General features: G+C 61.1%; 425 protein-coding genes, 6 tRNA genes, 1 other RNA gene, 2 pseudogenes and 1 riboswitch (2 of these 435 cut by a window edge). Of the genes and pseudogenes, 219 read left to right on the top strand and 215 right to left on the bottom strand.

Annotation, left to right across the window (positions count from 1 at the left end; genetic code table 11):
* The 3 genes from bmt to E4Z66_RS03795 form a co-directional block, all read right to left on the bottom strand.
* Window positions 1–663, bottom strand: partial view of a betaine--homocysteine S-methyltransferase gene (gene bmt / locus E4Z66_RS03805; RefSeq protein WP_136461597.1) — the 5' portion only. It extends 357 nt beyond the left edge of the window; only the first 663 of its 1020 coding nucleotides appear in the window; it begins with the start codon at window positions 661–663; the stop codon falls past the left edge of the window.
* 31 nt (window positions 664–694) lie between these two features.
* Window positions 695–2578 carry a phosphatidylglycerol lysyltransferase domain-containing protein gene (locus E4Z66_RS03800; RefSeq protein ID WP_136461596.1) on the bottom strand — a complete coding sequence of 628 codons (1884 nt, stop codon included), beginning with the start codon at window positions 2576–2578 and terminating at the stop codon, window positions 695–697.
* A 156-nt stretch (window positions 2579–2734) separates the two neighbouring features.
* On the bottom strand, window positions 2735–3052 hold the full coding sequence (locus tag E4Z66_RS03795) for a DUF1476 domain-containing protein (protein ID WP_136461595.1): 318 nt from the start codon (window positions 3050–3052) through the stop codon (window positions 2735–2737).
* A gap of 167 nt (window positions 3053–3219) precedes the next feature.
* Between E4Z66_RS03795 and purC the strand changes: the two genes are divergently transcribed.
* From purC to E4Z66_RS03755, 8 genes are all read left to right on the top strand, one after another.
* Window positions 3220–3981 carry a phosphoribosylaminoimidazolesuccinocarboxamide synthase gene (gene purC, locus E4Z66_RS03790; protein ID WP_136461594.1) on the top strand — a complete coding sequence of 254 codons (762 nt, stop codon included), beginning with the start codon at window positions 3220–3222 and terminating at the stop codon, window positions 3979–3981.
* A gap of 58 nt (window positions 3982–4039) precedes the next feature.
* Window positions 4040–4270 (top strand): phosphoribosylformylglycinamidine synthase subunit PurS, encoded by a 231-nt coding sequence (purS, locus tag E4Z66_RS03785; protein ID WP_136461593.1) that lies wholly within the window; start codon window positions 4040–4042, stop codon window positions 4268–4270.
* A 131-nt stretch (window positions 4271–4401) separates the two neighbouring features.
* Window positions 4402–4590, top strand: a complete 189-nt coding sequence (locus E4Z66_RS03780) for a hypothetical protein (RefSeq protein WP_136461592.1) — start codon at window positions 4402–4404, stop codon at window positions 4588–4590.
* Between the two features lie 45 nt (window positions 4591–4635).
* Complete coding sequence (gene purQ, locus E4Z66_RS03775) at window positions 4636–5304, top strand: phosphoribosylformylglycinamidine synthase subunit PurQ (protein WP_136461591.1); 669 nt, start codon at window positions 4636–4638, stop codon at window positions 5302–5304.
* Between the two features lie 45 nt (window positions 5305–5349).
* Window positions 5350–7116, top strand: a complete 1767-nt coding sequence (locus E4Z66_RS03770; protein WP_136461590.1) for a sensor histidine kinase — start codon at window positions 5350–5352, stop codon at window positions 7114–7116.
* Window positions 7117–7120: 4 nt separating this feature from the next.
* The gene (locus tag E4Z66_RS03765) at window positions 7121–8455 is read left to right on the top strand and encodes a sigma-54-dependent transcriptional regulator (protein WP_136461589.1); all 1335 of its coding nucleotides are present in this window, start codon (window positions 7121–7123) and stop codon (window positions 8453–8455) included.
* Window positions 8456–8598: 143 nt separating this feature from the next.
* Window positions 8599–8931: a hypothetical protein gene (locus tag E4Z66_RS03760; protein WP_136461588.1), complete on the top strand. Its 333-nt coding sequence runs from the start codon at window positions 8599–8601 to the stop codon at window positions 8929–8931.
* A gap of 119 nt (window positions 8932–9050) precedes the next feature.
* Window positions 9051–9713, top strand: coding sequence for an HAD family hydrolase (locus tag E4Z66_RS03755; protein ID WP_136461587.1), 663 nt, complete (start codon window positions 9051–9053; stop codon window positions 9711–9713).
* Window positions 9714–9733: 20 nt separating this feature from the next.
* On the opposite strand, the gene E4Z66_RS03750 is transcribed toward E4Z66_RS03755, so the two are convergent.
* Complete coding sequence (locus E4Z66_RS03750; protein ID WP_136461586.1) at window positions 9734–10015, bottom strand: hypothetical protein; 282 nt, start codon at window positions 10013–10015, stop codon at window positions 9734–9736.
* A gap of 574 nt (window positions 10016–10589) precedes the next feature.
* Between E4Z66_RS03750 and E4Z66_RS03745 the strand changes: the two genes are divergently transcribed.
* Complete coding sequence (locus tag E4Z66_RS03745) at window positions 10590–13445, top strand: Rne/Rng family ribonuclease (RefSeq protein ID WP_136461585.1); 2856 nt, start codon at window positions 10590–10592, stop codon at window positions 13443–13445.
* A gap of 70 nt (window positions 13446–13515) precedes the next feature.
* On the opposite strand, the gene E4Z66_RS03740 is transcribed toward E4Z66_RS03745, so the two are convergent.
* Entirely contained in the window at window positions 13516–14334 is an 819-nt protein-coding gene (locus E4Z66_RS03740; protein ID WP_136461584.1) for a spondin domain-containing protein, read from the bottom strand.
* 143 nt (window positions 14335–14477) lie between these two features.
* A complete protein-coding gene (locus tag E4Z66_RS03735; protein WP_136461583.1) occupies window positions 14478–14702 on the bottom strand; it encodes a sulfurtransferase TusA family protein in 225 nt (74 codons plus the stop codon).
* A 94-nt stretch (window positions 14703–14796) separates the two neighbouring features.
* Here E4Z66_RS03735 and E4Z66_RS03730 point away from each other — a divergent pair, with 94 nt between their 5' ends.
* From E4Z66_RS03730 to E4Z66_RS03715, 4 genes are all read left to right on the top strand, one after another.
* Window positions 14797–15549, top strand: a complete 753-nt coding sequence (locus E4Z66_RS03730) for a cytochrome c biogenesis CcdA family protein (protein ID WP_136461582.1) — start codon at window positions 14797–14799, stop codon at window positions 15547–15549.
* A 72-nt stretch (window positions 15550–15621) separates the two neighbouring features.
* Entirely contained in the window at window positions 15622–16881 is a 1260-nt protein-coding gene (locus E4Z66_RS03725) for a hypothetical protein (protein WP_136461581.1), read from the top strand.
* Complete coding sequence (locus E4Z66_RS03720) at window positions 16878–18242, top strand: cytochrome P450 (protein ID WP_136461580.1); 1365 nt, start codon at window positions 16878–16880, stop codon at window positions 18240–18242. Before E4Z66_RS03725 ends, E4Z66_RS03720 begins: the two co-directional genes overlap by 4 nt.
* Before the next feature lie 63 nt (window positions 18243–18305).
* The gene (locus E4Z66_RS03715) at window positions 18306–19196 is read left to right on the top strand and encodes a fructose bisphosphate aldolase (RefSeq protein ID WP_136461579.1); all 891 of its coding nucleotides are present in this window, start codon (window positions 18306–18308) and stop codon (window positions 19194–19196) included.
* 126 nt (window positions 19197–19322) lie between these two features.
* Here E4Z66_RS03715 and E4Z66_RS03710 read toward each other — a convergent pair whose 3' ends face one another.
* The 8 genes from E4Z66_RS03710 to E4Z66_RS03675 all read right to left on the bottom strand — a co-directional run bounded on the left by E4Z66_RS03710 (window position 19323) and on the right by E4Z66_RS03675 (window position 23753).
* Window positions 19323–19556, bottom strand: a complete 234-nt coding sequence (locus E4Z66_RS03710) for an N-(5'-phosphoribosyl)anthranilate isomerase (RefSeq protein ID WP_136461578.1) — start codon at window positions 19554–19556, stop codon at window positions 19323–19325.
* Window positions 19557–19580: 24 nt separating this feature from the next.
* Entirely contained in the window at window positions 19581–19799 is a 219-nt protein-coding gene (locus E4Z66_RS03705) for a ribbon-helix-helix domain-containing protein (RefSeq protein ID WP_136461577.1), read from the bottom strand.
* On the bottom strand, window positions 19796–19969 hold the full coding sequence (locus E4Z66_RS03700; protein ID WP_136461576.1) for a DUF4169 family protein: 174 nt from the start codon (window positions 19967–19969) through the stop codon (window positions 19796–19798). Before E4Z66_RS03700 ends, E4Z66_RS03705 begins: the two co-directional genes overlap by 4 nt.
* Complete coding sequence (gene fumC, locus E4Z66_RS03695; RefSeq protein ID WP_136461575.1) at window positions 19966–21357, bottom strand: class II fumarate hydratase; 1392 nt, start codon at window positions 21355–21357, stop codon at window positions 19966–19968. The genes E4Z66_RS03700 and fumC overlap by 4 nt, the downstream gene beginning before the upstream one ends.
* 93 nt (window positions 21358–21450) lie before the next feature.
* Complete coding sequence (locus E4Z66_RS03690) at window positions 21451–21939, bottom strand: SspB family protein (protein WP_136461574.1); 489 nt, start codon at window positions 21937–21939, stop codon at window positions 21451–21453.
* Window positions 21940–22133: 194 nt separating this feature from the next.
* Window positions 22134–22508, bottom strand: a transfer-messenger RNA (tmRNA) gene (gene ssrA / locus E4Z66_RS03685).
* A gap of 112 nt (window positions 22509–22620) precedes the next feature.
* On the bottom strand, window positions 22621–22971 hold the full coding sequence (locus E4Z66_RS03680) for a DUF4345 family protein (protein ID WP_136461573.1): 351 nt from the start codon (window positions 22969–22971) through the stop codon (window positions 22621–22623).
* 38 nt (window positions 22972–23009) lie between these two features.
* Window positions 23010–23753, bottom strand: coding sequence for a FadR/GntR family transcriptional regulator (locus E4Z66_RS03675; protein WP_136461572.1), 744 nt, complete (start codon window positions 23751–23753; stop codon window positions 23010–23012).
* A 148-nt stretch (window positions 23754–23901) separates the two neighbouring features.
* Here E4Z66_RS03675 and E4Z66_RS03670 point away from each other — a divergent pair, with 148 nt between their 5' ends.
* From E4Z66_RS03670 to E4Z66_RS03595, 16 genes are all read left to right on the top strand, one after another.
* Window positions 23902–24411 carry a DinB family protein gene (locus E4Z66_RS03670; RefSeq protein WP_136461571.1) on the top strand — a complete coding sequence of 170 codons (510 nt, stop codon included), beginning with the start codon at window positions 23902–23904 and terminating at the stop codon, window positions 24409–24411.
* Window positions 24412–24502: 91 nt separating this feature from the next.
* A complete protein-coding gene (gene acuI / locus E4Z66_RS03665) occupies window positions 24503–25489 on the top strand; it encodes an acryloyl-CoA reductase (RefSeq protein WP_136461570.1) in 987 nt (328 codons plus the stop codon).
* A 188-nt stretch (window positions 25490–25677) separates the two neighbouring features.
* Complete coding sequence (locus E4Z66_RS03660; protein ID WP_136461569.1) at window positions 25678–26094, top strand: HIT family protein; 417 nt, start codon at window positions 25678–25680, stop codon at window positions 26092–26094.
* Window positions 26095–26202: 108 nt separating this feature from the next.
* Complete coding sequence (locus E4Z66_RS03655) at window positions 26203–26619, top strand: universal stress protein (RefSeq protein WP_136461568.1); 417 nt, start codon at window positions 26203–26205, stop codon at window positions 26617–26619.
* An 83-nt stretch (window positions 26620–26702) separates the two neighbouring features.
* On the top strand, window positions 26703–28340 hold the full coding sequence (locus tag E4Z66_RS03650) for a BCCT family transporter (protein ID WP_136461567.1): 1638 nt from the start codon (window positions 26703–26705) through the stop codon (window positions 28338–28340).
* Between the two features lie 76 nt (window positions 28341–28416).
* The gene (locus E4Z66_RS03645) at window positions 28417–29613 is read left to right on the top strand and encodes an aminotransferase class V-fold PLP-dependent enzyme (RefSeq protein ID WP_136461566.1); all 1197 of its coding nucleotides are present in this window, start codon (window positions 28417–28419) and stop codon (window positions 29611–29613) included.
* Between the two features lie 80 nt (window positions 29614–29693).
* A complete protein-coding gene (locus E4Z66_RS03640; RefSeq protein ID WP_136461565.1) occupies window positions 29694–31106 on the top strand; it encodes a cryptochrome/photolyase family protein in 1413 nt (470 codons plus the stop codon).
* Window positions 31107–31191: 85 nt separating this feature from the next.
* Window positions 31192–31770, top strand: coding sequence for an NAD(P)H-dependent oxidoreductase (locus E4Z66_RS03635; protein ID WP_136461564.1), 579 nt, complete (start codon window positions 31192–31194; stop codon window positions 31768–31770).
* 65 nt (window positions 31771–31835) lie between these two features.
* The gene (locus tag E4Z66_RS03630) at window positions 31836–33047 is read left to right on the top strand and encodes an SAM-dependent methyltransferase (RefSeq protein ID WP_136461563.1); all 1212 of its coding nucleotides are present in this window, start codon (window positions 31836–31838) and stop codon (window positions 33045–33047) included.
* A gap of 27 nt (window positions 33048–33074) precedes the next feature.
* Entirely contained in the window at window positions 33075–33524 is a 450-nt protein-coding gene (locus E4Z66_RS03625) for a TrgA family protein (RefSeq protein ID WP_136461562.1), read from the top strand.
* A complete protein-coding gene (locus tag E4Z66_RS03620) occupies window positions 33521–34615 on the top strand; it encodes an NUDIX domain-containing protein (RefSeq protein ID WP_246035866.1) in 1095 nt (364 codons plus the stop codon). The genes E4Z66_RS03625 and E4Z66_RS03620 overlap by 4 nt, the downstream gene beginning before the upstream one ends.
* 53 nt (window positions 34616–34668) lie before the next feature.
* Window positions 34669–35709 (top strand): cysteine synthase A, encoded by a 1041-nt coding sequence (locus tag E4Z66_RS03615; protein ID WP_136461560.1) that lies wholly within the window; start codon window positions 34669–34671, stop codon window positions 35707–35709.
* 3 nt (window positions 35710–35712) lie between these two features.
* Window positions 35713–38154 carry a DUF3772 domain-containing protein gene (locus E4Z66_RS03610; protein ID WP_136461559.1) on the top strand — a complete coding sequence of 814 codons (2442 nt, stop codon included), beginning with the start codon at window positions 35713–35715 and terminating at the stop codon, window positions 38152–38154.
* Complete coding sequence (locus E4Z66_RS03605; RefSeq protein ID WP_136461558.1) at window positions 38151–38870, top strand: alanyl-tRNA editing protein; 720 nt, start codon at window positions 38151–38153, stop codon at window positions 38868–38870. The genes E4Z66_RS03610 and E4Z66_RS03605 overlap by 4 nt, the downstream gene beginning before the upstream one ends.
* Before the next feature lie 130 nt (window positions 38871–39000).
* Window positions 39001–39630, top strand: a complete 630-nt coding sequence (locus E4Z66_RS03600; protein WP_136461557.1) for a hypothetical protein — start codon at window positions 39001–39003, stop codon at window positions 39628–39630.
* Window positions 39631–39712: 82 nt separating this feature from the next.
* Window positions 39713–39802: transfer RNA gene (locus E4Z66_RS03595), tRNA-Ser, on the top strand.
* 171 nt (window positions 39803–39973) lie between these two features.
* Here the strand turns inward: E4Z66_RS03595 and E4Z66_RS03590 are convergent.
* Window positions 39974–40354 (bottom strand): hypothetical protein, encoded by a 381-nt coding sequence (locus E4Z66_RS03590; RefSeq protein WP_136461556.1) that lies wholly within the window; start codon window positions 40352–40354, stop codon window positions 39974–39976.
* Window positions 40355–40509: 155 nt separating this feature from the next.
* On the opposite strand from E4Z66_RS03590, the gene E4Z66_RS03585 reads away from it, so the two are divergent.
* Window positions 40510–40749 carry a hypothetical protein gene (locus E4Z66_RS03585; RefSeq protein ID WP_136461555.1) on the top strand — a complete coding sequence of 80 codons (240 nt, stop codon included), beginning with the start codon at window positions 40510–40512 and terminating at the stop codon, window positions 40747–40749.
* A 9-nt stretch (window positions 40750–40758) separates the two neighbouring features.
* On the opposite strand, the gene E4Z66_RS03580 is transcribed toward E4Z66_RS03585, so the two are convergent.
* A complete protein-coding gene (locus E4Z66_RS03580; protein ID WP_136461554.1) occupies window positions 40759–41151 on the bottom strand; it encodes a thermonuclease family protein in 393 nt (130 codons plus the stop codon).
* Between the two features lie 494 nt (window positions 41152–41645).
* Between E4Z66_RS03580 and E4Z66_RS03575 the strand changes: the two genes are divergently transcribed.
* On the top strand, window positions 41646–42107 hold the full coding sequence (locus E4Z66_RS03575) for a hypothetical protein (RefSeq protein ID WP_136461553.1): 462 nt from the start codon (window positions 41646–41648) through the stop codon (window positions 42105–42107).
* 393 nt (window positions 42108–42500) lie between these two features.
* Here E4Z66_RS03575 and E4Z66_RS19990 read toward each other — a convergent pair whose 3' ends face one another.
* From E4Z66_RS19990 to E4Z66_RS03530, 10 genes are all read right to left on the bottom strand, one after another.
* The gene (locus E4Z66_RS19990; RefSeq protein WP_425456097.1) at window positions 42501–42905 is read right to left on the bottom strand and encodes a Rap1a/Tai family immunity protein; all 405 of its coding nucleotides are present in this window, start codon (window positions 42903–42905) and stop codon (window positions 42501–42503) included.
* A gap of 56 nt (window positions 42906–42961) precedes the next feature.
* Window positions 42962–43501: a hypothetical protein gene (locus E4Z66_RS03570; protein WP_136461552.1), complete on the bottom strand. Its 540-nt coding sequence runs from the start codon at window positions 43499–43501 to the stop codon at window positions 42962–42964.
* Window positions 43502–43602: 101 nt separating this feature from the next.
* Window positions 43603–45096: a YfjI family protein gene (locus E4Z66_RS03565; RefSeq protein WP_136461551.1), complete on the bottom strand. Its 1494-nt coding sequence runs from the start codon at window positions 45094–45096 to the stop codon at window positions 43603–43605.
* Window positions 45093–45977: a DUF7146 domain-containing protein gene (locus tag E4Z66_RS03560; RefSeq protein WP_136461550.1), complete on the bottom strand. Its 885-nt coding sequence runs from the start codon at window positions 45975–45977 to the stop codon at window positions 45093–45095. Before E4Z66_RS03560 ends, E4Z66_RS03565 begins: the two co-directional genes overlap by 4 nt.
* A 501-nt stretch (window positions 45978–46478) precedes the next feature.
* On the bottom strand, window positions 46479–46739 hold the full coding sequence (locus tag E4Z66_RS03555; RefSeq protein WP_136461549.1) for a helix-turn-helix transcriptional regulator: 261 nt from the start codon (window positions 46737–46739) through the stop codon (window positions 46479–46481).
* 84 nt (window positions 46740–46823) lie between these two features.
* Window positions 46824–47702, bottom strand: a complete 879-nt coding sequence (locus E4Z66_RS03550) for a hypothetical protein (protein WP_136461548.1) — start codon at window positions 47700–47702, stop codon at window positions 46824–46826.
* Window positions 47699–48982 carry a tyrosine-type recombinase/integrase gene (locus E4Z66_RS03545; RefSeq protein ID WP_168797710.1) on the bottom strand — a complete coding sequence of 428 codons (1284 nt, stop codon included), beginning with the start codon at window positions 48980–48982 and terminating at the stop codon, window positions 47699–47701. Before E4Z66_RS03545 ends, E4Z66_RS03550 begins: the two co-directional genes overlap by 4 nt.
* A gap of 315 nt (window positions 48983–49297) precedes the next feature.
* Entirely contained in the window at window positions 49298–50080 is a 783-nt protein-coding gene (locus E4Z66_RS03540; RefSeq protein ID WP_136461547.1) for an SDR family NAD(P)-dependent oxidoreductase, read from the bottom strand.
* Complete coding sequence (locus tag E4Z66_RS03535; RefSeq protein WP_211097103.1) at window positions 50077–51060, bottom strand: LLM class oxidoreductase; 984 nt, start codon at window positions 51058–51060, stop codon at window positions 50077–50079. The genes E4Z66_RS03540 and E4Z66_RS03535 overlap by 4 nt, the downstream gene beginning before the upstream one ends.
* A 24-nt stretch (window positions 51061–51084) precedes the next feature.
* Window positions 51085–51882: a CmcJ/NvfI family oxidoreductase gene (locus E4Z66_RS03530; protein ID WP_136461545.1), complete on the bottom strand. Its 798-nt coding sequence runs from the start codon at window positions 51880–51882 to the stop codon at window positions 51085–51087.
* A gap of 324 nt (window positions 51883–52206) precedes the next feature.
* Here E4Z66_RS03530 and E4Z66_RS03525 point away from each other — a divergent pair, with 324 nt between their 5' ends.
* The 5 genes from E4Z66_RS03525 (at window position 52207) to E4Z66_RS03505 (ending at window position 59105) form a co-directional block, all read left to right on the top strand.
* A complete protein-coding gene (locus E4Z66_RS03525) occupies window positions 52207–53787 on the top strand; it encodes an ABC transporter substrate-binding protein (RefSeq protein WP_136461544.1) in 1581 nt (526 codons plus the stop codon).
* A gap of 77 nt (window positions 53788–53864) precedes the next feature.
* Window positions 53865–55415: an ABC transporter substrate-binding protein gene (locus tag E4Z66_RS03520; RefSeq protein WP_136461543.1), complete on the top strand. Its 1551-nt coding sequence runs from the start codon at window positions 53865–53867 to the stop codon at window positions 55413–55415.
* A 101-nt stretch (window positions 55416–55516) separates the two neighbouring features.
* Complete coding sequence (locus E4Z66_RS03515) at window positions 55517–56485, top strand: ABC transporter permease (RefSeq protein ID WP_136461542.1); 969 nt, start codon at window positions 55517–55519, stop codon at window positions 56483–56485.
* A complete protein-coding gene (locus tag E4Z66_RS03510) occupies window positions 56482–57387 on the top strand; it encodes an ABC transporter permease (protein ID WP_136461541.1) in 906 nt (301 codons plus the stop codon). The genes E4Z66_RS03515 and E4Z66_RS03510 overlap by 4 nt, the downstream gene beginning before the upstream one ends.
* On the top strand, window positions 57384–59105 hold the full coding sequence (locus E4Z66_RS03505; protein ID WP_136461540.1) for an ABC transporter ATP-binding protein: 1722 nt from the start codon (window positions 57384–57386) through the stop codon (window positions 59103–59105). The genes E4Z66_RS03510 and E4Z66_RS03505 overlap by 4 nt, the downstream gene beginning before the upstream one ends.
* 22 nt (window positions 59106–59127) lie before the next feature.
* On the opposite strand, the gene E4Z66_RS03500 is transcribed toward E4Z66_RS03505, so the two are convergent.
* The 5 genes from E4Z66_RS03500 to nrdH all read right to left on the bottom strand — a co-directional run bounded on the left by E4Z66_RS03500 (window position 59128) and on the right by nrdH (window position 65368).
* Window positions 59128–61440, bottom strand: a complete 2313-nt coding sequence (locus tag E4Z66_RS03500; RefSeq protein WP_136461539.1) for a Hint domain-containing protein — start codon at window positions 61438–61440, stop codon at window positions 59128–59130.
* 123 nt (window positions 61441–61563) lie between these two features.
* Window positions 61564–62541 (bottom strand): class 1b ribonucleoside-diphosphate reductase subunit beta, encoded by a 978-nt coding sequence (gene nrdF / locus E4Z66_RS03495; protein WP_136461538.1) that lies wholly within the window; start codon window positions 62539–62541, stop codon window positions 61564–61566.
* A gap of 55 nt (window positions 62542–62596) precedes the next feature.
* The gene (nrdE, locus tag E4Z66_RS03490) at window positions 62597–64729 is read right to left on the bottom strand and encodes a class 1b ribonucleoside-diphosphate reductase subunit alpha (protein WP_136461537.1); all 2133 of its coding nucleotides are present in this window, start codon (window positions 64727–64729) and stop codon (window positions 62597–62599) included.
* Entirely contained in the window at window positions 64711–65136 is a 426-nt protein-coding gene (gene nrdI / locus E4Z66_RS03485) for a class Ib ribonucleoside-diphosphate reductase assembly flavoprotein NrdI (protein WP_136461536.1), read from the bottom strand. Before nrdI ends, nrdE begins: the two co-directional genes overlap by 19 nt.
* Window positions 65137–65146: 10 nt before the next feature.
* Complete coding sequence (nrdH, locus tag E4Z66_RS03480) at window positions 65147–65368, bottom strand: glutaredoxin-like protein NrdH (RefSeq protein ID WP_136461535.1); 222 nt, start codon at window positions 65366–65368, stop codon at window positions 65147–65149.
* Window positions 65369–65469: 101 nt separating this feature from the next.
* A riboswitch (cobalamin riboswitch) is annotated at window positions 65470–65662 on the bottom strand.
* 275 nt (window positions 65663–65937) lie between these two features.
* Here nrdH and E4Z66_RS03475 point away from each other — a divergent pair.
* Both E4Z66_RS03475 and metH read left to right on the top strand, forming a co-directional pair.
* Window positions 65938–66999, top strand: coding sequence for a homocysteine S-methyltransferase family protein (locus E4Z66_RS03475; protein WP_136461534.1), 1062 nt, complete (start codon window positions 65938–65940; stop codon window positions 66997–66999).
* 4 nt (window positions 67000–67003) lie between these two features.
* Complete coding sequence (metH, locus tag E4Z66_RS03470; RefSeq protein ID WP_136461533.1) at window positions 67004–69706, top strand: methionine synthase; 2703 nt, start codon at window positions 67004–67006, stop codon at window positions 69704–69706.
* 10 nt (window positions 69707–69716) lie between these two features.
* Here metH and E4Z66_RS03465 read toward each other — a convergent pair whose 3' ends face one another.
* Window positions 69717–71405, bottom strand: coding sequence for a sulfatase-like hydrolase/transferase (locus E4Z66_RS03465; RefSeq protein ID WP_136461532.1), 1689 nt, complete (start codon window positions 71403–71405; stop codon window positions 69717–69719).
* 205 nt (window positions 71406–71610) lie between these two features.
* Between E4Z66_RS03465 and E4Z66_RS03460 the strand changes: the two genes are divergently transcribed.
* From E4Z66_RS03460 to E4Z66_RS03450, 3 genes are all read left to right on the top strand, one after another.
* Entirely contained in the window at window positions 71611–72153 is a 543-nt protein-coding gene (locus tag E4Z66_RS03460; protein WP_136461531.1) for a sigma-70 family RNA polymerase sigma factor, read from the top strand.
* Window positions 72150–72836 (top strand): anti-sigma factor, encoded by a 687-nt coding sequence (locus E4Z66_RS03455; protein WP_136461530.1) that lies wholly within the window; start codon window positions 72150–72152, stop codon window positions 72834–72836. The genes E4Z66_RS03460 and E4Z66_RS03455 overlap by 4 nt, the downstream gene beginning before the upstream one ends.
* Before the next feature lie 156 nt (window positions 72837–72992).
* The gene (locus E4Z66_RS03450) at window positions 72993–73844 is read left to right on the top strand and encodes a DUF4394 domain-containing protein (RefSeq protein ID WP_136461529.1); all 852 of its coding nucleotides are present in this window, start codon (window positions 72993–72995) and stop codon (window positions 73842–73844) included.
* 76 nt (window positions 73845–73920) lie between these two features.
* Here E4Z66_RS03450 and E4Z66_RS03445 read toward each other — a convergent pair whose 3' ends face one another.
* Window positions 73921–76356, bottom strand: coding sequence for a GcvT family protein (locus E4Z66_RS03445; RefSeq protein WP_136461528.1), 2436 nt, complete (start codon window positions 76354–76356; stop codon window positions 73921–73923).
* Between the two features lie 531 nt (window positions 76357–76887).
* Here E4Z66_RS03445 and E4Z66_RS19800 point away from each other — a divergent pair.
* The gene (locus tag E4Z66_RS19800; RefSeq protein ID WP_136461527.1) at window positions 76888–82062 is read left to right on the top strand and encodes a LamG-like jellyroll fold domain-containing protein; all 5175 of its coding nucleotides are present in this window, start codon (window positions 76888–76890) and stop codon (window positions 82060–82062) included.
* A gap of 25 nt (window positions 82063–82087) precedes the next feature.
* On the opposite strand, the gene E4Z66_RS03435 is transcribed toward E4Z66_RS19800, so the two are convergent.
* Window positions 82088–82789, bottom strand: coding sequence for an iron-containing redox enzyme family protein (locus tag E4Z66_RS03435; RefSeq protein ID WP_211097102.1), 702 nt, complete (start codon window positions 82787–82789; stop codon window positions 82088–82090).
* 238 nt (window positions 82790–83027) lie between these two features.
* Here E4Z66_RS03435 and E4Z66_RS03430 point away from each other — a divergent pair, with 238 nt between their 5' ends.
* From E4Z66_RS03430 to E4Z66_RS03415, 4 genes are all read left to right on the top strand, one after another.
* The gene (locus E4Z66_RS03430; protein WP_136461526.1) at window positions 83028–83285 is read left to right on the top strand and encodes a hypothetical protein; all 258 of its coding nucleotides are present in this window, start codon (window positions 83028–83030) and stop codon (window positions 83283–83285) included.
* Window positions 83282–84496, top strand: coding sequence for a YcaO-like family protein (locus E4Z66_RS03425; RefSeq protein ID WP_136461525.1), 1215 nt, complete (start codon window positions 83282–83284; stop codon window positions 84494–84496). Before E4Z66_RS03430 ends, E4Z66_RS03425 begins: the two co-directional genes overlap by 4 nt.
* Before the next feature lie 21 nt (window positions 84497–84517).
* Window positions 84518–85687 (top strand): TfuA-like protein, encoded by a 1170-nt coding sequence (locus E4Z66_RS03420; protein ID WP_136461524.1) that lies wholly within the window; start codon window positions 84518–84520, stop codon window positions 85685–85687.
* A gap of 82 nt (window positions 85688–85769) precedes the next feature.
* On the top strand, window positions 85770–88892 hold the full coding sequence (locus E4Z66_RS03415) for an ATP-binding protein (protein WP_136461523.1): 3123 nt from the start codon (window positions 85770–85772) through the stop codon (window positions 88890–88892).
* A gap of 18 nt (window positions 88893–88910) precedes the next feature.
* Here E4Z66_RS03415 and pcaG read toward each other — a convergent pair whose 3' ends face one another.
* Genes pcaG through pcaC form a run of 3 tightly spaced genes read right to left on the bottom strand, consistent with a single transcriptional unit; the run spans window position 88911 to window position 90639 of the window.
* Window positions 88911–89531 carry a protocatechuate 3,4-dioxygenase subunit alpha gene (pcaG, locus tag E4Z66_RS03410; protein WP_136461522.1) on the bottom strand — a complete coding sequence of 207 codons (621 nt, stop codon included), beginning with the start codon at window positions 89529–89531 and terminating at the stop codon, window positions 88911–88913.
* Window positions 89531–90262, bottom strand: a complete 732-nt coding sequence (pcaH, locus tag E4Z66_RS03405; protein ID WP_136461521.1) for a protocatechuate 3,4-dioxygenase subunit beta — start codon at window positions 90260–90262, stop codon at window positions 89531–89533. The genes pcaG and pcaH overlap by 1 nt, the downstream gene beginning before the upstream one ends.
* Window positions 90259–90639, bottom strand: a complete 381-nt coding sequence (gene pcaC, locus E4Z66_RS03400; RefSeq protein WP_136461520.1) for a 4-carboxymuconolactone decarboxylase — start codon at window positions 90637–90639, stop codon at window positions 90259–90261. Before pcaC ends, pcaH begins: the two co-directional genes overlap by 4 nt.
* 378 nt (window positions 90640–91017) lie before the next feature.
* Here pcaC and E4Z66_RS03395 point away from each other — a divergent pair, with 378 nt between their 5' ends.
* Together E4Z66_RS03395 and E4Z66_RS03390 are read left to right on the top strand one after the other, a co-directional pair.
* Window positions 91018–92172 carry a tyrosine-type recombinase/integrase gene (locus tag E4Z66_RS03395; protein ID WP_136461519.1) on the top strand — a complete coding sequence of 385 codons (1155 nt, stop codon included), beginning with the start codon at window positions 91018–91020 and terminating at the stop codon, window positions 92170–92172.
* Between the two features lie 408 nt (window positions 92173–92580).
* A complete protein-coding gene (locus tag E4Z66_RS03390; protein WP_136461518.1) occupies window positions 92581–93831 on the top strand; it encodes a hypothetical protein in 1251 nt (416 codons plus the stop codon).
* Window positions 93832–94398: 567 nt separating this feature from the next.
* Here the strand turns inward: E4Z66_RS03390 and E4Z66_RS03385 are convergent.
* Window positions 94399–94605: a hypothetical protein gene (locus E4Z66_RS03385; protein WP_136461517.1), complete on the bottom strand. Its 207-nt coding sequence runs from the start codon at window positions 94603–94605 to the stop codon at window positions 94399–94401.
* Window positions 94606–94909: 304 nt separating this feature from the next.
* Here E4Z66_RS03385 and E4Z66_RS03380 point away from each other — a divergent pair, with 304 nt between their 5' ends.
* The 10 genes from E4Z66_RS03380 to E4Z66_RS03335 all read left to right on the top strand — a co-directional run bounded on the left by E4Z66_RS03380 (window position 94910) and on the right by E4Z66_RS03335 (window position 104829).
* Window positions 94910–95119, top strand: coding sequence for a hypothetical protein (locus E4Z66_RS03380; protein ID WP_136461516.1), 210 nt, complete (start codon window positions 94910–94912; stop codon window positions 95117–95119).
* Between the two features lie 506 nt (window positions 95120–95625).
* Window positions 95626–96783: a hypothetical protein gene (locus tag E4Z66_RS03375; protein ID WP_136461515.1), complete on the top strand. Its 1158-nt coding sequence runs from the start codon at window positions 95626–95628 to the stop codon at window positions 96781–96783.
* Between the two features lie 102 nt (window positions 96784–96885).
* On the top strand, window positions 96886–97080 hold the full coding sequence (locus E4Z66_RS03370) for a hypothetical protein (protein WP_136461514.1): 195 nt from the start codon (window positions 96886–96888) through the stop codon (window positions 97078–97080).
* Between the two features lie 153 nt (window positions 97081–97233).
* Window positions 97234–97887: a hypothetical protein gene (locus E4Z66_RS03365; protein ID WP_136461513.1), complete on the top strand. Its 654-nt coding sequence runs from the start codon at window positions 97234–97236 to the stop codon at window positions 97885–97887.
* A 61-nt stretch (window positions 97888–97948) separates the two neighbouring features.
* Window positions 97949–98527: a hypothetical protein gene (locus tag E4Z66_RS03360; RefSeq protein WP_136461512.1), complete on the top strand. Its 579-nt coding sequence runs from the start codon at window positions 97949–97951 to the stop codon at window positions 98525–98527.
* A gap of 237 nt (window positions 98528–98764) precedes the next feature.
* Window positions 98765–99589, top strand: a complete 825-nt coding sequence (locus E4Z66_RS03355; protein WP_136462115.1) for a terminase large subunit — start codon at window positions 98765–98767, stop codon at window positions 99587–99589.
* On the top strand, window positions 99586–100260 hold the full coding sequence (locus tag E4Z66_RS03350; protein WP_246035865.1) for a hypothetical protein: 675 nt from the start codon (window positions 99586–99588) through the stop codon (window positions 100258–100260). The genes E4Z66_RS03355 and E4Z66_RS03350 overlap by 4 nt, the downstream gene beginning before the upstream one ends.
* 183 nt (window positions 100261–100443) lie before the next feature.
* On the top strand, window positions 100444–101790 hold the full coding sequence (locus E4Z66_RS03345; protein ID WP_168797708.1) for a DNA methyltransferase: 1347 nt from the start codon (window positions 100444–100446) through the stop codon (window positions 101788–101790).
* Complete coding sequence (locus E4Z66_RS03340) at window positions 101791–103032, top strand: DNA methyltransferase (RefSeq protein ID WP_136461509.1); 1242 nt, start codon at window positions 101791–101793, stop codon at window positions 103030–103032. It begins immediately after the preceding gene.
* A 72-nt stretch (window positions 103033–103104) separates the two neighbouring features.
* Window positions 103105–104829 carry a protein NO VEIN domain-containing protein gene (locus E4Z66_RS03335; RefSeq protein ID WP_246035902.1) on the top strand — a complete coding sequence of 575 codons (1725 nt, stop codon included), beginning with the start codon at window positions 103105–103107 and terminating at the stop codon, window positions 104827–104829.
* A 507-nt stretch (window positions 104830–105336) separates the two neighbouring features.
* Here E4Z66_RS03335 and E4Z66_RS03330 read toward each other — a convergent pair.
* Window positions 105337–105411: transfer RNA gene (locus tag E4Z66_RS03330), tRNA-Asn, on the bottom strand.
* 60 nt (window positions 105412–105471) lie between these two features.
* Window positions 105472–106404, bottom strand: a complete 933-nt coding sequence (locus E4Z66_RS03325) for an MBL fold metallo-hydrolase (RefSeq protein WP_136461507.1) — start codon at window positions 106402–106404, stop codon at window positions 105472–105474.
* A gap of 43 nt (window positions 106405–106447) precedes the next feature.
* On the opposite strand from E4Z66_RS03325, the gene E4Z66_RS03320 reads away from it, so the two are divergent.
* The 4 genes from E4Z66_RS03320 (at window position 106448) to E4Z66_RS03305 (ending at window position 109603) form a co-directional block, all read left to right on the top strand.
* Window positions 106448–107758, top strand: coding sequence for an ATP-binding protein (locus tag E4Z66_RS03320; RefSeq protein ID WP_136461506.1), 1311 nt, complete (start codon window positions 106448–106450; stop codon window positions 107756–107758).
* 85 nt (window positions 107759–107843) lie between these two features.
* Window positions 107844–108299 carry a PaaI family thioesterase gene (locus E4Z66_RS03315; protein ID WP_136461505.1) on the top strand — a complete coding sequence of 152 codons (456 nt, stop codon included), beginning with the start codon at window positions 107844–107846 and terminating at the stop codon, window positions 108297–108299.
* Between the two features lie 399 nt (window positions 108300–108698).
* Window positions 108699–109241 (top strand): winged helix-turn-helix domain-containing protein, encoded by a 543-nt coding sequence (locus E4Z66_RS03310; protein WP_168797707.1) that lies wholly within the window; start codon window positions 108699–108701, stop codon window positions 109239–109241.
* A 173-nt stretch (window positions 109242–109414) separates the two neighbouring features.
* A complete protein-coding gene (locus E4Z66_RS03305) occupies window positions 109415–109603 on the top strand; it encodes a hypothetical protein (protein WP_136461503.1) in 189 nt (62 codons plus the stop codon).
* 38 nt (window positions 109604–109641) lie between these two features.
* Here the strand turns inward: E4Z66_RS03305 and E4Z66_RS03300 are convergent.
* A tRNA-Ile gene (locus tag E4Z66_RS03300) sits at window positions 109642–109718 on the bottom strand.
* A gap of 107 nt (window positions 109719–109825) precedes the next feature.
* Here E4Z66_RS03300 and purM point away from each other — a divergent pair.
* The 3 genes from purM to rnd all read left to right on the top strand — a co-directional run bounded on the left by purM (window position 109826) and on the right by rnd (window position 112705).
* A complete protein-coding gene (gene purM, locus E4Z66_RS03295; RefSeq protein ID WP_136461502.1) occupies window positions 109826–110887 on the top strand; it encodes a phosphoribosylformylglycinamidine cyclo-ligase in 1062 nt (353 codons plus the stop codon).
* Window positions 110884–111477: a phosphoribosylglycinamide formyltransferase gene (gene purN / locus E4Z66_RS03290; protein ID WP_136461501.1), complete on the top strand. Its 594-nt coding sequence runs from the start codon at window positions 110884–110886 to the stop codon at window positions 111475–111477. The genes purM and purN overlap by 4 nt, the downstream gene beginning before the upstream one ends.
* Window positions 111478–111547: 70 nt before the next feature.
* A complete protein-coding gene (gene rnd, locus E4Z66_RS03285) occupies window positions 111548–112705 on the top strand; it encodes a ribonuclease D (protein ID WP_136461500.1) in 1158 nt (385 codons plus the stop codon).
* A gap of 39 nt (window positions 112706–112744) precedes the next feature.
* On the opposite strand, the gene E4Z66_RS03280 is transcribed toward rnd, so the two are convergent.
* Window positions 112745–113269 (bottom strand): hypothetical protein, encoded by a 525-nt coding sequence (locus E4Z66_RS03280; protein WP_136461499.1) that lies wholly within the window; start codon window positions 113267–113269, stop codon window positions 112745–112747.
* A gap of 137 nt (window positions 113270–113406) precedes the next feature.
* Here E4Z66_RS03280 and E4Z66_RS03275 point away from each other — a divergent pair, with 137 nt between their 5' ends.
* Window positions 113407–113820, top strand: coding sequence for a SufE family protein (locus E4Z66_RS03275; RefSeq protein WP_136461498.1), 414 nt, complete (start codon window positions 113407–113409; stop codon window positions 113818–113820).
* A gap of 16 nt (window positions 113821–113836) precedes the next feature.
* On the opposite strand, the gene E4Z66_RS03270 is transcribed toward E4Z66_RS03275, so the two are convergent.
* Window positions 113837–114469: a DUF1638 domain-containing protein gene (locus tag E4Z66_RS03270; RefSeq protein WP_136461497.1), complete on the bottom strand. Its 633-nt coding sequence runs from the start codon at window positions 114467–114469 to the stop codon at window positions 113837–113839.
* Window positions 114470–114561: 92 nt separating this feature from the next.
* The gene (locus tag E4Z66_RS03265; protein WP_136461496.1) at window positions 114562–115263 is read right to left on the bottom strand and encodes a corrinoid protein; all 702 of its coding nucleotides are present in this window, start codon (window positions 115261–115263) and stop codon (window positions 114562–114564) included.
* A gap of 210 nt (window positions 115264–115473) precedes the next feature.
* Here E4Z66_RS03265 and E4Z66_RS03260 point away from each other — a divergent pair, with 210 nt between their 5' ends.
* Entirely contained in the window at window positions 115474–116559 is a 1086-nt protein-coding gene (locus E4Z66_RS03260) for a PA0069 family radical SAM protein (RefSeq protein ID WP_136461495.1), read from the top strand.
* On the opposite strand, the gene E4Z66_RS03255 is transcribed toward E4Z66_RS03260, so the two are convergent.
* Window positions 116556–117503 (bottom strand): radical SAM protein, encoded by a 948-nt coding sequence (locus E4Z66_RS03255; protein WP_136461494.1) that lies wholly within the window; start codon window positions 117501–117503, stop codon window positions 116556–116558. The genes E4Z66_RS03260 and E4Z66_RS03255 overlap by 4 nt on opposite strands.
* A 161-nt stretch (window positions 117504–117664) precedes the next feature.
* Here E4Z66_RS03255 and zwf point away from each other — a divergent pair, with 161 nt between their 5' ends.
* The 5 genes from zwf (at window position 117665) to E4Z66_RS03230 (ending at window position 123814) form a co-directional block, all read left to right on the top strand.
* A complete protein-coding gene (zwf, locus tag E4Z66_RS03250; RefSeq protein ID WP_136461493.1) occupies window positions 117665–119149 on the top strand; it encodes a glucose-6-phosphate dehydrogenase in 1485 nt (494 codons plus the stop codon).
* Entirely contained in the window at window positions 119146–119817 is a 672-nt protein-coding gene (gene pgl, locus E4Z66_RS03245) for a 6-phosphogluconolactonase (RefSeq protein ID WP_136461492.1), read from the top strand. The genes zwf and pgl overlap by 4 nt, the downstream gene beginning before the upstream one ends.
* A gap of 17 nt (window positions 119818–119834) precedes the next feature.
* Complete coding sequence (gene pgi, locus E4Z66_RS03240; protein ID WP_425456108.1) at window positions 119835–121421, top strand: glucose-6-phosphate isomerase; 1587 nt, start codon at window positions 119835–119837, stop codon at window positions 121419–121421.
* Entirely contained in the window at window positions 121418–122104 is a 687-nt protein-coding gene (locus E4Z66_RS03235) for a sulfotransferase family 2 domain-containing protein (RefSeq protein ID WP_136461490.1), read from the top strand. Before pgi ends, E4Z66_RS03235 begins: the two co-directional genes overlap by 4 nt.
* Window positions 122105–122194: 90 nt before the next feature.
* Window positions 122195–123814, top strand: coding sequence for a long-chain-fatty-acid--CoA ligase (locus tag E4Z66_RS03230; RefSeq protein WP_136461489.1), 1620 nt, complete (start codon window positions 122195–122197; stop codon window positions 123812–123814).
* Window positions 123815–123950: 136 nt separating this feature from the next.
* Here the strand turns inward: E4Z66_RS03230 and E4Z66_RS03225 are convergent.
* The 6 genes from E4Z66_RS03225 to xylF all read right to left on the bottom strand — a co-directional run bounded on the left by E4Z66_RS03225 (window position 123951) and on the right by xylF (window position 130626).
* A tRNA-Gly gene (locus E4Z66_RS03225) sits at window positions 123951–124024 on the bottom strand.
* Window positions 124025–124108: 84 nt separating this feature from the next.
* Window positions 124109–124936: a tryptophan 2,3-dioxygenase gene (locus tag E4Z66_RS03220; RefSeq protein ID WP_136461488.1), complete on the bottom strand. Its 828-nt coding sequence runs from the start codon at window positions 124934–124936 to the stop codon at window positions 124109–124111.
* Between the two features lie 4 nt (window positions 124937–124940).
* Window positions 124941–127235 carry a bifunctional salicylyl-CoA 5-hydroxylase/oxidoreductase gene (locus E4Z66_RS03215; protein WP_136461487.1) on the bottom strand — a complete coding sequence of 765 codons (2295 nt, stop codon included), beginning with the start codon at window positions 127233–127235 and terminating at the stop codon, window positions 124941–124943.
* Between the two features lie 265 nt (window positions 127236–127500).
* Window positions 127501–128256, bottom strand: coding sequence for an ATP-binding cassette domain-containing protein (locus E4Z66_RS03210; RefSeq protein ID WP_136461486.1), 756 nt, complete (start codon window positions 128254–128256; stop codon window positions 127501–127503).
* The gene (locus E4Z66_RS03205; protein ID WP_136461485.1) at window positions 128256–129554 is read right to left on the bottom strand and encodes a sugar ABC transporter permease; all 1299 of its coding nucleotides are present in this window, start codon (window positions 129552–129554) and stop codon (window positions 128256–128258) included. The genes E4Z66_RS03210 and E4Z66_RS03205 overlap by 1 nt, the downstream gene beginning before the upstream one ends.
* Window positions 129555–129636: 82 nt before the next feature.
* Window positions 129637–130626 carry a D-xylose ABC transporter substrate-binding protein gene (xylF, locus tag E4Z66_RS03200; protein ID WP_136462114.1) on the bottom strand — a complete coding sequence of 330 codons (990 nt, stop codon included), beginning with the start codon at window positions 130624–130626 and terminating at the stop codon, window positions 129637–129639.
* Between the two features lie 192 nt (window positions 130627–130818).
* Between xylF and E4Z66_RS03195 the strand changes: the two genes are divergently transcribed.
* Together E4Z66_RS03195 and E4Z66_RS03190 are read left to right on the top strand one after the other, a co-directional pair.
* Window positions 130819–132033 (top strand): ROK family transcriptional regulator, encoded by a 1215-nt coding sequence (locus E4Z66_RS03195; protein ID WP_136461484.1) that lies wholly within the window; start codon window positions 130819–130821, stop codon window positions 132031–132033.
* On the top strand, window positions 132023–133540 hold the full coding sequence (locus E4Z66_RS03190) for a CRTAC1 family protein (RefSeq protein ID WP_136461483.1): 1518 nt from the start codon (window positions 132023–132025) through the stop codon (window positions 133538–133540). The genes E4Z66_RS03195 and E4Z66_RS03190 overlap by 11 nt, the downstream gene beginning before the upstream one ends.
* On the opposite strand, the gene E4Z66_RS03185 is transcribed toward E4Z66_RS03190, so the two are convergent.
* From E4Z66_RS03185 to E4Z66_RS03165, 5 genes are all read right to left on the bottom strand, one after another.
* On the bottom strand, window positions 133537–134823 hold the full coding sequence (locus tag E4Z66_RS03185) for a cytochrome-c peroxidase (protein ID WP_136461482.1): 1287 nt from the start codon (window positions 134821–134823) through the stop codon (window positions 133537–133539). The genes E4Z66_RS03190 and E4Z66_RS03185 overlap by 4 nt on opposite strands.
* Window positions 134820–135752 carry an aldose epimerase family protein gene (locus E4Z66_RS03180; protein ID WP_136461481.1) on the bottom strand — a complete coding sequence of 311 codons (933 nt, stop codon included), beginning with the start codon at window positions 135750–135752 and terminating at the stop codon, window positions 134820–134822. The genes E4Z66_RS03185 and E4Z66_RS03180 overlap by 4 nt, the downstream gene beginning before the upstream one ends.
* Entirely contained in the window at window positions 135749–137203 is a 1455-nt protein-coding gene (gene xylB / locus E4Z66_RS03175) for a xylulokinase (RefSeq protein ID WP_136461480.1), read from the bottom strand. Before xylB ends, E4Z66_RS03180 begins: the two co-directional genes overlap by 4 nt.
* A 108-nt stretch (window positions 137204–137311) precedes the next feature.
* Entirely contained in the window at window positions 137312–137740 is a 429-nt protein-coding gene (locus E4Z66_RS03170; RefSeq protein ID WP_136461479.1) for a hypothetical protein, read from the bottom strand.
* A 95-nt stretch (window positions 137741–137835) separates the two neighbouring features.
* Window positions 137836–138324 (bottom strand): flavin reductase family protein, encoded by a 489-nt coding sequence (locus E4Z66_RS03165; RefSeq protein WP_136461478.1) that lies wholly within the window; start codon window positions 138322–138324, stop codon window positions 137836–137838.
* Window positions 138325–138593: 269 nt separating this feature from the next.
* Here E4Z66_RS03165 and cheB point away from each other — a divergent pair, with 269 nt between their 5' ends.
* The gene (gene cheB / locus E4Z66_RS03160) at window positions 138594–139643 is read left to right on the top strand and encodes a chemotaxis-specific protein-glutamate methyltransferase CheB (RefSeq protein WP_168797705.1); all 1050 of its coding nucleotides are present in this window, start codon (window positions 138594–138596) and stop codon (window positions 139641–139643) included.
* A gap of 3 nt (window positions 139644–139646) precedes the next feature.
* Window positions 139647–140195 carry a chemotaxis protein CheD gene (locus E4Z66_RS03155; RefSeq protein ID WP_136461476.1) on the top strand — a complete coding sequence of 183 codons (549 nt, stop codon included), beginning with the start codon at window positions 139647–139649 and terminating at the stop codon, window positions 140193–140195.
* A 6-nt stretch (window positions 140196–140201) separates the two neighbouring features.
* Here the strand turns inward: E4Z66_RS03155 and E4Z66_RS03150 are convergent, their stop codons facing one another.
* Together E4Z66_RS03150 and speB (E4Z66_RS03145) are read right to left on the bottom strand one after the other, a co-directional pair.
* On the bottom strand, window positions 140202–142253 hold the full coding sequence (locus E4Z66_RS03150; protein WP_136461475.1) for an ASKHA domain-containing protein: 2052 nt from the start codon (window positions 142251–142253) through the stop codon (window positions 140202–140204).
* 88 nt (window positions 142254–142341) lie between these two features.
* Window positions 142342–143295 (bottom strand): agmatinase, encoded by a 954-nt coding sequence (gene speB / locus E4Z66_RS03145; RefSeq protein ID WP_136461474.1) that lies wholly within the window; start codon window positions 143293–143295, stop codon window positions 142342–142344.
* A gap of 128 nt (window positions 143296–143423) precedes the next feature.
* Between speB (E4Z66_RS03145) and guaB the strand changes: the two genes are divergently transcribed.
* From guaB to E4Z66_RS03130, 3 genes are all read left to right on the top strand, one after another.
* Entirely contained in the window at window positions 143424–144872 is a 1449-nt protein-coding gene (guaB, locus tag E4Z66_RS03140) for an IMP dehydrogenase (RefSeq protein WP_136461473.1), read from the top strand.
* A 79-nt stretch (window positions 144873–144951) separates the two neighbouring features.
* Window positions 144952–146061, top strand: coding sequence for an RsmB/NOP family class I SAM-dependent RNA methyltransferase (locus E4Z66_RS03135; RefSeq protein ID WP_246035861.1), 1110 nt, complete (start codon window positions 144952–144954; stop codon window positions 146059–146061).
* A gap of 177 nt (window positions 146062–146238) precedes the next feature.
* Complete coding sequence (locus E4Z66_RS03130; protein WP_246035860.1) at window positions 146239–148467, top strand: ATP-binding response regulator; 2229 nt, start codon at window positions 146239–146241, stop codon at window positions 148465–148467.
* A 6-nt stretch (window positions 148468–148473) separates the two neighbouring features.
* Here the strand turns inward: E4Z66_RS03130 and E4Z66_RS03125 are convergent, their stop codons facing one another.
* Window positions 148474–149079 (bottom strand): sulfotransferase family protein, encoded by a 606-nt coding sequence (locus tag E4Z66_RS03125; RefSeq protein WP_136461470.1) that lies wholly within the window; start codon window positions 149077–149079, stop codon window positions 148474–148476.
* Window positions 149080–149258: 179 nt separating this feature from the next.
* On the opposite strand from E4Z66_RS03125, the gene recA reads away from it, so the two are divergent.
* The 4 genes from recA to E4Z66_RS03105 all read left to right on the top strand — a co-directional run bounded on the left by recA (window position 149259) and on the right by E4Z66_RS03105 (window position 154017).
* Window positions 149259–150332: a recombinase RecA gene (gene recA / locus E4Z66_RS03120; RefSeq protein WP_136461469.1), complete on the top strand. Its 1074-nt coding sequence runs from the start codon at window positions 149259–149261 to the stop codon at window positions 150330–150332.
* 131 nt (window positions 150333–150463) lie between these two features.
* On the top strand, window positions 150464–153133 hold the full coding sequence (alaS, locus tag E4Z66_RS03115; RefSeq protein WP_136461468.1) for an alanine--tRNA ligase: 2670 nt from the start codon (window positions 150464–150466) through the stop codon (window positions 153131–153133).
* A 3-nt stretch (window positions 153134–153136) separates the two neighbouring features.
* On the top strand, window positions 153137–153427 hold the full coding sequence (locus E4Z66_RS03110) for a DUF1330 domain-containing protein (protein ID WP_136461467.1): 291 nt from the start codon (window positions 153137–153139) through the stop codon (window positions 153425–153427).
* A 122-nt stretch (window positions 153428–153549) separates the two neighbouring features.
* Window positions 153550–154017, top strand: a complete 468-nt coding sequence (locus tag E4Z66_RS03105; RefSeq protein ID WP_136461466.1) for a hypothetical protein — start codon at window positions 153550–153552, stop codon at window positions 154015–154017.
* A gap of 44 nt (window positions 154018–154061) precedes the next feature.
* Here the strand turns inward: E4Z66_RS03105 and typA are convergent, their stop codons facing one another.
* The 3 genes from typA to E4Z66_RS03090 form a co-directional block, all read right to left on the bottom strand.
* A complete protein-coding gene (typA, locus tag E4Z66_RS03100; protein ID WP_136461465.1) occupies window positions 154062–155879 on the bottom strand; it encodes a translational GTPase TypA in 1818 nt (605 codons plus the stop codon).
* A 78-nt stretch (window positions 155880–155957) separates the two neighbouring features.
* The gene (locus tag E4Z66_RS03095) at window positions 155958–157079 is read right to left on the bottom strand and encodes a carboxylate-amine ligase (RefSeq protein ID WP_136461464.1); all 1122 of its coding nucleotides are present in this window, start codon (window positions 157077–157079) and stop codon (window positions 155958–155960) included.
* Window positions 157080–157139: 60 nt separating this feature from the next.
* The gene (locus E4Z66_RS03090) at window positions 157140–157475 is read right to left on the bottom strand and encodes a DMT family transporter (protein ID WP_136461463.1); all 336 of its coding nucleotides are present in this window, start codon (window positions 157473–157475) and stop codon (window positions 157140–157142) included.
* A 112-nt stretch (window positions 157476–157587) separates the two neighbouring features.
* Here E4Z66_RS03090 and E4Z66_RS03085 point away from each other — a divergent pair, with 112 nt between their 5' ends.
* A complete protein-coding gene (locus E4Z66_RS03085) occupies window positions 157588–158148 on the top strand; it encodes a type 1 glutamine amidotransferase domain-containing protein (RefSeq protein WP_136461462.1) in 561 nt (186 codons plus the stop codon).
* A 70-nt stretch (window positions 158149–158218) separates the two neighbouring features.
* On the opposite strand, the gene E4Z66_RS03080 is transcribed toward E4Z66_RS03085, so the two are convergent.
* Window positions 158219–159433 carry an NADP-dependent isocitrate dehydrogenase gene (locus E4Z66_RS03080; protein ID WP_136461461.1) on the bottom strand — a complete coding sequence of 405 codons (1215 nt, stop codon included), beginning with the start codon at window positions 159431–159433 and terminating at the stop codon, window positions 158219–158221.
* A gap of 245 nt (window positions 159434–159678) precedes the next feature.
* On the opposite strand from E4Z66_RS03080, the gene E4Z66_RS03075 reads away from it, so the two are divergent.
* A complete protein-coding gene (locus E4Z66_RS03075) occupies window positions 159679–161895 on the top strand; it encodes an NADP-dependent isocitrate dehydrogenase (protein WP_136461460.1) in 2217 nt (738 codons plus the stop codon).
* A 133-nt stretch (window positions 161896–162028) separates the two neighbouring features.
* Here E4Z66_RS03075 and E4Z66_RS03070 read toward each other — a convergent pair whose 3' ends face one another.
* The 3 genes from E4Z66_RS03070 to E4Z66_RS03060 all read right to left on the bottom strand — a co-directional run bounded on the left by E4Z66_RS03070 (window position 162029) and on the right by E4Z66_RS03060 (window position 164271).
* Window positions 162029–163150: a porin gene (locus E4Z66_RS03070; protein WP_136461459.1), complete on the bottom strand. Its 1122-nt coding sequence runs from the start codon at window positions 163148–163150 to the stop codon at window positions 162029–162031.
* Between the two features lie 222 nt (window positions 163151–163372).
* On the bottom strand, window positions 163373–163618 hold the full coding sequence (locus E4Z66_RS03065) for a hypothetical protein (protein ID WP_136461458.1): 246 nt from the start codon (window positions 163616–163618) through the stop codon (window positions 163373–163375).
* The gene (locus E4Z66_RS03060; protein WP_136461457.1) at window positions 163618–164271 is read right to left on the bottom strand and encodes an alpha/beta hydrolase; all 654 of its coding nucleotides are present in this window, start codon (window positions 164269–164271) and stop codon (window positions 163618–163620) included. The genes E4Z66_RS03065 and E4Z66_RS03060 overlap by 1 nt, the downstream gene beginning before the upstream one ends.
* Before the next feature lie 172 nt (window positions 164272–164443).
* Here E4Z66_RS03060 and iscR point away from each other — a divergent pair, with 172 nt between their 5' ends.
* The 11 genes from iscR to E4Z66_RS03005 all read left to right on the top strand — a co-directional run bounded on the left by iscR (window position 164444) and on the right by E4Z66_RS03005 (window position 173472).
* Complete coding sequence (iscR, locus tag E4Z66_RS03055) at window positions 164444–164902, top strand: Fe-S cluster assembly transcriptional regulator IscR (protein WP_136461456.1); 459 nt, start codon at window positions 164444–164446, stop codon at window positions 164900–164902.
* Window positions 164899–166038 (top strand): cysteine desulfurase family protein, encoded by a 1140-nt coding sequence (locus tag E4Z66_RS03050; RefSeq protein ID WP_136461455.1) that lies wholly within the window; start codon window positions 164899–164901, stop codon window positions 166036–166038. Before iscR ends, E4Z66_RS03050 begins: the two co-directional genes overlap by 4 nt.
* Before the next feature lie 20 nt (window positions 166039–166058).
* A complete protein-coding gene (gene sufB, locus E4Z66_RS03045) occupies window positions 166059–167582 on the top strand; it encodes a Fe-S cluster assembly protein SufB (protein ID WP_136461454.1) in 1524 nt (507 codons plus the stop codon).
* A 26-nt stretch (window positions 167583–167608) separates the two neighbouring features.
* Window positions 167609–167920: a heavy metal-binding domain-containing protein gene (locus tag E4Z66_RS03040; RefSeq protein ID WP_136461453.1), complete on the top strand. Its 312-nt coding sequence runs from the start codon at window positions 167609–167611 to the stop codon at window positions 167918–167920.
* Window positions 167921–167931: 11 nt separating this feature from the next.
* Complete coding sequence (sufC, locus tag E4Z66_RS03035; RefSeq protein WP_136461452.1) at window positions 167932–168687, top strand: Fe-S cluster assembly ATPase SufC; 756 nt, start codon at window positions 167932–167934, stop codon at window positions 168685–168687.
* Window positions 168687–169961: a SufB/SufD family protein gene (locus E4Z66_RS03030; protein ID WP_136461451.1), complete on the top strand. Its 1275-nt coding sequence runs from the start codon at window positions 168687–168689 to the stop codon at window positions 169959–169961. Before sufC ends, E4Z66_RS03030 begins: the two co-directional genes overlap by 1 nt.
* Window positions 169961–170449, top strand: a complete 489-nt coding sequence (locus E4Z66_RS03025; protein ID WP_136461450.1) for a YIP1 family protein — start codon at window positions 169961–169963, stop codon at window positions 170447–170449. The genes E4Z66_RS03030 and E4Z66_RS03025 overlap by 1 nt, the downstream gene beginning before the upstream one ends.
* Window positions 170446–171033 (top strand): YIP1 family protein, encoded by a 588-nt coding sequence (locus E4Z66_RS03020; protein ID WP_136461449.1) that lies wholly within the window; start codon window positions 170446–170448, stop codon window positions 171031–171033. The genes E4Z66_RS03025 and E4Z66_RS03020 overlap by 4 nt, the downstream gene beginning before the upstream one ends.
* A complete protein-coding gene (locus E4Z66_RS03015) occupies window positions 171026–172246 on the top strand; it encodes a cysteine desulfurase (protein WP_136461448.1) in 1221 nt (406 codons plus the stop codon). Before E4Z66_RS03020 ends, E4Z66_RS03015 begins: the two co-directional genes overlap by 8 nt.
* Before the next feature lie 111 nt (window positions 172247–172357).
* Window positions 172358–172434, top strand: a tRNA-Arg gene (locus tag E4Z66_RS03010).
* Window positions 172435–172761: 327 nt separating this feature from the next.
* Complete coding sequence (locus E4Z66_RS03005; RefSeq protein ID WP_136461447.1) at window positions 172762–173472, top strand: class I SAM-dependent methyltransferase; 711 nt, start codon at window positions 172762–172764, stop codon at window positions 173470–173472.
* 354 nt (window positions 173473–173826) lie between these two features.
* Here E4Z66_RS03005 and E4Z66_RS03000 read toward each other — a convergent pair whose 3' ends face one another.
* The 3 genes from E4Z66_RS03000 to betC all read right to left on the bottom strand — a co-directional run bounded on the left by E4Z66_RS03000 (window position 173827) and on the right by betC (window position 177275).
* Complete coding sequence (locus tag E4Z66_RS03000; RefSeq protein WP_136461446.1) at window positions 173827–174690, bottom strand: glycosyltransferase; 864 nt, start codon at window positions 174688–174690, stop codon at window positions 173827–173829.
* A gap of 128 nt (window positions 174691–174818) precedes the next feature.
* Window positions 174819–175478 (bottom strand): phytanoyl-CoA dioxygenase family protein, encoded by a 660-nt coding sequence (locus E4Z66_RS02995; protein WP_136461445.1) that lies wholly within the window; start codon window positions 175476–175478, stop codon window positions 174819–174821.
* A gap of 258 nt (window positions 175479–175736) precedes the next feature.
* Window positions 175737–177275, bottom strand: a complete 1539-nt coding sequence (gene betC / locus E4Z66_RS02990; protein ID WP_136461444.1) for a choline-sulfatase — start codon at window positions 177273–177275, stop codon at window positions 175737–175739.
* Window positions 177276–177418: 143 nt separating this feature from the next.
* Here betC and E4Z66_RS02985 point away from each other — a divergent pair, with 143 nt between their 5' ends.
* Complete coding sequence (locus tag E4Z66_RS02985; protein ID WP_136461443.1) at window positions 177419–179818, top strand: patatin-like phospholipase domain-containing protein; 2400 nt, start codon at window positions 177419–177421, stop codon at window positions 179816–179818.
* A gap of 54 nt (window positions 179819–179872) precedes the next feature.
* Here E4Z66_RS02985 and mepK read toward each other — a convergent pair whose 3' ends face one another.
* Entirely contained in the window at window positions 179873–180439 is a 567-nt protein-coding gene (gene mepK, locus E4Z66_RS02980; RefSeq protein WP_136461442.1) for a peptidoglycan L,D-endopeptidase MepK, read from the bottom strand.
* Window positions 180440–180754: 315 nt separating this feature from the next.
* On the opposite strand from mepK, the gene E4Z66_RS02975 reads away from it, so the two are divergent.
* Genes E4Z66_RS02975 through E4Z66_RS02960 form a run of 4 tightly spaced genes read left to right on the top strand, consistent with a single transcriptional unit; the run spans window position 180755 to window position 185011 of the window.
* Window positions 180755–182371 (top strand): L,D-transpeptidase family protein, encoded by a 1617-nt coding sequence (locus tag E4Z66_RS02975; RefSeq protein ID WP_136461441.1) that lies wholly within the window; start codon window positions 180755–180757, stop codon window positions 182369–182371.
* Between the two features lie 32 nt (window positions 182372–182403).
* Entirely contained in the window at window positions 182404–183495 is a 1092-nt protein-coding gene (lpxD, locus tag E4Z66_RS02970; protein WP_136461440.1) for a UDP-3-O-(3-hydroxymyristoyl)glucosamine N-acyltransferase, read from the top strand.
* 40 nt (window positions 183496–183535) lie between these two features.
* Window positions 183536–183796 (top strand): acyl carrier protein, encoded by a 261-nt coding sequence (locus tag E4Z66_RS02965; RefSeq protein WP_136461439.1) that lies wholly within the window; start codon window positions 183536–183538, stop codon window positions 183794–183796.
* Window positions 183797–183802: 6 nt separating this feature from the next.
* Window positions 183803–185011: a beta-ketoacyl-[acyl-carrier-protein] synthase family protein gene (locus tag E4Z66_RS02960; protein ID WP_136461438.1), complete on the top strand. Its 1209-nt coding sequence runs from the start codon at window positions 183803–183805 to the stop codon at window positions 185009–185011.
* Between the two features lie 63 nt (window positions 185012–185074).
* Here the strand turns inward: E4Z66_RS02960 and E4Z66_RS02955 are convergent, their stop codons facing one another.
* The gene (locus E4Z66_RS02955) at window positions 185075–185704 is read right to left on the bottom strand and encodes an invasion associated locus B family protein (RefSeq protein ID WP_136461437.1); all 630 of its coding nucleotides are present in this window, start codon (window positions 185702–185704) and stop codon (window positions 185075–185077) included.
* A gap of 481 nt (window positions 185705–186185) precedes the next feature.
* Here E4Z66_RS02955 and E4Z66_RS02950 point away from each other — a divergent pair, with 481 nt between their 5' ends.
* Complete coding sequence (locus E4Z66_RS02950) at window positions 186186–187736, top strand: helicase HerA-like domain-containing protein (RefSeq protein WP_136461436.1); 1551 nt, start codon at window positions 186186–186188, stop codon at window positions 187734–187736.
* 108 nt (window positions 187737–187844) lie between these two features.
* On the opposite strand, the gene E4Z66_RS02945 is transcribed toward E4Z66_RS02950, so the two are convergent.
* From E4Z66_RS02945 to E4Z66_RS02915, 7 genes are all read right to left on the bottom strand, one after another.
* A complete protein-coding gene (locus E4Z66_RS02945) occupies window positions 187845–188096 on the bottom strand; it encodes a hypothetical protein (RefSeq protein WP_136461435.1) in 252 nt (83 codons plus the stop codon).
* A gap of 87 nt (window positions 188097–188183) precedes the next feature.
* Window positions 188184–189488 carry a branched-chain amino acid ABC transporter permease gene (locus tag E4Z66_RS02940; protein WP_136461434.1) on the bottom strand — a complete coding sequence of 435 codons (1305 nt, stop codon included), beginning with the start codon at window positions 189486–189488 and terminating at the stop codon, window positions 188184–188186.
* A complete protein-coding gene (locus tag E4Z66_RS02935; protein ID WP_136461433.1) occupies window positions 189485–190495 on the bottom strand; it encodes a branched-chain amino acid ABC transporter permease in 1011 nt (336 codons plus the stop codon). Before E4Z66_RS02935 ends, E4Z66_RS02940 begins: the two co-directional genes overlap by 4 nt.
* Before the next feature lie 81 nt (window positions 190496–190576).
* Window positions 190577–190939 (bottom strand): hypothetical protein, encoded by a 363-nt coding sequence (locus E4Z66_RS02930; RefSeq protein ID WP_136461432.1) that lies wholly within the window; start codon window positions 190937–190939, stop codon window positions 190577–190579.
* A 1-nt stretch (window position 190940) separates the two neighbouring features.
* Window positions 190941–191768: an ABC transporter ATP-binding protein gene (locus E4Z66_RS02925; protein WP_136461431.1), complete on the bottom strand. Its 828-nt coding sequence runs from the start codon at window positions 191766–191768 to the stop codon at window positions 190941–190943.
* On the bottom strand, window positions 191765–192547 hold the full coding sequence (locus tag E4Z66_RS02920; protein WP_136461430.1) for an ABC transporter ATP-binding protein: 783 nt from the start codon (window positions 192545–192547) through the stop codon (window positions 191765–191767). The genes E4Z66_RS02925 and E4Z66_RS02920 overlap by 4 nt, the downstream gene beginning before the upstream one ends.
* A 93-nt stretch (window positions 192548–192640) precedes the next feature.
* Window positions 192641–193840, bottom strand: coding sequence for an ABC transporter substrate-binding protein (locus E4Z66_RS02915; protein ID WP_136461429.1), 1200 nt, complete (start codon window positions 193838–193840; stop codon window positions 192641–192643).
* A 153-nt stretch (window positions 193841–193993) separates the two neighbouring features.
* On the opposite strand from E4Z66_RS02915, the gene E4Z66_RS02910 reads away from it, so the two are divergent.
* Complete coding sequence (locus E4Z66_RS02910; protein ID WP_136461428.1) at window positions 193994–195091, top strand: PQQ-dependent sugar dehydrogenase; 1098 nt, start codon at window positions 193994–193996, stop codon at window positions 195089–195091.
* A 129-nt stretch (window positions 195092–195220) separates the two neighbouring features.
* On the opposite strand, the gene E4Z66_RS02905 is transcribed toward E4Z66_RS02910, so the two are convergent.
* Complete coding sequence (locus tag E4Z66_RS02905) at window positions 195221–196225, bottom strand: GlxA family transcriptional regulator (protein WP_136461427.1); 1005 nt, start codon at window positions 196223–196225, stop codon at window positions 195221–195223.
* Between the two features lie 173 nt (window positions 196226–196398).
* On the opposite strand from E4Z66_RS02905, the gene E4Z66_RS02900 reads away from it, so the two are divergent.
* A complete protein-coding gene (locus E4Z66_RS02900; RefSeq protein ID WP_136461426.1) occupies window positions 196399–197769 on the top strand; it encodes a class II 3-deoxy-7-phosphoheptulonate synthase in 1371 nt (456 codons plus the stop codon).
* A gap of 92 nt (window positions 197770–197861) precedes the next feature.
* Here the strand turns inward: E4Z66_RS02900 and E4Z66_RS02895 are convergent, their stop codons facing one another.
* Entirely contained in the window at window positions 197862–198599 is a 738-nt protein-coding gene (locus tag E4Z66_RS02895; RefSeq protein WP_136461425.1) for a PAS domain-containing protein, read from the bottom strand.
* A 280-nt stretch (window positions 198600–198879) separates the two neighbouring features.
* Between E4Z66_RS02895 and E4Z66_RS02890 the strand changes: the two genes are divergently transcribed.
* The 13 genes from E4Z66_RS02890 to E4Z66_RS02830 all read left to right on the top strand — a co-directional run bounded on the left by E4Z66_RS02890 (window position 198880) and on the right by E4Z66_RS02830 (window position 210621).
* Window positions 198880–199758 carry a YicC/YloC family endoribonuclease gene (locus E4Z66_RS02890; RefSeq protein ID WP_246035859.1) on the top strand — a complete coding sequence of 293 codons (879 nt, stop codon included), beginning with the start codon at window positions 198880–198882 and terminating at the stop codon, window positions 199756–199758.
* Window positions 199759–199761: 3 nt separating this feature from the next.
* The gene (gene gmk / locus E4Z66_RS02885) at window positions 199762–200403 is read left to right on the top strand and encodes a guanylate kinase (protein ID WP_136461423.1); all 642 of its coding nucleotides are present in this window, start codon (window positions 199762–199764) and stop codon (window positions 200401–200403) included.
* Window positions 200400–200921, top strand: coding sequence for a gamma carbonic anhydrase family protein (locus E4Z66_RS02880; protein ID WP_136461422.1), 522 nt, complete (start codon window positions 200400–200402; stop codon window positions 200919–200921). Before gmk ends, E4Z66_RS02880 begins: the two co-directional genes overlap by 4 nt.
* A gap of 2 nt (window positions 200922–200923) precedes the next feature.
* Complete coding sequence (locus E4Z66_RS02875) at window positions 200924–201247, top strand: hypothetical protein (protein ID WP_136461421.1); 324 nt, start codon at window positions 200924–200926, stop codon at window positions 201245–201247.
* Window positions 201244–202434 carry a trans-sulfuration enzyme family protein gene (locus E4Z66_RS02870; protein ID WP_246035857.1) on the top strand — a complete coding sequence of 397 codons (1191 nt, stop codon included), beginning with the start codon at window positions 201244–201246 and terminating at the stop codon, window positions 202432–202434. Before E4Z66_RS02875 ends, E4Z66_RS02870 begins: the two co-directional genes overlap by 4 nt.
* A gap of 3 nt (window positions 202435–202437) precedes the next feature.
* Complete coding sequence (locus E4Z66_RS02865) at window positions 202438–203484, top strand: sensor histidine kinase (protein WP_136461420.1); 1047 nt, start codon at window positions 202438–202440, stop codon at window positions 203482–203484.
* 262 nt (window positions 203485–203746) lie between these two features.
* Window positions 203747–204787, top strand: coding sequence for a substrate-binding domain-containing protein (locus tag E4Z66_RS02860; protein ID WP_136461419.1), 1041 nt, complete (start codon window positions 203747–203749; stop codon window positions 204785–204787).
* Between the two features lie 96 nt (window positions 204788–204883).
* Window positions 204884–206356 carry a phosphate ABC transporter permease subunit PstC gene (gene pstC, locus E4Z66_RS02855; RefSeq protein WP_136461418.1) on the top strand — a complete coding sequence of 491 codons (1473 nt, stop codon included), beginning with the start codon at window positions 204884–204886 and terminating at the stop codon, window positions 206354–206356.
* Entirely contained in the window at window positions 206353–207690 is a 1338-nt protein-coding gene (gene pstA, locus E4Z66_RS02850; protein ID WP_136461417.1) for a phosphate ABC transporter permease PstA, read from the top strand. Before pstC ends, pstA begins: the two co-directional genes overlap by 4 nt.
* 17 nt (window positions 207691–207707) lie before the next feature.
* Window positions 207708–208505 (top strand): phosphate ABC transporter ATP-binding protein PstB, encoded by a 798-nt coding sequence (pstB, locus tag E4Z66_RS02845; protein ID WP_136461416.1) that lies wholly within the window; start codon window positions 207708–207710, stop codon window positions 208503–208505.
* Window positions 208506–208512: 7 nt separating this feature from the next.
* On the top strand, window positions 208513–209223 hold the full coding sequence (gene phoU, locus E4Z66_RS02840; RefSeq protein ID WP_136461415.1) for a phosphate signaling complex protein PhoU: 711 nt from the start codon (window positions 208513–208515) through the stop codon (window positions 209221–209223).
* A 4-nt stretch (window positions 209224–209227) separates the two neighbouring features.
* Window positions 209228–209917: a phosphate regulon transcriptional regulator PhoB gene (gene phoB, locus E4Z66_RS02835; protein WP_136461414.1), complete on the top strand. Its 690-nt coding sequence runs from the start codon at window positions 209228–209230 to the stop codon at window positions 209915–209917.
* A gap of 230 nt (window positions 209918–210147) precedes the next feature.
* Window positions 210148–210621: a DMP19 family protein gene (locus E4Z66_RS02830; protein ID WP_136461413.1), complete on the top strand. Its 474-nt coding sequence runs from the start codon at window positions 210148–210150 to the stop codon at window positions 210619–210621.
* On the opposite strand, the gene E4Z66_RS02825 is transcribed toward E4Z66_RS02830, so the two are convergent.
* The gene (locus E4Z66_RS02825; protein ID WP_136461412.1) at window positions 210618–211985 is read right to left on the bottom strand and encodes an ISNCY family transposase; all 1368 of its coding nucleotides are present in this window, start codon (window positions 211983–211985) and stop codon (window positions 210618–210620) included. The genes E4Z66_RS02830 and E4Z66_RS02825 overlap by 4 nt on opposite strands.
* A gap of 335 nt (window positions 211986–212320) precedes the next feature.
* Between E4Z66_RS02825 and aroQ the strand changes: the two genes are divergently transcribed.
* Entirely contained in the window at window positions 212321–212761 is a 441-nt protein-coding gene (gene aroQ / locus E4Z66_RS02820) for a type II 3-dehydroquinate dehydratase (protein WP_136461411.1), read from the top strand.
* On the top strand, window positions 212762–213520 hold the full coding sequence (locus E4Z66_RS02815; protein WP_136461410.1) for a LuxR family transcriptional regulator: 759 nt from the start codon (window positions 212762–212764) through the stop codon (window positions 213518–213520). It abuts the gene before it with no gap.
* A 384-nt stretch (window positions 213521–213904) separates the two neighbouring features.
* On the opposite strand, the gene E4Z66_RS02810 is transcribed toward E4Z66_RS02815, so the two are convergent.
* From E4Z66_RS02810 to E4Z66_RS02785, 6 genes are all read right to left on the bottom strand, one after another.
* Window positions 213905–214342 carry a hypothetical protein gene (locus tag E4Z66_RS02810; RefSeq protein ID WP_136461409.1) on the bottom strand — a complete coding sequence of 146 codons (438 nt, stop codon included), beginning with the start codon at window positions 214340–214342 and terminating at the stop codon, window positions 213905–213907.
* A gap of 130 nt (window positions 214343–214472) precedes the next feature.
* Window positions 214473–215348 (bottom strand): translation elongation factor Ts, encoded by an 876-nt coding sequence (tsf, locus tag E4Z66_RS02805; protein WP_136461408.1) that lies wholly within the window; start codon window positions 215346–215348, stop codon window positions 214473–214475.
* 72 nt (window positions 215349–215420) lie between these two features.
* Window positions 215421–216287 carry a 30S ribosomal protein S2 gene (gene rpsB, locus E4Z66_RS02800; protein WP_136461407.1) on the bottom strand — a complete coding sequence of 289 codons (867 nt, stop codon included), beginning with the start codon at window positions 216285–216287 and terminating at the stop codon, window positions 215421–215423.
* A 159-nt stretch (window positions 216288–216446) separates the two neighbouring features.
* Window positions 216447–217283: a lyso-ornithine lipid O-acyltransferase gene (gene olsA / locus E4Z66_RS02795; RefSeq protein ID WP_136461406.1), complete on the bottom strand. Its 837-nt coding sequence runs from the start codon at window positions 217281–217283 to the stop codon at window positions 216447–216449.
* Complete coding sequence (olsB, locus tag E4Z66_RS02790; RefSeq protein WP_136461405.1) at window positions 217280–218041, bottom strand: L-ornithine N(alpha)-acyltransferase; 762 nt, start codon at window positions 218039–218041, stop codon at window positions 217280–217282. Before olsB ends, olsA begins: the two co-directional genes overlap by 4 nt.
* 120 nt (window positions 218042–218161) lie before the next feature.
* Complete coding sequence (locus tag E4Z66_RS02785) at window positions 218162–218347, bottom strand: DUF3553 domain-containing protein (protein ID WP_136461404.1); 186 nt, start codon at window positions 218345–218347, stop codon at window positions 218162–218164.
* A 21-nt stretch (window positions 218348–218368) separates the two neighbouring features.
* Between E4Z66_RS02785 and E4Z66_RS19985 the strand changes: the two are divergent.
* Window positions 218369–218585: pseudogene (locus E4Z66_RS19985) on the top strand (histidine phosphotransferase family protein); the annotation flags it as partial.
* Window positions 218586–218699: 114 nt separating this feature from the next.
* On the opposite strand, the pseudogene proA reads toward E4Z66_RS19985, so the two are convergent.
* The 10 genes and pseudogenes from proA to E4Z66_RS02730 form a co-directional block, all read right to left on the bottom strand.
* Window positions 218700–219158: pseudogene (gene proA / locus E4Z66_RS02775) on the bottom strand (glutamate-5-semialdehyde dehydrogenase); the annotation flags it as partial.
* A 24-nt stretch (window positions 219159–219182) separates the two neighbouring features.
* Window positions 219183–220289: a glutamate 5-kinase gene (gene proB / locus E4Z66_RS02770; protein ID WP_136461403.1), complete on the bottom strand. Its 1107-nt coding sequence runs from the start codon at window positions 220287–220289 to the stop codon at window positions 219183–219185.
* Window positions 220277–221308 carry a GTPase ObgE gene (gene obgE, locus E4Z66_RS02765; protein WP_136461402.1) on the bottom strand — a complete coding sequence of 344 codons (1032 nt, stop codon included), beginning with the start codon at window positions 221306–221308 and terminating at the stop codon, window positions 220277–220279. The genes proB and obgE overlap by 13 nt, the downstream gene beginning before the upstream one ends.
* A gap of 32 nt (window positions 221309–221340) precedes the next feature.
* Window positions 221341–221880 (bottom strand): GNAT family N-acetyltransferase, encoded by a 540-nt coding sequence (locus tag E4Z66_RS02760; RefSeq protein ID WP_136461401.1) that lies wholly within the window; start codon window positions 221878–221880, stop codon window positions 221341–221343.
* Entirely contained in the window at window positions 221870–222073 is a 204-nt protein-coding gene (locus E4Z66_RS02755) for a hypothetical protein (protein WP_136461400.1), read from the bottom strand. The genes E4Z66_RS02760 and E4Z66_RS02755 overlap by 11 nt, the downstream gene beginning before the upstream one ends.
* Window positions 222070–222621: a GNAT family N-acetyltransferase gene (locus tag E4Z66_RS02750; protein ID WP_136461399.1), complete on the bottom strand. Its 552-nt coding sequence runs from the start codon at window positions 222619–222621 to the stop codon at window positions 222070–222072. Before E4Z66_RS02750 ends, E4Z66_RS02755 begins: the two co-directional genes overlap by 4 nt.
* A 111-nt stretch (window positions 222622–222732) precedes the next feature.
* Complete coding sequence (gene rpmA / locus E4Z66_RS02745; protein ID WP_136461398.1) at window positions 222733–223002, bottom strand: 50S ribosomal protein L27; 270 nt, start codon at window positions 223000–223002, stop codon at window positions 222733–222735.
* Between the two features lie 12 nt (window positions 223003–223014).
* Window positions 223015–223671 (bottom strand): 50S ribosomal protein L21, encoded by a 657-nt coding sequence (locus tag E4Z66_RS02740; protein WP_136461397.1) that lies wholly within the window; start codon window positions 223669–223671, stop codon window positions 223015–223017.
* A 179-nt stretch (window positions 223672–223850) separates the two neighbouring features.
* A complete protein-coding gene (locus tag E4Z66_RS02735; RefSeq protein ID WP_136461396.1) occupies window positions 223851–224630 on the bottom strand; it encodes a hypothetical protein in 780 nt (259 codons plus the stop codon).
* A gap of 29 nt (window positions 224631–224659) precedes the next feature.
* Window positions 224660–225484: a DUF2059 domain-containing protein gene (locus tag E4Z66_RS02730; RefSeq protein WP_136461395.1), complete on the bottom strand. Its 825-nt coding sequence runs from the start codon at window positions 225482–225484 to the stop codon at window positions 224660–224662.
* Window positions 225485–225699: 215 nt separating this feature from the next.
* Here E4Z66_RS02730 and E4Z66_RS02725 point away from each other — a divergent pair.
* From E4Z66_RS02725 to E4Z66_RS02715, 3 genes are all read left to right on the top strand, one after another.
* Window positions 225700–225789: transfer RNA gene (locus tag E4Z66_RS02725), tRNA-Ser, on the top strand.
* A 143-nt stretch (window positions 225790–225932) separates the two neighbouring features.
* Window positions 225933–226301, top strand: a complete 369-nt coding sequence (locus E4Z66_RS02720; protein WP_136461394.1) for a c-type cytochrome — start codon at window positions 225933–225935, stop codon at window positions 226299–226301.
* A gap of 264 nt (window positions 226302–226565) precedes the next feature.
* Window positions 226566–227762, top strand: a complete 1197-nt coding sequence (locus tag E4Z66_RS02715; RefSeq protein WP_246035855.1) for a PQQ-dependent sugar dehydrogenase — start codon at window positions 226566–226568, stop codon at window positions 227760–227762.
* A gap of 32 nt (window positions 227763–227794) precedes the next feature.
* Here the strand turns inward: E4Z66_RS02715 and E4Z66_RS02710 are convergent, their stop codons facing one another.
* The 4 genes from E4Z66_RS02710 to E4Z66_RS02695 all read right to left on the bottom strand — a co-directional run bounded on the left by E4Z66_RS02710 (window position 227795) and on the right by E4Z66_RS02695 (window position 244661).
* The gene (locus E4Z66_RS02710; RefSeq protein ID WP_136461392.1) at window positions 227795–228181 is read right to left on the bottom strand and encodes a hypothetical protein; all 387 of its coding nucleotides are present in this window, start codon (window positions 228179–228181) and stop codon (window positions 227795–227797) included.
* A gap of 88 nt (window positions 228182–228269) precedes the next feature.
* Window positions 228270–231839, bottom strand: coding sequence for a hypothetical protein (locus E4Z66_RS02705; protein ID WP_136461391.1), 3570 nt, complete (start codon window positions 231837–231839; stop codon window positions 228270–228272).
* Between the two features lie 11 nt (window positions 231840–231850).
* The gene (locus E4Z66_RS02700; protein ID WP_168797704.1) at window positions 231851–243523 is read right to left on the bottom strand and encodes a DUF7507 domain-containing protein; all 11673 of its coding nucleotides are present in this window, start codon (window positions 243521–243523) and stop codon (window positions 231851–231853) included.
* Between the two features lie 430 nt (window positions 243524–243953).
* Window positions 243954–244661 (bottom strand): NAD(P)H-dependent oxidoreductase, encoded by a 708-nt coding sequence (locus E4Z66_RS02695; RefSeq protein WP_136461389.1) that lies wholly within the window; start codon window positions 244659–244661, stop codon window positions 243954–243956.
* A 107-nt stretch (window positions 244662–244768) separates the two neighbouring features.
* On the opposite strand from E4Z66_RS02695, the gene E4Z66_RS02690 reads away from it, so the two are divergent.
* Window positions 244769–245695 (top strand): LysR family transcriptional regulator, encoded by a 927-nt coding sequence (locus E4Z66_RS02690; RefSeq protein WP_136461388.1) that lies wholly within the window; start codon window positions 244769–244771, stop codon window positions 245693–245695.
* Here the strand turns inward: E4Z66_RS02690 and E4Z66_RS02685 are convergent.
* The gene (locus E4Z66_RS02685; RefSeq protein ID WP_168797703.1) at window positions 245692–246288 is read right to left on the bottom strand and encodes a response regulator transcription factor; all 597 of its coding nucleotides are present in this window, start codon (window positions 246286–246288) and stop codon (window positions 245692–245694) included. The two genes, E4Z66_RS02690 and E4Z66_RS02685, sit on opposite strands and share 4 nt — an antisense overlap.
* 571 nt (window positions 246289–246859) lie before the next feature.
* On the opposite strand from E4Z66_RS02685, the gene E4Z66_RS02680 reads away from it, so the two are divergent.
* The 10 genes from E4Z66_RS02680 to E4Z66_RS02635 all read left to right on the top strand — a co-directional run bounded on the left by E4Z66_RS02680 (window position 246860) and on the right by E4Z66_RS02635 (window position 259441).
* Complete coding sequence (locus E4Z66_RS02680) at window positions 246860–247870, top strand: helix-turn-helix transcriptional regulator (RefSeq protein ID WP_246035852.1); 1011 nt, start codon at window positions 246860–246862, stop codon at window positions 247868–247870.
* Window positions 247867–248469: a hypothetical protein gene (locus E4Z66_RS02675; RefSeq protein ID WP_136461385.1), complete on the top strand. Its 603-nt coding sequence runs from the start codon at window positions 247867–247869 to the stop codon at window positions 248467–248469. Before E4Z66_RS02680 ends, E4Z66_RS02675 begins: the two co-directional genes overlap by 4 nt.
* Window positions 248470–248576: 107 nt before the next feature.
* Window positions 248577–250853, top strand: a complete 2277-nt coding sequence (locus E4Z66_RS19920; RefSeq protein ID WP_136461384.1) for a calcium-binding protein — start codon at window positions 248577–248579, stop codon at window positions 250851–250853.
* A 201-nt stretch (window positions 250854–251054) separates the two neighbouring features.
* Window positions 251055–252839, top strand: coding sequence for a type I secretion system permease/ATPase (locus tag E4Z66_RS02665; RefSeq protein WP_136461383.1), 1785 nt, complete (start codon window positions 251055–251057; stop codon window positions 252837–252839).
* A complete protein-coding gene (locus tag E4Z66_RS02660; protein ID WP_136461382.1) occupies window positions 252836–254230 on the top strand; it encodes an HlyD family type I secretion periplasmic adaptor subunit in 1395 nt (464 codons plus the stop codon). Before E4Z66_RS02665 ends, E4Z66_RS02660 begins: the two co-directional genes overlap by 4 nt.
* 278 nt (window positions 254231–254508) lie before the next feature.
* Window positions 254509–255306: a response regulator gene (locus E4Z66_RS02655; RefSeq protein ID WP_168797702.1), complete on the top strand. Its 798-nt coding sequence runs from the start codon at window positions 254509–254511 to the stop codon at window positions 255304–255306.
* A gap of 78 nt (window positions 255307–255384) precedes the next feature.
* Window positions 255385–256545, top strand: a complete 1161-nt coding sequence (locus E4Z66_RS02650) for a sensor histidine kinase (RefSeq protein ID WP_246035851.1) — start codon at window positions 255385–255387, stop codon at window positions 256543–256545.
* 20 nt (window positions 256546–256565) lie between these two features.
* Window positions 256566–257951 (top strand): sensor histidine kinase, encoded by a 1386-nt coding sequence (locus E4Z66_RS02645; protein WP_168797701.1) that lies wholly within the window; start codon window positions 256566–256568, stop codon window positions 257949–257951.
* The gene (locus E4Z66_RS02640; RefSeq protein ID WP_246035850.1) at window positions 257951–258355 is read left to right on the top strand and encodes a response regulator; all 405 of its coding nucleotides are present in this window, start codon (window positions 257951–257953) and stop codon (window positions 258353–258355) included. Before E4Z66_RS02645 ends, E4Z66_RS02640 begins: the two co-directional genes overlap by 1 nt.
* 3 nt (window positions 258356–258358) lie before the next feature.
* The gene (locus E4Z66_RS02635; protein WP_136461378.1) at window positions 258359–259441 is read left to right on the top strand and encodes a hybrid sensor histidine kinase/response regulator; all 1083 of its coding nucleotides are present in this window, start codon (window positions 258359–258361) and stop codon (window positions 259439–259441) included.
* Window positions 259442–259513: 72 nt separating this feature from the next.
* Here E4Z66_RS02635 and E4Z66_RS02630 read toward each other — a convergent pair whose 3' ends face one another.
* From E4Z66_RS02630 to E4Z66_RS02610, 5 genes are all read right to left on the bottom strand, one after another.
* A complete protein-coding gene (locus E4Z66_RS02630; RefSeq protein WP_136461377.1) occupies window positions 259514–260698 on the bottom strand; it encodes an acetyl-CoA C-acyltransferase family protein in 1185 nt (394 codons plus the stop codon).
* A gap of 133 nt (window positions 260699–260831) precedes the next feature.
* Entirely contained in the window at window positions 260832–261401 is a 570-nt protein-coding gene (locus tag E4Z66_RS02625) for a hypothetical protein (RefSeq protein ID WP_136461376.1), read from the bottom strand.
* Between the two features lie 103 nt (window positions 261402–261504).
* Window positions 261505–262275, bottom strand: coding sequence for a helix-turn-helix transcriptional regulator (locus E4Z66_RS02620; RefSeq protein ID WP_136461375.1), 771 nt, complete (start codon window positions 262273–262275; stop codon window positions 261505–261507).
* A 49-nt stretch (window positions 262276–262324) separates the two neighbouring features.
* Complete coding sequence (locus tag E4Z66_RS02615; RefSeq protein ID WP_136461374.1) at window positions 262325–263056, bottom strand: RlmE family RNA methyltransferase; 732 nt, start codon at window positions 263054–263056, stop codon at window positions 262325–262327.
* Window positions 263057–263120: 64 nt separating this feature from the next.
* A complete protein-coding gene (locus E4Z66_RS02610; protein WP_136461373.1) occupies window positions 263121–264233 on the bottom strand; it encodes a Ppx/GppA phosphatase family protein in 1113 nt (370 codons plus the stop codon).
* Between the two features lie 216 nt (window positions 264234–264449).
* Here E4Z66_RS02610 and E4Z66_RS02605 point away from each other — a divergent pair, with 216 nt between their 5' ends.
* The 10 genes from E4Z66_RS02605 to E4Z66_RS02560 all read left to right on the top strand — a co-directional run bounded on the left by E4Z66_RS02605 (window position 264450) and on the right by E4Z66_RS02560 (window position 272088).
* Window positions 264450–264746, top strand: coding sequence for a virulence factor (locus tag E4Z66_RS02605; protein ID WP_136461372.1), 297 nt, complete (start codon window positions 264450–264452; stop codon window positions 264744–264746).
* A 29-nt stretch (window positions 264747–264775) separates the two neighbouring features.
* A complete protein-coding gene (locus tag E4Z66_RS02600; RefSeq protein WP_136462110.1) occupies window positions 264776–265711 on the top strand; it encodes a methylenetetrahydrofolate reductase in 936 nt (311 codons plus the stop codon).
* A gap of 137 nt (window positions 265712–265848) precedes the next feature.
* The gene (locus E4Z66_RS02595) at window positions 265849–266910 is read left to right on the top strand and encodes a methyltetrahydrofolate cobalamin methyltransferase (RefSeq protein ID WP_136461371.1); all 1062 of its coding nucleotides are present in this window, start codon (window positions 265849–265851) and stop codon (window positions 266908–266910) included.
* A gap of 184 nt (window positions 266911–267094) precedes the next feature.
* Window positions 267095–267367, top strand: a complete 273-nt coding sequence (locus E4Z66_RS02590; RefSeq protein ID WP_136461370.1) for an STAS domain-containing protein — start codon at window positions 267095–267097, stop codon at window positions 267365–267367.
* Window positions 267364–267729, top strand: coding sequence for a response regulator (locus E4Z66_RS02585; RefSeq protein WP_136461369.1), 366 nt, complete (start codon window positions 267364–267366; stop codon window positions 267727–267729). The genes E4Z66_RS02590 and E4Z66_RS02585 overlap by 4 nt, the downstream gene beginning before the upstream one ends.
* A gap of 12 nt (window positions 267730–267741) precedes the next feature.
* Complete coding sequence (locus tag E4Z66_RS02580; protein WP_136461368.1) at window positions 267742–269967, top strand: chemotaxis protein CheA; 2226 nt, start codon at window positions 267742–267744, stop codon at window positions 269965–269967.
* Window positions 269964–270419 carry a chemotaxis protein CheW gene (locus E4Z66_RS02575; protein ID WP_136461367.1) on the top strand — a complete coding sequence of 152 codons (456 nt, stop codon included), beginning with the start codon at window positions 269964–269966 and terminating at the stop codon, window positions 270417–270419. The genes E4Z66_RS02580 and E4Z66_RS02575 overlap by 4 nt, the downstream gene beginning before the upstream one ends.
* Window positions 270416–271303, top strand: a complete 888-nt coding sequence (locus E4Z66_RS02570) for a CheR family methyltransferase (protein ID WP_246035849.1) — start codon at window positions 270416–270418, stop codon at window positions 271301–271303. Before E4Z66_RS02575 ends, E4Z66_RS02570 begins: the two co-directional genes overlap by 4 nt.
* Window positions 271304–271690 (top strand): response regulator, encoded by a 387-nt coding sequence (locus E4Z66_RS02565; protein WP_136461366.1) that lies wholly within the window; start codon window positions 271304–271306, stop codon window positions 271688–271690. It begins immediately after the preceding gene.
* On the top strand, window positions 271687–272088 hold the full coding sequence (locus E4Z66_RS02560; protein WP_136461365.1) for a hypothetical protein: 402 nt from the start codon (window positions 271687–271689) through the stop codon (window positions 272086–272088). Before E4Z66_RS02565 ends, E4Z66_RS02560 begins: the two co-directional genes overlap by 4 nt.
* 181 nt (window positions 272089–272269) lie before the next feature.
* Here the strand turns inward: E4Z66_RS02560 and E4Z66_RS02555 are convergent, their stop codons facing one another.
* The 15 genes from E4Z66_RS02555 to E4Z66_RS02485 form a co-directional block, all read right to left on the bottom strand.
* A complete protein-coding gene (locus E4Z66_RS02555) occupies window positions 272270–272803 on the bottom strand; it encodes an NUDIX hydrolase (protein ID WP_342773438.1) in 534 nt (177 codons plus the stop codon).
* Between the two features lie 34 nt (window positions 272804–272837).
* Entirely contained in the window at window positions 272838–273533 is a 696-nt protein-coding gene (urtE, locus tag E4Z66_RS02550) for an urea ABC transporter ATP-binding subunit UrtE (RefSeq protein WP_136461363.1), read from the bottom strand.
* A gap of 2 nt (window positions 273534–273535) precedes the next feature.
* On the bottom strand, window positions 273536–274276 hold the full coding sequence (urtD, locus tag E4Z66_RS02545; protein WP_136461362.1) for an urea ABC transporter ATP-binding protein UrtD: 741 nt from the start codon (window positions 274274–274276) through the stop codon (window positions 273536–273538).
* On the bottom strand, window positions 274273–275502 hold the full coding sequence (gene urtC, locus E4Z66_RS02540) for an urea ABC transporter permease subunit UrtC (protein ID WP_136461361.1): 1230 nt from the start codon (window positions 275500–275502) through the stop codon (window positions 274273–274275). Before urtC ends, urtD begins: the two co-directional genes overlap by 4 nt.
* Before the next feature lie 4 nt (window positions 275503–275506).
* Window positions 275507–277438, bottom strand: coding sequence for an urea ABC transporter permease subunit UrtB (urtB, locus tag E4Z66_RS02535; RefSeq protein ID WP_136461360.1), 1932 nt, complete (start codon window positions 277436–277438; stop codon window positions 275507–275509).
* A gap of 67 nt (window positions 277439–277505) precedes the next feature.
* Window positions 277506–278789, bottom strand: a complete 1284-nt coding sequence (gene urtA, locus E4Z66_RS02530; RefSeq protein WP_136461359.1) for an urea ABC transporter substrate-binding protein — start codon at window positions 278787–278789, stop codon at window positions 277506–277508.
* A gap of 583 nt (window positions 278790–279372) precedes the next feature.
* Window positions 279373–279807 (bottom strand): DsrE family protein, encoded by a 435-nt coding sequence (locus E4Z66_RS02525; RefSeq protein WP_136461358.1) that lies wholly within the window; start codon window positions 279805–279807, stop codon window positions 279373–279375.
* 29 nt (window positions 279808–279836) lie between these two features.
* The gene (locus E4Z66_RS02520; RefSeq protein WP_136461357.1) at window positions 279837–280823 is read right to left on the bottom strand and encodes an SLAC1 anion channel family protein; all 987 of its coding nucleotides are present in this window, start codon (window positions 280821–280823) and stop codon (window positions 279837–279839) included.
* Entirely contained in the window at window positions 280816–281178 is a 363-nt protein-coding gene (locus tag E4Z66_RS02515; protein WP_136461356.1) for a DUF5368 domain-containing protein, read from the bottom strand. The genes E4Z66_RS02520 and E4Z66_RS02515 overlap by 8 nt, the downstream gene beginning before the upstream one ends.
* A 14-nt stretch (window positions 281179–281192) precedes the next feature.
* The gene (locus E4Z66_RS02510; protein ID WP_136461355.1) at window positions 281193–282500 is read right to left on the bottom strand and encodes an NAD(P)/FAD-dependent oxidoreductase; all 1308 of its coding nucleotides are present in this window, start codon (window positions 282498–282500) and stop codon (window positions 281193–281195) included.
* An 81-nt stretch (window positions 282501–282581) separates the two neighbouring features.
* Window positions 282582–282707, bottom strand: coding sequence for a cytochrome bd-I oxidase subunit CydX (gene cydX, locus E4Z66_RS02505; protein WP_136461354.1), 126 nt, complete (start codon window positions 282705–282707; stop codon window positions 282582–282584).
* 103 nt (window positions 282708–282810) lie between these two features.
* The gene (gene cydB, locus E4Z66_RS02500) at window positions 282811–283974 is read right to left on the bottom strand and encodes a cytochrome d ubiquinol oxidase subunit II (protein ID WP_136461353.1); all 1164 of its coding nucleotides are present in this window, start codon (window positions 283972–283974) and stop codon (window positions 282811–282813) included.
* Window positions 283975–283979: 5 nt separating this feature from the next.
* Window positions 283980–285647, bottom strand: a complete 1668-nt coding sequence (locus tag E4Z66_RS02495) for a cytochrome ubiquinol oxidase subunit I (RefSeq protein WP_136461352.1) — start codon at window positions 285645–285647, stop codon at window positions 283980–283982.
* Window positions 285648–285752: 105 nt separating this feature from the next.
* Window positions 285753–287363, bottom strand: a complete 1611-nt coding sequence (locus E4Z66_RS02490) for an amino acid ABC transporter ATP-binding/permease protein (RefSeq protein WP_136461351.1) — start codon at window positions 287361–287363, stop codon at window positions 285753–285755.
* Window positions 287360–289018: an ABC transporter ATP-binding protein/permease gene (locus E4Z66_RS02485; protein WP_136461350.1), complete on the bottom strand. Its 1659-nt coding sequence runs from the start codon at window positions 289016–289018 to the stop codon at window positions 287360–287362. Before E4Z66_RS02485 ends, E4Z66_RS02490 begins: the two co-directional genes overlap by 4 nt.
* A gap of 200 nt (window positions 289019–289218) precedes the next feature.
* Between E4Z66_RS02485 and E4Z66_RS02480 the strand changes: the two genes are divergently transcribed.
* Window positions 289219–290043 (top strand): bifunctional allantoicase/(S)-ureidoglycine aminohydrolase, encoded by an 825-nt coding sequence (locus E4Z66_RS02480; protein ID WP_136461349.1) that lies wholly within the window; start codon window positions 289219–289221, stop codon window positions 290041–290043.
* A 5-nt stretch (window positions 290044–290048) separates the two neighbouring features.
* On the opposite strand, the gene E4Z66_RS02475 is transcribed toward E4Z66_RS02480, so the two are convergent.
* Window positions 290049–290546: an ureidoglycolate lyase gene (locus E4Z66_RS02475; RefSeq protein WP_136461348.1), complete on the bottom strand. Its 498-nt coding sequence runs from the start codon at window positions 290544–290546 to the stop codon at window positions 290049–290051.
* Complete coding sequence (gene puuE / locus E4Z66_RS02470) at window positions 290543–291952, bottom strand: allantoinase PuuE (protein ID WP_136461347.1); 1410 nt, start codon at window positions 291950–291952, stop codon at window positions 290543–290545. The genes E4Z66_RS02475 and puuE overlap by 4 nt, the downstream gene beginning before the upstream one ends.
* A gap of 148 nt (window positions 291953–292100) precedes the next feature.
* On the opposite strand from puuE, the gene uraH reads away from it, so the two are divergent.
* The gene (gene uraH, locus E4Z66_RS02465; protein ID WP_136461346.1) at window positions 292101–292454 is read left to right on the top strand and encodes a hydroxyisourate hydrolase; all 354 of its coding nucleotides are present in this window, start codon (window positions 292101–292103) and stop codon (window positions 292452–292454) included.
* Between the two features lie 93 nt (window positions 292455–292547).
* Window positions 292548–293774 (top strand): urate hydroxylase PuuD, encoded by a 1227-nt coding sequence (locus tag E4Z66_RS02460; protein WP_136461345.1) that lies wholly within the window; start codon window positions 292548–292550, stop codon window positions 293772–293774.
* Between the two features lie 37 nt (window positions 293775–293811).
* On the opposite strand, the gene E4Z66_RS02455 is transcribed toward E4Z66_RS02460, so the two are convergent.
* Window positions 293812–294102 (bottom strand): hypothetical protein, encoded by a 291-nt coding sequence (locus E4Z66_RS02455; RefSeq protein WP_136461344.1) that lies wholly within the window; start codon window positions 294100–294102, stop codon window positions 293812–293814.
* 51 nt (window positions 294103–294153) lie between these two features.
* On the opposite strand from E4Z66_RS02455, the gene E4Z66_RS02450 reads away from it, so the two are divergent.
* Window positions 294154–294489 (top strand): TfoX/Sxy family DNA transformation protein, encoded by a 336-nt coding sequence (locus E4Z66_RS02450; protein WP_136461343.1) that lies wholly within the window; start codon window positions 294154–294156, stop codon window positions 294487–294489.
* A gap of 38 nt (window positions 294490–294527) precedes the next feature.
* Here E4Z66_RS02450 and ndk read toward each other — a convergent pair whose 3' ends face one another.
* Window positions 294528–294950 (bottom strand): nucleoside-diphosphate kinase, encoded by a 423-nt coding sequence (ndk, locus tag E4Z66_RS02445; RefSeq protein WP_136461342.1) that lies wholly within the window; start codon window positions 294948–294950, stop codon window positions 294528–294530.
* A 126-nt stretch (window positions 294951–295076) separates the two neighbouring features.
* On the opposite strand from ndk, the gene E4Z66_RS02440 reads away from it, so the two are divergent.
* A complete protein-coding gene (locus tag E4Z66_RS02440) occupies window positions 295077–296921 on the top strand; it encodes an ABC-F family ATP-binding cassette domain-containing protein (protein ID WP_136461341.1) in 1845 nt (614 codons plus the stop codon).
* 37 nt (window positions 296922–296958) lie between these two features.
* Complete coding sequence (locus E4Z66_RS02435) at window positions 296959–297537, top strand: retropepsin-like aspartic protease family protein (RefSeq protein WP_136461340.1); 579 nt, start codon at window positions 296959–296961, stop codon at window positions 297535–297537.
* A 35-nt stretch (window positions 297538–297572) separates the two neighbouring features.
* Here the strand turns inward: E4Z66_RS02435 and E4Z66_RS02430 are convergent, their stop codons facing one another.
* Complete coding sequence (locus E4Z66_RS02430) at window positions 297573–298031, bottom strand: DNA polymerase III subunit chi (protein WP_136461339.1); 459 nt, start codon at window positions 298029–298031, stop codon at window positions 297573–297575.
* Window position 298032: 1 nt separating this feature from the next.
* Window positions 298033–299496, bottom strand: coding sequence for a leucyl aminopeptidase (locus E4Z66_RS02425; protein ID WP_136461338.1), 1464 nt, complete (start codon window positions 299494–299496; stop codon window positions 298033–298035).
* Window positions 299497–299630: 134 nt separating this feature from the next.
* Here E4Z66_RS02425 and lptF point away from each other — a divergent pair, with 134 nt between their 5' ends.
* The 6 genes from lptF to rsmA are packed head-to-tail and all read left to right on the top strand — an operon-like array spanning window position 299631 to window position 306999.
* Window positions 299631–300749, top strand: a complete 1119-nt coding sequence (lptF, locus tag E4Z66_RS02420; protein WP_136461337.1) for an LPS export ABC transporter permease LptF — start codon at window positions 299631–299633, stop codon at window positions 300747–300749.
* Entirely contained in the window at window positions 300746–301846 is a 1101-nt protein-coding gene (lptG, locus tag E4Z66_RS02415; RefSeq protein ID WP_136461336.1) for an LPS export ABC transporter permease LptG, read from the top strand. The genes lptF and lptG overlap by 4 nt, the downstream gene beginning before the upstream one ends.
* Entirely contained in the window at window positions 301843–303993 is a 2151-nt protein-coding gene (locus E4Z66_RS02410; protein WP_136461335.1) for an LPS-assembly protein LptD, read from the top strand. Before lptG ends, E4Z66_RS02410 begins: the two co-directional genes overlap by 4 nt.
* Window positions 303990–305198, top strand: a complete 1209-nt coding sequence (locus tag E4Z66_RS02405) for a peptidylprolyl isomerase (protein ID WP_246035848.1) — start codon at window positions 303990–303992, stop codon at window positions 305196–305198. The genes E4Z66_RS02410 and E4Z66_RS02405 overlap by 4 nt, the downstream gene beginning before the upstream one ends.
* Window positions 305195–306160 carry a 4-hydroxythreonine-4-phosphate dehydrogenase PdxA gene (gene pdxA, locus E4Z66_RS02400; RefSeq protein ID WP_136461333.1) on the top strand — a complete coding sequence of 322 codons (966 nt, stop codon included), beginning with the start codon at window positions 305195–305197 and terminating at the stop codon, window positions 306158–306160. The genes E4Z66_RS02405 and pdxA overlap by 4 nt, the downstream gene beginning before the upstream one ends.
* On the top strand, window positions 306157–306999 hold the full coding sequence (gene rsmA / locus E4Z66_RS02395) for a 16S rRNA (adenine(1518)-N(6)/adenine(1519)-N(6))-dimethyltransferase RsmA (RefSeq protein WP_136461332.1): 843 nt from the start codon (window positions 306157–306159) through the stop codon (window positions 306997–306999). The genes pdxA and rsmA overlap by 4 nt, the downstream gene beginning before the upstream one ends.
* Here rsmA and E4Z66_RS02390 read toward each other — a convergent pair whose 3' ends face one another.
* The 3 genes from E4Z66_RS02390 to prfA all read right to left on the bottom strand — a co-directional run bounded on the left by E4Z66_RS02390 (window position 307000) and on the right by prfA (window position 309670).
* The gene (locus tag E4Z66_RS02390) at window positions 307000–307590 is read right to left on the bottom strand and encodes a DUF4167 domain-containing protein (RefSeq protein WP_136461331.1); all 591 of its coding nucleotides are present in this window, start codon (window positions 307588–307590) and stop codon (window positions 307000–307002) included. It abuts the gene before it with no gap.
* Between the two features lie 188 nt (window positions 307591–307778).
* The gene (gene prmC / locus E4Z66_RS02385) at window positions 307779–308621 is read right to left on the bottom strand and encodes a peptide chain release factor N(5)-glutamine methyltransferase (RefSeq protein ID WP_136461330.1); all 843 of its coding nucleotides are present in this window, start codon (window positions 308619–308621) and stop codon (window positions 307779–307781) included.
* Entirely contained in the window at window positions 308618–309670 is a 1053-nt protein-coding gene (gene prfA, locus E4Z66_RS02380) for a peptide chain release factor 1 (protein ID WP_136461329.1), read from the bottom strand. Before prfA ends, prmC begins: the two co-directional genes overlap by 4 nt.
* A gap of 65 nt (window positions 309671–309735) precedes the next feature.
* Between prfA and E4Z66_RS02375 the strand changes: the two genes are divergently transcribed.
* Window positions 309736–310035 carry a hypothetical protein gene (locus E4Z66_RS02375; RefSeq protein WP_136462109.1) on the top strand — a complete coding sequence of 100 codons (300 nt, stop codon included), beginning with the start codon at window positions 309736–309738 and terminating at the stop codon, window positions 310033–310035.
* On the opposite strand, the gene E4Z66_RS02370 is transcribed toward E4Z66_RS02375, so the two are convergent.
* The 4 genes from E4Z66_RS02370 to E4Z66_RS02355 are packed head-to-tail and all read right to left on the bottom strand — an operon-like array spanning window position 309982 to window position 313495.
* On the bottom strand, window positions 309982–310374 hold the full coding sequence (locus tag E4Z66_RS02370) for a DUF1499 domain-containing protein (protein ID WP_136461328.1): 393 nt from the start codon (window positions 310372–310374) through the stop codon (window positions 309982–309984). The genes E4Z66_RS02375 and E4Z66_RS02370 overlap by 54 nt on opposite strands.
* 35 nt (window positions 310375–310409) lie before the next feature.
* Window positions 310410–311354 (bottom strand): agmatinase, encoded by a 945-nt coding sequence (gene speB, locus E4Z66_RS02365; protein WP_136461327.1) that lies wholly within the window; start codon window positions 311352–311354, stop codon window positions 310410–310412.
* On the bottom strand, window positions 311351–312319 hold the full coding sequence (gene speB, locus E4Z66_RS02360; protein WP_136461326.1) for an agmatinase: 969 nt from the start codon (window positions 312317–312319) through the stop codon (window positions 311351–311353). Before speB (E4Z66_RS02360) ends, speB (E4Z66_RS02365) begins: the two co-directional genes overlap by 4 nt.
* 3 nt (window positions 312320–312322) lie before the next feature.
* A complete protein-coding gene (locus E4Z66_RS02355) occupies window positions 312323–313495 on the bottom strand; it encodes a M20 aminoacylase family protein (protein ID WP_136461325.1) in 1173 nt (390 codons plus the stop codon).
* A 65-nt stretch (window positions 313496–313560) separates the two neighbouring features.
* On the opposite strand from E4Z66_RS02355, the gene mazG reads away from it, so the two are divergent.
* On the top strand, window positions 313561–314379 hold the full coding sequence (gene mazG / locus E4Z66_RS02350) for a nucleoside triphosphate pyrophosphohydrolase (RefSeq protein ID WP_136461324.1): 819 nt from the start codon (window positions 313561–313563) through the stop codon (window positions 314377–314379).
* Here the strand turns inward: mazG and E4Z66_RS02345 are convergent.
* Window positions 314369–315238, bottom strand: coding sequence for an SIR2 family protein (locus E4Z66_RS02345; RefSeq protein ID WP_211097101.1), 870 nt, complete (start codon window positions 315236–315238; stop codon window positions 314369–314371). The two genes, mazG and E4Z66_RS02345, sit on opposite strands and share 11 nt — an antisense overlap.
* 101 nt (window positions 315239–315339) lie before the next feature.
* Here E4Z66_RS02345 and E4Z66_RS02340 point away from each other — a divergent pair, with 101 nt between their 5' ends.
* Genes E4Z66_RS02340 through E4Z66_RS02330 form a run of 3 tightly spaced genes read left to right on the top strand, consistent with a single transcriptional unit; the run spans window position 315340 to window position 318223 of the window.
* Window positions 315340–316281: a nucleoside hydrolase gene (locus E4Z66_RS02340; RefSeq protein WP_136461322.1), complete on the top strand. Its 942-nt coding sequence runs from the start codon at window positions 315340–315342 to the stop codon at window positions 316279–316281.
* A gap of 55 nt (window positions 316282–316336) precedes the next feature.
* Window positions 316337–316786 carry a GNAT family N-acetyltransferase gene (locus tag E4Z66_RS02335; protein WP_136462108.1) on the top strand — a complete coding sequence of 150 codons (450 nt, stop codon included), beginning with the start codon at window positions 316337–316339 and terminating at the stop codon, window positions 316784–316786.
* Window positions 316787–316804: 18 nt separating this feature from the next.
* Entirely contained in the window at window positions 316805–318223 is a 1419-nt protein-coding gene (locus E4Z66_RS02330; RefSeq protein WP_136461321.1) for a protein adenylyltransferase SelO, read from the top strand.
* On the opposite strand, the gene E4Z66_RS02325 is transcribed toward E4Z66_RS02330, so the two are convergent.
* Window positions 318180–319103 (bottom strand): DMT family transporter, encoded by a 924-nt coding sequence (locus tag E4Z66_RS02325; protein WP_136461320.1) that lies wholly within the window; start codon window positions 319101–319103, stop codon window positions 318180–318182. The two genes, E4Z66_RS02330 and E4Z66_RS02325, sit on opposite strands and share 44 nt — an antisense overlap.
* A 134-nt stretch (window positions 319104–319237) precedes the next feature.
* Between E4Z66_RS02325 and E4Z66_RS02320 the strand changes: the two genes are divergently transcribed.
* Complete coding sequence (locus tag E4Z66_RS02320; RefSeq protein WP_136461319.1) at window positions 319238–320098, top strand: tellurite resistance TerB family protein; 861 nt, start codon at window positions 319238–319240, stop codon at window positions 320096–320098.
* 56 nt (window positions 320099–320154) lie between these two features.
* Window positions 320155–320583: a Fur family transcriptional regulator gene (locus tag E4Z66_RS02315; protein WP_136461318.1), complete on the top strand. Its 429-nt coding sequence runs from the start codon at window positions 320155–320157 to the stop codon at window positions 320581–320583.
* A 33-nt stretch (window positions 320584–320616) separates the two neighbouring features.
* Here E4Z66_RS02315 and E4Z66_RS02310 read toward each other — a convergent pair whose 3' ends face one another.
* The gene (locus E4Z66_RS02310) at window positions 320617–321480 is read right to left on the bottom strand and encodes a DUF6456 domain-containing protein (RefSeq protein WP_342773437.1); all 864 of its coding nucleotides are present in this window, start codon (window positions 321478–321480) and stop codon (window positions 320617–320619) included.
* Between the two features lie 517 nt (window positions 321481–321997).
* Between E4Z66_RS02310 and E4Z66_RS02305 the strand changes: the two genes are divergently transcribed.
* Entirely contained in the window at window positions 321998–322288 is a 291-nt protein-coding gene (locus tag E4Z66_RS02305; protein WP_136461316.1) for a DUF6477 family protein, read from the top strand.
* Between the two features lie 13 nt (window positions 322289–322301).
* On the opposite strand, the gene E4Z66_RS02300 is transcribed toward E4Z66_RS02305, so the two are convergent.
* The 4 genes from E4Z66_RS02300 to E4Z66_RS02285 form a co-directional block, all read right to left on the bottom strand.
* Window positions 322302–323846 (bottom strand): trimethylamine methyltransferase family protein, encoded by a 1545-nt coding sequence (locus tag E4Z66_RS02300; protein WP_136461315.1) that lies wholly within the window; start codon window positions 323844–323846, stop codon window positions 322302–322304.
* A 161-nt stretch (window positions 323847–324007) separates the two neighbouring features.
* Window positions 324008–324376 carry a Lin0512 family protein gene (locus E4Z66_RS02295; protein WP_136461314.1) on the bottom strand — a complete coding sequence of 123 codons (369 nt, stop codon included), beginning with the start codon at window positions 324374–324376 and terminating at the stop codon, window positions 324008–324010.
* On the bottom strand, window positions 324369–324716 hold the full coding sequence (locus tag E4Z66_RS02290) for a Lin0512 family protein (protein WP_246035847.1): 348 nt from the start codon (window positions 324714–324716) through the stop codon (window positions 324369–324371). Before E4Z66_RS02290 ends, E4Z66_RS02295 begins: the two co-directional genes overlap by 8 nt.
* 10 nt (window positions 324717–324726) lie before the next feature.
* A complete protein-coding gene (locus E4Z66_RS02285) occupies window positions 324727–325737 on the bottom strand; it encodes a hypothetical protein (RefSeq protein WP_136461313.1) in 1011 nt (336 codons plus the stop codon).
* A gap of 121 nt (window positions 325738–325858) precedes the next feature.
* Between E4Z66_RS02285 and guaA the strand changes: the two genes are divergently transcribed.
* From guaA to E4Z66_RS02245, 8 genes are all read left to right on the top strand, one after another.
* A complete protein-coding gene (guaA, locus tag E4Z66_RS02280) occupies window positions 325859–327430 on the top strand; it encodes a glutamine-hydrolyzing GMP synthase (RefSeq protein ID WP_136461312.1) in 1572 nt (523 codons plus the stop codon).
* A 30-nt stretch (window positions 327431–327460) separates the two neighbouring features.
* Complete coding sequence (locus E4Z66_RS02275; protein WP_136461311.1) at window positions 327461–328330, top strand: DMT family transporter; 870 nt, start codon at window positions 327461–327463, stop codon at window positions 328328–328330.
* A gap of 48 nt (window positions 328331–328378) precedes the next feature.
* A complete protein-coding gene (locus tag E4Z66_RS02270) occupies window positions 328379–329299 on the top strand; it encodes a DMT family transporter (RefSeq protein WP_136461310.1) in 921 nt (306 codons plus the stop codon).
* A gap of 34 nt (window positions 329300–329333) precedes the next feature.
* Window positions 329334–330194 (top strand): ATPase, encoded by an 861-nt coding sequence (locus E4Z66_RS02265; protein WP_136461309.1) that lies wholly within the window; start codon window positions 329334–329336, stop codon window positions 330192–330194.
* A 183-nt stretch (window positions 330195–330377) separates the two neighbouring features.
* On the top strand, window positions 330378–331304 hold the full coding sequence (locus E4Z66_RS02260; RefSeq protein ID WP_136461308.1) for a homoserine O-succinyltransferase: 927 nt from the start codon (window positions 330378–330380) through the stop codon (window positions 331302–331304).
* A complete protein-coding gene (locus tag E4Z66_RS02255) occupies window positions 331297–332268 on the top strand; it encodes an alpha/beta fold hydrolase (RefSeq protein WP_246035845.1) in 972 nt (323 codons plus the stop codon). Before E4Z66_RS02260 ends, E4Z66_RS02255 begins: the two co-directional genes overlap by 8 nt.
* 52 nt (window positions 332269–332320) lie before the next feature.
* Window positions 332321–333190, top strand: a complete 870-nt coding sequence (gene ppk2 / locus E4Z66_RS02250; RefSeq protein WP_136461307.1) for a polyphosphate kinase 2 — start codon at window positions 332321–332323, stop codon at window positions 333188–333190.
* A complete protein-coding gene (locus tag E4Z66_RS02245; protein WP_136461306.1) occupies window positions 333183–333800 on the top strand; it encodes a TetR/AcrR family transcriptional regulator in 618 nt (205 codons plus the stop codon). Before ppk2 ends, E4Z66_RS02245 begins: the two co-directional genes overlap by 8 nt.
* Before the next feature lie 147 nt (window positions 333801–333947).
* Here the strand turns inward: E4Z66_RS02245 and E4Z66_RS02240 are convergent, their stop codons facing one another.
* Both E4Z66_RS02240 and E4Z66_RS02235 read right to left on the bottom strand, forming a co-directional pair.
* Window positions 333948–334748 carry a hypothetical protein gene (locus E4Z66_RS02240; RefSeq protein WP_136461305.1) on the bottom strand — a complete coding sequence of 267 codons (801 nt, stop codon included), beginning with the start codon at window positions 334746–334748 and terminating at the stop codon, window positions 333948–333950.
* A gap of 10 nt (window positions 334749–334758) precedes the next feature.
* Entirely contained in the window at window positions 334759–335352 is a 594-nt protein-coding gene (locus tag E4Z66_RS02235) for a hypothetical protein (protein ID WP_136461304.1), read from the bottom strand.
* A gap of 258 nt (window positions 335353–335610) precedes the next feature.
* Between E4Z66_RS02235 and E4Z66_RS02230 the strand changes: the two genes are divergently transcribed.
* Window positions 335611–336246, top strand: coding sequence for a TorF family putative porin (locus E4Z66_RS02230; protein ID WP_136461303.1), 636 nt, complete (start codon window positions 335611–335613; stop codon window positions 336244–336246).
* A gap of 76 nt (window positions 336247–336322) precedes the next feature.
* On the opposite strand, the gene rpsI is transcribed toward E4Z66_RS02230, so the two are convergent.
* From rpsI to E4Z66_RS02215, 3 genes are all read right to left on the bottom strand, one after another.
* Window positions 336323–336811 carry a 30S ribosomal protein S9 gene (gene rpsI / locus E4Z66_RS02225; RefSeq protein WP_136461302.1) on the bottom strand — a complete coding sequence of 163 codons (489 nt, stop codon included), beginning with the start codon at window positions 336809–336811 and terminating at the stop codon, window positions 336323–336325.
* A gap of 5 nt (window positions 336812–336816) precedes the next feature.
* Window positions 336817–337275, bottom strand: coding sequence for a 50S ribosomal protein L13 (rplM, locus tag E4Z66_RS02220; protein WP_136461301.1), 459 nt, complete (start codon window positions 337273–337275; stop codon window positions 336817–336819).
* A gap of 138 nt (window positions 337276–337413) precedes the next feature.
* Window positions 337414–338823 (bottom strand): aminotransferase-like domain-containing protein, encoded by a 1410-nt coding sequence (locus tag E4Z66_RS02215; RefSeq protein WP_136461300.1) that lies wholly within the window; start codon window positions 338821–338823, stop codon window positions 337414–337416.
* Window positions 338824–338918: 95 nt separating this feature from the next.
* Here E4Z66_RS02215 and E4Z66_RS02210 point away from each other — a divergent pair, with 95 nt between their 5' ends.
* A complete protein-coding gene (locus tag E4Z66_RS02210; protein WP_136461299.1) occupies window positions 338919–339143 on the top strand; it encodes a DUF1127 domain-containing protein in 225 nt (74 codons plus the stop codon).
* A 68-nt stretch (window positions 339144–339211) separates the two neighbouring features.
* Here the strand turns inward: E4Z66_RS02210 and E4Z66_RS02205 are convergent, their stop codons facing one another.
* The gene (locus tag E4Z66_RS02205; RefSeq protein ID WP_136461298.1) at window positions 339212–339655 is read right to left on the bottom strand and encodes a PaaI family thioesterase; all 444 of its coding nucleotides are present in this window, start codon (window positions 339653–339655) and stop codon (window positions 339212–339214) included.
* A gap of 58 nt (window positions 339656–339713) precedes the next feature.
* Here E4Z66_RS02205 and E4Z66_RS02200 point away from each other — a divergent pair, with 58 nt between their 5' ends.
* The 4 genes from E4Z66_RS02200 to gluQRS all read left to right on the top strand — a co-directional run bounded on the left by E4Z66_RS02200 (window position 339714) and on the right by gluQRS (window position 343652).
* On the top strand, window positions 339714–340499 hold the full coding sequence (locus E4Z66_RS02200; protein ID WP_136461297.1) for an enoyl-CoA hydratase: 786 nt from the start codon (window positions 339714–339716) through the stop codon (window positions 340497–340499).
* A gap of 223 nt (window positions 340500–340722) precedes the next feature.
* Window positions 340723–342075, top strand: coding sequence for a methylenetetrahydrofolate--tRNA-(uracil(54)-C(5))-methyltransferase (FADH(2)-oxidizing) TrmFO (gene trmFO, locus E4Z66_RS02195; protein WP_136461296.1), 1353 nt, complete (start codon window positions 340723–340725; stop codon window positions 342073–342075).
* A 39-nt stretch (window positions 342076–342114) separates the two neighbouring features.
* Window positions 342115–342729, top strand: coding sequence for a class I SAM-dependent DNA methyltransferase (locus tag E4Z66_RS02190; RefSeq protein ID WP_136461295.1), 615 nt, complete (start codon window positions 342115–342117; stop codon window positions 342727–342729).
* Entirely contained in the window at window positions 342726–343652 is a 927-nt protein-coding gene (gene gluQRS, locus E4Z66_RS02185) for a tRNA glutamyl-Q(34) synthetase GluQRS (RefSeq protein WP_136461294.1), read from the top strand. Before E4Z66_RS02190 ends, gluQRS begins: the two co-directional genes overlap by 4 nt.
* Here gluQRS and hisI read toward each other — a convergent pair.
* Window positions 343638–343997: a phosphoribosyl-AMP cyclohydrolase gene (hisI, locus tag E4Z66_RS02180; RefSeq protein WP_136461293.1), complete on the bottom strand. Its 360-nt coding sequence runs from the start codon at window positions 343995–343997 to the stop codon at window positions 343638–343640. The genes gluQRS and hisI overlap by 15 nt on opposite strands.
* A 72-nt stretch (window positions 343998–344069) precedes the next feature.
* Between hisI and E4Z66_RS02175 the strand changes: the two genes are divergently transcribed.
* Complete coding sequence (locus E4Z66_RS02175) at window positions 344070–344522, top strand: iron-sulfur cluster assembly scaffold protein (RefSeq protein ID WP_136461292.1); 453 nt, start codon at window positions 344070–344072, stop codon at window positions 344520–344522.
* A 199-nt stretch (window positions 344523–344721) separates the two neighbouring features.
* Here E4Z66_RS02175 and E4Z66_RS19915 read toward each other — a convergent pair whose 3' ends face one another.
* From E4Z66_RS19915 to sciP, 5 genes are all read right to left on the bottom strand, one after another.
* Window positions 344722–344850 carry a hypothetical protein gene (locus E4Z66_RS19915; protein WP_281276191.1) on the bottom strand — a complete coding sequence of 43 codons (129 nt, stop codon included), beginning with the start codon at window positions 344848–344850 and terminating at the stop codon, window positions 344722–344724.
* A 98-nt stretch (window positions 344851–344948) separates the two neighbouring features.
* Window positions 344949–347039, bottom strand: coding sequence for an ATP-dependent DNA helicase RecG (gene recG / locus E4Z66_RS02170; protein ID WP_136461291.1), 2091 nt, complete (start codon window positions 347037–347039; stop codon window positions 344949–344951).
* Window positions 347036–349156: an NAD-dependent DNA ligase LigA gene (ligA, locus tag E4Z66_RS02165; RefSeq protein WP_136461290.1), complete on the bottom strand. Its 2121-nt coding sequence runs from the start codon at window positions 349154–349156 to the stop codon at window positions 347036–347038. Before ligA ends, recG begins: the two co-directional genes overlap by 4 nt.
* A gap of 176 nt (window positions 349157–349332) precedes the next feature.
* Entirely contained in the window at window positions 349333–350049 is a 717-nt protein-coding gene (gene ctrA / locus E4Z66_RS02160; RefSeq protein ID WP_136461289.1) for a response regulator transcription factor CtrA, read from the bottom strand.
* A 96-nt stretch (window positions 350050–350145) separates the two neighbouring features.
* Window positions 350146–350424 carry a CtrA inhibitor SciP gene (gene sciP / locus E4Z66_RS02155; protein ID WP_136461288.1) on the bottom strand — a complete coding sequence of 93 codons (279 nt, stop codon included), beginning with the start codon at window positions 350422–350424 and terminating at the stop codon, window positions 350146–350148.
* A gap of 124 nt (window positions 350425–350548) precedes the next feature.
* Between sciP and mnmA the strand changes: the two genes are divergently transcribed.
* Window positions 350549–351688: a tRNA 2-thiouridine(34) synthase MnmA gene (mnmA, locus tag E4Z66_RS02150; RefSeq protein ID WP_136461287.1), complete on the top strand. Its 1140-nt coding sequence runs from the start codon at window positions 350549–350551 to the stop codon at window positions 351686–351688.
* Between the two features lie 71 nt (window positions 351689–351759).
* On the opposite strand, the gene lpxB is transcribed toward mnmA, so the two are convergent.
* The 12 genes from lpxB to frr all read right to left on the bottom strand — a co-directional run bounded on the left by lpxB (window position 351760) and on the right by frr (window position 363178).
* Entirely contained in the window at window positions 351760–352902 is a 1143-nt protein-coding gene (lpxB, locus tag E4Z66_RS02145; protein WP_136461286.1) for a lipid-A-disaccharide synthase, read from the bottom strand.
* Window positions 352899–353672, bottom strand: coding sequence for an LpxI family protein (locus E4Z66_RS02140; RefSeq protein ID WP_136461285.1), 774 nt, complete (start codon window positions 353670–353672; stop codon window positions 352899–352901). Before E4Z66_RS02140 ends, lpxB begins: the two co-directional genes overlap by 4 nt.
* A complete protein-coding gene (gene lpxA, locus E4Z66_RS02135) occupies window positions 353672–354451 on the bottom strand; it encodes an acyl-ACP--UDP-N-acetylglucosamine O-acyltransferase (protein WP_136461284.1) in 780 nt (259 codons plus the stop codon). Before lpxA ends, E4Z66_RS02140 begins: the two co-directional genes overlap by 1 nt.
* Window positions 354452–354458: 7 nt before the next feature.
* Window positions 354459–354923, bottom strand: a complete 465-nt coding sequence (gene fabZ, locus E4Z66_RS02130) for a 3-hydroxyacyl-ACP dehydratase FabZ (RefSeq protein ID WP_136461283.1) — start codon at window positions 354921–354923, stop codon at window positions 354459–354461.
* Window positions 354924–355032: 109 nt separating this feature from the next.
* A complete protein-coding gene (locus E4Z66_RS02125; RefSeq protein ID WP_136461282.1) occupies window positions 355033–355590 on the bottom strand; it encodes an OmpH/Skp family outer membrane protein in 558 nt (185 codons plus the stop codon).
* Window positions 355590–357944 (bottom strand): outer membrane protein assembly factor BamA, encoded by a 2355-nt coding sequence (bamA, locus tag E4Z66_RS02120; protein ID WP_136461281.1) that lies wholly within the window; start codon window positions 357942–357944, stop codon window positions 355590–355592. Before bamA ends, E4Z66_RS02125 begins: the two co-directional genes overlap by 1 nt.
* A gap of 149 nt (window positions 357945–358093) precedes the next feature.
* A complete protein-coding gene (locus E4Z66_RS19910) occupies window positions 358094–358219 on the bottom strand; it encodes a hypothetical protein (RefSeq protein WP_281276190.1) in 126 nt (41 codons plus the stop codon).
* Window positions 358220–358420: 201 nt separating this feature from the next.
* A complete protein-coding gene (rseP, locus tag E4Z66_RS02115; RefSeq protein WP_136461280.1) occupies window positions 358421–359770 on the bottom strand; it encodes an RIP metalloprotease RseP in 1350 nt (449 codons plus the stop codon).
* A gap of 6 nt (window positions 359771–359776) precedes the next feature.
* A complete protein-coding gene (gene dxr, locus E4Z66_RS02110; RefSeq protein WP_136461279.1) occupies window positions 359777–360949 on the bottom strand; it encodes a 1-deoxy-D-xylulose-5-phosphate reductoisomerase in 1173 nt (390 codons plus the stop codon).
* Window positions 360949–361749: a phosphatidate cytidylyltransferase gene (locus tag E4Z66_RS02105; protein ID WP_136461278.1), complete on the bottom strand. Its 801-nt coding sequence runs from the start codon at window positions 361747–361749 to the stop codon at window positions 360949–360951. Before E4Z66_RS02105 ends, dxr begins: the two co-directional genes overlap by 1 nt.
* Complete coding sequence (locus E4Z66_RS02100; RefSeq protein ID WP_136461277.1) at window positions 361746–362468, bottom strand: undecaprenyl pyrophosphate synthase; 723 nt, start codon at window positions 362466–362468, stop codon at window positions 361746–361748. The genes E4Z66_RS02105 and E4Z66_RS02100 overlap by 4 nt, the downstream gene beginning before the upstream one ends.
* A gap of 146 nt (window positions 362469–362614) precedes the next feature.
* Window positions 362615–363178: a ribosome recycling factor gene (gene frr, locus E4Z66_RS02095; protein ID WP_136461276.1), complete on the bottom strand. Its 564-nt coding sequence runs from the start codon at window positions 363176–363178 to the stop codon at window positions 362615–362617.
* Window positions 363179–363327: 149 nt separating this feature from the next.
* Between frr and E4Z66_RS02090 the strand changes: the two genes are divergently transcribed.
* Window positions 363328–364407: a Hint domain-containing protein gene (locus E4Z66_RS02090; RefSeq protein WP_136461275.1), complete on the top strand. Its 1080-nt coding sequence runs from the start codon at window positions 363328–363330 to the stop codon at window positions 364405–364407.
* Window positions 364408–364455: 48 nt separating this feature from the next.
* On the opposite strand, the gene pyrH is transcribed toward E4Z66_RS02090, so the two are convergent.
* Window positions 364456–365178, bottom strand: coding sequence for a UMP kinase (gene pyrH, locus E4Z66_RS02085; RefSeq protein ID WP_136461274.1), 723 nt, complete (start codon window positions 365176–365178; stop codon window positions 364456–364458).
* A gap of 86 nt (window positions 365179–365264) precedes the next feature.
* Between pyrH and miaA the strand changes: the two genes are divergently transcribed.
* The 6 genes from miaA to E4Z66_RS02055 all read left to right on the top strand — a co-directional run bounded on the left by miaA (window position 365265) and on the right by E4Z66_RS02055 (window position 373856).
* Entirely contained in the window at window positions 365265–366140 is an 876-nt protein-coding gene (miaA, locus tag E4Z66_RS02080; RefSeq protein WP_211097100.1) for a tRNA (adenosine(37)-N6)-dimethylallyltransferase MiaA, read from the top strand.
* Window positions 366141–366188: 48 nt separating this feature from the next.
* Window positions 366189–367085 (top strand): AraC family transcriptional regulator, encoded by an 897-nt coding sequence (locus E4Z66_RS02075; protein ID WP_136461273.1) that lies wholly within the window; start codon window positions 366189–366191, stop codon window positions 367083–367085.
* A 288-nt stretch (window positions 367086–367373) separates the two neighbouring features.
* Entirely contained in the window at window positions 367374–368420 is a 1047-nt protein-coding gene (locus tag E4Z66_RS02070; protein WP_136461272.1) for an ABC transporter permease, read from the top strand.
* Window positions 368421–368434: 14 nt separating this feature from the next.
* Window positions 368435–369919 carry an ABC transporter permease gene (locus E4Z66_RS02065; RefSeq protein WP_136461271.1) on the top strand — a complete coding sequence of 495 codons (1485 nt, stop codon included), beginning with the start codon at window positions 368435–368437 and terminating at the stop codon, window positions 369917–369919.
* 108 nt (window positions 369920–370027) lie between these two features.
* A complete protein-coding gene (locus E4Z66_RS02060) occupies window positions 370028–372148 on the top strand; it encodes a dipeptide ABC transporter ATP-binding protein (protein ID WP_136462104.1) in 2121 nt (706 codons plus the stop codon).
* Between the two features lie 415 nt (window positions 372149–372563).
* Window positions 372564–373856 (top strand): DEAD/DEAH box helicase, encoded by a 1293-nt coding sequence (locus E4Z66_RS02055; RefSeq protein WP_136461270.1) that lies wholly within the window; start codon window positions 372564–372566, stop codon window positions 373854–373856.
* 88 nt (window positions 373857–373944) lie between these two features.
* Here the strand turns inward: E4Z66_RS02055 and E4Z66_RS02050 are convergent, their stop codons facing one another.
* Entirely contained in the window at window positions 373945–374472 is a 528-nt protein-coding gene (locus E4Z66_RS02050) for a hypothetical protein (RefSeq protein WP_136461269.1), read from the bottom strand.
* 235 nt (window positions 374473–374707) lie between these two features.
* Here E4Z66_RS02050 and E4Z66_RS02045 point away from each other — a divergent pair, with 235 nt between their 5' ends.
* Complete coding sequence (locus E4Z66_RS02045; protein WP_136461268.1) at window positions 374708–376333, top strand: hypothetical protein; 1626 nt, start codon at window positions 374708–374710, stop codon at window positions 376331–376333.
* A gap of 32 nt (window positions 376334–376365) precedes the next feature.
* Here E4Z66_RS02045 and E4Z66_RS02040 read toward each other — a convergent pair whose 3' ends face one another.
* Complete coding sequence (locus E4Z66_RS02040; RefSeq protein WP_136461267.1) at window positions 376366–376788, bottom strand: hypothetical protein; 423 nt, start codon at window positions 376786–376788, stop codon at window positions 376366–376368.
* Between the two features lie 126 nt (window positions 376789–376914).
* Window positions 376915–377154 carry a hypothetical protein gene (locus tag E4Z66_RS02035; protein WP_136461266.1) on the bottom strand — a complete coding sequence of 80 codons (240 nt, stop codon included), beginning with the start codon at window positions 377152–377154 and terminating at the stop codon, window positions 376915–376917.
* A gap of 110 nt (window positions 377155–377264) precedes the next feature.
* On the opposite strand from E4Z66_RS02035, the gene E4Z66_RS02030 reads away from it, so the two are divergent.
* The 3 genes from E4Z66_RS02030 to E4Z66_RS02020 all read left to right on the top strand — a co-directional run bounded on the left by E4Z66_RS02030 (window position 377265) and on the right by E4Z66_RS02020 (window position 383484).
* Complete coding sequence (locus tag E4Z66_RS02030) at window positions 377265–377981, top strand: M48 family metallopeptidase (RefSeq protein WP_136461265.1); 717 nt, start codon at window positions 377265–377267, stop codon at window positions 377979–377981.
* Window positions 377978–378367 (top strand): YigZ family protein, encoded by a 390-nt coding sequence (locus tag E4Z66_RS02025; RefSeq protein ID WP_425456090.1) that lies wholly within the window; start codon window positions 377978–377980, stop codon window positions 378365–378367. Before E4Z66_RS02030 ends, E4Z66_RS02025 begins: the two co-directional genes overlap by 4 nt.
* Before the next feature lie 122 nt (window positions 378368–378489).
* On the top strand, window positions 378490–383484 hold the full coding sequence (locus E4Z66_RS02020; RefSeq protein WP_136461264.1) for an ExeM/NucH family extracellular endonuclease: 4995 nt from the start codon (window positions 378490–378492) through the stop codon (window positions 383482–383484).
* 73 nt (window positions 383485–383557) lie between these two features.
* On the opposite strand, the gene E4Z66_RS02015 is transcribed toward E4Z66_RS02020, so the two are convergent.
* A complete protein-coding gene (locus E4Z66_RS02015; protein WP_136461263.1) occupies window positions 383558–383773 on the bottom strand; it encodes a hypothetical protein in 216 nt (71 codons plus the stop codon).
* A 109-nt stretch (window positions 383774–383882) separates the two neighbouring features.
* Window positions 383883–384482, bottom strand: coding sequence for a lytic transglycosylase domain-containing protein (locus E4Z66_RS02010; protein ID WP_136461262.1), 600 nt, complete (start codon window positions 384480–384482; stop codon window positions 383883–383885).
* 182 nt (window positions 384483–384664) lie between these two features.
* Here E4Z66_RS02010 and ssb point away from each other — a divergent pair, with 182 nt between their 5' ends.
* Both ssb and E4Z66_RS02000 read left to right on the top strand, forming a co-directional pair.
* Window positions 384665–385165, top strand: coding sequence for a single-stranded DNA-binding protein (gene ssb, locus E4Z66_RS02005; RefSeq protein WP_136461261.1), 501 nt, complete (start codon window positions 384665–384667; stop codon window positions 385163–385165).
* A gap of 355 nt (window positions 385166–385520) precedes the next feature.
* Window positions 385521–386042 (top strand): hypothetical protein, encoded by a 522-nt coding sequence (locus E4Z66_RS02000; RefSeq protein ID WP_211097099.1) that lies wholly within the window; start codon window positions 385521–385523, stop codon window positions 386040–386042.
* Between the two features lie 272 nt (window positions 386043–386314).
* Here E4Z66_RS02000 and E4Z66_RS01995 read toward each other — a convergent pair whose 3' ends face one another.
* Complete coding sequence (locus E4Z66_RS01995) at window positions 386315–387394, bottom strand: hypothetical protein (protein WP_136461259.1); 1080 nt, start codon at window positions 387392–387394, stop codon at window positions 386315–386317.
* Window positions 387395–387645: 251 nt separating this feature from the next.
* Between E4Z66_RS01995 and infC the strand changes: the two genes are divergently transcribed.
* Both infC and E4Z66_RS01985 read left to right on the top strand, forming a co-directional pair.
* Window positions 387646–388146 (top strand): translation initiation factor IF-3, encoded by a 501-nt coding sequence (gene infC, locus E4Z66_RS01990; protein ID WP_246035842.1) that lies wholly within the window; start codon window positions 387646–387648, stop codon window positions 388144–388146.
* A 373-nt stretch (window positions 388147–388519) separates the two neighbouring features.
* Window positions 388520–390817, top strand: coding sequence for a methyl-accepting chemotaxis protein (locus E4Z66_RS01985; protein ID WP_136461257.1), 2298 nt, complete (start codon window positions 388520–388522; stop codon window positions 390815–390817).
* Window positions 390818–390891: 74 nt separating this feature from the next.
* Here the strand turns inward: E4Z66_RS01985 and E4Z66_RS01980 are convergent, their stop codons facing one another.
* A complete protein-coding gene (locus E4Z66_RS01980; protein ID WP_136461256.1) occupies window positions 390892–391884 on the bottom strand; it encodes a molybdopterin-binding protein in 993 nt (330 codons plus the stop codon).
* On the bottom strand, window positions 391881–392861 hold the full coding sequence (locus tag E4Z66_RS01975) for an XdhC family protein (protein WP_425456088.1): 981 nt from the start codon (window positions 392859–392861) through the stop codon (window positions 391881–391883). The genes E4Z66_RS01980 and E4Z66_RS01975 overlap by 4 nt, the downstream gene beginning before the upstream one ends.
* Window positions 392862–393041: 180 nt before the next feature.
* Here E4Z66_RS01975 and E4Z66_RS01970 point away from each other — a divergent pair, with 180 nt between their 5' ends.
* The 3 genes from E4Z66_RS01970 (at window position 393042) to grxD (ending at window position 394029) form a co-directional block, all read left to right on the top strand.
* The gene (locus E4Z66_RS01970; RefSeq protein WP_136461255.1) at window positions 393042–393284 is read left to right on the top strand and encodes a BolA family protein; all 243 of its coding nucleotides are present in this window, start codon (window positions 393042–393044) and stop codon (window positions 393282–393284) included.
* A gap of 122 nt (window positions 393285–393406) precedes the next feature.
* Complete coding sequence (locus tag E4Z66_RS01965; RefSeq protein WP_136461254.1) at window positions 393407–393667, top strand: hypothetical protein; 261 nt, start codon at window positions 393407–393409, stop codon at window positions 393665–393667.
* Window positions 393664–394029, top strand: coding sequence for a Grx4 family monothiol glutaredoxin (gene grxD / locus E4Z66_RS01960; RefSeq protein ID WP_136461253.1), 366 nt, complete (start codon window positions 393664–393666; stop codon window positions 394027–394029). Before E4Z66_RS01965 ends, grxD begins: the two co-directional genes overlap by 4 nt.
* Window positions 394030–394098: 69 nt before the next feature.
* Here grxD and E4Z66_RS01955 read toward each other — a convergent pair whose 3' ends face one another.
* The gene (locus E4Z66_RS01955; RefSeq protein WP_136461252.1) at window positions 394099–394497 is read right to left on the bottom strand and encodes a cell division protein ZapA; all 399 of its coding nucleotides are present in this window, start codon (window positions 394495–394497) and stop codon (window positions 394099–394101) included.
* Window positions 394490–394996, bottom strand: a complete 507-nt coding sequence (locus E4Z66_RS01950; protein ID WP_136461251.1) for a hypothetical protein — start codon at window positions 394994–394996, stop codon at window positions 394490–394492. The genes E4Z66_RS01955 and E4Z66_RS01950 overlap by 8 nt, the downstream gene beginning before the upstream one ends.
* A gap of 249 nt (window positions 394997–395245) precedes the next feature.
* Between E4Z66_RS01950 and tkt the strand changes: the two genes are divergently transcribed.
* Entirely contained in the window at window positions 395246–397261 is a 2016-nt protein-coding gene (gene tkt / locus E4Z66_RS01945) for a transketolase (protein ID WP_136461250.1), read from the top strand.
* Between the two features lie 57 nt (window positions 397262–397318).
* Here tkt and E4Z66_RS01940 read toward each other — a convergent pair whose 3' ends face one another.
* Both E4Z66_RS01940 and E4Z66_RS01935 read right to left on the bottom strand, forming a co-directional pair.
* A complete protein-coding gene (locus tag E4Z66_RS01940) occupies window positions 397319–398695 on the bottom strand; it encodes an aspartate aminotransferase family protein (RefSeq protein ID WP_136461249.1) in 1377 nt (458 codons plus the stop codon).
* Window positions 398696–398905: 210 nt separating this feature from the next.
* Window positions 398906–399883, bottom strand: a complete 978-nt coding sequence (locus E4Z66_RS01935) for a DUF808 domain-containing protein (RefSeq protein WP_136461248.1) — start codon at window positions 399881–399883, stop codon at window positions 398906–398908.
* A gap of 220 nt (window positions 399884–400103) precedes the next feature.
* On the opposite strand from E4Z66_RS01935, the gene gap (E4Z66_RS01930) reads away from it, so the two are divergent.
* The 3 genes from gap (E4Z66_RS01930) to gap (E4Z66_RS01925) all read left to right on the top strand — a co-directional run bounded on the left by gap (E4Z66_RS01930) (window position 400104) and on the right by gap (E4Z66_RS01925) (window position 402457).
* Window positions 400104–401105, top strand: a complete 1002-nt coding sequence (gene gap / locus E4Z66_RS01930; RefSeq protein ID WP_136461247.1) for a type I glyceraldehyde-3-phosphate dehydrogenase — start codon at window positions 400104–400106, stop codon at window positions 401103–401105.
* A 123-nt stretch (window positions 401106–401228) separates the two neighbouring features.
* Window positions 401229–401372 (top strand): hypothetical protein, encoded by a 144-nt coding sequence (locus E4Z66_RS19570; protein ID WP_168797699.1) that lies wholly within the window; start codon window positions 401229–401231, stop codon window positions 401370–401372.
* A gap of 71 nt (window positions 401373–401443) precedes the next feature.
* Window positions 401444–402457 (top strand): type I glyceraldehyde-3-phosphate dehydrogenase, encoded by a 1014-nt coding sequence (gene gap / locus E4Z66_RS01925; protein WP_136461246.1) that lies wholly within the window; start codon window positions 401444–401446, stop codon window positions 402455–402457.
* A gap of 16 nt (window positions 402458–402473) precedes the next feature.
* On the opposite strand, the gene coaD is transcribed toward gap (E4Z66_RS01925), so the two are convergent.
* The 3 genes from coaD to E4Z66_RS01910 all read right to left on the bottom strand — a co-directional run bounded on the left by coaD (window position 402474) and on the right by E4Z66_RS01910 (window position 404490).
* Window positions 402474–402983: a pantetheine-phosphate adenylyltransferase gene (gene coaD, locus E4Z66_RS01920; RefSeq protein WP_136461245.1), complete on the bottom strand. Its 510-nt coding sequence runs from the start codon at window positions 402981–402983 to the stop codon at window positions 402474–402476.
* A 69-nt stretch (window positions 402984–403052) separates the two neighbouring features.
* Window positions 403053–403487 carry a CBS domain-containing protein gene (locus tag E4Z66_RS01915; protein WP_136461244.1) on the bottom strand — a complete coding sequence of 145 codons (435 nt, stop codon included), beginning with the start codon at window positions 403485–403487 and terminating at the stop codon, window positions 403053–403055.
* 100 nt (window positions 403488–403587) lie between these two features.
* Complete coding sequence (locus tag E4Z66_RS01910) at window positions 403588–404490, bottom strand: LysR family transcriptional regulator (protein ID WP_136461243.1); 903 nt, start codon at window positions 404488–404490, stop codon at window positions 403588–403590.
* Between the two features lie 131 nt (window positions 404491–404621).
* On the opposite strand from E4Z66_RS01910, the gene E4Z66_RS01905 reads away from it, so the two are divergent.
* From E4Z66_RS01905 to E4Z66_RS01875, 7 genes are all read left to right on the top strand, one after another.
* Complete coding sequence (locus E4Z66_RS01905) at window positions 404622–406121, top strand: CoA-acylating methylmalonate-semialdehyde dehydrogenase (protein WP_136461242.1); 1500 nt, start codon at window positions 404622–404624, stop codon at window positions 406119–406121.
* Between the two features lie 70 nt (window positions 406122–406191).
* Complete coding sequence (locus tag E4Z66_RS01900) at window positions 406192–406671, top strand: hypothetical protein (protein ID WP_136461241.1); 480 nt, start codon at window positions 406192–406194, stop codon at window positions 406669–406671.
* A gap of 40 nt (window positions 406672–406711) precedes the next feature.
* On the top strand, window positions 406712–407854 hold the full coding sequence (locus E4Z66_RS01895) for an acyl-CoA dehydrogenase family protein (RefSeq protein WP_136461240.1): 1143 nt from the start codon (window positions 406712–406714) through the stop codon (window positions 407852–407854).
* Entirely contained in the window at window positions 407851–408903 is a 1053-nt protein-coding gene (locus E4Z66_RS01890) for an enoyl-CoA hydratase/isomerase family protein (RefSeq protein ID WP_136461239.1), read from the top strand. Before E4Z66_RS01895 ends, E4Z66_RS01890 begins: the two co-directional genes overlap by 4 nt.
* Complete coding sequence (gene mmsB, locus E4Z66_RS01885) at window positions 408900–409772, top strand: 3-hydroxyisobutyrate dehydrogenase (protein WP_136461238.1); 873 nt, start codon at window positions 408900–408902, stop codon at window positions 409770–409772. The genes E4Z66_RS01890 and mmsB overlap by 4 nt, the downstream gene beginning before the upstream one ends.
* A 251-nt stretch (window positions 409773–410023) precedes the next feature.
* Window positions 410024–411601 (top strand): Hint domain-containing protein, encoded by a 1578-nt coding sequence (locus E4Z66_RS01880; RefSeq protein WP_136461237.1) that lies wholly within the window; start codon window positions 410024–410026, stop codon window positions 411599–411601.
* Between the two features lie 63 nt (window positions 411602–411664).
* On the top strand, window positions 411665–411868 hold the full coding sequence (locus E4Z66_RS01875) for a YgaP family membrane protein (RefSeq protein ID WP_136461236.1): 204 nt from the start codon (window positions 411665–411667) through the stop codon (window positions 411866–411868).
* 58 nt (window positions 411869–411926) lie between these two features.
* Here E4Z66_RS01875 and E4Z66_RS01870 read toward each other — a convergent pair whose 3' ends face one another.
* The 10 genes from E4Z66_RS01870 to E4Z66_RS01825 form a co-directional block, all read right to left on the bottom strand.
* The gene (locus E4Z66_RS01870; RefSeq protein WP_136461235.1) at window positions 411927–412157 is read right to left on the bottom strand and encodes a hypothetical protein; all 231 of its coding nucleotides are present in this window, start codon (window positions 412155–412157) and stop codon (window positions 411927–411929) included.
* Between the two features lie 63 nt (window positions 412158–412220).
* Entirely contained in the window at window positions 412221–415085 is a 2865-nt protein-coding gene (gene uvrA / locus E4Z66_RS01865; protein ID WP_136461234.1) for an excinuclease ABC subunit UvrA, read from the bottom strand.
* 108 nt (window positions 415086–415193) lie between these two features.
* Entirely contained in the window at window positions 415194–416378 is a 1185-nt protein-coding gene (locus E4Z66_RS01860) for an MFS transporter (RefSeq protein WP_136461233.1), read from the bottom strand.
* Between the two features lie 45 nt (window positions 416379–416423).
* Window positions 416424–416825 carry a hypothetical protein gene (locus E4Z66_RS01855; RefSeq protein WP_246035841.1) on the bottom strand — a complete coding sequence of 134 codons (402 nt, stop codon included), beginning with the start codon at window positions 416823–416825 and terminating at the stop codon, window positions 416424–416426.
* Between the two features lie 56 nt (window positions 416826–416881).
* The gene (gene lpdA, locus E4Z66_RS01850) at window positions 416882–418276 is read right to left on the bottom strand and encodes a dihydrolipoyl dehydrogenase (RefSeq protein WP_136461232.1); all 1395 of its coding nucleotides are present in this window, start codon (window positions 418274–418276) and stop codon (window positions 416882–416884) included.
* Window positions 418277–418404: 128 nt separating this feature from the next.
* Window positions 418405–418986, bottom strand: a complete 582-nt coding sequence (locus E4Z66_RS01845; RefSeq protein WP_136461231.1) for a DUF924 family protein — start codon at window positions 418984–418986, stop codon at window positions 418405–418407.
* A 122-nt stretch (window positions 418987–419108) separates the two neighbouring features.
* A complete protein-coding gene (locus tag E4Z66_RS01840) occupies window positions 419109–420359 on the bottom strand; it encodes an MFS transporter (protein ID WP_136461230.1) in 1251 nt (416 codons plus the stop codon).
* Window positions 420360–420518: 159 nt separating this feature from the next.
* The gene (locus E4Z66_RS01835; RefSeq protein WP_136461229.1) at window positions 420519–421493 is read right to left on the bottom strand and encodes a hypothetical protein; all 975 of its coding nucleotides are present in this window, start codon (window positions 421491–421493) and stop codon (window positions 420519–420521) included.
* A gap of 162 nt (window positions 421494–421655) precedes the next feature.
* A complete protein-coding gene (gene queA / locus E4Z66_RS01830) occupies window positions 421656–422714 on the bottom strand; it encodes a tRNA preQ1(34) S-adenosylmethionine ribosyltransferase-isomerase QueA (RefSeq protein ID WP_136461228.1) in 1059 nt (352 codons plus the stop codon).
* A 10-nt stretch (window positions 422715–422724) separates the two neighbouring features.
* Complete coding sequence (locus E4Z66_RS01825; RefSeq protein ID WP_136461227.1) at window positions 422725–426336, bottom strand: YhdP family protein; 3612 nt, start codon at window positions 426334–426336, stop codon at window positions 422725–422727.
* Window positions 426337–426419: 83 nt separating this feature from the next.
* Between E4Z66_RS01825 and bcp the strand changes: the two genes are divergently transcribed.
* The 5 genes from bcp (at window position 426420) to E4Z66_RS01800 (ending at window position 431302) form a co-directional block, all read left to right on the top strand.
* Window positions 426420–426881, top strand: coding sequence for a thioredoxin-dependent thiol peroxidase (bcp, locus tag E4Z66_RS01820; RefSeq protein ID WP_136461226.1), 462 nt, complete (start codon window positions 426420–426422; stop codon window positions 426879–426881).
* Window positions 426878–427696 (top strand): ferritin-like domain-containing protein, encoded by an 819-nt coding sequence (locus E4Z66_RS01815; RefSeq protein WP_168797698.1) that lies wholly within the window; start codon window positions 426878–426880, stop codon window positions 427694–427696. The genes bcp and E4Z66_RS01815 overlap by 4 nt, the downstream gene beginning before the upstream one ends.
* Before the next feature lie 276 nt (window positions 427697–427972).
* Window positions 427973–429304, top strand: a complete 1332-nt coding sequence (locus E4Z66_RS01810; protein ID WP_136461225.1) for a M23 family metallopeptidase — start codon at window positions 427973–427975, stop codon at window positions 429302–429304.
* Complete coding sequence (locus E4Z66_RS01805) at window positions 429294–429821, top strand: bactofilin family protein (protein ID WP_136461224.1); 528 nt, start codon at window positions 429294–429296, stop codon at window positions 429819–429821. The genes E4Z66_RS01810 and E4Z66_RS01805 overlap by 11 nt, the downstream gene beginning before the upstream one ends.
* Window positions 429822–429835: 14 nt before the next feature.
* Window positions 429836–431302, top strand: coding sequence for an MFS transporter (locus tag E4Z66_RS01800; RefSeq protein WP_211097098.1), 1467 nt, complete (start codon window positions 429836–429838; stop codon window positions 431300–431302).
* A 61-nt stretch (window positions 431303–431363) separates the two neighbouring features.
* On the opposite strand, the gene E4Z66_RS01795 is transcribed toward E4Z66_RS01800, so the two are convergent.
* The 3 genes from E4Z66_RS01795 to E4Z66_RS01785 all read right to left on the bottom strand — a co-directional run bounded on the left by E4Z66_RS01795 (window position 431364) and on the right by E4Z66_RS01785 (window position 434001).
* Window positions 431364–432788 carry a VPLPA-CTERM sorting domain-containing protein gene (locus tag E4Z66_RS01795; RefSeq protein ID WP_211097097.1) on the bottom strand — a complete coding sequence of 475 codons (1425 nt, stop codon included), beginning with the start codon at window positions 432786–432788 and terminating at the stop codon, window positions 431364–431366.
* A gap of 165 nt (window positions 432789–432953) precedes the next feature.
* Complete coding sequence (locus tag E4Z66_RS01790) at window positions 432954–433502, bottom strand: peptidylprolyl isomerase (RefSeq protein WP_136461222.1); 549 nt, start codon at window positions 433500–433502, stop codon at window positions 432954–432956.
* Window positions 433495–434001 (bottom strand): peptidylprolyl isomerase, encoded by a 507-nt coding sequence (locus tag E4Z66_RS01785; RefSeq protein ID WP_136461221.1) that lies wholly within the window; start codon window positions 433999–434001, stop codon window positions 433495–433497. The genes E4Z66_RS01790 and E4Z66_RS01785 overlap by 8 nt, the downstream gene beginning before the upstream one ends.
* A gap of 203 nt (window positions 434002–434204) precedes the next feature.
* On the opposite strand from E4Z66_RS01785, the gene E4Z66_RS01780 reads away from it, so the two are divergent.
* The 5 genes from E4Z66_RS01780 to E4Z66_RS01760 all read left to right on the top strand — a co-directional run bounded on the left by E4Z66_RS01780 (window position 434205) and on the right by E4Z66_RS01760 (window position 439710).
* A complete protein-coding gene (locus E4Z66_RS01780; protein ID WP_136461220.1) occupies window positions 434205–435380 on the top strand; it encodes a phosphoglycerate kinase in 1176 nt (391 codons plus the stop codon).
* A gap of 157 nt (window positions 435381–435537) precedes the next feature.
* Complete coding sequence (locus tag E4Z66_RS01775) at window positions 435538–435849, top strand: FtsB family cell division protein (RefSeq protein WP_136461219.1); 312 nt, start codon at window positions 435538–435540, stop codon at window positions 435847–435849.
* Between the two features lie 141 nt (window positions 435850–435990).
* The gene (gene pdhA / locus E4Z66_RS01770; protein WP_136461218.1) at window positions 435991–437001 is read left to right on the top strand and encodes a pyruvate dehydrogenase (acetyl-transferring) E1 component subunit alpha; all 1011 of its coding nucleotides are present in this window, start codon (window positions 435991–435993) and stop codon (window positions 436999–437001) included.
* Window positions 437002–437016: 15 nt separating this feature from the next.
* Window positions 437017–438390: a pyruvate dehydrogenase complex E1 component subunit beta gene (locus E4Z66_RS01765; RefSeq protein ID WP_136461217.1), complete on the top strand. Its 1374-nt coding sequence runs from the start codon at window positions 437017–437019 to the stop codon at window positions 438388–438390.
* A 12-nt stretch (window positions 438391–438402) separates the two neighbouring features.
* Window positions 438403–439710 carry a pyruvate dehydrogenase complex dihydrolipoamide acetyltransferase gene (locus E4Z66_RS01760; protein ID WP_136461216.1) on the top strand — a complete coding sequence of 436 codons (1308 nt, stop codon included), beginning with the start codon at window positions 438403–438405 and terminating at the stop codon, window positions 439708–439710.
* Window positions 439711–439798: 88 nt separating this feature from the next.
* Here E4Z66_RS01760 and E4Z66_RS01755 read toward each other — a convergent pair whose 3' ends face one another.
* From E4Z66_RS01755 to E4Z66_RS01660, 20 genes are all read right to left on the bottom strand, one after another.
* Window positions 439799–440872, bottom strand: coding sequence for a PLP-dependent cysteine synthase family protein (locus E4Z66_RS01755; RefSeq protein ID WP_136461215.1), 1074 nt, complete (start codon window positions 440870–440872; stop codon window positions 439799–439801).
* Window positions 440873–441179: 307 nt separating this feature from the next.
* Window positions 441180–441950, bottom strand: coding sequence for a hypothetical protein (locus E4Z66_RS01750; RefSeq protein WP_136461214.1), 771 nt, complete (start codon window positions 441948–441950; stop codon window positions 441180–441182).
* A gap of 270 nt (window positions 441951–442220) precedes the next feature.
* Window positions 442221–443030: a serine O-acetyltransferase gene (cysE, locus tag E4Z66_RS01745; RefSeq protein WP_136461213.1), complete on the bottom strand. Its 810-nt coding sequence runs from the start codon at window positions 443028–443030 to the stop codon at window positions 442221–442223.
* Between the two features lie 137 nt (window positions 443031–443167).
* Complete coding sequence (locus E4Z66_RS01740; protein WP_136461212.1) at window positions 443168–443464, bottom strand: DUF7742 family protein; 297 nt, start codon at window positions 443462–443464, stop codon at window positions 443168–443170.
* On the bottom strand, window positions 443464–447363 hold the full coding sequence (locus tag E4Z66_RS01735; RefSeq protein WP_136461211.1) for a baseplate multidomain protein megatron: 3900 nt from the start codon (window positions 447361–447363) through the stop codon (window positions 443464–443466). The genes E4Z66_RS01740 and E4Z66_RS01735 overlap by 1 nt, the downstream gene beginning before the upstream one ends.
* Window positions 447363–447800 (bottom strand): C40 family peptidase, encoded by a 438-nt coding sequence (locus E4Z66_RS01730; protein ID WP_136461210.1) that lies wholly within the window; start codon window positions 447798–447800, stop codon window positions 447363–447365. The genes E4Z66_RS01735 and E4Z66_RS01730 overlap by 1 nt, the downstream gene beginning before the upstream one ends.
* A complete protein-coding gene (locus tag E4Z66_RS01725) occupies window positions 447797–448684 on the bottom strand; it encodes a DUF2163 domain-containing protein (RefSeq protein WP_136461209.1) in 888 nt (295 codons plus the stop codon). The genes E4Z66_RS01730 and E4Z66_RS01725 overlap by 4 nt, the downstream gene beginning before the upstream one ends.
* Window positions 448684–449316, bottom strand: a complete 633-nt coding sequence (locus E4Z66_RS01720; RefSeq protein WP_136461208.1) for a DUF2460 domain-containing protein — start codon at window positions 449314–449316, stop codon at window positions 448684–448686. The genes E4Z66_RS01725 and E4Z66_RS01720 overlap by 1 nt, the downstream gene beginning before the upstream one ends.
* Before the next feature lie 12 nt (window positions 449317–449328).
* Window positions 449329–449958: a phage tail tape measure protein gene (locus E4Z66_RS01715; protein WP_136461207.1), complete on the bottom strand. Its 630-nt coding sequence runs from the start codon at window positions 449956–449958 to the stop codon at window positions 449329–449331.
* Window positions 449955–450155, bottom strand: a complete 201-nt coding sequence (locus E4Z66_RS01710) for a rcc01693 family protein (RefSeq protein WP_136461206.1) — start codon at window positions 450153–450155, stop codon at window positions 449955–449957. Before E4Z66_RS01710 ends, E4Z66_RS01715 begins: the two co-directional genes overlap by 4 nt.
* Window positions 450152–450469, bottom strand: coding sequence for a gene transfer agent family protein (locus E4Z66_RS01705; RefSeq protein WP_136461205.1), 318 nt, complete (start codon window positions 450467–450469; stop codon window positions 450152–450154). Before E4Z66_RS01705 ends, E4Z66_RS01710 begins: the two co-directional genes overlap by 4 nt.
* Window positions 450470–450473: 4 nt before the next feature.
* The gene (locus tag E4Z66_RS01700; RefSeq protein ID WP_136461204.1) at window positions 450474–450887 is read right to left on the bottom strand and encodes a phage major tail protein, TP901-1 family; all 414 of its coding nucleotides are present in this window, start codon (window positions 450885–450887) and stop codon (window positions 450474–450476) included.
* Window positions 450888–450912: 25 nt separating this feature from the next.
* The gene (locus tag E4Z66_RS01695) at window positions 450913–451323 is read right to left on the bottom strand and encodes a DUF3168 domain-containing protein (protein ID WP_136461203.1); all 411 of its coding nucleotides are present in this window, start codon (window positions 451321–451323) and stop codon (window positions 450913–450915) included.
* Window positions 451320–451658: a phage head closure protein gene (locus E4Z66_RS01690; protein WP_136461202.1), complete on the bottom strand. Its 339-nt coding sequence runs from the start codon at window positions 451656–451658 to the stop codon at window positions 451320–451322. The genes E4Z66_RS01695 and E4Z66_RS01690 overlap by 4 nt, the downstream gene beginning before the upstream one ends.
* Window positions 451655–452254, bottom strand: a complete 600-nt coding sequence (locus E4Z66_RS01685; RefSeq protein WP_136461201.1) for a head-tail connector protein — start codon at window positions 452252–452254, stop codon at window positions 451655–451657. The genes E4Z66_RS01690 and E4Z66_RS01685 overlap by 4 nt, the downstream gene beginning before the upstream one ends.
* 160 nt (window positions 452255–452414) lie before the next feature.
* Window positions 452415–453593 (bottom strand): phage major capsid protein, encoded by a 1179-nt coding sequence (locus tag E4Z66_RS01680; protein WP_136461200.1) that lies wholly within the window; start codon window positions 453591–453593, stop codon window positions 452415–452417.
* Between the two features lie 35 nt (window positions 453594–453628).
* Window positions 453629–454180, bottom strand: coding sequence for an HK97 family phage prohead protease (locus E4Z66_RS01675; RefSeq protein ID WP_136461199.1), 552 nt, complete (start codon window positions 454178–454180; stop codon window positions 453629–453631).
* A 23-nt stretch (window positions 454181–454203) separates the two neighbouring features.
* The gene (locus E4Z66_RS01670; protein ID WP_136461198.1) at window positions 454204–454434 is read right to left on the bottom strand and encodes a GTA head formation protein, RCAP_rcc01685 family; all 231 of its coding nucleotides are present in this window, start codon (window positions 454432–454434) and stop codon (window positions 454204–454206) included.
* Window positions 454424–455611: a phage portal protein gene (locus tag E4Z66_RS01665; protein ID WP_136461197.1), complete on the bottom strand. Its 1188-nt coding sequence runs from the start codon at window positions 455609–455611 to the stop codon at window positions 454424–454426. Before E4Z66_RS01665 ends, E4Z66_RS01670 begins: the two co-directional genes overlap by 11 nt.
* A gap of 159 nt (window positions 455612–455770) precedes the next feature.
* A protein-coding gene (locus E4Z66_RS01660; RefSeq protein ID WP_136461196.1) for a DNA-packaging protein crosses the window boundary here: on the bottom strand, window positions 455771–456029 show its 3' portion. Its footprint extends 1100 nt past the window's final position; only the last 259 of its 1359 coding nucleotides appear in the window; its start codon lies off the right edge, out of view; it ends in the stop codon at window positions 455771–455773.

Genomic DNA, 456029 nt, shown 5'->3' with positions numbered 1-456029 from the left:
GCGCAGCAGGTCCGACGCCCCGGTGCCGCAATTGGCGCCGAATGCGATGGGCGGGTTAGGGATTTCGCTGACCAGCTTGACCAGATCGGTCGAAGTGACGCCCATCATCGTGCGCCCGGCGGTGTCAAAGCTCATCGTGCCGCACCAGTCGATCCCGGCCAGTTTGAAGCCTTCGGCAGCGGCGCGGTATTCTTCGGGGGCGGAAATCGTCTCAAGCCACGCCACATCGGCGCCACCGGCTTTCAGGCCGTCGGCGGTTTCGTGGAACATTTCCACGGCAAGCGCATGTGTCAGGCTGCCCACAGGCTCCATGATTTCGCCCGTCGGGCCGACAGAGCCCGCAACGACGATCTTGCGATCCGCCTTGTCGGCCAGGTCGCGCGCGATTTCCGCGGCGATGCGCGACAGGCGATGCGCCTGATTGGCGGCGTCATGCAGTTTCAACCGCGCGGCATTGGCCCCGAAGGAGTTGGTCAGGAAAATGTCCGATCCCGACTGGATCGCGCCATTGTAAAGGTCGATGATTTTCTCGGGATGCTCGTCGTTCCACATTTCGGGCGCGTCGCCCGACATCAGCCCTGCATTGAACAGGTTGGTGCCGGTGGCCCCATCAGCCAGCAGCACATCATGGGTGGAAAGCAGTGTTGTGAGAAGATTGGTCATGGCGGCCCCGCAGAATAACTTTCCGCACCTGTCACGCGACGGCCTGAGAGGCAACCTCATAATCGTCAAGATTGTCATGAGCCGTATTCAAGTCATCGCCGCTGATCGAAACGATGGGCGCGGGCCAGAACACTTCGCGCGCGATGTCCAGAATGCCGATGACCAAGGCGATGCGGGATGGGGCGGCGATATAGCGCGGGGCCCAGTCCGGCGCGAAGCTGGATTTGAACTGCCGCAGCCCGCCGGTTTTGAACAGCTCCACCCCCTTGAAGGATATGAAACGCCACACCGCGCTATGCGGGTTCGGACAGGCGGGCACGGAGGCGAGGTTCACGGACGAGACCCCAAGTGACTGCGCATAAAGGATGGCGGCGTGGACCAGCGCGTGCATGGTGCCATCGGGCATGTCATCCACATGGCGCATCAAATCCAGCGCCCAATTCGTTTGCGCCGTTTGCAGGGTGACATAGGCGATGAGAGTGCCATGTGCCTCGGCGACAAGGATTTTCTGGCTTGCAAGATAGGCCGGGCAATACCGGCCCATCGTTCCGCCGCGCGCGGCACCGACATGGGCGCACCAATCGGCATCCACCTGCGCCAGCGCGGGGGCGTCATAGGGCCGGGCAAACCGGATCGTTACGCCCGCCTTATCGGCCTTGCGCAACTTGCGGCGCAGATTGGCGCGCTCCGGCACGGAAAGGCTGTACCCCTCTGTCTGGATCACGGCGTCATCCGCCAGATGGAGGCAGCGCCAACCGGCGCGTTTTGCCACCGCTGCCGCGCGGGCGGAGGTCTTGTAGATCATCGCATAACGGTTCCGATCCTGTGCGCGCTGCTGCAAATGCAAAAAGAACAGCCCATCGGGATGCGCAAACGGGTCAAACATCGCGACCAGCGACTGCCCCGTGGTCCATACAGCGGCATGGGTGCCACCCAAACGTTCGATGGTCCCATTCGTTTGGCGGATCACATTGGTCTCCGCGCGCGGGGCAAGATCCACAGAGGGGGGCAGCGGGTCGCGCCAGCGTTGATCCTGCGCCGGGCGAAAGATCAGCAGCAAGGCCGCAAGCACCGCAGGTACAGCGTAATAGACAAGGCGGAAGCCCAGAACCGCGACGAGAAGCGCGGCGATATCGGTTTGCGCGGGCAACGCGGTGGCGGTCAGCGCCAGCAAGACCAGCTCAAACGGGCCAGCGCCTGCCGGAGCGCCGGACAAAAGCCCCGCGCTTAGCGCCAGAAAGAATACCGGCAGAAACGCCGCCAGGTCCGGGCGCGCGAAATCCGGAACCAGAATCCAGAGCGCAATAGCCGCGGCGGCCATATCGATGAAGGCCCAGCCGCTGGCGGCGCACATGACCCGCAGGCTGGGAAGATTGAGCGATCTGTTGCGCAGGCGCAGGACCGGAAACCTGAGGGAAACGGCGGCGATGGCTGCAACGGCGGCCAGTACCAGGCCCGAGGCAAGGCCAAACCCCGCAGGCATCGGCATCAACAGGCATGTCAGGGCGGTGATGGCCACCATCGCCGCGAGAAAGGTCAGGGAGACGAAGCCTGTCACCATGGCCGCCACGCCCGGGCCGAATCCATTCAGCAGGCGCCAACGCGCGAGTGTGGCGGTGATCAGCCCGAATCCTACGGTTTGCGACAGTGCAATCGCGGTGATGCCGCTGCCACGGGCCCGTGCGGCGGATAGTCCGGTATCAAGGTGACGATGGGCGATGACGTCGTATTGGCCCACCGCGAAAAAGCTGGTGGCGGTAAAAAGAACCGCCAGACCCCATTGCGCCGGACCGATCGCATTCCATGCGGCAGCCAAGGCGTCGATATCCTGTTCCTGCACCTGCGGCCACAGCACCGCGACGCAGATCGCCGCAACCCCCAGCGGGGCGGCCTGACGCGCGACGCGCCACAACATTTGCCAGATCGTTGAAAAAGCCACTACCCACCCCGAAACACGAATTACAGGGGGGCAGGGTAGAGCGGGGAAGTTGACCAAGTGTTTAGGCTTGGTGCGGCAAGGAGCGCGAAGGGCGCTCCCGCCGAGAAATCTGATGTAAAATTTCAGAAGTTTTTAGGAAACTTCCGACATGATCTGGGCTTTCGCCTCTGCCATCAGTTCGTTCATCTTGGCGCGGATCGTCGCCTCGTCCGCCTTGTCGCCCAAATCGCCGGAGACTTTGCGATAGACGTCTTCGTGGCCGGCTTCCTCGAAGTCGGATTTCACGACTTCCTTGGCATAGGCATCGGCGTCATCCCCGGTTTTGCCCAAAATTGCAGCAGCCCACAGGCCCAGAAGCTTGTTGCGCCGTGCCTCCGCCTTGAACTGCATTTCCGCGTCATGCGCGTATTTGTTCTCGAAGGCGTTCTCGCGATCGTCGAAGGTGCTCATGGTGTTATCCACCCGTCAGAAGTTTCCGTCCTATCCGATATGCGATGGTCAGGGCGCGGGCGCAAGAGAGAAGGCAGTGTGCAACGGCTTGCGACGACATGCCCCTTGGCGTATGAGATCGCCACCCGGGGGCCAAATGTGCCACCGGTGCAGTCGAAAGGAATTGCATGGCCCGGCGCAAGAAAATTTACGAAGGCAAGGCGAAGATCCTCTATGAAGGGCCCGAGCCGGGAACGATCGTTCAGTATTTCAAGGACGACGCCACCGCCTTTAACGCGGAAAAGAAGGACGTGATCGAGGGCAAGGGCGTGTTGAACAACCGTCTGAGCGAATTCTTCATGTCCGGGCTCAACCAGATCGGTGTGCCGACGCATTTCATCAAGCGGCTGAACATGCGTGAGCAACTGGTGCGCTCTTGCGAGATCATTCCGCTCGAAATCATCGTGCGCAACTATGCGGCGGGTTCGATGTCGAAGCGGCTGGGGATCGACGAGGGCACGCAATTGCCGCGTCCGATCGTGGAATATTGCTACAAGAATGACGAGTTGGGCGATCCGCTTGTCACCGAAGAGCATATCGCCGCCTTCGGCTGGGCCAGCCAGCAGGATATGGACGACATCGTGAGCCTTGCGCTGCGGGTAAACGACTTTTTGTCCGGCATCATGATGGCGGTTGGTATTCGCCTGGTGGATTTCAAGATCGAGATCGGCCGGTTCTATGAGGGCGATTTCGTGCGGCTGATCGTGGCCGATGAGATCAGCCCGGATAGTTGCCGCCTTTGGGATATCGAGACCGGGCGCAAGCTGGACAAGGATGTGTTCCGGCGCGATCTGGGCTCGTTGACCGATGCCTATACGGAAGTGGCGACGCGGCTTGGCGTGATGCCGAAGAATGCCGGTCAGTTCACCAAGCCCACGCTCATCAATTGAGGATGCGGTCGGGGCTTTTGAGTATTTGGGGAACAATGAAGCAGGAGAGCGGAGCGCGATGAAAGCTCGGGTGCATGTGATGTTGAAGAAGGGCGTTCTGGACCCGCAGGGGGAAGCGGTGCGTCATGCGCTGGGGGCCTTGGGGTTCGAGGGTGTGAACGGGGTGCGTCAGGGCAAGGTGATCGAGTTGGACCTGGCCGAGGGCGCGACGGAAGCGACTGTCAAAGAGATGTGCGAAAAGCTTCTCGCCAATACGGTGATCGAAAGCTACGCGATCGAGATGGGCTGACGCCGGTGCGGCCTTTGCGTGAGAGATGCGTGCGAAATGGGGACTGGGACGTGACGACAGGGATAAGCCGTTTGTTTCTGACCCCTTTTTGCGCTGTTGCGCTTTTGGGGGCATGTTCGGAGAGTGAAGGTATGGCGACTGCCGATCTCGCGTCTTCGACGCGTGTCGACCCGGCCAAGATCGAGCCGTGCTGGATCGCGGCGGGCCTGAAGGGTGACATCTACAAGTTCTTAACTCCGGAAGAGATCGGCGGCCTGTCCAAGGTCGGCGGGGCGTCGAAGGCGCAGGTCTCTCAATTCAAAAATTGCGTCGCCGCGTAACCTCTTCTGGTTTGCGTTCGGCTTGAAAAGAAAAGGGTGATCGTCATGAAAGCTGCCGTGCTTGTTTTCCCCGGTTCCAATTGTGACCGCGATCTGGTCGTGGCCTTTGAAGCGGCGGGGGCGGATGTGACGATGGTCTGGCACAAGGAGACAAGCTTGCCGGACGGGATCGACATCGTCGGCGTGCCGGGCGGGTTTTCTTATGGCGATTACCTGCGCTGTGGTGCGATTGCGGCGAATTCTCCGATCACGCGCGACCTCAAGGCCCATGCGGAGCGGGGCGGCTATGTGCTGGGGATTTGTAACGGCTTTCAGGTGTTGACCGAAACGGGTTTGCTGCCCGGCGCGCTGCTGCGCAATGCGGGGCTGAAATATATCTGCAAGACCGTGCCGTTGAAGGTGCAGACCTCGGACAGCATTTTTACCGAAGGGTATAATGCGGGCGATGTGGTCGGGTTTCCGATCGCGCATCACGACGGCAATTACTATGCCGATGACGAGACGCTGGCGCAGCTTGAGGGCGAGAATCGCATCGCCTTCACCTATGAGGACAACCCCAATGGCTCGCGCGGCGATATCGCAGGCATCCTGAGCCACAACCGCCGCGTGTTGGGTATGATGCCGCACCCGGAGCGGGCGGCGGATATCGGCCATGGTGGCACGGATGGAGCGGCGCTCTTTCGCGCATGCGTGGGGGCTTTGACCCCGGCGTGACCTGCGTCACTTGAGCAGACCGCGCCTGCGCCGTAATCTGTGGGCATGATGGGGACATCCGATCTTGGCGAAGGGCGCACGGTTTCGTGGCGCGTGCGAGCGGCGCTGGCGCTGCTGCTGGTCTTGGCCGGGCTGACGGTTTGGGTCACAAATCGGCTGCTGACGGATCGCTTTACCGAAACGACGCGCAATGCCGCCGAGCTTCAACTGGCGCTCAATTCCGGGAACCTGATGGCGGAGCTGCGTCAGAACCGGATCGTTCCGCAATTGCTGGCGCGCGACCCATCGCTGATCGAAGCGCTTGTTACCGGTGATCACAGCTTGTCGACGCAGCGGCTGATTTCCTTCGTAGAAGAGATCGGCGCGGCGTCGCTGATGCTGCTGGACAAGGATGGGCGCACGGTGGCGGCGACGGATCGCAACCGGATCGGCAGCCAACACCGGTCGGAGCAGTATTTCGTGGATGCAATCCGCAACACGGCGACGATCTTCACGGTGCAGCCGCTGGAATCGGCGGGCTATGCCTTTGTCTATTCGCGGCGGGTGACGTCGGGCGGGGATACGCTGGGCGTCATTCTGGTCGAGGTCGATCTTGCCAAGTTCCAGCGCGCCTGGGCGGGGATCTCCGAGGCGATCATGGTGACGGACAGCCAGGGCATCGTGATCCTGTCCACCGAACCACGCTGGCGCGGCAAGTCCGAGACCGAGGCGTTGGTGGACGACACCCCCCAGAACGCGATTTTGCGGGCCATCCGCGCCACAACCGATTGGAGCGCGCTGCCCGCGGATGCCTATTTGCAGGGCGAGGCGGTGATCCGGCTGGAGAAACCCGTGCCGTTCCGCGGCTGGCGCATGGTGTCCTTTACCACCTATGCCTCTATCAGAGAGCGGGTGAACGGCGTTTTGGCGTTGGAAATCATGGGCTTTGCCATCCTGCTGGCGCTGGCCTTCTACATGTTGTCGCGGCGTTCGGCCTTGCGTGTGGCGCTGTTCCAGCGGGAATCGTCGGAATTGCGGGCGCTGAATGCGCAATTGCAGCGCGAGATCGCGGAACGGGTGCGGGTGCAGGAAAACCTGGCCATGGCGGAACAGACGCTGGAACAGTCAAGCAAGCTGGCCGCGCTGGGGGAGATGTCCGCAGCGGTGAGCCACGAGTTGAACCAGCCTTTGGCCGCGATGAAGACCTATCTGGCGGGCGCGCGGCTGCTGTTGACGCGCAATCGCCCGGATGAAGCCCTGTCCGCCTTTGGCCGGATCGACGACCTGATCGAACGGATGGGCGCGATCACGCGGCAGCTCAAATCCTATGCCCGCAAGGGGCAGGAAGACCTGAGCCCGGTTTGCATGCAGGAGGCTTTGGCCGCCTCTTTGGCGATGATGGAGCCGCAGTTGCGCCAGCGCCATGTGCAAATCACGCGCAACCTGCCCAAGCGGCGGGTCGAGGTGATGGGCGACCGGCTGCGGATCGAACAGGTGATGATCAACCTCTTGCGCAATGCGATCGACGCCACCAAATCGGTGGATGATCCGCGCATCGACATCATCTTGGCCGCGGGCGAGACAGCCACATTGACCATTCGCGACAATGGGCCGGGCATCGAGGACAAGGACACGCTTTTCGAGCCGTTCTACACGACCAAGCAACCCGGCGACGGGATCGGGCTTGGGCTGGCGATTTCGTCCGGCATCGTGAACGAGCTTGGCGGCCGGTTGACGGCCAGAAACGGGCAGCGCGGTGGTGCGGTGTTCGAAATGCAATTACCGATCCTGGCGGAAACACCCGGCCAGGGCGAAGTAGAGGCGGCGGAGTAAAACTATGGCTCAGGCAATGAAGATCGCCATCGTGGATGATGAACGCGACATGCGGCAATCGATCAGCCAGTGGCTGGCCTTGTCAGGATACGACACGGAGACCTTTGCCAGCGCAGAGGATGCTCTCAAGAAATTGGGGCCCGATTATCCGGGGATCGTGATTTCCGACATCAAGATGCCCGGCATGGACGGGATGCAGTTTCTCAAGAAGCTGATGGGCAATGACAGCGCGCTGCCGGTCATCATGATTACCGGCCACGGTGATGTGCCCATGGCGGTGGAAGCGATGCGCGTGGGCGCGTTCGACTTTCTTGAAAAACCGTTCAACCCGGACCGGATGTCGGAACTGGCGAAGAAGGCCACGCTGGCCCGCCGGTTGATCATGGATAACCGTGCGCTGCGCCGGGAACTCAGCGATGGCGGGCAGATGATGAAAAAGCTCATCGGCAATTCGCCGGTGATGGAACGTCTGCGCGAAGACATCCTCGATCTGGGGCAGGCGGATGGCCATGTACTGATCGACGGTGAAACCGGGACCGGCAAGACATTGGTGGCCCATGCGCTGCATGCGGTGGGCAGCCGGGCGGGCAAGAAGTTCGTGCTGCTGTCCTGTTCGGCGCTGGATGAGGCACAGCTGAGCAAGCGGCTCTTTGGGCCGATGTTGCCCGAAGACGCGCAACTGCCCGCGATCGAAGAAGCGCGCGGCGGCACATTGGTTCTGGAAGACGTGGAGGCGCTGAGCGAGGCGCTGCAAGCCCGCCTTCTGAGCGCGATCAACGATCAGGGCACCCCGGCAGAGACGCGGATCGTCGCGATTTGTAACATGCAGGACGAAGGCCGGACCAGCGAAGACGCGCTGCGGCCCGACCTGTTCTATCGCATGGCCGCGCTGCGCATCACGGTGCCACCGCTGCGCCAGCGGGGCGAGGATATTCTGACGCTGTTCACCCGGCTGTCCGAACAATTCGCCGATGAATATGGCTGCGAGGCGCCCAAAGTCTCTGCGCAAGAAGCGGCACAATTGTTGCAGGCCCCGTGGCCGGGCAATGTGCGCCAACTGATCAACGTGGCTGAACGCGCGGTTCTGCAGGAACGGCGCGGGTCGGGTACGATTGCGTCGCTGCTGATGTCCGATCACGAGGAAATGCAGCCCGTGATGACGACCGAAGGCAAGCCTTTGAAGGAATATGTCGAAGCCTTTGAACGGATGCTGATCGACAATACGATGCGCCGCCACAAGGGGTCGATCTCTTCGGTGATGGAAGAGCTGTGCCTGCCGCGCCGGACCTTGAACGAGAAAATGGCCAAATACGGCCTGCAACGGTCAGACTACCTGTAAACCCAAAAGACGCTGGAAACCGCGCTTGTGACTGTGCGGTTTCTGGCCTGTTTGCGCGAAGATACAACCTTTAGTGGATTTTTGCCGCATTTTCTGGCGGAATAGAGGCACTTTTTTGAGCATCTATTTTTAAGGAGAGCGTCATGAAACGCATTCTAAAGGCTATTACGATCTGCGCAGTCACGTCACTATCTGCACCGCTTGCCGCGCAAGAGGCCGCGCCCGGCGATACCCTGTCCGCGCAACTCCCCCGCACACAGGACGTGGCCCGCTTCAAGCTGGTGAAATCCGCGAAAGAGGAAATGCGCCGCGATTCCGACCTTGCGCGTCTTAGTCTGATCGCGCTTGGCGGGTTGGAACGCGCATGTTGGCCCAATCCGTTTCAGGCCTGTGGCTGTACGCTCGATGGGTTCGCGACGTCCTGCTATTTCGTTGCCACCTGCCTGTCGGCTGGCTTGTGCGAACTGGACGATTAAGGCCGGGGCAGGGCTGTAACCCGCTGACATGCGATGTGACCGTCTGACCGATGGCCTGCGATTGCCTTGTGGCCTGCGCCGTGAAACACACGGGCTGACGGCACAAAGGGCAGGTGGTTATGCTGGATCGGATCGACGCGTTCTTGTTTGACATGGATGGTCTGCTTTTGGACACAGAACGGGTGTTCATGGAACTGGCGGTGGACCTGCTGGATCCGTTTGGCTTTTCCCGCGCCGAGACCGAGGGCTTCTTTCTGACGCTCGTGGGGTCCAGCAGCACGCATACGCAGGCGCGGCTGGAAGCGTTTCTTGGTGACCGGCTTGATCCGGCGGCCTTCTATGACACGTGGTACACCCATCTGAAGGCGCGGCTGGCCGATGGTATCCCGCTGCGCCCCATGGTGCGCGAAAGCCTGGAGGCCGCGCGCGCCACCGGGCGTCCCATGGCGGTTGTGACATCAACACGGGGCAAGGTCGCGCGCCATCATCTTGAGGTCGCCGGTCTGTCGGGCTTTTTCGATCATGTCACCGCAGGCGATGAGGTGTCGCAAAACAAGCCGCATCCCGCGCCCTATGCGGAGACAGCGCAAAAACTGGGGGTCGCGCCCACGGCCTGCGCCGCCTTTGAGGATAGCGACAAGGGGATCGCTTCGGCCATGGCGGCGGGTTGCGTGTCTTTTCAGATACCGGATTTGCGCGCACCGGACGTGCCATTGCCGGAACTTGGCCAGCATGTGGTGCCCAGTCTCGACCATGCGATGCGGAAACTGGGCGTTCTTTAAGGAAGGAAAGCGGCCCGCGATCAGGCGCGCTTGATCAACGAGACAGCCTGTCCTTCTTCATTGGTAAAGCAGGACCAGCGCCCGCCATCGCCCGCGTTGACGAGGATCTGATTGACCTCCAAAATCACGGCGGCGTCGCTCAGCGTTGCGCCGGGCAGGCCGGTCTGGGCCTCTACCGCCGCGATGCAGGACGCATTGCCGCGCCGGATCACGGCGTCCTCGGATACCTGTTGCATCGTGGCTTCATCGCACGCGGCGAGGGTCAGGCCGGCTGCAACCAGCAGGGCGATCGTTCGGGACATAGTTACAGAAACTCCTTGAATTCTTGGTCTGTTTGCTTGCCCGGACCGTGATCGGCACCGCCGCGCCTGTCAAGCCATGGTGCCAAGGGCCGGGCGCGTTGGTGGCCAAAAGCGCGCAAAAGGGCGTTGCCGCTTGTGCCAGGGGCACCCCCGGCAATGGCCGCGATATAGCGCCGGGCAGCGCCGCAAACATTGCCCATTGTCATTTGCCGCCGAAACACTTTAATTAGATGGAAGGGAGGTCGCAGTATTGCGTCCCCCTACAGAGAGTTTCGCTGTTTCGGATTCGCGCGGGTTGTCCTGCAGGACCAGAACAGACCGATTGGGCCCCGGTGACACACCACGGGCCACGAGACGCCGGAAGGCCCCGAGGGGTTCTGAGGCAAACAAATGGGGGCAAGGTCGCCTTGCCTCGGAGAAGAACCGCGATGACGCGCGTGAGGAGTGCAGTATTCCCAGCAGACGGCCCTAAGGGCCTTTTCTGCCGCGCGTCAGCTATCGCTCAGACAAGACACGTTCCCAGATCGGCCGCCCCTCCGGGCGCGGCACGGCTGCGCGCGCGCAATGGAAATAAATGGCAAAGAAGATGCTTATCGATGCCACCCACGCGGAAGAAACCCGCGTCGTGGTGGTGGACGGAAACAAGGTCGAGGAATTCGACTTTGAATCAGAAAACAAACGCCAACTAGCCGGAAACATATATCTCGCTAAAGTCACCCGTGTGGAGCCGTCGCTTCAGGCGGCCTTCGTGGACTATGGTGGAAACCGGCACGGGTTCCTGGCGTTCTCGGAAATTCATCCCGACTATTATCAAATCCCCGTCGCCGACCGTGAGGCGTTGATGGAGGAAGAGCGCGCCTATGCCGAAGCGCAGCGCGCGCGGGACGAAGAAGAAGAAACCAAGCCCAAACGCAAATCGCGTTCGCGCAGCCGGTCCAAAGCGGCCAAGGCGAAGGATACCGATGCGGTCGCTAAGGCCGATGTCGCTTCGCAAGAGATCGAGGGGATGCAAACCATCGACCTCGATGATGGCGGCGATGACGGTGACGCGGTTGGCACCCATATGGATACGGTCAAGGAAACCCCGGTGGATACACCGGCGGCGGATGAGGCCCAGTCCGAGGACACCCAATCTGACGAGGCTTCGTCCGATACGACTGTTGCCGAGGATGCTGCGGCTGCGGATGCGGCACCTGCGGACGAAACCGCCGCAGAGGCAGAAACATCCGACGAGGATGACCACGCGGATAACGGCGAAGACGATCAAGCCGCCGCCGACGCATCGGCGCGCGATGACAGCATCGAATCCGTGGCCGAAGAGGATGACAGCGAAGACATTCGTCCGGCCCGCAAACCGCGTCCGCGCCGGTACAAGATTCAGGAAGTCATCAAGGTTCGCCAGATCCTGCTGGTGCAGGTCGTCAAGGAAGAGCGCGGCAACAAGGGCGCGGCGCTGACCACCTATCTGTCGCTGGCAGGCCGCTACTGCGTGCTGATGCCGAACACCGCCCGTGGCGGTGGCATCTCGCGCAAGATCACCAATGCCGCCGACCGCAAGAAGCTCAAGGAGATCGCGAACGAGATCGAAGTGCCGCAAGGCGCGGGTCTGATTGTTCGGACCGCCGGGGCCAAGCGCACCAAGGCCGAGATCAAGCGCGACTATGAGTATCTGCAACGCCTGTGGGAACAAATCCGCGAGCTGACGCTGAAATCCATCGCGCCGGCGAAAATCTATGAAGAGGGCGACCTGATCAAACGGTCGATCCGCGATCTTTATAACCGTGAAATCGACGAGGTCTTCGTGGAGGGCGAGCGCGGCTACCGTATCGCCAAGGACTTCATGAAGATGATCATGCCGTCCCACGCCAAGAACGTGAAACGGTATGAAGACAGCCTGCCGCTTTTTGCGCGCTATCAGGTGGAAAGCTATCTGGCGGCGATGTTCAATCCGACGGTTCAGTTGAAATCCGGCGGGTATATCGTGATTGGCGTGACCGAAGCGCTGGTGGCAATCGATGTGAACTCTGGCCGGGCGACCAAAGAAGGCTCGATCGAGGAAACTGCGCTCAAGACCAACCTTGAGGCCGCCGATGAGGTGGCGCGCCAATTGCGTCTGCGTGACCTTGCTGGTCTGATCGTCATCGACTTCATCGACATGGACGAGCGCAAGAACAACTCGGCCGTGGAAAAACGTCTGAAGGACAAGCTGAAAACCGACCGCGCGCGGATTCAGGTTGGGCGGATTTCGGGCTTTGGCCTGATGGAAATGTCTCGTCAGCGTCTGCGGCCCGGTATGTTGGAAGCCTCCACGCAGCCATGCCCGTCTTGCCATGGGACTGGTCTGATCCGGTCGGATGACAGCATGGCCTTGTCGATCCTGCGTCAGATCGAAGAAGAAGGCACGCGGCGTCGGTCGCGCGAAGTTCTGGTGACGTGCCCGGTCGGGATCGCGAACTTCCTGATGAACTCCAAGCGCGAACATATCGCCCAGATCGAAGCGCGCTACGGCCTGTCCGTGCGGGTCGAGGGCGATCCAAGGCTGATCAGCCCTGACTTCACGCTTGAGAAGTTCAAGACCGCAACGCGCACCGTGCCCGAAGCCGAAGCGCCCGTCGTGTCGGCGGATGCGACGATCATGGAAGGGCTCGACGAAGAGACAGAGGCCGAGGCGGACGCGGATGAAGCGCCCAGCACCAATGATGCGCGTGGCGAGACCGGCGAAGATGGAGAGGCGAAGCCCAAGCGCCGCCGTCGCCGTCGTCGTCGGCGGAAATCGTCGTCCTCAGACGCAGAGGGCAATGAGAACGGGTCCGACGGGTCCGAGGCGGAAGCCGCGCCTGACAGCGATGCCAAAGCCGACAGCGATGACGCCGCGAAAGATGGCGCTGCGGCCAAATCCGATGCGGATGCGGAAGCGGAACCAACAGCCGACGCAGAGCCTGATGCCGAAGAGAAGCCGAAGAAGCGGACACGGTCCACGCGGTCGTCCCGCTCCAAGTCAAAGACCGCAGCTGAAACGGCAAAAGCGGATGCGCCAGCGGCAAATCCCGGTGCGGATGGCGCAAGCCAGGCAGAGGCGCAGCCCGATGCCGATGTGCAGCCTGAAACCGTGACGCAAGAGCCTGTCGCCGAAGCTGCGGCAGAGGAAAAGCCAAAGAAACCGGCGCGGACCACACGCTCGCGGGCCAAGAAGAAAGAGCCTGTCGCCGCAGAGACCATGGCAGTCGAGGCTGTGGCTGACCCGGTGGCGGAAGCCCCAGCAGACGCCGCGCCCGAACCGGTCGTGGAACCCGTTGCGGAAACCCCGGCGGCAGAGGTCGAAGTCGCCTCCGCGCCAGAGCCGCAGCCAGAACCCGTCGCGGCGGAGCCGGAGGCCGAAGCCTCTGCCAAGCCCAAGCGGCGCGGTTGGTGGTCGCTCGGCTCCAAGTAACCGCCGACAGATCTTGAATCAAAAACGCCCCGGTAGAGTGCCGGGGCGTTTCGCGTTTTGGGGGCCTGTCTTAGCGGTTTTGACGGCGGCGGATCATACCAAGCCCGGCAACGCCCAACGCCAGCAGCGGAAAGCTCGCCGGGAGCGGAACTGGGGCGACCTCCGCGAAGGAGATCGTGGCCAGAACCCCGCTGGCAGAGCCGACAGTGCCACCGGGCGCCTGCGGACGGCCAATCAGGAAATCCAGATCGGCCAGCGCGGCAATCGGATCGGCCGTGTCGGTGGCACCCGTCGCAGTGGGCGGAGCAAAGGCGGCCCCGTTTCCGTCATCCGCTTCGGTCCCGGCATCCCATGCGTCGCCCGCTGTCACGGTGATGTCGGACAGGGCGGAAAACCCGCCCATGGCGTCAAACAGTTCGTAGGCCATGGAATCGTCATTGCCGATGAAAGTATCGTTGGACGGGATCACCATGGACAGGAAGCTGAAATAGCGGTGCGAAGTTGGGTCGAGATCGACAGTGATCGTCGTGCTTTCGCCGGGGTCCAGAACGGGCGCGCCAGCGAAACCTGCCGGATTGGCCAGAACCGCCGTCGTGTGGGAGGTGCCATTCGCGGTGTTCGCGGCCTCCACATCCGCGATGACGCCCGCGGGCGAGCCTTCTTCTGCCAAAAGCTCCACCCCCGCGCTGGCGGAACTGCCCGCGTCGAAAGTGTCAAAGCTGCCGTCATGGAAGATCGACAAAAGCGGCGTTAGGTACAGCCCGCCGCCCGGTTGGGTGTTGGTGATCGTCACATCAATAGGAACTGCGGCCGCAGAACTTGCAATCAGTGCCGCACCCGTTGCCGATAGTGCCAGCGAACGCATGCGACTGCCTGGGTTATGTTTCATGGTTTCCTCCTTATTGGACCTTGGGCAAAATTGCCGTGCCTTAGGCCTAGCGGTATCTGGAGGAAAACGGCGCTAACATGTTCTCAAACGCAGGTGACCGGGTGTGAGATATGCGTGTGACGCGGGCCAGGGGGGCGTGCGGCTCAGCCCTTGCGGATCACCCAGCGCGCCACAGTGTCGGTGCTGGCCGCCTCGACCAGCTCATGCCCGGCCTCATGGCAGAAATGCGGGATGTCGATGATCGCGGCGGGATCGTCCGTCAGCACAGTCAGGCTGTCACCGGAGGCGAGCGGCTGCAGCCGCTTGCGGGCTTTCAGCACGGGCAGGGGGCATTTCAGCCCGGTGGCGTCGAGTTCGGAATGGCTCATACCCCCTCAGATAGGCACCATGTTTCAGGCTGTCCACAGGGATGTGACCACCTGACCCCGTGACGCGGGCGCCCGCTTGACATAAGTCGGTTTCATGTTCGGAATTGATCTCATCGACGCGGGGCTTGCGCCCTCCATGTTCGTGGCGCTGCTGGCCGGTGTGATCAGCTTTCTCAGCCCCTGTGTTCTGCCGATCGTGCCGCCCTATCTGGCCTATATGTCTGGCGTGACTGTCGGCGAGATGTCCGAGGCGGGCGCGGCGCGGCGCAAGACCATCCTGACCGCGCTGTTCTTCGTTCTGGGGCTGTCGACGGTGTTCCTGTTCCTGGGCTTCACCGCGTCGGCCTTCGGGGCGTTCTTCCTGCGCAATCAGGAACTGTTCGCGCAGATTTCCGGCGTCGTCGTGATCGTCTTTGGCCTGCACTTCCTGTCGATCTTTCGCATCCCGTTTCTGGATCAGGAGGCGCGGATCGACGCCGGCGATCGCGGTGGCAATGCGTTCGGCGCCTATTTGCTGGGGCTGGCCTTTGCCTTTGGCTGGACGCCCTGCATCGGCCCGCAGCTTGGCGCGATCCTGACCCTTGCAGCATCCGAAGCGTCGGTGGCGCGCGGCACAGTTCTCTTGGGGATTTACGCGGCGGGCTTGGGCATTCCGTTTCTGCTGGCGGCCATGTTCATGAGCCGCGCAATGGGTGTGATGAACCGGCTCAAACGGCATATGGGCCTGATCGAAAAGATAATGGGTGTCCTGCTGATTCTGGTCGGTTTGGCCCTGGTCACGGGCGCGTTCACCAGCTTCTCCTGGTGGCTGCTGGAGAAATTCCCGGCACTGGCCAATTTCGGCTGATCCAATCGAGGCGCGGCTGGCCTTACTTTGGCCGAAAATCGTTGTTAACCTTACCGGGTATACGGAGAAGGCATGAGCAGCGCCCCCGAAAACCAAACTGTCACACGGCGCCGGGTGTTCTACATCCCCGGCTACGATCCTATGCCGCCCCGCCGCTACCGCGAGCTTTATCGCAGCGAAGGGGAAGCGCAGGCGCGTATCAGCGGCTATGATCTTGCCCTTGTGCCGCGTGAGGTGCCGCCGGACGGGTTCGGCTGGGGCGTGCAAGCGCAGATCGACGGCGCAGAGGTGCGCAGCGAGATCGACGTGCTGGTCTGGTCCGACATCGTACAGGCCAGTATGCCGGATTCGATCCCGGCCACTTACGGACAACTCATTCGGACCGCGTGGATTTATATCTCGACCGGCGCGCTGTGGCGGCTGATGCGGCTGCGCAAGGGGCCGATCATCGCGGCGCTCTACCCGGTGGCGATGCTGTTGGGGCAGGCGCTGTTGGCAGGGCTGCTGGCTTGGGCCGTCTACGCGCTGATCACATGGGGATTTGGCTATGTCCGCAATGACAGCCTTGCCGGGGATCCGGTGCTGCACCGGCTGGCCGGGCTGGGCGCGGGGGCGGCGGCGGCGTTGCGGCTGATGCGCTGGTTCAAGGCGCGCGATGGCCGGATTTTTGCCTATTACCTGATGCATGACTATGCCTTTTCCGCCGGGTTGCGGGGGGAGACTCCGCCGCAACTGTCCGCGCGGCTGGACGCGTTTCGCGACAAGATCGCAGCGGCGCTGACAGAAGATTATGACGAGGTTCTGGTGGTGGGCCATTCCTCGGGCGCGCATCTGGGCGCGTCGATCCTGGCCGATCTCATCGCGCAGGGGCAGGTGCCAGCGGGGCGCAGGCTCGGGTTTCTGACATTGGGGCAGGTGGTGCCGATGGTATCCTTCCTGCCGCGGGCGCAGGGGCTACGGCGTGATTTGCAGGCGCTCTCGGTGTCGGAAGACGTGACATGGGTGGATGTCAGCGCGCCGGGCGATGGTTGCGCCTTTGCCCTATGTGATCCGGTCGCCGTTTCGGGCGTGGCTGTACCGGGCACCCGCTGGCCATTGGTCTTTTCGGCGGCCTTCACCCAGACCCTGTCACCGGACACATGGAAGCGGTTGCGGCGGCGGTTCTTTCGGCTGCATTTCCAGTATCTTTGCGCCTTCGACCGCCCTAAGGATTACGACTATTTCCAGATCACTGCCGGACCGCTCAGCCTTGCGGCGCGCTATGCGGGGCGTGCGCCGTCGAAGTCGCGGATCGTGACGCCGGTGAACAAGTTCACATCGGTCGGCCCATGACCTCGCCCCGAGTGCCGCCAAAACCGCCAAGCCGCCCCGACCGGGTGTCGCTGTGGCGATATGCGCGCCTGTTTCGGCAGGATATCCTGTCGGCGCAGCCAGAGCGGCTATATCGCGCGTGGATGGCCGAATTTCGCACGCCGTTCTTCCGGTCTTATCTGGTGAACCAACCCGATCTGGTGCGCCGCGTGCTGAAAGAGCGCCCCAAGGATTTCCCGAAATCCAACCGGATCGCCGAAGGGCTGCGGCCACTTCTGGGCGAGTCCGTCTTCCTGACCAATGGCGCGGCGTGGGAACGTCAGCGGCGCATTATCGATCCCGCCTTCGAGGGCGGCCGCCTGCGCGAGACGTTTCCCGCCATTTGGGAGGCCGCGCAGGCTTGCGCGACGCGGCTGGAGGCCCGCGCGGGCGCGGCGGTCGAGATCGAGGAGCAAGCCAGCCATGCCGCTGCCGACGTGATCTTTCGCACGCTCTTTTCGATCCCCATCGAACATGAATTGGCGCGCGACGTGTTCGAGGAATTTCGCCGCTATCAACGCAGCCAGCCGATCCTGAATATCGCGGCCTTCGTTCCGCTGCCGCGCTGGTTGCCGCGGCTGTTTCGCAAGGATACGCGGGCCAGTGCCGCCCGAATTCGGTTGCTGATCACGCGGCTGACCGACGCGCGCGCGGCGGATATCCGCGAGGGAACCGCGCCGGATGATCTGGCCACCAAGATCATGACGACGGTTGATCCGGTGAACGGCGACAGTTTCACACCGCAGGAGATGGTCGATCAGGTGGCCATTTTCTTTCTTGCCGGGCATGAAACCTCGGCCTCGGCACTGGCATGGAGCCTCTACCTGCTGGCAGAGCATCCCGATTGGCAAGCGCGCGTGGCGCAAGAGGCGCAAGAGGCGCTGCAGGGTGGCAGGGCCGATTTCGCTGCGGTGTCCAAGCTGCGTGTGGCGCGCGATGTGTTCCGCGAGGCGCTGCGGCTTTATCCGCCGGTCCCGATGATGGTGCGCGAGACCCAATGCCCCGAACAGTTCCGCAATCGGCAGGTTCCGAAAGGCAGTCAGATCGTGATCAGCCCATGGCATCTGCACCGCCACACCCAGCTATGGGACAATCCCGATGGGTTCGATCCGGGCCGATGGGGGGGCAAGGCTGCGCAAGCCTGCCCGCGCGATGCGTATATCCCGTTTTCGGCCGGGGCGCGTGTCTGCCCCGGAGCGGGGTTCGCCATGGTCGAGGGGCCATTGCTGCTGGCCCATATCCTCAAACGGCTGCGGGTGGAGCCGCTGGACGTTCCCGTTCCCGTTGCGCACCTGACAGTCCGCAGCCGGGATGGCATTCGCCTGCGTCTTGTCCGCCGCTAACATGTACCATCGCCGTCAGGCATGGATTAAGACGAACGAAAGTTAGGAATCAGGGGATACGTTATGGCTGATCTCGCGGCAATGCGCGCGCAAATGGAAACCGGCAAAGGCTTTATCGCCGCGCTTGACCAATCCGGGGGCTCGACCCCGAAGGCGCTGGCGCTCTATGGCGTGGACGCGGCGGGCTATGGCTCTGAAGAAGAGATGTTCGCGGAGATCCAGAACATGCGCGCGCGGATTATCCTTGCGCCCGATTTCACCAATCAGAAGGTGATCGGCGCGATCCTGTTCGAGCGGACGCTGAACGAAAAGATCAATGGCACACCCGTGGCGGAATTCCTGTGGGGCGAAAAGCAGATCGTACCCTTCCTGAAGATCGACAAAGGGTTGCAGGACGAAGCGGACGGCGTGCAACTGATGAAGCCGATGCCGGGTCTGGACGACGTTCTCAAACGCGCAGCGGGCATGGGGATTTTCGGCACCAAGGAACGGTCGGTCATCCACGAAGCGAATGAAGCGGGCATCAAGGCCGTGGTAGCGCAACAGTTCGACGTGGCGCGGCAGGTCTGCGCGGCGGGTCTTGTCCCGATCGTTGAGCCGGAAGTGTCGATCAAATCCGCGACCAAGGCCGAAGCCGAGGCGATCATGCGCGATGCGATCCTCGCCGAACTTGACGGCCTGAGCGACGATCAGACGGTGATGCTGAAGCTGACGCTTCCGTCTGAAGCGAATTTCTTCGATGTGCTTGCGGACCATCCGCGCGTTCTGCGTGTCGTGGCGCTGTCGGGCGGTTATTCGACGGATGAGGCCTGCAGCCTGCTGTCGCAAAACGGCAAGATGATCGCCTCGTTCAGCCGTGCGCTGACCGAAGGTCTGCTACAACAGATGAGCGATGACGAATTCGCGGCAGCGATTGGGTCGAATATCGACAAGATCTACCGCGCCTCTGCGTAAAGGCACCGTGGCCGGAAGCCGGCGCGGCTTCCGGCGGTTTTCCGGTGCGGAACACCGGCTCGCGCATTTTGGGAAACGGGGCAGGAAACCGCGCCGGTTTCCTGTCGGTTTGCGTGTCGCAAACCGCTACGCGATTGCTGTGATGGGATCGCGATTGCAGAAAATCACCACATGGCCCGCATTCTCGATCGCGCGGAAACCGCGGCGGTGCAGTTCGGCGATAAACTGATCCCGTCCCACATAGCGTTCGATGTCGCGCCAGCGCCGCCGCACGATCCCGCCCTCGCAGGCAATGCGTGAGCTGAACAGATCCGTCATATAGGCATCAGGCGATGCGATCGGGTGCTTTTTCGTGATCATGTGACAAGTGTTGCCGCGTTTGGGTTAACGCTGCCTTACCCGGTCCAGCACGAACACCCGGATGGCAGAGGCGAGCCCGGCATCGGTTCCCCGGCGTTCGTCGATCTCGGCGGCGAGTTCATTCAGCGCCTTGCCGTCTTCGCGCGCGATATCGCGAAAGGCCTGCCAGAACGGCTCCTCAAGCGAGACCGAGGTGCGGTGCCCGCGCAATGTCAGGGAATGTTTGACGGGCCGTGCCGTCATCTGTCGCGCTTATGGCCATCAAGGTCTTTCTCGGCCTTGCTGGCGACAGTTTTCGCGGCGGTCTTCTCAGCCTTGCTGCGTCCGAATTTCACCGCGTTTTCGTCGGCCCGGGCGCGCTCTTGCGCCCGAGCCTTGGCCTTGCGGGCCTTGTTGAGATTGACGACCGTCACTTCGGCCCGACCATGTTTTCGGGACGCACGACTTCCTTGAACCGCTCTTCGGTGACAAAGCCCAGCTTGACCGCTTCTTCGATCAGCGTGGTGCCGTTCTTATGCGCCGTCTTGGCAACCTTGGTCGCATTGTCATAGCCGATTTCGGGGGCCAGCGCGGTCACCAGCATCAGCGACTCGCGCATCAGCTTGTCGATCCGGGTCTCGTCCGCGCGCAGACCCTCCATCAGGTTGTCGGTAAAGGCAGAGGCCGCGTCGCCCAGAAGCTGCATGGATTGCAATACGTTATAGGCCATCATCGGCTTATAGACGTTCAGTTCGAAATGGCCCTGCGAGCCGGCAAAGCCCACCGCCGCGTCGTTACCCATCACATGGGCACACACCTGCGTCAGCGCTTCGCATTGGGTCGGGTTCACCTTGCCCGGCATGATCGAAGATCCCGGCTCATTTTCCGGCAGGATCAGCTCGCCCAGACCGCAGCGCGGGCCAGAGCCGAGCAGCCGAATGTCATTGGCGATCTTGAAAAGACTCGCCGCAACGGTCTTGAGCGAGCCAGAGATTTCGACCATCGCGTCATGGGCGGCCAGGGCTTCGAACTTGTTGGGCGCGGTGACGAAGGGCAGGCCGGTGATGTCGGCCATATGCCCGGCAACCGCCACATCCCAGCCCGGCTTCGTGTTCAGACCGGTGCCAACGGCCGTGCCGCCTTGCGCCAATTCATAGATCCGGCCAAGCGCATCCTTCACGCGCTGGATTCCCATCGCAACCTGATGCGTATAGCCGGAGAATTCCTGGCTCAGCGTCAGGGGCGTCGCGTCCTGTGTGTGGGTGCGCCCGATCTTGATGATGCCGTCGAACTCCGCGACTTTCTTCTCAAGCGCGGCATGCAGCTTTTCCAGCCCCGGCAGCAGCACATCGCGCGCCGTCATCGCGGTGGCGATATGCATTGCCGTGGGGAAGGTGTCGTTGGAGGATTGCCCCATATTGCAGTGATCGTTCGGGTGTACCGGATCCTTAGAGCCGATAGTGCCGCCCAGAATTTCAATGGCGCGGTTCGCGATCACTTCGTTGGCGTTCATGTTGGACTGGGTGCCGGACCCGGTCTGCCAAACCACCAGCGGGAAGTTGTCATCCAGTTTGCCGTCGATGACTTCGCCCGCCGCTTCGATGATGGCGTCGGCCAGTTTCGCGTCCAGCCCGCCTTGCGCCTTGTTCTGCATTGCGCAGGCTTTCTTGATGACGCCAAGCGCGCGCACGATGGCCACGGGCTGCTTTTCCCAGCCGATCGGGAAATTCATGATCGAGCGCTGCGTTTGCGCGCCCCAATACTTGTCGGCAGGAACCTCAAGCGGGCCAAAGCTGTCGGTTTCGGTCCGGGTTTGGGACATGGGGGATAACTCCGCTGGAATACTGTCGTATGCGGTTTACCCCCGTGCCGCAGCCAAAGCAATCGGCGCGAGGCGGGTCAGTTTGGCGCGGGCTTACTTGCGGAAGCTGTCCAGCGACACGACTTCGCCCTCGCGTGCAGGCTTGGATGCATCATCCTCTGCCACGTCATCGCTGGGAATGTTCGCTTCTTGAGGCTCGATCGGGCTGATCACGGCCTCATCTTCGGCTTCATGCGCCTCGAAGCGCAGGCCGAATTCCACCGAGGGATCCACAAAGGTCTTGATCGCATCGTAGGGAATATAAAGCGGTTCGGGCTGGTCGCCGAAATTCAGCGTCACAGAGAACCCTTCGTCGGTCACATCCAGCCCATCATACCAATGTTGCATCACAACCGTCATCTCCGACGGGTATCTGTCGGACAACCAATCCGCCAGTTCCGCATCCGGGTGCGATGTATCGAAGGTGATGAAAAAATGATGCGCGCCGGGCAGCCCTTTATCGGCCACCTGCTGAAGAACCTTCCGGATCAGGCCACGCATGGCCTCATGCATCAGGTTGCCATATTCGATGCTGTCGCTCATGACATCTCCGCCGCAATATGGGTGTGAGCATACGGAATTTATCGGGCGTGAAAAGGGGGGTGGACGTGTCAATTTTCGGCAGGATGTACAAACCGGTGCAAACGACCCCGAACGGGGCATAAATGGCGTAAAACAGCCGGTTTTCCCGCGGATTTACGCGGGTAAAGATTAAGTTAAGCAGAATGTAGGGAGGAAGTGCAGGCTTCTGTTGCCAGGTGCCTGCGAACCCCGCCTGACGCGGCTAGGCGTCAGGGCTTAAAGTCGGTTCGACTCGAACTGCTTACGCAGCCAGAGCAACCGGAGCACGATTGTCGTTTGCAATTGTACTGTTTTCGCCGATAACGGTGGCAGACAGCCGAGACAAAGCATAACCCCTTTAGACGTCCGTCGATCCTGTTTCGGCCCCCCGATTCTGATGACTTTCCCCAAACGAAGGAAAACGCCAGAGTGTGTTGGTGGAGCCGCCGGGTACCGCCCCCGGGTCCGATCCGCTTATTACGAGCGCGTTTATGTCCATAGTTCCGAAGAACGATTTGAATATAGGCGGGGCGCTGGCCATGTGCAAGGCCTTGCTTTGCAAAGCTATACCCCGAAAAGGCGAGATAAGCGCTTGAAAACAGATGTTTAGGGCCGAAAAGTCATGGGAGATGGGTGTGAATTTGGCGGCGTGTTCGCGGGCGCCTAGATATTGGCGGCGATCAGCCAAAGCGCGAGCGCTGCTTCGATCCCGCCGAAAACCGCCAGTTTGCGCAGCGGCGGTGCGTCGAATATCAGGCTGACCACCCGGCCCAAGGCCGCTCCGGCAAAGGCAAACCCGATCATGGCATAGGCCAGCGGCTCGCCCAGCCAAAGTGCGGCCAGCCCCATCGCCACGAACAGCCCTCCGACGGACGCGCGCATCTCGCTCAGCCCCATGGTGCTGGCGGTTGGCTTCAAATCCAGCGCCTCCGCGGTGTAGCGCGGTGCGATGAACCCAAACAGACCAAAGGCAATGGTCAGCAGGCTGGCGGCGATGTTCATAAACTCTGTCATGTGGCGGGAAATAGCGGCGATGGGCGCGGCGACAAGGGTCAGCCCTGCTGGGCCCGCCGGGCCATGACATCGGCGGCAAGCTGGCGGGTATAGGTTTCCAGCGCGCGAAGATGGGTGTCGCAGGCTTCGGCGTCCCGCGCGTCAAGCGCATCGACGATGGCGGTGTGCAGCGCGACGATCCGGGCGCGGCTGCGGGCCGTGAAAGTGATCATGTTCATCAATGGCTGCATTGCCTCGACAGGGCCGGCGAGGTGATAGGACAGAACCGGATTGCCCGCTGCATCGACCAGCGCCCGGTGAAAGGTCACGTCAGAGGCGCAGAAGGCCTCATCCGTAAGATCGGTCTGCGATTGGCGGCGCAGCTCGGCGCGCATGACATCCAGATGATCGGCCCCGCGCCGGTCTGCTGCCAGCCCGGTGCAGGCGCGTTCCAGCGCGAAGCGTGCCTCGCAGGCCGTGTCGAAGCTGACGTCATTCATGCTGAGCAGCAGGGTCGATGTGGTGATCTGCTGCGGATAGGCGTCTTCAAAGCTGAGGCGGTTGACGAAGGCACCGCCCGACGCGCCGCGCTGCGTACGGATCAGCGATTGTGCCGCCAGACGTTTGAGCGCCTCGCGCACCGTGGGACGCGAAACGGAGAATTGCTCAGCCAATTCCGCCTCGGAGGGAAGGCGCTCATCGACGATCAGCGCGCCCGAAATGATGGCATCGCGGATTTGCCCGGCGATCTGTGTCGACAGGTCGGATGGGCGCGTTGTCGCTGTATCGGTGTCATTTTTCATTTGTCTTACATTTAACTGTCTGACAGTTTCGATGGCAAGCGTCGAGTCGCGGAGGAGACGGGATGACAGCAGCCAAGACCATGTTCGGGCCTGCACCCATGCAGCGCGTGGCCGCATTCCTTGCCTGCGCGGCGTACGGGGGCATATCATGATCGACGCTGAATATACACGCATCATGGCGCGCTATAATGCTTGGCAGAACAGGCAATTGTCCGACATAGTTCATGCGATGGATGAAGATGCCTTAACGCAGGATCGCGGGGCGTTCTTCGGGTCCATCTTTGCGACGCTCAATCACCTGTTATGGGCGGACAAGCTTTGGATGAGCCGCTTTGACCCATCGGTGGAGCCGCCGCAGGTCCCCGCTGCGAACCATGGCAACATGACCCCCACGATCTCGGTCTGGGGGGCAGAGAGGTTTCATCTGGATGGCAAGATCCGCCACTGGTCGATGGCCCTGCGTAATCTGGATCTGAAGGGCGATCTGCATTGGTATTCAGCCACTGCCGATGCGCAGATGTCGCGGCCCAAAGCGGAATGCATCATGCATTTCTTCAACCACCAGACACATCACCGGGGTCAGATCCACGCGATGCTGACGGCGGCGGGCGAAACGGCGCCGGTGTCCGATCTGGTATTCCTGCCCGAGGGCTTCTGACGCCGGGCGCGCCGCCCGTCCCGGCGCAGATCACCCGCCTGAACAAAACGAACACCACGCAAATTTCCGGAAATGTAAGGGAGCGAGATACATGGCATTCAACGCATTGATCGTTGAGAAAGACGATGCGGGCAAAACTTCGGCCGCGGTGCAGCAGATCGAACTGGACAGGCTGCCAGAGGCAGATGTGACCGTTGCGGTCGAGTATTCGACTGTGAACTACAAGGACGGGCTGTGCATCGGGCCGGGCGGTGGTCTGGTCCGCAACTATCCGCATGTGCCGGGGATTGATTTCGCGGGCACGGTCGAGGCGTCGGACGATGATCGCTACAAGCCGGGTGACAAGGTTGTGCTGACCGGCTGGCGCGTCGGCGAAGCGCATTGGGGCGGCTATGCGCAAAAGGCGCGGGTGAAAGCCGATTGGCTGGTGCCACTGCCCGATGGGCTGGACACGCGGCAGGCGATGGCTGTGGGCACGGCGGGCTTTACCGCGATGCTGGCGGTGATGGCGCTCGAAGATCACGGGATCAAGGATGGTCCGGTGCTGGTGACGGGCGCGGCAGGCGGGGTCGGCTCTGTCGCGACGGCCATTCTGGCCAATCTGGGCCATGAGGTCGCAGGCGTGACCGGTCGGCCGGAAACCGCAGACTACCTCAAGTCCCTTGGCGCGACGCAGATCGTGCCGCGCGAGGAACTTAACGAGACGGTGAAGCGCCCGCTGGAGAGCGAGACCTGGGCCGGCTGTGTCGATGCGGTGGGCGGTGCCATGTTGGCGCGCGTGCTGGGGCAGATGAAATACGGTGCAAGCGTTGCGGCGGTCGGGCTGGCGGGCGGTGCCGCGCTGCCGGCGACCGTGGTGCCGTTCTTGCTGCGGGGCGTGAACCTTCTGGGGATCGACAGCGTGATGCAGCCCTATGAGAACCGGCTGCGTGCCTGGGAGCGGATCGCGAAAGACCTGCCGATGGATAAGCTCGAAGCGATGGTGCAGCCCGCGACCTTGTCCGATCTGCCAAAGCTGGGCGCGGACATTTTGCAGGGTCAGGTGAAGGGCCGTGTCGTGGTCGACGTCAATGCCTGAGACACGCGTAGCCTAGCGGTGCGCCCTTCGGGCCGCATTGTTTTCAGACCAAAAAGGGGGGCTGTCTGCCCCCCTGATCGCTTCTGCGCAGCGATCTTCCCCCCGAAAGTATTTTCGAACAGGCGAAGCTGGAAACGGGGCGAGGTCTCATGCTAGGCGCAGGGATATGCAACAGGAGGATACCGCCGATGTCGGCCTATGATGACCAGAACATCTTTGCCAAGATTTTGCGGGGTGAAATACCTGCGACCAAGGTGTTCGAGGATGACGAGACCTTGTGTTTCATGGATATCATGCCGCGTGCCGACGGGCATTGTCTTGTGATCCCGAAGACGCCGTGCCGAAACCTGCTGGATGCCAGCCCGGCGCAGCTTGCCGCCTGTATGGCGACGGCGAACCGGGTGGCCAAGGCTGCGATGACGGGGCTGTCGGCGGAGGGGATCACGTTGCAGCAATTCAGTGAGGATGCGGGCGGGCAGGAGGTGTATCATCTGCATTTCCACATATTGCCGCGCCATGCGGGTGTGGCGCTGCGTCCGCCGGGGAAAATGGGCGACATGGACGAGATCAAGGCCATCGCGGAGCGTATTCGCGGGGCGCTCTAGCCGTCGATCCTTCTTCTGCGCCGGGCGTTTGCGTTCTGCCCCGATGCCGCGTTACGCTAGGGAAACTTGCGCGCCGTCGGGGTTTGTCCAACGCAGGAGGAAAGACGCATGTTCACCCATATCATGGTCCCGGTTGATCTGGCCCATGCGGAGAAGTTGGGTAGGTCGCTGAAATGCGCTGCGGATCTTGCGCGTCACTGGGGCAGCAAGATCACCTATGTCGGGGTGTCTGGTGCCGCGCCAGGTGCGCTGGGACATACGCCGGCGGAGTTTTCGGCGCGTTTGGCGCGGTTCGCGGCGGCCCAGTCCGAGCTAGAAGGCATCAAGACGGGCCATCATGCGGTGATCGCCCATGATCCGTCCTCCGATCTGAACAAGGTGCTGTTGAAAGCAGTCCGGGATATCGGGGCGGACATGGTTGTGATGGAAAGTCACTTGCCGAAAGCTACTGATTACATCTGGGCGTCGCATGGTGGCTTTCTGGCGGAACATGCCGGGGTGTCGGTGATGTTGGTGCGCGCCTAGCCGCGTCCGTCATTCGGCCTTGCCCGCCGCGACACGGCCCTGCGGCAACGCGGGGCGCAATAGCAAGACACAAAGGAGGCCTCATGGCCGACACATCAGATCAAGGCATCCCAGCGCCCGAGGGCACGGCGGATATCATCGACACCGATTACGAGATCGGTCAGGACAATATCGAAACGCAGATCGGGCCCTTCGGGCTGGACGTGCACAATCCGGTGTTCTCGATCTCGGGGCTGTGCATCGTGGCTTTCGTGTTCTACGCGCTGGCCTTGCCGGAGCAGGCCGAGGCGGTCTTTGGCGCGCTGCGGCCGTGGCTGACCAGTACCTTTGATTGGTTCTTTCTGGGCGCAGGAAATATCTTTGTAATCTTCTGCCTGTTTCTGATCGTCAGCCCCTTGGGGTCCGTTCGGCTGGGCGGGGCGGATGCGCGGCCCGATTATACCTATATCGGCTGGTTCGCGATGTTGTTCGCGGCGGGTATGGGCATCGGTCTGATGTTCTATGGCGTGAGCGAGCCGATGAGCCATTTCGGAACCTCGCTGGGCGGTGTCACCGAGGAAGGCGGCGTGCGCACCGACTGGGCCCCGCTTGGCGGCGCGGCGGGCGATGAGGCAGGCGCGGTGCGGCTGGGCATGGCGGCGACGATCTATCACTGGGGGCTGCACCCGTGGGGCATGTATGCGGTGGTCGCTCTGGCACTGGCGCTGTTCAGCTATAACAAGGGTTTGCCGCTGACGATCCGGTCCGCGTTCTATCCGATTTTTGGCGAGCGTGTCTGGGGCTGGACCGGGCATATCATCGATATCCTTGCAGTGTTCGCCACGCTGTTCGGGCTTGCGACCTCGCTGGGATATGGCGCGACGCAGGCCAATGCAGGGCTGAACCTCCTGTTCGGATTGCCGATCGGGACCACGTCCGAGGTGCTGCTGATCACCGGGATCACCGCGATTGCGCTGATCTCTGTGGTGCGGGGGCTGGATGGCGGCGTCAAAATCCTGTCCGAGATCAATATGGGCCTCGCCTTTCTGCTGCTTCTGTTCGTGCTGATCGTGGGGCCGACGGCGGCCTTGTTGGCGCTCTTTTGGGACAGTATCGTGGCCTATGGTCAGAACATCCTGCCGCTGTCGATGCCGTTTGGCCGCGAGGATACCAATTACATGCAGGGCTGGACTTCGTTTTACTGGGCGTGGTGGATCAGTTGGTCCCCTTTCGTGGGCATGTTCATCGCCCGCGTCAGCCGGGGCCGGACTGTGCGTGAGTTCATCATCTGCGTTCTGCTGATCCCCTCCTTCGTCTGCATCTTGTGGATGAGCGTGTTCGGCGGCACCGCGATAACCCAGTTCCTTCAGGACGGGGTGACATCGGTGCAGAACGCGCCGCTTGAGCTAAAGCTGTTCCGGATGCTGGCGGAGTTGCCGTTGGCCTCCATCACCAGCTTTATCGGCATCATTCTGGTCATCGTCTTCTTCGTTACATCCTCTGATTCCGGGTCGCTGGTGATCGACACGATCACGGCGGGCGGCAAGGTGGATGCGCCTCTGCCGCAGCGGGTGTTCTGGTGCATCTTCGAAGGGGCGGTGGCCATTGCATTGCTGATCGGGGGCGGGCTTGCCTCCTTGCAGGCGATGGTGCTGTCGACCGGGCTGCCTTTCGCCGCCATTCTGCTTTTGATGTGCTGGGCGATCACGCGCGGGTTGATGAGCGAACGCGCGCAACGCTGATCGAAACAGGGGCGGCCCCGATGGCATGTCGGGGCCGTCTTGACCTTTGGCGCGGCAGGGCGTTCTGATGCGCGCCATGACACTTGATCTTGAATTCGTCCGCTCTCAATTCCCTGCCTTTTCCGAACCTTCGCTCGAGGGGCAGGCGTTTTTCTGCAACGCTGGCGGCAGCTATGCCTGCGCCCCGGTGATCGACCGGCTGACGCGGTTCTACCGCGCGCGCAAGGTGCAGCCCTATTCCGCCTATGAGGCGAGCCGGCTGGGCGGCGCAGAGATGGACGAGGCGCGAACCCGTCTATCCGCCCGACTTGGTGTGGCGGAACAGGAGCTCAGCTTCGGTCCGTCCACCACGCAGAACACCTATGTTCTGGCGCAGGCCTTTGCCGAATGGATGGCGCCGGGCGAGGCGATCATCGTCACCAATCAGGATCACGAGGCCAATTCCGGCCCGTGGCGGCGGCTTGCGGAGCGCGGGATCGAAATCCGCGAATGGAAAGTCGATCCGGCGACCGGGCATCTGGACCCGGCCGCGTTGGCCGATCTGCTGGACGAATCCGTGCGCCTTGTGTGCTTCCCGCACTGCTCCAACGTGGTGGCAGAGATCAATCCGGTGCCGGAGATCACCGCCATTGCCCATGCGGCGGGCGCCTTTGTCTGTGTGGACGGGGTCAGCTATGCGCCGCACGGGCTGCCCAATGTCGGGGATCTGGGCTGCGACATCTACCTGTTTTCCGCCTACAAGACCTATGGGCCGCATCAGGGTATCATGGTCGTGCGCGAGCCGCTGGCGGAATTGCTGCCCAATCAGGGCCATTGGTTCAACGGCGATAGCCTGCCGAAGAAATTCACGCCCGCCGGACCGGACCATGCGCAGATTGCAGCTTGCGCGGGGATGGCCGATTACCTCGACGCGCTAGAGGCACATCATGGCGGCGCGTCTGCCCATGATATGATGCGCGCACAGGAGGTGGCGCTGACGCAGCCGCTTCTGGATTGGGCAAGCGACCGCAACGATCTGCGGCTTTTGGGACCGGTGGAGGCGGAGCGGCGCGCGCCGACGGTGGCGCTTGATCTTGGCCGCGCGGCAAGGCCGGTGGCCGCGGCGCTGGCCGATCATGGGATCATGGCCGAGGGCGGCGATTTCTATGCGCGGCGTCCGCTTGACGCGATGGGCGTGGATGTGTCCAAGGGCGTCCTGCGGTTGAGTTTCGTGCACTACACCAGCCACGACGATGTCACGCGGCTGATCGGGGCGCTGGATAAGGTGCTCTGATCGCGTGGCCCTTGCCCTGATCGATCCGCACGCGACTGAAATGCCTTGAACCGCCGCGCAGCGGGCTAGGTTGGAACGCTATGACCGAGACGACACTTCTTTGGCTGCGCCGCGATCTGCGGCTGTCTGACCATCCCGCGCTAAGCGCCGCCTGCGAGGGCGGGCCTGTGATTCCGGTGTTCATCTATGATGATCTGGCCGATGACCTTGGCGCGGCGCCGAAATGGCGCTTGGGCCTCGGGCTGAAACATTTCGCCACATCGCTCAAGGACAAGGGCAGTCGCCTGATCCTGCGCCGGGGCAATGCGCTTGAAAACCTGCGCGCGCTGATCCGCGAAACCGGTGCGACCCGCGTCTATTGGACCCGGCAATACGATCCGGGCGCAGTAGAGCGTGACACGGATGTGAAATCGGCACTCAAGCAGGACGGGATCGACGCCAAGAGCTTTGGCGGCCATCTGATGTTCGAACCATGGAGCACGCAGACCAAGACCGGCGGTTATTACAAGGTTTTCACGCCGTTCTGGAAGACGGTGAAGGGCAGGGAGGTCGAAGCGCCCCTGCCGACGCCCGGGACGATCCCTGCGCCCGATAGCTGGCCGGATAGCGACCGGCTGGAAGACTGGGGGCTTGGCGCGGCGATGCGGCGCGGCGCGGATGTGGTGCGCCCATTCGTGCGGCTGGGTGAACAGGCCGCGCAATCGCGGCTGGGGGCCTTTGTCGGACAGATTGTCGATGGGTATGACGCCTCACGCGACCGGCCCGATCAGGATGGCACCTCTTGTCTGTCCGAAAACCTCGCGCTGGGGGAGATCAGCCCCCATCAATGTTGGCATGCGGGGCTGCGCGCCCATGAGGATGGCAAAGACGGCGCTGAGACCTTCCTCAAGGAACTGATCTGGCGCGAGTTCGCCTATCACCTGATGCACCATACCCCGCGGATCGTTTCGGAAAACTGGAAGCCGGATTGGGATGCCTTTCCGTGGAACGAGGATGAGCGCAAGGCCGAGGTGCTGGCTTGGAAGCAGGGCCGCACCGGTATCCGCTTTGTCGATGCGGGGATGCGGGAGATGTACGTGACCGGGCGGATGCACAACCGCGCACGGATGATCGTCGCCTCTTACCTGACCAAGCACCTGATGTGCCACTGGCGGATCGGTCAGAAATGGTTCGAGGACTGCCTGATCGACTGGGATCCGGCATCCAACGCGATGGGATGGCAGTGGTCTTCCGGCTCCGGTCCCGATGCGACGCCGTATTTCCGGGTCTTCAACCCGGTAACGCAGCGCGAAAAGTTCGATCCGAACCGGGACTACGTGGACCGATGGATCGCCGAAGGCAAATCCGACCCGCATGAGGACGCGCTGCGCTATTTCGAGGCGATCCCGAAGCGCTGGAACATGTCCGCCAGTGACAGCTATCCCGATCCGATCGTTGCGGCGGACCGGGGGCGCAAACGGGCGCTGGACGCCTATGAGAACCGCGATTTCTGAGCCGGTCATTGACCTCGCGCAATGTGCGTGCGGGGTGGTCATGCGAAATTTTCTTGGTGAGATGATCGCATGAGGGGGACGGCGCATGAACATTCTGATCATTCAGGGGCATCCCGACCCCGCGGGGGGCCATCTGTGCCACGCTTTGGCAGAGGCGTATGCAAACGGCGCGCGCGCGGCTGGCCATGCGTTGCGCATTCAAACCCCGGCAGAACATCAGATCGCCTTCCTGCGCAATCAGGACGACTTCAAATCGGGCGCGGTTCCTGAATATGCGCAGGCCGCACAGCAGGATTTGCTTTGGGCCGGGCATATCGTGCTGATCTTTCCGCTTTGGCTTGGTTCCATGCCTGCGCGGCTCAAGGCGTGGATGGAGCAAACTCTGCGCGAAGGTTTTGCCTTTCAGATCGACGCCAAATCAGGGGTAAAACGGCATTTGAAGGGGCGCTCTGTCCGGCTGATCGTGCCGATGGGTGCCCCGGCCTGGGCCTATCGCCTGATCTTTGGCGCCTTCGGGCTGCGGATGTTGCGCCGGTCGGTTCTGTGGCTGACAGGGGTCGGCCCGGTAAGGCAGACGATCATCGGCGGCGTGGGGGAGTTGCCCGCGGAACGGGTGGAAAAGCTGTTGGCGCGCATGGCCGATCTGGGCCGAAACGCGGCCTGATGAAACTCGGCCCTTGCCCGATACAGCTTTCGCATTAGTCTTGAGGGACTTACGGGGGCTTGAGAATGACGATCCTGACAACAACAGACGGGCAGCAGGACCTGCCGCGCTATTTCGCGCAGGTGTTCCGCATCGCCAAGGACATGGAGAACGGGCGGCTTGATTTCGTGCTGGCCGACGGGCGCCGCTTTCGTGCGGGCGGGCGCAATCCCGGCCCGGTGGCGGAATTGCATATCCACAACCCGGATATCTTTGCGCGCCTGATCCGCGAAGGGGATCTGGGCTTTTGCGACGCCTATCTGGATCAATGGTGGTCCACGCCGGACTTGCAGGCCTTCATGGACCTGGTCCATGCCGATAACGACGACATCTATGACGGGTTTCCGGGGCAAAGCGTGCTGCGCGCCTTCGAGAAGTTCCGCTTCTGGCTGCAACGCAATCACAAACGGCAGGCGCGCAAGAATATCTCTTATCACTACGATCTGGGGAATGATTTCTACGGGCTGTGGCTGGACGATACGATGACTTATTCGTCGGCGCTGTTTGAGACCGGGCAGGAAAGCACCGAAAAGGCGCAAACGGCGAAATATGCCTCCATGATCGACCAGATGGGGGCGAAGCCCGGCGATCACCTGCTGGAAATCGGCTGCGGCTGGGGCGGCTTTGCGGAATACGCGGCCAAGGAACGCGGGATGCGCGTCACCGGGCTGACCATCAGCCAGGAACAGTTCAACTATGCGCAGGAGCGTATCGCGCGGCTTGGCTTGCAGGATCAGGTGGAGTTCAAACTTCAGGATTACCGCGATGAACGCGGCGTCTATGATGGGATCGCGTCGATCGAGATGTTCGAAGCGGTGGGCGAACGGTATTGGCCGACCTATTTCGAAACCGTGCGAGAACGGCTCAAACCCGGGGCCAATGCCACGTTGCAGATCATCACCGTGCAGGATCGCCGCTGGGAGATTTACCGCCGAGGCGTTGATTTCATTCAGAAATACATCTTCCCCGGCGGGATGCTGCCCAGCCCGACGGCGCTGCGCGAGCAGATTTTGCAGGCCGGGCTCAGCGTCGAACGCTCTGTCGAATTTGGTCAAAGCTACTCGCTCACGCTGCGCCGCTGGCACGAGACGTTCAACGAAAAATGGGATCACATCGCGGAAATGGGCTTTGATGACAGGTTCCAGCGGATGTGGAATTTCTACCTGACCTCTTGCGCGGCGACCTTTGAAAGTGCCAATTGTGACGTGACGCAAATCACGATCAAGCGGCCCATCTAGCAGAAGGCCGCCCGAGAGGAGAGCGATATGCCCGACGCCGCGCGACTTGTGGCCGCCGTATCCCTTGCAATTGTGGCCTTTCTTTTGTCGGGCCTCATCATGCCTGTTTACGAAGAAGCGGTCGGTGAAACCAATTTCGGTTATTTCGTCTATGTGAACGTTGTCGTCGGCATCGTCGTCGGCTGGGTGTCCATGGGCAAACGGGCCGGGCGTGGGGTGTCGGCTGCGATCACCAACGGGATTACCGGGGTGTTCTTGCTGATGCTGTGGGGGCTCTTCTTGCAGGCGTGTAACGAAATGGTCCGTCTGGCGATGAAGAACCGGTATGACGGTCCGTTTGATGCGATTGCCGCCGTGTTCGAGATCGGTGCCGAATGGGGATTGCTGCTGCTGACGGCTCCGATTATCGGAACCGCGGCGGTGGGTGCCTTCGTTTCTGGTGTCCTGACCGAATATGCATGGCGGACTTGGCGTTGACACTTTTCCTGTATGGCACGTTGCGCCATCTTGACCTGCTTGAAGTGGTTCTGGGACGCCGGCCTGCGGCGGACGAACTGACGCCAGCGGTGCTGGATCACGCGGCGGTCACCTGGGTTGCGGGCGAAAGCTATCCGATGATCCGGCTGGGGCTGCCCGATGCGCAGGCGACGGGGCTGCTGCTGTCGGGGCTAAGTGCCGAGGATCGCGCGCGGCTTGATTTCTACGAAGGCGGCTTTGGCTATGATGTGGTGGATGTTACCACCAGCGCGGGCGATGCCCAGATGTATTTGCCGGGGCCACAGGTCGGACCGCCGGGCGCGCCTTTCGATCTGGATACATGGGTGGCCGACTGGGGCGGGCTGAGTGTCGAGGCCGCGTGCGAGGTGATGCGGCATATGGGGGTGCGCCCGGCAACCGAAGTGGCGCGCATGTTTCCGGCCATTCGCAAACGCGCGGGATCGCGGCTGCGGGCCGGGCAAAAGCCCACGGGCGGCACCGGGCGGATCGAATTTGACAGCCGCCATCTGGCCTATGCCGATTTCTACGCGCTTGAAGACTTCACGCTGCGGACCGAAACCTTCGATGGGGACATGACCCCGCCACTGCGGCGTGCGGTCTTTCACGGGATGGATGCGGCGCTTGTGCTGCCCTATGACCCGGTGCGCGACCGGGTGCTGCTGGTCGAACAGGCGCGGCTTGGTCCCATCGCGCGCGGCGATGCGGGTGCATGGCAACTGGAACCCATTGCGGGCCATGTCGATCCGGGGGAAACCCCGGAAGAGGCCGCACGGCGCGAGGCGCAGGAAGAGGCGCGGCTTGACCTGCAAAGCCTTGAACTGGTGGCCGAAGCCTATGCCAGCCCTGGCGGAAGTACGGATTTCTTCTACATCTATGTGGGCATCGCCGATCTGCCCGATGGCAGTGACGGTGTTGCCGGGTTGGAATCCGAGGGTGAGAATATCCGTTCACACCTGCTGGATTTCGATGACTTCATGGCGCGGCTCGACGCTCAGCAATTGTCGGTGGCGCCGCTTGTGCTGGCGGGATACTGGCTGGCGCGGCACAGGGATCGGTTGCGCAGCGCTTGAGGCGTATGCCCCACGCCGATACCCTTGACGAACGAGACAGGAAGGAAGACGTGATGCGAATTGCCCAAGACCTCGCCGATGCGGTTGGAAACACGCCGCTGATCCGGCTGCGCAAGGCCAGCGAAGAAACCGGCTGCGAGATCCTCGGCAAGGCTGAGTTTCTCAACCCCGGCCAATCGGTGAAAGACCGCGCGGCGCTTTACATCATTCGCGACGCAATCGCGCGGGGCACGTTGAAACCCGGCGGCACGATTGTCGAAGGGACGGCGGGCAATACCGGGATCGGCTTGGCGCTGGTTGGCGCGTCCATGGGCTTTCGCACCGTGATTGTCATTCCGGAAACCCAGTCCGAAGAAAAGAAGGACATGCTGCGTCTGGCCGGGGCCGAACTGGTCCAGGTGCCCGCGAAACCCTATCGCAACCCGAATAATTTCGTACATTATTCCAGACGCTTGGCCGAGGAACTTGCCAAGACGGAGCCGAATGGCGCGATCTGGGCCAACCAGTTCGACAATGTGGCGAACCGGCAGGCGCATGTGGAAACCACCGGCCCGGAAATCTGGGAACAGACTGGCGGCAAGGTGGATGGGTTCATCTGCGCGGCGGGGTCGGGCGGCACCGTTGCGGGCATCGCGATGGCGCTGCAACCCAAGGGCGTGAAGGTCGGTCTGGTCGATCCGGAAGGCGCGGGGCTGTACAGCTTTTACACCACGGGCGAGATTTCGACCGAGGGCGGCTCTATCGCCGAAGGGATCGGCCAGGTCCGGATCACCAAGAACCTTGAAGGGTTCACCCCCGATTTCGTCACCCGCGTTCCTGATACCGAAGCGCTGCCAATCGTGTTCGACCTGCTGCGCGAGGAAGGTCTGTGCATGGGCGGGTCCACCGGCATCAACATCGCGGGTGCGATCCGCATGGCCAAGGAAATGGGTCCGGGCCATACGATCGTGACGGTGCTGTGCGACTATGGCACGCGTTATCAGTCAAAGCTCTTCAATCCTGCGTTCCTGAAGGAAAAAGACCTGCCTTGCCCGGACTGGCTGGGCAAGGGGGATGCCGATCTGGCATTGCAATTCGTTGAGGTCGATAGCTGATCCATGACCATGTTCCGTCGTATCTTCGCCGCGTTTCTTTTGGTGCTGTGCCTGTCACATGCAGCGCTTGCTCAATCGGCCTCCAGTGCTACCGCCCCGGATTACAGCGAATGGGAAACCGTCGCGTCGCAAGCCGAGGCCTCTATCGATAGCGGCGAGGATACCAACGAGGAACTGGAAAGCCTGCGGGAACAGTTGGTCACCTTCCGGTCGGAATTCGATCAGGCACGCAAGGCCAACGCTGACCGTATTTCAACGCTGCGGGCGCAGATCGCGGCGCTTGGCGAGGCGCCCGAGGATGGGGATGAACCCACCGATATCACCGCGCGCCGGGCGGAACTGAACCGGCAACTGTCCGAGCTTCTGGCGCCGGTGCAAACGGCGGAAGAGGCCTATACCCGCGCCGATGGTCTGATAGGCGAGATCGACGACATCATCCGGGAACGGCAGACCGAACGCCTGCTGTCATTGGGGCCGTCGCCGCTGAACCCGGTGCTATGGCCGGGCACGCTCAAGGATCTGGGCGAGGCGGTGAGCGATGTCGCCACCGAAGCGCGGGTCTTGCAGGACGAGGACAAACTGGCCGCGGCGCAGGAACAACTGCCGTTGGTTCTGCTGTTGATGGCGGTCGCGACGATCCTGCTGGCCCGTGGGCGGCGCTGGTCCACGCGCCTTGGCAATTATCTGCGTCAGTTCGGCGGCGCCGGTTCCGGCGTCTGGAGCTTCGTCATCTCGCTTTTGCGTATCGCGCTGCCGCTGGCCGGTATCTATGCGTTGAAAGAGGCGCTGACCGCGACGGGTCTTGTGGGCACACGCGGCACCGCGATCCTTGATGTACTGCCCGAAATGGCCTTCGTGGTGTTGGGCCACCGTTGGCTGGCGGAACAACTGTTCTCGCGCAATGAGGACGACGCGCTGATCCAATTGCCGCAAGAACGCCGGACCGAGGCACGCTTTTACGTCAACGTAATTGCTTTGCTGGTGGTGCTTTGGGGGCTGATGGACCTGATGTTCCAGATCTCCGAATTCGACCGCTCGTCGGAGGCCGTGATCCAGTTCCCCTTGTTGGTGGTGCTGGGCCTGATCCTGTACCGCTTCGGGCATATTCTGCGCAGCTACCGGCTGGAAGCAGGGGATGACGAAGAAGAAGCCGATACAGGGCCGGGCAGTGGCCAGGGCCTTGCGCGGCTGGTGCGTATTGGCGGGCTCTCCGCGCAGGTGGCCGCGGTCGTGTCGCCGGTTATGGCGGCGATTGGCTATGGTTCTGTCAGTTCTGCGCTGCTCTTTCCGATGATCGCCACGTTGGGCGTGCTGGGCTTCGTGGTGACGCTGCAACGCTTCTTCAGCGATGTTTACGGGCTGATTACCGGGCAGGGGCAGGCGGCGCGTGACAGTCTTGTGGCTGTTCTGATGGGGCTGGCACTTGTCGTGATCGCGGCGCCGCTGCTGGCATTGATCTGGGGCGCGCGGGTGGCGGACCTGACAGAGCTGTGGACCGCGTTCCTTGGCGGTTTCACCGTTGGGGAAACGACCATCTCGCCCATCGATTTCGTCACCTTTGCAGTGCTGTTCGCCGCCGGTTACTTGCTGACGCGGCTGCTGCAGAATGCGCTGAAAACCTCTGTCCTGCCGAAGACCCGGATCGACACGGGCGCGCAGAATGCGCTGGTGTCTGGCCTTGGCTATGTGGGGATTTTCCTTGCGGCGGTCATCGCGATTACGGCGGCCGGGATTGATCTTAGCTCTCTGGCGCTGGTCGCTGGTGCGCTGTCCGTCGGTATCGGTTTCGGTCTGCAGAACATCGTCTCCAACTTCGTGTCCGGGATCATCCTGCTGATCGAACGTCCGATCAGTGAGGGCGACTGGATCGAGGTCGGCGGCCAGCACGGGACGGTGTCTAAGATTTCCGTGCGCTCCACCCGGATTCAGACCTTTGACCGCTCTGACGTGATCGTCCCCAATGCCGACCTGGTCAGCGGAACGGTTACCAACTACACGCGCGGCAATACGGTGGGGCGGATCATTCTGCCCGTTGGGGTTGCCTATGGCACCGATACCCGGCGGGTCGAGTCGATCTTGCGCGAGATCGCCGAAGCGCATCCGATGGTGCTGCTGAATCCTGCGCCCTCTATCATCTTCACCGCGTTCGGTGCGTCATCGCTCGACTTCGAAGTGCGGGTCATCCTGCGCGATATCGGGTTCGGGCTTGGCGTGCGCACGGAACTGAATCACCAGATCGCAGAGCGGTTCGCGAAGGAAGGGATCGAGATTCCGTTCCCGCAACAGGATCTGTGGCTGCGCAATGCCGAAGCGCTGCGGGGCGAGAATACGCCGCAAGACGCCCCGGAAGAAGCACCGCCCACGGGCGCGCAGCCGCAACCCAGCGAAGATGTGCGCGAGTTTCACCCCGATAGCGCTGGCCCGGGCGAGGATTCCGACAAATGACCGTAATGCTCTTTCGCGACGATCCATACTTGCGGACCGCACCCGGCCGGGTCACCGCGATCACGGGCGAGGGCGGTCTGATCCTTGACCAAAGCGTTTTCTATCCCACTGGCGGCGGTCAGCCGGGCGATTCCGGCAGCATCACCTGGGATGGGGGCGCGCTGACGATTGCAACGGCGATCAAGGGCGACGGCGATCAGATCGTTCTGGTTCCGGCAGAGCCGCGCGAGCTGCCCGATCTGGGCCAAGAAGTGACGCAGACCCTCGATTGGGACCGGCGGCACAAACACATGCGGGTGCATACCGCGCTGCATCTTTTGTCGGTCGTGGTGCCTTTCGCCGTGACCGGCGGCGCGATCAGTGCGGGGCGCGGGCGGCTTGATTTCAACATGCCGGATGCACCGGAAAACCGCGACGCGATTGAAGAGGCGTTAAGCGAACTGGTCGCCACCGATGCGCCGGTGTCCGATGAATGGATCACCGATGCCGAACTCGATGCCAATCCGGGCCTTGTGAAGACCATGTCGGTTCAGCCGCCGCGCGGAACCGGACGGATTCGGCTGGTGCGGATCGGGCAGGGGGTGGAGACGATGGATTTGCAGCCCTGTGGCGGCACCCATGTGGCCCGCACCGGCGAGATCGGCGCGATCAAGCTGGGCAAGATCCAGAAGAAAGGGCGCCAGAACCGGCGCGTCTACGTCGAACTGGAGTCTTAATCTCGCCACAAAAACGTTCTGAAAGTGCCGCTTTACTGCGCCGCTTCTTGCCCATTTCGCCGCCTTAACTCGGACCAGTTGTGAAGAATTACAATCAGTCCACATCAACGTGGTGAAGCGGGAGTGCGAAATGCCGGGATCGTTTTTGAGCCGTATGCTGAAGTCGAATGCGTCTTACGGGATGCAGGAAAACGAACCCTTGTCGCGTTTCGCAACGACGCATGTGCGCGAAGATATCCTTTTGGCACAGTCTGCGCCGCATCGGTCTGACGCAAATCAGATGGTCATGGATCGCCGCGACCCTGCCGCCGATGAGGCGCGTGACCGGGATGCAGGCCAAGAGGCAGAAACCGCGCCCTTCAGCCGTTTTGCAACGCGCCACAACCGGCCCAAGCCAGAACCTGTCGCCGCGACCGCTGCTGCGCCGGTGCGCCCAAGCCGCCCTGTAACAGTGACATCCGCCGCGCCCAAGCGGCCCGCGCCGGAACAAAGCGCGCCGAAACCCGCCATGGACCGTCCCATGCCGGAGCGTGCCCAGATCGAACGCCCGCAAATGGAGCATCCGCAAGTGGAGCGCCGCTCAAACGTGATGCGCCCGGTTCTTGCAAAAGCGCCAGATCATTCGAACGAAGCCGTGGATGCGATCCCGCTCAGCGTGCTGGAACGGGCCTTGCCGGGCCGGTTCGCCGCAAAATCCGCGCCAGCCTCGTCCGGTTTCAACGATCATTTCGAGTTCCTGCCACAACGCGCGTATGGCTGAACTAAAATTTTCGACAAACCATTTAACATATTAACACATTCGGCCTTGCATCCCCCCAGCGGAATTTCATATACCCGCCGGCGGAGAGGTGGCCGAGTGGTCGAAGGCGCACGCCTGGAAAGTGTGTAGGCGGGGAACCGTCTCGAGGGTTCGAATCCCTTCCTCTCCGCCACAAACCTAGTCTTGGGTTTTGATAATACTTGTGTTTTTTCAAACGTTTTGAGCGTGTCCCCCATTTGATCCCCCACATTTGCGCGGCGTAGGGCGTTTGCCTTCCCACAGTATCATTGTAGGCCAAGGTGGTTTTCCCGGCCCCATTTTCGAGCGGCTACTAGAATTGTTTTCATTTCGATTGACCTCGAAAACCACGAAACGCCCAAAGCAGAGAAAACCCAATCACAAACAAACCAGCGGCAACCCCTGGGCCAATGGCCAAGAAGGCCGTGATAGTTGACCAGCTACTTTGAACCTTCTTGTCAGTACGCAGGAACAATTCTTCCTTCGCCCGTAGTACCGCTTCCGCTTGTGCTTCTGTCAGACTTTCAGCCGTAACGCCTTCTCTCAGGTCCCGGGCCAATTCTTCAGCTTGCGCGTAACTTTCAGTGTATTGGCTCCACTGTAGGTCTGGTCTCATAGCGACTGCCAATGTTGCTATCCAAAAAACGGACAACACCAACCACAGTCTGAATAGACCTCTCGCCCAGTTCATAGTCGCCTGTTCCATTATATTTGGGATACCGCAAATGCCCCAAACCGCAAACGCATAAGTTCATAGCTACGCACTTGCGTAAGTACGCAAATGCAGGCTTACGTATAACTACACAACGGACGTAAGGTGTTTATACTAGTTCTTTGTAAAGCTGATGTGCGGAGTCTCACATGCCCAAACCGTGGGAAATTGTCTTGAAGGAAGCCCTCGATGAGTTGCGGCCACAGGCTGAGAAAAAGAAACCCAAGAAGAAGCGGGCAAGGACAGAAGCACAACGGTTGCGCCGACAACAGCTCAAGGCAGACCGCAAGGAAGAGATAGCTTTTATAGATCGGCTTATTGGGCAGAAGTCCAACCGCTTCATCGCTTCAAGTCCTACGGACGATAATTACAAGTTCCCGGAGGACTGAGACTAGGTATCAGCAGTATCTTGCTCTTCGCAAACGTGAACGTGCGGCAGGTGTTTCAAGTCTCGCATAGCGCCCGCCAGAGAACCTAGCACAGTCCAAGGCATGACCGGCAGCTATGACCGCTGCGCCAATGTCCTGACCATCAGCGAAACAAACACCCACCCAACGATCATGCGTGCGGTCGCCGTTCAGTTCGCAAGTGATTGACTTGCCTCGTAGGTAGTTGACCATCCAGCGCTTTGCATTCTGCCCAGACTGCGTGCCAAGTTCCGGCGCATCCACGCCATTGAGGCGCACAGGTGTTCCATCCACTACGATTGTGTCTGCATCCCTAACATGCAGAGATTGAGCGATGGCGGGCACGGCCAGCCAAATGGAAAAAACTGAGATCAAATAACGCATATTATCTTACCGAAAACCACTCTGGGGGATACTCGGCTTCATCGAGTAAATCGTCCGGATGTGTTACCGTGATAGACGCTTCGCCATGTGTGGTCCACTTACACGGCCGAGTACTACCTTCTTTGCTACAGATAACGCCTTCTAATGGAAACACTGACCCACTTACCGCAATGTTGGGATTTACTATAGCAAGCTCACCGGCTCTTGTTATGAAAGCACCTAGGATTTTTTTCACTTCAACGCCATTCTAGTGTTTTTGCAGTGCGACAAGCGCCAATATGAGTTCATCACGGGTCCAGGTCGGACGTCTTTGGTTCATTTGAACGACGTTAAGCCCAGCCTCATTGCACGTCCAGAAGCTGTGCGAACTCGCGTGCTGAGCGGCTAAGTGCTTATCCGCATCGTCCCAAGGTCAGCAGCCAGCCCGAAACGTTCCTTGGAATTCGGACCCAAACAGGTCTTACTATCAGACGCAGAGAAGGAGGAAATATTGTATGAGAACCATTTCAGCTGCCGCACTGGCTGTATTTTATAGCGCCTCATTCACCCTAGCTGAGACCTCGATTTCGGACTTGTCCCATTCTGAGTTGGTAAAAGTGTGCGTCGAAACTCTCGACAAAGACGAGGACGCAGAAATCTATGCAGAGGAACTGGCTCAGAGGAGTCGTTTCCACCTCGGTCCGGAGAACAAAGCCAAGGGAAAACGTTGCCTAGAAGAGACCTACCAAACCGAGTTTGTGTTTGAAGGTGGGAGATATCATTCGCCAGAACTTGCTGCGGAGTTCGAGCGCCGGGCGCAGCTAATCAAAGAGAAACAGCAAGAACGGGAGCGCGCTTATACTGAGGCCTTGACAGAAGCTTGCATCCGAGAATTCGACATTGACAGGTTTCGCGCCCTTACAACGCCGGTATGTGGAGCGGTATTCAAGGCCATTGGGTTACCTGAGGCCAATTGAGAACACAGACTGTCGGTGGCTATAAAGTGTAGCGGCTTAAATTTATGCTTGTGGCTATAGGTTGTGCAAAAGTCGCTATCCTGCGCTCAACGAGCATTTGGACAAATCGCGAGTTCACCGGTTCAAGTCGTTCAGTTTACTGTCCATCGATCAGCCTTGTTGACGTAAGTGCGTCCCGGGTGATGGCGTTCAGGGCTTTTCGGAGGTTTGTCCATTCTGTGCCACGCAGCCCGTGCTTATACGCCGGGTGATCCTTGCCGGGTTTCGCACCGCCGCGTGCACCGTGCATTCTACATACACTCCAACCACGAACTGCAGGTGCGCGGCAAGGTTTCCCAGTTCGCTTTGAACGAGCGGTGCAACGAGGTGCCGAGTTCATGTGGCTCGTGTTTCTCATTTTGTGGCCTCGTCGCAAGGGAATGCCTCTTGATACGCCTGCCACGTAAGATAGCGCGCTGATTCATGCCTAGTGGCAGGATTGTTCTGCAAATAGCTCGTAACTACGTCGCGTAGTTGTTCGTTCGAAGCGCTTGAGGGTACACAATGGTAGAAGGCGCGATTGGCGGCTTGGTTGAACTCATCTGTACTTAAGTCTTCACCAGCCGACTTGGAGAAGAGAAATGCGCCCCAGTTCTGGCCTTCGAGGTTTCCGATTATATAGCCAATGCAGAAGCCCAGCATAACTGAATTATCAGATGTGCACGTTGTATATAGGTCGTTGCCTGAAATCTGTTGAGCGGTGGCCTTATTTGGGGGGAAAATACAGCAAAGAGAGAGTAGTATAAGAAGTGGTTTCATTTGATCCTCGCAGCTGGCACATAAAAGTACGAATAACACGGTGCATGGGGTTAGCGTCACATTTTACCATCGGACCGCCCCCCAGCATCAACAGCGCCAACGATAGCTTGCCCGCCATCTTCAACCGTGACGCGTTCGACGCGCACTACCTGTTGGCCTTTGGTGCGATACTTCTTGAGGGTATCCATTTGTGCTGCATAGGTGCGGGCCAGCTTGTTCAAGGCGCGTTCGGCGGAATCTTGTTGCGGGATGTTGTCCACGTGATTTAGCCGCCGGGCCAGCATCATGGTAGCTTGGTGAGTTGCCGCCATCTGCGTCAACAAGAGCACCTCTGCTGGGTCTTGTGGGTCCATGGCATCCACGAAACTCAGCGCGAAGTTCGCAGCCCCTTCATCAATCTGCTTTCCCTGCGAACCCAAGGCTGCGATTTGACTAACTACGCCAGTAATTATTGGCGTGTGCTGGTACGCATTTTTGAGGTTCCCCCAGTCTCCGATGAAGTCGACGTCGCATTTTCCGTCTTCGTTGAAAGTGGCATTTAGTCCCGGCGGGTCGCGGTGCCTCGGCTTCATGGCTGTTCGGTCAGGCTTAGTCATGCCAATCTCCTGCTTTCCGTTTCGGTGCCTCTGGTGGCGTGCTACTTGTGCGACTTGTGCTACCTCGTCGGGTGTCTTGGCTGGGTGCCGCTGGATGATGATCAAACAGCATGGCGCGGCCTCACAATACGGTAGGCTTCTTTGCGCGGGCTTCCCCGAATAACGGTTCCCGGTTCTAGTAGGTGAAGCCAACCATGGTTTTGTAGTATCGAGATCGCGGCCTTTGCGGCTTTGGTCTCGCGTAACGCGCGGATCGGCGCGTGCTGGGCTACGTCTCGCGGCATGATTTCGTCGTGATTCCAAGTGTCCAGCAACCAATTGCGCAGCTTTTCGGCGCGGCTGATTTCAGCGCTGACCGTTGCTGCATCTGCCAGTCTCACAGCCTCGGACAGGTAAAACCGAGCCAGTTCAATACCGTGGCCCATTTCCTTTGCAGTAACATGAGTGGCGTTTAGGTCGCTCCATAGGGTCAGCACTCCTGCAATGCGCGCTGCCTGTTCCGCCGCTTTGCTCGCAAAGCCTGTCATATGCGCAAGATCGCCGCCTTTTGCCTGTGCTAGTTCAACAGCGTCGTGATACTTGATCAGCAAGGCTTTTGAGTCTGGCGATAGCGGCAATTCACGTGGGACCAGAGCGCGAGTGTCATCGTCCATCGGAAGAGCGCTATCGAGGATTGCGCGTAGTCGATTTGAATAGGCGGTAAGCCCGCGACTGTCAGGCTGCACGTCGCAATACAGTCGTGTGCCGATTGTCGTCATTGGTTCGCAGATGAGAAAACGGGGAAGAAACCCTGTATCAACCGCCATTGGGTCTGCCATGAAAGACCGTGCCACGCCCGGCTGCACCATAAGGTGAACGGCCAGTCGTCGCCCATACATGGTGGTTTGCCCATCACCGGCTCGCGTGCGCCGAATGGGATTGCCCTGCCAAAGATCGTTCAGTGCCGCCAAGGTCTTTTGCCGATTGTCGCTGTTCATGGCATGGCCGCCAAGGAATTGGCCGCCTTCGTCTGAGAATATGCCGAGAGACGGTTGCCCCTCGGCAAAGAGCCGCGTCAGCCCTTCGAATGTGGGTTCCGTCACCGTACGGTCAGCCGACGGGGGTGCGACGGGTTCCTTTAGCGCATCCAAATCGGCTTGCGCGGCGGTTCGCTTTTCACCTTTGCCAGTCTTCGCTTGGGAGAGAATGTGGTCTCGGTCACCTTTCCAGAGCGCATGGGCGTTCCGCCAACTTTCCACTGCTTCGCGCTGGACAGAAGCTTGTTCCCGTTCGTGATCGCGCAGTGCGGCCATCAAAAGCGCATCACAGCTAGATTTACGTTCCCCACTTTGCGCAATGGTCAACGCGTTTAGAGAAACGGGGCGAAACCCGCCCAGGGTTTCGACATTGGCAAAGCCCTGAACGGCTAGGGAAGCCACAGACAGCGCGCTTGCTGCAGGGATCGCGACAGGGGCTTGGGCGATGGCCTGAACCGCCTGCACAGCCCCGGTAAGCGGCCCTAGGGCGTGCACAGGGTAATCTGCGCCCTGCGGTGTCTCACGTACCAACGGTTGCGGGTCTTCGGGGATAAAAGGCTCGGGATCAAAAGCGTTCATGTCGCGCGACCCTTCATTGTCAGTATATCATTCCAATCGCGGCCATCGGGGGCGGGCAGCAAGGACACTTGCCAGCCCAGCGCGCTTGCCCGCGTTGCAAGATTATGCGCCGCTGCGCGGCCTTCCGGGTCGCCGTCTGGTGCGATGGTCAGCCGTGAAGGTTCCGGGGGTAAGCACAGCCCCCTTAACCCGGAAGTGGATAGTGCGGCCCAGATCGTCGCAGGAGCGCGCAGAAACCCGCAGGAAAGCGACAGGGCTGTTTCCACTCCCTCGGCCACTACAAGCGGCCCATGCGCCTTAGTGAGTCGCACAGCGCCGCCTGCGACGTTCCCCAGCATCATCTTTGCCGGATCAATGCGCGCCTTGCCTGTGCCATCAGGCAGCAGAAAGGTTCGATGCACCGCAAAGCCCCGCGCGCCGTCCACAAGCGCCACCATCGCTGGATGACGCTTTGCGCTTGGTCTATGCCATGCGTTTGGATGAAAACGCAGGGAGTCTGGCAATTCGCAGCTGATCTTCCGCCCGCGCAGATAGGTTTCCGCAACTGTTCCGGTAATCGGGCCAGCCTCTTGCCAGCATTGCTGCGCCTGTGCCGCGCGTTTTGCATCCTCGGCGCGGCGCTCTGCTTCGCGCTGTGCCACTTCCACAGCATCGGGTGCGCGGTAGTCCCCGCGCGCCAAGCCCAGCGCGGCCAGGATATCCGTGAAGGCGCAGTGGTTCTTTTTACAATGGGCCAGCAATCGCCCGCCCGGTGCGTCCGACAAGGTCAGGGCGTTCTGTTGCTTGCGCCGTTCGGTCTGGCAAATGGGGCAGGGCGCGGAGCCGTACCTGCGATACCAGCGCCCGCCTAGTGAGCGGGTAATCTCGCGTGCGTCGGTCATTGGGTGCTTCCCCAGATCAAGGCTGCAATGAGGTTTGCCTGTGCTTCCGTCAGCCCGTGAGCGTGCATTAGAAAGCGGATTTGCAGATTATTCATAGTTGCCCCCCGAGAGGATAAGGGACGCAATGACGCTATAGAACGCGGCGGTAATCGGAGCGGCTGTTTTGAAAGGCAGCCCCATTATGATTAGAAAGGTCAGCATCAGGCACCACCTTCCGGGTTCGCATAAATCAACTTCGCAGCGTCAAGCCAACTCAGAGCTGCTTCCCAGTCCGGTTCGAAACCGTAGAGAACTTGGCCGGAAGGTTTGTGGAATGTCGACGTAATGCACCCGCCTTTGGGATTTCGGATAATGGAACCGCAAAGGTCAGGGGTCAGTTCGTAAAATGTGGGATTCATTGCTCTTGCCTCACATTGCGCAAGAGCCGCGAAAGAAGTAAGATTCCCATGTGTTTCAAGCATTGGAAGCCCTCTGTTCGCGACGTTGCGACAGGGGGTTTCTTTATGCCGCGCGGGTTTCGCGGCTTTCCAGCCATTCGGTCACGTCGCTTTCACGCCATGCCACTAGGCGCGCGCCCAGCTTGACAGGTTGCGGGAATTCGCCTCGCTTCATCCAGTCATATAAAGTTGAGCGGGACAGCCCCGTGCGGGCTTCGACTTCTGGGCGGCGGATAAGGCGTTCTTGGCGATGCTCCTGAGTATCTCTGCTGATTGCTTCTGCTATCGCCGCCTGCGCGTGGGGTTTCTTTCGAGGTTCTGCCATGTCGGTTCCTTTCGGGTCCGGTTGAACATGGCGAAAAACTAAATGGATAGGACACACTGTAGATAGTTCCGAGAATTCGTCGTTTTACAGCACTACCTTTCTATCTTGAACCGCCCGAACGAAGTCATTGAAATCACTAAACCCTTTAGCTTCTTCGATAATGCGCAGTGACCTTTCATCTAACTTCGTCGGATGTACTTCGACCCCCATTTGACTGGGTAAGTTTGGAATGTGAGGCAAGAAGCTATGTGATTGGTGTTCGGGCAAGTACTGTTCTTGATCTACTTCGACGCCTATAGCGATCAAAGCATCGTCAGACGCAGCCGCCCAACTCGGCGACGCAGCATTTTTCTCGTTTCGGTAAGCTTTACGCAGTGTTTCAAATGAGCATTGCGCGAATGATCCTGACAGTGACTGGCGAGCTGCTTCAATTGCCTCGTCAACGGTGTGGCCAAAGTCTGGAAGCGGCTTGCCCGAGTAAATCCTTCTTAGACCCACCGGCAGCATCATAAACGAGAACAAACATGGGCCAAGTGTTTGATAAACGCGAACTCTTGAAACCGCGTCATGCCGCAGATGGCCTTTTAGCTCGTCGGCAAGGACCTTACTTGAAGTTCCATGCCTGCCCTTTGTCTTAGGCTCAACAGGTTGGCCCAAAACTCCGTTGGCGATCATCTTCTGGATTCGCTCAGCTGCCCAATACGGCAATGGGGTTTGCAATTCCTGACAGTGTCCCACCACGTCGAAAAGCGCCAAAAGGTCGCCTTCCAACGCGCGTTCGCAGTCCCAAAGGTAGCGCTCTAGATCTAACTCTATTACATCGTCTTCGCTTTTCTTCTCGGCATACTCGAGATCGGCACGCCTTAGACTTTCCGGTTTAAGGCCTTCCTCAAAGAACACCCATACATCATCGTCGCCATCCATCCGAGCAAAGGTGGCGGCGACCTTATCCGCAAATTTCATGCCAGCTTCACAACTTTAGCCACACTTTCGGGCATTGTAAGAAACGCTCCCCACGCGGCCATCATTTCCCGCCGACGCTCGAGCATGTCTGATCGCTGGTAGGCGCGTTCAACGTCCGAACCAACGAAGTGAGCCAACGCGATTTCCGCCATGTCACGGGGGTAGCCCTGTTCTGCGGCCCATTGTCGGAACGTCGAGCGCAGTCCGTGCGGCACGGCAGGGCGCTTGTTCGCCGGGTCCAAAAACCCTTGATCACCTGCTTTTTCTTGAGAGGCCTGAATCCGCCTCATGACAGACGAAAGTGACATATCGGACAGCATCCCGCCTTTTGGGGCAAAGAACACAAATTCAGAACCTTCGAGACGCGGCAGGCTTTCCAGCAGTTCGACAGCCGCTTTCGTAAGCGGAACTCGGTGCTGCCTGCCATTTTTCATTCGAGAAGCCGGAACCGTCCAGATCGCGTTCGGTGTAGCACCAGTAGCACGAGTAGCACTGTCGCCCATGTCGACTTCATCCCAAGTCATGCCCCTCACTTCGCCAGATCGCGCCGCAGTCATGGTCAGAAATTCGAGCGCACGCGCGGCCATTCCTTCCCGGCTTTGTAATTCTGCCCACCAACGCGATACGTCGGATAGCGCCAGCGCGGGTTGATTGTCGCTTTTAGCTATCTTGGAAGGTTTCGGGAGAATTTCTGAAAGGTTGCCTTTCCAGCGTGCAGGATTGTCGCCTTCGCGGTGGCCTGCAACGGTTGCCCATGAAAGCACGTTCTCAATCCGCCCTCGCAAGCGGGATGCGGTTTCAGTCTTGTTCTTCCAGATCGGTTCTAGCACGCGTAGTACGTCGCGCGTTCCAATTTCGGATACTTGCATCTGCCCCAAGATTGGCGACGCGTAGTTGTCAAGCGTCGACCGCCATTGCTTGCGGTGCTTTTCGTTTCGGAATTCGGAAAGCTTGGACTCAAGATAGGTGTCAACGGCCTTGGCAAACGTCACGCGTTCACGCTGTTTGCGCTTCTCGGCTAGAGGATCGCCCCCAAGCATCGCCATACCTCGGTTTTCCAGCGCCACCCTGCGAGCGGTCGCCAATGGCACGGCGGGCGGACTACCTAGTCCGAGTTCACACCGCTTTCCATTGATTATAATGCGCTGCACCCATTGCCGTGATCCCGCCTTGGTCACGCGAAGAAACAAACCATGTCCGTCGAAATACTTACCGGGTTCAGAGACAGTTTCCACAAACCGCGCAGTAAGGGCCTTCTCAGGTCGTCGAATACCTTGCATGAATTTATACCCCAAATTATCCCCCACCTTTAAGTGGATCACGAAGGACTATGCCGGAACATCTAGGACAAGGGAAGGTGTGATGTGTCTAGAAATAGTGCGAGTATAGAGCTTTCACCGGACTGCGCCGGAACGTACAATGGCGGCCTTCCTCTCCGCCACAAGCCCTGACATTCGCGACAAACGCCGCCCGGCAGACCGCCGTTGCGGGTGTTTCGCCTTGTTCCCTGCATGTGTGACACGATGGCGGGCGCGGTGCTGACCCGCGGCCCGGCAGTTCGTGCGGCGGCGGGTCAGACCGGCGCAGCAGCGTCGTCAGAGACCCGAAAGCTCTGACAGCGCGGCCATCACACCCGACACTTGGCCGCCATCTTTCGCAGCGGGGTGGGGATGGGCGAAGCGCCCGGAATCATTGTCGAAATACGCGCCGGAGGCGTCCGCGAACGAGTCCGACAGGGCCGCGCGGCGCAGGATGTCGGCCCCGATGCGCAGGTCATTGCCCGCAATCCCGAAGCTTTCCTTGACCATCTTCGATGCCAGAAGCGATCCGGGATTAACCGCGACGAATACTGGCCCCTCGGGATGGGTTTTCGAAAGTTCCTGCGTCCAGATCGTGATGGCGAGCTTGCTTTGCGCATAGGCCCCGGAATGGTCCAGCGGTGTTTTCCCGCGCATGGCTTGCGGATCGACCGGCGCTTGCGCGGCTGAGGACAGGTTCACCACGCGCCCGTCTTTTGGCAGGATCGGCAACAGGCGCTGCGTCAGAATCCAGGGGGCGATCGTGTTGACGACAAAGCGCACATCCAGGCCGTTTTCGGCTTGGGTATGTTGCGTCTTGTAAACGCCTGCGTTGTTGATCAGCACGTCCAATCGTTCATGGTCGGCCAGCACCGCATCCGCCAGTGCGTTGACATCGGCAAGCCGGGACAGATCGGCGCGGTACGTCTTGGGCGCGCCGCCGACCTCTTGCGCGGCGGCTTTCAGCTTATCCTCGCTTCGGCCATGCAGCAGAACGGTGTGGCCCTCGGCGGCAAGTGTCTTGGCGGTCAAAAGCCCGATCCCGTCGGTCGCGCCGGTGATGAGAATGGTCTTGGTCATGGGTGGTTCTCCGTGTTGGAAAAGTCGGGCAAAAGCGCATCGGCAAGCCGGTGCAGCGTGTCTTCGACAGGGGCGCGGTTGAACCGCAGGTTCAGGGCGACATGGTTGATGCCCAGCGTCCGAAGGTCGGTCAGGTAGCGGCGCAGAAAATCCGTACCGGACTGAAAGCCCAGATGGATCGGGCGGGGGGCGGCATCGGGTTGATCCACAAGATCGACGTAAAGCGACTGCATCACCGGTTTGTCGGGCAGGCCCGCAGCGGCGATGCGGTCGCGGTAATCGGCAACGACGCGGCCCTGCGCCGCCGTGTCGCGGGGGTAGGTCATCCAGCCATCGCCATTTTCCGCGACCCAATCGGGGCTTTGCTGGCTACCGCCAGTGATCAACAGGGGAATGTTGCCTGCCACGGGTTTGGGCAGCATGTCGATCCCGCCGGACAGCGTGCCATGATCCAGCGCGGCGCGCGGATAATCCTGCGCCACCGCGCGGATATAGGCGACGCTGTCGCGGAACCGTGCGCCCCGGTCGGGGAAGTTCTGGTTCAGCGCCGGGTATTCTTCGGGGCGATCGCCCGACGCGATACCCAGCAGCACACGCCCGCCGGACAGAACATCCACCGATGCGGCGGCTTTGGCCACATGCGCCGGGTGGCGCAGCGGCAGCACGACGCTGGCAACGCCAAGGGCGATATCGCGGGTCGAGGCCGCCAATGCGCCCAGATAAACGAACGGATCGAAGAGCTGCCCAGCATCGCCGAAACTGGGCACATTGAAGGGCACGTCGCGCAGCCAAAGCGCTGAAAAACCCAAGCTATCGGCCAATTGCGCGCGCTCCATATGGCGCGTCATATCCGGCACCGGGTCATTGCCATGGGCATCCAGAGGCAGCACCAGACCAAGGCTTAGCCCGCCCGGTTGAAACACGCTGTTATAGGCACGGTTCATCGGCGCGAAGGAGGTGGCGTCAGACGTGTCTTTCATTGCAGTGACCTCGTTCATCTTGTGTTATCCGGCTGCGTGGGGTGCTGACAGCCGTACCAGAGTTCGGCTCTCAATGCTCTTGCGGCAGGTCGTGATTGCCGGATCTTCGACCAGATCGACGGCGCTGTGGCCCACGAAAGGGTGGCCCTGTTTGTCGTAGATGTTGAAAAATACCACCTCATCCGGGGTCATGCGGGACCGATAGACCCAGTCATGCGCCGGGTTGGCGGCAAGGCCCAGGATCTGACCGGTCCGGTCGGGATAGATCAGGTCGATTTCGATCCAGTCGCGGCTTGCAACGCTGGCGGGGCGGACAAAGCCCAGGGGCGCGGAGTTGATGGGATTGTCCACCGGACGCCAGACATTGACGAAAGCATAGTGACCGGCGGCCCATTCGGCGGCGGTCGCCGGCCCCAGAATATCCACGAGCCGCTGTTTCGCGCCCTCGGGGCTGTAATCGCTATGCACGTTGCGGGCAGGGCGGCGTGTTGCGGTGGGATCGTCCACACGCAGGGTGTGATCGAAAATGATGACGTCTGACGCGCCAATTTCCCGGCGCAGCAGTGTCGTCAGTTCCGAATCGTAGGCCGCTTGCCAGCCGTCCCAGTCGAAATCGGTCACGGCAGTCGGAACATGGGCAAAGGCAAACCCGTCGGTAGCGAACTCCGCCTTGGTGTCGCTGTCGCGCTCATCATGCAGCGGGATTTGAGTGGCTGCCAATTCGGGCGAGACAAGCTGTCCCGTGGCCCCGCCTGCGTCAATCTCGAAGGCTTGGCGGAACGGTTTGTGGATGTGGTAATTGACGGTCGCGCTTTGGGTCATCGGTCGCCTCGCTGAACTTGGACGGCGACCGCGTTGCGCGGGTGCCGTGTGGTCATGGGTGAAGGTAACATTTTCAATTTTCAGGGTAACCGGCGGGAATTGGAGTTCAGTTTTCGGAATTTCCGCATAATCTAGGCACGCCAATCTGCCGTCTGGCCTGTTTGGGCACGCGCAGGCCTTAGCGCCGCCTATGCGACCAAAGCACCGTGCGAAGTTTTGACGCAGATTTCTGCTTTGGGGGTCTTGGCACCGGGGCCGGGTCGTGATGTGTTTGCGCCATCACCCCGTCTGCTTAGAAGGGGAACAACAATCAGGGAGTTTTCCATGAAAAAGTATACCGGTCTTTTGGCCGTTGCCGCGCTGTTGTCGACGACCACGCTTGTCTCTGCCGAGACGCTGCGGTGGGCGCGCGCAGGCGACGCGCTGACACTTGATCCGCATGCGCAAAACGAAGGTCCGACGCATACGATTCGCCACCAGATGTATGAGCCTCTCATCATCCGCGACGTGACGGGCGCGTTTGAACCGGCGCTGGCGACCGAATGGGGCCCCAAGGCCGATGACCCGAATGTCTGGGTCTTCAAACTGCGCGAAGGCGTGAAATTCCACGGCGGCGAAGACTTCACTGCCGAGGATGTCGTGTTCAGCTTTGAGCGCGCGAAAACCGAAAACTCCGATATGAAAGAGCTGATCGGCTCCATCGTCGAAGTGCGTGCGGTCGACGAATACACCGTCGAACTGGTCACCGATGGCCCGAACCCGATTCTGCCGTCGAACCTGACGAACCTGTTCATCCTCGACAAAGGTTGGGCCGAGGCGAACAACACCGCCAACGTTCAGGATTTCGAGGGCGGCGAGATCACCTATGCCACGACCAACGCCAACGGCACCGGTCCTTACAAGCTGCAAAGCCGGGAACCCGACGTGCGGACCGTCATGGTGCGCAACGACGATTACTGGGGCCGCGATCAGTTCCCGATGGAAGTGACGGAAATCATTTACACCCCGATCCAGAACGCCGCGACCCGTGTGGCGGCGCTGCTGTCGGGTGAGGTGAACTTCCTTCAGGACATGCCGGTGCAGGATTTGCAACGCGTGAACGATGCCGATGGCCTCGTCGTCAAGAAGGCCCCGCAGAACCGCGTGATCTTCTTCGGGATGAACCAGGGCGCGGATGACATCGAAGCGGACAATATCGATGGTAAGAACCCGCTGGCCGATGTGCGCGTGCGCAAGGCCATGTCGATGGCAATCAACCGCGACGCCATTCAGCAGGTCGTGATGCGCGGCCAGTCCGAACCGGCGGGCATGATCGCGCCGCCCTTCGTGAACGGCTGGACGGCGGAAATGGATGCCGAAAGCTCCACCGACGTGGAAGGCGCGAAGGCACTGATGGCCGAGGCCGGCTATGCGGACGGGTTCTCCATCCGGCTCGATTGCCCGAATGACCGTTACATCAACGATGAGGCGATCTGTCAGGCCGCTGTCGGGATGCTGGGCCAAATTGGCGTGAAGGTGAACCTGGATGCCAAGCCCAAGGCGCAGCACTTCCCGCTGATCACTGACGGCAAGACGGACTTCTACATGCTGGGTTGGGGCGTTCCGACATACGATTCGGAATACATCTTCAACTTCCTCGTTCATGGCCGCGAAAGCGACATCGGCACGTGGAACGGCACCGGGTTCGACAATGACGACCTGGATGCGAAGATCGCGTCGCTGGCCTCCAACACCGATCTGGAAGCGCGTAATGCGGATATCGCCTCCATCTGGCGCGTCGTGCAGGACGAGGCGCTGTATATCCCGATCCACCACCAGGTTCTGAACTGGGGCATGGCGGAAGGTGTCGGCGTCGAAGTCGATGCCGAAGATCAGCCGAAGGTGAAATACTTCACCATGAAGTAACGCCCTCTTTGCCGGGCCGTTCGCATCTTCGCGGGCGGCCCGGTATGTCGATCCCTTCCCCAATCGAGGTCACACACATGCTTCGCTATTCCACCGCGCTGGCCATGATGCTGGCGCTGCCCGCCGCGGCCGAAGACTTCAGCTTTGCCGTCACCACGGACCCGCAGACGATGGACCCCCATGCGGTCAACTCCGCGCCGGTTCTTGGTTTCCTGAACAATGTCTATGAAGGTCTGGTCCGACGCGGCAAGGATATGTCGATCGAACCGTCGCTGGCCGTCAGCTGGGAGCCGATTGGCGAAGGGAGCGGCTGGCGTTTCCACCTGCGTGAAGGTGTGAAATTCCAGGACGGTGCCGATTTCAACGCAGATGACGTGATTTTCTCGTACCAGCGGGCGTCCTCGGAAGAGGCCGATACCTCAAGCTGGTTCGCACCGGTGAGCGAGGTCGTGAAGGTGGACGATTACACCGTCGACATCATGACAACTGCGCCAAACCCGATTTTCCCCGATTCCATCGCCAACTGGATGATGATGGATAGCGGCTGGGCCGAGGCGAATGGCGCCGCGCGTCCGGACAAGGAACAGGGCAACTTCGCCACGCTCAATGCCAATGGCACCGGGGCGTTTCAGCTTGTCTCGCGCGAGCCGGACCTGAAAACCGTGCTGGAGCCTTATGATGGCTGGTGGGATACCGCCGAACATAACCTGACGCGGGTCGAAATGACCCCGATCCAGAACTCTGCGACGGCGCTTGCGGCGCTGTTGTCGGGCGATGTCGATTTCATCGACCCGGTGCCGATTCAGGATGTCGCCCGTCTCAAGCAGAACCCGGATGTGCAAGTCATTCAGGGCATCGAAGCGCGGGTGATCATGCTGGGCTTTGACCAAAAGGAAGGCGCGGCGGAAAGCGGTCAGGGCGGGGCGGACATGTTCCTTGACGCGCGTGCCCGCGAAGCCGTTGCCCATGCGATCAACGTGCCCGCGATCTTGCAAACCATCATGCGCGGCAATGCCGAGGTTGCCAGCCAGCTTGTCAGCCCGGCGATGCGGGGCTTTTCCAAATCCAACGCCGCGCCCTACAGCTATGACGTGGATGCCGCGCGCAGCTTGGCGCAAGAGGCGGGGCTGACAGATCAGACGATCTCGTTCAAATGCCCGAATGACCGGTATCTCAATGACGAGGCCGTGTGTCAGGCGGTCACCGCGATGCTGGCGCAGGCGGGGATGACCGTGTCGCTGGATACGATGCCGGTGTCGAACTACTGGCCGGAACTGCGGGCGAACAACTTCGACATGTACCTGCTGGGCTGGTCGCCGGGTACATTGGACGCAGAGCATCCGATCCGTTTCCTTGCCGCCACGCCCAATGCCGAGGCGCGTCTGGGAAGCTGGAATTTCGGCGGGTATTCCAATGCCCGGGTGGATGAACTGCTGCCGAAAATCCAGTCCGAGATCGATGACACCGCGCGTCAATCCATGCTGGATGAGGTGGCCGGGACGCTTCAGGACGAGGTCGCCTATGTGCCGCTTTACGTGCAACCCCTTGTCTGGGGCGCGCGTGCGGGGATCGAGCTGACGCAGCGCCCGGACAATTTCTTTATCCTGCGCTGGGTCACAGTGAACTGACCGCCTAAAATCAAACCCGCCCCGGCGCGTCGATTGACAGCCATGGCCGCACGTGGGAAGCCGCGCGTCAGCCTTGGGGCGGGTTACAAAAGGAAGAACAAGTGCTCTCCTTCATTCTCAAACGTGTCGGACAATCGATCCTCGTGCTGTTGATCACGGGGCTGGTGGCGTTTTCGATGTTCACCTTTGTCGGCGACCCGATCGACAACATGCTGGGCCAGGAACGGACGATGGAAGACGTCGAACGCCTGCGCGAACAGCTTGGGTTGGATCAGCCCTTTGTGGTTCAGTATTACCGGTTCCTCGAACAGGCGGTGCAGGGCAATTTCGGCGTGTCGTATCGCCAGGGCCGCCCGGTGGCCGAGATTTTGTTGGAACGCGCCCCGGCAACGTTGGAACTGGCGGCGGTGTCCGGCGTTCTGGCCATTGCCTTTGGCATCGCTCTGGGCGTGTTCACCGCGATCCGCCGCAATGGCATCGCCGCGAATGTGATCATGTCCGCCTCGCTGATCGGGGTGTCGCTGCCAACCTTCCTGATCGGTATTTTGCTGATTTACCTGTTCAGCGTCGAACTTGGCTGGCTTCCCAGCTTCGGCCGGGGGGAGACCGTCGATCTGGGCGGCTGGACGACCGGTTTTCTGACCGTGTCCGGTCTGAAGGCGCTGATCCTGCCGTCGATCACGCTGGGCCTCTACCAGATGACGCTGATCATGCGGCTGGTCCGGTCCGAAATGCTTGAAGTGCTGCGACAGGATTATGTCCGGTTCGCCAAGGCGCGCGGGCTGAGCGACCGGGTCATCAACTTCCGCCATGCGCTGAAGAACACGATGGTTCCGGTGATCACGGTGATCGGTTTGCAGCTTGGCTCCATCATTGCCTTCGCGATCATCACGGAAACCGTATTCCAATGGCCGGGGGTCGGACTGCTGTTCATCAACGCGATCCAGTTCGTCGATATTCCGGTGATGGCGGCCTATCTGATGCTGATTTCCGTCATGTTTGTTGGGATCAACCTGTTGGTGGACATCCTGTACGCCTTCATTGATCCGCGTTTGAGGGTGGCCGCATGACCCGCTTTTTCGACAGTGACATCTTTTATGCATTCCGCACCAGCCCGGTTGCGGTGGTATCGGCCACCGTTACCGTTCTGATGGTGTTGGCGGCGGTGTTCGCGCCGCTGATCGCGCCGACCAACCCGTTCGATCCGTCCAGCCTGAACCTGATGAACGGCTTCACCCCGCCGATGGAGCCGAACGCCTTTACCGGTGACAGCTTCCTTCTGGGGACCGATGATCAGGGGCGCGATGTGTTCTCGACCATCCTTTACGGGATGCGGATTTCGCTTTTCGTCGGGGTCGCGGCGGTGCTGTTCGCGATGGTTCTGGGCATCTTTCTTGGGCTGCTCAGCGGCTATGTCGGCGGCTGGACCGAGACGATCATCATGCGCGCGGCGGATGTGCAGCTGACCTTTCCGTCGATCCTTGTGGCTATGCTGATCTTTGGCGTCGCCAAGGGGGTAACGCCCGTGGAATACCGCGATCAGATGGCGATCTGGGTGCTGATCCTTGCCATCGGCCTGTCGGACTGGGTGCAGTTCGCGCGCGTTGTGCGCGGGGCGACGCTGGTGGAAAAGTCCAAGGATTACGTCGCCGCCGCGCGGATGATCGGGCGTTCGCCGCTGACGATCATGGTGCGCCACATCCTGCCCAACGTGTTGTCGCCGGTACTGGTAATCGCGACGATTTCGCTTGCGCTGGCCATCATCGCGGAAGCCACGCTTAGCTTTCTGGGTGTGGGCGCGCCGCCGACCCAGCCATCACTGGGCACGTTGATCCGCATCGGACAGGGGTTTCTGTTCTCCGGTGAGTGGTGGATTTTGTTCTTCCCGGCCTGCACCTTGTTAGCCCTTGCACTGGCTGTGAACCTGCTGGGCGACTGGCTGCGCGACGCGCTTAACCCGAGGCTGAGATGACCGAACCTGTCCTGTCGATCCGCAACCTGACCGTCGATATTCCGACGCGTCGTGGCCTGTTCAAACCGGTCGAAAACGTGTCCTACGACATCCGGCCGGGCGAAATCCGGGGCGTCGTGGGTGAATCCGGTGCGGGCAAATCCATGACCGGCAATGCGGTGATCGGCCTGCTCGATCCGCCCGCGCGTATTGCGGAAGGGGAAATCTGGCTGAACGGTCGCCGGATTGACCAGCTTGATGCCGAGGAAAAGCGCAAGATCCGCGGCAAAGAGATCGCGATGATCTTCCAGGACCCGCTGACCTCGCTCAACCCGCTGTTCACGGTGGGCGCGCAACTGGTGGAAACGATCCAACTGCATCTTGGCCTCAACCAGGCGGACGCGAAAAAGCGGGCCATCGACCTGCTGGACCGGGTGCGGATTCCGAACCCCGAAGAGCGTTTCGACCAATACCCGCACCAGTTTTCGGGCGGGATGCGCCAGCGCGTTGTGATCGCGTTGGCCCTATGTTCCGAACCGTCGGTGATCGTCGCGGATGAACCGACCACGGCCCTTGATGTAAGCGTGCAGGCGCAGGTGCTGGACCTGATCAAGGAACTCGCGCGGGAACGGCAAGTCGGCGTCATCCTCGTGACCCACGATATGGGCGTGATCGCCGATACGACCGATCAGGTGACCGTCATGTATTCGGGCCGCGTGGTCGAACAGGGGGCCACGGCGCAAATCCTGGGCGCGCCGCAGCATGAATACACCAAAAGTCTGATCGCGGCCGTGCCGCGTCCGCAGGTCAAACTGCATCGGTTCCCGCAGGTCAGCTATGGCGGGCGCGAGACCACGTTCAAGATCGAAGACCTCGCGCGCAACTGGGATCGGTCGACCACCTCGCAAAGCGGCACTCTGTTGCAGGTCGAAGGGCTGACCAAACGGTTCCTGTCCAAAGGCGCGCTTCTGCCATCGCGGCGCGAATATTTCACCGCTGTCGATAACGTAAGTTTCGACATCAAGGACGGTGAGGTGTTCGGGCTGGTGGGCGAATCCGGCTCAGGCAAGTCGACCGTCGCGCGGATGATCGCCACGCTGTATCCGGTGGACGGGGGCAAGATCACCTTTGACGGTGAAGAAATGACAGCGATGGATAAGGAGGGGATCGCGCGCTATCGGCGGCAGATCCAGATGATCTTCCAGGACCCGTACTCGTCGTTGAACCCGCGCATGTCGGTGGGCGATATCGTGGCCGAGCCACTGATCCATCACAAGATCCTGCCGCGTGCAGAGGTGGGGGCGCGTGTGCGCGAACTTCTGGACCGGGTTGGCCTTGCCTCGGACGCGCATCGGAAATACCCGCATGAGTTTTCGGGCGGTCAGCGTCAGCGGATTTCGATCGCGCGCGCGCTTGCGACCCAGCCACGGTTCTTGATCTGTGATGAGCCGACCTCGGCGCTGGATGTGTCGATCCAGGCGCAAATCCTGAATATTCTGAAAGACTTGCAGGAATATCTGGGGCTGACGATGCTGTTCATTTCCCATGATCTGCCAGTCGTGCGGCAGATGTGCGACCGTGTGGGCGTGATGCGTCAGGGCAAATTGGTCGAGGTGCAGGAAACCGGCGCGCTGTTTGAAAATCCGCAATCCGATTACACACGTGAATTGCTGGATCTGATGCCGCGGCTTGAGCAATTGTCCGAGGAAGAGTTCGCGGGCCTGCGCGAACAAGGCTAACGCAAGACGTGTGGCTACGGGGCTAGGGCGCCGCGTCCAACGCGCGCAGCGTCGGCGGCAAATCGGCAGGCCGCGCGAATTGGCGGGATGTGGGGCCATAGGCCGAAACCGCATCCAGATGGGCGAGGTCGGGGAACAATTCGTATACTTCGCGTCGCACATCGCTGTGCAACGCCCGCATCGCCTGCGGACCGGGATAGAAGCTTTCAGACGCTGCATCATTGGCAAAGATCACCTGATGCGTCTCGAACATGAGGTGGAGATAGGTGACAGAGCGGCATCCGCGCATCTCTCGCACCATGCCGCCATGAAGTTGCGCCAGATGCCGGGCGCGGAACAGGCGTTCCTCCCCATCTTGGCGCAGCAGAACCCCGTGTTGCGGCGACACCCGTAATGGACGGGATGTGCCGATCAGGGCAGGGGCGATGGTGATCGGTTTGAGATGGGGATTGAGCGCGAGTTCGCGGTAATCCAGCCGCCGTGCTGCGATCCAGATCAGGGGTTGCGGTCCGTTATCGCGCGTCAGCACGAGGTCGCCGGGCCTAAGCCGTTCGATCGGTACCGGACCTGCGGGCGTTGCGATCTGCGTCCCAGAGGCAAAACAAACGACGCTTTCCATCCCCGTGAAGTGGAGGGTGGAGCCATCATTCATCTGAACGGTGCCGTCATAGCTGGTGTTGCCACTGGCGTTTGTGGTGGTGCTGGTGATGGTCAGCGTCGACATGTCGGCGCGCCCGGCAAGGCGCAGCACGTCGCCGCCGCCTACGCTTTCGCCGGTATCGCCGCCATCGACCGTGACGTCGCTTTGCCCGTCCTCGCCGTAATCCAGCAGGGTAAAGGTGTCGTCCCCGTCACCGCCTTGCGCAACATCCCCTTCGGCGACGTTGATCGTGTCGTCGCCTTCCTCCCCCAAAAGCGTGTCAGCGCCGATACCGCCTTCCAGCGTGTCGTCGCCATCGCGCCCTTCAAGTATGTTGTCGCTGCTGTCGCCAATCAGCGTGTCGGCCGTGAGGCCACCAATCACGTTCTCGATATTGGCGTAGGTATTGCCCTGATCGTCGAGCCCGTCCGCAAGGTTGATGGTAAAGCCAAATGTTTCGACATCGGTGCCGTAGATCACGACCGTGTCGATGCCGGTGCCGCCATCGAAATCATCTGATCCGACGCCTGCCAGCAGGGTGTCGTTACCCGCGCCGCCCGACAGGGTATCATCGCCCGAAAGACCATCAATGGTATCGTCGCCATCGCCCCCCAGGAGCGTATCGTCATAGGCGGAGCCGGTGATATCGTCACTGCCGCCGCCTGCGTCGATATCGACCCCATCCGTGGCGGCGCTGGCATTGAAGATATCGTCGTAATCGGTGCCGATATAGTTCTCGATCTGCCAGAAGCTGGCGACATCGGTGCCGTCGGTAAAGCTGCCTTCCCCGCCGGAGGTTTCGGTCAGCGTGACGCTGTTGGAGAGGCCGGACAGGTCAATCGTATCGTAGTCGATCCCGCTGCCGTCCGTGGTGCCCCCATAGATCAGGTCAGAACTGAAGTTATCGCTGAAATAGAATGTGTCGGCGCCCGCGTCGCCATACATGGTGTCACTGCCGAGGCCGCCCCAGAACTGATCGGCCCCATCCATCCCGGTCAGGGTATCGTCGCCTTTGCCGCCCACAAGCCGGTCGTCGCCTGCACCGCCTATCAGGGTATCGTTCCCGGCCCAGCCCTTGATTTGCTGGCCTGAGTCGTCGCCTCGGATGTAGTCGTCGGCAAGGTGCGACCCATCGATCTGTTCGATGTCGATCAGCGTATCGCCTGCCGCCTCGCCGCCGCTTTCGGGCGCACCATCCGTCAGGTCGATAACGACCCCTTGGGCGGAGTCATGATAACTGGCGATATCGTATCTTCCGGCGGACCCATCCAGCACATCCGCGCCATCGCCACCGTCAAGATAAGTGTGTCCGCCCGAGCTGGCATTCCCGATGAGGTAGTCATCGCCATCCTCGCCCTCAAGGACATTGACGCCGTCCCCGCCAGAGATCGTGTCGTCGCCGGACCCGCCATAGATATCGTCGTCGCCCGCACCGCCAGAGAAGCTGTCGAAATACTCGAACAGCGTCGCGCCGCCCAGTGTCGCATCGGCGGGACCCGTGCCGCTGGTGTCTTCGACAACATATGTGGTCGTTCCGTCATCAATGGTGAGGCGGCCATTGTCGGAATCGACCGTGATCAAATAGGTCGACGGCAGCCCGGAAAAGTCGATGGCATGGCCACTGGAACTTTCATCGATGGCATTCCAGAACGCCGCCGAATTCCAGTTCGATGTTGTTACGACATAAGTGGTCAAAAAACCGGTGTCCCGAGGTTGCACGAAGAGGGCCAAGTGGCGGTCTTCGTGCAGCCTTAGGCAGACTTAGTTAAGATCGTCTAACGGTTTGGAATTGTGAAAAATTGTCTTTAACGCGTGGGCTTAGAAGTCCCAGTCTTCGTCCTCGGTCGCGACCGCCTTGCCGATAACATAGCTTGATCCGGAGCCGGAGAAGAAGTCGTGGTTCTCGTCCGAATTCGGCGACAGCGCGGCCATGATCGCCGGGTTCACCTTGCAGGCGTCATCGGGGAACAGCGCCTCGAAGCCGAGGTTCTGCAAGGCTTTGTTGGCGTTGTAATGCAGGAACTGTTTCACGTCCTCGGTCAACCCAAGGCCATCGTAAAGCTGTTCGGTATAGCGCGCTTCGATCTCGTACAGATCGAACAGCAGCGCGAAGGCGAAGTCCTTCAACGCGTTGCGTTCCGCTTCGGGCAGGCGTTCCATGCCGCGCTGGAACTTGTAGCCGATATAATAACCGTGGATCGCTTCGTCACGGATGATCAGTCGGATCAGGTCGGCCGTATTGGTCAGACGCGCGCGGCTTGACCAGTGCATCGGCAGATAGAAACCGGAATAGAACAGGAAGCTTTCCAGAAAGACGCTGGCGATCTTCTTCTTCAGCGGGTTTTCCGTTGCAGCGTATTCGTCAAGGATCAGCCGGGACTTGGCTTGCAGATGTTCGTTCTCAGCCGACCAGCGGAAGGCTTCGTCCACATCCGCCGTCTGGCAGAGCGTTGAAAAGACGGACGAATAGCTGCGCGCATGGACCGCTTCCATGAAGGCGATGTTGGACAGGACTGCCTCTTCATGGGGCGTGATCGCATCGACCATCAGCGTGGGCGCACCGACAGAGTTCTGGATCGTGTCCAGAAGCGTCAGCCCGGTGAAGACGCGGATGGTCAATTGCCGTTCATCCTCGGTCAGTTGCGACCAGCTTTGGATGTCGTTGGACAGCGGCACCTTTTCGGGCAGCCAGAAATTCACCGTCAGGCGGTTCCAGACATCCAGATCGGTGTCGTCCTCAAGACGGTTCCAGTTGATGGCGCGGGGCACGGGCCGGGCGGCGGTGAAATCTTTCATCGGATCAGTCCTCGAAACGGGCGTGTGGTGGGTAGGGTAGGCTTCAGCCTACCTGTCACAGCGAACAGGAGACGCAGCCTTCGACTTCCGTCCCTTCAAGGGCGGCTTGGCGCAGGCGGATATAGTAGATTGTCTTGATGCCCTTCTTCCACGCATAGATCTGCGCGCGGTTGATATCGCGTGTGGTGGCCTCGGCCGCGAAAAACAGCGTCAGCGACAGGCCCTGATCCACGTGCTGGGTCGCGGCGGCATAGGTGTCGATGATCGCCTCCGGGCCGATCTCGTAGGCATCCGCGTAAAATTCCAGGTTGTCATTCGTCATATAGGGCGCGGGGTAGTAGACGCGGCCGATCTTGCCCTCTTTGCGGATTTCGATCTTGGAGGTGATCGGATGGATCGAAGAGGTCGCGTAGTTGATATAGCTGATCGACCCGGTGGGCGGTACGGCTTGAAGGTTCCGGTTGTAAAGCCCGTGTTCCATCACGGATGCCTTCAGCGCGTCCCAGTCCGCGCGGGTGGGAACGGAAATGCCTGCCGCGTCAAAAAGTTCCGCCACACGGTCGGTTTCCGGCAGCCAGTCCTGCGACGTGTACTTGTCGAAGAAACGGCCATCGGCATAGGCGCTCTCGGCAAAGCCCTTGAATGTCACGCCCCGTTCGCGCGCCAGCGCGTTGGAAGCGGTCAGCGCGTGGAACAGGACCGTGCAGAAATAGATATTGGTGAAGTCGATCCCCTCGGGCGATCCGTAATGGATACGCTCGCGTGCGAGATAGCCATGCAGGTTCATCTGCCCCAGACCAATGGCGTGGCCTTCGTCATTGCCCTTGCGGATCGACGGCACACTGTCGATTGCCGACATTTCCGATACCGCATTCAGCGCCCGAATGGCCGTGTTCACAGAGCCCGCCAGATCGCCGCCATCCATCGCACGGGCGATGTTCATGGAGCCGAGATTGCAGGAAATATCCGTGCCCATCTTCGCATAGCTCAGATCGTCGTTGAAATCCGACGCTTCGTTCACCTGCAAAATCTCGGAGCACAGGTTCGACATGGTGATGCGCCCCGCGATCGGGTTCGCCTTGTTCACCGTGTCTTCGAACATGATGTAGGGATAACCGCTTTCGAACTGGATCTCTGCGATGGTCTGGAAAAAAGCCCGTGCGTTGATCTTGTGTTTGCGGATCTTCGGGTTGTCGACCATCTCGTCGTATTTCTCGGTGACCGAGATGTCAGAGAACGGCACGCCATAGACTCGTTCCACGTCATGGGGAGAGAACAGGTACATATCCTCGTTGCGCTTGGCCAGTTCGAAGGTCACGTCCGGGATCACCACGCCAAGGCTCAGGGTCTTGATGCGGATTTTCTCGTCCGCGTTCTCGCGCTTGGTGTCGAGGAAGCGCAGGATGTCGGGGTGATGCGCGTTCAGATAGACCGCGCCCGCGCCCTGACGCGCGCCCAGTTGGTTGGCATAGCTGAACGAGTCTTCCAGCAGTTTCATCACCGGAATGACGCCCGAGGATTGGTTTTCGATCCCCTTGATGGGCGCGCCATGCTCGCGGATATTGGTCAGCATCAAGGCGACACCGCCGCCGCGCTTGCTGAGTTGCAGGGCGGAGTTGATGCCGCGCCCGATGCTTTCCATGTTGTCTTCCATGCGCAGCAGGAAGCAAGAGACGAACTCGCCGCGCGCCTTTTTCCCGGCATTGAGGAAGGTCGGCGTTGCCGGCTGGAAGCGGCCCGCGATGATCTCGTTCATCAGGCGCATGGCCAGCGCTTCATCGCCGCGTGCCAGCGTCAGCGCGTTCATCACCACGCGGTCTTCGTACCGTTCAAGGTAGCGTTGGCCATCGCGGGTTTTCAGCGTGTAAGAGGTGTAATACTTGAACGCGCCCAGAAAGCTGGGAAAGCGGAATTTCAGCGCATAGGCGGCGTCCCAGATCTCGCGCTGGAAATTGCGCGAATACTGGTCCAGCACTTCGGGCTCGTAATAGCCTTCATCCACCAGATAACGCAGCTTTTCGTCCAGCGAATGGAAGAAAACGGTGTTCTGGTTCACATGTTGCAGGAAATACTGCCGCGCGGCCATGCGGTCGGCGTCGAACTGGATTTTGCCGTCCTCGTCATAGAGGTTCAGCATCGCATTGAGCGCATGATAGTCGAGATCGGCGGTTACGCTTGCATCAAGCATTGTGTGTCCTCTGTAGACCAGAAACGGGTAAGCCCCGCGCGGATGCGGGTAAGATCGGTGTCAGTACCGGCCAGTTCGAACCGGTACAGGACGGGGACGTTGCATTTACGCGAAATGACGTCCCCGGCAAGGGCGAAAGTGGTGCCGAAATTGCGGTTGCCCCCGGCGATGACACCGCGCAGCAAGGCGCGGGTGGGGGCGTCGTTCAGAAAGCGGATGACCTGCCGGTGGACCGCGCCGCGCCCGGTGCCGTCGCTATAGGTCGGGCTGACCAGAACGAAGGGCGCGTCGGGGCAGGGCATCGGGGCCGCCGGGTCGCGCGGGATGCGCAGTGCGGGCAGGCCCAAACGCTCTATCAGGCGGGCGGTGTTGCCCGACCCGCTGGAAAAATAGACAAGCCCCGCCACCGCGCCGCGCTCAGGACAGGCGGCCGATCATGTCGGGCCGAAAGCCCGCCCAATGGTCATCACCGGCGATCACGACCGGCGCCTGACGATAGCCAAGCTCTGTCACGCGGGCCAGCGCATCGGCGTCTTCGGTCAGATCGACCACGTCATAGCTAAGCCCCTTGGCATCCAGCGCGCGGGTGGTGGCGGTGCATTGAACGCAAGCGGGTTTGGAATAGACGGTGATGCTCATGGCGTTTGTCCCTTGTCGTGGTTGGCGGCTTTGGGACGGGGACGCGCATCGCACGGGCGGGGTGGCTCCGCCGTGCACGCATCCGGGCCCTCCGCCGCGGTGGTCGTCGTTGCGCCTTGGCAGGTCTCCTGGCTCGCGGCTTATGACGCCGCGGCCCGCCTTCCCAGCGCATCGCGCCAGTGGATTTGGGCCGTCGGCTTGCCGCTTACAGTTGCGGGGGCAGCGCCGGTATTGCACCGGCTTCCCTTTTCACCTGCGAGGCGACTCGCAGGCACCAAGACAACATCATATAGATGCCTTTGGTGCGTGCGTGTCAATATATAGATGTTTGTGCCGAAGCGATTTTCGGGTACCTCGCTGTTCTGAGGGCTTTTGGATCATGCCGCAACCCGAAAACCACCCGGCGACTGGCCGCATGGGCGGAAACATCGCCGCAGTGTCTGCAGGCCTTCGGACTGCGCAACGGGCGGTTTTGCCTTTATGAAGGTGGCTCATAATCTTTCTCAGAAGTATGAATTTTCCTTCAAAGACGCGCCATGTTACCTCCGGTGCAGGAAAGCAGGTGATCCATGTTGAACTTCTCACTTCCGCCCAGCCCGGCGCATAACGCGCTGATCCGTGCCGCGTCCGAACGCATTCTGATCCTCGACGGCGCTATGGGAACCATGATCCAGACCCTCAACATGACCGAGGAGGATTTCTCGGCCAACGGGCATATCCACGGCCCCGGTTGCCGTCATCACCCCTCGGACCACCCGCAGAAGGGCAATAACGACCTGCTGGTGCTGACCCAGCCGCAGGCGGTCGAAGATATTCAGTTGGAATTCGCCTTGGCGGGCGCGGACATACTGGAGACGAACACATTTTCCTCCACCACCATCGCGCAGGCCGATTACGGGCTGGAAGGCGCGGTCCATGACCTGAACGTGGCAGGCGCACAGGTGGCGCGGCGCGCGGCGCAGCGGGCCGAGGCGCAGGATGGCAAGCGGCGCTATGTGGCGGGCGCGGTCGGGCCGACGAACCGGACGGCCTCCATCAGTCCCGATGTGAACGATCCCGGATTTCGTGCGGTCAGTTTCGACGATCTGCGCATCGCCTATGGCCAGCAGATCGACGGGCTGATCGAAGGCGGCGCGGACCTGATCCTGATCGAAACCATCTTTGACACGCTGAATGCCAAAGCCGCGATCTTCGCCGCCTTTGAAAGTTTCGCCAAACACGGGCAGCGGCTGCCGATCATGATTTCGGGCACGATTACCGATGCCTCCGGGCGCACGCTGTCCGGGCAGACGCCCACGGCCTTCTGGCATTCCGTGCGCCATGCGCGGCCCTTCACGGTCGGGCTCAATTGTGCGCTGGGGGCCGATGCCATGCGCCCGCATCTGGCGGAACTGGCCGGTGTCGCGGACAGCTTCATCTGTGCCTATCCAAATGCGGGATTGCCCAACGCCTTTGGCGCATATGACGAGACACCCGATGAAACCGCCGCCCTGGTCGAGGTATTTGCCCGCGACGGGCTGATCAATATCGCGGGCGGCTGTTGCGGCACGACGCCGGACCATATCCGCGCCATCGCCGAGCGCGTAGCGGCCCATCCGCCGCGCCGCCAGAAGGAGAAAGCCGTTGCCTGAACCCATGCTCCGCCTTTCTGGCCTTGAACCCTTTGTGCTGACGCCGGACATTCCTTTCGTGAACGTAGGCGAACGCACGAATGTCACCGGCTCTGCCCGGTTTCGCAAGCTGATCACCAATCGCGACTATGCCGCCGCGCTGGATGTGGCGCGCGATCAGGTGGAGAACGGCGCGCAGATCATTGATGTGAACATGGATGAGGGGCTGATCGACTCGCGTCAGGCGATGATCGACTTTCTCAACCTCATCGCGGCCGAGCCGGATATCGCCCGCGTGCCGATCATGATCGACAGCTCCAAATGGGAGGTGATCGAAGCCGGGCTGAAATGCGTGCAGGGCAAGCCGGTCGTGAATTCCATCTCGCTGAAGGAAGGCGAGGCGGCCTTTATCGAACAGGCAACGCTTTGTCTGGCTTATGGCGCGGCTGTGGTGGTGATGGCATTCGACGAGAACGGGCAGGCGGACACGCTGGAGCGCAAGATCGAGATTTGCGCGCGTGCTTACCGTGTTCTGACCGAAAAGGTGGGCTTCCCGCCCGAAGATATCATCTTTGACCCCAATGTCTTTGCCGTCGCGACCGGCATTGAAGAGCATGACAATTACGGCGTCGACTTCATCGAAGCGACGCGCTGGATCCGCCAGAACCTGCCCCATGCGCATGTGTCGGGTGGGGTGTCGAACCTGTCCTTCTCGTTCCGCGGAAACGAGCCCGTGCGCGAGGCGATGCATGCGGTCTTTCTCTATCACGCGATTCAGGCGGGGATGGATATGGGGATCGTCAATGCGGGGCAATTGGCGGTTTATGATCAGATCGACCCGGACCTGCGCGACGCCTGCGAGGATGTGGTTTTGAACCGGACCCCGGCCAAAGGCACGCCTACGGAAAACCTGCTGGACATTGCGGAACGGTATCGCGGGACGGGACGCGAAGAAAAACAGCGCGATCTTGCGTGGCGGGACTGGCCTGTTGAAAAGCGCCTGGAACACGCGCTGGTGAATGGCCTGACCGAGTTCGTCGATGAAGATACCGAAGCCGCACGGCAAGCGGCGGACCGGCCGCTTGACGTGATCGAAGGGCCGCTGATGGCCGGGATGAATGTGGTCGGCGATCTGTTCGGCGCGGGCAAGATGTTCCTGCCGCAAGTGGTCAAATCCGCCCGCGTGATGAAGCAGGCCGTGGCGGTGCTGCTGCCCTATATGGAGGCCGAAAAGGACGGTGGCCGCGAAGCTGCGGGCCGGGTGCTGATGGCGACGGTGAAGGGCGATGTGCATGACATTGGCAAGAACATCGTGGGTGTCGTGCTGGCCTGCAACAATTACGAGATTATCGACCTTGGCGTGATGGTGCCGCCTCAGAAGATTCTGGAAGAGGCGAAGGCCCATGATGTCGATGTGATCGGCCTGTCGGGCCTGATTACGCCCTCGCTGGACGAGATGGTGCATCTGGCCGCCGAGATGGAGCGCGTCGGCTTTGACATCCCGCTTCTGATTGGCGGGGCGACCACGTCCAAGGTGCACACGGCGGTAAAGATTGCGCCGCAATATCAGCGCAGTCAGGCGATCTATGTCACCGATGCCAGCCGCGCGGTTGGTGTCGTGTCAGCCTTGCTCAGCCAGACCCGGCGGGATGGCTATATCGCAGAGATCCGCACCGAATATGATGAGGTCGCCGCGCGCCATGAAGCCGCCGAGCGTGCCAAGCAGCGCCTGCCCCTGGCCGCCGCGCGGGCCAATGCGATGCAGATCGACTGGACGGGCTATCACGTGCCGGCGCCGCAATTCATCGGGCCGCGCCCGGTGGAGGATTGGGATCTGGCGGAAATCGCCCGCTATATCGATTGGACGCCGTTCTTCCAGACATGGGAGCTCAAAGGCGTCTATCCGCGTATACTGGAGCATGAAACCTACGGCGCGGCGGCGAAAAGCCTCTTTGCCGATGCACAAGCCATGTTGGAGCGGATCATCGACGAGGGCTGGTTCGTGCCGCGCGCGGTGGTGGGGTTCTGGCCCGCGAACCGGGAGGGCGACGATATCCGCCTGTTTGCCGACACCGCCCGCAGCGCCACGCTGAACCGGCTGCATACGCTGCGCCAGCAAACCTCGAAACGCGGGGATCGTCCGAACCTTGCGCTGGCCGATTTCGTCGCGCCGCCGGGGGTCGAGGATTATGTCGGCGGGTTCGTCGTGACCACGGGGCCGGAAGAAATCGCCATTGCCGAAAAGTTCGAAGCGGCGGGCGATGATTACAGCGCGATCATGGTCAAGGCCCTTGCGGACCGTTTCGCCGAAGCCATGGCCGAGATGCTGCACCAGCGCGTGCGGCGCGACTTCTGGGGCTATGCGCCGAAGGAAGCCTTTGCCCCCGCGGATCTGATCGGCGAGCCTTATCGCGGTATCCGTCCGGCACCGGGCTATCCCGCGCAGCCAGATCATACCGAAAAAACCACGCTCTTCCAGTTGCTTGAGGCCGAAAAGCATACCGGCGTCAGCCTGACCGACAGCATGGCCATGTGGCCCGGTGCGTCGGTGTCCGGCCTGTATATCGGCCACCCAGAGGCCTATTACTTCGGCGTCGCCAAGGTGGAGCGTGACCAAGTCGAAGACTATGCCGCGCGCAAGGGCATGGAGATCGCGGAAGTCGAACGCTGGCTGGCCCCGGTTCTGAACTACCGTCCCGGCAAATCCCCCGCGATGGCTGCGGAATAGGCGCGCGGCCCTACGAGGCGGGCGCGTCTTTCTTGCCGGGGGCCGTTTTCCTGTTGGGCGCTTTGCGGCCACGGTATTTCACCGTCAGTTCCAGCGGCACGTCATTTTCGTCATAGACGCCCAGAACCACGCCGCGTTTGCGCGATTTGGTCCGCATCTCGATCAATTGTGCCTCGCTCCGGGTGGTGCGCTGCGCGCTGCGGCGGGTCCATGCGAACAGCTTGTCGTACATTTCCGCGATCACGTCCTCATGCGCGGCGCTGTCGCCCAGATCGACCAGTTCCTGCGGATCGGCCTCCAGATCGAACAGCATCGGACGATGCCCACCTTCGAAATGGATCAGCTTCCAGCGTGTGTTGGCCACCATGAAGCACACCGCATCGCGCACCCCGATCCCGTGCAGATGGGCGATGGGCGTGGCGGCATAGTCATATTCACAGATCACGTAGTCGCGCTTGGTGTCTTGCGCTTTGCCATGCAGGATCGGCATCAGGCTTTCGCCTTCCAAAATGTGCTGGGGCGGCTCGCCGCCGGCCACTTCGACAAAGGTTGGTGCAAGGTCGATGGATTCCACCAGAGCGTCGCAGACCGTGCCCCGCGTTGCGTCAGCTTCGGGCGAGGGGTCGTAGATGATCAGCGGCACCTTGATCGCCGCGTCATGGAAGAACGTCTTTTCCCCCATCCAGTGATCGCCCAGATAATCCCCGTGATCGGACGTGAGGACAATCATCGTATCCTCCATCCGCCCGGTTTCTTCGAGCCATTGGAACAGGCGGCCCATCTGGTCATCGGCCTGTTTGATCAGACCCATATAGGCGGGGATCACCGCCTCGCGCACTTCTTGCTTGGAGAAGGATTCGCCGATGATGGTGTCCATGAAATAGCGAAAGACCGGATGCGCATTGGCTTTCTCATTATCCGACCGAACGACCGGCAGTACATGTTCCGGCCCGTACATGGAGGCATAGGGCTCCGGCACGATATAGGGCCAATGGGGTTTGATATAGGACAGGTGGCAGCACCACGGACCGTCATGGCTGGACATGAAATCGATACCGCGCCCGGTCAGGTAGGGGGTTTCGCTGTCTTCTTCGGCGATATTGGCCGCTTCGGGCGCGTGTTTCAGGAACCAGCCAGACAGCACATTGCCATCGTCATCGAGCCCCGAATTGGCGAAGTCATGCCATGGGTTATCGCTCTCATACCCTTTGGCGCGCAGCCATTCATTGTAATGTTTGGCCCCGTCCGGGTCGTAATACCCATCCGGGCCTTCCGGCAGCATCCCGTCGTCACGCTCGAACACGTCAAAGCCGCATTCGCTGACCCGTGCGCCGATCAGGCTGTCGGGGGCAAGCCCAAGCCGCGCCATGCCTTCTTCGTCGGCGCGCATATGGGTCTTGCCCACCAGATAGCATTCCATCCCCGCGCGGCGCAGGTGATCGCCCAGCGTTACCTCACCCACTTTGAGCGGGATGCCGTTCCAGCTGGCCCCATGCGAATGCACATAACGCCCGGTATAGGTGCTCATCCGGCTGGAGCCGCAGATCGGCGACTGGATCGTGGCGCGGGTAAAGCGAACGCCGCGCGCCGCCAGCCGGTCGATATGCGGCGTGTGCAGATGTGGGTGGCCATAGCAGCTTAGGTAATCCCAGCGCAGTTGGTCGAACATGATGAAGAGAATGTTCTTGGGCTTTGCCATGCTGTGTCCGGGCCGCGCGCCCGTTCGGGGCTTGCGCGGCGTCTCCTCCAAGTGATTTGGGCGGCAGGCTAACGGATGAAAGACGGGACGGAAACGGCAATTCGGCTTTAATGGTCCATGCCGTTCGCGGGTGCGTTGCTTGGCGCTGGTGTTTCGCCCGCGCGGCGGGCATGATCGCCCGGCGGGCAGGGGGGATTTCGTCAGAATGAGCGGTATCGACGACATCGAAGAGATGATCGTGCAAGTCAGTTTGGGCAACCGGGCGGCGTTTTCCTCGCTTTATGATGCGACCTCTGCGAAACTTTTCGGGGTCTGCTTGCGTGTCTTGAAAGACAGGGCCGAAGCGGAAGAGACGTTGCAGGACGTTTTCCTACGGGTTTGGCAGAAGGCAAGCCTGTATCGCGCCAACGGGTATAGCCCGATGACTTGGTTGATCACGCTGGCGCGGAATGCGGCGATTGACAGGCTGCGCGCACGCAAGGCCCCGGCGGTCGATATCGACGAGGTGCCTGACCTGCGCGATGCCGGGCCCACGCCGGAAGCCGCGGCGATTGCGTCTTCTGAACGGGCACGGCTTGATGGGTGCCTGGAGGAATTGGAGGCCGACAGATCGGATGCGGTGCGCCGCGCTTATCTGGACGCAGAAAGCTACAAGGCGTTGGCGGCGCGCTACGATGTGCCGCTGAACACGGTCCGCACATGGCTGCGGCGCAGTCTGCTGAAACTGAGAGAGTGCCTGACCCGATGAGCGAGACAGAAGATCATAGCGACGATATCGCCCTTGCGGGTGAGTACGTGCTGCATCTTCTGAATGCAGCGGATCGGCGCGCGGTCGAGGCACGGTTGACCACGGATCCCGTATTGCGCCGCTTGGTGCGCGATTTCGAGACACAATTCGCGCCCATGGCCGAAGATATCCCCGAGGTGGTGCCGCCAGCCGCGCTTAAAGCCCGGATCGAAGCCCGGCTGTTCGACAAGCCACGCAAGGAACGGCGCAGTATCTGGCGCTGGATCCTGGGCGGGACGCTGGCGATTGGCGTATTGGCCGGGGCGCTGGTGATGGCACCGCGCTTGATGGACATGGGCGCGCCGGCTCCGGCCATGACGGCCACGGTCGCGGCGGAAGACGGATCGCTTGTCGTGGCGGCGCGCTTTATCCGCGAGACGGGCATGCTTGATATCGAACGGCAGGCCGGGGGCGCGCTGCCGGGGCGGGTGTTGGAGCTGTGGCTGATCGCTGACGGTGCAGAAGCCCCCGTGTCGCTGGGCGTTCTGCCGCCCGATGGCACCGCGCAGATCACCGTGCCGGCGGCGCTGGCGGGGCAGCTTTCCGGCGGCCTTCTGGCCATCAGCGACGAGCCGCCGGGCGGCTCGCCCACGGGTGCGCCCACGGGGGCTGTCCTGGCCGCAGGTCCGGTCATCGACGCCTGATCCGGCAAGCAGACGTGCGGGCGTGCGCCTTGATGACGCGCCCGCGACGCGGCCCTGCGAAAAAAAATGTTCTGGCGGTGAAACTTCCGGGCGCTGTTTTGCGTGGCTTCTTTATCGGCGGCTCTGACGGGCCGCGAAACCGAAGGAGCAAGTCCAATGACGTTCAAGACAGCAATCGCCGCCACCGTCGCCACCATCGCGCTGGGATCAGCCGCCGCAGCCGATGGTCATGCCGCGACAAAGGGGTATGCCCTGTCGGGCGATGGAAGCCGCCTTATCGTGATGGACAGCATCGCCATGCCGCAAGACGCGCGCAGCGTGGCATTGTCGGCCCCCATCCGCTCTATCGCGTGGCGCCCCGTGACGGGGGAACTGATCGGTTACGCCGATGGCAAGATTGTCACCATCGATACGCAATCCGGCACCGTGGTCGATCAGGGCGCGACCTTCATGGAGAACGCCATGATCGCTGGGGATGCGGTGGTTGCGTTCGATTTCAACAACAAGATCGACGCGGTGCGCGCGGTGTCGTCGCAGGGCGATAATCTTGTCTACTTCCCGGGCGATTTTGGGGATGACAAGGCCAATTCCGTGCGCCGCTTCACCAGCCTTGCCTATGCGGATGGCGATATCTCCGCCGGGGCGGAGCCGCTGATCTTTGCCAATGCCTATACCAACGCGATTGATGGCATGAAGGCGGGCGACACCTTCCAATATGCGCTGGATGCGCGGGCCAATGCCTTGGTGAACTTGGCCAATAATGCCGGCACGCTGGACACGATTGGCCTCATCACCATTGACGGGGCACCCGCCGATATCCTGCCCGAGGGCGGATTTGACATTGTGTCGCCGCAAGAGGGAACCGATGCGGCCTATGCGGTGTTGCACATAGACGGGCAGGACAGCGCCGGGCTTTACGCCATCGACCTGTCGACCGGAGCGGCCACGATGCTGGCCGATCTGGGCATGAGTGGAATTTCGAGCTTCGCGGTGTCTTCCGGGAAGTAACGATCCAAGGTTGTACGGGTAACGAGTGGAATGGCGGCGCCGGGGAAGGGGCCGCCATTTTCCGTTGGATGCAGGCTCAGGCGTGCAGGCGGTCGAAACCCGGATCATAGGGCGCGTCCGGGATCACGGTCGCGGGCACCAGATCACCGCACAGGTCCAGCAACATCTCCGTTCCCTCGGCGCTGAATAGCGGATCGACAAAGGCATAGGCCAGATTGCGTCCGACCCGGTGGCCCCAATCGCCCGATGTGATGGTGCCAATGACCGTGTCGCCCTGCATCAGCGACGCGCCGCCGCGCGCCGGGGCGTGGGTGGCGGCGATGTCCAGAGTGACGCGCTTTTTCCTGGGGCCATCCGCAACACGCCCCATCAGCGCGGCCCGTCCGATGAAATCGCCCTTGTCCAGTTTCACAAAGCGATCGAGGCCGGTTTCAAACGGGTCGAATTCGGTCAGCAGATCGGCCTTCCAGTGCAAGAAGCCTTTCTCCATCCGCATCGATTCCACCGCGCGCGCACCGAACAGTTGCAATCCGAACGCCTCGCCCGCTGTGCGCAGCGCCAGATAAGCAGCATAGAGCGAGGCATTGGGCACGTGAATCTCATAGGCCAATTCGCCCGAGAAGCTGACCGCCATCACCGTCGCCGGGGCATAGCCGATGAAGCATTCGCGCAGGCTCAGCCATGGGAATGCGGCGGCTGACCAATCGCCGCGGGCCGCGGCGGATAGGACCGCGCGCGCTTTCGGCCCGGCCAGAACCACGATGGTCTGGTCATTGGTGAGGCTGCGCAGCTGCACGTCCTCGGCCGGGTCCAGATGGGCGCGCAGCCAGTCCATATCGTGATATTCGCTGGCCGCTGCCGATCCATACCACACCCGGTCCGGCCCCCGGTCGCTGGCGGGAATATTTGCGATCGTCGCCTCGGCCTTGATCATCCCATGATCGTTCAGCAGATAGCCCAGCCCGACACGGCCCGGACGCTTGGTGACGGTGCCGCAGATCATCCGGTCAAGGAATGCGTGGCGATCCTTGCCGGTGATTTCGATCCGGTTGAAGCCGTTCACCTCGCACAGACCCACATTGCCCTGCACATTCGCCACTTCCGCTGCAACGCAATCGAACGCCTCGTCGAAATTGAAGGTCAAGCTGGGGTGAAATTCCGGGTCGGGCTTGATGTAATCGACGCGCTCCCATCCGTTGACGGTGGTGAATTCCGCGCCTTCGGCGGCCATGATCGGTGTCAGGGGGGTTGTCTTGGCCGGGCGGCCGGCCGGGCGGTGCTCGTGCGGGAAGTGAAAGCGGAATTCGTTCTGATAGTCTTCGATCGCCTTCAGCGCCGTGAGTTCCACATTCGTATGGCCGGTAAAGCGGCGTGGATCGATACACCATGTGTCATAGCACGCCTCGCCGTGGACGATCTGTTGCGCCAGCAGCCAGCCGTGGCCGCCGCCTTCGCCAAGCCCGGCGCGCAGTCCGATGATGCAGAAAGCGTTCCGCTTGCCGGGGATGGGGCCGACCAGCGGCGCGCCGTCGATCGTATAGGTGATCGGGCCGTTGACCACCGTGCGGATGCCGGTCTCCATCAAGGCGGGCATCCGTGCGAATGCGCCTTCCAGCACATCGGTCACGCGGTCCAGATCATCGGGGCAAAGCGCATTGACGAAATTCGGATCAATCCCGTCCATACCCCATGTCTTGCACCCCTGTTCATAGAAGCCAAGCAGCAGCCCGTTCTTTTCCTGACGGCAGTAATAATCCGAGATCGGGCAGCGCAGCAGCGGCATTCGGTGGCCTGCCTCTGTAATGGCGGGGATGTCTTCGGTCAGGAAATACTGATGTTCCATGGATGCGACGGGATGGTGCACGCCCGTCATCGCGCCGACTTCGTTCACCCGGTAGCCACCGGCATTGACCACCACATCGCAATCTATATCGCCTTGTTCGGTATGCACCGTCCATGTGTCATCGCTGTGCTGCGTCAGCGCGGTAACAGGCGTGTTGCGATATACTTCGGCCCCGGCCTTGCGCGCCCGGCGGGCCAGCGCCTGACATAGCTGCGCCGGGTCGATATCGCCGTCCAGAGGATCCCAAAGCCCGCCCAACAGGTTCTCGGTTGAGATCAGCGGATGGCGGCGGGCGCATTCCTCGGCGTCGATCACCTCGAAATGGACATCCATCCCGCGCGCCATGGACGCGAAATGGCGATAGCCCTGCATCTGTTCTTGCGTGTTGGCGAGACGGATGCCGCCATCGCCGTGATGGTAGTTGATCGGGTAATCGGGGTCCTCGGCCAGTTCCTTGTAAAGGTTGATGGAATGGGTCTTGAGGCCCACCATCGTCTGGTTCATCCCGAAATTGGTCACCTGTGCCGCCGAATGCCACGTGGTGCCGCTGGTCAGTTCGTTGCGTTCCACCAACACCACGTCGGTCCAGCCTTCCTGCGTCAGGTGATACAGGGTGGAGCAACCGGCGATGCCGCCACCGATAACAACGGCCTTGGTGCGAGTTTTCATGGGACAGTCTCCGATCTGATGTCTGCGGGATAGGGGCGCAACTGATTGCATCGCGCAATAAGCCTGCGGCCAGCTTTCGCGAAACCAAAACTGACATTCGGATTTACCAAGAATCGCCCAGCGATATTGCGCCCTGCGTAAAGGCAGCGACGAGGCCGCGCAGAACAGACAACCGGAGATTGGACAGCTTGTTTCCAAATGTGAAAAAATCGCTGACGCCGCGCGGTGAATTTGCCTTCGATTTTAGCAAACGCGGCTTCCCGCCGACAGCGTCCGCGCGCCTGTGCAAGTTCCTGCGCAAGCCGGGTGCAAACCCGGCCGGTTAACTGAATTTTGGCCGTTAACTGCCAGACTTAACACGGAAATGCCGCGCTTCGGTTCGGCGCAACCAGAAGGTTGGATAGACGCGTTCTCGCGCCAATTGGCGTGGGGTGCCGGACCCTTTGGGCCGGAGCAGTCAAAGTCTTGCCTAGGTTTCGCCACGATGCCCCGGCACGCCAGTGCAAATGCTCCTCAAACGGGAAATCCTGTATGTCCGTCACCAGCTCCTCGACTTTCGTGTCCTCCGTTCCCGGCCTCGCGCCGACCGTCGCCGCAAGCGCTGTCACCGGTATTCCCCTCGAAGGGACCGGCTTGGTTGGCTATGCCTATTCCGACGGTGAAAGCATCTATAACATCTCGCGCCTGAACCAGTTGATCGCGGCGGGGGATCCCAAGGCCCATATCGCGGTGTCCGAACTGGCCTTTGCGACGGGCGATACCGATGCCACACTGAAGGAGTTTCTGGGCGACAATGGCACCGTCACATCGGGGAACGAGGACATGGTCGTGGGGCCGTCGGGGCTGCTGGTCATGGGCTATGTCTATATCCCGGCAGGCGTGCATACGGTCTCCATCCGGTCCGATGACGGGTTCGACCTGAACCTCGGTGGGGTCGATTTTTCGGATTACACCAGCGCGCGCGGGGTTGGCGAAACCTCTGTCACGGCGGAGTTCGAAGGCGGCCTTTACGCCATGCAGCTGCGTTATTTCGAAACCGGCGGGGCCAAGGCGCTCGCGATGGAGATCGACGGCTTCGTTGTCGATCAAAGCGCATTTTACCAGTCGATCTGGGACTTTACCGACCCGCCTCCGGATGTGCCGCTGGTCGATGTGGCCGATTACCACCCGTCCGAAACGCTGGACACGCTGACGCGCGACGATCCCGAAACGCTGACGGGCGATGCCGGTGTGGACCGGATCAATGCGCTTGGCGGCGACGATGTCGTGGATGGCCGCGCGGGGGACGACCATTTGCTTGGCGGGTATGGCGATGACCGCCTCGACGGGGGGGATGGCGACGACGTGCTGGATGGCGGTTACGGGTCGGACCTGCTGATCGGCGGCGCGGGTAATGACCTTCTGGTGTCGCGCTCTGACGCGGGGGAGCAGAAAGTCGGCCAGCGCACCGTGATCGACGAGACGCGCCCCGATGGTGGGCAGATCAACCCGGAATTCGACAAGCTATACGGCTATGAACATCAGCCGCTGGTCGGCGACGATATTCTGGTCGGTGGCGCCGGGATGGATACCTTCCTGATCGCGCCGCAGATCAATGGCACGCAGGAAAGCATCGAAAAGCACATCCGTTCCGATGGCACGATCCGTTGGGCCGGTGTTGCCGGTGAAAACGATTATCAGCACGATCACTGGGTGGATTCCTTCGGGTTCGATCTGATCGCGGATTACAACGCGCAAGAGGACCATATCGCGGTGATCGGCCACACGGTGAACGTGGCGGTGGAGCATGTCGATTACGACAATGACGGCGTGATGGAGAGCATCATTACCGCCGTATCCAAGCAACACGGGGCAGGCGGTGCCCATGACCGCGACCTTGTCGGGGTTGTCTTCGTCGAGGGCGATCTGGTCGATGTGGACGCGATCAAGACCGACGCGGGCGTGACCTATGGCGTGGTCGAAGGTTATGCGGATATCGCGGAAGCGATCCTGCAGGTGGGCGAGACGAAAACGCTGACCGAAGGCGGCACCGACTATCACGGCTATGATTACCGCGAGGCGGGCGAGGTCGATGTCGCGCCGGAAGGCGATGCGGCGGATTTGATGGACAATCCGTTCTGGGACGAGGCCCAGGATTACATCACAGGCCCGACCGAGGCGGAGGATGTCGTCCTGACCCGCGATCCTTTCACCCCGCTTGGTTTCGAGGATGCCGAGGGGCAAACCATCACCGGCACCAATGGGGCCGAGACCTTGGGCCCCGTATCCGAGCCGGAGCCGGACGGATTGCCCGGCGCTTTGGGGTTCTGGTCGCTCGATTACACGGGCACCGGGTCTTACGAGGATGGGCGCGGAGAGCTTGGCCCCGTCAAGGCCTATACGCTTTACGAAAATCAGGCTGTGCTGCGCACCTGGGACGCGGCGAATGGTCCGCGTGACGGCGTGAAGGCACTGAAATTCGACGGGGAATCCGATTTCGCCTATCTCGCCCATGACTCGGCCTTCCAGGTCACGCAGGGCACGATCGCGCTTTGGGTTCGGGCCGATAATCTGGACAGCACCGGTGCGATCCTGACCAAGGATGCGCTTGGAAACGGCGATGGCGGGCATTTCCGCTTGCTTCAGCTCAAGGATGGCGGGCTTTACCTTCGATTTGCGCCCGGCGATGGCGGCTCCAACCGGTCGTGGAAGATCGAAGAGCCGGTGCTGAAAGAGGGCGTCTGGACCCATCTGGCGGTCAACTTCACCGAAGACGGCGTGACCGTCTACAAGGACGGCAAGGCCTTGTCGGACGATCTTTGGGTGCCTTCCGAAGGCGACGTGGCCTCTCCGGGTATCTACAAAGAAGCCTATATGCTTGGCAATGAAGAGCCGTGGATCTTGGGCGCCGATCAGCGGGTGACCGAAATCAACGAGACCGCGCAGGCTTTCGCCACCGATGACGAAGACCTTGACGATGCGTTCGAAGGCGCGATGGCCGAATTTGGCATCTGGGGCGGGTTCGATGCGCAAGACGCGCTGACCACGGCAGAAATCAAGGAGCTGATGAAGAACGGCCCCGGCACGGCGCTTACCAACCCGTCGGGTCCGCAAGCGATGGTAGCCTCTGACGATGTGATCAAGGGCTGGGGCGGCGATGACATTATCGATGGCGGCGCGGGCGACGACTACCTCAAGGGCGGCGGCGGCGATGACACCATCACCGGCGGCTATGGCGATGACCGGCTTCTGGGCGGGGATGGAGACGACATTCTGGATGGCGGGCGCGGCTCTGACTATGTGATGGGCGGTGACGGCGACGACATCATGATCTCGGGCAGTGATGTGGGCGAGGACCGCGCGGGCCAGCTGGTGCTGTATGAAATGGGTGTGGATCAGCCGATCCGCCCCTATCCCGATCCGTCGATCGACGATGCGCTGCTCAAGCTGGTCGATTGGATCGATCAGCCGCTTTATGCGGACGACATTTTCCTTGGTGGCGCGGGCGCGGACCACATGGCGGTGCGCACCTATATCAACGGCAAGAAGGATGCGATCCTCGACAATGTGATGACCGATGGGCGCATGATCCATTGGCATGGGGTGGCCGGCGAAAATGCACAGGTCCACGACCATTGGGTTGACGGTATCGGCATCGATATCTTCGGCGATTTCAACGCTGACGAGGACACGATTTCCGTCATCGGGCATACGACCAACATCGAAATCACCTATGACACGGTGGACACGGATGCAGACGGGATCGACGATTCCGTGTTGTCGCTGATCCGGCTGTATTCGCAGCAAGGCTCCAATGGTGGCGCGCATGACGAGGACGAGCTTGGCATTCTCGCGGTGATCGGGGATCTGGTGACCGAAGACATGGTCGAAACCGATCCGGGCGCGCATCTGGGCATCGTCCAGACCATCGACGATCTGCAAGAAGCGCTTGCGCCCTCTGACGATCCGTCCTCGGTGGCGCGGCCCGGTGATTTGTTCGGCTATGACGACCGCGATGTGGAAGGGCGTCCGCTGACGACCGATCCGATGGCATGGTCGGTGAACCCGTTCATGGACTCCGCGTCCGGCAGTTTCGCCTGGAACCCCGGCAGCGGGCAGAACGTCTTGGCGCAGGTCAACTCCCATGGCGGCGGCAGCTTCAACGGGCTGACCGTGATGGAGATGGCGCATATGGCCGGCGAACAGCAAAGCGCGGGCACCTATGTGCTTACCTTCAGTGCCAACGAACCGGGCGCGGGCCATCAGGCGCTGCTGTCGAAGGATTTCTCCGGCTATGGCGATGGCGGGCATCTGACCATCTGGATCGACGATTACGGCTATCTGCGCACGCGGCTTCAATCCACTGATGGCGACGCCTATCTGCGCTATAACACCAAGATCGAGGCGGGGCGTGAATACGATATCGCCTTTGCCTATGGGCAGGATGGTGTGTCGCTCTTCGTGGATGGCGATCTGGTCAGCCAGAACACGGATTTCGTCGCGGATATGCTGGGCAATGACGGCTCGACCATGATTGGCGCCTCGACCCGCTACCGGACGGAGAGCGCGAATAACCTTGAATGGTTGTTCGACGGTGAAATCACGAATGTCTCGGTTCTCAATACCGATATCAGCACGTCGCAGGCGATCCTGCTGGCCTCAAGCGATAATGACCTGCGCACGCTGGGCATCGCGGGCGCGGTCCAGTCCGAAGATGGCGCTTGGGTCGGCAGCGCGGGCGGCGATTTCATCTCCGGCACCCATGGTGACGACGAAATCACCGCGCTTGGCGGCGACGATACAGTGCAGGCCGGGGACGGCGACGACGTGATCGACGCGGGCGCGGGGGCGGATATGGTCGACGGGGGCGATGGATCCGATTGGATAAGCTATGCGTCTGACGATTATGGCGTTTCGGTGTATCTGACACACGGGTTCTCCCGCTCTGTCGAGGGCGATGACGTTCTGATTTCGGTGGAGAACGTGATCGGCTCGGACGGGATCGACCGGCTGATCGGGGATAGCGGCGACAATATCCTGATGGGCGGCGCGGATGATGACATTCTCAGCGGCAAGGGCGGTAATGATACGTTCGATGGCGGCGCCGGGGATGACTATATGCGCGGCGAGGACGGTGTTGATACCATGAGCGGCGGCAATGGGTCCGACGTGCTTCTGGGTCTTGGCGGTAGTGACATTCTCGATGGTGGGTCCGGTGCGGATTATATCTATGGCGGGCGTGACGCGGACGAGATTTACGGCGGTTCGGGCAATGACAACCTGCGTGGCAACCTTGGCGGCGATCAGATCCATGGCGGCGATGGTGCGGATGACATCCGCGGCGGCGGCAATGGCGATGCGCTTTACGGCGGTGCGGGCGACGATTTCATCATGGGAGAAGGCGGCACCGACATCATCGAAGGCGGCGCAGGGGACGATATGCTCTTTGGTGGCTATGGCGGCGGCTCCAATGACGGGCAGCGCGATGTGTTCCGCTTTGCCAGCAGCGCAGATGGCGCGGGTGGGTTCGACCGTATCCGCGATTTCGAGAACGGCACCGATGTGATCGACGTGTCGGCCTTTGGGTTCAGCGCCTTTTCCGAGGTCGCGGCACTGGCGTCCGACACGGGCAGCGCCATGCGTATCGATTTCGGCGGCGGCGACGTCATCTATATCGATTATTTCTCGCAATCCCTGTTCGACGCAGGCGATGTGATTTTCGCCTGATCGGATCGGTTTTCAGGGCGGCGCGTCAGGCGGCGCGCCGCGTCTGCCAATCAATCGGACGCAGCGCGCCGATACATTCGGTCAGGGATTCCATCGACGCGATCATGCTGGTCGCGATCATATCGACGTCATAGGGCGTCAGTGGCAAACGGTCGATGCAATCGAACAGGTCGGCGCTGTGCTGCGGATCCAGCGCGCCGTGCAGCCGGAAGGTGCGAAAGGACTCTTCGGGCAGCCCCGATCTGTCGCGCATCTGGTCGATGATCTCTTCGCTGGGTGGAAAGCTTTCCAACACCATGATGCAGCCCAGCAGCATGACCGGATGGTGATGTTCCACCCAATAACGCTGCGCCCCGGCCAGCCGCGCGACCGAAGGTGGCGGGACTTGGCGTATCGCGATTTTCGGATCGAACCCGGCGGCCTCCAGGTCTTCCAGCGCCCAGACATCATGGTCGCGCTCTTCGTCGATGTGATGCGCCAGATAGGCCGCAAGCGGCGCGCAGACCGGATCGGCATCGCCAATCGCTTCGCAGCGGCGCACGGCCGCTTCCATCACAGGCAGCGATGCGCGCATGATCTGGTGAAGCAGGACAAGAAAGGACGGGATCATCTCTGCGGGATTGGAACTGCCCCAAAGCTCTTCGAACTTCGCTTCGAGAGGGCCGGTGAACAGCATCATCTGCGTGCGCAAACGTGTGCTGGGCGGCGGCGCGGTCTGATCTTTCATGACGAAACTCCCTTTTGCGTGAATGGGTCTTACCCCCTTGGGCCATCAAAACACCGCCAGCAAAATCACGGCGCGGCCGATATCGAATAAGACCCATTAAGCGCAGCAGGCTCCGCAACTTGTCAAGCGCGGCGCGGGCGCGTGAAAACTGGACAGGTTGTAAGCCTTCCTGCTACCATCCCGGGAGTGGGTAGAGATTTCAGAAAATTTGTATTGAAACCAGCTTGGGATGGAAACAATGGCGAGCTATGGTGATTTCGAAAGCAATTTCAAAGCGATGCAGGATACCGTCGATAAGGACGGCAACCCGCAGAAGCGGGCCATTCCAGCGGGGGTGAACCCCGAGGATATTCCCGATCATGTGCAGCAGGCGATTGCCGAATTGACGATCGATCAGGTCAACACGCTGGTCGATCTGGCGGTGAAGACCAAGTCGCACATCTTCATTCACGAACATGGCAATGAAAAAGGCCGGATTATCGCTCTGGGTCTGTGAATGTGCTGACCTGTCCGCTCACGCGGGGGGAGCCTGATCGCAAGCGCGACAGGGCGGCGGGCCGGGTGCTTTCGGACACGGCGCTTGACGCGATGATCGCCCGGGCCGTGCCGCGGGTGCCGGTGACGCGGGTGTCCGAGGTGTCTCGGCTGGAGAGAGGCGCAGCGCCCGTCTTTTCGGCCACCACGCCGTTGGCGCGCGACCTGACAACCCATATGGGAAAGGGGCTGACGCGCCGCGCGGCCCGGATCAGCGCGGTGATGGAAGCGATTGAGCGTGTCTCGGCAGAGCGGGTGCATCAACCGGTGCGGCGCGCGTCCTTGCAGCAGATGCAGGCCATTGGGGAGGCCTGCCTCGACCCCGTTTCCTGCGATTTGCCACCAAGCACGCGCTATGATCCGGCGCGGGAGTTTTCGTGGGTGCAAGGTTGGGATTTGCTGCGCGGTCATGCGTTGTGGTTACCGCTGGATCTGTGCCAGTCACCGCCCGCTGAGGGGATCTTGGACCAGGTGGACACCAACGGTCTGGCCTCGGGCGGCACCTATGGCGAGGCGATCCGCCATGGGCTGCTTGAGGTGATCGAACGCGATGCGATCAGCGCGCATCTGTTTTTCGACCATTTCGGCCATGCGGGCGGGATTGCACCTGCGCGCCGTCTGCTGAGTTCCGAAGGGGTCGCAGGCGTCATCGGAGAGGTAGGCCCGCAGCAGCGCGTCGAGCTGGAGGAGATCACCACCGATATCGGCGTGCCGGTTGTGGCCTGCCGCTTGATCGAGGGAGGTTATGACACGGCCCATGGCCCGCAGCAGATGGTGTTTGGCGGCTGGGGCTGCGATCCGCAGGTGGATATCGCGGCGCGCCGGGCGTTGACCGAGGCGCATCAATCGCGTTTGGGGGCGCGGCAGGGGACGCGGGACAGTTTCAACGTGATGGAGCCCGCCCGCCATGAGGCGCATCGGCCAAGCGGCACCAGTGCTGGCGCAGCCCAAGGGGCGTTATCCGCGCCGCCGCCTGTCTTTGGCTCGGTCTCCCAGGATATCGCATGGTGCCTTGGCAAGCTGCGGGAGGTCGGGCTGAGCCGTGTCTTGGTGGTCAATATGACAGACCCGGATCTGGGCGTGCCGGTGGTGCGCGTCCGGGTGCCGGGGCTGGCAAGCTATGTGGTGGATCGCCACCGGCCTGGCTGGCGCGCCATGCGTCACATTTTGTGAGAGGCCCGGTGTGAGAAGCCCATGGTGACGCCCCCGCGTGAGGTGCCGTTGGTCTTTCTTGGCCCGTCCTGCGATGCGGACTCTGTACGGCAGATATTGCCCGATGCCGTGATCGTGCCGCCTGTGGCGCGCGGCGATCTCTATCGGTATCGGATGCTCAATTTCGGGCTGTTCGTGATCTTTGATGGCGTTTTCTCTGACGCGCTTGCGGTGGCTCCGCGCGAGATCGTCGATGTGATGGAGGATGGCGCGGCGGTTGTGGGCGCGGCCAGCATGGGCGCGCTGCGGGCGGCTGATTGCGCGGTTGCCGGGGCGGTCGGGCAGGGCGCGGTCTTTCGTCTGTTTCGGCGCGGCGTGCTGACCTCGGAAGATGAGGTCGCGGTGCTGCATGTACCGGATCGGGCCTATCCGCCGGTAACGCTGGCTTTGGTGTCGATCCGGTTCGCCTTGCGCCGCGCGCACCGGGAGGGGCATCTGGCGCAGACTCAGACTGCGGCGCTGATGGAGGCGGCACAAAACCTGACCTATCAGGACCGCAGTTGGGCCCGGATCGCGGCTGCGGCGGGGATGCCCCTTGGCGCAGATGTTCTGCGCGCGTTGAAAGCCCATGACATTAAACGGGCAGACGTGCTGGCCTGCTGCCGGTTTGTGCGGCGGCACCAAGGAACCGCGCGGCTGGCCAGCCATGTCCGCGCCGATCTGCGTGCGCCCGTGGGCCGCATGGGACAGCCGCGCGAGCGTGGACCCGATCCGTTCGCGGGCTACGACATGCCCAAGGTCATTCCCGATTTCTGGCTCTGGGCCTTATGCGCCGGGGCGCTGAATGACGCGCCATTTCCAGTACCCTCGCAGGCGCAGATCCTTGCGGCGGACACCGCCGCGCTGCGCCAAGCTTTTGATGACGGCGCGCCGCAGCTTTCGCCGCTCTTCATGCGCTTCAGCGTCTTTCGCAAGGCGGTCGACCTGATGGTGGCGCGTGGGACCGCGCCGCAGCCGCAATTTCTGGACATGGCAGAGCGTGAAATCCTGGCCAGTCACGGAGTTTCAAACTGGGCCGATCTGTCCGCGCTACCCGATTTCCGGGCGGCATTGGACCTGTATCGCACGCAGCGGGCGATGGCCCTTGAAGTGCGCAACTATAGATTGATTTCCCTTGTGCCAGTGCCGGAACCCGCCCAAACACAGCCGTAAAGCTCGTAATACGGGTGGGCGATGCTGGACGCATTCACCGGCGTCGCCTACCATATCACTTTAAAATTGGGGGTGGTTGCACATGGATTCCGGCGCAAATGCTCTGGCAGAGTTCCTTGAGCAGCACGGCCTAGAACGCTATGCGGGCATGCTGGCCGAGCAAGCCGTCGACCTTGAAGTCCTGCCGCAACTTACGGTTGATGAGTTGCGCGAAATCGGGCTGCCTGTCGGGGATCGGCGAAAGCTGATGACGGCCGTGTCCGACCTGCTGCGCAAACGCAACCGCAATGGTGGCCATGCGCAGGCCCGGTCGGCGGAACGGCGTCACGTCACCATCCTGTTTTGCGATATGGTCGGCTCCACCGAATTGGCGCATCGGCTCGACCCCGAGGATTTCAGCGAGTTGCTGCGGGGCTATTCGGACCGGAGCGCCGAAGCGATCCGCAACTTCAAGGGCTATGTCGCCAAGTTCATGGGCGACGGGGTGCTGGCATTTTTCGGCTATCCAAAGGCGCATGAGGATGACGTGGAACGGGCGATCCTGGCCGCGCGGGACATCCAACGTATCCATGCCGAAAACCCGATCCGGCTCGAAGGCGGCGCGCCCGAATGGATCAAGGTGCGCATCGGCATCCATACCGGCAAGGTCGTTGTCGGCAGTTTCAAAGACGGGCAGGGACCGGATGAGGATATTTTCGGCGAAGCCCCCAATGTCGCGCAGCGGTTGCTGAGCGCGGCCAAGGCGGGCGAGATCGTGATCAGCCCGCATACACGGCAACTTGCGGGCAGCCGGTTCGAATATGCCGCGTTGGAGCCTCGCGTGCTGCGCGGTTTGGCCGAATCCATCACGCCTTACCGGGTGGTGGGCGAAAATACCGACCGGACGCGCTTTGAAAGTCGCCGTTCGGACGTGCTGACGCCCTTCGTGGGCCGGGTGCATGATGTGGAGCGGCTGGTGGAGCATTGGGCCGAAGCACGCCAACGTCGCGGGCAGACGGTGCTGCTGTCGGGTCCGGCGGGGATTGGCAAATCGCGGCTGGCCAATGCGTTTTTCAACGAGGCGCATTTCGATTCCAAGTTTCTGCTGACTTTCCAGTCGTCGCAGCATCACACGGGTACCGCGCTCTACCCGGTGATTGCCCGGCTGCGGCAAGAGATCGGCCTGACGCCCGGCGACGAGCCGGACACGCAATTCGAAAAGTTGCGGCTTTGGATGGCGGATCTGCGGCTGAATGACGGGCGGTCTTTGGCATTGATGGCGGCGCTGCTGTCGGTGGATATCGAGGGCTTTGTGACGCCGCTCGACATGACGCCGCGCCAGCGGATGGAAGAGACGCTGCTGCTTTTGGTGTCGCTGTTCGATGCGCTGTCGCAAAGGGGCGCGATCCTTGCGTTCTTTGAGGATGTGCACTGGGCCGACCCGACGACCAAGCGCCTGATTGACCTGTTGCAGGAACATTGCGCGACGCGGGCGCTGCTGGTGATCGTGACCTTCCGGTCGGATGCAGAGCAGGGCGAGCCGCAATTGGGTATCGCCACCCATTACCGGCTGGATCGGCTGACCAATACCGACACATCCGCGTTGGTGATCGAGGCTGCCAAGCCCGTGGACATCCCGCCCAGCACCATTGCGGCGATTGTGCAGCGGGCGCAGGGGGTGCCACTGTTCGCCGAGGAACTGACCAAGGCGGTGATGGAGCGTTTGGCGCGCGGCGAGGCCCCTGAAACCGATGCGCAGACCGGAGAGCTTCTGGTGCCGGACAGCTTGGTGGATTCGCTTTCGGCCCGGTTGGATGCCTTGCCCGAAGCGCGCCATCTTGCGCAGGTCGCCGCCGCGATCGGGCGCGAGGTGCCGCAGGGCTTGCTGCGGCAAGTCTCAGGCTATGACGATGACCGCTTCAAGGGGGCGCTCAAGGAATTGTCGGACGCGCAGTTGATCCATTCCCTGCCAGAAGGCGGGTCGGAGCCGTTGGTGTTCGGGCACGCCTTGATCCAGGACGTGGCCTATGGGCTGATGCTGCGCAAGGACCGGCGGCGGATTCATGGCCGGATCGTCAAGGTCATGGAAGATGGCAGTGTGGACGGACCCGTGGCGCTGCCGGAAATTCTGGCGCGGCACTGTGAGGCGGCGCGCCAGACGCAGAAGGCCGTGACCTATCTGATCGAAGCCGGGCGCAACGCCATCGCACAATCGGCCAACGCCGAAGCGCTGCGCCATTTGAAACAGGCGCGTGCGCTGGTCGCGGCAGGCGACCGGATCGATCCCGCCGAAGCCGCCCGGTTGGAGCTTGAGATTCAAAGCGCCATCGGAATCCCGCTGATCGCGGTAGAGGGCTATACCTCGCGCGAGACAGTGCGCGCCTTTGACAGGGCCGAAGAAATCGCCGCCAGTATCGGGGATGTGCAAAGCCGTTTTCAGGCCTTGTTCGGGCTGTGGGGACATCGTTGGATGGCGGGGCATCTGGACATGTCGCAGCGCATCGCCGCCGAGATGTTGGAGATCGCGGAAGCCCACCCAACGGCAGAACGGCAGATCCTGGCCAATCGCTGCGCGGGCAGCACACAGTGGATCATGGGCAATTGCGCCCCGATGCTGACCTATCTTGACCGGGTCATCGACCTGACCCGCGATCAGAACACCGCCGAGCTGGCCAGTAAATACGCCGTGTGTCCGCAGGTGGTCGCGCTGGTTCTGGGCGGGTATGAACAATGGCTGGACGGGGCGCGTGAGGCCGGGCTGGCCCGGCTGGAGGCAGGCCGCGACCGGGCCTACCGGATGAGCCACCCCTACAGCCAGTCGCTCACCCATTCGCTGCTGGGCGGGATCGGCTGGTTGATCCGCGATGAAACCATGTTGGAAGAACACACCACGCGGCTTCGGCGCATCGCCGATGACCGGCGCTTTCCCTATTGGCAGGTCTATGCCCAGATGCTGGAAGGCGCGTTGCTGGCAATGAAGGGCGATAGCGCGGCGGGGCGCGAAGCGTTGGAACTGTCGATCCACGCCTATGACCGGATGGGGGTCTTTATCCACCGGACGGTGCAATTGATCATGCTGTCCGAGGTTGAATATCAGGACGGCAACACCCGGTTGGCAGCGGGGCTGCTGGACGAAGCCGAAGCGCTTGGCAACCGAACCGGAGAGCGCCAGTGGTTCGGTGTGATCGATGATTTGCGCCAAAGCCGGGGGCAGGCGCCGAACTGACTTGCCGGCGCCGGCCGCTCAGATGTCGAAAAACACGGTTTCGTCCTGCCCCTGAAGCTGAATGTCAAAGCGATAGACGGGCAGGCCGTCCCTTTCGCTTCTTGTGGCGATCAGCGTGGCCCGGCGGCGTTCCCATTCGATCGTGTTCAGCACCGGGTCGGTGGCATTCGCCTCGGCCTCATCCTCGAAATAAATCCGCGTATTCAAGCCCATGTTGATACCGCGCGCCACGATCCACAGGGACAGGTGCGGCGCTTGCAGGGTGCCGCCGCGTCCCGGAACGGGGCCGGGCTTCACCGTGTCAAAGCCCCATTCGCCGGTGTCGAAATCAGTGATGACACGGCCCCAGCCGCGAAACCCGTCTTCGACCGTGCCCGCGTTTTCGGGATGCGCATAGATGCCCTGCGCGTTCGCTTGCCAAACCTCCAGCATCACGTCCTTGATCGGACTTCCCGTCCCGTCAATGACCAGCCCTTCGACGCGGATACGTGTGCCTGCCGCGTTCGGCCCCGCAATGTCCTGCCCAAGTTCGGTGTCATAGATGTCGAACCCCGCAGCACCGGGGGCAAGCCCGATATGCACGTAAGGGCCTGCGGTCTGCGACGGCGTCTGTTTGAGGTAATTCAGCTTTTGCGCCATCAATTCCCCTCCAACCGGTTTTCAAACAGGGTCGAGCGTCGCCCGCGCAGCACGATGTCGAAGCGATAGGCGATTGTGTCCAGAGGGATCGTCGCATTCATATCCAGCACGGCGGTCAATTGGTCGATCGCGTCCGGGTCGGGAATGCTTTGCACGATGGGACAGCGCGCGATCAGCGGGTCGCCCTCGAAATAGCATTGCGTGATCAGCCGCTGCGCAAAGGCGGTGCCGAAGATCGACAGGTGAATATGCGCCGGGCGCCAGTCATTCACACGGTTGCGCCAGGGATAGGCCCCGGGTTTCACTGTTCGGAAATAGTAATAGCCATCCTCGTCCGTGAGCGTGCGCCCGCAGCCGCCGAAATTGGGGTCAATCGGCGCAAGATAGCCATCTTTCTTGTGGCGATAGCGCCCCCCGGCATTGGCCTGCCAGATCTCTACCAGCGTGTTGGGGATCGGCCGCGCGTTTTCGTCCAGCACCCGTCCATGCAGGATGATCCGCTCGCCCATCGCGCTTTGCCCATCGGCGGCATAATTGTGGAGAAGATCCCGGTCCATCGGGTCGATATCACCGTGCCCAAAGCGCGGTCCGGTGACCTCACTGACAGTATTTTCAAGCGAAATCAGCGCATATTGGGCGGAGCGCGCGACGCTCGTCTTGTAATTGGGCGTATAGCCGGGCGGGTGGCGGTCGCGGTCCCATTGGTAGAACTCGGCGGGCGGTTTTGTCATTGGCCCTCCTCCATCTGCGCCAGCGTGGCCTTGGCCAGTTTGATCGCATGGTTCGCCTTCGGCACGCCCGCATAGATCGCCACATGCATGAACGCCTGCATGATGTCCTCGGGGCTGGCACCGGTATGCGCGGTGGCGCGCACATGCATCGGAATCTCTTCGAAATTGCCGGTCGCGGCCAGCAGGGCGAGTGTTAGCATCGACCTTTCGCGGCGGCTGATCGTGTCGTCGGACCACAAGGTGCCCCAAGCGCCTTCGGTGATAAGTGTCTGGAAGGGCGCGTCAAAATCCGTCTTGGCCGCCTCAGCGGCATCAACATGCGCATCGCCCAGAACCGCGCGCCGCGTGCGCATCCCTTCGTCAAATCGATTGGTCATGTGGCCTCCTCTCACTGCGCAGAATAGTTAAGCGCGGACAGGAATGACACCGCACAATGCGCGATGGCCAACATTTGAAGAAGCGAAACGAAAAAGCAGCGACAGTGCGTCAACATCGAGCGGAAACCACCGAAAAGATGGAGTGATTATCTGCGCGCTGAGAGATTTTTGGCTCCGGCGGTAGGGATCGAACCTACGACCAATTGATTAACAGTCAAGCGACGATATTTATGCACTTGGTGCATGTTGGTGCAGTTAATCAGTGAAAACAATAGTTTGGACCGGTTTTGCAACGATAATCAATCGGTTGACAGTGCGCCTGAATGCACCTTAATGACGTCATGCGTTGCAAAACGTTGCAAAATCGGAGCATGACAGATGACCACCGCAATCGACTTCACCAAGCCCGCGCGCCTGTTGAAAACCTCTACGGGCATGTATCGCCACGATGGCGACCGCTTTCCGGGCCTTTATCTGAATGTCGGCAAGACCAAGAGCACGTGGTACATCAAGCGCAAGGTCGATGGGAAAACGAAGTCCATCAAGATCGGCGGGTTCCCGGCAATGGATGCCCTCACGGCGTTTAAACAGGGCGACACCAAGACAGGTGTTGCCAAGAGCGACATTCAGACGGTGCGCGATGGCTGGCGATTCTGGTGCGATACGTCACAGGCGCAGGGCGGTATGTCCGAAGCGCACCGAGCGCGCATGACGCGTCAGCTCGAGATGCATGCTCCAGAGATCATGGATAGCAATGTCGCTGACGTGACCTCCGCCAACGTGCAGGCCGTGCTAAACCGCCTGATGGCTGATGGTAAGAAGGCGACAGCGAGAGCCGTGCGTATCGGTATTGGCAACGCGTTCAACTTCGCGCCTGTCGTAAATCCGGTCGGTCAAAAGAGAACGCGTGTGGCCCGGAGCGATGAGACCGAAGCGCAATGGACGGGGGTCGCCCGCGCACACGATCTCGACGCAGACGACTGGTCTGTGATCTGGGAGGCGATCATGGCGCGGCGCGAGAAGAACGTTATCGTCGGGACTGCCGTCGCCATCATGTTCCTGACGGGTATCCGGTCTGAGAATGTTTGCTCTTTGTCTTGGGATCAGGTCGATTTGCAGAACAAGACCATCCACTTGACCAAGATGAAAAACAAACTCGCGCGGACATTGCCGGTGATGGACACGGTAATCGACTTGCTGTTGTCCGTCCGGCAGTCAGGCAGCGATTGGGTGTTCCCGGCGTCGTCTGCGACTGGATATATTACCGACCCCAAAGGAACGTTCGCCACCATAAACGATGAAGTTGTCCGCGTTTTCCTGCCTCATGATGGGCGGCGTCACTTTATGCAGGCGTCAGCCGAGGCATTTTTGCCGGGCTACGTCGCTCATTTTCTGCGTGGAGACAAAAAAGCAGGCGAGGGCAGTGACATGCTAATGAAATACCTCAAGCGTATGGGTAATCGTCGCGCTGTGGACGATATAGAAACAGTGTATTTCGAGCGAATTGGCGTAAGACCTAGTTTCCAGACTTGAAGCAGCGTTGATGGTGCACCATATTTTCGATGTGCGAATGCATCGTCGTGAGACGCCGCGCGTCATTGTTGGCGGGCACCAGCATATACTCGGGGTCGCGTTTGTGGCCTACGTCCTGAGTTGAAGGGAAAAGCGCCACCGGTAGCAACGGAAACCTGTCTGTCAATTTGGACATGATATAAAGGGCACCATTGCTATGTTCACAGAAAACCTGTGCGTACTCGAGTCACGCGTTGAAGAACTCGAAACCCGCTTGAACAATCCTCGCCTAATGACGCCGTCCCAAGTTTGCGACTTCATGCAGATTTCGGAGCGGCTTCTTTATGAGATGAAAGAACGCGGTGACGCACCCCCAGCGATTTACTTCAGCCAGCGAACTGTTCGCTACGACTTGCATCAGGTCATGGCGTGGGCGAAGAAAAAACAAGTGGGGTGTTGCTAATGGCACGTTTGGGCAAGGAGCGCATCACCGCAAGGATGCACACAAACGACACCGAGGCGCTATTGCGCTTTAATGTCACAAAGCAGCGAATTGTTGAGATTTGCAATCGGGATTTTGAAGATGACCCCTTTGATGAAGCCAAAGACTACAGCACTTGGAATCGTGCGCTGAATGGTAAGGAAGTTTGGGAGGGCATCGTCGCTTCCATTGATAGCCTTATGACGGATCAGACGGCGCACCCCCGCAAGTATCTGCCTGATGCGGGGCCGCCGAAAGTCGATTTACACTTATGGATGAAGCAAATTGGCGGCGCGACTTGGTGGCGCGACGTGTTGTGCTTCTCAGCGTCGCAATCAACCTTCAATGCTTGGTTTTCTGGTCGTCCTATGGCGAGCGACAAAGTTGCTGAGGTCAAGGATGCTGTCGATCAGTGGTGGTCGAAAGTCATGTATGCTTGTGAACGCGCCGAGTATGCATCACTGGGCCGTGAATTGTGTGAGGCTTCCTACCGTGAGCGACATGCGCATGGGCTGGTATCGTACTTCTATACCAAGGTGATCGAAGAAGGTTTGGACGTTGACAACGCGCGATGCCTCTTTGTCGATTTGCACGACAAAGCATTTAGGCACCACACTCGCCTTATCGACTTATCCGACCCGGTAGACCCATTGGTGCCAATTGAGAGTGTCCATAGTGATTTTCTCAGACGGGAGTACGGTGAGAAGTTCGACGAAATGCATGCCCAAGGTTATCCCGATGCCATACCAAAAGGTCCGCCGCCGTTCGATCAGCAGCCTTGGTATGTGGATAGTAAATGGGGAGACAGGCGCAACGAGGAATGTCCCAAAGACCTGAACGAATGCCTATACGGGCTATGGTATCGGTCAAAGCATCGGCACGTCTGGAACGAACAAGAGCGCCGTTTGGAGTTAGTTTTGGAAATTGTCGAAGTGTCGCCAGATGGCGAGACATGGCTACCAGCGAATGAACGTCAAAAACAGGGCTGGGACCCCGGGACATTCTATTTCATGAAGCACTTACATGAAACGGGTGAAACGCCTGTCAACGCCTATACGCGCGAAAGACAGGAAGTTGAGGCCAAGATTCGCGACATCAAAGGTAAGATCGAGCGGTCAGGCAATGCGAGCGGTGATGCAGCCTCGCTTTTGGCCGAACTGACCTCATTCTATCGCGAAATTGAAACCCTAAACTCCTAGGCCGCGATTGGGTTAGGCGATGGGAGCGCGGCGATTATTTCGTCGCGCTCTTTTCGTGTTGAGCAAGGGATTAGCCAGCGGCGGATGGTTTCAAGATCAACGCCAAGTGAATGTAAGCGTCGTGCATGTTGTTCAGCCATGTTCGGGTTCCTCTTTGCTAAACGTGTCGGTCTCGCAATGACACTTGCCTTATGACGGCACGTTGCCATCTGCTGTACTCGGCCCGTTGGTAGTTGCGCCCAATACATACAACGCTTGCCAGTCCATGCACGACCGAGAAATCAGGTGGGAACACCACTTCCGAATGCGAAGTGCCTTTAGCAGTGAATCTGCTGCGTGCGATAAGTTGCGCGCGTGCGCGTGTGCATAAAAAAATGATGATGAGAATTCGAAACAACGCTCTGGGAGATGTCATCAACATTTTTTTATGCACACGCGTTTACGTACGACAAAAAGCGTGCAGGGCAGGGCCGTGTCCTGTCACCAACCAATCCGCCCTAGAGATTTCCGACCACTAGATACGACTAAGTCGCAACTGGGCGAAAACCGAGGCCAATTGATTCCTAATCAAGCAACACAGCGCTTTTGCTGCTGATATTCTAAATAGTTAATCAATAGTTTGATGGCTTTTGCAACGTCTCTTGCAACGCGGGCGGATAACCAACCAACAAGATCACTAGAATAACGCACAATATCGCCAACCCTGCATATTTTGAGCGGTGCATCCGTCGTGTGTGTGTCAAAGACGCAATCTGCTGCGGTGGACGCGGTCATCTTGGTCAATTCTGAAACGGTATGCCCGAAGCAACACACCGCCCATGTGCGCCTCGTTGACGTGCGCGCCGACGTCGAGGGTTCGCGCCACCTGATAATCCCCGGGCGCCACCTCATTCCCCAGACCAACGCCCCTTTGCTGGATGATATTCATCGCTGTGAGGGACAGACTATCATCGCGCCCCGCGACGTCCCGACCGTTCTTTCAGCGCGGGGTGCGATCAAACCGAAAGGAAAGTGAATGATCTATAGGGCCTCCCTAAACAACAGCACGGCAACGATTTCAGTCACAACGATCAACAACATGGCTAACATCAAGATCACGGGCGCGGCCAATCTAGGCGATCAACTGCACGCCTTCGCGACTGACCCGTCTGCTGAACCCATCGATAACATGCCCGCCTATACAGCTTATCCCACGGACACAGGCGTTCGCCTTGCGACCCACAACGGCCAGATCGACCTGCCGTGGCGCTGGCTCACGTCGATTGCAGACCAGTTGCGGGCGGCATGATCAGCAACACATACCAAACGCCCGAAGCGGCGCTTGTCACGGCAATCATAATGCAGGCCTACCGTGATCTGTTCGCACGGGTTAACGACACGACAGCCTCGCTCACGACCCAGGCCGATCAGGACCAAGCAATTGCGTTCCTAACGGACGACTTCGGTAAGTGGGCTCAGCATCGCAATCATCTATGCTCCTTGATTGGCTGGGATGGTAATGTGCTGGCCGCACGTGTCCGGCGCATGATGTTAGGCGGTGCGCTCCCAGACCCAAACGCCTCCGCCAACGCTGCCGTACTCGCCACCCACACGGCTGCTGTCGAGCGTGTCCGCGCAAGATACCGACACCTCCGCACACCTTGGTCGCGTGCTGCGTAGATAATCGGTATGAATGTTTGGTGTGCGGGACCAAGCCGCCTTTGGTCCAAAGTCCGCTTTTCGCGTGCTGACGAGATTTTCGTCAGCCTTAGTTTGTCTCTTGAGAATCGACAATCTGGCAACCAATCTGCTTCTATGATTCGAAATCCACTATCTAAGCCAATCGAAGAGAATCCGGGCGTGGTTCTGGGGCCGTACGAGGCAGTTGCGGCCCACTTAATGCATATAAATGATATCATTAAAGGTTCTGAATGGAAGAGGTATGGCACTGAGTTACCCGGACGATCAAAGTACTCATTTCCAATTCCTTACAAAGTGCGCGATGAAATAATCGCGGCCTACCTGCTATTTGGAAAACTTGACAGTAGTGCCGGGTCGCAGATCATTGATACTAAACTAATGTCGTTGGGCTGTCTCACTTCCCGCAGCGAATTTTTTGAGCAATTTGCTCCTCCCGACCTAATAAACCCGTTTTGGCATCCAAACACTCGGGAGGGCGTGTCGTTTTTGGTAAGGGCATCTCTATTAAATGCTGCGAAGACTCCAGTCTCGGAATTTCTGCCACTCACAGATGAAATCGTCAGAACAATTCGGTATTCTGGTGTCAAGGAGATCCAGCCTTGGGATGGAAGGGAGCCTTACTCAATAACTAGAGGCAACGTGCAGAAGGCGCTTGAGTACGACTTTCCGGGAGGACGTAATGGCCATGACATTGAGGAGGATTACTATTTACTCAATACCGGCAAGGTTTCCATGACCGCTCAGCTCACTCTTCGAGCTATTGAACGTGCGATTCATCACGAGATACCAATGCTTTCGAAGACACAGATTGCTCCAAGTTGGTTGTCAAAAGATGTTGCTCGAGGGCCGATGTCAATTCTTCGTACCACAATTGATTCCCTAGAATGGCTACCTTCTCCAAAAAGCCTGCAAGAGGCGAGCCGCATTGCTGATGATGAAGCGATGGTTAGTTTGAGAGAGAGTGTCCGAGATTGGAATGAACTAATGCTTGCAGGCAAACTGAAAGATCTTGAGGATGTGAGAGCAAGAATTGAACGAGACGTGTCTCGGTTTGCAGGTAAGTCGTGGGCTTCAAGAGTTGCCGGTCTAACAACTTATGTTGCCATTCCCACAAGCATTGCGGATTTTTTGATTGGCTCAGGATACCTTGGGGGTGGCGCTGCAGTGATTGGAACCCTGTCGCACTTCCTTTCGACCCGGATAGAGAAGAGCGACCGGCAAAGCTGGCTTACTATCGGGGTCGATCGTAATGGAAGCTTCGTTCGACGCTAGGATACGTGCTTCCCAAAGATACTAATCGGACAGGCTTGCGACTGGTTGATTGATCCTAATTGGTTACGATCAAACTCTACCTTGGAACTGATCACTCAATGCATGAGCAAAGTGACGAGTTTTGAGACAGGCCAGAAAAAGCCGTCATTCGTTGCGTTGCAAAATGTCGTGGGTTTGGGCTCAACACCGCCAATCGCTTCTCATCCGAGCTGGTTGGTCTTCGGTTTTGGTAAAGCTGATGGCATGACCGTAGCAGCCAAAGCTATCTGCCGCTGTTTACAACGGCACCTCATTTGATCCCCGGTAAGACCTGCTTCTGCGGTCGTAGATCGCCTACCTGCCAATTAAATTGAACTCACGCGATGCGTACATCCTAACCTGTCCAAATAATGAAAGGGCGGTGTGTGCTTGTCACGTGCCGTTCTTTTATTTTGGACAAGGACCACATCAATGCCAGACGATACCACCGCCGCCCTACAAGCGCTAATCAAGCAAGTTGTAATTCTCACTACCACGGTTTCAGACCAGCAGAAAAAGATGGACGACCTCCACGAGCACAATGGTCGCCTGTTGGACAAAGTGATGGACGCGAAACGCGAGCTGCCCGCATCCGAACCAAAACCCAACACACTCGAACAACATCTCGACGCCGAACGTGATCGCCGTGACCTCGACGTCGTAGGCATGGCACGTGGCCCTGACGGTAAGGTGTATCTGCAATCAGGCTCCGGCCCTGCACCCCACGTCCTCACTCGTGAACAAGCGCGTGACCCTGTTCAGTACCGTGCGGCCAAAGAAGCGGCAGCAGCAGCGGGCGTCGAATTGCGGGTGGCAAGTGAACACATCGACCCGACAACGCGCAACACTGGCCGCAATCCTGTTATGTCTTCGAAGACAATCACCTTCGATGATACCCACGAACGCATCCGATACGTGCGGGCCGATATGAACACAGGCAGCGGCCTCGTCGCCCGTCGGATGCAGGCGGAACGGGATGGATATAAGGTTCGGTCGTTCTCGTCCCTCGATGATCTGCCCGACCATGCGCGGACCAAGTTCAACCTCATGGAAAAGGCGGCACAAGACGCTGCATCGGGCGAATAACTTTGGATATCAGGATCAATCCCTTGGCCCTTCAAGGCCATGAATCGGGTGAGTCTTTATAGTGGCGCAGGGTGGAAAGAAGAACAGCGGACGTCGTGCGATCATCGACATGCGCCCAGACCGGAACGAGATCATCAAGGACATCGTACTTGAGCGACGGACGCTGACCGACATAGCAAAACGCATCGGCATCAACTTTTCGACGGTTCAGCGCTATCGCGACGACAAGATCACGGAAGAAATGCGCCGTGATATTCTGGCGCGGGAACGTATCAAGAAGATCGAAGCCGATACGGGCATCATCAACGAAGACCGCATGGACGTTGCGAACACCTATGACAGCCTGGCGCGGAGGGTCGAAAAGTTGATCACGAAGGCCGAGCAAGAAGATAACCCGGCGTTTGCTTTGTCTGCAATGGAGGGGTTGCGACGTGTCCTGCGCGACATTGCACAGCTCCAAGGCAAACTTGCTCAGAAACTGACCGTCAATTTGTCGCTGGCGGAGTCGAAGGAATGGATGACTATGCGCAAAATTCTGCAAGATGTGTGCGCCGAGGTTCCCGCCGCGCGCGAACCGCTACTTCGCCACATGCGCAACAACGTGTTGAGCGTGACCGAGGAAGAAGGGGGTGCATTGTGAAACACACGACTTTCCTTGGTTGGGATCATTATGCCAACTTGCGGGACGACCGTTCAAACGCGGCGACTGAGGCAGGCCATCCCGAATGGCTCGACATGCCCGCGACGCGCCCGCAGGCTGTTGACCAAGGCAAACGCGTCTATTTCACAGGTCAGCCATGCAAGCACGGTCACACGACGCCTCGCGGAATGTGCAAAGGTTGTCTTGGTTGTTACATTCAACGGCATGGGTTGAGTGATGCCCTTTGATGCCCTCCGTGACTTTTGCACCCTCGTCGAACGTGACCTCGACCCCGAAGCGGAAATGCTGCACTTTCTGCAACAGGAAATTCCGAACGCGACGGAAGTCGACCCTTGGCAATTTGAGGCAGTCAACTCGACTGCTGGAACGATTGCCATGCGTGTGTGCCGTCAGGCGGGCAAGTCATGCGTCCTTGCGACCCGCGCCGTCCGTCGGCTGAAACTCGGACACACGGTCCTTTGCCTTGCACCCGCTGAACGTCAAACCCGCGAGATTAGTAGAAAGGTGGCGACCTATCTCCGTGCCACAGATTTGATTGTCGAACGCGCAACCCAGACCGAGATAGAAACCTCAAACGGCGGCCGCTTCATTGCTGTGCCTGCGTCTGGCGCAACGATCCGTGGTTACTCGGTGCATGAAATCCAGATCGACGAGGCCGCATATCTTCCGGGCCAAAACGGTGGCGAAGACGTCGTGGTTTCGGTCCTACCAATGCTGCGTGACGACGGAACATCGCAGGTCGTGTTCGCCTCAACGCCTGCGGGCAAGAACAATCACTTTGCCGAGTTGTTCCTCGAACCCAAAGACGACGTGCATCGGATCGTCGTCAAAGGCACGTCGATCCCGCGCCTTGCCTCGCGTGTCGAACGGCTCCGCTCGCAGTTGTCAGCGACACGCTTCCGTCAAGAGGTCGAAGTCGAAATGTTGAGCGACGGTCTCTCCTACTTCGACCTCGCCGTTATTGAGCAAGCAACAAGTCAGGAGGGCGCAATTTGTCCCATTCTCCAAAACTATGTTATCGCGCCAACGGCGAAGTCGTGAACGAAACAACCCAAGACCCCGCTATCCCACGTGTGACGGGGTATCAACGGTATTGGATTGGTGCAGACCTTGGTCAAGCGAACGATTTTTCGTCGGCGGTTGTGATCAAGGACCAGTGTCTGCCTGTTTCGACTGGCAGCGGTGTCGTGCTTGGGTCTCGTGAGCGGACGGTCGTCTATGCAGATAAGTTCAGGGGCGTCAGTTATGTGGAGGTCGTTGATCACCTGATCCGCCTGCGGAACGCCCCGCCATTCGGCGGCAAGTCGCAACTTGTAATCGACGGAACGTCAATCGGGCGCGTCGTATCGGACATGCTATGGGAACAAAACGTCGATCACTCGGCCATCCAGATGACAGGCGGGCAGGAATGGTCAAAGAAGGGTTCCCGATACGTTAACGCGGGGAAAACATTCATGATTGAGAACCTCGCAGTGCTGTTCGCCTCCGGGGACATCAAGTTCGCCCATGACCTGCCGCTGCGCGATGAGATCGAAGCCGACCTGGCCTCGTTCACGATGCAGACCACGGCAGCGGGCAACCAGATCATCACCCAGTCGCGGTCAGCCGCTGGACACGGCGACCTCGGCATTGCGCTGATTGTTGGCGGCTTCGCTTCGCAATACCTGAAGCCCCAGACGATCCTCGTCAGCACGTTGCGTGGGTGGCATTGATAGGCTGAACGCGACCGTCTTAAGCTATTGTTCAATAATTCAAGGTAGTCTCGTGGCCATATCGTGACGCGACATATTGTGCAGCCGTCGGGAATGCTTCATAGTGATAGTGCTTCATGCGGAGTACCGCAGGCTGCACATTCGGTGCCAAATCAAGAACACAACGATCACGACGGGGTGAGCATGACACTATCGGACATCAATCCAGAATCGGAATCTGCCTCTCTGGTTGGTGACCTGTATCGTCATTACCGCGCACTTGAACGAGATATTCGGGTAAACGAAAAATCAACTCGAACAACCTACCGGTCACCCGTGAACTTCATCGAGTCCATGCAAAAGCCGAGGCATCGATGGTTCCCCTACAAAGAAGGGTTTTCGCCATCATTTGTAGAAGAATTTCTTACTACCAGAGTGTCCATCAACGGTGGATTGGTTGTGGATCCATTTTCAGGGTCAGGAACAACCGCATTGGTTGCGGGCGAACTTGGCTTTCGTGGACTTGGCTTTGATGTGAGCCCACTAACTGATTTTGTCGCAAGAACAAAAGCCGTGGTTATGAGCGCTAAAGAATTGCGATCATTAAAGAGCTACCTGCTTGATTTTGCGAATTCGCCACTTGGCAGTCGCGCCTCAAATCCAAATAATACGACGGTTGAACGCTATTTCGAACCGGAGGTACTAGATGCGTTGCTAAGGGCTAAAGGCTTTTTCAGCGAAATCGATTGCCCAAAAATTAGCTCACTCTTCAAACTGGCTTTTTTGAGTGCGATTGAGCCGTTTTCAACGCATAGAAAAGCCGGGAATGGTGTAAAGAGAAAAACTAACTATGAATGGCCAACAGCAGAAACGGATAGCGTTTTGGCCGTTAAACATTTCATGGGCGAGATTTTGGAGATGTTTGCCTCGGACATCGAGCAAACACCGAATTTCTACCCCCCAGAGTTTCTGCAGAGATCTTGTTTGGGGGACTCGCTGTCGGAAGAAGTTGAAGACGTTAGCGCGGTGTTGACCTCGCCGCCATATGCTAACTGCTTTGACTACAGCAAGATCTACATGTCAGAGCTTTGGCTGGGAGATTTTTTCGAATCGAAAGCAGATCAACAGGCTTTTCGAGAGGCTTCCGTTCGCTCCCATGTGCACGCAACTTGGGCGGATAGATATTGCGAATTTGGGGTGCCTGTCGTTGATGAAATAATACGGCCGTACATTGAAGAGCAAGACCTATGGTCCCCGAGAATCGGTAGCATGCTATCTGGGTATTTTGCTGACCTCGGAAATCTCTTAACGAACCTGAAGCCGAGAATGAGAAATGGTGGCAAGCTTGGTTTTGTCGTCGGAAATTCCTTCTATGGTGGTGTGGCGGTCGCCACCGATCTGTTGTTAGCCGAGCTTGGAAGAAGTAGAGGCTATGAGGTGGAAGAGGTCCGCGTTTATCGCGGAATCATTCCATCTTCGCAGCAGTTTCGAAAACTTGGGAACAACCGGAAATACATGCGCGAGAGCATGGTCGTGTTGCGGAGGTCGTAGGTGGAGACAACAACGAATTTTAGAGAGTTGCAGTGGGGAGCAGAGATTCAGCTCCCAAACAGCCGAGCACTGTCAAAATCACCTCACTTTGTCGGGGGACGATATCCTTGCCGGAGTGTCGCATACGTTCCTCGTATGATTCTTGAAGACTATTCGTCGAATTCAAACGGAATCAAAGTGTTGGATCCGTTCATGGGATCAGGCACCACGGCCATTGAAGCTGTCCGCTACGCGAACTCAGTACACGGCGTGGAGGTCGACCCATACGCGCGGTTGATCGCAACTGTAGCAACTAGAAAGTACTCCTCACACGAGATTCAAGAAATGCAGTCCTTGGTCTCCGAGATTGAAAAAAGGGTGCAAAAGCAGAAACCAAATATTGCCCTGAAGCCCGAGCTTGCCAATATCGACTACTGGTTCGACGACGTGAACTTCGCTGACCTGCTTAAGTTGAAATCCACCATTTTTGATCTCACGGACGAAGGCAAGATTCGCGACTTTCTTCTTGCCGCTTTCGGTGACATCATTCGGGCTTGTTCAAAGGCAGAACGGCAATCGCTCAAGCCTTACATTTCCAAAAAGTACGAGAAAACGCCGAAGCCAGTGATGGAAGAGTTTTCGAGAATTGCCCCAAAGTACATCGATGCAGTTCTGGAGACCGGCAAACACAAATTTGATGGAATCGTTTGGGAGGGTTGGGATGCCACTGATTTCGATGTCTCAACGTCCATTGATCTAGCCATTACTTCGCCTCCTTACATTAACGCGATGGATTACACGCGATGTATCAAGCTGGAAAGTGCTTGGATCGGTACTGCTGACGACCAAGCAATTCGCACTGTCCGCAACGCGCAACTTGGAGAGAGCATTCGCCGCCATCGGGTAATTGGCGATGAGTTCGTTTCTTCACTCGCCCGGAAACACTTTGGGGAACTTGAGGCGATTGATGAATCTAGGTACAAAACGGCTTTGGTTTTCTTCGATGATATGAAGCGAAACCTCCAGTCTGTTTTTCAAGCGCTGAAATCAGGCGGTTCTTATTACATCATCATCGGAAACAGCAAAATTCGCGACATTGATGTTCCGACTCATCAAGTCATCGCGGAAATTGCAGGTGAACTGGGCTACAATTGGGAAAAGTACTTCCTGTATCGGATCAAAGACCATCGCACTTCGATCCCTAGGGGTGATCGAGGCGGGAAAATCGAGTTCGAACATGTACTTGGTCTTGTGAAGCCCTAAACACTCATTTCCTTGCCGTTCGTAGCATGGCATCCTTCTCCCAGAGATTGATTCCATGCTGGCGCGGTGACGATGACGATAAATTCGCAATTCCTGTTTTTTTATATCGATGAGCTAATTAAGCACCACTGGGTTGACTGGCTAGAAGGCCCACTTTCTGAGGTTCCCCCTAGAGAGCATAAGGGTGTCAGGGGATTCCAAGGGGCAGTTGGGGATACAGGAGCGGGGCCAAGAACGCGTGCTGGCGAAGCTTACCAACTAGGTATTCTTTCTGGCCGCATTGTTCAGCCTCGAGTTGCTGGAGCTTCGTTTCCGTCTGGTTGGCAGGCTGTAGTTGACGGTCGAGTTCCGTCTACGAAGCTCGGGTTCTACTCATATGTTATAGGAAAGGCACTGCGTGAGAATCCCACCGACCCAAATCTTGTACGGGCTCTGGATTGTCTTGCAAGTATCTTTATTCTGCACATAGGTTTCCAATCTGATGGACGATGGTTCAACACCGCATTGGTCTTCCAATTCGCCTACAATCAGTTGGCAAGTGTCCTAGGGCGCAGTTTAACCGATGATGAAGTTCGGTATCTTGCAGCCGCAGTAATCAACACACTCGACAGCGATGAGCGTGAGATCCTCTTGGAGCCCTATATTGCCGATCAGTCGATTGACGGTCTTCGTTTCGATTTGAACGATGGACGCACTATCCATTTCGACTTGAACGAACTTCCCGACATCGCTGCTGAAAAGAGGATTGGCGTCAATGATTTCGAGAAAACAAAGGCTGCTCTCTTTTGGGCAAATCCATCGCGCGGAATATTTACGCGCGCGGCACGGTCGCGCGGCAGCCGTTTGATACAAGAACTGATTAACGTAGACCAACAACTCGCTCAGAAAGGCGAAGGCAATCTGCTGGAAGAAACCCTTAACGCTATTCAAAACAACAACGACAACCCGGGAATATTTTCAATTGCAGAAGAGGCCTTTGCGGATTTTCCTGGCTTGCTGCGTGAATGGCAAGATTTGGAATCTGAGTTGTTCGATGCAACCAACAAAGCTGTTGAAGCAGTTGAGTTGGATACTGCTCCCCCAATCTGGATTACTTCACAACACGAAATACGCGGAATGGCCGCGGCTGACACCGCAGCCGGCGAGTTTGGAACGGAAGAGTTAGAAGGAGACTCCGAAGAGGTGGAGGAAGTACCGGCTGCTGGTGAAGAGTCGCCGGAGCCCAGCAAGCCAGTCAAAAAGAAACCCAGAAAGCAACTTGAGTTACCTTCCGAGGAATATCTCAAGGATTTGGTTGAACGCGAACTCGACGAGATTTCCGAAGCGACCCCAGTGGCCAGCTCGGCACCGGAAGCGACAAAAAAGAAAGGGAAACCGCGCGCAACGCAAACAAATTTCGCAGAGAAAGAGGCGCGCAATCGCAAATTGGGAGAGGCCGGAGAGTTCTTTGTATATCAGTATGAAATCCGGAAACTTATTGCAGCAGGAAAAGAAGATTTGGCCAAACGTGTTAATTGGGTATCGAAAGAGCTGGGTGATGGCCTAGGGTACGACATCAGATCATTTGATCCTGATGGGAGCGAGGTATTCCTAGAAGTGAAGACCACTACTAGCGGACGAGCGACGCCTTTTTTCGTTTCCAACAACGAAGTCGCCGTTTCCGAAGAAAAGGGGAATGCCTACCGTCTGGTTCGCGTGTTCAACTTTCCCGAAAAACCGCGGTTCTTCACGCTCGAGGGGAGTCTTTCGGACGTGCTTCAGCTCGAGGCAACCTCATACCGCGCACGCGTGCTATAGAAGACGCGCACCCCGACTAAGCCAACGCAACGCGATCAACAAACCGAGATATCACAATAGCCCGGCGAAAAACCTTCGTTGACTTGAAGGAATACCTAACGGCCATGGAAATGGCGCGGAATTTCTACCGAGAAAACGGCCATCTTCGGCAGAGTATAGAATGCCGCGAAATTTCCGACTTTTTAGGAATGTCGAATATCGTAGTTTGGCATGCGTACATGCGAGGTGATCTGGGCGTTCCATCGCCAATTCTCGAGCGAGCCAAGGCTTGGGCTGTTGGAGATGTGTTTTATGAATCACCTGAGCGACCTTGCAGACAATGTCGCGGGATTCGGAGAAAGCCCGGCGACGACATCTGCTATGATTGCGAGGAGGCATACCGCGACAAGCAGCAAAAGAACTGAATGGAGGCTATGCCCAACGAGTCATCGTTGCAAAATCGTTGCAAAAACAAAAAACCGCCCGGGAGGGCGGTCATGTTACACTCTTGTTATCTAAGAGAGATTTTGGCTCCGGCGGTAGGGATCGAACCTACGACCAATTGATTAACAGTCAACTGCTCTACCGCTGAGCTACGCCGGAACCGTGCGGCGCGATATAGCAATGGGTTTCGCCCCCGTCCAGAGCCTTTTTCACGATTTTTCATTTCGCGTGCAGTTTCTCGGGGTTGAGGCGGAAAATCGTCTCGGCGGTCAGGGCGCCCGTCGGCGCGACCAAGGATTTCCCATAAAGATCAACAAGGTGGGCCAGGACGTTGCGGGCGGCCGCGCCAAGCAAGGCGGGCGGTGTTTCGGTATAGATGGCTTCGGCCAGGGCAAAAGCGGTGGCGGGCCCGTGTTCCAGCGCGGCCAAGATCGACGCCTCGCGCGATAGGCGGTGACTCGTCAGCCAGTTCAACCGATCCGCAGGGGCCGTGATTGGCGCGCCGTGGCCGGGCAGAAAGACATCCCACGTGCGGGCGGACAGCTTGGCGCAGGAGGCCATGAAATCCGTCAGGTCGCCATCGGGCGGCGACACCAGCGACGATGCCCAGCCCATGACGTGATCGGCGGTGAAGCAGGTTCTGCCCAGCGCGAAGGACAGGTGGTTGCCGATATGGCCGGGTGTGTGGATCGCTTCGAGTGTCCAGCCATGGCCTTGCACGATCTGGCCGTCCTGCAAGGTCTCGTCAGGGGTGAATTCGGTATCGATGCCTTCGCCGCCGCCGATCTCTCCGGCCTGCGCCAGTTCCTGCATCACCGCGCTGCGTCCCGAATCCGCCCCGCCGAAGGCCAGAATCGGCGCGCCAGTGGCCTCGGCGAGCGGACGGGCAAGGGGGGAATGATCCAGATGCGTGTGCGTCACAAGGATATGGCTGACGCGCGCGCCGGGACCGATGCTGGCCAGAATCGCCTCAAGATGCGCGTCGGATTGCGGGCCGGGGTCGATCACGGCCACCTCCTGCGTGCCCACCAGATAGGTGTTCGTGCCGCGATAGGTCATTGGCGAGGGGTTCGGGGCCACGATCCGGCGCACATCGGGCGCCACGGTCTCGGGTGTTCCGATCGGCGGATTGAAATCGTCAGGGGGCATCATGGGCGCGCTTTTCCTTTGCCGGGTCACGAGATACGCTTATCGCATGTCCTTCAAGTGGCTCAAACGCTATATGCCCCGCGGTCTGTATCAACGTGCCGCCCTGATCCTGATCCTGCCGGTTGTCGTGGTGCAACTGGTGGTTTCCGTCGTGTTCGCCCAGCGCCATTTCACGGAAGTCACGGCGCAGATGACGGATGCGATGATCGGGGACCTGACGCTGGTGTTCAAACGAATCGCGCAGGCCCCCGATGCGGATGGGGTGCCTGCCGCCCTGGCGGATCTTGCGGCGTTGGAGATCGACGTCGAGATGGGCGCGGAAATCCCCCCGCGTGATACACGGCTTTGGTATGATTTCACCGGCACGGTCTTTGGCCCGCGCTTGCAGGCCGCGTTCCCCCAGATCGAACGTCTTCTGCTGGCGGATGACACGGTGGTGGAGCTTTTCGCCCAAACGCAGAACGGCCCGGCCAAGATCAGCTTTGACCGGCGGCGCATCTCGGCGACGGCGCCGCACCAGCTTTATGTGAACATGATCTTCTTCGGCGTGCTGACCACGGTCATCGCCTATATCTATCTGCGCAATCAGCTGCGCCCCATCACGCGGCTGGCAGAGGCGGCAGAGGCCTTCGGGCGCGGGCGTCATTTGCCCTATACGGCGGGCGGCGCGGCAGAGGTCCGGGCCGCCGGCACAGCCTTTATCGACATGCGCAACCGGATCGAACGGCATATCGAACAGCGCACGCTGATGCTGTCGGGGGTCAGTCACGATCTGCGCACGCCGCTGACGCGCATGAAACTGGCGTTGAGCTTTCTGGAAAAGGAAGACCGCGAGCCGCTGGAACATGATGTCGAGGAAATGCAACGCCTTGTGGATGAGTTCCTGAGTTTCGTGAAAGGCGCCTCCGAAGGGATGCCGGAAGAGGTCGATCCCATTGCTTTGGTCCAAGGGGTGATCGAAGACGCGCAGCGGGCGGGCCGCAACGTCGTCTTGGCAGAGGCGCGCGGACAGGGGGTCATATCCCTGCGCGAAACCGCGATCCGGCGGGCGCTGGACAACCTCGTGTCGAATGGCGTGCGTTATGGCAAGCGGGCCGAGGTGTCGGTCGTCATGTCAGAGAAATCGCTGCGCATAAGGGTCGAAGATGACGGGCCGGGCATCCCCGAGAAGATGCGCGCAGAGGCGCAGAAACCCTTCGTGCGGCTTGATCCGTCACGCAATCAGGATCGCGGCGCGGGGGTGGGCCTTGGTCTGGCCATCGCGACGGATGTGGCGCGGTCTCATGGCGGGGTGCTGCGGCTGTCGGAAAGTGAACGGCTGGGCGGGCTATGCGCCGATATCGTTATCGCCCGATAGCGCGCGGCTGCCGCAAAATGCCGTAACGGCAGGGATTGCCGCTCGTGGCGTTGCGGGTTTTGTTGGACAGAGCAGGAGGAACCTCATGAGCACATCTTTCGATATGATCCGCGCGCATCTGTCCAATGCCGTGCCCTTCGCCAATACGGTCGGCGTCGTGCTGGGCGACATCACGGACGGTCACGCCGAAGCGCGGCTTGCGCAGCGGCCCGAGACATCCAACCACATTTCGTCAATGCATGCGGGGGCGATGTTCACCTTGGGCGAGGCGGCCTCTGGCGCGGCTTTGGCGGGGGCGCTGGCCCCTGTAATCCTTGAATGCAGGCCCGTGGCGAAGGATGCGCGGATTTCCTATGTGAAGGTCGCGAAAGGCACGCTTGTTGCGCGGGCAGCCACCGAACGCCCCGGCGCGGACCTGCTGGCCGAATTGCAGACCACGGGCAAGACCGTGTTCGACGTCGTGGTCGCGATTACCGATGCTGACAACAATCTGGTCAGTGAAATGTCCGTCACATGGCATGTCAGGTTGCAGACATCTTAAGGCCTGTGGTTAGCGTTCACGTTAACCTACACCAAAGATGGGTTTTGCCGACTCGTCGGTTTTTTCGCTAAGGCTAATGCGTCATCCGTTCCCAGTGGGGGGCGGCTGTTTCAACTGTGCTTGAGGCCCTGAACGGGTCGGCACGGTCGGGGTGGGGGCTCCGCGTGGAACAGGGGAGTAACCTTGATGCGAGTATTGATGAGTGTAACCACCTGGGATTCCGTCCGGCTTCAAGCTGATTTGAGCCAACTCGGATTTCCAGTGACGCCGGCAGAAGACGGAATTGCGATTTTTGAGTGTTTGGATCTTTTGGGTCACCCGGTGGTGATTCTGGAGACAGACCTTCCGGACCTTCGGTGGCGGATTGCGCTGGATCAGCTCCGCAAGGAATGTCCGAACATGTCCATTCTGCTTGTGGATTCCAATCGGGATGCCTCGGACAGAACCGACGCTTTGGAACTGGGCGCTGATGATGTGCTTGATCCCGGCACGCCTGCGTCGGAAGTCGCGGCGCGTATCCTTGCGGTGGCGACTCGCCGCGCGGGCTATGCCGGGCCGGTGCTGAATATCGGTCCTTTGCGCGTCAGCCTGTCTGAACGGAAGGTCTGGTGGGGCGCGGCACAGGTGAAAATGTCCCCGGCGCAATATACGATCTTTGAAAAGTTGTGCCTGAATGCACCGCATGCGGTCAGCAAGCATCTGATCATGGGGGAGCTTTACGGCATCGATGAAGGCGGCGAGGAACGCACGATCGACGTGTTCGTGGCGACGTTGCGCAGCCGTCTGGCGAATGCGGGCGCACCGCGTACCTTGATCGAAACGATCCGTGGGCGTGGCTATCGTCTGGCAGATGTGACGCCGGAAGACGATCAGATGTCCTTGCCGTTCGACATGCCGGTGGAAGATTTCGGTATCCCAGCGCAAATCTCGGATGTGGCGTGACGGTATGATGGCGGATTGATGCAGGGTCGCATGTCTGACGACATGACCTTGCCGAAAATCGGTCATCAAATGACCAGACTGGCCCGTTATCGCTGAAAATGCGCCATCTCGTTCAGGGGTGCGCGGGGCTCGTGCGCCTCGTTTCAGACAATTTTTGTAAAAGAGTTAGGTACATGAGCCCACAGCACAAACTTCTGGTCGACCGTTTGAAAAACTTGCTTGTCCTCGATGCGCGTCAGGGCAAGCCGATTGACTGGACCCGCTCTTCCATGCGCGTGGCCGGGTATCCGGAACGTGTGGTGAATGCCGCAATCGAAGAATATGTCGAAGAATATGGCGGGTTTGGCAGCCAAGCGCGCTGAGGCGCGACTGGGTTCAAACGGCATCTTGCGGAGTGATTTGGTAGGCCCGGCAGGACTTGAACCCGCAACCAAAGCGTTATGAGCGCTCTGCTCTAACCAATTGAGCTACAGGCCCGCCAAGGCTGTGGCTAAGCCCTTTGACCGGGGCAAGTCAAGACCGGCAGTTGCAGGGACTGCCGTGATGGTCTACGCCCTCGGCCAAAGCCAAGCCGGGGGAACCTTATGACCGATCAGGACCAGCGCAAGAACGGGATCACCTATGCCGATGCAGGCGTCGATATCGACGCGGGCAACGAGCTTGTCGAGCGGATCAAACCCGCGGCCAAGCGCACGCAACGCCCCGGCGTGATGTCGGGCCTTGGTGGGTTTGGCGGGCTCTTCGATTTGAAGGCGGCCGGATATGATGATCCGGTGCTGGTCGCGGCGACCGACGGGGTCGGGACCAAGCTGCGCATCGCCATCGATACGGGCAATGTGGATGGGGTCGGGATCGACCTTGTGGCCATGTGTGTCAACGATCTGGTGTGCCAGGGCGCAGAGCCGCTTTTCTTTCTCGACTATTTCGCCACGGGTAAACTGGAACTGGACGCGGCGGCGCGGGTGGTCGAAGGCATCGCGGAAGGCTGCGCGCTGTCCGGCTGCGCCCTGATCGGCGGCGAGACGGCGGAAATGCCGGGCATGTATCCCGAAGGCGATTTCGATCTGGCCGGCTTTGCCGTGGGCGCGATGGAGCGCGGTCAGACCTTGCCGCGCGATGTAGCCGAGGGCGATGTCCTTTTGGGGCTGGCCTCGTCCGGCGTGCATTCCAATGGCTACAGCCTTGTGCGCGCGCTGGTCGCACAGTCCGGCCTTGGTTGGGATGCCGATTGCCCTTGGGCGGATGGCACGCTTGGTGCGGCGCTTCTGGCACCCACGGTCCTTTACGTCAAAGGCTGCATCGCCGCGATGAAGGCCAGCAGCGGCGTTCACGCTTTTGCGCATATCACCGGTGGCGGCCTGACCGAAAACCTGCCGCGCGTGTTGCCCGAAGGGCTGCAGGCAGAGGTTGATCTGTCCGCTTGGGATTTGCCGCCGGTCTTCCGCTGGCTGGCCGAACAGGGCGGAATGGAAGCGGGCGAAATGCTCAAGACCTTCAACTGCGGTATCGGCATGGTGGTCGCGGTCGCGGCAGATCAGGTGGAAACCGCCCGCGCCGCGCTGCAAGAGGCCGGGCATGACGTCTATCAGATCGGCCAGATCGCAGCGGGGGATGGCGCGGTGCATTATACCGGATCGCTGATGTGACCAAGCGCGTCGCTATTTTCATCTCTGGCGGCGGATCGAACATGCGCGCGCTGGTCGATAGTATGACCGGCGATCATCCCGCACGTCCTGCCGTTATTCTGTCCAACAAGGAAGACGCGGGCGGCATCGCTTGGGCGCGCGGGCAGGGGCTGGCGACCGAAGTCGTGGACCACCGCCCCTTTGCCGGGGACCGCGCCGCGTTCGAAACCGCGCTGGCGCAGGCTTTGGCCCCGCACGCGCCGGATATCATCTGTCTGGCCGGGTTCATGCGTGTTCTCACCGCCGGATTCGTGACACCGTGGAGCGGGCGGATGATCAATATCCACCCGTCGCTGCTGCCGAAATATCGCGGGCTGCACACCCATGCGCGCGCATTGGAAGCAGGCGAGACCGAGCATGGCTGCACCGTGCATGAGGTCACACCGGAACTGGATGACGGGCCGATCCTTGGTCAGGCGCGGGTGCCGATCCAAGAGGGCGATACGCCTGACAGCCTTGCCGCGCGGGTTCTGGTGGAAGAACACCGCCTTTATCCCGCTGTGCTGCGCCGATTTGCAGCCGGGGATCGCCGCCCTGTCTGGTTGGGGTAGGCTCTGGTAAAGGCTGGCATCTTGGGCTAGGACGAAGGGATACGCTCAAGAAAGACAAGTATAGCCGTCTATGCGCATTCTGACCACGACCGAAGACCTCGCTGCATTTTGCGCCGAGGCGGCCCAAGCCCCCTATGTTACGGTAGATACCGAGTTTTTGCGGGAACGGACCTATTACGCCAAGCTTTGCCTCGCGCAGTTGGCCTATCCGGGGGACGGCAAGACCGACGCGGTTCTGGTCGATCCCTTGGGCAACGATATGTCGCTTGAGCCGCTCTATGAGCTTTTCCGCGATACGTCCGTGGTCAAAGTGTTCCACGCGGCGCGGCAGGATCTTGAAATCTTCTTCGTCGAAGCCGGGGTGATCCCCGAGCCGCTTTTTGACACGCAGGTTGCGGCCATGGTCTGCGGGTTTGGCGATCAGGTGGGCTATGAAACGCTGGTGAAGCGGATCGCGCGGGCCAAGCTGGACAAGACGTCACGCTTTACCGATTGGTCGCGCCGCCCGCTGACAGAAGCACAAAAAGCCTATGCGCTGGCTGACGTGACGCATTTGCGCAAGATCTACGAAGTGCTGTCGGAAGAACTGGCGCAGTCGGGGCGCGCGAAATGGGTCGGCGAAGAGCTTGAGGTTCTGACAACGCCCGAAACCTACCGGGTGGAGCCTGAAGACGCCTGGCAGCGGGTCAAGACGCGCACCAATAGCGGTAAGTTCCTCGCGCTGGTCAAGGAATTGGCGCGGTTCCGCGAGATCCATGCGCAGACCAAGAACATCCCGCGCAACCGGGTCTATAAGGACGACGCGCTGATCGAGCTTGCCTCGTTGAAGCCGTCGGACCTGAAGGAACTGGGGCGCGCGCGGCTGCTTTTGCGCGATGCGCGCAAAGGTGAGATTGCCGAAGGTATTCTTGAGGCCGTGAAGCGGGGGCTGGACTATCCGCCCGAGGATTTGCCGAAGGCCGATACCAGCCGTGACAAGCTGCAAGTCAATCCGGCGCTTGCCGACCTGCTGCGCGTGTTGCTGAAGGCCAAGACGGAAAGCTCTGGTGTTGCGCCGCGTCTGATTGCCAGCGCGTCCGATCTTGATGCGATTTCCGCGGGTCAGCGCGATCTGCAGGCGCTGCGCGGGTGGCGGTCCGAGGTGTTCGGAACAGATGCGCTGCGTCTGTGCGAGGGGAAAATCGCGCTGTCTGCCGATGGCGACGCGATCAAGATCGTCGAACTCTGACGGGTGGCGGCGCGGGGGACGCGCCGCTGACGCTTTGCTTTAGCGACGTACCTGCCGCGCGTTTTGTGCCGCGACCACGCGGATCGTGCGAACACCTTGCAACTGCTGATCTGTCAGCGCACGGGCCACCACGACTTCGCGCGACTGTTCGGTGCCGACCGGCTGCGGATCTTGCGGCACCTGCCGTTCGAACGTGTAGGTCAGCACGCCTTCGACCGGAACTTCATCTTCGTTAGCGGGCACCAATTCCACGTTGAACGCGCCCTGGGTCGCATCCAGCCCGGTCGCGCGAACGATTGCGCCGCCGGGCACACGCTCCACCTTGATATCCGTCACCGTGGCGATTGGTGTCGTCAGATCACGGTTGCGATATTCGTCGCGGCTGCGGTTGAACGAGGATTTCTGCGGGATCAGCGGGTTGACCTCTTCCGGGGCCTGCTGCTGGGCAGGGACTTCGCTGGAGCGGCCAAACCAGTTGAACGGATTGAGGCGAGAGTCGCGCACAGTGCCGCACCCGCCAAGCAACGTGGCCGAAATCAGAAGGATGGTCGTAGTTCTGCGCATATGCCCCATGCCCCGTCATCAAACTTTTCCTTGGGTTAACGCATCTGGGTGGGGTTGCAAAGCCTTCAATCCGGCAGGGGCTGGACGCGGTGGGTGCAGCGGATTAACTGCAAGGGCGCGAGAAGGAGAGTGACGATATGGCCAGTGCCGCCTTTGAAGAGATTGTGGAAGATTTCGAGTTTCTCGATGACTGGGAGGATCGTTACCGGTTTGTGATCGAAGAAGGCAAGAAACTGACGCCGCTGCCCGACGCGCTGAAAGTGCCCGCGACAAAGGTTGACGGTTGCGCCAGCCAGGTCTGGCTTCAGCCGGAGATCACGGATGGTGTGTTCCGGTTTGAAGGCGAAAGCGACGCGATGATCGTGCAGGGTCTGATCGCGCTTTTGCGCAAGCTTTACAACGGGTTGCCGGTGGCGGAGGTCGCCGCTGTCGATGCGCGGGCCGAAATGGCGCGGCTGGGGCTGAACGACCATCTGTCGGCGCAACGCTCCAACGGGCTTAGGGCGATGATCGAACGGATTCGCGCCGTGGCGGCAGAAGCGGCGGCCTGAGCGCGCCTGTGGCGGCTCACAAACCTGCCAGCGCGCTTTCCAGATCGCCATAGCCGGTGAAACGTCTTTCAAACGGCAGGCCAAGGCGCGCGGCGCAGGCTTTGGCCTTTTCTGTCAGGCCCGGATCATCGGTCTGCGCCTGATAGACCAGCTTTGTATAATTGCCGAACAGCATGTCGCGCAGTTCCGGGTGGCGGTCGAGGCCCATGGGTTTCCACACGAAAGCGTCGAATTGCCGGACAAGGAAATCGGTCAGGTAAAAGGTGCCAATGTCGTCGCCGCTGTCCGCGAACCGCGCGTTGCCCTCAAAAAAGCTGTAGCAATGCGGCCCCTCGATCATCTTTACGCCCATCTCGGTGCAGGCCGCCTGAAGCAACCCGCCAGTGCCGCAATCGGCATAGACCACGAAGATATCGTCATAGTCGGCGCGGTGGGTCTGAACCGCCTCGCGCACGGCGTCGGTGATCTTGTCCGGGTAAAGATGCAGCTTGGCGGGCAGGCAGGTCAGGTCCAGATGATCCCAACCATTGGCGGTTTTCAGATCAAGGATTTCGCGGGCCAAGGCGCCGCACGCGATCAGCAGGATACGCCCGCGCCCTGTTGCCTCTAACCCGTGTTCGGTCAGCGTGCTGTCACCGGGAAGTGTCATTCAACATGTCCTCCCAGCCATGGAGGGCCATTGGTAGGCGGGATTTTGCGGGCGGCCCTGCGGCGGGCCGTCCGATTGTACATGGCAGATGCTCAGGCACCAACCTGGTTGTGCTTGCGTGCCATGTAATCCTTGGCAGTCTGCACAGCCACGGCTGCATCACGGCAATAGGCGTCGGCGCCAATGGCCTTGCCGAATTCCTCGTTCAGCGGTGCGCCCCCGACAAGGACGGTATAATCGTCGCGGATACCCTGTTCGACCATCGTGTCGATCACGACCTTCATGTAAGGCATCGTGGTCGTCAGCAGGGCGGACATGCCCAGAATATCGGGCTTTTCGGTTTCCAGCGCTTCAAGATAGTTTTCGACCGGGTTGTTGATGCCCAGATCGACCACTTCAAAGCCCGCGCCTTCCATCATCATCGACACAAGGTTCTTGCCGATGTCGTGAATGTCGCCTTTGACGGTGCCGATCACCATCTTGCCCATGCGCGGCGCGCCAGTTTCGGCGAGCAGCGGCTTGAGGATCGACATGCCGCCCTTCATCGCGTTGGCCGCCAGAAGCACCTCGGGCACGAACAGAATACCGTCGCGGAAATCGTCGCCGACGATCTTCATGCCGCCGACAAGGGCTTCGGTCAGAACTTTGTAAGGGGCCCAGCCGCGATCCAGAAGGATGCGGACGCCTTCTTCGATCTCTTCTTTCAAACCATCATAAAGGTCGTCGAACATCTGCTGGACGAGATCCTCGTCATTCAGTTCGCTGAGGATGATCTCGTCTTCTTCGTCGGACATGGTCACAAATCCCTTGCTGGCCCAATGCGGGCGCGGTGCACATCACTACCCGTTTAATCGGGCAGATTGCGACCCAACACTAGGAGGGAAACGACACAGCCCGTTTCAAGCGCGACTATTTGGGGGCCACCTGCGCAGCTTATCGTCGTTTTGGCGCGGGGCGGGAAATGCCCGATTGGCAATGTTCGCGCAATGTTCTAATTTGCAGCCATGGCACAGGTGAAACCGGAAATTCCCAAGGCGCGCGGCGCAAGGTCCAATGCGGCGGGGCGGTTCGAGGCGCATCAAAGTGAGCGCGTCGATGACGGCTGGGGCGGGGATACAGAGAACGATCCGCGCCTTGTGACGGAACTGCGCGAGGAAATCGCGCGCACCGTCATTTCCTATAACCGTTCGCCCGATTTGCCCTTTGACCGGTCGGTCAACGCCTATCGAGGGTGTGAGCATGGCTGCGTTTACTGTTTCGCGCGCCCATCCCATGCCTATCTCGGCCTGTCGCCGGGGTTGGATTTCGAAACACGGTTGGTCTGCAAGCCCAACGCGGCAGAGGTGCTGCGGCGGGAGCTTTCGGCAAGATCCTATGTGCCGGACGTCCTTGCGATGGGGACGAATACCGATCCATATCAACCGGTCGAGCGGGACAGGCGGATCACGCGGGCCTGCCTTGAGGTGCTGGCCGAAACACGCCATCCGGTTGCGATCGTGACCAAGGGCACGCTGATCGAACGCGACATCGACATCCTGTCAGACATGGCAGCGCAGGGGCTTGCGCGGGTCGGGGTCTCTGTCACCACGCTCGACGCGGATCTGTGCCGCAAGATGGAACCGCGCGCGCCATCACCGTCGCGGCGGTTGCGTATGATCGAACGGCTCGCCGCCGCCGGGATCGAGGTGCGGATCATGGCCTCCCCGATGGTGCCGGCCCTCACTGATCCGGAGCTTGAAGCAATCCTCAAGGCTGGGGCAGAGGCGGGAGCGGGATCGGCCAGTTGGATCATGCTGCGTTTGCCGCGCGAGGTGTCCGCGCTGTGGCAGGAATGGCTGGCGGCCCACGTTCCGGACCGCGCCGGGCGCGTGATGGCGCGACTGCGCGAAATGCATGGCGGAAAGGCGTATGATGCCAGTTGGGGCAAACGGATGCGCGGCGAGGGGGAATATGCGCAGATGGTGCAGGCGCGGTTCAAACTTGCGGTCAAGCGTCTGGGGCTGGCAGAGCATCTGCCGCCGCTCAGGACCGATCTGTTTTCAAAGCCGGTGCGAGGCGGCGCGCAGTTGGATCTGTTCGGCGCGTCCTAGGCAGAACAGGACGCCCCGCCCAAAACGCAGAATTTCGCGCAATGGGGATGGTTCAGCGCAACGGGCTTTTCCGCATCTTCAAGGCGCGGACCCATCTCGAACTCTTCGTCATAGGGCAGCAGGGTGCAGGCCAGAACGGTCGGTTGTTCTGCGCCCTTGCGTTTGACGACCATGCGCGAGGACGCACACATCACATCGTCGGGCGATTTGTTCAGAATGCCCCAGCAGGCCGTGGTGATTTCAGGCACTTCGACAGTCATATCCATTTCCGGGAACAGAACCGTTTGCGACGGGTCGGTCGAATCGATGGAAAAGCCATGTTTCTCAAAGAACGCGGCATAGCCTGCGCGGCTGTCGGCATCGCTGTCCCCAAAGAGTGCCCGGCCCGCAATCGCCATGCGGAACCCGTTGTCCCGAAGCCATTTCATGCCGGTCAGCGTCTTGTCGAAGCTGCCATCGCCACGTTCTTCGTCATGCAGGTCCGGACGGTAGTGATCGACAGAGATTCGCAGCGTCAGCTTGCCGGGATAGGCGGCATTCAGTTCCAACAGACCGGCCTGTACCGATTTGCGCATCATCGGACGCATGGCGTTGGTGAGGATCAGCACCTCGTACCCGCGTGACAGCGCGGCCCGCGTCATGTCGATCATTTGCGGGTTCATGAAGGGCTCGCCGCCGGTAAAGCCGATCTCGCGCGCCTGCCAATTGCGGTCTTCCAACTGGTCCAGATAGTCATTCACATCCTCGGTGGTCAGATAGACCAGCGCGTCATTGGATGGAGAGCTGAGAATGTAGCAATTCGCGCATTCGATGTTGCAAAGCGTGCCGGTGTTGAACCACAGCGTTTGCGGATCCGAAAGTTCGACCACGGCGCGGCGACTGCCGTCTGACGTGACCTCTGGATTTTGGAATTTTCCGCTATTGGCGGCAGAGAGGTCTTTCATCGTGGCGTCATCCGGCGGTTATGGTATTGCTTGAGAACATTTAGACTGTCGCAGAGCCCGAAAAAACCCACTGAGCCAGCTTTGACGCACTTGTGATGCCGAGAAGTTGTGTTAGGGCTAACATTGCGGAAAAAACAGAGGTTTCGCAACAGGAGGACTGCATGGTTTCGAGGGTCATTCCGGTCGATACGTTCGATCTTGTCATTTTTGGCGGGACCGGCGATCTGGCGCGGCGCAAGATTTTGCCCGGCCTGTTCCGGCGATTTTGCGCGGGGCAGATACCGTCCGACGCGCGGATCATCGGCGCGGCGCGCGGCGAGATGGACAACGACGCCTATCGCGAGATCGTGGCCGAAGCGGTGCGAGAGTTCAGCGGCAGCCATCATTGCGAGGATGGAACGCTTGAAGGGTTTTTGGAAAAGCTGAGCTATGCCCATGTGGATGCGCGCGGCGAAGACGGCTGGGAAACGCTGAAACAGTTGATGTCACGCGATGGCCGGATCGAGGCGTTCTATTTCTCGGTCGCGCCGGGCTTGTTCGGCGATATTGCCAAGCGGCTCCATGCGCATGGCATGGTGTCGCCCACGTGCCGGGTCGTGGTCGAAAAGCCCTTTGGCCGCGATCTGCAAAGCGCGCGGGAATTGAACCAGACTCTCGCGCAGCATTTCGACGAAAGCCAGATTTACCGGATCGACCATTATCTGGGCAAGGAAACCGTGCAGAACCTGATGGCGGTGCGCTTTGGTAATGTGCTCTTCGAGCCGCTGTGGAATTCGCAATATATCGACCATATCCAGATCACTGTGGCCGAAACCGTGGGCGTTGGCGGGCGGGGCGAATATTATGACCGCTCAGGCGCGATGCGCGATATGGTGCAGAACCACCTGATGCAGTTGCTTTGCCTGATCGCGATGGAGCCTCCGGCGAAGTTCGACCCGGACGCGGTGCGCGACGAAAAGCTGAAGGTCATCCGCGCCCTGGAGCCGGTGATGCCGCATCACGTCGTGCGCGGGCAATACATGGCGGGCGAAGATGAAGACGCGCATCCCGATTACCGCACGGCGGTGGGCGATCCGCGCTCCAAGACCGAAAGTTTCATTGCGATGAAGGTCAACCTTGCCAATTGGCGGTGGGCCGGAACGCCTTTCTATCTGCGCACGGGCAAAAGGATGTCTGCGCGGTCCTCTGAAATCGCGGTGGTGTTCAAACCGCTGCCGCACACGATTTTCGAGGATGTCGAACACGGCACCAATCGCAACGTTCTGGCGATTCAGTTGCAGCCGAATGAAGGCATCACGATGGATGTGACGATCAAGGAGCCGGGGCCGGGCGGGATGCGTCTGATTGACGTGCCGCTCGACATGACCTTTGCCGAAGCGCTTGGGCCAGAGGTCGAAGATCCGCCCGACGCCTATGAGCGGCTGATCATGGACGTGATCCGGGGCAACCAGACGCTGTTCATGCGCGGTGATGAGGTCGAGGCCGCATGGGCCTGGACCGATCCGATCATCGCCGGGTGGGAGGCGCGCGGCGACGTGCCCAAGCCCTACGAATCCGGCGGGTCCGGCCCGGTGGAGGCCGATCAACTCATGGCGCGCGACGGGTTGATCTGGCGCGAAATTACCCAGAAGCGGAGGCGGATGTGAATATCATCGAATACCCCGACCGTGAGTTGCTGGCCATGGATGTGGCCGACAAGTTGGCAAGCGACCTTGAGAACCGTCTGGTGCAGGGCGACTCTGCCTCTTTTGCCGTGCCCGGCGGCACCACGCCGGGGCCGATCTTTGACGTGCTGTCGAGCATTCGTCGCCTCGATTGGAGCCGCGTGACCGTCATGCTGACGGATGAACGCTGGGTGCCAGAGGATCATGCGCGCTCCAACACGGCGCTGGTGCGCGCGCGTCTTCTGACAGATGCGGCGCAGATGGCGCGGTTCCTGCCATTTTATGGCGAGGGCGCCATCGGCAAGACCGTGCCGCGTCTGGGCGAAGACGTAAGCCCTGTGCTGCCGATCTCGGTGCTGCTGCTGGGCATGGGCGATGACATGCATACGGCGTCTCTTTTCCCCGGTGCGCCGGGGGTGCACGCCGCGCTTGCGCCGGACGCCCCGGTACTGAATATCGTCGAGCCGGAAGATCAGCCCGAACAACGGGTGACATTGGCGGCGCATGTGCTGAACGGCGCGCTGAGCAAGCACCTTGTCATCTTTGGCGCGGCCAAGCGCGAGGCGTTGGAACGGGCGCAGAAACTGCCGCCCGAACAGGCGCCGATCCGGGCGGTGATGCAGGATTTGACGGTCCACTGGGCCGAATGACCACGGGAGCGACCGATATGTGGGACAAGCTGAAAGACCTGGCCGCGCGCGAGACGCGGATCGAAAGCCTCTTTGCCGAGGATCAGACCCGCGCGCAGTCCTTCAGCGCGCAGACCGGCGATATGCTGTTCGACTATTCCAAGACGGCGATCGACGCGGCGGCGCGCGATGCGCTGCTGGACTTGGCGGCGGCTTCGGGCTGGGAGGAACGGCGCGACGCGATGTTCAGCGGCGCGCCGATCAATGAAACCGAAGGACGCGCGGTGCTGCACACGGCGCTGCGCAATCTGGACGGCGATCCGGTACTGCAGGACGGCACCGACGTCATGCCGGAGGTTCTGGCCGTACTGGACCGGATGGCTCGCTTTGCCGACCAGTTCCGCGCCAGCAAGATCACCGATGTGGTCAATATCGGGATTGGCGGCTCTGACCTTGGGCCGGCCATGGCGGCGCGCGCCTTGTCGCCCTATCACGATGGGCCGCGGGTGCATTTCGTGTCCAACGTGGATGGCGCGCATATCGCGGATACGCTGCGCGGCTGCGATGCGCGCACGACCCTTGTGATCGTCGCGTCCAAGACCTTTACCACCATTGAAACCATGACCAACGCGCGCACGGCGAAGGCGTGGATGGTGGATCAGGGCGGTGATCCGGCCACACAATTCGCGGCTGTTTCCACGGCGCTGGACAAGACGGAGGCGTTTGGCATCCCGGCCGACCGCGTCTTCGGTTTCGAAGACTGGGTGGGCGGGCGCTATTCCATGTGGGGGCCGATCGGGTTGAGCCTGATGATCGCCATTGGTCCCAAGGCCTTCCGCGCGTTCCTGCGCGGCGGGCAGGAGATGGACCGCCATATGCGCAGCGCCAAGGGCACCGACAACATGCCGCTGATGCTGGCACTGGTCGGAATCTGGCACCGGCAGGTCTGCGACTATGCCTCGCGTGCGGTGTTGCCCTATGACGAACGTCTGGGACGGCTTCCGGCCTATCTTCAGCAGCTTGAAATGGAAAGCAACGGCAAGTCGGTGCGCATGGATGGCACGCGGCTGGACATCCCCTCCGGTCCGATTGTCTGGGGGGAGCCGGGCACCAACGGACAACATGCGTTTTACCAGCTGATCCATCAGGGCACCGACGTGATCCCCTGCGAATTCATGGTGGCGGCGAACGGCCATGAAGCGGATCTGGGGCATCACCACGATCTTCTGGTCGCCAATTGCTTTGCCCAGTCCGAGGCGCTGATGCGCGGGCGTGATCTGGACGCCGCGCGGGCCAAGGTTGCGGACAGCTTCGAGGGGGCCGAACTGGAACGGCAGGCGGCGCACCGCGTGTTTGCGGGCAATCGCCCCTCCACGACGCTGATCTATCCGCTGCTGGACCCGGCAACGCTGGGGCAGATCATCGCGCTGTATGAACACCGCGTTTTCATCGAAGGCGTGATCCTTGGTATCAACTCCTATGACCAGTGGGGCGTCGAGCTTGGCAAGGAACTTGCCACCGCGCTTGGCCCCGTCGTCACGGGAGAGGCCAGCGCGGAAGACAAGGACGGATCGACCCGGCAATTGGTGGCGTACCGCTTGGCGCATCGGACCAGCGCCACATGATCGTCAGCCATTCCCGGCGCTTCATCTTCATCCATATCCCCAAGAATGCGGGAATGGCGGTCGATAAAGCGTTGGGCCAATATGACGAAAAGGCGGAACGCCTGCCGCTCAGCCGCCTGGCGCGTCGCTTTGGCGTGGCGCGGTCGCCGCAAACCGCGTTCCTGAAACGCCACGATCCCGCACGTGCGGTGGTGCGCCTGATCGGGGCGGAGGCGTTTGCGCGCTACACAAGTTTCGCGGTCGTGCGCAATCCCTTCGACCATGCGGTGTCGCATTACGAATATATGAAGCAACTCAAGACGCCCTACGGCAAGGCCATCCGAGAGATGAGCTTTGCCGATTACCTGTCCTACCGCGCGGATACGCGGCGGGTTCTGGGGCAGAACATGGGCAAGAACCTGTGGTTCGCGAAACTGCCGAACCAAAGCTGGTTCGTGGACGACGCCGCCGGGCAGCGTTTGGTCACGCATATCCTGCGCTTTGAAACGCTGGCCGATGATCTGGCAGATCTCGCGCAGACACTCGGGCTGGAGTTCGCGGGGCTGGAGCGTACCAATCAAAGCGTCAACCGGGCGCGCGATGTGGCGCTTGGCGCATACTACCAAGCTGACGAGGCTGATCTGGTGCGTGTGATCTATGGGCCGGATTTCAAGGCCTTCGGATATGACAGCACGGCGTTCTGACGTAACGAAAGAACGTGCATCTGCGGCTTGAAACCGCCCGCGCTGCGCGGCACTCTGATTAGCGAGCTTAGTTTTAGGGGAGGAACGGCCATGCAGGGCCAGATGATGGGTGGAGACCTTCTGATCTCCGGTTTGATCACGCACGCAGCAAAGTATCACGCGGACACGGAGATCTTTTCGGTCAATACGGGCGGCGGCGAAGAGACGACGACCTGGTCGCAAGTCGAATCGAATTCGCGCGCGCTTGCCCGTGCCCTTGGGGCGCTTGGGATCGAAAATCAGGCGCGATGCGGGACATTGGCGTGGAACAACCGTCGCCACCTGGAAATCTATTTCGGCACGTCGGGCGGCGGCTATGTCTGCCACACGCTGAACCCGCGCCTGCCTCCGCAGCAATTAGCCTATATCCTCAACCATGCCGAGGACAAGGTACTGTTCGTCGAACGCACCTTCCTGCCGCTGGTCGCGGCGGTGAAGGATGAGTGTCCGCTTCTGGAACATATCATCCTGATGGAAGGTAGCGATGACGGGGCGTCGGACATCATTCCGGGAATCATGCTTTATGACGATTTCATCGCGGACGGTCCGGGCGATTTCGTCTGGCCGCAATTCGATGAAAAGACAGCCTCGTCGCTGTGTTATACGTCGGGAACGACGGGCAATCCCAAGGGGGTTCTTTATTCCCACCGGTCCACGCTGCTGCACGCGATGGCGTCCAACATGCGCGACTGCATCGGGTTTTCCGCGCAGGATGTGGTGATGCCGGTGGTGCCGATGTTCCACGTCAACGCCTGGGGCACACCCTATGCCTGTGCCATGTCGGGCGCGCGCATGGTGATGCCGGGGCCGGGCCTGGATGGCGCGTCGCTGGTCAAGCTGATCGACACACATGAAATCACCATCGCCCTTGGTGTGCCGACAATCTGGCTGGGCCTGCTGAACGAGGCGAAGAAAACCGGCTCCAAGCTTGCCAGCCTTGAACGGACTGTCATTGGCGGGTCGGCCTGTCCTCCCTCGATGATCGACGCGTTCCGCGAAGATCACGGCGTGGACACGATCCATGCGTGGGGCATGACGGAATTGAGCCCGCTTGGCTCGACCAACCAACCGTTGGCCAAGCACAAGCATCTGCCCATCGAAGAGCAGCACGCGCTGCGCGTGGGGCAGGGACGGCCGCCATTCGGTGTCGAACTGGCAATCGTCGACGAGGATGGCAACATGCTGCCCAATGACGGCGTGACCCAAGGCGATCTGGTCTGCCGAGGCGAATGGGTTCTGGACAGCTATTTCCGCACGGAGCCCGGCTCGGCGCTGAATGACGGCTGGTTCTATACCGGCGACGTGGCGGTGCTGGACCCGGACGGCTATCTGACGATCAAGGACCGGTCGAAGGACATCATCAAGTCGGGCGGCGAGTGGATCAGCTCTGTCGATCTGGAAAACATCGCCGTGGCGCATCCCGCTTTGGCGAATGCGGCCGTCATCGGTGCGCGGCACGAGAAATGGGATGAACGCCCCATTCTGCTGGCTGTGCGTGCCGAAGGGGCGGATCCGTCCGAGGCCGAAGTGCTGTCCATCTTCGACAACAAGATCGCAAGCTGGCAGGTGCCGGATAAGGTGATCTTCGTGGACGAGCTGCCCCTTGGCGCGACGGGCAAGGTGCTCAAGCGCAAGCTGAAGGAAGAATATGGCGACGTGCTGATGGCGTGACGCCTTCGCCCCGCGCTGGACGTCTGGCGCGGGGTTTTCAATGACGGCTGATCTACACTGGCCCTCATAGGCGAGCCGCGATCAACCGATCACGATCGCCTTGCGGCGATGCTCTTGAACATGCGGTGAAATCTGTTGGAGCGGGTAACGGGAATCGAACCCGTAACTTAAGCTTGGGAAGCTCGCGTGATACCTTTTCACCATACCCGCGGTAGGATCGTGCGATACATCAAGCCTGCGGGCGGGGCAAGTCCCGTCGGTGCGTTTGGGGCGCAATAATGCGCCAAACCGTCCCTAGAGATGGCTGCGAAGATGCCAGAGTTCGGGGAAGAGTTCGACCTCCAGCATCCGGCGCAGATATGCGACGCCCTGCGTGCCGCCGGTGCCGCGTTTGAAACCGATGATGCGTTCTACCGTGGTCACGTGATTGAAACGCCAGCGGCGGAAATAATCCTCCAGATCGACCAGCTTTTCGGCCAAGTCGTAAAGCGTCCAATAGGTGTCCACGTCCTCATAGACCTGCTGCCACAGGGCAAGGATATCCGGATCGGAGTGGCGCGGGGTTTCCAGTTGCGGCGTGGGCGGCGTCTTGCCCAAGCTGCGGCACAGAAGGGCGAGAACCTCGTCGTAAAAGCTGGGCCGCGACAGTTCCGCGCGCAACTGCGCATGCAGGTCCGGCCGATGCGCGTGCGGGGCCAGCATATTCGGGTTCCGATTGCCCAGGATGAACTCGATCATCCTGTACTGGTGCGACTGGAACCCGGAACTGGGGCCAAGCGCGTCGCGGAACTGGGTATAATCAGCGGGCGTCATGGTGCGCAGCACGTCCCAGGCGCTGTTGAGCTGCTCAAAGATGCGCGACACGCGGGCAAGCTGCTTGAACATCTGCGGCGTCGCCCCGCTGCGCAACGCCTCGCGCGCGGCCGACAATTCGTAAATGGCGAGCTTCATCCAAAGCTCGCTGGTCTGGTGCTGGATGATGAACAGCATCTCGTCATGGGCGCGGCTTTGCGGGGCCTGCTGCGCCAACAGGGCGTCGAGATGCAGATAATCGCCATAGGACATCGCATCCTCATAGGACATCTTCGCCCCGTCCTTGCCCGGATCATATGGATCGCTCATGGCATCATACCTCGCGGATTTCTGCGTCGCGGTCGGCAAGGCGCCAAAGCTGATCGCGCCCGGCAAGATAGGGCAAGGGCCAATCCGTCGCCGCGCGGTCCCCGATCCGCGCCGCTTCGCGCAGTGTCCAGTAGGGGTCGGCCAGATGAGGCCGCCCAACCGCGACAAGATCTGCGCGTCCGGCCAGCAGGATCGAATTGGCGTGATCCGCCTCTGAAATATTGCCAACGGCCATGGTCGGCAGCCCCGCCTCGTTACGGATACGGTCCGAGAACGGCGTCTGGAACATACGGCCATAGACGGGGCGTGCCTCAGGCGTGGTCTGACCGGCAGAAACATCGATCAGGTCGGCACCGGCCTCGGCAAACATGCGCGCGATTTCCACGGCGTCTTCGGGCGTGATCCCGTGATCGCCGACCCAGTCATGGGCGGATATCCGAACCGACAGTGGCTTGCCCGATGCCCAGGCCTGCCGCATGGCGCGCAGCACTTCGAGCGGCCAGCGCATCCGGTTCTCCAGCGTGCCACCATAGTCATCCATGCGCTGGTTCGACACTGGCGAGATGAAAGAGGACAGCAAATAGCCATGCGCCGCATGGAGTTCGATCATGTCGAAGCCTGCGCGCGCGGCCATATGGGTGGCGTCGAGGAACTGGGCGGTGATCTCCTCCATCTCCGCACGGGTGATTTCGCGCGGCGTGGCGTTTTGCGGCGACCAGGGCAGGGCGGAGGCGCTGACCAGATCCCAATTGCCGTCCGGCAGGGGCTGGTCCATTCCTTCCCACCCGATGCGGGTCGACCCCTTGCGCCCCGAGTGGCCAATCTGGCAGCAGATCTTCGCGTCGGTTTGTGCATGAACGAAATCGGTGATCCGCCGCCATGCGGTTTCATGCTCTGCCGTATATAGGCCCGGACAGCCCGGTGTGATCCGGCCTTCGGCGCTGACGCAGGTCATTTCGGTATAGACAAGCGCGGCGCCGCCCTTGGCGCGTTCGCCGTAATGCACCAAATGCCAATCGGTCGGGCATCCATCGACGGCTTTGTACTGCGCCATGGGTGAAACAACGATGCGGTTCTTCAACTCCATATCGGCCAGACGATACGGCGCCAGCATGGGCGGGCGCAGTGGTGCATCCGGCGCGGCCCCGGCACGGTCCATGAACCAGCGTTCCGCGCCTTCCAGCCAAGCCTTGTCCCGCAGGCGTAGGTTTTCGTGACTGATCCGCTGGCTGCGCGTCAGCAGGGAATAGTTCAACTGCACCGGGTCCAGATGCAGATAACGCTCCACATGTTCGAACCATTCCAGCGAATTGCGCGCGGCCGATTGCAGGCGCAGCACTTCAAGCCGGCGCTCATCCTGGTATTTTGCAAATGCAGACTGCAAATCCGGTTCATTTTGCAAATATTCGGCCAGTGCGATGGCGGATTCGAAGGCCAGTTTGGTGCCCGAACCGATAGAGAAATGCGCCGTGGCCGCCGCATCGCCCAGCAGAACGACGTTGTCATGGTGCCATTTCCCGCACAGCACGCGCGGGAACCGTATCCAGGCCGAGCCGCGAATATGGCCCGCATTGCTCATCAATCCGTGTCCGCCCAAGTGGTCGCGGAAGACCTCTTCGCAGATGGCGATGCTTTCCTCCTGGCTGAGATCGGCAAAACCATAGGCGTCATAGGTCTCTTGCGCGCATTCGACGATGAAGGTCGCGGTGTTCTCGTCGAATTGGTAGGCATGCGCCCAGAGCCAACCCTTATCGGTCTCTTCGAAGATGAAGGTGAAGGCATCGGCAAAGGTCTGGTGCGTGCCCAGCCAGACAAAGGGGCAAAGGCGCAGGTCGATCTCGGGCTGGAACTGTTGCTGGAAATGGGTGCGGGTGCGCGAATTGAGCCCGTCGCTGGCGACCACCAGATCGTAGTCGCGGCTATAGCGATCGACGTCGTCGAATTCGGTTTCGAACCGAAGGTCGATTCCAAGCTCGCGGGCGCGCGCTTGCAGCAAGATCAGCAGTTGCTTGCGCCCGATGCCGCAGAACCCATGACCGGAGGAGCGTAGATCCTGCCCTCCGATCTTGAGGGAAATATCATCCCAATAGGCGAAATGGGCGCGGATCTGCTCGGCGCTTTGGGGATCGTTCGCCGCAAGATTTCCCAGCGTTTCGTCCGACAACACGACGCCCCAGCCGAATGTGTCGTCGGGGCGGTTGCGTTCGATCACCGTGATATCGTGCGACGGATCGCGCAGCTTCATCGAGATCGCGAAATACAGTCCGGCAGGTCCACCGCCCAAACAGGCAATACGCATCTTCATCCTCCTCGGCGTCTTTGGAGGAGTGTCGGGCGTCGGGCAAACTATTTCAAGCTTGAAATTTTAAGCTTGAAGTAAATATTGATGATTTTGCAAATCCGGTTTTGCAAATTTTCTCGCCAAGCCCTTCATAAGAAACGATTGCCGCCGCATGACTGCTGCGTCCTGCGCGCCGCCGGGCATTGCCGTTCGGCGGCGCGCATCGGGTTTCATACCGTCTCTGGCGTCCGATCGGCAACAGGGCGGCCCGCAAGTCCGCCGCTTATTCGCCGGGGCGTTTGCCCAGAATGATCATGGACAGCAGATCGTCATCGGTCACGTCCGGAATATCGACCGTGCCGACCAATTGGCCGTTCTTCATTACGGATGCGCGGTCGCACAGTTCCATGACCGCATGTACGTCATGGTCGATCAGGAAGATGCCGATGCCCTGCGCCTTGAGTTGCTGGATCAGGTCGGCGACCATCTGGGTTTCATGGGGGCCAAGCGCGGCGGTGGGTTCGTCCATGATCAGGATGCGTGCATTGAAATAGACCGCGCGCGCGATGGCCACCGATTGCCTTTGCCCCCCCGACAGGGCCGAGACCGGTTCATTGAACTTCTGGAAGTTCGGGTTGAGCCGCCCCATGATCGTGCGGCACTCGGCCTCCATCGCGGCGTCGTCCACCAGCCCGAACGGAGTCACCAGTTCGCGCCCAAGAAACAGGTTGGACGCCGCATCAAGGTTATCGGCAAGGGCGAGCGTCTGATAGATCGTCTCGATATTGTTGGCGCGCGCATCGCGGGGATTGGTGATCTCCACCGGCTTGCCGTCGATCAGGATCTGGCCCGTGTCACCCTGATAGGCGCCCGACAGGATCTTGATCAGCGTGGATTTACCCGCACCGTTATGGCCCAGCAGGCCGACGACTTCGCCGGGGTAAAGATCGACAGAGACATGGTCGACAGCCTTGACGCCGCCAAACGCGATAGAGATGTCGCGCATCTCTACCAAGGGGGTTCCGGTCCGGTCCACCATCACTTCTCTCCCAGACGTTTGCGGTAGATGATGTCGATCAGCACGGCCAGTACCAGCACGGTGCCAACGACGATGTTCTGGAACGGCGCGTCAACGCCAACCATCGCCATACCCGATTGCAGCGATTGCATGATCAGCGCGCCAAGGATCGCGCCATAGATTGTGCCGAACCCGCCGGAAAGCGCCGTTCCCCCGATCACCGCCGCCGCGATGACGCGCAATTCGTCCAAAGTGCCGATGTCATTGGCGTGGAAGGTCAGCCGCGCAGAAGCGACCACAGCGGACAGCGCGCAGAGAAACCCCATGAGGGCAAAGATCTTGACGGTGAGCAGGCGGGTGTTGATGCCCGAAAGCTCGGCCGCGTCCGGGTTGCCGCCGGTGGCAAAGACATAGCGGCCAAACCGGGTGCGGCGGGCGATGATGGTCATCGCGACGGCCACGACCACAAGGATCAGGACCGAGAAGGGCAGGCCATAGCCGACCTCAAGCCCCTCGGGCATGACCTCGCCGCGCGCTTCGAACATGCGGGCAAGGCGGCGTTCGGGGATGGAATAGGCGTTCAGCACCGCGACGAAGCCAAGGATCGCGCCCGCGATCAGGACCGACAGCGTGGCCTGGGCCCAAAGTGGTTTCACCGGGAAGCCATGGGCCGCGCGGGACCGACGGGCGGTCCACAACACCCAGACGGCAAGCGCGGCAAGGATCAGGCCGATGGCCCAGCTTAGGCTTTCGCCCAGCGTCCCATTGGTGCCGCCGAATTTCAGGAAATTCGCATCCAGCGGCCCGATGGTTTGGCCGTCGGTTAAATACCAAGCGACGTTGCGCCAGACGAGGAACCCGCCAAGGGTCACGATGAAGGCCGGGATCGTCAGATAGCCGATCATCCAGCCGTGGAATGCGCCGATGATGGTGCCCGCGGCCAGCCCCACCGCCAATGCGATGGCCCAGCTTGCCGGGTGGTTCAGACCAAGCCCCAGCGTATTGGGTACGAAATCGGTCTGCGTCACGGCCATGATGGCGGAGCAGGTTGCCAGCAGCGCGCCGACGGACAGGTCGATATGGCGGGTGACGATCACGAAGACCATTCCGCAGGCCATGATCGCGACGGAAACCGTCTGGATCGCCAGATTGAAGATGTTGCGCGGCGTCAGGAATCGTCCCTCGGTCAGAAGGTCGAACCCGATGCACAGGATAACGAATGCGCCGATCATACCCAGAAGCCGCATGTCCAGTTCCAGTTGCTGGAACAGGCTGCGCTTGGTCGTTGTGGGGATCGGCTGACTTGTGGAGTCGACCATCACGGGGTCTCCCATTGCTCAGCGTCGTCTGGTTCCGATCCGGCCCCCGCGCGTCGTGCAGCAGGGGCCGGAACAGGTGTGCTTAGTTACAAGGTGCCGGGCCGCCGGACACGCCTTGGCACAGGGCGTCCTTGGAAATCCAGCCAGCATCGACAACCGCTGTCAGGTTGTCCTTGGTAACCGGGACCGGGGCGAGGAACCTGGCGTTCATCGTCGTACCGGAGGGCGAGGTCCATTCGGTGCGCCCCTCGATATCCTCCATGGAGCTTCCGCCCGCCAGCGCGACGGCGATTTCACCGGCCGCCTGACCCAGATCGCGCGCGTCTTTCCAAACGGACACGGTCTGCGTGCCCTTGGCCACACGGTTCAGCGCGGCGTGGTCGCCATCCTGGCCAGAGACCGGGATACCATCCATGCCCTGCGCCGTCAGCGCTGCCACGGCGCCACCGGCGGTGCCATCATTGGAGGCCACGACCGCATCGACCTTGTTGTCGCTCGCCGTCAGGATTTGTTCCATGTTGCGCTGCGCATTCGCCGGAAGCCAGCCATCGGTATAGGCTTCGCCAACGATGGTGATCTTGCCGCTGTCGATGGCCGCTTGCAGCACTTCTTGCTGGCCGCCGCGCAGGAAATCGGCATTGGGATCGGTGGGCGAGCCCTTGATCATCACGTAATTGCCTTCGGGCTGCGCTTCGAGAACGGCCCGTGCCTGCATCCGGCCCACTTCGACATTGTCGAAGGTCAGGTAGAAGGCGCGGTTGTCTTCGATCAGGCGGTCATAAGCGACGACCGGGATGCCTTCATCCGCGGCGGCCTGAACGGCAGGGCCAATCGCTTGGGCGTCCTGCGCAAGGATAATCAGCGCATCGACGCCTTGGGCGATCAGGCTTTCAATATCGGACAGCTGCTTGGCGGACGAGGATTGCGCATCGGCAGAGACATAATCCGCGCCAGCCGCTTCCAATGCGCCCACAATGGCCGCTTCGTCGGTTTTCCAGCGCTCTTCCTGAAAGTTGGACCAGCTCACGCCGACCGTCAGATCAGCGGCAAGGGCCGCACCGCCCAGCATCATCGCGGCAGCAGATATGGTTGCGAAAAGTTTCACTTCTTATTCCTCCCTGGCTGTGTCGCCGCCAGTGAAACCTGTCATGGCGGGACTCGTGCAACTTTCTTAGCACTATTAATTTACGTGTCAAAATATATTGTTGCCCGTTCGGCGCCGGATCGCGTAGAACGGATAAACGCATAGGGAGGGAGGGGCGAAATGGCTCCGGCAGACGGCGCGACGGGCGCGACACATCTCAAACGGGTCGGTCGGCGGCGCGTGCTTGAGACGATCCGCCGGGTCGGAAAGATCGCCCGGATCGACATCGCGCAAGAGACCGGGTTGAGCCCTGCGACCGTGACCGCGGCAACATCTGACTTGATGAATGCGGGCCTGATCGAAGAGGTGGCGCAAGACCTTGGCGGCACGGTCAAGCGCGGCCGTCCGCGCGTGCTGTTGCGGTTGCGGGCCAAGGCACATCTGGTGGCCGGGGTAAAGATCGCGCATCGCCGGGCCTCTGTCCTGATTGCGGATTTCGAAGGTAAGGAAATCGCCTCTGCCGACACGGATCTGCCCTCGGCGCGGATGACAGCGGACGGCTTGATGCAGGAAATCGCGCGCGCGGTCGCGGCGGCCTGCGCCTGCGCCGGGATTGCTTCGGCGGATTTGTCCGGGGTCGGCGTGGCGCTGGCCGGGCAGATCGATGCGACCTCCAATTTCGTGCATTGGTCGTCGTCACTGACGGACCGCAACGTGGATTTCGGGACCGATCCCGCCGAAGGGGCGCCGTGGCCCGTTTTCTTCGACAACGACGCCAATCTGGTGGCCAAGGCCGAACATCTGATGGGCGAAGGGCGCGGCGTTGACAATTTCCTTGTTGTCACGGTGGAGCACGGCGTCGGCATGGGCATCGTGATCGACGGCAAGATTTATCGGGGCGTGCATGGGTGCGGCGCCGAATTCGGTCACACCAAGGTCGCGCTGGATGGTGCGCTGTGCCAATGTGGGCAGACTGGCTGTCTTGAGGCATATCTGGGCGATTATGCGGTGCTCCGCGCGGCGGGGCTGACGCCGGCGATGGATGCGCCTGCCGATATCGGACTGGTGCAGAAGGCCGCGCTGGCGGGCGATGCGCGCGCGCAAGACGCACTGACCCGCGCCAGTGACATGTTCGCGCTGGGAATGGCCAATATGATCAATCTGTTTGATCCGGAACTGATTATCCTGTCAGGCGCGCAAACCTGTTTCGACCATCTGCACAGCCCGAAAGTGACAGAGAAGATCCAGAATAGTGTTCTGCGGATCGACGCGCCTTTGCCGGATATCCGGGTGCATCAATGGGGCGATCTGATGTGGGCGCGCGGCGCGGCGACCTTTGCGATCGAACAGATTTCGCTGCGCACGATCCAGACCATGGCGCAAAATGCGGCTTAGCGCGCTTGCGCTCTGTCTGGCGGGCGCGGCATCGGCGCAAGCGCCTGAATACACGCCGCGCGCGGTGCCTGAACATGTCTATACCGGCGGGTGGGAACATTTTGTGGGCGGCGGCGTGGCTGTCTTCGATTGCGATGGCGACGGTCTGCCCGAACTGTATCTCGCGGGTGGCAGCAATCCGGCGCAACTGATGCGCAACGTGACGGCAGATGGCGGTTTGGCGTTTCGTGCCCAGACGCCCAGCGCGTTGGCGTTGACCGGCGTCACCGGGGCCTATCCCATTGATATCGACAGTGACGGGCTTCTGGACCTTGCGATCCTGCGGGTTGGCCCGGACATGCTGATGCAGGGGCAGGGCGATTGCGCCTTTACCCCGTTCGAAGGGCTGGGGTTTCGGTCCGGCGACCACTGGACCACGGCGTTTTCAGCCACATGGGAGGCGGGCGCGACGCTGCCGACGCTTGCCTTTGGCACCTATGTGGACCGCGCCGATCCCGATGGCCCGTTCGAGGCCTGTGATGCCAGCCGGCTGTATCGTCCCAAGGCAGGCCGCTATGGCCCGCCGCAGCTGTTGGAGCCGGGGTACTGCGCCCTGTCGATCTTGTTTTCCGACTGGTCCCGCAGCGGGCGCGCTGATTTGAGGATCAGCAATGACCGGCACTACTATGTGCGCGGCGGCGCAGAGCAGATGTGGCGCATGGAACATCCCGCGCAGCTTTTCGTCGCGGGCGAGGGCTGGCAGACCTATCGGCTGTGGGGCATGGGCATAGCCTCGCGCGATGTGACCGGAGATGGTTTCCCCGAGGTATATTTGACCTCCATGGGCGATCAAAAGTTGCAGGAGTTCGATCCAGCGCCCGGTGGGCCGGTCTGGCGGGACGTGACCTATGCGCGCGGCACCACGGCGCATCGGCCGCATGTGGGCGGGGATGGTCGTCCCTCGACCGGCTGGCACGCGCAATGGGGCGATGCGAATAATGACGGGCGCGATGACATCTTCGTTGCCAAGGGCAATGTGGAACAAATGCCTGATGCCGCGATGCGCGATCCCAATTCGCTTTTGATACAGGGCGCTGATGGCACGTTTGCCGAAGCTGCGGCGCAGGCGGGGATCGCCACGTTCGAACGCTCTCGCGGTGCGGCGCTTGTCGATCTCAACCGGGACGGCGCGCTGGATCTGGTGGTGGTCAATCGCCGAGCGCCGGTCGAGCTTTATGAGAATACCGGGCCGGTTGGCGCTTGGCTGACGGTTGAGCTGCGCGCGCCCGCCCCAAACCGGCGCGCTGTCGGCGCCTTTATCGAGTTGCGCCTGGGCGACATGTTGCACACGCGCGAAATTACGTTGGGCGGTGGACATGCGAGCGGGCAGGCGGTGCCAGAGCATTTCGGGCTGGGCCAAGCGACCTCGGCGCAGCTTCGGGTGATCTGGCCCGACGGCAGGGTGGGCGCGTGGCAGCAGGTGGAGGCGGGCCACCATCTGGTGGTAACGCGCGACCCGGCGCGCTAGCGGTCCACAGGAAGGCCGCTGGGCACGGTATCGGGAATACCCAGCCGTTCGGCATTATCGGTGAGGCTGTTCAGAAAGGCGATCAGATCATCGACCTCTGCCGGGCTGATCTGTGTGGGCGGCAACTGGTTCGCGGCGGCGATGCGCGCGCGTTCCTCTGCGCTGTCCATGATGTGCCAATCCTCGGCCCCATCCAGCGGCAGCAGCGCGGCCTTGGTGCGGTCATATCCCTGCAAACCGGCGACCGGATCGGCGTGATGGCGAATGACCCCGCGCAGCGTTGGGTAGGCACCGCTATGCCCGTAAGGCGCAGTCAGCACCACATTCCGAAGCGAGGGCGTGCGAAAGGCAAAGGCATCGCCCGGATCGCCCGTCACGCGCATCCGTCCGGTATCGCGGGCGTGGTCCTCGAACCGGGCGCGCTTGCCGGGGCCGAATTGCGGCATGGCTATCGCGTGAAATCGGTGATCGGTCTGGAACCATCCGGCATGGCAGCGCGCGCAGCCCGCCTTGCCGTAAAACAGCGCCATGCCCCGCGCGGCGGCCTCTGGCAGGTCAGCCGTGCCGCGCATCGCCTGATCGAAAAGGCTGTTATCGGCACGCCATTCAAAGCGGATGAAATCAGCCAGAAGATTGGAAATCGCGGTGAAGGTGATCTTTTGGTCCGGGCCATCGAGGGCGGCAAACCGTTCCGCATATGCGGGGATTGCCGCCACCCGCGCCGCCAGCCTGTCCCACGCGCCCCCGGGCTGGGCCAGAAGGCCCTGGCGCACCGCGCGGCTGATCTCGTTCTCGGAATATTGCCCGGCCATTTCGTCCCCGGAGAGGACCGGAAACATGCTTTGCGCCGACAGCACGCTGTCAAAGCCGCTGACCATGTCTTGACCCAAGGGCGTTCGGATGCCGCCGGGCTGGTCCGGGTCCGCCTCCAGCCGGCCGTCATGGAACATGGTGGTGAATTCGGCCGCGCCGAGGTTCCAAAGGCCGGGCGCATTGCGCGGGATACGCTCTTCGGGCTGGTTGGTGTGCGTTGCGCGCCGCGCGGGCCCCAGCCCGTGACCGCCTTCGCCAAGGCCCAGCGCCACCCCGTCGGCGGTGCCAAAGCGGGGGTGGTGGCAGGTCGCGCACGAGATATTGCGATTGCCCGACAGGATCGGATCGTAGAACAGCAATTGCCCCAGTTCCGCACGCAGCGGATCGACAGGCGCGAATTGGGGCGGCGGGCCAAGGTCTTGCGCTCCGGCGCGGGCAGCGATCAACAGCAGGGCAAAGAGGAACCTCATGGCTGGTACTCGATCTCCAGCACTTGGGAATAGGGGCGGTCCGGCCCGTAGATCACCGATGGAAAACCGGGGCAATTCACCGCGTTGGGAAAGCCCGACGGTTCGACACACAGCCCCGCACGGGGGCCAAACGGTGCGCCCAGCCCGTCACCGGTATAGATTTGCGCGCCCGGCTGGTCCGAGGAAAACCGCAGCCCATGGCCTTGCGGTGCGGTGATCTGCGCCACCGGGGCCGGGTGCGATGGCGTGGGGGCCGCACGGAACAGGTAGAAGTCGTCCATTTGCCGGGCACCGATCCTGACCGGTTCGGCAAAGCTGTCTTTCCCGCCTGTCAGGGGCAGCCGCGCGCCTGTCACGATCCCATCGCGGCGTCTTTCCAACATCGTATCGGCAGGCAGTTGAAGGCAGAGGTCGTCAATGACCTTCGGCTGGCCCAGCGTATAGTAATTGTGCTGCGCAAGGCTGATGGGCATCTCGCGCTCTGGCCGCGCGCGCAGGGTATAGCGCAGCCGCGGCGCGCATAGTTCCACCGCGATCTCGAATTCCACCGCGCCGGGATGGCCGCTTTCGCCATCTTCGGATCGGTAGAACAGCCGCGCGCGGGTGGGGTCCAGACGCTCCATCTCCCAGTGCCGGGTCGACAGCCCTTGCGGGCCGCCATGCAGGTGATGCGGGCCATCATTTGCGGGCAATTCGACCTCTGTCCCATTTATTGGGAAATGCGCCCCGCCGATGCGGTTTGCCACACGGCCCACGATCGCGCCCAGATAGAATGGGTCCTGTCGGTAATCCTCCGGATCGGCATAGCCAAGGATCAGCGCCCTGTCGCCCACCTGCCAGAATTGCGTTACCGCGCCATGATCCAAGAGGCCGACACGCATATCGCCGTCTTGCAGGGTTAGGTGGCCGATCTTGCGGCCCGCCGTCACTGGAACGCGCCCCGGATCGCCGGATAAAGCGCGCGGTAGCGGTCATGCGCGGCGGCATAGGCATCGGTGAGGTCCGCGCGCGGCAAGATCTGGCGGGCGATGGGCGGGGCGGTCATCACGTCTTCGGGTTGCGCCCCCGTCACCGCGCATATGGCCAGCCGCGCCGCGCCCAGCGCCGCGCCGAACGCGCCGCCTTCGGGCAGGTCCAGCGGCAGGTTCAACACCGAGGCGAGCGTATCCAGCCAGAATTCAGACTGCGCACCGCCGCCGATGGCCAGCAAGGTTTCAAGCCGCGCGCCGGTCACGCTGAGCGCATCCAGACTGTCGCGCAGGGCGAAGGCAACCCCTTCCATCACGGCTTGCGTCAGCTCTGCTTGGTCGTGGCTGATATCCAGCCCAACGAAAGACCCACGGATCGCCGGATCGTTATGCGGGGTTCTTTCCCCTGACAGGTACGGCAGGAACGTCAGCGTAGAGGGGCCAGCGATCTGCGCGGGCAGGGTGCCGGCAAGCGCCGCTGGGGGTTGCCCCGTCACGCGCGACAGCCAGTTCAGGCAGTCGGTCGCGGCAAGGATAACGCCCATCTGATACCAACGCTCTGGCACTGCGTGACAAAAGCTGTGAACGGCGGTTGCGGGGGCGGGGGCGTAACTGCTGCGCGCAGCCAGCAAGACACCAGACGTCCCAAGCGATACAAAGCCGCTGCCTTCCGCGAAACACCCCGCACCGCAGGCCGCCGCCGCGTTGTCGCCGCCGCCGCCCGCAAGCACCACGGGGCCGCTGATGCCCCAGGCCGCGCGTAGATCGCCGCGCAGTTGACCGCCGGGGGCCGCGCCCTCGACCAAGGCGGGCATCTGATCGCGGCGCATATGCCCTTCGGCCAGCGCAGCATCGGACCAATCGCGCGCGCCGGTGTCGAACCACGCGGTTCCCGCGCTGTCGGACATATCGCTGATCGCCTCTCCGGTCAGCCAGAGCCGCAGGTAATCCTTGGGCAGCAGCACCAGCGCAACCTTGTCGAAAAGTTCTGGCTCATTGCTGCGGACCCAATCGAGTTTCGGCGCGGTGAAGCCTGGAAAGACGATATTCCCGGTGATCTCGCGCATATGCGGCGCCTGGTCGAGGCGCTGTGCCTCTTGCGCCGCGCGCGTGTCGTTCCACAGCATCGCGGGACGCAGCACATTGTGATCGGCGTCCAGAAGCGTCGCGCCATGCATCTGACCGCTCAGCCCGATACCGCGCAGCGCCGCAACCTTGTCGGGATACGCCTGCCGCAAGTTGCCCATAACGGTTTCGCAGGCCGTGACCCAATCCTGCGGGTCCTGCTCCGACCAGCCGGGATGCGGTGTCTGCGTGCCGTATTTGGCTTCTTCCTCCGCCAGAACATCCCCGTTTTCGCTTACAAGAAGCGCGCGCAAGCCGGATGTCCCCAGATCAAGGCCGAGATACATGACCAGTCCCCCCTATTTGTTTCGGACAGTGAAATATATCGGGGGCGGCGGTGTCAACGCGTCATTTTCCGGGGCGCATCTTTTCGTGGGGGCGACTGCCCGCCGGGGTCAGCCGCGTTCGATCAAGGCGCTGACGCTGGTTGTCACCCGGATCTGCGCGCGCGTGCCCCGGACACGGTTCATCACGAAGGGGCCGCTGACATTCACGCCGGGGATGGCAATGCGCCAATCGCCGGAAATGCGGTTGCCGTCTTCGGAGACATGCCCGACGTAAGAGATTATATCTTCGCCGCCCGGCACATCGCCCATGTATTCCTTACGAAACCGCACCTCATAGCCGGACCGCATTCCCGACAGCGATGCCGACAAATCCCGCGCCGCGATGGGGGAAAAGCTGTTGCGCTCGCAGGTAGTGCCCCAGATCACGCCGGCCACATCTGTCAGGCTGGCAGTGAAGGTCACGGCCTCATCCGGCGTGTTCGCATAGTCGAACACCCCCGTCCATTCGCCGCTGAGAGACAGTGCTTTGCGGGTCACCTGTTGATCCTGATTTCACACCCAAACAAGCTGTTGCACGGCTTTGGTGGCGCCGTCAATTGATCGTCCGGCGCCCAGTGACGCGCGCCCGGTGCCTAGGGCTGGGCGACGGTGGTGAATTCGCTGGCGAAGAAGGCCAGCGCGTCCCCTTTTTGCCAGCGCGCACGGGTGACTTTGCCCAGGATCAGCGCGTGATCGCCGGCAGGGTGAATATCGGTCCGGGTGCATTCGAAACAGGCCAGACAATCGGCCAGCAAAGGCACGCCTGCCGCGTTCGTGTCATGGGCGATGTCGCGCAGCGCAAAGCCATCCTTGGCGAACAGATCGCACAGGTCTTTTTGCGCTGCCGATAGCACATGAATGGCAAATTTCGGCGCCGCGTCAAAGGCCGCGAACCGGCGCGATTTGCGCGAGGCGGCCCACAAGACCAGCGGTGGATCGAGAGAGATCGACGAAAAGCTGTTTGCGGTCATGCCAACGGGGCCGTGTTCCGAAGGGCAGGTGACAATGGTGACGCCGGTCGTGAACCGCGCAAAACAATCGCGCAAATCCCGCGTGTTGGAGCCATCTGGTTCGAAAATCATCACCTATCCACGTCCTGTCCACGTTCCGTCATGTCGCCGCGCAACCTCGTGTCCCGCCGTCCGAGTGTAAAGGCGCAACTTGTCCGGCGCGCCGGTTTCACACCCCGGTATGGGCCGCGCCGTCTTGTTGTCTGATCTAGCTTATTGAAGGAAAAATCCATGGACGCATTAACACCATGTTGAAGAACGCCGGTCTAGACACGGCGCGAGACGGCTTCGGCACTGAGGGACGGGATTTGGCACGAATGGATGGTGGTCCGATACAGCATATGCCCACCCGCGTTATGATCGTCGATGACTCCCGCAGCATCCGGCGCTGGTTGCGCTTCGTGCTGGAACAGGATGAACGGCTTGAGGTCGTGGGAGAGGCGAGTTGCGCCTCGGAAGCGCGCAGGATGCTGGATCACCTGCAGGTCGATGTGATGACGCTGGATGTTAATATGCCGGGCATGAGCGGGCTGGAATTCCTGTCGCGCCTGATGATCCATCATCCGCTTCCTGTGGTCATGGTGTCTGCCCTGACAGAGGCGGGCAGCCGCGAGGCGATTGAGGCATTGTCGCTGGGCGCGGTGGATTGCATCGAAAAGCCGCGCTCTGCCTTCGCGCCGAATGTTGCCGTGCAGATTTGCGAACGGGTATTGCAGGCAGCGCATACACGGGTTCAGCCGGGCGCAGCAGGCCGCCGCATCGCGCGCAAAGAACTGGTGCCACCGCCCGAAGCGCAATGGCGCGGTGACGTGATCCTGATCGGGGCCTCGACCGGCGGTGTCACGGCGTTGGAACGGGTGCTGCGCGAGGTCGATGAAATCGCGTGCCCCATCGTGTTGGCGCAACATATGCCGGAAAATTTCCTGCGCAGTTTCACGCGCCGTCTGAATGAAAACTATCGCCGCCGCTTCACCCTTGCCCAGGACGGGATGGCGCTGGAACCCGGCCAGGCGGTGATTGCCATCGGTAAAGACGTGTCCACCCGGTTGATCCGCCGCACTGACGGGACGATCACCTGTGCTTTGGCCGCGCCCTCTGCCGAGGTTTTGTACCGGCCTTCGGTCGACGATTTGTTCCTCTCGGCAGCCGATGCGGGGCTATCGGGTGCGGCGGCAGTGATGACCGGCATGGGCGACGATGGCGCGCGCGGGCTACTGGCACTGAGGAAGGCAGGTTTTTTCACGATGACACAGAACGAATCCACCAGCGTCGTCTACGGAATGCCGCGCGCCGCATATGAATTGGGGGCGGCGGATTTGGCGCTTTCTCCCGATGAGATCGGACAACGCATCGCCAGCCGTATGAAAGCGCAATCAGCCGGAAGGATATAGCGAATGACCTCACTTACCGGAATCGCACCCGCCGGGCAAACGAAACTGATCGTTCAGGGCGAACATGCCATCACCGATGATCCCGATACAATCATCTCGACCTTGCTGGGGTCTTGCGTGGCGTGTTGTCTGTGGGATGACACTGTGGGCGTGGGCGGGATGAACCATCTTTTGCTGGCCGGGCAGAAAATCGGCAGCGGCTCCGGCTATGACATGGCGGGCGTGGCCGAGATGGAAGTTCTGATCAACGCGATCATCAAGAATGGCGGGCGACGTGAAAACCTGAAGGCCAAGGTCTTTGGCGGTGCGCAGATGCTGGAGACGGCGACTCAGATCGGGGAAGACAATGCACGGTTTGCCTTCGATTTCCTGAAGCAGGAAAATATCGCCTGTATCAATTCATCCGTTGGCGGAACATCAGCGCGTGCCTTGCGGTTCTGGGGCGCGACCGGACGGGTCAATATGCGTTTGCTGACGGAAACGCCGCCCGAACCCGTGGCGCCGCCGAAACCGGCCGCCGCGCCGGTTGGCAACGATCTGGAGCTGTTTTGAGCCGTTTCAGCCACGTCTGCGACGTCGGCGGCCCCCACTGGCACCTGCATCGCCGCCACTTCCGCTGTTGAAGCTGACATCGGGCAAGGCCACGACCTGTGCCAGATGTGGAAACGGATCGACCGCGTTCGGAATGGCCGAGGCGTTGATGAAATGCTCTTGGAACCGAGGCTCGATCGCGGTTTCGACCTTGGTGATCTGCGTGACCGTTTCTTCGATCTGCGCCCGCGCGGCGGCATTGCACAGGGCGATCCGCGCCCCGGTGCCCGCCGCATTGCCAGCACTGGTGACCTTGTCCAGCGGCACATCCGGGATCATCCCCAGGACCATCGCATGTTTCGGCGAGATATGCGCTCCGAAGGCACCGGCCAGAACCACGCGGTCCACATGATCCACCCCGCGTTCGTCCATCAACAGACGCGCGCCCGCATAGAGCGCCGATTTCGCAAGCTGGATCGCGCGAATATCACCTTGGGTGACGGTGATGCGCGGTCCGCCATCGGAGCTGGCGTCGTGGATCACATATTCATGCGTCCGGCCTTGCGGCGTGCACCGGTCTGTTCCGGTTTGCGCGGCGCTGCCGATCAGGCCCGCCGCGTCCAGGATCCCCGCCATGCGCATTTCCGCAACCGCTTCGATAATGCCAGAGCCGCAGATGCCCGTAATACCGGTCACAGCTGTTTCCTGCACGAAACCCGGCGTATCTGACCAAAGCTCGCAGCCGATCACGCGGAAGCGCGGCTCTTTGGTGTCCGGGTCGATCTCGATCCGTTCGATGGCGCCGGGCGCGGCCCGCTGACCGGAACTGATCTGCGCGCCCTCGAAGGCGGGTCCGGTCGGCGAGGAACAGGCCAGCACGCGGGATGTGTCGCCCAACAGGATTTCCGCATTGGTGCCCACATCGACCACCAGCACAAGGTCTTCGGATTTGCCCGGTTCTTCGGACAGCGCGACGGCAGCGGCATCCGCCCCGACATGCCCGGCAATGCAGGGCAGGATATAGATGCGCGCACCGGAATTGAGCGCATCCAGATCAAGATCGCGGGCACCCAGGTACAGCGCGCCGGAGGTCGCGAGCGCGAAGGGGGCTTGGCCCAATTCCACCGGGTCGATGCCCAAGAGCAGATGGTGCATGACCGGGTTGCAGACGAAAACGGCTTCGAGGATTAATTCCGGCGAGATATCCGCCTCGCGCGCGATGTCGCGGGCCAGGGTGTTGATCGCGTCCCGCACCGCGCTGGTCATTTCCAGATCGCCGCCGGGGTTCATCATGGCGTAGCTGACCCGGCTCATCAGGTCTTCGCCAAAGCGGATTTGTGGGTTCATCACACCGGCGGAGGCGATGACCTCGCCACTCACCAGATCGCACAGATGCGCGGCGATGGTGGTTGAACCAAGGTCGATGGCAAGCCCGTAAAGCCCGCCCTCGTGCAGGCCCGGCCAGATCTCGACCAGACGATGGGTGTCGTCGGCGTGACCCTTGTTCAGCGCGACGGTCACCTGCCACTTGCCTTTGCGCAGCACCGGCTGCAGTTTACGCAGAACATGAGGATCGCAGATCAACCCGTTGATTTCCCACTGTTCTGACAGGGCTGACTTCAGCCGCTCCAGATCGCCGGTGGGCTCGTGCATATCGGGTTCCTGCACGGTGACGAAATACAACCGCGTGGCCGGATCCATGGTGATCGCACGGGCCGTCGCGGCCTTGCGCACGACCTGTTTGTGCACCTGGCTTTCTGGCGGCACATCAATCACGATGTCTTTCAGTACGGTCGCCTGACAGCCAAGGCGGCGCCCGTCCTTCAAGCCGCGCTTGTCCTTGTAACGCTGTTCGACCGCGTTCCATTCGGACAGCGCGTCTTCGGCCACGGTCACGCCATGCTTGGAAAACTCGCCATAGGATGGGGTGATCTGACATTTCGAACAGATGCCGCGCCCCCCGCAGACGGAATCCAGATCGACGCCAAGCTGGCGCGCGGCGGTCAGGATCGGTGTGCCGACGGGAAAGCGCCCGCGTTTTCCGGAAGGGGTGAAAATGACGAGAGGATCGTGTTCCATGCGCGTCCCTGAGCTTGGCATTTCCGGCAACATAGGCTCTTGGCGGCAAAGCGAAAGCTGAATGGCGGCAAAATGCAGCCCGCGCGCGTCACTTCTGTCGTTCGTGGAAGATGAAACCGAGGAAATTCAGCAAAATCTGCGCAGCAAGGATCGCGGTGGAGCCGGTCGGGTCGTAATCCGGCGCGACCTCAACCAGATCGACGCCGACGATCTCGTGCCGCTTGGCGAGGTCCTGTAGCATTTCCAGCACGTCGTAATAGAGGAACCCGCCATGAGACGGTGTGCCGGTGCCCGGTGCGATGGAGGGGCAGAAGGCGTCGATATCGATGGTGACATAGACTCGCGCGCCCATGGGAATCCGTGTAATCGTCGCTGCGGGGCCAAGCGCGCGGGCTTGCCGCACAGACAGGATATCCGACCCCATCGCGCGGGCATCCTCGTACCCTTCGCGCGCGGTGGAGGACACGTTGCGAATGCCGATCTGCGTCAGTCCCGTCACATAGCCATGTTCCGCAGCGCGGCGCATCGGGTTCCCGTGGCCGTGCCGCACACCGTGCCGTTCATCCACGAAATCCAGATGCGCGTCGATTTGCACCACGTGAATGGCGCCTTGGTCATCAAAGGCGCGCAAGCAGGGGATGTTGATCGAGTGGTCGCCGCCAATCACCACCGGCAACGCTTTGGCGGCGAGGGCGGCGCGCACACCGGTTTCGATATTGGCGTGGCTTTTTTCGGTGTCGGTGTGAACGATATCGGCGTCCCCCATATCCACGATCTTGACTGAACCGGGCAGGTAGATCGCATCATCTTCGTGGTCATAGGCGCCAGCGTGGCCAAAACTGAACAGGGTCGACGCCTCCCGCACCGCGCGCGGCCCGAACCGGGCCCCGGACCGCCACTGGGTGCCGAAATCGAAAGGCGCGCCCAGAATGGCGATATCGGCGTCCAGGGCAGACCAATCGGGCTGATAGGGGCGCTTGCCGAAGGTGGCGATGCCGACAAATGGAAGGTCAAGCCGCCCGGAATCATAGCTGTTGGACATGGTCTGACCTCCGATTTTGATGGGCGCACCCTAGGCTGTGGAGGGCGCGATGTGCAATTGGGCTTTCCCTCGCGGCGCGCCCGTGTAATAGGGAAGCGCCAAATGAGGCTCCGCTGAGAGGACTGCGCATGGAGATTCGTGAGGCCCTTACCTTTGACGATGTACTTTTGGTTCCGGGCGCGTCTGACGTGCTTCCCGCAACCGCTGACACACGCACGCGTGTGACCCGGACGATTTCTCTGAACATACCGCTTTTGAGCTCCGCCATGGATACGGTGACCGAAGCGCGTATGGCCATTGCCATGGCCCAAGCGGGCGGTATGGGCGTCGTCCATCGTAACCTGACCATCGAAGAGCAGGCGCGCGAAGTGCGCCGGGTGAAGCGCTTTGAAAGCGGGATCGTCTACAACCCGGTGACGCTGACCGCCGATCAGACCTTGGCAGATGCCAAGGCGCTGATGGAACGGTACGGGTTTTCCGGCTTTCCTGTCGTCGATAGCCAACGCCGCATCCTGGGCATTGTGACAAATCGCGACATGCGGTTTGCAGAACGCGACGATACGCCGGTCAAGGCGATGATGACCACGGAGAATCTTGCAATCCTCAAGGAACCGGCGGACCGGGACGAGGCGATCAGCCTGATGAAGGCGCGCCGGATCGAAAAGCTGCTGATCACCGACACGGATGGTATTCTGACCGGCTTGTTGACACTGAAGGACACTGAACAAGCGGTTCTGAACCCGACGGCCTGCAAGGACCAGCTGGGGCGTCTGCGCGTTGCTGCGGCCTCCACTGTCGGAGATGCCGGTTTTGAGCGGTCCGAGGCGCTGGTGGATGCCGGTGTGGACATGGTCGTGATCGATACGGCGCATGGTCATAGCGCCGGCGTTGCCGAGGCGGTCCGCCGCGCGAAATCGCTGTCCAACGAGGTGCAGGTCGTCGCCGGCAACGTGGCAACGGCAGAGGCTACGCGCGCTCTGATCGATGCGGGCGCGGACGCGATCAAGGTTGGGATCGGGCCGGGCTCCATCTGTACCACGCGGATGGTCGCGGGTGTCGGCGTGCCGCAGCTTACCGCGATCATGGATTGCGCAGCGGCGGCGGGCGACGTTCCGGTTATCGCGGATGGCGGCATCAAATTCTCGGGCGATTTTGCCAAGGCGATTGCGGCGGGCGCGTCCTGCGCCATGGTCGGTTCGATGATCGCGGGCACAGATGAAAGCCCCGGGGAAATCATTCTGTATCAAGGCCGTAGCTTCAAAAGTTATCGCGGTATGGGCAGCCTTGGTGCGATGGCGCGCGGATCAGCGGACCGCTATTTCCAGAAATCCGCCGCATCGGACAAGCTCGTCCCCGAGGGGATCGAAGGCCAGGTCGCTTACAAAGGCTCGGCCGGGGCGGTCATCCACCAATTGGTCGGCGGCCTGCGTGCGGCCATGGGCTATACCGGCTGCGCGACGGTCGATCAGATGCGGTCCAACTGCCAGTTTGTGAAGATCACCGGTGCCGGTCTCAAGGAAAGCCACGTACACGACGTGCAGATCACCCGTGAGAGCCCAAACTACCGTGTGATGTGATATGCGTCCGGAAGCGAGGATTGCGGCGGCCATCGAGGTTCTCGATGAGATCGTAGGTGGCGCCGCGGCCGAAAAGGCCTTGACCAGCTGGGCACGGCGCAGCCGGTTCGCCGGGTCCAAGGACCGTGCGGCGGTGCGCGATCACGTCTACCACTCGATCAGAAACCTGTCGTCTTTTCAATCGATTGCGGGCCAAACCTCATGCGGCGCTTCGGGGCGTTCGCTGATGATTGGCGCCTGCGTGGCGCAGGAAATTCCTCTCGACACGGTGTTCACCGGCGAAAGACACGCCCCGCACCCGCTGACGGACGAGGAACGCGCAGCCATCACGGCACCGCCATCGGACGATCCCGATATGCCCGCGTGGATTTTTGAAAGCCTTTCCAACGCGATGGGCCATGACGTAGCTCTGCAGCAAGCGCGTGCGCTGTCTCATCGCGGGCCGATCACGCTGCGGACGAACCTGCAAAAGACGACGCGGCCCGCGCTGATGGATCGGTTGACCCGCGCCGGGGTCGACCTGCGGGAGAACCCTCTGGCGGAGGCCGCGTTGACGCTGGTTCAGGATCGCGGTGGCCTGACCAATTTGCCGGAATTCCAAGAGGGCCTGTTCGAGATGCAGGACGCCTCCAGCCAAGCCGTCGTCGAAGCGCTGGATTTGTCCCGGTCGGATCACATCCTGGATTTCTGCGCCGGCGGTGGGGGCAAGACCCTCGCGCTGGCGGCACGCTCTGGCAAGGTCGTGACCGCGCATGATATTGATGCCGGGCGGATGAAGGATCTTCCGCAACGGGCGGAGCGTGCTGGCGCGCAAGTGCGGATCATGCGCGACCGGGCGCATTTGAAACCGGCGGGCTTTGATATCATTCTGATCGATGCGCCATGTTCCGGTTCCGGGTCATGGCGGCGTGCGCCAGATGCCAAGTGGCGATTGACGCGGGAACGTCTGGCCGAACTTCAAGCGATCCAACGTGATGTATTGATGCAAACTGTGCCGCTTGCTTCTGCGCAGGGGCGCATCTGTTATGCGACCTGTTCGATCCTTGCCGAGGAAAACGAGGTCCAAAAGGATTGGTTTCTTGCCAATTTCGATGGGTGGGCTGTGCATCAAGAGCACCATTGGACCGTGACGCCAGACGGAGATGGCTTCTATCTGGTTCAATTTATGCGGGAGAACGCATTCGACTAGTGACCCATGATTGGTTATTCTGCGTTAGCGTGTCGCAGGTTAAGTAGGAATTAACCAAACGCGGCGCGTAATACGTGACAACGAATCAACGTGGGGACAGGTATGCAACTCGTTGCTGGTCGCGGAAAACACCTTCTGGATCTGGCGCGTCATGCGCGGTCCAGGCGTCGCGGCCTTATGTTGGCGACCGTTGCGATGGTCGCGATAGCGTTTCTCGCGCCTGCGGGATTGCCGCGTATCGGTATTATCACGTCGGCCAGTGTTCTTGTCGCGCTGCTTGGCGTGTTTGTCATTCTGTGGTGGCGCATCGACCTGTCGGACCGGGTCGAAGAAACGTCGCTTGCGAATTTCATATCCGAAGACGTGCTGCCAAGCTTCATTACGGATGAGGATGGCGTTGTTCTGTTTACAAACCGTGCAGCGCGCGTGCGCTGCGATGGCCGGGTCAGTGACACGCTGGGCGGCACGTTGAAGCAGATATTCGCGAACCCGTCGCCGATCCTCAACCGGTTGCAGGGCGCGGTCTCTGATGCGGGTGCCGCCCGGGAAGAGATCGTGACGCGCAAGGGGCATGTTCGCCTGTCCGTGCATCGGATGAGCGATAATCGCCTTGTTTGGCGGCTTGAGGATTTGCAGGAAAAGGCCGTGGCCACACGCTCTGCCGCGCCGCAATTGCCGATGCTGATGCTGGGGCGCAATGACGCGATCTTGTCCATGAACGAGGCGGCGCGCGCGCTGATCGGGCGACGTGTCAAATCGCTGGACCGTGTTTTGCTGGACCCGAATATGCGCCAGGGCGTTCCGACGGATATCTCGACCGATACGGGCCGTGTCACGGTTACGCCTTGTGAAATCGATGCGGGGGCAGGGCGCCGGGCGCTCTATTTCCTGCCCATAGACAACCCGCAGCACACGGAAGGTTGGCAGGCGATCGAAGAACTGCCCGTACCATTGCTGCGCGTGTCGCCCAGTGGCGATGTCCTGACTTACAATTCGTCCGCCAAGTTTTTGTTGGGCGATGAATTGCGCTCCGGCGTGCTGCTGTCGGATCTGATGGAGGGGCTTGGCCGGTCCATTCGCGATTGGCTGCGCGATACCTTGGATCGCCGTGCCGGGCAGAACTCCGAATTTCTGCGGCTGCGGCGCGCGGATAAAGAGGTGTTCGTGCAGGTGACGTTGACCCCGGTCGACACCGCCGATGGTCCTGCGCTGATTGCCGTTCTTAACGATGCGACCGAGTTGAAAACGCTTGAGGCGCAATTCGTACAAAGCCAGAAGATGCAGGCGATCGGGCAATTGGCGGGCGGCGTCGCCCATGATTTCAACAACCTGCTCACCGCGATTTCCGGCCATTGTGACCTTCTGTTGCTGCGCCATGACCAAGGCGATCCCGATTACGCCGATCTGGTTCAAATCAACCAGAACGCCAACCGCGCGGCGGCGCTGGTCAGCCAGTTGCTCGCCTTCTCGCGCAAGCAGACCCTGCGCCCCAAGACAATCGACATGCGCGACACGCTTGCCGATCTGACGCATCTACTGAATCGTCTTGTCGGGGAACGGGTGTCGTTGCACACAAGCTATGATCCGGTTCTGCCGCCGATCCGCGCCGATAAGCGCCAGTTGGAACAGGTTCTGATGAACCTCGTGGTGAACGCGCGCGACGCGATGCCGGAAGGCGGGCAGATCCGCGTGACCTGCGAATATGCCGAACTGTCGGAGCCGATGGTGCGCGACAATGCCACTGTGGCGGCGGGAACATATGTTTGCGTGACCGTGTCCGATGAGGGCATCGGCATCCCGCCCGACAAGCTGCAAAAGGTGTTTGAGCCGTTCTATACGACCAAACGGACGGATGAGGGCACCGGGCTCGGCCTGTCGACTGCCTATGGTATCGTAAAGCAGACCGGCGGCTTCATTTTCGTCGATAGTATCGTCGGCAAAGGCACCACCTTCACCATCTATCTTCCCGCGCAGGACGCGCAGGAGGAAACGGTCGAAGCCGATGTTGTCGCGGTGGAACAGAAAGTCACACCCGCACATGCCGAAGGCGTGATCCTGCTGGTAGAAGACGAAGCCCCCGTGCGCGCCTTTGCCAGCCGCGCGCTGCGTATGCGCGGCTACACCGTGTTGGAGGCCGACAGCGCGGAAGCGGCGCTGGAAACGCTTAGCGATCCTTCGCTCAGCATCGATGTCTTTGTGACCGATGTGGTGATGCCGGGTATGGATGGCCCATCCTGGGTGCAACAAGCGTTGAAAGAGCGGCCCGATACCCGGGTTGTGTTCGTCTCTGGCTATGCCGAAGATAGTTTTGGCGAGACACAGTCGCGCATCCCGAATTCGGTATTTCTGCCCAAGCCGTTCTCGTTGACCGATCTGGCCGAAACGGTGCATCGCCAACTGCACTGACCGCCGTTACAGTTGCGAGACATCCAGCGTTTCATGCAGCGCGAAATCGGCAGCGAATTTGCGCCGCAGCTTGGCTTCGACAGCAGGGTCGAGCGTGAGGGAATGATCGGGCGAGACATTCATGCTTTCCGTCACAACCTGAACGCCCAAACGACCGGCTAGAAATGTGTTGAGCGCATGCGGTTCTTCGTAGCGAAACAGATGCGAGACGCGGCACCCGTTGGGCTGGGCGCGCAGGAACCGGGTTTGACTGCCGACATCCGCATGTGGGGGGCGCTGGCCCTTCAGGTAATCGGTCACGAAGGCGTCAAACGACATCCCTTGCGTGCTGGTCGGCTTGCCGTTCAGGAACGAACGGCGCCGATAGCGATACCAACTGCCCAGCCACGAGATCGGCTCCCGGATGACTGCCAAAAGCTCCGGATCGGTGCCGCAGACGGATGTCAGCATGGGCCGAAAGAATCTGTTATACCGATAGACGGGCGCATGTTTCAGTTCCGGCGGGTTGGAAATCACCATATCCGCCCGATCGCGCAGCGCGATTTCGTAAGCGGTGCTCCCCGTCTTGGGAACCGCAAGGAAAACAAGATTTTCGCGCGTAAAAACAAGCATCTGAGCCTCTTCTTCGCAATAGCGGAACTCAGATAACACATCCTTAATATGTCTCTCGCAAAGTCAGTATATGTAGAATTGTATTGAAATGTTCTCCTTTTGATCGCATAGAGAACAAGAGGCGAACATAGGCAGTGATTGCCGCCCCCCTCAGGGTGTGACAATAAAGGACAACCAGAATGGCAACGGCAGATCTTTTGACCATGAACAACAAGCAAAACGCCGACAAACAAAAGGCGCTCGACAGCGCGTTGGCCCAGATTGAGCGTCAATTCGGCAAAGGCTCCATCATGAAGCTGGGGCAGGAAGGCGCGACGCAGGACATCAAGGCCAGCTCCACCGGATCGCTGGGGCTTGATATCGCGCTTGGCATTGGCGGGCTGCCGATGGGCCGGATCGTCGAGATTTACGGCCCGGAATCGTCGGGTAAGACCACGCTGACGCTGCATTGCATCGCCGAACAGCAGAAAAACGGCGGCGTATGCGCCTTCGTCGACGCGGAACACGCGCTGGATCCTCAATATGCCCGCAAGCTGGGCGTCGATCTGGACGAATTGCTGATCTCGCAGCCCGATACGGGCGAACAGGCGCTTGAAATCACCGATACGCTGGTGCGGTCCGGCGCGGTGAACATGGTCGTGGTCGATTCCGTGGCCGCGCTGACGCCGAAATCCGAACTCGAAGGCGATATGGGCGATTCCAGCGTGGGTGTTCAGGCCCGCCTGATGAGCCAGGCCATGCGCAAACTGACCGGATCGATCAGCCGGTCGAATTGCATGGTGATCTTCATCAACCAGATCCGGATGAAGATCGGCGTTATGTTCGGCAGCCCGGAAACCACGACGGGCGGTAACGCGCTGAAATTCTATTCCTCCGTCCGGCTGGACATCCGCCGGATTGGCGCGCTGAAAGACCGGGATGAGGTCGTCGGCAACGCCACGCGGGTCAAGATCGTCAAGAACAAGGTCGCGCCGCCGTTCAAACAGGTGGAATTCGACATCATGTATGGCGAAGGCATTTCCAAGATGGGCGAGCTTCTCGACCTGGGTGTGAAGGCGGGGATCGTCGAAAAATCCGGCGCGTGGTTCTCTTATGGTGACGAGCGGATCGGGCAGGGGCGTGAGAACGCCAAGCAATTCCTGCGCGAGAACACCGCCATGGCGCTGGATATCGAAGACAAGATTCGGGCCGCGCATGGTCTGGAATTCGACATGCCGCCGGGTGCCGGGGATGACGACATCATCGAAGCCTGATCGCCGGATCGGATGACATTTGAGAGGGGAGGCACGCAACGTGTCTCCCTTCTTGCTTTGCTGGGCTGTGGACAGTCGAACGGGCGAAAGGTATGTGAACGGAACCGTCCAACTTTCGCAAGGCGCCGCTGATGGTCTCGCTCAACGACATTCGTTCCACCTTCCTGAATTACTTCGAAAAACAGGGGCATGAGGTCGTGCCATCCAGTCCGCTGGTGCCGCGCAACGATCCGACCCTGATGTTCGTCAATTCCGGGATGGTGCAGTTCAAGAACCTGTTCACCGGCGTTGAAACGCGCGACTATTCCCGCGCGACGACCTCGCAGAAATGCGTGCGGGCGGGGGGCAAGCATAACGATCTGGACAATGTCGGCTATACGGCGCGTCACCATACCTTCTTTGAAATGCTCGGAAATTTCTCGTTCGGGGATTATTTCAAGGCCGAGGCGATCCCATTCGCCTATGAGTTGATTACCCGCGAATTCCAGATCCCGTCCGATCGGCTTTACGTGACCGTCTATCACACGGATGACGAAGCGGCGCAGATCTGGAAAAAGATCGGTATTCCCGAAGACCGGATCATCCGCATCGCAACTTCGGACAATTTCTGGCAAATGGGGCCGACCGGGCCATGCGGTCCGTGCACCGAGATTTTCTATGACCACGGGCCCGATGTCTGGGGGGGACCTCCGGGTTCGCCCGAGGAAGACGGCGACCGGTTCATCGAAATCTGGAATGTCGTGTTCATGCAGAATGAACAGTTCGAAGACGGCTCGATGCGGGCGCTCGACATGCAGTCGATCGATACTGGCATGGGGCTGGAACGGATCGGCGCGTTGCTGCAAGGCAAGCATGATAACTACGACACGGATCTGATGCGGTCGCTGATCGAGGCATCCGCGGATGTGACCTCTGCCGATCCGGATGGCCCCGGCAAGATGCATCACCGGGTGATCGCGGATCATTTGCGGTCCACCTCGTTCCTGATCGCCGATGGGGTGATGCCGTCCAATGACGGGCGTGGGTATGTGTTGCGCCGGATCATGCGCCGCGCGATGCGCCACGCGCATATGCTGGGCTCTGCCGATCCGGTGATGCACCGTCTGGTTCCGGCGCTGGTGCGACAGATGGGGGCCGCCTATCCAGAGCTGGGGCGCGCGCAATCGCTGATCGAAGAAACGCTGTTGTCCGAAGAAACCCGGTTCAAGCAGACGCTGGATCGTGGGCTGAAACTACTGGATGACGAGCTTGCCGGCTTGCCGGAGAATGCCCCGTTGCCTGGCGCGGCGGCGTTCAAGCTCTATGACACTTACGGGTTTCCGCTGGATTTGACGCAGGATGCGCTGCGCGAAAAGCAGCGCGAGGTTGACGTAGACGGGTTTGATGCCGCCATGGCGGAGCAAAAGGCGCGGGCGCGCGCAGCTTGGTCCGGGTCCGGGGAGGCTGCGGATTCGGCGATTTGGTTCGACATTTCCGAACGCGAAGGCGCGACCGATTTCCTTGGCTACGACACGGAAAAAGCCGAAGGCCAGTTGCTGGCACTGGTTCGCGATGGGGCCGAGGTCGATACGCTCACCACCGGGGAAACGGGGTGGGCAATCTTGAACCAATCCCCGTTCTATGGCGAATCCGGCGGCCAGGTCGGCGATAGCGGTTGGCTGCGTCGCTTGGAGAACGAGGACGATCTGGCGACTGTGACCGACACGCAAAAGATGGCCGATGGCAAGATCATCGCGCATCAGATCACCGTGACCGCCGGGACGTTCAGCAAGGGCGATGCCCTTGCGCTGGAAGTCGATCATGCGCGGCGCTCTGCCATTCGGGCGAACCACTCTGCAACGCACCTGCTGCATGAGGCTTTGCGCGAAGCACTTGGCGATCACGTGGCGCAACGGGGCTCTCTCAATGCGCCCGATCGCCTGCGCTTCGACTTTTCCCATGGCGCGGCGCTTTCTGCGACGGAATTGGCGCGGATTGAAACAGAGGTGAACGCCTATATCCGGCAAAACGCGCCAGTTGAGACGCGGATCATGACACCGGACGATGCGCGCGCCTTGGGGGCGCAAGCTTTGTTCGGCGAAAAGTATGGCGACGAAGTGCGCGTTGTGTCCATGGGCATGTCGGATGGATCCGGCAAGGGGAGCGACGGCAACACCTACTCGCTTGAACTTTGTGGCGGTACGCATGTGCGCCGCACCGGCGATATCGGTGCCTTTGTTACGCTCAGCGACAGTTCCGCCGCCGCCGGTATCCGCCGGGTCGAGGCGCTGACCGGCGAGGCGGCGATCAACCATCTGCGCAAGCAGGACAGCCTTTTGACGGAAGTCGCTGGCGAGCTGAAGGCGCAGCCGGGCGATGTGCCGGAACGTGTCAAAGCGCTGCTGGGCGAACGTAAGAAGCTGGAGAACGAAGTCGCGCAATTGCGGCGTGAGTTGGCCATGGGCGGTGGTGGCGGCGATGCGCCCGCCGCGAAGGAGATCAACGGCGTTCGCTTCCTCGCCAAGGTGCTCAGCGGCGTCACGGGCAAGGATTTGCCGCCCCTGATCGACGAACATAAATCGCAGATCGGCTCCGGTGCCATTCTTTTGATCGCAGAGGCCGACGGCAAGGTTGCGGTGGCCGCGGGTGTCACGCAGGATGCGACGGATCGGGCGAATGCGGTCGATCTGGTCAAGGCCGCCGTGGCGGAACTGGGCGGCAAGGGCGGCGGTGGTCGTCCTGACATGGCCCAGGGCGGCGCGAAAGACGCGGCCAATGCGGAAGCCGCGATTAAGGCCGCCGAAGCGGTACTGGAAGGATAAGATATGGGCGCACTTTGGATTGCACATGTAACGGTCACGGACGCAGAGTCTTACGGCAAATATGCCGAGCTGGCCGGGCCTGCGATTGCGAAACACGGCGGCAAGTTCATTGCGCGCGGTGGGCGCTTTGTTCAGCTGGAAGGGCGCGAACGGCCACGCAATGTGGTCGCCAAGTTCGAATCCGTGGAAGCGGCGGTCGCGTGCTACAACTCGCCTGAATACCAAGAGGCGTTGAGCCATGCGCGGGATGCGTCCGAGCGGGAGTTGATGGTCGTCGAGACGTCGGACGAGTAAAAACTTCCTTAAATTCTGGATTGTTATCCTTCGTTAACAGCGTGACCCTTTGCGTTGGGGTAACGCTGGTCTGCTATCCACGGGAAGTCAGCTATCTGACGCATCATCCCGTGGAGAGGCCAATGTTAACGAATTTCAATACGGCGGCGAATGCGTTGCAGACGTCGCAGCAGTATTTCTATCAAAGAGCCACAGACGCGGTGGAACAGCGTCTGGATGGTCTTGCGTCTCCCTCCGACACTTCTGAAATTCGTGATCGCGACGCCCCGGATTTGGTCACCGGCACAGGTGAGGCGGACGCACAGGAAAGCGTTGCTTTGACGGAAGGTCTGGCGGCGCTTGGCGTGGGCGCCTCAGGGCAGGGGGATCGCCCGGAACGTGGACCTGGCGCCGAAGGCGGCGGCGCAGGGGCATCGCGGGGACCGGAGCGAGTCTCGGACACGGTCGCGCTTGATCTGCTCAATTCCACGTTGGAGGAATATGACGCCAGCGAAGACACCGCAGGCGTCGATTTCGCGACACTTCTGGCACAAAGGATGGAAGAAGCCGGTCTCGATTCGACCTCTCCCATCATGGATTTCCGCGTCTGACCCCGCCGGGCCGAATAAACGGCCGCGACGGGCATGTCTCCCGGTTAAAGGGACTTTGACATCCGCTTGCGCTCATGCGGATCAAGGTAGCGCTTGCGCAGACGAACCGCGTTTGGCGTCACTTCAACCAGCTCATCATCGTTGATATAGGCAATCGCCTCTTCGAGGCTCAGCGTCATTGGCGTGGTGAGGCGCACCGCTTCGTCCGAACCGGACGCGCGCACGTTGGTCAGCTTCTTGCCCTTGAGCGGGTTCACTTCTAGATCGTTCTCGCGGCTGTGTTCGCCGATGATCATGCCCTGATAGACCGGCGCCTGCGCCCCAATCATCATCTTGCCGCGATCTTCGAGGTTCCACAGCGCATAGGCGACGGCCTCGCCATTCTCCATGGAAATCAGAACGCCAGCGCGGCGACCCGGGATCGGTCCGCGATGTTCGGTCCAGCCGTGGAACACGCGGTTCAGCACGCCGGTGCCGCGCGTATCGGTCAGGAATTCGCCGTGATAGCCGATCAAACCGCGCGACGGGACATGCGCGATGATCCGCGTTTTGCCTGCGCCAGCCGGTTTCATTTCGACCAACTCGCCCTTGCGGGTGCCGGTCAGCTTTTCGATGACCGCGCCGGAATATTCGTCATCCACGTCGATCGTGGCTTCTTCGACCGGCTCCATCACTTTGCCGTCGACCTCTTTCATGATCACCTGCGGACGAGAGATCGAGAGTTCGAACCCTTCGCGGCGCATGTTTTCGATCAGAACGCCCATCTGGAGTTCGCCGCGGCCGGACACTTCGAAGGCTTCACCGCCGGGCGTGTCCTTGATTTTGATCGCGACGTTAGATTCTGCCTCTTTATAAAGCCGGTCGCGAATGACGCGGCTTTGGACTTTCTTGCCGTCGCGGCCCGCAAGCGGGGAATCGTTGATGCCGAAGGTCACGGTGATGGTCGGCGGGTCGATCGGCTGCGCTTCGAGAGGTTCGTCAACGGCCAGGGCGCAGATCGTGTCCGCAACGGTGGCCTTCGCCATACCTGCAATCGACACGATGTCGCCGGCATTCGCCTCGTCGATGTCCTGCATCGACAGGCCGCGGAAGGCCTGGATCTTGGTCACGCGGAACTGTTCGATCTTTTCGCCGATGCGCGACAGGGCCTGAACCGTGGCCCCCACCTTGATGGAGCCGCTTTCGACCCGGCCCGTCAGAAGACGGCCCACAAACGGGTCGGAGCCGAGCGTCGTCGCCAGCATCCGGAAGTCGTCGCCCTGCTTTTTCAGCTGTTGCGGCGCGGGGACGTGGTTGACGATGAGGTTGAACAGCGCGTGCAGATCCTTGCGCGGCCCGTCCAGTTCCGGATCGGCCCAGCCAGAACGGCCGGAAGCGTAAAGATGAGGGAAATCAAGCTGATCTTCGTCCGCGTCGAGCGAGGCGAAGAGGTCAAAACATTCGTCCAGCGCGCGGTCAGGTTCGGCGTCGGGTTTGTCCACCTTGTTCAGAACCACGATGGGGCGCAGGCCAAGGGCAAGCGCCTTGGACGTCACGAATTTCGTTTGCGGCATCGGGCCTTCGGCAGCGTCTACAAGCAGAACAACACCATCCACCATTGAGAGAATACGCTCCACCTCGCCACCGAAATCGGCGTGGCCGGGGGTGTCGACGATGTTGATACGGGTGTTCTTCCATTCGACGGAGGTCGGCTTGGCGAAAATCGTGATCCCGCGCTCGCGCTCAAGATCGTTGCTGTCCATCGCGCGTTCCGCCACAGCCTGATTTTCGCGGAACGCTCCGGATTGCTTGAGCAACTCGTCCACGAGCGTGGTTTTGCCGTGGTCAACGTGAGCGATAATGGCGATATTGCGAAGATCCATGAATTCCGGGTCCTTTGAGAGGGTCGCGCGGGCCATACCGCGCGAGGTCCACAAAGGCTAGTGGGTATTTTCAATGGGTCAGAACGCTGCGATCAGATCATCGACGACTTGGATCAGCGCCTCGTCCGCAGTGGCGCCCTCTGCAAGCGCTTTGGCGTGAATTGCGCGTTGCCGCGTCGCAGAGTTTCCATTTGACGCCAATCGCCGCGCATGGAGCAATTCGCTATGGCACTCCAGCGCTTCGGCGTCGGGGCCAAGCATGTCGATCACCTCTTCCATCAGGTCCGCAAACCCGGTGAGGGCGCCGCGTCCCAGATCGATCAATTCGCCATCGGTGCCGAACCTTTGGGCACGCCAGCGGTTTTCCATGATCAGGGTGCGCGGATACAGACGCCACCGCTGATTGCGGCATTTGAGCCGGTATAGATAGGCGATCAGCGATTGATAGATGGCGGCGATACAGGCTGCGTCTTCGATCCGGGTGCAAATATCGGTGATGCGCTGTTCGACCGTGGGAAATTTGTCCGACGGACGGATATCCCACCAGATCTTGGTGCCGTCTTCGATACAGCCGGCCTGCACCAGCCGGTCGACCATGCGGCGATAGGCGGCGAAACTGTGCATGTCATCGGGCAGGCCGGTGCGCGGCATCGCGTCGAACACGGTCAGCCGGTACGAGGCCAGCCCGGTATCCGCGCCTTCCCAAAACGGTGAGGAACAACTGAGCGCCAGCAGATGCGGCAGAAAATAACAGGCCTGCTGCATCAAATCGAGCCGCAGGTCCTCATCCTCGATCCCGATATGGATATGCATCCCGCAGATCATCATCCGATCCACCACCTGTCCCATATCGCGGGCCAGCCCGTCATAGCGCGGCTTTTCCGTTCGTTGCTGATCGCGCCAGTGGGAAAACGGGTGGGTCGATGCGGCGATGGGGGCAAATCCGAAATCGGCGGCCACGTCGCGCACCCCGTCGCGCAGGGCCCGCAGATCCGTGATCGCGTCGGGCACGGATTTATGGGGGCGGGTGCCGACTTCGATCTGGCATTGCAAGAACTCGCCCGTCACTTGCTCGCCCAAACGGTCTTTGCAGGCCGCCACAAAAGCATCCGACGGTTCCGTGACCAGTCCGCGCGTGGTTTTGTCGACGATCAGGTATTCTTCTTCGATCCCAAGCGTCAGTGATGGCCGGTCCGACATCGCGTGCCCCTTACTCCTTTCCCCACCATAGGCGGAGCGGAAAACGGCCCGCAACCGTCTTCAGTGCGTGACCGTGTTGGAGAAAAGCTGAATCACGACGATCCCGGCAATGATCAGCCCAAGACCGACCATCGCGGGCCAATCGAGGACTTGGCCGAACACCACGAACCCGATCAGCGCGATTAGCACGATGCCAAGGCCCGACCAAATCGCATACATGATGCCCACCGGCATGGTCCGCAGGGTCAGCGACAACAGGTAGAAGCTGATCGTGTAAGCGACGATCACCAAGGCAGAAGGCCAAAGCCGCGTGAATTGCTGGCTGGCTTGAAGTGCCGAAGTTCCGATGGTCTCGGCGACGACTGCGACGAACAAATAGACATAGTGCAACGGCATTGTGGCGGGACTTTCCGGTGGCGTGATGATGGAAGGGGGCAGATTTTTCGGAACGATCTGAGCCGCTGTGCATTGGGTTGTCAACGTATGACGGAAACGAAGGAGAAACATCATGCCGACGATTACCGAAGCGAAGATTCTGATCCTGTCGACCAATGGCTTTGAGCAGTCAGAACTGGAAGTGCCGCGCGACAAGCTGCGCGAGGCGGGCGCCACCGTACATGTGGCCACGCCGGATGGCGCTGCGATTACGGGCTGGGATGATAAGGATTGGGGCCGTGAGGCCAGCGCGGATGTTGCAATTGGCGACGTCACACTTGCAGATTATGACGCCGTCGTGCTGCCGGGCGGTCAGATCAACCCCGATATCCTGCGCACAAACGAAGAGGCCGTGGACCTGATCCGCAAGGCCTATAACGATGGCAAGACCGTCGCCGCCATTTGCCATGCCCCGTGGTTGCTGGTCGAAGCTGGCGTCTTGAAGGGCCGCAAGGCGACATCCTACCCGTCGATCCGGACCGATGTGGAAAATGCCGGCGCCCATTGGGAGGACAGCGAAGTGGTGACAGACCAGGGCCTGATCACCTCGCGCAATCCGGGCGATCTGGATGCATTCGTGTCCAAGATCATCGAAGAGATCGAAGAAGGCACGCATGAGCGCAAAGCCGCGTGATCCGTGACGATTGCACGAAATGAAAAGGGCGCGCAGTTTTGCGCGCCCTGATCCGATTTCAGGCAGGCTTTCAGCCCGCAAGCGCCTTGTTCAGGTTCTCGTCAATCTTTTCGAGGAAGCCCATGGTCGTCAGCCAGCCCTGATCGGGACCGACCAGAAGCGCCAGGTCCTTGGTCATGAACCCGGATTCCACGGTATCGACGATGACCTTTTCCAGAGTCGTGGCGAAGGTCATCAGCGCATCATTGCCATCCAGCTTGGCGCGGTGCTTGAGACCACCTGTCCACGCATAGATCGACGCGATGGAGTTGGTCGAGGTCTGCTCGCCCTTCTGGTGCTGGCGGTAGTGGCGGGTCACGGTGCCATGCGCCGCTTCCGCCTCAACGATCTTGCCATCGGGGGTCATCAGCTGCGACGTCATCATCCCCAATGATCCGAAGCCTTGCGCAACCACGTCGGACTGCACATCGCCGTCATAGTTCTTGCAGGCCCAGACAAAGCCGCCATTCCACTTGATGGCACAGGCCACCATGTCGTCGATCAGGCGGTGTTCGTACCAGATTTTCTTGGCTTCGAACTGCTCGCGGAATTCCGCGTCATAAACTTCCTGGAAGATCTCAAGGAAGCGCCCGTCATATTGCTTGAGGATCGTGTTCTTGGTCGACAGATAGACAGGCCAGCCCAGGTTCAGACCGTAATTGAACGAGGCGCGCGCGAAGTCATAGATCGATTTGTCGATGTTATACATGGACATGAACACGCCGGGGCCATCGGCCTTGTAGACCTCATGTTCGATTTCCTGACCGTCTTCGCCGACGAATTTCATGGTCAGCGTGCCGGGGCCGGGGAATTTCATGTCGGTCGCTTTGTACTGGTCGCCAAAGGCATGGCGGCCTACCACGATGGGGCGCGACCAGCCGGGCACCAGGCGCGGCACGTTACGGCAGATGATCGGCTGGCGAAAGATCACACCGCCCAGAATGTTGCGGATCGTGCCGTTGGGCGACCGCCACATCTTCTTGAGACCGAATTCCTCGACCCGCGCCTCATCCGGCGTAATCGTGGCGCATTTGACCGCGACGCCGACCTCCTTGGTCTTTTCCGCCGCATCGATGGTGATCTGGTCTTCGGTGCGGTCGCGTTCTTCGATCCCGAGATCGTAGTAAAGCAGGTCCAGATCCAGATATGGCAGGATCAGCTTGTCCTTGATAAATTGCCAGATGATCCGGGTCATTTCGTCGCCGTCCATCTCGACGATGGGGTTCGCTACCTTGATCTTGGTCATGGGAGGTCCTTGGTTGTGATCTGTGCCGTATAGAGTGTTACCCGATGCAGGGTAAACGAATTATGGCTAACGTCCGATGGGGTGATGGCACAAAGCGCCGCAGGTTGTATACCGCTGTATGCATTGACTTGCAAAAGGGCGTCACATAGAGCACCGACAAGCGCAAAATTTAAGCTCGCACGGCGATCTTCGAACAGACATATATCGATGGCGACCGGGCGACGACAGGAGCAAAAGGAAGACCTATGTCGAATACCGAAACGCCCGACATCATTTACACCAAAGTCGACGAAGCGCCGGAACTGGCGAGCGGATCGTTCTTGCCGATCATCCGCCGGTTTGCCTCTGTCGCGGGAATCGAGGTCGGCACGCGCGACATTTCGCTTGCGGGTCGGATCATCGCGACATTCCCGGAGTTCCTGAAGGAAGAACAGCGCCAGAATGACGACCTGGCAGAGCTGGGCCAATTGGTGAAGCAGCCGGACGCCAATGTGATCAAGCTGCCGAACATCTCTGCTTCGGTGCCGCAGCTGGTTGCCGCCGTCGAAGAGCTTCAAGCCAAGGGCTATGCGCTGCCCGATTACCCCGAAGACCCCAAAACGGACGAGGAAAAGTCGATCCGGGCGCGGTATGATGCGATCAAGGGCTCTGCCGTGAACCCGGTCCTGCGCGAAGGCAACTCCGACCGCCGGTCCGCGCGCGCCGTGAAGTCCTTTGCGCAGAAGAACCCGCATTCGATGGGCAAATGGGAGTCCACCAGCAAGACCAAAGTGTCGTCGATGCCGGGCAATGATTTCCGCGCCAATGAAGTCTCTGCCACCATCACGGCGGCGCAGGCAGGGGACGCGAAGATCGAATTCGTCGCCAAGGATGGCAGCGTCACCGTTCTGAAAGACGTCTGGCCGCTGGAAGAGGGCACCGTCGCCGACGCGACTTACATGTCCGCCAAGGCGCTCAGCGCGTTTCTTGCCGATGCGATCGAGGACACCAAGAAAGACGGCACGATGTTCTCGCTGCACATGAAGGCAACGATGATGAAGGTCTCTGACCCGATCATCTTCGGCCACGCGGTGAAGGCATGGCTTGGCCCGGTTTGGGAAAAGCATGGCGCGGCGATTGCTGCGGCGGGCGGTTCGCCGAATTCGGGGCTGGGCGACGTGCTGGCGGCAATCGAAACCCTGCCAAACGCGGCAGAGATCAAGGCAGAGATCGACGCGCTGGATCGCCCGTCCATGTATATGGTGGATAGCGACAAGGGCATCACCAACCTGCACGTGCCGTCCGATGTGATCATCGACGCCTCCATGCCGGCGGTCATCCGCGCGGGCGGCAAGGGCTGGGACGAAACCGGGGCCAAAGGCGACACCAACTGCGTCATCCCGGATAACTGCTATGCGCCGGTCTATGACGAGTCGATCAACTTCTTCAAAGCCAACGGCGCGCTTGATGTGACAACGGCCGGTTCCGTCGCCAATGTCGGCCTGATGGCACAGAAGGCGGAAGAGTACGGGTCGCACCCGACCACCTTCGAAGCGCCTGCGGATGGGACCATCCGGATCGTGCTGGCCAACGGTGAAACGCTGCATTCGCACGAGGTCGAAGGCGGCGATATCTGGCGGTCCTGCACGGTCAAGAAGGCGCCGATCGAGAACTGGATTCAGCTTGCGATGGATCGTCAGCGCCTCACAGGGTCCGAAGCGATCTTCTGGCTGGACGCGGACCGCGCACACGACGCGCAGCTCATCCAATACGTGAAGCCCGCGCTGGAAGCGGCTGGTGTCGCTGGTAAATTCAAGATCATGGCGCCGCGCGAAGCGACCCGTCAATCGTTGGAGACCATCACCGCCGGCAAGGATTCCATTGCCATCACCGGCAACGTGCTGCGCGACTATCTGACAGACCTGTTCCCGATCCTTGAACTGGGCACGTCGGCCAAGATGCTGTCCATCGTCAAGCTGATGAATGGCGGCGGGTTGTTCGAAACCGGCGCGGGTGGCTCTGCGCCCAAACACGTGCAGCAGCTTCATGCCGAGAACCACCTGCGTTGGGACTCCATGGGCGAATTCTGTGCGCTTGGCGAGTCGCTGAACTTCCTTGCAGATAGCAAGGGCAACGCGAAAGCGGCTGTGCTGGGCGCAGCGGCAGAGGCGGCAACGCAGGGCATTCTGGACCACAACCGGTCGCCGAGCCGCAAAGCGGGCGAGCCGGACAACCGCGCAAGCCACTACTGGTTCGCGCGCTACTGGGCGGAAGCGCTGGCTGCGCAAAGCGACGACGCCGATCTGGCTGCGTTCTTTGCCCCGATGGCGAAAGCCCTGGCCGAGAACGAAGAAAAGATCCTCGCCGAACTAAGCGCGGGTGCAGGCGCTGCGGCGGATACGGGCGGCTATTTCCGCAATGATGACGCGGCGACGGCGAAAGTCATGCGGCCCAGCGCGACGCTGAACGAGATCATCGGCTAAACGCCACCGTAGATCTGCCAGACGGCGATTTCAGAAACAGAAAGGGCCCCAACCTGAACGGTGGGGCCCTTTTCACGAGCGGGATCTGCGGAACGGTCCGAGGGAACAAACCGCCCCGCATCACCTGCGCGGATCAGAATTTCCAGCGTGCGCCAATCATGGTCGCGTTGGCGTCCTGGTAAGAGGTCGCGGTACCATCCGAATAGGAATATTCGCGGTAGGTCGCGAAGATTTCGGAGTTCGCGCTGTCGAGGCTTTGCACGACAGAGAAGCCAACGGAATCGCTGGATGTGCCTGCGCCGTTGATGTCGTCGCCTTCGTAGTAATCGATCGAGAAAGCGGTGGTCCCAACTGCGAAGAAGTCACGCGCATAGCCCAGTTTGGCGTAGTAATAGTCGCCGCCACCGTCTTCGCTACCGGCTGCGACCGCAAAGCTGAGGCCAGTGGGCGCGTGATGCACAGCGACAGAGCCGATCACGTAATCTTCGTCGTCGCTGCCGCTGGGCTGAATGCGGCGCGCACCCAAGGCTGCGTTGACGTTGAAATCACCGAAATCGTTGCCGTAACGCACAGCAAGGTCGGTGTAATCGGTATCGGCGTCCTCATCCAGAATCTCGGTCCCGTGTGCGACAGAGAAGGTGAAGTTGGCCACTTCGGGGCTGTCCCAGCGGATACGACCGCGACGGCCACCATCGAAGGTCGAGAAAGCGTCAGACAGTTCCACCCCGGTCAAGGCACCGGTGGAATCGCGGAATGCGAAGGACCCTGCGATATCAGAAACGGACACGTTGGAGATGACATCAGTGCCGGAATCGTCCGCGCCGGTCACGCCATCCGTTGCCATCGACCCTTGACCCAACGAGATCGTCCCGTAGTTCGGGTTGGCCCATGCGAAGTCGAAATGGCGGATATTGGTGCGGTCCCAGTCGATCCCATCCGGCACCTCTGTCTGGCTGATGCCCGAGGAGGACCGCAGACCTAGCGCGGTCTCGAAGCGGAAGCGCAGTTGGTTGTCGCCAAAGGGCTGCACAAGCGCCATGCCGACGCGGCTGGGGGAGTTGTCGTTGTCAACGATTTCGTCCGTGGTGGACTCGCCATCGTCAAAGTTCAGGTAACCGAAGTTGAGCTGCCCATACACGGTGACAGAACCGCCGGATGTGTTCTGATATTCCAGCGCCTGCGCATTTGCGGAGGATGTCATGCTGAGGGCCGAAGCCAGCGCGGCGCCTGCGATGTGGGCTCGATGAATTGTCATGGGTCTTTCCTGTTGAAGCCAGATTGTTTGCTCGTTTCAGATACGTACGCACGGCAAATTTCACTTCAAGCGGGAGAAAGTTCATAAATTCTTTTCAGACGGGTGATCGAAATCTCGATCCCGTAAATTTTTGAAATTAAACGATGAAATATGGTTTCTGAAATTGCATACCCGATATGAGAGGCCCGGGGCTTGTAAAATTCCGGGCCGGAGCCGGGCGGATTATTCTCCGCCCGTGCCTTGTGCCGCGCGATACGCGTCGAGCTTTTTCATCAGGAAATTTCGGCCAGCGACCTCCGCCATGCGTGTCCGCACGGCGGTCAGGAAAGCCTCTTCCAGAGTTTGCGACGCCGCGCCCAGAACTTGTGCCAGTTCCATGAACATTCGGTCGTCGCCAATCTCGGCCTGGGCGGCGATGCAATCATCCGCCAGCTTGTTGGCCATCTGTTGAACAGCGGGATCGGTCATCAGCGCGTCGTCTCTGTCAGGCGGCGCTTCACGTAATCGGTCGTGGTGGAAATCAGCGTGTCCATATGCGGGTCTTCAAAGAAGTGCCCGGCGCCTTCCACGACTTCATGGGTGATGGTGATGCCTTTCTGTTCGTGCAACTTGCCCACCAGCGACGCGGTGTCCGCGGGCGGGGCCACACGGTCAGCAGAACCGTTTATGATCAGGCCCGAAGACGGGCAGGGCGCGAGGAACGAGAAGTCATACATGTTCGCGGGCGGCGAGACAGAGATGAACCCGGTGATTTCCGGACGGCGCATCAGCAATTGCATGCCGATCCACGCACCGAAGGAGAACCCGGCGACCCAGCAATGCTTGGAGTTCTGGTTCATCGATTGCAGGTAATCCAGCGCCGATGCCGCGTCGGACAATTCGCCCACGCCCTGATCGTATTCACCCTGGCTGCGTCCGACGCCCCGGAAGTTGAACCGCAAAACGGTAAAACCCATGTTGTAGAACGCATAGTGCAGATTATAGCACACCTTGTGGTTCATCGTCCCGCCAAACTGAGGATGCGGATGCAGCACGATGGCGATGGGCGCGTCTCGGTCTTTCTGGGGGTGGTAGCGGCCTTCAAGCCGACCTTCGGGTCCGGGGAAAATCACCTCGGGCATATGCGGTCTTGCCTTTCGTCGTGTTCGGCTTCCGGCATTTCTTGACGAGTACGCCGGGACAACTTAGAACGTTTCTAACAAACGGAACCCGCGTGGTACGCCGCGCGGGTGTTGAGCATTTAGGCATATGCGTGGGCAAGGTCAATTGCCCGCTGCATTTGGAGGGCGTGACATGAAGCTGTCAACCAAGGGGCGTTACGCGATGGTCGCGCTTGCGGATATCGCCTTGCAGGATCAGGAGTCGCTGGTCTCGCTTGGGGATATTTCGGAACGCCAATCGATTTCGCTGGCCTATCTGGAACAGCTTTTCGTGAAACTGCGCCGGGCGGAGCTTGTAACATCGGTGCGCGGGCCGCGCGGCGGTTATCGTCTGTCCCGGCCCGCGAGCGAGATTCGCGTCGTCGATATTCTTGCGGCGGTGGATGAGACCGTCGATGCGATGCATATGGGGGCAGGGGCCTCGGGCGGCACGTCCGGGTCGCGCGCGCAATCGCTGACGAACCGCCTTTGGCAAAGCCTTTCGGCCCACGTCTACGTATTCCTGCATCAAACGCGGTTGAGCGATGTGATCGACAACGAACTGGCGCCATGCCCGGCGGTGCCGAACCTGTTTGACGTGGTGGATGAATGAGAACCTATCTCGACCATAACGCCACGACGCCGCTGCGCCCCGAAGTTCGCGCGGCGATGATCGATGCGATGGATGTGGTGGGCAATCCGTCTTCTGTCCATGCCGAAGGGCGCAAGGCGAAGGCGCTGGTCGAACACGCCCGCGCGCAAGTGGCTGATTTCGTTGGATGCACGCCGTCGCAAGTGGTCTTTACCGGCAGCGCGACAGAGGCGACGGCGACGGCCATTCATGCCTTCCGGGCCAGTGCCGGTTACATCTGTTCCGATGGCGAACATGATGCGGTTCTCGCGCTGCGCTCGTCTGATCTGGCATTTGGTCTTGGTCCCGATGGGCTGATCCGTTTCGGCGAAGGCTTCGACTTCGAAGCGCTGGGACCGCTGGGCCAAGCCCATGCCTTTGCCGTTCAGGCCGCCAATTCGGAAACCGGCGTGCTGCAAGACGTGCCGGGCACGCTGGACTATCTGCGCCAACGCCTGCCGGAGCATTGCCGCTACTTGTGCGATGCGGTGCAGGCGTGGGGCAAGATGCCGTTGAAGTTCGATGATTTGCGCTGCGATGTCGCGCTGATCTCGGCCCATAAGTTTGGCGGCCCGAAGGGTGTGGGTGCGTTGATCCTGCGCAAAGGGCTGGATGATCTGGAACACGCCCCCTTGATCGTCGGCGGCGGACAGGAAATGGGGCGCCGTTCCGGGACGGAAAACCTTGTCGGGATCGCAGGTTTTGGCGTTGCGGCGGAATGTGCGGGGCGCGATGTGCAGGGCGGTGCATGGGACCGGGTTGCGGAACTTAGAAATATTCTAGAAAACGCCCTTGAGGTCCACGCAAATAAGACTATTTTTGTCGGGAAATCCGCAGCCAGATTGCCGAACACCTCCTGCATCCTAACGCCCGGCTGGAAGGGCGAGACTCAGGTGATGCAGATGGATTTGTCCGGCTTTGCCATTTCGGCGGGGTCCGCCTGTTCGTCGGGCAAGGTGAAAGCCAGTCGCGCATTGCTTGCGATGGGCTTTTCGCCCGAGGACGCGGCCTCTGCCATCAGGGTCAGTCTTGGCCTTGGAACCACAGAAGAAGAAGTCCTGCGCTTTGCTGATGCGTGGGGCGCGAAATTGAAGAAACACCAGTCACGCGCTGCGTGACCGCCAGTCAGGAGAAACGCATGTCTGCCATGGACGATGTTCAAGTCAAGGAAGGTGTCGAACAGGATACCGTTGACGCCGTAAAGGGGCTTGCTGGCAAGTATAAATACGGCTGGGAAACCGAAATCGAAATGGAATACGCCCCCAAGGGGCTGACGCCGGATATCGTGCGGCTGATTTCCGAGAAGAACGAAGAGCCCGAGTGGATGACCCGGTGGCGGCTGGAAGCGTATGAGCGCTGGCTGACCAAGGAAGAGCCCGATTGGGCCATGGTCGATTACCCGGAAATCGATTTCCAGGACCAGTATTACTATGCGCGCCCGAAATCGATGGAGGTGAAGCCGAAATCGCTGGATGAGGTCGATCCCAAACTTCTGGCGACCTATGCCAAGCTGGGGATCCCCTTGAAGGAACAGGCCATTCTGGCGGGCGTCGAAGGCGCGGGCGAGATGCCGGCCGAGGCGCGCAAAGTGGCCGTGGACGCGGTGTTCGATTCCGTATCTGTCGGCACCACGTTCCAGAAAGAGCTGAAAGAGGCGGGCGTCATCTTCTGCTCCATTTCCGAGGCGATCAAGGAACACCCGGAACTGGTGAAGAAGTATCTGGGATCGGTCGTGCCGGTGTCTGACAACTTCTACGCGACGCTGAACTCCGCTGTCTTTTCGGATGGCTCCTTCGTCTATGTGCCGCCGGGCGTGCGCTGCCCGATGGAACTGTCCACCTATTTCCGCATCAACGCGGAGAATACTGGTCAGTTCGAACGCACCCTTATCATTGCCGATAAAGGCAGCTATGTCAGCTACTTGGAAGGCTGCACCGCGCCGCAGCGTGATCAGTCGCAACTGCACGCGGCCGTCGTTGAAATCATCATCGAAGAAGATGCCGAGGTGAAATACTCCACCGTTCAGAACTGGTTCCCCGGTGATGAAAACGGCAAGGGCGGGATCTATAACTTCGTGACCAAGCGTGCCGATTGCCGGGGTGACCGGGCCAAAGTGATGTGGACACAGGTCGAGACTGGCTCTGCCGTGACGTGGAAGTACCCGTCCTGCATTCTGCGCGGCGACGACAGCCAGGGCGAGTTCTACTCCATCGCCATCGCCAATAACATGCAGCAGGCGGACACAGGCACCAAGATGGTGCATCTGGGCAAGAACACCAAATCGCGGATCGTGTCCAAGGGCATTTCGGCGGGCAAGGCGCAGAACACCTATCGCGGTCTGGTCTCCATGCACCCGAAAGCCAAGAACAGCCGGAATTACACCCAGTGTGACTCGTTGCTGATCGGTGACAAATGTGGGGCGCATACGGTTCCCTATATCGAGGTGAAGAACAACTCCTCCCGCGTGGAGCACGAGGCGACCACATCGAAAGTGGATGACGATCAGCTGTTCTATTGCCGTTCGCGCGGGATGGATGAAGAAGAGGCTGTGGCGTTGGTCGTGAACGGGTTCTGCAAGGAAGTGCTGCAAGCACTGCCGATGGAATTCGCGATGGAAGCGCAGCAGCTTGTCGCGATCTCGTTGGAAGGGTCCGTGGGCTAAGCATGTCCCCTTGGGAGAGCAGGAAAATGATCACCACAACCACGCCTTCGGTCGAGGGGTACAAGATCACCGACTACAAGGGCATCGTCGTGGGCGAAGCCATCCTTGGTGCGAATGTGTTCCGCGATATCTTTGCAGGTATCACGGATATTCTGGGTGGTCGGTCCGGCGCTTACGAGCAAGAGCTCGGCAAGGCCCGGCAGATCGCGATTAACGAACTTGAACAGCGGGCTGCCGATCTGGGTGCCAACGCTGTCGTAGGTGTCGATCTCGACTACGAGGTCATCAATAATATGCTGATGGTGAGTGCTTCCGGCACCGCCGTCGTGATCGGTTAAGGAAGATGAAAATGTTGGAAATCAAAGACCTGAAAGTCGAACTTGAAGAAGAAGGTAAGGCGATCCTCAAGGGCGTTAATCTTTCTGTCGAGGACGGTAAGGTTCATGCGATCATGGGGCCGAACGGTTCGGGCAAGTCGACATTGTCTTATGTTCTGTCCGGCAAGGACGGGTATGAAGTCACTGGCGGCAGCGCGTCTCTGGATGGTGAAGACATCCTTGAGATGGAACCGGAAGAGCGCGCGGCAGCAGGTCTGTTCCTGGCGTTCCAGTATCCGGTGGAAATCCCCGGCGTGGGCAACATGACCTTCCTGCGTACAGCCGTAAACGCACAGCGCAAGGCGCGCGGCGAAGAGGAATTGAGCGCGGCAGATTTCCTCAAGGAAGTGCGTGCCAAGGCCAAAGACCTGAAGATCGACGCGGAAATGCTGAAGCGCCCGGTCAATGTGGGCTTCTCCGGCGGTGAGAAAAAGCGCAACGAGATCCTTCAGATGGCGATGCTGGAGCCCAAGATGTGCATCCTCGATGAAACGGATTCCGGTCTGGATGTGGATGCCATGAAATTGGTGGCCGAGGGCGTGAATGCGCTGCGTTCCGAAGGGCGGTCGTTCCTTGTGATCACCCACTATCAGCGGCTTCTCGACCACATCAAACCGGATGTGGTGCATATCATGGCCGATGGCCGCATCGTGAAGACCGGCGGGCCCGAGCTTGCGCTTGAAGTCGAAAACAACGGCTATGCGGATATCCTGGCGGAGGTGGCGTAATGGCCGAACCGGCAACCACATCCAATACCACCGAAGATCGGCTTGCGGCGATGACGCTGCCGACCGGCGGTTGGTCTGATCCGGCCCGCAAAGCGGCGCTGACGCGTGTGCGCGACATGGGCCTGCCCGGTCGCCGGGACGAGTACTGGAAATACACCCGTCCCGAGACGCTTGTTCAGCCCGATGCGCCGCGTGCGGCGGTATTTGCAAATGATGAAGAGCGGCTCTTTGCAAATCGTGATGTTCTGGAAATTGTCTTTGTAGACGGTGTGTTTGACGCCGCGGCGTCAGGCGATTTGCAAATGTCGGGTTTGCAAATTGATCGCCTTGCAAATGCGCAGGACATCCATTGGGCGTCCGACCTTTACGGCAAGCTGGAAGGCGAGGGGCATTATGTTCCCCGTCCGCTGGCGGCGTTGAATACGGCCTATGCGACCGACGGTGTTCTGATCCATGTTACGGGCAAGGCGGAAAAACCGATCTCGATCATCTATCGGCACACGAAAGAAGACTCGGACGCGGTTCTGCATCATGTCATCAAGCTGGACGCAGGCGCCGAACTGACGCTGCTAGAAAACGGCCCCGGCGCCGCGCGCTTCAATCAGTGCATGGAGGTCGATGTCGCGGATACTGCGCGCTTCAACCATGTGCGTGCGCAAGGCCGCGACCACGAACGGCGCGACGCTACGCATATTTTCGCACGGCTGGGCACGCAAAGCGCGTTCAAATCCTTCACGCTGACGGTCAATGGCCGGTTGACCCGCAATGAATGCGTGATCGATCTGACGGGCGATGACGCGATTGCCCATGTGGCCGGCGCCTGTGTCGGTGATGGCGATTTTCATCATGATGACACGGTTTTCGTAACGCATGACGCGCTCAACTGCGAAAGCCGTCAGGTGTTCAAAAAGGTGCTGCGCAATGGCGCGGTCGGCGTGTTCCAGGGCAAGATCCTTGTGAAGGAAGGCGCGCAAAAGACCGACGGCTATCAGATCAGCCAGTCCTTGCTGCTGGATGAGGACAGCCAGTTCCTCGCCAAGCCGGAGCTTGAAATCTATGCCGATGACGTTGCCTGCTCCCATGGCAGCACGTCCGGCGCGATCGATGAGACAGGCCTGTTTTATCTGCGCTCGCGCGGGGTGCCGATGGCCGAAGCGACCGACCTGATGACGCTGGCCTTCCTTGCCGAAGCGCTGGAAGAGATCGAGGACGCGGATATCGCCGAAGAACTCACCGAACGGCTGTCCGGCTGGTTGCGTCGTCGCCGCGGCTGATGAGCGTTTCGCGCAGAATTCTCGCCATGTATCGGCGGCCCCGTCTGGTGGTCGCCGATTTGCTGGGGGATGGCACGCGGGAGGACCGGGTGCTGGCCTATCTTATTGCGGGCTGTGCGCTGATGTTTCTGGCGCAGTTGCCACGGCTCGCCCGTGAGGCGCATCTGACCGAAGGCGATCTGAACATGATGATGGGTGGCGCGCTGCTTGGCTGGTTGATGATTGCCCCGCTGGCCTTCTACCTGATCGCCGGTATCAGCCACGTCATCGCGCTGATCTTTGGCGGGCAGGGCAGTTTCTATACCGCGCGGCTCGCGCTCTTTTGGGCGCTGTTGGCGGCCGCGCCGATCTTTCTGCTCCTTGGCCTTGTGCTGGGTTTCATCGGGGCGGGTGTGCAATCCACCTTGGTCGGCAGTCTTTGGCTGCTTTGCTTCGTCGCCTTCTGGGGCACGGGGCTTTGGGTAACTGAACGCAGGGTCGCCGCATGAGCCTGACATGGTCTTCGCTTTTCGTACAAACACTGCGCGCGCCCGCTGATGCGGCGCAAACGGTGCTGGCCCAGGATGTCGCCCCGCGCGATGTCTATCAGGGGCTTGTCGCGGGCGCTGCGATGAATGCGGTGCTGACCGGGACGATGGCTGCGCTGTTTCCGCTGCCGCCGGAATGGCCGGCCTTTCTGACCAGCCCGTTTCTGTATTTCATGGTGATGGCGGGCGGCCTGCTGCTGTTCGTGCATGTGCTGACATGGTCGGGCCGTATCGTGGGCGGGCAGGGCGTTTTGGCCGGGCTGCTCAAGCTGATGGTCTGGCTGCAATTCGTGCGCGTGGCCTTGCAGGCGATTGGCGTTCTGCTGCTGATTGCGCTGCCGCCGCTGGGATCGCTGTATTACCTTGTGATGACAGTGCTGTCGCTGTGGATCGTCCTGAATTTCATCAAGGTGGGGCACGGTCTGTCCTCCATCGGTGGCGCTTTGCTGGCGCTGTTCATCACGTTCGTCGGCCTCATCGTGGCGCTGTCCATGCTGTTGATGCTGACCGGGTTCGGACAAATGGGAGTGTTGCCCGATGTATGATGTTGCCGAAATCCGCGCGGATTTCCCGATCCTGTCGCGGCAGGTGAATGGCAAGCCGTTGGTGTATCTCGACAATGGGGCCTCTGCGCAAAAACCGCAAGTGGTGATCGATGCCGTTACGCGCGGCTATGCGGAGGAATATGCAAACGTCCATCGCGGGCTGCATTTCCTGTCGAACCTGGCCACCGACAAATATGAAGCTGTGCGGGGAACCGTGGCGCGTTTTCTTGGAGCCGAGTCGGAGGAAGAGATCATCTTCAACTCCGGCACGACCGAGGGCATCAATATGGTCGCCTATGCCTGGGCGATGCCGCGTTTGCAGGCGGGCGACGAGATCGTTCTGTCGGTGATGGAACATCACGCCAACATCGTGCCGTGGCACTTCCTGCGCGAACGTCAGGGTGTGGTTCTGAAATGGGTCGATGTGGGGCCGGACGGCGCGCTTGATCCGCAAGCGGTGATCGACGCGATCGGTCCCAAGACCAAGCTGGTCGCGATCACCCATATGTCGAACGTGCTTGGCACCGTCGTCGATGTGAAACCCATCGTGGCAGCGGCGCGGGCACGCGGGGTCGCGGTTCTGGTGGATGGCAGTCAGGCCGCCGTGCATATGCCGGTCAACGTCGCGGATATTGGCGCGGATTTCTATGCGGTGACAGGGCACAAGCTATATGGTCCGTCCGGGTCCGGCGCGATTCATGTCCGTCCAGAACGGATGGCAGAGATGCGGCCCTTCCTTGGGGGCGGCGATATGATCCGCGAAGTGACCAAGGATGCGGTGACATATAACGATCCGCCGATGAAGTTCGAGGCCGGCACCCCCGGTATCGTGCAGACCATCGGTCTTGGCGCGGCGCTGGACTATATGATGGGGCTGGGGATGGAGAACATCGCCGCCCATGAAGCCAGCCTGCGGGACTATGCGCAGGACCGTCTGACCGGGCTCAACTGGCTGAACGTTCAGGGCACCGCGCCGGGCAAGGGCGCGATCTTTTCCTTCACGTTGGACGGCGCAGCCCATGCGCATGACATCTCCACGATCCTTGACAAGAAGGGCGTTGCGGTGCGCGCGGGGCACCATTGCGCGGGGCCGTTGATGGACCATCTGGGCGTTACGGCGACCTGCCGGGCGAGCTTTGGTCTTTACAACACGCGTGAAGAGGTCGACGTGCTGGTCGAGGCATTGGAACTCGCGCATGAGCTGTTTTCCTGACACGAACTGGCCGTAAGCCTTGCGGCCGCCCGCCCGGACCAGATTTGCGACCGGGCGGCTCAACTTTAAGATTGCAGCCCGATCAGAGGCCCGGTATAGCCCCGGACATATGGACCGTTAGCTCAGCTGGATAGAGCGCTGCCCTCCGAAGGCAGAGGCCAGAGGTTCGAATCCTCTACGGTCCGCCAATTCAACCACATAACTTATTGTTTTCGCTCAATATAACTGAGTGATGACCGCGGGCATCGCCCATTTTATCACCCTCTTTGCCGCTGCATATGCGGACTTTGATTGTTGGGAAACCTGATATGATGGGCCCGCAAGCGACTCATGGTCGTAATGATCTTGCATCGCAGTTTGCCTTGACCGGTTCTCCATTGATTATGCAAAAATTTTGGAAGCTGGAAGCCAAACGAACCACGTCAACCCGCCGCGCGTTAGACAGATACTTGAAGTGGTTCGAGAAAGGGGTAAACTTTACCTTTATTTAGTTTTAGCAAAATTTGGAGCCATAGATGAGTATTACAGATTTCTTTTCTTTGAGTGGTAGCTTCGAAAAGAAGACCGCCCAAAGCGGCGGTATCCAAATGGCATCAGTCGGTTTGCATGACCATTTGTTTAACGTTCTTTCAAATTTGGTCTCTGGCCCTCTTCATGTACTAGACCTCGGTGCCGGCAGTGGAGCTTGGGGTAAGCGGCTGATAGCAGCAGGAAACACTGCCAAAGGAGTTGTCTTGGAAACCGACATGGCGACATGTGACCTCGAATGCGTGGTAGGTGATTTAAGTCATCCCTTTGCCGAGAAGCTTGATGAGAATTTCAACGTGGTCACTTGCATTGAGGTTTTGGAACACATTGAAAATCCACGAAATGCGTTTCGTGAAGCGCGCAAGTTGTTGAAGCAGGGAGGCTTGTTTCTAATATCGACGCCGAATGCGTCTGGCGTCTATAGCCGATTTAAGTTCTTTGTGGCTGGTCGTTTTGGGATGTTTGATGACTTTCAATACAATGGGATTGGGCACATCACACCTTTGACCCACTGGCAATTGGAGAAAATGTTCTTGGAAAACGGTTTCGAATTAGTTTTGCTTGATGATTTTGACGCCACGCCAAGACGGATTAGAACCCTCGGCGACGTTATCAAGCGCGCAGTCTGGCTGTTCCGACCATTTATGCGGGGCCATGTCGGTACTCAGCACATCATCATGGCGGGACGTGCGAAATAAGGATGGGTACATGCAGCTTTCCGACCATTTGCGGATGTAAGCGGTGCTCCGATCAATCGGACAATCGTCCACTCGACAAATTGTTGGAAAGCTCTCGCCACTGACGATTTAGCGCAGTTGTTTCTGTCCACTGTTCCGGCCACTCGGCGCCTCAAAGCCTATGCTTGTACGTCGGGTGATTCTTGCCGGGTTCTGTTCGATCGCGTGCGCCGTGCATACAACCAACCGTGAACATCAAGGGCGCGGCAGGGTTGTCTCCGGCCCGGCTCGATACGGCGTGAAAACGAGGTGCAGCGTTCGCGGCAATCAGTGCACCAAGTGGATGCACCCTGAAAAAAGCCGAGGCGGTTTTCTTTACGCGCGCCTGTTCGTCTCATCACGGTGCCAAATGATGAACCTGCTTTGCTTCCATGTCCGGCCAGCGCGCCACTCTGCCAGGCAGACAAGCGCAAGGTAAATCGGGGCTTGGGACCAAAGCTTTGGGCGTCGCATAAGGGTGAGGATGGTGGTCTTCATGCTTGTACCGACGGTTTTTGCCAGCTTCGGGAACTCGTGATCCAATTCTCGCAGACCCAGGCGCACTCGCGTCAGCACTCTCACCAAGGTGCGCACATCCCGAGGCGCATAAAGGCGGAAGGAAGACGCAGGGCATGTTTGGCGTTCACTAGGGGCAACTGTCCGGCGCACGAATTCGTCATCGGCAATCACGTCGGGGAAATGCTGGAAAAGGCTGCGGCCTTTCTTGGACAGCGAGTAAAGCCCGGAACCAAGCAAATCATCGTTGAAATAGGGCAAACTGGTCCAAACGCGATAATAGGCCCGGACCAGAAAATCACTGGCGGATGTATCCACCGTAGCGCGCGGAGAGCTTGCTAACACCAGAGGGTTATCCGACAGAAACTGCACCAGAGTCCGCGCGGCATCGGTCGTAAAATGAATATCGGCATCCAGATACAGTCGTGGAAACTGGGTCGCTACCCCGTCGCCTATCCTTAAGGCCTTGGACTTGGAAGCTGTCGCCGTTTCCATCACCGTGACGCCGAAAGGCTCGAACCCCTGCGCGACGAGGCTCGTGTCATCATTGCACCCGTTGCAGACGACAATGATTTCGAATTCACCGGGACGGGCGTCTTTCAGCAATGTTTCGAGGCAACGCTTGATGGCGAACTGCTCGTTGCAAGCTGGAATGATTATCGATGCGATGGGAAAACGATCCATAATGTACAATCAAACTAAAGCGAACTCATTTGGGTAAATTGACGGCGAGTAGGAAAGGGGAGGCGAAAACGTCGCGTCGTTTTCTTCGGCAAGGCGCCTAATTGGTAAAGCGCGGACAATGCCGTGACTTAACCACCCCCGACTGGAATATATGTGAAAGTGACCACCTCTCGATGGGCTTTCGGGTTTGTTCCATGGTGATACAGCGCCGCGGGATCAACAAGAACCACAGTGCCCGCCGGCCCGGTACATTTCTGCCAACGCGATTTTCTGACGAAAAGTCCAACCCCTGTATCCGTATGACGCAGATGACGCGGCAACAGCCTCAAAAGCAGCCGCAACGGAACACGGGTCTTGGGGAGGCATTCGAACGGGCCGTCAGAAGTGCCGACCGCTTCAAGGTAGACAATCGCCCGAAGCATACTTTTGCTTTCGCCATCGCGGTGCCACCGACGCACACCGCGTTGGTCGCCTTTCACATTGCGATCAATGCGATAGGTCACGTCGAGTAAAATGGCGGGTGACCCGAAATACTGTTCCGCGACATCCATCAGCTGGCGGCCTACGCCCATCTGATATATCTGTGGAGCTTCAAGCAGAACCTGCCGTCCGGTCATTTCCTGACTGTGATGCGCCGTATCCCAATCATTTTCCGGAGTCTTTTCCTCGAACTCCAGTTCCCTGATCGCGCGCAAGTTCGAGAGGTCGAGACCCAAGGTCTCTGTATCTGTGATAGCAAGCGCGTCAGTCCGCAGCTTGTTTCCCAGCTTAACTAGGGTATCCAACATCGAGTAAACCAGTATTCACTAATCACTATATTTAAAATCGTACCCTGATTCATAGCGTCGCTTCAATCCGGTTTCTTCGGCGCGTTATGTTAGCGTTATCCGGCGCGGATATTGCATGGGGTTTCGGGCGCGGCGCAGTGTTTTTCATCCATAGATTGTATTTCGATAGAACTTTTACAGGCTTCCAAACTTTACGGACGCGAATTGCATGTAAACGCACAATTCAGTCGACGTTTTTTCCTCTTTCCAGCGGCGTTTTTATCTGGGGACATCAAACGCGCTATGATGGCGGGTTTTTTGTTCCGGCAGATAGGCGAAGGCCCAGTCGTTGTAGCTGCCTGCGCCGCGATACCAAGGAACCGCTGGCAGATGCGCCTCGCCATGGTTCCACCGTTGCGGCGCGCCGGTCTGCATTGCGTTACGGATCAGGCGGCGCTGGCGTTGGGAGCGTTTGATATCCTGCGTCAACTCACTCACATCCCAGCGGGCTTCCACGGCGGCGTGCATATCGCGCAGGGTCTCGGCGTACTCTGGCCGGTCGGCGAGGTTGTGGACCTCCTGAGGGTCGCTCTCCAGATCGTAAAGCAGGTAGGGATCGGCGGGCGAATATACGTATTTGAACCGCCCCCGGCGCAGCATGAGGATCGGCGCTGGCGTCGCCTCGGCCAGATATTCGGCAAAAACGGGACGGTCCGGTTGCGGGGCTGTGCGGAACGCGGCCAAATCCGCGCCATCGAGAGGTTCGATATCGCTTTGCCACGGCGCGCCGGTCGCCAGCCCCATGAATGTTGGCAGCAGATCGACCAGAGAGGCGGGCGTGTTCATTCGCCCCGGTCCAAAACCTTCCCCGGCGATGATCAGCGGCACGCGGAGCGAGGGTTCAAAGAAGTGCTTTTTGAACCAGAGCCCGCGTTCGCCCAGCATCTCCCCATGGTCCGAGGTGAAGATGATCACCGTATTGTCCGCCAACCCCGCCTTTTCCAGCGCTGTCATCACGGCGCCCACTTGCCGGTCGATATAGCTGATGGAGCCGTAATAGGCGCGCCGCGCCCGGCGGATTTCCTCCGCGTCGAATTGCTGTTCGAGCATGTCGAAATCCGTGAGCAACCGACGTGAATGCGCGTCATGCGCCTCGGCGGGCAGATGGGGCCGCTCTGGCATCGGGATGTCCACATCCTCATAAAGTTCCCAATCCTCGCGGGCGCAAAGATAGGGTTCATGGGGGTGCGTGTAGGACACTTGCAGGAAGAACGGACGCGCGTCCTCTGCGCGCGCCACATCATACAGATGCTGCACGGCGGACCGGGTCACGAGGTCGTCAAAATCCATCTGGACCGACCGGGCGCAGGTGCCCGACACTGTGACCGCACGGGAATCGTTGGTGTCGCGCTTGCCCTCGTCGCCCCAGAAGGGCACCCATGAGAAATCCGCCGGATAAAGATCCGGGGTCAGCCGCGTCTCGAACCCGTGAAACTGGTCCGGCCCGATGAAATGCATCTTGCCCGACAGGGCGGTCTGATACCCGGCCGCGCGCAGGTAATGTGCATAAGTCGGGGTAGAGGCAGGCAATTCCGCCGCGTTGTCATAGGCCTTGATTTCGGAACAAAGCCGCCCCGTCGCCATCGAGGCGCGCGATGGTGAACACAAGGGGAAGTTGCAATAGGCGGTCTCGACCACGGTGCCGCGCGCGGCGAGACGGTCGATATTGGGCGTCTTGCACACCGGATCGCCGTAGCATTTGAGATATTGCGCGGCCAGTTGGTCGACCTGAAGAAAAAGGATATTCGGCGCGCGCATTCATTCGCTCCTTGCGGTTTGTTTCCTTACCAGATTAGCGCGCGGTTCAGCGGCGAGCGACCCGCAAGCGACGCAGAACGCTTGACTCACGCCATCGCGCCATGCTCGCATTGGTTGATTTTAGCCAGAACGTGGTGTGAACCATGGTCGATTTTCTTATTCGCGCACCGGGGCGAATTTTGCGCTTCGTCTGGACCCTGCTTACCGGGGTGCTGCCGCGCGCGCCTTCCAGCTTTGTGCTGACGCTGGCGCTTTATGCGATGCTCAGCCTGTCCGGGGATAGTCTGGGCCTGTCCAATGTGTTCAGGGACGTGCCCGGCGAACATGACGCGCTGGATGTGCCGACCTTGCTGGCCAGCCCGACTGCCTGGACATCGGCAATGATCATGTTCGCGGCAGGCATCATCATGACATACCCCTGTTTTCAATGGCTTGCCGCGCAAAGTCGCGAGAGTCATTCGCACCGTTCGGATCGGGCGCAGATGTTGCGGCTGCTGATCGGGGGGATGATCCTGATCTATGCGCTGCTGGGTTTTGCGTGGTGGCGGGCGGATCAATCCACGCTGACGCCGCCTTTGGAATATGCGCGCGCGGCGATAGGGGCTGTGTTTGGCGCCGCAGCCTTCGCGGCTGGTTTCTTCCTGTCGCAATTCTATCTGGACCGGCTGCGCCACCATTTGCACCATGTGCTTGGCTGGGTCGCATCGCTGGGCGGCAGGATGCGGACCCGGGCGCGGGTGCAGCACAAATCCGGCGCGTTTGGCGATTCCGTCGTGGCTGCGTCGCGGGCGAGCGAGGCGCAATTGGCGCAGGCAGAGCAAAGCCTGCGCGCGTTCTTCTTCGCGCTCGTCTTCGGCGCGGCCATGATCATCGCGGTGAAGCTCGACGCCGTCGTGCCAGCGGTGCCGATTTTCGTTCTGATCCTGTGCGTTTACCTTTTTGTGCAGTTCTATGGTGCGCTCAATGCGCCGCTGCGCGTGGTCCTGGTGATCGGCCTTGCCGGCTGGTTTCTGGCGGTGCATCTGTTCTCGCAAACCGGTGGGTTCAAGACCACTTTCGCCGGGATCGCCGGTGCGCAAGGCGGTGATCTTTACGACGCGCCATTGCCGCTGGACACGGAGACGGCGAAATTGGGCCAATGTTCCAATGGTGGCGCGGCCGGTGGTGCCCTGTCGTTTGAAACCGCGATGGAGGCGTGGCTGGCCCGCAGCCAGGTGGCGCAGGGGCGCGAGAAGCCGAAGCTGCTGATCGTCGCCACCTCTGGCGGGGCCTATCGGGCCAGCTATTGGACCGGGCTGGTGCTGGATCAGCTGATCGCCGAAGCGCGCACGCCCGGCACGCTCTTTGCCGGTCTTCCCGACGCGGTGCGGTTCCTGACCGGTGCGTCGGGCGGCATGGTCGGGGCAGGGTACTTTACCGCGATGGCCTCGCCGGACGGGTGGCCTGACAAAACGCTGATCGAACAGCTCAATGCCGATATCGAGGCCGCCCAGATCTTGCCGCGTCCGGCGGATGACCAAGATGGGCGTTATTACTATAGGGTCGCGAACCCGATCGCACGCGACAGCCTGTCTGCCTTGGCGCGGCAATTTCTGGTGAGAGACGCGCCCTCACTCTTTCATCCGTTCCGGCTGGAGGTGGATCGCGGGAAGGTCTTGGAGCGTCACTGGCAAACCATCCGTACCGATTTCGCCGCGCTACGGCAGGGCGAGGCGGAAGGCTGGCGTCCCAGCATCATTCTGTCCCCGATGGTGGTGGAAACAGGCCAGCCGCTGTTGGTGTCGAACCTCGATTTCGGCCCATTCCCCGAGATCGACAATCGTGAGGCGACGGAGTTTTTCGGGCTCTTTCCCTGCGCGCGCAGCAGTTTCGCGCTGTCCACCGGGGTCCGGATGAGCGCGACCTTTCCCTATATCTCTCCGGCGACATCGCTGCCTACCGCGCCACAACGGCGGGTCGTGGATGCGGGATATTTCGACAATTTCGGCATCGCGATCGTGAACGCCTTGCTCAGCCCGGACGAGGCGGGCTGCGTTTCCCAGGCAGAAGGCTTCTGCCTTGCCGATTGGCTGGCCGAACATACGTCGGGTGTGATCGTCCTGGAAATTCGGGCCTTTGCGCTCAATACCAAGGACGAACCGGCGGAGGCTTGCGAGCCCCCGAAAGAGGATACCGACAAATTCCGGGGGTTTGAGTTCTTTACCAGCCCGGTTGAGGCGGTCTTGTCCGCGCGTGCGCGCAGTCAGGTCATTCGGAACGATCAGGGGTGGCGGCGGCTGGAAGACCTTTATGCCACGCGGGCGGCGACGTCCGACTTGCCATTGACGCGGATCACTTTGGTGAATTGCGCCAAAGGCACGCTCAACTGGTGGGTGCCGCCCGATGAGATGACGCTGATGGAGCAGAATTTCGTGACGGTCTGGAGTGGCGATGCCGCGACGGGCAGGGCGCGCCAAAAACTGGCGGATCGGCGCGGGGACGAGTTCAACCGCGCTCAGGGAAGCGGTATGCGACAGCGTTTGCTGAACGCGTGGCTGGAATGAGTGAAGGCTGGGGATAAGGCCGGGAGGGGTGTCCTCCCGGTGCGGGATTGGGCCTTATCCGCCCCAGGACCGGACCGGTCCGCAATCCATATGCACGAAGTTGGAGCCGGAATATTTGCCGACACCGCCACCACGGCAGGCAGCAGCGGCTTGCGCCATTTGCCCGACGGAGCGAGAGCCAAGACGCAGATCCGCGGCTTGCCCCTTCATGTGCAGGGAATTCTTCGCCACACCGCGCGAACGGGCGCGCAACATCGCGTTGGTTTTGGGGCTGCGATACCCGGACAGGAGCATATAAGGCTCTTTCACGTCCATAAGGTTGTGCGCGGCGGCCATGATATCGATCGTGCGCAAATCCATCGACGTGATGTCGTTGGTGCGCCAGTCGCGCATGAAGTGGTTCACTTCTTTCACCGCGTCCTTGATGTAATCGCCCTCGACCCAATAGATCATATCGATGCGTTCACCAGTGCGTGCGGAATACATTCGAATGCGCCGGATGTCGCCCGCGCCTTTGATGAAACCCGCTGCGTTGGAAAAGGTCGGTGCAGCCGAAACTGCTGTTGCTGCAAACGCGCCAAGGAGTGCCCGGCGGCTGATGCCAGATGTGGTCGGTGTCATGTTTCGCGTCGTCCCGTACGCTGCTCGTGCCCTGATGTTACAAGGCGTTCCGTCTCATCCCCCAAGATGTCGCGGAAGTTATTACACACAGAAAATAGTGAACCAAGTCTTGATTGGGACGCGGGGAAAAACGGACAAATTTCGGCAATTTTTTGCGCACTTTGCCCAAACCGTGTCATGTTTCCACTTGAGCGATGCATTCAGGCACCAGTTTTTCGGGGGCTCCGGACGTATTTATCATTTGTGAATGGACTCAGGCTAGGCTGTGGTTAAGACACGTATGTAACTGCCAAATTTCATGATTTTGTGGACGCCATGACGACGATACGCCGCCATACGAACCTTTTGCACCTTACCTTTGCGTTGATCCTGACCGCCGCGTTGGGCTTTTTCGCGCCCAGCTCCGCGCGGGCGGAAGTTACTGCGCTGAAGCAGGCGATCGCGGAAAGTGCCGCGTCTGACGCCGACATCGCGCAGTTTTATCGCACCAGTGGTTACAAGACGCTTTGGGTCGGCAGTTCCGGCAAGGAACGCAAACGGCGCGAACAGTTGCTGCGGTTCCTCGGCGATGCAGAGGCGCATGGCTTGCCCGCGTCCCGTTATGATGCGGTGGGTCTTCGGGACAAGATGCAGGCCGCGGGCAATGCGCGTGAACTTGGCCAGCTTGAGGTGGAATTGAGCCGGGCTTTCCTTGCTTACGCGCGCGAAGTGCAGACCGGGGTTCTGGTGCCAAGCCGGGTTGATCGGAATATCGTCCGGCAGGTGCCTTACCGCGACCGTGCGTCCTACCTTGTGAACTTCTCCAAATCCTCGCCCGCCGGGTTCTTCCGCGCGCTGCCGCCGCAAACGGCGGAATATGCGGCGCTGATGAAGGAAAAGCTGCGGCTGGAACGTCAACTGGCGCAAGGCGGCTGGGGCCCGACCATTTCCTCTGGCAAGTTGGAGCCGGGTCAATCCGGCCCATCGGTCGTCACATTGCGCAACCGTCTGATCGCCATGGGCTATCTGCGCCCGAACAACCGCGAAACCTATGATGACGCGGTGACGGATGCGGTCCAGCAGTTCCAATTGGCGCATGGTCTGACGGCAGATGGCGTCGCGGGCGGCGCGACGATTGCAGAGCTTAACAAATCCATTCCGACGCGCCTGCAAGCCATCCACGTCGCGATGGAACGAGAGCGTTGGATGAACCGGGACCGTGGGCAGCGCCATGTGCTGGTCAACATTCCCGATTTCACCGCCAAGATCATCGACAATGACCGCGTGACCTTCGAAACCCGTTCGGTTGTGGGGGCTGATAAGGATGGGCGTCACACGCCGGAGTTCTCCGATGTGATGGAGTTCATGGTTGTGAACCCAAGCTGGTATGTGCCGCGGTCGATCGTGGTGAAAGAATACCTGCCAGCCCTGCGCAAGAACGCCAACGCGGTGCGCCATATCGAAATCACGGATTCGCGCGGCCGCGTGGTCAATCGCGGGTCGGTGAATTTTGCGAAATACACGGAAAAGACCTTTCCCTTCGCGATGCGGCAACCGCCCTCGCGCGGGAATGCGCTGGGTTTGGTGAAGTTCATGTTCCCGAACCAGTACAATATCTATCTGCACGACACGCCGGCGAAGAACCTGTTTGGCCGCGAAGTGCGCGCCTTTAGCCATGGCTGTGTGCGCCTCGCCGATCCGTTCGATTTCGCCTATGCGCTGCTGTCCAAGCAACAGGCCGATCCTGAAGGCTATTTCCAATCGGTGCTGGCGACGGGCAAGGAAACTCGCGTCACCATCAAGGAACCGGTGCCGGTGCACATCACCTATCGGACGGCGTTCGCCTCCAACAAGGGCCGGATGCAGTATCGCCGCGATATCTATGGCCGGGATGCGCGCATCTGGACCGCGTTGGCGAATGCAGGGGTGGTCCTGCACGACGTTCGCGGGTAAGTCCTCCCGCACAGGGCTGCGCGGGGAACGACATGACTCACAAGATCAAGGACATCGCCGCGGCGCTTGGTGCGGCGGCTTTCGGCGATACGGACCTGACCATTGCCCGCGTGGCAGAACCCGCGCAAGCCGGTGCCGACGATTTGGCGCTGGCGACCAATCAAGCCTATGCCGACGCCTTGGCCGAGGGGAACGCACGGGCGGCCTTGCTGTGGCCGGGCGCGGATTGGCAGGCGCTTGGCCTTGCGGCGGCCATCATTCCGGATCGGCCGCGCTATGCGATGTCTGGCCTGACGGCGATGATGGATGCGGGGCAGGGGTTCGAAGAGGGGATCCACCCTACAGCGGTCGTCGCCGATGACGCGAAAATCGGCGCCGGGGTCAGCATCGGCCCCATGGCGGTCGTGATGCCCGGCGCAAAGATCGGCGCGGGCAGCGTGATTGGACCGCAAAGCTTTATCGGCACGCAGGCCGAGCTGGGCGATTTCTGCTTCCTGCGGGAACAGGTCTCTATCGGGGCGCGGGTGCGCATCGGCGACCGCTTTATCGCGCAGCCCGGCACGCGCATCGGCGGCGACGGCTTTTCCTTCGTCACGCCAGAGCCAAGCGGGGTCGAAGCCGCGCGCGCCTCTCTGGGGGAGGCGGGGACGGAGACTGCGCAACCCTGGGCGCGCATCCATTCGCTTGGGGCGGTGCAGATCGGCGATGATGTGGAAATCGGCGCGAATTCCACCGTGGATTGCGGCACCATTCGCGACACCCAGATCGGCAGCGGGACCAAGCTCGATAACCTCGTGCAGATCGGCCACAACGTGATCATCGGGCGCGACTGCCTGATCTGCGCGCAGGCCGGTGTCGCGGGATCGACACGGATCGGCAATAACGTGGTTCTGGGCGGCAAGACCGGGGTCAGCGACAACATCTTCATCGGGGATCGCGTGATCACGGGCGGCGGCACGATCGTGCTGTCGAACTTGCCGGAAGGGCGCGTTGTCCTGGGCTATCCGGCGGTGAAAATGGAACAGCAGATCGAAATGAACAAGGCTGCGCGGCGACTGCCGCGCTTGTTCCGCGACGTTGCGGCGTTGAAATCGGCTGTTTTCAAGTCGGACGCCAGCGATTAAGTGACATTGACACTCGGACGAGACCAACGGGGGGATTGCCATGAGCATCGAGCAGAAAGTGATACGGATCATCGCGGATCAGGCGATGCTGGACGAATCCGATGTCACGCCGCAAAGCACGTTGGAAGACCTTGGGATCGACAGTCTTGGGCTGGTCGAAAGCATTTTCGCTTTCGAGGAAGAGTTCGACATCACCGTACCCTTCAACGCGAATGAGCCGTCCGAAAGCGATTTCGACATCTCAAATGTGCAGGCGATCATCAACGGCATCCAAAAGCTTCTTGCGGAAAAGGCGGGGTGAGCCCCGGTGCAGCGCGTTGTCATTACAGGAGCGGGCACGATCAACCCGCTCGGTCATTCGGTGCCGGACACTTTGGCCGCCATGGCCGAAGGGCGCTGCGGTATCGGACCGTTGGAAATCCGCGATATCGACCGGCTTGCGGTGCAGATCGGCGGGCAGGTCCGCGATTACGACGAGACCGAGCATTTCAACCGACAACAGATCGCACTTTATGACCGGTTCACGCAGTTTGCGCTGCTGGCCGCGCGGCAGGCGATTTCGCAGGCGGGGCTGAGCTTTGACGGCGATCTGGCGAACCGGTCGGGCGTGATCCTGGGGACGTCTGGCGGCGGGCTGACGACGCAGGATGAGAATTACCGTGCCGTTTACGAAGAGGGCAAGAACCGGGTGCATCCGTTCATCGTTCCCAAACTGATGAACAACGCCGCGGCGAGCCACCTGTCGATGGAATTCAATTTGCGCGGCCCGTCCTTTACCGTTTCGACGGCTTGCGCGTCCTCCAACCACGCGATGGCGCAGGCATTCCAGATGGTGCATGGCGGCGTCGCGCCCGCAATGATCACGGGCGGGTCGGAATCGATGTTGTGCTTTGGCGGGATCAAGGCGTGGGAAGGGCTGCGCGTCATGTCGAAGGACGGGTGCCGCCCGTTTTCCGCCACGCGCAACGGCATGGTGCAGGGCGAAGGCGCGGCGGTCTATGTCTTTGAGGCCTACGATCATGCCAAGGCGCGCGGCGCTGAAATTCTGGCCGAGGTCGCGGGTTTCGCCATGTCGTCGGACGCCTCTGACATCGTGATGCCCTCCCGCCAAGGCGCGGCACGGGCGATTTCCGGTGCGTTGAAGGATGCGCGACTGGCGCCGGAAGACGTGGGGTATATCAATGCCCATGGCACCGGCACGGCCGCCAATGACAAGACCGAATGCGCGGCGGTTTCGGATGTGTTCGGCACCCATGCGGACCGGTTGATGATCTCGTCCACGAAATCCATGCATGGGCATTTGATCGGCGGCACAGGCGCGGTGGAGCTTTTGGCCTGCATCATGGCGCTGCGCGACGGAATTATCGCGCCCACCATCGGCTATCAGGAGCCGGACCCGGAATGCGCGCTGGACGTCGTGCCCAACGAGGCGCGCGAGGTCCAAGTGACGGCGGCCTTGTCCAACGCCTTTGCCTTTGGCGGTCTGAACGCCGTTCTGGCCCTCAAGAAAGTATAAAAAAGGCCCCGGCCCAAAACAGGGGCGGAGCCTTGCGTGTTTGATGTGGCCTTGGCCGACAACTTACTGCTGTTCGATCACCGACACGGCATCATAGCTGGCTGTAAAGCCGCTCAGCGACATTTTCAGTTCCACCTTTTGATCCGGCGCAATTGCCGGAACGATGCTCAGCACGGCTTCGTTGCCACGCTTGAATGCGTTCACGTCCTGCTCTGTCAGGCCGATACGTGCGTGGCAGCCTACTTGGGTGCAGAACGCATAGGGATAGCGTTTGGTGTTGCCGCCATCGATCTGCACGGTCAGCTGGTTCGGCAGCGCCGTTTCAAGCGGCACGGTCACCGTGGCACCCGCCACGGCCTTGCCACCTGCGGGCAAACGGAACAGCGTGAATTCGGCCACCGGGGCACCGGTTTCATCCGAGAGAAGCTGGTACATCTGGCACGGATCGTTTTCTGGCGTTTCCGTTTTCAGGCAGCGCATTTCCCAATCGCCGTTCTCGGTCTTGACGTACATCTGACCAAGATCGGTGGGCGTGTCCGCATCTTCGCCAAGGCTCAACTGCGATTCCACATCGGACGCGGTAGACTCGTCCGCCGGTGCCGCGGTCTGATCGTCCTGCGCAAATGCGGGGGCGCCAAGCGCCATCCCCAAACAGATCGCCAGGGCGGATGCTGTCTCGAAGGTTCGTTTCATCTCAATCCCAACCTCGTTTTCATTGAAAGAGGATTTAACACGCGTTGCGGGGATTGTCAGGGCAGGCGAATGATTTTCGGCGAATTTTTGGTCACGGCCCCGTGCGCCCGATCCTGCGCGGGAAATAGGGGTTTCGTATTCGATTTTCGATGGCTTAAACAAAAAAGAAAAGGGAGCATGCAAGCAGCTCCCTTCCCCATTTATACTCCCCGTCGGACTGGCCGACCTGTTATGAGCCGTACGTTACGAGAGGGTGGTTGAACGGTCAACCGTAAATACGGGTAATCTCATCACAATCGGGAAAATGGCGGTGCATCGGCAAAAAAAGGCCGCACCTAAAAGGCGCGGCCAGTCTGACAGGGAGGAAGTCGTCCCGAAGCCTGGAGGACATATGGTTCGGGACCAGAATACATATGGCGCAGACAAGTTAAGATAGTATGTTCAGGGCGAGCGTGAACTGACAGGTAGTGGGCATACGGGTATGGACGATCATATTTTTATTGGTGGCGGTGGTGAGCAATACGCTGAAAAGCAAGGGCTGGCGCTGAAATACGCGAACCGTCACGGGCTGATCGCGGGGGCAACCGGCACAGGCAAAACGGTCACGCTGCAAATTCTGGCGGAAGGCTTTTCCAATGCCGGGGTTCCGGTGTTTCTGGCCGACGTCAAAGGCGATCTGTCGGGGCTCGCCAAATCGGGGAGCGAGACGCACAAGCTGCATCAGGCCTTTTCCGAACGCGCCGCCAAGATCGGTTTTGACGATTTCACCTATAGCGATTTCCCCGTGACGTTCTGGGATCTGTTTGGTCAGCAGGGCCACCCGGTCCGTACAACGGTATCCGAGATGGGGCCGCTTTTGCTGTCGCGGCTGCTTGGGCTGACCGACGCGCAAGAGGGGATTCTGAACATCGCCTTCCGGCTGGCTGACGAAGAAGGTCTGCCGCTGATGGATCTGAAGGACTTGCAGGCCTTGCTGGTCTGGGTCGGTGAGAACCGGGGCGAGCTATCCTTGCGCTACGGCAATATCTCGGTGCAATCCGTGGGCGCCATTCAGCGCCGGCTTCTGGTGCTGGAAAATCAGGGCGGGGCGGATTTCTTTGGCGAACCTGCGCTGGCGCTGGCCGATCTGATGCGCACGGATTCTGCGGGGCGGGGGGCGATCAACATCCTTGCTGCCGATCAGTTGATGCATTCGCCCGCGCTTTACGCCACCTTCCTGCTATGGCTGTTGTCCGAGCTTTTCGAAGAGCTTCCCGAAGTGGGCGACCCGGACAAACCCAAGCTGGTGTTCTTCTTCGACGAAGCGCACCTGCTGTTCGAGGATGCGCCCAAGGCGCTGGTCGACAAGGTCGAACAAGTCGCGCGGCTGATCCGCTCCAAGGGGGTGGGGGTCTATTTCATCACCCAGAACCCTGCCGACGTGCCCGAAGACATCCTTGGCCAGCTTGGCAACCGTATCCAGCACGCGCTGCGCGCCTTCACTGCGCGCGACAAGAAACAGTTGCGCATGGCGGCAGAGACCTATCGCCCGAACCCGCGTTTCGACACGGAAGAGGCGATCATGCAGGTCGGCGTGGGCGAGGCGGTGACCTCCATGCTGCAAAAGAAGGGTATTCCGGGCATTGTCGAACGCACGCTGATCCGTCCGCCGTCGTCGCAGCTTGGTCCGATCACCGCGCAGGAACGCGCCGAAGCCATCGCGCAAAGTGGGCTGTCGGGCAAGTACGACAAGACGCTGGACCGCCATAGCGCCTATGAGATGCTCAAGTCGCGGGCCGAGGAAGCCGCGGCAGAGGCCGAAGCGGCCGAGGCCAAGGAAGAGCAGGAAGAGGCGCAGGAACCGCGTCTGCGCGAGTTCAACCAGGCGCGGCGCTACAAGGGGACGCGCGTGCAGCGCTCGACCTCGAAACAACGGCATGTGACCGAAGGGTTCGGCCAGGCTGTCGCGCAGGTTGTAATCAAGGAACTCAAAGGCACAACCGGTCGCCGCATCGTGCGCGGCATCCTTGGGGGCCTCTTCAAAGGACGATAGGCACCGCGATTGGGGCCCATTCGTTCGCGCAAACGCGAAGGATAGGATCGGAGCCCGGCGGCATGCCACTGGGCTCCTGATCGTTCGTGTGACCCGTCAGGCCCGGACTTACAGGGCGTCCTTGCGGCGCTGCCCTTCGGCCCGGCAAATGTCGTCCGCCTCTGTGACGCTCATCTTGCTGGGGCGATCAATCGCTCTGTCCCATGCGACGATTTCGTCCGTGTAGAGTTGGCAGGTCACGACCCCTTGGGGCGTTTCCAGCTTGACTGGCGTCGTTTCATACGACCGTGGATCCGGCGCACAAGCTGCAAGAAGCACTCCTGCGGGGATAAGGAACGCGACTGAGCGAAGCATTTTCATGTAACAATCTCCTTAGGCTACTTGGACCGACCCACTCTTTAGCGTTTTGCGGAAAAAAGCCAAGAAATCCAAGCCCTAAATGTATTTCTACTTTTCCGGGATCAAGCCGCGCGGACTGAACCGAAGCACCAGAAGAAGCACAACACCCATGGTCAAAAGCCGCATATGGGCCGCGCTGTCGATCAGATGCGTTTTCAGTGCAGACCCTTCCGGCATCCCGGCGGTGATCAGGTTCATCAGCGCAAGGCCGTAAGGTTCGACCTGCACCCAAAGGAACCAGATCAGGAAACCGCCAAGCACCGCCCCGAAATTGTTGCCCGATCCGCCGACGATCACCATCACCCAGACAAGGAAGGTAAAGCGCAGCGGTTGGTAGGATGACGGCGTAAGCTGTCCGTCCAGCGTCGTCATCATCGCGCCCGCAATGCCGCAGATCGCAGAGCCAAGGATGAACACCTGCAAATGGCGCGCGGTGACGTTCTTGCCCATCGCTTCGGCGGCGACCTCGTTATCGCGGATCGCACGCATCATGCGGCCCCACGGCGATTTGAGCGCAAGTTGCGCCAATATCAGCACCAGCGCCAGCACGACGGTGAACAGAACCGAATAGCCCAGCTTGACATAGATCGTGGAGGCGGTGACCGGATCGACACCCCAACCAGAGGCGCGTTCGACGAATTGCGCGCTGTTCTGCAGGTCGATCTCATAGGGCACGGGGCGCGGCAAGCCATTGACGTTCTTGACCCCGCGCGTCAGCCAATCCTCGTTCTTGAGGATATAGATGATGATCTCCGCGATCCCGAGCGTGGCAATCGCCAGGTAATCCGACCGCAGCCCCAGCGCCGTTTTGCCGATCAGCCAAGCCGCACCTGCCGCCATCAACCCGCCCACGGGCCATGCCAGCAACACAGGCAGGCCCAGACCGCCAAGATAACCTGTCGCCGCCGGGTCGACCGCCTCGATCGCGGCCACGGCAGGGTCAAAGACCGCGCGGTAGAGGAAGAAACCGCCGATCAGAATTGCCGCAGCTGCCAGCGAGCGCATCCGTCCTTTCGGCAAACGCGACACCGCGACGCCCGCCGCGACGATGATCAGCGCGCCAAGGATCAGGCCGCCAATCACCTGAAGCCCGCCTGCCGACCACGCCTCTGGCACCGGGTCCATCGACACAAGCACCGTGGCCAGACCGCCAAGGGCGACAAACCCCATGACACCGACATTGAACAGGCCAGCAAAGCCCCATTGCAGGTTCACCCCAATCGCCATGATCGCAGAAATCAGCCCCATATTCACGATGAACAGGGCGGTATTCCAGCTTTCGGTAAAGCCGGTCATCACGATCAAGCCGGCGACGATCGCGAAAAGCGCGGTGTTTTTCAAAGAATCCGTCATACCGATTTCCCCGCGAAAAGGCCCGTTGGCCGGAATAGTAGAACAATCAGAAGGATCACGAAGCTCACCGCGAATTTGTAATCGGTGGACAGCAATTGCGCCAAACCGTCTGGCGCCAGCGCCTCGGGCAGGACGTAATTGGCAACTTTCTTCCAGGCATAGGTGACCAGAACCTCGGAAAAGGCGATGACGAAGCCGCCCGCGATGGCCCCCAAGGGGTTGCCAAGCCCGCCCACGATGGCCGCCGCAAAGACCGGCAGCAGCAATTGCAGGAAGACGAAGGGTTTATAGGATTTGTCCAGCCCGTACAGCGTCCCGGCGATGGTCGCCAGCGCCGCCACGATGATCCATGTCACCATGACCACCCGCTCCGGGTTGATCCCGGACAGCAGCGCCAGATCCTCATTATCGGAATAGGCGCGCATGGATTTGCCCGTCTTGGTCCGGTTGAGGAAATAGAACAGCGCAAGCACGCATAGCACCGCGACGATCACGGTTATGCCCTGCGTCGTCTTGATCGCAAGCCCCTCTCGCAAACCGGTCATCTCCTTGAAATCCCGGTGCGAAATTATGAACCGCGCTCCATCGGCGAAGCGTTGGTCATTGGGGCCGATGATAAAGCGGATCAGACCGTTATAGATAAACATCACGCCCATCGACACGATCACAAGGATCACCGGCTTGGCCTTCTGCGCGCGGTAAAAGCGATAGACCACGCGGTCCGTCAACAGCACCAGCGCGATTGCGCCCAGAATGCCGAAGGGCAGGGCCAACAGGGCCGTCGGCAGCACCCCAAAGGACATTCCCGCCGCCTGCATCGCCCATGTCACCAGAATGGTGACCATCGCGCCAAAGGCCATCGTATCCCCGTGGGCAAAGTTCGAGAACCGCAAGATCCCATAGATCAGCGTGACCCCAAGGGCGCCAAGCGCCAACTGTGATCCATAGACCGTCGCCGGAACCACCACGAAATTAAGAAGCGCCACAATCGCGTTCAGGAAATCCATTATCCAGTCACCTCGCCTCGGGCGCGCATCGCCGCCGCATCACAACCGTCCAGCGGCATCGTCACTCCAGAATTGCACATGTCACTGCCCCGCATCGCAGGTTCCAAGATACGTCGCCACGATTGGCCCTTCCATATGAACGCTCAGCCGCGCATCGGTGCCGGACATGGTCAGCAAATACACCGCGCCGGCCCCCTCCAGCACATAGCTGACGCCCACCGCCGCCCGCTCAAGACCTCGGCCGGTGAGATCGCCAAACTCGGTCGCCGCCACAACCCGGCCCGCATCATCCGCGTCCGCCAGATCCAGCGTGAAACCGGACTCGGCGCAGCCATCCGCCTCGAAACACTCCGCAGTGAACAGACAGGCACTTGCCGCCAAACCCGGCCCCGTAAGGCACAGCAGGGCACAGGCCGCGATCTTCATTGTTCCCCAAATACTCATATCACCCCCCAAGGAAGCTCTTGCGCACTTCGGGGTCGGCAAGCAGTTCCTTGCCCGTCCCGGTATAGGCATTGCGCCCCTGCACCAGCACATAGCCTTGATCGGCGATCTCCAGCGCCTGGCGTGCGTTTTGCTCCACCATCAACACGGGCAAGCCGGTCCGCGCGACTTCGATGATCCGGTCGAACAATTCGTCCATCACGATGGGCGACACACCTGCGGTCGGCTCGTCCAACATCAACACTTTCGGCTGGGTCATCAGTGCCCGGCCCACCGCAACCTGTTGGCGCTGACCGCCCGACAGCTCGCCTGCCGGTTGGTTGCGCTTTTCCTTGAGGATCGGGAACAGATCGAACACCTGCGCCATGGTGCCAGAAATATCGTCATCGCGGATGAACGCGCCCATCTCCAGATTTTCCTCGACCGTCATGGAGGTGAAGATGTTGCTGGTCTGCGGCACGAACCCCATGCCCCGGCGGACGCGCTCTTGCGGAGACAGATCGGTAATGTCCTCGCCATCCAGCCGCACAGATCCGGACCGCACATTCAGCATCCCGAACACTGCCTTCATGGCGGTGGATTTGCCCGCGCCGTTGGGGCCGACGATCACCGCGATCTCGCCCGGGTTCACGGCAATCGTGCAGTCATGCAGGATATCGGGCCCGTTGCCGTAGCCGCCCGTCATCGTGTCACCGATCAAAAAGGCCTTTTGCCCGGAATCGCGCCGCTCACCGGTCCCGGGGGAGGCGACAAGCGTGCCTTGCCCGGCACTGTTCGCAATCGACCGGTCCTTGTTGCCACGGTCGTTCTGATACGGGTTGCCGCTCATGCGCCCACCTGTTCCTTGTTCTTGAGGCCCGTGCCCAGATAGGCTTCGATCACCTGTTCATTGGCTTTGATTTCGTCCAGCGTGCCCTGGGCGAGGACTTTTCCTTCGGCCATGCAGATCACCGGGTCGCAGATTTTCCCAATGAAATCCATGTCATGCTCGATCACGACAAAGGTGTAATTGCGTTCCTTGTTCAGCCGCAGAATGGCGTCGCCGATAGTGTTGAGAAGGGTCCGGTTCACCCCGGCGCCCACCTCGTCCAGAAACACGATACGCGCATCGACCATCATCGTGCGGCCCAGTTCCAGCAGCTTCTTTTGCCCGCCGGACACTTGGCCCGCCTTGTGATCGGCCAGATGCTCGATCGTCAGAAATTCCAGCACCTCGTCCGCCTTGGCCCGCAGCGCGCGCTCCTCATCGGCGATCCGCTTGCGCCCGAACCAGGTATTCCACAGCGTCTCGCCGCTCTGATTGCCGGGCACCATCATCAGGTTCTCGCGGCAACTCATGGAGGAAAACTCATGCGCGATCTGAAAGGTGCGCAGCAGCCCTTTGTGAAACAGATCATGCGGCGGCAGACCGGTAATGTCATCGCCCGCCATGGTGACACGGCCCGATGTCGGTTGAAGAACGCCCGCGATCACGTTGAAAAGCGTGGTTTTTCCCGCGCCATTCGGCCCGATCAGCCCGGTGATGGAACCTTCTTCAATCGACAGGCTCGCCCCGTCGACCGCACGAAAGCCGCCAAAATGCTTGTGAATCTCGTCGACGACGATCATCGCACCCCCAATGCCGTTTTACGAAACGGTCTTCAAAAATACTAAAAAACAGCCCGAGCGGATACCCGGGCTGCTTTAAGCTCGCAGCGTTCCTTAGCGGAAGCGTGCCGTGTTGTCTTTGCCGTCGTCGAAGCTGATTTCGCGGTAGGTGCCCGCCGCTTCGCCCGGTCCGATCAGCTCAACGCCTGTGGCACCGACATAGTCGATCTCGCCGCCGTCTTTCAGGATTTGCAGACCTTTGGCCAGCTCACCCACGCCGATTTTCTCACCCGGTGCGTTGGCGACATCCATGATCTTGGATTTGTAGTCGTTGGAGTCCTTGGACCCCGCCGCCTGCATTGCCAACATCATCAGCGCTGCCGCGTCATAGGATTCGGGCGTGAAGGGCGACGTGTGGTCGAAGGCGCCATCGACAAGATTGCCAAAGGCTTCCGCCAGTTCCGGCGACGGGCTGGGATGCGCGCCCGAGGATCCGTCGATTTCCGAACCGAAGTTCTCCAACAGTTTGGCGGAGATCATGCCATCGGGGAAGTGGAACGTGTCGAACGCGCCGGAATCCAGCGCCGCGCGCACCACGCCGGACCCGCCTTGGTCGACATACCCGGCCACAACAAGCCGTTCACCGCCCGCAGAAGCCAGCGCGCCGACTTCCGCGGAATAGTCCGCCTTGCCATCTTCGTGTGCTGCGTTGATCGTGACAGTGCCGCCCGCTTCTTCGAAGGCTGCCTGGAAGCTGTCCGCAAGACCCTTGCCATAGTCGTTGTTGGTATAGGTAACCGCGACTTCCTTGATGCCCTGATCCATCAGCACTTCGGTGATGACAACGCCCTGGCGCGCATCCGAAGGCGAGGTGCGGAAGAACAGGCCATTGTCTTCGTTGTTCATGTGGCTCAGGCCCGGCGATGTGGCCGAGGGCGAGATCATGACAACGCCGTTCGGCACGGCAACATTGGTCAGGATTGCGCCGGTCACGCCAGAGCAATCCGCGCCCATGATGCCGTCCACCTTGTCAGAGGTGATCAAACGTTCAGCCGCAGCCGTTGCCGCAGCCGCGTCGATGCAGGTGCTGTCCGCACGAACCGACGTCACGGTTGCACCGTCCAGCAGCAGGCCGCTGTCAGAGACTTCTTTCATCGCCATCTCAGCGCCATCGGCCATGGAAGGCGTCAGCGATTCAATCGGGCCGGTAAAACCAAGAATGACGCCGATTTTCACTTCCTTCGCGTGGCCTGCCGCAAATGCGGACCCCGCCATCAGCGCTGTTGCGGCTGTCGCCATAAGCATCTTCTTCATGTGATAACTCCCTTGTTATGCGTTTTTTCTGGGTCGAACGTTATTGTGACGTTTCGCAAATGGGAAGTGGGATTCTGCGGCGCCAAGATATTGCAAGCACGTGGAAAACCCATGGCCATGGATTACGTGGGGTCAACAGAAAGGATGGTGCATATGCTTTTTGCAAGGACAAGACGGCTTTGGGCGGCATGTCTGATCGCCGCAGGGCTCGCCGCAGGACTGGCGTCCGGGGCCGCGGCCTGGCAGATCGAACCTATCGCGCAGGGCTTTGACACCCCATGGGCGGTAGAGCAGTTGCCAGAGGGCGGATACCTTGTAACCGAACGGGATGGGCGCCTTCTCTATGTCGATGGTGCGACCCGGCACGCGATCTCTGGCGTGCCGCGTGTGGCTGCACGCGGGCAGGGCGGGCTATTGGATGTGACGCTGCCGCGAGATTTCGAAACATCGCGCGAGGTTCTGCTGACCTATTCCAAACCGCAACGCGGGGGCGGGGCCGGCACGGCGCTCGCCGTCGGGGAACTCAGCGCCGACAACAAGCGCCTCTTGCGCGTCCGCGACCTTTTCGAATCCGTCCCCGCAAGCAAGGGCGGGCGTCATTTCGGCTCTCGCGTGGTCGAAGCGGCGGATGGCACGCTCTTTGTCACCATGGGCGATCGCGGCGACGGGGAAACGGCACAAGACCGCACAACCCATAACGGATCAATCCTCCGCATCAGTCGCGACGGATCGATCCCAGACGACAACCCGTTCATCGGCCAAAACAACATCCGGCCGGAGATATGGTCCTACGGCCACCGCAATCCGCAAGGGGCGGGGCTGGATGCGCAGGGCACGCTCTGGACCGCCGAACATGGCGCGCGCGGCGGGGATGAGGTCAACCGCATCGTCAAAGGCAGCAATTACGGCTGGCCCGTGATCTCCTACGGACGGCACTACAGCGGCGCAAAGATCGGCGAAGGCACGGCGAAACCGGGAATGTCGCAACCGGAATTCTACTGGGATCCTTCCATCGCCCCCTCCGGCCTGCTCGTGCACTCCGGCACCAACGCGCCGGATTGGAAAGGCAATATCTTCGTCGGCTCCCTGAAATTCGACTACATCGCCCGGCTCGGCGGCGCGCCCCTTGCTGAACTCGAGCAGATCAAAACCGAAGAAACCCTGCGCGTGCGCGACCTGATCGAAACGCCGGACGGATCGATCCTCTTCCTCTCGGTCAGCCAGGGCACGCTCTACCGCCTTGCACCCTGACCCGCGCGCCTGGCTTCGCTTGTTCCAAAATACTTCGGGGGTCCGGGGGCAGCGCCCCCGGCGGATCGGATCACGCAGTGATCCGAGACAATGGAACACCTAAATAGCGCAGCCCACCGCCAGCGGCGCTCAGATCGACAGCCGTGCCGATTGACTGCCACGTTCGCGGTACGGCGTGGTGTTGTAATGGGCGCGATAGCATTTTGAAAAATGCGACGGGCTGGCAAAACCGCAGGCCAAGGCCACGTTGATCACGCTCATATCGGTCTGCATCAGCAGGTTGCGCGCCTTTTGCAGGCGCAGCTCCATGTAATACCGCTTGGGCGAACGGTTAAGATAACGCCGGAAAAGCCGCTCCAACTGCCGCGTCGACATGCCGACATCCTTGGCCAGAACCGAGGGGCTGATCGGCTCTTCGATATTGGCCTCCATCATCTGGATGACCTGGCTCAATTTCGGATGGCGCACACCGATGCGGGTTGGCACCGACAGGCGCTGCGTGTCCTGATCGGTCCGGATCGAGGCATAGATCTGCTGATCGGCCACCGCATTGGCGACCTCTTCACCGTGATCTTCCGCGATGATTTTCAGCATCAGATCGATCGAGGATGTGCCCCCCGCCGTGGTCATCCTTGTGCCATCCACCACGAATACCGATTTCGTCAGCGCCACCTCATCGAATTCCTCGGCGAAGGCGTCCTGATTTTCCCAGTGGATCGTGGCGCGTTTGCCGTCCAGAAGGCCGGCCTTGGCCATCGTGTAGGCCCCGGTACACAGGCCCGCCACCGGAATCCCGCGCCGTGCCTCGCGCCGCAACCAGTTAAGCAGCTTCTTGGTGGAATGGGTCTGCACATCGATACCGCCGCACAGAACCAGCGTGTCATCGCGATCCAACTCGCCCAGGCTGTCATCCAGTCTGAAACTGGTCCCGGCAGAGCAGGTGATCTCCTCGCCGCCGTCGCCGATCAGCGCCCAGTCGTAAACCGGTTTGCCCACCACGCGATTGGCGATGCGCAAACATTCCAGCGCCGCCGCGAAACTCAGCAAGGTAAACTCCGGCATCAGAACGAAGACGAACCGCTTCGGGGCGTTTTCGGCCATCGTCTGGTTTCTGGTGGCGCGCTGTATCGGCATGGGCGTCTCGTGATCGATATCGCGGGGTGGTTCCGCTTGAGGGACAAGGTTAATTCATGGCCTATTCGCGTCGTCAAGAGGCGCATTTCGTCTATGGTCACTGAACTGCCCCGGCGCTATAAAAGACGCCGCAACGCGGCACCATGCGCCGCACGAGCCCGGGAGCAAGAAAAATGAGCGATTGGAGCAAAGACAACTGGCGCAGCAAACCGCGCGTTCAGATGCCTGATTATACCGATCCGGAGGCACTGCGTGCCGTGGAACACCAGCTTGCGAAATATCCGCCGCTGGTCTTTGCGGGCGAGGCGCGCAAGCTCAAGGCCGATCTGGCCGCGGCCAGCCGGGGCGAGGCATTTTTGCTGCAAGGTGGCGATTGCGCCGAAAGCTTTGAACAGTTCAGCGCCGACGCGATCCGCGACACGTTCAAGGTCATGCTGCAAATGGCGATGGTGTTGACCTATGGCGCCAAGGTTCCGGTGATCAAGGTGGGCCGCATGGCAGGGCAATTCGCCAAGCCACGCAGCGCACCGACGGAAACCGTGGGCGGCGTGGAACTGCCAAGCTATCGCGGCGACATCATCAACGAATTGGCCTTCACAACCGAGGCGCGGATCCCCGATCCGACCAAGATGTTGCAGGCCTATACGCAAGCTGCGGCGACGCTGAACCTGCTGCGCGCGTTTTCGACCGGCGGTTTCGCGGATATGCACCGGGTCCATAGCTGGACGCTGGGCTATACCGATGCGGAAGAAATGCAGCGCTATTCGGAAATCGCGAACCGCATTCAGGACAGTATCGATTTCATGGCCGCGGCCGGGATCGATGGCGGGACAACGCATGAATTTTCGACCGTGGATTTCTATACCAGCCATGAAAGTCTGCTGCTGGAATATGAAGAGGCGCTGACGCGGCTCGATTCGACCTCTGGCAAATGGCTCGCGGGGTCTGGCCACATGATCTGGATCGGTGACCGCACGCGGCAGCCGGACGGCGCGCATGTGGAATTCGCACGCGGCGTTCAGAACCCGATTGGGCTGAAATGCGGCCCGACGACCACGGCGGATGACCTCAAAGTGCTGATGTCCAAGCTGAACCCGGAAAACGAGGCAGGGCGTCTGACGCTGATCGCGCGTTTCGGGGCAGGCAGCGTGGGCGAACATTTGCCGCGTCTGATCAAGGCGGTTCGCGAGGAAGGTGCCAATGTCGTCTGGTCCTGCGATCCGATGCACGGCAACACGATCAAATCCTCCACCGGTTACAAGACCCGGCCCTTCGACAGCGTTCTGCGCGAAGTGCGCGAGTTCTTCGGTGTGCATGAGGCCGAGGGCACCATCCCCGGCGGTGTGCATTTCGAGATGACCGGTCTGGATGTGACCGAATGCACCGGCGGCGTGCGTGCCGTGACCGATGAGGATCTGTCGCACCGCTATCACACTGCCTGCGATCCGCGTCTGAATGCGTCGCAGTCGCTGGAACTGGCCTTCCTCGTGGCCGAGGAACTGACTCGCTTCCGTGAAACGCGCCGGGATCGTGCCGCGTCCTGAGCCGGTTATAAACGTGTGTAAAAATGAAAACGGCGGCCATCGGGGCCGCCGTTTCACGTTGAGGGGCAAGCGCCCCTCTGCTGCATATCAGGTTACTTCACAACGCGCAGATAGGGCACGCCGGGGATTGGCTGATCAAAGCGGGCCGCGTCCTCTTCTGCAACGGCCGGGCTTGTCACCGGCGCCTCCGCAAAGTCGCGACGCTGCTCGGTTGCACGGAAATCATCCGGGCGCAGTTGCTTGAGCGTGCTGGGCGGCGGCGTCTCGCGGCCCACGATCTTTTCAAGCTGAATATCGGTCACGTTGAAGCGGCGCGGCACGCGGCCAAGATCGCCATCGGTGACGAACCCGCCAAGAATACGGCTGGTGTCGCCAAGGTCACTGCGCACCGGCAGAAGAATCATGCGGGCGTTCAGGGCAGGGCGGCCAAAGCCGGTTTCGGCGTTCAGCGTGACGGTGGCTGTTGCGGGTGTCTCGAAGACCTCTTCCAGTGCTTCGCCAAAGCGCTGCCGCGAATCCGCGGTCAGGAACGAGGAAATCGGCATCCCGCGCACTTCCATGCCCATCAGATCGCCCAGATGAGAGCCCGCGACGCGCAGCCGCGCCAAACCGGGGGCAATCCGTTCAAGGACAAAGCAAAATTCCAGTGCGCCTTTCAGCCCACGCGGATCGATTTCAGAGCGCAGCGGCATGACACGCCCCCCACGCAGAGCATTCCAGTAGCCCTCGATCTGCCCAAGCGGGGCAAAGCGAATGCGCGACTGACGTTCATTCATATCCACAACCGGATCCTTGCCGCTCGGCTCTTTCTTGTCTCCAAACCAATCCATCTCTTCCGCTCACCCATCTTGGTTCAAGACATCTGCACTCGATAGCCCACCCGCAGGCAGAGGTCTCTGATCTTCGTTTACAAAACATTAATAGCACGGGCGTGCCCAATTTTGGTCAAATTCTTGCCGAACGGTTAACGCATTCGGCCAATCGGTGGCGTCGGGGCTGTGCAAACGGGCAGTTATTCGGGTTTTCGCAACCATTCTGAGGGGTTGCAGCCCGCGCCTGATTGCGCCATGCCGTAATGGCATCAAATCTGGGGCCGAAATGATCCATTCTATGACAGGTTATGCCTCCGGGCAGGGGGCTGCGGAAGGGTATCGTTGGAGTTGGGAGTTACGTTCTGTTAACGGTCGCGGCCTTGATCTGCGGCTGCGTGCGCCCGATTGGATCGACGGTCTGGAAGCCGCGCTGCGCGCACATCTTACCAAGGCGGTCACGCGGGGAAATGTGACGTTGAGCCTGCGGGTCCAGCGCGAAACCGGTGAGACAGCCGTGCGCCTCAACACCGCGCTTGTCGATCAACTGCTCGCCGCGATGCAGGATGTCGAAGCCCGTGCCAAGGCTACGGGCGTAACGCTGACGCCGCCGACATCGGCGGATATTGTCGGGCTGCGCGGCGTTCTGGACAGTGGATCGGAATCGGATGACACCTCGGCGCTGAAGGCAGCCCTGATGGCGGAATTCGCGCCCTTGGTTGACGATTTCAACGCGATGCGGGCCAGCGAAGGCGCGGCGCTGCGGCATGTTCTGGCGCGGCAACTGCATGAGGTCGCCGAACTGGTGGGCAAGGCGTCGGCGCTTCTGGATACGCGGCAGGCGGATATCGATGCGCAGTTCCGGCGCAACATGGCGCGCATCCTGCAGGACACCGAAAATCTGGACGAAGGCCGGGTGGCGCAGGAATTGGCCGTGCTGGCGGTCAAGACCGACATTACCGAGGAAATCGACCGGCTGCGCGCCCATGTGGCGGCGGCGCTGGAATTGCTGGAAACCGGCGGCGCGGTCGGGCGCAAGCTGGATTTCCTGATGCAGGAATTCAACCGCGAGGCCAATACGCTGTGCTCCAAGGCGCAGATGAGCGCGTTGACCGAATTGGGGCTGGCGCTGAAAGTCGTGGTCGACCAGATGCGCGAACAAGTTCAGAACGTGGAGTAACCGATGCAGAACCGGCGCGGGCTTTTGATCATCCTGTCCTCCCCTTCGGGCGCGGGCAAATCGACGCTGGCCACGCGGCTGCGCAACTGGGATCCGGATATCATATTTTCCGTCTCTGCGACCACGCGCGCACCGCGCCCTGGCGAACAGGACGGGCGCGAGTATCACTTCGTCGATGAAGCGCAGTTCAAACATATGGTGACCGAAGGCGACATGCTGGAGCACGCGCATGTGTTCGGCAATTTCTACGGCTCGCCGCGCGGCCCGGTGCAGGACGCCATCGAAAGCGGCAAGGACGTGCTGTTCGATATCGATTGGCAGGGCGCGCAACAGATCAGCAACTCGGCCCTCGCGCCGCATGTGTTGTCGATCTTCCTGCTGCCGCCCTCCATCACCGAACTGCACCGCCGTCTGGTCAGCCGCGCACAGGACAGCGAAAGCACCATCGAACGGCGCATGTCCAAAAGCTGGGACGAGATCAGCCATTGGGACGCCTATAATTACGTGCTGGTGAATGACGATCTGGACACGACGGAAACCCAGTTGCGCACCATCATAGAAGCGACACGTCTGCGCCGTATACAGCAACCCGACCTCACGGCGCATGTGCGGGAACTGCAATCTCAATTCGAGGATTTGCCATGACACTCTATGCTTTGGGCGACAAACAGCCGACCTGCCATGCGGATACCTGGGTCGCACCGGATTCGAACCTGATCGGCGATGTGGTGCTGGCAGAGGCCGCCTCCGTCTGGTTCGGATCGACCCTGCGCGGCGATAACGAAACGATCGCCATCGGTGCGGGATCGAATGTGCAGGAAAACTGCGTGTTCCATACCGATATGGGCTTTCCGCTGACCATCGGCACCAATTGCACCATTGGCCACAAGGTCATGCTGCATGGCTGCACAATCGGAAGCAACACGCTGATCGGTATGGGCGCGACGATCCTGAACGGCGCCAAGATCGGCGATAATTGCTTGATCGGCGCGGGCGCCTTGATCACCGAGGGCAAGGAAATCCCCGATGGCAGCCTTGTGATGGGCGCGCCGGGTAAAGTGGTGCGGCAATTGGATGATAACGCCATTTCCGCGCTGGAGATTTCCGCGCTGCACTACCAAGATAACATGCGCCGGTTCCGCGACAACCTGCGAGAGCTTTGATCATGCCGCAAACCGAATTGCGTTACTCATCCGATCTTGCGCTGGACGGGGCCGAAATACTGACCCGGATCGAAGAGATCATATTGCAACACGACGGCGGGGCGGGGGCCTCCAAGGGGCGGGCCTATCCGGCGGCGGCGTTCACCCATACCCATCTGATGGCCACCGTGTCGCTGCTACCCAAGCCGCACCGGGATGATGCTTTCGTCGATGCGCTCAAAAACGATGTGTTCGCCTATCTCGCAGAGCTGCTGCCGCGTCCGTGCTGGCTGAGCGTGGATGTGAACTTCAGTGGCAATGGTTACCAAACGGAGTTTCTTGAATGACAGCCAATACGCGCGGCTCGCTGATGCGGCCCGATCCTTTGCCGGAAAGTGCCTCCCGGCCCGTGGTCACACCGCTTTCCCCGTCCGTGGTCTATGCGTCGGACACGCCGGACATGCTGGACAGCCAGTATGAGGGCGGGCTGTCTGGCTATACTTATAGCCGCGAAGGGCATCCCAATGCCGATGTGGTCGCCGCGCGGATCGACCGGATGGAAGGCGCGCCCAATCCCGGTGTCGTCACCGGGTCCGGCATGGCGGCGGTGTCTGCTGTGCTGATGGGGTGCCTGAGTTCGGGCGACCACGTTCTGGGCGGCAACCAGCTTTACGGGCGTTCGCTGCGGCTGATGTCCGAAGACCTGCCGCGCCTTGGCATCACCACCTCGCTGGCGGACCCGACGGATGTTGACGCCTTTGCCGCGGCAATCCGGCCCGAAACGCGGCTGATCCTGCTTGAAGCGGTTTCCAACCCGACGCTGCGGGTGGCCGATTTGAAGGGGATTGCGGCGCTGGCGAAAAAGCGGGGCATCCTGCTGGCCATCGACAACACATTTACCACGCCCGCCGCGCTGTCGCCTTACGAACTTGGCGCGGATTTCGTGATCCATTCCGTCACCAAGCTGTTGGCGGGGCATTCGGATGTGATGCTGGGATATGTTTCCGCCGCCGACCCGGCGATGGCAGAGCGTTTGCGCGTGTTTTCCGTCACCACCGGTATGGTGGGCAGCCCGTTCGATTGCTGGCTGGCCGAGCGCGGGATGCTCAGCTTCGATCTGCGCTTTGCGCGCGCGCAAGAGACGGCTGCCAAGCTTGCCGATCATCTGGCTGGCTTGCCCGGCGTGCAGCGCGTGATCTATCCGACACGCACGGATCACCCCGACCACGCCCGCGCGATGGATTTGCTAGGCGGGCAAGGCTGCAACATGCTGTCCTTCGAGGTCGCGCCCACCCGCGCCGCCGCCAATGCGCTGGCCCGTGCCGCCGAAGGGATCGCCTTTGCGCCGACCCTTGGCGATGTGGGCACGACGCTGTCGCATCCGGCGTCCTCGTCGCACCGCGCCTTGTCCGAGGCGGACCGCGCCGCGCTTGGCATGAGCGAGGGGTTCTTCCGTGTCTCTGTCGGGCTCGAAGATTCAGACGCCCTGTGCGAAACCTTTGCCAGCGCGGTTGCAGCCGCACACGGCGCATAACCCATGGAGGCGGCGGGATTCATCGAAGCGATGCCAATCCCGTGCCTGTTGATCGACAGGACGGAACGCATCTATGCCGCCAATGCCGAAGCTCTGACCCTGCTGGGTCAGGGCCTGATCGGGCGGAACTATATCGCCATGCTGCGCCAGCCGGGCCTTCTGGACGCAATCGAAGTCTGCCTCAAGGATCGGCGCCCGCGCAAAACCAATTACCTTTCCAATGATGGCGTGCAGGATACCAATTTCCGCGTGTCCTGCCGCTTTATCGACGGGGCAGGGGAACGGCAGGCGGGTGCGGTTCTGGTCGCCTTCGAGGACATAACCCATCTGGAACAGGCCGGGCAGATGCGCCGGGATTTCGTGGCCAATGTCAGTCACGAATTGCGCACGCCGCTGACCGCGCTGATGGGGTTCATCGAAACCCTGCGTGGCCCGGCGCGCGAAGACGCCAAGGCCCGGGACCGCTTCCTTGATATCATGGAGGGCGAGGCCAGCCGCATGAACCGTCTGGTCGGCGATTTGCTGTCGCTCAGCCGGGTCGAGGGCGAAGAGCGCGTCCGGCCCACAGAAGAAGTGTATCTCAAGGATGTGCTGACCTCGACCCTGCACAGCCTGCGTCCCGTCGCGGACGAGGCCGGCGTCACGCTGGAGCCGAATTTCGGCGAGGTGCCGATCAAGGTGACAGCCGATCTAGACCAGTTGATTCAGGTCTTCACCAACCTGGTGGAGAACGCGATCAAATATGGTGGCTCCGGCGGGCGGGTCACGCTGCAGATTTCCTATGTGCAGCGCGATCCGGCGCTACGCGGGCCGTCCGCACGGGTGAAGGTCATCGATTACGGACCGGGCATCGATCCGGTCCACCTGCCGCGCCTGACCGAACGGTTCTACCGCGCCGATAGCCATCGCAGCCGCGAATTGGGCGGAACGGGCCTGGGGCTTGCCATCGTCAAGCACATCATCAACCGCCACCGGGGCCGTCTGCGCGTCGAAAGCGAATTGGGCACCGGGTCCGTGTTCACGGTGATCCTGCCTTGTCACGAGCCCTGACGGAACGGAATCGGGGCGAGGGATTCGCCCCGTGAGTCGGGCCGAAGCGGCGAATATGGCCCATGTGATGCTTTACGTAAGGTTACCGGCGCCAGAAAAAATCCTGCAATCGCTGCGATTTTCAGCCCAGAAAGCTGAATCCACCGCCACTGTCATATAGCTGTTACAAACCTGTCACAAAAGCTCAATCAGCCGCGCCTAGATGAGGGCCGGAAGATCCTCATGGGGGGGATCAGAACACATCGAAATGACAGGAGACATCATGTCCTTTGTGAAATCCACAGCATCTGCACTCGCCATTGCTGCCGTATCCGCGACCGCAGCGGCTGCCCGTGACCAAGTGCAAGTCGCTGGCTCCTCCACCGTGCTGCCTTACGCTTCCATCGTTGCGGAAGCTTTTGGTGACAACACCGACTTCGCGACACCCGTTGTCGAATCCGGTGGGTCCTCCGCTGGCCTGAAACGCTTCTGCGAAGGCGTGGGCGAGAACACCATCGACGTGGCGAACTCTTCGCGCAAAATCCGCGAGAAAGAGATCAAAGCCTGCGCCGAAGCTGGTGTGACCGACATCATCGAAGTGCGCATCGGCTATGACGGGATCGTGTTCGCATCCCAGCAATCCGGCCCCGAATTTACCGCGTTCCAGCCCTCCGACATCTTCAACGCCATCGGCGCGAAGGTTCTGAAAGACGGCAAGATCGTTGAAAACAGCTACACCAACTGGTCCGATTTCAACGGCGACCTGCCCGATGCGGAAATCGCCATGTTCATCCCCGGCACCAAGCACGGCACACGCGAAGTCTTTGAAGACAAGGTTCTGCTGAAGGGCTGTGAAGACACCGGCGCGATGCAGGCCATGATGGACGCAGGCATGAGCGAAGATGATGCCGAAGACGCCTGCCTCGACGTGCGCCAAGACGGCAAATCCGTGGATATCGACGGCGACTACACCGAAACGCTGGCGCGAATCGACGCCAACACCAACGGTATCGGCGTGTTCGGTCTGGCGTTCTACGAGAACAACACAGACAAGCTGAAAGTCGCGACCATGGGCGGCGTCGTTCCTTCCACCGAATCCATCGCGACCGGCGAATACCCCGTGTCCCGCCCGCTGTTCTTCTACGTGAAGAAAGCGCATATCGGCGTGATCCCGGGCCTGAAGGAATATGCATCCTTCTTCGTGTCTGACGAAATCGCAGGCAGCGACGGCCCGCTGGCGCAATACGGTCTGGTATCCGACCCGGAACTGAGCGCGACGCAAGACGCCGTGGCCAGCGAGACCACGATGGGCGGCGGTTCCTGATCCGCGACCGGATCCAAAAGGTAACGGGAGCGGCGTCATGCGCCGCTCCTTTCGTCCCGAACGGGACTTTGGAATGTCACTCTGGGGGGTGGACCTATGCCGGTCTTCTGGCTCGCACTGATCGTACTGGCGATCGCAGCACTCGGATTTGCAGCAGGACGGTCGCGCGCCTTGAGCGCCGCCGGAGGCGACAGCCGGGGCCTGCATTCGCTGCCGACCTATTATGGCTGGAACGTCGCCCTCAAGGCGATGGTGCCCGCGTTCTTTTTGCTGCTGGCCTGGCTGCTGATCCAGCCGTTCTATGTCAATTCGGTTGTCTCGGGCATGATCCCCGACAGCGAAATCCGCGAGGGGTCGTCGCGCAGCCTGATGATGGCCGAGGTGCAGCGCACCGCCACTGGGCTGGACAATGCCATTGCCGAAGGGGTGATGGATGACGCCTTCGCCCGCGACCCTGACGCCGATATCGCGGACGTGACAGAGCGGCTGAAATCCTCTGGTCAGATCGTCACCTCCGAAATTACCCGCCCAATGCTACAGGCCGCGCAAGAGCTGCGCGTCAAAAGCGCGGCGGGCTACAGCATCATGTCCATCGCGGTGATTATCGCGGCGGTTGCCGGGGCGCTTTGGGGCATTCGCGAATCCCTGCCCGATTTCCGCGCCCGCAACGTGGTAGAGCAGGGCGTGCGTATGCTGCTGATCGCGGCGGCCTCCATCGCGATCCTGACCACGGTCGGAATTCTTCTGTCGCTGGTCTTTAACACGGTCGAGTTCTTCCGCCTGTATCCGGCGATGGACTTCTTCTTCGGCACGCAATGGGCGCCAAGCTTTTCGGGCCGCGGGGGCAGTTCGGAACTGGGCGTCCTGCCGCTGCTTTGGGGCACGCTCTATATCTCCATCGTTGCGCTGGCCGTGGCGGTTCCGATCGGGCTTTTCTCTGCCATCTACCTGTCGGAATATGCCTCGCCGCGGGTGCGGTCTGTTGCCAAGCCGCTGCTGGAAATCCTCGCCGGTATCCCGACCATCGTCTACGGCCTGTTCGCGCTACTGACGGTCGGTCCGCTGCTGGTGAGCGTGTTTGGCCGCGACGGGCTGAACTGGATGCAGTCGGGCACCGCCGTGATGACCGCTGGCCTCGTCATGGGGATCATGCTGATCCCCTTCGTCTCTTCGCTGTCCGATGACATCATCAACGCGGTGCCGCAGGCGATGCGCGACGGCTCTTACGGGCTTGGCGCGACGCAATCGGAAACCATCCGCCAGGTGGTCATTCCCGCCGCATTGCCGGGGATCGTGGGGGCGGTGCTGCTGGCCGCCTCGCGTGCCATCGGCGAGACCATGATCGTGGTTCTGGGCGCAGGGGCTGCGGCCCGGCTCAGCCTGAACCCGTTCGAAGCCATGACCACCGTGACGGCCAAGATCGTCAGCCAGCTTACCGGCGACGCCGATTTCGCCTCGCCCGAGGCGCTGGTCGCCTTTGCACTTGGCATGACGCTCTTCGTCATCACTTTGGCGCTCAATATCTTCGCCCTCTACATCGTGCGCAAATACCGGGAGCAATACGAATGACCGACGCAAGCATGGACGCCGCGGGCGCACCTGATGCGCCCAAGAAAAGCTCCCTGATGAAAACGGATGAGCACACCAAAAAGCGCAACCGGTCCGAAACATGGTTCCGCGCCTACGGGCTTGCCGCCATCGCAACCGGTCTGTTCTTCCTTATCGTTCTGGCGGTTTCTATCGTCTCGAACGGGCTGCCGGCCTTCACCCACACGGTGGTGGATGTCGAGATCAACATGACGCAGGACCAGTATGACGATGCGGAAAGCCAGCTTCTGAAAACATCGGCCTATGAAAAGGTGTTCATCGCCGCAATGGGCGCGCAACTGGCCGCCGGCGGGCTTGAGCTTGAGGTAGACAAGAAGGTTCTGCAGCGGATCGCGGGCAAAACCGGGTCAATCCTGCGGGAGTTCTACAAGGAAAACCCCGACAAAATCGGCACACCGGTCAGCTTCACCTTGCCCGCCGCAAGCCGGGTCGATCAGTACCTGAACGGGGCGCTGAAACGTGAAGATGTGCAGGACAGCCGTTTTCTGGAACGCGCCGACCTCGATATCGTGGATCAGCTGCACGAGGCGGGCATCATCAAAAGCGCGTTCAACTGGACATTTATCCAAGGCACGGATTCCGGCGTGGACAATCCGGGCGGGGCAGGGATCGGGGCGTCGGTCATCGGTTCGTTCTTCATGATGCTGGTGGTGTTGTTCCTGTCGCTGCCCATCGGCGTCGCGGCGTCGATCTATCTTGAGGAATTCGCGCCGCAAAACCGCTTTACCGACCTGATCGAGGTGAACATCTCAAACCTGGCGGCGGTGCCGTCCATCGTGTTCGGTATCCTTGGTCTGGCCGTTTTCATCCAGTTCATGCACCTGCCGCAATCGGCGCCGCTGGTGGGCGGGCTTGTGCTGACGCTGATGACGCTGCCCACGATCATCATTTCGACCCGCGCGTCGCTGAAGGCGGTGCCGCCGTCGATCCGAGATGCAGCGCTGGGGGTAGGGGCCTCCAAGATGCAGTCGGTATTCCACCACGTACTGCCGCTTGCCATGCCCGGCATCCTGACCGGCACGATCATCGGCCTTGCTCAGGCGCTTGGAGAGACCGCGCCGCTGCTGCTTATCGGCATGGTCGGCTTCGTCGCGCGCGGCTATCCCGACGGGTTCGTGAACGGGTTCATCGAACCGAACTCTGCCATGCCCGCGCAAATCTATACCTGGGCGGCACGCGCCGATGTATCCTTCTATGACAAGGCTTGGGGCGGTATCATCATCCTGCTCGTGTTCCTGCTGACGATGAACACGATCGCAATCATTCTTCGGCGCCGCTTCGAACGCCGCTGGTAAACCGGGAGAGACCCCAAATGGACGATCTAAGACTAACGGAGCGTGACGTGACCAGCCAAGACGCGAAAATTGCCGCCAAAAACGTGCAGGTCTATTACGGTGACACGCATGCCATCAAAGACGTGAGCGTCGAGATCAAGGACAAGACCGTGACCGCGTTCATCGGCCCGTCCGGTTGCGGTAAATCCACCTTTCTGCGCTGCCTGAACCGGATGAACGACACGATCGACATCTGCCGCGTTGAAGGCGATATCCGGATCGACGGCGAGGACATCTATGACAAGCGCATCGACCCGGTGCAGCTGCGCGCCAAGGTGGGCATGGTGTTTCAGAAGCCGAACCCGTTTCCCAAGTCGATCTACGACAACATCGCCTATGGTCCGCGCATCCACGGGCTTGCAAAGAACAAAGCCGATCTGGATGTCATCGTCGAAAAATCCCTGCGCCGCGGGGCGATCTGGGACGAGGTCAAGGACCGCCTGAACGCGCCGGGCACCGGGCTTTCCGGGGGGCAACAGCAGCGTTTGTGCATTGCCCGCGCCATCGCGACGGAACCCGAAGTTCTGCTGATGGACGAGCCGTGTTCGGCGCTTGATCCGATCGCAACCGCGCAGGTCGAGGAACTGATCGACGAGCTGCGTGAAAACTATTCCGTGGTGATCGTGACGCACTCCATGCAGCAGGCCGCGCGCGTCAGCCAGAAAACGGCGTTCTTCCACCTCGGCAATCTCGTCGAATATGGCGAGACCGGGCAAATCTTCACCAATCCCAGTGATCCGCGCACCGAAAGCTACATCACTGGCCGCATCGGGTAACTCGACGATGAATGAGCAGCATATCCAATCCGCGTATGACCGTGACCTGGAGGCTTTGCAGGCCCAGATCATGAAGATGGGCGGTCTTGTCGAGGCGGCGATCAACAACGCCGCGAAATCGCTTGAAACGCGCGACGAGGAACTCGCCGCAGAGGTCGTCAAGGCCGACAAGGCCATCGATGCTCTGGAAGAACTGATCAACCAGGAAGCCGCCCGCGTGATCGCGTTGCGCGCACCCACGGCGGGCGATTTGCGCGTTGTCCTGACGATCATCAAGGTGTCCACCGCGCTCGAGCGGATCGGGGATTACGCCAAGAACATCGCGAAACGGACATCGGTCCTGATCACGATGCCGGCCATCGAAGAAGCCCCCAGCGCGCTGCGCCGGATGGGCAAGACCGTTGAAATCATGCTTAAGGATGCGCTGGATTCCTATATCCACCGCGATGCCGAACTGGCCGGTGACGTGATCGAACGTGATCTGGATGTGGACCAGATGTACAACGCGCTGTTCCGCGAATTCCTGACCTTCATGATGGAAGACGCGCGGCAGATTTCGCCCTGCATGCACCTGCATTTCATCGCTAAGAATGTCGAGCGTATGGGTGATCTGGTCACCGCAATCGCAGAGCAGGTCGTCTATCTGGTGACCGGCGAGATGCCCGACGAACAGCGGCCCAAGGGCGATGTCACATCTACCGCGTTGACGGAGGAGTAACCCCATGTCAGCACAGCAGCCCCGCGTTCTGGTCGTCGAGGACGAGTCTGCACAACGAGAAGTGCTGACATATAACCTCGAAGCTGAAGGGTTCGGCGTCAGTTGCGCCGAGAATGGCGAAGAGGCGCTCATCCTTGTGGATGAGGATATGCCCGACATCATCGTTCTCGACTGGATGATGCCCAATCTCAGCGGGATCGAAGTGTGCCGGCGGTTGAAGATGCGGCCAGAGACGCGCGCGATTCCGGTTATCATGCTGTCGGCCCGCACCGAAGAAGTGGACCGGGTGAGGGGGCTTGAAACCGGCGCAGATGATTATGTGGTCAAACCGTATTCGGTTATCGAACTGATGGCGCGCGTGCGATCGCAGTTGCGCCGCGTGCGCCCGTCGACTGTTGGCGAGCGGCTGGAGTTCGACGATATCGTGCTGGACGCGGAAAGCCACAAGGTCAGCCGGTCCGGCGCGCAGCTGAAATTGGGACCGACCGAGTTCCGCTTGCTGAGCACGTTCATGGAGAAACCCGGCCGCGTCTGGAGCCGCGAACAACTCCTGGATCGCGTCTGGGGCCGTGACATCTATGTGGATACGCGAACGGTCGATGTGCATATCGGACGCCTGCGCAAAGCGTTGACTCAACACGGGGGGGAAGATCCCGTGCGGACCGTTCGCGGCGCAGGTTACGCTTTGGGCTGACCTGCGTACGCTGTGGCATGTTGCAACTAAGTAGAAATGTCACCGGGTTTGCAAAGCAGAAGTGTCACTACGGGGCGCGACGGTAGCAAGGCTTAGCAGCCCGGAGACCTCAAATATCGCAGGGCTGAAAAGCCTTGCGGCGTTGCAGCGCAGGCTACGAGGAGGTGTCAAAGAATTGCCACGCTGTTTAGTTAGACAGTTGGCCGTATTCCTGACTTGGGACGGTTAAAGTGATTCATAGCTTGTTCAATGCTCCGCGTGCCTATCCGGCATTTTATGAGCCGTATTATGACAGCTTTAATTTCTACGATGGTCGCGAAGCTTGGTTGCAGAGCATTGTGAACATCCCGCCTAAGGCAGTCCATCTGTTCTGCGTTCATTGTCTTCATTTGGAGGTCTACAATGGCGGTTTTTGGCAGTACTTCTTCAACTCGACCGGGACTACCGCACCGGAAGCGATTGAAGGCTTTACAGCCATCGGTATGCCTGATGTGAGCCGAGTTGTCGAAGAAGCCATGGCTAAGCTTGGAAGTGCGTTTCCGGGTGATAAGAGCACGCGGGAAGAAATTGTCGGGCCGCCAGATGATCGAATGGAATTCGGCTACTTAGACGACAGGTTTTACGAACTAGCTGATACAGAGAAATTTTTCCGAAAGCTGCCGAAGTTTGTGCCGTTCGCTGATGCTTATGCGGCGACAGGTTAGTTTGCGTCTTCAGCTGCCCGATCGGCCCGCCTTCGTTCAAAATAAGATTCCATCTTTGAGGGCCGTCCTGGCGGGCTGCGTCCGGTCTTCTTGTAGCCGTTCCTCGCACTGACGGGTTTAACCTTTGGCGGCGGCGCGGCTTTCTCCTGTTCTTCCTTGGTGTAGGCTAGGACAGCACCGAGGCGTTTGTTCTCCGTGATCGCTGCATGGGTGAAGCGCTGTTGGTGCGGGTCGAAGATACTACAGGGCAGGGCAACGCCTTTTGCGCGGACCTGAATGCGCCCGTCCGGCATCTCGTGGACATCAACGTATTTGCCAACCAAGCCGCGTGTCAGATCGTTGACCTCCAATCGAATGCGCTTGCAGTCATACTTCAAGGTCAAATCCCTGGTAACATAGCGTTTGTCGCGCAGGCAGAAGTCTTCAGCGAGGCGATCCGGCTCAATATTCAAGGCACGATGCAGGTTGTCTGGCTTAGCCGGAGCCTTTGCAAACTTGGCGTTACAGCGTTCAACGAAGCCCGCAAGAAACGCGTTGCCGTCTTCAATTTTTGAAGTGCCTGCGATGCGCAGCTCTTTGACCAGCCGATCTTGCAGCGTCCGGTTTGCCCGTTCAACGCGGCATTTGGCTTGAGAGGAATTTGCGCAGATGATCTCAATGTTCAACTTTGCCAAAGCACGCCCAAACTGGGTCATGCCCGTCATGTGTTCGTTGGGTTTGGGAACGCGGAAAACCGTGTGCTTGTCACTGTAGAAGGCGACGGGGCGACCGTGTTTGAGAAGATAGCTTTTCAGTGCTTCGAAATAGCTGAAGGTGCTCTTCGATGTGACGAACCGCAGCTCCATCAGCGTGCTGGTCGCATCGTCAATGAATACAAGCAGAGTGCAGGGCGGGGCACGATCCTCAAACCAGCGGTGATCCGAGCCGTCGATCTGGATCAACTCGCCATAGCATTCCCGCCGCCATCGCGGTTGGTGGATCGCCCGGCGCTGCTTGCGCGACAGCCAGATACCATCCTCGACCATCCATTTGCGCACCGTCTCACGCGAGACCTTGAACCCGTGATGCGCGGACAGCATCTCAGCCGCCAAGGTCGGCCCGAAATCCGCATACTGCTCTTTGATGATGCTCAGCGCGTAGTCACGTTTGGCCGAATGGATTTGGTTGTTCGGCGCTTGTCCGCGCGACTTGTGCCGGATCGCCGAAGCGCCATCCTGACGATACCGCTTCAACAGCCGGAAAACCTGCCGCCGTGTCAGGCACAACATGTGCGCCGCATTATCGACAGACAGCCGTCCATCATCGACCTGCGCCAAAACCTCCAAACGGTTCAACTCGCTCTCGCTCATCATCACCCATCCCATGTCTGCTCATCCTCACATCGTTTTGCGAGGAGAGTGACACTTCTGCTTTGCTCATGGGTGACATTATCGCTTTGCGGCTACAGGCAATACTCCTATAATCGGTATTATGTAAATATAAGCGATACGTCCGGGGCGTTAATTCAGGTTAATCCGGCAAACGCCCGCCTAACATAACCACGTTATTACAACGCGTTATGGGCGCGCCCTCAAGCAACGCTCCAGCATTCACCAAGATTAACGCGATTGGCGATGACAATTCTTGATCGTGGATGCTGGACACGCACGCCATGACCCCTGATAACTGTCTCGACGTCTTTTAGGTACATCTTGCGATCATGGCATCCTTTCTTCTTTTGAACGGTCCGAACCTCAACCTGCTGGGCACCCGGCAGCCCGAGATTTATGGCGCCACGACGCTTGCAGATATTGAAGCCGATGCGCGCGCCCATGCCGGTGCCAGGAATGTCGATATCGTCGCGCTGCAGTCCAATCACGAAGGCGCGCTTGTCGATGCGCTTCACGCGGCGCGCGGTGTTCATGCGGGCGTTATCCTGAATGCTGGCGCTTATACGCACACCTCGGTTGCGCTGCGCGACGCGATCAGTTCAGTCGAGCTGCCCTGCGTCGAGGTGCATCTCAGCAATATCCACGCCCGTGAAGAATTCCGCCATCACAGCTATATTGCGCCTGTCTGCATCGGACAGATTGCCGGGTTCGGCGCAACGGGTTACATTCTCGCCATTGACGCCCTGATCGCGCATCTGGACATGGTATAGATGAAAGCTCTGCAAGCGTATCTGATGTTTCTGTCCAACTGCCAAAGCCTTGAAGAGCTTTGGGCCGAGCATGTCGCGCAGATGACCACATACGGGTTTGACCGGCTCATTTACGGCTTCACGCGCTACCGGACGCAAACATCGCTGGGCGACCCAGAGGATTTCGTGATCCTGACCAATCAGCCGCAGGAATATATGGACGTCTTTCTTGGCGAAGGACGTTATTTCCATGCGCCGATGGTGAAATGGGCGCTGGAACATGAAGGCGCCGGAAGCTGGCGTATGCTGTTCGATATGGTCAATACCGGCACCATGACGGCAGATGAACGGCGTATGTTCGAGTTCAATCAAAAGATGAACGTCACAGCTGGCTATACGATCAGTTTCAAGTCGATCTCCGCGCGCTCCAAGGGGGCTATGGCGCTGACGGCGCGTCCTGGGCTGTCTCAGGACGATGTGGACGCGATCTGGGCCGAACACGGGCGCGACATCCACTTGATGAACAATATTGCACATCTGAAAATCCTGACCCTGCCCTACTCTGCCCCGAACCGTGCGCTGACGAAGCGCCAGCGCGAGGCTTTGGAATGGGTTGGCGACGGGAAAACGACACAGGATATTGCCATGTTGATGGGACTCACTCCCGCCACGGTGGAAAAGCACCTGCGTCTCGCGCGTGAGTCGCTATCGGTCGAAACGACGGCGCAGGCGGTCCTCAAGGCGGCGTTTCAAAACCAGATGTTCGTGATGGATCTGTGATTTCTGCGTCAAACCAACGCCTTAACCGTATTTTTCCATCGAAACCCTTCGCTGCGCCGCAACTTTCGGCACGGTGACGCTGGGTTAGTTTTTCCCCTTGTTTCTTTCCGGGTATGGAATCCCTGACTTTCTAAAATCTTGGTTAAAGGTCACTCTAAGGTTGTTCCGTGAGTGGTGGCTTTGGCCTTGGAACATTCAGAAGAAACCCTCGAAATTGCGAGGCTCTTTCTTCTGGTCGGGTAAAACCGGGCCGGTCTGGGAGTGCATTTTTCCACTTTCCAGGCCGGGTTGTCCTTACTGTCTCATCCCCGTGACAGGGACAGGAAGCGGGATCGCTCTGGGGGGCGATCCCGTTCTCCGTTTACGCGACTGGGTGCGGATTGGTTAAGCGACTTCGCGATCCGCGCCGCAGTAACGATCCGCCATTCGCATCCAATCGCTGTGGCCGCGCGCATTCAGAATGGAACTGGCACGAAATTTCCCCGACTCCCAACGCATCAGCATCGAAGACCGGTATCGCGGCGAAATACGGGTGCCCTTGCGCAGAAGATCGGTGTCATAGGTCCCGATCCAGTTTTCCTCGTCGCATTGTTCCAATCCGACCTCAGTGCGGACGATCTGGCTTAACTGTGAGGCTGCCATCAGGTCGATATAGGTGGAGAAGTTCTGTTCCAATTCGTCCTCTGACCGCAGGGACACCAGTCCGGTCCGCGTGATCAGATCCAAGGGCAATTGCACGTTTCGGCAGAATTTTCCGAAATCCTGCTCGACGTAACAATCGGAAATCTCATCCAGCAAAAGACGAAATTTAGCATGCTTCACTGAGGCGACTCCCATGTCAGCCCCACGACCCAACCACGGAAATTTTAGCCCTGCGGTCGCATTCCACAAAGCCCAAAAGACAAAGCCCCGCACGGATCGGCGGGGCTTTGCTGAAATTATGTCGAAGACCTTAGCCTTGGGCCGCTTTCGCGACTTCTTCAGCGAAGTTTTCTTCTTTCTTCTCGATCCCTTCACCGACTTCCATACGGAGGAAGGCTGTGATGGTCGCACCGGCTTCTTCTGCCGCTTTGCCAACGGTCAGATCCGGGTTCACCACGAAGTCCTGGTTCAGCAGAGTGGATTCGGCGACGAATTTCTTCATACGGCCGACGATCATCTTCTCGATCACCTGCTCCGGCTTGCCGGATTCGCGCGCGATGTCCATCTGGACCTGCTTTTCTTTCTCGACCACGGCCGGGTCCATGTCCGCTTCGGACAAAGCTGCCGGGTTCACAGCGGCGATGTGCATCGCAACCTGCTTGCCGAACGCTTCGTCGCCGCCATCCATGGCCACCAGAACGCCGATCTTGCCCATGCCGGGCGCTGCCGCGTTGTGGACATAGGACACGACGGTGCCGCCGGAGACCTTGGCCATACGGCGCAGCGACATGTTCTCGCCGATGGTGGCGATCTTGTCGGTCAACGTATCTTCGACGGTTTTGCCGTCGATCGTTGCCGCTTTCAGCGCTTCGACATCGTCAGCACCGATTGCCGCGCCAGCAATGGCAGAAACCATTTTCTGGAACTCTTCGTTCTTGCCCACGAAGTCGGTCTCGGAGTTGACTTCGACCGCAACACCGGTGGAGCCTTCGACGACGACTGCGACAAGGCCTTCCGCGGCGGTACGGCCGGATTTCTTGGCCGCTTTCGCCAGACCCTTGGTGCGCAGCCAGTCAACCGCAGCTTCCATGTCGCCGTCGTTTTCTGTCAGCGCCTTCTTGGCGTCCATCATGCCTGCGCCAGTGGTGTCGCGCAGTTCTTTCACCATTGCTGCTGTGATTGCCATCTTGGCTCTCCTCAATTCGATTGATCTGGGGCAGGAATGCCCTGCCCCGGTAACATGACAGTGAAGCTACGCTCAGCTCTGGGCGTCAGCGACGGTTTCTTCGGTGGACTTCAGCTCGTCCAGCGGTGCGTCCTTGGACATCACGTCGTCATGGACGGTTTCGCTGCTGGCACCACCGATTTCGGTTTCGCCGGCCAGTTCTTCAACCGGAGCTTCGTCCATCGCGCCAAGGTCGATACCGGCTGCGCCCATTTGCGCGGTCATCCCGTCCAGAGCGGCGCGGCATGCCAGATCGCAGTAAAGCGAGATCGCACGTGCGGCGTCGTCGTTGCCCGGGATCGGGTAATCGATGCCATCGGGCGAGCAGTTGGTGTCGACGACCGCAACGATCGGGATACCCAGCTTGCGCGCTTCGGCAACGGCCAGTGCTTCTTTTTTCACGTCGATGATGAACAGCAGGTCGGGGCGACCGCCCATTTCCTGAATCCCGCCAAGGGAGGCTTTGAGCTTGGCGTGGTCACGCTCCATGCCCAGACGCTCTTTCTTGGTCAGACCGTCAAAGCCGTTGGCGGCTTGCTCATCGATGGACTTCAGGCGGTTGATCGACTGGGACACGGTGTTCCAGTTGGTCAGCGTGCCGCCGAGCCAGCGGTGGTTCATGTAGTACTGCGCGCATTTCTCCGCAGCGTCGGCGATCGGGTGCGCGGCCTGGCGCTTGGTGCCGACGAACAGGATGCGGCCGCCTTTTGCAACGGTTTCGCGGATCGCGTTCAGCGCCGCGTCCAGCAGCGGAACCGTCTGCGTCAGGTCGAGAATGTGAATGCCGTTACGGTCACCATAGATGAACTGCCCCATTTTGGGGTTCCAGCGTTGGGTCTGGTGGCCGAAGTGTACGCCTGCTTCAAGCAGCTGGCGCATGGTGAACTCAGGAAGAGCCATGTCCGTTTTCCTTTCCGGTTTAAGCCTCGTGGCGGGGGAATTCAGCCCGGATGGGCCAACCGGCGGACCTGTAAGGATGTCTCCCTCACACGGCCCAACCCCGCCAGCGGATTTCGATGGCGCGCGTATAGGGGGCATCGGGCAGCATTGCAAGCGGATTCAGGACGACGTCAGCGCCTTTGCATGAATCGCGCGGATTTGGGCCTCGCACTCGGCGGCGAGCAGTTTGCGGTTTTGCGCCGCGCTCAGCAGGATCGGCGGGCTGTAATGCACTTCGACCCGGCCCTGACGGCGTGCGGCCAGCGTGTGCACCAGATGCGCGCCGAATTCCATCTCTCCCCACCAGCCATAGAAATTGGCCGGCTCGCCCACTGGCGCATGGTAGATCACCGTCACCGGCTGCACCGCGATTTCGCCTTCCAGGCTGTCCGAAAAGAAGGCCTGGAACAGCGTCGGTTTGAACGGCAGAACACGCAGGCCATCCGTGCTGGTGCCTTCGGGGAAAAAGAGCAGCGTATGCCCGGCCAGCAGACGGTCCTCGAACACCGCGTTATGCAGCTTTGCCTCTTGCCGGTTGCGCGCGATGAAAACGGTGCCGACGCTTTTGGCCAGCGTGCCGATCCCCGGCCACCCAGCCACATCAGCCTTCGACACGAAGTAAAGCGGCGCGGCGGCATTCAGCACGAAAATGTCGAGCCAACTGGAATGGTTCGCAACCAGCGCGCCCTTGTGGCGCATCGGCTCTCCGGTCCGGCTGTAGCCAAGCCCCAGAACCACAAGCGCGATACGGCACACGGCAACGGTGATCCACGGCGTGACCGGGCGCGCCATCCCGAATAGCGGACGTTCGACAAGGCGCAGCAGCAGCAAGATCACCAGCCCGACGCCAATCACCAGGATCAGCGGAAGGGCACGCAATCCGGCCCGGACCCAGCCCCAGATTGTGGGGGGCTCGATCTCTGGCTCGTCCGCATCGCTCCATGTCGGCGATGTCATTCAGCGGCAGTCCTGTAATGGCGGGCAAAGCGCTGGTTGAGAGCGTCGGTGTCCATGATCATGCACACATCGATGCAATTGAAGCTTCGATCGACATAGGCGCCCTCGCCCACAAGCCCGCCAAGCCGCAGGTAGGATTTGATCAGCGACGGCATCTGCACCATGGCGCTGCGGCGATCCAGCGCGTCGGCAGGCAAAAGGTCCATCGGCTGATAATCCCGCGCACGGGGGCGCAGACCTTCGGGGGCAAGGTACATATGGTGCAGCAGGCTGAGCGGTCCGGCCAGTTCGGCGGCATCGGTTCCCTTCAGGCTGGCCACGCCGAACAGGATTTCAGACCCGTGCAATTCGACATAGCGGGCAAGCCCGGTCCACAGGTGGAACATCCCGGCCCCGCCCCGGTGATCGGCCCGCATACAGGACCGTCCCAGTTCCAGCAGACGCCGGCCCGAGCGTTTGAGAGGCGTCAGGTCATATTCGGTTTCGGTGTAATAGGCACCGGCCTTGGCGGCTTGTTCCGGGCGCAGCAGGCGGTAGACGCCCACGGCCTCGCCCGTGTCCAGGTCGCGCAGCAGCAGATGATCGGCAAAGGCGTCGAAGGCGTCCTGCTCGCGGCCCGCCGCGTGGTCCACATCCGCGCCCCCGGCCCCAAGTTCGGCCACGAAGACGTCGTAGCGCAGGCGTTGCGCCGCCGCCAAGTCCGCTTCGCTCTGCGCAAGCGTGACCGAGTACCCGTCCTTTTCGTAGCCGATCGTCATGCAACAGCCCATATCATTGCGCCCGAAACGTGGCAAAGCATCTAACCAAAGCCACCCGAATTGGCAACGTGCGCAGAAATCCTTACTTGGACCTGCGATTGTGTTAACATTTCATAAACCCTAATCAGGGATCACTATGGGAATGAGAGTTATCCGAGTGCCATCAATCACGACTTTGCCTTGATCGGGGAAGTTCACGGTGATCTTGCCGTTGATGTTGGATTGAACCTGTCCCGTCCCCCAATCCGGCTGATCGGGGTGCGCGACAAGCATACCAGGCGCGAAGATGGCGTTCAGATCGGTCATACTTCCAAGGACGAAACCTAAATGTCGAACATGTCCCCCGACCTAGCAGCGCTGATCGGAAGCCGTATTTGCCACGATTTGATATCCCCTATCGGGGCGATCAACAATGGGCTGGAGCTTCTTGGCATGTCCGGCGACGTGTCCGGCCCGGAATTGAGCCTGATCAGCGAGAGCGTCGATAATGCCAGCGCCCGTATCCGTTTTTTCCGCCTCGCCTTCGGGGCCGCGGGCGAACAGGATGTTTCTGCCCGCGAGATTCGCGGCGTGCTGACGGATATGACACGCGCCAGCAAGTTAACAATCCATTGGGACGCGGAAGAAGCGGTGCCGCGCCGTATCGTGCGGATACTGTTCCTTGCAGGATCACCGCATTGCCCGACTTCAGGCACAGCGCCCCGGCATCCGCCGTCACATTGGGCCGCGATTCATAGATGACCCCGATCACCCCCAGTGGCGTGCGCACGCGCTTGATGTTCAGACCATTCGGCTGATCCCATTCGGCCAGAACCGCCCCGACGGGATCGGGCTGCTCTGCCACCGCGCGCAGACCGTCCACGATACCGCGAATACGGTCCTCATCCAGCGTCAGCCGGTCCATCATCGCCGGGCTCAGCCCCTTGTCGCGACCAAATTCCAAATCCTTGGCATTGGCGGCGATGATATCAGCCCGCGACGCCCAGACATGCTCCGCCGCCGAAATCAGGGCCGCGTGCTTCCGCTCTGCCGTGGCAAAGGCCAGTTCGGCGGCCGCGGCTTTGGCATCTGCGCCGATCTGCGCCATGACGGCGGGAATATCGATCAGGTCTTTCATGTCTTGTCCCCTCCAGAGGTCCGCCTAAACTGCCATATCGTCGCGATGGATCAAAGCCGCGCGGCCGGGATAGCCCAGAATCTCTTCGATCTCGGCGGAACGCCGCCCCCGGATCGCCTTGGCCTCTTCCACGGTATAACGGGTCAGGCCAAGACCGATCTGATGCCCGCCGGCGTCAAGAATCGCCACCGGATCGCCGCGCCCGAACCGGCCGGAGACATCTTTGACGCCCGCCGGCAGCAAGCTCTTTCCCTTGTGCAACGCGGCGACCGCGCCGGCATCAAGCTGGACCGATCCACGCGGTTTCATCGCGCTGATCCAGCGTTTGCGCGCGGCCTGCGGATCCAGCCCGGCGGTGAACCACGTGGCATTGGCGCCTTCCTCCAGCGCCTTGAGCGGGCGCAGATCGGACCCTTCGGTGATCACCATGGCGCAGCCCGCCGCAGTGGCCATCTTGGCGGCCATCAGCTTGGTCTTCATCCCGCCTTTCGACAGGCCCGACCCGGCATCGCCGGCCATGGCCTCGATCTCCGGCGTGATCTTATCAATCGTTTCATAACGGTGCGCGTCGGGGTTCACATTCGGATTGTCCGAATAGAACCCGTCCACATCGGACAGAAGCACCAGCGTATCGGCCCCGATCGTCACCGACACCTGCGCTGCCAGCCGGTCATTATCGCCAAAGCGGATTTCATCGGTCGCGACCGTGTCGTTTTCGTTCACGATGGGCACCACGCCCAGCGAGACAAGCTGTTCCAATGTCGCGCGGGTGTTGAGATAGCGCCGCCGGTTCTCGGAATCTTCGAGCGTCACAAGCACCTGCGCCGTGGTGATGCCGTGCGGCTCCAACGCCTCTTCATAGGCGCGGGCCAACCGGATTTGCCCGACCGCAGCGGCGGCTTGCGATTGCTCCAACGCCAGATCGGTGGGCGGCAGTTTCAAAACGCCGCGCCCCAGCGCGATGGAACCCGAGGACACAAGGATCACGTCCTGGCCCATCGATTTCAGCCACATCACGTCTTCTGCCAATGCACGGAGCCAATCGCGGCGCAGATCGCCGCTGGTCCGGTCCACCAGAAGCGCCGACCCGATCTTGATGACAATACGCCGTGCGCTGGTCAGGGACGCCATGGACCGGCCTCCTCGGTATTGGAGGCCTCCCGTTCGCTGCGGATCAGGTCCTGAAGCGCGCGCAACACTTCGGTGACACCCTCGCCCGAAACGCCCGACATGCACAGCACCGGCGTGCCGCAGGCTTCGCGCAGGATCTCCGCCTGCATCTCGGTCAGTTCGGGGCCAAGTGCGTCGGTCTTGTTCAGAACCGTCACACGCGGCTTGTCCGCCAGATCGCCGCCATAGGCTTCGAGTTCGTTGATGATCGTGCGGTAGTCCTCTGCCGGATCGTCGGAGGTGCCGTCGATCAGGTGCAGCAGCGCGGCGCAGCGTTCGACATGGCCCAGAAAGCGATCCCCGATGCCCTTGCCTTCATGCGCGCCCTCAATCAGGCCCGGAATATCGGCGACGACGAATTCGCGCCCGTCCACGCCCACAACGCCCAGATTGGGATGCAGCGTGGTAAAGGGGTAATCCGCGATCTTGGGCCGCGCATTGGATGTGGCCGCAAGGAAGGTCGATTTGCCCGCATTGGGCAGGCCCAGCAACCCCACATCCGCGATCAGCTTCAGCCGCAGCCACAGCGTCCGTTCGACACCCTCCTGCCCCGGATTTGCCCGGCGCGGGGCCTGGTTGGTCGCGGATTTGAAATGCAGGTTGCCCCAACCGCCATTGCCGCCGCGCGCCAGTTCCACGCGCTGGCCGACCTCGGTCAGATCGGCAATCACGGTTTCCTGATCTTCATCAAGCACTTCGGTGCCGACCGGGACGCGCAGGGTGATATCCTCGCCATCTTTGCCGGTGCGCTGCCGCCCCATGCCGGGACGGCCGTTTTCGGCAAAGAAATGCTGCTGGTAACGGAAGTCGATCAGCGTGTTCAGACCGTCGACCGCTTCGGCCCAGACCGACCCGCCCGTGCCACCATCACCGCCATCGGGACCACCGAATTCGATATACTTTTCGCGCCGGAAGGAAATGCACCCACCGCCGCCGCTGCCAGAGCGGATATAGACCTTGGTCAGATCGAGAAACTTCATATCGGCGTCCTAGCCCCGTTAACGCCCGGCGTCTATCGGAGTTTTTTCGAGTAGGTCCAAGTGGGGACAGTTGCATCCCGCGCGACAGAGAAACTCTCTGCATCGCCGAGATAGACGAAACCGGCATTGGTCAGCACTTTGGCCGAGGCCAGATTGTCCTGAAACACGGACGCGAAGATCGCATCATTGCCGAACGGGTTGGCATTCACCAGCGCCTCCACCGCGGCTTGGGCGATGCCTTCGTTCCAGAAGGGCGGCGCGACCCAATAGCCGATCTCGGACTGGTTCCGATCCAGCCGTTCCAGCGCGATCAGGCCCATCAGCTCATCCCCGCCCGACGCAGAGGCATCCATCGCCCAGATATCCTCAGTCCGGTCCTCTGCCAGCGCGCGTGTCACGAAATTTTCGGTGACGCCGGGCGGCAACGGGTGCGGAATCGACGTTGTCATCCGCGCGACACGCTCATCGGCAGCGTAATGGCCGATCTTGCCCTCGTCGGACCGGCGCAAAGGCCGCAGAACGAACCTTTCGGTTTCGATGGCGGGTTGAGTCACCACGGTTTCAAGCATCATTGTCAGTTTCCTCCCTGACCAGACTGGACACCGAATAAGGCGCGGCGAACGCGCCAAACGGGGTATGTATATTGGGATTGACGCCGCGCGCTGCAATCCGGGAAGCAGCGTGCACCGGTTCGGCACCTATTACATGCGCCTGCGTCACAAAGCGGTTAACGCGCCATACGTCCGTGGCTGTCAGCGCGGTCATGGCAATCGCTCCAAATCCTGACTGAGCAGGCCGATAATGATATCGTCATGCCACGCATCGCCGATCCGGGCGGACTCGCGCTCGCGCCCCTCCTCCTTGAAACCGACCTTGATATAGGACGCGACAGCGCGCGCATTGAAATCCAGCACCCGGCCTGTCAGCCGATGCAGCCCCATCACGTCAAAGGCATAGCCCGCAAGAAGCCGCAGCGTTTCGGTGCCGTAGCCCTTGTTCAGATGTGCCTCGCTCAGCAGGCCGATGGCGATATTGGCCCGCAAATCCACCAGATTGAGCGTATGCAGACGCACCGCCCCCAACAGCGCGCCATCGGCTTCGATGATCCAGCCGTATTGCTCTTTCTTCTGGCTTTCGACCCACGCCTTGGCAGCATCCATCGTCAGTTCGCGGATCTGCCCCGGATCGGTGCCGAACATGCGCTGGATTTCGACGGAATTGCCAAGCCGGAACCGCGCCTCCACATCCGTGTCCCGCGCGCCACGCAATGTGACCCGCGGCCCGGTCAGGACAGGTTTTTCCTCGGATGTCATGGTCTGGCTCCTGTGTCGGGGCGGCGTTGTTCGAGGGTGACAGGCGGAAACGAGAAAGGGGACCGGCGTTTCCGCCGATCCCCTGAAACTATTCGCCTTGTGAGGTTCGGCTTACTCCGCAGCCTCCACCGCTGGGAGAACGGAAATGAAGGTTCGGCCCTTCAGACCCTTGTGGAACGTGACGGCGCCCTGCGTGGTTGCAAAGATCGTGTGGTCTTTGCCCATGCCAACGCCCTGGCCCGGCCAGAACTTGGTGCCGCGCTGACGCACGATGATGTTGCCCGGAATCGCGGCTTGGCCGCCATAAAGCTTCACGCCAAGGCGACGGCCCGCAGAGTCGCGACCGTTACGGGAGGAACCGCCTGCTTTTTTATGTGCCATTCGTCTCTCTCCTTAGCCTTGAGTCTTTTCTTTGGCCTGTTCGATCCAGCCTTCACGCTCGATCCGGCCTTTGAAAGACAGTTTCTCGTCCATAGCAGCAACGTCCTCTTCGGTCCATGCTGCAATCTGCGCGAAGGTGGTTACACCCGCCTCGTGCAGTTTCTTCTCAAGCGCCGGGCCAACGCCGGACAGCTGTTTCAGGTCGTCCGCGCCGCCTGCTGCGGGCGCTTCGGCCTTCGGTGCGTCAGCCTTCGGGGCCGCTGCTTTCTTGGTCGCTTTCTTGGGCGCTGCTGCGACGGCAACCGCTGCCACGGAACCTGCACCAACAGCCGCTTTCACGCCGGACTTGTCCCCACCGGATGCGAGGATGTCTGTCACGCGCAGGAGCGTCAGTTGCTGACGGTGACCCTTGGTGCGCTTGGACGAGTGCTTACGACGGCGCTTCACGAAGTGAATCACCTTCTCGCCCTTGATCTGGTCGACGACTTCGGCCTGCACTGCGGCGCCGTCCACGAACGGGGCGCCAACGACGGTCTTGTCACCGCCCAGCATCAGGATGTCGTTGAATTGTACTGTTTCACCTGCGTCAGCGGCCAGTCGTTCCACCTGGAGAGTGTCCCCAGAAGCAACTTTGTACTGCTTGCCGCCCGTTTTCAGGACTGCGAACATCTGTCTTTCCTTCACATCTTCCGCGTCCTGTGGTCCCCGGATCGGGTGTTTTCGGGCCTCTCGCCCACCTCGGACAGCGCGCTTAGTCGCGTAATTGAGATAAACCCGCTCAGAGTCGCCTCTGCCGGGATGCGGGCTTATGATCCGCGGCCGCTCTTAAGTCAAGGCAATTTCCGCGATCAAAGTTCCTGCGTGTCGACGTTCAGCGCGATGATCCGCCCGGTGGCATAGGAAATCTCATCATAGAGCGCGTTGTAACCCGCGAACACCGCCGCGTTCAGCGCCCGCCCGGTATCGGTTTTCCAGAACGCCAGATAGTCGGTGATGTCGGTTTGCGACAGCGGCTGATAGGCCAGCAACAGATAGCCGCCCATCCAGCTTTCCGTATCGTCTCGCAAGGCCGGTTCCTGGGCCCAGACCTCGATCAGCATTTCATCTTGCGTCAGTTCGATGGAACCACCATCGACAAGCCCCTGATAGAACCGCAGGTTGGAATTGAGCGCGCCTGACACGTTCCGTTCGATCAGGTCGGACACGTCGATGAAATCATGGATGCGCGCGCTGAGCCACGGATGCGTTTCCTCGGCGCGAAGCCAGGCATCGCGCGCGCTTTCTTCCACATCCGTATCGGAAATGGCACGGCGCGCGGCGACCTCGAACTCTGTGATGCGCATCCCAAGATCGCTGCCGAAAAAGACCAGCGCCGCGTCGATCTGCTGCGAGTTAAGGCCGCGTTCCAGGTGATACAGGATCGTCTCGCGCATCCGGTCGGCATCATAGACCCGCGCCATCTGCGCCAGATAGCCCCCATCGGCCGAACGGCCCAGCATCTCTGGCGCACCGTCTTCGATCTCTCGCATGCCCTCGATGCGCGTGACCTCAAGATAGGCATCGAATTCCAGCAGATCATACAGCCGCGTCAGCTGCGCATCCGCCCAAAGCAATGTCGGCGCAAGCATCAACGCCACAGACGCAACCGCCGCCCGGATCACAGATCGCTGCTTTGCGTCAGGTCAGCCAGTCGCCCGGCCAAAGTTTCAAAACGGTTCGCCATGACCTCATATTGCACGGCGTTCATCAGCGCGTACAGGTCCTTCATATGGGGGTGCTCAAGCGCCGCAGCATAGGAATCGACCTCCTCATCGGAAAATGCCTGATAGGTATAGGCCGCAGAGGCGAGCGACGATAATTGCATCTGGCGGCGCAGGTCTGGCTCCTGCTGGGCGAGAATGTCGCGCAGCTGGTCCTCGTCGACGCGCAGCTCGATCACCTCGGCCACGGCGGCGGCCATCAAGAAGCGGATTTGAATTTCGTGGACCGCGCGCACTGAACTGTCCGCGCTTTCCGTCGCGCCCAGCATCCGCTTGAAGCTTTCGACCCGGTCCGATCCGTGCTGAACCAGCGCCGCGAAAATCGCCTGCCCGGCTTCGGATTTGGCGTCCTCATCCTCCACCAGATGCGATGCGTTTTCCGCCTGAACGATCCGTTGTCCAAGGCCAGAGGCATAGAACGCCTGCGCATGATCCAGCACATCCGGCTCCAGCGTCTTGTCGAGAATATCCAGCGCCATGCCCTGCATCAGATCCACGTCGAACACCTCCTCGGCGAGGCGCGTCCATTGATCCCCGAAATCCTTGGTGCCCATGCCCAACATCGCAGGCGCGCTTTCGGCACTCAACCGGATGCTTTCCAGCGACACATCGAACCCGGTGGTTTCCAGAAACGCTTCGAGCCTGCCGCGATCCAACGCCAGCGACGCCGTACCCGCCACCACCGCGCAGGTGAACGCCGCCACCGTCAACACTCGCTGCATCAAAGACATCCTTGCGCCCCCTATTCCACCGAAAAGCAATTCCTGCACCTTAACACAAAGTTAAGCGCGCCCGCGATCAGAGCAAGAGGTCCGGGCATCGATGATTGCACATCTGCGTGCGCCAGGATCGGGGCGATGATTTTTGCCGCTCTTTTTGCCACTCTTTTTGCTTGTCTCGCTCTGCAAGAGACTCTACAGAGCGCCCTGACCCCCGCGGAGAGGTGCCGGAGTGGTCGAACGGGGCGGTCTCGAAAACCGTTGTGGGTGCAAGCCCACCCAGGGTTCGAATCCCTGTCTCTCCGCCACTACTTCCCTGAAATGTGGCCATGTCGCGCATCGCGCGCCTTACGTTTGATGTTTGGCCCCGGCGCTGCCCGTCCAGATAGTTGTGGACGCGCGGGCCTGCGCGCTTAAGTTGAATGTCATTATCCTTGAGGGAGGAAACCGGATGTTCAACTACGGACCGCTTGCGGTCGTTGCCCTATTGGGCGCGGCAGGTGCAAGCAGCGCTTTGGCCAGCGACACGCCGACAACCGACACCGCGGAAACGGAAGCCACACGCCAGATCGATCTGGAGGTGGCAGAGAAGATTTTCCGCAAATCCTGCCGGGCCTGTCATGGCAACAAGGCCCAAGGCGCGGCCAGCTATCCAAGCCTGTCAGACAAAGACCCCGCCTATATTACAGAGCGGCTGGAACGCTACCGCGCGGGAGAAAAGATCGGCCCCAATTCCATCCTGATGATCCAGCACGCCAAGAAACTGTCGGATGACGATATCGCCAGTCTCAGCGTCTATGTGACCACCGCGTTCGAGTGACAGGCACCGGCCCCGCTCAACCAATGGTCGCGGAAAACGACCCATGTTCAACTCCTACGTTGACCGGTTCCGGGGCCAGAATTACCGTATAAGTTGTCGTCCACGTCAAAAAAGAAGGTGACGAACACACACGAAGCACGAAGGCGGCATAATCCTAGGGAGGAAACTATGCTTCATTCAAGATTCAGTGAACCCTTGCCCCTTGCGGCATCTTTATTGGTTGGCGCGGCCCTGTTTGGCGCCCCGACGCTTGCGCAAAGCGGTATGAATACGACCAACCTGCAATCCGAAGTCGTTCTGGACGGATTGGACAACCCTTGGGACATGGCGTTTCTGGACGACGGCACCATGCTGTTCACCGAAAAATGCAGTGGCCTGTCGGTTCGGATGCCCGATGGAACTGTGAACAAGCTTTACGGCGTGGGCGCGAAAGAAGGCTATCCCGCGAATGGGGAGGATCTGTTTTGCGAAGGTCAGGCCGGGATGATGGGCGTGGCGTTCGATCCCGGCTTTGCCGATAATCGGCGTATCTATGTCTATTCGACCTCGAACATGTCGGACCCGCATACCAACCGGTTGATGCGCTTCACGGTGAATGAGGACTTCACCGCCGTCGCGGACCGGACGGATATCATCGATGATGTGCCCTACAAGATGGCCGCTTCGAACCACCCGTTTGGTGGGCCGGGCGCGCATAACGGGGGCCGTGTGCGGTTCGGTCCCGATGGGGCGCTGTGGCTGACCACGGGTGACACCCATAACGGTCAGGTGCCGCAAAGCCCGACGATGATGGGATCGAAGGTGATCCGCGTCGATACCGACGGCGCGGCGCACCCGGAGAACGCGCCGCCCGAAGGTTTCGACAAGCGCACCTATACATTCGGGCATCGCAACATTCAGGGCATCGCCTTTCACCCGGACACCGGCGCGGCGATCACGGCAGAGCATGGCCCGTGGCATTCCGATGAGATCACGATCCTGAAGAATGGCGGCAATGCTGGTTGGGATCCGCGTCCGAATATGGCGGGGCGCGAGGATTGTCCGGACGATTATTGCGGCTACAGCCCCAATCAGGAAGGCGGGATGAACCGGTATGAGCGGGCAGCCTTCATGCCGATGACCGATTTCGACACCTATCCCGATGCCATGCCGCCGGTCTGGAACAACAATGGCTGGTCACAGGGCACATCTTCGGCCGCGTTTCTTCAGGGCGATGCCTGGGGCGATTGGAACGGCGCGATGGTCGTGGGCATCATGGGTATTGGCTTTGGCGGCACCCCGATCGGTCAGCGCATCGATGTGATCCACTTCAATGAGGATGTCACCGATGTGGAGGACGTGACCGAGATGACCCTTCCCATGGAGACCGGGCGCTTTCGGTCGGTCGTCATGGGGCCGGATGGCAGCCTTTATACCTCGATCGACGAAGGCACGATCTACAAGCTGACGCCGGGCAACTGATACGGGATCAGGCCGTTTGCGGTGCAGGCGGCCTACTCTCCCCAGATTTGCGTCTTGTCGATCTCAAAGCGCTGATCATCGACGCGGATCGTGTAGATCCCCCCTGAAAGCGCCCAGTCGGTATCGGTGCCGACCCCGGACATGGTTGCATTGCCGCGCAAGAACGCCCCTTCCGAAAAGACCAGATACCGCGCGAAGCCGCTAGGGAATGTCACCCGCAGCACCGCAGCGTTGCCTGTCCGCGTGATCTGCGCCGGGCAACGGACAAGCGGCTTGCCCGCATCCTGCGCGCATCGGATCTGCGCAGTGGCATCGAAATCACCCGACCTAGCGCGCTTTCTGGCGCCGGGAATATCGGCCCAAACCGCGACCGGCAGGATCACGGCGAAGGTCAGGGCAAGCAAGGCAGGGCGGTGCATGGCGACAGGTCCATCTGTTGCGCCGCAGTATCGCCCCTGCCCTGCGACGCGGCAAGCCCGCGCCCGGCGCGCCGCCCATCACACCAGTTCAGAACTTGCCGACGATATTCAGGAACACGCCCCGGTCATCATAGGTGACATCCGACAGATCGTCGGAGAACGCCCCATCGTTGAAGCCGACGCCAACCTTGAGGTTATTGCCGACATGGCGATAGGCGGCGGCCAGCAGACCGAACTGCGATCCCACATCCTCGGCCCGCAATTGCCGCGCTTCGAGCAGGAAATCCCATTTATGCACCGCGTGATAGCGCAGGTTCAGCACACCCAATGTCGCGTTGTTGGAGGTGAACACCCCGTCGAAATCCTGTTCCGACCAACGCCCACCGACCTTGCCGCCAACCGTCCAGTTCGGGTTGAGGTCATAAGAGGAATCCAGGCTCAGGATATGCGCCTTCTGCCGCGGTGTGGTCAGGAAGTTGCTGCCCGACGGCGCGGTAAAGCCCGACCGTTCCGTCATGTCATAGACATACTGGTACTTCGCCAGAATGTTCAGCCGGTCGTTATCCACGGGCCGGAAGGCATAGCCAAGGGTCAGTTCGCCATATTCCGCATCCGGGATGGAGGCGCTGGCATTATCCGAGGTCACCCCTTCGATGGCAAAGAGCAGCCGCGCGCTTTCGCTGATCTTGTAGCGCGCGTGGAACGAGCCCGCGATCGTGTCCGCATCCCGGTCCGATCCGCTGGTCAACCCTTCGTCGCGGCGCAGTTCGATCCGCCCGCGCCATGTCAGCCCCTCATCCTCGTAGGTGGCGCCAAGTGACAGCGCCTTACGGTCGAAATCGGTATTGGCGATATCATCCGTCACGCGGCCCAGTTCAAAGGCGGCATCGAATGTCAGACGCTCCGTCGCGACATAATTCGCCCCATAAAGGCTGGTCAGCGCGCGGCGGCTGCCAAACAGATCATAGGAATTCTCGCCCGTGATCGTGACATCCTCGTTGATCTTGCGGGTGGCCCCGGCGACAAAACGGCCCCGGTCCTTTCCGGTCAGGCTCAGCCCGTCCAGTTCGCGGCCCGGATCGAGCGCATAGCCGAAATAGGTCGTGTTGCCGATTTCATCCGCATGGCTGAAGCGAAACTGCGCCCCGGTGCCCAGATTGCCTTCGGACAGTTCGACCAGCGCGGTCCAGTTCTTGGCAAAAGCCCATTCCGCCCCAAGCCCGACACGGTTGTTCCGCTCCAGCCCACCGGACACCTCTGCGGTGCCATGGACATAGCCGTACCAGCGGAAGCGTTCGCTTTCGACCACATCGGCGCGCAGTGCCAGATCGGTGCGCCGCCCGGTATCTTCTGCAAAGCCGGGGCGTTCTTCGTCAGTATGTTCGACGCCGAAGGTCAGACCGACACGTTCGTTGAGCTGATAGCCGACCGCCAGACCGCCTTCGGTGATCTCGCGCCCCGCGCTGTCCTCATAGTGATCGAAGTCGAACCGCAGCGAGACGCGCTCGCTCGGGTCCAGTTCGACGAACAGCCCATAGAGCCGCTCATCATTGGCGCTGCGATAGCTCAGCGTCGAGAATCCCGCCGTGCGGTCCTCGAAATAGCCGCCGATCAGCCCCGGCATTCCGAAGCCGAGTTCCTGCAAATCCGCTTGACCGTTGAACTTGTAGGCCCGGCCATCGCCGGTGATGCCAGAGACGACAGCGCCCGTCAGACCGCCATCGACGGAAATGCTTTCATCGACGCCCCGCCCATCGGTACGCGCGTATTCAAAGCTGAGATATGTCCGATCCGACGGCTGATAGAGGATATCGGCCCCATAGGCATCCTGATCGGCCGTGCCGAGGTCTTCGTGCTGCACCGTCACGCCCAGCCGCAGATCGTCCGTCGCCCATGTTTGCACCCGTCCGCCATAGGAAAAGGTATCCAGATCGGCCAGCGTGGGCGTGTGTTCATAGGTCGCCACCAGATAGGCGTTGTTGTCGCCGCTGGGGCTGGTGGTGATCAGATCGCCATCGCTTGCCGTGCCCGACAGCGGTGTGCGCAGGGTGACAAGCCCCTGCACGTAGTTGATGTCGTAATCCACGCCATAGACCAGCGTCCGGCGCGTGATGACGCGGCCCGTGTCGGGGTCCTGGATTTCCACCTGAAGGGTTTCAGATCCGCGCGTAATATCCTGGAATTGCAGGAAATACACAGAACCGCCCGTCCCCAGGAACACATCGCGCTGCGGCAACGTGTCGGGCTGTGCGCCATAGACCTGCGCCTCGACGCGGGAATGGCCCTTTTCGGTCTGCGCCTTGGACCGGTACACCCCCTGAAGCCCGTAAAGCGTGCGATCATTGCGCAGATATTCGGTGCCGCCAACCTCGGAGCGGAACGTGCCCCAGACCACGTGGCTCGCATCCTTTTCAAGTCGGACATAGAACTTGCCAGAGGTGGGCGCGTCGTCGATCGAGGTACTGTCATCGCCGTAGACGGGATAGTATTCGTCCGGGTCGATGCGGTCGATCAGGCTGCGCGGGTTCTTCTCATCGAGGTTGGAGAAGATATGGCCCAGCTCTTCCTCGCCAGTGTCGAGCGCGGCCGTCAGCAGCACGTCGCCCTTGATCTTGCCCTTCAGGTAAAAGGCAATGCGGCCGGTTTCGCGGTTGCGGTCCACCGGCAGACCGGATGCATCGGCCAGATCGTCGTCGATGGTGTGGTGCAGCGTCAGGTCGACAATACCCACATAGAACAGGTCGTGGGACGGGATCGAGACATCGCGCGACAGCGCCTTGCCCCCGGCTACGTCCACATGCACCAGATGATCGCCCGTGGGCAGGATGCGTTGCAGCACGAACGTGCCGCTCTCGTCGGCACGCACCTGTTCGCCCAGCGTGGTGACGTTGCGCCCGGCACCCATATTGGTGCCGGTGACGGTGACCGCACCGCCATTGACCGGAATGCGCCGGGTATAGGCGGTGTCGATGCCTTCCTCGACCGCGTCGCCGTTTTGCGTGGGGATCAGCGGTGCGCCACGTCCCAGCAGATCGTCCAGCGCCAGCGGCTGCGTTTCGTCGAAGCGCCCGCGCGCGTCATATACGCGATAGCTGTAATAGCGGGTGACGCCCTCGGGCGGGGCCTGCACGGTGACTTCCCCGTTGGGGGACAGCGCCTGCGTGCGGACAACGCGGCCTCGGCCACGGGAGTCGACCTCGACCACGCGAAGCTCGCCGCGCGTGACGAAGGCCGGATAGTTCATCTGGTTGACCAGCCGCACGGTTTGACCCGGCGCTGGCGACCGATCGCCGATCGCGCCCAAAGCCAGACGCGGGCGCACACCCAGACCGTCGAAGGTCACGGCCACATCCGCGCTTTGCAACTGGATGTCCTGCACCCGTTGGCGTGCGCTTCGGCGCGGCGGCCCTGCGGTGATGGTGCCATCCTGCGCCACAGCCGCCCCATCGACGGAGATATCGAAGCCGTCCACCGACAGATCCGGCACATCCTGCGCCCGTTCGGTATTGGGCGCAGCGGGGATCGTCACGGCGATATCGCCCTGACACCCCTGCCCGCCCGGCAAGGCGCAATCCTGCGGATCGGCTGCACGGGGCAGCGATACAAGCGCGGTGCTGAGCAAAAGACATGCAAAGCGGCTGGAATACATAATGTTCACCGTTACTCTCCCTATTGCCGCCGCGTGATCGTCTTTTCGATCGTCAGCTTATAGGTCCCATTCTGCCGCCACATTTGCCGCAGCAATTTCTCTACCGCGCGCATTCTTGCGCGTCCCAATCGAACTTCATCGGGGCTGCTGGCCACATAGGATAGCCGCACGACCGACGATTGTGTCGCCAATGTCCGCGCCAGATTGCGCACCGCGTCTTTCAGCTTTGGCGTCGGCTCCAAACCGGACACAAAGGCCCCGCCGTTCACTGTGATGTCGATCACCCGGCTCAGCGACGCGCCGAAGTTCATCTTGGCGAATTTACCCGCTGTCAGGCGCACCACGCGCGGGTTCTCCGTTGTCAGGCGGTAGCCCGATGGCAGCGTGCGTTCATCCAGTTTCAGGATGAAATTGGTGCCGATCGCGCCGGGCAGTTCCGCGCAAGGTACGTGGAAGCGGCCATGGCTGTCGGTTGTGATCAGCGTGCCGTTGACCGTGGCGATGCGCACGCCGGGCAGACCCGGCTCTCCGGGCAGGTTGGCCGGATCAGCCCCTGCGGCGGCCTTGTTCTTGCCACCCAGGAAGGTCTGGTCCGTCACGCCGGAGGCGCGCTGCGGGCCATCCTGATATCCGTTGCCGTTGATGTCATGGAAAACCGTGCCGATCACATCGGAACAATCGAAGACATGTTCCGGCACGCGGCGCACGGTCGCTTCGGCGCGCGGCGCGATCTGCTCTCCTGTGACCCCGTCGAACAGCGTCGCGGTGTTCACAAGATTGCCCGTCGGCGCGGCAGGGCCGACCCGCGCGGACAGGGTGATGACCATTCTGTCACTGCCCGGCACGAACAAGTCCGTGAAGGACAACCGCTGCCCGCCGATCTCCGGCGTGGCAGTGACACCGTCGATCTGGGCGCTGCCCGGCACATAGATCAACCCTTGCGGCAGGCGGTCCACGACCGTTGCCGGACCGGCAAGGATCGGGTCGGAATTGATCACCTCGATCCGGTAGGGAACGATATCCCCGATCTTCACGTCAACCACACGGTTGGCCACGGCCTTGGTGATGGTCAATGTGCTGATCGACTGATCGGCACCGCGAACCAGCGGGAAGTCCACACCTGTCTGCGTCGGATTGGCAAGGTCCAGCGTATAGGCATCCGACACGCCTGCAACCACGCCGTCGGGGTCGACGAATTGCACCGTGTACGTGCCCGCCGGGAAGCCGGTCATCTCGTAATTGCCATCCGCATCCGTCACCACGCTGTCGACGATGTTGCCATCCTCGTCCAGCAGGTTGACCGTATAGCCCGCGCCAGCGGTCGGATCGTCGGAACCGTCAAGCACCCCATCCCGGTTGGTATCCAGGAATACCGTCCCGCTGATCGACAGCGGCGAGGCCACAAGCGGCAGGTTCAGGAAGGTCGGGTCGTCGCCCGTGCCTGTGCCGGCCGGCTCACCGATGGCGATGATGGTCCCGTCCTCTTCCGCGTCCGGCTGCGAGCCGGTGTCGGAAAGATCGGTGGCCGGGTCCAGCGCGGAGCCGTCCGGGTTCTCCAGCGGCGTGTCCGGAAGCGGACGCCCATCCGTGCCCGTCGCAACCGGCTGACCGGCGACCGTGGCAGTGTTTTCCACCACGCCCGCGTCGAAAATATCGTCCGTGATCAGCAATTCGGCTGTCAGGCTCGCAGTATCGCCGGGTGCCAGCGCGTTCGGGTCCATCGGCGCATCGACCAGGGCCAGAAGCGGATCGCTCAACGTCACCGGCGCCAGGGCGGTATTGCCGGTATTGGTCGCGGTAAAGAGATACACGACCACATCGCCCGCATTGCCCAGAACGAGGTCTTCGTTTTCGTCCACCACTTCCGTGACAGCCTTGACCAGCGTGATCTCGGGCGCGACGTCCGGCAGGTTGAGGATGGTCGGATTGTCCGCGCCATCGGCATCGGGGTCCGCCGTGCTGACCGGGGCGCCATCGGCGTCCAGATCAGGGTCCGTCAACGTGTCGGACAGATCGGTGACCGGCTCCAGCGGTGTGCCGCCAGCATCCAGCAAAGGCGTATCCAGATCTGGGCTGCCATCGGGCAGCGTCGCCACCGGATCACCTGCGGCGGTGGCGGTGTTTTCCACCAGCCCTGCCGCCTGATCGGCTGGCGTGATGCTATAGACCTGCCCGGTCAACGTCGCCTCATCCCCCGGCGCAAGGGCCGTCGGCGTCACGGGCACATCGGTCAGGCCAAGCAAGGCATCGGTGATGCTGACATTGGCAAGGGCCGTGTTGCCGGTATTGGTGACGGTGAAGTCATAGACCACCTCATCGCCCACATCGCCCAGCAGCTCATTGCCGTTCAGGTCGCGCACTTCGGCGATGGATTTGACCAGGGTGATCTCAGGCTCCACCGCGGGCAGAACCAGTTCGGTCGGCGTGTCCGGACCATTCGCAGCAGGATCGGCGGTGGTGACGGGGGCGCCGGCGGCGTCAAGCTCCGGGTCGGTCAGCGTGTCCGAAACATCCGTCACCGGATCAAGCGCCGCGCCGGAGCCATTGACCAGCGGGGTGGCCGCATCCGGCGTGCCGTCCGGCAAGGTCGCCACGGGCAGACCTGCGGCGGTGGCGGTGTTGATGACCTCCCCTGCGGCCTGATCCTGCGCCGTGATGCTATAGACCAGACCGGTCAGCGTGGCGGACGCGTCCGGGGCAAGATCGGCAGGCGCGACCGGCGCATCGACCAGTTCCAGCTTGGCGTCGTTGATCGTGACCCCTGCCAGCGCGGTATTGCCAGTATTGGTCACGGTCAGTTCATAGACCACCTCATCGCCCACATCCCCGAACAGATCATTCCCGTTGATATCGCGCACTTCGATGATCGATTTGACCAGCGTGATTTCCGGCTCGGTCGCGGGCAGGTTCAGAACGGTCGGCGTGTCCGGGCCATCCGCGTCCGGATCAGCGGTGCTGATCGGGGTGCCATCGGTGTCAAGGTCCGGGTCGGTCAGCGTGTCGGAAATATCCGTCACCGGATCGAGCGCGGCACCTGTGCCATCGAGCAGCGGGGTGGCAACATCGGGCGTGCCGCCAGGCAGCGTTGCCACGGGCTGGCCTTCGGTTGTCGCGGTATTCTCGACCTCACCTGCCGCCTGATCCAGCGGCGTGATGGTATAGACCTGTCCCGTCAGCGCGGCGCTGTCATCGGGGGCCAGCGCGCTTGGCGACACAGCCACATCCGTTAGACCCAGCTTGGCATCGGTGATGGTGACACCCGACAACGAGGTATTGCCGGTGTTAGTCAAGGTCAGGTCATAGACCACTTCGTCGCCCACATCGCCAAACAGCCCGTTACCGTTGATGTCGCGCACTTCGGCAATGGATTTGACCAGCGTCAGTTCAGGCATGACCGGGGGCAGGTTCAGCTCTGTCGGGGTGTCCGAACCGTCGCCGCCAGGATCGGCGCCGATTACCGGCACCGGATTGCCATCCGCGTCCAGATCCGCGTCAGTCAGCGTGTTGGAATCGTCGGTCACAGGCTCATAGGCAGCGCCGGTCGCGGGATCGATCAGCGGTGTGCCGGGATCGGGCAACCCGTCAGACCCGGTCGCCACAGGTTGACCTTGGGTGGTGGCGGTGTTGATCACCTCGCCCACACCCTGATCCAGCGCCGTGACGGTATAGACCTGACCGGCCAGCGTCGCGCTGTCGCCCGGCAGCAGATTGGCCGGGGTCACGGCGACATCGACCACGCCAAGCTTGGCATCGGTGATCGTCACCCCTGCCAGCGCCGTGTTGCCGGTGTTGCGCACCGTGAGGTCATAGACGATTTCATCGCCCACATCGCCAAAGAGCCCGTTGCCATTGATGTCGCGCACCTCGGCAATCGACTTGGCCAGCGAAATTTCGGGGCCATCGGCAGGCAGGTTCAGCAGCGTCGGCGTATCGGTCCCGTCGGCATCGGGCGCGGCCGTGCTTACTGGGTTGCCATCGGCGTCCAGATCTGGGTCCGTCAGCGTGTCGGACGTATCGTTCACCGGATCAAGCGCGCTGCCGCTGGCATCCAGCAAAGGCGTGCTCGGATCGGGGTTGCCCGTGACCGGATCGGTCGCAACGGGCTGACCTTCGGTGGTGGCGGTGTTCTCGACCTGGCGCGCGGCCTGATCCAACGGGGTGATGGTATAGACCAACTGCGACAGCGTGGCCGATGTCAGCGTGGCGCTGTCACCAATGCCCAAATCCGCCGGGCTGACCGGAACAGCCGTTAGGCCCAACTTGGCATCCGTTACAGTTACGCCCGCCAGCGCGGTGTTGCCCGTATTGGTGACGGTCAATTCATAGGTCACCTGATCGCCCACATCGCCGAACAGACCGTTCCCATTCACATCCGTCACATCGGTGATGGATTTGACCAGCGTGATTTCCGGCGCGATTTCCGGCAACGTCAGCAGCGTCGGGCTATCAGTGCCGTCTGCATCCGGGTCGGCGACGCTGACAACGGCGTTGCTTGCGTCAAGATCCGGCTCGGTCAGCGTGTCCGAGGTATCGGTGACGTCATCCAGATCGTTGCCATCGGCATCCACCAGCGGCGCGCCCGGCAACGGCAGGTTCCCCGGCCCGGTTTCGACCGGATCGCCAGAGGCTTGGGCGGTGTTTTCCACTTCGCCCGCGCCCTGATCCTGCGCCGTGATGGTGTATAGCGCCGGCGACAGGGTCGCCACGCCGCCCGGCGGCAGATCGCCCGGCGTCACAGCCACATCCGTGAGGCCCAGCTTGGCATCGGTGATCGTGATCCCGGCAAGGGAGGTATTGCCCGTGTTGGTCACGGTCAGAAGGTATTGAACCGTGTCCCCAACATCGCCGAAAAGCCCGGTGCCATTGGCGTCAAAGACCTGAACGATCTCTTTTTCCAGCGTGATTTCAGGATCGACCGGCGGCAGGTTCAGCAATGTCGGATCGTCGCTGCCATCGCTGCCGGGGCTGGACACGCTGACGGGATTACCATCGGTGTCCAGATCGGGTTCTGTCAGCGTGTCCGAAGTATCCGTTACCGGATCAAGGTCACTACCATCCGGGGCTTGCAACGGGGTTGCCGGATCGGGGGTGCCGTCCGGGTTGGTCACGACCGGCTGACCGGAGGTGGTTGCGGTGTTCTCCAACTGGCCGCCCGCCTGATCCTGCGCCGTGATGATATGGGATGTGCCGTTGAGCGTTGCCGACTCCGTCGGTGCCAGATTGGCCGGGGTCACGGGCGCATCTGCCAGACCCAGCATCGCATCCGTGACGGTCACCCCGGCAAGGGACACATTGCCCGTATTGGTGACGGTGAAGTTATAGATCACCTCGTCGCCCGCATCCCCGAACAGGCCATTGCCATTCAGATCGCGTAGTTCGGCGATGGATTTCACGATCGTGATCTCCGGGCCGGTGGGCGGCAGCTTGACCAGCGTCGGATCGTCGGCGCCCCCGGCGGCAGGATCGTCCACATCATCGACCGAGCCATCGGCATTGATGTCGGGATCGGTCAGCGTGTCGGAATCGTCGGTAACATTGTCCAGATCAGCCCCGGTGGCATCGACCAGCGGCTGGCTCGGGTCCGGTACATTGCCGGGACCTGTCGCGACGGGATTGCCCTCGGCCTCGGCGGTGTTCTCCACCACCCGGTCGGCCTGATCCTGCACCGTGATCATATAGGTCAGCCCGGACAGCGTGATCTCATCACCCGCGGCCATGTTGCCGACATTCTGGGACACGCCCAGCAGCGCATCCGTCACCATCACATCGGCCAGCGACGTGTCGCCCGTATTGGTCACCACCAGCGAATAGGTGATGGTGTCCTCGGCGTCGCCAATCAGACCGTTCATGTTGGTGTCGGCCACCATGTCAACGCGCTTGGTGATCGTGATCCCCGCCTCTGGCGTGGGCAGGTTCAGCACTGTCGCGGTGTCATCACCATCTGCCGCCGGATCGTCCGTGGCCACCACATTGCCATCGCCATCAAGATCGGGGTCGGTCAGCGTGTCAGACGTGTCCGTCTCATCTGGCAGTGGCGCGCCCGTGTCATCGACCAGCGGCGTGCCAGCATCCGGGGTGCCATCGGTATTGGTCGCCACCGGAGTACCAGAGACTTCGGCGGTATTGACCACTTCGCCCTGTGCCTGATCCAGCGGGGTGATGGTGTAGGACTGATCTTCGATCGCGCCGGAATCGCCCGGAGCAAGGTTGGCCCCGGTAGAAGGCGCGGTCAGCGCCGCGTTGGTCAGCCCAAGCTTGGCATCGGTCACACGCACATTGGCAAGCGAGGTGATGCCCGTATTGGTCACGGTCAGGTCATACAGAACCTCATCCCCGGCATCGCCCAGAATACCGTTCCCGTTGGTATCGGTCACCTGCGTGATCGCCTTGGTCAGTTCGATCCCCGGCGTCAGGCTGACGCCCGTTTCGGCGGTGTCCGGTTCGGTTTCCAGCGTGGTTCCGCCGGGCACATTGCCGGTGGCATCGGCCTCGTTCAGGATGGCATCGGTGGGGCTGGCGGCAGTAAGGAAATTCGCCGCATCGGTGGCGTCCAATGTGTAGGTGCCGGTGAAGGTCGCCTCATCCGTCGGGCTCAGATCGGTGGCGTCGGTGGTCGTGAAGACAACCGGGCCGTTGCTGGCGGCGACACCGCCGAATTCCGGGCCGGGATCGGTCACGGCAACATCGGTGATGTTGGTATTGCCGGTATTGGTCACGACCACCTGATATTCGATCGTGTCGCCTGCGGCAGGCGGTTCGGACAAGGTGTCGGACAGGATGGTCTTTTCAAGCGACAGTTTCGCGACGCGCGGCAGCGTCGCCACCGTGGGGTCATCGGGATTGTCGTCGCCATTGTAATCGGTGCCGTTGTTGACCGCCGTATCATCCGAGAAATCGGAGATCGGATCGCCGTACACATCCGTGGCCGTCACCGTCGCGGTGTTCTGCACAAAGCCGGTATCGATGTCGTCCTGCGTGATCGCATAGGTCGCCGTGTAGGTAATGGCCCCACCCGGTGCGAGATCGGGCAGATCGCCCTGCCCGTCGATATCGGCCCCGCCCGCGGGCGCGCCGATCACCGGCGGTGTGCCAGTGCCGGTAAAGGCAGGCGGAGTGCCCGCCGCTCCGGGGGGTGTTTCGATCACGTTGATATCGAAAATATCGAACTGATTGGGGTTACGGACCACATAGGTATAGGTCAGCAATTCCCCCGCGACAGGTGCGGCCGGGTCGGCAAAGGCGCTTGTATCGACGGTCTTTTCAAGTTCGACCGTGGACAGGAATTCCACGTTGACGGGCGTCGGATCATCCTCATTCGCGTCATCAGCGGACCCGTCGCCATCCGCATCGGGATTGGCCCCGTTGTCAGAGGTGTCCGCCAGCAACGGATTTGTCGCGCTGGTCTGACCGGACAGCACCCCTTCGCCCGTGACAGTGGCGGAGTTTTCGTATTGCGGCGTGCCGGTGGGCAGCGGGTCTGTCGGGTTGACCCGGACTTCGAATGTCAGAACACAGCTGCTTTCGGCCGCAATGGTCGCACCGGAGAGCGCGATGATATCTGCGCCCTCCCCCGTGAAGGTCGCGGTGCCGGTGCCACAATCTGCGGCCGGCGGTGTAAGCACCATGTAGCTGCCCCGCGACATATCGGCGGCGGTGGTTCCGGTCGTATAGGCCCCAAAAGACGGCGCCGCGCCGGTCAGAACATCGCTGACTTCAACGCTGTCCACCGCTTCGAGACTGAAGTTCTGAATGACAAAACGGAACGGCACATCGAACGTGCCATCGGGATTGAGCGCAGGCGTTCCCTGTACGGCCTTGGCCAGACCGATCCGCGCTTGTGGCACGATGGCGAAATCCCAGTTCGACGCATCCTCGTTACCGCCAAGAACGATCGTGGGGCTGGTCAGATCGGTGTAAAGCGGGCCGCCAGTGGTGCCGGGCGTGTTCTGGCCGTCGGTCTGATAGGCTTCGGTGATCGGACCGCGTGTGATGGTGTATTCGCCTTCGGGCAGCAGGCCGAACGAATAGGTGCCATCGGTTGTCGTGATCACGCGGTCGACGGAGTTCCCGTTCAGGTCGGTTCCGGTCAATGTCAGCGTGACCTCTTGGACATTGCTATCCCCCGGATCCTTGGTTCCGTCATCGTTGAAGTCGCGGAAAATCTCGCCCGAGATTGTCCCGCTATTCACCACCACGGTGCCGGTGCTGTCGTTATTGTCCGGGTCGGCGTCAAAGCTGCCGGTGGCCTCGACCGAGGCGGAGTTCGAGAAGGTCTGCGCATCCGTGGTTACGGTAACGACGCGGACCGGGACGGTGATTTCCAACACCTCGCCGATATCCATCGTCCCCGGCACACCGCCTGCATCCCCCAGTGTACAGGTAAAGCTGGTGCTGCCCTCGGTGCCGGTACAGGTGCCCGCGCCCGGCGCCACGACAACCGGTGTGGCGGTCAGGATCATGCCAGAGGGCAGGTTATCGGTCAGAACCGTCCCATCGGAGTTGCCGTAAGGCACGGAATCATCTTGGTAATTTTCAACTTGGATCGTCCAGCTGAAATCCTCGCCCAGATTGACAGGATCGCGGTCTGCCGTCTTGGAGTTCACCCGAACATCGACCAAGGAACGCACCGTGGTGGTCTGACCGATCTGATCGTTACCGGTATTGGTCTCATAGAACTCCGAATTATCGGCAGAAACCGTCGCCATGTTGGTGGCCGAACCTTTCGTATCCCCCTTGGCGACGATCTGGAAACTGGCGGACTCGCCTGCGGCCAGATAGGCAACGCTACACGTTACCTCCACGCCCAGATTGCCGAATCCGGAATTGGCGGGCGCTGTGCCTGGGTCCGTCACCGCGCAGGTGACGCCGTCGCCATCGATGAAACTGGAGAACCCAAGCCCGCTGGCAGGCATCTGATCCACGATCACCACGTTTTCCGCCGCAGAAGGGCCGCCATTGGTGGCCGTAATCGTGTAGGTCGTCTCGCCGCTGATTGGCAGCGGGTCCACGTCATCTGTCTTGTTGATCAACAGATCGAATGCCGGCTCGATGATATCGACAACCACCGTGGCGCTGTTATTGCCTGTATCCGTCTCTGCGGTGGTGGTTTCGATCTCCACATCGTTGGTCAGCGACGGATCGGGCGGCGTATTGCCCAGCGTCGCGTTATTCGGGCGGACAAGAATGCTGACGGTCTGTTGACCACCGCTGCCGATGATGGCCCACTCACACACCACATCGTTGTTGCTGCCATCGGTCGTATCGCCCGCCGCCAATGCGGTTGTGCAGGTGCCGCCGCCGGATGCAGAGGCCGAAACGAAGGTGACATCGTTCGGCAGCGTATCGGTGATCGACACATCGCGCGCCGGGCTCAGGATGATCCGTCTGCCTTCGGCATCTACCGGCTTGTTTTCCGCCGTCACGACGTACAGCAGATCCTGCCCGATGGAGGCCGGGTTCGGCGTCGCGGTTTTGGACACGGTGACGTCGGTCTGGTTCGTCATCATGTAGGACGCCGAACTGGTGTTGTTGTCCGGATCGGAATCGGCGGTGATCGTGCTGATCACCTTTGCCGTATTCGTTCGCGTCCAGGCATTGCCACCGGGACGAACACCGATGGTGATGGTCGGGCAGTCCACACCGGCCGTACATTCGGGCAGCACTGCAATGTTACAGGTGACCGAGCGCCCGCGCGAGCCTGCTGCGGCGCTGTCACAGGTCATGCCCGTGGTCCCTTGCGGATCGAAGCTCAAGGATTCCAGGCCGCCACCGGCCCCAGCGATATTGTTGATCAGATCCCTGACCTCGTCGGTGACGACCACGCCTTCCGCGTTCACGGGCCCGGACGCCGGAAGAACCGGGCCGTTATTGAGCACTTCGATGGTGAAGGTAACCACCTCGCCAGAGGGTACGGTCGTCGGCCCGTCGACGGTCTTGATCACCGAGACATCCGGCGACACCGCGCCGCCCTCGCCCGTGACCGTATACGCAATGATGTCGTTCGGGCTTTCGAGGTCTTCGATATTCGCGACCGGCGCGCTGACCTGAAGCGTGTTCAGCAGTGGCCCGGTGGTGGTTGGCGTGACCCCGGTGATGACCGCTGGCGTCGTCTGGCCGGGCAGCAAGGGATCGGATTCGGTGTAGGTGATCTGACACGTGATCACGACCGGCCCGGTTTGCGGCGCGGCGGGCGAACAGCTCCACCCGTTGTCGATGACGCTTGTGTAATCGGCACCGGCGGGGATCGTGTCTTCCAGTTGCAGCGTGCCATAGAAGGCCGCATTGCCCACATTGGTCGAACTGATGGAGAAGTCGTATTCACTGCCGACGGCAACCGGCTCTGTCGGGCCGGATTTATTGGCCTGATGGTCCACAACCGGGTTTTCTGCGATAACGCCGCCATCATCCGCCGTGTTGTTTGCAGGGTTGGGGTCCACCGGGCCTGCCGACGAAATCGTGGCTTCGTTGGCGACATTGACGCCGCCGGTATCTTCGATGACCAGAACCTCGATGGTGATGTCGCCCAACGAGATATTGGCCCCTGATCCGGAGCCATTGGCCTGCGTACAATCGATCACGTTTCCGGTCGACGCGCTACAATCCCAGCCTGTGCCCGCCGTATCGATACTGGTGACAGAATAGACCACCGGAACCACGTCGATGATCTGCACGTCCTGCGGATCGTCACCGGTATATTCGGAGGTCAGCGTGAAGGTCGCGGTCTCCCCCACCAGCAATTCATCGTCACTGATGGACTTGCCGATAGAAAGGTCCGACCCGGCCGTGACCGTGGTTTCGATGCTCGCGATGTTGTTGGAGCCGTCCCCATCCGCCGGAGAGCCGTTGGTCACAGCGCCCGAAGGCGTCACCGCAGACCCGTTCGCTGCGGAAAGTTGCCCCTGGAATGTGATATCGACCGTTTCGTTGACCCCGATCACGCCCGGAATGCTACATTCGTAATTCCCGCCGCTCAGAATACAGCCCGACGGCGGTGTGATATTTTGCAGCCCCGAGGGCACGGGAAAGACGAAATCGAACCCGTTGGAATCGTTCGGGCCGTTGTTTTCTGCCGTAAACACATAGTCCACCACCGTCCCTGATGGCGCGGTGCTGGGTCCAGTGACGGTCAGTTCGATATCGGCGCCCGCCGTTACCGTCGTCTGCTGGGACGCGCTGTTGTTGCCGCCGTTGGCATCCCCGGCGCTGGGGATGCTGCCGCTGAACGTGGGCGAGCCCGCCCCAGAGGTTTCCACTTGAGGCAGGAAGGTCTGCGCGCTACCGGCGTCGATCGGCGGCACATCACATGTCACGGAGGCGTCTGGCACACCAAGCGTCACACAGTTCAGCAACCCGCCCCCATCGACCATCGTGGTCCCGGCGCCAACGGTGAAGGTAATGGTGGTTGGCCCGGCATTGTTGCTGGCGCCAAAGGCGTCATTCCGAATTTCGACTTCGTAAACCAGCGTGCTGCCTGCGGGCAGACCGTCCTGGCCGGGATCCTCGATCCCCAATGCCCAATCGGGCAAAGCAAAAGCGGGACCGGCAAGAAGCGTGAAAAGAGCGAAAAGATAAGCCAGAAGCCGCGCGCGTTTGCGTCCCGATCGTGTCAGGCTGGCCTTGTCTGATCCACATTCCGCCGGACGCATCGCGACCGACTGTTGGGAATTCGACGTTTCACTCGTTAACCGTATCATGGACTGCAACCCTGTACCCATTCCTGCCGCCAGTCTTTGACGCCAACAGCGGAACGGCTGTGACTCTTATCTGCCTCGCAGCATCGTGATGGGCCGAAAGAAAAAAAGGTTAACGAAAGGTTGCTTGGTCGACTTTTTTGCAGAATAATTTTTAAGCAGACGTTTTTTTGTTTACTCTCAATTACATGCAAACACATCCTAATGTGCGATGTGGCGAAAAAAACACGGGGGAACGCGCCGGTAGATTTCCCCTTGGGCTGGACGCCGCCTAACTTCTACCCACTGCGACGATTCGGCACACTGGGATTCGGATAACGCCACCACCAAGGGTTGCGCCGTCTTCCCTTACGTCATTGGGCAGAAAAAAGCCCGCGCATCAAACATGCGCGGGCTTGCATCAAGCGGAAAATTTAACGGTTAGCGTGATGCCTTAGAACCAGGTGACGGTATCTTCAACCGACCGGCGCGTCTTGTCGAAGGCAGGCTCACCGGCGCGATAGCCGAAGCCGAACATCACTGCCGGACGCCAGGCATTCGTGTCGATGCCGAACTCCTGCTCCAGCACCTGTGTCGTTTTCTCCATGTCGAACCCTTCCATCGGGCAGGAATCGATGCCCATCAGGGCACCGGCCGTCATCATATTGGCAAGCACGATATACGCCTGTTTGCCCGACCAATCGAGGATTTCGCGATCCGTCGTGATGTTGTGATCGGTGCTTTGGAAGTTGCCATACGCGCCATTGAACATGCCGATCACGTCTTCCGGCAGATACTTCACCTCGCGGTAGAAGTTCTGCAAATAGTCGGAGCCCGCTTTCATCGTCTCGGCTGTGCTTGCAAGGATGATGCCGAAATGGCTCGCTGTGCCAAGCTGGCCGTCCGTGCCGCTCATCATGCCGTTCGCGCCCCACGAGAACGGGCGGAAGAGTTCGCGTTTTTCCGGCGTTTGGATCACCAGAATACGGAACGGTTCGTGCCCGAAGGATGTGGGCGACAGTCGGCCGGCCTCCAGGATGGTTTCGAACTCCCCATCGCTGATCTTGCGCTCTGCGTCGAACAGCTTGCAGGCGTGACGAAAGTTGAAGGCGTCGGTGATCTGCTTTTGCACATCTGCGTTGATTTGGGTGATCGCGTTCATTTCAGGCTCCATAAAGAGATGCTGTGTCTGAAGGCTAGATATCACCGGCTGGTTTCCATAAAATCCGCCAAGTCACGAGTACAGTATTCGGCTATTGGAGATAATCGATGGACATCCAGTGTCTCAGGCTTTTTGTGCGGGCGGCAGAGCTTCTGAATATTAGCGCCGCGGGCCGGGAACTGGGATTGGCCCCCGCCGTGGCAAGCGCTTGGATTGCCAAACTGGAGGGCGATCTTGGCGCACAATTGCTGCACCGCACCACGCGCAAGGTTTCCCTGTCGCTGGAAGGGTCGGATTTCCTGCCCTACGCGCGGGAGATTTTGGCGCAGGCGGATGCGGCTCGCGCGGCGCTGGGCGGATCGGATACGGGGCCGCAGGGCACGTTGCGCTTTGCCGCGCCCAGCAGTTTCGCGCAATTGCACATCATGCCGCTTTTGCCGGAGTTCAACACGCTTTACCCCGACCTGACGTTGGATTTGCGCCTGTCGGACACGCGGTTCGACGCGATCGAAGGCAGTTTCGATCTGGCGCTGCGCAGTGCGCCGCTTGCCGATAGCAGCCTCAAAGGTCGCAAACTGGCCGATGATACGCGCGTGATCTGCGCCGCGCCGGGCTATCTGCAAAGCCATGGCACGCCTCAAACCCCCAAAGACCTTGCCGGGCACAAATTCATCACATGGAAGACCAAGGCGCCGCGCGAAATGATCAATGCCGGGGGCGATACCTTCATGCTGGATCCTGCCGCCCTGACCTGCCGGGCCATTCTTGACGATGGGACCGCGCAGCGCGCGGCGACGCTGGCAGGTGCGGGGCTGTCGATCAATTCGCTCTGGAGTGTGGCCGACGACATCGCGGCCGGACGACTGCACCGGGTGTTGCCGGAATGGCGGCTCAACGATCAATCGGTTCTATGGCTGGTCTATCCCAAGTCGAATGTGCTGACGCCGAAAACCCGGCTGTTCATCGACTTTCTGATCGAGCGGCTGGGACAGCGCCGCGACTGGAGCGAGGCTACGCGCCCCCTGCCCGCCTAGTTCTGGCGCGTGGCCCACATGGCGGCCTGCGTTCGGTTACGCACACCGATCTTTCGAAAGATCGACCGCATATGCACCTTTACGGTGGAATCGCTGATGCCAAGATCGCGCGCGATTTCCTTGTTGGACTGACCGCCCAGTATACGCTCCAACACGGTTTCTTCGCGCGATGACAGCTGCGGCGTGCCATGATCATCATCCCTGCAATTCTCATGCGTCACCCGTTTCACCTGTATCCCGGATGTCGGCGCGCGCGCGGGCGGCACAAGGCGATACCCTTCGGACAGGGCTGGCAGCGAAGCCAGGATCAGGCTGATGGGCTTGTCGTCCGGGAAAATCCCGTTGACGCAATCGCCGACATCGCGGACCAGCTCTTGCTCCAGCCGGGTCGGACATACGATCGCTATGGCAAGATCTGGCCGATGCCCGCGTAATTCACGCAGATTTGCGCAGAAATCATTTTCGGTGGACCGACAGATGATCACGACAACGGCCTCTGCTGGGAGGCTGTCGCCGCCAGAAAGATCGTCAAGGATTGTCGAAACCTCATGGCCTGCATCATCAACCGCTTGGGCGATAAGGTCACGGAACATCCCCGCAGAGGATATAATGTTTATAAGCATTTCAATACAAAAGAAAATTTATCAACGCGCCCAGAAAAAAGCGCTTTTAAATCGTCCCCACTCGTCTGAAAGAATATTCGCCGTTTGGGCTTCGGGCAACCACTTTCGGGGAAGCAGTTTTGCCCTATTCGGTCATGGTGCGAGGGGCATCTGGGCCGCGAATCGCATGGTCACGCGGGGTAACATGTTGTTTTGACAACACCTTCTTTAGCAGCAGATCGGACAAGACTTGCGCGGCCTGGGCGCGAAACTTTCTTACCCGGCCAAGCGGACTACGCCTTTTGCGTCCCTCATGGCGGTTGGGACTACGCCTATTGGGGGAGGTTCCTGCCTCTTTCCGGGGAGTTTGCGCCAATATCCGCCGACCGGTCTACGCTGCCTGAGGGACAGACAGCCCCTGACAAACTGCTACGCTTGGACACGTTTCGAGGAAAGTTTTTTCCATTTTAGCAACACATGTCGATTGGGGTGATCGATGCTGGGAATGTGTTCAGAGCCAATTTTGGCGCGCGCGGCGACGTCCGGCGTTTTACACAGATTGATGTCTGCGATTTCACAACATGCGATTGCAGAAATAGACTTGGGCGACAGCGTTTTGACGCTGACGACGCAGGACGGGCACGGGCCTTTCAGGTTGGATGCGGTAACGCCTCCGGCCCTCGAGGACCGTGTCGGCGTTCGGTCTTTGACGCAGGACGTTGTGCCACCGGCAGAGGCCTGCGCGCTTTGCGAGGCGTTTGTGCTTGGGGCACCGGGGGCGCTTGAGGCTGATGGTGGCCCACAGATCGGAAGCGATCCGGTTTGGCATCGCTTCACGCTGCATCTGACCAATGGGCGGACCGACCGGGTCACGCTGCGTCTGGATGCGCCCGACACGCTGGAGACGGCCTGTACCTATCTAAAGTGCGTCTGGCCGGTATTGCGTCAGGACTGCCTGAACGCGCCGCAAAGCACGGACATGGCTGAGGTCGATCCCTTTGGCCCGGCTTGGAATTTGCTGGACCGGGTGGACATGGCGATGATCTTGCTGGATCGGCGCTGCCGGCTGTACCGCCTGAATGTCGCCGCGCGCGAGATGTTGGATGCGGGCCAGCCCATTGCGCGTGATCGTGGCAGCATCGGGCCAAGCAATCCCGACGATCAGGCCGCGTTCAAGACCGCCGTCCGGGCCATGGCAACCGCCCGCGACACCGATGGCCACGTGGTCTTTCTGACCTCACCCGAGGATGGACGCCGCATGCCGCTGACGCTGTCGCGCTATTTCCATCACGGTGTTCCGACACAATACGTTCTGGCGATGGTGCCGGTCCCCCCCTCGCCCGCGCGGGTCGAAGACCTTGTCCGGCAGATGGGGCTGACCAGTTCCGAAGCACGGGTGGCGGCGCTGCTGCAATTGGGGCTGAGCAACCGCGAGGCGGCAAAGATCGCGGGCGTTCGGCCAGAGACTTTCAACACATATGCCAAGCGGGTTCTGAACAAACTGAATGTCAGTTGCCGCACAGAGATGGCGCAGATGCTGACTTGGCAAGCCGCAGGAGGGCGTTCGGCATGAACCAGATCACAGGAAATCCCAATTTGGAGGATGACACGGCGGTCAAGGATGCGGATGACGCGCTGTCGCGGGCCACGGCGTCTGCCAGCGATGATGCGGCAGCGGAAGAGACCGATGCCGCGGCGGATGCGTCTGAAAACGCCGCGCCCCCGGACAAGACGGGCGCTGGCGACAGAAAACGCAGCCCGCCCGCGACCCGACAGGATCTCATCGAACTGCATTCGCGCATGGTCACGATGTTCAAGACGCTGAACCATGGCCTGGGCGAAATGGCGATGAAGACGGCTGAACGCGATCGCAAGGAATTATGCGATCGGATCGAGATCGTCGAAAAATCTTTGGACAGTGTCGAAGCGGCGTTGCGAGTCGAGTTGACACCGCAAATTCAATCCATTTTGCGAAGCGAATTGACGGCTTCGCCAGCAAAGAAAGGAGGCAATATATTCCGTATGGTGAGCGGTGTGGTTGTTGCCATCGCACTTGTGGTCGCGGGTTCTGTATTTAGCGCCGATATTCAGCCACTTACATCTTCTGCGACTGGCTATTTGCAACCATTGGTAGACCAAATCACCCCCATTTGGGGGCATTTTTCAAACTAGTTTTCTTATTCACTTAACGTATCGGGCTGGGTGATTCAGGAGGAGCATTTTTCCAAGACCTGAGTTGGCTTTGATACCGGTAATTTTTCAACCGAAAGGAAAGAAAGATGGCTACTCAATTTAATCCGTGGGACATTTGCGATCCCGAATTTGAAGAAATTGATCTGAGTAAGGCGTCCGGGAACAACGGCGTCACTGGTTACGGTACTGTGGGCGACGATCAGGTCGATATGCGCCTCGACGCGATGCCGGACAACTACGATTCCGATATCGGGGATGATGTGGTCGTCGGTAACTCCGACAACAACTACATCACGACTGAAGAAGGCTGCGACGTGGTCTGGGGTTGGGACGGTGACGACCTGATCAATGGCGGCGCCGACAAGGACGTGCTTTATGGCGACGATGCCGATTCCGACGGTGATGTGATCGGCGATCCCGATTACGACGACGGCAATGACCTGATCTATGGCGAAGGCGGTGACGACCTGATCTATGGTGAAGGCGGCAACGACGATATCGACGCGGGCGCCGACCATGACACGGTCTATGGCGGTTCAGGGGATGACGAAATCCTCGGTGGCACCGGCAATGACTACATCGAAGGTAATTCCGGCAATGACGTCATCATGGGTGACGACAATGACGGTTACCAATACGACGATGGCAACGACTTCATCCTTGCCGGCTCCGGCGATGACTGCGTTGACGGCGAAGGCGGCGATGACTGCATCTTCGGCGAAGACGGCAATGACACGCTCTACGGCAATTCCGGCGATGACGACATCAGCGGTGGCACCGGCGATGACCGTATTGCGGGCGGCACCGGCAGCGATTTCATTGATGGCGATGAAGGCGATGACGAGATCTTCGGCGACATCCGTCAGGGCACGGAAACCGACCTTGATATCGGTTCGGACACGTGGTCCGGCGTCAAGTTCGAATTCATCGGCGCGGCGGATGTGATCTTTGCCGGGACCGGCGATGACTGGGCCGATGGCGGCGCGGGCAACGACGAAATCCTGGGCGAAGAAGGTCAGGACCGTCTGTTTGGTGGCCGTGGTGAGGACTATGTCGACGGCGGGTCGGGCGATGACTCCATCAATCTCGGGCATGAATCCGACCTCGGTCTGGGCGGCTCCGGTGATGACTGGATCCTTGGCGCATCCGGCGATGACATCATGTTCGGTGACTCCGGCTTTGGCCTGGCGGGGCAATATACCCCCAGCTGGACCGCAAGCTGCTTCGACCACGAAGGCCTCAGCTATGACGAAGGCGAAGACGGCTGCGATGTCATGGGCGGCGGCGGCGGCAACGACATCATGTATGGCGAAGGCAAGCATGATGAAATGTGGGGCAACAAAGGTGACGACACCATGTATGGTGGCACCGGCGATGACCTCGTCAAAGGCGGCAGTGGCAACGATTACCTTGAAGGTAACGAAGGCATGGACGTCATGTGCGGTGATGCCGGCGACGACGAAATGTACGGCAATGACGGTAACGACTACATGTATGGCGGCACCGGCAATGACGACATGGAAGGCAATGCCGGCGACGACCGCATGAAGGGCAATTCCGGCAATGACGAGATGTACGGGAACGACGGCGCTGACACGATGTTCGGTGGCGCGGGCTACGACTACATGGAAGGCAATGCCGGCAATGACTGGATGTGCGGCGAAGGCGACGACGATACCATGTATGGTAACGACGGCGACGACGACATGTGGGGTAACGCCGGTAACGACTACATGCGCGGCAACGACGGCAACGACGAGATGTGGGGCAACCGCGGCGACGATACGATGTATGGCGACGCCGGTGTTGATACCATGTACGGCGGCAACGGCAATGACTGCATGAAGGGCGGCGACGACGACGATTACATCAGCGGCGGCCTTGGCATGGACGATATTGACGGCGATGCCGGCAATGACGCCCTGTACGGTGATGGCGGCGACGACTTCCTGCATGGCGGGACCGGCGACGACGTGCTGACCGGCGGCGCTGGTGGTGACGTCTTCGAGGTTCACCTGACCTGGGATGGCCTGTCCTTCTCGTCTGCCGATGGCAATGACGTTGTCACGGACTTCGACTTCAACAACGACAACGATGTGGTCACCTTCGTCATCGAAGATCAGACCGGTTCGACGTCCGATACCGATGCGTTCAACGCCCTGACCGGGGCAACGAGCGTGGTCGATAACGGCACCGACACCGTGATCTCGGTGGGCGGCGCGACCCTGACCTTGCTCGGGATTGCAGCGAACGCTCCGTTCAACTTCGACAGCCTTGAGACGATCAATGACTGGACCGATGGCAACCACCAGTACGAAGCCATCGACATCATCGTCAACGAAGGCGCTCTTGTCGAAATCTGATCCGGTCAACCGGGTATGAGATTGGCAGCCGCGTGCATTACTTCGCGGCTGCCACGCAAATCGGTCGCGCCGGATCGGGCCCTTTCCCGAACCTGCGCTTCCGGGGCCCTGGCTCGAGGGCCTCACGGGGTCACCCAGCCACCGCGGACGTCTTTGGGTCAGGGTGCCGTCATTTTATTCAGGTCAGTTTGAGGCGAAGTTATGAAACATCACAGATCATCCGTCTTTGAAGGTCAGCGCGGCGTCATTGCCGCCATCTTCATCGCGAGTTTCTTCGTTAACATTCTGGCCCTGACGGCACCCCTTTACATGCTGCAACTGTTCTCGCGGGTGATGAACTCCGGCAGTACCTCGACGCTTGCGGTCCTGACCATTGGCGCGGTTGTCGCGCTGCTTTTCTTCTTTTTCTTCGACACGATCCGGCAAAAGCTGGCCACGCGGCTTGGTACGCGGCTGGAAGACAGCCTTGGCCCCATCGTGATGAATGTGCTCGTGCAATCGGCCTCCGCCGAGGATCGGCGCGGCGCGCAGCCGGTGCGGGATTTGCAGGTGCTGCGCCGTTTCGTGGCCGGTCCGGTGTTTACCGCCCTGCTCGACGCGCCCTGGTCGCTTGTTTTCGTGGCCATCATGTTCCTATTCCATCCGGCGCTGGGCTGGGTTGCGATTGCAGGAATTTCCGTGCTGTTCGTGCTGGGCGTGCTCAGCGAGATCAGCGCACGCAAACCCAATGCAGATGCCGAACGGACTGGCCGGGCCGCACATGCGCTGGCCGAAGAAATGGTGCGCAACGCGGATGTCGTCCGTTCCATGGGCAAGACACCTGCCCTGATCGACCGGTGGCAGGCGCGCTCGGTCGTGTCCATGCTGTCGTCGAACAAGGTGGTCGACCGGGTCGCGACCTTCAGTGCGCTGGCCCGGTTCGCGCGGCTGGTGTTGCAGATCGCGATCCTTGCCGTCGGTGTCACGCTGGTTCTGCGCGGCGAATTGAACCCCGGCGTGATGATCGCCGCCTCTATCCTTCTGGGCCGTGCGGCGGCGCCTGTGGAACAGGCCATCGCAGGATGGAGCGCCCTGCTCTCCGCCGCGTCTGCCCGCCAGCGCCTGAACGCGATCCTTGCCGGGATCGAAACCGGAAAGGTCCGCATCGAATTGCCCGAACCCGAAGGCCGCCTGTCGGTTGAAAACGCGACCGTGGTCGTGCCCGCGCAGCAGAACCCGCTGATCTTTGATGTCACCTTTGATCTGCGCCCGGGCGATACGATGGGGCTGATCGGTCCCAGCGGGTCGGGCAAGACCACGTTGGCGCGCAGCCTCGTCGGGCTTCAACCCTTGGCGCGCGGTCACATCCGTATCGACGATGCCTCGCTGGAGGATTGGCCGATTGACCAGATCGGTGCGCATGTGGGGTTCCTGCCCCAGCGGGTTGAGCTGTTCGATGGCACCATCGCGGAAAACATCGCCTCTATGGATGAGAACGCCGACGCTGCCGATGTGGTGCGCGCGGCGAAACTGGCGCAGGTGCATAACCTGATCCTCAGCCTGCCGGGCGGCTATAACGCGCAGGTCGGCATGCGGGGGGAGCTTTTATCCGCAGGCCAGCGCCAGCGCATCGGTCTGGCCCGCGCCTTTTTCGGGGAAAAACGCCTGATCGTTCTGGACGAGCCCAATGCCAATCTTGACCCCGAGGGCGAAGAAGCATTGGCGCGTGCGGTCGCTGCGGCCAGTGCAGAGGGCTGCGTCGTCATCGTGGTCACGCACCGGATGGCCATTCTTCAACGGATGAGCCACGCAGGGCTGATGGTGAACGGACGGCTGACCAAGTTCGGCGCGGCGCGCGATATCCTCGCCTCCGCGACAGAGCCGATGGCCCCGCACGAGACATTCGAAAATCCCAAAGTCACCACGCTGCACCGGCCCCGCCCATCCTCGGGCAAGTCCAACGAAAAGGGCGATGATGCGCAGCCCCGCTCAGGAGCGTCCACATGACACAAGATGACACCCGACCGCTGACCAAGCCCAAAACCGGGACCGTGGGACCGCTGAACGGCAAGGTGCCCGGCAGTTTCGACCGCCCGCAAATCGTGGCGACCAAGGTGGCGGGGCTGACCTTTTGGCTATGCCTTGCCGGGTTCGGCCTGATTGGCGCGCTGTTCTATCAGGCGGCGACGCAGAAAATCCAAAGCGCCGTCGTTGGGGGCGGCACTTTTGAAATCGAAGGCGATCTTCAGGTCGTCGATCACCTTGAAGGCGGTATCTTGTCGGAAATCCTTGTCCGCGAGGGCGACGATGTGGCCGCCGGGCAGGTTCTGGCGCGGCTCAGCAGTGCGCGGGTCGATGCGCAGCTTGGCGTGCTGCGCAGTCAGCTTGCCTCCGCCCTGGCGCGCGAGGGACGGCTGCGCGCGGCGATGCAGGGCGCGGATGCAATCACGTTCTCGCCCGAGCTTGACGGCCTGATCGCTTCCGATCCGGCCTTGGCGCAGGTCAAAGAGACACAAGTGGCGCTGTTCCAGTCCAACCGGCAGTCCGATCTGGGTGAAATCAGCATTTTCGACGAACGTATCGCGCAGCTGAACACACGCCTCGTCGGTCTGGAGGGCGAGACCCAGATGCTGCACGCACAACTCACCATCGTCGAAGAGGAATTGGCCGATCTGCAAAGCCTCTTTGAAAAAGGGCTGGTGTCCAAGGCGCGGCTTTATGCCCGCGAGGAAGACCGCCTTGCCGTACTGGCCCGGATTGGCCAGCGCGAAAATGAACGGCAGGATGTGCTCGACCAGGTGGCCGAGGTGCGCGAGCGTCAATTGCAGGTCGCGCGGGATCGGCGCCAGCGCATCGCGGACGACCAGCAGGTGCTGACCGAAAACATCTTTGACCTACGCCAGCGTATCCGCAGCTATCAGGATGTACGGGATCGTCTGGACATCCGCGCCCCGATTTCCGGGCGGATCGTCGGGTTCGAGGCGAACACAATCGGCGCGGTGGTGCCGGCGGGCGGCGTGCTGATGCAAATCGTGCCGGGTGATGCGCCCTTCATGATCGAAGCGCAGGTTGCCACCTCGGACATTGATGAAATCGCGGTGGGTCGTGACGCGCGCGTGCGCCTGTCAGCCTATAGTTTCCGCACCACCCCGCCCATTGAAGGGCGCGTGTCCTATGTGTCTGCTGACAGCTTCTTTGATGAGGGTGCGGGCGTCAGTTACTACAAGATCCACGTGCAGATCCCCGCAGACGCCTATGCAAACCTGCCCGACAAGGTAACGCCGCATCCCGGTATGCCGGTGCAGGTCATGGTGGCCACGGGCGAAGAAACGGTTCTGACCTATCTGCTCGACCCAGTGCTCAGCGGGCTTGAAACGGCGATGATCGAAGGTGAGTGATCGGAACTGCCACACGCAGAGGTCGGCCGCCCGGTAGCTGGGATCGGGTAGCGACACGGCGGGTCAAGGTTTTGCGTTAACCCACGCTCCTCAACATGCCTTGGCCCGCATGTTCGCGAAGGCCGCGCTGGCAGGATCGCGTGGAGATGCGGACAATTTGGCTTTGAAGGTTGGGGCTTTCTTGCCCCCATATCTGCAGCATTAATCAATTAATAACTGGTCCTATGCTTTTTTGCACTCCGAGTGCCGAGATCCGGAGTAGTGTCTTGAAGGTTCAAATGACCAGACCGCAGAAGTCGCGTTACGTTAATGCCCTGTTAGTCGAGGATAACGCATTCGACCAAAAGCGATTTTCCCGGCTTCTCGAAGCGACGGGCCTCGACTTCATCCTGCGCCAAGCCTGCACGATCGCGGAAGCCTGCGATGTCATGGACTCCATCAAATTCGACCTGATCTTCGTCGATATGTCCATTGGTTCCGACAATGGTCTGGACCTGTTACCCATCGTGCGCGCGCATCGCACGAATGCGGATGCGCATCTGATCATGATTTCCGGCAATGGCGACACCGCTACCGCGCTTGAGGCGATCAACCGCGGGTTTTCGGATTACATCGACAAGGGCGATCTCAACATCGCCTCTCTGACGCGCGCCTCGCTCAACGCGCTGGAAAAGCTCCGCCTCACACGCGCGGCGGACGAGGCTAGCGCCGAAATGCGCGCTGTCGAAGCCGTGTTGCGATCCTTCTCCAAGGCCTGTTCCAGCGAAATGCGCCCGATGATCAACCGCATGATCCGGCAGGTGCGGCAGCTCAAATCGTCCAACGGCTCCGTCAGTTCCCAATCCGCACATATCGCCGAGATCGAAGGCACCTGCCTGCGGCTGGAAGAGTTCTTTCAAGACATGGAAGCACTTGCCGAAGACAATCAACTGACCAAGATCGCGATGGAGCAAGCGCCCGACATTCTGGACTCGTTGAGCCAGTTGCAGGAGCCGAAGCCCAACGAGTTCGAGGGGCTTCTGCGACCGAAGGTAACCAAACCGCCAAGCGTTTTTTCAAGAAGCAGCCGTGGTTAACAGGGCTCGGTCACGGTTAATCAATTAATAAGGAATTTCGGACAGGGTCACAGCGCAGTGTAAATCAGCGGCGGTTCTATGTTCGATTATATCCTCGACCTGTTCAGCGCGACGCAGTTTGTACCGCATGCCGTATGTCTTTTGTGGCGTCCGGATTTGATTGCGATGCATGGCGTGTCGGACCTTCTTGTCGCCTGCGCCTATTTCGCGATCCCGGTTCTGATCCTGCAAGCCGTGCGCCGCCGTCCCGATCTTCTGGATGCGCAGGTGGGCAGACTGTTCGCGACCTTCATTCTGGCCTGCGGGTTCAGCCATTTGGCGGGACTGGCCACGCTCTGGGTGCCCGCGTATGGGCTGCAAGCGGCGATCAAGGTCATGACTGCGATCATCTCTGTCTATACGGCCATCCAGCTTTACCGCCTGCTCCCCCGTTTTCTTGCCATGCCCAGCCAGTTCCAGATGGCGCTCCGCGACGCAGAGCTTTTGCAAAGCCATCGGCGGGCGGAGGAATCCCGCGAAATTCAGGAGAAGATGAGCGAATTCGCCTATATCGCGTCGCATGATCTGAAAGCGCCGATGCGCGGCATCTCCAACCACGCGCAGTTTCTTGTCGAGGATCACGCCGAAAGCCTGCCGGCAGATGCGCTCAAGCGGATCACCCGGATGCAGGAACTTTGCGCGCGGGTCGAAGAACTGATCTCCACCCTGATGCAATACTCACGCCTTGGCCGCCAACAAGCGATCGAACTTTTCGACACGAAACGGGAAGTCGAAAAGATCATCGAAACCTTGCGGGAAACGCTGAACGAGAAAAACGGCACGATCGAGATCGACACGCCATTGCCGCAGATCTCGGGCAATCCGGCGGAGTTCAACACGGTCATGCGTAACCTGATAACGAACGGCCTGACCTATAATGAAAACGACGAACGGACGGTTCACATCGGATTTCTGGACAGCGTCGAAGTCAACGGCAAGACGATGCGCAATGCCTTCTACGTCAAGGATAACGGGATCGGGATCGACCCGGAGTTTCAGGCCGACGTGTTCAAGATGTTCAAGCGGCTGAACACAAACGACAAATACAGCGAGGGCACGGGCGCTGGGCTCGCCTTCGTCAAAAAGATCGTCGAAACTTCGTCAGGGGAAATCGAGTTGCAGTCGGCGCTGGGCGCAGGCTCCGTATTCTACTTTTCCCTGTCCGCGCCCCCCGCAGCGGAAGGCCAAAGTTCCGCATGAAGATGTCGGTCAAAAACCGCATGCGTGTGCTGTGGGCCGTCATGGCCTTCGTCGTATTATCCGGCGTCACTGCCGAAATTCTGCTGCGGACAGTCCGCCACAAGATCCACCAATACGATGTGATGTATGGTGAACGACTTCCTAATGCGATTACGGGGTTTCACTCTGCGGTGGGCTATACCGGGCTGATCCACAACTTCAAAAATTATGTCCTGCGGCCAAGGGAATCTGGATACCGGATCGCCGCGGTGCGCAGCTATGACAAGGCGCTTTACAATCTGGGCGAGTTGGAAGCGCTGGCAGAACTGGCCGGGGTCGAGATCGACACGAACCCGATCCGCAGCACATTGCGCAGCTATATCGATGCGCTGAACGTCGTGGACGAACGGCGCGACGATGGCGCGGCGCCCGCCGAAATCGACGCGGTGGTGCGCATTTCGGATGCAAGTGCCGCCGTCAGTATCATTGCGATCGTTCAGGCGCTGCGCGTCAAGTCGCAACAGGAAACCCGCCGCCAAGTCGACGAGCTCGGGGCGATCCTGCGGGTTTTGGCGTTCCTCAATATTCTCGGGCCGCTCATCATCATCTGGATCGGCTGGTCGACGCTGCAATCTGACCGCGCGCAGAACAAGCTTCTGGTCGGACTGAACGAAGACCTGACGCGGCGAAACGCTCAATTGGACAGAACCAATCGCGAGCTTTCCGAATTCGCCTTCTTCACTTCGCATGACTTGCGCACCCCGATGCGCGGCATCGCTAATCACGCGCGGTTTCTGGTCGAGGATTTCGAAGACAAATTGCCGGCAGAGGGGCGCAAGCGCCTTGTACGCATGCAGGAACTTTGCGGGTCCATGGAAAACCTGGTCGAGAGCCTTCTGGCCTATGCCGACGCCACCGCAAGAAACGCGCCCGAATGGAATGACCTGACCGAAATCGTCACTGATCTTGCGGATAATCTGCCCGACGGGGTTCAGGGCGAGGTCATTCTGGAGACGAGCCTTCCCAAGCTGTTCTTCGACCCGCTGCAACTGCGCACCTGCTTGCGGCACCTCATCGTGAACGGGCTGGTTTTCAATGAAGAGGCGCAGAAAACGGTCTGGGTCGGCTTTGCGGACAGCGTGTTCGTCGATGGCGAAACCCTGCACTCCGCTCTCTATGTCCGGGACAACGGAATTGGGATGGAGGGCGAATTCAGCGAAGATATCTTCCGCCTTTTCAAGCGCCTGCAACGCCCCGGAAAATATGGCGAGGGCATCGGCGCGGGGCTCGCATTCGTCAAGAAGATCGTCGAGGCGAACGATGGCGTCGTTCGCGTCACCTCTACCCCCCACACGGGCAGCAGTTTTTACATTTCATTTCCCGACAAGGAGTCGCGATTAAGATGGATCAAACCTCAAAAGCCATAATGATCATTGATGATAATGACGATGATTTCGAAGCCACCGAACGCGCGCTGCGGAAAAGCAGTAACCTTGCGAACCCGTTGATCCGTTGTAGCGACGGGGCTGAGGCGTGGGACATGCTCAACAATCAGGACAACCTGCTTCCGGCGCTGATCCTTCTGGATTTGAACATGCCGGGGCTGGATGGCCGGCGGCTTTTGGCGCGGATCAAGCAGGACGAACGGCTTTGCGTCATCCCCGTCGTGATCATGACCACATCGACGCGGGAAGAAGATGTCTCTCAATGCTATGCGATGGGCGCCAATACCTATGTGCGTAAACCCGTGTCGTGGAACGAATTTTCAGAGGCGATTTCCCGTCTTCACGACTATTGGTTCCACTTCGCGCTTCTTCCAAAACAGGTCTGAGCCGTGGGCGACATTTCCCTTTTGCTTGTTGACGACAATCCTGAAGATCGGGAATTCGTCACGCGGGCGCTCAAACGCTCCGGCCATTCCTATCATCCGGTGACCGAGGCGCTGGACAGCACCGAATGTCTGACGTGGCTCAGCGACGGCTTGAATCCCGATTGCATCTTGCTGGATTACTCCCTGCCCGGTCGTGACGGCTTGGCGACGCTGGAAAAGATCGTGGCGATGTTCCCTGATACGCCGGTGGTGATGATCACCGGTCAGGGCGACGAGGCGATTGCGGTCAAGGCGATGCAGATGGGCGCACAGGACTACATTCCCAAATCGTCCATGACGCATACCGCGCTGGATCGCAGCATCACCAACGCGATTGAGCGTTCCGGCATGACAAAGATGATCCGGGAGCAGCGACAAAGCCTTGAGGCCTTTTCCAGAATGCTCGTGCATGACTTGCGCGCGCCACTCAGGTCGATCACCGGGGCGATCGAGTTCCTGTTCGAAGACCTGCCCGACCCCGTTGTTCAGGAACATAAGGAGATGTTGGATTTCGTGAACCACGGTGCGCAGCGCATGGATCAACTGATCGTCGCGTTACAGGCCTATAATAGCCTTGATGATTCCGCGCCCGAAGCCACGCGCGTCGATCTGAATGCGCAGATGGAGGCGGTCGCGCAAAACCTGTCGATGGATCTCAAAACAGCCAATGCTGAACTGGGCATTGCGCCGGACTTGCCGGAAATCCAAGGCGACGCGCCCTTGATTGTTCAGCTTTTCCAGAACCTTGTGAGCAATGGGCTGAAATATAACCGGTCGGACACGCCGCAAGTTCAAGTATCTGCGCGCAAGACGAATGCTGCCATTCAGATCCTTGTTCAGGATAATGGGATCGGGATTTCGCAAGAAGATGCGGCCCAGGTGTTTGAACCGTTCTTGCGCTTGCATTCGGAACGGGAATTCGAAGGCACCGGTTTGGGGCTGGCGACATGCAAACGCATCATGGAGCTACATAACGGCCGCATTTATTGCAGGCCGGGAAATGACGTCGGCACCGTTTTCGTTTGCGAGTTTCCGGCCCGTACTTGAACGGCCGCCGCAAAGAACAGGCACCGCCCGGAAGCCGGACGGTGCCCATGTCACTATCAACCAGCGATCAAATTAGCTCGCCGTGTTTTCCACGATAAGGGCAATCCCCTGCCCGCCACCGATGCACATGGTCGCCGCGCCGTATTTGCCGCCGGTCCGTTTGAGTTCGTAAAGCAGCTTGGTGGCGATAATCGCCCCGCTCGCGCCCACAGGGTGACCAATCGCGACGGCGCCGCCATTCGGATTGACCTTTGCGGGGTCAAGTCCAAGCTGGGCGGTCACCGCACAGGCCTGCGCCGCGAAAGCCTCATTGGATTCAATGACATCAAGATCGTCCACCGTCAGCCCCGCACGGGACAGGGCGTTCTGCATGGCGGGCACCGGTCCCATCCCCATGAATTGCGGATCTACCCCGGCATGACCATAGGCCACGATGCGGGCCATCGGCGTGATCCCATGTTTCTTGGCCGCGTCCGCGGTCATCAGAACCAAGGAGGCCGCGCCATCGTTCAGGCCGGAGGCGTTGCCAGCCGTCACCCGCCCGTCCTTGCGGAAGGCCGCGCGCAGTTTCGCCATGCCTTCAAGGCTGGCATCGGAGCGGACATGTTCATCCGTTGTGAATTCGGTATCGCCCTTGCGGCTGCGCAGCGTGATCGGCACGATCTGTTCGGCAAAGCGCCCTTCGGCAATCGCCTGCGCCGCACGGCGGTGGCTTTCCACGGCGAACGCATCCTGATCTTCGCGCGAAATCTGGTATTTCTCGGCGACGTTTTCGGCAGTGATCCCCATATGGCCGTGGCCGAACGGGTCATGCAGCGCGCCCAGCATCATGTCGACGACCTCCACATCGCCCATCTTCTGGCCCCAGCGCGCGGCGGGCATGGCGTAATTGGCGCGGCTCATGCTTTCGGAGCCGCCTGCCAGCACCACATCCGCATCGCCAAGCGCCAGAGCTTGCACGCCAGACACAACCGCTTGCAGGCCAGAGCCGCACAAGCGGTTCACAGTCAAGGCTGGTGCGGTTTCCGGCACGCCTGCACCCACTGCGATCGTGCGCGACAGATACATGTCGCGCGGTTCTGTGTGGATGACATTGCCGTAGAATGCCTGCCCGATGACGTCCGCCGTCACCCCCGCGCGTTCAATCGCCGCGCGTGCGGTTTCAATGCCAAGCTCCGTCGGCGCGATGCCCTTCAAAGCGCCCCCGTAATCCCCAACGGCGGTGCGTGCTGCGGATGCGATAACGATCTCGGCCATGTCTCTCTCCCATTAATCCATTGCGCGTTTGGTGCCATTGCGCGGCAGGGCTTGCAAGGCCGGGCCGGTCAAACGTCACGTTATGGGGCTTTGGATGGTCGGGATGCGCGGGGCGACGCGCCAACTGCGCGCGTCAGAAGAACGCCTCTACATTCAGGCCGACGGTGACCGCGCCGATCGGGGCACCGGTTGCGGGATCGATCAGGGTAAAAGACACCTCCCCCTGATAGGTTTGGGTGCTTTCATCAAACGAGATTTCGTCCACATGGATCGCGCCTGCGCCAACCCCATGGGTTTCCTGGAACTTGGCTTCGTCCCCTTGCCAGAAATCGGAAGTGACGCCCGATGCCGCGACATTCAGGCCGCGCGCATCCATCACGAACACCTCTGTGATCATGCCATCGGTGTTTTCGACCTGCGACCGGATCGCGTCCGACGCGGCAGAGCCCATGATCATGTCGATCAGCGGCGAAGACGGGGCGCCGATTTCTGCCCGCCACTGGTTATCCAGCGCGACGACCTCCTCATCGCTCAAGCCCGATGTGGCCACGTTCCGCGCGACGACTGCGTTCACGATTTCCGGGTTGGACATCCACGTCATCACGCTTTGGCGGACATATTCCGTCATCGCGGCCGATGGATCGCTGGCAATGACCGGAAGCGCCAGCAAAGATGCAATCGCGGTCAGTCTTACGGTTGGCATATATCCAAGGCTCCCTCTATCGCCGGCGCAACGCCGGACCGGTCTGCGCCCTTCGGACCCTGCCATAGGAGAATTAAGCGAAGGTTGATCCGGCTGCGATCCTTCAGACCGTCAGCAGATTCAAAGAGGTGGCTTTCTGGATTGCATGGGCCGTGGTGTTCGCATCCAGCGACTCGCGGGCCATCCGCAGGTGCTTTTCCACGGTATTGGCGCTAAGCCCCATGATCACGGCGATGTCCTGCATGGTCTTGCCCTGCGCAAACCAGTGCAACGCTTCGAGTTGGCGGGTGCTGAGCGGGCGGCGTTGCCCCGGCAGCGGCAGGCTTGCGATCCGAAGGTGGAGAAGGTTCGACAATGTCTCGATATGTGCGCCGACCTCGCGCCAGAGGTCATCCGCCTCGGGCTGTTCGATGGCGCCAGCGGGGCTTAGACCGATGACACCGTGCATCCCGCGCACGACATCATCCAGCGATCCCACAAAGCCAGACCGCAGCCCGAACTGCGCGTTAAGCTCTGCAATGCGCATATGCTGGGGTTTGATCTCTCCGTTGAACTGCGCGGCGGCGGCGGGCCAACTGACGAAACCGGAATTCTGCGCGGCCCAGGCATAGGTCGGGGAATAGAGATAGAGTTCTTCCTCGATATAGGCGTCGGCATAGACCTTGGGGCCGTGGTGCAGGATCAGCGCATCCCGCAGATCCCCCAGACGCGCATCCTTGGGCATCCGCGTCGCGCCATACAGCATCTTGTCAAATCCGAACCCCTCGCAGGCCGCGCAGAAAATCTCCCACACGATGTTCGAATCCTGCGACGCCACCATTTTCTGCATGGCTTCTGCGATGACCTGCGGGACGTCTTCTCTGCTCAGAGGCATGCACGGATTCCTTCAACCGCGAAAGTATTGCGAGAAAAACAGTTTTTTCTCAAGCCTCAGATGACTTCCGGTATCCCGTTGCAACGACGAATTTCTCGGAACTGTCGGCGCGGGAGGCTGGCGGTTTGACATTGGCCACCTTGGTAAAACGCTGTTTGAGCAGCTTTTGCAGGTCGCCTTCGGCCCCGCCCGCCAGGACCTTGGCGACGAAGGTGCCCCCTTCGTCCAGCACGTCGAACGCGAAATAGGCCGCGGCCTCGCACAAGGCGATGATGCGCAGGTGATCGGTTTGCTTGTGGCCCGACGACGCCGCCGCCATGTCCGACATGACCACATCGGCATCGCCGCCCAGCCATTCCTTCACCTTCAGATCGGCGTCGTCCTCGAGAAAATCCAACTGGTGGATTTCGGCGCCCGCGATCGGTTCGACCTCTTGCAGATCGACGCCCAGAACGGTGCCCACGGCCTTGCCGGACTTCTGTCCCAGCGCATTGACGCGTTTGACCGCCACCTGGCACCAGCCACCGGGCGCGCAGCCCAGGTCGACCACCCGCGCACCGGGCACCAGAAAGCGGAACTTGTCGTCCAGTTCCAATATCTTATAGGCCGCCCTGCCCCGATAACCATCGGCGCGCGCACGTTTCACATACGGATCGTTCAATTGCCGTTCGAGCCACCGGGTCGATGACAGCTTGCGACCACGGGCGCTTTTGACCTTCACCTTCAGATCGCGCTGGCCCCGCCCCGATGTATTCTTGCCCTTGTCGCTCACGCTCGTCATCCCGTGTTCATTCGATTGATATCATGGCGCGCCCCGCATCCGGCCCGCCCCGATCCCTGCTGGATCAAAACGGCCCGTCTTCCAAGACGCCATGTGCGGTCATTTGCGCATAAAGCAACCCTTCGCGCAGGCCCCGATCCGCAACCGACAACCGGTCCGTCGGCCACAGACGCATCAGCGCCTGCAGGATCGCAGAGCCGGACATGATCAATGCCTGGCGATCCTGACCGATCCGCGGGTCGGCGCGCCGCCCCGTAGGCCCAAGGTCCAGATAGGACCGGATCACCTTGTCGATCTGGGTCGAGGTCATGCGCAGGCCGTCCACCTTGTTGCGATCATAGCGGCGCAGTCCCAGATGAGATGCCGCTACGGTCGTCACCGTCCCGGAGGTGCCGACGATCTGAAACCGTTCATGCGCCTGCAAATCCCGGTATGGTGCGAAATCGGCAAGGTTTTCCTCAAAGAACCAGCTCATCAGCGCAAAGCGCGCGGAATCGTCTTCCACATCGTTGAACTGGTCCCGCAGCGTCGCAACGCCCAGCGGCACGGAAATCCAATCCACCACCTTGGCAGCGGGAAACGGACCTTCGGGCGCAGAGAACCCGGTATGCAGCCGCATGATCGCACGGGGCCGGTCCCGCTTGGGCACCGACGCGATGTCGATCCAGACCAGCTCTGTCGAGCCGCCGCCGATATCCACCACCAAGAGCTGCTCTGTCCGGGTGGACACCAGCGGTGCGCAGGAAATCACGGCAAGCCGGGCTTCTTCCTCCGGCTGGATGATCTCAAGGTTCAAACCGGTTTCCCGGTGAACGCGGTGCACGAACTCTTCGGCGTTGACCGCGCGGCGGCACGCCTCGGTCGCGACCAGCCGCATATGCTTGACCTTGTGCTTTTTCAGCTTCTGCTGACAAATCCGCAGCGCCTGCATCGTCCGCGTCATGGACGCACGCGACAACCGGCCCGAATGCTCCAGTCCGGAGCCGAGCTGAACGGATTTCGAAAAGCTGTCGACGACATGAAATCCGCTGCCCTTGGGCTGGGCAATCAGCATGCGACAACTATTTGTCCCCAAATCCAACGCAGCATACAGCTCCGACGGATCGGGAAGTTTCGGCGCGGGGCTCTCTACCGGTCTAGGGAAGGCGCCCGCACCACTGGGACGCCTGGGCGCCATCGTCGCGCCCTCCTTTATCGTGTTGTCTTGGACGATAATCACTCAAGGCCGCAGGAGCAAGCGTTGCTGTGATCCCCCTAAGCGTGTCGCCGGGCCCTAGGCACCAAAGCCCCGGCGCAGGCATAGGTCGCGGATTGCCCGCGAGTCGTCGAAAACGGCGCAGTGAGCGCGGACCATTTGCTTAGGAATGACAGCACGACATGCAAGGAATCACAGATGCCCGATGTGACAATCGTTTACTGGCGCGACATCCCCGCTCAAGTCATCGTGGGCAAGGGTCGGCGCGGCGCAAAACGCCAACTGGAAGAACGGTTCGAACAGGCGATCGACCGTGCCGCGATGAAGGTCGGCGCGCAGGATACCGACGCCTATCTGGCGGAATGGCGCAAAGCGGCCCCCTATGAGGTCGAGGGCGATCCGGCCGAGATCGTCGAAGCCGAAGCGGCCCGGATCGAAGCTGAATACGACCAAGACCGCATCAAACAACTGATTGCCAACGACGGCTGGGCATGAGCCCGCGCCCCATCAAGGAGGTTCTGAAAATGGCCCTGAGCCTGTTCACACGCCGCGAAGACGCACCGAGCACGCAGGTTGTCTCGCCGCAGATGGAAGCCTTCTTGCAAGGCTATTCGATCGAGGTCATGCCGCGCACCGCCGAAAAGGTCGAGGACTTCCGCGATCTGCTGCCCAAGGGCACCCGCGTCTATGTCGCGCATATCGAAGGCACGCCGATCGACGATATGGTGCGCACTGCCGCGCGGTTGAATGCCGAAGGCTACCCGGTGATGCCGCATTTTCCCGCGCGTATCATCAAGGACCGCGCAACGCTGGCCGATTGGATCGCGCGCTATCAGGGCGAGGCCGATGTGCGTCAGGCGCTGTTGCTGGCGGGCGGCGTGACCACCCCTCATGGGGAGTTCGACAGTTCCATGCAGCTGATGGAGACCGGCGAATTCGACAAGGCCGGATTCACCCGCCTGCACGTGGCCGGGCACCCGGAAGGCAACAAGGATATCGATCCCGATGGCAGCCGCACCAATGTCGATGCGGCGCTGCTGTGGAAGCAGGGTTATGCCGAGCGCACGGATGCGGAAATGGCCATCGCCACGCAATTTGCGTTTGAGGCCGGACCGATCATCAAATGGGCCGATGACCTCAAGGCGGCAGGTGTCGATCTGCCGATCCATATTGGCATCGCTGGCCCCGCCAAGCTGCAAACGCTGATCAAGTTCGCGATTGCCTGCGGCGTGGGACCGTCGCTTAAAGTGCTGCAAAAGCGCGCCAAGGACGTCAGCAAGCTGCTGCTGCCCTTCGAGCCGACAGAGGTTCTGTCCGAACTCGCGGCGCACAAGGCGGCCAATCCCGACTTCAACATCACCAATGTGCACTTCTTCCCGCTGGGCGGGATCAAGACCAATGCGAATTGGGCGATCGAGAATGGCGGCGCGGCGACCAAACCCGCCAGTGTGACCGGATAACCCGGCCCGAACCAGCCGCACGCGCACTCCATGCGAAACTTACCGGGACTGCGCCTCGCGATTTACTCGCAAAGCGGGTATGACCCAAAAGACAACAGGGCAGTATCAGGTCTGCCGACCAAAGAAAGACAGGGGTAATGACGAGAACGATTGTTGAATCGAAGTCGAAGACCGCCGTGATCGGTTTCGACGAGCCGTTCTGCGTGATCGGGGAACGGATCAATCCGACCGGGCGCAAGAAACTGGCCGCCGAACTCGAAGCGGGCGATTTTTCGACCGTCGAGAAAGACGCATTGGCGCAGGTCGCCGCCGGTGCGACGGTTCTCGATGTGAATGCGGGCGTTGTCTATAACTCGAACCCCGATCCCAACCAGACCGAACCGCCGCTCATGCGCAAGATGATCGAACTGGTGCAGGGGCTGGTGGATGTGCCGCTGTGTATCGACAGTTCGGTGCCCGGTGCGTTGGAGGCCGGGCTGGAGGCGTGCGAAGGCCGCCCGCTGCTCAACTCCGTCACTGGCGAGGAAGAGCGGCTGGAACTGATCCTGCCGCTGGTCAAGAAATACAACGTGCCGGTCGTGGCGATTTCCAACGATGACACCGGCATTTCCGAAGACCCGGACGTGCGGTTCGCCGTCGCCAAGAAAATCGTCGAACGTGCCGCCGATTTCGGTATCCCGGCGCATGATATCGTGGTCGATCCGCTGGTTATGCCAGTGGGCGCGATGGGTACGGCGGGGCTTCAGGTGTTCACGCTGGTGCGCCGTTTGCGCGAAGAACTGGGCGTCAACACGACCTGCGGCGCGTCGAATATCTCCTTCGGGTTGCCAAACCGGCACGGGATCAACAATGCATTCCTGCCGATGGCGATGGGCGCGGGCATGACCTCTGCCATCATGAACCCGGTGGCGCTGCCGGTCGGGGCCAGCAAGATCGCTGAAAAACGTGCGGCGGTCGAAGAAGCTGGCATCGTGCTGCCGCCGGACATGGATGACGAAACCTTCTGCCAGATGTTCGGTCTGGGATCCACAAAGCCGCGTCCGGGCAAGGAAATGGAAGCCATCCGCGCGGCCAACTTCCTGACCGATAACGACCCGCATGGGGCGGAGTGGATTCGGTTCAACAAACCCGCGGACGGGCCGGAAGGCGCACGTGGTGGCCGTGGTGGCCGTGCCGGTGGACGCCGCCGACGCGCCTGAATTCACAGAATAAAATGCAAGAACATGGGCCCGGTGCAATGCGTCGGGCCCAATTCGTTTGGAAAACTCTAAAGGCTGTAACGATACCTTAAGCCCCCTGCCCCTAAAAACCCTGCATCTCAGGAATCGACGATGGGGATACGTGCATGTGCATTGGTGAAATCGAAGTTGGGGCAATCGGGACATGAGTGAACCTTTACACCTTCCCGAGCGGTTGGATCTCGCTGCGGCAACGAAACTCGCCACCGACCTGCGGGCCATGGACGGTGATATCACGCTCGATGCGTCTCAGGTGAAGCATCTTGGCGCGCTGTGCTTGCAAACGCTTGTGGCCGCGTCTCGGAAAGCCAAGGCAGGCGGTCACAGTTTTGCGCTGACCGACACCCCGGAGAAAGTTCTGCACCAGTTGGAATTCATGGGCGCCTCGCCCGAACAGTTGAGGGAGGGCGCACTGTGACCTTGGAAGTTCTTGCAGTCGACGACAGCCGCACCATGCGCAACATGATCAAGATGGCACTGAATACCGGCGATTTCGAAGTCCATACCGCCGATGATGGTGTGCATGGGTTGGAGGTGCTGGAAGGCATCTCTCCGGACGCGATCATCACCGATATCAACATGCCGCGAATGGATGGCTTCGGCTTTATCGACGCGGTGCGCGAACAGGAAAAGCACCGCGCGACCCCCATTCTGGTGCTGACCACGGAAAGCGCGCCGGAACTCAAGATGCGCGCGCGCGAAGCAGGCGCGACAGGCTGGATCGTGAAACCGTTCGATCCGAACAAGCTGATCAAAGCGTTGCACATGGTGGCGGGCTAAGGAACCAGCGATATGAGCCAAGATACCGATCCAATGGCCGAAATCCGCGCCTCGTTTTTTATCGAAAGCGAGGAACTGCTTGAAGCATTGCAGGACGGCCTGACCAGTCTCGAAGATGGCGATGAAGATGGCGAGGTCATCAACGTCGTGTTCAGGGCCGTACATTCCATCAAAGGCGGGGCCGGCGCGTTTGGACTCGAAGCGCTGGTTCGCTTCGCGCACCGATACGAAACCGCGCTGGATGAGGTGCGTGGCGGCCGGATGGAGGTGTCGGACAAAGCGCTCAAGCTGTTCTTTCAGGCCGCAGACCACCTTTCCGATCTTGTGCGCGAATCCCGCGACGAGGGTGAATTGCCGACGGAGCGCTCGCAGGAGCTTTTGGCGCAGCTTGACGAGTTGATCGGCGATGACGGCGAAGACGCTGCCGAGGAAGAAATCGACTTCCAACCGGCGGGTCTCTCCCTTGACCTTGATCTCGGGCTGCCGGGTCTGCCGCCTCTCGATCTTCCGGTTGCCGAAGACGCCCCAACGGAAGCACCCGGTTTCAACATTCACTTCAAGCCGCAGCTTGAACTCTATGAAACCGGAAATGAGCCCTTCCAACTTCTGAAGGCGCTGCACGAATTGGGCGATTGCGAGGTTGAGATTCTATGTGAAGACATCCCTGCCCTCGACGATCTGGCGCCAGAAAAGTCGTACCTGGCGTGGAATATCAAGCTGACAACGGCTGCCGACGCGGCTGAGATCAATTCGGTCTTCGAGTTTGTCGAAGGTCTGTGCACATTGGAGATCACCCCATTAAACGCGGCTGCAAGTGCGCCGCCCCCGCTCGACTTGTCCCTGCCTGGCGATCTGCCCCCGCCGCCGCCGACGCTCCCGGACGACGACGACGTGCCAGTGATGGCGGCAGAGCCGGCACCGACAGAAACGGATCCGGTGCCGGTCGCCGAAACATCGGAGCTGAAACCGGAACCAAAGGCGGAAAAGCAGACCAAAGCTGCCGGCGGCGGGAAACAACCGGCCGCGAAGTCCGTGGTGCGTGTAGACCTCGATCGGATCGAACGGCTGGTAAATCTTGTGGGCGAGCTTGTGATCAATCAGGCGATGCTCTCGCAGAGCCTTGAACAAGCGGGCCTCTCTCCGCATTCCGACGCGATGAACGGTCTTGAAGAATTCCAGCGTCTCACGCGGGATATTCAGGACAGCGTCATGATGATCCGCGCGCAGCCGGTGAAATCGTTGTTCCAGCGCATGTCGCGTATCGTCCGCGAGGCATCCTCTGCCATCAAGAAAGATGTGCGGCTGATTACCGAAGGTGAAAACACCGAAGTCGACAAAACAGTCATCGAACGCCTTGCCGACCCGCTGACCCATATGATCCGAAACGCCGTGGATCACGGCCTTGAAGACACGCAAACCAGACTGGATGCCGGAAAATCCGCGCAGGGCAACGTCCGTCTGAGCGCCTCGCACAAATCGGGCCGCGTCGTGATAGACGTGTCCGACGATGGGGGCGGCATCAATCGGCCACGCGTTCTGCAGATTGCGATCGAAAAAGGTTTGATCCCCGAAGATTCGAACCTCACCGACACCGAGATCGACAACCTGCTGTTTTTGCCGGGGTTCTCCACCGCGAAAGAAGTGTCTGATCTGTCCGGCCGCGGCGTGGGTATGGATGTGGTGCGCACCGCCATTCAAGCACTTGGCGGCCGGATCACCATTCAATCGGAACCCGGCGTCGGGACGACCTTTTCGATTTCCTTGCCACTTACCTTGGCGGTCTTGGACGGGATGGTCGTCGAGGTCGCGGGCGAGACGCTCGTTGTCCCGCTCAATCTGGTCATCGAAACGCTCACGCTCAGCGATGTCGATATGGATATGATCCGGCCCGGCGTTTTGTCCATCAGGGTGCGTGGCGCCTTTGTTCCCGTCTTCGATCTTGGCGTCGCTTTGGGATACCGCGAACCTTTGGAAGACAATTCCGGCTGCGTCGTCCTTTTGATTGCCCATGAAGATGGCCAGAGATTTGCAATTATGATCGACGATATCCGAGATCAGCGCCAAGTCGTGATCAAGGGGCTCGACGAAAACTTCTACAGGTCTCCCGGCATCGCTGCCGCGACCATTCTCGGTGATGGTCAGATCGCCCTGATCCTCGATCCGACCGACATCGTCCATCAGGCAGGGAATGCTGCCCCCCTTCTGGATCCCGCCTTAGTATCAGGAGCGTCGTCATGACTGATCTCGACAGCACCAGCAAAGAATTGCTGACCTTCAAACTGGGAAACCAGGAATATGCACTCGATATTATGTCGGTCCGGGAAATTCGCGGCTGGACGAAAACGACCCCGATGCCTCACGCCCCCGCCTTCATGCGCGGCGTGATCAACCTTCGGGGAACTGTGCTTCCGGTTATCGATCTTGCCGCGCGCCTGGGGCTTCCGCCCACCGAGACGACCGAAAGGAATGTCATCATCGTGGTCAAATGCAATGACTGTATGACGGGTCTGCTTGTCGATGCGGTCTCTGACATCATCGCTCTTTCGGCAGACGATATGCAGCCGCCGCCGGACGTCACGAATGATGGCGGCGCGAATACCATTCGCGCGTTGTCGCTCATCGATGAACGTATGATCCGCATCCTCGAGTTGGAGAGCGTGATCGCCAAGGCGGAGAGCGTAGCAGCGTGACTTTCGTTGAACAGACCCCGACACGCGGCGGCGCCGAACCCGGCTTCGATGCGTTGTCGAAACTGGCCTATGATGAGGCCGGCCTTGTCCTATCGGACAGCAAGGCTGCGATGATCAAGTCCCGGTTGCGACACCGGCTGAAGGCGCTTTCCATCGACAACCTTGAGGCCTATTGCAACTACGTGAAGTCCGACGCCCAGCAGGTCGAGCGCCGGCATATGATCTCTGCGCTGACGACCAATGTCTCCGGATTCTTTCGAGAGCCGCATCACTTCGAACAGCTCAAGTCAGATTTGGTTCCACGCATGGCCGAGCGGATCAAAAACGGCGAAGCGGTCCGCATATGGTCTGCGGGCTGCTCCAATGGTCAGGAGCCGTATTCCATCGCGATGCTGCTCGCGTCCGAGGACCCCGTTTTCCGGAGTGGGGATTTCCGGATCCTTGCAACGGATATTGACCCCCAGGTCGTCGCCTATGGGGCGACCGGGCGCTATACGGAAGCTCAGGTTGCAGGGCTCGACGACAGGCAGATTTCGCAGTTCACAACGCAGGAAGAAGATCAGGACGGCGAGATAATCTATCGTGTAAACGATGATCTGCGGCGCATGATCGCTTTCCGCGAACTGAACCTGATCGGCGATTGGCCGATGCGCCGGAAGTTCGATGCGATCTTCTGTCGGAATGTCGTCATCTATTTCGACGGATTAACCCAGGAACGGCTTTGGCCGCGCTTTGGCAGCCTTTTGAAACCCGATGGGTTCGTGTTCGTCGGGCATTCCGAAAGGATCACCGATCCCGCTTTCAAATCCGTCGGTTCGACCGCGTACGCCTTTGCAAAACCCGACAATAACATCGCGTCGACTTCTCTGAGGAAGGACAACTGAATGGCCCTACGAGATCAACTTCGCATCATGGTTGTCGACGATATGTCGACCAGCCGCGGTCTTATCACCCAAGCCCTGGAAGGGTTCGGTATTCGCAACGTCTCGACGGCCGATAACGGTTCCGATGCGTTGGAAATTTTGGCGCGCGCACCGGTCCATATGGTCATCTCGGATTACAACATGCCCAGCATGGATGGCCTGCATCTGCTACAACACCTGCGCGCGAATGAACGCACCAAAGGCGTCGGTTTCATCCTGATCACCGGGCGCGCCGAGCAGCAGATCATTGATTACGGCCGGAAACTTGGCATGAACAACTTTCTCAAAAAGCCGTTTGAACCGAATGATCTGCGCAATTGTATCGAAGCTGTTGTCGGCCCGCTATGACAGATGCCTCGCCGGAAAAAGGCGCGACGTTTACGGATATGTTGTCGGAAATCGCGGGCACTCTGGAGGAGTGCTCGCACGACGCCGCCTACCTTGAAAATGCACTGGGGGACTGGCTGAAAGCAGGCGCGCAGGTCGAGACATTCCCCGTGGTAGAGCTGCAGCGCCTGGACCTTCTTCAGCAGGTCCAGCACGATCTTGTTTCGATCCTGTCTTCGCCGGAATTAATCGCGGGCTTCCATGATCCGCATGTTCCGGTGGATGTCGAGGCCATCGTGGAAACGCCAAAACTTGAACAGATCAAGGAGCGTTTGCGTCGATTGACCCGCGAAGAGCCGTCCGCGCCGCATGTGGATCACAACCGAACATCCGGCCACGGCGTGGTGGATTTGTTCTGAAAGCCGGGATATTTATGCTCGAGGGCCGCCTGTACCGCCGGATTTCAGACCGCCGAAGGCGCCCACGCGATGATGCTCCAAAGACCAACATCTGCAACACGCATTCAGATCAGAACGCAAGCCCCTTGAGGCCGAGACTGCCCGCTCCACGCCAGCGCCAAAAGGCATCTGCCCGGCGTTGTCATTCGTCGAATTGAGTGTTCTTCATCTTCTTGCGGATTTCCTTGGGCAGCGATTTCACCGGATTTTTCGTATCCAGCGTCAAAAGCAAATCACGCAGTTCGGGTTCATGGACACGCTTGGCCGCAGATGGCGGTGAAAACCACTTGCGCTTTCTCTGATGCCGCTCTTTCCAGTTCGTTTTCAAACGATCCACCACCATCGGATAGACGGTCACACGGCACGGGACGCCCTTCCCGTTGTCGAGCTTTTTGACATAGCGATAGGTGCCGATCTCGGTCGTGCTGATGTGCCCGACCGCGCCCGCTTCCTCAAGCGCTTCGATTTCGGCCGCCGCCCACGGTTTCTTGCCGTCCATTTCCCAACCTTTGGGCATGACCCAACGTCCCGTTTCGCGCGACGTCACCATTAGAACGCTCAACCTGCCCTTCGCATCACGGCGCAGCGGCAGGGCCGCAATCTGCTCGGCAAGCTTGCTTTTTGAATTCCCGATAACAGCCTCCATTTCCGTGGCGTCACTTGACGCGACTTTCACAGAAATGCAACCGATTGACTGATTTCAATTGGATTCAGACGGAAACGCCCCGCAAGACGTCGTCACGCGACACGTCACCCTTGCGTCCCGACAAGGTCACCGTCCCGCGCCGCAGGATCGTGAAACTGTCGGCCAGCTCATAGGCGAATTCGAAATACTGTTCGACCAGAACGATGGCGATATCGCCCCGGTCGCGCAATTGCGCGATCACACGGCCAATTTGCTGAATGACGTTTGGCTGGATGCCTTCTGTCGGCTCATCGAACAGCAAAAGCTTGGGGCGTGTGACCAGCGCGCGGCCAATGGCGAGTTGCTGTTGTTGCCCGCCGGACAGGTCACCGCCGCGCCGATCCTTCATTTCCTTGAGAACCGGAAACAGGTCAAAGATTTCATCGGGCACGCGCCGTTCCGCTCGCGGCAAGCAGGAGAACCCGGTTTCCAGATTTTCCTGCACCGTCAAAAGCGGAAAGATCTCACGCCCTTGAGGCACATAACCCACCCCAAGCCGCGCCATCGCTTGCGGCGGCAAGACGCCAAGGGTCTGGCCATCAAGGATGATGTCCCCCGCGCTGCGCGGATGGGTGCCCGAAATCGCCTTGATCAGGCTGGTTTTTCCGACGCCATTGGTCCCCATGAGGCAGGTCACTTTGCCCGCCTCGGCCTCCAGCGACACACCGTTCAAGATTTGCGAATGACCGTAATGCAGGTCGAGATTGCGAACAGACAGCATGGTCAGCGCCCCAGATATACGTCGATGACGTCTTGGTTGGACGTCACATGATCAAGGCTGCCTTCGGCCAGAACCGACCCTTCGTGCAGCACGGTCACGCGGCACCCCAAGCGCCGGATGAATTCCATATCATGCTCCACGACGACAACGGCCCGGGTCTTGGCGGCCTCTACCAAAAGCTGGGTCGTGTGCTCACGCTCTTCCGGGGTCATGCCGGCGGCGGGTTCATCGACCAGCAAAAGCTTTGGATCTTGCGCCAGCAACATGCCGATTTCGAGCCATTGTTTCTGCCCGTGGCTGAGTTCCCCCGCCTTGCGGAAAAGCTGCGCGCGCAGGCCGATTTCATCCGCCAGTTCCGCCACCCGCGCCAAATCGGCCTTGGCGGGTTTGTAGAACAGAACGGCCAGCGGCCCGCGCGGATTGCTCAATGCCATCAGCAGGTTCTCTTCGACGCTTTGATCTTCGAAGACGGTCGGTTTCTGGAATTTTCGTCCAACCCCCGCCTGCGCGATCTGCGCCTCCGACATGGACAGCAAGGACCGGCTGAGGTCCCCCCAAATGACCCGGCCTTCATCGGGGCGAGTCTTGCCGGTGATGATGTCCATGAACGTCGTCTTGCCCGCTCCGTTCGGCCCGATAATGGCGCGCAGTTCCGCCGGGCCGATCTGGAACGACAGATTGTTGATCGCACGAAACCCGTCGAACGAGACTGAAACGCCCGAAACTTCCAGAAGCGTCGTCATTCCACCGCCTCCTTCTCGCGCAGGGCACCGGCATCGGGCCCAAGGTCAGCGCCGTGCCGATCCGGGCGGCGGCGGTCTTCCCACAGGTCGACCAGACCGCCCAGACCTTTGGGCGCGAACAAGGTGACAAGAACAAAGCTGATCCCCAGCATCACAAGCCACCAATCGACCCATTTGATCGTATAGAAGCCAAGGTTGATGTCGGGCGCCTGACCGCCTGTGAAATAACTGGACACGAGGCTGACGAAGATCGCCCCCAGCACCGCGCCGTAAAGCCGCCCGCGCCCGCCGATCGCGACCCAGACCGCAAGGTAGATCGACGCGATGGGCGCGATCTCTGCCGGGTTCACGATGCCCGCCTGCGGATAGTACAGCGCCCCGGCGATGCCGGCGATCATGGCGGTGCCCGCGAAGATCACCAGCTTGTAGCTTTCGACCGCATAGCCAAGGAAGCGCACACGCTGTTCATTGTCGCGGATGCCCCGAATGACGCTGCCGAACTTGCCGGAGATCACCCGCGCCGCCAGCAGATAACCAAGCCCGAGTGCCAGCGCCGAGGCCCAGAAAAACCACATGGACACGACGTCTTGCCCGGCTTCGACCCCCGGCAGGTTTTGCAGCCCGGACAGGCCGTTATTGCCGCGCAGCCCGCTCTCGTTCTGGAACAGATAGAGCGACAGCGCGAGGGTCATCGCCTGCGTCAGGATCGACAGGTACACCCCGGTGACACGGCTGCGGAAGGCCAGCCAACCGAACAGCCCCGCAAGCACACCCGGAATGGCGACGACGAGGAACAGTTGGATCGTCAGGCTGTCCGCAAAGGTCCAGATCAGCGGAAACTCGCTAGAGCCGACAACGCCGAAGATCTGGTTGCCGATGGCGTCGCTGATCTCTTGCGGCGTGGGCGGAATGACCGCATCGCTCATGGAGCTTTCGACGATCTCGCGGGTGCGCTCATACATCAGCCACATGCCGATCATGTAGCCCCCAAGACCGAAAAAGGCGAAGTGGCCAAGGCTCAGGATACCCGCATAACCCCACACCAGATCCATCGCCACGGCGATCAGGCACAGGCACAGCGTCTTGCCCAGCGTTTTGATGAAAGAGGTCGACAGGACGCCGATGCCGAACGCCTCTGACAGGACGGTAACAAAGAGTGTTGCGAGGCCAAGGCAGCCAAGGAACACCAGAACGGAAGGCGATTGGGCGAAGAAACTGCGATTCATGGTCTCAATCCCCTGCCGCCCGGCCCTTCAGCGCGATGATCCCGCGCGGCCGGAACTGGATGAAGATGATGATGAAGATGATCATGTAGGTCTGCGCCGCCAGCGTGTTGGAGGGGTTGAACCATTCGATCCCCTTTTGCAGCCCGCCAATCATCGACGCCCCCGCCAAGGTGCCCCAGACATTGCCGACACCGCCGACAACAACGGTCATGAAGCTTTGCACGATGTAATTCGCGCCCATTTCGGACGTAACCTGCGCGTAAAGCCCGATCGCGACGCCGGCGATCCCGGCAATGCCGGAGCCAAGCCCGAAGGTCAGCATATTGATGCGGTCGGGATTGATGCCCATGGAGGCCGCCATTTTCGGGTTCTGCGTCACCGCCCGCACTTCCAGCCCCAGCCGGGTGCGTTTGAAGATGAACAGCAGCAGCGCAAGGAAGATCAGCGCCAGCACGAAGATGGCGATCCGAATATAGCTGATCTGGATCACCTCGTTGATGACCAGCGCACCGTCCAGCCAGCCCGGTGCCGTCAGCGGCCGCGCCTGCGTACCGAAGATCGTCTTGGCAAGCTGTTGCAATGCAATGGAAATCCCGAAGGTCGCCAGCAAGGTTTCCAGCGGGCGATGATACAGCCATCGGATCACCAGACGCTCCATCGCGACACCGGCGCCAAAGGCCACCGCAAAGGCCAAGGGCAGCGCGATCACCAGCGACAGCGTGTAGTCCGGCACGAAAAGCTGCACGACATAGCCGGTATACGCCCCCAGCATGATGAATTCGCCATGGGCCATGTTGATGACCCCCATCACGCCGAACGTGACGGCCAGACCGATGGCGGCAAGAAAGTAAATGGATGCCAGTGACAGCGCATCCAGCGTCAGGTCGATGGTTTGCCCCACGGCAACGCGGGTCTGCACCTGTGCCAGCGCGGTTTCGGCGGCGGCGGTGACTTCCGGGTTCGGCTCGTCATAGGTTTCAAAGAAACGGTACGCGGCAATCGCCTGCGTCTTGTCGGCCTCGGTGATGCGCGGCGGGGCGTCACCGCTGGCGGCCAGCGCGTCATAGGCCTGCGCCCGCGCGGACGGATCGCTAAGCCGCGCCACGGGAACGCCCGCCACGGTGCCGCCATCGATATTGGCGGCCAGCGTGTTGCGGATGTCATCGGATGTCAGCGCCGCCGGGGCCAGCCCCGCATCGACCAGTTGCAGATAAGCGGCCTCGGCGGTCATGTCCTGTCCCGGCTCAAACACGCGGGCGATATTGGCGTCCGGCAATTCAGGCGCGATCCCCGCCGTGGTTTGCACGATCCGGCTAAGCACCGCGCGGCTTTCGACGGACACATCCTGCGCCAGCCCTTCGATTGCGGCAATGCGCTCGCCCGTATCCGCGCCATATTGCGCGGTCAGCGAATTAACGAGGCGCTGCTTGCGTGCCTTCAGGGCGGGATCGGTTTCGGTGTCGATGGTGGCGCGCAGCGGCTCCAGATGGTCTGCCGATGGTTTGCGCGCGATGGCATCCAGCGCGGTCCGCCGCCGTTCGATTTCGGGCGCAGACAATTGGAACACGACGAGCGCCCCGGCCAGCACGCGCCGCACACCGCCATTTGGCTTGATCTGCGTCAGCGCGTCCTTGGGGGCTGTGCCCATCTCTGCGCCGGTATCGATGTCGCGCAGCCTGTATCCGTCACCGGCGCTATCCGCATAGACAAAGCGCCCGTCCTCATGCTGGAACACGTCACGCGCCTGATAGCGTTCAAGAAATTCCGGCACTTGCGGCAGGCCCGAGGCCACCAGCGCGTCGATCACCGTGCTTACTGTCTTGCGCGACGGCTTGGCGACGATCTGCGCGTGGTTTTGCAGGATGGACTGAACGTCTTGTGCAGCAACGGCCACAGGCAGAAGCACGCAAAGCGCGAGAAGGCAGAGAAGTCTCATGGATTGTCCCGATGGAAGAGTTGGGCGCGCCGCGACTGCCGCAGCGCGCCCGTCTTTATGCGTCCGATCAGTAGTTGGACGTCATCTGTACGCAGGTCTTGGTTTCGGTGTTGTACATACCGCAGCCAAGGTCTTTCCAGTCAGAGACCAGAACAGCGGATTCCGGCAGGAAGTCGGTCCATGCATCGCCCGGCACCGGCTCGGTGCTGGAGATGATGTCGAACTGACCGTCTGCGCGGATTTCACCGATCAGAACCGGTTTGGCGAGGTGGTGGTTCGTGCCCATCACGGCGGTGCCGCCGGTCAGGTTAGGGAATTCCTGGCCCCACATCGCTTCGCGCACCGCGTCCACATCCGTGGTTTCGGCCTGTGTCACCGCGTTCACCCACATGTTGAAGCCGATGTAATGCGCTTCCATCGGGTCGTTCGTCACGCGTGCTTCGTCGCCGATGAAGGCGTGCCATGCTTCGATGAACGCTTCGTTTTCAGGGGATTCCGCCGTCATGAAGTAGTTCCAAGCCGCGAGGTGCCCAACAAGGTTGGAGGTGTCGAGACCGGATAGCTCTTCTTCGCCAACCGAAAAGGCGACGACCGGGATGTCATCGGCGGATACGCCCGCTGCGGCCAGTTCCTTGTAGAAGCCGACATTCGCGTCGCCGTTGATGGTGGAGATCACGCCAACCTGGCTGCCATCGGCTGCGAGTTCGACCACGTCACCTACGATTGTGGACCAGTCAGAGTGGCCGAAAGGCGTGTAGTTCACGAAGATGTCTTCCGCCGCGATGCCTTTATCCTGCAGGTAGCTTTCCAGGATGTTGTTGGTCGTGCGCGGATAGACGTAGTCGGTGCCCAGAAGCGCGAATTTCTCGACGCCCAGTTCATCAAGGAAGTAATCGACCGCCGGGATCGCCTGCTGGTTCGGGGCCGCGCCGGTATAGAACACGTTGCGCGAGCTTTCTTCGCCCTCATACTGCACCGGATAGAACAGCAGACCGTTGAGTTCCTCGATCACCGGCAGCACCGATTTGCGCGACACGGAGGTCCAGTTGCCGAACATCACGTCGACTTCGTGAACGGTCAGAAGTTCGCGCGCTTTTTCCGCGAAAAGCGGCCAGTCGGAGGCCGGGTCGACAACGACGGCTTCCAGCTCGCAGCCCAGCACGCCGCCTTTCTTGTTTTGCTCTTCCACCAGCATCAGCATGGTGTCTTTCAGCGTGGTTTCCGAAATCGCCATCGTGCCGGACAGCGAATGCAGCACACCGACCTTGATCGGGCAATCGGCGGCTTGCGCGGCGCTGGTCAGCGCGGCAGTGGCCGTGGCCGCAAGAAGGGTGTTACGAACGAGTGTCATTATGTGGTTTCTCCCGTTGGGCGCGCAGAACAGTACGGCCCGCGATCTTTCACGATACCAAGCCATGCGTCCTGCAGCTTTTCTCTGTTGAGTCTGGTGCGGAATTTGGCCGGGTCTCACGCCCGTTTGGAACCGCACGCCGTTCCCTCCAACCAATGGTTGTCGCGTCAGGCATCTGTACCGTGACGAGGTCGCTTGATGTTGCGCAATTCCGGCGTGATGGAAAATCGGGCAAACCGGCGAGCTTGCCGATTATCTGAGCGTTCTTGACTGGATATGCCCAGTATTTAGGCGCATTTCACCCTACAAACCGTCCATTTCGGTCCACGAAGGGATGCAGACCGCCTCTTTCCGTGCGGCGGCGCGAGATATTTCTGTGCGGATTTGCCGTGCTCGCCAGGTGCCAAATTGGGCGATAAAAAATAGTGCCTTGAGGGGGTTGCGCGCATTCAACGCCCCCCTTCGCCGGGCATGCGATTCCCGACGCATCCCGCGAACCCGTGGCGCAGCGCGCAGCCTTTATGGCCCCGCCACATGGGCGGTGCCCGGCCACAGGATCGGTGTGGCCGGGGTCGTGGGGATCTTAGAAGTCCAGAACGCGCGTGTCGGCATCCATCAGCCGTGCGGCCATCTCGCCGGGTTTGGCAACGCCGATCCCCTCCAGCAGTACAGAGGCATCCGCGCCCTTGCCCGGCAAGTAGATCGCGCAGACCTCGACCGTCGCGCCAGCCTTGCTTTGGATCATCTGCATCAGGCCTTGCGGGCTCATATCCTTGGGCGGCTGGCCAGCGGTGGCGGCGGCGGGCGCGTCCTTCAACGCCAGATCGCCCGCGCCGCCGCACAGAAGGATATGGGTGTCAGCGCCCTGCTGCGCCGCCTGCATGGTCAGCACCATCGCCATAAGCTGCGTTTGCGGCTCTGGCGAGGTGACCACCGTCACCAATTTGGGCAGGCTTTCTGCGGACGCAGCACCGGTCAATGCAAGCGCGGCCGAAGCGGCAAGAAGAAGGTTTTTCATCGAATTTTCCTTTCAGGGGTCGGTGGACATTATTCGGGCACGCAGATTGCGCCCCGTCTTGCAGCGCGAAGTGTGTGCAGCACGAGGGCCGCGATGGTCAGGATCGTCAGGGCCAAAAGCCCGTAGCCCAGCCCGTTATGGGCGCCCGAGGCGGCCAGAACGCCAAAGCGAAAACTCGCGATGGTCAGCGCGGCCAGTGGGAAGGACAAGGCCCAGAAGGACAGTGCGAATGGCAGGCGCAGCAGGCCCGGCACTTGCAGCGCCACCAGCGCGGCAAAGAAATAGCCCGCGTTGATCAGGATATGCGCCGCCGGGTCGATCTGGCCGCCATTGAGCTGCGTCCATGACAGGAAGGCGACGGCGGGCGGTGCAATCAGGATAACCAGTGTGGGGCGCAATTTCCCCGGCAGCGGATCGTGAAAGATCAGCCGGTTGAACACGACCGTCAGCAGAACCAGCCAGAACAGCAGACCGACCGAAAAGAAATACCAGCTTAGCGCATCATGCCCGAAAGCCACGCCCGCCACGGGCACGACCAGATTGCCCACCGCGGGAATGAACCAGGCAGGCGACAGGGTCACCGGGCCAAAGCTGCGATGCGAAATCCAGGCGGAGACAACGACAAGCGTCAATATCCCCTGCGCCGCCGCCCCGATGAGCCAGATCGCATGGGCCGCGTCCGGCAGGCTTGGACGGGCCAGCGTGGCCAGCAACAGAAGCGAAATCGAGATCGCCGGGAAGAAGGACAAGCGCACCGGGTGGTGCCAGTCTTCGACCAGCGCCGCCGGGTATCGCAGCGATTTGAGCGCGTATATCGCCAGCAGGAACACAAACAGCGCCGCCCCGATGATGCCCAAAGCCGCAGAGGCCCGATCCAGCCCGCCCGCATGGAGCGCCAGCCCCAGACCGAAGAGGCCCATTGTCATGCCAAAGAGGCTGATGGGCACATGTTGCAGCCGGGACTGCGGCGCCGCTGCCGGGGCCGTGCCGTCCGGTGCGGGGTCAAGGTTACTCATGGCCGGTTGTCCTGTCGCTGCCGATCAGCGCCTCGACCGTGTAGACAAGGATCGCCATGCCGATCGCGCCCATGACGGCGACGCCGAGGAAGACGATCACATCGATCGGGCCACCCAGATCGGAAAGGTGCGAATGGGTCATGCCCATCACGAACCAGACCGCCGCGACCGCGCCCACAGGCATGGAAAGCTGCGCCACCAGGAATTTGCGCCAACTCACCGACCGGTCGCGGATCAGCACGTAGATGTATGCCAGAGTGACCAGTGCCGCGACGGCGACCATGGCCCAGAACAAGCCGCGGCCAAAGATTTCCTCGAACACGGCGATCATGGTTTCGAATGTCAGGTCTTGCATGTGTCAGATCCTCCTCAGGCGCGGCCGCGCAGCATCGCGTTATAGGTCGCCTTCAGCGCGACCTCCTTCATCAACCAACTGATCCAAAGCTCTTCGAGCGGGGCGATGATCCCCGGGAAGGATGGGACAAGGTTGTCGTGGTAATCGAATTCCACCAGCATCGCGCGCCCGATCCGGGTGATCATCGGACAGGAGGTATAGCCGTCATAAGTCGCCTGCCCCTCGCGCCCCTGAATGGCGGCGATCAGGTGATCCTCCACCACCGGAACCTGCCATTTGACGCTGGCCGCCGTCTTGCCCTTGGGCACGCCCGCCACATCGCCAAGGGCGAAAATATCGGGGTAACGCAGGTGGCGCAGGGTCTGCATGTCGCATTCGACCCAGCCCTGATCCGTCCATTTGTCCGCCCAGGACAGGCCCGACTGGCGAATGAAATCCGGCGCGCGTTGGGGCGGGATCACGTGAAGGTAGTCATAGCCCATCTCGACGGCGCTGCCGCTGGCATCGCGGAAGGTCGCCCGCTTGGCCTCACTGTCGATGGATTTCAGCGTCAGGCCCAAGCGCCCTTCGATCCCGCGATCTTCAAAGATCATCCGCACCTTTTCGGCCACGATCGGCACACCGAAAAGCGTGTCTTGGGGCGCGGCATACACCATGTTCATCTTGCTGGAATGCCCCGCGCGGCGAGCGATATCGTCGATCAGGAAGGTGTGTTTGAGAGGCGCGCCCGCGCATTTCATCTCTGTCTCCGGGCGGGTGAAGATGCCAGTGCCGCCCGTTTCGGTGAAGGCCTGAGCCGCTTTCCACGTGCGCGCCGCATATTCCGGCCCGGTATAAAGCGCGCCGATCCCGTTCTCCCCCACCATGTCGAGAGAGAACCCCTCGATTGCGCCGTGATCCAGCGTCAGGCCCGGTGCCAGTATCAGCCAGTCATAGGCGATGGTCTCGCCCCCTTCGGTGGCGACTGTCTTGGCCTCGGGATCGACCGCAGCAACCTTCTGCGCGCGCCAGTCGATGCCCTTGGGCAGCCAATGAGCGGTCTGCGAGGTCACATAGCTGGGCGGTTTCAACCCGGTCGCCACAAGCGACAGCCCCGGCTGATAAAGATGGGTCTTGCGTGGATCGATGACGGTGATCTGCGCCCCTTCCAGACGATCCACCAGCCGGTTGGCAAGCGCGGTTCCGGCCGCGCCCGCGCCAATGATGACGATCCGGGCCGAGGTCTGCACCGGTTGCGCCTTGGCGGCGTCTGCCGGATGGGGATGCGCGGCGGCCAAAGCGCCGCCAGCGGCCATGAGGGTCAGGAAATCTCTACGGTCCATGTGCTGTCTTTTGTCCGCACGGGACCGGCGCCCCCCGAAGACGCGGGGCGATGATCCGTGCTTGAATGCGCCGTGTTTGGCTTAGGTGTCGTGCTCTTCGGCTTCGCCCGCGAGGATGCGATCGTGTTGCAGCTCAAGCCACATCGCATTCATCACGGCGAAAATTGCCGCCAGTGGGAGGCCAAGAAGCCAAGCGAAATACCACATGTCGGTTCTCCTTCTATTCAGTGCCGGTCGGGATGGACCACGCCGGCGGGAATGTCGTTGGGGCGGGCGCGTGGGCTGCGTCGCCCGCCGCGCGCCGCCAGGGTCAATAGACCGAATGGCTGTTGCCGGTGACGTCGTCCTCTGTGACCTTGCCCCACAGCACCTTGTAGACCCACGCGGTGTACATCAGGATCAGCGGCAGGAAGATCGCCGTGCTGACCAGCATGATGAAGAGCGTGCGATGCGAGGACGAGCTGTCCCAGACCGTCAGCGACGAGGTCGGATCAAGCGAGGATGGCAGGATGAAGGGGAACATCGTCAGACCCACCGACGAGATCGCGCCAAAGATGCCCAGCTTGGACCACAAGAGCGTGCCGACCTCCTGGCCATTGCGCAGCCCGCGTACCGCCATCGCCATGCCAAGGAAGGCAAGGATAGGGGCAAGGATGATCCAGGGGCGGTCGGAATAGGCGCTGAGCCACGATCCGGTGCGCACCACTTCGGAATAAAGCGGGTTCGACGGGCCGTCGCGGACCACTTCGCCCGCAAAGGCATAACCATCGATGCCCACAGCCAGCCACAGCCCAGCCAGTGCATAGCCGCCCATCGTCAGCATACCGGTGATCGCCCCCACCGCGCGGGCGCGGTCCGCAATCACCCCTTCGGTCTTGAGCGACAGCCATGCCGCGCCGTGGGTCAGCAACATGCTGACCGAGAACAGGCCAACCAGCAGTGCAAAGGGGTTCAGCAGGCCAAAGAACTTGCCGTAATAGCTGCCCTCGTAGCGCGAGAACAGGTCCGGCGTCAGTTCGAACGGGACGCCTTGCAGCACATTGCCCACCGCGACCCCGAAGATCAGCGCCGGAACGGCACCGCCCGCGAACAGGGCCCAGTCCCAGCTGTTGCGCCACCGCACGCTTTCGCGCTTGGAACGGTATTTGAACGCCACCGGGCGCACGATCAGCGCTGCAAGAACAACGAACATCGCAAGGTAGAAGCCCGAGAAACTGACCGCGTAAAGCGGCGGCCAAGCGGCAAAGATCGCGCCGCCGCCAAGGATGAACCAGACCTGATTGCCTTCCCAGACCGGCCCGACGGTGTTGATGATCACGCGCCGTTCCAGATCGGTCTTGCCGATGAAAGGCAGCAGCGCGCCCACGCCCATGTCAAAGCCATCCGTCAATGCGAAGGCAATCAGCAGAACGCCCAGCAGCAGCCACCAGATGACGCGCAGAACGTCGTAGGAAATGAGTTCGAAAAGCACCATGTCGATTACTCCGCCGGTTTTGCGTTGAAGGCTGCGCCGGGTTCGTCCAGCGCCGAGGCCGCTTGAACGCCCGCCGGAGCGAAGGGCCCCTGCCCGTCATGGGTACGCAGACGGTGTTCGTGCCGCGCCTCCCATGCTTCGGTTTCCTCCACATCCTGGAACGGGCCCTTGCGGATGTATTTCAGCATCAGCCCCATCTCGATGATGAAGAGGATGGTGTAGAAGGTGATGAACCCGGCCAGTGTCAGCAGAAGATCCTGAATGCTCAGATGGCTGACCGACAGCGCGGTCGGCAAGACGCCGTCCACGGTCCAGGGCTGGCGGCCGAATTCGGCCACGAACCAGCCCAGTTCCGCTGCAATCCACGGGGCCGGGATGATGATCACAGCCGCCCGGAGCGCCCAGCAAGGATAGGTCTGACGCCGGAAACTGGAGCGCCAGAAGAAGTAGAGCATCACACCGATAAAGGCGAAGCCCAGCCCGACCATGATCCGGAAGGCCCAGAACAGCGGTGCCACGCCGGGGATCGTGTCATTGGCGGCCTTGGTGATGTCCGCCTCGCTCGCCATGCGCGGATCATCGACATAGCGCAGCAGTAGGAAGGCAAAGCCCAGATCGTCGGAATGCTGCTCGAAGGTTGCGCGCACGTCGTCCGGCGCAGTGCCCTGCCCCTCGCGGATGGTCATCAGCGCGTCATAGGCGATGATGCCGTTGCGGATGCGGGTATCTGCCTCGGCCACCAGATCGTTGATGCCGGGAATTTCCTGCGTCAGCGACCGCGTCCCGATCAGGCCCATGACCCAGGGGATTTCGATGGCGTAATGGGTCTCGCGCGCTTCCTGGTCGGGAAAGCCGATTGCCGTGAACGGCGCGGGCGCGTCATGGGTTTCCCACATCGCTTCGATCGCGGCCAGTTTCATCTTTTGGGTATGGCTCGCCGAATAGCCGGACTCGTCCCCCAGCACCACGACGGAAAGCGCCGAGGCAAGGCCAAAGGACGCGGCCACCGTGATCGACCGGCGCGCAAGTTCCACGTGCCGGTTCTTAAGAAGATACCAAGCGGACACACCCAGAACGAAGACAGACGCGGTGACATAACCCGCCGAAACCGTGTGGACGAATTTGGCCTGTGCGACCTCGTTGAAGATCACTTCGGTGAAGGAGGTCATCTCCATCCGCATCGTATCGGGATTGAATTCAGCGCCGACCGGATTCTGCATCCAGCCATTGGCGATAAGAATCCACAGCGCAGAGAAGTTGGACCCGATGGCCACCAGCCATGCCACCACAAGGTGCTGCACGCGGCTCAGCTTGTCCCAACCGAAGAAGAACAGCCCCACGAAGGTCGCCTCAAGGAAGAAGGCCATCAGGCCCTCGATGGCCAGCGGCGCGCCGAACACGTCGCCAACATAGTGGGAATAGTAGGACCAGTTCATGCCGAACTGGAATTCCATCGTGATGCCTGTCGCGACACCCAGAACGAAGTTGATGCCGAACAGCGTGCCCCAGAATTTGGTCATCTGTCGCCAGATCGGGCGTCCGGTCATCACGTAAACGGTTTCCATGATCGCAACGAGGATCGACAGACCCAGCGTCAGCGGCACGAAAAGGAAGTGGTACATTGCTGTCATTGCAAACTGCAATCGAGACAGCTCTACGATATCAAGCTCCATTGGCGACTCCTTGGCATTCCATGCAAAGCGGCCTTGGTACGACTCAGGTCCTTTGCGTCGTCTTGATCATGTTACGCCTCTGGCGATTGCTTGGCGGTAACTTTGTCACCGTCGCGCCTGAGGCTCTATCCGCAGCATCCGGTCGAATTCGGCCTGATCGTGGCCCCGGTGCAGCGCCGCCAGAACCGCGGCATCCGGCAGATAGCGCCGCAGATTGGTCAGGACGCGCTGGGCAGTTTGCGCGTCCAGCCCCTCGGTCGGCTCATCGAGAAGTAGAATTTCTGGTTTTAAAAGCAAGGCTCTAGCAAGGCTCAGCCGCTTGGCTTGCCCGCCCGAAAGACCCGCATCCGCCTCTGTGAGGCGCAGGTCCAATCCCCCGCGCGGGGACAAAGCCGCCCATAGGTCCACGACCTCCAGCACCTCCTTCATGGCGGCGTCGGAGTAGTCCCCGGCGAGGGACAAGTTGTCGCGGACCGTGCCTGATATCAGGGCACTGCGCTGCGGCAGCATGGCGACGATCCGGCGCAGTTGCGCTTCGGGCCAGTCCTGCGGGGCGCGGCCCTTGATGCGGATGTCCGGCACAGGATGCAGCCCCGCGATCCCCAGAAGCAGGGTCGTCTTGCCGCTACCGCTTGCGCCTTCAAGCGCCACGAAATCTCCGGGCGTCAGCGCGACCTCGTCGCCGCCAAGGCGCAGCGTCAGCAACGGCGCGTCCGGCACGGGATCGATGGGCGCGGCATCTGCCAAGGGCTGCGCTGCGATCTCTACCCGCGCCGCCCCATCCTGCATTCGGCCAAGTTCGGCAAACCCACGCCGGAGCGGCATCACGGCTTCCCCCAGTGCAAGCGCGACGAACGTGGCGATGACCGCGACCGCCGGGTCGATGACGCCCCGCCCCAGCAGCACTGCACCGGCGACAAAGGCCGCCGCCGTCACGATGGCCACCAACGCGGAAAGTTGCGCCGCAGCGGCCCGGTCGGCCTGGTCCAGCGTACCGGCGGCGCGGCGGGCGCGCATATCGGTTTGCATCAGCGCCTGTTCCTGCGCGCCAAGTTCTCCGGCCAGGATCAGCGCCTCGCGGTCCCGCATCATGTCGATGATCCCGCGTTGCAGCGCCTGTTGTTCCGCCTCTGCCTGCCGGGACGGTGCCATGCCGCACCGCCCCAGCCGCCACAGGATCAGCGCGGCGGCGGGCAGATAGCCGACAAGAACCGTCATGGCCACCGGCACGCCGACAAGCCATGCGAGCAGGGCAAAGACCACCAGATGCGTGACCAGCGCCGCGAAGGCCGGCAAGACCAGCCGCAGCACGATCCCGTCCAGCGCATCGACATCCGCGATGATCCGGGTCAGCCCGGCAGAGCCGCGCAACTGCATCAAACTGCGCCCATCGGCTTCGGATTGGCGGCGCAGCACCGCCACACGCAGCGCAGCCAGCGCACGGAGGGTCGCATCATGGGTCAGCAGCCGTTCACCATAGCGCGCGGCGGTGCGCCCCAGCGCAAGGAACCGCACCCCGGCAGAGGGGCGGAAGACGTCAAAGGCGATGCCGACCCCCGCCAGCCCGGCCAGCCCCGTCGCGGTGATGAACCAGCCCGACAGACCCAACAGCGCCGCGCCCATCAGCAGCACCAGCACCGACAGCATCGCACCGCGCCACATGGCCTTGCGATCGGCAGTCAGAAGCAGCCGCAGAATGTTGAAAAGCGCGCTCATGCCCCGACCTCCACCCTCGTGTCAAAAGCGGCGATCAGCGCCGGATCGTGGCTGGCGCAGATCAGCGTGCGGCCCGCTTCGTTCAATCGCTTGAGCGCGTCGATGATATGGGTGGCGGTCTCCGGGTCCAGATCGGCGGTCGGTTCGTCGGCCAGCAGCACGTCGCCACCCATCATGACCGCGCGGGCGATCATCAGACGCCGCGCCTCGCCCCCCGACACGCCGCCGCCGCTTTCGCCCAGCCGCGTCTTTAGCCCTTGCGGCAGACGCGCGACGATCTGTGTCGCGCCCGCCAGCGCCAAGGCCTCTGCCGGGTCCATGCCAGTGCCGCGCGGGTCCAGCCACGCGCATAGCGGCACATCCGCGAAATGCGGGCGCTGCGGCACCAGCGCAATTCGGGCGCGCCACGCATCGGCGCTGTCCGTGGTCAGCGGCTGGCCGCAGACCTCAATCTGCCCTTGCGCGCAGGGCACCAGCCCGGCCAGCGCTGACAGAACCGTGCTTTTGCCGGCGCCGCTTGGCCCGGTCAGCACCAGCGCATCCCCGGCCTGCACCGACAAGTCCGGCACTGCTATCTGCGTTCCGGCATAGGCGACACCGGCCCCATTGGTGCGGATGGACAACGGACCCGGCAAGGGCTGCACGCGCGCGCCCTGGCCCAGCATCACAGCGCGCGGCGCCGCATCCAGCCGGTCCAGTTCCTCGACCACGGCAAAGCCTGCTGCCCGGTCGTGCCACGCGGCAGCAAGTTCTCGCAGGGGTTGGAAAAATTCCGGCGCGATCAGCAGGATGAACAGCCCTTCGCCCAACGTCAGTGGCTGCGCCCAACTGCCGAAGCCGATCTCTCCCAGCAGGGTAAAGCCCACGAAAACCGCGACGAGGGCGACGCCAAGGGCCGCGAAAAGCTCCAGCACGGTCGAAGACAGAAACGCCACGCGCAGTACCGCCATGGTGCGGTCGCGCAGATCGTCCGCCCGCAGCGCGAACCCGTCGATGACACGGCGCTGAGCGCCCAGAAGCCGGATGTCCAGCATCGCGGTCAGGCGCTCCAGCGTCAGATCGTTGATGCCCGCGATTTCGTCCATTTGCCGGCGCGAGGCGTCTTCGGCGGCCATGCCCACCAGTGCCATGAACACCGGGATCAGCGGCCCGGCCACCAGCAGAACCAGCCCCGCCACCCATGACAGGCTGAAAACCAGCGCCAGAAGAACCAGCGGCACCACACGCACCCGCGTCATCGCCACGTGATAGCGGGTGATCCATGGCTGTAGCAGCGGGAGTTTCTGAACCGCCAGCGCGGCCACGGCGGCAGAGCTGTCCGCGCCCGGCGCACGGGCCTCGCGCAGGATCAGCGCATCGCGTTCGCGCCGGATCGTCTCATCCGCCGCGGCGAAAAGCCAGCCGCCTGCCAAACGCTCCAGCTCCGCGCGCACGATCCCCAGCGCCGCGACGCCCAACGCCGCCATGACGGACAGATCAAGCCGCACTGGCCCCGCAACCCATTGAGACACGGCCCAGGCGATCAGCGCCGCCTGCAAGGGCCAGATCAGCCCCGCCGCCACGCTGACCCAACCCGCCTTGCGCAGCAGGTCCGCCACCGGCGCAATGATCCGTGCCTGAGCACGCATACGCGGCGTGTGCGCGTCCTTGGTCATCGGGTCGTCCCTTCCTGAAACGGTGAAACCGTGGCCCGTCCTGACACAGACCACCGCGCGCCGACAGTGACAAGATCACGCAGCATCGGGGCGCGGAACTCGGGCCGCAGCGACGGCCCATTTTGAATGCGCGATAGGGGATACCGCAGGGGCGCGCTTTGCGTTAGGTCAGACGTGTCAACACCTGTACCGGAGCGCGCATGTCCACAAATTACGCCTTTCCGCCCGGCGGCCTGCCAACGCAAGACCAGCTTCTGACCGGCCGCGCCGTGTTCACCGATGCCTATGCCGTCATTCCCCACGGCACGATGCGCGACATCGTGACCAGCCAGTTGCCGTTCTGGGACAAGACGCGGGCATGGGTCATCGCGCGCCCGCTGAGCGGGTTTGCCGAGACATTCTCGCAGTACATCATGGAGGTCGGGCCCGGCGGCGGCTCTGACCGGCCCGAAGCGGATCGCGGGGCGCAGGCCGTCGTGTTCTGTGTTGGCGGCAGCGGGCGGCTCAGCGTTGATGGGACAGAGTACAGCCTGCGCGCCGGGTCTTACGCCTATATCCCGGCCGGAACCGCGTGGCAGATCAGCGCCGATGGCGACGCGCCGCTGCGGTTTCACTGGGTGCGCAAACGGTTTGTCGCGGTCGATGGCCTGCCCGCGCCGGAGGTCTTCGTCACCCATGAGGCCGACGTTGCACCGTCAGAGATGCCCGGCACCGAAGGGCGTTGGAGCACGCAGCGTTTCGTCGATCCGGACGACCTGCGCCACGACATGCACGTCAATATCGTGAATTTCGAGCCGGGCGCAGTGATCCCCTTTGCCGAAACGCATGTCATGGAACATGGGCTTTACGTGCTGGAGGGCAAAGCCGTCTACCGGCTTAACCAGGACTGGGTCGAGGTCGAAGCCGGCGATTTCATGTGGCTGCGCGCCTTCTGCCCGCAAGCCTGCTACGCGGGCGGACCGGGGCGCTTTCGCTATCTTCTGTACAAGGACGTGAACCGCCACATGCCGCTGGGGCTGGGCTAACCGCGTCAGGGCGAGGCATCGACGGTATAGGGCTCGTCGAACCAGAATTCCTCAAGATTGGCGCCCGCACCGATCCGGTCCACCACTGCGAACAGGCCCGGTGGATGCAGCGGCGTCAGAACACCGTGCCAAGTGCCACGGTGGTAGTTCACGCCCTGCCCCGGCTGGGTCAGAAAGGCACGCGGCGTGCCGGGCCGTGCGCCTGCATCCTCGGCCACGATGACAAGGAAGGGATCGGCGCTCATGGGCAGAAACGCCTGAGAGCCTTCTGGATGCCGTTCCATCATGTCGAGCCCCAGCGGCAGGTCGCGCGGCTCTGCCTGAAATAGGCTGATCCCGGCGCGCCCATCCGCAAAGGCCAGTTGCGCACGGTCATGGAACCGCCCGCAGCGCCCTTGATTGATGATCTTGTCGGCGGGGCCGGTTGCCTCCAGCACGTCGCCGAACGGGGCAAAGGCGGCGCCGGTCAGCGGTTCGGTCCGGATCAGACGATCTTCTTTCATGGCAGTTTCTCCCTCAACCGCAGTTCCGCGATGCGCTCCACCTGCCGGCAGGCTTCGGCGAATTCGGTGTCGCGGTCATGGGCGATGCGCCGCTCGAACGCGGCCATGATCGACGCCTTGTCATGGCCGCGCACGGCAATGATGAAGGGAAAACCGAATTTCTCCGTATAGGCCGCATTGAGGGTCTGGAACCTGGCCCGTTCCGCATCGGTCAGCATGTCCAACCCGGCAGAGGCTTGCTCTTGCGTCGAATCCTCCGTCAGCCGCTTGGCAGCGGCCAGTTTGCCCGCCAGATCGGGATGGGCGCGCAGAACGCCCAGGCGGTCCTCTTCGGACGCGGATCGGAACACGCGCGCCAAGGCGGCATGCACACCCCGCGCCGTGTCATGGGTTGCGCCAAGCTCTAGCCCATGGGCGCGTTCGGCAATCCACGGGCTGTGTTCGAAAATACCGCCGAAGGCTGCGACGAACGCGTCTTGGGACATGGCCGAAGGCCGGGTTCGCGCTGCGGGCGGGTGCGTTGCCGCCCAATGCTGCGCGATTTGCAGGCGCGTGGCGAACCAGACGCCGTCCTTGGCCGCCATGTAATCCAGCGCGCGCTTCAGCCCTGCGGCCCGTCCCGGACGCCCGGCCAACCGACAGTGCAGACCAATCGACAGCATCTTGGGCGCACCGTTCAGGCCTTCCTCATAAAGCGCGTCGAAACTGTCCTTGATATAGGTTTCGAACTGGTCGCCCGCGGAATAGCCCGCCGGGATCGCAAAACGCATGTCGTTGCAATCGAGCGTATAAGGCACGATCAGCTGATCGCGGCCATGGGACTGGTCCCAATAGGGCAAATCATCGGCATAACTGTCCGCGATATAGTCGAATTTCCCGGTCTGCGTCGCCAGTTGCACCGTGTGCATCGAACAGCGACCCGTATACCAGCCGCGCGGGGCCAGCCCGGTGACTTCGGTATGCAGGCGCAGGGCCTCCGCGATCTGGGCGCGCTCCTCCTCGGGGTCCATGTCCTTGTGTTCGACCCATTTGAGCCCATGGCTGGCGATCTCCCATCCGGCCTCTTGCATCGCGGCAACCTGTTCCGGCGCGCGGGCAAGCGCCGAGGCAACGCCAAATACGGTGATCGGCACATGCCCCAGCATCCGATGAAGACGCCAGAACCCGGCGCGCGCCCCGTATTCATAGATCGATTCCATGTTCCAATGGCGCTGGCCCGGCCATGGCTGGGCGGCGGTGATTTCGGACAGGAATGCCTCGGACGCGGCATCGCCATGCAGGATGTTGTTCTCGCCGCCCTCCTCGTAGTTCAAGACGATCTGCACGGCGATCTTCGCCCCTCCGGGCCAGTTCGCTGCGGGCGGCGTTGCGCCATATCCTGTCATGTCACGGGGATAGCGTTGCATGGCGGTCCTTGTCCTCAACTGGGTCTGCGCTCAGACAATACGCTTTGCCCGGCAATGAAAAGAGAGCATCGCGCAGACCGATTGCCCTTTGCCCAACCGATAGGCACAGTGGGCCGGGTCAACACGAACAAGAGCGATGGCAAAGGCGATGGCTGGATATCTCACGACACATGTACTCGATACCGCGCGGGGCTGCCCGGCAGAGGGCCTGACGATCGATCTGTACCGAATCGAGGGCGACACGCGCGTCTTCCTGACCACACTGACCACCAATGCGGATGGGCGCACGGATCGGCAGATTCTGCCCGAAAGCGATTTTGCCACCGGCACCTATGAGCTGATCTTTCACGCCGGCGCCTATCTGGACGCGGTGGGCATGCCCCCTGAAACGCCGCGCTTTCTGGATGTGATCCCGATCCGCTTCGGCATGTCCGAGCGTTCCCACTACCATGTGCCGCTTTTGCTGTCGCCCTTCGGGTATTCCACCTATCGGGGCAGTTGATCCGCCGCGCAGGGCTTGCACAGCTCCCGGCCTCGGGCTCAAACTTCTTGGCGGCACGCGCGGCCATTCGCGTCACGAAAAGGAAACGGCACCTTGCTTGATCTGGCACTTCTCTGGCACTGGGCGGAATTCGCGATCCGCTGGCTTCACGTTATCACCGCGATCGCTTGGATCGGGTCATCCTTCTATTTCATCGCGCTGGATCTGGGGCTGAACCGGTCCATTCCCGGCCCTGCCGATGGCGAGGAATGGCAGGTGCATGGCGGCGGGTTCTACCACATCCAGAAATATCTGGTCGCACCGCCGCAGATGCCCGAACATCTGGTCTGGTTCAAATGGGAAAGCTATTCCACGTGGCTGTCCGGCTTTGCGCTGCTGATGGTGGTCTATTGGGCGGGCGGAGAGCTGTATCTGATGGATGCCTCAAAGACCGATCTGGTGCTGTGGCAGGGCATCGTCATCTCGCTTGGTGTGATCGTGCTTAGCTGGCTGGCCTATGATTTCATTTGCAAATCCAAGCTTGGCGATCACCCGACACAGGTGATGCTGCTGCTATTCGTGATCCTTGTGCTGCTGTCTTGGGGGCTGGATCAGGTCTTTACCGGGCGCGCGGCGCTGCTGCATCTGGGGGCAATCACCGCGACGATCATGACCGCGAATGTGGCCCATGTGATCATTCCCAACCAACGCATCGTCGTGGCCGATATGAAAGCCGGGCGCAAACCCGATCCGAAATACGGCAAGATCGCCAAACTGCGCTCGACCCATAACAATTACCTGACGCTGCCGGTCATCTTCCTGATGCTGTCGAACCACTACCCGCTGGCCTTTGGCACCGATAATGCCTGGATCATCGCCAGCCTCGTATTCCTGATGGGCGTCACGATCCGCCATTTCTTCAACACGATGCATGCCAAGCAAGGGCGTCCGTGGTGGACATGGGGCGTAACGGTACTGATTTTTCTGCTGATCGTCTGGCTGTCAGCCGGGCCGGTGACCGACACGCTGGAAGAGGCCGAAGCCCGCCCGCTGACCGCGCAAGAGCAGCGCTTTGCCTCTGCCGCCGGGTTCGAGGAAAGCTATGACACCGTCCTTGGCAATTGTTCCATGTGCCACGCGCGCGAACCCCTGTGGGAGGGAATGCTCTGGCCGCCCAAAGGGGTCGTGCTGGAAACAGAGGCGGATGTCGCCCGCCACGCCCGCGAGATTTACCTGCAAGCGGGCCGCAGCCACGCCATGCCACCACCCGGCGTGTTCGAACTGGACGATGACTCCCGTGCGATCCTCGTGGCCTGGTACCGGAACGCGACTGGAAACTGACAAACCGGGCGAAATTTCTCGCCATGATAGCAATGCGTTACACCAAAAGCCCCGCATCGACATTCGCCGTAACCGAAAAGTTCAAATCCGGGACATTTATTGTAACATTTTTGCAAAACCGGCAGGAAATCCTTGTTTCGACCATATCTGCGCCTTCACCATCAAACTTACGTTTTTGATAATGCACAGGGTTATTTCCCGAGTGTTCCTGAGTGAGAAGGTTAGAAACTATGTCGAACCAACCTATTGAGAAAAGTGCGCAATCCAACGATAAGCCGGCACCGCAGCAACCTGCCCCGGCTCCGGTCTTTACGGATTTCGCCAGCATTTAATTCGCGGCGCTGTTGCGTAGCCCGTTCGCAGGCGTAAACTTGCGGACATGTCTTTGCCAGTCTCTAGCATCCGCAATCTTGGCCCCGCCGTTGAGCAAGCTTGCCAAAGGGCCGGGATTCAATCTGCCGAAGAGTTGCGAGAGCTTGGCCCAGACACGGCCTATGCAAGGATGATGGCCAGCGGGATGAAGCCGCATTTCATCGGCTATTACGCGATGGTCATGGGGCTGCAAGGACGGCCGTGGAATGACTGCCGCGGCGCTGAAAAGGACGCGCTGCGGGCGCGTTTCGATGCGATCAAATCCGCACAGAAGGCAAAACAAAAGGGCCGCCCCGATCTGGATGCGGCCCTTGCGGAAATCGGTGTAATCCCGAAACCCTAGCTTGCTAATTTGCAAATTTCGATTTGCAAACCCGGCGTTCAGCCGACCAGTTCGAGACCGGAGAAGAAGTAAGCGATCTCAACCGCTGCGGTTTCCGGTGCGTCGGAGCCGTGAACGGAGTTTTCGCCAACGCTTTCGGCAAATTCCGCGCGCACGGTGCCCGGTGCCGCATCGGCCGGGTTGGTCGCGCCCATGACTTCACGGTTCTTTGCGATGGCGCCTTCGCCTTCGAGAACCTGAACGACGACCGGCGCGGAGGCCATGAATTCGCACAATTCGTCATAGAACGGGCGCTCTGCGTGCACGGCGTAGAACTGGCCAGCTTGCGCCTTGGTCAGTTGGATACGCTTTTGCGCGATGATGCGCAGACCGGCGTCTTCGAACTTGGCATTGATCTTGCCGGTCAGGTTCCGCTTGGTTGCGTCGGGCTTGATGATGGACAGCGTGCGTTCCACGGCCATGGGTAGTCTCCTAATTGCGCGCGGGGGCCCCTGCCCCCTGTCAAAATCGCGGCCCCGATAGCACGGGCCATTGCGCATGAAAAGCGGCGATTGACGCGGGCAGCCCCTTGGCCCAAACACACCGGCATGCTGCGCCTGAACGACATCCGCTTCGCCATTGAAGGCCGTCCCCTGTTTGAGGGGGCCTCTGCCGTGATCCCAACCGGCCACAAGGTCGGCCTTGTGGGGCGCAACGGCACGGGCAAGACGACCCTGTTCAAACTGATCCGGGGGGAGCTTGCCTTGGAATCGGGCGAGATTTCCTTGCCCACCGGCGCGCGGATCGGCGGCGTCGCGCAAGAGGTTCCGTCGTCGGACGTGTCGCTGATCGACACCGTGCTGGCCGCCGATACCGAACGCGCCGCCCTCATGGCAGAAGAAACCGACGATCCCGCGCGGATCGCGGAAATCCAGACCCGTCTGGCCGATATCGATGCCTGGTCCGCCGAAGCGCGCGCGGCAACGATTCTCAAAGGGTTGGGATTTGACGAGCCGGAGCAGCACAAGCCGTGTTCGGCCTTTTCGGGCGGGTGGCGGATGCGCGTGGCCTTGGCGGCGGTGCTGTTTGCCCAGCCCGACCTGCTGCTTTTGGACGAACCGACCAACTATCTGGATCTGGAAGGCGCGGTCTGGCTTGAAACCTATCTGGCGCGGTATCCGCACACCGTTTTGATCATCAGCCACGACCGGGGGCTTTTGAACCGCGCGGTGGGTGCGATCCTGCATCTGGAAGACCGGCAACTGACCTTCTACCAAGGCCCCTACGATCAATTCGCACGGCAGCGGCAGGAAAAACTGGCCCATGCGCAAGCGATGTCGAAAAAGCAGGAAGCGCGGCGCGCGCATCTGCAATCCTATGTGGATCGGTTCCGCTACAAGGCCGATAAGGCCAAGCAAGCGCAATCGCGTCTGAAGGCGCTGGCCAAGATGCAGCCCATCACGACGCCGCAGGAAGCCGCTTTGCGACGCCTGGAATTCCCGCAGCCCGAGGAACTGTCGCCCCCCATCATCGCGGTCGAGGGCGGCATCACCGGCTATGGCGAGGTCGAAATCCTGCGCCGTTTGAACCTGCGGATCGATCAGGACGACCGGATCGCACTGCTGGGCAAGAACGGTCAGGGCAAGTCTACGCTGTCCAAGCTGCTGTCGGGCCGCTTGCCGTTGATCGCGGGCAAGATGGTCACGTCCTCCAAACTGCGGATCGGGTATTTCGCGCAGCATCAGGTTGATGAACTGCATGTGGACGAGACCCCGATCGATCACCTGCGGCGGCTGCGCCCGGCGGAAACACCGGCCAAACTGCGCGCGCGGCTTTCGGGCTTTGGCCTTGGGGCGGAGCAGTCCGAAACCGAGGTGGGGCGTTTGTCGGGCGGTCAGAAAGCGCGGCTGTCCCTGCTGATTGCCACAATCGACGCACCGCACCTGCTGATCCTCGACGAACCGACCAACCACCTCGACATTGAATCGCGCGAGGCCCTGGTCGAAGCGCTGACCGCCTATACCGGGGCGGTGATCCTTGTCACCCACGACATGCACCTGTTGGAACTGGTGGCTGACCGTCTGTGGCTGGTGAATGCGGGAACGGTTGCGCCCTATGATGGCGATTTGCAAACCTATCGCGATCACCTGCTTGCAAACCCGTCCAAGCCCAAGAAAGAACAGGAAAAACCCAAGGCGAAGAAAGCCTCGCGCGAGGCGATTCAGGCGCTTCGCTCAGAGTTGCGCAAATGCGAGGCACGGGTCGAAAAGATCGAAGAGATGCGCGCGAAACTGGCGGAGAAACTCGCCGATCCGGCCCTGTATGAAGACAGCCGTGTGGGCGAGCTGGAAACATGGAACCGCAAATATGCGGAGATCATGGACGGGCTGAACCGGGCGGAAACGCTTTGGATGAACGCACAAGAGAAACTGGAGGCCGCGCAGGCCGGTTAACCCTTTCCGTTCGGCGCTGCGTACCTATATTGGGCGGATGGGCGGATTTGAAACAGGTCATATTCTAAGCGCGGTGTTCCTTGGGTTCATCGCCTTGATCCTGCTTCTGTCCTTGGGTGGTCAGCGGCTGCGCGCGAACATGCAGGCGGCGGCGACTTGGGCACTGATCTTTCTGGTCACGGTCGCAGGTTTTGGCATCTGGGACGACATCAAGGGCCAGCAGCGTCAATCCGTCTTCACCGATCAGGGACGGATCGAGTTGGAGCGTCACCGCGACGGTCATTACTATATCACGCTGGATGTGAATGGTGCGCCGGTGCCTTTCGTCGTCGATACAGGTGCGAGCGAGATCGTTCTGACGATGCAGGACGCGCAGCGCGCGGGGCTGGATCTTGATGAATTGCGGTTTCTGGGACGGGCCAGCACCGCGAATGGCGAGGTGCGCACCGCGCCGGTTCGACTGGACGAGGTTGCCATTGGCGGCATTCGCGACGGCGACGTGACAGCCTTTGTGAATGAGGGCGAGATGTCGCAATCCTTGCTGGGGATGGCCTATCTTAATCGCTGGGACCGGATCGAGATTTCCGACGGCACGCTGGTCTTGATCAGAGAGTAGTTTGCAAACAGGCAAAGACCGGTTTGCAAACAGGTCTAACCACCTGATTCCGCTTTCATTTCCCAACGGCCCGATTCCTCGGACCAGTATTTCGCGGCGCAGCCCGCATCGGTCAAAGCCTTCCAATGGCGGCGCGCGGTTTGCACCGCATCAGGGTCATGTCCATCGAACAGAACGCAGGCCCTTTGGGTTTGCGCGACCTCTTCCGCCGTGGGTGCATCACCATCGATGCAGATCACGCAATCGGCTTTTTGCCCCTTCTGGGTCGTCAGCAATATCGGTTGAAAATCGTCATGCGGCCCGCCCGCCAGCCCGTGCGGCAGAAAGGCTTCTTCGTTTCCCAACCAAAGTTGCGCATCCAGCTTGGACAAATGTTCGACATTGGGGCCGCGCAACACGACCCGCCAGCCCTGCTCAAGCGATTTCTCAAGCAGGACCGGCAGGGTTGCCTCCAGCGGGCGCTGGGTCAGGTGGTAGAAGAAGACCGCGCCCATCTCAGCTTTCGTAATTGTCGGCCACAAGGCGGTTCAACGCCATGACGCCCCAGCCGGTCGCACCTTTGGGGGCCAGGGTGGTTTCCGACTTCACCGACGCGACACCGGCGATATCCAGGTGAATCCACGGGCAGTCATCCTTGACGAAGCGTTGCAGGAATTGCGCCGCCGTGATCGACCCCGCAGGCCGCCCGCCGACATTTTTCATATCGGCAATGTTGGATTTGAGCTGATCGTCATAGGCTTTGCCCAGCGGCATCCGCCATGCGCCCTCATCTTCGGCGGCGGCGGCTTTGAGAAAAGCGTTGCAGACCGTGTCATCGTTGGAGAACACGCCGGCGTTCTCATGGCCGAGGCCAATGATGATCGCGCCGGTCAGCGTCGCCAGGTCGATCATCGCCACGGGCGAGAACCGTTCTTGCGCGTACCACATCACGTCACACAGGACGAGGCGCCCTTCGGCATCGGTGTTGATGATTTCGACCGTATCGCCCTTCATGGATTTGACCACATCTCCGGGCCGCGTCGCCGCGCCGGAGGGCATGTTCTCTACCAGTCCGACCAGACCGACGACGTTCGCCTTTGCCTTGCGCAGCGCCAGCGCGCGCATCGTGCCGGCGACCACGCCAGCCCCGCCCATATCCATCGTCATGTCTTCCATGCCGCCCGCGGGCTTGAGGCTGATACCGCCCGTGTCAAAGACGACGCCCTTGCCGACCAAGGCAACCGGCGCTTCGTCACCGCCTCCGTTCCAGCGCATCACCACAACCTTGGACGGGCTGTCAGAGCCCTGGCCAACCGACAAAAGCGTGCGCATTCCAAGCTCTGCAAGCTTTTCTTCATCCAAAACTTCAACTTCCAGCCCGATGCTTTCCATCGCTGCCAGACGGTCCGCGAATTCGGTTGTGGTCAGCACATTGGCCGGTTCGCTCACCAGATCGCGGGTCATGAAGATGCCCTCGGCCACGGCGCCCATGGGCGCATATTCCGCCTCGATCTCCTCGGGGGCGGTACACATGATGGTCACGTCCCCCGGTACGGTCGCGTCGCTGGTGCGGTGGGCCGAGAAATCATAGCTGCGCGCCACCAGACCGAAGGTCAGTTCGGCCGCACGTTTGAGATTGCCTGCAAGCACTGTCAGCGCGGCGCTGCCCTGCACCTTGGAAAGTGCCGCCCCGGCCTTGCGTGCGGTCAGCGCATCGGCGTTGCGCGTCAGCTTGACCACGTCGATCGCGCTTGCCGCCAGCCCGGAGGGAAATGCCAGCGTGACGATCTTGCCCGCGCTCAGCTTTTCGAACTGTTCGCTTTCGACCAATCGCGCCACCGCCCCACGGCACAGCCGATTGATCCGCCGCGCGCCCTGATCCAGCTTGCCATCCGGCGTCACAAGAACAGCAATACGGCCGCCCGTTTCCTTCAGCGTGTCCAGTTCCGTCGCGGCGAATTTCGGGGTCAGCGGTGTCATTGGGAAAGCCTCTTTCGTCCTGTTTCGCCCAGACCTAGCGCGGCCTGCCGCCGAAGACCAGATTGCAGTTTTCCCCGCCGACGGGATCGGCTAATCTGGCCCGTAACCAATAACTGCGCCTCGGGGGAGCAAGCGTGGCCAAATTCGACAGATACATGCTGTCGCAGCTTCTGTTGTATTTCGGATTCTTTGCGCTTGTTCTTGTTGCCGTGTTCTGGATTACCCGGGCGGTCAATCTGTTCGATCAGTTGATCGCGGATGGCCAGTCGGTGCTGATCTTCCTTGAATTCACCGCGCTTGGCCTGCCCGGACTGGTGCAGATGGTGGTGCCGCTCGCCTCTTTTGCGGCGGCCGTTTATGTCACCAACAAGATGAACTCCGAGTCGGAACTGACCGTGATGCTGGCCACCGGATGGAGCCCATGGCGACTTGCCCGGCCCGTCGCGGTGTTCGGTGTCATCGTGGCGCTGATGGTGTCTGTTCTTTCGCATCTGCTGGTGCCTGCCGCGCTGGATCTGCTGACAAAGCGCGAAACCGAGGTCAGCAAGGACGTCACCGCGCGGCTGCTGACAGAGGGCACGTTCCTGCATCCGATTGACGGCGTGACGCTCTATACCCGCGAGATCGGCGAAGACGGCGTTCTGAAGGATGTGTTCCTGTCGGATCGCCGTGATCCGGGCGAGCGGATCATCTATACCGCCTCGACCGCCTATCTGGTGCGCCAGTCGGAAAAGACATCGCTGATCATGGTGGATGGCTTGGCGCAGCGCCTCTCGACGCAGGACAACCGGCTATCAACCGCCACGTTCCGCGATTTTTCCTATGATATCACGGGGTTGATTACGCAAGACAGCAGCAGCAACCAAAAGGTGCGCGCGATGCTGACCCATAATCTGCTAGGCGACTGGGACGGGGTGTCACAACGCACCGGCCAGCCACTGGGCGTGATCGCGGAAGAGGTCCATAGCCGCTTTTCCAAACCGCTCTTTGCCATGATTACGGCGCTCACGGGCTTTGCCGTGTTGATGAGCGGTGGGTTCTCGCGGTTCGGGGCGTGGCGGGAAATCATCCTCGCCTTTGGTGCGCTGCTGGTGCTGGATTCGATCCGCTCTGCACTGGTCGATCCCGTGCGCGATGATGCGCAGCTTTGGCCGGTGGTCTATCTGCCGCCCGTATTGGGCGCGGTGCTGGCGCTGGTGCTGATCCATCAGGCTGCCAAACCGCTTCGCCGTCGCAAGGAGTCCGCCGCATGATCCTGCATATGTATTTCGCGCGGCGGTTTTTCATGGGCTTTCTGGGACTGACGATCGTGCTGTATGCTCTTAGCGCCGTGGTCGAGTTGTTCGAGCTTCTGGGCGATTTCGGCACCGCGCCCGATGTCAGCTTTCCGCAAATCCTGGGCCTGTTGTTCCTGCGCTCGCCGGGGCTGGTGGATCAAATCCTGCCGCTGATCCTGCTTTTGGCGACGATCATGCTGTTCATCGGCCTTGCGCGGACCTCTGAACTTGTCGTAACCCGCGCTGCCGGACGGTCGGCCATTCGGTCGCTGATTGCGCCGGTGGTTGTCGCGCTGGTCATCGGTGTGTTGGCCGTGACCATGCTGGGGCCGATCATTGCCGCGTTTTCAAACCGGTATGCCGCGCTGTCGGAAGGCTATCGCACGGGGGGCAATGCGGCGCTCTCGGTATCGGGCGAAGGGCTGTGGCTGCGCCAAGGCGACACCAATGGACAAACCGTGATCCGCGCTGCGCGGTCGAACGCGGATGGGTCGGTGCTGTATGATGTGACCTTCCTCAGCTATGCGCCGCAGGTCGGTCCCAACCGCCGGATCGAAGCCGCCTCGGCAGAGCTTACCGACGGACACTGGGTACTGACACAGGCGAAGGAATGGAACCTGCAAAGCGGCACCAATGCCGAGGCCGAAGCGCTGCGGCACGCGCGGCTTGAGCTGCCGTCTTCGCTGACCGTGGACCGGATTCGCGAATCTCTGGGCTCGTCCTCTGGCGTGTCGATCTGGGAGATGCAGGGCTTTATCGCACAGTTGGAACATGCGGGCTTTTCCGCCCGGCGCCATCAGGTCTGGTTCCAGTCGCAACTGTCCCGGCCCTTGTTTCTTGCGGCCATGGTGCTGGTCGGCGCGGCCTTTACCATGCGCCACACGCGCTTTGGCGGGACCGGTCCTGCGGTGCTGGCAGCGGTGCTTCTGGGCTTCGCGCTCTATTTCATTCGCAGCTTCGCGGTGATACTTGGCGAAAACGGTCAATTGGCGGTGCCACTGGCCACTTGGGCGGTTCCCGTCGCAGCGAATTTGCTGGCGCTCGGGCTGCTGCTGCACGCGGAGGACGGATGAAGACGCTTGCGACTGCCTTGTTCGCTTTGGCCGCAATGATTTGCGCCGGTCCGGGTGCGCTTCGGGCGCAAACGGCTGCGCCGGACCCCGATGCCAACAAACCCGCCGTACTGGTGGCCGATTCCGTCGAAGTGACCCGCGACCGCGTGTTGCAGGCCCGCGGCAATGTCGAGATTTTCCAAGGCAACCGGCGGCTGACGGCGCAAGCGATCACCTATGATCAAAAGACGGATACGGTCACGTTCGAAGGCCCGCTGACGCTGCGCGATGGCTCTGGCGTGGTGATCCAGGCGACCGAGGCGGAACTTGATACCGATCTGCGCAACGGGGTGCTGCGTTCGGCGCGGATGGTGCTGGACCAGCAGTTGCAATTGGCGGCGGTACAGATCAACCGCGTCAACGGGCGCTATAGCCAACTTTACAAAACCGCCGTAACCGCCTGTAAAATTTGCGAAGACGGTCAATCGCCACTTTGGCAGATCCGGGCCAAGCGCGTGATCCACGACCAGGAAGAACAGCAGCTTTATTTCGATGAAGCGCAGTTCCTGGTGCGCGACGTGCCGATCTTCTATCTGCCGCGCCTGCGTTTGCCGGACCCGACGCTGGATCGGGCCACCGGTTTTCTGATCCCGTCGATCAAGACCACGTCGCAGCTGTCGACCGGTATCAAGGTGCCCTATTTCATCGCGCTGGGGGATCACCGCGACCTGACGCTGACACCCTATCTGTCGTCTGAAACGCGCACGATCGAGTTCCGCTACCGTCAGGCCTTTGTGCGCGGCGATATCGAGTTCGAGGGCGCAATCAGCGACGACACGCTGGAAGATGGGCGCCGCTATTACCTGTTTGGCGGCGGCGCGTTCGATCTGGGCCGCGATTTCGTCCTGTCCTTCGACATCGAAGCGGTGAGCGACGATTCCTATCTGTCCGACTATTTCTATTCGGACGAGGACCGGCTGGACAGCGAGATCGCGATCAGCCGCACCCGGCGCGATGAGTATATCCGCACTGCTGTCATCGGTTACAACTCGCTCCGCGCGGGGGAAAACAACAACACGCTGCCGACAATCGTGGGCGAGATCATCTATGAACGGCGACTGTTTCCGACCCGGATCGGCGGCGAGGTGCGGCTGGGCTTCACCGCGCATTCGCATTACCGCCGCTCGGACGATTCCACCGATGGCGCGGGGCGCGATGTGACGCGGCTGAATGGCGAACTCGAATGGCTCAAGACCTATACTTTCGCAAGCGGGTTGCAGGCGGATGCCACGATCGGGCTGGCCTTCGACGTTTTCGACACGCAGCAGGACGACACTTATGCCGGGCGCGAGGCGGATGCCTTCCCGCAAGCCTCTGTCGCGCTGCGCTATCCGATGACGCGCCAAGGCGCGGACGGATCGACCCAGTTTCTGGAACCGATCCTGCAAGTGGGCTGGGTCGGTAACAATCAGGCCGATGTGGCCAATGATGAAAGCATGCGCGTGGAATTCGACGAGGGGAATCTGCTGTCGCTTTCTCGCTTCCCCGAGGCCGACCGGCGCGAGCATGGCGGGCAGATCGCATTGGGCCTGAACTGGGCACGCTATGACCCCGACGGCTGGGAAAGCTATGTCACTTTCGGGCAGATCTACCGCGAGGATTCCGTCGAGGATTTCAACATCTCCTCCGGGCTTCAGGGCACTGTATCCGACTTGCTGGTGGCGACGCATATCCGGTCGCAGGCCGGGCTGGCCTTTACCGGGCGCGCGGTCTTTGACGAAGATTTCGAATTCTCCAAGGCCGAATTGCGCAGCGACTGGGAAAATGACCGGCTCACCCTTGGGGGCAGCTATTTCTGGTATGCCTATGACCCGGCGCTCGACATTGATGAGGCCGTGTCCGAATTCAATATCGAAGGCGATTACCGGTTCAGCCGCCACTGGAGCTTGTCGGGCAACTGGCGCTATGATGCCCGCGACGACAGAACCGCCGAAGCAGGGCTTGGAATCGGCTATGACAACGAATGCGTGTCCGTCGATCTGACCGTCGAACGGCGCTTTGCCTCGTCGACAACGGTTGAGCCCTCGACCAATTTCGGCTTTACCATCGCGTTAAGGGGCTTCTCGGCCCAAACCGGAACAGAAAGTTATACCCGATCATGCTCATGACCCGTGTTTTTCTCCTGATTGCATCGCTCTTTGTCCTGGGCGGCGCGCCGGTGTCGGCGCAGAACCCCTTTGCCCCGGTGATCGAGGTCAACGAGGATGTCATCACCGCCTGGGAATTGCAGCAGCGCCGCCTGTTCCTGCGCGTCGTGTCGCCGACCAACGCTACCGATGCGGTGGTGCGGCAGGAACTGATCGATGACCGGTTGCGCGCGCAGTTGCTGCGGCAGGTCGGTCTGGAGCTTTCCGAAGAAGGTATCCGCGAGGGCATGGAAGAATTCGCCAGCCGCGCGAATTTGAGCGCCGATGACTTGATCAAGGCGCTGGCCCAACGCGGCATTGCCGAGGAAACCTTCCGCGATTTCGTGGCGGTGGGCGTGGCGTGGCGCGATCTGATCCGGGCCCGTTTCGGCAACCGCGTGCAAATTTCAGAGGCCGAGATCGACCGCGCTATGGCCGCCTCCACCACCGGCAGCGGCGTGCGCGTTCTGCTGTCGGAAATCATCATGCCCGCCCCGCCGCCGCAGCTTGATACGGTGATGGCACGGGCCGAACGTATCGCGCAGGTCACGACCGAGGCTGAATTCTCGTCCTATGCGCGCCAATTCTCCGCCACCCCGTCACGCGGTCGCGGCGGGCGACTGGACTGGGCGCCCCTGTCCAACCTGCCGCCGATCCTACGGGCACGGGTTCTGGGGCTGGCCCCCGGCGAGGTGACCCAGCCGATCCCGATCCCCAATGCCGTCGCGCTGTTCCAGTTGCGTGCGATCGAAGAAACAGGCGCAAGCACACCGGAATATTCCGCCATCGAATATGCGCGCTATTACATTCCCGGCGGTCGGAGCGAAGCCGCCATGGCCGAGGCCGCGCGCATCCGCACCAAGGTCGATGTTTGCGACGATCTTTACGGCATCGCGCAGGGTCGCCCCGAAGAAGCCTTGGCGCGCGACACGCAAGCGCCGGGCGACATTCCGCAGGACATCGCGTTGGAACTGGCCAAGCTCGACAACAACGAGGTTTCCACCGCACTGACCACTGCCGATGGGCAATCGCTGGTCTTCTTGATGCTTTGCGGGCGCACAACCGCCGCCAATGAGGAGGTCAGCCGCGAGGCCGTGGCCAATTCCCTGCGGCAGGAACGCTTGTCCGGGTTTGCCGACAGCCTTCTGGAAGAGCTGCGCGCAGACGCTCGCATCCGCGAGAAATGAGCGCCCTACCCGTTGCCGTGACCTGCGGCGAGCCGGCGGGGATCGGTCCAGAGATCGCAGCAGCGGCCTGGGCAGAGCTGAAAGGCGACGTCCCGATGCTGTGGATCGGTGATCCGCGCCACTTGCCGGGCGGCACGCCAATCGCGGAAATCGCCGATCCGGCAGAGGCAGTGCGCGTCTGTGACACGGCCCTGCCCGTCTTCCCGCATCGCTTTGCCGGTCCCGTGACCCCCGGCACGCCCGATTTGTCGCTGGCGCAAGGGGTGGTCGATGCGATCCGTATCGGAGTCGATCTGGTCCGGTCCGGCAGCGCCTCGGCGCTTTGCACGGCGCCTATCCACAAGAAAGTGCTGCAAGACGGCGCGGGCTTTGCCTATCCCGGCCATACAGAGTTTCTCGCCCATCTGGGCGGCGATGTGGACGTGGTGATGATGTTGGCCTCGGACCAGTTGCGGGTGGTGCCTGCGACCATTCACATTGCCCTGTCCGACGTGCCTTCTGCCCTGACACCGGGGCGGTTGCGCCGGGTGATCGAAACCACCGCTACCGGCCTGCGCGAACGGTTCGGCATCGCCGCGCCCCGGCTGGCGGTTGCGGGGCTGAACCCCCATGCAGGCGAAGGCGGGGCGATGGGGCGCGAAGAACTGGAATGGATCGGCCCGATGATCGACGAGATTGCGCAAAGCGGGCTGGATGTGAGCGGACCGAAATCGGCGGATACGATGTTTCACGCCGCCGCCCGCGAAACCTATGACGCCGCGATTTGCATGTATCACGATCAGGCGCTGATCCCGATCAAGACGCTGGATTTCGACCGGGGGGTGAATGTCACACTGGGGCTGCCCTTCGTGCGGACCTCGCCCGATCACGGCACCGCGTTCGACATTGCGGGCAAGGGCATCGCCAATCCCAGTTCCATGATCGAAGCGCTGCGCATGGCGGCCAAGATGGCGGCGGCATGAGCCAGATCGACGACCTGCCGCCGCTGCGCGAAGTGATTGCGACGCACGGGCTGAGCGCGCGCAAGGCGCTTGGCCAGAACTTCCTGCTGGACCTGAACCTGACGGCGCGGATCGCGCGCACGGCCGGGGATCTGACCGGCGCTGACGTGCTGGAGATCGGCCCAGGCCCCGGCGGGCTGACGCGCGGGCTTTTGGCGGAAGGCGCGCGCAAGGTGCTGGCCGTTGAAAAAGACCCGCGCTGCCTGCCCGCACTGGCAGAGATTTCAGCCCGCTATCCCGGCCGGCTGGAGGTGGTCGAAGGCGACGCGCTGCAAATCGACCCGTTGGCGCATCTGACGCCGCCAATCCGCATCGTCGCCAACCTGCCCTATAATGTCGGCACCGAATTGCTGGTTCGCTGGCTGACCCCGCCGCAATGGCCGCCGGTCTGGGAAACCCTGACGCTGATGTTCCAGCGCGAGGTGGCGGAACGGATCGTGGCGCAGCCCGGCTCCAAGGCCTATGGGCGTCTGGCCCTGCTGGCCCAATGGCGCACCGATGCGCGGCTTGCCCTGAGCCTGCCGCCCGAGGCCTTCACCCCGCCGCCCAAAGTGTCATCGGCTGTGGTGCATCTGACCGCCCTGCCCGAACCGCGCTTTCCCGCGCGGGCCGACATTCTGGAACGGCTTGTGGCCAGAGCGTTCAACCAGCGCCGCAAGATGCTGCGCTCATCGTTGAAATCGATGTCTCCGCAGATCGAAGATCATCTCAACGCCGTGGGAATCGCCCCGACCGATCGGGCCGAGACGGTGTCTCTGGAAGGGTTTTGCGCCCTCGCACGGGCGCTGGAAGCAGAGTAATTATTCCGCAGCTTCGGGTGCGTCGTTCGACGGTGTCGCCGGCGTATCGCCCGATTGCTCTGCCGAGGCGTCTTTCTTGGGCGCACGCGGTTTACGCGGGCTGCGACGCTTGGGCTTGGGGCTGTTTTCCGGTGTTTCCACCAGACCGCTATCCGCGCCTGCATCGGCAACCTGATCGTCAACGACGGCCACATCGGGCTGATCGCCAGCGCCTGCGGGCGGCGTGTCGTCGGATTGTTGCGCCTGATTGGACTCGCGTTCCTGACGTTCCGCCCGTTCACGGTCGCGTTCCGCCTGACGTTCGCGGTTCTGGCGTTCCTGTTCCTCGCGGCGCGCATCGACCTCACGCTGCGCTTCGCTCAGAAGGCGCAGGTAATGTTCCGCGTGCTGCTGGAAATTCTCGGTCGCGACGCGGTCATTGGACAATTGCGCATCACGGGCCAGTTGGTTGTACTTGTCGATGATCTGCTGCGGCGTACCGCGCACCTTACCTTCGGGGCCACTGCTGTCGAAAACGCGATTGATCACGTTTCCGCCCGAAGGACGGTTGTTACGGTTCTTGTTCCGGGACCGGGATCTGGAAGACTTCATTAACTACGACTTGCCTTGATTGGTCATTTGTCTGGCTCCGGGGCGCGCGCTGCACCCATGTTAATTGGCCAGACTTTGAGCTTGACTAGGACGCTGCCATCGTTGCCGAGGGCGTCACTATTTGGTGATAAACATGCTGCCTATGGATGGGCAAGCCAAAATTGCGCAATACCTGCAATTTGCGGCAATTAATTACCGATTTCCGCCATCTGGGCCTGAATGACACGATCTTTGCCGCCCAAATCCTGCAAAACGCGAATGGTCTGCCAACCTGCCGCGTCAAAGATTGCGCAGACGTCCTGCGCCTGCGTCCAGCCGATTTCCACCATCACGCGGCCGCCGGGGCTTAGGAACCGCGCCGCATCGCGGGCGATGATGCGATAGACGCTCAGCCCGTCCGCCTCGTCCGTGAGGGCAATACGCGGTTCGTGCTGCTGCAACTCGGGTTGGACGTTCTGCATCTCGTCCGCGCTCAGATATGGCGGGTTCGAGACGATAAGATCAAAGCGCCCTTCGACCCCGTCAAACCAATCCGACTTGCGCAGATCGGCGCGCGCCTCGACCCCGTGCAGCACCGCGTTGGCACTGGCCTGAAGGCAGGCGGCCTCGCTTATATCGACGCCGGTACCCACTGCTTGCGGGCGCTCTGCGAGAAGCGTGACAAGGATGCAGCCCGACCCGGTGCCAAGGTCCAGAACCGATCCGAACGGCGCGGCCAGTGCGGTTTCGATCAGCGTTTCGGTTTCCGGACGTGGATCGAGCACATCGCGCGACACCTTGAAGCGGCGGCCATAGAATTCACGCTCTCCGATCAGATGCGACACCGGCACCCGCACGGCGCGCAGCGACACGAGGTTCACAAAGCGCTCTTCGATATCGGGGCTCAGGTCTTCGGGGGCGATCAGCGTGATGCGGGCCGCGTCGACAGAGGCCGCATGGGCCAGCAATATCCGGGCATCGCGCGCAGGGCTGTCCACCCCCGCCGCCCGCAGGCGCGCCGCCGCCGCGGCCAGTGCTTCGCCCGCGGTCATGCGTCCATTTCCGCCAGTTTGCGGGCCTGATCTTCGGCGATCAGCGCATCGATGATCTCGTCCAGATCGCCCTGCATCACCGCATCCAGCTTATAAAGCGTGAGGCCGATCCGATGATCGGTGATACGCCCTTGCGGGAAGTTATAGGTGCGAATCCGCTCCGACCGGTCGCCCGAGCCGACCTGGGACGCTCGGTCCGCCGCCCGTTCGTCATGAGCACGCTGGCGTTCCATGTCATACAGACGGGCCTTGAGCACCTGCATCGCCTTTTCGCGGTTGCGGTGCTGCGATTTCTCGGAGCTGGTGACAACGATCCCGGTCGGCAGGTGCGTGATCCGCACCGCACTGTCGGTCGTGTTCACATGCTGGCCGCCCGCACCAGAGGACCGCATCGTGTCGATGCGCAGATCATTGGCGTCGATCTGGATATCCACATCCTCGGCTTCGGGCAGGACCGCCACCGTCGCGGCAGAGGTGTGAATCCGCCCGCCGCTTTCGGTTTCCGGCACACGCTGCACCCGGTGTACGCCGGATTCGAATTTGAGCCGCCCAAAGACGTTGTCGCCCGTGATACTGGCCACGACCTCCTTGATGCCGCCCAGTTCGGTCGCCTGTTCCTCGATGATATCCACTTTCCACCCATGCGCTTCGGCAAGACGGGTATACATGCGCAGAAGGTCCCCGGCAAAAAGTGCGGCCTCGTCCCCACCGGTGCCGGGCCGGATTTCCAGCATGGCAGAGCGCGTGTCCGCTTCGTCCTTGGGCAGCAGCGTCAGTTGCAGCGCGGCTTCGGCCTCGGGCAAGGCGGCACGTAAGGCGGGCAACTCTTCTTCCGCAAGCGCTTTCATTTCGGGATCGTCCAGCATCGCCTCGGCTTCGGCCAGATCCGAGCGCAGCGCGTCATAGGCATCAATCTGCTCAACCACAGGGCGAAGGTCGGCATATTCCTTGGCTAGCTTGGCCACATCCGCGCCTGCGGCCTCGGCCATCTGCGCCTCAAGAAACTGAAAGCGTTGGCGAATTTGGTCCAATTTGTCGCGCGTAATCATGCCTAGCTCTTGCGCGAAAGCAGGGGCTTGGTCAAGGCGCTGTTCTGACTTAGCATGGTCGCATGATGCGCCAATTTGCCTTGTCATTGCTGTCCTTGCTGGCCGCCCTGCCCGCGCTGGCCCCTGCGATCGCCGATGTCACAAGCCCCAGTGGCAAGACGGTCGATTGCTATTGCACCGATAGCAGTGGCAGCCGTATCGAACTGGGCGAAACGATCTGCCTGCAGGTGGATGGGCGCATGTTCATGGCACAATGCCAGATGTCGCTTAACGTGCCGATGTGGCGCGAGGTGTCGAAGGGCTGTCTCAGCTCACAGCTGCGCCAGCCACCCCTCCAGTCGTTTGGCATTGACCCCAAGATCTGACTTGCCAAAGCGCAACCGCGCAAAAAGCCGAAGCTGCTCGTCCTGTAAATCAGCCGTAGTGTAATCGGGAAAGCCCATCACTTTCGACCGTGTGACGAAGGTGATCCGCCCCTCCTCGACCGACCCGGCCAGAACCTCTGTCCGCGGCGTTTGCAGGGCGATCTCCTTGAGCCGTGCCAGCGTTGCCGCGTCTCCGGGCAGGACGCGGATCGCGCCAGAGGCCATGTCCTTATCCGCCTGCGCGGTGACCGGTTGGTGCCAGCGTGCAGGGTCGGACGGCGCAAGGCGGATGAAGGCCAAAAGCCCGACGACCAAAAGCAGGATTACCCAAAACAGCATGTATTCAACCTTTCGCAAAGGAGACGCCCGCGCGCTCACCGATAAGTGACGCCCGGCAGGATGCAGAGCAGTTCAAACAGAAGATTTGCCGCCGTCAGCGCCGTGTTGCCACTGGGATCATAGGGCGGAGAGACCTCGACCATATCGCAGCCAACCACGTTCAGTCCGCGCAGCGCTCGGATCAGTTCCATCGCTTGCGGCGTGGTCAACCCGCCGATTTCCGGCGTGCCGGTGCCGGGCGCAAAGGCCGGGTCAAGGCTGTCGATGTCGTAAGAGATATAGACCGGCATTTCGGTGCCGATATCGCGGCGAATTTCGCTGCCCAGCGTGGTGAGCGAGCGGTGCCAAAGTTCCGGCGCGATGAATTGCTGGAACCCCCATCCGGCCGCCTCGGAGAAATCCTCGGCGGTATAGCCGGTGCCGCGTAGCCCGATCTGATAGGTCTTGTTCGGGACGATGAGGTTTTCCTCATAGGCGCGACGAAACACCGTGCCGTGAGTCTCACGCTCGCCGAACATGTCATCGTTCACATCCGCATGGGCATCGACATGCACCAACGCTACGGGTCCGTATTTACCGGCTATGGCCCGCAGGATCGGCAAGGTCAGCGAATGGTCGCCGCCAATGCCGACCGGCGTCACGTCATGGGTGAGGATCGCCGCGTAACTCTCTTGAATGATTGAAAGACTGTCGCGCAGGTTAAATGTGTTAATGGCAAGGTCACCAATATCACCGACGTTAAGACTATCGAACGGGGCGGCACCGGTTTGCAGATTGTAGGGCCGGATCATCGCCGATTCAGAGCGCACTTGCTTGGGCCCAAGCCGTGTGCCTGACCGCCAGGATGTTCCGATATCCATCGGGATGCCGACCACGGCCACATCCAGCCCCGTCAGATTATTGACCTGCGGCAAGCGCATGAACGTGTTGGGCCCCGAAAACCGTGCGAGGTCATTGCCGCTGATAGGTTGATTGGTCATCGTGTCTTCCGTTGTCTCCAGCCAATGAGGCAGCACAGCTCTGTTGCGATATGTGCGCCCGCAATTGCGGTCGCGCCGGTGGTGTCGAAAGGTGGGGAGACCTCGACCACGTCGCCGCCGCGAATGTTGATCCCGGCCAATCGGCGCAACAATTCTGCCGCCTGCGCCGAAGACAGCCCGCCCCAAACCGGCGTTCCGGTGCCGGGCGCATAGGCCGGATCAAGCCCGTCGATATCGAAGGTGACATAGCAGGGGTGATCGCCGACGACCTCATGGACCCGCTGGGCAGCGGCTTCCGGCCCGTTCCGATGCAGTTCGGGCGCGTCGATGATCGTGACCCCCAACGTATCGGGGTTATGGGTGCGGATACCGATCTGAACCGACCGCGCGGGATCGACCAAACCTTCCTTGATCGCCTTATAGGCAAAGGTGCCGTGATCGATCCGATCGGGGTTGTCATCGACCCAGGTGTCGGTGTGGGCGTCGATCTGGATCAGCGACATCGGCCCGAAAACCTTGGCATAGGCGCGCAGGATCGGCAGCGTGATGAAGTGATCCCCGCCCAGAACGACGCTTGCCGCGCTGTTTTGCAAAATGCCCGCCACATGGGTTTGCAAAATCGACGGGAATTCCGGCACATTGGCATAATCGAACGCCACATCGCCGTAATCGACGATGGTGCAGTCGCTCATCACATCGAAGGGCCAGCCATAGGGCTGATCGGGCGCTTGCAGGGCCGAGGCCTCGCGGATCGCGCGTGGACCGAAACGCGCGCCGGGCCGGTTGGTCACCGCCTGATCGAACGGCACCCCCGTCACCGCGATATCGACACCGCGCAGATCCTTGGTATAGCGGCGGCGCAGAAAGCTTGTGGCGCCGCCAAAGGTGTTTTCAAAGGATGGTCCACGCGGATCGTCGCGTGTAAACGCCTGATCCACCTGACTTTTCGCGTCTTCCAAGCTCATTTGTTACTTCGCCGCCTTGGCCGGTTGTGCGGTTTCTACCAGACGCGCGAAAAAGCTTGCCCCATAGGGCGCCACCGCGTCGTTGAAGTTATAGGCAGGATGGTGCAGGCCCGCGCTTGGCCCCTGCCCCATGAACAGATAGGCGCCGGGTCGCTGTTCCAGCATGAAGGCGAAATCCTCGGCCCCGGCGACCGGCTGTGTATTGGCATCGACATTCTCTGCCCCGACCAATTCCCGCGCCACGTCCGCCGCGAATGCTGTCTGATCCGCCGCGTTGACGGTCGACGGATAGCCGACTTCGATCTCTAGCCGGGCCGTCACGCCATATCCCGTCGCAACGCTTTGCGCGATTTCGTCCAGCCGCCGGTGCACCATTTCCTGCACGGTCTTGTCGAAGGTACGGATGGTGCCGTTCAGATAGGCCTCGGCCGGGATCACGTTATTGGCGGTGCCGGTGTGAATCTGCGTCAGCGACACAACCGCCTGTTGAAGCGAGGGCACATTGCGGCTGATGATTGTCTGGATCGCCTGCCCGATCCCACATGCCGCGATGACCGGATCGCGGGTTTCTTCCGGCATGGCACCATGCCCGCCCACCCCGTCGATATAGATGTGGAACGTATCGACCGCGGCCATGATCGGCCCGGCGCGGGTGTGGAACTCTCCCTCCGGCAGATCCGGCACGTTATGGATGCCATAGACCTCGCCAATATCGAACCGGTCAAGAAAGCCTTCTTCGACCATGATCTTGGCCCCGCCCGGCCCCTCTTCGCCCGGCTGAAAGATCAGCGCCACACGGCCCGAGAAGTTGCGCGTCTCCGTCAGGTATTTCGCCGCGCCCAGAAGCATGGTCGTGTGCCCGTCATGCCCACAGGCGTGCATGTTCCCCGGATGGGTAGAGGCATAGTCCAGCCCGGTCGCCTCTTCGATCGGCAAGGCGTCCATATCGGCGCGCAGGCCGATCGTCGGCCCGTCACCCTGCCCGTTGATGATCGCAACAATCCCTGTCACGCCAATGCCTTCATGCACCTCGTCCACGCCGAATTCGCGCAGCCGTTCAGCGATGAACGCCGCCGTCTTGTAACATTCCATCTCAAGCTCTGGGATGGTGTGCAGATACTGACGCCACTGGGTCATTTCGTCGGCAAGTCCGGCGATGCGGTTAATCACGGGCATGGGGTGGACTCCTGTCGCGGCTCCGGGTTTGAGTTCCATCTGACACCGAAGCGGAGCCGCCTGCAATGCCTCAAGACCCGATCCACGACAAAGCCCCCGGAATGGAGCGTTTGCTGGAGGTGATGCGCCGCCTTCGCGACCCGAACGACGGCTGCCCGTGGGATATCGAGCAGACATTCGACACCATCGCCCCCTACACGATCGAGGAAGCCTATGAGGTCGCGGATGCGATCGAACGGCGCGATTGGGACGATCTGAAAGGAGAATTGGGGGATCTGCTGCTGCAAACGGTCTATCACACGGCGATCTCGGCAGAGATGGGTCTGTATGATTTCCATGATGTGGCCGAAGGCATTGCCCAAAAGATGATCGACCGGCATCCGCATGTGTTTGGCGATGAAAGCCGGGACAAAAGCGCAGAGCAGCAAACCCGCGACTGGGAGACCGTCAAGGCGCGCGAACGGGCACAAAAGGCGCAAAAAGGCACGCTGGACGGGGTCGCGGTCGGTCTGCCCGCGCTTTTGCGTGCCGAAAAGCTGCAAAAACGGGCGGCGCGGGTTGGGTTCGACTGGCCAAGCACGGATAACGTGATCGACAAGCTGACCGAGGAAGCCGCCGAACTGGTAGAGGCGCGTGACCAGCTGACAGAGGCCGAACAGGTCGAGGAATTCGGCGACTTGCTGTTCGTGATGGCCAATCTGGCGCGCCATATGGGCATCGATCCAGAGGCTGCCCTGCGCGGCGCGAATGCGAAATTCACCCGCCGCTTCGAGGGGATCGAGGCGCGGCTGGCAGCGATGGGCAAACGCCCCGAGGATAGCGACCTGGAGGAAATGGACGCGCTTTGGGATGCGGTGAAGGCCGAAGAAAAGCTCAAGAAATGAGCGTCACCCCCGGCATGTCGCCGATGCGCGTCAAATCGTCGGCATAACGCGCCTGCAATTGCGCGCGCTGCTTTGGCTCAAAGGTTGCAAAGCCGCGCGGCTCTGTCTCTTCGGCATATTCCGCGATGATCGCTTTCCACTGCGCACGGGTCAGAGCCTCGCCCGCCGCATAGCGCGCCTGCACCGCTTCAAGGGCACGATCGGTCGCTGACAGGTTCTTGATCTGCTCCGGCTCGTCCAAGGTAAGGAAGGTCTCTGGCAATAGACGGGACAGCAGATCGCGGCTGCTGCCGCGCCGCGCGTAGGACAGGATGACCAGTTCTTCGGGTTGCAAGATGTCGCGCATCAGGGCGGCGATTTCCGGCCAGCCGCGATCCATCTCAAGCAGCTTCGGACGGATTTCGGAAAAGGGGCGCACGGGGTTATCCTCGGCCCGTTTGCGAAAGGCGGACACATACAGCGCATCATAGGGCCGGATCACATACACGACGCGCTTGAAGGTGGCATTTGCAAAGCCCGCACGCAGTGTTTGCAAACGTGCCTCTGCCGCTGGATAGAAGCGCCCGGCGTAAAAGTGGAACATCCGTCCGGGGATGTTTTCTTCGCTCATGATCAAGGGCTTATCCGAATTTGCAAACTGTTCCGCCAGCCTGTTTGCAAAGCGTTCGGCCTGTTTTGGCCCGTGGCGCGGCGCGGGCAGTTTCAGCGATAGCCGCCCGCTGGGTATGCCGTCGCGGCCCGGATAGGCCAGCGCATAGCCGGCGTCCTTCAGCACTGCCCGATTAACGTGCAACGCCATCTGAAAAGACGACGTTCCAGTGCGATGCGCGCCTGCATGAAGGTAGATATCGCGAGCCATGTTGCGCCTATTGTGCGACCGGACGTTGCGGCGTGCAAACCGCTTCTGGACATCCCGCGCCTGCAAGGTAAGTCTGCGGCAAAGAAGGAACACCCCACACTATGACCCCCCGCAAAATCATCATCGACACCGATCCCGGGCAAGACGACGCGGTTGCGATTCTGCTTGCTCTTGCCAGCCCGGAAGAGATCGACCTTCTCGGGATTACCGCTGTTGCGGGCAATGTCCCGCTGAACCTGACTGCCAAGAACGCGCGGATGGTCTGCGAACTGGCGAACAAGCCCGACGTCAAGGTCTTTGCCGGCTGCGACCGCCCCTTGGGGCGCCCCCTTGTCACGGCGGAACATGTGCATGGGAAAACGGGGCTGGATGGACCCACCCTGCCGGATCCGAAAATGCCGCTGCAAGAACAGCACGGCGTTGATTATATCATCGACACGTTGCGGGCCGAAGCCCCCGGCACCGTCACGCTTTGCCCACTTGGGCCGCTGACCAATATCGCGATGGCGTTCGAGAAAGCCCCTGATATCGTTGAGAAGGTTCAGGAAATCGTGCTGATGGGCGGCGCGTATTTCGAGGTTGGCAACATCACCCCGGCGGCGGAGTTCAACATCTATGTCGATCCGCAGGCGGCGCATATCGTGTTTTCCTCTGGCGCGCCGATCACCGTGATGCCGCTGGATGTCACCCACAAGGCGCTGGTGACGACGCCGCGCAATGACGCCTTTCGCGCGCTGAACACGCCGGTGGGGATCGCGGTCGCCGAGATGACCGACTTCTTCGAACGGTTCGACAAGGAAAAATACGGCTCTGCCGGGGCGCCGCTGCATGATCCTTGCGTGACCGCCTATCTGATCCAGCCGGATCTATTTTCAGGCCGCCATATCAATGTGGAGATCGAGACCCAGTCCGACCTGACCATGGGAATGACCGTGGCCGATTGGTGGGGCGTGACCGACCGGCCCGCCAATGCGATGTTCATGGGCGATATCGATGCCGATGGCTTCTTTTCCCTGCTGACCGAACGGCTTGGCCGCTTATGAGCATGGCGACAGCCCCCCGGCCCTTCACCCAAATCCACCGAAGGGAATGGAGATCATGAGCGCCGCGCTGACCCTCGCCACGCCGGACCATCTGGAGCAATTGCTGCCCCTGGTCGCCGCCTTTCACGAGCATCACGGGATCGACCAGTCCGACGCCGCACGCCGCGCCGGTCTGACCCCGTTGCTGGAGGGCATTCCGCATGGCACCTGTTATCTGATCGGTCCGGCGCGCGCGCCCATCGGCTATATCGTGATCAGCTTTGGCTGGTCGCTGGAATTTGGCGGGCTGGATGGGTTCATCGACGAGTTCTATCTGCGCCGGGCCGTGCGCGGACGCGGGATCGCAACCGAGGTGCTCAATGCGCTGCCCAAGGCGCTTTCGGGGGCCGGACTCAAGGCGCTGCATCTGGAAGTCAGCCACGGCAATGAGCGCGCGCAGCGGCTGTATTCCCGCGCAGGTTTCCGCGCCCGCCCCGACTATCACCTGATGACGCGCGCCTTCTAAGCCCCTATGTCGGGAGGTATGAGTGTGCATATCCCCTTCGACAACAGTTTCGCCCGCCTGCCCGGCGCGTTCTTTACCGCGCAATCGCCCGTCGCCGTGGCGGAGCCGGGCCTGATCGCCTTTAATCACCCTCTGGCAGAGGAACTGGGCATCCGCGCCGCCTCTGACACGGAAATCGCGCAGGTTTTCGCGGGCAACGCCTTGCCCGAAGGTGCAGAGCCGATTGCCCAGCTTTACGCGGGCCACCAATTCGGCAGTTACAACCCGCAACTTGGCGACGGGCGCGCCGTTCTTCTAGGGGAAGTCATTGATACCAACGGGTTGCGGCGCGACATTCAACTGAAAGGGTCCGGGCCGACCCCTTATTCGCGCCGGGGCGATGGCCGGGCGTGGCTGGGTCCGGTACTGCGCGAATATGTGGTGTCCGAGGCGATGCATGCCTTGGGCGTTCCCACGACGCGCGCTTTGGCAGCGGTCCAGACCGGAGAGCCTGTCTACCGCGAAAGCATCTATCCCGGTGCGGTGCTGACGCGGGTTGCGGCCTCTCACATCCGGGTGGGCAGCTTTCAGGTCTTTGCCCATCGCGGGCAGATCGACGAATTGCGGCAACTGACCGACTACACCATCGCGCGCCATGCGCCGGGTGCCGACGGCCCCATGGGATTGCTGCGCCATGTGGTCGCGGCGCAGGCCCGGCTGATCGCCCATTGGATGTCGCTCGGCTTCATCCACGGGGTGATGAACACGGATAATTGCACCATTTCGGGCGAGACGATCGACTACGGCCCGTGCGCCTTCATGGATGACTATCATCCGGGCCGTGTGTTTTCCTCGATCGACCAGACCGGGCGCTATGCCTATGGCAACCAGCCGCGCATCGCGATCTGGAACATGGCGCAATTCGCGACGGCCCTGATCCAGCAAATGCCCGACCCGCAGGCCGCGGCGGATGAGGCGACCCAGATCGTCCATGACATGCCCCACCTGATCGAACGCGCGTGGCTACAGCGTTTTGGGGCCAAGATCGGGCTGGCTGCGCCCAGTTTCGACGATGTGCCGTTGATTGAGGATCTGCTGACGCGGATGGCCGCCAATCAGGCCGATTTCACCAATACCTTCCGCGCATTGGCCGAGGGCACGGGTCGCGATCAGTTCACCGACCCCGCCGCCTTTGACGCGTGGGAGAGAACATGGCGGGACCGGCTTGCGACAGAGACAGCGCCCGAAGACCTGATGATGCGCACCAACCCCGCCGTGATTGCGCGCAATCACCGGATGGAACAGATGATCGCGGCCGCCGTCGCCGGGGATTTCGCGCCGTTCGAGCGGTTGATGCGTGTTCTGGCCACGCCCTTTTCGATCAGCGCCGAGGATGCCGATCTGACGCGCCCGCCTATGCCGTCGGAGGTTGTGGCGGCGACATTTTGCGGGACCTGACCGGCCGGTTGACCAGCACGATCCCAAGGGCGACGAGGCCAAGCGCGATCCAGACGCGCGGGCCGATCTGTTCGCCCAGCAAAAGCCAGCCAAGGATCACCGAAAAGACCGGGCTGAGAAAGCTGAAAGAGGCGACACCGCTGGCCGGGTAGATCGTCAGCAGCCAGAACCACAGCAAGAAGGCCAGCGTGACCACGACGACGATCTGGAAACCCAGACCGGCCACATGGGCCCAATGCAGATCACGCAAGAGCGGCCCCAGCATCAACGCGGCCACCAGCAGGATGGGCGACGACCACAGCAATTGCCAGAAAAGCTGCGTTTCGGGCGCTTCGTCACGCGCGGGCGACAGGCGCAGCACCAGTGCAATCGCGGCCCAAAGCATCGCACCGACCAGCGCCAGCGCGTCGCCCAGCAGGCTATAGCTTTGCCCCTCTGCGCCGCGATCCGACAAGGCCACCGCCACGCCCAGAACGGCCAGCCCCAGACCAATCGCCTTCATGCCGCCAATCCGCTCGCCCGGGATCAAGACATGTGCCGCAAGGCTCAGCCAGACCGGCATCGTATAGAACAGGACCGACGCACGCGACACCGTGGTCAGGTCCAGCGCGTTGAAAAGGCACACGAACTCAACGGCGAAAAGCACGCCCAGTATAACGCCCCAAATCCGCGCCTTCGGTTTCATCGCCAGTTTGCGCCCGCGCAGCACGATCCAGCCGCCGATCATCACCGCCCCCCCGGCAGAGCGGAGAAAGGCCATGAACGCGGGAGAAAAACCGTCATTGCCCAGCTTGATCACCACCTGATTGAACGCCAGAACAAGAGAGAACCCGATCAGCAGGCTCGCGCCGAGCGCGTCAATATTGGCTTTGCGTTGCATGGCGCGAACAGGCCCGTTTGACACCCCCTTGTCAATCGGACGATGCGGGGCGCCGGTTTTTCCCCGTTCGTTTCGTCACGTAACTGTGCCACACTGCGCGCAACAAGGGACTGGTACGACAGAGGGGTATTTCCATGAGTCTTGTAAAAACACTGGCGAAGGTCGCCGTGGGCGTCGCGATTGCCAAAGGTGCGTCATCCTTGATGAAAGGCAGCGCCAATAGCGGCGCAGGCCAAGTCAGCGGCGGTGGCGGCGGTTTGGGCGACATGCTCAAGAACATGATGCCGCCCAATGCGGGGACCGGCACGGCCTATGGCGGTGCGAACAGCCCCGCAGGTGGCGGGATCGAAGACATGCTGGGCGGTCTGCTTGGCGGCGGCGCGGCTGGTGGCGGTCTGGGTCAAGGCGGGCTTGGCGGCCTGCTGGATCAGATCAGCGGCGGCACAAGCGGCAAGGGCGGAAATCTGCAAGACCTGCTTTCCGGTCTGGCCGGTGGCGGCGCGGCTGCGGGCGGTCTTGGCAAGCTGCTCGGTGGCCTGACCGGGCAACCGAGCGCCCCTGAAACCGCGGGCTTTGGCGAAGTGTTGAATTCGCAATTCGAAGAAACACCGGTCGCCGCAATCGAACCCAGCGCCGATCAAGAAGCCGCGGCGGCACTGATGCTGCGCGCGATGATCCAGGCGGCGAAATCCGATGGGTCCTTCGATGCTGACGAACAGGCCAAGCTTATCGAACGTCTGGGCGGCGATGTGGATGCCTCTGAGCGCGCTTTTGTCGAACAGGAACTGGCCAAGCCGGTCGATGTGGATGCGTTGGTTCAGGACACACCCAAAGCGCTTGCGCCGCAGGTATACGCGATGTCCCTGTTGGGCATCGACCTCGATACGCAGCCCGAAGCGCAATACCTGCACCAATTGGCGCAGGGCTTTGGTCTGGACGCGGCAACGGTGAATGCCGTGCATGAACAAATGGGCGTGCCTGCGCTCTACCAGTAGACCTCCCGGTCCCTTGCGGCTAAACCCCTGTTCGAAAGGGTTGGCCGCGGGGGACCATGACTGTCACGAAGATACTTGACCGACTCGAAGCACGTGGATTGCGTGTGACTGGGCAGCGGCGCGTGGTGGCGCAGGTCTTGCAGGACAGCGATGACCACCCGGATGTAGAAGAGCTGTTCGCGCGGGCGCAGGCCATTGACGCAGGCATCTCCATCGCGACGGTCTATCGCACGGTGAAGCTGTTCGAAGAGGCCGGAATCCTTGAAAAGCTGGAATTCGGCGATGGGCGCGCGCGCTATGAAGACGCGGAGCGCCAGCATCACGACCACCTGATTGATCTGAGTTCCGGCAAAGTGATCGAATTCGTCGATGACGAGATCGAAGAGCTTCAGGAACGCATTGCGCGCAAGCTTGGATACGAGTTGCGCGGGCACCGGATGGAACTGTACGGCGTGCCGCTCAAATCCCGGAAATCGGAAGACTGATCCGCGGCAACTGGTGCCGCGGGGATCATATCTTCAGCCGATCAACTGCGCTTCGGGTGTCAGGTTTTCCTCGTAATGACGCTTGAGCCGTTGCAGCGCGATGCGCAGCACGATCTTGCCGGAACGCGCCGACCAACCCATGCGCTTTTCCGTCGATTCCAACCCTTCGAGATAGCAGCAGCAGTATAGCGCCACGTCGCTGAGCCCCGGCCCCAGATCGCTGAGCGCCTGCATCACCCGCGCCCGCGCCGCTGCCGGCCCATAGCCGGTCGTGCCCGCGCCGCTGCGCCCTTCGTCGATGCCAGCGGTCAGGAATTTGTCCCAGTTCTGCGACATGGAGGGTTCCATCTGCGCCAGTTCGAAATCTTCGCGCAGACGTTCGCCGCAGCGCACCAGATCATCGGACAAGAATGGATCGCCCGATTTGTCACGGCGACGCGCCAGAACGGTGAGCGGCGATTCAGACAGCGAATACCGGTTGCGACGAGACGAGGTCGCCGCGGGAGAATTTGCGGGCTCTCCTACCGGCGCCGCGCCATCGAAACCGGCCGGGGCTTCGGCCATGCCAAAGACGGGCGCCTGACGCGCCGGTTCCTGGTCCAGCAGGTCACGAACCTTGTCGCGCCCCGCCTGAGTGATCCGATACCGCAGGATACGCCCCGTCCCGCTGGTTTCGATCCATCCCTGCACCGCCATCGCCTGTGCGATTTCCTGACTGACCACAGCCGTGCGCGTGGTTGCCCCATCAGGCCCCTCGCGCACCACAACCGCCGTGTCCATGTCGGCGGCGATGGCAAGCACCGATCCGCTTTCACATAGACGACGCAATATGCGTTTGGCCTCCTGCTCGAATTCCGGCTGGTCCCCATGTGCCGTCCCTTGGGGTGTATCGCTCATCTGCGTAAACTCCTTATGCTGTGCCTGCCGATCCCCGGGCAGGGTCGATCTCACTTTCGCTTCCATGCGACGCAAGGCCGCGTCGATAAGCGGATCATCCCGAAGACGTTCGATCTTCCGGACGCGCCGTGACACTGTGGACGCATGGCAGTTCTTGCGCCGAGCCAGATCGCGGATCGAAACTCCCGATGACGTGTGAAGGAGATAATCGGCCATCGCTTCCGGAGCCCAATCCGGGAGCTGAATTTCCGCCTGACAATCCGTTTCCTTCCACACGGTTCGATCCTCATGCTCTGCCTCGCGCACCATTCTGCCCACAGAGTTTTCCACAAGAGCGCCCACAACTTGTGATAGTGACTTGGTTACCAGAACCTTAAAGGGCGCCATCCCGTTCAGTATTGTTTCCAAATGATAAACTTCCCCCACCCGACCGTTCGCATAGGGGCCGACTCGCGCAACAGTGAGTGCACCCGTGCCACAGTGCTGCTGGCAAGAAACACGAGTGAGGCCAGGAAAAATGTTGGATATTCTGACTTATATCGCAGGAATCGACCGTCCTAAGCTGCTGGTGAAGGCAGCGCGAATCGGGGCTGATACCTATCATCGGGATCGTCACCTGCCCCGATTGCTCCGGTCGGCAGGCGCGCCGAAATCGGCGTTGTCGTTGCTCAAGCTCGCCGAAATCGAGGCGGATCTTAACACTCAACGCGTTGCAAAGGACGCCACCTATTCGGTGACGCGCCATGTTGCGGTGCTGTCTGCCATCGTGGGCGAAGCGCGTCTGATGCAGGCTGCGGCCCGGGAATAACCGGGCCCGCCGCTTAGATGAAGCTGTCGGCTTCGCGCGCCTTGCGCTCGGTCACGAACTGGTCGAGCGCCTCCGAGATCGCCGGGTCCAGTGCCGGTTGCTGGTACTGCGCCAACATGGTTTCGACCCGGAGGCGCGCCAGTTCCTGCGTGTCGCGCGCGCCCTCGTCCGCCCAAGTTTCGAACGGCTTGTAATCCAGCAGGTCCGACTTCCAGAAGGCGTTCTTGAAGTTCCTTTGGGTGTGCGCACAGCCAAGGTAGTGCCCGCCCGGCCCGACTTCGCGGATCGCATCCATGCCAAGCGCGTTCTCGTCCATCTCGACGCCGCGCGCCAGCCCATGCAGAACACCAAGCTGATCGGCATCCATCACGAACTTCTCGAAGGACGCGACAAGGCCACCTTCCAGCCAGCCGCAGGCGTGGAGCATGAAGTTCACGCCCGACAAAAGCCCCATATTCAGCGAATTCGCAGTCTCATAGGCCGCCTGCGCATCGGGCAGCTTCGATCCGCAGAACGCCCCGGCGGACCGGAATGGCAGCCCATAACGGCGTGCGAATTGGCCGACGCCGTAAGTGATATGCGAGGCTTCCGGGGTGCCGAAGGTCGGTGCGCCCGAATTCATGTCGATCGACGTGACCATCGCGCCCATGATGATCGGCGCACCGGGGCGCACCAACTGGCTATAGGCGATGCCCGCCAGACATTCCGCCAACACCTGCGTCAGCGTGCCCGCGACCGACACCGGTGCCATCGCGCCGCCCACGATAAAGGGCGAAATGATCGATGCCTGGTTGTTCTCGGCGTAGACCTCCAGCGCGCCCATCATCACATCGTCGAAGGTCAGCGGCGAGTTGATATTGATGAGCGAGGTCATCACCGTGTTGTTGCGCACGAAATCTTCCCCGAAGAGCAGGCCGCACATATCGACACTGTCCTGCGCGCGGGATTTTTCCGTGACCGAGCCCATGAAAGGCTTGTCCGACAGCGTCATATGCGCGTGCAGCATATCCAGATGGCGCTTGTTGACCGCCACATCGGTCGGCTCGCAGACCGTGCCGCCGGAATGGTGCAGCCATTTGGACATATAGCCCAGCTTCACGAATTTGCGGAAATCTTCCATTGTGGCATAGCGCCGACCACCATCGACATCGCGCACGAAGGGCGGACCATAGACCGGCGCAAGCACAAGGTTGCGCCCGCCCACGACGACATTGCGCGCCGGATTGCGCGCGTGTTGGGTAAAGGTCGAAGGCGCGGTCTTGATCAGCTCGCGCGCCAGCCCGCGCGGGATATGCACACGTTCTCCGCGTACATCGGCGCCCGCCTCTTTCCAGCGCGCCAAGGCACCGGGGTTGTTGATGAAGTTGACGCCGATCTCTTCCAGAACGGTTTCGGCATTGGCCTCGATAATATCGAGCGCCTCTTCATTCAGAATCTCGAAATTGGGGATGTTCCGTTCGATATATTTGGCGGTTTCAAAGGACACCGCGCTGCGCTCTGCACGCCGCGCTGCGCCGCCGCCTCCACGTCCCCGACGCCGTGCTGCTGCCTCTGACATTGCAAATCCCCTTATGACCGCGACTCGTTGTTGGAACGTGTTTTAGCCGTTGCATCGTCGGTCCCGCTCGCGGTTAGCGCCCGTTGCGGGAAAAAAGCGACATGATGCGGGGCCGCGTGTCGGTATTTGGCACTTGCGGCAGGCGGCGGACTTGCGATCGCTCAGGCCTTTTGCGTCAAACGCCAGCCGGTTTGTCGAGGCAAGAACACCTCAACCGCGGCAGAGACGACGACCAGCACATCGCCGGTGTCGGGATTCGGCACGTCCAGACCGCCCTTGACGGCGCGAATCTCGGCCCGGCCGCGCGGCAAAGACGAGACCAGCGCGGCGCAATCCACTGCGTCGGGCCGTTGTGCCCCGATGGTGACCTGAACGCGCATATCGCTTTCAGGAATGTTCAGCCCCTTCACCAGCGGCAAGGACGAATGGCGGATCGCATCTTCGATCGCGCGCGCGGCGGCCTTGGTATAGTCGCGGCCATATTGGCTGTTGCCCATGCCCATTTCGATGATCACGCGCTGCTCAGTCATCGGTTTTCTCCATCTCGAAGCTGACGGACAGGGCGACATTGGCCATGATCGTCGGATGCCCGTCACCATCGGGGCGCGGAATATCCAGACCGCCCTCGGTCACGTGGATCTGCGGCGCGCCGTAGGGAAATTCCGCCGCGACCGCCTCCAGATCGACCTTGCTTGGCTGCTGCACCGCCACATCGACGCGGATGCGCATCGCGGATTTCTCAAAGCCGAACAGCTCCGCCAGATTGATCGAATTGTGCCACAACGCGTCGCGCACCGCCCGGCAGGCCGCCTGCGTGTAGTCCCCACGCCGCAGCGACGTGCCCATGCCAAGTTCTGTCATCAACCGCATCGCGCGCTCCTTACAATCCGAATGTCACCGGGTCTTGTCTGGCCTCTGGCCGCAAGCGCCGCAAGACCGGGGGCAGAAAATCGTCCAATCTGTCCTCGATCAGATGTGCCCGCACGCCCAGAAAAATCGCGCCAAGCCCCGCCAGCGCGACGATGGCCGCTGCGACATACAGGTTATCCCACGCCTGAAACCAGTCGCCCAGATAAAAGGCCAGTGCCAGCGCCCCGCCCGAGATACCGCCCGGTCTGCGCACATAGATCGAATAGAAGATCATCAGCAGCCCCGTCGGCAACAACGGCCATATTCCCTCGGCGCGCCAGTCGAAGGCCATGGAGGTGCTGAAGACGAAAAAAGCCAGCAACCCGGCCTTGTTCAGCCAAAACCCGTGGTTATGCGTGGCGCGCAGATCAAGCCACCAGCCCAGCACAAGACAACCCACGCTGAGCGCCAGCCAGAACAGGTTCTGATCGATCACGTCGTTCAGGCCCGGCCCATAAAATAGGTCGATGGCGTAGACCGACAGCACCCCCAGCACCCCGGTCCAAGCCGGCAGGAACTGGCGGTTGCGGATCAGCAGCGCAGATACGCCCAACAGCGGCAGCAGCGGCAGGTACATCCCCTTGGTCAGCGGACCCAGCGCATTGGTGTAACCGGACCAATTCCGCCCCGGTACGAACGGTTCGATATAGGCCCCGACAGAGAAGGAGAGCGTGACGCCAAGGCCCAGCACCAGAAGCGTGGACAGCAACCTGAGGTCCGGACGCGGCTCAACAACCCGGTCGAGCAGGAAAAAGCCCACGGCATAGACAAGGCAGACCATGCTGATCCGGTCGGGATCGCCGCCGGAAATCTGAATCGTCAGCAGGAACAGCGCGAACACGATCAGCGCGACCCCGCCCAGCCACAGCAGGTGAACAAGCGACAGGCGCAGACTTCCGGGCCCGTCCGGCAAGGCCTCGATCGCGCGTTTCTGTTCCGGCGTGATGATCCCGGCCGCAACGGCGGCAGATAAACGATTCACTGGCACATCCTCTTTCACCAAGAAACATGAACATAGTTCACGAAACGCGAAATGGAACCCTTTCCCATGCCGTGCTGCATCCACTCTTGCACATGCTCAAGTCACGCAATAACGAGACACCATGTCCGATATCTCTCATGACCGCCTTCTCATCATCGACTTCGGCAGCCAGGTCACACAGTTGATCGCCCGGCGTCTGCGCGAACTCAACGTCTATTGCGAAATTCATCCCTATCAGAACGTGACCGATGCGTTTCTGGCGGAGTTTGCGCCCAAGGCCATCATCTTTTCCGGCGGGCCGGATTCCGTGATGCGCGACGGCAGCCCCCGCCCGCCGCAATCGGCCTACACGATGGGTGTGCCGATCCTTGGCATTTGCTACGGCCAGCAGGTGATGATGCACGATCTGGGCGGCAAGGTCGAAGCGGGCGAACACGCCACGGCGGAGTTCGGGCGCGCCTATGTCACCCCGTCGGACACGCGGATCGACATGCTGAACGGCTGGTTCCTTGATGGGTCTGGCCGCGAACAGGTCTGGATGAGCCATGGCGACCATGTCAGCGAAATCGCTCCCGGCTTTGAGGTGTTCGGCACCTCGCCCGGTGCGCCTTTTGCGATCACCGCCGACACCACGCGCAATTTCTACGCGGTGCAGTTCCATCCCGAAGTGCATCACACGCCCAATGGCAAGACGCTTTACGAGAATTTCGTGCGCCTTGCCGGGTTCACCGGCGACTGGACCATGGGCGCCTATCGCGAGGAAGCAATCCGGCTGATCCGCGAACAGGTCGGCGACAAGCAAGTGATCTGCGGACTTTCGGGCGGGGTCGATAGCTCTGTCGCGGCGGTGCTGATCCACGAGGCGATTGGCGACCAGCTGACCTGCGTTTTCGTGGACCACGGGCTTTTGCGCAAGAACGAGGCGGAAGAAGTCGTCTCCATGTTCCGCGACAATTACAACATCCCGCTGATCCACGCCGATGAAGCCGATCTGTTCCTTGGTGAACTCGAAGGCGTTTCCGATCCGGAATCAAAGCGTAAGATCATCGGCAAACTGTTTATCGACGTATTCCAGAAATACGCCGATCAGGTCGAAGGGGCCGAATTCCTGGCTCAGGGCACGCTTTATCCCGACGTGATCGAAAGCGTTAGCTTCTCCGGTGGGCCGTCGGTCACGATCAAGTCGCACCACAATGTGGGCGGCTTGCCCGAAAAGATGGGCCTGAAACTGGTCGAGCCGCTGCGCGAGCTGTTCAAGGACGAGGTGCGCGCATTGGGTCAGGAACTGGGGCTGCCCGCCAGCTTTATCGGGCGTCACCCTTTCCCCGGCCCCGGTCTGGCAATCCGCTGCCCCGGCGAAATCACCCGCGAAAAGCTGGCGATCCTGCGCGAAGCGGACGCGGTCTATATCGACCAGATCCGCAAACACGGGCTTTATGACGAGATCTGGCAAGCCTTTGTCGCGATCCTTCCGGTGCGCACAGTGGGCGTGATGGGCGATGGGCGGACCTATGATTTCGCCTGCGCGTTGCGGGCCGTGACCTCGGTCGATGGTATGACCGCCGATTACTATCCGTTCAGCCATGAATTCCTTGGCGAGACCGCCACGCGGATCATCAACGAGGTGCGCGGCATCAACCGTGTCACCTATGACGTCACGTCGAAACCGCCCGGCACGATCGAGTGGGAATAACGACGCGTCTTTGGGAGGAGGCGTGACAGGATGACAGACACCCTGCGCGGTGCGCTTTGGATGCTGGGAACGATTTTCTCGTTCTCTGTCATGGCGGTTGCGGGGCGCGAAGCGTCCGATGTGCTCGATACGTTCGAGCTGATGTTGTACCGTTCGATCGTGGGGCTGGTGATTGTCGCGGGCGTGATCACAGCGACCCGGCGCTGGCACGAGGTGCCCACAAGGCATTTCAGCACGCACCTGTTGCGCAACCTTGCCCATTTCACCGGCCAGAACCTGTGGTTCTACGCGGTGACCGTGGTGCCCCTGGCGCAGGTCTTTGCGCTGGAATTCACCTCGCCGCTTTGGGTGATCGTGCTTAGCCCGCTGCTGCTGGGCGAACGCTTGACGGCGACCCGGGCGATCTGCGCGCTGGTAGGGTTCATCGGCATCCTGATCGTGGCCCGTCCGGGCGCGACCCCGATCAATGCGGGGCTGGTGACGGCGGCCTCCTGCGCGATCTTCTTTGCCCTGACCATCATGCTGACCAAGCGTTTGACGCGCGCCGACAGCATTGCCTGCATCCTGTTCTACCTGACCGCGCTGCAACTGGTGATGGGGCTGGTCGCCTCTGGCTATGACGGGGATATTGCCCTGCCGGATATGCGCACCCTGCCCTTCGTGATCGCCATCGGGCTGGGCGGACTTCTGGCGCATTTCTGCTATACCAAGGCACTGTCGCTCGCCCCCGCGACGCTTGTTTCGCCCATCGATTTCGGACGGTTGCCCGCCATCGCGCTGGCGGCGTGGGTTCTTTATGGCGAGGCGGTGGATATCTGGGTCTTTATCGGCGCCGCGCTGATCTTTGGTGGCAACTATCTGAACATCATGACAGAGACTCGCCGTGCGGCCCGCGCTTAGCGCAAGAACCGGGTCGCGCCGCACCAGATGCCCGGTTAGGCAGACAGCATGACCCCGCAAAAGACCCTTTCCGCCCGCGCCTGGACCGAGATGCTGCTGCTTGCCGCGATCTGGGGCGCGTCCTTCGTGTCGATCCGCGTGGCGCTGGACGAGATCGGCTTTGCAACAGTCGTGGCGCACCGGGTCGGCTGGGCGGCGCTGCTGCTGTGGATCGTGGTGCTGGCCCGCCGCTTGCCCGTGCCGCGGCGTCCGGGCATCTGGGGCGCGTTTCTGGTTATGGGCCTTTTGAACAACGTGCTGCCTTTTTCCCTGATGGCGTGGGGCCAGCTTTATATCGAAAGCGGGCTGACGGCGATTTTCAACGCGGCCACGGCGATCTTCGGCATTCTTATGGCGGCCTTGTTCTTTCCCGACGAACGGCTGACGCCTGCGCGGTTGCTGGGCGTGGGGCTGGGGTTTCTGGGCGTGGCCATTGCCATCGGGCTTGATGCGGTGCGCGGCTTCGATCTGCGTTCGCTCGCGCAAATGGCGGTGCTGGCGGGAACGCTGTGCTATGCGCTGGCCTCGGTCTGGGCGCGCAAGACGCTGACCGGACTGCCGCCGCAGGTGGCCGCCGCCGGGATGCTGACCGGATCGACCCTGATCGCGCTGCCGGCGGCGATGCTGATCGACGGCGTGCCCAGTTTCAGCCTTGCGCCGCAAACTTGGGCCGCTATCGGGTATTTCGCGCTGATCGGCACGGCGGGCGCGTATCTTTTGTACTACCGCGTGCTGGCCATGGCCGGATCGGGCAACCTGATGCTGGTCACGCTGCTGATCGTGCCCTTTGCCATCACATTGGGAACTCTCCTGCGCCATGAAACGCTGCCCGCATCGGCCTATCTTGGATTTTGCCTTCTGGCGCTTGGGCTTCTGATCGTCGATGGCCGGGTTCTGCGTCTGATTGACCGCCCTGCCCGGCGCGGCTAGGAAACGGATCACCAAGCATAAGGCAGGGGAACCGATGCTCTACCAATCAGCGCAGGAATGGCGGGACGCACCGCGCAAACGGGTGTTGGTCTATGGCATGTCCGGGTTGGGCAAGACCTATCTAAGCCAGATGCTGCGCGATTCCGGCCAGTGGTTCCACTACTCCATCGATTACCGCATCGGCACCCGCTATATGGGCGAATACATCATCGACAACGCCAAGGCCGAGGCGATGAAAGTCCCTTTCCTGCGCGATCTGCTGATGTCGGATTCGATCTATATCGGATCGAACATCACGTTCTCGAACCTCGCGCCTGTCAGCACCTATCTGGGCAAGCCTGGCGACCCGGAGAAAGGCGGTCTGCCGATTGCCGAATATGAACGGCGGCAGGACCAGTTCCGCACCGCCGAGATTCACGCGCTGACCGATACCGGCTATTTCATCGACCGGGCTGAGCGGCTTTATGGCTATCCGAATTTCATCTGCGATACCGGCGGGTCGATCTGCGAATGGGTGGATGCGACCGATCCCAATGACCCGCTGATGCTGGAACTCAGCCAGCGCGCGCTGATGATCTGGATCGAAGGGTCCGAGGCCCATACCGAGGAATTGATCCGCCGCTTTGACCGCGCGCCCAAGCCGATGGCCTATCAACCGGCGTTTCTGGCGCGTTGTTGGGCGGAGTATCTGGAAGAAACCGGTCACTCCGCGCAGAAAGTCGATCCCGATGCCTTCATCCGCTGGACCTATGCCAAGGCGCTGGCGCATCGCCAGCCGCGCTATCGTGACATGGCCCGCTGGGGCGTCACCGTCACGGCGGACGAGATCGCGGCGCTGAAGAGCCAGGCCGATTTCGATGACCTCATCGCCGAGGCGCTGGATCGCCGCAGTTAAGGCGCGGGGGCAGTCCCCTGTCCGTCGCGCCCAGATCGCCAAAACGCGCCCCGGCGCCCATCACGATTGACCGAGCGTATCCAACAAGGGCTGGAAGCGCGCGGTGAAACGGCCTATGTCCCTCACCCTGTAAGTGTTTTTCGCGTCTTTTGTTGCCTCACCCTTCAAGAATGAGCGTTCCCCATGCCAATCAAGCTGCCTGCTTCCCTTCCCGCCTATGACGTGCTGACCCGCGAGGGTGTCATGGTCATGGACGAGGACATGGCCGCACGGCAGGATATCCGCCCGCTGCGGATTGGGCTGCTCAACCTGATGCCGAAGAAGATCCAGACGGAAAACCAGTTCGCCCGGCTGATCGGGGCGACCCCGCTTCAGATCGAACTGAGCCTGATCCGGATGTCCGAACACCAGACCCGCAACACCGCCGCCGAGCATATGGCGGAATTCTACCGCCCCTTCCAGGACGTCAAGAACGAACGGTTCGACGGGCTGATCATCACCGGGGCGCCAATCGAACATCTGGACTTCGAGCAGGTAACCTATTGGGACGAGCTGACCGAGGTGATGGACTGGACGCAGACCAATGTGCATTCGACCTTTGGCGTCTGCTGGGGCGGAATGGCGATGTTGCACCATTTCCACCGGGTGCCGAAACATGTGCTGGATCGCAAGCTGTTCGGGGCCTATCGCCATACGAACCTTGCCCCTGCCTCGCCCTATCTGCGCGGGTTTTCAGATGATTGCGTCGTGCCGGTCAGCCGCTGGACGGAAGTGCGCAAGGAAGAGGTCGAAGCCGCAGGGCTGCCGATCCTGCTTGGCTCTGACGTGACGGGGCCATGCCTGATCGAAGACCCGGAGCACCGGGCGCTCTATATCCTCAATCATTTCGAATATGACAGCGGCACGCTGGGCGAAGAATACCAGCGCGACCTGCAAAGCAATCAGGTCGAAGGCGCGCAGATCGCCCTGCCGGTGAACTATTTCCCGCAGGATGACCCGCAGATGAAGCCGCAGAACCGCTGGCGTAGTCACGCGCATTTGCTATACGGGAACTGGATTAACCAGATTTACCAATCAACCCCTTTCAACATGGAAGAGATCGGTGGCTAGGTCATTGTTCTACATCGTCCTGTTTTCCCTTGTCGGGGTCGCCGCGGTTCAGCTTGTGGCGGGCATCCGGGAACAGCGGGCCGAGATGCTCTTCCCGCCCGAGGGCGAATTGATTGAGGTCGATGGAACGGACATCCATGTGCAGGTCTTTGGCGATAATGGCCCCGATCTGGTACTGCTGCACGGCGCATCGGGAAATTCCCGCGATTTTACATTCTCTCTCGTGCCCGCGCTGCAAGACCGCTATCGCATCATCGTCATGGATCGCCCCGGTCTGGGGTGGTCGGAGGCAGCGCCGGGATTTGGGGGGATTCTGGACACCGATGGCGAAAGTCCGCAACTGCAAGCGCGCCTGCTGCGCGAGGCAGCAAAGGCGGTCGGCATCTCCAGACCGATGGTGCTGGGCCATTCCTATGGCGGCGCGGTGGCGATGGCTTGGGTGCTGGACGACCCGGAAGCGGCCGCGATGATCTCTCTTGCCGGGGCGTCCCAGCCTTGGCCGGGCGATTTGCACTGGCAATATCCGGTTCAGGCCTCTGTCCCCGGATCGCTTTTCGCCATTCCGATGGTCACCGCCGGAATGCCGCGCGGGACATTGGACAGCGTCGTCGCCTCCATCTTCGCGCCGCAGGCCGAACCCGAAGGCTATGCGGAACATATCGGTGCGCCCTTGTCGCTGCGGCGACGCACGCTTCGTGAAAACTCCCGTCAGGTCAATGGGTTGCGCCCACATATCGTGGAGATGTCCAAGCGCTACGACAACCTGACCCTGCCGATTGAAATCTTGCATGGCGACGCCGACGACATCGTGCCGCTATCGGTGCATTCGCAGCCGCTCGCCGATCAGGTCGACAGCGTGAACCTCACCGTCCTGCCCGGGATCGGCCATATGCCGCACCACGCCGCGCTGGACGAAACGATCGCCGCAATTGACCGCGCCGCCACGCGTGCGGGTTTGCGTTAATCGGATTAACATCCCATATTGACCCTGAGCAGACACGAAACAGGAGCCCAAGATGGAGCTTCCCTTTGACGGTGCCATCAGCACTTTCTACGCCGACCATGCCCCGGACGCGATCCGCGACGCGATCAAGCGCGCCGACAAGAACGAAATTCTGAACCCGGATTTCCCCTATTCCGACAGGCTGGCGCGCAAACCCTATGAAAAGGACCATGACGCGCTGCAGATCGAACTGGTCAAGCTGCAAGCCTGGGCCAAGCAGACCGGCGCACGCGTCGCGATCCTGTTCGAAGGGCGCGATGCCGCTGGAAAAGGCGGTACAATCAAGCGCTTCCGAGAGAACCTTAATCCACGCGGCGCGCGTGTGGTGGCCTTGCCCAAGCCCACAGACCGGGAAGCGACGCAGTGGTATTTCCAGCGCTATGTCGATCACCTTCCTGCGGCGGGCGAGATCGTGTTCTTCGACCGGTCCTGGTACAACCGCGCCGTGGTGGAGCATGTGTTCGAGTTCTGTACGCCGGAGCAACGCGAGCATTTCTTCCACCAAGTGCCGCGGTTCGAACAGATGCTGGTGGATGAGGGAATCACGCTCATCAAGTTCTGGCTGAATGTGGGCCGGGCAGAGCAATTGCGCCGCTTTCTGCAACGTGAACAAGACCCCCTAAAGCATTGGAAACTTAGCTGGATCGATGTGGAAGGCCTTAAGAAGTGGGATGCCTATACCGCCGCGATCGGCGAAACCTTGGCGCGCTCGCACACGGCAGAGGCGCCCTGGACCGTGGTGCGCACCGATGACAAGCGGCGCGCGCGGTTGGCGGCGATCCGGCATGTGCTGAACCATGTTGGATATGACCGAAAAGACAGCAAAGTGGTGGGCGCGCCCGATCCCCTGATCTGCGGCGGCCCCGACATCTGGCATGCCTAAACGCGGCTATCATCACGGCAACCTCAAAGCCGCGCTGATGGAATCGGCACTGGACCTGATCGAAAAGAAAGGTCCAACCGGCTTTACCCTGTCCGAAGCGGCCAAGCAGGCGGGCGTCACCCCCGCCGCCGTCTACCGGCATTTCGAGGGGCGCGAGGATTTGATCGCAGAGGCCGCGCGGCAAGGCTATGAGATTTTTGCCGACCTGATGGAACATGCTTATCAATCCGGGCAACCCTCCGCTCTGGCCGCGTTCGAGGCCACGGGCCGCGCCTATCTGGCCTTCGCGCGCAAGTTTCCCGGCCATTATATCGCGATGTTCGAAAGCGGCATTTCGGTCAACCGCACACCGGAACTTGCTGCGGCTTCGGCCCGCGCCAATGAGGTGTTGGAAAAGGCCGCGGAAGATCTAAGCAAGCATATCCCCGAGGACCGCCGCCCGCCCGCGTCGATGTTTTCCGCGCATATCTGGGCGATGAGCCACGGGGTCGTCGAACTTTTTGCGCGCAACTCGCCCGGCCGCGCCTCTCCTTTCCCGCCCGAAGATCTGCTGGAAACCGGAATCGGTGTGTATCTGCGCGGTCTGGGGCTGATCCGGCCCGACGACTGACATCGCGGCTGTGGGAAAAAGAGACCGCCCTGCGGAGGACGGCCTCTCTCGATCATCAAAACTGGAACTGGTTACGTTTCTCGTACCAGCGATACTCGTCAGAACCCGTGGACACCCAGCCGTACAATCGGGGGGCAGCCTTACCCGTCAGGCAGAGCGTTTCTCTCCCCCTGCGGCGCTTTCGAAGCTGAACCCCTTGGCGATGGCCGCGCGTGCGACGGCGTCGGCGTCAAAGGCGATTTTGTCCGTGATGGCCTGCACTTGCGCCAAAAGCTCAGCCGGGGGCGCTGTGCTTGAGGCATTTTTCGGCGGCGGAAGGCTGCATGTGCCCTGCCCGCCCAAATCCGCCCAGAACCGCGCGGCGCCTTCCGGTTTCGTCACTTCCTCCAATTGCGCTTCGACAAAGGAGACACGGTCGCCATAGGCCATCTGGTAATAGGCCTGCCGAGCTGCCATCTCATAGCAATACCAAAGCGCGTAGCCCAACTGCCCCATCCCCTTGAACGGCGCGAAGGCGACTAACGTGAGCGGGTAATCCGGCATCAGATACCACTGCCATGGCACGGTGATATTGCCGAAATCACCCCGTACAAGGTAGCTGACGCATTGTTTGACGATCCCCCGCCGCAAGACCACCACCACCGCATCCTGCGCCAAAGGGCTTACGGCGAGGTTTTCGATCAACCCGCATTTGCCGAGCGTATGATTCCCTTCGGCATAAACCGGGGGCAAAGCGCCCAGTTTGCCCTGCCAAAAGCGCTGCACTTCCGGCGTATTGCCATAGGTGTTGAAGCTGCGCATCAGCCGGATATCGGGCATGCGGGTGCCGAAATCCGCGATCCCCAGAGGTTCATGGACGGCGTCGATCTCAAGGTTCTGCCCCAGAAAATCAGCAATCCATGCGGTCCCGGTCCGCCCGGCGGTCAGGGTGAAAATGGCCTTTTGCATCAGTCTCCTTTCACCGCACCCAGTCTTCCGCCGCGCGCAGGCTGTCCGGCGGTGGATCAAGGTCCAGAAATTCCAGCAATTTGCGGCGCAGGCCCGGATCGGACCGGAACGCGGCATAGGGCAATCCCAGATAGGGCCGCGCGCTGTCATGCAGCCAGGTGTAGAGCACGCCATAGATCTGCTGCGCGCCCGCCTCGCCATAGACCGGGTGCCAGACCCGGCGCTGGCGCGTCGCCTCGATGTCGGCAAAGGGGCGCGTGATCAGCACATAGCGAGGGCGCAAGACCTCCTCCAGCACAGGCAGCAGGTAGGTTTGCAGCGGGTGTTTGAGCGCGATCATCGGCGCATTGGCGTCGGCGGCCTTTTCCCGCTCCCCCTCGATCCAGGGCTCAAGGAAGGCGCGGAAACTGTCGGCGTCGCCCTTGGGTTCCAGCGTGAATTCATCGATTACGTCGGCCAGCGCCGCGCGATAGGCCTGCGGCTCATAGGCGTTGGGTGTGCGTTCGTCGATGGTTTCCTGATGCGGCGGGCACGTGTAGACGCCGCACCGGTCCAGATACCCGGCGACGGATGTGGACCCGGTGCCCCAGGCTGACAGTAACACGACTACATCCGTCTTTTCCTGCACGATCCAAACCGCCGCTTCGTTTCGCGCAGACTGGTCCAAAACACCTACAAAACGATTAATTTGCGACGTAATTTCCACACCGGATACGCGCTGCGGAACATCCATGGGAATTGCGATTTACAAAGCCCGACTGTTTCACTAGGGAACAAGTCCGACACTTCCGAGCCAGCCCCTTCCCTCGATGCCAGCCAACGGATGCGACCCCTCTTCAAGGCATCATACAAGGGTAACCTCATGCACATTCGTACCACATGCGCGGCTTTCGTCGCCGCGTTCGTTCCCGTTGTCGCGCTGGCGCAAGGCGAAGCCGTCGTTGGCGGTCAGGTCAATCTGACCTACGACATCGATAACGGGCTGGACCATTCGGAAAACACCATCGAAGGCTATATCGCCTATGAAAACAGCGGGTTTTTCACGGAACTCTGGGCGGGCTCGCTCCATGATGATCCGAATGACGATGCCGAGCTGGAATTCTACCTGGGCTATGGCACCGAATTCGGCGATCTGGGCGTTGCGCTGCAATATGTCGGCTACTTCCTGACCGACTCGGGCCACGACCATAACGGGGTCGGCGTTGAATTGTCCTATCCGCTGGGCGAATCCGTGACTGGCGCGCTGTATTCGGAAATCGACCCGGACAGCAAAGACTGGTTCCACGAAATCTCGGCCGAGTTCGAATTGAACGACCGCTGGTCGACGCGCTTCATGTATGGCGTATCGGATGCGGATGACAACGCATATGGCGAGGCGGCACTGACCTATGCGGTCAATGACACGGTCTTCCTTGAAATGCTGTACGAGGATTCCGACGATGCGGACGGGCTGATGACGTTCAGCGTCGGCTTTGAAACCAGCGTCTTCGGCGGCTAAGCCGCGCCGACCAGACAAAAGCAAAGGGCCGCCCGGATGGAGCGGCCCTTTTTTTCTGTTCGCGATAGCGCCAAACTTAACGCTTGGAGAACTGGAAGCTCCGGCGCGCCTTGCGCTTACCGTATTTCTTCCGCTCAACCACGCGGCTGTCGCGGGTCAGGAAGCCTGCCGCTTTCAGCGGTGCGCGCAGCGCGGGATCGTAAAGTTGCAGCGCCTTGGAGATGCCGTGCTTGACCGCACCGGCCTGACCGGTCAGACCGCCGCCTTTCACGGTTGCCATCACGTCGAACTGATCTTCGACACCAGCAACCTGGAAGGGCTGGCGCAGGATCAGCTGAAGCACCGGACGTGCAAAATACTTGTCCATGGACTTGCCGTTGACTTCGACCTTGCCGGAACCCGGCTTGATCCAGACACGTGCGACAGCGTCCTTCCGCTTGCCCGTTGCGTAGGAGCGTCCCAGCTCGTCGCGCACCGGCTCGCGGTTGATTTCGATTTCTTCGGCAACCGGCGCATCGCCAGCGACGGCAGCGAGATCTTCGAGCGTGTTGATTTCGTCAGCCATCTGTCTCAGCTCCGAGTGTTTTTCTTGTTCATGGACTTAACGTCCAGAACTTCGGGGTTCTGCGCCTCATGCGGGTGCTCGGCACCGGCATAGACCCGCAGATTGGTCATTTGCTTGCGCGACAGGCGGTTGCCCGGCAGCATACGCTTGACCGCGAGCGTGACGACGCGCTCCGGATGTGCACCTTCGAGGATCTGCGCCTTGGTGCGCGATTTGATCCCGCCCGGGTGACCGGTGTGCCAGTAGAAGTTTTCCTCGCGCTTGCGACCGGTCATCTGCACCTTCTCGGCGTTGATGACGATCACGTTGTCGCCCATATCCATGTGCGGCGTGAAGGAAGCTTTGTGTTTACCACGCAGGCGCGTGGCGACAATCGAAGCAAGACGGCCAAGCACGATACCTTCGGCATCGATGATGATCCATTTCTTGTCGATATCTGCAGGGGTTGCAGAATAGGTTTTCATTGGACGTGTCCCTTTAAGAGAGGGGGTGAAAATTCGATTGCCGGGTTATACAGGCTGACGCGCGCACATCAAGTGGCTTCCTTCCATTTTTATCGTTCAAAAACAGCTACTTAAAATTATGGTATTATTTTACCCCAATCAAACGCCGATATCTGCGGGCGGATTGTCAAGAAGGTCACGCAGTGCGCTCATCCCTGCCTCGAACCGTTCCGCGGCGACTTGGGCGTTGATCGAAATCCGCACCGCATGGGGCGCGCGGGAATCGCGGTCGGTGAACTGATCGGAAGGACGAATGCTGACGCCGCGCGCTTCGGCGGCCACGCAGAACGGGCCGGACCGCCAGCCTTCGGGCAGACGCAGCCATAGAAACGCAACGTCGTCGCGCCAGTTCAGGTCATAGCCGCCCAGATGATTGACCGCGATTTGCACGCGGCTGGCATAGGCGCGCAGAACCGCATCCTGCAACGCGGGAAGCTGCGGATGGGTCAGAAGCTTCGCCGCGAGATCGAACAGGATCGTCGACAGCCCGAAAAAGCTATGCTCCGCCGCGCGGCGCAGGGGCGCGACCCGGCCATGCGGCGCAATGGCAAAGCCCAGACGCAATGCCGGGGAGATCGACTTGGAAACGGAGGTGACGTACCAGCTCCGCTCCGGCGCGAGCATCCGGTAACTGGGCGCGCGCGGCGCCCCAAGCCGATAGCAGTCATCTTCCAGGATCTGCACATCGCTACGTTTCGCGATGGCGGCGATCTCGCGGCGGCGGGCCTCCGGCGTCAGAATGCCCGTCGGGTTATGCACCTCCGGACTGGTACAAAGCAGCCCCGGCCCGTGCTGCGCCACAGCGGCAGCGAATGTATCGGGTACAATGCCCTGCCCATCCATCGGAAGCATCACGATCTGGGCGCGCGACAATTCCGCCGCGCGGCGAAACCCCTGATAGCATAGCTCCTCGACATACACGACGGGGCGCGGGCCGCGCAGCACCGCCTGCATGACCAGCAGGATCGCGTTCTGACCGCCATGAGCCAGGACGATGTCTTCCTCATCCACCACCCCAAGCGGTGTACCTGCCAGCCAGTTCAGCGCCGCGAGGCGCGCGGGCGCATTGCTGCCCTGCTGCGGATAGTGCATCACGCCGGAAGGTGGCTCCGCCGCGATTTCGGCAAGGATGTCGCGGATCAGGCGCGATTGCCCGACATTCGGAAGCCCCGGAGAATAAAGGCTAAGCGGACCATCCGACGTGTCCACGCCATGCGGGTTGGGATCGACGACGATGGGCGGGACGACCTCACGCTCGGGGCGGGGTTCGGCCACGAAGGTGCCGCGCCCGACAGCGGCTTTGAGCACACCCTCGTCGGTCAGAATGGTATAGGCCCGCGCGACGGTGCCCGGTGTCATGTCCAGCCGCCAGGCCAGATCGCGCACAGGCGGCAGTTTCTCCCCCGCAGGCAGGCTGCCATCGCGCACCGCACGCCGCAGCGCCTCTGTCAGGCGGCGGTATTTCGGCCCTTCGAACTTCGCCAAATCTGGTAGCCAAATTGTACTCATAACAATGTTTCCATCGACGGATCGCAGCAAGATATGTACCAATGTACGTGGCAAATCGCCCCAATTGTGTCAATACAATTTCGAAAGGACACACGATGACACAGACACACCAGACACATGCCCTGCACTATCTGTCGGATCGCCCGCTTACGCCGGTTTCGACCCTTGCGCTGCAACTGGTCGTCATCGTGGTCAAATGGGAAGAACGCCGGCGCACGCGAAAACAGTTGAACCGGCTGGAACACTGTCACCTGAATGACATCGGCATCACCGCGCGAGATGCGCGGCGCGAGGCGCGAAAACCGTTCTGGATCGCTTAAATCATGACTGAGGGCGGCGCATTGCGGCGCCCTCTTCCCCGCTGCGCGAAACCCGTCAGCAATGCCCGTCAGGCATCAATGTCGGCAGCCGACCCCGCCGGCGGCAGGGAATAGGTCAACGACGCCCGCGCAACCGCCTTATCCGACCCCTCCGGGAAGATCAGCACATCGCCCACGGCAAGCACGCGGCCCAGTTTGTGCAGACGGCATTCGCCAATCAGGTTCGTCGTCGCCTCAGGCTTGCGCATGAAATCGATGCTGCAATTGGTGGTAACGGCCAGCGCCTTGGGCCCGACCATTCCCAAAATCGCCGCATACATCGCCAGATCCGCCAATCCGAACAGCGTCGGCCCCGAAACCGTGCCGCCGGGCCGTAGGTGCTTGTCCTTGACGATAAGCCGCGTTCGCGCGCCCATATCATACAGATCGATCACCTCGAACTCGCCCGAAACCTGCGGAAAGTTTCGTTCGAGAAACGCGTTGAATGCGTCGGCTGACATCTTTGGCGACATTACTTTCCCTCCCGTATCGTAGGGCCTAGAGTTGGCGCATAGCGAGGGGAGGTGCAACATGAGCATACTGGAACGGAACGTCACGGGCGCGGTCGCGCATTTGCAAATGAACGCGCCGGAGCGGCTGAATGCCCTGTCGGACGAGATGTTGGAGGCTTTGCAAAGTGAATTCGACAGTTTGCAAAATGATCGAAGCATCCGCGCGGTCATCCTGTCCGGCACCGGCAAGGCGTTCTGCGCGGGCCACGATCTGAAGCAAATGACCGCCGGGCGGCAGGCGGAGGATGGCGGCAAGGCCTATTTCGCCGATCTCTTCAACCGCTGCGCCCGCATGATGCAGGCCGTGCAGTCCCTGCCCCAACCGGTTATCGCGCAGGTCCACGGAATTGCGACGGCGGCGGGCTGCCAGCTTGTTGCGTCCTGCGATATGGCGGTCGCGGCGGAGGGAACCAAATTCGGCGTCAACGGCGTCAATATCGGGCTGTTCTGCTCGACCCCGATGGTCGCGCTGTCGCGCAATATCCCGCGCAAGCACGCCTTTGAAATGCTGACGACCGGCACTTTCATCGATGCGGACCGCGCGCAGACGCTTGGCCTTGTGAACCGGGTTGTCCCCCATGACACGCTTGCGGCGCAGACCCAGGAATTGGCCGAGGTGATTGCCGCCAAACTTGGCGCGGCGGTGAAGATCGGCAAAGAGGCGTTCTACAATCAGTTGCAGATGCCGCTGGACGAAGCCTACGCCTATACCGGCGAGGTCATGGTCGAAAACATGCTGTACCGCGACACCGAAGAAGGCATCGCCGCCTTCCTTGAAAAGCGCGATCCGAACTGGACGCAGTAGCCTACCTGCGGTTGTTTCCATTCGCGCGCCCTATTGTTTCGAAATCGGCGCTTTGGATTTGGGCGGGTTTGTGGCAAAAGCTAGGCAAGCACTATGGGTCGCCGCATTGCGGAAGGTTCCTCCAGGGTCGTCCTCTCACCGACCTACCTAATTCCCGCGGCGGCGACCCCATGCTCTCTCCCTACACCTTGTCCTTCCGCAGCACCTGGCTTAGATCGCGCGCATGGATAAGACATTGCATATTGTGGGCGGCGGCATGGCCGGCGCGGAAGCTGCATGGCAGGCAGCAGAGGCCGGGATCGACGTGGTTCTGCACGAAATGCGGCCCAAAGTGGAAACCTTCGCGCACCAGACTGGAAACTTGGCCGAGATGGTCTGCTCCAACTCGTTCCGGTCCGATGACGACGAGCAGAACGCAGTGGGTCTGCTACATTGGGAAATGCGCGCGGCCAATGGGCTGATCATGACCTCCGCAGATCAACACAAGTTACCGGCGGGCGGCGCGTTGGCCGTAGACCGCGATGCGTTTTCTGACTGGATCACCAATCGCTTACAAGGCCATCCTAAAGTTACAGTTGCGTTAGGAGAGATTACCGCGCTTCCAGACGGGGGGCATTGGATCTTTGCAACCGGCCCTTTGACGTCAAGCGATCTTGGCGCCGCAATCGCCCAGGAAACCGGCAAGGACGCGCTGGCCTTTTTCGACGCGATCGCGCCCATCGTCTATTTCGATTCCATCGACATGAGCCGCGCCTGGATGCAGTCCCGCTATGACAAGGGCGAGACAGAGGAAGAGCGCACCGCCTATCTCAACTGCCCGATGGACAAGGATCAATATGAGGCGTTCATCGACGCATTGCTCAGCGCTGACAAAACCGAATTTCATGAGGGTGAGACAGCCGGATATTTCGACGGCTGCCTGCCCATCGAAGTTATGGCGGAGCGCGGGCGCGAAACGCTGCGGCACGGTCCGATGAAGCCCGTGGGCCTGACCAACCCGCACCAGCCCGAGATTAAGGCACATGCCGTCGTTCAGCTGCGCCGCGACAACAAACTTGGCACGCTGTTCAATATCGTCGGCTTTCAGACCAAGATGAAGTACGGCGCGCAAACTGATGTTTTCCGGATGATTCCCGGACTTGAGAACGCGAAATTCGCGCGTCTTGGCGGCATCCACCGGAACACGTTCCTCAACTCGCCAACGCTGCTCGACTCGCAAATGCGGCTGCGCTCTCGCCCCCATATCCGCTTTGCCGGGCAGATCACGGGCGTCGAAGGCTATGTCGAAAGTGCGGCGATGGGATTGGTCGCGGGGCGAATGGCCGCGGCGGAAATTCTGGGGCACGAGATCGCGCCGCCTCCGCCGACCACCGCAATGGGTGCGTTGATCACGCATATCACCGGCGGCGCAGAGGCGAAAACCTTCCAGCCGATGAATGTCAATTTCGGGCTGTTCCCGCCGCTTGAGGGCGTCAAAGGCGGCCGTCGCGGCCGGAAGGATCGCTACAAGGCCTATACCGACCGGGCGAAAATCGACATGGCAGACTGGCTGCGCGCGCAGCCCCTGCCCGCCTGACCACTGGACGCGCCTGAAACGCATCGCCTATAGTTCCTTATGGGTGATGGATTTCTGAACAAAGTATACGCGGCGCGCGATGCGGCGCAGACACGCGCGCTCTATGATGACTGGGCCAAGACTTACGATGCGGAGGTCGGTGAAAGCGGATATGCCACACCGCGCCGATGCGCACAGGCGCTGGCCGAATATGTGGACGATCTGAGCGCCCCAATCCTGGATTTCGGATGCGGCACCGGGCTGTCCGGAGCGGCCTTGGCCCAAGCAGGTTTCACGGCAATCGATGGCGTCGATCTCTCTGCCGATATGCTGAAACAGGCGGCGGAAAAGCAGGTCTATCGCAACCTGTCCACCATCGAAGCCGACAGCCCGCCAGTGGAACGCCCCGGCCAATATACCGCCATCGCCGCCATTGGCGTCATCGGCGCGGGCGCGGCACCAATCAGCGTCTTCGACAGCCTGATGCACGCCCTGCCGTCGCAGGGAAAGCTGGTTCTGTCCTTCAACGATCACGCTCTGGAAGACCCGGCGAATGAAGGCCGCCTCTCCGAATGGATGGATTGCGGGGCCGCGCGCCTTCTGTTCAAAGAGCATGGCCCGCACCTGCCAGGGATCGGCTTGAACTCCACCGTATATATCATTGAAAAAGCGTGACATTCACCACACGATTTGCCCCGTCACCGACTGGCCCTTTGCATCTTGGGCATGCCTATTCCGCGATGCTGGCCCATGACATGGCGCGCGCCGTTGGCGGGACGTTCCTGTTGCGGATCGAAGATATCGACCGCGCCCGATCCAAGCCGGAATGGGAAGCGCAGATTTATGACGATCTGCGCTGGCTTGGCCTGACATGGTCCGAACCGGTGATACGCCAGTCAGACCGTCTTGCGGTCTATGCCGACGCGTTGGACCGTCTGTGGGATCAACACCTTCTGTTTGCCTGCACATGCAATCGCCGCGATATAGTTGAGGCCGCATCGGCCCCCCAAGAAGGCGCGCCGCTGATCGGGCCAGACGGTATCGTTTATCCCGGCACATGCCGGAACACCGGCGGCTGGACCGGACAGACCCCGCCGCCGCGCCCCACGGATATGGCCCTGCGTCTTGATGTTTGGCGTGCGCAAGAGGTGGCGAACGGGTTTACCGCGCCGATTGGGCAGAACGGCACAGCCTACGACAAGATCGCGCATTTCACCGAAACGGGTGCCGGTCCGGACGGGCAGACAGGTGACATCGCGTTCTCTTATGCGGAGGTGATCGAGACGATTGGCGCCGTCGTTCTAGCCCGCAGAGACATGGGCACGTCGTACCATTTGTCCGTGGTTCTTGATGACGCGGCGCAGGGGATCACGGATGTGGTGCGCGGGGCCGACCTGTTCGAAGCGACGCGGATTCACGTTCTTCTGCAAGGCCTCCTGGGGCTTCGCACGCCGCGCTATCATCACCACCGATTGATCCGGGACGAGACAGGCAAACGGCTTGCAAAGCGCGATGATGCAAGGGCTTTGTCGAAATTCCGGGCAGAGGGCGCGACGCCCGACGATATCCGCCGCAAGGTCGGGTTAGACCATGGGTGACATCAACTCTTCCTCGGAACCCTCTGTGACGTCGGTATAAAAGCAAGTCCGTCGCCCGGTATGACAGGCCGGACCGATTTGTTTCACAAGCGCCAGAAGGCAGTCGCGATCACAATCGACGCGCAAATTAACCAACGCCTGCGTATGGCCGCTCGTCTCCCCCTTGATCCAGAAGGATTGGCGCGATCGGCTCCAATAGGTAACGCGGCGGGTGTCGAGTGTCCGGCGCACCGCTTCGACATTCATCCACGCCATCATCAGCACTTCACCCGAGGCATGATCTTGGGCAATGACCGGGATCAGACCATCAGCGTTATAGACCAAAGTATCGGGATCGAAGGACATGGGGCAAAAACCTTTGGCAAGCCGGAGTGTTCTGCCTATCTATAGGTTCAGTCGGAAAAGGAAACCCGCAGCATGAGCGGCGAAAACGATCTCATCAAACTCTATTCCGGGCGTATTCTGGCGCTCGCAGCAGAGATACCGCATCTGGGCCGTCTGGATGCACCGCACGCGACATCCAAGCGCCGCTCGCCTGTATGCGGCTCGCAAGTGACGGCGGATGTGCGGCTGGAAGATGGCCGTGTGTCTGAGTTTGCGCAGGACGTCAAAGCCTGCGCCTTGGGTCAGGCCGCCGCCGCCGTGACCGGCGAGGCCGTTCTGGGCCGCACGCCGGAGGAACTGGCCGCTGCCCGCGATGCGTTGCGGGCCATGCTGAAGGAAAACGGCCCGGTACCGGACGCGCCTTTTGACGGGTACGAAGTGCTGGTGCCCGCGCGCGATTTCAAGAATCGCCATGCGTCGATCATGCTGTCGATCGAAGCCGCTGCCGAAGCTGCGGAACATGCGCGCCGCGCCGCCTGCGCCTGACCGCCCCCCCCACGCACCGGACAAAAAAAGCGCCGCAACTCCGGGCAGGAGTGCGGCGCAAGGCAAGCGTTTCTCACGGGGGATCCGGGGGATGTCCAACCGTTCGGGACGAGAACGGAAAGTGGCCGGGATAGGCAGAGTTCAGCCGTGGAACAGGCAGCGTTCCGGGACAGTCCGGCGCGAGAGCGCAGGCAGAAGCTTACATAAACGAGGCGACGTGGAGCGCGCCAAACAGCATCACCCCCAAAGCGGCAACACCGGCAATGTCTTGCACCAGCGTACCGGCGCTGCGTTGGCAAACGGCTCTGAGCTCTTCAAGGGTTTTCATATCGGCGCTCCCAATCATCTGTTAACCTTTTGTTCTCATATTCCTTGCGCCAAGTAAAGAACTTTTTGAGAACATCCGCGAACATTTGAGAACGTCCGCTAGCCGACAGATATAAGTTGGATCGCCCGGTCCTGTCGCATCAGCCACAAAAGCACCCGCGTTGCCTCGCCCCGCGGGCTGCGTAATTCGGGGTCGGTGGCAAGCAGCGCACGCGCATCGCTTTGGGCAACAGCCATGAGGGCGGCCTGCCGTTCAAGATCCGCCACCTGAAACCGGGGCAGCCCGGATTGCGCGGTGCCGATCAGATCGCCAGCGCCGCGCATCTCCAGATCGGTTTGGGCGATTTCGAATCCATCCTCGCTGCGCCGCAGGACTTCCAGCCGTTGCTGGCCGGTGTCACTAAGCGGCGGTTGGTAGAGCAGCAGGCAGGTGGAGGCCGCATCGCCGCGCCCGACGCGCCCGCGCAACTGGTGCAACTGCGCAAGCCCGAAAATCTCGGCCCGTTCGATCACCATGATGGTCGCATTGGGGACGTTGACCCCAACCTCGATCACCGTGGTGGCCACCAGCACCTTGGTTTCACCGGATTGAAAGCGCGCCATCGCCGCGTCTTTGTCTGCGGGCGGCATTTGGCCGTGCACCAGCCCCACGACACCTTCGCCAAGCGCGGCGCGCAGATGCCGAAACCGGTCCTCTGCGGCGGTCAGATCGACCACCTCGCTTTCTTCGACCAGGGGGCAGACCCAATAACATTGCTGGCCATCCGCCACCGCCGCGCGCAGGCGTTCGATCACCTCGTCCAGACGTTCGTTGCTGACCATGGCGGTGCGGATCGGCTTTCGCCCGGCCGGCTTTTCATCCAGAACCGAAACATCCATATCGCCATATTGCGCCAGCGCGAGCGACCGCGGGATCGGAGTTGCCGTCATCACCAACACATCGACCCCGTCGCCCTTCTGCCCCAATTGCAGCCGTTGGCGCACCCCAAAGCGGTGCTGTTCATCGACGATGCCGATGCGCAGATCCCGGAACTCCACATCCTGTTGGAACACCGCATGTGTGCCGACCAGAATCTGGATGTCACCGGCCTTGAGGGCGGCGAGCTTGGCCGCGCGTTCCCGGCCCTTGTCCCGCCCGGTGAGGATTTCCAACACGACACCGGCCTCTTCCGCCAGCGGCTGCAACCCCTCCAGATGCTGCCGGGCGAGGATTTCCGTCGGGGCCATCATTGCGCCCTGCCCGCCTGCTTCGACCGCGATCAGAAGCGCAAAGAACGCCACCAGCGTTTTGCCCGCGCCCACGTCGCCCTGTAGCAATCGGTTCATCCGCAGCGGTGCGGCCATGTCGGCGGCGATATCCTCCATCGCGCGCCACTGTGCGCCGGTCGGTTTATAGGGAAGCGTTTTCAGCACCTTATCGCGCAAACGCCCATCACCATTGGTACTGTGTCCGGGCTTGCGCTGCACCTGCATCCGCGCGAGGGCGAGCGTCATCTGATGCGCAAACAGCTCATCATAGGCGAGCCGTTGCCGCGCCGGGGCCGCGGCGGACAGGTCGCTGCGCGATTGGGGCGCATGCGCGATCCGAACCGCCTCGTGGAAGGCGGGCCAGCCCTCCTTTTCGACCAACGCCTTGTCGATCCATTCGCTCAATTCCGGCACACGGGTCAACGCGCCCGCGATCGCCTTGGTCATCACTTTCAAGGTGACGCCGGATGTCAGCGGATAGACAGGTTCGAATTCCGGTATCTCTGCCGCGTCCGCCTCGGGCAGAACGTGGTCCGGATGGGGCATCTGCACCATCCCGTCGAACATCTCTGCCCGGCCAGACACGATGCGGCGCGACCCGGTAGGAAGCAGTTTTTGCAGATAGTCGGATCGGGCATGGAAGAACACCAACTGGAATGTCGTGTGTTCGTCCTCCACATCAATTCGGTAGGGCCGCCCTTTTTGGCGCGGTGGACGATGTGCGCCGACGGTCACCGGAACGGTCACGACGCCGGGCAGGTCCGCCCCCTGAACACTGAGGCGCGGGGCGCGATCGATGCCCGATGCCGGAAGGGTAAAGACAAGATCACGCGGCGCCTCAATCCCCATCGTCGCCAAGGCCTGCGCGGTCTTGGGGCCGACCCCGTCCAGCGTATCAAGGCCAGAAAACAAGGGGTAAAGAAGCGGCGGACGACTGCTCATAATCCCTCGATCAGGGCGATCCAGCCGTCTTCATCGATCATGTCGATCCCCAGATCGGTCGCCTTCTTGGCCTTGGACCCTGCCCCCGGCCCGGCCACCACAAGGTCCGTTTTCGCACTGACAGAGCCAGACACCTTGGCGCCCAAGGCTTCCGCCCGCGCCTTCGCCTCGGCCCGTGTCATTTTTTCCAGGGTGCCGGTGAAGACGACGGTTTTGCCCGCGACGGGGCTGCCATCAGTATCGGGACGCTCCGCATCCTGGATCTGCAACTGCGCCACTAGCCGGTCGATCGACGCGCGCTCGGCGGGGTTTGCGAACGCATCCACCAAGGATTGCGCCATCACCTCACCGATGCCGTCAATCGCCAGAAGTCCGGCCCATGCCTCGCTCTGGTGATCGGCCGCCTCGCGAAGCGCGTTCTCCAACGCGGTCCAAGAGCCGTAGGACCGGGCCAGAAGGTTGGACGCCTGCTCGCCGACATGGCGAATACCCAAGGCAAACAGCACGCGGCCCAGTGGGATGTTCCGCTTTTCGTCGATAGCGGCAAAGAGATTATTCGCTGACTTTTCGCCCCAGCCCTCGCGATTTTTGAGCTGCTGCATCCCCGTGCCGTATCGGTCGCGCAAGGTGAAAATATCCGCCGGTTCCGCGATCCAGCCATCCTTGTAGAATTGTTCGACCTGTTTGGCGCCGAGCCCTTCGATATCGAAAGCTGCGCGCGACACGAAATGCTTCATCTTCTCAACAGCTTGCGCCGGGCATATCAAACCGCCGGTGCAGCGCCGGACCGCGTCCCCAGGCTCTCGCACGGCGGGACTGCCGCATTCGGGGCAGGTTTCCGGGAACTGATATGGTTGCGCATCCTTCGGGCGGCGGGACAAGTCGACATCGGCCACCTTGGGGATCACATCGCCCGCCCGATAGACCTGCACCCAGTCACCGACACGGATATCCTTGCCGTCGCGGATCGTCTCGCCCTTGCTGTCGCGGCCGGCGATATAGTCTACGTTGTGCAAAGTGGCGTTGGACACGACGACACCGCCCACCGTCACCGGCGCGAGCCGCGCCACGGGGCTGAGCGCCCCCGTGCGGCCCACCTGAATGTCGATGGCATCCAGATGTGTCCACGCCAATTCGGCTGGGAATTTATGCGCAATCGCCCATCGCGGCGTTGTCGATCGAAAGCCGAGCCGCGCCTGCAGTGCAAGGTCGTTCACCTTGTAGACAACACCGTCGATGTCATAGCCCAGAACCGCCCGTTGCGCTTCGATCTGGCGGTAATGGGACAGCATCTCCTCCACCGAATTGCACAGTTGTGTCAATGGGTTGACGGAAAATCCAAGCTCTGCCAACCGCGCAATTGCCGCCATCTGACTATCTGCCAACGGGGCTGACACTTCGCCCCAGGCATAGGCGAAAAACCGAAGAGGCCGCGCGGCGGTGACGGAGGCATCGAGCTGCCGCAACGATCCCGCCGCCGCATTGCGCGGGTTCGCGAACACCTTTTCGCCCTGCTCTGTCTGCCGAACGTTCAGCGCCATGAAATCCTCGTGGCTCATATACACTTCGCCGCGCACCTCAAGAATATCCGGCGCACCGGTCAAGCTGTGCGGAATGTCCTGAATGGTCCGGGCGTTGGCGGTCACGTTCTCGCCAACCTGACCATCGCCGCGCGTCGCTGCGGACACGAGCCTGCCCTGCTCATAGCGCAGCGAAAGCGAAAGCCCGTCGATCTTCGGTTCCGCCGTAAAGCCAAGATCATCCTGTGCGCCAAGCCCCAGATATTTGCGCACGGATGTGTCGAATTCGGCGATGTCTTCGTCGGTGAAGCCATTGCCCAGCGACATCATGCGCACCGCATGGGTCACTTTGGCGAAGGCTTCCGAGGGCGCAGCGCCGACACGGTCGGACGGGCTGTCGGCGCGCTTCAGGCTCGGAAACCGCGCCTCGATCGCGGCATTGCGCCGCTTGAGCGCATCATATTCCGCATCGCTGACCTCTGGCTGGTCCTCTACGTGATAGGCCTTGTCCGCAGCAGCAAGGCGCACAGCCAAATCCGCGAGTTCCTGTTTCGCCTCTTCGAGCGACAATTTTTCGACCGGCGTGTCCGACACCATGTTCGCCCCCTAGCTCACTTGGACACCAGAAATACGCGCGACATACCGGGCGGTCCAGAGCCAGTCATACCTGCGCCGGACATAAAAATATCGCCGCTCCCAGTGGAACGGCGATCAAATTTTATCGATGGCGCGCTGGCCAGTTCTGCGCGGGGCCATAGTGCCGCTGCTTGAACTTAAGCGCCGACGGCGATCTGGGTTTCATCCATCATCGAAGGTTCGGGATCGCGCAGGACATAGCCCCGCCCCCAGACCGTTTCGATATAGTTTTCGCCATCCGTGGCTTGGCTCAACTTCTTGCGGAGCTTGCAGATGAAGACATCGATGATCTTCAGTTCCGGTTCATCCATCCCGCCATACAGGTGGTTGAGGAACATTTCCTTGGTCAGCGTCGTGCCCTTACGCAGGGACAGAAGTTCGAGCATCTGGTATTCTTTGCCAGTCAGGTGGACCGGCTTACCGCCCACGGTCACGGTCTTCGCGTCAAGATTCACAGAGATGCGGCCCGTGTCGATGATGGACTGCGAATGCCCTTTGGACCGACGGATGATTGCATGGATGCGCGCCACCAGTTCTTCGCGATGGAAGGGTTTGGTCAGGTAATCGTCGGCACCGAAGCCAAAGCCTTTCAGCTTGTTTTCCGTGTCATCGGCACCCGACAGAATGAGGATCGGCGTTTCGATCCGCGCCAGACGTAATTGTCGCAACACCTCATGCCCGTTCATGTCCGGCAGGCCAAGGTCAAGAAGGATCAGATCATAGTCATACAGTTTGGCCAGATCGATCCCTTCTTCGCCCAAATCCGTGGAATACACATTCAGGTTAGCATGGGTCAGCATCAGTTCGATGCTTTTCGAAGTTGTCGGATCGTCCTCGACCAGCAGTACGCGCATCTAAAAGCTCCGATTACGTTATGATTAACTCTGTGACCCCTTGTCGTAGAAAAGAGTTAAACGCACGTTAATCTGAGATACATTTATCACGTCAACTTAAGATTGTCGATATTTCTGAACAGCCGTCGCCTTCAACGCCTCTTCGCCGTATTCCGCCACGGCCTTGACCCATCCGGCGAACTCTTCATCGCTCAAACCGTATTTTTCCAAGGCCTCTTCCTGCGACAACAGCCCGTATAGCACACCGCGCACGACCGCGACCTTACGCGACACGACCCAGCGGCGCGTATTTTCCGGCGGCAGATCTGCGCGGGTCAGAATCTGGCCATCTGGCAGCGTGATCGCGCGCGGACCATCAACTTTTTTCAGATACATGACTGTTCCATCCTTTGGCTCGGGCGGAACATGACCCATATCTGCTTAAAGGAGCGTGAAGCCCCCCCCTTGAGAGTAGTTAGGATTTTCCTATATTCGCGCAGACCTGTCCCCGGAGACCCTGATGTTGGATCAAACCCCGCCCCTCAATTCCCTTGGATTCGCCAAGGCACCCGAAGACACGCGCGTCGTCGTCGCGATGTCTGGCGGCGTGGACAGTTCCGTTGTTGCCGCGATGCTCAAGGAAGAAGGCTATGACGTGGTCGGCGTGACCTTGCAGCTTTATGATCATGGGGCGGCCTTGGCCAAGAAGGGTGCGTGCTGCGCGGGGATCGACATTCACGATGCCCGCCGCGTGGCCGAGGATATGAACTTCCCGCATTATGTTCTTGATTACGAGAACATTTTCCGTGACGCCGTCATTGACGAATTCGCCGACAGCTATCTGGCCGGGGCCACGCCGGTCCCCTGTATCCGCTGCAATGAGCGTGTGAAATTCAAGGATCTGCTGGAAACGGCCAAGGATCTGGACGCCGATTGCATGGCCACCGGGCACTATATTCAACGCATGCAGGGCGATCACGGGCCGGAGCTTCACAGCGCGGCCGATGCGACGCGCGATCAGTCCTATTTCCTGTTCTCGACAACGCCCGAACAGCTCGATTTCCTGCGTTTCCCGCTGGGCCATCTCCCCTCCAAGGACGCGACCCGCGCACTTGCGGAAAAATATGGGCTGCGCGTGGCGAACAAGCCTGACAGTCAGGATATTTGCTTTGTTCCCGATGGCGATTACGCATCGGTGATCCGCAAACTGCGCCCTGACGCGGCTGCGCCTGGTCAGATCGTGCATGTCGACGGGCGCGTTCTTGGCGAGCATGAGGGCGTGATAAATTACACGATCGGGCAGCGGCGCGGTCTGGGTATCGGCGGGCTGGAAGATCCGCTTTACGTGGTCAAGCTGGACACGGACGCCAAGCAAGTGATCGTCGGCCCGCGCGAAATGCTCGCCACGCGGCAGGTTCCCGTGGCCGAGATCAACTGGCTCGGCGATGCACCGCTCATGTCGCGTTCGGAATGGCCGATGGCGGTCAAGGTGCGCTCCACCCGTCCGCCGACCGAAGCGATCCTGCGCCCCACATCAGAAACGACAGGGGTGGTGGAACTGGCGGCTGCGGAAAACGGCGTGTCCCCGGGACAGGCCTGCGTGTTCTATGACACGGAGAGTTCGCGCATCTTCGGCGGCGGTTGGATCACGAAAAGCTGACCGCACCGCCCCGGCCCCGCAGGCTGGCCACGCGTCCCATGAATAGCGTGTGGCGCAGCCACGCCGTGTGATTAGAGCCGGCTCAAGACAGCGCGGGCGGCGCGCAATCCGGGCGCTTCGCCGCCTTTGCCCAGCCGTTCCATCGTGAGGGCCATGGCCTGTTCTTGCGCCGTTGGATCGGCCAGAACCTCGCTCACCGCCGGGGCGATCAGATCGGCCTTGCAGTTGCGCCCGATGAATTCGGGGATCACGCGCGTGTCCGACACAAGGTTCACCAGGGTAAAGGTATCGACCAGCATCATGCGCTGGATGATCTCGCGCGAGAGCCAATTGAGATCGCCCATGATGACCATCGGCGTTTGCGCGGCGGCGAGTTCCAGCGACACCGTCCCGGACGCGGCCAAAGCCACATCTGCCGCGCGAAATGCTGCCCGCTTGCGCGCCTCTGCGCCTACGTCCCGCGCATCGATGATGACCGGGGGCACCGGCCAGTCGGATACCGCCGCACGCACCTGATCGGCCACCGGCGCGGCGGCAGGCAGTACCACGCGCAGCCCCGGATGGGCCTTGCCGATACGCGCGAGGCTATCGGTAAAGATCGGCGTGTGGCGGGCGATTTCAGACCGGCGCGATCCCGGCAGGGCCAGCAGCAGCGGCTGCGCGTCCGGGGCGATCTCTGTCCGGAAGGCGGCGGCCTCTTCGGCGCTGGCCAGCGGCGCGGTCGCGATCGGGTGGCCCACGAAGTCACAGGCCATCCCGGCGGCTTCCATATAGGGCGGCTCGAACGGGAACAGCGCCAGCACGTGGTCGATGACCTCCGCCATTTTCTGCGCGCGTCCCGGCCGCCACGCCCAGACGGTCGGGGCCACGTAATGCACACAGCGGATATCGCTGGCCGCTTTCACCTGCCGCGCCACCCGGAGCGAGAAATCCGGCGCGTCGATGGTAATCACCGCATCGGGTTGCCACGCGACGATGGCCTCTGCTGTTTCACGGATACGGCGCTTCAGATGGAAATATTTCGGCAGGATTTCGACCAGCCCCAGCAAGCTCAGTTCCGCCATGTCAAAGCGGCTGGTCATTCCCTGCGCCTGCATCGCGTCCCCACCGACGCCGCGAAACTCCACTTCCGGGCAAAGCTGCCGCAAGCCTTGCATCAGCGCGCCGCCCAGGGCGTCGCCAGAAGGCTCACCAGCGATGAAGAAGATCTTCATGGCACATACGCCCAAAGAAAGAGGCCCGCATCATCCAGCGTATCGATCACGCTGCGACGGTCCAGCACGATGACCCCGCCTGCTTCGATGGCGATGCCAGTCAGCCCCGCCCGCACTGCGGCCAGTGCCGTATCAGGTCCTATGGTGGGCAGGTCCATGCGGCGGTCCTGTCCCGGCTTCGGGGCTTTGAAAAGCACGCCGCCGCCCTGATGCGCGGCAATCATCGCGGCGGTCCCGGTCTCATCCTCGCGGCGCAGCACCTTGCCACCCTTCACAAGGCATGCCTGCCCCAGATCGGCCTGCCCCATGCGCTGAAGTTCGGCCTGCGCGGTGGCCAGATCGACATCCAGCCCCGACGGCGGCGCCACGCGGGTCAGCACGCCGCTGGGAACGGTCAGGTCGGAGGCAAGCTCATGGGCGGCGCGGATGGTAAACCCGGCCTCCTCAAACAGCGCGGCGACGGCACGCAGAGCACCATCATCGCCCTGCCCCATGGCCGCCATGATCCGCGGCACCAGCGGCGCTGTCTCAGCATCCAATGCGCCGGGATCGAGTTTGGGCCGCTCGATCGCGCCGCAAAAGCAAATCTCGCTCACACCGCGCGCTGTAAGGTCGCGCAACAGCGTGCCCAGATGTTCCAACCGGAATGTCAGGTCGGGCTGAAGCGTTTCGGGCTCAAAGCCGGTCAATGCGCAGACCAAAGGGCGCTGCGGCTGAGCGGTCGCCACCGCTGCCGGCAACAGGCCCCGCCCGCAGATCAACGCCAGCATCAGCGCGGTGTCAGGAAGGATCGGTCGGTTTCGGCCAACACGAAGTCGACGATCTGCCGCACATAGTCGCTGGACGTTTCCTGACCAAGCCGTTCGACACGGTCGTGGAACGTGCCCTCCCCCTGAGCGAGCATCTGGAACGCGGCACGCAAGGCGGTGATATCCGCCCGCGACACGCCCCGGCGCTTGAGCCCGACAAGGTTCAGCCCGTCAAGCTCGCCGCGTGGGCCTTGCACCAGCCCGTGCGGGATCACATCGCGCGACACCATCGACAGCGCGCCGATGATCGCACCGCGCCCGACACGAACCCATTGGTGGATACCGCTTAGCCCGCCGACGATCACGTCGTCTTCGATCACGCAATGGCCGCCAAGCGCGACGGAATTGACGATGATGACCCGATCACCCACATGCACGTCATGGGCCACGTGGCAGCCCGCCATGAACAGCCCGTCATCGCCGACACGGGTCATCCCGCCGCCGCCTTCGGTGCCGGTGTTCATCGTCACATGCTCGCGGATGCGGTTGCGCTTGCCGATGACAAGCTGCGTTTCCTCACCCTTGAACTTCAGATCCTGCGGAATTTCCCCAATGACCGAGAACGGATAGATCAGCGTGTCTTCGCCGATCTCTGTCCGGCCAGAAACGACCACATGGGATTTCAGCACCACGCGGGGGCCGATCACCACATTGGGTCCAATGACGCAGAACGGGCCGATCTGGGCCGTGGAATCGATCTGCGCGCCGGGTTCGACCACGGCGGAAGGATGTATGGGCATCGCGCGATTACTCCTGCGGCAATTCCATCATGGCGGTAAACTCTGCCTCCGCGGCCAGTTCGCCTTCGACACGAGCCACCCCGCCGAATTTCCACACCTTGCCGCCGGGTTTACCGCGCAGCGTGGTGACTTCCATTTCCAGCACATCGCCGGGAACGACCTTGCGGCGGAACTTGCACTTGTCGATGGACATGAAATAGACCTTCATCTCCTTGTCCGCCATATCCAAAGTCACACCAACCATCACAGCCGTGGTCTGCGCCATGGCTTCGATGATGGTAACGCCGGGCATGACCGGCATACCGGGAAAGTGGCCCTGAAAGTGGGGCTCGTTCATCGTGACGTTCTTGATGCCAAGCGCGCTGGACGTGCCTTGGATATCCACCACCTTGTCCACCAGCAGGAACGGATAGCGGTGCGGAAGAATGCGCTGGATCAACTGGATGTCGGCACTGGTCGGTGTGTCGGTCATGGGCGGCCTGCTTTATTGTCATCAAGGGTTGGCTATGTCAGCTACCAAGTCCGGCCTGCCGGGGCAAGGACGCGGATCATTCGCAATTTAAGCGCGCAGCGCGGCAGGGTTACTCCTCCGGGGCGGCTGACCCATCCCCGATTTCCTGATTGATGCGTTCCAATGCGGCTTCGGTGATGTCGATGGCGGACAGGCTCAGAAACACGGTTTGCCGTTCCAGAACGACCACCGCGCCCGCTTCCTGCATCATCTGTTCCAGCACCGGCGCGGCGGCGGTCAGAAATTCCTGCAACCCGGTTTCGCGTTGGCGGATGATGGCGCGCGCCTTGTTTTCCTGCTCGCGCCGCAGTTCTCGGACCTTTTCATCGAAGGCATCGGCCAATTCGCGGAACGCGGCAGGTTCAAGCGTGCGCCGCTGCTCTGTCAGGTCTTTTTCCTCGGCCTCAAGCTCCGCCTCGATACGGCGGTTCTCGCGGGCCAATTCGGCACTTTGTTCGGCAATGTCCTGGGAAATCCGCTGCCCGAAAGCGCTGTCGCGGTAAAGCCGTTCAGGTTCCACAACCAGAACCGGGCTGCGCAGGGTGGCCGCGTCTTGCGCTGAAGCGGCCACCGGCAGTGTCATGGAGAGAGTGGCGGCGATGAACACGCCGCGCACAAAGGCACGCATCAGAATTGCGTCGACAGGGTCAGGTCGAAGGATTGTTCCTTGTCATAGGTTTCCTTCTGCAGCGCGTTCGAGAAGTTGAAGCGCAGCGGACCCAGAGGCGTTTCCCACAGGATCGACACACCGATGACATGGCGGAACGATCCGCTTTCGCCAACCACGTTGGACCCCGCTGCGGAGGTATCCACATCGTCAAGGTTCCACAGGTTGCCGATGTCGTAGAACAGACCGCCGGTGATCCCGTATTCTTCGGGCAGACCCAGCGGGAATTCCGCATCGAACCGTGCCGCGACGAAGTAGTTGCCCCCAAGAGAGTCATCCGCGCCGCTGCCGATATCGCGCGGACCGATGCCGCCGGGTTCAAAGCCGCGAATGATGGCCGGGTTCAGGACAAACCGATCAACCGCGCGGTTGGTGCCGCTTTGCCAGTGCAAAGCCCCCGCTTCGAGGGTGGCACGCAGGGTGACTTCCTCATTCGCGATCTTGGTCTGACCGACAACCTTGGCGGTGGTTTGGACATATTTGCTGTCGCCGCCCAGCCCGGCGAAGTCCTGGCCGAATTCCAGCAGCACGCCGGCATTGGGGTTCAGGCCCGTCAGGCGCGTGTCATAGGTATAGGTATAGCCAACGGAGAACGAGGTGGTTTCCCCCTCATCGATCTCAGATTGGATGATACCGCCGGGGGTTTCGTCATCTGCTTCGGACATGTCCAGCCGTTCTGCCGAAAGGCGCAGACCGAACCGGCCGTTTTCGCTGACCGGGAAGCTGATCGCAGGCTGGATGAACAGGCGTTCGAACTCATATGACGCGAATTGCGAGGTATTGTCCGTGTAGCTGGTCTGGAACGAGAATTGCAGATCCCGCCCAAGCAGAGCCGGTTCCACGAACGTGATGCCAGTGTTCTGCTGTTCTTCCGCCGTCGACACGTTCACCGAAAGCTGCTGGCCGCGACCAAGGAAGTTCGCTTCGGAGAAACGGATCGCCAGACCGAAGCCAGAGCTGCTGGAATAGGTGCCGCCGAAGGTCAGCGCACCGGTCGGCGCTTCGTCCACATCCACGTCCACGATCACCTGATCGGGCGAAGAGCCTTCGCGCGCATTCACCTCTGCCGTTTCGAAATAGGCCAAGGCGCGGATACGTTCGGCGCTTTCGCGGATTTCACGCGGGTTGAAGGGATCGCCCTCGACCACGCGGAACTGGCGGCGCACCACGCGGTCCAGCGTGGTGGTGTTGCCTTCGATGTCGATCCGCTCAACGAAGACACGCGGCCCACGGCTCAGGACATAATCCACATCCAGCGTCAGATCGCGATCGTTGCGGGTGACGCGCGGTTCCACACGCAGGAAGTCGATGCCGTTCTTTACGGCCAGACGTTCCATCCGCGCAATGTCGGCTTCGACCAGAACCGGCGAGTAAACCACACCGGGGCGCGATTTCACGGCGGCAAGGAACACGTCCTCATCCGCTTCGGGCATCTCGGAGGTCACTGTGACCGTGCCGAATTTGAACTGCTGGCCTTCCTGCACGTTGAAGACAAGGAAGTAACCATCGCGCTGGCGCGTCAGCTCGGCATTGACCGAGTTGGTGCGGAAATCGACATAGCCACGGGACAGGTAGAAATCGCGCAGCACCTGCTTGTCGAATTCGATCCGGTCCTCGACCAGCGTGTCACGGCGCACGAACTGGCGGAACAGGCCCGCCTGTTTTGTGCCCAGAACGCGGCGCAGGCGGCGATCGGAATAGGTGCGGTTGCCGACAAAGCTGAGCCGTTCGATTTCGACGACGCTGCCTTCAAAGATTTCAAACACCAGATCGACGCGGTTGTCGCTGCGGCGGATCACACGCGGGGTGACACGCGCGGCCAGACGGCCTTCATTCGCATAGGCTTCGGAAATCGCAGCCGAATCGCGCTCAACCACCGATGGGTTATAGACCCGGCGTTCCTGCGATTGGGTCAACGCGGCCAGTGCGTCATTCTTGATGCGCCGGTTGCCCTCATAGCTAATGCGGTTGATCGTCGGGTATTCGACGACGGTGATCACCAGCGTGCTTCCCTGCGGCTCGATCGAGACGGTTTCGAACAGTCCCGAGCCTTGCAGTCGTTGCAGCGCGCCATTGACCTGACCACCGGTCACGGTCTCGCCGCGGGCAATGCCAGCCGTTTGCAGGATCGACGCATCGCCGATCCGCTGGTTGCCTTCGATTCTTACAGTGTTGAAGCGGTAGCTTTGTGCGGCGACCGATACGACGCTGAGCACCAATGTCAGAGCTACCAGAAGCGCAAAACCGAACCGGATCAATCGGTTAGCGTCATCACGCGCCACCGCTTTTGCGGTGTTCGTTGTCCTCGATGTCATTGCCTATCCCAAACCGTCTTTATTCTTGTAGGTTTGAGTACCCCGGAATCGCGGCTGTTGTCAAAACACCAAACGCCCCTTTACGGGGCGTTGCGGCGGGTCGGTCACATATTGGAAGCGCCCGGCGATGCGGGCGTGATCAACGCAGATCAGAGGCTGCCGACAAGGCTGCCGATGAAGAGCGCGAAGATCACCGTGAAAATATAAAGGACGCGGTCCCAATTCAGCGTCATCACAAGGCTCAACGCCCGGTATCCGTCATTCAAAGTTTGCATCGTCACCACCCAAAGTGTCTCGTCAGTTAAAAGAATTTCGCCGATCTATGCGGCATAGATATCGCAGAAATGAGGCGAAATCTGGGCAAGCCGCCTTTTTCAACCGCTGCGTGAGGGCGCGCGGATGGCCCGCGCCACCCCGGGTTGCAAGACCCCCGCGCATAGCCCGTCAGCCAAGCAGCGCAGGGCCGCGCCGCCCCGTCAGGGACAGCGGAAATCGTTATACAGCGCGAAGACCATCAACGACAGAACCAGCGTCAGGCCGATGGTCATCAGAACCCGCAGCGCCGCATCGCTGGGCGGGCGGCCCATCACGGCCTCATAGGCGTAGAACACAAGGTGCCCGCCATCCAGCGCCGGGATCGGAAAGAGGTTCAGCAGCCCCACAGCGGTGGACAGCACCGCGATGAAGACCACAAAGCTGAGAAACCCCTGGCTTGCCATCTGGCCAGAGACCTGCGCGATCCCCACCGGGCCCGACAGGTTACAGGTGCCAATGTTGCCCGCGATCATGTGCCAAAGCCCCGAAAGCGAGCCGGTGATGATCTCGCCCGTGCGGTCGACACCGCGCAGCAGCGCCGCGCCGGGGCCAAGCGTTTCGCGCGCCGGTGTAAAGCTATAGCCCGACGCCACACCAATGCGCCATTGGGTCTGGAACCCGCCTTCGTCCAGCGGCTCGTCAATGCGTTTGGGCGACAGGGACACGGCAATCTCCTGCCCGTCGCGCCAAACCGTCAGGTCCAGCGTGGCCCCATCCGACCCTTCCACCGCGTTTTTCAGTTGCGAGAACGCAAAGACCGGGGTGCCGTCGATGGCCGTAATGACATCACCGATTTCCAGCTCTGCCGCCATGGCCGCGCTTTTGGCAGACAGGCCCGCAATGACCGGCGGCAGGATATAGGGATCGGTCAATTCGACCTGCGTGCCGTCCCGTTCGACGACGAAGGGCAGCACCGGCTCGACCGGGATGGCATCCAGAAACTCGCCATAGGCCGGATCGTCCTTGCGCGGAATTTCGAGCCCGGCAACCTCGACGATCACATCGCCCGGCTCCAGCCCGCGCGTTTGCGACGGCAGCGGGGTCAATTCGCCCACGGTCAATGGCTCCCGGTCCTGCCCGGCGGTCATGGCCACCGCTGCGAACACCAGAATCGACATGATGAAGTTGAACACCGGCCCGGCCGCGACAGTCGCCGTGCGCGCCCAAAGCGGTGCGCCATGCATCGTGCGGCGATAGGCAACCGGATCGCGGGCGGCTTCTTCCATCGCGTCCTCATCCTTGCCCGAGGCCGCATTGGAATCGCCCGCGAATTTCACATAGCCGCCAAAGGGCAACGCCGCGATTTGCCACCGCGTGCCGCGCTTGTCATGGCGCGACCATAGCACCGGGCCGAACCCGATGGAGAACACATCCGCATGGATACCGGACCAGCGCCCCACGATGTAATGGCCGTATTCATGGATCGCGACAATCACGCTCAGCGCGACGACGAAGGCGACGATGGTCCAGATGAGCCCGCCAAACTGGGGAAGAAGCGATACGATATCCAAAGGTATTTATCCTGCTTTTCTGCTGATCGCCGTGCGCGCGGCCTTGCGTGCCAGATGGTCCACGGCAAGCACGTTATCAAGAGTCATTTCGGCATCAATGAGGCCATCGACCGCTTTCTCGTCGGTCAAAACCTGTTCGACGACCTCTGCCATCTGGGTAAAGCGCAGGCGGCCATCGATGAAGCCATCAAGCGCGATTTCCTTGGCGGCGTTGAACACCGCACCAGAAAGTCCGCCGCGCTTCATCACGTCGCGCGCAAGCCGCAGCGCGGGCCAGCGCGTGTCATCGGGCGCGCGGAAGGTGAATTGCCCCAGCGCCGCCAGATCGAGCCGTTCTACCGGCAGGCTGCGCCGGTCGGGGTAATGCAGTGCGAACCCGATCGCGTGGCGCATATCGGGCGGGCCAACATGTGCCATCAGCGCGCCGTCATTGAAGCCGACCAGGGCGTGGATCATGGATTCGGGATGCACGATCACTTCGATCTGGTCCGGGTCCACGCCAAAAAATTCCCGCGTCTCAATAACTTCGAGCGCCTTGTTGAACATCGACGCGCTGTCGATCGTGATCCTTTGCCCCATATCCCAATTGGGATGGGCAGAGGCTTGTTCCAGCGTGGCATGGGCCAGCTTTTCCAGCGGCCAATCGCGGAATGCCCCGCCGGACGCGGTGATGATGATCCTTTCGACCGCAGCCATCTCCTCGCCGATCAGGGCTTGGAAGACGGCGGAATGTTCACTGTCCACCGGCAACAGCTTGCCGCCATGACGCTGCGCGGTTTTCAGGGCCAACGCCCCGGCGCAGACCAGCGATTCCTTGTTGGCAAGGGCCAGCGTCGCACCCTGTTCCAGCGCGGTCAGACCGGGCGCAAGACCCGCCGCCCCGACAATCGCCGACATGACCCAATCGGCAGGGCGCGCGGCGGCCTCGATCAGCGCCTCCGGCCCGGCGGCGGTTTCGATCCCGGTTCCGGCCAGCGCCTCTTTCAACTCGGGGCCCAAATCCGGCGCGGCGGTCACGGCGATCCTGGCCCGAAGCCGTACCGCATCCTGCGCCAGTTGCGCGATGTTGCGCGCCCCGGTCAGCGCAACGACTTCGTACTCGTCCGGCGCGCGGGCGATCAGGTCGATCGTGTTCTGACCGATGGAGCCGGTCGATCCGAAGATACTGACGCGCCGCATCAGGTCAGCCCGCCGGGAAATCCGGTCAGCCAGGCGATGACCAGCAATACAAGGCTCGCCCCCAGAAGCGCGTCGAACCGATCCAGAACGCCGCCATGGCCGGGAATCAGCGCAGAGCTGTCCTTGACCCCGGACCGGCGCTTGATCGCGCTTTCGCCGATATCGCCCAATTGCCCGGCAAAGCTGAGCAGGACAGACAGCAGAACGATCTGCACCATCATGCCAGAGCCGAGGCCGAACAATATCCCGACCAGCGCCGCGCCGCCCCAGCCCGCAATGGTGCCGGACCATGTTTTCTTGGGGCTGATACGGGGCCAGAATTTCGGGCCACCAAAGGTCTTGCCTGCGAAATAGCCCGCGATATCCGTCGCGATGATCACGCTCACGACCCAGACCACCCAGCCGATCCCCAACTGGCTGCGCAATGCGATCAACACGATGGACCCCAGAAGGATCACCAGCGCATAGCCCGCGCCAAGCTTCCAGTTCGGGAAAGACACCAGCCCCACCAGCGCCGTGGTGCCCAGCACCAAGGCCATCGCCCCCCAAAAGCCCGCCGCCGGAACCAGCCAGACCGCCAGCGCCGCGACCGCCCCCACCGCAATGGCAGAAAGCCGCCGGTGCGGCGCGCGCATCCGCACCAATTCCCAGATCATCAGACCCGCGACACCGGCAACAAGGCCGCGAAATGGCCAGCCGCCATTCCAGATGCAGATACTGCCGATGATCACCATGACCGCCGCCGATCCGATCCGCGTTGTCAGGTCATTCCACTTGCCGCTCTGCGTGCCGGGGGTCATGCGGACACGCCACCAAAGCGCCGGTCCCGCGTCCCGTAAGCGTTGCAGAGCCGCGCGAATTCCTCGGCGCTGAAATCGGGCCAGAGCGTGTCGATGAATTCATATTCCGCATAGGCCGACTGCCAGAGCAAAAAGTTCGAAATCCGCGCCTCGCCCGATGTGCGGATCACAAGATCCGGGTCGGGCAGAACATGGGTATCGAGATAACGTGGCAGCGTTTCCTCATCCACCGTTTCGGGGTCGAGCGTGCCATTGGCCACGTCCTGCGCCAGCCGCTTGGTCGCGCGCGCGACCTCGTCCCGCCCGCCGTAATTGAGGGCGATGGTCAGGTTCACGCGGGTGTTGTTTTCAGTCAGGCCTTCAAGCTCGTGCATGAGCGCGGCGAGTTTGTCGTCAAGCCGGTCTCGGTCGCCGATAAATCGGACCCGCACGCCCTCCTCCAACAGCGCGCGGGCCTCTTTGGTGATATAGCGGCGAAACAGGCTCATCAGCCCGGCCACTTCCACCTGTGTGCGTTTCCAATTCTCGGTCGAGAAGGCAAAAATCGTCAGATACTGGACACCAAGATCGGGGCAAGCTTCCACGATCTCGCGGACGCGGCGCGCCCCGGCATGGTGCCCGAACAGACGCGGACGGCCCCGTTGTTTGGCCCAGCGGCCATTGCCATCCATGATGATCGCCACATGACGTGGACCGGCTGAGGCAGGCTCGCGCGAAATGGGACAATCCTTTCATCGTTCCGTAAGTCCCGCGCGGCAACAATCGCTTCTGCCCTGCGGAAGGCGTCGGTCTGTGAGGGCCTGCCCTAAAGGATGCACGGCCTTCGGGCAAGCCCGGGCGCGAAACCTGCGCCCTTGTCCGCCGATCAGACTTGCATGATCTCTTCTTGCTTGGTCTCAAGCGCGGCGTCGACAGCCTTGATGAATTCGTTCGTCATATCCTGCACTTCGCCTTCCCACAGCTTCTGATCGTCCTCGGACATGCCGTCGGCCTTGGCTTTCTTGATCTGGTCCATCCCGTCGCGGCGCACGTTGCGGATCGACACGCGGGCGTGTTCGGCATACTGGCCCGCGACTTTGCCAAGCTCGCGGCGGCGTTCCTCGTTCAGTTCGGGAATCGGCAGCATGATGATCGTGCCATTGAGCTGCGGGTTGATGCCCAGCCCGCTTTCGCGGATCGCCTTTTCCACGGCATTGACCATGGATTTGTCCCAGACATTGATCGTGACCATACGCGGTTCGGGCACGTTGACCGTGCCGACCTGGTTGATCGGAGTCTGCTGTCCGTAGGCTTCGACCATCACCGGCTCAAGCATGGATGCACTTGCCCGCCCGGTCCGCAGCGACGCGAATTCGGTCCGCAGATTGGCCATGGCCCCATCCATCCGCCGCCGAAGGTCGTCAGTATCCAGCATGAAATCGTCAGACATGGAATGCCCCCTTGTTTTTGCAGGCATATAAACGCTCGCCCGGGGGAAAGTACAGTGGTCATGCGCGCCGCGTCGCAATCAGCGCCTGGGTTAACGCGGTATCAAGACCGAACCTCTATGAGAAGGCGGGGCAACGGACGCGCAGGTTTATGATCACCACGACCAACACGATGGTCTATATCGGGAATTTCGCCGATATGGACACCGATGAGACCGACTTTGATGTCGAGTTGCGCGATACGGTGCTGGGCACTTACGACGCCTTTTCCGACCTCGAAGTGGTCGATATCACCAGCTATGACGCCAATGACGACAGCGCCATCTTTGACGATGAATCCGGCAATGGCGATTATGTCGAATATACGCAAGGCGGCGTGTTTCATTCCAGCCGCCCGGACGCCTCCATGCTGTATCAGGCCCGCGTCACGGATGTGAACGGCACGGTCCATGACATCGAAGTCGTGTTGGTTCAGATGACCAATGGCGATGTGTTTGTCGGCGACAAGGAAAACCTTGGCAATTTCGACAATCTCACGATCCGGTCGATAGAACTTTACGCACCGGGAAATCACAACGCCTATGGCTACTATACGTGGCAGAACGCCGAAAATACGACCGTATGCTTTTGTGCGGGAACGCTGCTGCGGACCGCGCGGGGGCTGCGCGATATCGCGGCACTGCGCCGGGGCGATCTGGTGATGACGCTGGATGACGGATGGGCGGTGATCGACTGGATCGGCGGCACGGTCCTTGGCACGCCGGGACACAACGCAGCAATCCGCATCGGAGCGGGCGCATTGGCACCGGGCGTGCCGCGCCGGACGCTTTGTGTTTCGCCGCAACACCGCATTCTGATCCGGTCCCGCATCGCGGAACGCATGTTCGGCCAGAAGGAAATTCTGGTTGCGGCAAAGCGGTTGTTGGGCCTGCCCTCCATCGGTCAGGACCCGCCGGGCAAGCCCGTTCATTACATTCATCTGTCGCTGCTGCGCCACCATCTGATCGAGGCGGAAGGATGCTGGTCAGAAAGCCTGTTCCCTGGAGAAATGGCGCGCAAAGGCTTGCCGCCCGAGATCGCGCGCGCCGCCTTTGCCGAAACGGACGGAACCGATGCGACGCCTGCGCGCCTTATCCCGCCCGGACGCCGGGTCGCGCGGCTTTTGGCACGGCATCGCAAGAACGCGCTGCCTCTCGTCGGTCCCGATAGGGCCACGCATCCGCACCTGTGATCCCAACCGCGCCCGCGCCCGGCGTGATCCGGCGGCGCCGATTTCGGCTTAGCCCTGCACGCGCGTATAGGTGCCTTTGCCAGCCAGAACGCCCCGGAAACCGCCCGGTTCATCCAGCGAAAAGACGATGATGGGCAGGTTGTTGTCCCGTGCCAGCGCAATGGCCGAGGCGTCCATCACCCCAAGCCGCTTTGCCAGCGCCTCGTCATAGGTCACCGTGTCATAACGTTTGGCATCATCGAACTTCATCGGGTCCTTGTCATAGACCCCATCGACCTTGGTGCCTTTGAAAATCGCCTCGCAGGCCATTTCATTGGCCCGCAGCGTGGCAGCGGTATCGGTCGTGAAATAGGGGTTGCCCGTCCCCGCGGCGAAGATGCACACACGCTTTTTCTCAAGGTGCCGCACGGCGCGGCGGCGGATATACGGCTCTGCCACCTCGTTCATCGTGATGGCCGAGATAACGCGGGTGAAGACGCCCATCCCCTCAAGCGCGGACTGCATCGCCAGCGCGTTCATCACGGTGGCCAGCATCCCCATATAGTCGGCGGTCGTGCGTTCCATCCCCTGCGCGCTGCCTTGCAGGCCCCGGAAGATGTTGCCGCCGCCGATCACCATGCAGATCTCCACGCCCATGTCGTGGACCGATTTGACCTCTTGCGCGATGCGCTGAACGGTGGGCGGATGCAGGCCAAAGCCTTGGTCGCCCATCAGGGCCTCTCCCGAGATTTTCAGCATGACCCGTTTAAACTGTGTTGTGTCCTCGGTCATCGCTGTCCCCTGTCTGGTCTGCTGGTGGTCTCGCATTCGCGCGCAACCTGTCCTAAAACGCGCGGTACTTCAATGGCGAGACGCGTATGATTGACGACATTCTTGAACAGATTTCGCCGGAGCGCCCGGTCCTGATCGCCGGGCCGACCGCGTCGGGCAAATCGGCGCTGGCGCTGGCCATCGCGGAACGTCAGGGCGGGGTCATCGTGAATGCCGATGCCAGTCAGGTCTATGACTGCTGGCGGGTGATCTCGGCCCGGCCCTCTGCGGCGGAAGAGGCGCGCGCGCCCCATGCGCTTTATGGTCATGTGCCCTATGATGCGCCCTACTCCACCGGGCATTGGCTGCGCGAGGTTGCCCCGTTTTTGCAAGGCGCAGAGCGGCCCATCATCGTGGGCGGCACCGGGCTGTATTTCGCCGCGCTGACGGAAGGTCTGTCCGACATTCCCGCCACACCGCCCGAGCTGCGCCTTGCCGCCGATGCGTTGCCATTGGCAGAGCTGCTGGCGGCGCTTGACCCGGACACGCGCAGCCGGATCGATACGGCCAACCGCGCGCGGGTGCAGCGCGCATGGGAAGTACAGCGCGCAACCGGGCGTGGATTGGCCGCATGGCAGGATGACACCGCGCCACCGCTTTTGCCGCTGTCGCAGGCCCAGCCCATCGTGGTCGAGGCCCCCAAAGCCTGGCTGACCCCGCGAATCGAGGCGCGCTTCGGCCAGATGCTGGAGGCGGGCGCGTTGGACGAAATACGCGCCATGGCCCCGCAATACGATCCCGCCCTGCCCGCCTTCCGCGCCATCGGCGTGCCGGAACTCATGGCGGTGCTGGAGGGACGAATGACACTGGAGGCCGCGCAGGAGGCCGCCACGATCGCGACCCGGCAATATGCCAAACGCCAACGCACATGGTTTCGCAAACGCTGTCGCGACTGGCGTCCGGTTCTGGCCAGCAGTCTCTAAAACTGTCTTTTCCTGACATTATTCTGGCCAATCAGGGCGTAATACTGCATGAATTACAGCAATTCATGCCCCGTCGCCATGCAGACACAGCCCGAATATGATCCCCCTCACGTGACCTCGCTGGCGCAAAGCCTGCGGATCGCACAATGGCGTATGTGCCTGCTGCACAGCGCGCCGCAGCACCGGCTTATCTGGCTGACACAGGGTCAGGGCCGTGCGCTGATCGACACCCGGCGGCGCGGAATTGGTGCGCATAACCTCATATTCTTACCCGCCGGGCACCTCTTTGCCCTTGATGCCGGACCGCCGCCCATGGGCCATATCCTGAGCGTCCCGCCCGGTCATGCGGGCAATTGGCCCGTTTGGCCGTCGCTGGCGCGCGCGCTGGATGTGCGCGAACAAGGTGAGATCACCGCCCTGTTCGACGCGATGAGCCGTGAACAATCGATGCAGCGCAGCGGTTGGGCCGACGCCATGGGCGCGCTGTCGCAGCTGATGGCGGTCTGGCTGATCCGCGTGAACGAAGGCCACCTGCTGGCGGACGGCTCCGGCGCGCCGCTGAAGGACGCGGCGACACACGACACGGCAGCGGACCGGCTGATCGGCGCGTTCCTGTCCGATCTCGAACGGCTTTACCCGCAAGGCGCGCCGATGGCCTCTTACGCCGAACGGCTGGATGTCACGGCCACGCACCTGTCGCGGGTCTGCAAGGCACGGCTGGGCCGCAGCGCCTCGGAACTGATCGTGGAGCGGACGCTCCATGCCGCGCGCGACCGGCTTGAAACGACAAGCACCCCGGTCAAGGACATCGCCGCCGGGCTTGGCTTCCGCTCTGCTGCCTATTTTTCACGCTTTATACAAAGCCATACGGGAAACAGCCCGCGCGCATTGCGCAAGCGCGCAAGAGAGGCCACAGAACGGGCCAGACAGACCGCCGCGTCTTAAAAAAGTTGGCAGATGTCGCTTTATACCCCGCAACATGTCGCAAAAGTTACACGCTCTTGCATTGGAAATGTTGACCGTACTGTTAAAGTGCTGCCTCAATGGTGACACGCGGCGCGCCCGCCAAGAGGCGCCCAAGAACCAAAATGCACGGGGAGGTCGGTCTGCTTGCACAAGCAACCGGCGGTCAATGCAAATAACGAAAGTGCGGCTTTGCGCTGCCGAATAATGCGCGGATGGGCACATGCCTGCCGCACACCCGACACCGGGGCCTGACCGACAGGGACTTATATGGGACTATTCATCTTACGCAGGTTGGCAGTCATGCTGTTCACAGCACTCTGTCTGACCTTCATCGTGTTCTTTCTGACAAATCTGGAACCGAACCTCGAAAAGCTCGCCAAGACGGAAGGCAACTTCCGCATGTCCGACGAAGCGGTGCAAAGCTGGCTTTCAGATCGGGGCTATACCGACAATACCTTCGTGAAATTCGGGCGCTGGATGGGCGTCGCACCGGGTTGGGAGACCGTGAAAGAAGATGGCACCGTCCTGCGTCAGTGCCGCGATGCCAAGCTGCCAGAGGAAGACCGCGCGACCTATTGCGGCGTCTTGCAGGGTGACTGGGGCTATTCGCTGCGCTTCAAGACGGATGTGAGCAACGTGATCAGCGAACGGCTTGGCGCAACAGGCAAGCTGATGTTCTTCGTGATGATCTTCATGGTGCCGATGGCGCTGATCGTGGGCGTGCTGGCTGGGATGCGCGAGGGGTCCGGGCTGGACCGGTCACTCTCGACCTTCTCCATCGCGACCACGGCAACGCCGGAATATGTGTCGGGCGTGATCTTCATCGCGGTGTTCTCCTCTTCCGCGGTTGGGCTGAAATGGTTCAAGGGATCCGCCACGTCGGCGCTGGAAGACATCACCTTCGAGAACTTCACCCTGCCCGTCCTGACCATTGCCCTGTATGGCATGGGTTATGTGGCGCGGATGACGCGGGCCTCCATGACAGAGGTCATGACCGCGCAATTCATCCGGACCGCGCGGCTCAAGGGGGTGAGCTTTCGCAACATCGTTCTCAAACATGCGCTGCGCAACGCGCTGATCGCGCCCTTTACCGTGATCATGCTGCAATTCCCCTGGCTGCTGAACGGCGTCGTGATCGTCGAGACCCTGTTCAACTACAAGGGCTTCGGCTGGGCCTTGGTCGAAGCGGCGAGCAATAACGATATCGAATTGCTGCTTGCGGTATCCGTGGTGTCGGTGGCCGTGGTTCTGATCACGCAGCTGATATCGGATATCGGCTATGTCTACCTGAACCCGCGCATCCGCGTCAGCTGAGGGAGGAGAAACTCATGGAACCTCTTACTTGGACAGGCGGTCTGGGCACTGTGCTGGACCCGATCTTCTTCCTCGCCGCGGGCCTTCTGGCGGTCAGCCTCGTGCTGCAGGTGATCCTTGCCTATGCCGCGCCTTCGGGCCGGGCGCAGATCAACCCCGATGGCACGATTGCCGCCGATACCGGGCCTTACGGCATGGTCAGCCGCGCGTCGATGTATCTGCTGCTTTTGCTGATCGCGACGGTGCTGGCCTATATCGCGGTGGGCGCGGTGCTGGGGCCGAACGGCGCGGGCATTGTCGGCGGTCTGGCGCGGCGTCTGCTGCCCGTTTGGATCGCGCTGGTGCTGCTTTATGCGGTGTCGATCGCCTATAAGCGCAAGCTGGGCCTGTACGGAAAGCTCTTTGATTCCACGGTCGGTATGATCGGCTTCGGGCTGGTGATGTTCTGGGTCTTTGTCGGCGTGTTCGGTGCGATGGACCTGATCATCACGCATCAGCCGCTGGACGTCGTGTCCGGCATGAAGAACAAGGTGCCCGGCACGCCTTTGCGCGGGGCCGAAGATGGCGACTATGCTTGGTATCTGCTGGGCGGTGACAACCTTGCCCGCGATGTGTTCAGCCGGATCGTCAAAGGCGCGTGGGAGGTGATCAAGATCGCCCCCTTCGCCACGCTGTTTGCCTTCATGGTCGGGATCACGCTGGGGCTTCCGGCGGCCTATTACGGTGGCTGGCTGGATATGCTGATCTCGTTCCTTGCGAACCTGATCCTCGCCTTCCCGGTCATCTTGCTGTTCTACCTGCTTGTCACGCCCGAGATTTCCGCCGTGGGCGTGCCGAAATACATGGCGATGTTCCTCTTCGCCTTCCCGATCATCTTTGCGGCGGTGCTGCTCAATTCGCGCTATCACACGCAGCCATCGCTGCGCACGCCGCTGATGGTGATCGTGCTGGGGCTGCTGATCTATGGCTATCTGGTGATGGTGTCCGATGGCGGCTATCTGCTGGACACGCGGCGCGGCGACGCCAAGGGCTATACCTTCCCCGGCCTGCCAAGCGCGCTCGACTTCTTTGACATGCCGCCGGGCATTCTGGTGGTCTTCGTGTCGGTCGTGTTCGTGAACTCCCCCACGGTGTTCCGCATCGTGCGCGGCCTCGCGCTGGACATCAAAACCCGTGACTACGTGGCGGCGGCGCAAACCCGCGGCGAAGGCCCGTGGTACATCATGCTGTGGGAAATCCTGCCCAACGCGCGCGGGCCGCTGATCGTCGATTTCTGCCTGCGCATCGGCTATACCACGATCCTTCTGGGCACCCTTGGCTTCTTCGGACTGGGCCTGCCGCCCGATAGCCCGGACTGGGGAACCACGATCAATGACGGGCGCAAGCTGCTGTCGATCTATCCCCACGCGGCCATCTTCCCTGCGGTTTCGCTTCTGACGCTGGTTCTGGGTTTGAACCTGCTGGCGGACGGGCTGCGCGAAGAAAGCCTGAAGGACTAAGACAGACTGCTCCGGGGCGCGAGTCCCGGGGCCTCCAACAGGGCGCTCCGCAGGATCTGCACGCAAAATGGCGGACACGGGGCGGAATAGGAGACGACTTAAATGACGATGACGGACCCCCAGACGCAGACGCAGACCGCTGGCACGGCCAAGGGCGCGTATGACGGACCGATCCTCGAGATCGACAAGCTGTCCATTTCCTTCTTCACCCGGCTGCGGGAAATTCCGGCGGTGATGGATTTCTCTGTCGCGGTGCAACCGGGCGAAGCGGTTGGCCTTGTGGGCGAATCCGGCTGCGGCAAATCCACCGTGGCGCTGGGGGTGATGCAGGATCTGGGCGTCAACGGCCGTGTCGTGGGCGGGTCGATCAAGTTCAAGGGCCGCGATCTGGGCCAGATGAGCATGGAAGAGCTGCGCGATATCCGCGGCTCCGAGATCGCGATGATCTATCAGGAGCCCATGGCCTCGCTCAACCCGGCGATGAAGATCGGCAAGCAGCTTATGGAAGTGCCGATGATCCACCAGGGGCTGGACGAGAAGGCCGCCTATGATCGCGCGCTACAGGTGGTCACGGATGTGAAACTGCCCGATCCCAAGCGGATCCTGAACTCCTATCCGCACCAATTGTCAGGCGGCCAGCAACAGCGGATCGTCATCGCCATGGCGCTGATGTCAGAGCCGTCGCTGCTGATCCTGGACGAGCCGACCACCGCGCTTGACGTGACGGTCGAGGCCGCCGTGGTCGAACTGGTCAAGGATCTGGGCAAGAAATACGGCACCTCCATGCTGTTCATCAGCCACAACCTTGGTCTGGTGCTGGAAACCTGCGACCGCATCTGTGTGATGTATTCCGGCGAGGCGGTCGAGCGCGGCTCTATCGAGGATGTGTTCGACGAGATGCAGCACCCCTATACGCAGGCGCTGTTCCGGTCGATCCCACTGCCGGGGGCCGACAAGAACGCGCGCCCGCTGGTGGCCATTCCCGGCAACTTCCCCCTGCCCCATGAACGCCCGCCGGGCTGTAATTTCGGGCCGCGCTGCGACTATTTCGAAGCCGGGCGCTGCGATCAAAGCAACATTCCGATGTTCGACGTGCCGGGCAATGAACGCCATGCAACGCGCTGCCTGCGCTTTCAGGAAATCGACTGGAACGCGCCCATCACCGTGGGCGAGGCCACGCAAAAGAACGAACCGGGCAAGGTCGTTCTGAAGATGGAGAACCTCAAGAAATACTACGAGGTTGCGGCCAATGCGCTGTTCGGCGGCGGCGAGAAGAAAGTCGTCAAGGCCAATGAAACCCTGTCTTTCGAGGCCCGCGAAAGCGAGACCCTGGCCATCGTGGGCGAATCCGGCTGCGGCAAGTCCACCTTTGCCAAGGTGCTTATGGGATTGGAGACCGCGACCGACGGGAAAATCCTGCTGGACAACCAAAGCATCGAAGACGTGCCTATCGAAAAGCGCGATACCAAGACCATCGCGGATGTGCAGATGGTGTTCCAGAACCCGTTCGATACGCTCAATCCGTCGATGACGGTGGGCCGGCAGATCATCCGCGCGCTTGAGATTTTCAAGATCGGCAAGAACGAGGCAGAGCGCAAAAAGCGTATGCTGGAGCTTCTGGACGTGGTGAAACTGCCGCGCGCCTTTGCTGACCGGATGCCGCGCCAATTGTCGGGCGGGCAGAAGCAGCGGGTCGGCATTGCACGGGCTTTTGCGGGGGGTGCGCGGATCGTGGTGGCGGATGAACCCGTCTCGGCGCTGGATGTGTCGGTGCAGGCCGCCGTGACCGATCTGCTGATGGAAATTCAGCGCAACGAAAAGACCACGCTGCTGTTCATCTCGCATGATTTGAGCATCGTGCGGTATCTGTCGGACCGCGTGATGGTCATGTATCTGGGCCATGTGGTCGAACTGGGCGATACCGATCAGGTCTTCTCCCCGCCCTATCATCCCTATACGGAGGCGCTGCTTTCGGCGGTGCCAATTGCCGACACGTCGATCCAGAAAGAGCATATCGTGCTCGAAGGCGACATCCCGTCTGCCATGAACCCGCCGCCGGGCTGCCCGTTCCAGACGCGCTGCCGCTGGAAAGACAAGGTCGCGGGTGGATTGTGCGAAAAAGAGGTGCCGCCCGTGCGCCAATTGGGCGGCGGACACCAGATCAAGTGCCACCTGCCCGATGCGGAACTCAACGCGATGACCCCGGTCATCAAGGTCGCGGCCGAATAATCCGGGCCAATCGGCCCGAGGCGCGCGCGGGAATTACCTGCGCGCGCCGGTGCAAATCCCGTCGCGATTGAGTTTCCCGCCTTTGCGGCACCGCTGAGCCACTTTGGGAACGCTGTGATAACCAACTGGCCGGATCGCTGTTGACTTTCGTGGGACGAACCCTCATGTGAGGGTCAATGCTGCGTCGCCGCGTGAAGCGACCCGTGCCATTTGCGCCCCTTCGGGCTGCCCTTGCACAGCAGCGAAACCTTTTTCCCGGTTCCCCATCACGCAGGGTTCACACCGCCTGACCTTTGGAATGCATCTGCATGTCCATTGGGTGTTCTGGCGGTTTCTCCTGCGCCGCGATCTCGCGGCCCAATCCGTATTGCCATGCCGTCACAGGACGAATGCGCATGGCCAGAAAGGAACTTACGTGTTCGATTTCCAAACGGGCGGCCTCAAGCCAGCCCTGACAGAGGCGCTGACAACAGCTGGCCTCACTCAGCCGACGCCGATCCAGACCCAAGCTATCCCCTTCGCCCTTGAAGGGCATGACGTGCTTGGCCTTGCGCAGACCGGCACCGGCAAGACGCTGGCCTTTGGCCTGCCGCTGATCAACAACCTGCTGGATATGCCCGGCCGTCCGGCACCGAAAACCGCCAAGGCATTGGTGCTGGCCCCAACGCGCGAGCTGGTCAACCAGATCGCCGACAGCCTGCGCACGCTGACCGACAAGACGAAAATCCGCATCGGCACCGTGGTCGGCGGACAATCCATCAACCGGCAGATCAACATGCTGTCGCGTGGGACCGATATTCTGGTGGCCACGCCCGGACGTCTGATCGACCTGATGGATCGCGGCGCGGTCGATCTGGGCACCGTCCGCTATCTGGTGCTGGACGAGGCGGACCAGATGCTAGACCTTGGCTTTATCCATGCGCTGCGCAAAATCGCGCCCGCGCTTGGCACGCCGCGCCAGACGATGCTGTTCTCGGCCACCATGCCCAAGCAGATGGAAGACCTCAGCCGCGCCTATCTGAACGATCCCAAGAAGGTGCAAGTCTCTGCCCCCGGCAAGGCCGCGGACAAGATCACCCAATCGGTGCATTACGTCGAGAAACCCGGCAAGCCCGCGAAACTGCGCGACGTGCTGTCCGAAGATCCCGGCGCGCCGACATTGGTGTTCTGCCGCACCAAGCACGGGGCGGAACGGCTGATGAAGGGGCTTGTCGCGGACGGGTACAAAGCGGCCTCTATCCACGGCAATAAAAGCCAGGGACAGCGGGACCGCGCGCTGAAATCCTTCCGCGATGGCGACACGAACATTCTGGTGGCAACCGATGTGGCCGCGCGCGGGATCGATATCCCCACCGTGGCCTATGTCATCAACTTCGATCTGCCCGAGGTGCCGGAAAACTATGTCCACCGTATTGGCCGGACCGCGCGTGCGGGCCGCGAAGGCGTGGCGGTTGCGTTCTGCTCTGCCGAAGAAGCGTCCTTGCTGCGGCAGGTTCAAAAGCTGATGAAGATCGAAATCCCGGTCGCCAGCGGCACGGCCCCGACAGGTCCCGTGTCCGAACAAAAGCCGCGTCGCGGTGGTGGTCGGCGCCGGGGTGGCGGCGGCGGCAATGGCGGCGGCGGTCAGAAATTCGGTGCAAAGCCGAACAACGCTGGCGCAGCCGCATCCAAGAAGCGGCGCCCGCGCAGACGGCACGCCGCAGCCTGAGACGGTTGCCTGACACCTTCACACACAAAAAATGCGGAGCCATAGGCTCCGCATTATCAATCGTTACCGTATGTCTTTCTAAAACCGGTCAGTTGCTGGCGGTATCGCCAAGTGTGCCAACCTTCAGAACGCCATCGGCCACACCGTCCGCAAAGGCGTTGACCATAGCCTGATAGAACTCGCGATCGCTCGGTGGGATGACGATCACGCCTGCGGGCATCGCCTCGTCACCGCTGCGGGCGGCGATCGAGATAGGGAACGACCGCCCACCGGTGGCTCCGTTCGGCGCGGTAATGTTTACGACCCCTTCGATTTCGTTAAACTCTGCACTGTCTGGCAGATAGGTATCACCATCCAGGGCGATCTTGCGGATGTCGACGGAAATCTCCGGGTCATTGGCGTTGTCGCTGGTCGCAACCCGCTGTGCGATGGCTTTTTGCACATCATTTTCAATGTCCGGGAACATTTTCAGCGCGTTTGAATCAGAGGCGGCGGAATAGCTTGCCTCGACATCGATTTCCGAGAATTTCAGCCCTTCGGTCGCGTCGGCCTGCTGCACAAGAGCGCCAGCGCTGACAGAGGCAGCAAGGGCAAAGAGTTTAAGACGCGTGAACATAAGGTTTCTCCTTCGTCATGTATCGCGGTGCGGGTTTCGGGGGGCCGGCTAAGTCCGGCGTTTGTCCCTGTCGCGCTTTCGCAGACACAACACCCCGGCGGCGCAATTGGTTCCCAAATGGGGCCAAGAATTTTGCGACCGCCTGTCCCGCGCACCACCCCGATTGCCCCTTTCCGCCCGGCGCAACACGGTGCTAGCATCACAGCGAAGCAATCGGGAACAAGGGCGCCTTGGCATGAGCTATCCATTTGATCTTGGGTCGTATTCCCGCCCCGCCAGCACGGTGGACGCGGCACAAGTCTGGAGCGATCGCGGCCTTGTCTGGCTTTTCGGGTATAACCACGAAGAAGCCATTGCCTGTTTTGAGAAAACTCTGGCCGCAGATCCCGGCTGCGCGCTGGCCCATTGGGGCATCGCCTATGCCATCGGCCCCAATTACAACAAACCGTGGGAGGTGTTCTCTCCCGAGGAGAAAGCCCCCGCGCTTGAACGGGCGCACCGGGCGCTGACCGACGGTCTGGCGGTGGCGGCAGGGCCGGAAAAGGCGCTGTTGGAAGCCTTGGCCGCGCGCTATCCCACCGACCCGGAGATCGAGGATTACGGCCCGTTCAATGACGGCTTCGCCGAGGCGATGGCGGGCGTTCATGCCGCCTACCCCGATGATCTGGACATCACCTTCGTCTACGCCGAGGCGCTGATGAACCGCACCCCTTGGAAACTGTGGGACTTCTGGAAAGGTATCATCAATCCCGAAGCATCGACGCAGGCCGCGATGGATGTGATGGACCGCGCCTTCACCCGGCCCGATGCCTGGGACCATCCGGGGCTTTTGCACATGTATATCCACCTGATGGAAATGTCGCCGCATCCCGAAAAAGCGCTGCGGCATGGGGATCGGCTGACCGGGCTGGTGCCCGATGCGGGCCATCTTGTCCACATGGCAAGCCATATCGACGTGCTGTGCGGCGATTACCACAATGTCGTGGTGCGCAATCGGGCGGCGGCCAAAGCGGATGAAAAGTTCAAAGCCTATGCGGGCGGCACCAATTTCTATGCGCTCTACCGCATCCATAACCTGCATTTCGTGCTTTATGGCGCGATGTTTCTGGCCCAGCCCAGTGTCGCGCTGGATGCGGCGCGGCGGCTTCGGATCGAGGTTCCCGATGAGGTCGTGCAAGTCTATCCCGATCTGTTTGAAACCTTCGTCGCCTCGCGCCCGCATGTGCTGATCCGGTTCGGGATGTGGTCCGAAATTCTGGAGGAACCCGTGCCCGAGGACGCGCAGCTTTACGCCGTGACGCAGGCGCTGGTGATTTATGCGCGCGCCGTTGCACTGGCCAATCTGGGCCGCCATGACGAGGCCCGCGCCGAGGGCGACAAGTTCCACGCCGCGTTTGACGCGATCCCCGAGGAACGGCTGCTGTTTCAGAACAAGGCGCGCGACTTGCTGGAAGTTGCCGGCGCGATGATGGAGGGCGAGATTTCCTTCAAGGCCGGGCGGCAGGCCGAGGGGCTGATCCATTTGCGCCGCGCGGTCGCGTTGGATGATGGGCTCAATTACGAAGAACCCTGGGCCTGGCCGCAGCCCACGCGCCACGCGCTTGGCGCGCTGCTGATGGAGGCCGGGGAGTTCGCCGAAGCCGAAGCCGTCTATCGCGCCGATCTGGGGCTGGATGGCAAATTGCCCCGCCCCAGCCAGAACCCGCGCAATGTCTGGGCCTTGCACGGGCTGCACGAATGTCTGCTGCGCCGAGGCGAAGAGACAGAGCGCCCGCATGTCAAAGCCTTGCTGGATCAGGCGCAAGCGCGGGCAGAAATCCCCATCCGCGCAAGCTGCCTGTGCCGCAGTAAAGCCGCCTGAACGGCGCGCTGGCCGTCAGCGTGCGTCAGGGATTATCCGATTGAAACGATCGCGCCGCCAAAGGCCGCGCCAAGCGCTGCCCAGGAAAAGCTCATCAGTTTGAAGGCTTTGCGTCCGCGCAACAGCGAGAAAACCGACAACAGCGCGCATAGCCCCAAGACGATCGCGGCCCCGCCCACCATGGGTTGGGCCGTGCCGATTTCCAGCAGCGTTTCGGGCGGCATCGTCATCAGCGCGTCGATCCCGACCAGATCGCGCAACGGGCGAAAGGCGGCAAAGCCCACTATCGCACCGGCCAGCGCCAGCACCAGCGAGGCGCGCGGCTTGTCCACTGCCGCCGCCGCTTTGACCGCGACCTCTGTCTCGCCCACACCGGCGAGCATTTCCACTTCAGCCCCCTGTGCCGTCCGCGCTGCGATACGCTTCAGGCGTTCTTCGAACCTTTTGTCCGTCATGTCGTCCACCACTTTTGACCACAGGCCGACATTCCCGCGCAAGTGGTGCGGGATTGTGGCGGGATAAAGGTGATTTGACGGTGGCGAGACCGCGCAGCGAAGTCCGTGACGCCCGGCGGCGCCGGGCTATTTTCCCGCCGGGCGCAGCTGGTAGATGCCTTCGGGCAGGTCCAGCGCCGCGGCCAGATCACGCAATTGTTCCGGCGACAGGACGATCCGCATCACCCGGTCCGTGCGCGCATCCAGCTGTTCGATCGCCACGCAATCTTCAAAGGCCTCGACCTTGACGTCTTCATGCAATGGCGCCGAGCCTTCATCCACAAGGGTGATCACGGTCGCGTCGAATTCGTGTTCGATTGTAAACATGACATGATCCTCGCCGCGTGGAACGGAATTTGCAACCTTTCGTGAAGGGCTGGCAGTCCGGTTCAGGCGTGTTAAACTTAGGCGTGAAACAGTAACTGCCGGAGTAAATGATGCAGCGTCTGACACTGTGCCTTGGTTTTGCGGTGGCCCTGCTTGCAGGCTGCGAGGAAATACCGACCAGCACCGCCCCGGCATCACAGCCCACATCAAGCGCCACGAGTTCGTCGGGCATGACGGCACAGCAGGCGGCGCGGTCCTTTGCGCAAGTGACCCGCCGGATGGAGCCCGTGATCGAATCCCAGTGCCGCGCCCGCACCTCTGGCCAGAATTGCGATTTCCGCATCGTGGTCGATGACAATCCGAAATCGGCGCCCAACGCCTATCAGACATTGGACGAGAACCAGCGCCCTCTGATCGTGTTCACGGTCGGGCTGATTGCCATGGCCCGGAACGAAGACGAGCTTGCCTTTGTCATGGGCCATGAGGCCGCGCACCATATCGAGGGCCACATCGCGCGCCAGCAGATCAACGCCAATGCCGGTGCAGTCTTGCTGACCGGGATCGCCGCCGCGGCCGGGGCTGACGCCACCGGCATTCGCAACGCGCAGCAATTGGGCCAAGTGGTTGGCGCGCGCAGCTTTTCCAAGGAATACGAATTGGAAGCCGATCAGCTTGGGACGATCCTGACCCATCAGGCGGGCTATGATCCGCTGCGCGGGTCGGAATTCTTCACCCGCATCCCCGATCCCGGCAACCGTTTCCTTGGCACCCACCCGCCCAACGCGCAGCGTGTGCAGATCGTCCGGAAAACCGCTTCCCAGCTGTGAGCCGCGACAACGCAGCCACCGGGTTGGTCCGGCTTGGCGTCGTGCTGACGGATAAGGGGTCGAAATATGCGGTCTCTGGCGCGCCAGTCACGGACCGCGCCGCGATCGACGCGGTTCTCGCCGAACTGAAATCCGACCGCAGCTACGCCAAGGCCACCCATAACACGTGGGGCGCAGTGCTGAGCGCGGGCGGCCCGATCAAGGCCGATGATGGCGAGGGCGGCGCGGGCATGGTGATCCTACGCGTGCTGGAGCGCGAAGGCTTGAAGGATCATCTGGTGATCGTCACGCGCTGGTATGGCGGTCGCAAGCTGGGCGGAGACCGCTTTCGCCATGTGCAAAGCTGCGTCTCGGAATACCTCGCTCAACTCACGCTGGAAAACTAGGCTTTGCCCGCCATGGCCGTGCAGCCCCCCCTGCAATTGGCCAAAGCTTTTGGACAGGCGAACAAAACTGACACATAGTCGTGTCAAAAGCCTAACAAAATTGACTCGGGGGATACCACATCATGAGCTTCTTTTGGCCCAGCTTCGTCTTTGGGACGCGGTTTTCTGACATTCTGAACGGCTCGTCGCGCAGCGATTTCATCTTCGGATTCGGCGGCGGTGACGTGATCCGCGCCGGCGCAGGTGCCGACCGGATCAGCGCAGGGTCCGGCGATGACGAGATCGACGCAGGCACCGGCAATGACTGGGTTCTGGCCGGATCGGGCGATGATGTGATCGTGACCGGCGCGGGCAATGACACCGTGTTCGGTGGGCGCGGCTTCGACACCGTCTCCTACGAGGGCGGCATCGGCGATTACACGATCACCACAGGCCGGGGCCGCGTGACTGTAACCTCGTCGCTGAGCGAGGATGCAGGCACCGACACGCTGCGCCAGGTCGAGGCGCTGTATTTCAAGGCGGACGATTACACGCTGTTCCTTGATGGGGCCAACAACGCGGTTCTGGCAGCCGATGACAGCGCCAGCACGGATGAGGGCATGATCCTCACGCTGGGCGTGGCCGATCTGCTGGCCAATGATCAGGAATTCGACGGCGACTTGATGACGATCACCAGCGTGGATGCGGTGTCTGCTTCGGGCGCGGCGGTCAGCCTTGCGGGCGGCACTGTCACCTATACGCCCGGCGATCTGTTCGACGCCTTGCAGGCGGGCGACACGGCCACCGATAGCTTTACCTATACCGTCGATGACGGCAAAGGCGGCACCGATACCGCCACCGTCACGGTCACGATCAACGGCGTGAATACCGGCCCGGTGCTGAGCGCCGACGCCGCTGTGACCATCGACGAAAACACTGTTCTGGTGCCTGCCAACGTCACCGCAAGCGATGTGGACAGCGCCCTTGTGACCTTTTCACTGGGCGGTACGGATGCGGCTTTGTTTGGTATCGACGCCAGCACCGGCGCAATCACCTTTCTCACCGCTCCCGATTTCGAAACGCCCGCCGATGCGAATGCGGATAACGCCTATGAGCTGGACATCATCGCCTCTGACGGGGATGGCGGCACGGCAAGTTCCGCGCTGACGGTCACGGTCGCGGATGTGGACGAAGTGCCGCCCGTGGACGCGCGGATCAACGAATTCCACTATGACAATGTGGGCGGCGACACTGGCGAGTTCATCGAAATCCGCACAGCCGCGGGCGATGACGTGTCCTTCCTGACGGTGGAACTGGTGAACGGCTCTGGCGGGGCGGTCTATGACAGCGAGTCTGTCGCAGCCATGACGATGACCACCGATGGCACCTATGATTACTATGTCTGGTCCCTGCCCTCCAACGGTCTGCAAAACGGCACGCCCGATGGGATCGTGCTGGCCAATGGCGGCGAGGTGATTGAATTTCTGTCCTATGAGGGCAGCTTCGAAGCCACCAACGGCGCTGCGGCGGGTCTGACCTCCACCGATATTGGCGTTATGGAAAACGCCGTCGATCTTGGCCTGTCGCTGCAACGCGAGGAGGACGGCACCTGGGGCGAGGCGCGGGCCGAAACCTCGGGCGGGGCGAATATCCTGCCGGTGGCGCAGATCGTGATCTCCGAGGTGATGCAGAACCCAAGCGCCGTCAGCGACGCCGATGGTGAATGGTTTGAACTTTTCAACGCGGGCGACAGCACTGTGGATCTGAACGGCTGGACCGTTTCGGACAATGACAGCGACAGCTTCGTGATCGACAATGGCGGCCCGCTGCTGATTGCGCCGGGCGCCTATCTGGTTCTGGGCAATAACGGCGATACGGCGACCAATGGCGGTGTCGCGGTCGATTACGCCTATAGCGGCATGTTCCTGTCCAACGGCGCGGATGAGCTTGTGCTGACCGATACCCTCGCGCGCGAGGTGGATCGCATTGAATGGGATGGCGGCACGGCGTGGCCGGACCCGAACGGCGCGTCCATGGCGTTGATCGACACCGGCGCGGAGAACAATGACGGCGCGAACTGGACCACGTCGGACACCGCCTATGGCGATGGCGATCTGGGCACGCCCGGCGCTGAAAACGCCGCCCCGGCAGAGCCGCCCGTGCTGGTGATTTCCGAGGTGATGCAGAACCCCGCTGCGGTGTCGGACAGCGATGGCGAGTGGTTCGAAATCTACAACCCCGGCAGCGACGATATCGATATCAACGGTTGGACGATCTCGGACAATGACAGCGACAGCCACACGATCGACAATGGCGGCCCGCTGATCGTTCCGGCGGGGGGCTATCTGGTGCTGGGCAACAACGCGGACACGGCCACCAATGGCGGCGTGCCGGTCGCTTATGCCTATGGCAGCGGGTTCTTCCTGTCCAACGGTGCGGATGAACTGGTGCTGACGGACCCCGCCACGGGCGAGGTCGACCGCATCGAATGGGATGGCGGCACGGCATGGCCGGACCCCAATGGCGCGTCCATGGCGCTGATCGATCCTTCTGCCGACAACAACGATGGCGCGAACTGGACCACCGCCGACACGCCCTATGGCGACGGCGATCTTGGCACGCCGGGGGTTGAGAACTTCGATACGACCCCGGTGATCGTCATCAACGAAATCATGCAAAACCCGTCGGCTGTTGCGGATGGATCGGGCGAGTGGTTCGAGGTCTATAACGCCGGAACAACGGTCGTGGACATGAACGGCTGGACCGTGTCGGACAATGACAGCGACAGCTTTGTGATCGACAATGGCGGCCCGCTGCTGGTGGCTCCGGGGGACTATCTGGTCTTTGCGAATAATGGCGATATGGCCACCAATGGCGGCGTTACCGTCGATTACGCCTATAGCGGCATGTTCCTGTCCAACAGCGCGGATGAACTGGTGCTGACCGCTGGCGACGGCACCGAAATCGACCGTGTCGAATATGACGGTGGTCCGGCCTTCCCCGATCCCACGGGCGCGTCGATGGCGCTGATCTCGGCCGATCTGGATAATAATGACGGCGCGAACTGGGAAACGGCAACGGACAGCTATGGCGACGGCGATCTTGGTACGCCCGGCGCCGCCAATGGCGATAGCGGCGGTGGCGGTGGCGGCACTGCCGAAGAGCTGCTGATCTCGCAGGTTCAGGGCACCGGCTCTGCCAGCCCCTACGAGACGATGGATGTGACCGTGAACGCCATTGTCACCTATACGGTCAGCGACGGCTTTTTCCTGCAGGAAGAGGACGCGGATGCCGATGGCGATGCCAGCACATCCGAAGGGATCTTCGTCTTCACCGGATCGGGCGGCACCCTGCCCTCGCTTGGCGATCAGGTCAGCGTCACAGGCACCGTCACCGAATATTTCGGCGAGACGCAGATGACCTCGGTCAGCGATGTGACGATCGTCTCTGGCGGCAATCCGATGCCGACCCCGGCGCAGCTTTTGCTGGGGCCGGATGCGACCGCCGCCGACAAGGAAGCGATCGAAGGCATGTATTTCGACCTGCTGAGCGGCACGACAGACCCGATCACCATCATCACCAATTTCAACTTCGACCGCTTCGGAGAGATCATCGTCAGCGCAGGTGTGCAATACCAGCCAACGCAGCTGTTCGATGCGCAGACCGAAACCGCCGAAGTGCTGGCCCTGATGGAGGACAATGCCAATAACACGCTCAAGATCGACGACGGGTTGAGCGCGCAGAACCCGACCGAGTTCGCCTATATCGCGAACACCAGTGCGGGCGATAACGGCAATGGTATACTTGATGCGGGCGATGTCTTTACCGCGGATGGGCCGACTGTCCGGCTTGGGACGGAATTTGCCAGCACGGCCAGCGGGGTCATGACCTATGATTTCGGCGCATATACCATGCTGGTCGATGGTACCCTTCCCCTGGACAGCGCCACCAATGAAGGCGCGCGCGACGCGGTGCCGGACGCGGTGGGCGGCACGCTTCAGGTCGGTGCCTTCAACGTGCTGAACTACTTCACCACGCTGGATGATGGCAGCGGCACGGTGGGGCCAAACGGGCTTGATCCGCGCGGCGCCACCACGGCCAGCGATTTCGACCGTCAGGAAGCCAAGATCGTCAACGCGATGGCGGCCTCCGGTATCGATGTCTTTGCCTTGCAAGAGATCGAGAATAACGGCTTTGGCGCGGATAGTGCATCGCAGGCGCTTGCTGACGCGCTAAGCACCGAAACCGGGGAAAGCTTTGCCGTGGTCGATCCGACGGGCGGCGCGGCCTATCTGGGCACGGATGCGATCAGCACGTCGATCATCTATGACAGCAACAAAGTCACGCTGGTGGACAGCGCGTCCATCGTCTTTGCCGAAACCTCTGCGGCGGATACTTTCGCCAAGGTCGATCTGCTGACCGATCTGACCGGCGCAGGCAGCATTGGCGACTTCCAGCGCAACCGCCCGGCGGTCATCGCCACCTTCGAGGACAATCTGACCGGCGAGCAGTTCACCGTTGCCTCCGTCCACTTCAAGTCCAAGGGGGATAGCGGTCTGCAAAGCGCGCTTGACACGGCAGAGGCCTATCTGTCCGCCAATGCCGCCACGCTGAGCGCGGCAGAGGTCGCGGAAATCGAAGCTGCCATCCTGGATCTGGCCACGGATGCCAATTTCGATCAGGGCAATGGTCAGGCGTTCTGGAACGGCGTGCGCACGGATGCGGCGGATGAGCTTTATAGCTTCCTGAGCAACGAATATGGCGGCTCTGGCGTGGACAATTACGTGATCCTCGGCGACTTCAACGCCTATACGCAAGAAGACCCGACCCAAGCCATCAGCGAACAGGCCGATACGGTCGATCTGCTGGCGGAATATGTCGGCGAGGATGCCTATAGCTTTGTCTTCGACGGGCAGCGCGGCGCGTTGGATCAGGTGATCGCCGACAACGGCTTTGCGGAGAATGTCACCGGCTTGACCGAATGGCATATCAACGCGGACGAGCCGGATTTGCTGAACTATTCCAGCACCTTCAACGATGAACGGTTCTATTCGGACGATCTGTTCGCCTCGTCCGACCATGACCCGGTCATCATCGGGCTGGACTTCTTCGACCCGGTGGACACGATCCTCGTCTGATCTGTCCGATCTGTTGGATTGGGGCCCTCTTCGCGGGGGCCCTTTTCCTTTGTGCTTTTATCGGATCGCTGCCTCAGTGGCGGTGGGCCAACAGGCCCGCCAGAACGGCTGCGCCAACGGCAACGACGACCGGATCGACACTGGGTTTGCTGGGTTTGTGCGTCTTGTGAACGACAACGACTTGGCGGCCATTACGATCCGCATGTCGCTTGCCCTGCTGCGCGAAAGAGGTCGTGGGGGCGGCCACCAATGCGGCCATCAAGAGCATTGCGGTGAGTTTCTTGAACATGTGTCAGCTCCGTGCTGGTTGGATTACCCACCCTACACGCGCCCGCTGCACCATTCCGTCGCGGACGAGCTGCCAGCCCGCCGGACATGGCGAAAGTACAGGGCGAAAATCAGCTGCCCCAGATTTTCTTCACGTAGTTCCGCGTTTCGCGATAGGGCGGCACACCGTTGTATTTCTTCACCGCACCCGGCCCCGCATTATAGGCGGCCAGCGCCAGTCGCCAGCTGCCAAAGGTTCGGTATTGCTGGCTGAGATAGCGCGCGCCGCCTTCGAGGTTCTCGTAGGGGTCATGCGGGTCCACACCCAGCGTCTTGGCGGTAAAGGGCATCAACTGCGCCAGACCGATCGCGCCCTTGTGCGAGCGCGCATTCGCCTTCCAGTTGCTTTCCTGCTGGACCAGCCGCAGGAACAGGTCTTCGGGCACGCCATTGCGCCGCGCCGCATCGCGCGCCATCGCCAGATAACGCCCCTTGTAGCGACCGGTATAGGCTTTGCCGTCATCCCATTTGGTCGGGGTGTTCACTTGCGGCGGCTGCAACCGGACAGAGCTGTTATATTGCTGTTTCGCGCGGGAATCCAAAATCTTGGTCTGCGACTGAAACAGTTTAGAACGGCTCTTTGTCGAAAACACATCCGCACTGGCAGGCTGACCCGCCAAAAGCAGAACGCTCGACCCGAGCGCCAGCAAAGAAGTTACGCGTGACCCCATGTCCCGGAAATCCCAAGTTCCAAATTAGACGGCACTATACCCGTTTTTTCCCGTTTGCCCAGACATGACGGTTCTGCGGCTGCACGGGTGTGTTTCCTGTGTTCCAACCGGACCTCTGCCTTGATAACTTCCCCCAACCCCGCGTGGCGGGATTCGCGGCGTCTGATCAGGAAGGAATGCGCATGGCCGGTTCGGTGAACAAAGTTATCCTCGTAGGGAATCTGGGGCGCGACCCCGAAGCGCGCACCTTCCAGAATGGTGGCAAGGTGGTGAACCTGCGCATCGCGACCTCCGAGACCTGGAAAGACCGCAATTCCGGTGAGCGTAAGGAGCGCACGGAATGGCATTCGGTCGCGATCTTTTCGGAGCCGCTGGCGCGGATTGCGGAACAGTATCTGCGCAAAGGCTCCAAGGTATATATCGAGGGCCAGCTTGAAACGCGCAAATGGCAGGACCAGTCGGGTCAGGACCGCTATTCCACGGAAGTGGTGCTGCGCCCCTATCGCGGCGAACTGACCCTGCTCGACTCGCGCGGTGAAGGTGGCGGCAATTACGGCGGCGGCGGCGGTGGCGGCTCGATGGGCTATGATGACCGGGACAGCGGCTATGGCGGCGGTGGCGGTGGTGGCGGCAGCCAAAGCCCGGCCCCCTCGCGCGATCTGGACGACGAAATCCCGTTCTGATCCAAGCGATCCTGGCCCGGACCAGATCCGGGCCGCGTGGCACAGCCACAGAACAAGACGTGAAAAGGGGCGGTGTTCGGCACAAGCCCCTTATCAGCCCCTCCCTTCACCAGAAGCATCGATGATCACCGCCGGGTTGGTCTGGGTTACCAGATGGTCTGTTGTCCGCTTTGAGCCCAATCCGACGGATGCTGCGTCGCAAATCAATGGCTGCTATTCAGAGCAATTGCGTTTGACTGGTGTCGATGCTCTATGATGGGCTGATATACGAACTTGTCCGAACGTTTTGGTCTCGCGGCACACCATCCAATCAAAATCCAGCGTCTCGGACGCGGACATCCTAATAGAGGCCGTGATGCCAAAAACTGTTACCATCGAAGAACGCGCGGTCCCGTGGTTTTGGGGACTAATGTCCGGTGGGATAGGGCTGATGTTTCTGGCATTTGGTTTCTCGCTACTCGTAAAACTAACGATAGACAGCCTGCGCTTCTTTTTCGGAAACGCGAATGCCCCCGAACATTATATCGCATTCCCATTTTTTATAGTAATTTCAATCTTGCTCGGTGTTTTACTTGTTTGGGTGTTTATTAATCCATCAAAAAAGGTGGTCTTCGACGCGGCCACGCAAGACGTTCGTGTGAAATATCGTTACCCGTTCGGCTACACGCGCAATGACGTGTTTGCGCTGAAGGAAATAGGCCAGCCAGAAGTGGTTTGGCATAGAAATTCTGACCACTCGGAAGACGGGTACTGGAAACTCACGGTGACACTGCCTGATGGCCGTAAGGTCGAACGTCGGCCACTGGATTCTACGACGGCAGACCAAAAAGAGCAGGCCAAAGTATGGCGAGCAGAAATTGAGGCAATACGCCAATAGCACCCTTTTTGCTTCTGGCTCCACTCCGTCAATGTAAATGTCATTCGACACCCTCCTTCGGAAGCAGACCTTGGCGCAGCCGCAGCGAACGACAGTAAGGTCCCGCTTTCCGGCCCGCCACGACCATGACGCTGCCCCGGCAGAATACCGTCAGAACCTTAGCCCGTTAGGGTCGTGTTGCTTTTCGGGGTAAAGGTGGTGTTCACCACATACTAAAAAGGGGCGGTCTTTGGCACCGCCCCTTCTTTTTCATGCGTATGACTGGACCGGGATCAGAGACCCAGTGCCTCGCGCGCTTTTTCCAGCGCGGCTTTGAGCAGGTCAGGATTGTTTTGCGCTTGCTCAATGCCTTTGGTCAGCAGGGTTTTCTGCATGGTCGACAGGCTGGTGCCTTCGATGGCTTCCGTCACCTTGCCGAGGTCAAAGCCGTCAACGGACAGCAGGTCCGTCAGGCCAGCCACATCGGTGCCTGCCGCTTCGGCAGCTTCGACAGCCGTTGCGCTTGCCGTTGCATCAGTGGCCGCGTCGGTTGCTGCGTCTGTGGTGGCTTCGGCGGCGTCGGTGGCTGCTTCAGTGGTGGCCTCTGCCGCATCGGTCGCCGCGTCCGTTGTTGCCTCTGCCGCTTCGGTCGTGGCTTCGGCTGCATCGGTTGCCGCTTCAGTCGTGGCTTCCGCTGCATCAGTTGCCGCATCCGTGGCCGCCTCGGTGGCGTCGCTTGCGGTGTCAGCAACCGCGTCGGCTGCATCCGTGGCCGTTTCGGTGGCCGCCTCTGCCGCGTCGCTGGCCGCCTCGGTTGCGCCGTCGACTGCATCGCTGGCCGCATCCGTCGCCGCATCTGCGGTATCGCTGGCCGCATCCACTGCGTCGGAGGCAGCATCGGTCACGGCATCTGCCGCGTCGGACGCCATGTCGGTCGCGCCTTCCACCACATCGGACGCCGCATCGCTGGCCGCGTCGACAGCGTCAGAGGCCGTTTCGGTCACAGCCGTTGCCGCGTCAGTGGCAGCCTCGCCCGCGGCATCGACCGCGTCGGATACAGCGTCGGCGGCGTCTGTTGCCACATCGGTCGCCGCATCCACAGCGTCAGAGGCCGCTTCGCTGGCGGCGTCGACAGTGTCCTGCGCCGCCTCGGTCACAGCCTCTGCGGCGTCGCTTGCGGTTTCCATTGCCGCTTCGCCCGCATCCTGCACGGCATCGACAGCATCGGAAGCCACGTCGCTGACGGTTTCCGTCGCGCTCGATGCGGCTTCGCTTGCTTCTTGCATGACTTCCTGGGGCGACTTGCCCGACCACAGCAGGTAGCCGCCGCCCACAATTAGCAAGGCCACGATAATCCAGATGATGTTTCGCATTTCACCACTCCTATATTTATTGCCGCGGCCCCCTCAGAGTCGCGTTGGTGCTGTGTTGCCACATCTGACAGAAACCCGCGACCAACAAGGGGAAAAAAGGCGCATTCCGGCCCGGACCCGCCGAATACCGCCTTGAAAGCGGACGTAACCATGCGTAGTTTGCAACCTCAATTCCAGTCAACAATCGAAGGACAACGATCATAGCCCGTAGACCGCACAACGCGCCGCCGCAACGCGACACTGGCCCGCGCGTGAACGAGAAGATTCGCGCATCCGAAATCCGCCTGATTGGCGCCGACGGCGATAATGTCGGTGTTGTCAGTCCAGAACGAGCGATGGATCTTGCCGAACAGGCTGGATTGGACCTCGTGGAAATCTCTCCCAATGCAACGCCGCCGGTCTGCAAGATCATGGATTACGGCAAGTTCAAATATGAACAGCAAAAGCGGGAATCCGAGGCGCGCAAGAATCAGAAGGTGATCGAGGTCAAGGAAGTCAAATTCCGTCCCAACACCGACACGCATGATTACGAAGTGAAAATGCGGAACGTCTTCAAGTTCCTTGAGAACGGCGACAAGGTGAAAGTCACCCTGCGCTTCCGGGGCCGCGAGATGGCGCACCAGAACCTTGGGCGCGAACTGCTTGAGCGCGTGGGCGAGGACGTCAAGGAAATCGGCAAGATCGAAAACATGCCGAAGATGGAAGGCCGTCAGATGGTCATGATGATCGGCCCGCTTCCGCAAAAGGGCTAAGCCCGCCGCGAAAACAGACGCCGATATCGACAAAGCGCCCCGCCTTCGGGGCGTTTTCTTTTTGTCAGGGCTGTATCGAGATCTCGCCCGCGCAGTCGCAAAGGGCGCAGGGCAAACCGCTTCTCAAGGCCCATCCGGGCGCTTTGGGGCCGATGCGCGGTGAACGGATATTCCTGCCCCGTAACCTGCGGCACTGTTACGCCGAGCATCCGACAAAAATCACGGGCAGTGCGCCACAATTGCTGATCACATTCGAATTCGATCAGCGCCGGATGGGAAGGCCTCCGACGGGCCGTGTCGTTTTACTGAATCTCAACACCAAGGGGTTAGGCGCTGAACGTGGAACGTCAGTAATCAAGGTTCAGAGCTCAATATGTCGCGCCAGATATCGCTTCATCGTGCCGTGCTACGAATAGTCTTTGTTGGCCTCTCCAGCGTCGTCCTGATCCTGTTGGCAGGCCTTGGCATACGCTACTTCGCCGAAGAAATACGCGCCAAAGAGGCACATATTTCACAGTTGTTCAGCGACGTGATCCTTATGGAAGCGCAAATCCTACGGGCGCAGCAGGCAGAAAAGAACTTCTTGCTTGGACGGAATGCGGCCGATCTGGACAGATATGCGCAGTCCATGGACGAGCTACGCACATCCTTGGCCAGGTTGGAAAGCCGCGAAACGGCCTTGGACCCGGACGAGCGTACCGTAGGTCATTTCACCCGGCTTCGTGATGCAATTGACCTTTACGAAAACGGGTTCGACCACTTGGTTGAATTGAACCGCCGGCAGGGACTGGACGAAACACAGGGACTACAGGGCGCGCTGCGCGCCAGTGTGCACAAGATCGAAACCGCCTTGGCGGAGTTCGACCAACCGCTGATGCAAGTAAAAATGTTGATGATGCGGCGGCACGAAAAAGACTTCATCATGCGCGGTGACGCGAAATATGTGGAACGCCTGAATGCCCGCGTCGACGAATTCCGCGCGTTCCCGGCGTCCATGTATCCTTCGCCTGAAGCACGCGAATTGGTGCTGGCGCATCTTTCCTCATATCAGGCCGCCTTCCTGAAATATTCACAAGGCGCCATTGAAGAAAGCGCACAAAGGGCAGACGTGAATGCGGCATACAAAGCCGCGATCCCGGCCTTCGAAGACCTCAAGCAGACGCTTGTGACAATCTCTCAGGAACGGCTCCATTCTGTTGAAGCTAACGCCAAGAAGGTCTTCATCGCTGCCGTTGCTGCATTGCTCGCCATCATCGCCGGCTTCCTCGCGGTTTCGACACGGCTCGCCGATGCGGCCTCGCGCCCATTGCGGCAGGCGCAGGAAGCTCTCAGCGCTTTGGCAGCGGGTGACTTGGAAATTGATCCGCCTGCCTCCCGCATCACGGAGATCGCCGCCATCGCGGAAAGCCTTACGGTTTTCAGGGAGAACGCGCTTAAACGCGCCGAGCTGGAGCGGAAAAGCAAGGCACAAGACGCAGAGGCGGCAGCGCGCGACGCACGCGAACGCGCGGCTAAAGCGGCCGAACAGGAACGCCGCGCCGAAGAGGCCGCCCAACGTCAAGCAGAACTGGAAGAACGACGCGCGCAGGAACAGGATACGGCGAACCAGATCGCTCAGGTCGTGGCAGCGTGCGCTTCGGGAGACTTTTCAGAGCGTTTGACCCTCGACGACAAGGAAGGCGTCTTCCGGGATTTGTGCGAAGGCATCAATTCCATTGGTGAGGTGACGCAGACCGGTTTGACCCGCATTGCAGCAGTGCTGGACAAGATGGCGCATGGGGATCTTTCCGGTCAGATGGAAACCGATTTGGGGGGCGTATTCAATGATATCGGGCATCACCTGAACGAATCCGTTCGGAATCTTGATCAAATCGTCAGGCAGATTGTGAGCGGCTCATCGCGCATCGACGCCTCGGTCGCAGAAATCGCAAGCGTCACCAATGATGTGTCGCGCCGTACGGAACAATCCGCCGCCTCGCTTGAGGAAACGACAGCCGCGCTCGGAAAGCTGGCCGACTCGGTTCGGTCCACAGCGAACAGTGCCGATGTTGCCCGCAAAGCCGTATTGGATGCGCATGACCAAGCCAGCCAAAGCCGCACTGTCGCGGACCAGACAGTCGTTGCAATGCAAGGCGTCGAAAATTCGTCCCGAGAGATTTCCAAGATCATGTCCGTCATTGAAGACATTGCGTTCCAGACCAACCTGCTTGCACTCAACGCCGGTGTGGAGGCTGCGCGCGCGGGCGAGGCCGGGCAAGGGTTCTCAGTCGTGGCCTCCGAGGTCAGGGCTCTGGCCATGCGGTCTGCCGATGCTGCACAGGAGATCAAGACGCTGATTCAGCGCAGCGAAGAAAGCGTCGCGCAAAGCGTCGGCTCCGTCGAACGGAGCCAGGATACGCTGGCCAAAGTGCTTGAAGCCGTGCAGGGCGTCGTTGGTCAGGTCACCGAGATTGCGGATCAAACGGTCGAGCAGTCCAATGGCATCACTGAGATCAGCGCCGCTCTTGGCGATATCGACCAAAGCACGCAGCGAAACGCAGCAGTTGTCGAAGAAACCACCGCAGCAATTCAAAGCCTCCAGTCGGAAGCTCGCAAGCTTACGTCGATCGTTGCACATTTTGATGCGTCGGCCGGCCACCCGCGACAGGGCGAGATATCGGCGGCCGCTTGATCCGGCCGGAAAGACGTAACCGATTGAACCCGGTCAAAACGGGGACAGCGCTTGTCGATTTGCCAACGCATTTTTCAACCATCGACGAGATGCCGTGGCACCGGCCGGGTCGGAATATCCTTGAGCAGCCCGCCAACGCCCATGCCCATGATGTCTTCCGGGGTCACGGTGACGCCACAGATCAGCCGCTCCAGCACCCAATCGGCGCCGTTGAGCGCCGCAGAGCGCGCACAGCCCGGCAACCCGACCACCGGACGCCCATCCGCCTCGCCCAGAAACAGCAGATTGCCGGGGTCAACCGGCATTCCGTAGTGATGCACCTGCCCCCCCGCGCGCCGCACCGCTTCGGGGGCGGTGTCGGCCATGTCGGAGGTCGCCGATCCCGTCAGGATCAAAGCCAGATCGCCCTGCGCCTCGGCCAGTGCCGCTGCAACGGCGTCGACCTCATGCGGGACAACCACGCGCGGGGCGAGGGTTACGCCGAAGAACTCCAGCCGGGCCTCAGTTGCCTGACGCCCCTTTTCCGGCGGGATATCCGGCCCGGTGCGGGTTTCGATCAATGTGGCATGGCGCATCACCGGTGCGCGCAGGCGCAGCGCCCCCGCCCCGGCCATGCACGCCTGATCCAGCGCGCCCCCCGGCACCGCATAGGGGATGATCTTGATCGTTGCTGCCAGCCCGCGCGGGCCGAGCTTGCCCCATTGCGGGACCGTGGCCACGGTGATGCCCGGATGCACATGGTTGAGCGCGCCAATCGCGGCGGCGTCGATCTCGAGCACGCCGGGAAGCTCGGCGCGCAGGTTGACCCGGCCCGTCGCGGCATCGCTCAGCCGCAGCCCCTGCCCTGCGACCAGCGCCTGCGCCAATTGCAGCGCCGCTGTGTTTTCGTGAACATCGCCGGGGTCCAGCCGGGCCACGACAACCTGCGCGAACCCCGCTGCGGCCAGTTGGTCCAGATGCGCCTGTTCCAACCGCGTGCCCTTGGCGATCTTGCGCCCGCCCGCATGTTCGGAATGGGCAAGTATCGCGCCTTCGGCCTGCGCCAGCGGCACCGGGCCGAACTTCATGCGCCCTGCCTCAACACCCGCAGCATTTCAGCAAGAATCGACACCGCGATTTCCGATGGGCTGGCCGCCCCGATATCAAGCCCGACAGGGCCGTGAATGCGCGCGATCTGCTCTGCTGTGAACCCGTCTTGCGTCAAACGCTCCACCCGCTTGGCGTGCGTGCGTTTCGATCCCAGCGCGCCGATATAAAAGCAGTCCGAGGCTAGCGCCTGATGCAAGGCCGGATCGTCCAGCTTGGGATCGTGGGTCAGCAGCACGAGCGCGGTTCGGGTATCCAGACCATAGGCTGCCAGCGCCTCGTCCGGCCAATCTTCCAAGATGGTCTCGCCCGGGAACCGCGCCTGCGAGCCGAACGCGCCGCGCGGGTCGATCAGCACCGGGTCAAAGCCCGCAATCCGCGCCATTGGCACCAAAGCCTGCGCGATGTGCACCGCGCCCACCACCGCAAGGCGCAGCGGCGGGTTGTGAATGGCGACGAATGTCTCGCCATCTTCTTCGACGCCGGACCGATCCATGCGGAACCGATCCGCGTATCCCGGCGCCAGCGCCAGATGCCCCGCCCCGCCAGTCAGGCCGGTGACATAGGCGACCGGCGTGCGGGCGGCGCGGTGGGCGACAAGGTTCTTCAACACATCCGGCGGCATGGCGTCCGGGCCAACCGGTTCGACCAGAACACGGATCGTGCCGCCACAGGCCAGACCGACGGCAAAGGCGTCATCGTCGCTGACCCCGAATTCGAGCAGCCGCGACTTGCCGTCCTCCAGCGCTTCGAGCGCCTCGATCATGACGGCCCCTTCGACGCAGCCACCAGAGACAGAGCCCTGCATTTCGCCATCGGCGGCGATCACAAGCTGTGCCCCCACACGGCGCGGCGCGCTGCCCCAGGTTTCGACCACGGTGGCGAGGGCCGGCTTGCGTCCGGCCTCGTACCAGTCAAGCGCCTGTTCGGGCGCACTTTCGATGGGTTTGATCTTCATAGACGACAAAGTGGGCGCACGGCCGCGCGGGCGCAAGTAACCATTTGGTCGGTCCCGCGCGAAAAGGCCCGCCAACAGGCGCAGGCGCGACGGAAAGGAATTCCGCCAGTTGCGCACCCCCGGCCAGAGGCTTACATCTTGGGAAACAAGACCTGACACGACCTTACGGAGCGAACCGCTATGGCCATGCAAGCGCATGAAATCGAAGCCCTGATCCGCGAAGGGTTTCCCGATGCGAAGATTACCATCACAGACCTTGCAGGCGACGGGAACCATTACGCGGCCGAGGTGATCGATGCCTCGTTCAAGGGCAAGAACCGGGTGCAGCAGCAACGGGCTGTCTATGCCGCGCTGAAGGGCAAGATGGACGGGGCAAATGGCGAGTTGCACGCGCTGGCCCTGTCGACAAAGGCCCCCGAGTGACCGCGCTGGCGCCAAGGATTGCGCCGGTTATGGGGCCGGAGATGGCGGCTGGACGTGATGCCTGCGCCGGTGATGCCTAACACCGCCGGATCGTTGGCAACCAGGAAAAGGACCATAGGCTGATGGATTGGACCCTTGTCGTCATACTCAGTGCGCTGGTGCTGCTGCTGGCGGTCTTGCGCGGGGCACAATCCTTGCGGCATACGAAAGACAGCGAACGGGGCTCCTTGCCTGGCAAGGGGGACCACATAATTCACTCTGATTACAGCTCTGGTGGGGGTGGCGGCGGGCACGCAACAAGCTACACCATCCCCAAGGACCCGCAGGAATACGCAAAACGCTTCGTCCCACGGGAGAAGCCGAGGAAAGGAACGCAAAAATGAGCGATGACGCAGCGAGCCGCATCAAGGAAATCGTCGAAAGCAACGACGTTGTGCTGTGGATGAAGGGCACCAAATCCATGCCGCAATGCGGGTTCTCGTCCCGCGTGGCCGGTGTGCTGAACTATATGGGCGTTGAATATACTGACGTGAACGTTCTGTCCGATGACAGCATTCGTCAGGGCATCAAGGATTTTTCCGACTGGCCGACGATCCCGCAGCTTTACGTGAAGGGTGAATTCGTGGGCGGCTGCGATATCATCACAGAGATGACGCTGTCCGGAGAACTCGACACCCTGCTGGAACAGAACGGCGTCGCCTATGACAAGGATGCGGCGGACAAGATCCGCGAAGCCAACGGCTGATCTGATCCGATCTCATCTGACCGAAAAGACGCGCGGCCGGGCCTTCGGGCTTTGGCCGCGCGTTTTACGTCAGGCGCTTTCCTTGCTGTCTTGCAGCTTTGCGGCCAGCGCCTCTGTCCGGGCCGCGATTTCGGCCAGCGTGTCCGTCACCTGATCGGGAATGACCGGCACTTCGATCCGCTCCGGCTCTGGCGGGGCCGCGTTGCGCAGCGCCTCCAATTCCGCATCCCGTTCCTTCAATTCGCTTTCGACCTTGGCCACACGGTCTTCCATGCTGGCGGCGCGGTCAGCGAGCATCAGCCCCGCCATCAGCAGCATCCGCGCCTCGGGCATCCGGCCCACCTGGTCGGACAGCACCTGCGCTTCGTTATCCAGCATCTTGGCGGCGGATTGCAGAAACGGCTCTTCGCCCTCGCGGCAGGCCACTTCGAAATCCCGGCCACCGATTGAAATCGTTACTTCAGGCATCGGCTGCCTCCTCCTGTTGGTCCGCATCGGGGCTGAGCACCGGGGCAAGCGCCGTCAGGATCGCGCTGGCTTCGGCCACATCGGCAGAGCGCGCGGCCCGCAGCGCTTCGAGTTCCGCCACCATCGCCTTGTTGATCAGATGCGCATCGCCTACCCCGGCCTCATTCGCTTCGCGCAGCGCCGCATTCGCCTCGCGCAGCGCGCTGTTCGCCTTGCGCAGACGCTGCAGTTCCAGATCAAGCGCATCGACCTTGGCGCGGGTGTCCTGCATTTGCGATTGCGCCGCAGCCAGTTCCGCCGCCTGCTTTTCCTTGACCGCTTTGAGACGTTCTTCCAGCTGGGCACTGACGGTCTTTTCCTCGTCAAGCTGCGCCTGCAACGCGGCCAGTTCCCCCGCATCCGCCGCGCCCGCCTTGCCTTCAATCAACTCGTCAACACCAGACGACAACTGGTCCAGTGCCGCGGTGATCCTCGACTGCAACTCTACGATTTTGGCCATATGTCCTACCTGTCCTGCCCACAGGCCAGAGCGCCAGCCGAATCGCCTGCCCTCTGCCTCCGAAAACTCCATCAGCCACACGCTATAAGTGCGTGCCTTTTCGATCAAGCACTTGCATGGCAGAGTTCATGTTCCATGGCAAGGTTCGGCCCACCGGCTGCTTGACCTTACCCGGTCGGCTGTTAAGAGCAGCGAAATATGGCCGCATATGGAAGCGGCCGCGACCAGACAAGCCAAGGAGAACGGCCCGTGGACATCGCAACCCTGCGAAAGGCGCATCCCGACCATTGGAACAAGGCCACCGCCATCCGTGCACTGACACTGGATGCCGTTGCCGCCGCAAATTCCGGCCACTCGGGCATGCCGATTGGCATGGCGGATGCCGCGACTGTTCTGTTTGAAAAGCACCTGAAATTCGATGCGGCCAATCCTGAATGGCCCGACCGGGACCGGTTCATCCTGTCGGCGGGCCATGGGTCGATGCTGCTGTATTCGCTGCTTTATCTCACCGGGTCAGAGCATATCACGCTGGAAGAGATCAAGAATTTCCGCCAGTGGGGCGCCAAGACGGCGGGCCACCCGGAAAACTTCCTGGCCCCCGGCATCGAAACCACGACCGGCCCGCTGGGTCAGGGCATTTCCAATGCGGTCGGGTTCGCCATGGCCGAAGAAATGCTGCGCGCGCGCTTCGGCAAGAAGGTCATCGACCACCACACCTATTGCATCGCGGGCGACGGCTGCCTGATGGAAGGTGTCAGCCAAGAGGCCATTGGCATTGCCGGGCGGCATCAATTGTCCAAGCTGATCGTGCTGTGGGACAATAACAACATCACCATCGACGGCACGGTCGAATTGTCGGACCGCACCGATCAGCCCGCGCGCTTCCGCGCCGCCGGTTGGGACGTGATCGAAATTGACGGTCACGACCCCGAGGCGATCGATAAGGCGCTGACCGCCGCCAAGAAATCCGACAAGCCCAGCATGATCGCCTGCAAGACGCATATCGCGCTGGGGCACGCGGCGCAGGACACCTCCAAGGGCCACGGCGCGCTGACCAATGCCGAACAGAACGATGCGGCGAAAACGGCGTGGGGCTGGTCCGCCCCGGCTTTCGTGGTGCCTGATGACATCAAATCCGCCTGGGCCGAAATCGGTCAGCGCGGCGCGCAAACGCGGGCGGAATGGGAAGCGAACCTCGCCTCGCTTTCCGGCGCACGTCAGGCCGAATTCGCGCGCACCATCGCCGGTGACGCGCCCAAGAAACTCTCTGCCGTGATCCGCGCGCTGAAAAAGCAATTCACCGACGAAGCGCCGAAACTGGCGACCCGCGCCTCGTCCGAGCGGGTGCTTGAAGTCGTGAACCCGGTACTGCCGGAAACCGTTGGCGGCTCGGCGGACCTGACCGGGTCCAACAACACCAAGACCGGCGATCTGGGCGTCTTTGACACCGACAACCGCAAGGGGCGCTATGTCTATTGGGGCATCCGCGAACATGGCATGGCCGCCGCGATGAACGGCATGGCGCTGCATGGCGGTATCCGTCCCTATGGCGGCACGTTCATGTGCTTCACCGATTATGCGCGCCCGGCCATGCGTCTGGCAGCGCTGATGAAAATCCCGACGGTCTTCGTGATGACACATGATTCCATCGGCCTTGGCGAAGACGGCCCGACCCACCAGCCGGTGGAACATCTGGCGATCAGCCGGGCGACCCCGAACACCATGGTGTTCCGCCCCGCCGACACAATTGAAACCGCCGAAGCGTGGGAAATCGCGCTGACCTCCAAGGACACGCCGTCCGTGCTGTCGCTGACCCGTCAGGGGCTGCCGACTGTGCGGCTTGAGCACAAGACCAAGAACCTGACCGCGCAAGGCGCCTATGTTCTGGCCGATGCAACGGGCAAGCGTCAGGTGATCCTGATCGCAACCGGGTCCGAGGTTTCCGTCGCGATGGCGGCACGTGAGGCGCTGCAAGAGCAAGGGATCGGCACCCGCGTCGTGTCCATGCCCTGCATGGAGCTGTTCGCGCAGCAGGATGCGGCCTATCGCAAGCGCGTCTTGCCGGGCGGTCCGGTCCGTGTGGGCATCGAAGCGGCTGTGCGCCAAGGTTGGGATCGCTGGCTGTTGGGAGAGCGTGGGCGCGAGGCAAAGGCCGATTTCGTCGGCATGGACAGCTTCGGCGCGTCGGCTCCGGCCCCTGAATTGTTCGAAAAGTTCGGCATCACCGCCGAGAATGTCGTCGCGCGCGTCAAAGCGCTGCTCTGACCTGTTTGGCTGCGGGCGCGCCTTTGGGGCGTGCCCGCGCCTTTTTCCCTGCCCGTCTTAGCCCAGAACCTTACGCACCGCCCGCAGTGTCGCCGCCACGACGCTGTCCGCTTCGTCGCGCGTCAGGCAGAAGGGTGGCGCAAAGCCAAGGATATCGCCCTGCGGCATGGCCCGCGCGATGACCTTGTCGGCATCCAGCAGCGCCGCGGCGACCTGCGGGCCGATCTTGTCGGCCGGATCGAAGAACTGCCGGGTTTCGCGGTCCTTGACGAACTCCACCGCGCATAGCATCCCCGCGCCCCGGACCTCGCCCACATGGGCATGATCCGAGAGCGCGTCAGACATCGCCTTGTTCAGATAGGCCCCGATATCGCCCGCCTTCGTCACCAGATCGAGCGTGTCGATCAGCTTGAGGTTCGCAACCCCCGCCGCCGCCCCGATGGGATGCGCCGAATAGGTCCAGCCATGCCCGATGGGGCCATTTTCATCGGTGCCCTGTTCCAACACGGCCCACATCTTGTCGCTGACGATCGAGCCGGACAGCGGCGCATAGGCCGAGGTCAGCCCCTTTGCGATGGTGATCAGGTCCGGGCGCATCCCGTAATGGTCAGACCCGTACATGGTGCCAAGCCGACCAAAGCCGGTCACGACCTCATCGGCGATCAGCAGAATGTCGTGCTTGTCCAGCACCGCCTGAATCGCGGGCCAATAGCCTTCGGGCGGCGGTACGATCCCGCCGGTGCCCAGAACGGGCTCTCCGATGAAGGCGGCGATGGTGTCCGCCCCTTCCCGTGCGATCAGCTCTTCCAGTGCGGCGACGCAATGGGCGGTGAACTCCGCCTCTGATTGCGCCGGGTTTTCGCGGCGGAAGTAATAGGGCGCTTCGGTATGGAACACCTGCGACAGCGGCAGGTCGAACTTGTTGTGGAACAGCCCCAACCCGGTGAGAGAGCCCGTCATCAGCCCCGACCCATGATAGCCGCGCCAACGCGAGATGATCTTCTTCTTCTCGGGGCGGCCAAGGATGTTGTTATAGTACCAGACCAGCTTGATATTCGTCTCGTTCGCGTCCGATCCGCTCAGCCCGAAATAGACCTTGGACATATGGTTCGGCGCCCGGTCCAACACCATCTTGGCCAGCGTGATCGACGCTTCGGTGCCGTGCCCGACATAGGAATGGTAATAGGCCAGCTCGCGCGCCTGATCGGCGATGGCCTCCGCGATTTCGGACCGCCCATAGCCCACATTCACACAGTAGAGCCCCGCGAAAGCGTCCAGCAGGCGGTTGCCGTCCCGGTCTTCGATATGACAGCCGGAGCCGCCCGTGACCACACGTTGCGGCAGGTTCCCACGGGCGAATTCCGCCAGATGGGTCGAGGGGTGGAAGAAGTTATCGCGATCCCATTGATCGAGTTGATCGTCGTTGCGAAGCATGGCTTACCTCATGGTCATGGCGGCGCGCCGCCAGTTACAGGATAGGAGCCTGAAAGCGCGCAACCCGGCCATGTCGGGGGCTCAGGTGCAAACGGGACAAGCTCCGTTCACCCGGCAGCAGCGCGCAATGCCTTTATTGCCAAGCAGCCTCAGCAATATCGCAGGCAGGGCCGGAAAGAAAGCCCTGCCCCGTCGCCGCACCCCTTAGTGCTACGCTTCTTTCTTGACGAAGACCGCCCGCCAGAGCGGCGTGATGATTTTTTCACCGATGGGGATCAGCAACGCGCCAAGACCCAGACCGATGATGCCATCGACCACCGCCTTGGTGAGCCATTCGCCGAAGCCAACAAGGTTTTCCGGCAGCGCACGGCCCACCGCATAGGCCCAATCATGGATCAAATGCGCCGGGGCGCCCCAGCCAAGCTCTTCGGCGCCGTGAACGATGATCGACCCGCCAACCCACAGCATCGCCGCAGTCCCGACGACAGTCAGAAGCCACATGAATTTCGGCATGATGCGCACGATCCCGCGCCCGATGGCCTGGGTGATGCCCAACCGGCCCCGATTGGCCATGGCCAGACCCACGTCATCCGCCTTTACGATGATCGCGACCGAACCGTAGACCGCGATGGTAATCATGATGCCGACCGCCGCCAGCGTCGCCGCTTCCATCCAGAAATTGCTTTCCGGAATGGCGGCGAGAGAGATCGTCATGATCTCGGCCGACAGGATGAAATCGGTCTTGATCGCGCCCTTGGCTTTTTCTTCTTCCAGATGCGCAGGGTCTTCGACCGTTTCCTCCTTATGCGGATAGTCGTCATGCCCGTGGCCGCCGATCCCCAGCGCATGGGCGACCTTTTCGGCGCCCTCAAAGCACAGGTACGCCCCGCCCAGCATCAACAGTGGGGCGATCAGGAAAGGCGCGAAGGCCGACAGGGCCAACCCGACGGGCAGCAGGTAAACCAACTTGTTGATGAAAGAGCCCTTGGCGATACGCCAGATGATCGGCAATTCACGGTCCGCTTCAAAGCCGTGAACATATTTCGGCGTCACCGCCGCGTCGTCGATCACCGCGCCCGCCGCTTTTGTCCCGGCTTTGGCCGCCTGTCCGATCACGTCGTCAATCGAAGACGCCGCGACCTTTGCGATTCCCGCCACGTCGTCCAGCAACGCCAACAAGCCACTCATCACAATTCCTCGTTCATCAATGTTTCGCGCATCTTTGGGTGTTACGCAATTTTCCCTCAACCGCAACAGTCCTGTTAGCGCCGCCGTTAGCGCCACCCATGATTTCGCCCGAAACTTTATCGCTAACATGCTGAGTTTTCACAGTTTCGCCCATTTTCCGATGAAGTTTGCCGCGCTATAGACGCCGCAAGACAGTGCACGGGTGAAAAGGAGACGTCGCATGACGATCAGAGTGGGTATCAATGGGTTCGGTCGCATCGGCCGTTGCACCTTGTCACATATCGCGGCTTCGGGCCGGAACGACATCGAAGTGGTGAAGATCAATTCCACCGCCCCGCTTGAGACCGCAGCACACCTGATGCGCTATGACAGCGTGCATGGCCGCTTCCCCGGCGACGTGACCTTTGGCGAAAACTGGCTGGATCTGGGCCGTGGCCCGATGAATGTGCAAAGCACCCGCGACCTGAACGCGCTGGATTGGGAAGGCTGCGACATCGTCATGGAATGCACCGGCGCGTTCAACGACGGTGAAAAGGCCAAGGCCCATCTGGAGCGCGGCGCAGGCAAGGTTCTGATCTCTGCCCCGGCCAAGAACGTGGACAAGACCATCGTCTTCGGCGTGAACCACGAAGGGCTGACCGCTGCGGACAAGATGGTGTCCAACGGTTCGTGCACGACCAACTGCCTTGCACCGCTGGCCAAGGTTCTGGATTCCGGTATCGGCATCGAACGCGGCGTGATGACCACGATCCACGCCTATACCGGCGACCAGCCGACCCATGACACCCGGCACAATGACCTCTACCGCGCCCGCGCTGCGGCCATGTCGATGATCCCGACCTCCACCGGGGCGGCCAAGGCGCTCGGCGAAGTTCTGCCGAACATGAAAGGCAAGCTCGACGGGTCCGCGATCCGCGTGCCGACGCCGAATGTCTCGGCTGTGGACCTGACATTTGAAGCCTCGCGCGATGTGACGGTGGAAGAAGTGAATGCCATCGTCGAAGCCGCCACCAAGACCGAAATGGGCCGCGTTCTGTCCTATGATCCCGAACCCAAGGTCAGCGTGGATTTCAACCACACCGAATATTCGTCGATCTTCGCGCCCGAACAGACCAAAGTCATCGGCGGCCGCACCGTGCGCGTTCTGGCATGGTACGACAACGAATGGGGTTTTTCGGTCCGTATGGCCGACGTGGCCGCGGCCATGGGCGCGCTCGTTTAAGCGCAGGACGACAAGAATAGCACCCGATCAGGGCGCCAGATCACGGCGCGACTTGCGGTTGAGGGGCGGGGCTGGCATCACTGGCCCTGCCCTTTCTCGTCTGTGCAGACCGGAGTCCGCCCCATGACCAATACCGCCGCGCTTGTGCTCGCCCTCTTTATCGTCGGCGCTGCGGCTTTGGACGTCTGGTATTTCGGGAATGAGCATATGATCTTCCTGAGCAAGAAATTCCTCGAACTGCTTGACTGGCTCGCCTTCTGGCGTTGACCGAACCCCTTGGGTTGACATTCCGACAGTTTTAGCGTTGTTAGCGCTAACTTCATCCAGGAGGTACCGGCATGACTATCACGATCGGAATCAACGGTTTCGGACGCATTGGCCGCAACGTGTTGCGCGCATTGATCGAAAACGGGCGCGAGGATGTGCGCGTTGTCGCGATCAACGATCTGGCCGAACCTGAAACCAACGCGCATTTGCTGGAATTCGATTCCGTGCATGGCCGTCTGGGCCGCCGCGTCACCGTTAATGGCGACACGATGGATGCCGGCACCGGACCGATCCGCATCACCGCTGAACGCAATCCCGCCGACCTGCCCTGGTCGGATGTGGATATCGTGATGGAATGTACCGGCGTGTTCCGCAGTGTCGACGCGGTGCAACCGCATCTTGAGAACGGCTCCAAGGCGGTTCTGATCTCCGCCCCGGCCAGCGGATCGCCCAAGCCCAAGACCATCGTCTATGGCGTGAACCAAGGCGATCTGACCGCCGATGACCGGGTCGTGTCCAATGCAAGCTGCACCACCAACTGCCTTGCGCCAGTGGCGAAGGTGCTGAACGACTCGTTCGGCATCAAGCGCGGGATGATGACCACCGTACACGCCTATACCGGCGACCAGCCGACCCATGACCGTGCGCATAAAGACCTCAACCGGGCACGTGCGGCGGCGGCGTCGATGATCCCGACCTCCACCGGCGCGGCAGAGGCCGTAGGCCTTGTGCTGCCCGAACTCAAGGGCCGCCTGACGGGTCAGGCCATTCGCGTGCCGACGCTGAACGTGTCCTGCGTCGACATGGTCACGGAATTGGAGCGTGACGTCACCGTAGAAGAGGTGAACGCCGCGCTGATCGCCGCCTCTGAGGGGGCGCTGGCAAATATTCTTGGGGTCGAGGATCGCCCGACAGTATCCATCGACTACAACCACGACCCGCGCTCCAGCATCGTGTCGCTGGATCAGACCAAGATCCTGGAAGGCAACATGCTGCGCACGTTGTCCTGGTATGACAATGAATGGGGCTTCTCCAACCGGATGATCGATACGGCCATCCAGATGGGAAAACTCATCAAAGCATGAAGTTAGCGGGGATGGCTCATCCAGTGGATGAGCTGTTCCCCATCCGCGCGATCAGCTTTTCGTTGACGTCCGACGTCACAAAACGCGACACGTCGCCCCCCAGCCGCGCGATTTCCTTCACCAGCTTGGACGCAATCGCCTGATGCTTGGCCTCTGCCATCAGGAAGACCGTTTCGATGCTGTCATCCAGCACACGGTTCATGCCGACCATTTGGAATTCATATTCGAAATCCGCCACTGCGCGCAGGCCGCGCACGATGATCTGCGCGCCGACATCGCGGGCGCAATCGATCAGAAGGTTTTCGAACGGATGGGCCACGATCTCGGTCCCGGTTTGATCCGACAGCAGCTTGCTCTGCGCCTCGATCATCGCCACGCGCTCATCCAGCGAGAACAGCGGCCCCTTGTCCCGGTTGATCGCCACGCCGATCACCAGCTTGTCCACAAGCAGTGACGCCCGGCGAATAATATCAATATGGCCAAGCGTGATGGGATCGAACGTCCCCGGATATAGACCAACGCGCATGACGTCCTCCCCTCTGGTCATTTCTGCGGGAAATCAACAAATGCGGCGCGGAATTGCAAGCGCGTTCGCTCAATAGCCCATGATCATGCCTTCAAGCGCGTCTTTTTCCATTTTCAGTTCCGCCATCTGCGCCTTGACCGCATCGCCCAGCGTGATGATCCCGACCATCTGGCCCTCTTCCACCACGGGCATGTGGCGGAACCGTTTTTCGGTCATCGTGGCCAGCACCGCTTCGGCACTGGCGTCGAGCTTGCAGGTCACCAGCTTGGTGGTCATGTAGGTGTCCACCGGTTCGGTCAGCACCGCCGCGCCATGGGCGGCCAGTTCACGCACGATGTCGCGCTCTGACAGGATGCCAAGCGCCTTTTGCCCATCTTCCGAAATCACCACGGTCCCGATCTTGCGTTTGGCCAGCACGTCGGCGGCCTCGCGCACAGAAGTGCCCGGCGGCACGGTCACGACGGCATCGTCGGCTTTGGATTTGAGAATTTGGCGGACAAGCATCGAGCGGGCTCCCTTGAATTGGTGGCCGACAGCGATCCCGGTCGTGGCCGGGCTCCGGCCATGTGGTAAGGAGCAGCGTCCTCCACAAGACCGCGACCTGTCAAGCCAAGGCTTCAAGCCGGTTAACTTCGTCGCGCAGCCCCGAAAGCAGCCTGTCGGCGAAACGGTTCAGGCGCGCGATCTTGCGGTCGTCGGAATGGCGGACCAGATAGAAGCTGCGCGTCAGGCTGATCTCGTTGATGAGAACCCGCTTGATCCCGCCAATCACCGGCAGCGCGAAGTCATGGGCGATCCCGATCCCCGCGCCCTGCCGGATCCAGTTGGTCTGCACAGAGACAGAGTTCGACGCCAGCGCAACGCGGTCTTGTTCCAGCGTGCTTTGGTAATCGAGCTGTTTGTCAAAGATCATGTCCGGGATATAGCCGACGACCCTGTGACGGCCCAGATCGGCGCGGGTCAGCAGGGGCGGCGCGTTGTGCAGATAGGTTGGCGCAGCGGCCAGATGCAGTTTGTAGTCGGTGATCTTCTGCACCGTCTGCCGCCCGGTCGAGGGGGCAGAGACCGAAATCGCCATATCCGCTTCGCGGCGGCTGAGGTTGAACACACGCGGCAGGGCGACGATCTGGATGTCGAGATTCGGGTTTTCCCGCCCGATCGCGGCGCAGACCTGCGGCAGCAGGAAGTTGGCCACCCCGTCCGGCGCGCCAATGCGGATTTGCCCGGTCAGCCCCTCTGGTCCGGCGCTCCCTGCCCCGGCCAGTTCGACCCTCTGCACAGCCGCCTCTGCCGCTTCGGCATGGGGCAGCAATTGTTCGCCCGCGTCGGTCAGAACATAGCCCTGCGGCGATTTCACGAAAAGCGCACGGCCCAGAACGGTTTCCAGCCGGGCGATCCGCCGGCTCAGCGTTGCCGGATCAAGCCGCAGCGCCTTGCCGCCGCCCGACAGCGATTGCGTCCGCGCCACGGCGAGGAATAATTTCAGGTCATCCCAATTGGTTGGCATCGCGGGCGCTCCCCTACTTGTCCGTGTTGGGTCTAGCTTTGCATTTCTGCAAGACGAGTTTGAGATTATTCCACTTTATAGAACATTTTCGCAAGTCTAGGGTATGCGCAACAAAGGAGAGGACCAATCCGATGCAAGAACTGACGCATTACCTGAATGGTGAACATGTGAACGGCACATCCGGGCGTTTCGCGGATGTGTTTAATCCCGCCACTGGCGAAGTGCAGGCGCGCGTGCCGCTGGCCTCGACAGAGGAAGTGGCCAAGGCCGTCGAAATCGCCGCCAAGGCGCAACCGGCATGGGCCGCGGTCAACCCGCAACGCCGCGCACGGGTGATGATGAAATACGTGGAACTGCTGAACCGCGATATGGACAAGCTGGCCGAAGCGCTGAGCCGCGAGCATGGCAAGACCGTACCGGATGCCAAAGGCGACGTGCAGCGCGGGTTGGAAGTGGTCGAATACTGCATCGGCGCGCCGCATCTGCTGAAGGGCGAATTCACCGACAGCGCAGGCCCCGGCATCGACATGTATTCCATGCGTCAGCCGCTGGGCGTGACGGCGGGCATCACCCCGTTCAACTTCCCTGCCATGATCCCGATGTGGATGTTCGCGCCCGCCATCGTGTGCGGCAATGCCTTCATCCTCAAACCGTCCGAGCGCGATCCCTCGGTCCCGCTGATGCTGGCGGAACTCATGGAAGAAGCCGGTGCGCCCAAGGGCATCCTGCAGGTCGTAAATGGCGACAAGGAATCCGTGGATGCGCTGCTGGAGCACCCTGTCGTGCAATCCATCGGCTTTGTCGGCTCCACCCCGATCGCGGAATATATCTATGGCAAGGGCTGCTCCAACGGTAAGCGCGTGCAGTGCTTTGGCGGCGCCAAGAACCACATGATCATCATGCCCGACGCGGATATGGATCAGGCGGCGGACGCGCTGGTTGGTGCCGGATACGGCGCGGCGGGCGAACGCTGCATGGCGATTTCCGTTGCGGTGCCGGTCGGCGATGAAACCGCCGATCGCCTGATCGAAAAGCTGGTGCCGCGCATCGAAAAGCTGAAGGTCGGCCCCTATACCGCAGGCGACGACGTGGATTACGGCCCGGTCGTCACATCTGCTGCCAAGGCCAATATCGAACGGCTGGTGCAATCTGGCGTCGATCAGGGCGCGGAGCTGGTCGTCGATGGGCGCGGCTTCAACCTGCAAGGCTATGAGGACGGCTTCTTCGTCGGCCCGCATCTCTTTGACAAGGTCACGCCGGATATGGACATCTACAAGACCGAAATCTTCGGCCCCGTCCTGACCACGGTTCGCGCGCAAACCTATGAAGAGGCGCTTGGCCTCGCGATGGACCACGAATATGGCAACGGCACCGCGATCTTCACCCGTGACGGCGACGCGGCCCGCGACTTCGCCAACCGTGTGAATATCGGCATGGTGGGCATTAACGTGCCGATCCCGGTGCCGCTGGCCTATCACACGTTCGGCGGCTGGAAGAAGTCGGTCTTTGGCGACCTGAACCAGCACGGCCCGGACGCGTTCAAGTTCTATACGCGCACGAAAACCATCACCTCCCGCTGGCCTTCGGGCATCAAGGAAGGTGGCGAGTTCTCGATCCCCGTCATGGAATAAACTTGAGCGGCAACCAAAAAGGCGCGTACGCTTCCCTGTGGGAGTGTGCGCGCTAAGAAACGGATGTGTAATGCCGATCGGCTACCGGATTTTGCCGGAACGTGAACTGGTCTTCGTCAAATATTGGGGAATGACCGACATTTCCGAGAGCTTCGCGTGTTTCAGCGAGTTCTGCGCAGACCCTCTTGCGTTGACGGCGCGAACCCATCTCGTGGACCTGACAGAGATCACGGCCTACCACCTGAACCGGGCGACCGCCACAGCTATGCGGGACGCGAAATTCGACTCGGACATTCAATTGGGGATGCCGCTGCGCGTCTATCTGGCCAAGACGGAACCGTCGCGCAGGCTGCTGACCATGATGGCGGAATTGGGCATTGTCGGAAATCCGGAGAACATGCGGATCGCCCAGACAGAAAGCGATGCGCTGGCGACCGCGGGGCTGAACAGCCTGACATTCGACGATCTGAACCAGCTGATCCCCTGCGGCCCGGCACGGCGCGCGGCGCATGACAGCTTGCTTCGACAATCGGAGCCGGGTAAAAATTAAACACGCGTTCAATTAACGGAAGACCTGTGGGAGGAACTTCATGGATTTCGCACTGAGCGAGGAACAATCGGCCATTTTCGATATGGCCCATGCGTTCGGACAGGACAACATCGCCCCATATGCCCGCCAGTGGGAGGCGGAAGGCACGATCCCCAAGGATTTGTGGCCCAAGATCGGGGAGCTTGGCTTTGGCGGGCTTTATGTCAGCGAGGAGTCCGGCGGCGCGGGGCTGTCGCGGCTGGACGCGACCATGGTGTTCGAAGCGCTCAGCATGGCCTGCCCCTCTGTCGCGGCGTTCCTGTCGATCCACAACATGTGCGCCCGCATGATCGACAGTTTCGGCTCGGACGAGATGAAGGCGCGCGTGTTGCCGGATGTGCTTAGCCTTGAAACCGTGCTGAGCTATTGCCTGACGGAACCGGGCAGCGGCTCTGACGCGTCGGCGCTCAAGACCCGGGCAGACCGCAGCAATGACGGCTATGTGCTGAACGGCACCAAGGCGTTCATCTCGGGCGGTGGCTATTCGGATGCCTATGTCTGCATGGTGCGCACCGGTGCGGACGGCCCCAAGGGGATTTCCACCGTCTATGTGGCGGATGGCACACCGGGTCTGAGCTTTGGCGCTTTGGAAGACAAGATGGGCTGGCGTTCGCAACCCACCGCGCAGGTGCAGTTCGACGATTGCAAAATCCCGGCAGAAAACCTCGTGGGCGAGGAAGGCCAGGGCTTCAAATACGCGATGATGGGGCTGGATGGCGGACGGCTGAACATTGCGGCCTGCTCGCTTGGCGCGGCCCAGACCGCGCTGAACCTGACGCTGGCATATATGGGCGAGCGCAAGGCCTTCGGGCAGACCATCGACCAGTTCCAAGGCCTGCAATTCCGCCTTGCCGATATGGAGATCGAGCTGCAAGCGGCGCGCACCTTCTTGCGCCAAGCCGCGTGGAAGCTGGACAACAAAGCGCCCGACGCCACCAAGTTCTGCGCCATGGCCAAGAAATTCGTGACCGATACGGGATCGAAAGTCGTGGACCAATGTCTGCAACTGCATGGCGGGTATGGCTATCTTGCCGATTACGGGATCGAAAAGCTGGTGCGCGATTTGCGCGTTCACCAGATCCTTGAAGGCACCAACGAAATCATGCGGGTCATCGTCGCGCGCGACATGTTGAAAAACCGATGAGCGATATTTCCATACGGGTTGAAGGCCGCGCGGGCCGTATCACTCTGACGCGCCCGCAAGCGCTGAATGCGATGACCTATGACATGTGTACCGCGATCGAAGCGGCCGTGGACGCATGGCGCACGGATGACGCGGTGGCGCTGGTCCTGATCGACGCGGAGGGCGAACGCGCCTTTTGCGCGGGCGGCGATATTGCCGAACTCTATGATACCGGGACCAAGGGCGATTTCGCCTATGGCCGTACCTTTTGGGCGGACGAATACCGCCTGAACGCCAAGCTGTTCGCCTATCCCAAGCCTGTGGTCAGCTTTCTGCAAGGCTTCACCATGGGTGGCGGTGTGGGGATCGGCTGCCACGGCTCGCATCGGATCGTGGGCGAAAGCAGCCAGATCGCCATGCCCGAATGCGGGATCGGGCTGGTGCCGGATGTGGGTGGCTCTCTCATGCTGGCGCTGGCACCGGGACGGCTGGGCGAATATCTGGGAACAACGGCAGCGCGGATGAACGCAGGCGACGCAATCCATGCAGGCTTTGCCGATCACTTCATTGCCGAAGCGAACTGGGAACTGGTCAAGGCTGCGTTAATCGAAACCGGTTCGGCGGACAGTGCCCTTGAACGCTGGATCACCTCGCCGGAGCCGGGCCCGCTGGCGCAGGCGCAAGGCGAGATCGACAGGCTCTTTGCGGGCGAGGCTCTGGCCGACATCCTGAACGATTTGCGCAATGATCCCAGCGACTTCGCCGCCAGCACCTTGAAAAGCCTCAGCCGCAATAGCCCGCTTTCGATGGCCTGCACGATCGAAACCGTCCACCGCCTGCGCGGCCCGGGGCTGAGCATCGAAAAGGCGCTTGATCTGGAATATCGCTTTACCTTTCGCGCGATGGAGCACGGGGATTTCCTTGAAGGCATCCGCGCACAGATCATCGACAAGGACCGCAATCCGCGCTGGAAATTCGCGGATATGAACGTACCGGCGACAGCGGTGTCCAAGATGCTGCAACCGCTTGGAAAAGACGCATTGACCCTTGAGGGAGGAGACACGCCATGAAGATTGGATTTATCGGTTTGGGGAATATGGGCGCGCCAATGGCGACCAACCTCGCCAAGGCCGGGCACGAGGTCACGGGGTTCGACGTGGCGGGCACCACAGCCGAAGGCGTGGCCCAGGCCGCAACGGCAGAGGCGGCGGTGCAAGGCGCGGATGTGGTCATCACCATGCTGCCCAATGGCGACATCCTGCGTAAGGTTGCGGGCCAGATCATCCCGGCAATGACAGCGGGTGCGACGCTGGTCGATTGCTCCACCGTTGACGTGGAAAGCGCCCGCGCCGTGGCGCAACAGGCAGAGGCAGCAGGGCTCAAATCCGTGGATGCGCCGGTCTCTGGCGGTATTGGCGGCGCGGCAGCGGGTACGCTGACCTTCATGGCGGGCGGCAGTGCCGACGCCTTTGCCGCCGCCGAACCCTTGTTCGAGATCATGGGGCAAAAAGCGGTGCATTGCGGCGCAGCAGGCGCGGGTCAGGCGGCGAAAATCTGCAACAACATGATCCTTGGCGTGACCATGATTGCCACCTGCGAAGCCTTTGCCTTGGCAGACAAACTGGGGCTGGACCGGCAGAAGATGTTCGACGTGGTCAGCACATCTTCGGGCTATAGCTGGACGATGAATGCCTATTGCCCTGCCCCCGGCGTCGGGCCGCAATCGCCTGCCGATAACGGCTATCAGCCGGGCTTCGCGGCAGAATTGATGTTGAAGGATCTGGGGCTGAGCCAGCAGGCGGCAGAAGCCGCTGATGCGGACACGCCGATGGGCCAGCAGGCGCTGGCGCTCTACCGGACATTCGTCGAGGACGAAGACGGGCGCGGGCGCGATTTTTCCGCCATGCTGCCGCGCTTTGAAGGACGGGGCCGGTCTTAATCCAATCGGCGAGAGTTTGACGAAAATTTGTCGAAACCTCGAAGGAAATGTGGCGCGCGTGGCTTGGCACCGTCGCGCGCCAACCCCAAACATCTGATTTTATTAAATTTCTAACCTCCCAGCACAGGTCAGCCCCTTTGACGTTAAACGTGTACTGACACGATAAAGCCCCCTGCCCGGCAGCCTGTCGTCAAAACCGCTTGTCATACTGCCCCGAAGGACGCGCAAAAGCTGCGCCGCAGGAGAGCAGAATGCCCAACGCAACAGAGCTGCCGATCGACGCGACGGCAACCGAATTGGAAATGGCGAACGAGATTTTTGGCGGTGGTGTCATCGTCAATGCGGCGCAGTATTTTGGCGATGCGCAATCCTCGGGCATCTACACCAATGGCGATGCGATTTCCCCCGATGCCACACCGGGCGATAGCGGCGTCATCCTGTCCACCGGCCACGTCGCGGATTTCACCAATTCCGACGGCACGACCAATACCAACACCTCGACCAATACCGGCACGAACACCAACGGGATCGACCGCGATTCCGATTTCGACGCGATTGCCGGGCGCGCGTCCTATGATGCGGCCTTCATGGAGATCGACTTCACCCCCGACGGCGATTTCATCACCATCGATTTCGTCATCGCCTCGGAAGAATATCCCGAATTCATCAGTTCCAACTATCTCGACGTGGTCGGCGTCTGGGTCAACGGTGTCGAGGCGGAAGTCTCCATCGGGGATGGGTCTGCCTCGGTCGGGAATATCAATGGCGCGGAAACCCCGAACCTTTACAACGACAACACCAGCGATGCCTACAACACAGAGATGGACGGTTTCACCATCACGCTGACATTCGTGGCACCGGTCAATAATGGTGTGCCCAATACGCTGAAAATCGGCGTCGCGGATGTTCAGGACAGTGGCTATGACACCAATCTGCTGATCGCGGGCGGCTCTGTTCAATCGACCGTCGTGCTTCAGGATGACGAGATCACCTTCGGCCACAACGACGAAAAGACGCTGGACGTGCTGGCCAATGACAGCTCCTCTGCGGGGACGTTGTCAGTCACGCATATCAATGGCACCCCGGTTTCTGCGGGCGATACCGTTGTCCTGCCGACCGGGCAGGAAATCACGCTGAACCCGGATGGCACGTTCCAGATCCTGGGCGATGACGATGCTGAGACGGTCTATTTCACCTATACGGCCGAGGATACCTCCGGCAATGCCGCAAGCGGTCTGGTGGAGATCGTGCAGGTGCCCTGCTTTACCGCCGGGTGCCGCGTGGACACACCAGACGGCCCCATGCTGGTCGAAGACATTCGTCCGGGCCAGATCGTGCTGACCCGTGACAACGGGCCGATGCCGGTTCGCTGGGCGGGCACCTCCCGCGTCAAGGCCGAGGGCAAGCATCGCCCCGTGCGTATCGCAGCGGGCAGCTTTGGCGCGCAGCGCGACATCACCGTGTCCCCCAATCACCGCATTCTGGTCTGCGATATCTGGGCAGAGCTTCTGTTCGGCGCGCCCGAAGTGCTGGTGAAGGCGAAGGATCTGGTCAATCACCGCACGGTCTGCTGGGCCGATGATCTGGCCGAAGTCACCTATGTGCACCTGCTGCTGGACAGCCACCAGACGCTGTTCTCGGATGGCCTGATCTCCGAAAGCTATCAGCCCGGCCAGCAGACGCTGGACGCCTTCGATGCCGAAACGCAGGCAGAGATTTTCGCGCTGTTCCCGGCGCTTGCAACGGACCCGGACGGTTATGGCGCAGCCAACCGCCCCACCCTGCGGTCGCGCGATGTTGCGCCGTTGCGCGCGGCACTGGCTGGCTGAAACGTGAGTTGACCTTGAGCGGCGCGCAGATCAATCTGGGTGCCCAGCACGGAGGGTCTCACGATGATCACACGCAATGTCGGCAAGATGGACCGGTCCGCCCGGATCGTTCTGGGTCTTGCCCTGTTCGCCGGATACTTTGCCAGCAGCGACAGCAGTTACAGCTGGCTGTACCTGGTGGGCGGCGCGATTGGGCTGATCACGGGGGTTCTGGGGTCTTGCGGCATTTATTCCGCACTTGGGATCACTACCTGCCGCGCCAAATAGCCGAAGATCGGCGCGGGCAAGAGCGTATGGCTCTGCCCGTCTTTTGATCCCGTCTGGCTTAGCCGAAGGTAATCCGGATCAATGTCACGAACATAACCGGGACAGAGAAAAGGACCGGCAGGAAGAATGCCGGATAGCCGAAATAGGCGATCAGCACGCCCCAGGCGGCAAGAACGGTGAAGATCACCGTCAGGATATTTTCGACCGTTTGCGCGTCGCTGGGTTGCTCCGCTGCCTTGGTCTGATTGGTGCCTGTACCGGCTGCGGAATGCATGTCTACGGATGCCATATTCAATACTCCTACGCATATCGCACGAGGGGAACGGGCGGGCAGGACGATCCTGTGCGCGCCCTATTCCGCGGCGACTTTTCGAGGTTGAAGTAGTGGCTTGAGATAGCGGCCGGTATGCGACCTTTCGACCTCCGCCACCTGTTCGGGCGTGCCTTTCGCGACAATTTCGCCGCCGCCATCGCCGCCCTCAGGGCCGATATCGATCAGGTGATCTGCGGTTTTCACCACGTCCAGATTGTGTTCGATCACCACGACCGTGTTGCCCTGATCAACCAATTCATGCAGCACTTCCAACAGCTTGCGCACGTCTTCGAAATGCAGACCCGTGGTGGGTTCATCCAGAATATACAGCGTCCGCCCGGTGGACCGTTTCGACAGTTCCTTCGACAGTTTGACGCGCTGCGCCTCGCCGCCTGACAGCGTCGTCGCCTGCTGGCCGACCTTGATGTAGCCAAGGCCCACCCGCATCAGCGCATCCATCTTTTCGCGGATCGACGGCACTGCCTGAAAGAATGTCTGCGCGTCTTCCACCGTCATATCCAGCACATCGGCAATGGACTTGCCCTTGAACTTGATCTCCAGCGTTTCGCGGTTGTAGCGCGCGCCTTTGCACGTCTCGCATTCCACGTAGACGTCGGGCAGGAAGTGCATCTCGATCTTGATGACCCCGTCGCCCTGACAGGCCTCGCAGCGCCCGCCTTTGACGTTGAAGCTGAAGCGGCCCGGCTTGTAACCGCGCGCCTTGGCTTCGGGCAGACCGGCGAACCAGTCGCGGATCGGCGTGAAGGCCCCGGTATAGGTCGCCGGGTTGGATCGCGGCGTGCGCCCAATGGGGCGCTGGTCAATATCGATCACCTTGTCGAGATGTTCGAGCCCCTTGATGGTCTCGCACGGGGCCGGCGTCTGGCGCGCGCCGTTCAGCCGCATGGAGGCGGTCTTGAACAGCGTCTCGATCGTCAGCGTGGACTTGCCCCCACCCGACACGCCGGTGACGCAGACGAATTTACCCAGCGGGAAATCGGCGCTGACATTCTTGAGGTTGTTGCCCGTGGCATTCTTGACCGTGATCTTCTTCTTGTTGCCCTTGCGGCGCTTGGCCGGGACCGCGATCTCTCGAACACCTTGCAGGTATTGCCCGGTGACGGAATCCTTGTTGGCGGCGATCTGCTGCGGCGTGCCATGGGCCACGACCTGCCCGCCATGCACCCCGGCGCCCGGCCCGATGTCAAAAACGTAATCCGCCTCGCGGATGGCCTCTTCGTCATGTTCCACCACGATCACGGAGTTGCCCTGATCGCGCAGGTTCTTGAGCGTGCCCAGCAGGCGGTCATTGTCGCGCTGGTGCAGGCCGATGGACGGCTCATCCAGCACATAAAGCACGCCAGTCAGGCCCGACCCGATCTGGCTGGCCAGCCGGATGCGTTGGCTCTCCCCGCCGCTGAGCGTCCCGCTGGAACGCGACAGCGTCAGATATTCCAAACCCACATTGTTCAAAAAGCCCAGCCGCTCGCGGATTTCCTTGAGGATCGCGCGGGCGATTTCGTTCTTCTGGTTGGTCAGATGCTCCGGCACCGCCTTGCACCAGTCATAAGCCTCGCGGATCGACATTTCGACCACTTGGCCCACATGCAGACCCGCGATCTTGACCGCCAGGGCCTCCGGGCGCAGACGATAGCCACCGCAAGACCCACAGCGGCGATTGTTCTGATAGCGTTCGAACTCTTCGCGAATCCAGTTGCTGTCGGTCTCGCGGTAGCGGCGTTCCATATTGGGGATCACCCCTTCGAACACGCGGCTGACCTGATAGACCCGCCCGCCCTCGTCATAACGGAACTGGATTTCCTCTTCGCCCGAACCGTACAGGAACACCTGCTGCACAAAGCTTGGCAGGTCTTTCCAGCGGGCGTTCTTGTTGAATTCGTAGTGCTTCGCAATGGCTTCGATGGTTTGCAGGAAATAGGGCGACTTGCCCTTGCGCCAGGGCGCCAGCGCCCCATCGGCCACTTTCAGCGTGGCATCCGGCACCACCAGACGTTCGTCAAAGAACAATTCCACCCCCAGCCCGTCACAATCCGGGCAGGCCCCGAACGGTGCGTTGAACGAGAACAGGCGCGGCTCGATCTCGGGGATGGTGAAGCCACTGACCGGGCAGGCAAATTTCTCGGAAAAGGTCATGCGCTCCGGCTCGCCCTCATCCTCGCGCGGGGCGGTTTCAAAGATGGCGATGCCGTCGGCCAGGTCCAGCGCGGTGCGCAAGCTGTCGGCCAGCCGGGTTTCCATCCCCTCGCGGATCACGATGCGGTCCACCACAACGTCGATATCGTGGCGGAATTTCTTGTCGAGCGTGGGCGGCTCATCCAGTTCATAGAAGCTGCCATCGACTTTCACGCGCTGAAAGCCCTGCTTGCGCAGTTCGACGAATTCCTTTTTGTACTCGCCCTTCCGGTCGCGGATGATCGGGGCCAGAAGATAGCCGCGCGTGCCGTCTTCCATGCCCATCAGCCGGTCCACCATGTCCTGCACCTGCTGCGCCTCGATCGGCAGGCCGGTGGCCGGGCTATAGGGCGTCCCCGCGCGTGCAAAGAGCAGCCGCATATAGTCGTAAATCTCGGTCACGGTCCCCACGGTAGAGCGCGGGTTCTTCGACGTGGTCTTCTGTTCGATGGAGATCGCCGGGCTCAGCCCCGCGATATGATCCACATCCGGCTTTTGCATCATGTCGAGAAACTGGCGCGCATAGGCCGACAGCGATTCCACATAGCGGCGCTGCCCCTCGGCATAGATCGTGTCGAACGCGAGCGAGGATTTCCCCGACCCGGACAGCCCGGTAATGACCACAAGCTGGTCGCGCGGAATATCCACGTCGATCGACTTCAAGTTATGCTCGCGCGCTCCGCGCACTTCGATGAATTTCTGCTCGGCCATGACTGCCCCCGGGGTGTTCGCGTTTAGACATAAGTCAGCCGGGGCGAGTCTCCAACCTGAATTCGGAACATAGGTGGAACAAACTGCGCTTTGTGCGAAAGAATGCCGCTAAATCCGCTGGCCCTGTTCGGTGCGGCGGCGCAGGTGGTCCAAACCGGCGTGAGTCAGCAGGCCAAGAACCGTCACGATCAACGCCGTGCCGATCATCCCACCATAGCCGATCCCGGCCACCGCCGCGGCCAGAACCGGCGTTCCGACCGTGTTGCCGATATTGCCCATCTGCGCCATCGCGCCATTGGCGCGCGCCTGATCCGCGGCGGAGTTGTTGAGCTGCGGCACGCAGGCAAAGCTGGCCCCCTGCACCAGCCCGAAGGCCACCGCCAGCGCAAGGCTGGGCGCGATCCCACCCGGCGCGACAAGCAGCCATCCCAGCGCCAGCGCCACCAGCGCAAACCCCGCCAGCACAACGCGGACAGCCGGATATCGGCCCAGCAGGTAAACGCCGACCGTCATTGACGTCACGATGGACACCAGCGGGATCGCCCCGACCAGGGCCGCGCGGTAGGACGGGTCGATGAAGGGAGGGATCAGCGTCAGCAACGCCAAGTAGCAGAAGGTATAGAACAGCCAGCCAAAGCCCGGCGCGGCAACAAAGGGCGACCGATAGGTCTGCATGTGCAGCGCGGGCAGATCGGACAGTGACAGCGCCTGCGACGGCCGCGCGGTGTTCAACGCGGGCAGCCGGATCTGCACCAACAGCGCCGCCCCGGCCATCCAAACCCCATGCGCGACGAACAGCGACGGCAGGCCCAGCCGCGCCACCATCGGCAGGCCAAGCCAGACCAGCGCCGTATAGGACACGCCGAAAAACGTGCTCCATAAGCTGAGCGTCAGCCCGCGATGCCGCGGCGCGGACAATTGCGCGATCAGCGTCGGGGCGGCGACGACGATGGCCAGATGCGACAGCCCCTCTGCCAGACGCAGGGCCAGCATGACCGGCAACGGCGGCAGGAGAGCCTCTAGCAGCGACAGGGCCGCACCGAACCACAGCGCCCACAGAAGCGACCGACGATAGCCGAAGCGCGCGACCAGATGCCCGGCCAGAACGCCCAGAACGATGCCGGTAAACCCCACGATGGACACGATAAAGGCCAGCGCCGCGCCCGCTTGTGGGTAATGGTCCGGCAGCAGGAAATAGATGACGCTGACCTTGCCATATTGCGCCGCCGCGCCAAGCCCGGCAGCCCAAAGAAGCAGGATCAATCCGAAGGGAGTCGCAGGCCGCTGGGTCATGCCCCGTCTATGCGCCGCCGCGCCGCCCTTGGCAATCGCTTGGGCTCAGCCCGCGCCTTGATGCACGATGACGCCAGTGGGCCAGCCATTCTGGCCGATGATCTCCACATAGACAAAGACAGAGCCATAGCGCGCCAACTGGTTGGGCAAGGCCGCATCGCCGCTGGCCATATAGCATATACTGGGAATGCGGGCCCGCGCCTCGCGGCTGGTAAAGATCGGGTCGAACTGATCCGAAGGATGACGCCGCCCGAAGCGATGGAAATTCGCCCGGTCCTGCTGCAACACGGCGCAGAAATCACCCAAGGGCTGACCGCGTGAATTGTAAAGGTCGTGATCGGCCAGCATCGCGTAATAGGTCGCCAGAACCTGCTGTGCGGCTGCGGGCGTTGGCCCCATGAACAGCGCGCCACACAGCGCCGCCCCTGCAATCAAGACGTGCTTCATCGAAAAATCCTTTCGCAAGAAAATACCTGCGAAAGGATAGCAGTTTCGGCTGAGACTCAGAAGTGGATGACGCGCCCGTAAGCGTCCAAAACGCTTTCGTGCATCATTTCCGACAGCGTGGGATGCGGGAAGACGGTGTTCATCAGGTCTTCTTCCGTGGTCTCCAACTGGCGGCCCACCACATAGCCCTGAATCAGTTCGGTCACTTCCGCCCCGACCATATGCGCGCCCAGAAGCTCGCCGGTCTTGGCGTCGAACACGGTTTTGATCATGCCCTCCGGTTCCCCAAGCGCGATGGCCTTGCCGTTGCCGATGAAGGGGAAGCGGCCAACCTTGATGTCATAGCCAAGCTCTTTCGCCTTCGCCTCGGTATAGCCGACAGAGGCGACCTGCGGATGGCAATAGGTGCAGCCCGCGATGCTTTCGGGTTTCACCGGATGGGCGTGTTTGCCCGCGATCAGATCGGCCACCATGACGCCCTCGTGGGAGGCCTTGTGCGCCAGCCACGGTGCGCCCGCGATATCGCCAATGGCATACAGCCCCCCGACCCCGGTCCGGCAGAATTCATCGGTGATGACATGGGTGCGGTCGATCTTGACGCCCAATGCCTCCAGCCCGAGGTTCTCGACATTGCCGACGATGCCCACGGCGGAGATCACCGTGTCGAAATCATGCGTCTCAACCTTGCCGCCCACCTCGATATGCGCAGTGACTTTGCCTTTCGCGCGGTCCAGTTTCTTGACCGTCGCCTTTTGCATGATCTTCATGCCCTGCTTTTCGAACTGCTTCTTGGCGAATTTCGAGATTTCCTCATCTTCGACCGGCAGCACGCGGTCCATCACCTCGACCACGGTCGTGTCGGTGCCCAGCGTGTTGTAAAAGCTTGCAAATTCGATACCGATCGCGCCCGACCCAATGACCAGCAGCTTTTTGGGCATACGCGGGGGTTTGAGCGCATGGCGGTAGGTCCAGACCAGATCACCATCGGCTTCGAGCCCCGGCAATTCACGTGCCCGCGCCCCGGTGGCAAGGATGATGTTCTTGGCGGTCAGCTCCTCGGTGCCCTTGTCCGTCTTGACGGACACCTTGCCCTTGGCCGGGATCGTCGCCTCGCCCATGATCACGGTGACTTTGTTCTTCTTGAGAAGATGGCCCACGCCGCCGGACAGCTGTTTGGCCACGCCGCGCGACCGGTCGACAACCGCGTCCAGATCGTAATCGACCTTCTCCGCTTTCAGGCCGAATTCCTTGGCCCGGTGCATCAGGTGGAACACTTCCGACGAGCGCAGCATCGCCTTGGTCGGGATGCAGCCCCAGTTCAGACAGATACCGCCCAGGTTCTCACGTTCGACCACGCAGACCTTGGCGCCATTCTGCGCCGCGCGGATCGCCGCGACATAGCCGCCGGGGCCCGCCCCGATCACGATGATGTCGAAAGATTGGGCCGCCATGATGAAGTCCTCCCGAGGGCAATCCGAAAACTAGTTTAGTGTTAAACTAGTTTTCAGCCTTCCACAACGGAAACGGACGGTGTCATAACAGCCTTGCGACAGGCGCAAACCCGGTGCGCGGGCGCGGCTTAGCTGGCCTGTTTCGCTTGCAGCATTCGCACCGTTTCACCATAGCCACCGCCCGACAGATACGCGGTCTCTGCCCCGGTGGTGCTGCGCGACAGCGCCTCATTGCGATAGGGGAAACGGCCAAACAGGCGGATCACCTCGCGATGGGCCTTGGCATGCAACAGGTTGCTGGCAGCCTCCGGCAGACGTTCGCACATCAGGCGCACGCAGCGTTCCTGATCGCACAGGTTTTCCGAATGCATCAGCGGCAGGTAGAAGAATTGACGCGCCGGTCCGTCGATCTTGAAATCCCACCCCTTGTCCACGGCCGATTTGGCAGCGGCAAGCGCCATCCGGTCGGAGGCGAAGGCAAGCGGCGAGCCGCGGAACATGTTGCGCGAAAACTGATCTGTCAGGATGATATAGGCCAGCGTGCCGGAAGGATATGTCAGCCAAAGCGAGAACTTGCCCGCCATCGCCTGTTCCCATGCTTCCTGAAACCGCGACTTGATTTCCGCATCCAGCGCATCATCCGTCGCATACCAACCCTCTGGGCCAGTGTCGTCCAACCAGAACTTCAAAACGTCTTCCGGGCCGATCATGATCCCACTCCTTTGATCGTCACACAATTACCGAACTATATTCGTATCGTTACAATGCTTTACCCGTGAGGAAAGTCACGATTCTTTTCATCTGGTCATAAACATACTGTTTCGTGTGTGCCTCAGGGTGTTTCCTCACGCGCTTCGTCGTTGGCATATTCCTGCGCAAGCTCCACCGCGACGGTGCCGGAGGCCGGGGTCATGGCCACATAGGCGCCGGTATCCTCGACCGCGATGGTGGCCCGCTGCGTCATCCGGTAGAGCGCATAGATCGTCAGCGCCACGAACAGCAGAAGCGTGAAGAAGAAGAACCCTTCGGGCCCGATGATCGCCATTGCCTGACCTGTGATGATCGGGCCAAAGATCGCGCCCAGCCCGTTAAGGAAGATCAGCGCGCCGGACGCGCCTGCCATGTCGTCATGGTCCAGAAAGTCGTTCGTATGTGCGATCAGCAGGGAATACAGCGGGTTGGACGCGCCGCCCATCATGAAGGCCGCGACCAGCAGCAGGGTGAAGTTTTCGCCAAAGAGCGCGCCGATGACACAGGCAACCGCGCCAAGCCCGGACACGAAGACAACCAGTTGACGGCGATCCATCCGGTCCGACGCCCAGCCGATGGGATATTGCGTGACAAGCGCGCCTACGAAGAACATCGACACGAAGGTCGAGATTTGCACGATGCTCAGATCGGCCTGGGTGCCATAGATCGCAGACATGCCGAATTGCGCGGCAAAGACACCGCCCAGAAGGAACATGCCCACGGCCCCCAGCGGTGACGCGGTCAACAGATCCTTCAGCTTCATCTGCTTGGTGGTGCCAAAGGCCGGCGTCGGCGAGATCGACAGCAGGATCGGCGTCACCGCGATAGAGACGAGGATCGACGGGATGACGAACAGCACATAGCCGGAAGGATCGGCGGCCAGCAGCAGGACTTGCGCCGCGATGATGCCCAGCGTCTGCACGATCATATAGGCCGACAGCGCTTGGCCGCGCGTTTCATTCGTGGCCGCGTTGTTCAGCCAACTTTCCGAGGTCACGTAAACCGCGGAAAAGCAGAACCCGATCAGCACCCGCCCCACGGTCCAGACCCACGGGTCCGGCGCGGCGGGGTACAGGATGATCACCGCCGAAATCAGCGAGGCCAGCGCAGCAAAGACGCGCACATGCCCGACACGCCGGATCAGTCCGGGCGCAAGACGGCTGCCCCCCAGAAAGCCCGCGAAATAGGCCGCGATGATGATCGACATTTCGGTGGTGGTGAAGGCTTCGATTTCGCCCCGGATACCCAGCAAGGTGCCCTGCATCCCGTTGCCGATCTGAAGCAGACCGATCCCGAGCAACAAGGCCCATGCACTTTTTACGACTTGGTTCATCGGACCGTCCTGCTCGTTTTGCGAGTTACCCTCGGTTATCGACAGGTCTACGCGGATTCGGGCCTGCTTGCGACAAAAGCCTGCCGTTTTCAGCCTGTCTTTTCCGGCGCGCTGTGAAATTCGGCGCGGCGCGGGGGCGTTCTTTGCCCTACGGCCGGCCTACGGGGCGATCAAGGTCACGCCCGGCATGGCGGCGATGGTCTGCAAATCGTCGCGGTATTGCGCGTCAAGCTCTGCCGCCTCTTCCGGGGTCAGCAGGCTGGGGGGCGGGTTGCTTTCGCTGCGCGGGAACTCTTCGGCGATCGCCTCGATCTCGTCCCGGGTCCACCGGTCCGGCTTGTCACGGCACAGCGCCGCGATGCCCTCTACGGCGCGGGCCGACAATCCGGGGCGGACGACCTCTTGCAGCTTGGCGGGGATGCGCACGCGCTTTTGTTTGACATCCAGCACGCGCGCCACCAGTTGCGGGGCCACCTGCGGGTAATCCTCTTGCCGCCAGACGGTGATCGGCACACCCGGCAGCGTGTCGGAAAGCCGCTGGATGAATGCGGCCCATGACAGCGCCGCCGCGTCGATCCCACGCCGGTATTCTGCGAAATCCTGATAGCCGTGAAAGCGGATCGTTTCGCAGTAATTCGATGCCAGAAACGTCACCGGATTGCGGATCGCGATATAGATTTCCTGATCGACGCCGGACAACATCCGCGAGACGATCACCATCCGCCGTTCCGCATGGGGATAGATCAGCGGCCTGCCGAACATGCGCGCCAGCCACGCACGCAGCCAGCGCCGGGAGCCTAGCCACGAAACCCCGTCGAACCGGTGCCCCAGCAGGTTCTGGCTGGTGCCGATCAGGTTCTCGTCCGACAGGAACAGCGTCTGCGCTGTACCCGCCATCCGCGCTCCGACCCCGCCGGGCATGTCTTGCCGGTGCCCGGACCCGGAGAACACGCGCCGCATCTGGCGGATCTGGCGCGTCAGGTTGCGCCGGATGTCCTCCTTCTTGGCCACATGCACGTCGCCCGGCGTGAGCCGCGCGGCATTGGCCCGCATCAACCGATGGAAATGGGTCGAGGCGGTCTTATGCGCCCCGATATGCAGTATGATGCGGTTCAATTCATTACCTTCGGACACGCTGACATCCCTGTACGGCCTGGAACGGATTACCCGCCAATTCATGTTCTATTGCGCGGCGCTGTGCAACGCGACCTTTGCGATGGGGCGGCCTGCCTGCGGAAAGGTGCCGCCCCGGCCATGCGGTGCCTTCCGGGGCCATGCGGGACCATTCGGGGCGGATCACTTGGCAGGTGGGATCAGAAGCGACGCATCGCCGTAAGAGAAGAAGCGGTACTTGTCCGCGACCGCATGGGCATAGACACGCATCATCCTCTCGCGCCCCATCAGCGCCGAGACCAGCATCATCAAGGTCGATTTGGGCAGGTGGAAATTCGTCATCAGCGCGTCGGCCACATTGAAGGTGAAGCCGGGATAGATGAAGATATCCGTATCCCCTTCCCATGGCGCGATCTCGCCGGTGGCGCGGGCAGCGGTTTCGATCAGCCGCAGCGCCGTGGTGCCGACGGGGATCACCCGCCCGCCCTGCGCCTTGGTGGTGGCGATCTGCTGCGCCGCCTCCGCGCTGACCTTGCCCCATTCCGCGTGCATCCGGTGCGTTGTCACGTCTTCGACCTTGACCGGCAGGAACGTGCCCGCGCCGACATGAAGCGTCACGGTGGTGAACTCCACGCCGATCTCGCGCAAGCTTTCCAGCAGCGCCTCGTCGAAATGGAGCGACGCCGTCGGTGCGGCCACCGCCCCTTCACGTTTGGCGAAAACGGTCTGGTAATCGTCCTTGTCCTGCGCATCGGCCGCGCGCTGGCTGGCGATATAGGGCGGCAAGGGCATCGCGCCCGCGGCGTTCAACGCTTCCTGGAAGGCGTCGCCCTCAAGGTTGAAGCGCAGCAGCGCCTGCCCGTCATCGACCCGCTCCAACGTGGCGGACAGCCCGGCATCGAATGCGACGGTTTCGCCTTGGCGCAGTTTGCGCAGCGGCTTGACCAAGGCGCGCCAGCCGCCGCCCGCATCCGGCGACAGCAGCGTGACCTCGATCTTGGCTTCGACCGGGCCTTGCGCGCTGTCACGGCGGCGCAGACCGGTCAGCCGCGCGGGGATCACGCGCGTGTCGTTCAGCACCAGCCTGTCACCGGCGCGCAGGATCTGCGGCAGGTCGAACACGTGGCGATCCTCTATCGCGTCGCCCTGCGCCACCAGCAGCCGGGCCGAGGTCCGGGGCCGCGCGGGCCGGGTGGCGATCAAAGCGTCGGGCAGATCGAAATCGAAATCGGAAAGTTTCATGGCCGGGGCCTTAGCGTTCACCGCCGCCGTGCTCAAGGGGGGCTTTCCCGGTTTCCTCGGTGCCGGTGTTGCCCTGCACCCGCGGTTGCGCGCCCGGCGCCTCGCCCGGTTCTTGCGCGACAGAGGGCGCGGGGCGGCGGAAGAGTTCGCGGAAGATCGACGGCGTCAGCGCCGACAGCGGGTTCACCTGCACGCGCGGGCTGTCGGATGGCCCGCTCAGGCGAAAGTTGAAGCCGATCAGCCCCTCGCCCTTGCGGGTCAGAAGCGAGCCGACGCCATTGATCAGGTAGATCGGCGAGAACACCCCGCGCATATCCATCTGCCCGGCCCCAAGGTCATAGGTGCCGTCCATCGACAGACCGATGGAGGGGCCGACCGCGCTGGCCTCTGTCAGCGTGACCCGTTCCGGCGTCAGGCGAAAGGCGGCCTCTACCTCGGCGAAATGCAGCCCCTGCCCGCCCATCTGTTCCAGCAGGCCGACCACGGACAGCGCATTGAACAGCGCCGCAATGGCGGGGGCATCCTGCACCCGCGTATTGGTGATCGACAGCGCGCCGTTGAAGGCCCCCGCCGTGCCGACGGGCCGCAGGATCAGCTGCATATCCCCGCCGCGCGCCTGTTTGAGCAGCCCGGCACTGGCAAAGACCTTGCCCGCATCGCCGGAGGTAATCCGAAATGCGCTGCGCCCGGCTTCGGGCACCACGGTCCCGCTGACCTGTGCCACCCCGTTGACGCGCCCGCGGAATTTACCTTCGAGCCCGCGGTTCAGTGTGAAATCACCGTTGAGCCCGGTCAGCGCGATCGTATCGGTGATCTGGAGCCGATCCAGTCGCAGGGTCAGCGGGCCGGTTTGCGCATTGCCGCCGCCGCCGCCCGCGCCCGATCGGCCGCCAAAGCTGGCGCGCCGCATATCCAGCGTGCCGCCCTGCACGATCACAGCGGGCGCCGCGCCTTGGCCACGGCCCACCAGCGCCACCGGCGCACTCAGCCAGCCGCCCAGTTTCACGGAGGAAAACTCGGCCCGGTCAAGACCGCCATCCTGGCGCAGTGCAACGCGGCCTTCGGCGTCCAGCCCGCTGGCGGCCAGCGCCAAACGGTCAATCGCGGGGGACGCGCCCAGTGTGCCTGCCACGGTCAGGTTGCCCCGGCTCGCGGCGGGTTTGGACCATCCCAGCGCCGGAACGCTCAGCCCGACCCCGCGCAAATCGCTGGTCGCCTCGAATTGCGGCGCGCGGCCCGCCGGCAGGTCCAGCACCAGCCGCGCGCCCCCCCGCCCCGACACGGTGCCGGGCGGCAGGCCGATTTTCAAACGCTCCACCGTGTTCTGCGACAGGTCCATCTGCGCCACGACGCGGCTGCCCGGCGTGCCCGGAACCATGGTCCAGTCGCCTTCGAACGCGATTCCGTCGAACTGGCCCGGCCCACCGATGCGCACCTCGCGGGGCGAGACATCGAGCGTCAGCGCCTCGGCCTCCAACCGGCGGCCCGGCACCAGCACATCGCTCACCACATCGGTCAGCCGCCCTTCGAACGCATAATCGATCTCGTCCGGGGCGACGGATTTGCGGATCGGCAGCGCCAGCGTTCCGGTCAATTCTGCCCGCCCCTCCGCCAGCGTGACCGGCAGGTTCGCCTTGCGCATGAATTCCAGCGGCGGCTGGTCCAGCACGGCAAGCGCCGCGTTGATCGTGCTGTCGGTCTTGATGCGGATGACGGCGGGCGTGTCGGGCTGGGCCGTAACATCGGGAATGATAAAGGCACTGCCCGCCGCATCGACGCGCCCATTCTCGCCAACGCTGGCATAACCCTGGTCCAGCGCCACGACAAAGCGATCCCGCAGCAGCGAGGCCACCCCGGCCGTGTCCTTTAGCGGCGGCAGAGTCTTGTGATAGCGCACCTCTTGCGCCGTAAAGCCGAAACCCAGATGCATATCCGGGCGCACCCCCGGCGAGGACCGCAGCGCGAATTGCAGATCGGACACATTCCCGCCGGTGATGTTCTTGGACACCCAGTCGCGCGGCTTGCCCGCGAAGCTGACGGGCCAGAGTTCCAGCAACCGCGCGCCGTTCAGCCGCGCCATGCGTGCATCCAGCGCCAGCCGCCAGCCTTCGGGAGCCACGTCCAGAGCACCATCGGCCCAGATGATCTCTCCCTGATCGCGGATGCGCATCTGCCCCAGTTCGACACGGAACGGATCGGGAATGAAACGCGTGTCCATTTCGACGCGGTCAAGCTGCAACGGGGTCTCGTACAGATCCGGCGGCGAGAATGTCAGACCGTTCAGGTTGAACTGGCCGATCATCTCGTCCAGCCGACCCTCATCCAGACCGACCAGTTGGGCGTGCCCCTCTGCCGTGCCCGAAAGCCAGGGGCTGTCGATCTCGATCAGGTCGAACACGATCTCGCCAAGGTCGGGATGAAAGGTCAGGTAGGTGCGCCCGGCGTTGAACGGAATGGCGCGGGTCTGCGGCGCGGGTTGCAGCACGCCCTGCCCGATCTGCAACGTGGCATTGACCGGCTGGACATTGCCGCCTGCATCCACCGCGCTGCGCACCGCACCAGAAATCGGCGCCTGCAAGCCGGTCAGCCAACCAAAAGCAGGGCTGATCGCGGCAAGGTCGCGGGCGCGTACGTCGCGCACCGATACGCCGAATTGCGCGGTGCTTTCCCCGATGCGGCTGGTGTAATTCGCCTCAAGCGTCGCAACAGACGCGCCGCCGCCCAGCAGCGCCAGATCGGCGGCCATGCGCAGCTCTTCGCCTTCGCGGCGGATGCGAACCCGCGCCCCGTCCACCGTCCAGGCACGGCGGGCGCGGGCATCTTCAAAGCGCAGCGTCACCGCATCCAGATCCAGTTCCGTCAGCGCCGCAAGTCCGGGGCTTTGGAACAGGCCATCGAGTTGTTCAACCATCTCGGGCAGGCTTGCCGCGCTCTGAACGGGGGCGGCGTCGGGCGACACTTGCAGGCTTAGCACACCATTGCTGTCCCGGCGCAGCGTCGCGAACAGCCCCGACAGCCGCGCGGTCTTGGGCTGCACCAACCCTTCCAGCAGCGGGCGGAAGGCGAGCGATGCGTTCATCTCGGACAACGCCATCAACTCGGCCCCCTCCGCAGAGGAGATCACCACATCGCGCAGCTGCGCCGTGGGCCGCCAGCCCTGATGGACGGTCAGAACCATCTGTCCGAAATCCACATCCAGCCCGGGCGCGTTCTGTGCGATGCGCGCCTCGATCCGCGCGCGCAGCCAGTCAGGCGCGGTCACGGGCCGGTCGGTCAGCCACCAGATCGCACCACCGATCAGCGCCGCGATGAAGCCGAGTTGGAAGGCCACGGTGAGCAGCCCGCGCAGCAGCCATCGTCGCCGGCGCGGCGGCTTGGCCTTGGACCGTTTTCCGCGCCCCCATCTGCGTCTGGTTTTTTCGTTATCCGGCGTGTCCCCATCCGGCGCATCCACATCCGGCGTCGTTCCGCCGGGCGTGTCGGCGGCAGGTGTCGCGCCGTCAGATGGGTCCGCGCGGTCCTTTGCGCCCGAAAGCGCCCCGGTCATTGGCGCGGCATCATCGGCCTCAGCGCCGGGCCGCCCCGCCTCCTTGTCAGATTTTTCCGCCGAACCGCTGCTCATGGCTTTAACCCGCCGCAGGGCGTACTACACTCGGCAGCGGCAGGCGAATGGCCTGCACCACCCGCTCCAAAGGATCGAAACACATGGCCGATACACATCAGACCGCTCCCGATTTCAGCCTGCCCGCGACCGGCGGAGGCACGGTCACACTCTCGGACCTGCGCGGCAGCGCCGTGGTCCTGTTTTTCTATCCCCGCGATGATACCTCGGGCTGCACGAAGGAATCCATCGCATTTTCAGAAAGCTTGGGGGAATTTGCCGATGCGGGCGTCACCGTGTTCGGAATTTCCAAGGACAGCATGGCAAAGCACGAGAAATTCGCGGCCAAGCACGATCTGAAGGTAACGCTGCTGTCGGATGAGGACGGCTCCGCCTGCGAAGATTTCGGCGTCTGGAAGGAAAAGAAGATGTACGGAAAGACCTTCATGGGGATCGAACGTTCGACCTTTCTGATCAACGCGGACGGGCAGATCGTGCAGGAATGGCGCAAGGTCAAGGTGCCGGGCCATGCCGAAGCGGTGCTGGACGCGGCGCGCGCCCTATGACGGCGCAGACCCTGACGCAGATGGCGGTGGAGGTTCTGACCACCGCCGATGGACGGGCCAAGACCGCCCTGTCGCGCGCCCATGCCGCCCGCTGGCGGGACGCGCGCGCCGCGGGCACGCCGATCCCCGTGGGAGAAGCCGCGCCGCCCCTGCATCCGGCCCGCCCTGCCGCGCCCGAACTTCTGGACCCGCGCGATGTACCCCGCCGCCGCCCCGGATCGCCGCAGGGCCGGATCGCGCTGCTGCATGCGGTGGCGCATATAGAACTGAACGCGGTGGACCTGCATTGGGACATCATCGCCCGGTTCGGCCATGTGCCGATGCCGATGGGGTTCTACGATGACTGGGTGAAATCTGCGGATGAAGAATCCAAGCATTTCAATCTGATGTGCGATTGCCTCGAAGAGCTGGGCAGCCATTACGGCGCCCTGCCCGCCCATGCCGGAATGTGGCGCGCGGCGGAAGATACCCGCGACGATCTGCTGGGCCGTCTGGCGGTAGTGCCTATGGTGCTCGAGGCGCGCGGCCTTGATGTCACGCCCGGCATGATCGAGATTTTCCAGAAGGCCAACGCGCAAAGCGCGGTGGATGCGCTCAAGATCATCTATGCCGAAGAAGTCCACCACGTCGCCTATGGATCGAAGTGGTTTCACTTCCTGTGCGGGCGCGACAACACGGACCCCGTCGTGGTTTTCCATGACCTTGTGCGCACCTATTTCCACGGCGCGCTAAAGCCCCCCTTTAACGAGGAAAAACGCGCCGAAGCCGGGATACCGCCCGACTTCTACTGGCCGCTGGCCGATCAGTTGCGTTAGGCGAAAGGGCCGCGTTCGGGCGCGCGGCCTCCAGAGGTGGCCGCATGGTCCGACCGTCCGCCGCAGGCAGAAACCGCGCCGCGCTGCGGGCTCAACTTCGCCGAGCAACACCTTAATATCGGCGGTTTTTCGCCAAAGATTTCACTTTCCCGCAACAGTTGCGACCTATCGCGCCGCGAGACTTGCCCGCCGGTTGACCTGCGCGTAAGGAGTTGGGCCAAGGCGTCGGACTGGGGATCGAGCGCCGCTATTGGGATGGGACAAAGGACGAGCCTTTTGCGTACACGCCTCGCGATCAAACTGCACGCCTTCTTGGAACGGAATTTCCCCGAGCGCCGCGTGTTCCTGAAATCCGACAAAGACACGCGCTTTATCCGCCTGCGTCCCGTGACTCAGCTTATCGCCTTTGCGGGCAGCGCCCTTGTCGTTGCATGGGCCATCGTTGCCACCGCCATCATCCTGATGGATTCCATCGGTGCCGGGAATTTCCGCGAACAGGCCAAACGCGAACAGCGCACTTATCAGGCCCGTCTTGATGCCTTGGCCGCGCAGCGTGACAGCCGCGCCGAAGAAGCACTGGCCGCGCAGGAACGCTTCAACGCCTCTCTTGAGCAGGTTTCGGTCATGCAGTCGCAACTGCTGGAATCCGAAACCCGCCGCCGCGAGCTTGAAACCGGGATCGAGGTGATTCAGGCGACGCTGCGCAACACGATGAAGCAACGCCAAAGCGTCGAAGAACGTCTGGCCACGCTGAAAGAACAGATCGAATCCGGTGAAGCCTCTGTCGCGTCCGCCGGAAATGGCGCGGGCGCGCCGGTCGATATCCTAGCCGATGCGCTGGCCCGCACCGCGGCGGAACGTGACCAAGTGGTGGCCGATGCCCGCGAAGCACTGCTGCGCGCCGACGAGATGGAAGCCGAACTGGCGCTCATGCAGGACAAGAACGATCAGATCTTCCGCCAGCTGGAAGAGGCGATGACCGTGTCCGTGGCTCCGCTGGACAAGATGTTCCGCGCCGCCGGGCTTAGCACCGATCGCATTATCGAACAGGTCCGCCGGGGCTATTCGGGGCAAGGCGGCCCGCTGACGCCGCTGACATTCTCCACCCGTGGCGAAGAGGCCAGCGCCGACACGCTGCGCGCCAACCGCCTGCTGAACCAGATGGACCGCCTGAACCTGTACCGGATCGCCGCGCAGAAGGCCCCGTTTGCCAACCCTGTAAAGGATTCCTTCCGCTTCACTTCCGGCTTCGGCACACGCCGCGACCCCAAGACGGGCGGTCGCCGTATGCACAAGGGCGTCGATTTCGCCGCCGGGACCGGTACGCCGATCTACTCCACTGCCGATGGCGTCGTGGTCCACGCGGGCTGGTCGTCGGGCTATGGCCGTCTGGTGAAGATCCAGCACGAGTTCGGCATCGAAACCCGCTATGCGCATCTGTCCAAAATGCGCGTGAAGGTTGGACAAAGGGTCTCGCGCGGGCAGCGGATCGGTGATATGGGAGCCTCTGGACGGGTAACGGGGGTGCACCTGCACTATGAAGTCCGTGTCGGCGGTGAAGCCGTGAACCCGATGATCTACATCAAGGCAGCGAACGATGTTTTCTAAGAGCAAAATCAACGAACCCGGCCCCAAAGCAGACGCGCCCAAGGCCGACGCACCGGAAAAAGCAAGCCCTGCGCCAGCCGCGCCTTCCAGCGACTACAAGCCGAACACGCCGCCCAAGGCGAAGCCGCCGGCCTCGCTTCTGTCTGCGGACCTGCACATCACCGGCAATGTCAAAACGACCGGCGATATTCAGGTCGAAGGCACTGTCGAAGGCGATATCCGCGCCCATCTTCTGACCATCGGCGAGAGCGCGACGATTCGCGGCGAAGTGATCGCGGATGACGTGGTGATCAATGGCCGCATCGTCGGCTGCGTGCGCGGCCTCAAGGTCCGCCTGACCTCCACCGCGCGGGTCGAGGGCGACATCATCCACAAGACCATCGCAATCGAAAGCGGTGCGCATTTCGAAGGCTCCGTGCAGCGTCAGGACGATCCGATCTCCGGCAACGTCCCGAAACAGCCGCAACAAGCCCACGCCGCGCCGCAGCCGAAACCGGCACAGCCCGGCCAAAGCTGACCCCGGATACCACCGTGACAACGACCCAGACGCCGCAGGACACCCCTGCGGCGCTTTCTGTTTCGGACGCGCTTTGCGCCCCAAAGGATCGCCGCTTTGTGCTGATCGCCGCGATATTGGCGTCGGCGCTGGGGTTCATCGACGGCACCGTGACAGCCATCGCCCTGCCCGCCATGCGCAGTACGCTGGGCGCGGGACTGGCCGAGGCCCAGTGGATTCACAACGCTTACATGCTGATGCTGTCGGCGCTGATCCTGGTGGGCGGCGCAATTGGCGACCGCTTTGGGCTGGCGCGGGTCTTCGGTATCGGCATTGCCTTGTTCGTCGCCGCCTCCCTGCTGTGCGCGGTGGCGCCAACGGCGCTGTTCCTGATCGTGGCGCGCGGGCTGCAAGGCATTGGCGCGGCGATCATGGTGCCCGGCTCTCTTGCCATCATCGCCCGCGCCTATCCCCGCGCAGAGCGAGGCCGCGCCATCGGTATCTGGGCGGCGGCATCGTCCCTGACGACCGCGCTGGGGCCGATCATTGGCGGGCTGGCCCTGACCTTTGGCGGGCCAGAGATGTGGCGCTGGGTCTTCGCGGTGAACCTGCCCTTGGGCGGCGTGGCGATCTGGCTGCTGTACAGCCGAACCCAACGGGACGTCGCGCGGCCGGGGGCCCGGCTTGATATGGCCGGGGCGCTGACTGCGACACTGGCCCTGCTGGCCCTGGCATGGGGGCTGACCGCGTCAGAGGACGGGCCTGACTGGCTTTGGGTCGGGATCGGGCTTGCGGGCCTGGCCCTGTTCCTGCGCATCGAAGCGCGCCAGGCCGTACCGATGATGCCGCTGACCCTGTTCAATGCGCCCGTCTTCGCCGCCGCGAACCTGCTGTCCTTCACGCTCTATTCCGCTTTGGCGCTGATGTTCTTCTTCATGCCGATGACCTTCATCGCGGGTTGGGGCGTCAGCGAGATCGAAGCCTCTGCCGCCTTCGCGCCCATCTCTGTCTTCATGGCGCTGATCTCGTCACGCGCGGGCAAGCTGGCGGACCGCATTGGCCCGGCCCCGCTGATCCTGCCGGGCAGCCTTGTGGTCGCGGCAGGCTATGGGGTGATCGGCTGGCTTGCCCCGGCGCAGGACTTCTGGCAGCATATGCTGCCGGGCTTCTGCATCATCGGTTTCGGAATGGCGCTGGTGGTCGCGCCGCTCTCTGCTGCGGTGATGGGCGCGGTGGAGGAGCATCACTCCGGCATCGCCTCTGGCATCAATAACGCGATCACGCGGCTTGCCGCCTTGCTCTCGGTCGCAGCGCTCAGCGGGGTCGTCGCGGCGCTGTACCAAGCTGCGGGCGGGCTGGCGAGTTTCGGGATCGAAAGCGATACGACAGGCCATGTGGCCGCGATGAATGTGGCCTTTCGGGGCGTGGCGTGGATCGCGTCAGCCCTGGCCCTGCTAAGCGCCCTGATCGCGCTGCGCCTGCCGGGCGGGCTGCGCAGATGAGATACGGCGCGGCCATGCCTTGCACAGCCGCGCCGCATATCCTGCCCAACCAAAAGCGTCGTTACTTGGCGGCCCGGCGGCGGCGACCGGCCAGCCCCAATCCAGCCAAGGCCGTCCCGAACAGCACCGCGCCCGCCGGAAGCGGCACCGGGGCCAAGGCATCTGCGAAAACGATGTTTTCCCAGGATGTCAGCGTCAGGTCAGTCTGCCCCAGCGCGCCAAAAATGCTCAACTTGAAGACATCGCCGCCCAGATCGGTCAGCAGCGTTTCGATGCTGGCGACCCCTTCGAAGATCAGCGTGTCCTCACCTTCGCCGCCCGCGAACAGGCTGCCATCCGCGAAAAGCCCGGTGGTCATGTCGAAGAAGCTGGCATCAAAGACCATCAGATCCGCGCCTGCGCCGAAATCCGCGCCGCCTGCGATCTCGCTTCCAGTGACATTCAGCAAGGCGTCATCGCCTTGGCCCAGAAACAGCGCGGTGCCCTCGGTGCCTTCGATCAGGCCCGCGTTCGACACGAACTGGCTGGCCGTATCCGCATCATCCGTATTCACACCGATGGTGCCGCTGATGATGCCAAAATTCTCGATCACCGATTCCGACGCGCCCGGATCATAGTCGATCGCCGCGTTGGTCACCGACAGGATCGTGCCTTCGTTGTAGATATAGCCGCTGTCGATATCGATCGCGTCCTGCGCTTCCAGCGTGAGATCGGCGGCAATATCGGCTGCGGTCTGGGTGTTCTCGATGGTTCCGTAATTTTCGATGAACGCGCCCTCGCCCACTTGGATCGCATCATCAAAGCCAAAGATGCCGCCTGCGTTGTAGATCACCGCGTTGTCGCCAGCTTCCACCGCTTCGTTCTCAAGCGACTGGATCACCGCCCCAAAGGCGTTGTCGAGCACCAACCCATCGCCGACGGTGATGCCCTTGTCGACGGCGGTCATCTCGCCGAAATTGAGCACGCTCACATCGTTTGCCGGGCCCGTCGCGCTTTCGCCCTGGATCAGGTCATCGCCCGCGGCAATCACGCCGTAGTTTTCCAGATACAGCCCGTCGCCGCCCTTGATCGCGTCACCGCCGGCCACGATGGTCGCCGTGCCGTTCAGACGCCCGCCATTGTAGATTTCCAGGTCAGAGGCCGGATCGCCATCCTCGTTCTCGCCGACAATGGCGTGGTCCGGCGCTGCGATCAGACCCTGATTTGCCACCACCAGACCTTCACCGCCGACAATCGCTTCGTCGCCGCCGATGATGCTGCCGCTATTGGAGATGAAGGCCCCGTCGTCCTGAAGCTTGATCGCGTCATCGCCGCTGGCCGAGGTGTCGATCACCGCGTCGGTTTCGACAATCACGACAACATCCTTGCTGCCATCATCAAGCGCGCGGGTTTCAATCGAATCCGGGCCGTCGAAAATATCGGTCGCGGTGCAGGTGACGGTATCGCCGCCACCCGGCGAGAGGTCGTCACAATCGGCAACTGCCATTGTTGCGAAGGAAAAAGGCGCGGCTGCAAGTGCCGTCGTCATCAAAAGGCGTTTCATCAGTGTCCCCAGCTTATAATCTGTTTTCTGCCTAAGACCGTCAGATGACAGACGTGTGACAGATCACACCAAAGCCGGGAACACTGCTAACTTCTTCGCTGCCAAGCCTTATTCGGTGACAGTCACAGTTTTCATCACGTCTGGCTGGCCGCTGACCGCGCCCGAACGCCCGTCGCCGCGCTTGATCTGATCGACGACATCCATGCCGTCGACCACGCGGCCAACAACGGTGTATTGCCCGTTCAGGAAGTGACCCGGCGCGAACATGATGAAGAACTGGCTATTGGCCGAGTTCGGATCATTGGTGCGCGCCATGCCGACGATCCCGCGATCATAGGGCACTTCGGAAAATTCCTGCGGCAGATCGGGATAGGAAGATCCCCCCGTGCCCGCGCGGCGCATATCCATGCCCAGCTTGCCGTTCGACACGTCGCCGGTCTGTGCCATGAAGCCTTCGATCACACGGTGAAAGACCACGCCGTCATAGGCACCTTCGGCGGCCAGGGTCGTGATCCGCTCTACGTGCTGCGGGGCGACGTCTTCGAGCAGGTCGATCTTGATGGTGCCATTGGCCCCCTCGCCTTCGACGGTGATCTCGATCCCGCTGGCAAGCGCCGGGCTTGCCATCAGCGCCAGTGCCGCGATCAGCTTACGCATCGGCGGCAACCTTCACGCTGATCATGCGATCGGGATCGGCGGGCGGCTCGCCACGGGTGATCGCATCCACATGTTCCATCCCCGAAATAACGCGGCCATAGACCGTGTATTGCCCATTCAGGAAATGGTTGTCGGAGAAGTTGATGAAGAACTGGCTGTTGGCGCTGTTCGGGTTGGCCGAACGGGCCGCACCCAGCGTGCCGCGATCATGGGGCAGCTTGGAGAATTCCGCCGGAAGGTCCGGCTTGTCCGACCCGCCCGTGCCCGCCATACGGATGTTGAAATCCTGTTCCATATTGCCGTTGGCCACGTCGCCGGTCTGCGCCATGAAGCCGTCGATCACACGGTGAAAGCAGACATTGTCATAGGCGCCTTCGCGGGCCAGTTCCTTCATCCGCGCGGAATGTTCCGGCGCCACGTCGGGCAGCAGTTCGATAACGACCTGTCCGCCTTTCAGTTCGATCAGAATGGTGTTTTCGGGGTCCTTGATCTCGGCCATCGTGGCGATCTCCTTGGTCTGAGAATTTCCGCCGTTGGTACGTGCTTGTCCGGGGAATGCCAAGGGAGGCGTGCGCCTTTCTCGCCCCGCCGGAAAAATGCCGCGCAGACGGCCCTGCCCATTCCGCCATTGACCCGCGCTGCCGAACGCGGTGAAAGGGCGGCGGATCAATCTATTTTGCAACCCAAAGCGGGGGATATGACATGGGCTGGAAGACGCTGGACGATTTGGAACTGAGCGGCAAACGGGTGCTGACCCGCGTCGATATCAACGTCCCGATGGAGGATGGCCGCGTCACTGACAGCACGCGCATCGACCGCATCGCGCCCACCGTCCATGACATCCGCGCCAAGGGCGGCTCGCCCATCCTGCTGGCGCATTTCGGACGGCCCAAGGGCAAGCCGGTCCCCGAAATGTCGCTACGCCAGCTTGTCGAACCGCTGGAAGCGGCCTTTGGCTGCGCCGTGACCTTCGTGGAGCGCCCCGCGCGCGACTGGATCGACGCGCAGCCTGCCGATGCGGTGATCCTTGTGGAAAACACCCGCTTTTCCCCGATGGAAGAAGCGAACGACCCGCAAATGGCGCAATTTCTAGCCGGGCTGGGCGATGTCTATTGCAACGACGCGTTCTCTGCCGCGCACCGCGCCCATGCGTCGACCGAAGGGGTGGCGCATCTGCTGCCCTCTTGCGCGGGCCGTCTGATGCAGGCGGAGCTGGAAGCGCTGGAGGCCGCGCTGTCCAAGCCGAAGCGCCCGGTTGTGGCCGTGGTCGGCGGGGCCAAGGTCTCCACCAAGCTGGAACTTCTGGGCAATCTGGTCAGCAAGGTCGATACGCTGGTGATCGGCGGCGGCATGGCCAACACCTTCCTTGCGGCGCAAGGGGTCGATGTGGGCAAGTCGCTGGCCGAGCATGACATGACCGGCACCGCGTCCGAGATCATGGAAAAGGCGCAGGCGGCGGGCTGCACGATCCTGCTGCCCTCTGACGTGGTGGTGGCGCGCGAATTCAAAGCCGGGGCGGCGCATGAAACCGTCGCGGCCGATGCCTGCCCTGCCGATGCCATGATCCTTGATGCCGGCCCCGAAAGCGTCAAAGCCATCACCGCCGCCTTCGAGGCCGCAAAGACGCTGATCTGGAATGGCCCGCTGGGCGCGTTCGAGATCGAGCCTTTCGACACCGCCACCAATGCCGCAGCGCAGGCCGCAGCCGCCGCGACAAAGGCAGGCACGCTGATTTCGGTCGCCGGCGGGGGCGATACGGTCGCGGCGCTGAACAAGGCGGGCGCGGCCGATGACTTCACCTATATTTCCACCGCCGGGGGCGCGTTCCTCGAATGGATGGAAGGCAAAACCCTGCCCGGCGTCGCCGCCCTGTCGTAATCCGGCCCGGCGCGCGCTATCGCACCGAAAATATGCGAAAAATCGGGGAAAACCGCCGGTTTTTCACCCATCGGGGATTCACAAGACGAATCACCTGTGGCATAGTGGTTTCACGCACCCGGCAAGAGGCGCGGCCACAAGGCAAGGCAGTATTCAGATGACCCGCAGATTTCTTCGCAGCAGCCCCGCATCGTTCGGACCGCTTTTGTTTTTCGCGGTGGCCTTTGCGCTGAGCCTTTATTTCACCTTTGCTGCGGTTCAGGGCGATTACGGGTTGTTCCGCCGGGCCGAAATCGGCGCCGAAACCCGCGAGATGCAAAGCCAGCTGGACGCCGTCAATGCCGAGGTCGCGCGCATGGAAAACATGACGCGGCGCCTGTCGGATGAATATCTGGACATCGACCTGCTGGACCAGCAAGCCCGGTCGATCCTTGGCATGACCCGCGCCGACGAAATCGTCATCCGTTAAGCCCCTATTCCCCCATGTTCTGACCGGCTTCCCGCCATGCGTTATGTGCATAGGTGATCCACACCCTTGTCTCTCGCTTTCTGCTGCGGCATGGTTTAGAAAATAGTTTAACACTAAACTATTGCTCTGGGAGGAGAACGCATGGCGGCTCGCAGGACGACAAAGAAGTCGAATGTTTCGGCGGATGAACTCAAGGCATATTACCGGGACATGTTGCTGATCCGGCGCTTCGAAGAGAAGGCCGGGCAGCTTTACGGCATGGGTCTGATCGGTGGCTTCTGTCACCTTTATATCGGGCAGGAAGCCGTTGTGGTCGGGCTTGAGGCCGCGGCAGAGGAAGGCGACAAGCGCATCACCTCTTACCGCGATCACGGGCATATGCTGGCCTGCGGGATGGACCCGAACGGCGTGATGGCCGAACTGACCGGGCGCGAAGGCGGCTATTCCAAGGGCAAGGGCGGCTCCATGCACATGTTCTCGAAAGAGAAGCATTTCTATGGCGGCCACGGCATCGTTGCCGCGCAGGTGCCGCTGGGTGCGGGCCTTGCCTTTGCGGACAAGTACAAGGGCAATGGTCGCGTGACCTTCACCTATTTCGGCGACGGCGCCGCGAACCAGGGCCAGGTCTATGAGACCTTCAACATGGCCGCGCTTTGGGATCTGCCGGTCATTTTCGTGATCGAGAACAACCAATACGCCATGGGTACGGCGCAAAAACGCTCCACCTCGACCGAGGATATCCACACGCGCGGCGCGCCGTTCGGCATTCCCGGCGAAATCGTCGACGGGATGGATGTGCTGGCGGTCAAGGAAGCGGGCGAAAAGGCCGTGGCGCACTGCCGCTCGGGCAAGGGCCCCTATATCCTTGAGATCAAGACCTACCGCTATCGCGGCCACTCCATGTCGGACCCGGCCAAATACCGGACCCGCGAAGAGGTCCAGAAGATGCGCGAAGAGCGCGACCCGATCGAAGCGGTCCGCGCGATGCTGCTGACGGGCAAACATGCGAGCGAGGATGACCTCAAGGCGATCGACAAAGAGATCAAGGAGATCGTCAACGCCTCTGCCGAGTTCTCGAAAGAAAGCCCCGAGCCCGCGCTCGAAGAGCTTTGGACTGACATCTACGCCGAAACGGCACCGCAGAACGCTTAACGGGAGGCACAGACTATGGCTACCGAAATTCTTATGCCCGCGCTGTCCCCCACGATGGAGGAAGGCACGCTGGCCAAATGGCTTGTGAAGGAGGGCGACACCGTGTCCTCCGGCGATATTCTGGCCGAAATCGAAACCGACAAAGCGACGATGGAATTCGAAGCGGTCGATGAAGGGGTGATCGGGAAAATCCTGATCGAGGAAGGCAGCGAAGGCGTCAAAGTGAACACGCCGATTGCCGTTCTGGTCGAGGAAGGCGAAGACGTGCCCGCAGATGCCGGGCAATCCGCGCCTGACGCTGCGCCCGCCGAAGCGCCTGCCGCCGACGCACCTGCTGTGGCGGCCCCGGCCGAAGCGCCCGCCGCGCCGCAGACCGATAGCAGCCCCGATTGGCCGTCCGATGCCCCGATGGCGTCGCAGACCGTCCGCGAGGCGCTGCGCGATGCCATGGCCGAAGAGATGCGCTCGGATGAGGCTGTGTTCCTGATGGGCGAGGAAGTTGCCGAGTATCAGGGCGCCTACAAGATCAGCCAAGGGTTGCTGGATGAATTTGGTGACAAGCGCGTGATCGACACGCCCATCACCGAACATGGCTTTGCCGGGATCGGGGTCGGTGCGGCTTTTGGCGGTCTGCGCCCGATTGTCGAATTCATGACCTTCAACTTCGCGATGCAGGCGATCGACCAGATCATCAACTCCGCCGCGAAGACGCTGTACATGTCCGGCGGTCAGATGGGTTGCCCCATCGTGTTCCGCGGCCCCAACGGGGCTGCCGCACGTGTTGGCGCGCAGCACAGCCAGGATTATGCCGCGTGGTATATGCAGATCCCCGGCCTGAAAGTGGCGATGCCCTATTCCGCCGCCGACTATAAGGGCCTGATGAAGACCGCGATCCGCGATCCGAACCCGGTGATCTTCCTTGAGAACGAAATCCTCTATGGCCGCGCGTTTGACGTGCCGCAGGTGGATGACCTGACCGTGCCCTTCGGCAAGGCCCGCATCTGGCGCGAGGGCGAGGACGTCACCATCGTCAGCTTCGGCATTGGGATGCAATATGCTCTCGAAGCGGCCGAAAAACTGGCCGAGGACGGGATCAGCGCCGAGGTGATCGACCTGCGCACCCTGCGCCCGATGGATACCGGCGCGATCATCAAATCGGTGATGAAGACCAATCGCTGCGTGACCGTCGAAGAAGGCTGGCCGCAGCCATCGGTCGGCAGCTACATCAGCGGGGTATTGATGCAGGAAGCGTTCGATTATCTCGACGCGCCCGTGATCAACTGCACCGGCAAGGATGTTCCCATGCCCTATGCTGCGAACCTTGAAAAGCATGCGCTTGTGACCACCGATGAGGTGATCAAAGCCGTGCGCGACGTGACCTACAGATAAGGAGCGACAGAAATGCCCATCGAAGTTTTGATGCCCGCCCTGTCGCCCACGATGGAAGAAGGCACGCTGGCAAAATGGCTGGTCAAGGAAGGCGACACCGTCTCTTCCGGCGACCTGATTGCCGAGATTGAAACCGACAAGGCCACCATGGAATTCGAAGCCGTGGATGAAGGCGTGATCGGCAAGATCCTGATCGAGGAAGGCAGCGAAGGGGTGAAAGTGAATACGCCCATCGCCGTGCTGCTTGAGGACGGAGAAAGCGCCGACGATATCGGTACAGCCTCTGCCGCGCCCAAGCCGGACACCGCCGCCCCCGCGCAAGCCCCGAAAGAGGCGGAAGGCCAGGCCGAGGCTGAGGCCCCAGCCGCCCCGGCGGCGCCCACCAAGGACGGCACGCGCGTCTTCGCCTCCCCGCTGGCCCGGCGTATCGCCGCGCAAAAGGGCTTGGACTTGGCGCAGATCAAGGGCTCCGGCCCGCATGGCCGCATCGTCAAGGCAGATGTCGAAAACGCGACGGCCGCGCCCAAAGCCGCCGATGCCGGTGCGCCCAAGGCACAGGCTGCCGCCCCAGCGGCCGCGGCCCCTGCCGGCCCGTCCGCCGATGCTATCGCCAAGATGTATGAAGGCCGCGAATACGAAGAGATCAAGCTGGACGGGATGCGCAAGACCATCGCCGCACGCCTCACCGAGGCAAAGCAGCAGATTCCGCATTTCTACCTGCGCCGCGACATCAAGTTGGACGCGCTTCTGGCGTTCCGCTCGCAGCTCAACAAGCAGCTGGAAGCCCGCGGCGTGAAGCTGTCGGTGAATGACTTCATCATCAAGGCCTGCGCGCTGGCATTGCAAACGGTGCCGACCGCCAACGCGGTTTGGGCCGGGGACCGGGTGCTGCAACTGAAGCCGTCGGATGTGGCCGTCGCGGTCGCGATCGAAGGCGGGCTGTTCACCCCGGTTCTGAAGGATGCCGATATGAAATCGCTCTCTGCCCTGTCGGCAGAGATGAAAGACCTCGCCTCCCGCGCCCGCGACCGCAAGCTCGCGCCGCATGAATATCAGGGCGGCAGCTTCGCGATTTCCAACCTGGGCATGTTCGGGATCGACAATTTCGACGCGGTCATCAACCCGCCCCATGGCGCGATCCTCGCGGTGGGTGCCGGGGTCAAGAAACCCGTCGTCAACGATGCCGGAGAGGTCGACGTCGCCACGGTCATGTCCGTCACGCTGTCTGTCGATCACCGCGTCATCGATGGCGCATTGGGCGCAGAACTGCTGACGGCGATCAAGGACAACCTTGAGAACCCGATGACCATGCTGGCCTGATCCCCCACCGCCGGGGGTGCCATGAGGGGGACGTCCCCCTCATGAATGGATCACTTGAAAGCCGGGGCATCGCTCCGGCTTTTTCCGTTTAGCTGCCCATCCGGTAGCCGGGCGTTGACTGCGACAGCGCGATTTCCTCTTCGGTCATCGCCTCTGCCACGCCCTCGAACAGCGGAGTGGACAAGTAGCGTTCGCCTGTATCGGGCAACATGCACAGGATGACCGACCCTTCGGGCGCGGTTTCCGCCAGCTTCATCGACACGGCAAAGGTGGAGCCGCCGGAAATCCCGGTAAAGATCCCCTCCTCCGCCGCCAGTCGCCGCGACCATGCGATCCCGTCGGGACCAGCCACCGGGATCAGATCGTCATACAGCTTCTTGTCCAGCGCCTCTTGCAGGACCCAGGGAATGAAATCCGGCGTCCAACCCTGAATCGGGTGCGGGTTGAAGTTCGGATGCCCTTCGGTCGGTTGGTGATCTTCGTTGCGGGTGTTCACATAGCCTGACGCAACCAATGCCGCATTGGCCGGCTCGGTCAGGATCAGCTTGGTCTCCGGCCGTTCCTTGCGCATCACGCGGCCCAGCCCGGTAATCGTGCCGCCCGTCCCATAACCCGACACGATGTAATCCAGATTGGACCCTTCGAAATCCGCCAGAATTTCCCGCGCGGTCGTGTTTTCATGAATGTCGGCATTGGCCGAGGTTTCGAACTGCGAGGCCAGGAACCAGCCATTCGCCTCTGCCAATTCCTTGGCTTTGGAATACATGCCGAAGCCCTTGGCCTCTTTCGGTGTCAGGACGACCTTGGCACCCAGAAACCGCATGAGCCGCCGCCGTTCGACCGAGAAGCTCTCCGCCATTGTCACCACCAGCGGATAGCCCTTGGCCGCGCAGACCATCGCCAGACCGATGCCCGTATTGCCAGAGGTCGCTTCAACCACGGTCTGTCCCGGCGTCAAGGCGCCGCTGCGCTCTGCCGCCTCGATGATGTTCAACGCCAGCCGGTCCTTCACCGAGCCCGCCGGATTGAACGCCTCGAACTTCACATAGACATCCACGTTCTTCGGCGCGATGCGATTGATCTTGATGGTCGGCGTGTCCCCGACCGTATCGAGAATGCTGTCATAGCGCTTGCCGCGCCCATTGGTCTGACGAATGGTCATGGGATGCCCCTCTGCTTTCGGTCCATTGACGCCAACATAGGAACGCAAGCCGCGGTATTGCCAGAGTGCGGGGGGAAATCAGGAACAGAGTTCCGGAATTCCACCACGTGCCGAGACACCGTTCCCGCTCAATCGGGTTCTGGGCAGCCTCAAAATCGGATGCGGGCGCGCACGCCAAGCGCAGGACGGGCGACTTTGTTTGCGAAATATAAGGTCGGTTGTGCGGACGAACCTGTCGTTCGCTTATCTGAACGCAATGACCGCTCCCAGCCCAAAGCGGTCTATCGCAACTTAACTAAACTACGAACTAGCTTCCGAGATCGCCACTGTCAGTTTCCGTCTTTTCCAGAACAGAAAAATCCATTTCGTGAGTAAATTCAATGATGTTTGCTGCCATGGCAATAAATGACGCAAATATGATTGAGACACACGTTGCGTAGACAACCCATCCGGCCAAATCATCAGATAAGCCTGTATGTGCAATGTATAAAATACTAGCGATTGCGAGCAGCCACAAAGCAAGCAGGATCATGGATAAGAACCCCACTAAGACGCCATAAAAGATCCGTCCAGGCGCTGAGATTCTAAACCCGGGTTCCCGACCGTTAACTGGGGCCGATTGACAGTACTTCACGAACAGCCACGTCGGAGTACGAGCAGCGGTAAATAAGTCGGGATCGAGCTTGTTCTTTGCCATTACATCACTTGCCACAGCGAAAATCACCGCGTTGTATAACTGTATTGAAAGAAAAGAGTAGGTAATCATTAAGACGCTAAGAGATGCCGCGATCAGGCAAAGCTCCAGAAATGACGGTACATCTGCTATTGATGCGCCTGTTCCGGGGATTTGAATGTTTCCCCCATTCCAAGCGATAAAAGCTAAGAACAGCGAAATCGTGAGAGAGCGAAGGATATTATTTTGCTGAGCTTCAAGTTGTTCCCTTTGTTTCACCAAACCTTCGAGGACGGCTTCATTGACTTCTTTTAAGTCAAGCCGTTTCTGCCGCCGAAGTTCATCGGCGGTAAACATACTAGCACGAACATAGAGACTTTTCTTTAGGGTGTAGCGTTCTGTCATGTCACCTAGTCAATTTAGAAGCGCAATTGTTCCCATACACTGGCATTCTGTGCAAGCAAAGCTGACATGAGCCCGACTTTGCAGAGGTCGCTATCTGCGCATAGCTACCATTCGTTCTCCGCGCAGCATCGGTTGCTCTGGGCTCCCTCCCGCCGTTTCTGCAAGCAAAACGCGGTTCGGGGCGGCACTCAAGCCGCAGTATGAAACCACGGCCAGACGATTGCTCGACCAGCCGCGTTTGTCGGTGCCGCGTCAGACCGCAGCTAAAATTCAGCTATCCTTGCCCAGCATGTGGTCCATATTGACCGAGGGCTGATCGCACCCCGCCTCGCCCACGATGCGTGCCGGGATACCCGCGACGGTCTTGCAGCTTGGCACTTCTTCCAGCACCACGGACCCGGCGGCAATACGCGAGCAGTCGCCAATCTTGATATTGCCCAGCACTTTCGCGCCCGCGCCGATCAACACGCCGTTGCCGATTTTCGGGTGGCGGTCCTGCTCTTCCTTGCCGGTGCCGCCCAAGGTGACGGAATGCAGCATGGACACGTTGTCGCCCACCACCGCCGTTTCACCGATCACGATGGAATGGGCGTGGTCGATCATGATGCCCTTGCCGACCTTGGCCGCCGGATGGATATCGACGCCGTAGATTTCGGAAATGCGCATCTGGAAGAAATAAGCCAGATCGTATTTTCCCTCCATCCACAGGTGATGCGCCACGCGATAGGATTGCACCGCCTGATAGCCCTTGAAATAAAGGATCGGCTGAAGGAACCGGTGGCAGGCCGGGTCACGCTCATAGACGGCCATCAGGTCCGCCCGCGCCGCTTCCACCAGGCCCGGCTCGGCCTTGTAAGCGTCATCGACGATTTCGCGCACGACGACCATCGACATCTCGTTCGACGCAAGTTTCGCCGCGATCCGGTAGCTTAGCGCGCGTTCGATGCTTTTGTGGTGCAGGATACAGGCGTGGATGAAGCCGCCCATCAAAGGCTCATCGACAACGGCTTGCCGGGCTTCGGAAGCAATCCGGTCCCAGATCGGATCGATTGCGGCGATTTTTCTTTGCGCTTCGGCCATGCTCTTGCATCCTTGCTGGTTCGCGTCCCCTTTATGCCAGATAGGGACGAAAACCTAAATGCAAATACATGTGACAGCCCATCACGGACATGAATGGGAATGGCGCGTCACGGTGCAGGCCGTCACAGCCCCCGTTTTCAGGGGCGGTCGGCCCGGCCCGGCTGCAACATGAGATGCCCCAGAACCAAACGCAGGCACCCGGCGTAATCGGGATCGTCAAGGCGCGGTTCGGGCAGGCGCGGATGCTGCGCAGCCCATCCGGCAAGCGATCCGTCCCCAAAGGCCGGGTGCCGCGTCCGGTGCTGTATCCGGTAACGATCGGCGATCTCGGCCTCCCTGAAGGCCCGGCGACAAATCGCGCCGCGTTGCTCGCGCGGCTGGGCCAAAAGCATTCGGCCCAGCTGAACAAGGTCATCATGCAACACGGGCCGCATCAAAGAGTGACCTGAACCCGCGATGCGATACCCGCCCCAAACCGGTCGGACAGTTGCGCGACCCGGAACTCCACCGTGCCAGTGACGCCATCGCTTTGGCGCAGCGTGTCCGGATATGTCCATTCCGGCGCGGTCGTTTCCACTTCGCGTACGACGCCGCCATCGGCCCAGACTTGCAGCAGGTAACGTTCGCTGTCTTCGCCCAGTGGCACCTCGCCATCCCAATTGTCGCCCTCAATCCGGGTTCGCCGGATCCAACTGATCGCGGTATCCCCCGTCGCGCCGATATGCGCCCGCAGATGCGCCGGGGAATAGGGCCGCAAGCCATTGCCGTCGAAGGCGTGTTCTAGGTGCTGATAGCTCGGATCATCATATCCACGCTTGGCGGGGCCAATGCGGAAATGCTGATCGACCTGGCGCAAATTCGACCCAAAGTCGATCTGCTGCGCCGCGCCGTTGAGCAGAACAAACCAGCTGCCCGCGGGCCAGACATCGGGGATCAACCCATCCGTGCCCTGCTGGCCGCGCAGCATCCGCTGGACCCGGTAGACGCCCGGCTCTGTGAGTTCGGCCTCTGCGAATTGCACCAGTTCCCAATTGCCCGGCGTGCCGTCCCCAATCGCAGCAAGATTGCCGCCCGCGAAGACCGCTGTATCCTCGGCGCGCTCCAACTGGCCGGAAATCAGGGCGACGTCCAGTTGAGCAGCCCGATCCCAAACCCCATGCGGCGCGGCCAACAACGGCGTGCGGATCTGCCCCATGACAGAGCGTGTCGGCAATTGGGTGTTCAGCGTGTAATTGCTGTCCGTCGCGGATCGATAGACAGCGACCGCGCCGGGCCAACGCGATGCCGTCGCAACCACATGAGGCGCATGGGCCACCTCATCGCCGCGCATCAGCGGCAGATCAAGAAACAGCGGCGTAACCGGAACCGCTGGTGTAAAAGGCCGCACCGGGGGCGCGTCGTCCACCACATCCGCAGGCGTATAGACCGATCGCTCCATCCGCACCGCATCCACGATCTGCAACGCGCCCTGCTCGACCCGGTCCACGCGGTAACGCGCATCGGTGCCAAGGCTGATCACGTCCCCGGCCCCGACGTTGAAGGCCGACGGCGGCAAGGCAAACCGGACACGGTTGCGCGCCACGCGGGCCTCGGCCAACCATCGCTCTGCGGTTTGGCGGCCCTCGCCGCGGGTCAGGGCCAGCGGCAGTTCTGATGTCGAAACCGCATGTGTCGCTTCGTTGGGCAAGACGGCTTCTTCCGCCGCCGCGTCGTAATCTGCATCTGCCTGAACGAATTGCAGCCGCACACGCCCGGACATCTCAAGCTCGGACTCGCGCTCATACTCCGCCGCGCCCTCGATCTCGCCATCGCGGGCCAGCATATCGGGATCAAGCGTCACCACGTCCTGCCGGTCGCGCATCACGAAATGCAACACACCATCCCGTTCAACCGCATCGAACCCGTAACGCAACATCAGCGGCTGTAGCGCGGCGCGCGCGGAATCCACATTCGACACCGTATAGCCACGCACATAGCCAAACAGCTTGCTGGTATCGATATCGGACAGCCCGGCCTTGCCGCAGATCTCTTCCACGACCGATGCCAAGGGCCGCGCCGAAGTGCGCCCGTTGATCCAATGCCCCCGCGCGAAGTTCTCCCCATCGCTCCACAGCGTTCGGTTGTTGGGAAAGAACGGGAAGGGCCGTGCATCCCAAGACCAGACGAATGCGCGCGACATATCCACCATCGGCCCGCCATAGACGTCGGAGATCGGGTTATTCACCGGCTCGGCGTAATAGCTGTTATACGCCTGAAGATACTGCATCTGGATCAACTCATCGCGGGCGCCATTGGAAAACGCGGGCAACTGGCTTTCAGAGCTTTTCGCATCCAGAAACTTGTTCGGTTGGTTCGTGCTTTTGTCGACCGCCGCGCAGCCATATTCCGTGAACCAGATCGGTTTTGACTGCGGCTCCCACGCGGTTGGCTCTGCCTGCTTTACACCCCCGATGCGATCGTGATGCGGGTTGAGCCACCAGTTGCGAATATCCTTGTAGCGCCAGACCCACGGCTCCCCATGCGCGCCATCTTCAATCGGCGTCCGCAGTTGGGCCGCCGCATCCGCCTCGTTGGCGTAATACCAGTCGTAGCCCTCACCGCCCTCGATATTTCCCTGCAAATAGCCAAGGTCATAAATCGATCCGGCACCAGCATCCGCATGATCGTCGCCATCGCGCCAATCCGAAATCGGCATGTAATTGTCGATCCCCACGAAATCGATCTCGTTATCGGCCCAAAGAGGATCAAGGTGGAAGTACCGGTCGCCCGAACCATCCTGCGGGGAATACCCGAAATATTCGGACCAATCGGCGGCATAGCCGATCATCGTGTCATGCCCCAGCAAGGCACGCACATCGCCCGCCAGCTGCCGCAGAAGCGCCACGAAGGGGAAGCTGTTCCCTGCCCCGCGGATTTGCGTCAGGCCGCGCATCTCCGATCCGATACAGAAGGACTGGACCCCGCCCGCCGCCGCGCATAGCGCCGCGTAATGCAGGATGAACCGGGAAAAGCTCCACTCCTCAGGCCCTGTATAGGTGACGTCCTTGCCCGAAACGCTGAAATCCGTCGCCCGCGCAGTGCCGAAAAACGCCGCAACCTGCTGGTCGGCAGTCGATGTGCCGTCGGGAGACCCGGCCTGCCCCGGCGCGATATCCAGCGTAATCCGCCCCCGCCAAGGCAGACGCGCCTGCTCGGTCCCGCCATAGGGGTCGGGCAGCAGGTTGCCTTCCAACTGGTCCATCAGAATGAAAGGATAGAACATGACCGCTTTGCCATGTTCATTGAGCGCTTCGATCGCCTCGATCACCGATTGATCTGTGGGCGTGCCGCCATAGACCGGGTTTCCATCCACCAGATCCATCGGCTCCGCCTCGGCGCGGGACAAACCGGCAACCTGCCAGTTCATGTTCTTGCCTTCGTTCTCGGGCTTTTCGATCTTCGGCCGCAGCTTGCATTCGCCGCAGCGCAGATCGTTACCGAACCAACTGACCACTAGTGAAGCCGCCTGAGCATTCGGCAATTCCTGCGACAATGCATCAAGCGAACAGGCAAAATCCGTCTTGCCAGCGGGCGTGTTGACATTTGCGCTCCAGACGCTGCCGGGTCCGCTGGTATAGTTCACCGGCGTCGTCGCCAGCGTGTATTCACCCGTTCCCGGTACAATCGCGACGGCCTCGATTGCGCGGGTCAAATCCTGCGCCGCGCCCGGCTGTTCCGGCCGGGCCACTTCAAACGAAAACTGCGGGACGCGGTTGCCAAACTGCTCCAGCGCGAGGTCTTCGAACACGACGTAAGCCGTGCCACGATAGGCCGGAACATTGCCCGCGCCTTCGATGGCTTCCATCGTGGGGTCCGGCAACTGATCGGCCCGGCCATAGTAGACATGCATGTTCAGATCATCGATCGCGACCTCCTCGCCATCGGCCCAAATGCGCGCAACGCGGGTGATCTCCCCCTCGCACAGCGCAATGGCGAGACTGACGGAATAGCTGTAGCTCGTCGTCTTCGCGCTGCTTGCCGGCGTTCCCTTGCCGCCGCCAGAGGTGCTGGCCGTCTCGATGAAGTCCGATGCCCAGATGATCTGCCCACCGATCCGCATCCGGCCATAGATGCCGCTGATCGGCTCGCCCTCGCTGGCGCTCGACAGGCGGAACCGATCCACCTTGCCATGTTCGATCTTCTGAGAGCCCTGCCCCAGCAGCTTCTGGTCGATCACCCGCCCCAAAGACGCGCCAACAGCGCGCCCGATCACGGCGGTGGACATACCGGCAATCGACCCGCCGACAGCACCACCAAGCGCCGCGCCTGTCGCGGAAAGAACGAGTGTAGCCATCAGGAAATCTCCTCGGGAAATGCGAAACGCGCCACGACACGGCGGCGCCATGGCAGGGTAAAGGCGCTCTCCAGAACGCCGTGCCCGGAATAGGCATGCACGAAGGTCGGGTAGTCACCGGTTGCGGCCTGCAAACCCAAATGCTTGGCGACACTGCCCGCCCGCATCCGGAACAGAAGAACGTCCCCCGGCGCGACTTGGTCCAAATCCTTCGCAACAAGGTGGCGCTGCGCCGCCCGCCATAACTGTTCATCGCCCTGCGGTTCGGACCAATCGCGCGTATAGGCTGGCATCGGCTCCGGCTCGGCGCCGTAAAGCTCGCGCCAGGCACCGCGCAGCAGGCCCAGGCAATCACAGCCGGCACCGCGCAGCGACTGCTGATGTATGTAGGGCGTTCCAATCCAGCCGCGCGCGGCCGCTACGACATCCGGTCTCACCTGCGTGACCCCCCGGTATTCGCGCCGCTCGACTTGGGCACCGCCACCAACCAATCCTCTCCCGGTATATCAGGGAAGCCTTGGAAATTCAGAAGGTTGGCGAACTTGTCCCGGCATGTGTGCCAGCGCTTGTCACAGCCCGCAACCAGCCGCACGCTGTCGCCCGGCGTGACCTGTGCGCGGATCGACTCCCACAGCTCAATCCGGCGGATACCGCTTGAAAGGCTGTCCCCTTTGACGGCCCCCCAAAGCCCCTCCGCCGCACCAGAGCGCATTATGACGCGCCCGCGCGAAAACCAGCCCGCCTCGAAATCAATATCGGATTGCCACGTGAACACCCGGTTTTCGCTGCAGGCCTCAACCAGCAGATCAACGGAAAAGCCTGGCTGATCCAGATCGACACCGCAGGCGGTATCGCCAAGAACCGCCGTGCAGGGCTTCTGATACACCCGGCCAATCGGTTGGTTGAGCGTATCCGTCAACCCGCGCAACTCGGCGGTGAACGCCCCGCCGCCCTGACGGATTTCGCCGATGGACCCGCGAAATTGCAGCCATTTCTGCGACGGATCCATCCAGTTCACGATCCAGCTGAGAACCTGCGCCCCATCAAAGCGGCCTGCTTCGATATCGGCTTCCGAAATGGACGCGTCGCTCAACGCGCCGACGGCCTCGGCGTTGTCCACGGACAGCCCCGTGCTTTGCGCCAAGGCGGTCGCGGTCAGCCCGGAGTCGGCTTTGAAATCGATCCCCTCGAAATTGAGGGGCATATCGTGGTCGGTGAAACCAAACGTGACCCCGTCGCTGCGCGTGATGGCCCAAGCGCGGCAAAGCGTGGTGATCCCGGATTTCAGATGGGTTTCCAGATCGGCAGGTATTCCGGACATCAGACCCGCACCTCCACGATGGGAACATTGGGCACGTCACCGGCCTTGAAGCTCGCCACCGACATCTGAATCTGATCGGTGTCAAAGCGCACAGGCACGTCAAATTCAAACCCGGCCGTGACGGAAACACCCGCCGCAGGCGCGTTTGTCATCGTCACAAGCCCGGTCGCCACGTCGACGGCGAAATCCGTGCCCTCGGTCAAAGCCACACCATCCAGCGCAAGCTGTACCGTACCGGCCACCGGCTTGGTGATCGGGCGAGTATAGTCGAAGGCACCGCTGGTATAGGTCTTGCACAGCGCATATTCGCGCGCGGCCCCGTCACCGGTCCCAATCACCTGATCTGTCGCCTGGATCGCGGCGCTGGCACGGGAGGATTTGAAATCCGTCCAGTCCTTCCAGCGAAACCCGAACATCTGCCCGCGCCGCGCTTCGAAGAAGGCGATCAGGCTTTCGATATCATCCAGCGACCGCATCCCCATCCCCGCGTCATAGCGGCGGCGCGAATGGGCCCAGGGCGTGTTGCGTTCCTCGAAACCATTGGCAAGGGTGACGACATCCGTATGACGCTCCGGCCCGCCCACGGATCCGAAGCTAAGATTGGCCGGAAACCGGATTTCATGGAAATTCATCTTGGCACCTCCTCACGCGTTTCGATTGCCACGGCTGAGCGCTCGGCTCATCTGCGCCGCGATTTGCCCGCGCGAGCGGTTGAAGCTCTGCACATCCGGCGTGGTCACATTCATCACGATATTGGCGGTCGATCCGCCCGCGCTGCGGACCCCAAGACGGCCATCGGCGCCGCGCGCCAGCGGCATGATCGCTTCCGGTCCGGCTTCGCCCATCAGGCCGGTGCCACCCTGCATCGGGAAATAGGTCGGGCTGGATACCACGCCGCCGGTCGCAAAAGGCACCACACGCCCCTGGCTGAACGCGCCACCGTTTGCGAAGGGAAACAGATTGCCCAGCCCCTGCGTCAACAGCCCGCCAAGCTGGTTCGTCACCGGCGTCATCGCGGCATTATACGACGCGTTCACCACCGATTGCGTGACCGTCTTAAGTGCATCGGACAGCGTCCGCCCCTCGAACAGCATCCCGTCAAACGCGCTCTTGATCCCACGAGAGACCTGACGCTCCATCGTCGTGATCTCCTTGGCGGTCAGGGCCAGCTTTGTGCGGATTTCTTCGGTCTGATCCACGGACAGTTCAAGATTGTCCCGCAGCAAGTCCGCGGTTACTTCGAGCCGCTCAATCTGTTCTTCATAATCACTCATTGCGAAGCTCCATGTTCGTCCTCATCGGGGAAGGCCTTCATCAAGGCCTCCAAGCCGGCGCGTTTCATCGGCGCACTGGCCCCTTCCCCCAACATCAGCGTGAATTCCGCCGGGGTCAGCGCCCAGAACTGATCGGGCGGCAGCCGCAACCCGATCATTCCGGCGCGCATCAGGGCTGGCCAGTCAAAGCTTTTCATCCCGCCTCCGGCAAGCTGAAGGCCCGTACCAGCAATTCCGCCGCAACCTGCGCGGCCCGGATCGGACCGCCTTCGATCTGGCCATGCTCAAGGTCTGGCACCGGATCGATCTTCGCCCCGGACAGCCCTGCCCGCAGCACCGCCAGCACATCGCGGCTGCCGCATTTGCCCTGCTCGAACCGCTGGACCAACTCGACCAGCGAACCGGCCTCTAGGCTGGCTTCAAGTTCAGCCAAAGCGCCAAGGCTCAGCCTCAGATCATGGCGTTCCCCGTCGATCACCAGCGCGACATCTCCCCTCCACGGATTGGTCATCGGATCAAAGCGCCGTGAAGGTCAGCTGACCGGCCGAAGCAAGGCTGATCTCATATGTCGCCTCACCGTTATGGCTGCCCGAATAATCCAGCGAGGTGACCTGAAACGGCCCCTGCACCTGCCCGAAATCGGGGATAATCACCTGGAAATCGGGAATTGCGCTGTCGAAAAAGATCTGCCGCGCACGCTCATCGGTGCTGGCATCCTTGAACACGCCCGATCCCGAAATGCTGGCAGACCGCATCCCTGCGCCCGCCAAAAGCTCGCGCCAGCCACCCTGGCTTTCCAGGCTCGTGACATCGACGCTTTCCGCGTTGAAACTGATGCGCGTGGCGCGCAGCCCCGCGATGGTCTGGAACGTGCCGGAGCCGTCCATATCGACCTTCACCAGAAGGTCCTTTCCGTTTTGTGCACCCATGGGAATTCTCCGTTCTGGTTTATGTTCAGCTGTCTTCGACGCGCGCGCGAAATTGCAGATCGATCCGGCGCGCACTGTCGCCATCGTCCCGCTTGGCCGTCGCCCGCTCGAACCCCAGCGCGACCAGCCGCCCGCGGCTCATCGTCAGGTCCGCATCCACCAAGGCATCACAGACCGCCGCAGCGACTGTCTTGGCCGCGGAAAACCCTGCCTCGTCAGCAATGACCGAGATCGTGAAACGATGCAGCGCGCCGTGGCTTGTGTAATCCGATGCGTCCTTGGCGGTCTCCGGGCCTAGGCTCACGTAAAGACGCGGGGCCAGACCGCTGGGCAGCGTGTCGTAGATATCGGCCCCCACAAGGCCCGACAGCGCGGCATCGCCGATCAGTTTTTGGTACACAGCCGATTGCAAGGCTGCTGACAGCGCATAGCTCATACCACCACCTCTTCTTCGGCGAGGCAGGTCAGATACATGCCATCGGTTTCGCTCTCGATCACGGCGCGGATGTTGAAGATGCGCGTGCCTTCGCGGAAACGCTGTTCGGGGCGCGGGCGCGACGGGCTGCCCACTGGCGCGGCCCGCACGGTGATCTTGTACGTCACCGCCGACACAGGCGCGCCGCCTTCCCCCCGTTCGCGGCCCGTGCGCGCCTCGCAGGTTGCCCAAAGTACGCCAAGCGCCACCCAGATCGTGTTGTAACCGCCCGCACCATCCGGCACCTTCTGAGGTGTCTCCAGTGAGAGGCGGCGGTTGAGTTGAGGAAGCGTCATGTCCGCCCCCCGAACCCAATCCGTATAGTGCGATAGCGCTCGATCAGGCTGGTCACACCGAAGGGCATACACCCCTCGCTCAGCGATGTTTCGCTGCGGAATTCATAGTAATGCGACGCCAAAAGCATCACGGCCTGGCGCAGATCATCCGGCAAATCCGTCCATGCAGGGCCGAAGCCGGCCTTGAACCGGATATCGACACTGCCTGTCGACGGGATGGTCGGAAGCATCGTCCCAAGCGCCACAATCACCGGCTGCTGAAGGTTACGAACAAGGCGCAACCGATCCAGTTCAACGTCGGTCTCGGTGCCATCACGTTCGACCATCGTGACCTGGTTCAACGCCGTTACAGGCGCCACCGGCAAGGGCTGGGCATCCACACCCTGCCACTTTGTCAGCGTCCACAAAAATCCGCGTTCGAACAGAACCTTGCCGGTTCGCGCCTCGATCGCGCTCAAGGCCGCACGCAGGAAACCCAACAGCACCGGGTCTTGCAGCGTCTCATCGCCAAAGCCGGTTCCAAGCCGCAGATGCGCCTTGAAGTCTTCAACCGGCAGACTGGTGTCCGGCACCACCGTTTCTTCAATCAACATCATGTTCTGTTCTCCGAAAGTCTTCCGCCTCAATCGGCGAGGTGGGCGCGCGCCGTCCCGCGCCGCTCGGACGGAGGGGAGCAGCTAGACGACGCGGGGGACCTCGACACGCGCCCGGGGTGCAGACCCGCGCATGGGCGGATCTGCACGTCCGGTCGGGCCGTTAGCTGAGGCCGAACTTGATCAGCTTGATCGCAGCGAAATCGCTCACGTCGCCGCCGACACGCTTGGTCGCGTAGAACAGAACATGCGGTTTGGCGCTGAACGGGTCACGCAGCACGCGCAGGTCAGGACGCTCGGCCACGGTATAGCCTTGCGCGAAATCACCGAACGCGATGGAGTTGCTGTCGCTGGCCGGGTCCGGCATGTCTTCGCAGATCAGCACCGGATAGCCCATCAGACGTGCGGGCTCGCCCGCCGCCAGGCCATCGGACCACAGGAAGCGGCCATCGCCGTCTTTCAGCTTGCGCACGGTGCCCGCGGTCTTGGAGTTCATCACGAAGCTCGCATTGGCGCGGTATTCCGCCCCCAAAGCATAGACCACATCGACGATCGACTCGGCGCTCACGCTGCCATCGACACCGCTGGGCACATATCCCAGATTGCCCCAGGTCCAGCTGTCGTTTTCAACCGTGGAATGGGTCAGAAAGCCGGTGGGCTTGTCATTCCCGTCGCCATTGATGAACGCGGCGGCCTCGGCGCGGGCGAACTTCTCGGCGATGCGCCCTGCAAGCCAGCCTTCGATATCGAAGGCACTGTCATCCAGCAGACGCTGCGATGCCTTGGGCAGCGCGGACAGCTCGTGCAGCGGGATGGTGATCCGGTCGATCTGCGGCGTCGACGTCTCGGCGGAAGCGCCGGTTTCCGTCGCCCAGCCCGCCTCAAGATCGGCGCGATCCACCAGAACGTCAAAGGACGTCGCTTCGACATTCACCACCTGAGCGATGGCGCGGATCGACGCGGTCGAGCTCAGCACCGACTTGATGCGGTCAGAGGTTTCCGGGTCCACGAGGAAACCACCATCGGAATTGACGGCCGTGCTCATCGCTTTGCCTTCCAGCTCCAGACCGCGAAGACCGTCATCATCACCGGTCCGCAGATAGGCGTTGAACGCCTTCTGGTGCGGCGCGTCAAAATCCGCCGCGGCGCCCAGCGGCGGGCGGGCATGGGTTGCAGTCTTACGGTCCAGCATGGTCAATCGCTCTTCTTGCTGTTGCAGTTTGGTTTCGATGGTGGTTTGGAAGTCCTTGAAATCGGACAGAAAGCCAGTCACGGCCTCCCGCGCCTCTTGCGCCGGAGTCAAACCTCCCCCGGCCGCGGCCTTCGCCTCGGTTCTGCTCATGGATCACCCCTTTGCAGTTTGATCGGGCCCGGGTCTCAGCCCCGTGCCAGCTTCAGACGCGCGTCCCTGAAGGCCGCCGCCACTTCACGCAACGCCGCGTCGTCGGCGGGATTGTCCGCCTTGGCCGCAACCCGCGCGCTTGGAAGCATCGGGAAGGTCACAAGCGACACTTCCCACAGCTCCAACTCGGTCAAGAGCCGCTGGCCCTTGTCGTTCTTCGCCGCCTTCACGGTTCTGTAGCCGATCGACAGACCGTCAATCGCGCCCGCCTTGATCAGCGCGGCAGTCTCACGCCCCGTTTGCGTGGTCTCAAGGATACGGCCCTTGACCCACAGCCCCTGCGCGTCCTCGCGCACCTCGTCCCACACGCCGATTGGTTGGGCTGGATCGTGCTGCCACAGCATCTTGACCCTGCGGCCCTCGCGGCTCAGCGCGGCCAGCGACTGCGTATAGGCCCCCTTGCGCACGACATCGCCACCCTGATCCACAGACCCGAACAGGCTTGCATACCCTTCGATCACCGCGCCGTCCTGCACTTCAAGTGTCTCACCGAAGCGGGCGAACTTGTGTTCCAGACCAGTCTCCATTCCACTCACCTTTCTTGCCATCATCAGGGCGCCAACCCGTGCGACATGGACACAAGCCCCTGCACGCCCTGGGTCAGGATCACCGCCACCACGCCATAAACCGCCAGCCACAAACGCTTTTCCAAACGCTCCATCGCAGCCTCGATCCGCCGAAGACGGTCGTTCACATTCACGAAATGCACATCCGTCAGTTTTTCATGCGCCTGAAGTCGCATCCCCGGCGCACATTCGAACTTGGGGGGCTCACTGCTCATCGGGACTCTCCACCGGCAGCGGCGGAAGCCCAAGCAAGCGACGCTTCTCATCCGCTGTCAGGAAATCCGCATCCGCAACCCGGCCCCACTGCGCGTCCCGTTCTGCGGCCAGCGCGGGAACCTGATCCAGATCGGGTTTGAGAACCAGATCCTCACCCGTCCACCCGCTAAGCCACCCGCCAAGCTGCGCCGCGACGCGGGTCGCCAGGGGCAGAACCGTCAGACGGTAGAACGCCCGGTTGGCCTCTTGGTAATTCGCATAAGTCGCATCCCCGGGGATCCCCAACAGCATCGGCGGCACCCCGAAGGCCAGGGCGATCTCGCGCGCCGCACTTTCCTTGGTTTGCTGGAACTCCATGTCGGAAGGCGAAAAGCCCATCGGTTTCCAATCCAGCCCGCCTTCCAGCAACATCGGTCGCCCCGCATTGCGCGCACCCTGATGGTTGCTCTCGATCTCGGTCACCAGCCGGTCATATTGGTCGTTCGACAAGCTGCTGGAACCATCCTGCCCCTTGTAGACAATGGCCCCCGAAGGCCGCGCGGCATTGTCCAGCAGCGCTTTCGACCAGCGCGAGGCGGAGTTATGCACGTCAATCGCCATGGCCGCCGCCTGAAGCGGCGAAAAGCCGTAATGATCGTCTTGGGGATGGAAGTTTCGGATATGGCAGATCGGCCCCGGCAAACCCGCCGCGTCGAACCGATGCTTGCGTCCACCAACCGCGTATTCAAACGCAATCGGCCAACCATCGGCACCAGGCACGACGCTCATCCGATCCGAACGCAGGACGTGAAGCTCATGCGGGACACCCACCTCGCCCACGGCTTCGACATAAGCGTTTCCAGACAGCAAAAGCTGCCCATAAAGCGACTCCAGCAGCTCCGCCCGGCCCTGCGCCCCGTTGGGACGGCGCAGCAGGCTTAGCACATCATGCTGTTCAAAGCGGATTGCCGCGTCTTCCAGTACCAGGGGCAAGGCGGCTGCGGCTTCGGCGATCAGCTTGACCGACCGAAACCCGACCGGGTTGCCGTTGAACCCTGTCCGCGTCAGCGAAACGGTGTCACGCGGGCTCCATGCGACACGGCCACCGGTTTGCCACGCGATCACACGACCCGCCGCACTTGCCTTCTGCTCTGGCGGCTCTGCCGTCTTTGCGCGCCGGAAAACATCGAATGCCATGTCGCTCTGCTCCTTCAACTCTCCGCCGGGTCAGATTGCCCTGCGTCTTGCTGAGGAGTTTTCCTACAAAGATGTTAAAACGAAAAAAGACCACCGAACGCAGGCAGCGAACGGTGGTCTTTACGATCTGTTGGCATTCCTGTGCCCGGCCCTCCCGCGCTAAAGCGTGCGTACCGTCGGCTGGCGCCAAGAGGCCGCAGGCGCGATCATGAGTTCATGCAGGGCCCAGACCAGCGCATCGACGCGGTCCGGACTGCCACTGCCCTGAAATCCCCGAACCGTCATCTGTACCATCTGGTCTTCGAGCGTGTCGAACGCGCCGACATGGCGCACACGCCCCTGCTCGTACAATGCTGCAATCGGTTCGGCCCGCGCGATCTTGCCCCGTGTCGCGCGCACCTCGCGGATAGGCACCAGC

This window comes from Aliishimia ponticola, from assembly GCF_004803475.1.
GTDB lineage: Bacteria > Pseudomonadota > Alphaproteobacteria > Rhodobacterales > Rhodobacteraceae > Aliishimia > Aliishimia ponticola.
This window is presented reverse-complemented; position numbering and strand designations above follow the sequence as displayed.

Excerpts from the sequence above, each read along its gene's own strand:
- E4Z66_RS03800 (WP_136461596.1), bottom strand. The coding sequence starts at position 2,578 with ATGTTGTGGCGCGTCGCGCGTCAGGCCGCCCCGCTGGGGGTTGCGGCG.
- E4Z66_RS03795 (WP_136461595.1), bottom strand. The coding sequence starts at position 3,052 with ATGAGCACCTTCGACGATCGCGAGAACGCCTTCGAGAACAAATACGCG.
- purC (WP_136461594.1), top strand. The coding sequence starts at position 3,220 with ATGGCCCGGCGCAAGAAAATTTACGAAGGCAAGGCGAAGATCCTCTAT.
- purS (WP_136461593.1), top strand. The coding sequence starts at position 4,040 with ATGAAAGCTCGGGTGCATGTGATGTTGAAGAAGGGCGTTCTGGACCCG.
- E4Z66_RS03780 (WP_136461592.1), top strand. The coding sequence starts at position 4,402 with ATGGCGACTGCCGATCTCGCGTCTTCGACGCGTGTCGACCCGGCCAAG.
- purQ (WP_136461591.1), top strand. The coding sequence starts at position 4,636 with ATGAAAGCTGCCGTGCTTGTTTTCCCCGGTTCCAATTGTGACCGCGAT.
- E4Z66_RS03770 (WP_136461590.1), top strand. The coding sequence starts at position 5,350 with ATGATGGGGACATCCGATCTTGGCGAAGGGCGCACGGTTTCGTGGCGC.
- E4Z66_RS03765 (WP_136461589.1), top strand. The coding sequence starts at position 7,121 with ATGGCTCAGGCAATGAAGATCGCCATCGTGGATGATGAACGCGACATG.
- E4Z66_RS03760 (WP_136461588.1), top strand. The coding sequence starts at position 8,599 with ATGAAACGCATTCTAAAGGCTATTACGATCTGCGCAGTCACGTCACTA.
- E4Z66_RS03755 (WP_136461587.1), top strand. The coding sequence starts at position 9,051 with ATGCTGGATCGGATCGACGCGTTCTTGTTTGACATGGATGGTCTGCTT.
- E4Z66_RS03750 (WP_136461586.1), bottom strand. The coding sequence starts at position 10,015 with ATGTCCCGAACGATCGCCCTGCTGGTTGCAGCCGGCCTGACCCTCGCC.
- E4Z66_RS03745 (WP_136461585.1), top strand. The coding sequence starts at position 10,590 with ATGGCAAAGAAGATGCTTATCGATGCCACCCACGCGGAAGAAACCCGC.
- E4Z66_RS03740 (WP_136461584.1), bottom strand. The coding sequence starts at position 14,334 with ATGAAACATAACCCAGGCAGTCGCATGCGTTCGCTGGCACTATCGGCA.
- E4Z66_RS03735 (WP_136461583.1), bottom strand. The coding sequence starts at position 14,702 with ATGAGCCATTCCGAACTCGACGCCACCGGGCTGAAATGCCCCCTGCCC.
- E4Z66_RS03730 (WP_136461582.1), top strand. The coding sequence starts at position 14,797 with ATGTTCGGAATTGATCTCATCGACGCGGGGCTTGCGCCCTCCATGTTC.
- E4Z66_RS03725 (WP_136461581.1), top strand. The coding sequence starts at position 15,622 with ATGAGCAGCGCCCCCGAAAACCAAACTGTCACACGGCGCCGGGTGTTC.
- E4Z66_RS03720 (WP_136461580.1), top strand. The coding sequence starts at position 16,878 with ATGACCTCGCCCCGAGTGCCGCCAAAACCGCCAAGCCGCCCCGACCGG.
- E4Z66_RS03715 (WP_136461579.1), top strand. The coding sequence starts at position 18,306 with ATGGCTGATCTCGCGGCAATGCGCGCGCAAATGGAAACCGGCAAAGGC.
- E4Z66_RS03710 (WP_136461578.1), bottom strand. The coding sequence starts at position 19,556 with ATGATCACGAAAAAGCACCCGATCGCATCGCCTGATGCCTATATGACG.
- E4Z66_RS03705 (WP_136461577.1), bottom strand. The coding sequence starts at position 19,799 with ATGACGGCACGGCCCGTCAAACATTCCCTGACATTGCGCGGGCACCGC.
- fumC (WP_136461575.1), bottom strand. The coding sequence starts at position 21,357 with ATGTCCCAAACCCGGACCGAAACCGACAGCTTTGGCCCGCTTGAGGTT.
- E4Z66_RS03690 (WP_136461574.1), bottom strand. The coding sequence starts at position 21,939 with ATGAGCGACAGCATCGAATATGGCAACCTGATGCATGAGGCCATGCGT.
- E4Z66_RS03680 (WP_136461573.1), bottom strand. The coding sequence starts at position 22,971 with ATGACAGAGTTTATGAACATCGCCGCCAGCCTGCTGACCATTGCCTTT.
- E4Z66_RS03675 (WP_136461572.1), bottom strand. The coding sequence starts at position 23,753 with ATGAAAAATGACACCGATACAGCGACAACGCGCCCATCCGACCTGTCG.
- E4Z66_RS03670 (WP_136461571.1), top strand. The coding sequence starts at position 23,902 with ATGATCGACGCTGAATATACACGCATCATGGCGCGCTATAATGCTTGG.
- acuI (WP_136461570.1), top strand. The coding sequence starts at position 24,503 with ATGGCATTCAACGCATTGATCGTTGAGAAAGACGATGCGGGCAAAACT.
- E4Z66_RS03660 (WP_136461569.1), top strand. The coding sequence starts at position 25,678 with ATGTCGGCCTATGATGACCAGAACATCTTTGCCAAGATTTTGCGGGGT.
- E4Z66_RS03655 (WP_136461568.1), top strand. The coding sequence starts at position 26,203 with ATGTTCACCCATATCATGGTCCCGGTTGATCTGGCCCATGCGGAGAAG.
- E4Z66_RS03650 (WP_136461567.1), top strand. The coding sequence starts at position 26,703 with ATGGCCGACACATCAGATCAAGGCATCCCAGCGCCCGAGGGCACGGCG.
- E4Z66_RS03645 (WP_136461566.1), top strand. The coding sequence starts at position 28,417 with ATGACACTTGATCTTGAATTCGTCCGCTCTCAATTCCCTGCCTTTTCC.
- E4Z66_RS03640 (WP_136461565.1), top strand. The coding sequence starts at position 29,694 with ATGACCGAGACGACACTTCTTTGGCTGCGCCGCGATCTGCGGCTGTCT.
- E4Z66_RS03635 (WP_136461564.1), top strand. The coding sequence starts at position 31,192 with ATGAACATTCTGATCATTCAGGGGCATCCCGACCCCGCGGGGGGCCAT.
- E4Z66_RS03630 (WP_136461563.1), top strand. The coding sequence starts at position 31,836 with ATGACGATCCTGACAACAACAGACGGGCAGCAGGACCTGCCGCGCTAT.
- E4Z66_RS03625 (WP_136461562.1), top strand. The coding sequence starts at position 33,075 with ATGCCCGACGCCGCGCGACTTGTGGCCGCCGTATCCCTTGCAATTGTG.
- E4Z66_RS03615 (WP_136461560.1), top strand. The coding sequence starts at position 34,669 with ATGCGAATTGCCCAAGACCTCGCCGATGCGGTTGGAAACACGCCGCTG.
- E4Z66_RS03610 (WP_136461559.1), top strand. The coding sequence starts at position 35,713 with ATGACCATGTTCCGTCGTATCTTCGCCGCGTTTCTTTTGGTGCTGTGC.
- E4Z66_RS03605 (WP_136461558.1), top strand. The coding sequence starts at position 38,151 with ATGACCGTAATGCTCTTTCGCGACGATCCATACTTGCGGACCGCACCC.
- E4Z66_RS03600 (WP_136461557.1), top strand. The coding sequence starts at position 39,001 with ATGCCGGGATCGTTTTTGAGCCGTATGCTGAAGTCGAATGCGTCTTAC.
- E4Z66_RS03590 (WP_136461556.1), bottom strand. The coding sequence starts at position 40,354 with ATGGAACAGGCGACTATGAACTGGGCGAGAGGTCTATTCAGACTGTGG.
- E4Z66_RS03585 (WP_136461555.1), top strand. The coding sequence starts at position 40,510 with ATGCCCAAACCGTGGGAAATTGTCTTGAAGGAAGCCCTCGATGAGTTG.
- E4Z66_RS03580 (WP_136461554.1), bottom strand. The coding sequence starts at position 41,151 with ATGCGTTATTTGATCTCAGTTTTTTCCATTTGGCTGGCCGTGCCCGCC.
- E4Z66_RS03575 (WP_136461553.1), top strand. The coding sequence starts at position 41,646 with ATGAGAACCATTTCAGCTGCCGCACTGGCTGTATTTTATAGCGCCTCA.
- E4Z66_RS19990 (WP_425456097.1), bottom strand. The coding sequence starts at position 42,905 with ATGAAACCACTTCTTATACTACTCTCTCTTTGCTGTATTTTCCCCCCA.
- E4Z66_RS03570 (WP_136461552.1), bottom strand. The coding sequence starts at position 43,501 with ATGACTAAGCCTGACCGAACAGCCATGAAGCCGAGGCACCGCGACCCG.
- E4Z66_RS03565 (WP_136461551.1), bottom strand. The coding sequence starts at position 45,096 with ATGAACGCTTTTGATCCCGAGCCTTTTATCCCCGAAGACCCGCAACCG.
- E4Z66_RS03560 (WP_136461550.1), bottom strand. The coding sequence starts at position 45,977 with ATGACCGACGCACGCGAGATTACCCGCTCACTAGGCGGGCGCTGGTAT.
- E4Z66_RS03555 (WP_136461549.1), bottom strand. The coding sequence starts at position 46,739 with ATGGCAGAACCTCGAAAGAAACCCCACGCGCAGGCGGCGATAGCAGAA.
- E4Z66_RS03550 (WP_136461548.1), bottom strand. The coding sequence starts at position 47,702 with ATGAAATTTGCGGATAAGGTCGCCGCCACCTTTGCTCGGATGGATGGC.
- E4Z66_RS03545 (WP_168797710.1), bottom strand. The coding sequence starts at position 48,982 with ATGCAAGGTATTCGACGACCTGAGAAGGCCCTTACTGCGCGGTTTGTG.
- E4Z66_RS03540 (WP_136461547.1), bottom strand. The coding sequence starts at position 50,080 with ATGACCAAGACCATTCTCATCACCGGCGCGACCGACGGGATCGGGCTT.
- E4Z66_RS03535 (WP_211097103.1), bottom strand. The coding sequence starts at position 51,060 with ATGAAAGACACGTCTGACGCCACCTCCTTCGCGCCGATGAACCGTGCC.
- E4Z66_RS03530 (WP_136461545.1), bottom strand. The coding sequence starts at position 51,882 with ATGACCCAAAGCGCGACCGTCAATTACCACATCCACAAACCGTTCCGC.
- E4Z66_RS03525 (WP_136461544.1), top strand. The coding sequence starts at position 52,207 with ATGAAAAAGTATACCGGTCTTTTGGCCGTTGCCGCGCTGTTGTCGACG.
- E4Z66_RS03520 (WP_136461543.1), top strand. The coding sequence starts at position 53,865 with ATGCTTCGCTATTCCACCGCGCTGGCCATGATGCTGGCGCTGCCCGCC.
- E4Z66_RS03510 (WP_136461541.1), top strand. The coding sequence starts at position 56,482 with ATGACCCGCTTTTTCGACAGTGACATCTTTTATGCATTCCGCACCAGC.
- E4Z66_RS03505 (WP_136461540.1), top strand. The coding sequence starts at position 57,384 with ATGACCGAACCTGTCCTGTCGATCCGCAACCTGACCGTCGATATTCCG.
- nrdF (WP_136461538.1), bottom strand. The coding sequence starts at position 62,541 with ATGAAAGATTTCACCGCCGCCCGGCCCGTGCCCCGCGCCATCAACTGG.
- nrdE (WP_136461537.1), bottom strand. The coding sequence starts at position 64,729 with ATGCTTGATGCAAGCGTAACCGCCGATCTCGACTATCATGCGCTCAAT.
- nrdH (WP_136461535.1), bottom strand. The coding sequence starts at position 65,368 with ATGAGCATCACCGTCTATTCCAAACCCGCTTGCGTTCAATGCACCGCC.
- E4Z66_RS03475 (WP_136461534.1), top strand. The coding sequence starts at position 65,938 with ATGTTGAACTTCTCACTTCCGCCCAGCCCGGCGCATAACGCGCTGATC.
- metH (WP_136461533.1), top strand. The coding sequence starts at position 67,004 with ATGCTCCGCCTTTCTGGCCTTGAACCCTTTGTGCTGACGCCGGACATT.
- E4Z66_RS03465 (WP_136461532.1), bottom strand. The coding sequence starts at position 71,405 with ATGGCAAAGCCCAAGAACATTCTCTTCATCATGTTCGACCAACTGCGC.
- E4Z66_RS03460 (WP_136461531.1), top strand. The coding sequence starts at position 71,611 with ATGAGCGGTATCGACGACATCGAAGAGATGATCGTGCAAGTCAGTTTG.
- E4Z66_RS03455 (WP_136461530.1), top strand. The coding sequence starts at position 72,150 with ATGAGCGAGACAGAAGATCATAGCGACGATATCGCCCTTGCGGGTGAG.
- E4Z66_RS03450 (WP_136461529.1), top strand. The coding sequence starts at position 72,993 with ATGACGTTCAAGACAGCAATCGCCGCCACCGTCGCCACCATCGCGCTG.
- E4Z66_RS03445 (WP_136461528.1), bottom strand. The coding sequence starts at position 76,356 with ATGAAAACTCGCACCAAGGCCGTTGTTATCGGTGGCGGCATCGCCGGT.
- E4Z66_RS19800 (WP_136461527.1), top strand. The coding sequence starts at position 76,888 with ATGTCCGTCACCAGCTCCTCGACTTTCGTGTCCTCCGTTCCCGGCCTC.
- E4Z66_RS03435 (WP_211097102.1), bottom strand. The coding sequence starts at position 82,789 with ATGAAAGATCAGACCGCGCCGCCGCCCAGCACACGTTTGCGCACGCAG.
- E4Z66_RS03430 (WP_136461526.1), top strand. The coding sequence starts at position 83,028 with ATGGCGAGCTATGGTGATTTCGAAAGCAATTTCAAAGCGATGCAGGAT.
- E4Z66_RS03420 (WP_136461524.1), top strand. The coding sequence starts at position 84,518 with ATGGTGACGCCCCCGCGTGAGGTGCCGTTGGTCTTTCTTGGCCCGTCC.
- E4Z66_RS03415 (WP_136461523.1), top strand. The coding sequence starts at position 85,770 with ATGGATTCCGGCGCAAATGCTCTGGCAGAGTTCCTTGAGCAGCACGGC.
- pcaG (WP_136461522.1), bottom strand. The coding sequence starts at position 89,531 with ATGGCGCAAAAGCTGAATTACCTCAAACAGACGCCGTCGCAGACCGCA.
- pcaH (WP_136461521.1), bottom strand. The coding sequence starts at position 90,262 with ATGACAAAACCGCCCGCCGAGTTCTACCAATGGGACCGCGACCGCCAC.
- pcaC (WP_136461520.1), bottom strand. The coding sequence starts at position 90,639 with ATGACCAATCGATTTGACGAAGGGATGCGCACGCGGCGCGCGGTTCTG.
- E4Z66_RS03395 (WP_136461519.1), top strand. The coding sequence starts at position 91,018 with ATGACCACCGCAATCGACTTCACCAAGCCCGCGCGCCTGTTGAAAACC.
- E4Z66_RS03385 (WP_136461517.1), bottom strand. The coding sequence starts at position 94,605 with ATGACCGCGTCCACCGCAGCAGATTGCGTCTTTGACACACACACGACG.
- E4Z66_RS03380 (WP_136461516.1), top strand. The coding sequence starts at position 94,910 with ATGGCTAACATCAAGATCACGGGCGCGGCCAATCTAGGCGATCAACTG.
- E4Z66_RS03375 (WP_136461515.1), top strand. The coding sequence starts at position 95,626 with ATGATTCGAAATCCACTATCTAAGCCAATCGAAGAGAATCCGGGCGTG.
- E4Z66_RS03370 (WP_136461514.1), top strand. The coding sequence starts at position 96,886 with ATGAGCAAAGTGACGAGTTTTGAGACAGGCCAGAAAAAGCCGTCATTC.
- E4Z66_RS03365 (WP_136461513.1), top strand. The coding sequence starts at position 97,234 with ATGCCAGACGATACCACCGCCGCCCTACAAGCGCTAATCAAGCAAGTT.
- E4Z66_RS03355 (WP_136462115.1), top strand. The coding sequence starts at position 98,765 with ATGCCCTTTGATGCCCTCCGTGACTTTTGCACCCTCGTCGAACGTGAC.
- E4Z66_RS03345 (WP_168797708.1), top strand. The coding sequence starts at position 100,444 with ATGACACTATCGGACATCAATCCAGAATCGGAATCTGCCTCTCTGGTT.
- E4Z66_RS03335 (WP_246035902.1), top strand. The coding sequence starts at position 103,105 with ATGACGATAAATTCGCAATTCCTGTTTTTTTATATCGATGAGCTAATT.
- E4Z66_RS03325 (WP_136461507.1), bottom strand. The coding sequence starts at position 106,404 with ATGATGCCCCCTGACGATTTCAATCCGCCGATCGGAACACCCGAGACC.
- E4Z66_RS03320 (WP_136461506.1), top strand. The coding sequence starts at position 106,448 with ATGTCCTTCAAGTGGCTCAAACGCTATATGCCCCGCGGTCTGTATCAA.
- E4Z66_RS03315 (WP_136461505.1), top strand. The coding sequence starts at position 107,844 with ATGAGCACATCTTTCGATATGATCCGCGCGCATCTGTCCAATGCCGTG.
- E4Z66_RS03310 (WP_168797707.1), top strand. The coding sequence starts at position 108,699 with ATGTCCATTCTGCTTGTGGATTCCAATCGGGATGCCTCGGACAGAACC.
- E4Z66_RS03305 (WP_136461503.1), top strand. The coding sequence starts at position 109,415 with ATGAGCCCACAGCACAAACTTCTGGTCGACCGTTTGAAAAACTTGCTT.
- purM (WP_136461502.1), top strand. The coding sequence starts at position 109,826 with ATGACCGATCAGGACCAGCGCAAGAACGGGATCACCTATGCCGATGCA.
- rnd (WP_136461500.1), top strand. The coding sequence starts at position 111,548 with ATGCGCATTCTGACCACGACCGAAGACCTCGCTGCATTTTGCGCCGAG.
- E4Z66_RS03280 (WP_136461499.1), bottom strand. The coding sequence starts at position 113,269 with ATGCGCAGAACTACGACCATCCTTCTGATTTCGGCCACGTTGCTTGGC.
- E4Z66_RS03275 (WP_136461498.1), top strand. The coding sequence starts at position 113,407 with ATGGCCAGTGCCGCCTTTGAAGAGATTGTGGAAGATTTCGAGTTTCTC.
- E4Z66_RS03270 (WP_136461497.1), bottom strand. The coding sequence starts at position 114,469 with ATGACACTTCCCGGTGACAGCACGCTGACCGAACACGGGTTAGAGGCA.
- E4Z66_RS03265 (WP_136461496.1), bottom strand. The coding sequence starts at position 115,263 with ATGTCCGACGAAGAAGACGAGATCATCCTCAGCGAACTGAATGACGAG.
- E4Z66_RS03260 (WP_136461495.1), top strand. The coding sequence starts at position 115,474 with ATGGCACAGGTGAAACCGGAAATTCCCAAGGCGCGCGGCGCAAGGTCC.
- E4Z66_RS03255 (WP_136461494.1), bottom strand. The coding sequence starts at position 117,503 with ATGAAAGACCTCTCTGCCGCCAATAGCGGAAAATTCCAAAATCCAGAG.
- zwf (WP_136461493.1), top strand. The coding sequence starts at position 117,665 with ATGGTTTCGAGGGTCATTCCGGTCGATACGTTCGATCTTGTCATTTTT.
- pgi (WP_425456108.1), top strand. The coding sequence starts at position 119,835 with ATGTGGGACAAGCTGAAAGACCTGGCCGCGCGCGAGACGCGGATCGAA.
- E4Z66_RS03235 (WP_136461490.1), top strand. The coding sequence starts at position 121,418 with ATGATCGTCAGCCATTCCCGGCGCTTCATCTTCATCCATATCCCCAAG.
- E4Z66_RS03230 (WP_136461489.1), top strand. The coding sequence starts at position 122,195 with ATGCAGGGCCAGATGATGGGTGGAGACCTTCTGATCTCCGGTTTGATC.
- E4Z66_RS03220 (WP_136461488.1), bottom strand. The coding sequence starts at position 124,936 with ATGAGCGATCCATATGATCCGGGCAAGGACGGGGCGAAGATGTCCTAT.
- E4Z66_RS03215 (WP_136461487.1), bottom strand. The coding sequence starts at position 127,235 with ATGCGTATTGCCTGTTTGGGCGGTGGACCTGCCGGACTGTATTTCGCG.
- E4Z66_RS03210 (WP_136461486.1), bottom strand. The coding sequence starts at position 128,256 with ATGGTGGACCGGACCGGAACCCCCTTGGTAGAGATGCGCGACATCTCT.
- E4Z66_RS03205 (WP_136461485.1), bottom strand. The coding sequence starts at position 129,554 with ATGGTCGACTCCACAAGTCAGCCGATCCCCACAACGACCAAGCGCAGC.
- xylF (WP_136462114.1), bottom strand. The coding sequence starts at position 130,626 with ATGATGCTGGGCGGTGCGGCCCTTGCCGCTGATCTGACGGTCGGCGTG.
- E4Z66_RS03195 (WP_136461484.1), top strand. The coding sequence starts at position 130,819 with ATGGCTCCGGCAGACGGCGCGACGGGCGCGACACATCTCAAACGGGTC.
- E4Z66_RS03190 (WP_136461483.1), top strand. The coding sequence starts at position 132,023 with ATGCGGCTTAGCGCGCTTGCGCTCTGTCTGGCGGGCGCGGCATCGGCG.
- E4Z66_RS03185 (WP_136461482.1), bottom strand. The coding sequence starts at position 134,823 with ATGAGGTTCCTCTTTGCCCTGCTGTTGATCGCTGCCCGCGCCGGAGCG.
- xylB (WP_136461480.1), bottom strand. The coding sequence starts at position 137,203 with ATGTATCTCGGCCTTGATCTGGGGACATCCGGCTTGCGCGCGCTTCTT.
- E4Z66_RS03165 (WP_136461478.1), bottom strand. The coding sequence starts at position 138,324 with ATGATTTTCGAACCAGATGGCTCCAACACGCGGGATTTGCGCGATTGT.
- cheB (WP_168797705.1), top strand. The coding sequence starts at position 138,594 with ATGCCCACCCGCGTTATGATCGTCGATGACTCCCGCAGCATCCGGCGC.
- E4Z66_RS03155 (WP_136461476.1), top strand. The coding sequence starts at position 139,647 with ATGACCTCACTTACCGGAATCGCACCCGCCGGGCAAACGAAACTGATC.
- E4Z66_RS03150 (WP_136461475.1), bottom strand. The coding sequence starts at position 142,253 with ATGGAACACGATCCTCTCGTCATTTTCACCCCTTCCGGAAAACGCGGG.
- speB (WP_136461474.1), bottom strand. The coding sequence starts at position 143,295 with ATGTCCAACAGCTATGATTCCGGGCGGCTTGACCTTCCATTTGTCGGC.
- guaB (WP_136461473.1), top strand. The coding sequence starts at position 143,424 with ATGGAGATTCGTGAGGCCCTTACCTTTGACGATGTACTTTTGGTTCCG.
- E4Z66_RS03130 (WP_246035860.1), top strand. The coding sequence starts at position 146,239 with ATGTTGGCGACCGTTGCGATGGTCGCGATAGCGTTTCTCGCGCCTGCG.
- E4Z66_RS03125 (WP_136461470.1), bottom strand. The coding sequence starts at position 149,079 with ATGCTTGTTTTTACGCGCGAAAATCTTGTTTTCCTTGCGGTTCCCAAG.
- recA (WP_136461469.1), top strand. The coding sequence starts at position 149,259 with ATGGCAACGGCAGATCTTTTGACCATGAACAACAAGCAAAACGCCGAC.
- alaS (WP_136461468.1), top strand. The coding sequence starts at position 150,464 with ATGGTCTCGCTCAACGACATTCGTTCCACCTTCCTGAATTACTTCGAA.
- E4Z66_RS03110 (WP_136461467.1), top strand. The coding sequence starts at position 153,137 with ATGGGCGCACTTTGGATTGCACATGTAACGGTCACGGACGCAGAGTCT.
- E4Z66_RS03105 (WP_136461466.1), top strand. The coding sequence starts at position 153,550 with ATGTTAACGAATTTCAATACGGCGGCGAATGCGTTGCAGACGTCGCAG.
- typA (WP_136461465.1), bottom strand. The coding sequence starts at position 155,879 with ATGGATCTTCGCAATATCGCCATTATCGCTCACGTTGACCACGGCAAA.
- E4Z66_RS03095 (WP_136461464.1), bottom strand. The coding sequence starts at position 157,079 with ATGTCGGACCGGCCATCACTGACGCTTGGGATCGAAGAAGAATACCTG.
- E4Z66_RS03090 (WP_136461463.1), bottom strand. The coding sequence starts at position 157,475 with ATGCCGTTGCACTATGTCTATTTGTTCGTCGCAGTCGTCGCCGAGACC.
- E4Z66_RS03085 (WP_136461462.1), top strand. The coding sequence starts at position 157,588 with ATGCCGACGATTACCGAAGCGAAGATTCTGATCCTGTCGACCAATGGC.
- E4Z66_RS03080 (WP_136461461.1), bottom strand. The coding sequence starts at position 159,433 with ATGACCAAGATCAAGGTAGCGAACCCCATCGTCGAGATGGACGGCGAC.
- E4Z66_RS03075 (WP_136461460.1), top strand. The coding sequence starts at position 159,679 with ATGTCGAATACCGAAACGCCCGACATCATTTACACCAAAGTCGACGAA.
- E4Z66_RS03070 (WP_136461459.1), bottom strand. The coding sequence starts at position 163,150 with ATGACAATTCATCGAGCCCACATCGCAGGCGCCGCGCTGGCTTCGGCC.
- E4Z66_RS03065 (WP_136461458.1), bottom strand. The coding sequence starts at position 163,618 with ATGACCGATCCCGCTGTTCAACAGATGGCCAACAAGCTGGCGGATGAT.
- E4Z66_RS03060 (WP_136461457.1), bottom strand. The coding sequence starts at position 164,271 with ATGCCCGAGGTGATTTTCCCCGGACCCGAAGGTCGGCTTGAAGGCCGC.
- iscR (WP_136461456.1), top strand. The coding sequence starts at position 164,444 with ATGAAGCTGTCAACCAAGGGGCGTTACGCGATGGTCGCGCTTGCGGAT.
- E4Z66_RS03050 (WP_136461455.1), top strand. The coding sequence starts at position 164,899 with ATGAGAACCTATCTCGACCATAACGCCACGACGCCGCTGCGCCCCGAA.
- sufB (WP_136461454.1), top strand. The coding sequence starts at position 166,059 with ATGTCTGCCATGGACGATGTTCAAGTCAAGGAAGGTGTCGAACAGGAT.
- E4Z66_RS03040 (WP_136461453.1), top strand. The coding sequence starts at position 167,609 with ATGATCACCACAACCACGCCTTCGGTCGAGGGGTACAAGATCACCGAC.
- sufC (WP_136461452.1), top strand. The coding sequence starts at position 167,932 with ATGTTGGAAATCAAAGACCTGAAAGTCGAACTTGAAGAAGAAGGTAAG.
- E4Z66_RS03030 (WP_136461451.1), top strand. The coding sequence starts at position 168,687 with ATGGCCGAACCGGCAACCACATCCAATACCACCGAAGATCGGCTTGCG.
- E4Z66_RS03025 (WP_136461450.1), top strand. The coding sequence starts at position 169,961 with ATGAGCGTTTCGCGCAGAATTCTCGCCATGTATCGGCGGCCCCGTCTG.
- E4Z66_RS03020 (WP_136461449.1), top strand. The coding sequence starts at position 170,446 with ATGAGCCTGACATGGTCTTCGCTTTTCGTACAAACACTGCGCGCGCCC.
- E4Z66_RS03015 (WP_136461448.1), top strand. The coding sequence starts at position 171,026 with ATGTATGATGTTGCCGAAATCCGCGCGGATTTCCCGATCCTGTCGCGG.
- E4Z66_RS03005 (WP_136461447.1), top strand. The coding sequence starts at position 172,762 with ATGAGTATTACAGATTTCTTTTCTTTGAGTGGTAGCTTCGAAAAGAAG.
- E4Z66_RS03000 (WP_136461446.1), bottom strand. The coding sequence starts at position 174,690 with ATGGATCGTTTTCCCATCGCATCGATAATCATTCCAGCTTGCAACGAG.
- E4Z66_RS02995 (WP_136461445.1), bottom strand. The coding sequence starts at position 175,478 with ATGTTGGATACCCTAGTTAAGCTGGGAAACAAGCTGCGGACTGACGCG.
- betC (WP_136461444.1), bottom strand. The coding sequence starts at position 177,275 with ATGCGCGCGCCGAATATCCTTTTTCTTCAGGTCGACCAACTGGCCGCG.
- E4Z66_RS02985 (WP_136461443.1), top strand. The coding sequence starts at position 177,419 with ATGGTCGATTTTCTTATTCGCGCACCGGGGCGAATTTTGCGCTTCGTC.
- mepK (WP_136461442.1), bottom strand. The coding sequence starts at position 180,439 with ATGACACCGACCACATCTGGCATCAGCCGCCGGGCACTCCTTGGCGCG.
- E4Z66_RS02975 (WP_136461441.1), top strand. The coding sequence starts at position 180,755 with ATGACGACGATACGCCGCCATACGAACCTTTTGCACCTTACCTTTGCG.
- lpxD (WP_136461440.1), top strand. The coding sequence starts at position 182,404 with ATGACTCACAAGATCAAGGACATCGCCGCGGCGCTTGGTGCGGCGGCT.
- E4Z66_RS02965 (WP_136461439.1), top strand. The coding sequence starts at position 183,536 with ATGAGCATCGAGCAGAAAGTGATACGGATCATCGCGGATCAGGCGATG.
- E4Z66_RS02955 (WP_136461437.1), bottom strand. The coding sequence starts at position 185,704 with ATGAAACGAACCTTCGAGACAGCATCCGCCCTGGCGATCTGTTTGGGG.
- E4Z66_RS02950 (WP_136461436.1), top strand. The coding sequence starts at position 186,186 with ATGGACGATCATATTTTTATTGGTGGCGGTGGTGAGCAATACGCTGAA.
- E4Z66_RS02945 (WP_136461435.1), bottom strand. The coding sequence starts at position 188,096 with ATGAAAATGCTTCGCTCAGTCGCGTTCCTTATCCCCGCAGGAGTGCTT.
- E4Z66_RS02940 (WP_136461434.1), bottom strand. The coding sequence starts at position 189,488 with ATGACGGATTCTTTGAAAAACACCGCGCTTTTCGCGATCGTCGCCGGC.
- E4Z66_RS02935 (WP_136461433.1), bottom strand. The coding sequence starts at position 190,495 with ATGGATTTCCTGAACGCGATTGTGGCGCTTCTTAATTTCGTGGTGGTT.
- E4Z66_RS02930 (WP_136461432.1), bottom strand. The coding sequence starts at position 190,939 with ATGAGTATTTGGGGAACAATGAAGATCGCGGCCTGTGCCCTGCTGTGC.
- E4Z66_RS02925 (WP_136461431.1), bottom strand. The coding sequence starts at position 191,768 with ATGAGCGGCAACCCGTATCAGAACGACCGTGGCAACAAGGACCGGTCG.
- E4Z66_RS02920 (WP_136461430.1), bottom strand. The coding sequence starts at position 192,547 with ATGATCGTCGTCGACGAGATTCACAAGCATTTTGGCGGCTTTCGTGCG.
- E4Z66_RS02915 (WP_136461429.1), bottom strand. The coding sequence starts at position 193,840 with ATGAAGAAGATGCTTATGGCGACAGCCGCAACAGCGCTGATGGCGGGG.
- E4Z66_RS02910 (WP_136461428.1), top strand. The coding sequence starts at position 193,994 with ATGCTTTTTGCAAGGACAAGACGGCTTTGGGCGGCATGTCTGATCGCC.
- E4Z66_RS02905 (WP_136461427.1), bottom strand. The coding sequence starts at position 196,225 with ATGCCGATACAGCGCGCCACCAGAAACCAGACGATGGCCGAAAACGCC.
- E4Z66_RS02900 (WP_136461426.1), top strand. The coding sequence starts at position 196,399 with ATGAGCGATTGGAGCAAAGACAACTGGCGCAGCAAACCGCGCGTTCAG.
- E4Z66_RS02895 (WP_136461425.1), bottom strand. The coding sequence starts at position 198,599 with ATGGATTGGTTTGGAGACAAGAAAGAGCCGAGCGGCAAGGATCCGGTT.
- E4Z66_RS02890 (WP_246035859.1), top strand. The coding sequence starts at position 198,880 with ATGACAGGTTATGCCTCCGGGCAGGGGGCTGCGGAAGGGTATCGTTGG.
- gmk (WP_136461423.1), top strand. The coding sequence starts at position 199,762 with ATGCAGAACCGGCGCGGGCTTTTGATCATCCTGTCCTCCCCTTCGGGC.
- E4Z66_RS02880 (WP_136461422.1), top strand. The coding sequence starts at position 200,400 with ATGACACTCTATGCTTTGGGCGACAAACAGCCGACCTGCCATGCGGAT.
- E4Z66_RS02875 (WP_136461421.1), top strand. The coding sequence starts at position 200,924 with ATGCCGCAAACCGAATTGCGTTACTCATCCGATCTTGCGCTGGACGGG.
- E4Z66_RS02870 (WP_246035857.1), top strand. The coding sequence starts at position 201,244 with ATGACAGCCAATACGCGCGGCTCGCTGATGCGGCCCGATCCTTTGCCG.
- E4Z66_RS02865 (WP_136461420.1), top strand. The coding sequence starts at position 202,438 with ATGGAGGCGGCGGGATTCATCGAAGCGATGCCAATCCCGTGCCTGTTG.
- E4Z66_RS02860 (WP_136461419.1), top strand. The coding sequence starts at position 203,747 with ATGTCCTTTGTGAAATCCACAGCATCTGCACTCGCCATTGCTGCCGTA.
- pstC (WP_136461418.1), top strand. The coding sequence starts at position 204,884 with ATGCCGGTCTTCTGGCTCGCACTGATCGTACTGGCGATCGCAGCACTC.
- pstA (WP_136461417.1), top strand. The coding sequence starts at position 206,353 with ATGACCGACGCAAGCATGGACGCCGCGGGCGCACCTGATGCGCCCAAG.
- pstB (WP_136461416.1), top strand. The coding sequence starts at position 207,708 with ATGGACGATCTAAGACTAACGGAGCGTGACGTGACCAGCCAAGACGCG.
- phoU (WP_136461415.1), top strand. The coding sequence starts at position 208,513 with ATGAATGAGCAGCATATCCAATCCGCGTATGACCGTGACCTGGAGGCT.
- phoB (WP_136461414.1), top strand. The coding sequence starts at position 209,228 with ATGTCAGCACAGCAGCCCCGCGTTCTGGTCGTCGAGGACGAGTCTGCA.
- E4Z66_RS02825 (WP_136461412.1), bottom strand. The coding sequence starts at position 211,985 with ATGGGATGGGTGATGATGAGCGAGAGCGAGTTGAACCGTTTGGAGGTT.
- aroQ (WP_136461411.1), top strand. The coding sequence starts at position 212,321 with ATGGCATCCTTTCTTCTTTTGAACGGTCCGAACCTCAACCTGCTGGGC.
- E4Z66_RS02815 (WP_136461410.1), top strand. The coding sequence starts at position 212,762 with ATGAAAGCTCTGCAAGCGTATCTGATGTTTCTGTCCAACTGCCAAAGC.
- tsf (WP_136461408.1), bottom strand. The coding sequence starts at position 215,348 with ATGGCAATCACAGCAGCAATGGTGAAAGAACTGCGCGACACCACTGGC.
- rpsB (WP_136461407.1), bottom strand. The coding sequence starts at position 216,287 with ATGGCTCTTCCTGAGTTCACCATGCGCCAGCTGCTTGAAGCAGGCGTA.
- olsA (WP_136461406.1), bottom strand. The coding sequence starts at position 217,283 with ATGACATCGCCGACATGGAGCGATGCGGACGAGCCAGAGATCGAGCCC.
- olsB (WP_136461405.1), bottom strand. The coding sequence starts at position 218,041 with ATGACGATCGGCTACGAAAAGGACGGGTACTCGGTCACGCTTGCGCAG.
- E4Z66_RS02785 (WP_136461404.1), bottom strand. The coding sequence starts at position 218,347 with ATGACCGATCTGAACGCCATCTTCGCGCCTGGTATGCTTGTCGCGCAC.
- proB (WP_136461403.1), bottom strand. The coding sequence starts at position 220,289 with ATGGCGTCCCTGACCAGCGCACGGCGTATTGTCATCAAGATCGGGTCG.
- obgE (WP_136461402.1), bottom strand. The coding sequence starts at position 221,308 with ATGAAGTTTCTCGATCTGACCAAGGTCTATATCCGCTCTGGCAGCGGC.
- E4Z66_RS02760 (WP_136461401.1), bottom strand. The coding sequence starts at position 221,880 with ATGATGCTTGAAACCGTGGTGACTCAACCCGCCATCGAAACCGAAAGG.
- E4Z66_RS02755 (WP_136461400.1), bottom strand. The coding sequence starts at position 222,073 with ATGACCGCGCTGACAGCCACGGACGTATGGCGCGTTAACCGCTTTGTG.
- E4Z66_RS02750 (WP_136461399.1), bottom strand. The coding sequence starts at position 222,621 with ATGACATCCGAGGAAAAACCTGTCCTGACCGGGCCGCGGGTCACATTG.
- rpmA (WP_136461398.1), bottom strand. The coding sequence starts at position 223,002 with ATGGCACATAAAAAAGCAGGCGGTTCCTCCCGTAACGGTCGCGACTCT.
- E4Z66_RS02740 (WP_136461397.1), bottom strand. The coding sequence starts at position 223,671 with ATGTTCGCAGTCCTGAAAACGGGCGGCAAGCAGTACAAAGTTGCTTCT.
- E4Z66_RS02735 (WP_136461396.1), bottom strand. The coding sequence starts at position 224,630 with ATGCTTGCGCCGACATTGCTTTGGGCGGATGCGCAGCTGACGCGGCTG.
- E4Z66_RS02730 (WP_136461395.1), bottom strand. The coding sequence starts at position 225,484 with ATGCAGCGAGTGTTGACGGTGGCGGCGTTCACCTGCGCGGTGGTGGCG.
- E4Z66_RS02720 (WP_136461394.1), top strand. The coding sequence starts at position 225,933 with ATGTTCAACTACGGACCGCTTGCGGTCGTTGCCCTATTGGGCGCGGCA.
- E4Z66_RS02715 (WP_246035855.1), top strand. The coding sequence starts at position 226,566 with ATGAATACGACCAACCTGCAATCCGAAGTCGTTCTGGACGGATTGGAC.
- E4Z66_RS02710 (WP_136461392.1), bottom strand. The coding sequence starts at position 228,181 with ATGCACCGCCCTGCCTTGCTTGCCCTGACCTTCGCCGTGATCCTGCCG.
- E4Z66_RS02700 (WP_168797704.1), bottom strand. The coding sequence starts at position 243,523 with ATGATACGGTTAACGAGTGAAACGTCGAATTCCCAACAGTCGGTCGCG.
- E4Z66_RS02695 (WP_136461389.1), bottom strand. The coding sequence starts at position 244,661 with ATGAACGCGATCACCCAAATCAACGCAGATGTGCAAAAGCAGATCACC.
- E4Z66_RS02690 (WP_136461388.1), top strand. The coding sequence starts at position 244,769 with ATGGACATCCAGTGTCTCAGGCTTTTTGTGCGGGCGGCAGAGCTTCTG.
- E4Z66_RS02685 (WP_168797703.1), bottom strand. The coding sequence starts at position 246,288 with ATGTTCCGTGACCTTATCGCCCAAGCGGTTGATGATGCAGGCCATGAG.
- E4Z66_RS02680 (WP_246035852.1), top strand. The coding sequence starts at position 246,860 with ATGTCTGCGATTTCACAACATGCGATTGCAGAAATAGACTTGGGCGAC.
- E4Z66_RS02675 (WP_136461385.1), top strand. The coding sequence starts at position 247,867 with ATGAACCAGATCACAGGAAATCCCAATTTGGAGGATGACACGGCGGTC.
- E4Z66_RS19920 (WP_136461384.1), top strand. The coding sequence starts at position 248,577 with ATGGCTACTCAATTTAATCCGTGGGACATTTGCGATCCCGAATTTGAA.
- E4Z66_RS02665 (WP_136461383.1), top strand. The coding sequence starts at position 251,055 with ATGAAACATCACAGATCATCCGTCTTTGAAGGTCAGCGCGGCGTCATT.
- E4Z66_RS02660 (WP_136461382.1), top strand. The coding sequence starts at position 252,836 with ATGACACAAGATGACACCCGACCGCTGACCAAGCCCAAAACCGGGACC.
- E4Z66_RS02655 (WP_168797702.1), top strand. The coding sequence starts at position 254,509 with ATGACCAGACCGCAGAAGTCGCGTTACGTTAATGCCCTGTTAGTCGAG.
- E4Z66_RS02650 (WP_246035851.1), top strand. The coding sequence starts at position 255,385 with ATGTTCGATTATATCCTCGACCTGTTCAGCGCGACGCAGTTTGTACCG.
- E4Z66_RS02645 (WP_168797701.1), top strand. The coding sequence starts at position 256,566 with ATGCGTGTGCTGTGGGCCGTCATGGCCTTCGTCGTATTATCCGGCGTC.
- E4Z66_RS02640 (WP_246035850.1), top strand. The coding sequence starts at position 257,951 with ATGATCATTGATGATAATGACGATGATTTCGAAGCCACCGAACGCGCG.
- E4Z66_RS02630 (WP_136461377.1), bottom strand. The coding sequence starts at position 260,698 with ATGGCCGAGATCGTTATCGCATCCGCAGCACGCACCGCCGTTGGGGAT.
- E4Z66_RS02625 (WP_136461376.1), bottom strand. The coding sequence starts at position 261,401 with ATGCCAACCGTAAGACTGACCGCGATTGCATCTTTGCTGGCGCTTCCG.
- E4Z66_RS02620 (WP_136461375.1), bottom strand. The coding sequence starts at position 262,275 with ATGCCTCTGAGCAGAGAAGACGTCCCGCAGGTCATCGCAGAAGCCATG.
- E4Z66_RS02615 (WP_136461374.1), bottom strand. The coding sequence starts at position 263,056 with ATGACGAGCGTGAGCGACAAGGGCAAGAATACATCGGGGCGGGGCCAG.
- E4Z66_RS02610 (WP_136461373.1), bottom strand. The coding sequence starts at position 264,233 with ATGGCGCCCAGGCGTCCCAGTGGTGCGGGCGCCTTCCCTAGACCGGTA.
- E4Z66_RS02605 (WP_136461372.1), top strand. The coding sequence starts at position 264,450 with ATGCCCGATGTGACAATCGTTTACTGGCGCGACATCCCCGCTCAAGTC.
- E4Z66_RS02600 (WP_136462110.1), top strand. The coding sequence starts at position 264,776 with ATGGCCCTGAGCCTGTTCACACGCCGCGAAGACGCACCGAGCACGCAG.
- E4Z66_RS02595 (WP_136461371.1), top strand. The coding sequence starts at position 265,849 with ATGACGAGAACGATTGTTGAATCGAAGTCGAAGACCGCCGTGATCGGT.
- E4Z66_RS02590 (WP_136461370.1), top strand. The coding sequence starts at position 267,095 with ATGAGTGAACCTTTACACCTTCCCGAGCGGTTGGATCTCGCTGCGGCA.
- E4Z66_RS02580 (WP_136461368.1), top strand. The coding sequence starts at position 267,742 with ATGAGCCAAGATACCGATCCAATGGCCGAAATCCGCGCCTCGTTTTTT.
- E4Z66_RS02575 (WP_136461367.1), top strand. The coding sequence starts at position 269,964 with ATGACTGATCTCGACAGCACCAGCAAAGAATTGCTGACCTTCAAACTG.
- E4Z66_RS02565 (WP_136461366.1), top strand. The coding sequence starts at position 271,304 with ATGGCCCTACGAGATCAACTTCGCATCATGGTTGTCGACGATATGTCG.
- E4Z66_RS02560 (WP_136461365.1), top strand. The coding sequence starts at position 271,687 with ATGACAGATGCCTCGCCGGAAAAAGGCGCGACGTTTACGGATATGTTG.
- urtE (WP_136461363.1), bottom strand. The coding sequence starts at position 273,533 with ATGCTGTCTGTTCGCAATCTCGACCTGCATTACGGTCATTCGCAAATC.
- urtD (WP_136461362.1), bottom strand. The coding sequence starts at position 274,276 with ATGACGACGCTTCTGGAAGTTTCGGGCGTTTCAGTCTCGTTCGACGGG.
- urtC (WP_136461361.1), bottom strand. The coding sequence starts at position 275,502 with ATGAATCGCAGTTTCTTCGCCCAATCGCCTTCCGTTCTGGTGTTCCTT.
- urtB (WP_136461360.1), bottom strand. The coding sequence starts at position 277,438 with ATGAGACTTCTCTGCCTTCTCGCGCTTTGCGTGCTTCTGCCTGTGGCC.
- urtA (WP_136461359.1), bottom strand. The coding sequence starts at position 278,789 with ATGACACTCGTTCGTAACACCCTTCTTGCGGCCACGGCCACTGCCGCG.
- E4Z66_RS02525 (WP_136461358.1), bottom strand. The coding sequence starts at position 279,807 with ATGAAAAACCTTCTTCTTGCCGCTTCGGCCGCGCTTGCATTGACCGGT.
- E4Z66_RS02520 (WP_136461357.1), bottom strand. The coding sequence starts at position 280,823 with ATGAGTAACCTTGACCCCGCACCGGACGGCACGGCCCCGGCAGCGGCG.
- E4Z66_RS02515 (WP_136461356.1), bottom strand. The coding sequence starts at position 281,178 with ATGCAAGACCTGACATTCGAAACCATGATCGCCGTGTTCGAGGAAATC.
- E4Z66_RS02510 (WP_136461355.1), bottom strand. The coding sequence starts at position 282,500 with ATGGACCGTAGAGATTTCCTGACCCTCATGGCCGCTGGCGGCGCTTTG.
- cydX (WP_136461354.1), bottom strand. The coding sequence starts at position 282,707 with ATGTGGTATTTCGCTTGGCTTCTTGGCCTCCCACTGGCGGCAATTTTC.
- cydB (WP_136461353.1), bottom strand. The coding sequence starts at position 283,974 with ATGGTGCTTTTCGAACTCATTTCCTACGACGTTCTGCGCGTCATCTGG.
- E4Z66_RS02495 (WP_136461352.1), bottom strand. The coding sequence starts at position 285,647 with ATGGAGCTTGATATCGTAGAGCTGTCTCGATTGCAGTTTGCAATGACA.
- E4Z66_RS02490 (WP_136461351.1), bottom strand. The coding sequence starts at position 287,363 with ATGAGCGCGCTTTTCAACATTCTGCGGCTGCTTCTGACTGCCGATCGC.
- E4Z66_RS02485 (WP_136461350.1), bottom strand. The coding sequence starts at position 289,018 with ATGACCAAGGACGCGCACACGCCGCGTATGCGTGCTCAGGCACGGATC.
- E4Z66_RS02480 (WP_136461349.1), top strand. The coding sequence starts at position 289,219 with ATGTCCACAAATTACGCCTTTCCGCCCGGCGGCCTGCCAACGCAAGAC.
- E4Z66_RS02475 (WP_136461348.1), bottom strand. The coding sequence starts at position 290,546 with ATGAAAGAAGATCGTCTGATCCGGACCGAACCGCTGACCGGCGCCGCC.
- puuE (WP_136461347.1), bottom strand. The coding sequence starts at position 291,952 with ATGCAACGCTATCCCCGTGACATGACAGGATATGGCGCAACGCCGCCC.
- uraH (WP_136461346.1), top strand. The coding sequence starts at position 292,101 with ATGGCTGGATATCTCACGACACATGTACTCGATACCGCGCGGGGCTGC.
- E4Z66_RS02455 (WP_136461344.1), bottom strand. The coding sequence starts at position 294,102 with ATGCTGGCGAAATCCGTAAAGACCGGAGCCGGGGCAGGTTGCTGCGGT.
- E4Z66_RS02450 (WP_136461343.1), top strand. The coding sequence starts at position 294,154 with ATGTCTTTGCCAGTCTCTAGCATCCGCAATCTTGGCCCCGCCGTTGAG.
- ndk (WP_136461342.1), bottom strand. The coding sequence starts at position 294,950 with ATGGCCGTGGAACGCACGCTGTCCATCATCAAGCCCGACGCAACCAAG.
- E4Z66_RS02440 (WP_136461341.1), top strand. The coding sequence starts at position 295,077 with ATGCTGCGCCTGAACGACATCCGCTTCGCCATTGAAGGCCGTCCCCTG.
- E4Z66_RS02435 (WP_136461340.1), top strand. The coding sequence starts at position 296,959 with ATGGGCGGATTTGAAACAGGTCATATTCTAAGCGCGGTGTTCCTTGGG.
- E4Z66_RS02430 (WP_136461339.1), bottom strand. The coding sequence starts at position 298,031 with ATGGGCGCGGTCTTCTTCTACCACCTGACCCAGCGCCCGCTGGAGGCA.
- E4Z66_RS02425 (WP_136461338.1), bottom strand. The coding sequence starts at position 299,496 with ATGACACCGCTGACCCCGAAATTCGCCGCGACGGAACTGGACACGCTG.
- lptG (WP_136461336.1), top strand. The coding sequence starts at position 300,746 with ATGATCCTGCATATGTATTTCGCGCGGCGGTTTTTCATGGGCTTTCTG.
- E4Z66_RS02410 (WP_136461335.1), top strand. The coding sequence starts at position 301,843 with ATGAAGACGCTTGCGACTGCCTTGTTCGCTTTGGCCGCAATGATTTGC.
- E4Z66_RS02405 (WP_246035848.1), top strand. The coding sequence starts at position 303,990 with ATGACCCGTGTTTTTCTCCTGATTGCATCGCTCTTTGTCCTGGGCGGC.
- pdxA (WP_136461333.1), top strand. The coding sequence starts at position 305,195 with ATGAGCGCCCTACCCGTTGCCGTGACCTGCGGCGAGCCGGCGGGGATC.
- rsmA (WP_136461332.1), top strand. The coding sequence starts at position 306,157 with ATGAGCCAGATCGACGACCTGCCGCCGCTGCGCGAAGTGATTGCGACG.
- E4Z66_RS02390 (WP_136461331.1), bottom strand. The coding sequence starts at position 307,590 with ATGAAGTCTTCCAGATCCCGGTCCCGGAACAAGAACCGTAACAACCGT.
- prmC (WP_136461330.1), bottom strand. The coding sequence starts at position 308,621 with ATGACCGCGGGCGAAGCACTGGCCGCGGCGGCGGCGCGCCTGCGGGCG.
- prfA (WP_136461329.1), bottom strand. The coding sequence starts at position 309,670 with ATGATTACGCGCGACAAATTGGACCAAATTCGCCAACGCTTTCAGTTT.
- E4Z66_RS02375 (WP_136462109.1), top strand. The coding sequence starts at position 309,736 with ATGCGCCAATTTGCCTTGTCATTGCTGTCCTTGCTGGCCGCCCTGCCC.
- E4Z66_RS02370 (WP_136461328.1), bottom strand. The coding sequence starts at position 310,374 with ATGCTGTTTTGGGTAATCCTGCTTTTGGTCGTCGGGCTTTTGGCCTTC.
- speB (WP_136461327.1), bottom strand. The coding sequence starts at position 311,354 with ATGACCAATCAACCTATCAGCGGCAATGACCTCGCACGGTTTTCGGGG.
- speB (WP_136461326.1), bottom strand. The coding sequence starts at position 312,319 with ATGAGCTTGGAAGACGCGAAAAGTCAGGTGGATCAGGCGTTTACACGC.
- E4Z66_RS02355 (WP_136461325.1), bottom strand. The coding sequence starts at position 313,495 with ATGCCCGTGATTAACCGCATCGCCGGACTTGCCGACGAAATGACCCAG.
- mazG (WP_136461324.1), top strand. The coding sequence starts at position 313,561 with ATGCCTCAAGACCCGATCCACGACAAAGCCCCCGGAATGGAGCGTTTG.
- E4Z66_RS02345 (WP_211097101.1), bottom strand. The coding sequence starts at position 315,238 with ATGGCTCGCGATATCTACCTTCATGCAGGCGCGCATCGCACTGGAACG.
- E4Z66_RS02340 (WP_136461322.1), top strand. The coding sequence starts at position 315,340 with ATGACCCCCCGCAAAATCATCATCGACACCGATCCCGGGCAAGACGAC.
- E4Z66_RS02335 (WP_136462108.1), top strand. The coding sequence starts at position 316,337 with ATGAGCGCCGCGCTGACCCTCGCCACGCCGGACCATCTGGAGCAATTG.
- E4Z66_RS02330 (WP_136461321.1), top strand. The coding sequence starts at position 316,805 with ATGAGTGTGCATATCCCCTTCGACAACAGTTTCGCCCGCCTGCCCGGC.
- E4Z66_RS02325 (WP_136461320.1), bottom strand. The coding sequence starts at position 319,103 with ATGCAACGCAAAGCCAATATTGACGCGCTCGGCGCGAGCCTGCTGATC.
- E4Z66_RS02320 (WP_136461319.1), top strand. The coding sequence starts at position 319,238 with ATGAGTCTTGTAAAAACACTGGCGAAGGTCGCCGTGGGCGTCGCGATT.
- E4Z66_RS02315 (WP_136461318.1), top strand. The coding sequence starts at position 320,155 with ATGACTGTCACGAAGATACTTGACCGACTCGAAGCACGTGGATTGCGT.
- E4Z66_RS02310 (WP_342773437.1), bottom strand. The coding sequence starts at position 321,480 with ATGAGCGATACACCCCAAGGGACGGCACATGGGGACCAGCCGGAATTC.
- E4Z66_RS02305 (WP_136461316.1), top strand. The coding sequence starts at position 321,998 with ATGTTGGATATTCTGACTTATATCGCAGGAATCGACCGTCCTAAGCTG.
- E4Z66_RS02300 (WP_136461315.1), bottom strand. The coding sequence starts at position 323,846 with ATGTCAGAGGCAGCAGCACGGCGTCGGGGACGTGGAGGCGGCGGCGCA.
- E4Z66_RS02295 (WP_136461314.1), bottom strand. The coding sequence starts at position 324,376 with ATGACTGAGCAGCGCGTGATCATCGAAATGGGCATGGGCAACAGCCAA.
- E4Z66_RS02290 (WP_246035847.1), bottom strand. The coding sequence starts at position 324,716 with ATGCGGTTGATGACAGAACTTGGCATGGGCACGTCGCTGCGGCGTGGG.
- guaA (WP_136461312.1), top strand. The coding sequence starts at position 325,859 with ATGTCCGATATCTCTCATGACCGCCTTCTCATCATCGACTTCGGCAGC.
- E4Z66_RS02275 (WP_136461311.1), top strand. The coding sequence starts at position 327,461 with ATGACAGACACCCTGCGCGGTGCGCTTTGGATGCTGGGAACGATTTTC.
- E4Z66_RS02270 (WP_136461310.1), top strand. The coding sequence starts at position 328,379 with ATGACCCCGCAAAAGACCCTTTCCGCCCGCGCCTGGACCGAGATGCTG.
- E4Z66_RS02265 (WP_136461309.1), top strand. The coding sequence starts at position 329,334 with ATGCTCTACCAATCAGCGCAGGAATGGCGGGACGCACCGCGCAAACGG.
- E4Z66_RS02260 (WP_136461308.1), top strand. The coding sequence starts at position 330,378 with ATGCCAATCAAGCTGCCTGCTTCCCTTCCCGCCTATGACGTGCTGACC.
- ppk2 (WP_136461307.1), top strand. The coding sequence starts at position 332,321 with ATGGAGCTTCCCTTTGACGGTGCCATCAGCACTTTCTACGCCGACCAT.
- E4Z66_RS02245 (WP_136461306.1), top strand. The coding sequence starts at position 333,183 with ATGCCTAAACGCGGCTATCATCACGGCAACCTCAAAGCCGCGCTGATG.
- E4Z66_RS02240 (WP_136461305.1), bottom strand. The coding sequence starts at position 334,748 with ATGCAAAAGGCCATTTTCACCCTGACCGCCGGGCGGACCGGGACCGCA.
- E4Z66_RS02230 (WP_136461303.1), top strand. The coding sequence starts at position 335,611 with ATGCACATTCGTACCACATGCGCGGCTTTCGTCGCCGCGTTCGTTCCC.
- rpsI (WP_136461302.1), bottom strand. The coding sequence starts at position 336,811 with ATGGCTGACGAAATCAACACGCTCGAAGATCTCGCTGCCGTCGCTGGC.
- rplM (WP_136461301.1), bottom strand. The coding sequence starts at position 337,275 with ATGAAAACCTATTCTGCAACCCCTGCAGATATCGACAAGAAATGGATC.
- E4Z66_RS02215 (WP_136461300.1), bottom strand. The coding sequence starts at position 338,823 with ATGAGTACAATTTGGCTACCAGATTTGGCGAAGTTCGAAGGGCCGAAA.
- E4Z66_RS02210 (WP_136461299.1), top strand. The coding sequence starts at position 338,919 with ATGACACAGACACACCAGACACATGCCCTGCACTATCTGTCGGATCGC.
- E4Z66_RS02205 (WP_136461298.1), bottom strand. The coding sequence starts at position 339,655 with ATGTCGCCAAAGATGTCAGCCGACGCATTCAACGCGTTTCTCGAACGA.
- E4Z66_RS02200 (WP_136461297.1), top strand. The coding sequence starts at position 339,714 with ATGAGCATACTGGAACGGAACGTCACGGGCGCGGTCGCGCATTTGCAA.
- trmFO (WP_136461296.1), top strand. The coding sequence starts at position 340,723 with ATGGATAAGACATTGCATATTGTGGGCGGCGGCATGGCCGGCGCGGAA.
- E4Z66_RS02190 (WP_136461295.1), top strand. The coding sequence starts at position 342,115 with ATGGGTGATGGATTTCTGAACAAAGTATACGCGGCGCGCGATGCGGCG.
- hisI (WP_136461293.1), bottom strand. The coding sequence starts at position 343,997 with ATGTCCTTCGATCCCGATACTTTGGTCTATAACGCTGATGGTCTGATC.
- E4Z66_RS02175 (WP_136461292.1), top strand. The coding sequence starts at position 344,070 with ATGAGCGGCGAAAACGATCTCATCAAACTCTATTCCGGGCGTATTCTG.
- E4Z66_RS19915 (WP_281276191.1), bottom strand. The coding sequence starts at position 344,850 with ATGAAAACCCTTGAAGAGCTCAGAGCCGTTTGCCAACGCAGCGCCGGT.
- recG (WP_136461291.1), bottom strand. The coding sequence starts at position 347,039 with ATGAGCAGTCGTCCGCCGCTTCTTTACCCCTTGTTTTCTGGCCTTGAT.
- ligA (WP_136461290.1), bottom strand. The coding sequence starts at position 349,156 with ATGGTGTCGGACACGCCGGTCGAAAAATTGTCGCTCGAAGAGGCGAAA.
- ctrA (WP_136461289.1), bottom strand. The coding sequence starts at position 350,049 with ATGCGCGTACTGCTGGTCGAGGACGATCCGACAACTTCGAAAAGCATC.
- sciP (WP_136461288.1), bottom strand. The coding sequence starts at position 350,424 with ATGTATCTGAAAAAAGTTGATGGTCCGCGCGCGATCACGCTGCCAGAT.
- mnmA (WP_136461287.1), top strand. The coding sequence starts at position 350,549 with ATGTTGGATCAAACCCCGCCCCTCAATTCCCTTGGATTCGCCAAGGCA.
- lpxB (WP_136461286.1), bottom strand. The coding sequence starts at position 352,902 with ATGAAGATCTTCTTCATCGCTGGTGAGCCTTCTGGCGACGCCCTGGGC.
- E4Z66_RS02140 (WP_136461285.1), bottom strand. The coding sequence starts at position 353,672 with ATGCTGGCGTTGATCTGCGGGCGGGGCCTGTTGCCGGCAGCGGTGGCG.
- lpxA (WP_136461284.1), bottom strand. The coding sequence starts at position 354,451 with ATGCCCATACATCCTTCCGCCGTGGTCGAACCCGGCGCGCAGATCGAT.
- fabZ (WP_136461283.1), bottom strand. The coding sequence starts at position 354,923 with ATGACCGACACACCGACCAGTGCCGACATCCAGTTGATCCAGCGCATT.
- E4Z66_RS02125 (WP_136461282.1), bottom strand. The coding sequence starts at position 355,590 with ATGCGTGCCTTTGTGCGCGGCGTGTTCATCGCCGCCACTCTCTCCATG.
- bamA (WP_136461281.1), bottom strand. The coding sequence starts at position 357,944 with ATGACATCGAGGACAACGAACACCGCAAAAGCGGTGGCGCGTGATGAC.
- E4Z66_RS19910 (WP_281276190.1), bottom strand. The coding sequence starts at position 358,219 with ATGCAAACTTTGAATGACGGATACCGGGCGTTGAGCCTTGTGATGACG.
- dxr (WP_136461279.1), bottom strand. The coding sequence starts at position 360,949 with ATGCGGCGCGTCAGTATCTTCGGATCGACCGGCTCCATCGGTCAGAAC.
- E4Z66_RS02105 (WP_136461278.1), bottom strand. The coding sequence starts at position 361,749 with ATGACCCCCGGCACGCAGAGCGGCAAGTGGAATGACCTGACAACGCGG.
- frr (WP_136461276.1), bottom strand. The coding sequence starts at position 363,178 with ATGTCTGACGATTTCATGCTGGATACTGACGACCTTCGGCGGCGGATG.
- E4Z66_RS02090 (WP_136461275.1), top strand. The coding sequence starts at position 363,328 with ATGATCACCACGACCAACACGATGGTCTATATCGGGAATTTCGCCGAT.
- pyrH (WP_136461274.1), bottom strand. The coding sequence starts at position 365,178 with ATGACCGAGGACACAACACAGTTTAAACGGGTCATGCTGAAAATCTCG.
- miaA (WP_211097100.1), top strand. The coding sequence starts at position 365,265 with ATGATTGACGACATTCTTGAACAGATTTCGCCGGAGCGCCCGGTCCTG.
- E4Z66_RS02075 (WP_136461273.1), top strand. The coding sequence starts at position 366,189 with ATGAATTACAGCAATTCATGCCCCGTCGCCATGCAGACACAGCCCGAA.
- E4Z66_RS02070 (WP_136461272.1), top strand. The coding sequence starts at position 367,374 with ATGGGACTATTCATCTTACGCAGGTTGGCAGTCATGCTGTTCACAGCA.
- E4Z66_RS02065 (WP_136461271.1), top strand. The coding sequence starts at position 368,435 with ATGGAACCTCTTACTTGGACAGGCGGTCTGGGCACTGTGCTGGACCCG.
- E4Z66_RS02060 (WP_136462104.1), top strand. The coding sequence starts at position 370,028 with ATGACGGACCCCCAGACGCAGACGCAGACCGCTGGCACGGCCAAGGGC.
- E4Z66_RS02050 (WP_136461269.1), bottom strand. The coding sequence starts at position 374,472 with ATGTTCACGCGTCTTAAACTCTTTGCCCTTGCTGCCTCTGTCAGCGCT.
- E4Z66_RS02045 (WP_136461268.1), top strand. The coding sequence starts at position 374,708 with ATGAGCTATCCATTTGATCTTGGGTCGTATTCCCGCCCCGCCAGCACG.
- E4Z66_RS02040 (WP_136461267.1), bottom strand. The coding sequence starts at position 376,788 with ATGACGGACAAAAGGTTCGAAGAACGCCTGAAGCGTATCGCAGCGCGG.
- E4Z66_RS02035 (WP_136461266.1), bottom strand. The coding sequence starts at position 377,154 with ATGTTTACAATCGAACACGAATTCGACGCGACCGTGATCACCCTTGTG.
- E4Z66_RS02030 (WP_136461265.1), top strand. The coding sequence starts at position 377,265 with ATGCAGCGTCTGACACTGTGCCTTGGTTTTGCGGTGGCCCTGCTTGCA.
- E4Z66_RS02020 (WP_136461264.1), top strand. The coding sequence starts at position 378,490 with ATGAGCTTCTTTTGGCCCAGCTTCGTCTTTGGGACGCGGTTTTCTGAC.
- E4Z66_RS02015 (WP_136461263.1), bottom strand. The coding sequence starts at position 383,773 with ATGTTCAAGAAACTCACCGCAATGCTCTTGATGGCCGCATTGGTGGCC.
- E4Z66_RS02010 (WP_136461262.1), bottom strand. The coding sequence starts at position 384,482 with ATGGGGTCACGCGTAACTTCTTTGCTGGCGCTCGGGTCGAGCGTTCTG.
- ssb (WP_136461261.1), top strand. The coding sequence starts at position 384,665 with ATGGCCGGTTCGGTGAACAAAGTTATCCTCGTAGGGAATCTGGGGCGC.
- E4Z66_RS02000 (WP_211097099.1), top strand. The coding sequence starts at position 385,521 with ATGCCAAAAACTGTTACCATCGAAGAACGCGCGGTCCCGTGGTTTTGG.
- E4Z66_RS01995 (WP_136461259.1), bottom strand. The coding sequence starts at position 387,394 with ATGCGAAACATCATCTGGATTATCGTGGCCTTGCTAATTGTGGGCGGC.
- E4Z66_RS01985 (WP_136461257.1), top strand. The coding sequence starts at position 388,520 with ATGTCGCGCCAGATATCGCTTCATCGTGCCGTGCTACGAATAGTCTTT.
- E4Z66_RS01980 (WP_136461256.1), bottom strand. The coding sequence starts at position 391,884 with ATGAAGTTCGGCCCGGTGCCGCTGGCGCAGGCCGAAGGCGCGATACTT.
- E4Z66_RS01975 (WP_425456088.1), bottom strand. The coding sequence starts at position 392,861 with ATGAAGATCAAACCCATCGAAAGTGCGCCCGAACAGGCGCTTGACTGG.
- E4Z66_RS01970 (WP_136461255.1), top strand. The coding sequence starts at position 393,042 with ATGGCCATGCAAGCGCATGAAATCGAAGCCCTGATCCGCGAAGGGTTT.
- E4Z66_RS01965 (WP_136461254.1), top strand. The coding sequence starts at position 393,407 with ATGGATTGGACCCTTGTCGTCATACTCAGTGCGCTGGTGCTGCTGCTG.
- grxD (WP_136461253.1), top strand. The coding sequence starts at position 393,664 with ATGAGCGATGACGCAGCGAGCCGCATCAAGGAAATCGTCGAAAGCAAC.
- E4Z66_RS01955 (WP_136461252.1), bottom strand. The coding sequence starts at position 394,497 with ATGCCTGAAGTAACGATTTCAATCGGTGGCCGGGATTTCGAAGTGGCC.
- E4Z66_RS01950 (WP_136461251.1), bottom strand. The coding sequence starts at position 394,996 with ATGGCCAAAATCGTAGAGTTGCAGTCGAGGATCACCGCGGCACTGGAC.
- E4Z66_RS01940 (WP_136461249.1), bottom strand. The coding sequence starts at position 398,695 with ATGCTTCGCAACGACGATCAACTCGATCAATGGGATCGCGATAACTTC.
- E4Z66_RS01935 (WP_136461248.1), bottom strand. The coding sequence starts at position 399,883 with ATGAGTGGCTTGTTGGCGTTGCTGGACGACGTGGCGGGAATCGCAAAG.
- gap (WP_136461247.1), top strand. The coding sequence starts at position 400,104 with ATGACGATCAGAGTGGGTATCAATGGGTTCGGTCGCATCGGCCGTTGC.
- E4Z66_RS19570 (WP_168797699.1), top strand. The coding sequence starts at position 401,229 with ATGACCAATACCGCCGCGCTTGTGCTCGCCCTCTTTATCGTCGGCGCT.
- gap (WP_136461246.1), top strand. The coding sequence starts at position 401,444 with ATGACTATCACGATCGGAATCAACGGTTTCGGACGCATTGGCCGCAAC.
- coaD (WP_136461245.1), bottom strand. The coding sequence starts at position 402,983 with ATGCGCGTTGGTCTATATCCGGGGACGTTCGATCCCATCACGCTTGGC.
- E4Z66_RS01915 (WP_136461244.1), bottom strand. The coding sequence starts at position 403,487 with ATGCTTGTCCGCCAAATTCTCAAATCCAAAGCCGACGATGCCGTCGTG.
- E4Z66_RS01910 (WP_136461243.1), bottom strand. The coding sequence starts at position 404,490 with ATGCCAACCAATTGGGATGACCTGAAATTATTCCTCGCCGTGGCGCGG.
- E4Z66_RS01905 (WP_136461242.1), top strand. The coding sequence starts at position 404,622 with ATGCAAGAACTGACGCATTACCTGAATGGTGAACATGTGAACGGCACA.
- E4Z66_RS01900 (WP_136461241.1), top strand. The coding sequence starts at position 406,192 with ATGCCGATCGGCTACCGGATTTTGCCGGAACGTGAACTGGTCTTCGTC.
- E4Z66_RS01895 (WP_136461240.1), top strand. The coding sequence starts at position 406,712 with ATGGATTTCGCACTGAGCGAGGAACAATCGGCCATTTTCGATATGGCC.
- E4Z66_RS01890 (WP_136461239.1), top strand. The coding sequence starts at position 407,851 with ATGAGCGATATTTCCATACGGGTTGAAGGCCGCGCGGGCCGTATCACT.
- mmsB (WP_136461238.1), top strand. The coding sequence starts at position 408,900 with ATGAAGATTGGATTTATCGGTTTGGGGAATATGGGCGCGCCAATGGCG.
- E4Z66_RS01880 (WP_136461237.1), top strand. The coding sequence starts at position 410,024 with ATGCCCAACGCAACAGAGCTGCCGATCGACGCGACGGCAACCGAATTG.
- E4Z66_RS01875 (WP_136461236.1), top strand. The coding sequence starts at position 411,665 with ATGATCACACGCAATGTCGGCAAGATGGACCGGTCCGCCCGGATCGTT.
- E4Z66_RS01870 (WP_136461235.1), bottom strand. The coding sequence starts at position 412,157 with ATGGCATCCGTAGACATGCATTCCGCAGCCGGTACAGGCACCAATCAG.
- uvrA (WP_136461234.1), bottom strand. The coding sequence starts at position 415,085 with ATGGCCGAGCAGAAATTCATCGAAGTGCGCGGAGCGCGCGAGCATAAC.
- E4Z66_RS01860 (WP_136461233.1), bottom strand. The coding sequence starts at position 416,378 with ATGACCCAGCGGCCTGCGACTCCCTTCGGATTGATCCTGCTTCTTTGG.
- E4Z66_RS01855 (WP_246035841.1), bottom strand. The coding sequence starts at position 416,825 with ATGAAGCACGTCTTGATTGCAGGGGCGGCGCTGTGTGGCGCGCTGTTC.
- lpdA (WP_136461232.1), bottom strand. The coding sequence starts at position 418,276 with ATGGCGGCCCAATCTTTCGACATCATCGTGATCGGGGCGGGCCCCGGC.
- E4Z66_RS01845 (WP_136461231.1), bottom strand. The coding sequence starts at position 418,986 with ATGATCGGCCCGGAAGACGTTTTGAAGTTCTGGTTGGACGACACTGGC.
- E4Z66_RS01840 (WP_136461230.1), bottom strand. The coding sequence starts at position 420,359 with ATGAACCAAGTCGTAAAAAGTGCATGGGCCTTGTTGCTCGGGATCGGT.
- queA (WP_136461228.1), bottom strand. The coding sequence starts at position 422,714 with ATGAAACTTTCCGATTTCGATTTCGATCTGCCCGACGCTTTGATCGCC.
- E4Z66_RS01825 (WP_136461227.1), bottom strand. The coding sequence starts at position 426,336 with ATGAGCAGCGGTTCGGCGGAAAAATCTGACAAGGAGGCGGGGCGGCCC.
- bcp (WP_136461226.1), top strand. The coding sequence starts at position 426,420 with ATGGCCGATACACATCAGACCGCTCCCGATTTCAGCCTGCCCGCGACC.
- E4Z66_RS01815 (WP_168797698.1), top strand. The coding sequence starts at position 426,878 with ATGACGGCGCAGACCCTGACGCAGATGGCGGTGGAGGTTCTGACCACC.
- E4Z66_RS01805 (WP_136461224.1), top strand. The coding sequence starts at position 429,294 with ATGTTTTCTAAGAGCAAAATCAACGAACCCGGCCCCAAAGCAGACGCG.
- E4Z66_RS01795 (WP_211097097.1), bottom strand. The coding sequence starts at position 432,788 with ATGGCAGTTGCCGATTGTGACGACCTCTCGCCGGGTGGCGGCGATACC.
- E4Z66_RS01790 (WP_136461222.1), bottom strand. The coding sequence starts at position 433,502 with ATGCGTAAGCTGATCGCGGCACTGGCGCTGATGGCAAGCCCGGCGCTT.
- E4Z66_RS01785 (WP_136461221.1), bottom strand. The coding sequence starts at position 434,001 with ATGGCCGAGATCAAGGACCCCGAAAACACCATTCTGATCGAACTGAAA.
- E4Z66_RS01780 (WP_136461220.1), top strand. The coding sequence starts at position 434,205 with ATGGGCTGGAAGACGCTGGACGATTTGGAACTGAGCGGCAAACGGGTG.
- E4Z66_RS01775 (WP_136461219.1), top strand. The coding sequence starts at position 435,538 with ATGACCCGCAGATTTCTTCGCAGCAGCCCCGCATCGTTCGGACCGCTT.
- pdhA (WP_136461218.1), top strand. The coding sequence starts at position 435,991 with ATGGCGGCTCGCAGGACGACAAAGAAGTCGAATGTTTCGGCGGATGAA.
- E4Z66_RS01765 (WP_136461217.1), top strand. The coding sequence starts at position 437,017 with ATGGCTACCGAAATTCTTATGCCCGCGCTGTCCCCCACGATGGAGGAA.
- E4Z66_RS01760 (WP_136461216.1), top strand. The coding sequence starts at position 438,403 with ATGCCCATCGAAGTTTTGATGCCCGCCCTGTCGCCCACGATGGAAGAA.
- E4Z66_RS01755 (WP_136461215.1), bottom strand. The coding sequence starts at position 440,872 with ATGACCATTCGTCAGACCAATGGGCGCGGCAAGCGCTATGACAGCATT.
- E4Z66_RS01750 (WP_136461214.1), bottom strand. The coding sequence starts at position 441,950 with ATGACAGAACGCTACACCCTAAAGAAAAGTCTCTATGTTCGTGCTAGT.
- cysE (WP_136461213.1), bottom strand. The coding sequence starts at position 443,030 with ATGGCCGAAGCGCAAAGAAAAATCGCCGCAATCGATCCGATCTGGGAC.
- E4Z66_RS01740 (WP_136461212.1), bottom strand. The coding sequence starts at position 443,464 with ATGCGGCCCGTGTTGCATGATGACCTTGTTCAGCTGGGCCGAATGCTT.
- E4Z66_RS01735 (WP_136461211.1), bottom strand. The coding sequence starts at position 447,363 with ATGGCTACACTCGTTCTTTCCGCGACAGGCGCGGCGCTTGGTGGTGCT.
- E4Z66_RS01725 (WP_136461209.1), bottom strand. The coding sequence starts at position 448,684 with ATGTCCGGAATACCTGCCGATCTGGAAACCCATCTGAAATCCGGGATC.
- E4Z66_RS01720 (WP_136461208.1), bottom strand. The coding sequence starts at position 449,316 with ATGAATTTCCATGAAATCCGGTTTCCGGCCAATCTTAGCTTCGGATCC.
- E4Z66_RS01715 (WP_136461207.1), bottom strand. The coding sequence starts at position 449,958 with ATGAGTGATTATGAAGAACAGATTGAGCGGCTCGAAGTAACCGCGGAC.
- E4Z66_RS01710 (WP_136461206.1), bottom strand. The coding sequence starts at position 450,155 with ATGAAAAGCTTTGACTGGCCAGCCCTGATGCGCGCCGGAATGATCGGG.
- E4Z66_RS01705 (WP_136461205.1), bottom strand. The coding sequence starts at position 450,469 with ATGACCAATCCGTGGAGGGGAGATGTCGCGCTGGTGATCGACGGGGAA.
- E4Z66_RS01700 (WP_136461204.1), bottom strand. The coding sequence starts at position 450,887 with ATGGGTGCACAAAACGGAAAGGACCTTCTGGTGAAGGTCGATATGGAC.
- E4Z66_RS01695 (WP_136461203.1), bottom strand. The coding sequence starts at position 451,323 with ATGAGCTATGCGCTGTCAGCAGCCTTGCAATCGGCTGTGTACCAAAAA.
- E4Z66_RS01690 (WP_136461202.1), bottom strand. The coding sequence starts at position 451,658 with ATGACGCTTCCTCAACTCAACCGCCGCCTCTCACTGGAGACACCTCAG.
- E4Z66_RS01685 (WP_136461201.1), bottom strand. The coding sequence starts at position 452,254 with ATGATGTTGATTGAAGAAACGGTGGTGCCGGACACCAGTCTGCCGGTT.
- E4Z66_RS01680 (WP_136461200.1), bottom strand. The coding sequence starts at position 453,593 with ATGAGCAGAACCGAGGCGAAGGCCGCGGCCGGGGGAGGTTTGACTCCG.
- E4Z66_RS01675 (WP_136461199.1), bottom strand. The coding sequence starts at position 454,180 with ATGGAGACTGGTCTGGAACACAAGTTCGCCCGCTTCGGTGAGACACTT.
- E4Z66_RS01670 (WP_136461198.1), bottom strand. The coding sequence starts at position 454,434 with ATGAGCAGTGAGCCCCCCAAGTTCGAATGTGCGCCGGGGATGCGACTT.
- E4Z66_RS01665 (WP_136461197.1), bottom strand. The coding sequence starts at position 455,611 with ATGGCATTCGATGTTTTCCGGCGCGCAAAGACGGCAGAGCCGCCAGAG.